Below are 459,630 nucleotides of genomic sequence, written 5' to 3' on the forward strand. Positions count from 1 at the left end.
CACCTTCGAGGGCGGCTACACCATCGAGGCGTTCTACCGTCTGCCCGCCGACTGGGACCCGGACCACAACGCCTGGTCGGGCCTGGTCTCGCGCACGGGCACGGGCGGCGCCGCCGGCAAGACCGCCGACGACCCGGACGAGCCGCTGGCCACGCTGTCCCTGTCCAACGACCGTGAACCGCAGTGGGCGATGCGCCCGCTCAACCAGCAGGGCATCGCCACCAACTGGGCCCAGGAGACCCCGCTGGAGACCTGGTGGCACCTCGCGGTCGTCAACGACGGCAAGCACAGCACGCTGTACGTCGAGGGCTGCCCGGTGCTCCGCAATCCCAAGGCGTCCTTCGTCGGCATCACCTCCGTGGGGCTGCCGTGGCTGCTGGGCGGCTACGAGTACGGCGGGAAGATCGACCAGATCCTGCACGGACGTCTCGGTGACGTCCGCATAGTCGAACGGGCGCTGCCCGTCACCTCCTTCATGACGCACTGACTCCCTTCTCGAGGATCACCATGACCGAGCAGCAGCTGCCCGACTGGGCCGACCCCTCCGTCTCGCCCGCCGCACTCGATCCGCAGGGCCTGTCCAGGCGCGGACTCCTGCGCCACGCGGGCCTGTTCGGCGCCTCCTTCACCCTCGGCTCGGCCGCCTTGCCCGCCGCGGCCTCACCGCAGCGCCTCGGTGGCGACGACCCGCGGCTGGCGTATCTGGTGGGCGACCACCACGTCCACTCCGTCTACAGCCACGACGCCAAGTACACGTTCTCCCAGCAGGCGAAGGCCGCCGCCAAGTACGGCCTGGACTGGATGGTGTTCAACGAGCACTCCAACTTCGGGCACGCCTACTACGGCGCGCAGCTGGAGCACGAGGAGATCCTCAAAGCCCGTGCGGAGAACCCGCGTCAGCTCATCTTCCAGGGCCTGGAGTGGTACATCCCGGCCGCCGAGCACTGCACGGTGTTCGCGGCGCCCGGCCCCCACGAGGTGGATCTGCTCACGCGGTTCGAGCTCGCCTACGACGGCAAGCTGCTCAACTACACCGAGGGCTCGGCCGGCGCGACCGACACGGCCCGCAACGAGGCGCACGCCGTCAAGGCGATCAAGTGGCTGGCCGAGCAGCGCCGTTCGGGCTATGTCGACGACGTCCTCGTGCTCGCCAACCACCCGCTGCGGCTCGGGATCGACTCCCCGCACGAGATGCGCAACTGGCGGGACGCGGCTCCCGAGATCATGATCGGCATGGAGGGTGCCCCCGGTGCCCAGGGTGCCGCCATCCCCGGCTGGCGCGGCACGACCTCGATCCGCGGCGAGTACGAGAACAAGCCGTCCACCCAGTCCTGGTCCGGCTACCCGGCGGACGCCTATCTGACGTACGGCGGCTTCGACTGGGCGACGGCGACCGTCGGCGGGCTGTGGGACGCGCTGCTCGCCGAGGGCAGACTGTTCTCGATCACCACCAACTCCGACAACCACCGGACCGTCTTCGACACCTGGAAGAACGGCGACTGGCCGACCGGACAGAACTTCGACAACACCGGCAAGCTCCCCGACCCGGTGAACACCGACACCCCACAGCCCGGCAGCGACTTCTGGCCCGGCCAGTTCAGTCGCACCCACGTCGGTGTCACCCGCTACGGCTACCGCGCGGTCATGGCGGGCCTGCGCGCGGGCCGCGTCTGGCTGGACCACGGGCATCTGCTCGACGGGCTCGACGTCCGGGTCAAGCGGGACCGCGACGCCGGTCGCGGCGTCACCCTGGGCGGCCGGCTGCGCGTTCGCAAGGGCGAGAGGATCAGCCTGTACGTCACCGTCACGACCGCCTCCCGCCCCAACGCGCAGGGCATCCTGCCCGAGCTCCGGCACGTCGACGTGATCCGGGGTGCGGTGCGGGGCCCCGTCACCGACCGGGACACCTGGAAGGCGCCGGACACCAAGGTCGTACACACCAAGGACGTCAGCGGCCGCAAGGGGACGTACACGCTGCGCATCCCGCTCACCGCCGGGGACGAGTCCTTCTACGTCCGGCTGCGCGGCAGCGACGGCAACCGCAACGGCACCGGCTACCTCGGAGCCTCGGTCGACCCGCACGGTCCGGTCCCGCACGCGCCCGGGGACGGTGACCCGTGGGCGGACACGTGGTTCTATGCGAACCCGGTGTTCGTCGATGTCGAGGGTTCCTGACCCCGGGTACCAGCAGGTCATGGACTGATCCGGCGGAGGTACGGTGGGCCGCGTGACCGGTGAAGAGTCGCTGCGGCCCCAGTCCCTCATGCTGACGTTCCTGGGCGACCAGGTGCTCGGGCGTGATGTCTGCGTGTACTCGGGCAGCGTCATCGACGTGTTCGCCCGCGCCGGGATCGGTGAGCAGGCGACCCGCTCGACGCTGACCCGCATGGTGAACCGTGACCTGCTGCGCCGCCAGCGCGAGGGCCGCCGGATGTACTTCGGGCTGACCGAGCGCTCGGAGGCCGTGCTGCGCGACGGTGAGCGGCGCATCTGGCAGACCGGCGCCGTCAACCGGCACTGGGACGGCACCTGGACCCTGCTCGGCTTCTCCCTGCCCGAGTCCTGGCAGCGCCAGCGCCACGACCTACGCTCCCAGCTGACCTGGAGCGGCTTCGGCCCGCTGTTCAACGGCCTGTGGATCGCCCCGGGCGAGGTCGACGTGTCGGCGCTGGTCGCCGAGCTCGGCCTGTCCGCCCATGTGAAGGTCTTCCGGGCCCACGCGGACACCGGCATGGACATCGGCCAGATGATCGAGGAGACCTGGGAGCTGTCCGACCTGGCCGGCCACTACGAGGCGTTCGTACGACGCTGGCAGCCCTGGGAGGACGACCTGCCGGACGCCGACGACGCTCCCCCGGCCTCCGGCCGGGGGGACCCCCATCTCGCTGCGCTCGTCCTGCGCCTGCGTCTCCAGACCGAGTGGCTCCGGATCGTCCGGCGCGACCCGCGCCTGCCCGTCAAGCATCTGCCGGACGACTGGCCGGCGGACCAGGCCGAGAAGACGTTCCGGGCCGTGCACGACCGGCTCTCACCGCTCGCGCGCGACGCCTCTGAACGCCTGCTCGACCTGGTGCCCGCGCGGCCTCAGGCGTAGAACCGCGACAGGCTCTGCAGCACCGCCGCCGGCTTGGAGCCGCCCTCGATCTCGATGGCGCCCTCGACGGTGATCTGCGCGCCGCCCGGCACGTCCTCGACCTCGGCGAGCTTGGCCACCAGCCGGATGCGGGAGCCCACCTTCACGGGAGAGGGGAAACGCACCTTGTTGAGGCCGTAGTTGACCTTCGTCGTCACGCCCTGGACGTCCAGCAGCTCGGTGAACAGCGGGATGAAGAGGGAGAGCGTCAGGTAGCCGTGTGCGATGGGGGCGCCGAAGGGGCCCTCCTTGGCCTTCTCGGGGTCCACGTGGATCCACTGGTGGTCCCCGGTCGCGTCGGCGAAGGTGTCGATCCGCTCCTGCGTGACCTCGATCCACTCGCTGGTGCCAAGGTCGCTGCCCGCGAGCTTCTTCAGTTCGTCGAGACCGTTGACGGTGATGCTCATACCGCTGTCCTTCGCTAGGAGTTGGTGCCGTAGCGCTTGCGCACACGGGACTTGAGGAGCTTTCCGGAGGCGGTGCGCGGCAGTGCGTCCGCGACGACGACCGACTTCGGGATCTTGTACTTGGCGAGGCGTCCCGCGAGCGACGCGAGCACCTCGTCGGGGTCGAGTGCGGCGCCCTCGCGGGGGACGACGACCGCGCGCGGCACCTCTCCCCACTTGTCGTCCGCCACGCCGATGACCGCGCACTCGACGATGTCCGGGTGGGCGAGGAGCTGGTCCTCGATCTCGGCGGGGTAGATGTTCTCCCCGCCCGAGATGATCATGTCCTTGATGCGGTCGACGATGTGGACGTAGCCGTCCTCGTCGACCTGGGCCGCGTCACCGCTGCGGAACCAGCCGTCCGCGAAGGACGCGGCCGTCTCCTCGGGCAGCCCCCAGTAGCCGGGCATGACGTGCGGTCCGCGCACCACGACCTCCCCGACCTCGCCGACGTCGACCGGCGCGAGGTCCGGCCGCACGACCCGTACGTCGCTGAAGAAGTGCGGCACGCCCGCCGAACCCGCCTTGCTGACGGCGTGCTCGGCGTCGAGGAACAGCGTGCCGGGCGCGGCCTCGGTCATGCCGTAGCCCTGCAGGAAGGTCAGTCCGCGCTCCTGGTAGGCCGCGATCAGCGGGGTGGGGACCGGGGAGCCTCCGCAGGTCAGGATCCGCAGCGAGGAGAGGTCCGCCCCCGGCCAGCGCGGGTGCCTGGCCACCTGGTCGAACATCGTCGGCACGCCGAACATGAAGGTGATCCGGTGCCGCTCGATCAGGTCGAAGGTGGCGTCCGGGTCGAAGGCCTCGACCAGGACGCAGGTGCCGCCCTTCAGCAGGACCGGGAGCGTCAGCATGTTCAGGCCGGCGGTGTGGAACAGCGGGGCGGAGACCAGGGCGCGTTCGTCGGCCAGCAGATCGTGGTCGATGAGGACGTTGACCGCGTTCCAGGTGAGGTTGCCATGGGTGAGCATGGCGCCCTTGGGGCGGCCGGTCGTGCCCGAGGTGTACATGATGATGCAGGTGTCGTCCGGGGTGACCGGTGTGTCGATGGACTCCTCGGAGGCCGAGGCCAGTGCCTCCTCGTACTCGACGCCCACTTCGACGTACGTACGGACGTCCGTGCTGCCCGGCAGTCCCGCGACCAGACCGGCGTGCGAGGGGCCGTAGACGAGGGCCTTGGCACCGGAGTCGGCGAGCTGGTAGGCGATCTCGGGGCCGGCCAGGCGCGTGTTGAGAGGGACGAAGACCGCGCCGAGCGTGCCGGCCGCGAACAGGGTCTCCAGATAGGAGGGGTGGTTCGGGCCGAGGTAGGCGATGCGGTCGCCGCGCCGGATGCCCCTCGCGCGCAGGGCGTGGGCGAGGCGGGTGGTGCGCTCGTAAAGGCCGGCGTAGGTGCGGGTGGTGTCGACGTGGATCAGGGCGGTGCGGTGCGGGGTCTTGCGGGCCCGGCGTGCGGGCCATGACCCCAGTCCCTCGTTGCGCATGTCACGCCCCTTACGGTTTCGTCAGCCCGAGCAGACGGGCGGCGTTCTCCTTGAGGATCTTCGGCCGGACCTCTTCCTTGATCGTCAGCTTGTCGAAGTCGGCGAGCCAGCGGTCCGGGGTGAGGACGGGGAAGTCGGAGCCGAAGAGGACCTTGTCCTTCAGCAGGGTGTTCGCGTACTGCACGAGCTGCGGCGGGAAGTACTTCGGCGACCAGCCGGACAGGTCGATGTGCACGCCCGGCTTGTGCGTGGCGACGGCCAGGGCCTCGTCCTGCCAGGGGAAGGACGGGTGCGCCAGGATGATCTTCAGATGCGGGAAGTCGGCGGCGACGTCGTCCACGTGGAGGGGGTTCGAGTACTTGAGACGGATGCCGCCCCCGCCGGGGACTCCGGCGCCGATGCCCGTCTGGCCGGTGTGGAACAGGGCGATGGTGCCGGTCTCCTCGATGACCTCGTAGAGGTCATAGGCCACCGAGCGGTCGTTGGGGAAGAAGCCCTGGATGCTGGGGTGGAACTTGAAGCCCTTCACCCCGTACTCCTCGACCAGGCGGCGGGCCTGCTTGACGCCCGCCTTCCCCCGGAAGGGGTCGATGGAGGCGAAGGGGATGAGGACGTCGGCGTTGGCGGCGGCCGCCTCGGCGACCTCCTCGTTGGGGACGGGCGGGGTGCCGGTGGCGGACTCGGCGTCGACCGTGAAGATCACGGCGGCCATCTTCCGCTCGCGGTAGTACGCGGCGGTCTCGTCCAGGGTCGGCTTCCGCTTGCCCTCGACCTTGAAGTAGGCGGAGGAGGCGTCGTGCAGGTCGTCGTCCAGGGAGGAGTGGCCCTTGGAGGACACCTCGGCGTGGGTGTGGACGTCGATCGCGACGAGGTCGTCTGCGTTCATCGAGGGGGCCATCACGCCTCCGGGAACTTCGGCGCCGGGATGCCGACCGACTGGAGTTCGGCGCCGACCGAGGTGGGCCAGGCGTCGGCCAGGGCGCCGGGGGTCCAGCCGCCGTCGGCGTACGCCGCCCTGATCTCCTGCGGATGCGACCAGAGTGCCACCTTGTCGCCGCCGATGCCGACGCACTGGCCGGTCACGCCGCGCGCCGCCTCGGAGGCGAGGAACGGGACCAGGGCCGCGCAGTCCTCCGGGGTGCCGAAGCCCTCGCCCTTGCGCAGGAAGTCCGGCAGGGGCTCGCCGCCGCGCATGGCCTCGATGTACGGGGCGAAGGCGGGGATCGTCTCGGTCATGGCGGTCGCGGCGACCGGCACGATCGCGTTGACGGTGATGTTGGCCCGGCCCAGCTCCATGGACCAGGTGCGGGTCATCGCCGCGATGCCGGCCTTGGCGGCGGCGTAGTTCGTCTGGCCGAAGTTGCCGCGCTGCCCGGCCGGGGAGCCGACCAGGATCAGCGAGCCGCCCTCGCCCTGCTCGCGCATCCGGACGGCGGCGGCGCGGGCGCAGGTGAAGGTGCCCTTGAGGTGGGTGGTGATCACCGCGTCGAAGTCCTCGTCGGTCATCTTCCACAGCACCTTGTCGCGCAGGATGCCGGCGTTGGTGACGAGGACGTCCAGCCGGCCGAACTCCTCGACCGCCCGGTTCACCAGCCGTTCGGCGGCCTCGGAGCTGCCGACCGGGACGACCTCGGCGACGGCCCGGCCGCCCGCTTCCTCGATGGACTTCACGGCCGCCTCGGCCACGGCCTCGTCGACGTCGTTGACCACCACGGACGCGCCGTGGGCGGCCAGGGCATGCGCGTAGGCGAGGCCGAGGCCCCGGCCGCTGCCGGTGACGACGGCGACCTTGCCGGAGAGATCGATGCTGGGCACGGGTGGGTCCCTTCACGAGCTGATGCGGGTGGTGCGGCTTCGAGATCGAAGCTAAGAGCAATAATTGTTGACGTCAATAGTTGTTGATGACCCACGGGTACGAGATGCTGGAATTCCAGGAAGCACCGAGCACAGGGAGCCCGCCATCGCACGCCAGAACGTCACCCCGAAGCCCATCGACGCGCACGAGCCGTGGATGCGCGGGCTGCACGCCGACACGGGCTACCTGCTGTACCGCCTGGGCCTGCGCTCGGGGCAGCTCTTCAACGCCTGCCTCCAGGAGTCGGGCCTGCGCCTGCGCCACTACGCGGTACTGCGCTTCCTCGCCACCACCGATGGCACCCTCCAGCGCGAGCTGAGCACCCGGCTGGGCTACGACCCGAGTGCCATCGTCGGCCTGGTCGACGACCTGGAGAAGCAGGGCTTCGCCGAGCGCCGCCCCTCCCCCGACGACCGCCGCAGCCGGATCGTCGTCCTGACCGAGAGCGGCCGCGCGTTCCTGCGTGACACCGACGAGGCCGGGTTGCGGGTGACCAGCGAACTGCTGGGCCCGCTGGAGGAGGCCGAGCGGGAGGCGCTGCACGCACTGCTGCTGCGGATCGCGGAGGACGGCCTGAACTGATGTTGTGCAAATGATTGACTGCTGCACGATGGATGCATAACTTCACGGGCTATCCGAGACCCGTCCCCAGGGAGCTCCCCGTGCAGCCATCCCCCTCAGCCGCTCAACCCGCCCCGGATTCACGTCAGTTGCGCCGTGTGGCCATCTCCGGCCTGCTCGGCACGACGGTCGAGTTCTACGACTTCCTCGTCTACGGCACGGTCGCCGCGCTCGTCTTCGGCGACCTGTTCTTCCCCCAGGCCGACCCGGCCGTCGGCACCATCGCGGCGTTCGGGACCTTCGCGGCGGGCTATCTCGCCCGTCCGCTCGGCGGCATCGTCTTCGGCCACTTCGGCGACCGGATCGGGCGCAAGTCGATGATGCTGCTGACCATGGTCCTGATGAGCCTGGGCAGCTTCCTCATCGGCCTGCTGCCCACCTACGACGCGATCGGCGTCTGGGCCCCGGTCCTGCTCGTCGCGCTGCGCGTCGTGCAGGGCATCGCGATCGGCGGCGAGTGGGGCGGCGCCATGCTGATGGTCGTCGAGCACGCCGAGCGCACGCAGGGCTCCCGGCGCGGCCTGTGGTCCAGCTTCACCCAGCTCGGCGCCCCGCTCGGTTCCGTGCTGTCGGCCGGTGTGGTCACCCTCGTCGCCGGCCTGCCCGACGACGACTTCCGCTCCTGGGGCTGGCGAGTGCCGTTCCTGCTGAGCATCGTGCTGCTGGCCGTCGGGCTGTTCGTGCGCCTCAAGGTCGCCGAGAGCCCGCTGTTCGCGCAGGCCAAGCGGGAGCCGGTGGACAAGCCGCCGATCGTGGAGCTGCTGCGCCGCCCGAAGCCCGTGCTGCTCGCCGCGTGCGTCGGCATCGGCGCCTTCACCACCCAGTCGCTGCTGACGAGCTTCATGATCTCCTACGCCGTCGACGAGGGATACACCCGGCCGCAGGTGCTGACCGCGGTCACCGTCGCCTCCTGCGTGGCCCTCGCCGTCCTGCCCGCCGCGTCCGCGCTGTCGGACCGGGTCGGTCGCCGGCCCGTCGTGCTCGCCGGCGCCATCGCCTCGGCCGCGCTCGCCTTCCCCGTACTGGCTCTGGTCGACTCCGGTTCGCCCGGCCTGCTCATCCTCGCGCTCGCCCTCGGTCACGGTGTCGCCCAGTCCACGATGTACGGACCGCTCGGCGCCCTGCTCACCGAGATGTTCGGCACCCGCGTCCGCTACACCGGCGCCTCCCTCGGCTACCAGGCGGCCACCCTGGTCGGCGCCGGTTTCTCCCCGCTGATCGCCGGCAGCCTCCTCGCCTCGTACGGGGGTGGCAGCACGCCCGTCTCGCTGCTGCTGTGCGCCGGCGCGGCGATCACCGCCGTCACCGTGTGGCGGCTGCGCGAGACGCACACGGACGCCCTGGACTCCCCCGCCGCCACCCCCACCCTGGAAGGAACCCCGCGTTGAGGATCCGCCTCGCCCTCCTGACCACCTGCCTGTCCGTGGCGACCGCGCTGCCCGCGCAGGCCGCCGACGCCACCGACGCCCACTTGGAGGGCGAGCTTTCTTCCGGCGCCGTGTACGTGATGGACGTGCCCGCCTCCTGGAACGGCACGGTGCTGCTGTACAGCCACGGCTACGCCCCGGCCGGATCCCCCAAGCGGGCCCAGAACACGCCGAGTACGGCCGCCCTGGACAAGCTGCTGGCCGAGGGCTACGCCCTGATCGGCTCCTCGTACGCGACGAACGGCTGGGCGGTCACCGAGGCGGTGCCCGACCAGCTCGCCACGCTGGACCTGTTCACCGAGAAGTTCGGACCGGCCCGGCGGACACTCGCCTGGGGCACCTCGTACGGCGGCTTCGTCACCACCATGCTCGCCGAGCGGCACGCCGGCCGCTTCGACGGCTCGCTGTCGATGTGCGGGCTGGTGCAGGGCGGCGTCGCCAACTGGAACAGCACCCTGGACCCGGTGTTCGCGCTGCGCACACTGCTCGCCCCGGACTCCGGCATCCGGCTGGCGGGGTTCGCCGACCAGGCGGAGGCGGTCGCCGCCGCCAAGACGCTCACCACGAAGGTCGACGCCGCCCAGCAGACCCCCGAGGGCCGGGCCCGTATCGGCCTGGCCGCCGCCCTGCACAACATCCCCGGCTACAACGACGCCTCGCAGACGAAGCCGGGCCCCACCGACTGGGGGACCCAGCAGTCCAACCAGTTCACCGCCGTCCGGGGACTCCTCCAGATGCCCGCCTTCAGCTGGCGGCAGGAGGCCGAGAGCCGGGCGGGCGGCAACCCGTCATGGAACACCGGCGTCGACTACACCGCCATGCTCGCCCGGTCCCCGCTGTACAAAGAGGTGACGGAGCTCTACAAGGAGGCGGGACTGTCCTTGCGTACCGACCTCTCGGCCCTCGGCCGGGCACCCCGGATCTCCGCGGACCCGAAAGCCGTCGGGTGGATGCGGAACACCAGCGTGCTCTCCGGCCGGCTCACCGACCCCCAGCTGAACATCCACACGACGGGTGACGCGCTGATCCCGGTGCAGGCCGAGAGCGCCTACCGGCGGGCGGCCACGGCCGGGGGCTCCGCGGGGCTGCTGCGCCAGGCGTACGTCGACGGCCCCGGCCACTGCACCTTCACCACCGGCGAGACGCTGGGCGCCCTGGACGCCCTGGAAGACCGTCTGGACACGGGCCGCTGGGACGTGTCGCCCGGCACGCTCAACTCCCGTGCGCAGCAGGAGGACCCGACGACCGAGGCCCGCTACATTCCCTACCGCCCGACCGCCTACCCCCGCCCCCACGACCTCGCCCACCCGGGAGACGCCCGGCCATGACCGGCCCCACCGCGCCCGACCGGCTGCTGTCCGTGCTCGCGGCCTTCGACCACGAGCACCCGGCCCTGTGCCTGACGGACATCAGCCGGCGGGCCGGGCTGAGTCTGACCACCGCCCACCGGCTGGTGGGCGCGCTCACCGAATGGGGCGCCCTGGAGCGTGACGAGTCCGGGGTCTACCACGTCGGTCTCCGGCTGTGGGAGCTCGCCGCCTTGGCACCGCGCGGCCTCGCCCTGCGGCAGATCGCGCTGCCGTACCTGGAGGACCTGTACGAGGCCACGCACGAGAACGTGCAACTGGCCGTGCGGGACGGGTCCGACGTCGTCTACATCGAGTGGCTGTCGGGCCGCTCGGCGGTCGGCGTGCACATCCGCGTCGGCGCCCGCTGGCCGCTGCACGCCACCGGCGTCGGACTCGCCCTGCTGGCCCACGGCGACCAGCGGCTCCAGAAGGAGTACTGCGCGGGCGAACTCGCGTCCTTCACGCCGTACACGATCACCGACCCGGCGCGACTGCGGCGGGTACTGGCCGAAGTACGCCGCACCGGCGTGGCGGTGAGCGACCGTCAGATCACGGAGGACGCCCTGTCGGTGGCCGCGCCGGTACGCGGTGCGGACGGCACGGTGACCGCCGCCGTGTCGATCGTGGTGCCGCATGCCGACGCCCAGGTACCGGTGCTGGTCCCGGCGGTGCGGGTGGCGGCCCGGGGGATCTCACGGGCCCTGGGGTGGCAGCCGGAGCGAGCCCTCACCTGACGCCCCGTTCAAGCTGTGCACTCACCGACCGGCCCGTACTTTTCCCGGCTTTACCTCTTGACGGCCTGGGGGACGTGGAGCACATTGGCGGCACTTTGAGAGCGCTCTCATCCCTCCACTCGAGAGGCATCCCCCCATGAGCGATACCTCCCGCACCTCCCGCGGACGCCGCCCCCTCCGACGGGCGTTCGTCGCCGTCGTCAGCACGCTCGGCCTCGCGGCGGCCGCCACCACCGCCGCCACTCCGGCCGCCAACGCCTCCGCCCCGCCGCCCCCGTCGGGCTGGACGCAGATGTTCGTGGACGACTTCAACGGCGCCGCGGGCAGCGGCGTCAACACCTCCAACTGGCAGTACGCGACGGGCAAGGGCTACCCGGGCGGCCCGGCCAACTGGGGCACGGGCGAGATCGAGACGATGACGAGCAGCCCGGACAACGTCTCGCTCGACGGCAACGGCAACCTCCGCATCACCCCCCGGCGGGACGCCGCGGGGAACTGGACCTCCGGCCGCATCGAGACCAACCGCACCGACTTCCAGCCCGCTGCCGGCGGCACCCTCCGCGTCGAGTCGCGCATCCAGGTGCCGAACGTCACCGGGGCCGCGGCGAAGGGCTACTGGCCCGCGTTCTGGATGCTGGGCGCCCCCTACCGCGGCGACTACTGGAACTGGCCGGCCGTCGGCGAACTGGACATCATGGAGAACACCCAGGGCATGAACACGGTGTTCGCGACCATGCACTGCGGCACCTCGCCGGGCGGCCCCTGCAACGAGACCAGCGGTATCGGCAGTTCGACCACCTGCCCGGGCACCACCTGCCAGGCCGGTTTCCACACCTACCGGATGGAGTGGGACCGCTCGACAAGCGTCGAGGAGATCCGCTTCTACCTCGACGGCACCAACTTCCACACCGTGCGCGCCAACCAGGTCGACGCGACGACCTGGCGGAACGCAACGGACCACGGCTTCTTCGTCATCCTGAACGTCGCGATGGGCGGTGGCTTCCCGGACGCGTTCGGCGGCGGCCCGGACGCCGGGACGCAGCCGGGCCACGCGATGGTCGTCGACTACGTCCAGGTGCTGTCGTCCGGTGGCGGCACCACGCCCCCGCCGACCGGCAACCGCGACGCCTACGGCACCATCCAGGCCGAGTCCTACGACGGCCAGTCGGGCGTGAGCACCGAGACGACGGCCGACTCCGGCGGCGGCCGGAACGTCGGCTCGCTGGCGGACGGCGACTGGCTGCACTTCAAGGGCGTCGAATTCGGCCCCACGGCGGCCCGGCAGTTCAGCGCCCGGGTCGCGAGCGGTGCGACGGGCGGCGTCAGCGGGCTGGTCGAGGTGCGGCTGGACAGCCGTGGCAGCGCGCCCGTGGGGAGTTTCTCGGTGGGCAGCACCGGGGGCTGGCAGTCGTGGCAGACGATTCCGGCGAACATCAGCTCCGTGACGGGCACGCACGACGTGTATCTGACCTTCACCAGCGGTCAGCCGCAGGACTTCGTGAACGTCAACTGGTTCACCTTCGGGCGCTGACAACGCCCGTGAAGGGGCTCCACGCGCGCGTGGGGCCCCTTTCCGCTGCCCTCAGCGCAGTTCCGCCCGGAACGCCGCCGGGGTCTGATCCGTGTGCTGGTGGAAGAACTTGGAGAAGTTCGCGGCGTCGGGGAAGCCGACCGCCGCGCCGACCCGGCCGATCGGCAGGTCGGTGTGGGCGAGGAGCCGTTTGGCCTCGAGGACCACGCGCTTGTCGATGAAGGCCTTGGGAGTCTCGCCGGTGGCGGCGCGGACCGCGCGGACCAGGGTGCGGCGGGAGTAGCCGAGGGCGTCGGCGTAGGCGCTGACGCTGTGGTTGGTGGCGAAGTCCCGCTCCACGGCGTCCCGGAAGAGGGTGAAGGTGGAGTCCGACTGCCGGCGCACCGACTCCGCCGAACTCGCGGCGAGATGGGCGAGCCGCAGCAGAAACGCCGTCAGCGAGTGGCGCAGGACGGCGGTGTGCAGGCTGAGCGGCAGCGTGGCCGTGTCCTCGTACTCGCGCCGCAGGTGTTCGAGCGCGGCGCGCAGCCCGGCGAGCTCCGCCGGCTCGGGACGCAGCAGCGGCGGCAGGTCGTAGCGGTAGAGGCCGGTGGCCTCCACGGTCGCACGGGGCAGGAAGCCCGGCTGCATGGTCAGCACCGTTCCGCGGTACTCGCTCGTCCGCGAGAAGCGGTGGACCTGCCCCGGGCGGATCCACAGCAGGTCCCCGGCCGTGGCCTCGTGCTCGGTGAAGTCGACCATGTGCCGGACCGGGCCCTCGGCGAACAGCATCACGACATGGAAGTCGATGCGGTGCACGCGCTCCAGCGGCGCGTCGGCGTGCCAGGTGCGGCCGGTGCCCATCGGGCCGACCTGCATGCCGACACCGCCGACGCTCAACTCGACCGGGAAGGGGAACGTTCTGATCCCGTCGCCGCCTTGGATGGTTCTGTCTGCCATGTCCGTCTCGTACCGCCCCGTTCGCGTGCCGTGCTGCCGGTGGGTGTCCCAGTTTCACCACAGGCTGGCACACGGCGACCTTCCGTCGAAAAAGTCAGACTTTTAGTTTTGAAGACGTCAGACCAGCTACTTCGCTCCTATCGAGGACTTCTTGAAGATGAGCACGCAGACAGCGGACAGCTTCGAATGGACCGAACTCGACCGGCGCGCCGTCGACACCGCCCGTGTTCTGGCGGCGGACGCCGTCCAGCGGGTCGGCAACGGCCATCCCGGCACCGCGATGAGCCTGGCGCCGGCCGCCTACACGATCTTTCAGAAGGTGATGCGGCACGACCCCGCCGACCCCGAATGGGCCGGCCGTGACCGCTTCGTCCTGTCCCCCGGCCACACCTCGCTGACCCTGTACACGCAGCTGTACCTCGCGGGCTACGAGCTGGAGCTGGACGACCTGAAGGCGTTCCGCACACACGGTTCGAAGACGCCCGGCCATCCCGAGTACGGGCACACCGCGGGCGTGGAGACCACCACCGGTCCGCTCGGCCAGGGCGTCGCGAACGCCGTCGGCATGGCGATGGCCGCCCGTTACGAGCGCGGCCTGTTCGACCCGGACGCCCCGCAGGGCGAGTCGCCCTTCGACCACACCGTCTGGGCCATCGTCTCCGACGGCGACCTCCAGGAGGGCGTCTCCGCCGAGGCCTCCTCGCTGGCCGGCCACCAGAAGCTCGGCAACCTGGTCTTCCTCTACGACGACAACCACATCTCCATCGAGGGCGACACCGCGACCGCGTTCTCGGAGGACGTGCTGAAGCGGTACGAGGCGTACGGCTGGCACGTGCAGCGGATCGAGCCGCAGCAGGACGGCGACGTCGACGTGCCCGCGCTGTACGCGGCGCTGAGGGCGGCTCAGGCCGAGACCGGGCGCCCCTCGATCATCGCGATGCGCACGATCATCGCCTGGCCCGCCCCGAACGCCCGCAACACCGAGGCCTCCCACGGCTCGGCGCTCGGCGAGGACGAGGTGGCCGCCACCAAGCGCATCCTCGGCTTCGACCCGGAGCGGAGCTTCGAGGTCGCCGATGAGGTGCTGGCCCACACCCGCGGCGCCCTGGACCGGGGCGCCGAGGCGCACACCGCCTGGGACAAGCGGATCGCCGCCTGGCGCGCCGACAACCCGGAGCGGTCCGTCACCTTCGACCGCGTCAGCAAGGGCGAGCTGCCCGAGGGCTGGGAGGACGCCCTGCCGGTGTTCGAGCCGGGCAAGGCGGTCGCCACCCGGGCCGCGTCCGGCAAGGTCCTCCAGGCCCTCGGCGCGGTCGTCCCCGAGCTGTGGGGCGGCTCGGCGGACCTGGCCGGTTCGAACAACACCACCATCGACAAGACCTCGTCCTTCCTGCCGCGGGGCAACCCGCTGCCGGAGGCCGACCCGTACGGCCGCACCATCCACTTCGGCATCCGCGAGTTCTCCATGGCCGCGGAGATGAACGGCATCGCCCTGCACGGCAACACCCGGATCTACGGCGGCACCTTCCTGGTGTTCTCCGACTACATGCGCAACGCCGTCCGGATGTCGGCCCTGATGCAGCTCCCGGTGACGTACGTGTGGACGCACGACTCCGTCGGCCTGGGCGAGGACGGCCCGACCCACCAGCCGGTCGAGCACCTCGCCAGCCTCCGCGCCATCCCGGGGCTGAACGTCGTACGCCCCGCCGACGCCAACGAGACCGCGATCGCCTGGGCCGAGATCCTCAGGCGGCACACCACCGACCCGGCCCCGCACGGCCTCGCGCTCACCCGCCAGGGCGTGCCGGCGTACGAGCCGAACCCGGACGCGGCGCGCGGCGGCTACGTCCTGGAGGACTCCTCGACCGAGGTGCCGGACGTGGTGCTCGTCGCCACGGGCTCCGAGGTGCAGCTCGCCGTCGCCGCCCGCGAGGCCCTGGAGGCCGAGGGGGTCGGCACCCGGGTGGTGTCGATGCCGTCCGTGGAGTGGTTCGAGGAGCAGCCGCGCGAGTACCGCGAGCGTGTCCTTCCGCCGTCCGTGAGGGCCCGGGTCGCGGTCGAGGCCGGTATCGGTCTGACGTGGCACCGGTTCGTGGGGGACGCGGGACGCATCGTCTCCCTGGAGCACTTCGGCGCCTCCGCCGACGCCAAGACCCTGTTCGCCGAGTTCGGCTTCACCCCCGAGAACGTCGTCGCCGCCGCGCGTGAGTCCCTCGCCGCGGCCCGTGGCTGATCCGACCGCCCGAAAGAAGATGATCACTGTGACCGAAGCGACCGCGAGCGCGGGAGCACTCAAGCGCCTGTCCGACGAGGGCGTGTCGATCTGGCTCGACGACCTGTCGCGCCGGCGGATCGAGTCCGGCAACCTGGCCGAGCTCGTCGCCACGAGGAACGTCGTCGGCGTCACCACCAACCCGTCCATCTTCCAGGCCGCCATCGGCTCCGGGGAGGGTTACGAGGCGCAGCTCGCCGACCTGGCGGTGCGGGGCGTCACCGTCGACGAGGCCGTCCGGATGATGACCACCGCCGACGTCCGCGCCGCCGCCGACGTCCTGCGGCCGGTGTACGACGCCACCGGCGGCCGGGACGGCCGGGTCTCCATCGAGGTCGACCCGCGCCTGGCCCACGACACGAAGGCGACCGTCGCCGAGGCCCGGCAGCTGGCCTGGCTGGTGGACCGCCCCAACGTGATGATCAAGATCCCGGCGACGAAGGCCGGCCTGCCGGCGATCACCGAGGTGATCGGCGCGGGCATCAGCGTGAACGTGACGCTGATCTTCTCGCTGGAGCGCTACCGCGAGGTGATGGACGCCTACGTCGCAGGTCTGGAGCAGGCCCAGGCGGCCGGTCTCGACCTGTCGGACATCCACTCGGTCGCGTCCTTCTTCGTCTCCCGCGTCGACGCCGAGATCGACAAGCGGCTGACGCTGCAGGGCACGGACGAGGCCCTCGCCCTGAAGGGCAGGGCTGCCCTGGCCAACGCGCGGCTCGCCTACGAGGCGTACGAGCAGGTCTTCGCCGGGGCGCGCTGGCAGGCGCTGGGCGGGGCCCGTGCGCACCGGCAGCGCCCCCTTTGGGCCTCCACCGGTGTGAAGGACCCCGCATACAAGGACACCCTGTACGTGGACGAACTGGTCGCCCCCGGCACGGTCAACACCATGCCGGAGGCCACGCTGAACGCCGTCGCCGACCACGGCGACGTCCAGGGCGACACGGTCACCGGCGGTTACGCCCAGGCCCGCGCCGACCTGGCGGCCGTCGAGCGGCTCGGCATCGCGTACGACGAGGTGGTGCGGCAACTGGAGAACGAGGGCGTGGCCAAGTTCGAGGTGGCCTGGCAGGACCTGCTGGACGCGGTCACCAAGTCCTTGAACAGCAAGGGAGTTGACGCGGAATGAACGAGGGCATCCCTCAGACGGCCGATCAGGAGACCATAGGGACCAAGGAGGACAAGGAGGCCCGGGCGGCCCAGGAGGCGGCCGGTGTCGAGCAGACCGGGGTGAGCGGCAAGGCCGAGGCCGCCCCCCGCGCGGTGCAGGCCGACGCCGATTTCGCCAATCCCCTGCGCGATGCGCGCGACCGCCGTCTGCCCAGGATCGCGGGCCCGTCCGGGCTCGTCATCTTCGGGGTGACCGGCGACCTGTCCCGCAAGAAGCTGATGCCGGCCGTGTACGACCTGGCCAACCGCGGCCTGCTGCCGCCGGGCTTCTCGCTGGTGGGCTTCGCCCGCCGGGACTGGGAGGACCAGGACTTCGCGCAGGTGGTGCACGACGCGGTCCGCGAGCACGCCCGGACCCCGTTCCGCGAGGAGGTCTGGCAGCAGCTCGCCGAGGGCATGCGGTTCATCCCGGGCGACTTCGACGACGACACGGCGTTCAAGCAGCTGCGCTCCGCCGTCGAGGAGCTGGACGCCTCCCGGGGCACCAGCGGCAACTACGCCTTCTACCTCTCCGTGCCGCCGAAGTTCTTCCCGAAGGTCGCCCAGCAGCTGAAGAAGCACGGGCTGGCGAACGCCCCCGAGGGCTCCTGGCGCCGCGCGGTCATCGAAAAGCCGTTCGGGCACGACCTGGAGTCGGCCCAGGAGCTGAACACGATCGTGCACGACGTGTTCGACCCGGAGCAGGTCTTCCGGATCGACCACTACCTGGGCAAGGAGACCGTCCAGAACATCCTGGCGCTGCGCTTCGCCAACCAGATGTTCGAACCGATCTGGAACCGGTCGTACGTCGACCATGTGCAGATCACCATGGCCGAGGACATCGGCATCGGCGGCCGCGCGGGGTACTACGACGGCATCGGGGCCGCCCGTGACGTCATCCAGAACCACCTGCTCCAGCTGATGGCGCTCACCGCGATGGAGGAGCCGGCAGCCTTCGACGCGGCCTCGCTGCTCACCGAGAAGCTGAAGGTGCTCCGGGCCGTGCAGGTGCCGCAGGACCTGGGGCTGAACACCGTGCGCGGGCAGTACGGGGCGGCCTGGCAGGGTGGCGCGAAGGTCGGCGGCTATCTGGACGAGGACGGCATCGACGCCTCGTCGAAGACCGACACGTACGCCGCGATCAGGCTCCAGGTGGACAACCGGCGCTGGGCCGGCGTCCCGTTCTACTTGCGCACCGGCAAGCGACTCGGCCGCCGGGTGACTGAGATCGCGGTCGTCTTCCAGCGGGCCCCGCACTCCCCCTTCGACTCCACCGCGACCGAGGAGCTGGGCTCCAACGCGATCGTCATCCGCGTCCAGCCGGACGAGGGCATGACGGTCCGGTTCGGCTCCAAGGTGCCGGGTACGTCGATGGAGATCCGGGACGTGACGATGGACTTCGCCTACGGCGAGTCGTTCACCGAATCGAGCCCGGAGGCGTACGAACGGCTGATCCTTGACGTCCTCCTGGGCGACGCCAACCTGTTCCCCCGTCACCAGGAAGTGGAAGAGTCCTGGAAGATCCTCGACCCGATCGAGCAGTACTGGGCCACGCACGGCAGGCCGGCGCAGTACGCCTCGGGCAGCTGGGGACCCGCGGAAGCCGACGAGATGCTCGCACGAGACGGACGGAGCTGGCGCAGGCCATGAAGATCGACCTGACCGACACCACGGCAAGCAAGATCAACAAGGCGCTGGTACAGGGGCGCCGCGCCATCGGCACGCCCGCTGTGGGCATGGTCCTGACGATGGTGATCGTCACGGACGAGGAGAATGCCTACGACGCGATCAAGGCGGCCGAGGAGGCCTCGCACGAGCACCCCTCGCGCACCCTGGTCGTCATCAAGCGGCACGCCCGCACCCCGCGCGACCGCACCCAGTCCCGGCTGGACGCCGAGGTCCGGGTGGGCGCCGACGCGGGCACCGGCGAGACGGTGGTGCTGCGGACCTACGGCGAGGTGTCCGACCACGCCGACTCGGTGGTGCTGCCGCTGCTGCTGCCGGACGCGCCGGTGGTGGTGTGGTGGCCGATGGACGCCCCGGAGGTGCCGTCGAAGGACCCGCTCGGGGCACTGGCCCAGCGGCGGATCACCGACCTGTACGCCGTCGCGAACCCCCTGGAGGTACTGGAGAGCCGGGTCCGCGCCTACGCGCCCGGTGACACCGACCTCGCCTGGACCCGGCTGACGCCCTGGCGTTCGATGCTGGCGGCGGCGCTGGACCAGGCCCGGGTACCGGTGACCTCGGCGGCCGTGGAGGCCGAGGTCGAGAACCCCGCCGCCGAACTGCTGGCCCGCTGGCTCGAGGCGCGGCTGCACGTCTCGGTCGACCGCGTGGTCACCGCCGGGCCGGTCGTCACCGCCGTCCGCCTGGGCACGGAGACCGGCGAGATCGTCATCGACCGTCCCGAGGGCCCGCTGGCCACGCTGACCCTGCCGGGCCAGCCCTCCCGCACCCTCGCGCTGAAGGTCCGTGCCACCTCCGAACTCATCGCCGAGGAGCTCAGGCGCCTCGACGCCGACGAGATGTACGCCATCGCCCTGAACGGCGAGGCCACCGAGGAGACCCCTGCTCATGTCTGACTCCCCCTCCGGCTCCCCCGAGCTGACGCGGCGGCCCGAGTGGACCGCCCTGGAGGACCACCGCACGGACGCCCTTCCGCAGCCGGACCTGCGTGAGCTGTTCGCGGCGGACCCGGGGCGTGCCGAGCGCTACGTCGTGCGCGTGGGCGATCTGCGCATCGACTACTCCAAGCACCTGATCACCGACGAGACGCTGGCCCTGCTCCAGGAGCTGGCCGCCGCCACCGACGTGTCCGGGCTGCGCGACGCGATGTTCCGCGGTGAGCGGATCAACGTCACCGAGAACCGGGCCGTGCTGCACACCGCGCTGCGCGCCCCGCGGGACGCGGTGATCGAGGTCGACGGCGAGAACGTCGTCCCGGGCGTGCACTCCGTGCTCGACAAGATGGCCGGCTTCGCCGACCGCGTCCGCTCCGGGGAGTGGACCGGGCACACCGGCCGCCGCATCCGCAACGTCGTCAACATCGGCATCGGCGGCTCGGACCTGGGCCCGGCGATGGCGTACGAGGCACTGCGGCCGTTCACCGCGCGGGATCTGACGTTCCGCTTCGTGTCGAACGTGGACGGCGCCGACCTGCACGAGGCCGTGCGCGACCTGGACCCGGCGGAGACGCTGTTCATCGTCGCGTCCAAGACCTTCACCACGATCGAGACGATCACGAACGCGACCTCGGCGCGGTCCTGGCTGCTGGAGGGCCTCGGGGTTGGGGGCACCTCCCGCTCGAGCGAAGCCGAGAGTGGGGGAGAAAAGGCGGTGGCCAAGCACTTCGTGGCGCTGTCGACCAACGCCGAGAAGGTCGCCGACTTCGGCATCGACGTCGACAACATGTTCGAGTTCTGGGACTGGGTCGGCGGCCGCTACTCGTACGACTCCGCGATCGGCCTGTCGCTGATGATCGCCATCGGCCCGGACCGCTTCCGCGAGATGCTCGACGGCTTCCGCATCGTCGACGAGCACTTCCGCAACGCCCCCGCCGAGGACAACGCCCCGTTGCTGATGGGCCTGCTCGGCGTCTGGTACGGCAACTTCCTCGACGCCCAGTCGCACGCCGTCCTGCCGTACAGCCACTACCTGTCCAAGTTCACCGCCTACCTCCAGCAGCTCGACATGGAGTCCAACGGCAAGTCGGTGGACCGCGAGGGCCGTCCCGTCCAGTGGCAGACCGGCCCGGTGGTGTGGGGCACGCCCGGCACCAACGGGCAGCACGCCTACTACCAGTTGATCCACCAGGGCACCAAGCTCATCCCCGCCGACCTGATCGGCTTCGCGCGGCCGGTCGCCGAGCTCGGCGACGAACTGAAGGCGCAGCACGACCTGCTGATGGCCAATCTGTTCGCGCAGGGGCAGGCGCTCGCCTTCGGCAAGACCGCCGAGGAGGTGCGGGCGGAGGGCGTGCCCGAGGAGCAGGTGCCGCACCGCACCTTCCAGGGCAACCACCCGACCACGACGATCCTGGCCACCGAACTGACCCCGTCGGTCCTGGGCCAGCTGATCGCCCTCTACGAGCACAAGGTGTTCGTGCAGGGCGCGGTCTGGAACATCGACTCCTTCGACCAGTGGGGCGTCGAGCTCGGCAAGGTCCTCGCCAAGCGCGTCGAGCCCGCCCTGACCGAGGGCGCTGACGTCCCCGGTCTCGACCCGTCCACGGCCGCGCTGGTGGCCGCCTACCGCAATCTTCGGGAAGTGAACTGACATGCAGATCGGTCTTGTGGGTCTCGGCAAGATGGGCGGCAACATGCGCGAGCGCCTGCGCAACGCCGGCCACACCGTCATCGGCTACGACACCAATCCCGAGAAGTCCGACGCGAGCAGTCTGGCCGACCTCGTCAACCAGCTGGAAGCGCCGCGCACGGTCTGGGTCATGGTCCCGGCCGGCGACGCCACCCAGCACGTCATCGACCGTCTGGCGGATCTCCTCAAGCCCTACGACACGGTGGTCGACGGCGGCAACTCCCGCTGGACGGACGACGAGAAGCACGCCGAGGAACTGAGCAAGCGCGGTATCGGCTTCGTCGACGCGGGTGTCTCCGGTGGCGTGTGGGGCCTGAAGAACGGCTACGCCCTGATGGTCGGCGGCGAGAAGGAGTACGTCGACCGGTTGCAGCCGATCTTCGAGGCGCTCAAGCCGGAGGGCCCGTACGGCTACGTCCACGCGGGCAAGGTGGGCGCCGGCCACTTCGCGAAGATGGTCCACAACGGCATCGAGTACGCGATGATGCAGGCCTACGCCGAGGGCTGGGAGCTGCTCGAGGCCGTGGACTCGGTGGACAACGTCCGCGAGGTGTTCCGCTCCTGGCAGGACGGCACCGTCATCCGCTCTTGGCTGCTGGATCTGGCGGTGGACGCCCTGGACGAGGACGAGCACCTGGAGGAGCTCCGGGGCTACGCCCAGGACTCCGGTGAGGGACGCTGGACCGTCGAGGCCGCGATCGACAACTCCGTACCGTTGCCCGCGATCACCGCCTCCCTCTTCTCCCGGTTCGCCTCCCGTCAGGACGACTCCCCGCAGATGAAGATGATCGCCGCGCTGCGCAACCAGTTCGGCGGCCACGCCGTCGAGTCCGCGAAGAAGGCGTAGCACCGTGGGCGATCTGCTGCTGGTCCGTCACGGCGAGACGGAGTGGAGCCGGAGCGGACAGCACACCAGCTTCACCGACCTGCCCCTCACCCCGCGCGGTGAGGAACAGGCCAAGTCGCTGGTTCCGCTCCTGTCGGGCCGCCCCTTCGCGCTGGTCCTCACGAGCCCTCTCACCCGCGCGGTGCGCACCGCCGAACTCGCGGGCCTGACGGGGGCCGTGCGGGACGCGGACCTGCACGAGTGGTACTACGGCGCCTACGAGGGCGTCACGACCGACGAGATACACCGCACCCGCCCGGACTGGGACCTGTGGACCGACGGAGGCCCGCCCGGTGCCGACGGCAAGCCGGGCGAGTCCCCCGAGGAGGTCGGCGAGCGCGCCGACCGGGTGCTGTCACGGGTGGCGGGGGCGCTGCCCGAGGGCGATGTGATGCTGGTGGCCCACGGCCACTTCCTCCGCGCCCTGACGGCCCGCCGCCTGGGCCTGTCAGCGGCCGAAGGGCGACTGTTCCGCCTGGAGACGGGCACGGTCAGCCGGCTGTCGACCGAGCACGACCGGCCTGTGATAGCGGAGTGGAACACCAGGACGTAACCGGCCCCGGCCGGAGGTGAGTTGACAGCCTCCGGCCGGGGCGTCAGAGTCCCCGCTGATGGAGATCGACGATATGACACCCGCCGAGGAGCGGGTGTGGCGCGCCTTTTCGGGTGGGCAGGACGTGGACTTCCGGGAGTCGGCGGACGAGGATCCGGAGCGGGGCGCGGATTGGGGACCCGAACGGACCGTACGGGCCGCCGTGTTGCGGGCCCTGCTGCTGAGCGCTCCGCAGGAGGACGGGGAGACCGCCGCCCTCAGACTGGGGGGTGCGCGGATCACCGGGTCGCTCGACCTCAAGTACGGCGACATCGACCACGCCGTGCGCCTGAGTCACTGCTACTTCGAGAACGTCCCGGTTCTGTACGCGGCGCGCCTGCGCCAGTTGAACCTGCGCGACTCCGTCCTGCCCGGCCTGGACGCCGCCACCCTGCGGGTGGACGGCGTCCTGCGCATGTCGGACTGCCTGTTCGACGGGCCCGTGCGGCTCGGCGGCGCGCAGATCTCCGGGGCGCTGTTCCTGGACCGTGCCGACATCGACGCACTGTCCGCCGGTCAGCCGGCACTCCAGCTCAACCATGTGACCGTCGGGGACGGCCTGTCGGCGCCGGGCCTGCGGACGCGGGGCGGGGTGCTCCTGACGGGCGCGTCGGTCGCCGGGTCCGTCGACCTTGGCCAGGCCCGGCTGGAAGGCAGCGGGGGTGAGGTCGTCCTCGACGCGGAGCTGGCCGCCGTGGAAGGCGACGTCCTGCTGCGCGGCGTGGAGGTGTACGGCTGGATCGGCCTGCGCGGCGCCCGGATCGAGGGCCGTCTCGACCTGTCGCACGCGCGCCTGTCGAACCCCGGGGACGCCGCGCTGCGGGCCAGCAGCTGCACCATCGGGGAAGTCTGGCTGCGCAAGAGCCCGCCCATGGAGGGCACGCTCAATCTGCGTCGCGCCCAGGTGGACGTCCTGTGGCTGGAGCCGGACGTGGTCCCGGAGGAGGTCCTGCTCGACAGCCTCGTCTACACCTCCCTCACGCCGCACGCGCCCGCCGAGCGCCGTCTGGCGATGCTGCGGCGAGACGGCGAAGGCTATGTCCCGCACGCCTACGAGCAGTTGACCGCCGCCTATCGACGGATCGGCGACGACCACGCCGCCCGCCAGGTCCAGCTCGCCAAGCAGCGCCGCCACCGCGGCACCCTCCCCTGGTACGGCCGGCTCTGGGGCTATGTGCAGGACGCCACCGTCGGCTACGGCTTCCGCCCCCTGCGGGCCGCGGGCTGGCTGGTGTCGCTGCTCGTGATCGGCTCGGTCGCCTACGCGCTGCACCACCCCCAGCCGCTGAAGGCGGACGAGGCCCCGCAGTTCAACCCGGTGTTCTACACACTCGACCTGCTCCTGCCCGTGATCTCCTTCGGCCAGGAGGGGGCGTTCGCGCCGGCCGACGGCTACCAGTGGCTGTCCTACGCCCTCGTCCTCACCGGCTGGATCCTCGCCACGACCGTCGTCACGGGCATCACCCGGACCGTCAGCCGCCAGTGAGGCCCCGCACCGCGTGCTGTGCCGCCAGCCGCACCGGGGCGTTGGCGGCGCCATAACCCCGGTAGCCGTCGTCGCGCTGGACCAGTTCGAAGAAGACGCGGCCGACGGTGCGGGTGTAGCAGTGGCGGAAGACGCCGTGGACGTCGCGGTCGTAGAGGATGCCGAGGTCGCGGTAGGTTTCCAGCTCGCCGTCGGCGAACTCGAAGCGTGCGGCGAGGTCGTCGTAGTAGTTCGCCGGGACGGGCAGCAGCCGGCCGCCGACCTCGCGGAAGCGGCGTGCCGCGGCGACCACGTCGTCGGTGGCGAGGGCGATGTGCTGCGCCTGGACGGTCTCGTCCGTGGGCGCGGCGCCGACGGTGAGGGCGATCCGGACACTGCCGTCGGCGTTGGTGACGGCGCGGCTGCGCAGCAGTCCGTAGGGGTCGGCGACGTCCACGCTCTCCTGGGCGTGCAGCCCGAGCACCCCGCGGTGGAAGAGGGCCGCCTCGTCGAAGTGATGCCAGGGCTGGGTGAGGGCGAGGTGGTCGATACGGCGGATGCCCGTGGGGGCGGGGCCCGGGCCGGTGTCCTCGAAGTCGGCCCGCCAGTCGGGCAGGCCGGGGCGTCCGGTGGCGCAGAAGAAGAGCTCCGTGCCGTCGGGGGCGGCGACCGCGTCGAGCGGGGCGTCCTCAGGTGCGCGGCGGCGGGGCAGGACGGGTGCCAGCAGGGCCTCGGCACGCCGGGCCGCCGCTGCCGGGTCGGGTGACTCCAGCCCGATCGCGGCGAGCTGGGTGCCGTCGCGGCGGACGGCCGGCCCGGTGTTGACGAGGATCCGGGCCTCGCCCTGCTCCCACAGGGCGACGGGCTTGCCGCGGTGCCGGGCGGTACGCGTGAAGCCGAGGCAACCGAGCAGGGCGGTGAGGGGCTCGGCGTCGGGTGTGACCAGCTCGGCGAAGGCGACGCCGGTGGGGACGACGGGGTCGGGCAGGGGCGCCCGGCCGACCGTCTCCTGGAGGACCAGCAGCGAACGCCGGGCGTCCACGGCGGTCGGTCCGGCGTCGGCCTGCCGGAAGACGTCGTTGAAGACCTCCAGGGAGAGGGGGCCGTCGTAGCCGGTGCGCAGCACATGCCGCACCAGCCCCGCGACGTCGAAGCCGCCCTGGCCGGGGAAGCAGCGGTAGTGGCGGCTCCACTGCAGGACGTCCATGGCGAGCAGCGGGGCGTCGGCGAGCTGGAGGAAGAAGATCTTCTCGCCGGGGATGTCCGCGATGCCCTTGGGATCCGAGCCGCGCGAGAGGATGTGGAAGCTGTCCAGGCAGGTGCCGAGCGCCGGGTGACCGGCGGCCTCGACGATGCGCCAGGCGTGGTCGTACGTACTGACGTGCCGCCCCCAGGCGAGGGCCTCGTAGGCCACCTTGACGCCGGACTCCCGCGCGAGGTCCGCGAGCCGGCTCAGCTGCTCGGCGGCGAGGGCGTCGTCGTCCACCGCCTGCGGGGAGACGCTGGAGCAGACCAGGACGGTGTCGGCGCCGAGCCTGCGCATCAGGTCGAACTTGTGGCGGGCCCGCCGCAGGTTCCGGGAGAACTCGGCCTCGGGCACGGCCTCGATGTCCCGCATGGGCTGGAAGAGGTCGATGGTCAGGCCGAGGTCGGCGCAGCGGGCGCGGATGTCCTCGGGGGTGAGGCGGCTGGCCAGCAGGTCGTTCTCGAAGATCTCCACCCCGTCGAAGCCGGCCCGGGCCGCGGCGTCGAGTTTCCCGGTGAGGGATCCGCTGAGGGAGACGGTGGCGATGGACGTACGCACGTCGGTACCTCTCTCTAGTTCGGTGCCCCTACGACCCCGGCCAGTTCGGTCAGGTCCGTCAGCATCCGTGCGGCGTCGGGTTCCCGCCCGGTGAACAGGCGGAACGCGTCGGCGGCCTGGAAGGCGGCCATGCCACCGCCGTCGAGGGTGGCGCAGCCCAGCGCTCGGGCGGTGCGCAGCAGTTCGGTCTCCAGCGGGCGGTAGACCACCTCGGCGACCCACAGCCCCGGGTGGAGCAGGTCGGCGTGCAGGGGCAGGCCGGGGTGGGCCGCCATGCCGGTGGGCGTGGCGTGGACGATGCCGTCGGCGTGCGCGAGCAGCTCGGCCTGCCGCTGCGGGGGCGCGGCGGCCGCACGGCCCTGACCGAAGGCGCGGTTCAGGGAGCCGGCCAGGGAGGCGGCCCGTTCGGGCAGGGCGTCGACGACGGTGACCCGCTCGGCGCCGAGGGTGAGCGTGGCGTGCGCGACGGCCGCGCCCGCACCGCCGGCGCCCAGCTGCACGACCCGCTCCAGCGGTGCGTCGGGCAGTCCGCGCGCGAAGGACGCGGCGAAGCCGGTGACGTCCGTGTTGTGGCCGACGGCGCGGCCGTCCTCGAAGACGACGGTGTTGACCGCGCCCAGCGCCTCGGCCTGCGGGGCGAGCGCGTCCAGGTGCTCGATGACGAGCTGCTTGCAGGGATGCGTGATGTTGAGTCCGTCGAAGCCCAGGTCACGGGCGGCACGCACCAGATCGCCCACCGCCTCGGGCGGCACCCCGAGCGGATCGATGTCGATGAGCCGGTACAGCAGGCGCAGTCCCTGGCGGTCGGCCTCCCGCTCGTGCAGCGCCGGACTGAGCGAGGGGCCGATGCCGGAACCGATCAGTCCGACGAGATACGAGTCCTTGGGCACACGGGCCTCCCGAGCAGCTCACTAATGTACGAACTAGTACGTTAGCTATATCAGCCGAGCCCGGTCACGGGAAGCCCCCGTCGGGGGCGGGCCCCTGCTTCTAGAATCACCGGCACCGGACCCTCCCCCCGAAGGAACCTGATGACCAGCGTCGAAGAACCGGCACGTCCTGGCGAGCGCGAGCGCGTCCGTGACGCCGCCCGCACCCGGGCCGAGATCCTCGACGTCGCCACACAGGAGTTCGCGCGGGCCGGCTACGACGGGGCCCGGGTGGACGAGATCGCCGCCCGCACCCGCACCACGAAGCGGATGATCTACTACTACTTCGGCGGCAAGGAACAGCTGTTCACGACCGTGCTGGAGCGGGCGTACGGCGTGATCCGGGAGGCCGAGCAGCAGCTCGACGTCGACCACCTGGACCCCGTGGCGGCGATCAGGCGCCTGGCCGAGGTGACCTTCGACCACCACGAGCAGCACCCGGACTTCATCCGCCTGGTCAGCATCGAGAACATCCACGGGGCGCAGCACATCGCCGCCTCCGAGAAGCTCGGCAAGATCGGCTCCCCCGCCCTCGACGTGATCCGCCGGATCCTGACGTCGGGCCAGGAGTCGGGCCTGTTCACGGCCGACGTCGACGCCGTCGACCTGCACGCGATGATCTCCTCCTACTGCTTCTTCCGGGTCTCCAACCGGCACACCTTCGGCGCGCTGTTCGGCCGCGACCTGCTCGACCAGGGGCAGCGCACGCACTACCGCACCATGCTGGGCGACATGGTGATCGCGTATCTCACGGCGGAGCGCACGGCGGACTGAACGTCCGGCGCGCGAACCCTTGACACCGACGGCACACGGGCGCAGCATCACTGGCCATCCCCTACTAACTACCCAGTGGGTTAATTAGCCGCGATCCGGCCCGCCCTCTCTGCTCGCCGTTCGTCTCACTCCGCCTAGGGTGGAGCCCGCTAAGGAGCCGCCGTGTCCGTCCCCGCCACGCCCCAAGGGGCCGCCGCCCCACCCGGTCAGCCCAGGAAAGCCGCGACCGCCGCCTGGATCGGCAGCGCACTGGAGTACTACGACTTCTTCATCTACGGCAGTGCCGCCGCGCTGATCTTCCCCGCCGTGTTCTTCGACGAGTCCGACCCGGCCACCGCGACCCTGCTGTCGCTGGCCACGTTCGGCGTCGCATACGCCGCCCGCCCGGTCGGCGCGCTGGTCCTCGGGCACTTCGGGGACAAGCTCGGCCGCAAGAAGATCATGGTCTTCACGCTGATGCTGATGGGCCTGTCGACGTTCCTCATCGGCTGTCTGCCCACCCGGGGCCAGGTCGGCAACCTCGCCCCGGTCCTGCTGGTGCTGTGCCGGGTGCTCCAGGGCATCTCGGCCGCGGGCGAACAGGCCAGCGCCAACTCCATGACGCTGGAACACGCGCCACCGGGCCGGCGCGGCTTCTTCACCAGTTTCACACTCAGCGGCACACAGGGCGGCCAGCTGCTCGCGACCCTGGTCTTCATCCCGGTCGCCGCGCTGCCCGAGGAGCAGTTGCTGTCGTGGGGCTGGCGGGTGCCGTTCTGGCTGAGCGTCGGCGTCGCCGTCGTCGGCTGGGTCATCCGGCGCAAGCTGGACGAGACCCCGGCCTTCGCGCAGCAGGCCGCCGAGGAGGGCGTCGTCAAGCTGCCGCTGGTGGTGCTGATGCGCGAGCACTGGGCGGATGTGCTGCGGGTGATCGCGGGCGCGCTCATCGCCTCGGTCAGCACGATCTTCACCGTGTGGGCGCTGGCGTACGCCACCAGCGACGCGGTCGGCATGTCTCGTACCGCCATGCTGTGGGTGGGCGCCCTGGCCAATGTCGTCGCGCTCGCCGCGATCCCGCTGTGGGCCACGCTGTCCGACCGGATCGGCCGCCGCCCGGTGTTCCTGATCGGCGCGGCCGGCAGCGCGGTGACGATGTTCCTGTACCTGTGGGCCGTCTCCACGGGCTCCTACCCGCTGACATTCCTGACGGGCGTCCTCTGTTTCGGCGTGGTCTACAGCGCCGCGAACGGGGTGTGGCCCGCCTTCTACGGCGAGATGTTCACGACCCGGGTCCGGCTGTCCGGCGTGGCCATCGGCACGCAGATCGGTTTCGCCGCGGCCGGTTTCGCGGTGACGTTCGCCGCGCAGATCGCCGGGCCGGGCGGCGACGACTGGTCGGCGGTGGCGCTGTTCACGGCGGCGCTGTGCGTGCCGCCGGTGATCGCGGCGCTGTCCGCGCGTGAGACGAACCGGGTTCCCACGGAGGTGCTCGGTGAGCGTGCCGCTCGGAAAACTGTTCAGCCGGCGAAGGTGACGGTCTGACCACCCTTTGGTGCCGGGTGCGGGCGCGTGGGGGCTGGTCGCGCCCACGCGGCGGAGCCGCACATTGAAGCAGCCCCGCGCCCTCAAGGGCCTGTCTTCAGCTGTTGGACCAGGCTCGACGGCACAGGACCAAGCGGTAGCCGTCGGGGTCCTCGATGGTGACGCCCCACTCGTTCCAGTAGGGGTTGGGGGATTCCACCCGCTTGCCGCCGTGCTGCTCCAAGCGGGTGATCAGATCGTCCGGGACCGGGCCGTCGGCGTAGATCACGAGCAGGTCCTCCTCGGTGGGGCGGGGCTCGACCGGCCGGGCTGCCTCGTACACGAGCTCCAGATGCCAGTCGGCGTCGGGCCACCCGAGCATCAGCAGGTCGTGCTCCCCCGGTTCGCCCCCGCCCTCGGCCCGCCACACCACGTCGAGCCCGAGCCCCTCGCGCCAGAACCGCTCGGCCGCCGCGAGGTCCCGGGAGGGACGGGCGACGCGGATGTGGCTACGACCGTTCACGGGCATGGCGACCTCTTCTCGTGGCGTCCTGGGCTGCGACGGCGACCCGTCTCGCAGCTTAGGAAGCCGACCGCCACGGAGTCATCGGCCATCGGACCTGCACCCCGCGGCCTAGGTCGCGTCTCTCAGGACTTGGTGTGCACGATCTGGATGAGGTTGCCGCAGGTGTCGTCCAGCACCGCGGTGGTGAGCGGGCCCATCTCCAGCGGCTCCTGCGCGAACCGCACCCCGAGCCCGCGCAGCCGCTCGAACTCCGCCTGTACGTCGTCCACGGCGAACGAGGCGGCCGGGATGCCGTCCTCGACCAGCGCCGTCTTGTACGGCTGCACCGCCGGATGGCCCGAGGGCTCGAGCAGCAGCTCGGTCCCCTCGGGATCCTCCGGCGAGACCACGGTCAGCCACCGGTCCGTCCCCACCGGGACGTCGTGCTTCTTCACGAAGCCCAGCACGTCGGTGTAGAAGCTCCGGGCCTTTTCCTGGTCGTCGACGAACACGCTGGTGATGTGGATCCTCATGAGTTGCTCTCCGGAGTGTCGGACCTGATCTCGGACAGGTGCGGCCGTCCCGTTCGACGGTACCCGTGAGCTCTGACATTCACCTGTTCCCGCACGGTCCGGGCGGGGTATGCCGGATCTCACCTCGACGAGCGCGACGGAGGAAGAGCGATGGCACAGCTGCGGCAAGAGGTCGATCCGGGTGAGGCGGGGCTGGATGCCCGGGTGCTGGACCGCATGGACCGGCACTTCGCCGGACTGGTCGACGAGGGGCGGCTGCCGGGCTTCCTCGTGTCCGTCGCCCGCGCCGGACGCGTCGCACACCTCGCGACGCACGGGCTGCGCGACATCGCGGCCGGGCTCCCGGTCGAGCCCGACACGCTGTGGCGGGTCTACTCCATGACGAAGCCGGTCACCGCGGTCGCCGCACTGATGCTGGTGGAGGAGGGCCGGCTGTCGCTGGACGACCCGGTCGCCGACCATCTGCCGGCCTTCGCCGAACCCCGCGTGTACGTCAGTGGCTCCGGGGCCGACGTACGGACCCGCCCGGCCGACGGCCCCATACGCGTCCGGCATCTGATGACCCACACCTCGGGTCTGACCTTCGGCTTCTACCACACCCACCCCGTCGACGCCCTGTACCGGGCGGCCGGCCTGGAGTCGTCGGTGCCGCCGGGCGCCGACCTGGCCGAGACCATCGAGGTGTACGCGAGTCTGCCGTTGCAGTTCGAGCCGGGCACCCAGTGGAACTACTCGGTGGCCAGCAATGTCCTGGGCCGGATCATCGAGGTCGTGTCGGGGCAGCCGCTCGACGTGTTCTGTGCCGAGCGGATCTTCGGCCCTCTCGGCATGACGGACGCGGGCTTCCACGTCACGGACGAGCAGGCGCCCCGGCTGTCGGAGATGTACGGGGAGCAGGAGGGCGGCGGCATCGCGCCGATCCCGGGGCTGCCGCTGCGCGGCCGGCCGCGGTTCCTGTCGGGCAGCGGCGGCATGGTGGCCTCCGCCCACGACTACCACCGCTTCATGGAGTTGCTGCGCCGCCGCGGCGAACTCGACGGCGTCCGGCTCCTCGCGCCCGGGACCGTGGACCTGATGACCCGCAACCACCTGCCCGGCAACGCCGACCTGCGCGCCTTCGGCAGCCGTCCCGCCCACGACGAGCCGGGTAACGATGGGGTCGGCTTCGGCCTCAACTGCTCCGTGGTCATCGACCCGTCCCGCATACTCGCGCCGTCCGGACTCGGCGCCTACGGCTGGAGCGGGGTGGCGACGACGACGTTCTGGGTGGACCCGGGCCGCGACCTGACGGTGCAGTTCATGACGCAGGTGCGGCCCCGGACCTCGCACACGGTGTTCCGGGACCTGAAGAGGCTGGTCCACGAGGCTTTGCCGGGCTGAGCCCCGCTACTGGTCGACGCGCAGGGTGAACTCGACTCCGTCCTGGGCGAGTTCACGCAGCCACTGTTCGGACCGGGCCGCCGTCTCGGCTGCGCGGTTCAGGCCCGGGGGCAGGGATCCGTCCAGGACGTGCCGGACGCCCAGGGCGAGGGTGCGCGAGACGCAGCGGGCCATCGCGCTCTCCCGGGCGTCGCCCACCAGGTCGAGGAGGTAGCCGCCGGCCCAGGTCCGCCCCGTCTCGGCCCGTACCTCCAGCGACACGGCGAGAACGACCCGGTCACGGTCGTCCTCCGTGGTGGGGTGGGCGGCGGCCAGTTCCTGGGCCAGGGCGGCGATCCGGGTGTCGTCGCCCCGCTTCAGCTCCTCGAAGACACCGTCCCAGGCCCGCAGCCAGCCCTCCAGACGCAGGGTGCCGCGTACGAACGTCCGCGGCGTCCAGGCATCGGGGAGCCCGTACTGCGCGACGAACGGGACGCTGTCGCGATTGGGGTAGACCTCGAACGTCTCCCCTTCGACGACATGCCGCCGGGCCGCCTCCCACGGACGGTCGGCGACGGTCTCGGCACCGCCCTCGATGTAACGGGCCGGGGAGCGCAGGGCGTTGAGGACACCCGCGGGTGCCCAGCTGAAGCGGTACGTGAAGTCGTTCGGGACGGCGGGGACACCGCCGCAGTACGAGGTGAGGGCGTACGAGGCGGGCGTCCCGTCGCCGATGGCCTCCCGGGCCCGGGCGACGAGGGCGTGCGCGAAGAGGTGGTCGATGCCCGGGTCGAGCCCGGCCTCGGTGAGGACGACGACCCCGGCCTTCACGGCGGCGGGCACCTGCTCCAGCACCGCCTCCGACACGTAGCTGGAGCAGGCGAAGTGCGCTCCCCGCCGTACACACTCGGCGAGCAGCGGCGCGTGTTCCGGCGCGGGCAACATGGACACGACGATGTCGCCGGGCGCGAGTTCGGCGGCGAGCGCGGGCAGCGTGTACGCACGGGGCTCGGCCCGTCCGGCGAGGCTCAGCCGGTTCAGGGCGTCGGCCGCGCGGCTCTCGGTGCGGTGCCAGAGCCGTACGCGCTCGGCGGTGTCGCACAGCGCGGCCAGTCCGCTGCCGGTGGAGAGACCGGCGCCGATCCAGTGGACGGTGCCGCTCGCGGGTACCGGGTCAGTGGTCATGGAACTCCCGCTCGTGGAACTCCCCCTCGGCAATTCCGTGTTCACGGCAGGCCTGCCGGAACCGGTCCAGGCAGCGTCCCCAGGGCCCGGCGACTCCGAAGTCGAGGAGATGGGGATACAGGGCGGCCGAGAAGTCGGCGCTGGACTCCAGCGGCAGCAGGGAGGGGAGGTTGTCGATGGCGATCAGGTCGAGCGCGGGTGCGGCGCGCAGCCGGCGTACGGGCTCGTCCCAGTCGGTGGTGTCGTCGTACACCGGAAGGACGTTGAGCGGGGAGCCGACGTCGCAGGTCACGTCGCACAGGGTGCGCAGCCGGCGGTCCGGGGTGTCGAGGTCCTGCTCGCGGAGGAAGGGCGGGACGGGGGTGGTGGCGAGCACCGCGTTCACCATCACGTCGTGCTCCAGCAGAGCGTGGCGGTCCAGGTCGCGGGTCTCGGCGAGGTCCCAGCAGGTCGGGTCGACGCCGGCGGCGGTGAACGCCACGCGGGCACCGCGGCCGCTGCGTCCCAGGGCGCCGATGACCAGGCCGGTGAACTCGGCGTCGTCGGAGGCGGGCTTGAGGATCTCGTCCAGCTCCTCCTTGTTGGTGGGCGTCAGCGGTGCCCGCAGCCGGCCCCGGTGCTGGAGCACCGCGAGGGCGGCGCCCAGATAGCCGGCCCAGAAACCGAAGGCGGCGAGGCGCCGCCCGGTGTCGTCCACCAGGTACTCCAGGTCGAACAGCGCTCCGCCCCCGGCGGTGAACCGGCGCAGCAGACCGGCTGCTCCCGGCTGGCCCTTGTAGGCGTGGCCGAAGAAAATGTGCCGGTGCGTCAGTTCCGCCGGGTCTCCGGGCAGTTCCTTCAGGCCGAGCACAACGGCGTTCCGCGGCGCCGTCACCCAGGAACCCGCGGGCGCGACGCGGCAGCCGGCCGCCTCGTACTCCTCGATCGGGAAGACCCGCTGCGGGGACTCCTCGACGGTCAGTTCCACTCCGTTCCCGACGAGCCGCCGGGCGTCGTCGGGCACGATCGGTGTGCGTCGCTCGGTCGTTCGGGCCTCGTGGCGCAGCCACAGATGGAGCTCGCTCATACCAGGGGGGCCTCCGGACGTGAGGCGTCGGCCGCTGAGGGCCGACGCTCAAGGGGCTGACGTCCACGAAGCGTACGCGGCCCGCCCGCGAGTCGCGCACGATTGCGCCCAGGTCACGCCGAGGAGAACCGGAGCCCGCCCGCGCGGGCGCCCGGCGCCTCAGGAGGAGCTGACCACCGCGTCCAGATGGGGCAGGTGGTGGTCGAGACGCTCCCGCTTCGTCCGCAGATAGGTGATGTTGTTCTCGCACGGCGGGATCAGCAGCGGCACCTGCTCGGCGACCTTGATGCCGTGGCTCACCAGGGCATCGCGCTTGCGCGGGTTGTTGGACATCAGGCGGACGGACTTCACGCCCAGGTCGTCCAGGATCCGGGCGGCCACCCCGTAGTCACGGGCGTCGACCGGAAGCCCCAGGGCGAGGTTGGCCTCGACGGTGTCCAGGCCCTCCGCCTGCAGGGCCATCGCGCGCAGCTTGGCGAGCAGGCCGATGCCGCGGCCTTCATGCCCTCTGAGGTAGACGACGACACCGGCGCCTTCGGCGACGACCGCGCGCAGGGCGGCGTCGAGCTGGTCGCCGCACTCGCAGTGCTGGGAGCCGAAGGCGTCGCCCGTCAGGCACTCCGAGTGCAGCCGGATGAGCACGTCGTCCGTGCCGAGCTCGCCGTAGACCAGCGCCACCTGTTCGTCACCGCGGTCGTGGTCCAGGTAGCCGACCGCCTGGAATTTCCCGTACACGGTGGGCAAGGGCGCATTCACGACGCGTTCCACGCCGGTCCGCTGCGGTGACTTCTTGCCGAGTACACCAATTTTTTCTGTCATGATTCTCGAGTTCCTAAGCAGAGACGAAAGGCCGTGACGTGATGAGTGATCTGGTGCCGGCGGACACCACGGAAGACGTACGGACGCGGGGCGCCGGTGTCTCACGGCAGGTCGCGGTGCTTCCCGTGGGGAGCTTCGAGCAGCACGGTGCGTTTCTTCCGCTGGCGACCGACACGCTCGTCGCCTGTGCCGTCGCGCGGGAGATAGCCGGCGCGTACCCGGTGCACCTCCTTCCTCCGGTGACGATCTCGTGCTCGCACGAGCACGCGGCCTGGCCGGGGACCGTCAGCATCTCCTCGGTGACCCTTCATGCGGTGGTACGGGACATAGCGGCTTCGCTTCGCCGGTCCGGCGTCGACGCCCTGGTGGTGGTCAACGGGCACGGCGGAAACTACGTACTGGGCAACGTCGTTCAGGAGTCCTCCGCCCGCGGCGAGCGGATGGCGCTCTTCCCGGCCCCGGAGGACTGGGACGAGGCGCGGGAGCGGGCGGGTGTGGTCACCTCGCTGCTCACCGACATGCACGCGGGGGAAATAGAAACCTCCATCCTTCTGCACGCTCATCCCGAAATGCTCCGACCCGGTTATGAGACCTCCGATTTCGTCGCTGACGACCGGCGTCATCTGCTCACCCTCGGCATGTCCGGCTATACCGATTCCGGTGTCATCGGCCGTCCTTCGCTGGGTTCGGCGGAAAAGGGGAAGGAACTCCTGGCGAGCCTTGCGGATTCCTTCGGAGCGTATTTCTCGACGCTGACCTCCGACGGGTAGTCACCTGTGGGCCCGTGGCCGGATCCCGGGGCCGGTGCCGCGGCGGCCCGGGACCGGCCGCGCAGGCCGGTGTACCAGCGGGCGACGAGCACGATCAGGCCGGGCAGGCTCGCCGCGAGGCTGAGCACCCCGTAGACGACCGCGACGGCGAGTCCCCGGCCGGCGCCCAGGCCCGCGGCGCCGAACGCCCAGGCGGTGACGCCCTCCCTCGGCCCCCAGCCGCCGACGTTCAGCGGCAGTCCCATCGCCAGCAGCGCGAGGACCGCGAGGGGCAGCAGGACGGCCACCGAGGCGGTGGCCCCGGCGACGCGGGCGGCGAGTACGAACATGGCCACGTAACCTGCCAGAACGACCACGGAGGAGACAATGACTCCGGGCCCGTTGCGGCGGGACAGCAGCCCTTCGCGTGCTTCCGCGAGGACCCCGCGCAGCTTCCGGCCCCGGCGTGAGGGCGCCGCCCGGTTCATACGCAGGGCGAGGAGGACCGCGAGGGCGCCGACCGCGGCCAGGGCCGCTAGCGGGGCGATGTGCCGGACCTCGTCGAGCACGGGGGACGGCATGGTCAGCAGCACCACGGCCCCGGCGGCGAACAGCGCGATCTGACCGGCGGCCCGTTCGAGAACGACCGCCTTCACGCCCCGGCCCAGGTCACCCTCGCTCTGCCCGTGCCGAACCGCCCGGTGCACGTCGCCGAGGACGCCGCCGGGCAGCGCCGCGTTGAGGAACAGCGCGCGGTAGTAGTCGGCGACGGCCGGTCCGAACGGCAGCCGGATCCTGAGGCCCCTGGCCACGAGCGCCCACCGCCACGCGCTGAACACCGTGGTGACGAGCCCGATCCCGAGCGCCAGCACCAGCGACGTCCCGTCGATCCGGCTCAGCCCGTCCAGGAAGACACCGGTACCGAGCCGCCACAACAGCACACCGAGGATGGCGACTCCGGCGAGGGTGCCGAGATGTGTACGGACCTTGCGGGAGCCGATCCGGGCCAGGGCGGCCCGGATCGGGCCGGGCGACGGGGAACCGGCAGGGCGGGGAGCCTCCGGTGCCGGAGCATCGGGTTCCCCGAGCGGACTCCCGCTGTCGCCGCTCCGGGGCAGCCGGTCACTCTCGAGGGACGTCGGTCGTGGACGTGTCCCCGTCGCCTGGGGGCTCATGACGCTCCGCCCGCCGGACGGCTCAGGGCCAGGAGATCGGTGTGGTGGACGATGACGCGCAACTGGCCGGCGGCGCAGGCGGCCAGGCGTTCGGTCAGATAGGCGTCGGCACGCTCGCGCAGGTCGGGGCGCTGCTCGACGGCGGCGCCGACCCAGCCGCGCAGCCACTGTTCGGTGAGCGCGGCCTGCTCGGGGCCGAGCCGCCAGGGGCTCGGGTGCAGCCGCACGGTAGCGCCCTGTTCGGAGAACGCCTCGGCCGCCGCCGTGACCGCGTCCGGGCCGAGCAGGCCGTCGCGACGCTGGTGCTCGTTGAACGCCTGGGCGATCTCCGTGTCCAGCGGGTGGGACGGGGTCAGTTCGACGCGCCCGGCGACGGACAGCGTCAGCAGGGCGGGGCAGCCGGCTCCGGCGCAGGCGGCGGCGAGGGCGTCGATCTCCTCGCGGGTGAGGACGTCCAGCAGCGCGGACGCCGTCACCAGGGACGCGCCCTTCAGGGCGTCCGGCGTGAGGCGGGCGACATCACCGCGCCGCGTCTCCACCGAGACCCGGCTGCCGTCGGCGGCGGAACGCGGGGAGGCGACGGCGGCGAAGTGCAGCAGGTAGGGGTCGCGGTCGTGCAGGACCCAATGCTGGGCACCGTCCAGGCGGGGAGCGAGCCAGCGGCCCATCGACCCGGTGCCGCAGCCCAGGTCGTGGATGGCGACACCGCCCGACTTCCCCGGCAGGTTGGCGAGCCGGATGCGCAGCGGGTCGAGCAGGTCGTGCGCCCGCGCGTCGGCATCGGCCGGCTCCCGCAGCTCCAGCCACTCGGGCGCGTAGCGGGGCGGATCGTCGGGGTCGGCCTCGCGCAGCTTCACGGTGGGCCGCGAGCCGGGTGTGCCGCTGGGGCCGGCGCCCGGGATGACGGCGCCGTCGGCGCCCGCCATGAGGGCGTCACCCGCCCACGCGATCACCGCGTCACCGGGTGCCGCCACGGTGTCACCCGGCTTCGGAACCGTGGCGTCCGCGTCCGCCGACATGACGGCCTCCTTCGACTCGGCAACCTCTCTCGGTCCGGGCTGCGTCGGAATCGCCCCGCTCTGCTGGGTCGTCACCGGGTTCGTCATGCGGCCCTCCGGGGTTCGGTCGGAAGCCGGCGCAGTACCGCCGCCAGGCTCTGTGCGGTCGTCGCCCAGCCGCCGAGGGAGGCGCGGCGACTGCGGGCGGCGGCCTTGAGGCGACGCCGTACATCCGCCTCGCCGAACCAGCCGCGCAGTTCGGCGGCGATCGCGGCGGGGTTCTCCGGCGGGACGAGGATGCCGGGCACGCCGCCGTCGGGGGCGCGGCCGACCGCCTCGGGGAGCCCGCCCACGTCCGTGGCCATGACCGGGATGCCCCGGGCCAGTGCCTCGGTGACGGCCATGCCGTAGGTCTCGGCGTAGGAGGTGAGGACCATCAGGTCGGCAGTGGCGTAACTGGCGTCGAGTGCGGCGCCGGACTTCGGGCCCGCCAGCTCCAGCCGGTCCTCGAGGCCGTGCTCGGCGATGAGGGACCGCAGATGGGCGACGTACTCGGGCTCCTGGGTGAGGCTGCCGACGAAGACGCAGCTCCAGCGCAGGTCGGTCACCGTGGCCAGCGCCTCCACCAGCCGGTGCTGCCCCTTGCGCGGGGTCACGGCGGCCACGCACAGCAGACGCGAGACACCGTCGGTGCCGGGCGCGAGGGGTGCGATGTCGGCACCCGGGGCCGCGACGTGGACCCGCTCCGGGGGAAGGCCGTGGTGGGCGACCAGGCGGCGGACCGCCCAGTCGCTGGTGGCGATGACCGCCGGTACCGCCCGCAGCACCGCCCGCTCCTTGGCGTCCAGTTCGGCGGCCACGACCGGGTCGAGCCCCGTCTCGTCGCCGAGCGGGAGGTGGACGAGGACGGCCATGCGCAGCCGTTCCGCCTCCGGCACGACGATCTCCGGGACCCCGCAGGCCACCAGGCCGTCGAGCAGGACGGCGGCACCGTCCGGCAGTTCGCTCAGGGCGCGGGCGAGTTCCGTACGGGCCGCAGCCCCCGGCCGGGGCCAGTCACCGGCGACGGCGTGCTTGGTGACCTGCCAGCCGAAGCCGGGCAGGTCCAGGCAGACGCGCCGGTCGTAGGCGTTGCCGCCGCTGGGCGCCGCCGGGTCGTCGATGCCGCCCGGGAGCACGAAGTGCACGGTGCGCAGGGACATGGGGATGATCTCGGCGTTCTTCAGGGCGGCGTGCTGCACCGGAACATAGTTCAGGCGTGCCGGTCCGGTCTGCCCGGGCCGCTCGATGGTCGTGTCGGTCACAGCGCACGCTCGTAACTCGCCCAGGCGATGTGCGACTCGTGCAGGGTGACGGACAGGCCGGCGATGCCCTTGGCGCCCTCGCCCAGCGCCCCCTTGTGGATGCGCTCGGCGAGCCGGTCGGCGATGACCTTGGCGAGGAACTCCGTGGAGGTGTTGACACCGGCGAAGTCGGGTTCGTTGTCGAGGTTGCGGTAGTTCAGCTCGCTGACAACGGCTCCGAGTTCCTGGGTGGCCAGCCCGATGTCGACGACGATGTTGTCCTCGTCCAGCTGCTCGCGCCGGAACGTGGCGTCCACGAGGAACGTGGCCCCGTGCAGGCGCTGCGCCGGTCCGAAGACGTCGCCACGGAAGCTGTGGGCGATCATGATGTGATCGCGGACGGTGATGCTGAACAACGGACGACCCTCCAGGTGCGGCGCGTCTGCTCCCCCGCTGTTGGCTGCCGGGGATGCCGGGTAATACGGCTCCTTGCCTTCCCCTGTTCAGCCTCGGCTACGGCTTTTTCTCAGGTCAGGCGCTCTTGGCGTACCGATGTCGTACCGGATGGAACGAATCGTCAGCCGATGCGTCAATCGCTCTCGTCATAGCGGACGCGGTGGCACAGGGCGGGGATCTCGCCGGATGCGAGCCTCGGCAGCACGTCCGGCAGCTCCTCGAAGGCGGACTCGCCGGTGACGAGGGCGTCGAGCGCCGGGTCGGCGAGCAGGTCGAGAGCGACGGCGAGCCGGTCGGCGTAGGTGCGGTTCGGGCGGGCCGGGGAGACGGTGCCGACCTGGCTGGAGCGGATGACGAGGCGCCGGGAGTGGAAGGCCTCGCCGAGCGGCAGGCTGATCCGCCGGTCGCCGTACCAGCTCAGTTCGAGCACGGTCCCTTCCGCGGTGAGGAGTTCCAGGGACCTGGCGAGGCCCTGCTCGGTGGCGCTGGCGTGGACGACCAGGTCGCACTCGCCCTCGGCGTCGGCGGGGGTGGCGAAGCCGACGCCCAGGGCCTTGGCGATGGCGGCACGGGAAGGGTCGGCGTCGACCAGCTGGACGCGGACGCCGGGGAACCGGGCGAGCAGGGCGGCCACCGAGCAGCCGACCATGCCGCCGCCGACCACGGCGATCCGGTCGCCGACCAGAGGCGCGGCGTCCCACAGGGCGTTGACGGCGGTCTCCACGGTCCCGGCGAGCACGGCCCGTTCGGCCGGCACGGTGTCCGGCACGGGCGTGACGGCATGCGCCGGGACGACGTACCGGCTCTGGTGCGGATAGAGGCAGAACACCGTACGGCCGGCCAGTTCCTCGGGCCCTTCCTCCACCAGGCCGACGTTGAGGTAGCCGTACTTCACGGGGCCCGGGAAGTCACCCTCCTGGAACGGTGCCCGCATGGCCGTGTGCTGGCTGACGGGCACGCCGCCGCGGAAGACGAGCGTCTCCGTGCCGCGGCTCACGCCGGAGTACAGCGTGCGGACCAGCACCTCGCCCTCGCCGGGCTCCGGCAGGGTGACGTCCCGGATCTCCCCTCGCCCAGGCGAGTCGATCCAGAACGACCGTGCGGTGTGCTTCATCGAAGTCCTCCTGAACGATCGGGAAGCTGCTTGCGTACCGAGGGGTGCACAGGCCGCGCACAAGGTAGCGGCGTTGATCGACTCTGTCACACGGCCGGAGGGTGTTCGGTGGCCCTGAACAACACTTACGACGCGAGGCTCGTACAGCAGGAGACCGCCCTCGGGGCGGGAGTGCAGATCCTGCTGCTCGCCCTGATCGGCACGGCGATCGGGATGGGCCCGGCGGGCTGGCTGACCGGCCTCGCGTTCGCCCTCGCCACCTGGGCGGTGCTCTCCCGGGCCCTGCACCGCTCCCGGCTGCGCTCCTTCGGCGCGGCCAACCGCGTCACGCTCGGCCGCGCCACCCTCGTCGGCGGGGTCACCGCCCTGGTCGCGGACTCCTTCCAGAGCTCGCCGCCCGTGTCACTGTTCGTCGGCCTGACGGCGGTCGCCCTGATCCTCGACGGCGTCGACGGCAAGGTGGCCCGCCGCACCGGCACCTCGACGGCGCTGGGCGCGCGCTTCGACATGGAGGTCGACGCGTTCCTGATCCTGGTGCTGAGCGTGTACGTGTCGATGGAACAGGGCCCGTGGGTGCTGCTGATCGGCGGTATGCGGTACGTCTTCGTCGCCGCCGCGCGGCTCTGGCCCTGGCTGACCGCCGCCCTCCCGCCGAGCACCGCCCGCAAGACGGTGGCGGCGCTCCAGGGTGTGCTCCTGCTGGTGGCGGGCGCTGATCTGCTGCCGTACGCGGGCAACTTCGGGGTCGCCGCCCTGGCCCTGGGCCTGCTGGTGTGGTCGTTCGGGCGTGACGTGCTGTGGCTGTACCGGACCTCGCGGGTCGAGGAGACCGCGGCCCGGCGGCAGGTGCGGGAACTGGTCGCGAGCTGACGCCCCGGCCGGTCAGGCTTCGAACCGCCCTCGCGCCGTCTCGATATGACCGAGGTACTGGTGGGTCCAGCCGCAGAGCAGGTCGACCGTGGCCCGCAGGGCCCGGCCCGGCTCGGTGAGCGTGTACTCGACCTTCGGCGGCACGGTGGGGTACACCTTCCGGTCGACCAGGCCGTTGCGCTCCAGCATCCGCAGGTTCTGGGTGAGCATCTTGTGGCTGACGCCCTCGACCTCGTCGCGCAACTCGCTGAAGCGCAGGGTGCGCTCACCGAGGGCCTCGATGATCAGCAGCGCCCACTTGTTGGCGACGTCCGAGAAGATCTCGCGCGCCAGCGAGTCCGCCCGCCGCAGATCCGCGTCCGCGGGCAGACCGCTCAATTCCTGCTTGGTCACCATGTGGTTCCCCAGTCACCGAAAAGTGCGTTCTTCCAGGTCGGCGGTCACTCTCCTACAGTTCCCGAGTAACCGCAAGAGAGCACGCGGATGCGTGCCCGACGGAAGGACAGGAACTGTGACGACTCCCGATGTCTACGACCACGGCATTCCGGCCGAGCCCCACTTCGGCTACGCCCAGGCGATCAGGTCCGGCGACCTGATCCATGTCTCGGGGCAGCTCGCGTTCGACGAGGCGGGCGGCTTCCGCCCCGAGGACGACGTGGCCACCCAGCTCGAGCAGACCTACGTCAACATCGACAAGGTCCTGGCCCACTACGGCGTCACGCGCAACCAGGTCGTCTCCCAGACGCTGTACGCGGTGGACCTGGTGCGCAACGCCGAGGTGGTGGCGGAAGGCAACCGGGCGTATTTCGGCGCCCATCGCCCGGTCAGCACGGCCCTCGGCGTCACCGAACTGACCTTCCCCGGACAGTTGGTCGAGATCAGCTGCGTGGTGGACACGAAGCTGCCGGCGTGAAAGAGCCTCAGCGACGCGTGCCGGTGCCCACCAGGGTCCGCTCGTAGGGGTCGAGGACGACGCCCCGGACCTTGGTGGAGACGCCGGCGATGATCTGCTGGTGGGCCAGCGGCACGACGGCGTCCGTACCGAGGATCGCGGCCTCGGCGGCCATGGCGGCGTTCTGCCGCTCACCGGTGCCGTCGGTCCCGTCGGCCTTGGTGACGGCCCGGTCGGCGTTCTTGTCGCACAGCAGGGCCAGGTTGTAGCTGCCGTCGCAGGTGTAGTCGCTGCCGAGGACGCCGACGGGGTCACCGGTGTCGAGGAGGCTGTTGCGGGCGCCGATGAACGCGTCGAACTTCCCGGAGAGGGCGTCGCTCTCCAGCCGTGAGTACTCGCGCACTTCCAGCTTCACCGTGAAGCCGGCCTTCTCGAGCTGCTGTTGCACCACCTGGGCGGCCTCGGGCAGCTCGGGCCGGTTGTCGTAGGTGGCGAGGGTGATCCGCTCGCCGTCGGGCTTGGCGGCGTGCGCACGTCCGGCCGGCTTCAGCCGCTTGCTCTCGGCCCAGGTGACGGCGGGACCGAAGATGCCCGCGCCCGGGTCTGCGTACCCCTCGAAGACGCCCTTGACGATGGTGGAGGAGTCGATCGCCGCGCGGGCGGCGGCGCGCAGCTTCGGGTCCTTGAAGGGACCGGTCCTGGTGTTGAGCTGCAGGCTGGTGGTGCGGGTGGTGCCGGCTTCCTTCAGGGTCGCCTTGTCGAGCGTGGCGGCCTGGGCGACGGGGATCGCCTCGGCGATGTCGACGTCGCCGGTGCGGACCGCGTTGGCGCGTGCGGTGCCGTCCTTGACGAAGCGGGCGTCGATGCCGGAGGCCTGGGCGCGGCCGCCCCAGTAGTCGTCGAAGCGGTCGAGGGTGGCGGAGCCGCCGCCTCCTACCTTCGTGATCTCGAAGGGTCCGGTGGCGGTTCCGACCGGGTCGGGATTGCCCTTCTCGCCGTACGCCTTCGGGGAGAGGACCGCGAGGCTCGGACTGGACAGACGCATGGGCAGGACGGGATCGGCCGCGGCCGTGGTGATGCGTATGCCGCGGTCGCCGTCGGCCTTCGCGTCGAGGGTGACACCGGCGAGGGCGGCGGGCGCGGGCTTCGCCTTCGTGGCGCGGGTGAGAGCCGCGGCCACGGCGGACGGGGTGACGTCCGCGCCGTCCTGGAAGGTGGCCTCGCGCAGGGTGAACCGCCAGGTGCGGTCGTTCTCGCGGCGCCAGGACTCGGCGAGTGCGGGAGCCGCGGCACCGTTGGCGTCCAGGGCGGTCAGGCCCTCGGTCACGCCGAGGCGACTGAGGAGCGTGGCGTCCGCTCCGTACGGCGAGAAGTTCTCGGCGGGCGGGAAGGCGAGGGCGACGCGCAGCCGGGAACCCGGCTGCCCACCGTCCGACGACGACTCCCCTCCAGGGGAGGCGAAGCAGCCGGCCAGGCAGGGGACGAGGACGAGGGCGGTGAGGAACCGGAAGCGGCTCTTGATGCTATGGGGACGCACTTGCACAGCATATGCATCAAGCGGACGCGCACGATCGGCCGGGTGAGCCGTGCCCTGACGGACGGCAAGTCCCATACGGCCCAAGCAATTTGACAGCGGCGGCGATCACTCCCTAAACCTAACCACATGACATCCATTTTCAAAAAGGTGGAGCGGCCGTGAGGATCGCGTTCGTCGGCAAGGGCGGCAGCGGCAAGACCACGCTGTCGGCACTCTTCTCCCGCCACCTGGCGCGCTCCGGCGCCCCGGTCCTCGCCATCGACGGCGACATCAACCAGCACCTGGCCGAGGCGCTCGGCGGGCAGGAGAAGTCCGCCCCTCCCCTGGGCGCCCACCTGTCCTCGATCAAGGACTACCTGCGCGGCACGAATCCCCGCATCACCTCCCGCGAGGCGATGATCAAGACCACTCCCCCAGGACGCGGCTCCCGCCTCCTGCGCCCGCTCGGCGACGACGAACTCCACGCCCGGCACGTCGGCCGCGCGGGCGGCGTACCCCTGATGGTCACGGGCGAGTTCGACGAGTCCGACCTGGGCGTGGCCTGCTACCACTCCAAGCTCGGCGCGGTCGAGCTGTACCTCGGCCACCTGCTGGACGGCCCCGGCGAATACGTCGTGGTCGACATGACGGCGGGCGCGGACGCCTTCGCCTCCGGCCTGTTCACCCGCTTCGACATCACCTTCCTGGTGGCGGAACCCACCCGCAAGGGCGTCTCGGTCTACCGCCAGTACCGCGACCACGCGGAGCAGTTCGGCATCCGTATCGCGGTCGTCGGCAACAAGGTGACCTGCGAAGACGACATGCTCTTCCTCAAGGAACATGTAGGGGACGACCTCCTGACCCACCTGGTCCACTCTCCCTGGGTCCGCTCGGCCGAACAGGGCCGCGTGCAGGACGGCCCGGACGCCCTGGCGTCCCTGGAACCGCACAACCGCCACGCCCTCGACATCCTCCGCGAGACGGTCGACTCCCACCCCCGCGACCGGGACCGGCTCCACCGGCACGCCGTCGAGTTCCACTTGCGCAACGCCCGGGCGTGGGCGGACGCGCGCACGGGCGAGGACCTGGCCGCCCAGGTGGACCCGGACTTCGTCCCGGGGCCGGCCGCCCTGGCCTGAGGCACACCCTTCATGTCCCTCGGCGTCTGCCCGAAGGTCCTCTTCGAAGCCCAGATCCTGAACCAGTCGCTGGAGTTCAGGGCTTGCTGTCCCACCCACCGGCTACTCGATCCCCGTGGCGTCGAGTAGCCGGACCACGTCCTTGCGCCCGTACCCGAGCAGTCGGGCGCGGTCGGCGGTCATCAGCACCAAGTGCGCGACGGTCTTCGCCGCGTATCCGTTCTTGTTGTCCGCGTCGAACCATTCCTGGGGCTTCTCGACACCCAGGCTGTTCATCACCAGCCCGTGCTCTCGGCGGACCTCCGCGACGCTGCCGGCGACCGCGTCCATGAGCGTCTTCCCCGGCCGCTCGCACTCCAGGGCGAAGCACCCCCAGTCGACCGGCACGCACCCCTCCGGCGGACGCGCCCGCAGTCCCGCATACCTCTCGTCCCCGAACCCGGAGGCCCGGAACTCGTCGTGCACCAAGGAGAACCGATGGAACCCGGGCGGGACCGGAGGCGGAGGAGGCGTGTACTCCCACCCGGCGTCCTCGGACAACCGCCGCTTCACCTCTTCTTCCTCGGCATGCGTCACGGTGAAGCCGTTGGCCTCGTTGCGCCCGGTTGTCGTGCCGTCCGGGTTGCGGTGGAAGGTCAGTCCCATGGTGTGCTCCCTTTACCGTACTGAGAAGGGACAACAAGTCCCGTCACCAGCTCGAACGGCCCGCAGACCGGACAGGTGCCCGCTCCCCGAACCACCATCCGATCGCGTGAAGAAGGGCGTTGCGGGAACTGCTCGGTTCAGCCGGCACGGACTGCTCGGCAAACGAGATCCTCGAAGCGGAGGGCTTCCCCGAAACTCTCCGCCGCTTCGGCGCGGACAAGGTGACCGCCTTCCAGACCCTGCGCGCGGCGTTCGGCGCCCCCGACCTCACCGGGCCGGTACCAGGGGTCGAAGCAGAGGGACTGTTCGCTACCGGATGCTCTGCAGCAGCTGCCCCGTAGCGGTGACGGTCCAGAACGACCAGCCGTTGCGATTCGGCGAGGGCGGGGATCTCATGGTCTTCCACAGCAGCAGGGCACCGACCGGGTAGCCCCGGTAGAGAGAATCGAAAAGATCACGTACATCGGGCCTCATCCAGACGAAGTCGCGCTGGATGGAAGGAATGACGACACTGCCCTGCAGCAGGTTCTCGATCTGAGAAATGATCTTGTCGTTTGCCAGCCCCATGGGTCCGCCCCAACGTGCGAGTGATCTACAGCACACACGATAACTGTCGTCTCCGCCTGCCGTGTTGCCCGCACGAAACGCGCCACGCCCCGGACCGTGGATCAGCTCTCGGCGGCAACGGGCCGTACGAGTGCGTCATCAGTCGTACCCGTGAAGGGGTCGGGCCCCTCCCGGCACAAGAGGGGGGAGGGGCCCGACCAGGCACTACCGCACCGGCGTCGCGACCGGCGCCGGCGCGTAGCCGGTGGGCCGGGCCGTGAAGGTGCCACGCCCCTGGGTGCGGCTGCGCAACCGGGTCGCGTAGCCGAACAGTTCGGCCAGCGGCACGGTGGCGGTGACGACCGCCGCGCTCGCCCGGGTGACCGAGCCGGTCACCCGGCCCCGCCGGGCGGCGAGGTCGCCGAGCACGCCGCCCACCGCGTCCTCGGGCACGGTGACCGTGACCTCGACGACCGGCTCCAGCAGGACCATCGCGCAGGCGCGCAGGGCCTCGCGGAGGCCGAGGCGGCCGGCCGTGCGGAACGCCGTGTCCGAGGAGTCCTTCACATGGGTCGCCCCGTCGGTGAGCGTCACGCGCAGCCCGGTCACCTGGTGGCCGCCGAGCGGCCCTTCGGTGAGGGCGTCGCGGCAGCCGGCCTCGACCGCCCGGACGTACTCCTGCGGCACGCGCCCGCCGACGACGGCCGAACGGAAGGCGAAGCCGCCTTCGTACGGCTCCACGTCGAGGACGACATGGGCGAACTGCCCTGCCCCGCCGTCCTGCTTGACGTGCCGGAACACCAGTCCGGACACGCCCCGGCCGACCGTCTCGCGGTAACTGACCCGGGGGCGGCCGATGTTGACGTCCAGCCCCAGCTCGCGCCGGAGTTTCTCCACCGCCACCTCCAGGTGCAGTTCACCCATGCCCGACAGCACCGTCTGCCCGGTCTCCGGGTCGGTCCGCACGGCCAGCGAGGGATCCTCCTCGGTCAGCCGCGCGAGCCCCGAGGCCAGCCGGTCGGTGTCGCCGGTCCTGCGGGACTCGACCGCGACCGAGACCACCGGCTCGGGCACGCCCGGAGGCTCCAGGACCAGCGGGGCGTCCGGCGCGCACAGGGTCGAGCCGGCGCGGGCGGACTTGAGCCCGACGACGGCGACGATGTCGCCGGCGACCGCCCGGTCCAGCGGGGCGTGCCGGTCGGCCTGGACGCGCAGGATCCGGCCGATCCGCTCGGTGCGCCGCGCGCTCGCGTCCCACAGGGTGTCTCCCTTCTCGATCGTTCCCGAGTAGATCCGCAGGTAGGTCAGCCGGCCCGTCGGGGTGGCGTGCACCTTGAAGGCGAGGGCGGCCGGCGGTGCCGCCGGGTCGGCGGGCCGCTCCTGCTCCTCGCCGTCGTCGGTGCCACGGACCGGCGGCACGTCCAGCGGCGACGGCAGATAGGCCACGACCGCGTCGAGCAGCGGCTCGACACCGCGGTTGCGGTAGGCGGAGCCGCACAGCACGACCACGCCGTCGCCCTCCCGGGTCAGGTCCCGCAGCGCCGAGGAGAGGGTCCGCTCGCCGAGCGTGCCCGTGTCGCAGAACTCCTCCAGTGCTCCCGGATGGAGTTCCGCCACGGCTTCCTCCAGCGCCCGGCGGCGTGCCCGGGCTTCGGCCCGGAGGTCGTCCGGGACCGGTGCCTCCTCGCAGGCGTCACCGTCGCTCCACAGCAGTGCGCGCAGGCGTACGAGGTCGACGACGCCGGTGAAGGCGTCCTCCGCGCCGACCGGCATCTGCACGACCAGCGGCGCCGGGTGCAGCCGTTCCCGGATCGACGCCACGGCCGCGTCGAGGTCGGCACCGGCACGGTCCATCTTGTTGACGAACGCGATCCTCGGTACGCCGTGCCGGTCGGCCTGCCGCCACACCGACTCGCTCTGCGGCTCCACCCCGGCCACCGCGTCGAACACGGCCACCGCACCGTCGAGCACCCGCAGCGCACGCTCCACCTCGTCGGCGAAGTCGACGTGCCCCGGGGTGTCGATCAGGTTGATCCGGTGGCCGTCCCAGGCGCAGCTCACGGCCGCGGAAAAGATGGTGATGCCCCGGTCCCGCTCCTGCGGGTCGAAGTCCGTGACGGTCGTGCCGTCGTGGACCTCGCCGCGCTTGTGCGTGGTTCCGGTGGCGAACAGGATCCGTTCGGTGACGGTGGTCTTGCCGGCGTCGACGTGGGCGAGGATGCCGAGGTTGCGGACGACGGCGAGCGGGTTGTGGTTGATGCGCACGGCCCATGGCCTTTCGAGGCGATCAGGAAAGGGGCAGCGCGATTTCCGGGCGAGGCAGGTGTGATGACACACGCCTGCTTCGGCGTGCCGACCCTAGGTCAGCACGCCGAAGCAGGCGCTCTCAGACGTTCGTCCCGGTCATCCGGCGCCGGCCGCGCAGCGGGCACCGGAGCGACGAGGACACGAGGATCACCTCGTAGCGCGGCAGGGAGACGGCGGCAGCGGTGCGGTCACGCATGGCGGTCTCCCTTCGTTCGTCACGACAGTGCACGCCGCTCAAGTCGTGGGCGGCGCCGGGTACTCCGTGAGTGTAGGGAGGGCGGCGGGATCCGTGCCAGGGATTATTCCGGTGGGGTGGGGGTGTCGTGGGTGCGGTACATCGCCTGGACGTCCAGCTCCAGTTGGACCGTCGGCCCGACCACCGCGATGCCACGGGCCAGCATGGTGCGCCAGTTGAGGGTGTAGTCCTCGCGGTGCAGTTCCGCCGTCGCCAGGGCCGCGCAGCGCAGCTCCTGCCCGTAGCCGCCGTTCACCGTGCCGAGGTACGTCGTGTCGAGCGAGACGGAGCGGCTCACTCCGTGCATCGTGAGGGAGCCGAGCAGTGACCACTTGCTGCCGCCGCGATAGGCGAAGCGGGTGCTGTTGAAGTCGATGTACGGGAAGCGTTCGACGTCGAGGAAGTCGGCGGACCGCAGATGGTTGTCGCGGGTGGTGTTGCCGGTGGTGATGCTGGAGGCGTCGATGCGGACGGACACCCGGGAGTCGGCCATGTCCTGGGCGATCTGGATCCCGCCGTCGAAGCGTTCGAATCGGCCGTGGACGTTCGCCATGCCGACGTGCTTGGCGATGAACCGGATCGCGGTGTGGGGCGGATCGAAGAGCCACGTTCCGGGCGCGGGCAGCTGGAGCGCCTCGGCCGGCTGCAGCCAGACGCGCTCGGTGGGCGTCGATATGCCGGCGCCGATCTCGATCGTCTCGCGGTGCGGCCGCAGGCCCTGCGCCGCGACCAGCAGGCTGTACCGGCCGGGCGGCAGCGCGGCGAGGAAGTAGCCGTACGGGTCGGTCGTCCCGCGGGCGGCCACCCGGTGGGTGTCCAGGGCGGTGACGGTGACGTCCGCGGCAGCCAGCGGCGAGCCCATCGGGTCGACGACCTCACGGGCCACGGCACCCGCGCCGGACGGAAGGGGGAGCGCGAGGCCCGCCGCCGCGGCGGAGGCGCCCTTGAGCCGCCGGCGCCGGAGCAGTGCGAGGGCCATGATGTTCACCTTTCATCAGGTGGCGCGGCCGTACGCGCGGCGGTTCAGCGCACACCGACGGCCGCACCCTGTTGCGGTCACACCCCCTCTTCGATCTTGCTGCACCGGGCTCCGGGACGGGTGTCTCAATACGAGACAGTCAGGCCTGTTTCCGGAAAACGTCGGCGTGTTCGCCGGCCCACTGGGCGAAGGTGCGGGCCGGGCGGCCGGTGACCTTCTCGACGGTGCCGGACACCGTACGGCCCACCTCCGGTGTGTTCCCGTACGCCTCGAGCAGGAAGCCGATCACGTCCTCGGGGAGGAACGCCGCCCGCCACTGGGCGACGGCCTGCTCCTCGGTCAGCTCGACCAGGGCGATCTCCCGGCCGGCCGCGGCGGCGACGGCCGCCACCTTGTCGCCGACGGTGAGCACTTCGGGGCCGGTGATCACGTACTCCTGGCCCGCGTGCCCCTCCTCCGTGAGCGCGACCGCGGCGACGGCGCCGATGTCGCCCTCGTGGACCATGGCACTCAGCCTGGCGACGAACGGCTCCCGCACCTCGCCCGCGGCCTGGATCCCGTCCGCCCACTCCATGGCGTTGGCCATGAATTCGACGGGCATGAGCACGGTCCAGCTCACCTCGTCGTCGCCGCGTACGGCGTCCTCCAGCGGACTGGGCCCGCCGCCGTGCAGCACGGTGATCCGGCGGACACCGGCCGAGCGGGCCAGTTCCAGGATCCGGGGGCCGGTCTCCAGCGGGGTGAAGGCGGCCCCGCCGAAGGTGATCAGGTGGAGTCCGGTGATCCCCTCCAGGGCGGGGGCCAGGCTGCCGGGGTCGGTCAGGTCGCCCTCGACGACCTCGACACCGTCCGGGAAGACGGCTTTCGCGGCGTCCCGTGTGAGGGCGCGGACCGCGTGGCCCCGGGCTAGCAGTTCGGCGACCACCTGGCGGCCGACGGTTCCGGTGGCACCGGTGACAAGGATCTTCTGCGTCTGCGTCATGCCACGACCGTAGGAACCCTTGCGGTCATCTTCTGTCCGCGAGCCAGTGGCTTCTCCGTGGGAGAAGTCTGGCTGGCGGGGCGGTCCTAGCCCTGGTCGGCTGTCATGGCGCGTCGGACGCTCTCGCGGAGCAGGGCGCGACGCTGTTCGTGCAGTTCGGGGGGCTCCTGTGCGGTCGCCGCGTAGACGTTGCTGACGGGTGACCAGGCCATGGACATGGCGATCACCATGGCCATCACGTCGAACGGGTCTCCCTGGCGTACCAGGCCGGCGGCCTGGGCCTCGGCGATGGCGCGCAGTTTGTGGTCCTCGAGGCGGTCGGGGTCGTCGACCAGATGGCCGGCCGGGCGTCGCTCCAGGCGTGCCCAGGTGGCCAGCCGGATGAGGTCGGGGCGGCGGAGATACTCGTCGTAGAGGCGTACGGCCCAGTCCGCGAGGTCGGCGGCGTCGATCGGGACGACGTTCACGATCCGCTCCAGCGAGCCGAAGAAGATGGCGTCGAAGAGCCCTTCCTTGCTGCCGAAGTAGGCATAGAGCTGCGCCTTGTTGGTGCGCGCGGCGGCCACGATCCGTTCGACGCGCGCTCCGGCGATCCCATGCTCGGCGAACTCCTGGGTCGCCACATCGAGGATGCGCTGGTACGTGGCGGCTCCGCGCGAGGTCAGGGGTTGTTCAGCCATGCCCTCACGCTACCAAACAGAACAGTTGGTTTGCTTGGCGGACCAGATGCCCCTACGCTCAAATAGACCAACCAGTCTGTCTATGGGGAGGCGTCATGAGGAACACCGTTGGCTGGCAGGTGGAAGGTCCGTCCCCGGCACTGCGGCGGACGCCGCTGGAACGGCGCGACCTGCGCCCCGACGACCTCGCGGTCCGGGTGGACTACTGCGGTGTCTGCCACACCGATCTGCACGCCGTCAGCTCGTGGGACGGCGCAGGGGGCCGACGCCTGGTGCCGGGGCACGAGTTCACGGGCGTGGTGACCGAGACCGGACCCGCGGTCACCCGCTTCACCGTCGGCGACCCGGTCGCGGTGGGCAACATCGTCGATTCGTGCGGCGAGTGCGCCATGTGCCGGGCCGGTCAGGAGAATTTCTGCCACGCATTCCCGACCCTGACCTACGACGGCACCGACCGCCACGACGGATCGGTCACCCTGGGGGGCTACTCCCGCGAGTACGTCGTCCGCTACCGCTTCGCCCACCCTCTTCCCGCCGGTCTGGATCCGGCCGCCGCCGCTCCCCTGCTCTGCGCCGGGGTCACGGTCTGGGAGCCGCTGCACGCCCTCGGGGTGGGGCCGGGGACCCGCGTCGCGGTGGCGGGACTGGGCGGTCTGGGACACCTCGCGGTCAAGATCGCCGTGGCGCTCGGCGCCCACACCTCGGTTGTCAGCCGCTCACCGGACAAGGCCGACGACGCCCGTCGTCTCGGCGCCCACGGTCTCATCGTCACCACGGACCCGGAGCAGCTGGCCGACGCCCGCGACCGGTTCGACGTCGTCATCGACACCATCTCCGCACCGCACGACCTGGGCCCCTACCTGCGCCTGGTCGCGATGGACGGGACGCTCAGCCATCTCGGGCACCTGGGACCCGTCACCGTGGAGACCCTCGACCTGCTCATCGGACGCAAGAAGCTCAGCTCCGCGGGCAGCGGCGGCATGCCCGCGACGGCCGCCATGCTGGACTTCTGTGCCGAGCACGGCATCACCGCCGACATCGAACTGCTGCCCTCGGCCCGGGTGAACGAGGCCCTCGACCGTCTCCGGCGAGGCGACGTCCGCTACCGCTTCGTACTGGACATGTCCGACCTGGACTGAACGGTCTCCTCGCGAGCGCGCAGCTCCCCGTGGAGCCGGGCGAACACCGCGCACACCAACGGCATGACCACCGGGGGCAGCAGGAGAAGGGCCACGGCTGTGGGCAGGATCAGCACCAGCACGCCGGTGATCCACACGTTGTCGTCGCTGAGCCACAGCATGCCGAGTCCGGCGAAGTGGGCGAGAGGAGCGGCCGCGTACAGGGCCAACCAGAAGACGAGCACGGCGACCGCGGTGACCAGCGCGCCCACGCCGAGGACACGCCATCGGGCGGGGCGGGTCAGCACCCAGGAGCGGTACAGCGCCACGAACGGGGAACGGCGCTCCAGCACCGTCTCGGCGGTGGCCAGCGCCAGACGGGAGTACAGCAGCGGGCCGAGACACCCGACGGCGATCGGCAGCACCCAGCCCACCAGCGTGTACTGCGGGGACGCGGTTCCGCCCAGCGGCGTGGGCTCGACACCCGGCACCTCGCCGCTCTCGACGAGGCCCCACATCACCAGGGCCGCCAGCTCCACGGCGCCCACAGCCAGTCCGGTCAGCGCGTTGACCGCGAGGGCGGCGGGAAACCGCCGAGGGGTGAGCCGCCACAACTCGCGGATGGAGAGCGACCCGGCGTCGCGCGTGGCATGAGAGTCGCCGACGGCGTACGCGGTGTGCAGGACGGAGACGACGAGGAGTCCCAGCACGAGCAACAGCACCGACACCACGGCGCCGACCCGTACCAACGGGGGCAGGCCGCCGTCGGCGTAGGCCACGTAGGAGTCCTCGTTGGCGATGTTGCGGTCCGCGTAGTCCCGGACGTTCTCGAAGGCGTCCCATGCCGCCGCGAATCCGCCGGCCAGGATCGCGCAGCCGAGTACGACTGTCAGGAGGGACACGAGCAACGTGAAGCCGTACAGCGCCCGGCGGTGGCGTCTGAGGACGTCGAGCGCCCCGCCGATGCCCTCAGTCGACTGGTTTCCCTCGCGTGCCATGACCTGGGCCGACCTCCGTGCGGATCTGTGGTGACAAGATCCAAGACGTCGCGCCGGGCGCGTGGGGTTCCCCGGGGACCTTCCCGGACAGGCCTAGGCGGGCCGGTATCGGTCCCGGACCTCGGGGAGTTGACGGAAGCCGGCCGCCTTGTAGGTGGCGACGGCGCCGGCATTGGAGTTCGGGGTGCAGACGAGCGCGCTCGAGGAGCCCAGTTCCTGGAGTGCGGCCGCCGCGGCGACGGTGATCGCCTTGCCGTAGCCGAGACGGCGATGTTCCCGGTGCACGCCCATCGGTTCGAGCAACCCGGGCCTCCCCGGACCGGCCGACCACACCGTCACCGCCGCCACCGCGTTGCCCTGGTCGTCGTACGCGAGCAGACACCGGGCGTCGGCGTACGGCGGTCCGGCCGCCATCGCGTGCCAGTGCTCGTCCGTGAACCTCGACCCGTCGAACGATGCCCGCTGTACGGCGGCCCGCAGGTGCGCCCGCTCCGGCCCGGCCACCTCGATCCGCACGCCTGGGTCCTTCACCGGTTCCGTGAGGTCGCGGCGCAGCGGCGTCCACGGCTCGTCGGTGTTCCAGCCGTTCTCGGACAACAGGTCCTGGACCAGTGCGCCCATCGGCGCCTCGATGTTCGCCTTCCCCTCGGGCAGCACGCCGCGTTCCGGATCGGTCACGTCTGCGACCAGCCGCTGTGCCAGTTCCTCGTCCCGATGGGCGGCGGGCGCGATCGTCAGCCGTAGCAGCCCGGGGCCGTCCAGCAGCCCGACGGCGAGGATCCGTCCGTCCCGGCTCCAGGTCCGGACGGCCGCGGCGGTCGCTTCCGCACCCGACCGCCAGAACCAGCCCAGATCCCCTGGATGCAGTTGCATCGGCGCCCCCTCGTACTGCCACTCCCGCAGCACGCCCACAGCCTCGCCCAGCCCGTCGACTCCCGGCTCGCTCAAGACAATCGCCATGGACCCGATCACACACCACGGCACCGACAGTCCGCACCCGGTTTCCGACCGGCCTGCGTGGTGCGGGTTCGGGACAGCACACCTAGAGGGTTTTCCCGACGGGCTCCGGCGGCGCTCCCTCGTACGCCGCCCGCAGCACGGCCCGGGCCCCGTCCGCCGTCACCGGGCGCGGGTTGGCGTACGGCTCGCCCGCGACCCGGGCCGCCGCCGGTGCCACGTCGGCTTCCGTGAGGCCGAGTTCGGCGAGGGAGCGCGGTGCGCCGAGGCGTCCGGCAAGCTCCCACAGGGCGCGCGGCACGTCGTCGGTGCCGAGGGCCCGCCCCAGTACGGTCAACGCCTGTGGGGCGGGGGGGGCGTTGTAGGCCAGGGCGTACGGCAGCACGACGGTGTGCGTCTCGGCGTGCGGCAGCCCGAACGTGCCGCCCAGCACGTGGCACGTCTTGTGGTGCAGCCCCATCGTGGTCGCGCCGAGGCACGCGCCGCACAGCCACGCCGCGTACAGCGCCCGGCTGCGCGCGTCCAGGTCCTGCGGGTCGGCGGCCAGGTGCGGCAGTGCCCCGGCCATCGCCCGCACGCCCTCCTCGGCCATGACCGAGACCAACGGCGAGGCGTCCGGGGCGTACAGCGCCTCGACGGCGTGCGCGAGCGCGTTGACACCGCTGGTCACGGTCAGCGGCACGGGCAGGGAGAGGGTGAGCCGGGGGTCGTAGACGACGCTTCGGGGCTGGACGACCGGGTCGCGGCCGGTGCGCTTGGCGCCGTGCTCGGTCAGGCCCCAGACCGGCGTCATCTCGGAGCCCGAGTACGTCGACGGCACGGCGATCAGCGGCAGCCCGGTGCGCAGGGCGATGGCCTTGCCGAGCCCGATGGCGGAGCCGCCGCCGACCGCGACGCACCCGTCCGCCCCGGCCGCGCGCACCGCCTCGACGGCCCGGTCGGCGTCCTCGGCGGGTACGTGCATCCGGGCCTCGGCGTGCAGCCCCGCACAGGTGTCGCCGAGCGCGTCCGCCACCGCGCGGGCAACCGTTTCGCCCCTGCTGCCGCACACCACGAGCAGCCGCCGCAGGCCCAGGTGTGCGGCCTCGTCCGGGGTCGCGGTGACGGCCGCGCCGGGCCGGAAGACGACCCGCACGGGCCGGGTCTCGTACGAGAACTCGCTCTGGAACGTCATTCGGCACGCTCCAGGACGAGGTCGAAGCGGGCGAGCCGGAACGGGTTCGGCACACCGAACTTCCGGGCCAGGGCGGGGTCGTCGGTCTCCGCGAAGTCCTGGACCAGGCTCTGCTTCACGGCGAACACCGCGTCGGAGTCCAGGTACTCCCCGCCCGCCACGAAGATGTGGGTGGTGACGGGCGTGTGGCCCTCGGCCGTGGCGATGAAGTGGATGTGCGCGGGACGGTAGGGGTGCCGTCCGGTCGCGCGCAGCAGACCGCCGACCGGACCGTCGGTGGGGATGGGGTACGCGGCCGGAACGCAGGTGCGGAACCAGAAGCGGCCCGCGGCGTCGGCGGTGAACAGCCCGCGTCCGTTGCCCGCAGGCTGGACGCCGGGCTGCTGGACGTCGTAGAAGCCCTTGTCGTCGGCCTGCCAGACGTCGACGACGGCGCCGGGCAGCGGTGTGCCGTCCCGCGCCAGCACCCGGCCGCTGACCACACACGGCTCGCCGCCGCCCACCAGGTCGATGTCGTCGCCGAGTCGGCGGACCGGCGACTCGGTCATGTGGAAGGGACCCAGCACGGTCGGCTCGGTGGCCCCGGGCGCACGGTCGCCGTTGACGGTCTCCACCAGCATAGACAGGCCGAGCACGTCCGACAGCAGGATGAACTCCTGCCGGGTGTCGGTGCAGGCCTGCCCGGTCGCCGTCAGAAAGGCGATCGCCCGCTCCCACTCCTCCTGGGTGAGCCGGGTCTCCCGCGCGAAGTCGTGCAGATGGCGGACGAGTCCGGTGAGCAGCTCGCGCAGCCGCGGATCGGCGGTCGCGCGGAGGCTGGCAAGGGCCTGCTCGGTGATGTCCGCCCCGGTCGCGTCGGTGGTCATCCCGGCTCCTCGTCGTCGGCGTCCGCTTCTTCCACTTCTTCCACGGTGACGGCCGCTTCTTCCATGGTGACGTCCGCTTCTTCCATGATGGCGCGCTCAGGCGTGACCGAGGATCCGCCGCAGCGCGTCCGCGAGCAGTTCTCCGGCGTCCGGAGCAGCGGACGCGTGCCGGAAGGCGACGAAGCCGTCGGGGCGTACGAGGAGGGCGCCCGTGTCCGTGATCTCGCGCAGCCGCGCCCAGTCGCCGTACGGGTCCTCGTACTCCTGCCCGGGACCGATCACCACGGTGGCGATCTCGACGTCCTGGGCCTCGGCCGCGCGCACCCAGTCCTCTCCCCCGATGCCGGTCAGCAGCGTGAAGCGGCCCCGGCCGACCGTGTCGAGGGTGGAGAGCGTGCGGGTGCCTGAAGTGATCCAGGCGTGCGGGAGCCGGGCGCCGGGGCGGGAGGACGGCTGGTGGTGCAGTTCGGGGTCGCGGTCGAAGCCGGGGTCGGGCGTGCCGTCCGGGACGATCGCGGCTGAGCTCTCGGCGGAATAGCGCTGGTTGAGGTCGACGCCGTGCGCGTTGAACTCGTACACCTTGAAGGCGATCGCCTCGCGCAGCCGGTCGCGCTGCTTCTCGGCGGCCTCGGTGGCGTCCTTGCGGGCGGCGATGTTGGCCCACAGCTGCTCGGGGGTCTGCGGGGAGAGCCCGTCGAGGGCCTCGAAGACCGGGGCGGTCTCGCGGATGGACTGGTTGGCTCGGGTGACGATCTGCCTGCCTATCGCGGCGCGCTCGGCCGTGTAGGAGTCCAGCAGGGCCGGTCCCGCGGTGCCGTCGAGGACGAGCTTGAGCTTCCAGGCCAGGTTGTAGGCGTCCTGGATGGAGGTGTTGGAGCCGAGGCCGTTGGACGGCGGATGGCGGTGCACGGCGTCGCCGGCGCAGAAGACGCGGCCGTTGGCGTACCTCTCCGCGTACATCTCGTTGACCGTCCACGCGGACGACGACTTGATGGTCACGGGGATGTCGTCGTCGCCGACGAGCTTGCGGACGACGGATTCCGCGTACGCGGTGGTCAGATCGGGGGCGCCCGCGGTGACGTCGTAGCCCCACACGATCAGCCACTCCGTCCAGGGCCGGACACAGCGCACCAGGCCCGCGCCGATGCCGCCGACCGTCGCGCCGGGGGCGAGGACCCAGTAGAGGGTGGAGGGGCGGTGGGCGGTGTACTTCGTCAGGTCCGCCTCGAAGACGATGTTGACGCTGCCGGCCACGCCCATCTGGCCGCCCATCGGCAGCCCGGCGTCCGCGGCGACCTTCGACCGTCCGCCGTCGGCGCCGATCAGGTACTTGGCGCGGATCTCATAGGTGTCCCCGCGCAGCCGGTCGCGGACGGTGGCCGTGACGCCGCCGGCGTCCTGGGTGTGGGACAGGTACTCGGTCTCGAAGCGCAGCCGGGTGCCACGGGCCACGGCCGCGTCCACGAGCACCGGCTCCATGAGGTGCTGCGGCATGTCGCACATGCGGGTGGGGCTGGCGAGTTCGTGTTCCGCCTGGACGAGCGGGTCGTTGCCCCAGGAGCGCACCCGGCCCAGTTCCTCGCCCGCCAGGCTGGTGCAGAAGGTCGTGTTGCCCATCAGGTGCTGCGGGGTCGCCTGCGCGACGACCTCCTGCTCCACGCCGAGGTCGCGCAGCACCTCCATGGTGCGCTGGTTGGTGATGTGCGCCCGGGGTGTGTCGGCGAGGCTCGCGTAGCGGGTCACCACGAGGTTGGGCACGCCGTAGGTGCTCAGGGCGAGCGCGGCCGAGGCACCGGCCGGGCCGCTGCCCACGATCAGGACGTCAGTCTCGACGACGGTGGACACAGGGCGCTCCTGCGGGGGGAATCGGACTTCGGCCACTCATGATCATGGAGCGGTTCGGCAGGTGGTGGGTGTCTCATTACGAGACATCGTGTGGGCCGGACGTTCCGGACACGGCAGTTGTTGTCCGTTCAACGGAACCCGATACGGTGGAACATGTCGTGACCACCACAGAGCACACCCCCGCCGCCACCGCCCTCCCCTCGCTGCATGACGCCCGTGAACGCTTCCTGACGGGGCGCCCGTTGCCCGACGGCGTACCGGAGGAGGTCGCCGCGGCGTGGCGACGGGCGCGGTTCTTCGGAGTGCCGCACGACTTGAAGGCCCCGGCAGCCCGTCCGGTACGACCGGTGGAGTCGGCTCTGCTCGACGCCGCCCGCCCGGTGCTCGACCGGATCGTCCCCGCCCTGGGCGCGGGCAGGTCGCTCCTCATGCTGACCGACGAGCGGCTGCGCGTGCTCTGGACGGCGGGGAGCGTGCCCGGACTCGAGACGTGCCCCGTGCTGTCGGAGCAGGAGGTCGGCAACAACAGCGCGGCCCTCGCCCTGCGCACCCGGCGCCGGGCCGAGATGCACGGGCCGGAGCACTACCTCGACCGGTGGCAGGACGTGTCCGCGGTCACCGTCCCGCTGCTCGACCCGGAGAGCTCCCAGGTGCTCGGCACGGTGACCGTCGCCTCGCGGCTGAGCACCGCGCGTACGCCGCACCCGCAGGCGGCCCTCGCCGAGGCCGCCGCGGCCGCGGTCGAGACGGAACTGCGCACACGGGCCGGCCGGGCCGAGCGGGTACTGCTGGACGCGTATCTGCGGGCGACCGGGCCGGACGGGGCACGTGGGGCGGACCTGGCCGTGGTCGCCCTGGACGGCCGCAACCGGCTGGTCAGCGACGCGGCGCAGCGGTTGCTGACACCGGAGGTGCTCGAGGCGCTGGAGCGTACGGCCGTGAGCGTGCGGCGTGGGGGTGGCGCGGGCGGGGCGGAGGGCACCGGGGAAGCCGGGTGCCCCGCGCGACTGGGGGACGGTCCGGTCGAGGCGGAAGGGACCGAGCCCGGCGGGCGCACCGCCCGGCTTGGAGACGGTACGGATGCGGCGGGCGCGACGGAGCCCGGCGAACACACCGCGCGGCTTGCAGACGGTGCGGCTGCGGCGGAAGGGACCGAGCCCGGCGAACGCGCCAGACGGCTCGAAGACGGGGTGAGTGGGCCGGGGGTGATCGAGGGAGCCGGGTGTGCCGCGCGGATCACCCCCGCGCGTCTGGAGGACGGCACGGTCCTCGGGATCGTCGCCGTCCTGGAACCGCTCGGAGATTCCGTACCGTCGGCGCCGGCCTCGCCACGCCCGCCCGTCGCCCTCACCGGCTCCTCGGTCCCGTGGCGGCACGCCGTCGCGCGCGGGGTGGAGCTGGCGCGCTCACCGGAGCCGCTGCTGCTGACCGGTGAGCGTGGCACGGGCAAGTCCGCGCTGGCCCGGGAGTTGCTCGGCCAGGGCCCGGTCCGGGTCGCCGACGCGGCGCGGGACACCGGGCTCGACGGGGCCCTGGCCGCGTGGCCGGGCGACCGGCCGCTCCTGCTGCGGCACGCCGAGCGTCTCGAACAGCCGGGCGTGGCCGCGCTCAACTCCCTGCTCGACACGCACCCTGACACCCGCGTGCTGGTCACGTACACGCCCGGCGCGCAGGTCGGCCCGTGCTTGCAGCGTCTGCTGGACAAACTGTCCGCCCGCTCGGTGACCCTGCCCCCACTGCGCGAACGCGCCGAGGACATCCGGGAACTGCTGCCGGTCCTCGCGCCACGAACGCTGCCCGGACAGCCCCCGCTGACCTGGACCTTGGACGCCCTGCGCGCGCTCGAGCTGCACCCATGGCCCGGGAACGTCACCGAGCTGGCCCATGTCGTCCGGGCCCTGGCGGAGCAGCGGCGGATGTCCGGACCGGTCCGCCGGGCCGAACTCCCGGACGCGGTGCGCGAGGGTCCGGCCGCGCGGCCCCTCAGCCCGATGGAGCACGCCGAGCGCGCCGCGATCCTGGAGGCACTGCGCCGCCACGGCGGCAACAAGGCACGCGCCGCGGCCGCGCTGGGAATCGGCAGGGCGACGCTCTACCGCAAGTTGCGGGGGTATCGGGACTGAGCGATCGGGGCCTTCGGGACTGGCGGACCACGCACAACAGCTCGGGCGGGTCGAGGAGAACCTCGACCCGCCCGAGCCGGTCTGTGTCCGAGGGGGGACTTGAACCCCCACGCCCGATAAAGGGCACTAGCACCTCAAGCTAGCGCGTCTGCCATTCCGCCACCCGGACAAGGTGTCCGTCGCCTGGCCAGGGGTGCTCCCCGCGGCGACATGGACAACAATACCAAGGTTTCGGAGTGCCTTTCACCTGCGTTTCCGTCCGCCTGGCGGGGGTCCGGGACCTCGCGGCCCGATACCCCTAGGGTCGCACCATGAGTGACTGGATGGTTACGCAGAGCCCCGCTCCGGGTCGCCGCCCGCGTGCGCTGTCGCCGCTCCGGGAGCATCTGCGGGACACGTTCTGGTTCGCTCCCACCATGGCCATGGTGAGCGTCTTCGTGGTCTGGGCGGGGGCGCAGATTCTCGACACGGTCATCGTCGACACGCTCCAGGAGGACGGCGACTACGAGACGCTCGACGAGCTGCTGCGGTTCGCGGAGGACGCGAAGGCCGTCGTGACCGTGGTCGGCTCGGCGATGATGACCTTCATCGGTGTGGTCTTCAGCATCTCCCTGGTGGCCGTGCAGATGGCGAGCGGACAGTTCACCCCGCGCGTGGTGCGGCTCTTCGTGCGGAGCCGGATCACCAAGGCGACCTTCGCGGTGTTCCTGGCGACCTTCGTGCTGACCCTGCTGGTCCTGACCTCCTTCGACAGCACCGACGACCCGCGTGCCGTGACGTCGGTGCCGCTCGTGCAGTCGGTCCTCACGCTCTGCATGGTCGCGCTGAGCCTGTTCCTCTTCGTCCTGTACGTGAACACCACCCTGCGGCTGATGCGGATCAGCCATGTCATCGCCCGGATCGCCACGGAGTCCTTCCGGGTGGCCGCCTCGATGCCCGTGCCGACGGGCGGACAGGACGGACAGGACACCGCCCGCCTCGGTTCCGCGACCGCGTGGGTGCCGCACGAGGGCCGGGCGGGTGTGCTGCGGGACGTGCACATCGCGCGGCTGGTGCGGGTGGCGCGCAAACACGGGGTCGTGCTGCGGCTGATCCCGCGGATCGGGGACTTCGTGGTGCCCGGCACACCTGTGCTGGCCGTCCACGGGGGTCCGGCCCCGCCGCGCGGGGCACTGCGCTACACGGCTTCGGTCGGGGTGGAGCGGACCTACCACCAGGATCTCGGCTTCGGACTGCGCCAGTTGTCCGACATCGCGCTGCGCGCCCTGTCGCCCGCGATCAACGATCCGACGACCGCCGTCCAGGCGCTGGACCGCGTCATCCAGTTCCTGGCCTCGCTGAGCCGACGCCCTCTGGACGCCGCCCTGCACCGGGACCGGGCCGGTGCGGTGCGGCTGGTCCAGCCCGTGCCGGGGTGGACCGAGCTGGTGGATCTCGGGTTCACCGAGGTACGGGGGTGCGCCATCGGGAGTCCGCAGGTCTCCCGGCGCATGCTGGCCGGACTGGACGACCTGCTCCTGCTCGTGCCGGCGGAACGGCGGGAGCCGCTGCTGCGCCACCGCGAACTGCTCCGCCAGGCGGTCGACCAGGCCGAACCGTCCCCCTCGGACCGCGCGTTCGCCCTGCGACCGGACCGACAGGGCATCGGCTGAGACCGACGCCGGCGCCACGCTGGATGTCTCATGGCGAACCGGCGTCGGGCATGACACCTCGTCTCACGGCAGGAGCTGGTACTCCGGGAAGTTTCCCGGCAGCCGCTCCCCCGCCGGCCCCCGCGTCACCGCGCGCACCAGCAGCTCGCCGCCGACGAACGCACCGCGCCAGGACGCGCCGAGCCCGCCGAAGAGCTCGTCGCGGTCGCCGCGGGAGCGGGGCCGGCCGTGGCCGACCTTGAAGGCGCGGATGTGCGGGGCGAGCCGCTCGTAAGTGGCCCGGTCGTCGGTGGACAGAGTGGCCACGAGCGCGCCGTTCGAGGCGTTCATCGCGGCGAGCAGCTCCGCCTCCGTGTCGACCAGGACGATCGTGTCGACCGGGCCGAACGGCTCCGCGTGGTGCAGCGGAGAGGACGAGGGCGGATCGAGGAGCGTGACCGGCTGGACGTAGGCCGAGGTGTCCTGGCCGTCCAGGAAGCGGGCGTCGGCCGGGCTGCCGCGGTGCAGTGGCACGGCGCCGCGCTCGATCGCCTCGGCGACCTGGTCCTGGAGATCCTTCGCCTTGGCGGCGTTGATCACCGGCCCGAAGTCCAGCTCGGCGTACGGGTCGTCAGGCTTCTCGACGGCGAGCGGGTGGCCGACCCTGACGTCGCGGACCGCCGGGAGGTACGCCGCCAGGAACGCGTCGAACAGGTGCCGCTGGACGACGAAGCGCGGGTACGCCGTGCAGCGCTGCTTGCCGTAGTCGAAGAGCTTGGGAATCAGCGCGGTGAGCGCGTCCCAGTCCGAGTAGTTCCAGATGCCCCAGGTGTTGAGTCCTTCCTGTTCGAGTACGTGTCGTTTGCCGAGGTCGGCGAGAGCCGTGGCCACCGCGGCGCCGGTGTCGCGGCCGCCGACGAAGGAGACGCAGCCGATCTCGGGCGCCCGCACCAGCGCCTGGGACAGTTCGCCTCCGCTGCCGCTGACGAGGGTCACGGGGATCCCCTCGCGCGCGGCGAGGGCACTGGCCAGGGTCAGGCAGGCGACACCGCCGTCGGTCGGGGTCTTGGCGATGACCGCGTTGCCTGCCAGTGCCTGTACCAGTAATGCGTGAACGAGCACGCTCATCGGGTAGTTCCAGCTGGCGATGTTGGACACCGGGCCGTCGAGCGGGGCCCGTCCGGCGACCATCGGTTCGATGCCGTCGACGTACCAGCGGACCCCGTCGATGGCCCGGTCGACGTCCGCCTGGGCGAGCCGCCAGGGCTTGCCGATCTCCCACACGAGCAGAAGCGCGAGCAGCCGGCGGTGTTCGGTGAGGGCGTCGAGCGTGGCGGCGACGCGGGCCCTGCGCTCCGCCAGGGGGACGTGCCGCCAGGCGCGGTGCTGATCGAGGGCGGCGCGCACGGCCTGGCCGGCGGTGGGCCCGTCCAGGCGCGGTGGACCGGCGATGGGACTGCCGTCGACCGGGCTGACGGCGGGCAGGACCCTGCCGTCCTCCTGCCAGGCGGAGTTCCAGAGGTTGAGGACCCGGTCGTCGCGGAAGGCCTCGGGCGCGACGGCGTGGCAGCGCTGCCACGCGCCGGGCCAGGACGTGCCGGATTTGAGGGTGAGGGTGGGTGCCATGGGGTTGCTCCGCTCTCGGTGCACAGTCGGGGGCGGGAATCAGCCTTGGGTGGACCGCTGTCGTCCTTCGAGACGCGCGAGCACGAGCTTCGCGGTCTCGGTCGGTGTGCTTCCCACGCTCACCCCGACCGCCTCCAGCGCCTCCTTCTTCGCCTGCGCGGTGCCGGACGAGCCGGACACGATCGCGCCCGCGTGGCCCATGGTCTTGCCCTCGGGTGCGGTGAACCCGGCGATGTAGCCGACGACCGGCTTGGTGACCTGCTCGCGGATGTACGCCGCCGCGCGTTCCTCCGCGTCGCCGCCGATCTCGCCGATGAGGACGATCAGTTCGGTGTCGGGGTCGTTCTGGAAGGCGGCGAGGCAGTCGATGTGCGTGGTGCCGACGACCGGGTCACCGCCGATACCGACGCACGTGGAGAAGCCGATGTCGCGCAGCTCGTACATGAGCTGGTACGTCAGCGTGCCCGACTTGGAGACCAGGCCGATACGGCCCGGCTTGGTGATGTCGGCCGGGATGATGCCCGCGTTGGACTGGCCGGGGGTGATGAGGCCCGGGCAGTTGGGGCCTACGACACGCGTGCCCTTCTCCTTGGCGTACGCGGTGAAGGCGACGGAGTCGTGGACGGGGATGCCCTCGGTGATGACGACCGCGAGGGCGATGCCCGCGTCGGCGGCTTCGACGACGGCCGCCTTGGCGAAGGCGGGCGGTACGAAGACGACGGTGACGTCCGCCCCGGTCGCGCGCATGCCCTCGGCGACCGAGCCGAAGACCGGCACGGCACGGTCGTCGAAGTCGACCGTGCGGCCCGCCTTGCGCGGGTTGACTCCGCCGACGACGTTCGTGCCGGCCGCGAGCATGCGCCGGGTGTGCTTCATGCCCTCACCGCCGGTCATGCCCTGGACGAGGACCTTGCTCTCCTTGGTGAGGTAGATGGCCATGGTGTTCCCTCTCCTCAGGCCGCGATGGCGAGTTCGGCGGCGCGGCGGGCGGCGTCGTCCATGGTGGTGACCTGCTGGACCAGCGGATGCGCGTGCTCGTCGAGGACGGCCCGGCCCCGGGCCGCGTTGTTGCCGTCGAGGCGCACGACGAGCGGTTTGGTCAGCCGGACGGTGTCCAGGGCCCGGACGATGCCGTCGGCGACCGCGTCGCAGGCGGTGATCCCGCCGAAGACATTGACGAAGACGGACTTCACGGCCGGGTCGGTGAGGATCAACGACAGTCCGTCCGCCATGATCTGGGCGCTCGCTCCGCCGCCGATGTCGAGGAAGTTGGCGGGGCGTGCGCCGCAGCCCGCGACCACGTCCAGAGTCGACATGACGAGTCCGGCGCCGTTGCCGATGATGCCGACCTCGCCGTCGAGCTTGACGTAGTTGAGGCCCTTGGCGGCGGCCGCCGCCTCCAGCGGGTCGTCGTGGGCCGCGGCCTCCGCGCCCCAGCGGGCCTGCCGGAAACGGGCGTTGCCGTCAAGGGTGACCTTGCCGTCGAGGGCCATGATCCGGCCCCCTTCGGTGCGGACGAGGGGGTTCACCTCGACGAGGAGGGCGTCCTCCCGGACCACCACGTCCCACAGCCGTACGAGGACGTCGACGCACTGCGGCGGCAGCCCGGCCGCCTGGGTGATCGCGCCCGCCTTCGCCGAGGTCACGCCCTCGGCGGGGTCGACGGGGATGCGCGCCACGGCCTCGGGGCGGGTGGCGGCGACCTCCTCGATGTCCATGCCGCCCTCCGCGGAGGCGATCGCGAGGAAGCGGCCCGCCGCGCGGTCGAGGACGTAGGAGACGTAGAACTCCTTCTCGACAGCGACGGGTTGGGCGAGCATGACCGTGCCGACCGTGTGGCCCTTGATGTCCATGCCGAGGATCTGGCGTGCGGTCAGCTCCGCCGCGGCCGGGTCGGCGGCGAGCTTCACACCGCCCGCCTTGCCACGCCCACCGGTCTTCACCTGTGCCTTGACGACGACACGACCGCCGAGCCTGCGCGCGATCCCGCGTGCCTCCTTGGGCGAGTCGGTGACCTCGGCCCTCGGCACCAAGATGCCGTGTTCTTCGAAGAGTTCCCTTGCCTGGTGTTCGTACAGGTCCATTTCCGGCTCCTGACTGAAAGTGCCGCACGCCCCCTGGACACCACCCACCGGATGCGGGATAACAAGCTTCATACAGTATTCGTCGACTGTATGCAATGTACCGCGAGCCGTTCCAACCCCCCTACGAAGGGACAGGACTTCGCCATGCCCGACGACACCCAAGACGTGATTTCCGGTGGTCATCTCGTAGCCAAGGCGCTGAAGGCCGAGGGGGTCGACCGCATCTACACGCTGTGCGGCGGCCACATCATCGACATCTACGACGGCTGCGTCGACGAGGGCATCGAAGTCGTCGACGTACGCCACGAACAGGTCGCCGCGCACGCCGCCGACGGTTACGCCCGCATCACCGGCAAGCCCGGCTGCGCGGTGGTCACCGCGGGCCCGGGAACGACCGACGCCGTCACCGGTGTCGCCAACGCCTTCCGGGCGGAATCCCCCATGCTGCTGATCGGCGGTCAGGGGGCCCTCACCCAGCACAAGATGGGGTCCCTTCAGGACTTGCCGCACGTCGACATGATGAGCCCCATCACCAAGTTCGCTGCGGCCGTGCCGGACACGGCACGCGCGGCGGACATGGTGTCCATGGCGTTCCGCGAGTGCTTCCACGGCGCGCCCGGTCCCTCCTTCCTGGAGATCCCGCGTGACGTACTGGACGCCAAAGTGCCCTCGGCCAAGGCACGCGTGCCCCAGCCCGGCGCCTACCGCGCCTCGACCCGCTCGGCCGGCGACCCCGAGGCGATCGAGAAGCTCGCCGACCTGCTGGTGCACGCCGAGAAGCCGGCCATCCTGCTCGGCAGCCAGGTGTGGACGACCCGGGGCACCAAGTCCGCCATCGATCTGGTGCGCACGCTGAACATCCCGGCGTACATGAACGGCGCCGGCCGCGGCACCCTCCCGCCCGGCGACCCGCACCACTTCCAGCTCTCCCGGCGGTACGCCTTCTCCAACGCCGACGTCATCGTCATCGTCGGTACGCCCTTCGACTTCCGGATGGGCTACGGCAAGCGGCTGTCGCCCGAGGCGACCGTCGTGCAGATCGACCTCGACTACCGCACGGTCGGCAAGAACCGCGACATCGACCTCGGCATCGTGGGCGACGCGGGGCTCGTGCTGAAGTCGGTGACCGAGGCGGCCTCCGGGCGCGTCAACGGAGGGGCGTCGAAGCGCAAGGAATGGCTGGACGAACTGCGGGCGGCCGAGCAGACCGCTCTGGAGAAGCGGCTGCCGAGCCTGAGGTCGGACGCCTCGCCCATCCACCCGTACCGGCTGGTCAGCGAGATCAACGACTTCCTCACCGAGGACTCGATCTACATCGGCGACGGCGGCGACATCGTCACCTTCTCCGGGCAGGTCGTGCAGCCCAAGTCACCCGGGCACTGGATGGACCCGGGGCCCCTGGGCACACTCGGCGTCGGCGTCCCCTTCGTGCTCGCGGCCAAGCAGGCACGGCCCGACAAGGAGGTGGTCGCGCTCTTCGGCGACGGCGCGTTCTCCCTCACCGGCTGGGACTTCGAGACTCTCGTCCGCTACGACCTCCCCTTCGTCGGCATCGTCGGCAACAACTCCTCCATGAACCAGATCCGCTACGGCCAGGCCGCCAAGTACGGCAAGGACCGCGAGCGGGTCGGCAACACCCTCGGCGACGTCCACTACGACAAGTTCGCCCAGATGCTGGGCGGTTACGGCGAGGAGGTCCGCGACCCCGCCGACATCGGCCCGGCCCTGAGGCGCGCCCGCGAGTCGGGCAAGCCGTCCCTGATCAACGTCTGGGTCGACCCCGACGCGTACGCCCCCGGAACCATGAACCAGACCATGTACAAGTGAGGTGCCCCGATGACCGCTCCGTCCACCAAGGCCCTCGAAGGCATCCGCGTCCTGGACATGACCCACGTCCAGTCCGGGCCCTCCGCGACCCAGCTGCTCGCCTGGCTCGGCGCGGACGTCGTCAAGCTGGAGGCGCCGACCGGTGACATCACGCGCAAGCAGCTGCGTGACCTGCCCGACGTCGACTCCCTGTACTTCACGATGCTCAACTGCAACAAGCGCAGCATCACCCTCAACACCAAGACCGAGCGCGGCAAGGAGATCCTCACCGAGCTGATCCGGCGCTCTGACGTCATGGTCGAGAACTTCGGACCGGGCGCGGTCGACCGGATGGGCTTCACCTGGGACCGCATCCAGGAGATCAATCCACGGATCGTCTATGCCTCCATCAAGGGGTTCGGCGAGGGCCCGTACACCAACTTCAAGGCGTACGAGGTCGTCGCGCAGGCCATGGGCGGGTCGATGTCGACCACCGGTTTCGAGGACGGGCCGCCGCTGGCGACGGGAGCCCAGATCGGGGACTCGGGGACGGGGGTGCACGCCGTGGCGGGGATTCTCGCGGCGCTGTACCAGCGGGAGAACACCGGGCGTGGTCAGCGGGTCAACGTGGCCATGCAGCATGCCGTCCTCAACCTCTGCCGGGTGAAGCTGAGGGATCAGCAGCGGCTGTCACATGGCCCGCTCCGTGAATATCCCAACGAGGACTTCGGCGACGAGGTTCCCAGGTCCGGAAACGCGTCCGGCGGCGGCCAGCCCGGCTGGGCGGTCAAGTGCGCGCCGGGCGGCCCGAACGACTACGTGTACGTCATCGTGCAGCCCGTCGGCTGGCAGCCGCTCAGCGAGCTGATCGGCCGGCCGGAACTGGCCGAGGACCCCGAGTGGGCGACGCCCGAGGCGCGGCTGCCCAAGCTGAACAAGATGTTCCAGCTGATCGAGGAGTGGTCTTCGACGCTGCCCAAGTGGGAGGTGCTGGAGCGGCTCAACGCGCACAACATTCCGTGCGGGCCGATCCTGTCCACGAGGGAGATCATCGAGGACCGGTCGCTGGTCGCCAACGAGATGGTCGTCACCGTCCCGCACCCGCAGCGGGGCGAGTTCGTGACCGTCGGCAGCCCGCTCAAGCTGTCCGACTCCCCCGTCGAGGTGACCGGTTCACCGCTGCTCGGCGAGCACAACGAAGAGGTCTACGTCGGCGAACTCGGCCTCGGCGACGAGGAAGTGCGCCTGCTCAAGTCGAACGGAGTGATCTGACGTGATGGCCGAAGACCGGATCCTGCGGGTGCGCGGCCTCCTCGACTCCGTGCGGGCCGAGGGGCGGGCCGCGCTGACCGCGCCCGAGGGCAAGGTGATCGCCGACGCGTACGGGATCGCCGTACCGGGCGAGGAGCTGGCGACCGACGTCGAAGAGGCCGTGGCTTTCGCGGCGCGCTTCGGCGGGCCCGTCGTGATGAAGATCGTCTCGCCGGACATCCTGCACAAGACCGACGCCGGCGGGGTCATCGTCGGCGTCGAGGGCGCCGCCGACGTACGGGCCGCGTTCCACACCATCATCGACAACGCGCGTGCCTACGACACGGATGCCCGCATCCAGGGTGTGCAGGTGCAGGAGCTGCTGCCCAAGGGGCAGGAGGTCATCGTCGGCGCGGTCACGGACCCGACGTTCGGGAAGGTGGTCGCGTTCGGGCTCGGCGGGGTGCTCGTCGAGGTCCTCAAGGACGTCACCTTCCGGCTCGCCCCGGTGGACGCCGACGAGGCGCTGTCGATGCTGGACTCGATCCGGTCGGCGGAGATCCTGCGCGGGGTGCGCGGCCAGGCGGGCGTGGACCGGTGGGCCGTGGCCGAGCAGATCCGCCGGGTGTCCGAACTCGTCGCGGACTTCCCGGAGATCGCCGAGGTGGACCTCAATCCGGTGATCGCGACGGCGGAGGGGGCCGTCGCGGCCGACATCCGGGTGATCCTCGCCGAGTCGCAGCCCGCGCCGCGCCGGAAGTACTCGAGGGACGAGATCCTCGCGTCCATGCGCCGGCTGATGCAGCCGAACTCGGTCGCCGTGATCGGCGCCTCCAACGAACAGGGCAAGATCGGCAACTCCGTGATGCGCAACCTCGTCGACGGGGGCTTCGCCGGGGACATCCACCCGGTGAATCCCAAGGCCGATGACATCCTGGGCCGCAAGGCGTACAAGAGTGTCACGGACGTTCCCGGTGAGGTGGATGTGGCGGTCTTCGCGATCCCCGCCAAGTTCGTGGCCTCGGCCTTGGAGGAGGTGGGACGCAAGAAGATCCCGAACGCCGTGCTGATCCCCTCCGGCTTCGCGGAGACCGGCGAGCACGAACTCCAGGCGGAGATCGTGGAGATCGCCGAGCGGCACGGCGTACGGCTGCTGGGGCCGAACATCTACGGCTACTACTCGACCTGGCAGGACCTGTGCGCCACGTTCTGCACGCCGTACGACGTCAAGGGCGGGGTCGCGCTGACCTCGCAGTCGGGCGGCATCGGGATGGCGATCCTGGGGTTCGCGCGCACCACCAAGACAGGTGTGTCGGCGATCGTGGGGCTCGGCAACAAGTCGGACCTGGACGAGGACGACCTGCTGACCTGGTTCGGGGAGGACCCGCACACCGACTGCATCGCGATGCACCTGGAGGACCTCAAGGACGGGCGCGCGTTCGTGGAGGCCGCGCGGGCGACCGTGCCGAAGAAGCCGGTGGTCGTGCTGAAGGCGGGGCGTACGGCGGCGGGCGCGAAGGCGGCCGGTTCGCACACCGGTGCCCTGGCGGGCGACGACGCCGTGTACGACGACATCCTGCGGCAGGCCGGGGTCATCCGGGCCCCTGGGCTGAACGAGATGCTGGAGTACGCGCGCGCGTTGCCGGTGCTTCCCGCCCCCCAGGGCGACAACGTCGTGATCATCACGGGGGCCGGGGGCAGCGGCGTACTGCTCTCGGACGCGGTGACGGACAACGGGCTGTCGCTGATGGAGATCCCGCCCGATCTGGACGAGGCGTTCCGGAAGTTCATCCCGCCCTTCGGGGCCGCGGGCAACCCGGTGGACATCACCGGGGGCGAGCCGCCGTCGACGTACGAGGCGACGATCCGGCTGGGGATGGAGGACCCGCGCATCCACGCGCTCGTCCTCGGCTACTGGCACACCATCGTCACACCTCCCATGGTCTTCGCGGAGCTCACGGCGCGCGTGGTGGCCGAGTTCCGGGAGCGGGGCGTCGAGAAGCCGGTCGTGGCGTCGCTCGCGGGTGATGTGGAGGTCGAGGAGGCCTGCCAGTACCTCTTCGAGCGCGGGGTCGTGGCGTACCCGTACACGACCGAGAAGCCGGTGGCCGTGCTAGGCGCCAAGTACCGCTGGGCGCGGGAGGCGGGAGTGCTGGGGGGCGGTACATGAGGTGAGGGAGCGGGGGCCGGCCGACGGTGCGCGCCGGCCGGCCCCGGGACCCGTACGCGCACGAAAGGCATGGGACAGGGGGCGCTGGCCAGATCTTTCGACGCAAGGGGTGCGACACGACATGACAACGACCGATCTGCCCACAACGGTTCCCTACCGGGAGGTCACCGACGCGAACGGTCGCGTCTACCGCCTCGGTGAGACCGACATCGACATCATGGGGCGCAAGCGCAAGTGGATGGTGATCCTGCCCTGGATCGGCATGATGGGCATCTCCTCCGCCGAGTACGCGTTCGCGTCCGCCGAGGACACCCTGCACACGGCACACAGCTGGAACAGCATGCACATCTTCTGGATGATGACCGTCTGGGTCTTCTTCCAGGCCGCGGTGGCCTTCCCTGCGGGCAAGCTGCGTGAGAGCGGAAAACTGCCGGCCCGCTGGGCCATGATGCTCGGCGCCACCGGCACGCTGCTGGGCTACCTGTCCCTCGCCTTCGCGCCGCACGTGGTCTTCGCCTACATCGGCTTCAGCATGTTCAGCGGCATGGGCGCGGGCATGGTGTACGCCACTTGCGTCAACATGGTCGGCAAGTGGTACCCGGAGCGCAAGGGCGGCAAGACCGGCTTCGTCAACGGCGGTTTCGCCTACGGCTCGGTGCCCTTCGTCTTCCTCTTCAACGGCTACATGGACCTGACCAACTTCCGCTGGGTGCTGGTCTCGGTGGGTGTGTTCCTGGCCGGAATGGTCGCGTGCTCCGGCTACTTCTTCAAAGACCCGCCGAAGAACTGGTGGCCCTCCACGATCGACCCGCTGAATCCGCCGGATGACCCGCGCGCGGCCCGCTCGCTGCGGATGAACCCGCCGGCGGTGCGCCAGTACTCCCCCAAGGAGGCGTGGAAGACCGGCCGGGTGGCCCTGATGTGGTTCTGCCTGGCGTGTACGTCCGGCGTGAACATCTTCGGTATCGCCTTCCAGGTGGAGATCGGCGAGCAGGCCGGATTCGCGGGCGGGATCGTCGCCACGGCCATGTCGCTGAAGGCCATCGTCAACGGCACCGGCCGCGGTGTCATCGGCTGGCTCTCCGACCTGTACGGCCGCAAGCGGTGCCTGCTCGTCGTATGCGTGATCCTGGGCCTGTCCCAGTACGGCATCCTCTGGTCGGCGAACGCCGAGAACCTTCCGCTGTTCCTGGTCTTCTCCTCGATCTCCGGTTTCGGCGGCGGCGCCATCTTCCCGATGTTCGCGGCACTCACCGCCGACTACTTCGGTGAGAACAACAACGCGTCCAACTACGGCATGGTCTACAGCGCCAAGCTCGTCTCCGGCCTGGGCGCCGGCATGGGTGCCGTGGTCGTCGGCGCCTGGGGGCACTCCGGTGCCTTCATCCTGGCCGGCTCCATCTCCCTCTTCGCCGGCTGCGTGGCGGTGTTCCTGACCCCGCCGGGACGCGACAAGAAGACGGGCCGCATCACCCCCAACCCACAACCGCTGGGCGAGGACACGACCTGACATGACGTCGGATCCGACCGCGGCACGCAGACCGTGCGCACCGTCCGCCGTGCACCGTCCCCATCGTCGAACGACCGACTGCCACCCCCGCGTCCACCGCCTCGGCGGGACGGGCTGGGACGTCCCGGGCCGGACGCGGCCCGTGGGCTGACCGTCCCCACGTGAGGAGGCCCTTCCCCAGCTGGGGAAGGGCCTCCTCACGTTTCCGGGATCGTCAGCACTTCTCCCGCAGGGAGTGCAGGTGCGCGCTGGAGCGGCGTGCGAACGTGAAGGACTCGGTCGGGTTGTCGTGCTCGGCCTGCCAGTGGTGGGCCATGCGGTGGCCGCGCAGCCGGGTGACGGCGGAGATGAACCGCTGGTAGTCGATGTCGCCGTCGCCCACGTCGGTCATGTTGTAGCCGTACGGGTTCGACGGGTCGCTCTCGCCGTCCTTCACGTGGAACAGCGGGTAGCGGTCGGGCCGCCTGAGGACGTAGTTCAGCGGTTCGAACGGCGCGGGTGTGCCGTCGGGCCGCTTGGAGAAGCGGAACTGGCCGACGTACGCCCAGTAGATGTCCATCTCCAGGTAGACGAGGTCCGGGTCGGTCTCCTTGAGCAGGATGTCGTAGAGACGGACCTTGGGGTTGTCCGTGGCGAAGGAGAACTCCTCGGAGTGGTTGTGCTGGTAGAACTTCATGCCTCTGGCCTTCGCGGCAGCGCCGTAGGTGTTGAAGTCCTCGGCGGCGCGCTTCCAGGCGTCGACGGTGGAGCCGTAGCGGAACGGGCCCGCGGCCGTGCCGATGTGCTTGAGGCCGAGGGCCTGGGCGTCGTCGAGGACCTTGGTGAGGTTCTGGGCGAAGGTGTAGGCGCCCGGGTCGTTGGAGTAGTAGCCGACGTGGCTGCCGATCGGGTTCAGGCCGTGGTTCCGTGCCAGCCGCTTGAGCTGGGCGAGCGTGATGGGGCCCGCGGAGCCCTGGGTGTAGCCGGCGAACTCGACCTCGTCGTAGCCGTATCGCTCCAGTTCGGCGAAGACGGGGCCGAAGCCGAGGGTGGAGACCTTGTCGCGCAGGCTGTAGAGCTGGATACCCAGGCGGCCGGGCGGCAGCACGGGCCGGCCGCGGCCCTTGGCGCCGGACGCGGTGCCGGTGGCGCCCGTCGCGTTGCCGGTGGCGGCGGTCGCGGGGGCCGCGGCACCGAGCAGGGCGGCGGCGGTGGCGCCGGCGGCCACGCCGAGCATGCCGCGTCTGCTGAGGCGGTGGGTGAGCTCGGGATCGGGCTGGGAGAAGCGGCTCATGCGTGGAACTCCTCGTGATCGCGGGGCGTTGTCAGTGGTGAGTGCTTCACTTGTGACCAGTCGGGACTGAGGTTCTGTCCTCAGCCGAGACCGGCGAGTTCGAGCAGCAGTGACTTCACATCGGTGGCCGCGACGCGGTCGCCGACAGCACGGGGGGTGGAGCAGATGAGGAGCGGACCGTCGTCGTCGCTCGCCGGAAGGCGGCCGTGGCTGCCGCGAATAGGTGAGGGGTCCAGGGGCACGACCGCCATGCGGTAGCGCATGCCGAGCTTCTTGCGCGCCAGTGCGGTTGCCGCCTTGACCTTGACGTAGGGGTCGAGGGGATCCATGAAGAGTTCGACCGGGTCGTAGCCGGGTTTGCGGTGGATCTCGACGAGTCGCGCGAAGTCGGGCGCCTGGGCATCGTCGAGCCAGTAGTAGTACGTGAACCAGGCGTCGCGTTCCGCCACGGCGACGAGTTCGCCGGCGCGCGGATGGTCGAGGTGATGGGCCTTCTTGCCTTCGTCGTCGAGGAGTTGGCCGAGGCCGGGCAGCCCGTCGAGGGCGGCCCGGGTGGCGTCGAGGTCCTCGGGGCGGCGCACGTAGACGTGGGCGATCTGGTGGTCGGCGACCGCGAAGGCCCGGGACGCCATTGGGTCCAGGTACTCCATGCCGTCCTGGGTGTGCACCTCCAGGAGGCCGGCGCGGCGCAGAGCGCGGTTGATGTCGACGGGCCGGTTCACGCGGGTGATGCCGTACTCGGACAGTGCGACGACCGTGCGGCCCTCGGCGAGGGCGTCGTCCAGGAGCGGGGCCAGGGCGGCGTCCAGGTCGGTGGCCGCCTTCAGGGAGCGCGGGTCGTCGGGGCCGAAGCGCTGCAGGTCGTAGTCGAGGTGAGGGAGGTAGCAGAGCGTCAGATCGGGGTGCCGGGTGCGGATGATGTGGCGGGTCGCGTCGATGATCCACCGGCTGGAGACGAGGTCGGCTCCGGGACCCCAGAAGTGGAAGAGGGGGAACGTGCCGAGTTTGTCGGTGAGTTCGTCGTGCAGCGCGGCCGGCCTGGTGTAGCAGTCGGGTTCCTTGCGGCCGTCGGCGTAGTAGACCGGGCGGGGGGTGACGGTGAAGTCGGTGTCGGCGCCCATGGCGTACCACCAGCAGATGTTCGCGACGGTGTAGCCGGGGTGGGCGCGGCGGGCGGCGTCCCAGAGCTTGTCGCCGGCCACGAGCCCGTTGTGCTGGCGCCACAGGAGGACGTCGCCGAGTTCGCGGAAGTACCAGCCGTTGCCGACGATGCCGTGCTCGGAGGGCATGGTGCCGGTGAGGAAGGTGGACTGGGCGGCGCAGGTGACGGCGGGCAGGACGGTGCCCAGCGGGGCGCGGGAGCCGGACTGGCCGAGTGCCTTGAGGTGGGGCATGTGGTCGAGGAGCCGGGGGGTGAGGCCGACGACGTCGAGGACGAGGAGGGGTGTGGGGCCTGCCGGGGCCGGGTGGGTGCCCGGGGCGGAGGGGTGGGCGCTCACGGCAGCTCCTTCAGGCCGAGGTCCGTCAGCAGGTCGCGGGCGAGGGTAAGTTCGGCGGCGATGCCCTCGGCGAGCTGGGAGCGGCCCCGGGGGCGCAGCTCGGGCGGGAGGGCCTGCCAGGTGTAGGTCTCGACCTCCAGGTGGCGGGTGAGCGGGGCCGGGCCGCCGACGAGCCGGGTCAGTGCGGTCCTCAGGACCGGGAGTGTGGAGGTGAGGGGCGCGGCGGGGGCCGCGTGCAGGGGGACGTGGAAGTGGGCGCGCCAGGGTGCGCCGTCCGGCAGGGCGTGGCCCCCGAGGGCCTCGTCGAGGTCGTCGGTGGCGCGCAGGCCGGCAGCGGTGGCGGTACGGGTCTGGTGCAGGAAGCGGGGTTCGGCGAACGCGGAGAGGGCCTCGCGGACCTCGGGCAGATGGGGGTGTTCGGCGTGCAGGGCGGCGGACAGCTGGGATTTGACGACGGGGACGCGGGCCTCGGTGAGGGCGTCCAGCGCGGTGTCCGGATCTTCGAAGGAGGTGGCGAGATGGCAGGTGTCGACGCAGATGCCGATGCGGTCGTGGGCGATCGCGGTGAGCGGGGCGATGGCGTCGCGGGTGGTCTCGACGACGCAGCCGGGTTCCGGTTCCAAGCCGACGCGGATGGAGCGGCCGGTCAGTTCCTCGATGGCGTCGAGGCGTTGGGCAAGGGTGCGCAGGGCGGTGCGGGCGGTCTCCGCGCGCTCGTCGTCGTACGCGGTGCGCCAGGCGAGGGGCAGGGTGGAGATGGTGCCCTCGGCCACGTCGTCGGGGAGAAGCCCTGCGAGGACCCGGGCCAGGGCGCTGGTGTGGTCGAGGCGTTCCGGGTCGGCCCAGTCCGGCTTGTAGACGCGGTACTTGACCTCTTCGGCGCCGAAGCCCTCGTAGGGGAAGCCGTTGAGGGTGACGACCTCGAGGCCGCGCCGGTCGAGTTCGGTGCGCAGGCCGCGCAGTGCGGAGGGGTCGGTGACGAGAGCGTGGGCGGCGTCCTTGGCGAGCCACAGCCCGATCCCGAGCCGGTCGCGGCCCAGGCGGCGGCGGACGGGCTCGCAGTGGTCGCGGAGCTGGGCGAGGACCCCGTCGAGGGTTTCGGCGGGGTGGACGTTGGTGCAGTAGGCGAGGTGGACGATGGACCCGTCGGGGTGGCGGAAGCGCATGGTTCACACCTCCGCGACGGGGACGCGAGCCGGCTCGTCGCCGTCTCCCGGGCCGGGATCCGGCTCGTGCGGGTCCTTCGGGGCGCCGCGGAGGATGGAGTTGCCCTCGTGAGTGGCTTCCGTGCCGGTGACGTCGAGGTTCAGGCGGCCGCTGAGCCCGTAGAAGGCGACGGGGTTGCGCCACAGCACCCGGTCGACGGCGTCCTCGTCGAAGCCCTCGGCCAGCATCAGGTCGCCGACCTTGCGGGTCTTGAGGGGGTCGCTCCTTCCCCAGTCGGCGGCGGAGTTCACCAGGACCTGCTCGGTGCCGTAGGCGCGCAGGATCGCGACCATCCGTCCCTCGTCCATCTTGGTGTCCGGATAGACGGAGAAGCCCAGCCAGGAGCCGCTGTCCTTGGCCTCCTTGACGGTGGTCTCGTTGAGGTGGTCGACCAGGACGCGTTCCGGGGGCAGGGCGGACTCCCTGACGGCGTCGAGGGTGCGGCGCAGGCCGGCGAGCTTGTCGCGGTGCGGGGTGTGCACGAGCGCGGGCAGGCCGTGGTCGGCGGCGAGCTGGAGCTGCGTGGCGAGGGCGGTGTCCTCGGCGGGGGTCATGGAGTCGTAGCCGATCTCGCCGACGGCCACGACGTTGTCCTTGACGAGATACCGGGGCAGTTCGTCGAGGACGGGCACGCAGCGCGGGTCGTTCGCCTCCTTGGGGTTGAGGGCGATCGTGCAGTGGTGGGCGATGCCGTACTGGGCGGCGCGGAAGGGTTCCCAGCCGAGCAGCGCGTCGAAGTAGTCGCGGAAGGAGGCGGGCGAGGTGCGGGGCTGGCCGAGCCAGAAGGAGGGCTCGACGACGGCGCGGACACCGGCGGCGTACATGGCCTCGTAGTCGTCGGTGGTCCGGGAGGTCATGTGGATGTGGGGGTCGAAGATGCGCATCAGGACTCCTTGCCGTGGGGGTGGTCCGTGCCGGGGGCCGGGGTCACGGACTCGGTCAGGTCCAGGACGCGGTTCAGGTCCTCGGGGACGGTGCGGCCGGCGGCGGTGCGCTCGGCGGCGTAGTCGCCCAGCATGCGGGCGAGTTCACCGTCGCCGTGGGCGCGCCGGGGCAGGTCGGCCACGTGCTCGACGGGGACGCCGGTGAACAGGCACTTCAGCACGGCGTGGCGCCAGTCGTGGGGGGCCAGGTGCCGGGCGGCGTACGGGCCGACGGCGGCGGTGAGGAGCCGGGTGTCGTTGGTGCGCAGGGCGTCCTCGACGAGGGGGAGGGCGCCGGGTCCGGACACGAGGTGGGGCAGGGCGTGCAGGACGGCGCGGCGCTCGTCGGCGGTGCCCTGGAAGTACACCCGGGTCAGGGCGTCGGTGCCGGCGCGGGCCGCGTGGAGGATGAGGACCCGGGCGGCGTCGGCGTGCGCGGCACCGCAGCGGCGACCGGCCTCGGCGAGACGCAGCTCCCACGGGGAGATCGGCCCGTGGATGCCGGGGTGGGCGGCGGCCTCGTCGAGGGCGTGCTCGAGCCAGGTGCGGGCGGCTTCGTCGAGGTGGGTGGTGAGGTGGCGACGGAGGTCGGCGGGCGAGGGGGTGCCAGCGGTGTGGGTGCTGTGGGTGTCGTCCTGGGCGTCCCGGGTCTCGGCGTCCTCGGGGGCTTGGGCACTGTCGCTGTTCCCGCGGTCCTGGGTGGTGTCCTGGGTGCTGTCGGTTCTCGCCGCCGGTGTGGCGCGGGGCTGGGTCATGGGGTGCTGCTCCCTTCAGGGGTGGCGGAGGGAGCGCCGTGGGGTGGCGCGGCCTGCTGGAGGGCCGGAGCGGGGTGGGGCGACGCGGTGGCCGCGGTCCGCTCGGCGTGGCGGAGGAACGGGAGGGAGTGTGCGGCGAAGTGCGGGCCGGCGTGGGAGTGGCGGGGCAGTTCGACGACGGTCAGGCCCTGGTAGCCGGTGGCGGCGAGGGCCGCCAGGACCGGCGGGAAGTCGATCTCCCCGTCTCCGAAGGGGAGGTGCTCGTGGACGCCGCGCCGCATGTCCTCGATCTGGACGTGCCGCAGCCAGGGAGCGGCGGCGCGCACGCAGTCGGCGGGAGGGAGGGGTTCGAGGCACTGGCAGTGGCCGAGGTCGAGCGTGAGGCCGAGAGGCTCGGGGTCGCCGAGCGTGCGGCGGAGGTGGTGGAAGTCGGCCAGGGTGGCGAGGAGGTGGCCCGGTTCGGGTTCCACGGCGAGCGGGATCCCGGCGGAGGCGGCGGCTTCCAGGACGGGCGTGAGGGCCTCGGCGAGACGCTTCCACGCGGTGTCCGTGTCGGTGCCCTCCGGGAGGACGCCGCTGAAGCAGTGGACCGCGTGGGCGCCGAGGTCGGCCGCGACCCGCACGGCTCGGACGAGGAGGTCGGTCCGGCGCGCCCGGTCACCGGGGTCCGGGTCCAGCAGGGAGGGGCCGTGTTTGCGGCGCGGGTCGAGCACATAGCGGGCGCCCGTCTCCACCGTGACGCTCAGTCCGAGCGCGTCCAGCCGCCGCGCGACCCGTCGGGTGCGGGTGGCGAGGCCGGGGGCGAGGGGGTCGAGGTGCATGTGGTCGAGGGTCAGACCGACACCGTCGTAGCCGAGCTCGGCGAGGAGGGAGAGCGCGTCGTCGAGCCGGAGGTCGGCGAGACCGTTGGTGCCGTAGCCGAAGCGGAGGGGCTGGAGGGGAGCGAGAGGAGAGTTCTGCGGACTCACGTCACGCTCACCTTCTTCGCGAACCTCGCTCCCAGCGGGGCCAGGGCCGCGATGAGGAGGGCCGTGGCCGTGCCCTTGGAGCGGGCGGTCAGGGTGGCCTGGAGGGGGATCGTGGCGCGGACGCCGGCTCCGACGGCTCGTTGGGTGAGCGGAGGTGAGGGGTTGAGCGTGGCATGGAAGTAGGGGCGGGCGGTGGCCGCGACGTAGGCGGCCGCGAGAGCGGTGGTGAGGTGTGCCGCAGGTTTCCAGCCGAGCGCAGTTCCTGGAGGCCGAGTCGTTCGTGGCCCGAGAGGGTCACGAGCGGTTGCCCCTCGGTGCTCTGAAGGGCGGTGCGTCACCACACGGGCCAGCAGGGCGGTCGCCGCGAGCGCCGCCAAGGGGGCCAGAGGCGATCCGCCCTGGGCTTCCTGGCGGGAGACCGTCGTGACGGCCAGTGTGTGGGTGCCGAGGAGGGCCGCTGAGGGGACTGCCGGCCGGGTACGGCCGGTCGTTGCGGCGGCTCCCAGGAGCAGGTCGAGTCCGCGAGCTGCGGCCATGGCCACGGGGCCCGCGGGTGTGTGCTTCAGGCCGAGGTCGTACGCCCAGACTGTGGCTGCCAGGGGCGCGGCGACGGCCAGGGCCGGGCGGCCGGCCCGGGCGGCCAGGGCCAGCCCCGCCCCGGTGAGGGCACAGGCCGCCGTGAGGGCGGAGGCCGGGCGGATGCGGCCCGAGGGCAGGGGGCGGTGCGGGCGTTCGACGGCGTCGATGTCGCGGTCCCCCCAGTCGTTGAGTGCCATGCCGGCCTCGTAGAGGCAGAGGGAGGAGCCGATGGCGAGCAGGGTGCGGGCGTTGGGTGCCGCTCCGGTCGCGGCCGTGCCGGCCAGGGCGTCGCCCGGGACGCTGAACAGGGCGGGCAGACGCAGGAGTTCGGCCCAGGCGTGCCGGCGCGAGCGGCCGGTGCATGCGCAGGGGGACGTGGCACCGGCGCTGTCTCCAGGAGCGGCTGGGGACGCGTCCTCAAGGCATCCGCAGGAGCTGTTGCGTAGCGTCACAGCGCCTCCCCCACGTCGTCCCGGTGCTCCACCGGCCCCACGCCATGGCTCTCTTCATCGGCCCGCCCCAGGCTCCGCCCGAACCGGACCAGTTCCTCGTACTGCTCGGCGAGACCGGACGGCCCGTCCCCGACGGGGTCCTTGAAGTAGAAGCCGAGGGCGTCGAGCGGACCGGACAGCCCTGCCTCGTGGGCGCGGGCCGTGAGCCGGGCCAGGTCCAGCACCAGGGGGGCCGCGAGCGCCGAGTCGCAGCCCTGCCAGATGGTCTGGAGGATCATGCGGGTGCCGAGGAAGCCGTCGAAGGCGATGTGGTCCCAGGCGGTCTTCCAGTCGCCGAGGGCCGGGACGTCGTCGATGTGCACCTCGCCCTCGGGGACGGTTCCGAGGGTGTCGGCGAGGACGCGTTCCTTGCCGGCGTTCTTCGCCGCGGCGGCGGCCGGGTCGGCGAGGGCGGCGCCGTCGCCGCCGCCCAGCAGGTTCGTTCCGGACCAGGCCCGGACCCTCAGCGCCCGCTGCGCGAACATCGGGCCCAGCACGGCCCGCAGCAGTGTCTGTCCGGTCTTGCCGTCCCGGCCGGCGTACGGCAGGCCGCTGCGCTCGGCCTCGCGGGCGGCGGCGGGGTGGTGGATGCCTTCGGAGGGGGTGAAGTTGACGTAGGCGCAGCCCGCGCGCAGGGCCGCCAGCGCGTACAGGGTGCTGGCCGGCGGCGGGGCGTCGGGCCCTTGGGACGCGGGTTCGGTGGAGGCGACGTTCGCCACCACGGCCCGCTCCAGTTCATGGCGGTGCACGAAGTCGCGTATGTCGTCGGCGAAAGCCGCGATCAGCTCGGTCTCGCTCCTGGTGTCCCCCGAGGTGGGGCCACCGGGCCTGATCTCCCGGTCGGCGGCCTCGAGTTCGGCGGCGACGGCGGTGGCGACGCCCGGCGGGAGGACACCGCCGGCGGTCAGGGTCTCGGCGCGCTTGGGCAGGGGGCAGTCGAGGGTGTCGTGGCCGCCGAAGACGAGGTCGGACAGCGCGGGCAGACCGCTGCCGGTGAACGCCGGGGTCTCGGTCACCATGCCGGTGGGCGGGTGCAGTCCCGCGGTGATGGCGGCGCACCCCGTGACGACGGTGGTGGCGACGGAGCCTCGGGCTCCGATCAGCCACACCCCCACACGCGGTCGGGAGAGGGACGCGGACATGGGCAGCCTCCTGGTCGTGCGCGAACCCGGGGGGGGAAGGGAGACGGCGGGCGGGGGTCCGGCGTCCCCCGCCCGCCGCCGTTCAGTCGCCCTTGACGGGCAGCTCCTTCAACTGGATGTTGCGGAAGGAGACCTGGTCGTCGGCGCCATGGTTCTGGAGGCCGATGTAGCCGTCGGTCAGGCTCCGCTGGGGGTCCTTGTTGGTGAAGTCGTTGATCTTGACTCCGTTGAGGAACACCTGGAGGCGTTCGCCCTGGACCTTGATCTCGTAGGAGTTCCACTGGCCGGGCGGCCGCAGAACCTGGTCACGGGCCTTGATGTTCGCCGACTTGAACGAGTAGACGGAGCCCGTGGTGCGGTCGGCCTCGTCCGTGGCGTCGATCTGGATCTCGTAGCCCTTGTTCACCGCTGACCAGGGGTCGTCGGAGGCGGGGAAGCCCACGAAGATCCCGGAGTTGTCGTCACCCCGCATCTTCCAGTCGAGCTTGAGGGAGTACGACTTCAGTTCCTTCGCCTGGTACCAGAGCAGGCCCATGCCGCCCTCGGACTCCATCACGCCGTCCTTGACGACGAACTTGCCGGGGCCGGCCTGCTTCCAGCCGTCCAGGGTCTGGCCGTTGAAGATCTTCCGGTAGTCCTTGCTCGGCTTGCAGTCCGCCTTCACCTGGCCGGTGGCGTACTGCAGGCCGCCGAGCAGGTGGGCACGGAAGGCCTCCTCGGCGTAGGACTCCTTGGTGTGGCCGCCGCCGGTGTAGAAGGACCGGCCGCCGCCGTAGCTCTGGCACCAGGCGATCGGGTGGTCGCCCTTCATGTTCCCGCCCTGGTAGGTGGTCTCGTCCAGGGTGGCGAGGATCTTGGCCTGCGCACGCGGATTGGTGCGGTAGTTGTACCACTCATCGGTGCGTTCCCAGGCGTCGCCCAGGTGCGCGGTCGACGGGTGGTCGTGGTCCTCGACGCGGACGGTGGCCTTCTGGTTGGCCGGGTGCGAGTCGAAGTAGGCGCCGACGAGGCCGCCGTAGAACTCCCAGTCGTACTCGGTGTCGGCTGCGGCGTGGATGCCCATGTAGGCGCCGCCGTTCTTCACGTAGTTCTCGAACGCCTGCTGCTGCTCGGCGTTGAGGACATCACCCGTGGTGGACAGGAAGGCCACCGCGTCGTACTTGGCGAGGTTGGCCGTGGTGAACTGCTTTGCCTCCTCGGTCGCGTCGACGGTGATGCCGGCCGGGCCGCCGAGCTCCTTCAGGGCGGTGATGCCCGCCGGGATGGAGTCGTGCCGGAAGCCGGCGGTCTTGGAGAAGACCAGGACCTTCTTGCCGCCCTTGAACGGCTCCTTGGAGAACTCGAAGTCGTCCACGTCGTACAGAGCGCCCTCGCCGCCCTTGAAGACCAGGTAGATGTCGGTGGTCTTCTTGGGGAGCGACCGCAGCGGCACGTCGACGTTCTGGAACGTGTCCCAGCTTCCGGTCGGCGGGATGTACGCCGAGCCGTGCAGCGGGCCGTCGGGCGAGCCGGTGCGCAGCTCGATGAAGCCGCCCGCGCCGCCGGAGGAGGCCCGCACGGTCATCTTCTTCTGCCCGTCGAACCGGTAGGGGGTGAAGGAGATCCAGTCGCCGTCGTCGATGTCGCCGACGGTCTTGCCGCCGTTGGCGCCGGTCTTCTCGATCACCGACACGCCCGACTGGGTGGTGAAGTGCTCGCCCTGGCGGTGCAGCGGCTGGAGCACGGTGCGGGCGGTGCCCGTCAGGGCCTCCTGACCGTTGGCCCCGCCGTCGGTGTAGCCGGCGCCGACGACGCCGTAGATGTCGGCGTTGGGGTCGTGGCCGCCGTCACCGGGGGGCGGCTTCAGAGTGCCTTCGCAACCCATTTCGCTGGTCAGCTCGTGGGCGTGGGAGTCGTGGCCGAGGCTGTAGACGACCTTGACCTTGGAGCAGTCGACCGTCTCCTCGGGGTCGGTGACGGTCACCTTGAACGGGACGGGCTTGCCGAACTCGGCCAGGGCACCGTTGCCCGGGATGTCGATCCGCACCTTGGGCTCGGTGTTGCCGACCACGATCCGGGTGCTGGCGTTGCCGGTGTTGCCCTCGGCGTCCTTGGCGGTGAAGGTGGCGGTGTAGGTGCCGACCTTCTTGTACCTGTGGGTGGGGTTGAGACCCTCGCCCTTGGTGCCGTCGCCGAAGTCCCAGCTGTAGGTGAGGTCCGGGGAGTCGGCGTCCTTGGCCGAGCCGGTGAACTTGACCTTCAGACCGGCCGCTCCGGACGTCTTGTCGGCGCTCACCTCGGCGATCGGCGAGAAGCCGTCCTCGGCGTTCTCGATCCGGTACAGCGCGGAGTTCTCGTCGCCCTGGAACCAGGAGACGCCGTAGTCGAGGACGTAGAGCGCGCCGTCGGGGCCGAACTCCATGTCCATGATCTGGGTGCCGGTCCACGGGAAGTCGTTGATCTTCGCGACGGAGCCGTCAGCGGTCTGCTCGATCCGCTTGATCCAGCGGCGGCCGAACTCACCCGCGAAGAAGTCGCCGTCGTACGCCTCGGGGAACTTCACGCTGGAGTCGAGCTCGGGGTCGTAGCGGTAGACCGGGCCGGCCATCGGGGACTCGGAGCCGGTGCCGAACTCGGGCACCGACCCGTCGTCGTACGGGATCCAGGCGGCCTGCGCGGGCGGCAGGTCGACCAGGCCGGTGTTGTACGGCGAGGTGTTCTTCGGGGCGGCGCAATCGAACTTCTCGCCGGACTCCTTGGTGGCGAAGTCGTAGTCGACGTAGGCGTCGTTGTCGCCGGTGCAGAACGGCCAGCCGAAGTTGGCCGCCTTGGTCACCTTGGCGAACTCGACCTGTCCTGCCGGGCCGCGCTTCGGGTCGGCGGCGCCCGCGTCGGGGCCGTAGTCGCCGACGTACACGATGCCGGTCTTGTCGTCGACGCTCATCCGGAACGGGTTGCGGAAGCCCATCGCGTAGATCTCGGGACGGGTCTTCTCCGTGCCGGGGGCGAAGAGATTGCCCTGCGGGATGGTGTACGAGCCGTCCTCGGCGACCTTGATCCGCAGGATCTTGCCGCGCAGGTCGTTGGTGTTGGCCGAGCTGCGGCGGGCGTCGAAGGCGGGGTTGCGGCCCTCACGGTCGTCGATCGGCGTGTAGCCGTCGGACGCGAAGGGGTTGGAGTCGTCACCGGTCGACAGGTAGAGGTTGCCGTCCGCGTCGAAGTCGATGTCGCCACCGACGTGGCAGCAGATGCCGCGGGAGGCCGCGACGTCCAGGACCTTCTTCTCGCTGGCCGTGTTCAGCGTGCCGTTGGCGTTCAGGACGAAGCGGGAGAGGCGGTTGACGCCGTCGAACTTCTTGAAGTCCTCGGCGGTGCCGGTCTCCGGGGCGTCGCCCGCGGGGGTGTCGAGCGGCGGGGCGTAGTAGAGGTAGATCGCCCGGTTGTTCTTGAAGTCCGGGTCGATGCCGACGCCCTGGAGGCCCTCCTCGTCGTGGCTGTAGACGGGGATCTTGCCGGCGACCTTGGTGACGCCTCCCTGGTCGGTGAGGCGCAGCGTGCCGTCGCGCGCGGTGTGCAGCACGCTGCGGTCCGGGAGCACGGCGAGCGACATCGGCTCGCCCATCTCGGGTTCGCCCTTGGCGAGCGGCACCTGCTGGAACTGGCCCTCGGCGGCTGCCGGTTCGTCGTGTTCCGGGTGGCCCGGGTGGGCGCCGGCGACGGTGGCCGGGGTGCCCACGGCCAGGAGCAGGCCGGTGAACAGGGCGATGGCGGTGCGGAGTTGGGGACGCCTCGCGGCGCGGGCGCTTCTTGGTCTGGTTCTGTGCACGAAGTCCCTCCGGGAACGGGGTGGGCCGTACGGGATGGGTGCGAAGACGTGCGGTGCGGGCGCCGGGGTGCGCCGTCACCCCGGAGGTGTGTGACCTGAATCCAAGGAAGGTGCGTGGCTCAGCTGTTGAACGCGGCGTCGAAGGACGCGCTCGGTGGGTCGAAGTCGAAGGCCTTCAGCCGGGTCAGCGCCTCGGGCGCCCCCTGAAGCCGGTCCATGCCGGCGTCCTCCCACTCGACCGAGACCGGGCCCTGGTAGTCGATGGAGCGCAGCATCCGGAAGACGTCCTCCCACGGGACGTCGCCGTGCCCGGCGGAGACGAAGTCCCAGCCGCGCCGCGGGTCGCCCCAGGGCAGGTGGGAGCCGAGCCGGCCGTTGCGTCCGTCGAGGCGCTTGCGGGCCTCCTTGCAGTCGACGTGGTAGATCCGGTCGCGGAAGTCCCAGAGGAAGCCGACCGGGTCGAGGTCCTGCCACACGAAGTGCGAAGGGTCGAAGTTGAGGCCGAAGGCGGGGCGCCGGCCGACCGCCTCCAGCGCGCGGACCGTCGTCCAGTAGTCGTAGGCGATCTCGCTGGGGTGCACCTCGTGCGCGAACCGCACGCCCTCGGCGTCGAAGACGTCCAGGATCGGGTTCCAGCGGTCGGCGAAGTCCTGGTAGCCGCGTTCGATCATCGCGTCGGGGGCGGGCGGGAACATGGCGACCAGGTGCCAGATGGCGGAGCCGGTGAAGCCGATGACGGTGTCGACACCGAAGGCGGCCGCGGCACGCGCGGTGTCCTCCATGCGTTGCGCGGCCCGCTGCCGGACCCCTTCCGGGTCTCCGTCTCCCCACACCGCGCCCGGCACGATGGCCTGGTGGCGTTCGTCGATGATGGCGTCACAGACGGCCTGGCCGACGAGGTGGTTGGAGATGGCCCAGCACTTGAGGCCGTACTTGTCGAGCAGGGCCCGGCGGCCGTCGAGATACCCCGGGTCGGAGAGCGCCTTGTCGACTTCGAAGTGGTCGCCCCAGCAGGCGAGTTCGAGACCGTCGTAGCCGAAGTCGCGGGCGAGTCGGCAGACCTCCTCCAGGGGCAGGTCCGCCCACTGGCCGGTGAACAGCGTGAACGTACGCGGCATCCGCGTCAGCCTCCTCAGACCGCGATCGGCGTGTAGACGGAGTTCTTCTCGGCGCTCTCCTCGACCGCCGCGAGCACGCGCTGCACCTGCAGCCCGTCGGCGAAGGAGGGTTCGGGGCGGCGGCCCTCGGCGACGGCGTGGACCAGGTCGCGGGCCTGGTGGACGAAGGTGTGCTCGTAGCCGAGGCCGTGGCCCGGCGGCCACCAGGCGTCCAGGTAGGGGTGGTCGGGTTCGGTGACGAGGATCCGGCGGAAGCCGGCCTCCGCGCCCGGCTCGGTGCCGTCGTGGAACGACAGCTCGTTGAGCCGTTCCAGGTCGAAGGCGAGCGAGCCACGCTCCCCGTTGAGTTCGATGCGCAGGGCGTTCTTGCGGCCGGTGGCGTAGCGGGTGGCCTCGAAGGAGGCCAGGGCGCCGGAGGGGAAGCGGGCGGTGAACAGGGCGGCGTCGTCCACGGTGACCTGGCCGGTGCCGGCGGACGAGACGGCGGACAGCCCGCTCGTGGCGCCGGTGGGCAGCGGCCGCTCCCGCACGAACGTCTCGGTCAGCGCGGAGACGCCCGCCAGCCGCTCCCCCGTCAGATACTGCGCGAGGTCGATGATGTGCGCGCCCAGGTCGCCGAGCGAGCCCGAGCCGGCCTGCTCCCTGCGCAGCCGCCAGGTCAGCGGGAAGTCCGGGTCGACCAGCCAGTCCTGGAGGTACGTCACGCGCACGTGCCGCAGCCTGCCCAGGCGGCCCTCGTCGACCATCCGGCGGGCCAGGGTAGTGGCCGGCACCCGGCGGTAGTTGAAGCCGACCATCGCCACCTGGCCGCGTGCATACGCCTCTTCGGCCGCGCGTTCCATCGACGCGGCTTCCTCGACGGTGTTGGCGAGGGGTTTTTCGCAGAGGACGTGCTTGCCGGCGGCCAGGGCCGCGAGGGCGATCTCGGCGTGGCTGTCGCCGGGGGTGCAGATGTCGACGAGGTCGATGTCGTCCCGTTCGACGAGGGCACGCCAGTCGGTCTCGGTGGACGCCCAGCCGTGCCGGTCGGCCGCCGCCTGTACGGCGGCCCGGTCCCGGCCGCAGATCGCGGCCTGCACCGGGTCCAGCGGCAGGTCGAAGACGCGGCCCGCGGTGCGCCAGCCCTGCGAGTGGGCGGCGCCCATGAAGGCGTAGCCCACCATCCCCACGCGCAGGGGTGGCTTGCCTGCCTCCTCGGTCCCTTCTGACTGCTGCTGCGGCTGTCCCATGTGGGAGTCCTCCTCGTCCTGGTCGGGGTCGCGCACGTGGGGGGTGCGGGGGCGGAACCGGTCACCGGAAGCCGGTGGGCATGTACTGGTCGACGTTGGTCTTGTCGACGACGGCCGAGTAGAGCGTGATCGACGCGGGGATCTCGAACTCGGCCATGCCGCCGATGCCCTTGCCCTGACCGAGGGCGCGGGCGAGGTCGATCGCCGAGGCGGCCATGGTGGGCGGGTACAGCACCGTCGCCTTGAGAACGCCGTCGTCCTGCTTGATGGCCTGGAAGGCGGAGAGCGCGCCCGCGCCGCCGACCATCAGGAAGCCGTCGCGCCCGGCCTGCTCGATGGCGCGCAGCGCGCCCACGCCCTGGTCGTCGTCGTGGTTCCACAGCGCGTCGAACTTGGACTGGGCCTGGAGCAGCTGGGCCATCTTGGCCTGGCCTGACTCGACGGTGAAGTCGGCGGCCTGGCGGGCGACCTTCTTGATGTTGGGGTAGTTCTTCAGGGCGTCGTCGAAGCCCTTGGTGCGCTGCTTGGTCAGCTCCAGGTTGTCCAGGCCGGCCAGTTCGATGACACGGGCGCCCGACTTGCCCTTGAGCTTCTCGCCGATGTAGTGCCCCGCGTTGAGGCCCATGCCGTAGTTGTCGCCGCCGATCCAGCAGCGGTAGGCCTGCGGGGTGTTGAAGATCCGGTCGAGGTTGACGACCGGGATGCCCGCGCGCATCGCCTTCAGCCCGACCTGGGTGAGGGCCTTGCCGTCGGCGGGCAGCACCACCAGGACGTCGACCTTCTTGTTGATGAGGGTCTCGATCTGGCCGATCTGCTGAGCGGTGTCGTTGGAGCCCTCGGTGATCTCCAGGGTGACGTCCGAGTACTTCTCGGCACGCTCCTTGGCGTTGTCGTTGATGGCGTTGAGCCAGCCGTGGTCGGCCTGCGGTCCGGCGAAGCCGATGGTGACCTTCTTGCCGGGCTTGTCGTCGGCGGCGGGCTGGTCGTTCCCGGCCGGTTCGTCCTTGGAGTCGGAGGGCTCGTTGCTCGTGCACCCGGTGAGGAGGGCACCGGCGGAGACGGCGGCGGCCCCGAAGAGCAGTCCTCTGCGGCTCGTGATCTCTGTCATGGCGGTGAACCCTTTCCTCAGGTCGTGCTCGCGGTACGGCGCTGGACCAGCACGGCGGCGACGATGATCGCGCCCTTGGCGATCTGCTGGACGTCGCTCTGCAGGTTGTTCAGGGCGAAGATGTTGGTGATCGTGAAGAAGATCAGGACGCCGAGCACGGAGCCGGTGATGGTGCCGCGGCCGCCGGTGAGCAGGGTGCCTCCGATGATGGCGGCGGCGATGGCGTCGAGTTCGTAGAGGTTGCCGTTGGTGTTCTGGCCGGAGCCGGACAGGACGATCAGCAGGAAGGCGGCGATGCCGCAGCACAGCCCGGACAGCAGGTAGAGGTAGAGCCGCTGGCGGCGTACGTCGATGCCGGCGAGCCGGGCCGCCTCCGGGTTGCCGCCGACGGCGACGGTGCGGCGGCCGAAGGTGGTGCGGTTGAGCACCAGCCAGCCGATGACCGTCACGACCGCGAAGACCAGGACCAGGGGCGGGATGCCGAGGATGTAGGCGTCGCGTTCGCCCAGGTCGAGGACGGAGGGCACGGTGACGATCTGTGTCTTGCCGTCGGTGATCTGCAGGGCGAGGCCGCGGGCGGAGGCCAGCATGGCGAGGGTGGCGATGAACGGCACCATCGCGCCGTAGGCGATGAGCACCCCGTTGACCAGACCGCAGCCCACTCCGACGATCAACGCCGTGAACAGGATGCCGGCGAAGCCGTACTCCTGGGTGGCGACCGTGGTCGCCCACACCGAGGCGAGGGCGACGATCGCGCCGACCGACAGGTCGATGCCGCCGGAGATGATGACGAAGGTCATGCCGACGGTGACGACGCCGACCACGGAGGCCTGGGTGAGGACCAGTTGCAGGTTGCGGGTGTCGAGGAACTCGTCGGGCTTGGTGATGCCGCCGACGATGATCAGCGCGGCGAGCACGCCGAGCAGGGACAGGGTGCGGACGTCGGCGCGGGCCGGCAGGCCGCGCCAGGCCGGGGGCCGGGCCTGGGGCACCTTGTCGGTGCTGTCCCGCGGTGGGGAGACGGGCTGCGTCATGACGCCGGGCTTCCTTCCATGACCAGGTCGAGTACGCGGTGTTCGTCGAGCTCGCGCGCGGGTGCCGTGTGGACGACACGGCCCTCGCGCAGCACCAGGACGCGGTCGGCGAGGCCGAGCACCTCGGGCACCTCGCTGGAGACCAGCAGCACGGCGAGGCCTTCATCGGCCAGCCGGCGGACGACGGCGTACAGTTCGGCGCGCGCGCCGACGTCGACGCCGCGGGTGGGTTCGTCGAGCAGCAGCACCCGGCAGCCGCGCAGCAGCCAGCGGGCCAGGACGGCCTTCTGCTGGTTGCCGCCGGACAGGGTGCGCACGGGCACGGACGGGTTGTCCGGCCTGAGCGACAGCTCGCGCGTCGCGGCCCGGGCGGCACCGAGTTCGGCGCCCCGGTCGATCCAGCCGCCGCGCGAGAAGCGGGACATGGAGGAGACCGACACATTGCGGGTGACGGACTCCAGCATCAGCAGGGCCTGGGCCTTGCGTTCCTCGGGGGCGAGCCCGAGTCCAGCCCGGACGGCGGCCCGTACGCTGCCCGGCTTCAGGGGCTTGCCGTCGACCAGTACCTGACCGGACGTCGGTTTGCGGGCCCCGTAGACGGTCTCCAGGATCTCGGAGCGGCCCGAGCCGACGAGTCCGGCGAGGCCGACGATCTCACCGGGCCGCACCTCGAGGTCGAAGGGCTCGAACTCCCCTTGGCGGGCCAGCCCTTGAATCCGGAGGACCGATTCACCGGTCGGCGGGGAGACGGGCCGGTCGGGGAAGACGTACTCGACGTTGCGGCCCGTCATCAGCGCGACGACCTCACGGGTCGGCGTCGACTTCGCCGGAAGCCCGTTCGCGACGGCCCGCCCGTCCTTCAGCACGGTGACCCGGTCGCCGATGCGGCGGATCTCCTCCAGACGGTGCGAGATGTAGACAACGGCGACACCGGCGGCGGTGAGATCGCCGACGATTCGGAAGAGGTTGTCGACCTCGTCCGGGTCGAGGGCGGCGGAGGGCTCGTCCATCACGATGAGCCGCACGTCGTGGGAGAGCGCCCGGGCCATGGACACGATCTGCTGCTGCGCGGCCGACAACTCCCCGACCAGGCGGGCCGGATCGACCTCCGGATGCCCGAGTCGCTCGAGAAGGGCGGCGGTAGAGGCCTTCGCCGCCTTCCCGCGTACGACGAACCCGGCGGCGGTCGGCTCGTGGCCGAGGTGGACGTTCTCGGCGACCGACAGATGCTCCACCAGGTCGAGTTCCTGGTAGATGGTGGCGATGCCGAGTCGCATGGCGGCGATCGGCGAGCGGAGCGTGACCTCCTCGCCGCGCCAGCGGATGGTGCCGGTGTCGGGTTGGTGGGCACCGGCCAGGACCTTGATGAGGGTCGACTTGCCTGCGCCGTTCTGGCCGAGCAGGCAGTGCACCTCACCGGCCTGGACGTCGAGGTCGACGCCGTCGAGCGCCCGGACTCCGGGGAACGACTTGGTGATGCCGGACATGCTGAGCAGCGGTGGTTCTGGTGCCATGCGAATTCCCCTTGGCGGGCGGGCCGGTTTCAGGGCAGGGCAGAGCAGGGCTGGGTACGAAAGCGTCGTGCTGTACGTGCTGACGTGCGCTTAAGCGGGTGAGAACAGGTGATCGCTGATGAGCCGGGCCGCGCCGATGACACCGGCGGCGGGTCCCAACTCGCCCAGGACGATGGGCAGGTTGCCGGTCGCCAGCGGCAGCGACTGGCGGTAGACCTGGGTACGGATCGCGGCGAGCAGCGTGTGGCCGAGGCCTGTCACCCCGCCGCCGATCACCACCAGGCCCGGGTTGAAGAAGCTGACCAGGCCGGCGATGACCTGGCCGGTGTGATTGCCGCCCTCGCGGATCAGATCGAGTGCGGTGGCGTCGCCCGCGGCCGCCGCGGCGGCGACGTCGACGGCGGTGAGGCCGCCGTTCGTCTCGAGACGGCTCGCGAGCTCCGCCGAAAGCCCCTGCTGGGCGGCCTCCGTGGCATCGCGGGCGAGGGCCGCCCCGCTGAAGTGGGCCTCCAGGCATCCCCGGTTGCCGCAGGCGCAGGGACGGCCGTCGGGCACGGCCTGGATGTGCCCGATGTCGCCGGCGCTGCCCGTCGTACCGCGGTAGACCTCACCGCCGACGACGATGCCGCAGCCGATGCCGGTGCCGATCTTGACGCAGAGGAAGTCGGCGACGGTGCGGGCGACGCCCGCGTGCTGCTCCCCCATCGCCATGAGGTTCACGTCGTTGTCGACCATGACCGGGCAGCCGAGTTCCTGGCTGAGCGCCTCCCGCACGGGGAAGCCGTCCCAGCCGGGCATGATCGGCGGTGCCACCGGGATGCCCTCGGGGAAACGGACCGGGCCCGGGACGCCGATACCGGCGCCGTCGAACCCCTCCGCGAGCCCGGAGGCCTTCAGTTTCGCGGCCATGGCCAGGACCTGCTCGAAGACCGCGACCGGGCCTTCGCGTACGTCCATGGGCTGGTTGATGTGGCCGAGGGTCTCCAGTTCGGCGTTGGTGACGGCGACATCGACCGAGGTCGCGCCGATGTCGACGCCGAGGAAGCGCAGACCCGGGTTGAGCCGAATGTTGTGGGAGCGGCGGCCACCGCGCGAGGCGGCGAGTCCGTCGGCCACGACCAGCCCCGTCTCCAGCAGCCGGTCCACCTCCACGGCGAGCTTGGACCGCGAGAGGTCGACCTGGTCGCCCAGTTGGGCACGGGAGTTGGGGCCGCCGTCGCGCAACAGCGTGAGCAGTCGGGCCTGGTGGGCGTTTCCGGGTCGTGCGGTCATACGTCTCACGAGCCCCTCCCCGCCTCGATCGGCCTGTGCGCGCCGGTTTTCCGCCACATCAGTGGCTTGCTTTCGGAGGGAACGTAGCAGCGGCTGCCGGAGGTGGGAAGAAGTCGCGCAGGAATTGCCCTCTACTTTTTCCACTCACAGGACAAAGACACGAGGGGCGGGTGTGAGCCGGCAGCCCAGGGGCCCAGGGGCCCTACGAACGCGACCGCGCGTGATACGACCGTCGCGTGTGCTCCGTGTGTTCGCGCATCAGTTGAGTCGCCCGCTGTTCGTCCCGGTCGGCGATCGCGGCGATCAGTTCGCGGTGTTCGATCCAGGACTGGTGGCCGCGCTGGCGCGCCACCGGCGTGTAGTACCAGCGCACACGCCGGTCGACCTGGGCCGCGAGTTCGGCGAGGACGGCGTTGCCGGCGAGCTCCATGATCTTGGCGTGGAAGCGGGCGTTCATGGCGACGGCGCCGTCCACGTCGTCGGCCTCGACGGCCTTCTCGCCCTCCACGCAGAGCGTTTCCAGGGCGGTGAGGCCCGAGCTGTTCGCGTTCGCCGCCGCGAGTCGGGCCGCCTCGGCCTCCAGGAGCGTACGGACCGTGAGGAGCTGGTCGGCCTCCTCCTCCGTCGGCTCGTGCACGAACGCGCCCTGGGCGGGCCGCAGATCGACCCACCCCTCGGTGTTGAGCCGCTGCAACGCCTCGCGCACCGGCTGCCGGGAGACCCCCAGATGCCCGGCGAGTTCGCTCTCGACGAGGTGCTGGCCGGGCTGGAGGGCACGGGTGGTGATGAGTTCGAGGAGTGCCTCGTAGACGCGGTCACGCAGCGGACCCGGGCGTTCCAGCTTGGGTACCGCCCCCTGGGGCAGGCCTGTCGACAGCATCGCGGTCCCCCTCCTCGGCAGGGCCGTGCACAGCGCGGCGGCTACCGGTGTCGCCGCAGGATCAGTATCGATTGTCTTTCGTCTACAGTCTACGGCGCACAAAGACCAGGCTTACGGGCAGTTGACCGCGTCACACCACGACGGCCGGAGGGCTCAGGGGCAGCGCACGACCTGGCCCGCGTAGGACAGGTTCCCGCCGAAGCCGAACAGCAGGACCGGGTCGCCGGTGGAGACCGCGCCCTGTTCGACGAGCTTGGAGAAGGCGAGCGGGATGCTCGCGGCGGAGGTGTTGCCGGACTCGGTGACATCGCGCGCGACGACGGCGTTCACCGCGCCGATCTTCTGGGCGAGGGGTTCGATGATGCGCAGGTTCGCCTGGTGCAGGACGACCCCGGCGAGGTCCGCCGGCTCAAGACCGGCCCGCTCGCACGCCCGGCGCGCGATGGGCGGCAGCTGCCTGGTCGCCCAGCGGTAGACGCTCTGCCCCTCCTGGGCGAAACGCGGCGGCGTGCCCTCGATCCGCACCGCGTTCCCCATCTCGGGCACCGAACCCCACAGCACCGGCCCGATGCCGGACTCCTCGGCGGCCTCGACCACCGCGGCCCCGGCCCCGTCGCCGACGAGCACGCAGGTGCTGCGGTCGCTCCAGTCGGTCACCTCGGACATCTTGTCGGCCCCGACGACCAGCACACGGCTGGCGCCCCCCGCGCGAACGGCGTGGTCGGCGGTGGCCAGGGCATGGGTGAAACCGGCGCATACGACGTTGAGGTCCATCGTGGCCGGCTGCGGCATCCCGAGGCGGGCCGCGACCCGGGCGGCCATGTTGGGCGAGCGGTCGACGGCCGTGGAGGTGGCGACCAGCACCAGGTCGATGTCGGCGGGGGCGAGGCCGGCCGCCGCGAGGGCCTTGGCGGCGGCGTGGGCGGCCAGCTCGTCGACCGGTTCGTCGGGCCCGGCGATGTGGCGGGTGCGGATGCCCACGCGGCTCCTGATCCACTCGTCACTGGTGTCCACCAAGCCAGTCAGGTCCTCGTTGGTGAGCACCTTGGCGGGCTGGTAGTGGCCGACGGCGGCGATGCGCGAGCCGTTCATGTGAGTGGGTCCCCCTCGTTGCCTTGGGTAGCGTGACCCACCAGTCTGATCAGTGACCCGCGGGTACGACGGCAGCCAAGGCAACAGGAAACGAGCGCCAGGGTTGTCAGCTTCGGTCAGGAGCTCGGACACCCGAGCACCTGTCGCACGCCGGGATCCGGTCCCACCGCAGGGCTCAGCCGGTGAACAGCTGCGTCGCCTTCCGGACGAGCTCGTACAGCCCGTAGGCGAGCGGTACGCCCACCCACACCCAGGCGAAGGCGATCAGCCACCGCCGGTCCGGGCTAGGCGGACTCTGACTGCTGCTGGACACGATCGGCCTCCTTCGGCTGCGGGACGTGATGGCGGGGGTGGACGGGCCGGACCAGTTCGTTGGCGACGAAGCCGACGACGAGCAGCCCGATCATGATGACGAACGAGAGCCCGTACAGGGACGCGCCGTGCCGGCCCGCCTCCTCCTGCCGGTCGGCGATCCAGTTCACGATGAGCGGCCCGAGCACACCGGCCAGGGACCAGGCGGTGAGCAGCCGCCCGTGGATGGCGCCGACCTGGTACGTGCCGAAGAGGTCCTTCAGATACGCCGGGATCGTCGCGAAGCCGCCGCCGTAGAAGGAGAGGATGACCAGCGCGCACAGGATGAACAGCGGCTTGGAGGAGTCGCCGAACAGGGCGATGAGCGCGTACATCAGCGCCCCGACGCCCAGGTAGACGCGGTAGATGTTCTTGCGGCCGATCAGGTCGGACGTGGACGACCAGCCGATGCGGCCCGCCATGTTCGCCGCCGACAGCAGGGCGACGAATCCGGCGGCGGCCGTCACGGACACCGGTGTGGAGGTGCCCGCGAAGAAATCCGTGATCATCGGGGCGGCCTTCTCCAGGATGCCGATGCCGGCGGTGACGTTCAGGCAGAGCACGAGCCACAGGCACCAGAACTGCGGGGTGCGGATGGCCTGGTTCGCGGAGACCTGCGGGCCGGTGAGGACGCTCGGCCCGCTGTCCACCGGCTTCTCCGTGCGCGGCACCCGCACCAGCAGCACACCGAGCAGCATGAAGACCGCGTACGTCAGCCCGTGCACCAGGAACGCCAGCGCGATGCCGCCGCTGTCGGACCCGAAGGACTCCAGCATCTGGGCGCTCCACGGCGAGGCGATGAGCGCACCGCCGCCGAAACCCATGATGGCGATGCCGGTGGCCATGCCGGGCCTGTCCGGGAACCACTTGATCAGTGTGGAGACGGGCGAGATGTAGCCGATGCCGAGGCCGATGCCGCCGACGAAGCCGTAGCCGAACACGATCAGCCAGTACTGCTCCAGGGACGCGCCCAGCGCGGAGAGCAGGAAGCCGGACGAGAAGCAGACCAGGGCGACGGTCATCGCCCAGCGGGGGCCGTTGCGTTCCACGAGTGTGCCGCCGAACGCGGCGGACAGGCCCAGCATGACGATGCCCAGCTGGAAGGGCAGCGCGCTCTGCGTGCCGCTGAGGCCGAGCGCGGACTCGAGGGGCGGCTTGAACACGCTCCAGGCGTAGGCCTGGCCGATGGAGAGATGTACGGAAAGAGCGGCGGGCGGAACGAGCCAGCGGCTCCAGCCCGGGGGCGCGACTGGGGGACTCATGAATCCCGGACGGTAGGCAGTCGCACGGTAGTTGAGAAGGCGGCGCGTCGATCGTATGCGGTGAGCGGTATTCAGCATGCGCCGAACGGTCGCCGCACGGACCCTTGCCGCCCCAACCTCCATACTGTAGACAATATTTCGTCGACACAAGCCGCACGGCGGTCCCTGAGCGGTCGTACGGCAGTCACACCTCCGCGGTATCCCTCAAACCGAACGGAGTGTTCCCGTGAAAGTCGCAGTTCTCGGCGCCGGTGCCATCGGCGCCTACGTCGGCGCCGCGCTCCACCGCGCGGGTGCCGATGTGCATCTCATCGCCCGTGGACCGCATCTGGCGGCCATGAGGCAGCACGGAGTCCGGGTGCGCAGCCCGCGCGGCGACTTCACCGCGCACCCCCACGCGACCGACGACCCGGCCGAGGTCGGCCCGGTCGACTACGTCTTCCTGGGCCTGAAGGCCAACGCGTACGCGGCGTGCGGGCCGCTGATCGCGCCGTTGCTGCACGGGACGACGGCGGTCGTCGCCGCCCAGAACGGCATCCCCTGGTGGTACTTCCACCGGCACGGCGGCCCCTACGACGGCCACCGCGTCGAGAGCGTGGACCCGGACGGCGCGGTCAGTGCGGTGCTCGCGCCCGAACGGGCCGTCGGATGTGTCGTCTACGCGGCGACCGAGCTCGAAGGGCCGGGCGTCGTACGCCACTTGGAGGGCACGCGGTTCTCGATCGGCGAGCCCGACCGCAGTCTCTCGGCACGCTGTCTCACCTTCAGCGAGGCGATGCAGGCGGGCGGACTCAAGTGCCCGGTGGAACCCGGCCTGCGGGACGACATCTGGCTCAAGCTGCTCGGCAACATCTCCTTCAACCCGATCAGCGCGCTGGCCCGCGCGACCATGCGGCAGATGTGCCTGCACGGCGGCACCCGCCGGGTCATCGAGATCATGATGACCGAGACGCTCGCGGTCGCCGAGTCCCTCGGCTGCGAGGTCGGCGTCTCCATCGAGCGCCGGCTCGCGGGCGCCGAGCGGGTCGGCGACCACCGCACCTCCACGCTCCAGGACCTGGAGCGCGGCAAGCCGCTCGAACTCGACGTGCTCCTCGCGGCGGTCGTCGAGTTGGCGGAGATCACCGGGGTGGAGGTGCCCACCCTGCGCACCGTGCACGCCATCTCGGACCTGCTCGCGCTGAGGAGCGCCGCATGAGGAAACGCGATCGAAGCCCGAAGACCTACACCCGGCTGACGCACCCGCTCGTACGTGATTCCCGCGACCAGCCGTTCCGGCAGGCGAGCTGGGAGGAGGCCCTGGACCGCGCGGCCCGGGGCATCGAGGCGGCGCGCGGCGCCTTCGGGATGTTCAGCTGCGCCCGCGCCACCAACGAGATGAACTACGTCGCCCAGAAGTTCGCCCGGGTCGTCATGGGCACCAACAACGTCGACTCCTGCAACCGCACCTGTCACGCCCCGAGCGTGGCCGGCCTGTCGGCGGCGTTCGGCTCGGGCGGTGGGACGTCGTCGTACGAGGAGATCGAGCACACGGACCTCGTCGTGATGTGGGGCTCCAACGCCCGTTTCGCGCACCCGATCTTCTTCCAGCACGTGCTGAAGGGGATCAGGAACGGCGCGCGGATGTACGCGGTCGATCCGCGCCGGACCTCGACCGCCGAGTGGGCGGAGAGCTGGCTGGGGCTCAACGTCGGTACCGACATCCCGATGGCGCACGCGATCGGCCGCGAGATCATCCACGCGGGCCTCGCCAACGAGGCGTTCATCGAGCGGGCGACCACCGGTTTCGAGGAGTACAAGGCACTGGTCGAGCCGTGGACGCTGTCGCTCGCCGAGAAGGTGACGGGCGTACCGGCCGCCGCCATCCGCGAGCTGGCGCACGCCTACGCCCGTGCCGAACGCGCCCAGCTGTGCTGGACCCTCGGCATCACCGAGCACCACAACGGCACCGACAACGTCCGCGCGCTGATCAACCTGTCCCTGCTCACCGGCCACGTCGGACGCTACGGCTCGGGCCTGCAGCCCCTGCGCGGGCAGAACAACGTGCAGGGCGGCGGCGACATGGGCGCGATCCCCAACCGGCTGCCGGGCTTCCAGGACATCCTCGACCCGGACACCCGGATGAAGTTCGAGTCGGCCTGGGACACCGTCATCCAGCCGCACTACGGCCTGAACCTCACGGAGATGTTCGAGGCGATGGAGGACGGCAGTCTCAAGGCCGTCTACTGCATCGGCGAGAACCCGGCCCAGTCGGAGGCCGACAGCGAGCAGGCCGTACGGCGGCTCAGCGCCCTCGACTTCCTCGTCGTCCAGGACATCTTCCTCACGAAGACGGCCGAGCTCGCGGACATCGTCCTGCCGGCCACCGCCGGCTGGGCGGAGACCGAGGGCACGACCACCAACAGCGAGCGGCGGGTGCAGCGCGTCCGCAAGGCCGTCACCCCGCCCGGCGAGGCGCGCGAGGACATCGACATCCTCTGCGACCTCGCGGCCCGCCTCGGTCACGACTGGAAGTACGCCGACGCCGAGACCGTGTGGAACGAGCTGAGGTCCATCTCGCCCGACCACTACGGCATGACGTACGAGCGTCTGGAGGAGCACCAGGGCATCCAGTGGCCGTGCCCCAGCACGGACCGGCTCGAACCGACCTATCTGCACGGCCGCTTGTGGGAGCCCGACCCCTCGGCACGTGGCCGGCTCGCACCCTTCGGGATCGTGCAGCACGACCCGCCCGTGGACCTCACCGACGAGCGGTACCCGATCCGGCTCACCACCGGGCGGCGGCTGGACTCGTACAACACGGGTGTGCAGAGCGGCGGTTACGCCTCGCCGCTGCGGCGCGGTGAGTTCATCGAGCTGTGCCCGGAGGACGCCGAGCGCTACGGGGTCGTGGTCGGTGAGCAGGTGCAGGTCACCTCGCGGCGCGGGTCGGTGACCGCGCCCGTGTGGGTGGACACCGCGCTGCGGCCCGGCCTCGCCTTCATGACCATGCACTTCCCGGACGAGGTGGACACCAACGCGCTGACGATCGAGGCGAACTGCCCGATCGCGGGGACGGCGGAGTTCAAGGCGTCGGCGATCCGGATCGAGAAGCTGCCCATCGCGACCATCGTGGGGTGACGTAAGTGGACCTGCACTTCGGTGACAGCAAGCCGACGGACGAGGAGCGGGCGGCCGTCGACGCCCTGCTCGGCCCTCCGGAGTCCTCCTGGGAGGGCGCCGACCGCGATGAGATGAGGGCTGCCGATCTGAGGTGGGCCCGGGGCGGGCGCGAGGCCCGGGACCGCCGCGACCTGCTGTTGCCGGGGCTGCACGCGATCAACGACCGGATCGGCTGGATCAGCGACGGCGCCCTCGACTACCTGTGCCGGCGGCTGACGGTGCCGCCGGCGGAGGCGTACGGGGTCGCCACCTTCTACGCGATGTTCTCGGTCAAGCCTCGTCCGGCGACCGTGCTCCAGGTGTGCACGGACCTGGCGTGCGCGGCGGCCGGGGCGCCGGAGCTGTGCGCCGGGATCGAGGCCCGGCTCGGTCTCGGCAGCGGTGTCGCCGTGGAGCGCAGCCCGTGTCTGGGCCTGTGCGAACGGGCCCCGGCGGCGCTCGCGATCAGGGCCGGGGATCCCGTGCGTACGGCGGTGTCGGCGCCGGCGACCATCGACAAGGCCGTCCTCGCCGCGAGCGCCCCCGACTCGGCGCCGGAGGAGCCGCCCGCCGCTCTGGCGGTGCCCCAGGCCGGGCAGGACGGCCTGATGCTGCTCCACCGCATCGGCGTGGTCGACCCGGCGTCCCTCGACGACTACCGCGCACACGGCGGCTACACCGCCCTGCGCCGGGCCTTCGAGCTGGGTCCCGCCGGGGTCATCCGCGAGGTCACCGACTCGGGCCTGGCCGGGCGCGGAGGTGCCGCCTTCCCGACCGGCCGCAAGTGGCAGGCCACGGCGTCCCAGCCCGACCATCCGCACTACCTCGTCTGCAACGCCGACGAGTCCGAGCCGGGCACCTTCAAGGACCGCGTGCTCATGGAGGGCGATCCGTACGCGCTGGTCGAGGCGATGACGATCGCCGCGTACGCGACCGGCGCCCACCAGGGCTACCTCTATCTGCGCGGCGAGTACCCGCGCGCCCTGCACCGGCTGGAGCACGCGATCGCGCAGGCACGCGCGCGTGGACTGCTCGGTGACGACATCCTCGGCCAGGGCTACGCCTTCGACCTCGAGATCCGGCGCGGCGCGGGCGCCTACATCTGCGGTGAGGAGACGGCCCTGTTCAACTCCATCGAGGGCTACCGGGGCGAGCCACGCTCGAAGCCGCCGTTCCCGGTGGAGAAGGGCCTGTTCGGCAAGCCGACGGTGGAGAACAACGTCGAGACGCTGGTCAACGTCCTGCCGATTCTCACCATGGGCGCCCCGGCCTACGCGGCGATCGGCACGGACAGGTCCACCGGGCCGAAGCTGTTCTGCGTGTCGGGGAGTGTGGAGCGGCCCGGTGTCTATGAGCTGCCGTTCGGCGCGACGCTGGGCGATCTGCTCACGCTCGCCGGGGTGCGGGAGGGGCTGCGGGCGGTGCTGCTCGGCGGGGCGGCGGGCGGTTTCGTGCGGGCCGACGAGCTTGGCGTCCCGCTCACCTTCGAGGGGACGCGGGAGGCGGGCACGACGCTCGGCTCGGGGGTCGTGATGGCCTTCGACGACAGTGTGCCCCTGCCCCGGCTCCTGCTGCGCATCGCCGAGTTCTTCCGGGACGAGTCGTGCGGGCAGTGCGTGCCGTGCCGGGTCGGGACCGTGCGGCAGGAGGAGGCGCTGCACCGGATCGTGGAGCGCACCGGCGCCGACGCCGCCGGGGACATCGCCCTGCTGCGGGAGGTGGGCCGCGCGATGCGGGACGCCTCGATCTGCGGTCTCGGGCAGACCGCGTGGAACGCCGTGGAATCCGCCATCGACCGTCTGGGGGCGTACGAATGACCGTCACACCGCTGGGTATCCCGCGCCGGCTGCTGGAGTTCACGCTCAACGGGGAGCCGGTGCGGGCGCCCGAGGGCTCGACGATCCTCGACGCCTGCCGGGCCGCCGGTAAGGACGTCCCGACCCTGTGCGAGGGCGACACGCTCCGGCCCAAGAACGCCTGCCGCGTCTGCGTCGTCGAGGTCGAGGGCGCCAGGACCCTCGTCCCGGCCTGCTCCCGCGAGGCCGAGCCCGGCATGGAGGTGCGCACCGACACGGAACGGGCCCGGCACAGCCGCAAGATCGTCCTCGAACTGCTCGCGTCCTCCGTGGACCTGTCGACGACACCGAAGGTCGCCGGGTGGCTCAAGGAGTACGAGGCGAAGCCGGACCGCTTCGGCCCGGACGCGGCCCGGCTCAACGAGGAACCGAAGGTCGACAACGACCTGTATGTACGCGACTACGACAAATGCATCCTCTGCTACAAGTGCGTGGACGCCTGCGGCGACCAGTGGCAGAACAGCTTCGCGATCTCGGTCGCCGGGCGCGGTTTCGACGCCCGGATCGCCGTGGAGCACGATGCGCCGCTGACCGACTCGGCGTGCGTGTACTGCGGGAACTGCATCGAGGTGTGCCCCACGGGCGCGCTGTCCTTCAAGTCCGAGTTCGACATGCGCGCGGCGGGTACGTGGGAGGAGTCGCGCCAGACGGAGACGACCACGGTGTGCGCGTACTGCGGAGTGGGCTGCAACCTGACGCTCCATGTGCAGGACAATGAGATCGTGAAGGTCACCTCGCCGCACGACAACCCGGTGACCCACGGCAATCTCTGCATCAAGGGCCGCTTCGGCTACCAGCACGTACAGAACCGGGGCTGATCAGGACATGGGACGGGTCACGGAACGACGCAAGGTACTCCGCATCCGGGACGGGGTGGTCTCCAGCCGCCCGGACACCCTCGTCGCGGAGGAACCCCTGGAGATCAGGCTCAACGGCAAGCCCCTGGCGATCACCATGCGCACCCCGGGCGACGACTTCGCACTGGCGGCGGGCTTCCTGGTGAGCGAGGGGGTGCTGGGCGGGCAGGACGACCTCCAGAACATCGTCTACTGCGCCGGGGCGATGGTCGACGGCTCGAACACGTACAACATCGTCGACGTGAAGACGGCCCCTGGCGTGGTGATCCCCGACATCACGCTGGAGCGGAACGTCTACACCACCTCCTCCTGCGGCCTGTGCGGCAAGGCGTCGCTGGACGCGGTGCGCACCACGGCGCGGTGGCCCATCGCCGACACTCCCCCGGTCCGGGTCACCCCGGAGCTGCTGGCGAGCCTGCCCGACCGGCTGCGCGCGGCCCAGCGGGTCTTCGACCGGACCGGGGGCCTGCACGCGGCCGCCCTGTTCACGGAGGACGGGGAGCTGCTGGACGTCCGCGAGGACGTGGGCCGGCACAACGCGGTCGACAAGCTGGTCGGCCGCGCCCTGCAGAACGGGGACCTGCCGCTGTCGCGGACGATCCTGCTGGTCTCGGGCCGGGCCTCCTTCGAGCTGGCGCAGAAGGCCGTGATGGCCGGCCTGCCGGTCCTGGCGGCGGTGTCGGCGCCGTCCTCGCTCGCGGTGGACCTCGCTGCCGAGACAGGTCTGACGCTGGTGGGCTTCCTGCGGGGCGGCTCCATGAACGTGTACGCGGGTGAGGACCGCATCGCCCTGCGGGCCGCGGCCGCCCAGGGCTGAGCAGGTTCCTCCCGCGACACGGCGGCGGGGCCCCGACCGGCGGGGAGCGCCCCCTGCGCCGCAGGGGCCCCGTCTCGAACCTGTCCCCCGGCTTCAGCCGGCCGTGCCGGATATCCGCCGGAGCATGTCGGTGAACCGCTCGCGTTCGGCCGCCGACAGGGGGGCGAGCAGCTCGTCGTTGGCGGCCCGGGCGGCCTTCTCGCAGCGCTTGAGCAGCCGGGCTCCCCGCGCGGTGAGGGACACCGCGTTCTTGCGGCGGTCCTTCGGATCTGGCTCGCGCACCACCAGGTCCGCCGACTGGAGGTCGTCCAGGATGCCGACCAGGTCCTTGGGGTCCAGCCCGATTCCGCGGCCGAGGTCGGCCTGGGCGACGGGGCCGAGATCACGGACGGCGGACAGCACCACGTGGTGCCACATCCTCATGTCCTCCTCGGCCAGCGCCTCGGCCACCAGGGTCCGGCCGCGGGCGGCGGCGCGGCCGAGCAGCCAGCTGGGCAGGGAGCGGATCGCGGGGAGAGGGACTTCCGACATGGCCGCAGCCTAACCAAGAAATCGTTGGTTCTTCCTATGATCGTCCTATACCGTTGGGCTCCCCAATGAATTCGTTGGGAGGTCCAACGATCACCGGAGGTGCGATGCGCCGCGTCCGCTACGAATCCCGAGGCGGCCCCCTGTTCGTGGAGGAGACTCCGGTCCCCGAGCCCGGCCCCGGAGAACTGCTCGTACGCGCGGAGGCGATCGGCGTCACGCTCCCGGTCGTACGCAAGGTCACCGAGGCGGCCGAGCCCGGCCCGCTCGGCGGCGAGATCGCCGGAGAGGTCACGGCCGTCGGCGAGGGTGTCACCCGCTTCGACACCGGCGACCGCGTGACGGGGCTCTGCGTCGGCCACGGCTACGCCGACTTCGCCCTCCTGCACGAGGCCATGGCCTCCCCGGTCCCGGCCGGTGTCCGCGCGGCCGACGCGGTCGCCCTGGTCCGCAGCGGCCTTGTCGCCCTCGGCGCCCTGGCGGCGGCCCGGCCCGAGCCCGGCGAGACGGCCCTGGTCACGGCGGCGGCGAGCGGCGTCGGCCATCTGGCCGTTCAGCTGGCCAGGACGCGGGGCGCCGGACGGGTCGTGGGGGCCGTTTCCGACCCGGCGAAGACCGACTTCGTCCGCCGCCTGGGCGCCGACCATGTCGTCACCTACGGCGAGGACAGCTGGGGCTCCCCGGTCGACTACGCCCTGGACGCGGTCGGAGGCGAGTTGCTCACCCCGGCACTCGGCGCACTCGCCCCGGGAGGACGACTGGTGGCGTACGGCTCGGGCGGCGGCACCGTCCGGGCGTACGACCTGCTCGTGGGCGCCAAGTCGGTGATCGGGTTCCAGACGGCCCGTATCGCCCGCGGGGAACCGGAGTTGTACGAGCGGTGGCGCGAAGAGCTGTGGCGGCTGTTCGCGGCGGGAGAGATCGAGCCCGTCGTCCACGGGGAGTTCGCCCTGGCGGACGCCGCGAAGGCACACGGGGAGATCGAGGCGCGGGCCAACCGCGGAAAGGTCGTCCTGATCCCCTGACGCACGCTTCTTGTGGGGGGTCTGTGAGTCCAAGTACCGTCTGTGGCTCCACACATGGGACGTGGGATGTCCGGTTGTCCGCATCTGCCGCCCGGATGTCCGTTCCCATGCCTCGGTGGTCCAGCCGACAGACGCATGAAGGGCAGGTCGCACCATGCCGTCAAGTCTTCGCGCACGTCTGAGATCCACCCTGACAGCCGTTCTCGCCGCCGCCGCGCTGCTCGCGCCGGCCCTCCCGGCCCAGGCCCGACCGGCCACGGCCTTACCGGAGTTCGAACAGCAGGTCCTCTTCAAGGCCTCCCAGGACCCCGGCTACGCCTGCTTCCGCATCCCGGCGATCGTACGGACCACGACCGGCACGCTGCTCGCCTTCGCCGAGGGGCGCGTCCTCAACTGCGGTGACGCGGCCGACATCGACATCGTCCTCAAGCGCTCCACCGACGGCGGCCGCACCTGGGGACCGCTCCAGGTCGTCACCGAGGGCGCCGGCGACACACACGGCAACCCGGCGCCCGTCGTGGACCGCAGGACCGGCCGGATCCTGCTGGCCGAGACGTTCAACACCGGCCGTACGGACGCCGGGAACTGCACCGTCCCCTGCGACCGCACCCCGCATCTGCAGCACAGCGACGACGACGGCCGGACCTGGTCGAAGCCGCGCGACCTGAGCGGCCAGATCCTGCCCGCGCACTGGAACTCCTGGTACGCCACCGGGCCCGTGCACGGCATCCAGCTCACCCGCGGCAAGCACGCCGGACGGCTCGTGTTCGGCGTCAACACCGAGACGTGGGACGGCAGCCGGGTCACCGCGAACCACGCCGCGCTCATCGTCAGCGACGACGGCGGCGACCGGTGGCGGGTCGGCGCCACGGACTCCTGGCCCATAGCCCAGGACGGCACGTTCCGGCAGAAGCCGTCCGAGGTGACACTCACTGAACGCGCCGACGGTGTCGTCCTCATCAGCGGGCGGGAACAGGACGGCACCGATCTGGGCCACCGCACCCAGACCCTCAGCCGGGACGGCGGCGACAGCTTCGCCACTCCCTTCCGCGACCTCCCGGACCTGTACACCCCGCAGGTCCAGGGCGCGACGGTACGCCTGGGCGACCGGCTGCTGCTGTCCGCCCCGGCCGACCCCGACCGCCGCCGGACGATGATGGTCCGCTCCTCCTACGACGGCGGGCGCACCTGGGACACCGTGGACCGGGGCACGGTCGTCACCACCGACTGGTCCGGCTACTCCGACATGGCGGCGGTCGACGGCACGACGGTGGGCCTGCTGTACGAGGGCGGCGCGGTCGACGCCCGCGACGAGATCCGCTTCGCCCGCTTCACCGAGGACTGGCTGACACCGCGCCGGGGCCCCGACCCGACCACCCGCGACGCCGCCTCGGCCGGGACGCCAGCGGCCGTGCTCGGCGGTGCGGGCCGGACCACCGGCGTCCGCGGCGGTGCGCTGTCCTTCGACGGTACCGACGACGCCGTACGGCTGCCGTACCGGTCCCGGCTCCCGCTCGGCGAAGGGGACTTCACGGCCTCGCTGTTCTTCCGCTACACGGCCACGACCGGCGAACAGCCCTTCCTGTGGATGGGCGGCATCGGCAGCACCCAGCCGCAGATCTGGCTGCGCGGGGAGCCGGCGAGCGACCGGGTCCGAGGGCTGATCACCACCCGGTCGGGCGCGACGACCGTCAGGTCGGCCTCGGTGTGGACGGCCGGCGCCCACAACGACGGCCGCTGGCACCACATGGCGCTACGCCGGGGCGGCGGGAAACTGACACTCTTCCTCGACGGCAAGCCGCTCACCACCACGGACGTGCCGGGCTCGGTCAGCCGTAACTCCCCGTTCGGCGTGCACGTCGGCCAGCGTATGGACAGCAGGGCGTTCCTCAGCGGGGCCATCGACGACGTCCGCGTCTGGAACCGGGCTCTGTCCGATGAGGAGTTGGCGTCCGGTGCCTCGGGGGCGGCCGCCAAGGGCACCGTCCTGTGGCTGCCCATGGACCAGGTGAGCGGCAGCAACTAACGTCACGGAGCGTGCCCGACGACTCAGAAGCAGCACGAGCACGACAGCGCACCGGAACCGGGATCGGCCTGCTGCTGGTCCTGGTTCTCGGTGCCGCGCTGCTCATCGCCCTGCCGGAGGACGAGAGTCCGGACGACGACGGCGCCTGCCGGGCACGGACGGTGGACTCCTGGCAGGCGGAGGACGCACTCACCGCCGAGTTCGCCCGCTACGGCGACGACGCGAGCCGCACCGACGACTGGACCGGCGGCGACGGCACCCACTCGCTGCGGCTGCCGGACGGCCGGGTGCTGTGGCTGTTCTCGGACACGTTCCTGGGCCGGGTGTACGGCCCGCCCAACCCGGCCGGTGAGTCCTACGCCTGGCGGGACACGGCCGAGCCGCTGGTGCGCAACTCGGCCGTGCTGATGCGCGAGGGCCGGCTGGAGACCACGCTCCCCGCTCCGCTCTTCGCCGACCCGGCGCCGAACCAGTGGCGCTGGCCGGTCGCCGCCCGTGTGGAACCCCGCTCCCCCGGCTCCTCCGAGCAGGTGGTCCGGGTGCTGCTGTGGGTGCGCACGGCAGGCCAGGCCCCGTGGATCTTCGGCGTGCCCACCGCCACCGAGGTCGCCACCCTGTCGCTGCCCGGTCTGCGACTGGAGTCGATCGTCAAGGTGCTGGACCAGCAGCTGGTCCCCGACCCGTCCCGGCGGGTGCTGTTCGGCACGACGCTGGTCGAGGAGGACGGCTGGACGTACGTCTTCGGCGGCGACGACGGCCAGGCCGCCTCCCGCCCGGCCTCGCACGCGTACGTGGCGCGCGTACGGGAGGGCAGGCTCGGGGACCCGGCGGCCTGGCGGTACTGGAACGGCTCGGCGTGGGCGGCCGCCGCCCGCCCCCGGCCGGTGCTCGGGGACGGGCAGCGCAGGGGCGTGGGCAGCGCGTTCTCGGTCGTCCGGGACGGCGGCACGTACGTGCTGTTCACGATGGCCACGGGCACGAAGGGGCTGACCACCGTGGCCTCGTACTGGGCGTGCTCCCCGGCCGGCCCGTGGCACGGGCCGGCGAAGGAGTTCAGTCCGTCGCTGCCGCAGGGCCAGGTGGCCGCCTACAACCCACAGATCCATCCGGTGCTGAGCGGCGACGGACGTCTCGTCCTGAGCTACGACGTCAACTGGCTGGAGACGACCGGTGCGGCGGCCCAGCTCAGCCGGAACGTGTCCCTGTACCGACCGCGGTTCGTGTCGCTGCGGCTGGCTCCGGCGAGGTGACCTCCGCCCGGGGGTCGTGCGAGCGGCGCTTGGCGATCACCGCGCACACCATGAGCTGCATCTGGTGGAAGAGCATGAGCGGCAGCACGGCCAGCGAGGCGTGCGCGCCGAACAGGACGCTCGCCATGGGCAGTCCGGCGGCCAGGGACTTCTTCGAACCGGCGAACTGGAGGGTGATCCGGTCCTCCCGGCTGAATCCGAGCGCCTTGCCGCCGTACCAGGTCAGCAGCAGCATCACGGCGAGGATCACGGCCTCGACGACGAGCAGCCCGCCCAGCCGGACGGGGCTGACCTGGTGCCAGATGCCCTGGACCATGCCCTGGCTGAACGCGGTGTAGACGACGAGCAGGATCGAGCCGCGGTCCACCAGCCCGAGGACCTTCTTGTGGCGGGTGACGAAGCTACCGATCCAGCGGCGCAGCAGCTGGCCTGCGAGGAACGGCACGAGCAGTTGCAGCACGATCTTCAGCAGCGAGTCGGCGGAGAACCCGCCCCCGCTGCCGCCGAGCAGCGAGGCCGCGAGCAGCGGGGTGGCGATGATGCCGATGAGGGAGGAGAAGGAGCCCGCGCAGATCGCGGCGGGCACGTTGCCCCGGGCGATCGAGGTGAAGGCGATCGACGACTGGACGGTCGACGGGACGAGCGTGAGGAAGAGCAGACCCTGGTAGAGCGGGTCCGTCAGGATCACCGGCACCAGCCCGCGGGCCGCCAGGCCGAGCAGCGGGAAGGCGACGAAGGTGGCGGCCAGCACCGTGACATGGAGCCGCCAGTGCCGCAGGCCGTCCAGCGCCTCACGGGTGGACAGCCGGGCGCCGTAGAGGAAGAACAGGAAGGCGATCGCCGCCGTGGAGGCCCCGGACGCCACATCGGCGGCCGCCCCGCGGGCCGGGAACAACGCGGCGACGCCCACCGTCGCCAGCAGGAGAAGGATGAACGGGTCGATCGGCATCCGGCGCGGCCGGCGCAGGCGTTTCACGGTGCTCCACTTGCTCGGTACGTACAGGCGCGACTAGGGCCGGGGAGGCCCCCTCCCATCCTGCTCCTCGGCCCGGCGATCGGGAATCCCGTATACCGCTCTTACTGCCATCGCGTTCCGCGATAACCTGAGGGCATGTATGACCCCTCCCATCTGCGCACTTTCCTGTCGGTGGCGCAGACGCTGAGCTTCACGCAGGCCGCGCGGCGGCTCGGGCTGCGGCAGTCGACGGTCAGCCAGCACGTGCGGCGACTGGAGGACGCCACCGGGCGGACGCTGTTCACCCGGGACACGCACTCGGTGGAGCTGACGGAGGACGGCGAGGCCATGCTCGGTTTCGCGCGCCGGATCCTGGAGGTGCACGAGCAGGCGGCGGCGTTCTTCACGGGCACCCGGCTGCGCGGCCGGCTGCGCTTCGGCGCCTCCGAGGACTTCGTGCTGACCCGGCTGCCCGAGATCCTCGAGGGCTTCCGGCACGAACACCCGGAGGTCGACCTGGAGCTCACGGTCGAACTGTCGGGCACGCTGCACGAGCAGTTGGCGGCCGGGAAGCTGGACCTCGTCCTGGCCAAGCGGCGCCCCGAGGACCCGCGCGGCGAGCTGGTCCGGCACGACAGGCTGGTGTGGATCGGCGCGGAACGCCTCCGGCTCGACCCGGACCGCCCGGTGCCGCTGATCGTCTACCCGCCGCCGGGCATCACCCGCGCGCTCGCCCTGGAGGCGCTGGAGCGGCAGGGCCGCGAGTGGCGTGTGGTGTGCACGAGCGGCAGCCTCAACGGCCTCGTCGCGGCGGCCCGGGCGGGCCTCGGCGTGATGGCCCACTCGCGCGGCCTCATCCCGCCGGGTCTGGTCCGGGTTCCGGACCGGGCGGGCCTGCCGGAACTGGGCCAGGTCGACTTCGTGGTGGTCCACGGTCGGCGCCGCCCCTCCGCGCAGGGCGCGGCGGACGCCCTGGCGGCGGCGATCCTGGCGGGCGGGGACCGGCTGCACCGCAGCTCACGCAAGGAACTGTGACGAGTGGAGTGACAGAATCCGCTGCCGCCGCGCTGACAGAAGAGGGCGTCCTCGGGACGCACCGAACCACACCTGGAGTCGTACAGATTCGGTGGAGATTACGGCACCGAAACTTACTCAACCGTCAGGATTCTGTCCGACCCTTCCCCATGTGAGCGCTTTTCTCCCTCGCTGACCAGCGCCGATGAGAGCGCTACTCACCATCGACCCCCCTCCCGCACCCTGGCCCCGTGGGGTAGCTTTCACGGCGCTGTGCGGAGCGTCACTCAACAAAAGCGCTGAGGAGCGGGGAGCGGGGTTTGCGCGAGTTCACCAACCCTCCGTTGGCGTTGGCACCTCCGGTGGGCGGTCTGGCCGACGTGGTCTTCCAGCATGCCCAGGAAGACCCGCTGTACATCGCCCTGGGCCGCAAGGACGACGCGGGGCATTGGCGTGATGTCACCGCCGCCGAGTTCCGCGACGAGGTGCTCGCCCTGGCCAAGGGCCTGCTGGCGAGCGGCATCCGGTTCGGCGACCGGGTCGCGATCATGTCCCGTACGCGCTACGAGTGGACGCTCTTCGACTACGCGCTGTGGACGATCGGCGCCCAGGTCGTGCCGGTCTACCCGACGTCCTCGGCCGAGCAGTGCTTCTGGATGCTGTACGACGCCGAGGTGACGGCAGCGGTCATGGAGCACGAGGACCACGCGATGACGATCGCCACCGTCATCGACCGGCTGCCGCAGCTGCGCCGCCTGTGGCAGCTCGACTCCGGTGCCGTGCACGAGCTGTACGACGCCGGCGCGCACCTCGACGACGAGGTGGTGCACCGCCACCGGCAGGCCGTCACGCCGGACTCGGTCGCCACGATCATCTACACCTCGGGCACGACCGGACGCCCCAAGGGCTGTGTCATCACGCACGGCAACTTCGCGTACGAGGCGGACACCGTCATCGAGCGCTGGGAGCCGGTGTTCCACTCCAGGCGGGGCGACGAGGCCGCCACCCTGCTGTTCCTGCCGCTCGCACACGTCTTCGGGCGCATGGTCCAGGTCGCGGGGATACGCGGCAAGGTGAAGTTCGGCCATCAGCCCCAGCTGAACGCGGCGGCCCTGCTGCCCGATCTGGCCGCGTTCAAGCCGACGTTCTTCCTGGCCGTGCCGTACATCTTCGAGAAGGTGTTCAACGCGGCCCGCCGCAAGGCCGAGAAGGAGGGCCGTTCCGGCCCGTTCGAGAAGGCCGTGGACATCGCCATCAAGTACGCGGACGCCGTCGAGGCCAAGGCCTGGGGCATCGGCCCCGGCCCCTCGGCGGGGCTGCGCATGCAGCACCAGCTCTTCGACAAGCTCGTCTACTCCAAGATCCGCGCCGCGATGGGCGGCCGGATCCGGCACGCCATGTCAGGCGGCTCGGCGATGGACCGACGGCTCGGTCTGTTCTGGGCCGGGGCGGGCGTACACATCTACGAGGGCTACGGGCTGACCGAGTCCACGGCCGCCGCGACCGCCAACCCGCCCGGACGCACCCGGTTCGGGACGGTCGGCCAGCCCATCCCGGGCATGACCGTGCACCTCGCGGACGACGGCGAGATCTGGCTGCACGGCCAGAACGTCTTCCAGGGCTACCTCAACAATCCCAAGGCCACGGACGAGACCCTGCACGACGGCTGGCTGGCCACCGGTGACCTGGGCTCGCTCGACGAGGACGGCTACCTCACCATCACCGGCCGCAAGAAGGAGATCCTGGTCACATCGGGCGGCAAGAGTGTTTCGCCCGGTGTGCTGGAGGAACGCGTCCGGGACCATCCGCTGGTCAACCAGTGCATCGTCGTCGGCAACGACCGCCCGTACATCGCCGCACTCGTGACCCTAGACCAGGAGGCCGTGGAGCACTGGCTGGCGATGCGGGGCAAGCCGCAGTTGTCCGCGTCGGAGCTGGTGCGGGACGCGGACCTGGAGACGGAGGTGCGGCGCGCGGTGGTCGCGGCCAACACCCTGGTCTCGCAGGCAGAGTCGATCCGCACCTTCCGCATCCTGGCCCAGCCGTTCACCGAGGAACACGGGCTGCTGACCCCGTCCCTGAAGCTGAAGCGCAAGGCGATCGAGAAGGCGTACGAGAACGAGGTCGAGGCGCTGTACCGGGCGTGAACTGCCTGTTAAAGGATGGTGTGCCGCCCGTCTGAATTCTCCCGTCAGGAATGCATCACGGCTCGTGATCGTTGACGATGGGAGTACACCTGACCACAAACCTAAGGATCGAGAGCTCGTGAGCAAGGTCCCCCAGATCACCCTGAACAACGGCATCACGATGCCCCAGCTGGGGTTCGGCGTCTGGCAGGTGCCGGACGACGAGGCCGAGTCGGCCGTCACGACGGCGCTCGAGGCCGGGTACCGCAGCATCGACACAGCGGCGATCTACGGCAACGAGGAGGGCACCGGCAAGGCCATCGCCGCCGCCGGTCTCCCCCGCGAGGAGCTCTTCGTCACCACCAAGCTCTGGAACGCCGACCAGGGGTACGACTCCACGCTGCGCGCCTTCGACACGTCGCTCGAGAAGCTCGGCCTGGACTTCGTCGACCTGTACCTGATCCACTGGCCGCTGCCGGCCCGGGGTACGTACGTCGACACGTACAAGGCGTTCGAGAAGCTGCACGCCGACGGCCGGATCCGGGCCATCGGTGTCTCCAACTTCCTGCCCAAGCACCTGGAGCGGCTGATCGGCGAGACGTCGGTCATCCCGGCCGTGAACCAGATCGAGCTGCACCCGCACCTGCAGCAGAGCGCCGCCCGTGAGTACCACGCGGAGCAGGGCATCGCCACGGAAGCCTGGTCGCCGCTCGGCCAGGGCAAGGGCCTCCTGGAGGTTCCGGCGATCGTGGCCATCGCCCAGAAGCACAACCGCACGCCGGCCCAGGTCGTGCTCCGCTGGCACCTCCAGCTCGGCAACGTGGTGATCCCGAAGTCCGTGACGCCGTCGCGGATCAAGGAGAACATCGAGGTCTTCGACTTCGAGCTGGACACCGAGGATTTGGCGGCCATCAGCGCCCTCAACGAGGACCGCCGCCTGGGCCCGGACCCGGCGACGTTCGACGGAGCCTGAGCCCTCTCCCGGCCCTGCTACTGCCCGCAGCCTGTCACTCGGCTGCGGGCAGTCGTGCTGTTCGGGGCGGTGGGTTCCCCCTGCTCAGACCGCCCGAACCGCCGTGTGCACCGTGTGCGCCTCCAGCACGAACACATCCGACCGCCGGTACAGACTCGCCTCGTCGTCAGGATCGAGAAGCCGGTCGAGGGTGGCGAGATCATCCGCGTCGAAGCCCTCCGGAATCCGCTCCCGCAGATGCGACAGGGACCCGACGACGTACTCACGGGCCCGGTCCGAGGCGGGTGCGGGCAGGTCCAGCAGGAAGGTGTGCGTCCTGCCCGGTTTCAGCCCCGCCGACGCCAGCAGGGCCGGCCAGTCCTCCGTCTCCGCGACATGGCCAGGCAGCTCCGTCCGCATCCGCGTGAACCACTCCGCCTCCAGCGCGTCGAGCCGCGCCTGGAGCCCGGGCCGGCCGATACCGATGTCGCGCGGCAGATACCGTGCGGGCAGGCCGCCCTCCATGAGGGCCAGCGTGCCGCCGGGCGCCAGCCGCTCCGCGAACGCGGCGAGCGCGGCCCGCTGGTCACCGAGGTGGTGCAGGCTGCGGCTCGCCCAGAGCAGGTCGGCCGGGTAGTCCAACTCGTCCAGCACGTCAGGGAGTTCACCCGCGATCGTGCCGAAGCGGTCGGCGACGCCCAGCCGCTCGGCCCGTGCCCGCGCCCGCTCCAGCAGCGGCTCGGAGCCGTCCACCGCGACGATCCGCGCGCCCGGGAACGTCTCGGCGAACAGACACGACACGACGCCCGGCCCGCTGCCCGCGTCGACGATCAGGCCCGGCTCGGTCACCTCGTGCGCCAGCCAGCCCAGGGCCCGCTCGTACAGGGAAGCGAACAGCTCCGCCTGGGACTCCAGCCTCGGGGCCATCGCGGCCCAGTCGAGGTGGGTGTGGTCGTGAAGGTCGTGATCGTGACGGTCGTGATCGTGGTCGTGCGCCATGGTGGTCAGCCTCTCCCTCGGATGCCGCCAGACTGCGCCGACGCACCGGGAGAAGGCCACCGTTGTTGCCGCCCCCGCCAAAATGATCCGCCGGGGCCGAAGCCCCGGCGGACCCGTGGGGACGGAGTGTCAGCCGGTCAGGACAGCGGCGGGTACGCGTTCTGCATCAGCTGCCGGAACTGGGCGGAGAACCAGTGCCCGGACAGCGGCGCGTCCGCCAGAGCACCGGACATGTTGTGGTTGTTGCGCGGGTTGCCTGTGTAGGTCGGGTCGCACATGCGGTCGAAGCCCTTGCCCTCGTCGTTCGGGATGGCCTTGCTCGCCCCGTCGGACTCACCCGGGGGCTTCATCCACACGTAGGCGTCGATCCCCGCCGCCGGGGCGGCCTGCGGACGCTCGCCGAGACCGGCTCCGGACTGGTTGCACCAGTTGCCGCCGTTGAAGCGGCGGTCGTAGCGCCCGCCGTCGACATACGTGTCGACGCTGGTCGTAGCGCCCGGTCCGGTGGGCCGTGCGGTGCCGCCCCAACCGTTGCGGGAGGTGTCGATCAGCATGCCGATGTTCGAGTTGAAGCCCGACGAGACCAGCTGGTTGCGGAACGCCTGGGCGTAGGACAGCTCGTCCACGTAGCGGTTCCAGTCGAGCCACTTCGACTCGCGGACGGACTTGCCGGCCACGGTGTCGTTGATGGTGAAGTTGTCCTCCTTCAGGGCGCTGTAGTTCGCCGTGTTGGTGATGAAGCCGTGGACGTCGTTCACCGTGGCGCCCTCGGCCGTCGCCGCCTCCTTCATGATGGTGGCGGTAGGGCCGAAGTTGTCGTCCCAGCCGATCCAGCCGTGGTGCCCGGCGTCGACGTAGTTGTAGACGTTGGGCACGTCGCCGAGCTTGTTGAGCGCGTAGCCGACGCCCTTGACATAGTTGCCGTTGGCCTTCATCACGTCGCACTGCGGGACGGCCGTCGGGCGGCTGCCGGTGTTGGTGACGAGGTTCGGCAGCGAGTCGATCTCGACCGTGGTGACGATCCGCAACGAGGAGTACTTCGAGTCGGCGAGGATCGTCTTGATCGGGTCGATGTACTCCGTCTTGTACCGGTCGATCTCCGTCGGGCCGAGTTCGCCGTTGGAGGCGAGGGCGGAGCAGTCACGGCCGGGCAGGTTGTAGATGACGAGCTGGACGACCAGTTCGCCGGAGCCCTTCTGGCGCAGTGCCTCGTCGAGATGGGCGCGCAGGCCCATCTTGCCGCCCGCGCCGTTGACGGCCGCGGTCCGGTCCAGCCAGACACCCGTGGGCTGGTTGGAGACACGGCTGCCGCCCGGCTCGGCGGCGGCCTTCTCGGACCACTCCGGGTTCACGTACACCTTGGCGCCGTCATAAGGGTTGTTGACCCGGTTGGCGGGGCCGCCAGGGTCCGGCGGATCCGTGGGGCCGCCGGGGCCGCCGCTGTCGACGTTGCAGGTCACGCCGTCGAGGGTGAAGGTGGCCGGGATCGCGTTGCTGCCGCTGTAGCTGCCCTGGAAGCCGAAACTGACCGAACCTCCGTTCGCCAGCTGGGCGTTGTAGCTCTCGTTGGCCGCGGTGACGGCGGCACCGCTCTGGCTCAGCTTGGCGTTCCAGCCGCTGGTGACCTTCTGGTTGCCGGCGTAGGACCACTTCAGCGACCACGACGACTTGGCGGCGCTGTTGTTGGTGACGGTCACGGCGGCGGTGAAGCCGGTGCTCCACTGGTTCTGGATCTTGTAGTCGACGGTGCAGGGGACGGCGGCGACCTCGGCGCCGCCCGGGTCCACGGCGAACGCCGTGCCGGTCGCGCCGGCGACCAGGGCCATGGCGGCCAGTAACGCTGTTCTCGTACGGCTCATGAGTGCGGGTTTCCCTTTCGCTGGTGGGGGTGTCAGCCGTTCAGGGCGCGCTCCGACAAGGACATGAGGAACTGAGGAACCGGCAGGGCACTCGCGCAGACGGGGACGACCGCGCTGGGGGCGGCTCAAAGTACTGAACGCGAGAGGTGTCGCATGAGCGACTCCTTGCAGGCCGGGCACGCCGTGACGGACGCGTCGACTGATGGAACCGCTCCCACTGGTGTCAAGGAAGGTAGCGCCAAGTGTCTGCAAAGAACAGGGGAGTCGCTGACTTTCGCTCAACATGCGGCGTCGAATCTTTTCGACTCTTCAAGGCCCTTGACCGATTCCACACCCGTCCTCACGATGGGAGCGCTCCCACTGGTTCAAGCCTTGACTTCTCCGAGCCGCAAGGAGGAACCAGCACCATGCATCCCCCACCCCGGAGACGCGGAGCGGTACGGCGCGTGTGGATCGCCGCCGTCGCAGCTCTCGCGCTTCCGTTGACGATGCTCTCCTCAGGGTCGACCACCGCGCAGGCGGCCGCACTTCAGTGCAGTGTCGATTACAAGACGAACGACTGGGGCTCCGGCTTCACCGCGGACCTGACCCTCACCAACCGCGGCACGGACGCCATCGACGGCTGGACGCTGACCTACGCCTACTCCGGCAACCAGAAGCTGGGGAACGGCTGGAACGGCACCTGGTCGCAGTCCGGCCAGAACGTCACCGTCAAGAACGCCCCTCACAACGCGCGGGTCGCCGCGGGCGCCGCCGTCTCCACCGGCGCCCAGTTCACCTACAGCGGCACCAACGCCGCGCCGACGTCCTTCGCGGTCAACGGCACCCCCTGCACCGGCGCGCACCAGCCGCCGATCGCCGTGCTGACCAGCCCGGCCGCGGGCGCCGTGTACACCCAGGGCGAGGCGGTTCCGCTGGCTGCCACCGCGGCTGCCGCGGACAACGCCACGATCAGCAAGGTGGAGTTCTACGACGACACCAAGCTGCTGGGCACGGACACGAGTGCGCCTTACTCCCTTTCGGTCTCCGACTTGACCACGGGCAGTCACTCCCTGGTGGCGAAGGCGTACGACAGCATGGGCGCCTCCGCGAACTCCACCCCGGTCGGTATCACGGTCTCCTCCGGTCCGACCGTCGTCGCCTCGCCGCTGCAACTGGGCGTCCAGTCGGGCAAGTCGGGCACCTACGAGGTGAAGCTGTCCAAGCAGCCGGCGTCCGACGTGACGGTGACGTCGGCCCGCGCGAGCGGCAACTCGGGCCTGTCGGTCACGGGCGGCGCCTCGCTCACCTTCACACCGCAGAACTGGAACACCGCGCAGAAGGTGACCGTCACCGCGGCGGCCTCCGGCACCGGTTCGGCCGTGTTCGAGTCGACGGCACCGGGCCACGCCAAGTCCTCGGTCACGGTGACCCAGCTGGCGGCGACGAAGGCGTACGACGCCCGCTTCCTCGAGCTCTACGGGAAGATCACCAACCCGGCGAACGGCTACTTCTCCCCCGAGGGCATCCCCTACCACTCGGTCGAGACGCTGATCGTCGAGGCGCCGGACCACGGCCACGAGACCACCTCGGAGGCGTACAGCTACCTCCTCTGGCTCCAGGCCATGTACGGCAAGGTGACCGGCGACTGGGCCAAGTTCAACGGGGCGTGGGAGCTCATGGAGAAGTACATGATCCCCACCCACGCCGACCAGCCGACCAACTCCTTCTACAACGCATCGAAGCCGGCGACCTACGCACCCGAGCTGGACACGCCGGGCGAGTACCCGGCCAAGCTCGACACCGGCGTCTCGGTCGGCCCTGACCCGATCGCGGCCGAGCTGAAGAGCGCGTACGGCACGGACGACGTCTACGGCATGCACTGGCTCCAGGACGTCGACAACGTCTACGGCTACGGCAACTCGCCCGGCAAGTGCGAGGCGGGCCCCTCGGACACCGGCCCGTCGTACATCAACACCTTCCAGCGCGGCTCGCAGGAGTCGGTGTGGGAGACGGTGCCGCAGCCGACCTGCGACGCCTTCAAGTACGGCGGCAAGAACGGCTATCTGGACCTGTTCACCGGTGACGCCTCCTACGCCAAGCAGTGGAAGTTCACCAACGCCCCGGACGCCGACGCACGGGCCGTACAGGCCGCGTACTGGGCGGACATCTGGGCGAAGGAGCAGGGCAAGGGCAGTGCCGTGTCCGCGACCGTCGGCAAGGCCGCCAAGATGGGCGACTACCTGCGCTACTCCATGTTCGACAAGTACTTCAAGAAGATCGGCAACTGTGTCGGGCCGTCGACCTGTCCGGCCGGCACCGGCAAGGACGCCTCGATGTACCTGATGTCCTGGTACTACGCATGGGGCGGTGCCACCGACACCTCGGCCGGCTGGTCCTGGCGCATCGGCTCCAGCCACGCCCACGGCGGCTACCAGAACCCGCTCGCCGCTTACGCGCTGAGCAATTACGCCCCGCTGAAGCCCAAGTCGGCGACGGGCGCGGCCGACTGGGCCAAGTCCATGGACCGGCAGCTGGAGTTCTACCGCTGGCTGCAGTCGGACGAAGGCGCCATCGCGGGCGGCGCGACCAACAGCTGGGCGGGCCGGTACGCGACCCCGCCCGCCGGGAAGTCGACGTTCTACGGCATGTACTACGACGAGAAGCCCGTGTACCACGACCCGCCGTCCAACCAGTGGTTCGGCTTCCAGGCGTGGTCCGTGGAGCGGGTCGCCGAGCTGTACCAGCAGACGGGGAACGCGAAGGCCAAGGCGGTCCTCGACAAGTGGGTCGACTGGGCGCTGTCCAAGACCACGTTCAACCCGGACGGCACCTACCGCATCCCGTCGACGCTGCAGTGGTCGGGCCAGCCCGACACCTGGAACGCGTCGAGTCCCGGGGCCAACAGCGGGCTGCACGTCACCGTCGCCGACTACACCAACGATGTGGGTGTGGCGGCCTCGTTCGCCAAGACCCTGACGTACTACGCGGACCGCTCCGGTGACACGGAGGCCGCGGCGGCGGCGAAGAAGCTGCTGGACGGTATGTGGGCGAACCACCAGGACGATCTCGGGATCGCCGTCCCGGAGAACCGCGCGGACTACAACCGGTTCGACGACCCGGTGCCCATCCCGAGCGGCTGGACGGGCACGATGCCGAACGGTGACGCGATCAACTCGTCGTCGACGTTCGACTCGATCCGGTCCTTCTACGAGAACGACCCGGCCTGGTCGAAGATCGAGAGTTATCTGTCGGGCGGTGCCGTTCCGTCGTTCACGTACCACCGGTTCTGGGCTCAGGCGGATATCGCCTTGGCCATGGGCTCGTACGCGGAGCTTCTCGAATAGCCCCCGCCGGACGCTCCGCGGGTTGTGCGGTTGTCGTCGGCGGGCCGTGTGTGGCTGGTCGCGCAGTTCCCCGCGCCCCCAAAACAGCGTCCGAAGCTCTGCGTACATGGCCCCGCACCTGACGCGGGGCCACGGCCGGGCGGCTCCACCCGCACTGGGGCCGCCCGGCCCTCGCACGTTCCCCCTCACGGAAGGAACCCCACCGTGCGAAGAACCCGTATTCTCACGGCCGTGCTCGCGTTGGCGGCCGGGTTGTTGTCGGGTGCGCCCTCCGCCCTGGCCGCCGATCCCCCGTCGACGAAGCTCGCCGCGGACACCTACACCTGGAAGAACGCCCGGATCGACGGGGGCGGCTTCGTCCCCGGCATCGTCTTCAACCGCAGCGAGAAGAACCTCGCCTACGCCCGTACCGACATCGGCGGCGCGTACCGCTGGCAGGAGTCGTCGAAGACCTGGACGCCGTTGCTGGACTCGGTCGGATGGGACGACTGGGGGCACACGGGTGTCGTCAGCATCGCGTCCGACTCCGTCGATCCGAACCGGGTGTACGCGGCGGTCGGGACGTACACCAACAGCTGGGACCCGAAGAACGGTGCGGTCATGCGGTCCTCGAACCGGGGCGCGAGCTGGCAGAAGGCGAATCTGCCGTTCAAGCTGGGCGGCAACATGCCGGGGCGTGGCATGGGTGAGCGGCTGGCGATCGACCCGAACCGGAACAGCGTGCTGTACCTGGGCGCGCCCAGCGGCAAGGGGCTGTGGCGGTCGACGGACTCGGGGGTCACCTGGTCGCAGGTCACGAACTTCCCCAACGTCGGCAACTACGCGCAGGACCCTAGCGACACGTCCGGCTACGCGTCCGACAACCAGGGGATCGTCTGGGTCACCTTCGACGAGTCCACGGGCACCTCGGGCAACGCCACGAAGACGCTCTACGTCGGGGTCGCCGACGCGGACAACGCGGTGTACCGCTCGACGGACGCGGGCGCGACCTGGCAGCGGCTGGCCGGACAGCCGACGGGCCAGCTGGCCCACAAGGGCGTCCTGGACGCGAAGAACGGCCACCTCTATGTCGCCTACAGCGACAAGGGCGGCCCGTACGACGGTGGCAAGGGCCGGCTGTGGCGGTACGCGACCGGAACCGGTAGCTGGACGAACATCAGCCCGGTGGCGGAGGCCGACACGTTCTACGGCTTCAGCGGGCTGACGGTGGACCGGCAGAAGCCGGGCACGGTCATGGCCACGGCCTACAGCGCCTGGTGGCCGGACACACAGATCTTCCGCTCCACGGACAGCGGGGCGACCTGGACCAAGGCGTGGGACTACACGTCGTACCCCGACCGCGAGAACCGCTACACGATGGACGTCTCGTCCTCGCCGTGGCTGACCTGGGGTGCGAACCCGGCGCCTCCCGAACAGACCCCCAAGCTCGGCTGGATGACGGAGTCGATGGAGATCGACCCGTTCGACTCCGCTCGCCTGATGTACGGGACGGGCGCGACGATCTACGGCACCGAGAACCTCACGAACTGGGACAGCGGCGGGAAGTTCACCGTCAAGCCGATGGTGCGGGGCCTGGAGGAGACGGCGGTCAACGACCTCGCCTCTCCCCCGTCCGGGGCCCCGCTGCTCAGCGCGCTCGGCGATGTCGGCGGCTTCCGTCACACGGACCTGAGCAAGGTGCCGTCGATGATGTTCACGCAGCCGAACTTCACGACGACCACGAGCCTGGACTTCGCCGAGTCGAGCCCGAACACGGTCGTCCGGGTAGGCAATCTGGACTCGGGCCCGCACATCGCGTTCTCGACGGACAACGGCGCCAACTGGTTCGCGGGCACCGACCCCTCGGGCGTGAGCGGCGGCGGCACGGTCGCGGCGGCGGCCGACGGCAGCCGGTTCGTGTGGAGCCCGCAGGGCGCCGGCGTGCACTACGCGACGGGCTTCGGCACGTCGTGGCAGGCCTCCGGCGGTATCCCCTCCGGGGCGGTCGTCGAGTCGGACCGGGTCGACCCGAAGACCTTCTACGGCTTCAAGTCAGGGAAGTTCTACGTCAGTACGGACGGCGGGGCGACGTTCAAGGAGTCCCCGGCCGGCGGCCTGCCGAGCGGCGACAGCGTCCGCTTCAAGGCCCTGCCCGGCGGGAAGGGCGATGTGTGGCTGGCGGGCGGAGCGAGTGACGGGGCGTACGGCCTGTGGCACTCCACGGACGGCGGGGCGAGCTTCACGAAGCTCTCGAACGTCGAGCAGGCCGACACCATCGGCTTCGGCAAGGCGGCGCCCGGCGCGTCCTACCAGACGCTGTACACGAGCGCGAAGATCGGCGGCGTGCGCGGCATCTTCCGCTCCACGGACAAGGGCGCGAGCTGGACGCGCATCAACGACGATGCCCACCAGTGGGGTTGGACAGGCGCGGCCATCACCGGCGACCCGAGGATCTACGGCCGTGTATACGTCGCGACGAACGGCCGTGGCGTCATCTACGGCGACAGCTCCGACGGCGGCACGACGGACCCGGGGCCGGGCCCCGACCCGACACCGACGGGCGCCTGCAAGGTGACGTACAAGGTCACCAACCAGTGGTCGGGCGGCTTCCAGACGGACGTCCAGCTCACCAACACCGGTACCACCCCATGGAACGGCTGGTCGCTGAGCTGGCCCTTCCTCGACGGGCAGAAGCTGACCCAGGCCTGGAACGCCGAGGCCGCGCAGTCGGGTTCGACGGTGACGGCGAAGAACATCGGCTGGAACGCCAACGTGGCGGCGGGCTCGTCGGTGAGCTTCGGGTTCACGGCGAACTGGTCGGGGACGAACACGAAACCGGCCGTGTTCAAGCTGGGTGATCAGACCTGCACGGTCGCCTGACGGCCCCGCTGTCGTGACCGGTGGGTGCGTGCTCCCCCGGGGTACGCACCCACCGGGGTCTCACGGGGTGTAGACCGTCGGCCTCGGAGCCGTCGGCATGGCGTTGCCGATGAAGAAGCTCGGGTGCGGCGGCTGGTTGTACGCGGTGTTCTGCCACGCGAGGGCCGTGCGGTACTGCGTGTCGTGGAGCAGGGTCGTGATCCTCGTGTTCGTCTCGTGCGGGGTCGAGTAGATGCGCAGGGCCGTGTTGTCCCCGGTGCGCCAGACGACTTCCTCACGCCAGTCGCCGAGGAGGTCGCCGGACAGGACGGGCGTGGACTTCGTGCCGTTGTTGGAGGAGACCCCGGATCCGGTCAGCAGGCGGGTGTCGCCCGACGTGCCGTACTTGTCGATGCGGGTGCCGTCGAGGAGTTCGCGGACGGGGTCGCCGTCCCACCAGGACAGGAAGTTGATGCTGGAGGGTTCCCGGCCGAGGGAGGCGCCGGTCGCCGAGCGCAGGGTGGTGTCGGCGGCGGACCAGGCCTCGGCGCCCGCGCTGGCCGCGTAGATGTCGGCGGCGACCCCGCGGCCGTTGTCGGCGCCGGAGGCGGTCTTCCAGAGGATCGCGCCGGTGCGGGCGTCGGCCATCCAGGAGCCGGGCTGGCTGGTGCTCTCCGAGACCTTGAAGTACTCCAGGCCCGCGCGGGACGGGTTGAGGTCGCCGACGTGACCGGCGTCGCCGTGGCCCAGTTTGGTGGTCCAGAGCCCGTTGCCGTTGTCGTCCACGGTCATCGCGCCGTAGACGATCTCGTCCTTCCCGTCCGCGTCGACGTCCGCGACGGACAGGCTGTGGTTGCCCTGGCCGTCATAGCCCTTGCCGCTGTTGGTGGAGGAGTTGGTGTCGAAGGTCCAGCGGCGGGTGAAGGAGCCGTTCCGCCAGTCCCAGGCGGCGATCACCGTGCGGGTGTAGTAGCCGCGCGCCATGATCAGGGAGGGGCGGGAGCCGTCGAGGTAGGCCGTGCCCGCGAGGAAGCGGTCGACGCGGTTGCCGTAGTTGTCGCCCCAGGAGGAGACGGTGCCGCGGGCCGGGACGTAGTCGACGCTCTGCATCGCCTTGCCCGTCCGGCCGTTGAACATGGTCAGGAACTCGGGGCCGGACAGCACATAGCCGCCGGAGTTGCGGTGGTCGGCCGAGGAGCTGCCGATGACCGCGCCGGTGCCGTCCTTGGTGCCGTCGGCGGTCTTCATGGCGACCTCGGCCTTGCCGTCGCCGTCGTAGTCGTACACCTGGAACTGCGTGTAGTGGGCGCCGGAGCGGATGTTGCGGCCCAGGTCGACGCGCCACAGCCGGGTGCCGTCGAGCTTGATGCCGTCGACGATGGTGTTGCCGGTGTAGCCGGACTGGGAGTTGTCCTTGGCGTTGGTGGGCTGCCACTTCAGGACGATGTCCAGGGCGCCGTCGCCGTCGAGGTCGCCGAGGGAGGCGTCGTTGGCCTCGTAGGTGTACGCCGAGTTGCCCGGTGCGGTGCCGCCGGCGGGCGGGGAGATGGGCACGTCCTTGTAGCCGGTGCGGAACTGGACCGCGTGCACCGAGTCGCCCTGCTCCGTGCCGTTCACGACCGCGCGGACGGTGTAGTCGGCCTGGGCGGGTGCGCCGGAGTGGAAGTAGTTCGTGGAGCCGGTGACCGGCGTGGAGTTGACCTTCGTACCGGCCCGGTAGACGTTGAAGGAGACGTTGTCCGGGTCGGTGCCGAGCCAGCGCCAGCTGACCAGGTTGCCGCTGCCGGTGTGGACGCTGACCACGCCCCGGTCGAGCTTCTCGACCTGCCGTGCGGTGGCGGCGGCCTCGGCGGTGTCGTCGGTGGCGAACGTGGTCAGGCCTGCGCCGACGAGCGCAGCCGTGGCCACGGCCACGGGGAGGAGCACACGGCGTCTGCGGTGCCTGTGGGGGTGCTTCACGTGACGGACCTCCTGGGAGGACGGGCGGGTTCCGCCTCTCAGTCGCCGCCGGGGGCGCGGGAGTTGCCGTAATGCTCGACGGACTCGACGGGGACCGTGGCACGCGTCCAGCCGTCCTCGTCCGTACGTCCGTCGCGGCGGACCGCCGCCCACGCCGGGCCGAAGTCGCCGGGGTGGGAGAACTCCTCGTCGCCGGTTCGAGCTGGGCGGCGGTCAGGACCGAGCCGGCGCCGAGCTGGACCGACTGGATCACGGACTTCACCCGGCCGGAGGGTCCATCGGCTTGCGGAACGCCCGGAGCGTGAAGACCGGGTCGGGGCGCGGCCGGTCCTGGTCGGGGAGTTCAGCCAGCCGGGTGGCGAAGCCGTCGGCGAGCGGGTCGCCGGGCGGCAGCGTGACGAACCAGCCGCGCCTGAGGTCGGCCACCGTACGGCGGGGGCTGCGGCCCTGCCCGTGGCCCCGGAAACAGGCCTGCCCGGCCGGGACCAGGCCGTGTCCGGCGGCGTGGGACACGACGTCCGCCGCTCCGTCCCGGACCGGGCTCGGTGGACGGGAGGACAGGACGACATCGATGTCACTGCCCACGTTGTGGGAAGCGGCCTTGTCGACCGTGGTGACGTAGACCCCGCCGGGCCGCAGCACCCGGGCGCACTCGCCGACGATGGTCCGCACATCGGCGGGCCCGGCGGCCAGGTGCAGCAGCCACACGCTGCTGACGGCGTCGAACTCCCCGTCCCGGAAGGGCAGCCGCCTGCTGTCGGCGAGCACGACCGCACCGGGCAGCCGGGCGGCGGCCTGCCGGGCCATCGCGAGGGCGAGGTCCACCCCGGCCACCCGCATGCCGTCGCGTGCGGCCGCGAGCCGCCGGGTCACTATGCCGGTGCCGCAGCCGAGGTCGAGCAGGCTGCGGGTGTCCGGCGGTACGAGGCTCAGTACCGCCTCCGCGGCGGCGGCCGCCCTGGGCTCGCCGCCGCGCGAGGCGTCGTACCGCTCCGCTTCCTTGTCGTAGTCGAGCACGCGGTCAGTGTGCCCCGTGCCCGGGGGCCAGGTCCTCCACCCTGCGGGCGAGCTCGAAGTCCTTCTCGGTGACGGCGCCGCCCGCGCTGTGGGTGTGGACGGACAGCGCGACGGTGTTGTAGCCCAGTGTGAGGTCGGAGTGGTGGCCGAGCTCCTCCTGGACCTGGGCGATGTGCACGACCATCGCCGTCGCCGCGAAATGCGAGCCGAGCCGGTAGGAGCGGGTGAGGCGGTCTCCGTCGAGCGACCAGCCCGGCAGCTCGGCCAGCCGGTCCTCGACCTCCTTCTGCGACAGCGGTTCGACGGGCATGGGCTGCGCTCCTTCCCTTGCGCCGGGGTCCTCGGTGTCCTCTCAGCCTGCCACAGCGGGGCGCCCGAGACCCTGGTCAGAGGCGTGCGCCTGTCCGGCACGGCCGGTTCTCGACTACGGTCCTGACATGACCACTCACCCGTCCACGGCCGGCCAGGGCGTGGGTCCGCTGCTGCGGGCCTGGCGGGAGCAGCGCCGGGTCAGCCAGCTGGAGCTGGCGCTGCGCGCGGACTCCTCGGCCCGGCACATCAGCTTCGTCGAGACGGGCCGGTCCCGGCCCAGCGAGGAGATGGTGCTGCGGCTGGCCGAGCATCTGGACATCCCCGTGCGGGAGCGCAACACGCTGCTGCTGGCGGCCGGTTACGCCCCGCGCTACCCGGAGACGCCGCTGGACGACCCGGCGCTGGACGCGCTGCGCGAGGGCATCGAGCGGCTGATCGGTGGCTACGAGCCGTATCCGGCGCTGGTGGTGGACGCGCTCTACAACGTGGTGGCGGCCAACCGGGGGATCATGACGCTGGTCGACGGCGTCTGCGCGTCCCTGCTCGAGCCGCCGCTGAACGCGATGCGGCTCGCCCTGCACCCGCGGGGCCTGGCCCCCCGCATCCGCAACCTGCGCGCCTGGCGCGGTCACCTTCTGGAGCAGATGGAGCGGCAGATCGCGCTGCACCGCTCCGAGCCGCTGCGGGAGCTGTACGAGGAGGTGGCCGCGTATCCGGTGCCCGAGGAGGATCCGGGGGCCGGGCCTCAGGAGCCCTCGGAGCCGGTGCCGTACTTCGCGCTGCCGCTGCGGATCGAGCACGAGGGGCGGACGCTGTCGTTCATCTCCTCGATCTCCACGTTCAACACCCCGATGGACGTGACCGTCGCCGAGCTGGCCATCGAGACGCTCCTCCCGGCCGACCCCGCGACGGCCAAGTACCTTCAGTCGCTGCTGTCCTGACGTGCCTTCAGTGCCGTGTGCTGCAGGACGGCGAACCCGGCCACGGTCAGTGCCTGGAGCACCGTCCACACGGCCCCCGCCGTGCTCGGCGTGAGCCACAGCGCCAGGGCCACGAGGCTCACGACCGTCCAGGCGAGGTTGGCCTCGACGACGGCCCGCACACCCAGCGCCGTTGGGTGCCGGCGGGAAGCCAGCAGGCCGACGCCCGCCGCGTAGACCGCGAGGAACGCGCCCAGTGCGAGCAGCAGCGTGGAGTCGACGCCGAAGAAGCGCCCCAGGGGGCCGGGGAACGCGAGGTAGGCGAGGGCGTTGGCGCCGGTCACCGCGGCGTCCAGGGCCAGGAAGCGGCGCAGCATCGACTGCGGCTCGGAGGTCCGGGCGAGTGCGGCGAGCTGGATCGCGGACATGGGGCATCACCCTCCGTCGGGTCATGGTGCGGCTGGGAGCCGGGCCCCGGGCCGGAGTGCGCCGGCCCGGGGCCCGGTACGTTCACGATCCCGTTCCGGCCGCGCCCGGTCCATTACCCGCGGGGTAATGCGCCGGCGACACGTCGTCTTCCGTGATCTCCTCACCGTCGGCCCCTGGGAGACTGTCGGCGGTACGTGACAGACTGATCGCAGGCTTGGGCGCGTTGGGGAGGCGTGGCGTGAGTGAACGGCGGGCCGCACCCACCGTGGGCCAGGTGGTGCTGGGCAAGCGGCTGCAGGAGCTGCGCGAGGCGGCGGGCGTCGGTCGTGACGAGGCCGCCCGGGTGCTGCGCGTCGCCCCCGCGACGGTCCGGCGGATGGAGACCGCCGACGTCGCGCTGAAGATCCCGTACGTGCAGATCCTGCTGACCGCGTACGGCGTGGCCGAGGACGAGGTGACCGCGTTCGTCGACCTCGCCGAGGAGGCGAACCGGCCGGGCTGGTGGCAGCGGTTCCACGACGTGCTGCCGGAGTGGTTCAGCCTGTACGTGAGCCTGGAGGGCGCCGCCCGGATCATCCGGTCCTACGAGCCGCACTTCGTGCCCGGGCTGCTGCAGACCGAGGGGTACGCGCGTGCGGTGCTGGAGGCCGGCACCATCGCGAACGCGGGACCGGAGGCCGTGGAGCGGCACGTGTCGCTGCGCATGGAGCGGCAGCGGCTCCTGGAGCGCGAGAACCCGCCGCACCTGTGGGTGATCATGGACGAGACGGTGCTGCGCCGCCCGGTGAGCGTCGACGGCCAGGTGATGCGCGACCAGCTGGACAAGCTGCTGGAATACGCCGCGCGCGACCGGGTCACGCTCCAGATCGCCGAGTTCAAGGACGGCCCGCACCCAGGGACGTACGCCCCGTTCTCGCTGTTCCGCTTCGCCGAGCCCGAGCTCCCCGACATGGTCTTCACCGAGTATCTGACGGGCGCGCTGTACCTGGACTCCCGCAAGGAGGTCTCCGCGCATCTGGAGGTCCTGGACCACATGACGGCCCGCGCCGGTTCCGCCCAGCGCACGGAGGAGCTGCTGCGGGAGTACCACGACAGCTTCTGAACGGCTCGGGAGCCGGGCTAGGACAGCCACTGGGCGACCGCCTCCGAGATCGGCTGCCCGGTCTCCAGCTCCACGAAGGCGAACTGGCCACTCTGGTTGCACTCGAGTGGATCCACCCAATGCCGCGCCCCGTCCCGGCGGCGTTTTTCAGCCACCGGTTCCGGACCCTGCGGCGGATCCCCGCAGGGTGAGTCGGCCGCACGTGACCTGACCCGTACGGACCCCGCCGACGGGTGTGCCCCTCTGCCCGCCCCTAGCGTCGGGATGACGGGGGCACACGCGAAGGAGGTCCGATGCCCGGATTCGAGGTGCTGTACCAGGCTGCCGCGCTGTGCCTGATGTTCCCCGACGACGACTTCCGTGCCCGACTGCCACTGCTGCGCGAAGCCGCCCCGCAGCTGAGGGAGTTCGCCGACCACGCGGCGGTCACCCCACCGCGTGAACTGGCCGCGCACTACATCGAGGTCTTCGAGGCGCAGCCGGACCACAGCCTGTATCTGAGCGTCTGGCGCGAGGCGGCACCGGCACCCTCCGAGGAGCTGTACCGCGCGCACGGCTTGGAGACGACCGGCGAGGAACCGCCGGACTTCCTGCCCGCGGTCCTCGAGTGCGCGGCCCGCACCGGCGACATCCAGCTCCTGACGGGCCACCGCGACGGTCTGGACCGGCTCCGCTCCAGGCTCACCGACTTCGGCACGCTGTACGCGACCGTCCTGGACGCGGTGTGCGTGACACTGCCGCCCGCCGCCCCAGGACGCCGGACCCCGTCGTAGACCTGCCGGGCCGGCTCGCCCTAGGCCGCGCCGCCCTTCTCGTCCCGGCCGCCCTTCTCCTCGTCCACGATCTCCGCGTCGACCACGCCCTCCTCCTGCGCGGTGCCAGGAGACTCCTCGGTGGGTGCCTGCTGGGCCTGGGCGTACATCGCCTGGCCCATCTTCTGGCTGACCGAGGCGAGCTTCTCGACCCCGGTGCGCAGGGCGGCGGTGTCCGCCTGCTGTTCCAGCTGTCCCTTCACCTCGGTGACGGCCGACTCGACCTCGGCCTTGGTGTCGGCCGGGATCTTGTCGCCGTTCTCGCGGAGGAAGTTCTCCGTCTGGTAGACGAGTTGCTCGGCCTGGTTGCGGGTCTCGGCGGCCTCGCGGCGGCCCCGGTCCTCCTCGGCGTACTGCTCGGCCTCGCGCATCATGCGGTCGATGTCGTCCTTGCCCAGCGCCGAGCCGCCGGTGACGGTCATCTTCTGTTCGCGGCCGGTCGCCATGTCCTTGGCGGAGACGTGCATGATGCCGTTGGCGTCGATGTCGAAGGCCACCTCGATCTGCGGCACGCCGCGCGGTGCCGGCGGCAGGCCCGTCAGGTCGAAGACGCCGAGCTTCTTGTTGTAGGCGGCGATCTCGCGTTCGCCCTGGTAGACCTGGATGCCGACCGAGGGCTGGTTGTCGGCCGCGGTCGTGAAGATCTCCGAACGCCGGGTCGGGATGGTCGTGTTGCGCTCGATCAGCTTCGTCATGATGCCGCCCTTGGTCTCGATGCCCAGGGACAGCGGGGTGACGTCGAGCAGCAGCACGTCCTTGACGTCGCCGCGCATGACGCCCGCCTGGAGCGCGGCACCGAGCGCCACGACCTCGTCGGGGTTGACGCCCTTGTGCGGCTCCTTGCCGGTGAGTTCCTTGACCAGCTCGGTCACCGCGGGCATCCGGGTCGAACCGCCGACGAGAATCACGTGGTCGACCGCGGAGAGCTTCACCCCGGCGTCGTCGACCGCCTGGTGGAAAGGCGCCTTGCACCGGTCGAGCAGATCGGCGGTGAGCTCCTGGAACTGGGCCCGGGTCAGCTTCTCGTCGAGATGCAGCGGCCCTTCGGCGGAGGCCGTGATGTAGGGCAGGTTGATCGTCGTCTCGGTGGAGCTGGACAGCTCGATCTTGGCCTTCTCGGCGCCCTCGCGCAGCCGCTGCACCGCCATCTTGTCGTTGCCGAGGTCGACGCCGTACTGGCCCTTGAAGCGCTTGACGAGGTAGTCGACGATCCGCTGGTCCCAGTCGTCGCCGCCGAGGTGGGTGTCGCCGTTGGTGGCCTTCACCTCGATGACGCCCTCGCCCATCTCCAGCAGCGACACGTCGAAGGTGCCGCCGCCGAGGTCGAAGACGAGGACCGTCTGGTCGTTCTCCTTGTCCAGCCCGTACGCCAGCGCCGCCGCCGTCGGCTCGTTGATGATCCGCAGCACCTTCAGGCCCGCGACCTCCCCGGCCTCCTTGGTCGCCTGCCGCTGTGTGTCGTCGAAGTAGGCCGGGACGGTGATCACCGCGTCGGTGACCTCCTCGCCGAGGTAGGACTCCGCGTCCCTCTTCAGCTTCTGCAGCACCCGGGCGGACAGCTCCTGCGCCCGGTAGCGGGTACCGTCCACGTCCCCCTGGTCCGGGAAACGCCAGCTCGCGTCGCCCATGTAGCGCTTGACCGAGCGGGCGGTGCGCTCCACGTTCGTCACGGCCTGGCGTTTGGCGACCTCCCCGACCAGCACCTCGCCGTTCTTTGCGAACGCCACGACCGAGGGTGTGGTCCTGGCCCCCTCCGCGTTGGCGATGACCGTGGGCTCACCGCCCTCCAGCACGGCCACCACCGAGTTCGTGGTCCCGAGGTCGATCCCGACCGCTCGTCCCATCGCTGTCCCCTTCCGTCAGGGCACTGGCCACTCACTCCCCATTTTCCAGCACAAAACTTGAGTGCGCCGTTGTCAATGCCGCGAAGGGGTGATGGGCCCGCGCAGGGCCACGGCCCGCCGGGGCCGGTCCGTGACCAGCACGTCCACGCGCGGGTGGGTGAGGAACGCCCGCATCAGGGTGTCGTCGTTGACCGTCCACACCATGGTGAACAGGCCGCGCCGGGTCGCCTCGCGCAGCACGGTGGTCCTGGCCAGCCGCTGGTGCACGGCGACGCCGTGGGCGCCGCAGGCGCTGATCCGGCGGGCGGGGAACAGCTCGCTCAGCCGGGTCCCGGGCAGCCGGGCCAGGGCCAGGTCCCTGCGGTCGCGCCCCAGTGACAGCGCGGTGCGCACCCCGGGGAAGGCCCGCGTCACGGCGGCGACGGAACGGTCCTCCAGCGTCGTCACGACAAGCCCGTCCGTACCGAGCAGGGCCACCGCCCGGTCGACCACCTCCTGCTCGTAGCCCACCTCCTTGAGGTCCAGGTGCGCCACGAGCCGCCCGGCGATCAGTGCCATGACCTCGTCCACCACCGGCACGTCGTAGCCGGCCCGCTCGCTCAGCTCGGTGTGCGTGAGCCGGGACAGCGGCGGCCCGGTGGGCCCCACCCGGGGGTCGTGGTAGACGACGAGAACACCGTCGGCCGTGCGGCGGATGTCGAACTCGGCATACTCCGCGCCGGACTCCAGCGCGTCCTTGTACGCCTCCCAGGTGGCGGCGTCGGCGCGCTCGGAGCCGCCCCGGTGGGCGGAGACGGCGGGGCGTGGCGTCATGGTCGGGGGCTCCCGGAGGGCGGGCGTGGGGGCGGTACGGGTACGGCGTCGTCGTCGGACGTCGGCAGCAGTGAGCCCGATCGGGTGCTGATGCGTCTGAGCAGGACGTATCCGATCACGACGAGGACGACGAAGGGGAGCCAGGCCAGCGCGTAGGCCGTGCCGTAGGCGCGCAGGTCGAGGATGGAGCGGTGGTCGTCGACGTTCGTGCCGTTCACGCCGAAGAAGGCGAGCAGCAGGGTCGGCGGCAGGGCGATCAGTGTGGCGGCGGCGACGAGACCGGACACGGTGCGGTCGCGGCGCTCGTCGCGCTCGGCGAGTTCGGCGTCCAGGGCGGCGGAGCGGGCGCTGATCACCGAGGTCAGGCGCTCGACCATGCGGGCCGAGTTCTCCAGGCTGTCGCGGATGCCGAGCGCGTCGCGCTGCGAGGACTGGAAGGCCTCCATGACCATCTCGGGGATCAGCAGGCTGTCGACGTAGGCCTCGACGCCGAAGGCGAGGTCCAGCTGGAGTTCGTTGACGCCCGCGGACAGGCGGGAGATCAGGGAGCGGATCTCGGTGGGCGAGTCGGTCAGGGCCTGCTCGTTGGCCTTCATCATCGCGAAGGCGGCGAGCCGGGTGCGCTGGAGCACGGCGAGGGCGGAGACCATGCCGACGGCGACGAGCATCAGGCCGTTCTCGACGTGCGGGGCCCAGCCGGCCTGGACGGAGACGCCCCGGCCGAGGGCGGACAGGGTGAGGCCGTGGTTCCTGAGGTGCGGCGCGAGGCTCGCGTCGTAGGGCGTGGCGGGGTTCCAGGGCATCCGGCCGCGGTAGACGATCTCGTTCAGCAGGATCGCCTTGCGGTCCACGTCCGCGCTGAGCAGTTCGCGTTGTAACCGTCCGCCGGGGAAGACGAGTTGGTGCACGTTCTGGCCGAGGGCGAGCGGGCGGCCGAGCTGCTCGGTCAGCGTCTGGAGGAGCGGGCGGTCGTCGAGTTCGATGCGCTCCCGGTCGAAGCAGGTCGTGGCCAGCCAGGCGGCGAGGTCGCCGGCCGTGGTCTCGCCCGCGAAGGCGCAGTCCACGACCAGGGTGGCGTCGCCGCGCGGGGTGGCGACGACGAGGATCCGCAGGGACGCGAGGCCCAGGCCGTGGTCGCCGTGCGGCAGCCGCAGCCGACGGGGCGCGGCCTGTTCGTCGAGGACCGGGACGGGGAGTACGTCCTGGCTGGTCATCAGGTGGGAGGCGAAGCGGCCGTAGTCGTAGCGGTCGACGAGGGCGCCGAGGGCGGTGTCCCGGGGGCGGAGCCGTCCGGAGAGGCTGAACAGCAGCAGGACGCGGGTCCGGTCACGGGTGGCGGAGTCGAGCACCGTCGCGTTCGGGGACGTTCCCGGCAGCATCGCGTTCCTTCCGGCCCGTCGGTTCCAGAGCGTCTGGTTCCTACCCCGGCCGCGGGTGGCGAACCGACGACGTCGCGCGGGCCGCCCCCGGTGGGCGGGCCCGCGCGACGGGGGTGTTCCGGGTCAGGCGAGCTTGGCGGTCAGCGTGATCGGCGTGGCCTTCAGCGCCTGGCTGACCGGGCAGCCGACCTTGGCCTCCTCGGCGGCGGCGAGGAAGCCCGCCTCGTCGATGCCGGGGACGGTGCCCTCGACGGTGAGGTGGATGCCGGTGATGCCCTCGCCGGGCTGGAAGGAGACGTCGGCGGAGGTGACGAGCTTGGTGGGCGGCGTCCCGGCCTTGTTCAGGATGTTGGAGAAGGCCATGGAGTAGCAGCTGGAGTGGGCGGCGGCGATCAGCTCCTCGGGGCTGGTCTTCCCGTTCGCCTCCTGGGCGCGCGACGCCCACGTGACCGGCTGCTCGCCGATCGCACCGGAGGAGTCGAAGGTGACGACGCCGTTGCCCTCGAGCAGGCTGCCTTCCCAGACGGTGTGTGCGGAGCGCGTGGTAGCCACGGTTATTCCTTTCGCGTACGGACTCGCGGTGGGACCCGTCTCCGGGTCCCGTTCCCCCATCCGATCACACCCGTGGCGCCGCGTCCGTGCACGCACCGAATTTCAGGCCGCGCGTTCCTCGCTGGTCTCCAGCGGCACCTGGGGGCCGTTCGACTCGCGCAGCCAGCGGCTCAGGACACGGTGGACCTGCTCGGCGCCGACGAGTTCCGCCCCGTCCGCCACCGGTGCGGTCAGGACGAGCGGGGACAGCAGGAAGGGCCTGCCCTGGGCGCCGCCGAGGCCGCCGTGGGAGCCGATCTGCTCCTCGAAGGCGAGGACTTCGCCGTCGGCCGGGTCGTGGAAGGAGTTGACCATGATGTCGGCGGTGTGCGGGAAGGAGTGCGTACGGCGCACCGCGTCGGCCGCGCCCGGCCCGAACGCGGCGAGCGGGCCCGGGTCGTCGTCGAGGCCGGCCAGCGGGATCTCGGCGCCGTTCGCGCCGAGGACGACGCCGCCGTGCTCGTCGCTGCGGACCAGCAGGAAGCCTATGCCGGGGTGGTTGGCGAGGGTCGGCAGCAGCGCGGGGTGGCGGGCGTCGATCTCCTCCTTGCTCATCCGGTGCGTGACGTCCGGGAAGGAGACCAGGCCGAGGTTGCCGGAGGCCAGCACGATCGGCTCGGAACGGCGCGCGGGGCGGTGCCGCTCGCCGCCCTCCTCGACCGGGATGCGCAGGGCGGCACGCACGGCGGTGCGGGCCTCCGCCCCGCTGCGGGTGCGCTCCGCCCTGCGCGACACGGGCAGTCCGCAGCCGGCCCGTACCAGGTCGCCGAGGGTCAGGCCGTAGCGGGAGCGGAAGGTCTCGCCGGGGCTCTGGCCGTGATCGGACAGCACGACGATCCGGTACGGGCGCGGGGCGTGCTCGGCGACGTTCTCGATCAGGGCGAGCGACCGGTCGAGGCTTTCGAGGACCTTCTGCGCGTCGCGGCTCGCCGGGCCGGAGTGGTGGGCGACCTCGTCGTAGGCCACCAGGTCGGCGTAGACGGCGGTGCGGCCGACGAGCATGTCGCCCGTCACCGAGGCGACGACGACGTCTCTCTCGACGACCGTCGCGAAGGCCCTCACGAACGGGTAGAGGCCCGCGCGGGAGACCCTCGGGCGCTGCTTTCGCAGGCGGGCCCGGCTGGACTGGCCGATCTCCCTGCCGACGTCGGCGACGAAGGACAGGGCGGTGCGCACGGCGTTGGCCGGATCCGAGAAATAGGCGAAGTAGCCCGCCCGGGAGCGGTTCTCGCGGCTGCGGCGGCGGGTGGCGATGGACAGCACGAGGGCCTGCTGTTCGGCGCCGCCGCTGAACAGGTTGCCGCGGCTGGCCCCGTCGACGGTGAGCAGACCGCCGTGTCCGGCGTATCCGACGGCGCGGCGCTGGAGTTCGGCGGCGCTGGTCGGGCGGTTGCAGACGACCACCTCGCGGGTGTCCTTCTCGTACCAGCGGAACGCGGGGACGTCGTGGTTGCTGCCGTGCAGGATGCCGAGCTGGCTGGCGCCGGTCTGGCTGGACCAGTCGGTGCGCCAGGGGGTGAGGCGGTGGGTGGAGCGGCCGCCGTCACCGAAGTCGAGCCAGCGGGCGACGGTGGGCATCAACCCCTTGCCGACCGCGTCCAGCAGGACGTCGTGGCCGACGCCGTCGAGCTGTACGAACACCGTGCCGGGGCCGGCCGGGCTGGGCGGTCCGGACCGGCGGCGGCGGTCGGAGAGGCGATACAGCCTGCGGCGATAGGCGTCGTCGTCGCGCACGGCCAGGGCGGCGCCGGTGGCGGACGCCACGGCGGACATCACGGCGGCGACCACGACGGCGGTCTCCGGGGCGGCGGCGCCGCGCTCTGCGGGGTTGAGACGCAGGGCGAGCAGCAGCAGCGCGCCGTTCAGGAAGAACACCAGCAGCCCGAGCACGAGCGCCGGTACGAGGAGCAGGAGCCGCACGAGCAGCGGCCACACCACGGCCGACAGCAGACCGAAGGCCCCGGCGCCGACGGCCGCCGTGACGGCGATGTCGGTTGCGCTGTCGCCGTCCGCCGACCGGAGCCGGAAGTCCGGCAGGATCCCGGCGAGCAGGAGCAGGGTGACGGTGGAGACCGCCCACACGGCGACACTCCGTCCGACCTGACTGGCGACCCGCCGCCACCGCACGCCCCGCACGCCCAGCCACCTCACGTCCCGGCCCGCCGCCGCGGGCCCTCATCCACCCTGTCACAACGCCCGGGGAACGCCTTTCGTCCCTCGCACCGCCGAGCACCGCCGAGCAGGGCCGAGCAGGGCCGAGGTGACGCCGTTCGCTGTCGCCGCGTCAGCGTCCGTCGTAGCCGGCCGTCGGCATCGACAGCCGGCGGTGCACGCACGCCTTCATCGCCGCGTCGTACGCCGGTTCCGCGTGCCCCACCGTCTCGACGCGCACCCCGCGTTTCGCGCACTCCGCGGTGAACTCCTCGACGGACGCGAGCGCGCTCTCGAGTACCCGCCGGCTGGGCGCCACGAACAGGTCGAGGCCGGGCCGGACGCCGTCCCACAGCGCGCAGTGGTCGGGCCGCAGTCCCCGGACCAGTAACTCCCGGCTGACCACATACCCCCGCTCGGCGGCCCAGCGGGCGCACATCGCGTGCTGGCTGCGGGAGTCGACCAGGAACGGATCGTCGTCCAGTTCCTCCAGCGGCGTCAGACTCGCGATCGCCGTCACCCGGACCGGCACCATGGCGTCCCCCCTCACCTCCGGTTTCGCCGCCGACCCTACTCCTGCCCGTAGGCTTCGGGGAGTCGCGCGAAGGAGGCAAAGAAGTGCCGGTGGAGATCACCTGGTGGGGTCACGCCACTTGCACGGTCGAGGACTCGAACGTACGCGTGCTCACCGATCCCCTGTTCGCACGCCGGCTCGCGCACCTGCGCCGCCGGCGCGGAGCCCTGCCGCCGTCCGGCGCCCGTGACGCGGACGTGGCACTGGTCTCGCATCTGCACGCCGACCATCTGCATGTGCCCTCGCTGATGCGGCTCGCTCCGGGCACGCGCCTGCTCGTGCCCCGGGGCGCGCGCCGAGCGGTGTCCGGACTGCGCCGGCTCGCGCACCTGCGGGTGAGCGAGGTGGCGCCCGGGGACGAGATCCCGGTCGGCGACGTGGTCGTACGGGCCGTGCCCGCGCGGCACGACGGGCGGCGGCTGCCGCTCGGACCGCACCGCGCCCCCGCGCTCGGCTATGTCATAGCCGGCGAGGCCCGGACGTACTTCGCCGGGGACACCGGGCTGTTCGACACGATGGCCGAGGAGGTCGGGCCGGTCGACGTGGCGCTGCTGCCGGTCGGCGGCTGGGGGCCGTACCTGGGCGAGGGCCATCTGGACGCGGGTCGGGCGGCGGAGGCGCTGGCACGACTGGCGCCGTGCAATGCGGTGCCGGTGCACTACGGAACGTACTGGCCGATCGGGATGGACGCCGTGCGCCCCCACGAGTTCCACGCGCCGGGCGACGAGTTCGTACGGCTGGCGGCCAGGCGCGCACCCGGGGTGGCGGTGCACCGGCTCGGGCACGGGGAGAGCGTGCGCCTGAAGGTCGCGCGGTGACCTGGACCGCGCCCGTGGCGCAGGCCGGTCTGCCCCTGCTGGCGGCGTCGGCCGTCACCCCGGCGTCCGTCGTGCCGACGTCCACACAGCAGGCGGTCGGCTATCCGACGCTCTTCCTGCTGGTGCTGGTCGGGGCGCTGGTGCCGGTGATTCCGACGGGGGCGCTGGTGAGTTCGGCGGCCGTGGTCGCCTTTCACCAGACGTCGCCGTTGTCGCTGTTGATGGTGTTCCTGACGGCGTCGCTGGCGGCCTTCCTCGGGGACGCGACGCTGTACTGGCTGGGGCGGCGCGGGCTTAATTCGAAGAACGGCTCACGCTGGCTGGAGGCGCTTCGGGCGCGGGCGCCGGAGGACCGGCTCGCTCAGGCGCAGGAGAAACTCGCCGCGCACGGTGTCGCCGTGCTGGTGTTGTCCCGGCTGGTGCCGGCGGGGCGTATCCCGGTGATGCTGGCCTGTCTTCTGGCGGAGTGGCCGTTGCGGCGGTTTTCCCGGGGGAACCTGCCGGCGTGTCTGGCGTGGGCCGTGACGTATCAGCTCATCGGGATTCTCGGGGGGTCGCTGTTCGATGAGCCGTGGGAGGGTGTGGTGGCGGCGATCGTGCTGACCTTGGTGATCAGCGCGGTGCCGAGTGTGGTGCGGCGGGTACGCAGTTCCCCGCGCCCCTGAGGGGTCAGTTTCCCTGCAGCACCCTTGAAGCGCCGATCGGCATGTCCCACAGGTTTTCCCGTGGCAGGCCCGCCTTGTCCCACGCCTCACGTACGCGCGTGAGGGGTTCCAGGACCGGTTCTGCCGAGAGGACGAAGGTCGCCCAGTGCATGGGGGCCATCCGCCGGGCGCCCAGGTCCTGGGCCGCCCGGACCGCCTCCTCCGGGTTGCAGTGGACGTCCCTGAGCCACCAGCGCGGATCGTAGGCGCCGATGGGGAGGAGGGCGAGGTCGATGCCGGGGTAACGACGGCCGATGCGGGAGAACCAGTGGCCGTAGCCCGTGTCGCCGGCGAAGTAGACGCGCTGTCCGTCCCGGTCGGTGAGCACCCAGCCGCCCCACAGGCTGTGGCAGGTGTCGGTGAGGGTGCGCTTTGACCAGTGGTGGGCCGGGACGAAGTCGAAGCGGACGCCGTCCAGTTCGGCCGCTTCCCACCAGTCGAGTTCCGTGACGCGGGTGAAGCGGCGGCGGTGGAACCAGCGGGCGAGCCCGGCCGGGGCGAACACGGGGGTGTCGCGCGGGAGCCGGCGCAGGGTGGGGGCGTCCAGATGGTCGTAGTGGTTGTGGCTGATGACGACGGCGTCGACGCGCGGCAGCTCTTCCCAGGGGACGCCCACGGGAGTGATGCGGGCGGGGGTGCCGAGGATCCGGCGCGACCAGACCGGGTCGGTGAGGACCGTGAGCCCGCCGATGCGCAGCACCCAACTGGCGTGTCCCGCCCAGGTGACGGCGATCGTGCGGGCGTCGACGCGGGGCAGCGGGCCGGGAGCGTAGGGCAGTCGGGGGATGTCGGCGAGGCCTTCGGGACTCGGTCGCACGGCGCCCTCGCGAGCGAAGCGGGCGATGGCCTTCAGGCCGGGGAGCGGGGCGGTCAACCGGTCGTGGAAGGTGCGCGGCCACACTCTCCGCTCGGCCGGCGGCCGGGGTTCGGCCAGGGGCGGGTGCGGGGGCGCGAGCGGGGACGGGAGTGCCGGGTCGTCGGCTTCCCGGGTGGTCGTACCTGTGGTCGACTCGGACTGCTGTGTCATCGAGAGGACTCCCATCGCTGAGCGTCGTCGCGGAGATCGTCGAAGACCGACTTCAGCCGGCTCAACGCGCGTTGCACGTGCGGCAGTTCCAACGGCGTGGGTGAGGTGAGGCATTCCGCGCGTTCCGGGTCGGAGCCGGACAGCAGGGCGCCGGTGGACAGCCGCACGCGCGGGGCTTCGAGCTCGTCGCCGAAGCGGTGGCCGCCCGGCGCGGGCATGCCGATGCGGGCGGAGAGGAAGTCCTCCAGTTCCTGTGCGTCGCCCACGCCGTGCGCGGTCAGCGCGGGGCGCAGCGGGGCGAGGTCCACGTACAGGTGCCGGCCGGCCTGCGGGGGCCGGGAGAGGGCACCGGCGGCGACGACGGCGGAGTGCGCCGCGGCGGCCACGCGCGCGTGCAGGCGTACGGTTGCGGCCACACGAGCCGTGACAGGTTCCGGTTCGGCCAGGGCGTACCCGGCTGCCGCGGCGACCGGGGCAGCGACGCGGGCGTCGAGCGCGGTGAGGACGTCGAGCACGCGCGCGTGGAGGCCGTCTCCTTCCTCGCCGGCCGGGAAACGGGCCGCGGCGGCGGGCCAGCCGGGCGGGAGCAGGGAACCGGCCAGGTCGGTGACGACGGTGACCCGGTCGGGCAGCATCTCGGCGGGGCTGAGCAGCACGGTTCCGTGCGGGTCGTGCAGGGTGTCGCGCCAGGTCTCGTCGCTGACCAGGTGCAGGCCCTCCCCCTGAGCGGCCTCGAGGGTCTCGTGCAGCAGCTCGGGAGGGGTGACGGTCGCGGTGGGGTCGTCGGCGACGGACAGCACCAGCAGGCGTGGGTCGCCGCCCTCGGCACGGACCCGGCGCACGGTCTCCAGCAGGGCGTACGGATCGGGGACACCGCCGCTCTCGGGCGGGGTCGGCACATGGAAGGCGGGCCGCCCCAGCAGGCGTGCGTACGGCGCCCACCAGGCGGCACAGGGCCTCGGCACCAGGACGTCGCCGCCGAGGGCTGCGGTCAGCGCGAGCAGCAGGGAGGGCGCACCGGGGGCGGCGGCCGCGCGGTCGGGGGCGCAGTGCAGTCCGCGCCGGTCCCAGTAGCCGCAGGCGGCCTCCCGCAGCGCGGAGCCGCCGCCGACCGGCTCGTGGTCACCGCGGGACGCCGCGGCGGCGAGCACCGCGGACAGCTCGGGCAGGACCGGCAGCCCGTCCTCGGGGAGCGGCGGCCCGAACCGGACGGGGCCGTGGCCTTGCGGGTCCGTCCGCCGCATCCGTACCTCCGCAGTGCCTGGTGCCGCCTTGTTCTGGTGATCCGTACGGTGCGGCTCGTGCCCTCGGCCACTGAGTACCCAGGGTGCCGCCGCCCCATGAGCACCCGCCGGGTTGTGACGGTCACAGCATGAGCGGGCCGAGCCGGGGAAGCGGGGCCCTTCCGGGCGCTGCGGAACGGTCCGGGCAGGTCAGCGGTAGGGGTCGCTCTCCCGGTTGCGCAGCCGGTGCGCGGCGGCGCCGAAGGCGCCCGCGATCAGGAGCCCGCCCGCGACCAGGGCCGGCACGGAGTCGGTGAAGGCACCGCCGTCACCGGCCCGTACCCCGCGCTGGATCACCGCTCCGCCGCATTCGGTGTTGTCGTGGGGGTGGTGCGATTCGGGGCACGGCTCGTGGGTGGGCCGGTGAGACGGCTTGTGGTGGCCTCCGCCGCCGTGGGCCACCGTGAACGTCGCGCTCCACTCCTTGCCCTCCCCGCCGGGAGCGGCCGGGCAGGTGCCGTCGACCGTCCATGCCGAGTCCTCGCCGAGGGCGTCCGGATCGCCCTCGAAATTCTCGGCGGACGCGATGCGGGCCGTGCCCCGGTAGGCGGGCCCGGACACCTTGTCGTCGTTGCCGGTGACCCTGCGCAGCGGGACGGTGCCCTCGTCGAAGGCCTGCGAGGTGGCGTCGATGGTGTCGGGCGGCGGCCCACCGGTCGGATCACAGCTGACCGAGACGGTGAGCGTCCCTCCGGGCTCGACGGTGGCGGGACTGACCTCGGCGGCGGGTTCGGCGAAGACGGCTGGTGCGATTCCCATCAGCGCGGACCCGGCGAGAACGGCGGCGGAGAGAGCGTGCACGGTGCGGCGCATGGAGGGGACTCCTTCGGGCGACGGCAGAATGTCCCTCTGCCATCACAGCCCGCCCACGGGAACGCCGCGCGCGTCCGGGCCCCATTAGCGGGACAGCACCCTCCAACCGGGTGAAGTGGGACGTCCCCCCTTCAAGGGCGGCACTACGCCACGTCCCGCATGACCTGCTCCCGCACCCTGCCGCAGCACCGGCTGATCAGCCGGGACACATGCATCTGCGAGATCCCCAGCTCCTCGGCGATCCGGCTCTGCGTCATGTCGGAGAAGAACCGCATGTACAGAATCGCCCGCTCCCGCTCCGGCAGCGCGGCCAGCCGGTCCTTCACCGCCTCCCGGTCCACGACCGTGTCCAGCGCGGGATCGGGCGACCCGAGCGCGTCGCTCAGGGAGTACCCGTCCTCGCTGCCGGGCAGCTCCGCGTCCAGGGACAGGGCGGTGAAGCTCTCCAGCGCCTCCAGGCCGGTCTTGGCGTCCTCCTCGCTCAGCTTCGCGTGCTCGGCGATCTCGGCCACGGTGGGCCGGCGGCCGGAGATGGTCTGGGACAGGTCCTGCGAGGCGAACCGGACGCGGTTGCGCAGGTCCTGGACCCGGCGGGGTACGTGCAGGGTCCACATGTGGTCACGGAAGTGCCGCTTGATCTCGCCGGTGATGGTGGGCACGGCATAGCTCTCGAAGGCGTTGCCGAGCTCGGGGTCGTACCGGTCCACGGCCTTGACCAGACCGAGGGCCGCGACCTGGCGCAGATCGTCCAGGCTCTCGCCGCGGCTGCGGAAGCGTCCGGCGAGGCGGTCCGCCATGGGCAGCCAGGCCTCGACGATCTCGTCGCGGAGCGCGTCGCGCTCCGGGCCGGCGGGGAGGGCGGCGAGCCTGCGGAAGGCCTCGGCGGTGTCCGGAGCGTCGTCGTGGGGGTGCTGCTTCGGGCTCGTGTGAGTCAGCATGATGCGTCGCAATTCCCTTGGGGTGCTCTGGTTTGGACCGTCACCGTGGGAGCGCATCCGCTGCGGGACAGGGGCGCCGGTGGCGACGCTTCACGCCGCTCCCACGGACGTGCCTCCTGTCCGAAGCACTGAGGTGCGCCTGCCCCCGGCCCTCACACGCAAACCCGGAGAGGTCTTCCGCGGTCGCGCAGGGTGACCCGACGCGAACCGGGGAGCGATGGCCGAGCAGGGCTTCAAGGCGAAGGGGCGGCGGTTCCCGCCGGGGCGGGAGAAGGAGCAGCGGCCGCGGAGGCCGGGGCTACGGGTACGCCGGCCGGTTCACCCCGGTCGGCGTTCTCCTGCGGCAGCAGCACTTCCTCGTATCGGCCCAGGACGAGCACCACTCCGAGCATGAGCAGCGGGATGAGCACAGCGAGCATCGCCATGGCGGGTCCTTCCCCAGGGAGGTGTGGGGGGTGTGATCCGGGTCTCCCCCGGGCCGTGGCGCAAACCAGGGCGGTGTGGTGATCCGGTGTGCCGAACCCGTGTCGGCTTCCGGTGTTCGGGTACGCGGTGCGGACCCCCGAAGGTCTGGAGGGAGACATGCAGCGAGGCAGCGACCGGCTGAGCGTCCACCGGGACGACGAGATGAAGCACGAACTGCAGGGTCTGCTCAGGTCCGGGCACCCCACGCGCAGTGAGGAGTGGCACGACCCGGAGCCGGCCGCCGAGGACGACCCCGAGGTCGCGTACGGGCCGGTGACACCGAGCCGTGCGCCGACGTCTCTGGATTCGGTACGGCTGGAGCTGGCCCGGATCCTTGGCCGCAAGGCGTTCCCCGCGAGTTCGCGTGAGCTGGCCCGCGAGCTGCGCGGCCACCAGGCGCCCGACACCCTCGTCGAGGCTCTGGAGCGGCTGCCGCGGCAGGAGCGCTACGGCAATGTCCAGGAGCTGGCCCAGGCCCTGGTCCGGGCCCGCGAGACCGGTCCGGAGGAATACGCGTAGTGACCGCTGTGGAATACGCGTAGTGACCGCACAGGGGACCGCGGCGCACCGGCCGGTGCGCCGCGGTCCCCTGCCGACCTTGGAACAGAGAGAGAGCCCCGGTGATGGCCGAGTTGGTGAAGGACGTGATGACTCCGGGTGTGGTCGCCGTGCGCCCGGACGCCTCGCTCGTCGAGGCGGCCCAGTTGATGCGCACACAGAACATCGGTGACGTGGTGGTCGCCGACGGGCAGGACGTGATCGGAGTGCTCACCGACCGTGACATCGCGGTGCGGGCCGTCGCCGACGGCGCCGATCCGATGACGGTGAGCGCGCAGACCGTGTGCACTCCGGATCCGGTGACGGTGTCGCCGGACGACCGGGTGGCGACCGCGGCCACGCTGATGCGCGAGCACGCGGTGCGCCGGCTGCCGGTGGTGGAGAACGGGCTGCCGGTCGGCATGGTGAGCCTCGGCGACCTGGCCGAGGCCCAGGACCCCGCGTCGGCGCTCGCCGACATCAGCCGCGCCGAGCCGGACGCCCGGGGTGGTGCATGAGCACGGACCAGGCGAAGGAGATCAGCGCCTCCGGCGTCACAGTCGACGTCGGTGACGCCACGACCCGCTATCTGCTGTACGGGCTGCTGCCCAGCTGGTTCGTGCCCGGTGTGGCCGACTGGGTGATGCACCGCCGGACTCGCATCGAGGAGACGGCGGGCACCAAGGAGTCCCTGATCCACTCGCTGATGATGGCCGAGGTGGGCATCCCAATCGCGCTGACGCTGCGCTACGAGGTCAATCCGCTGCTGCTGAGCGTGCAGCTGGGCGGGGCCGCGGTGCACGAGGCGACGGCGCTGTGGGACGTCCGTACGGCGGTGAAGAGCGAGCGGGAGGTCAAACCGATCGAGCAGCACATCCACAGCTTTCTGGAGTCGCTGCCGTTCGGGGCACTGGCCGCCCTGATGTGCCTGCACGCCGACCAGGTGAAGTCGCTGCTGCGCGGCGGCGAGGGCGATCCGGACGCGTGGCGTCTCGTGCCGCGCCGACGACCGCTGTCGCGCGGCTATCTGGCGGGCATCGCCGCCGCCATCGGCACGTGCGTGCTGCTGCCGTACGGCGAGGAGCTGCTGCGGTGCGTCCGCACGGGCCGCAAGAACGACAAGAGCAGCAAGAGGAACAAGCGGAACAAGAGGAACAAGAAAGGACGCTGAGCATCATGCGTATCGCGTTTCTGGTCGCGCCCGAGGGCGTCGAGCAGATCGAGCTGACCGATCCGTGGCAGGCGGCGAAGGACGCCGGGCACGAGCCCGTGCTGGTGTCGACGAAGCAGGGTGAGATCCAGGCGTTCGAGCACCTCGACAAGGCGGACACTTTCCCCGTGGACGAGGTCGTGGGCGAGAGCGCACCGGACTCGTTCGGCGGGCTGGTGCTGCCGGGCGGCGTGGCCAACCCGGACTTCCTGCGGATGGACGACAAGGCCGTCGCGTTCGTCCGGGACTTCTTCGAGCACGGCCGCCCCGTGGCCGCGATCTGCCACGCGCCCTGGACGCTGGTCGAGGCGGACGTCGTACGCGGCCGGGAACTGACCTCCTGGCCCAGCCTGCAGACGGACATCCGCAACGCGGGCGGCACCTGGGTGGACAAGCAGGTCAAGGTCTGTGACCACGGCGCGGGAAAGCTGGTCACCAGCCGCAAGCCGGACGACCTCAAGGCGTTCTGCGAGACCTTCCTCGACGTCTTCGCCGAGGAGGCCGCCTGATGGCGCCTCTCGCCGACCGCAATCAGGAAGCGTGAGGCGTTCCGGGCCGGCGAGCGAGGAGTTCCTGAACGCGTTCGTGGAGGCGATCACGGCACATCGGCACCGCGGGCGCCCGCCGGTGCGGCGCTGAGCCGGGGCGCTGTCGCCGGTCGCGTCTCCGGCGAGGGGCTCAGGTGCCGGGGGTCGTGGGAGTCGCCGACTCCCCGCTCCCCCGCTCCCGGGCCCCTTCACGTGTGCGGCCGGCGGCCACCGGGCGGCGCGGGTTGCGGCGCAGGTACTCGCCCTCGAGCTGCGCCATGCGCTCGTTGTGGGCGCGCAGCGCGTCGTTCGACCCGTACAGCAGCGTGTCGTGGCGCGTGCGGTGGATGGTCTCCAGCTCCTTCATGAGCTGCTGTTCGTCCAGCCGGTCAGGGTCCACTCCGGTCATGGTGTCGCCCCGCTCGTCGTGTTCGTTCATGCGGTACGGGTACCCGCCCGGGGCAACTGAGCACTACACCCGATCGGCACCCGGGAGGGAGCCATGGATCTCGCCTTTCTGCACCCACTCTACGAACACTCGGGGCCGTGGGCCTCTGTGTACGTCGACACCTCTCGGCACACGGAGGACACGCCTCACGAGCGGCAGCTGACGGCCCAGGCGATGGCCAGGCAGCTGGCCGCGCAGGGCGCGGACGAGGCGACCTGCAGGGCCGTACAGAACGCCATCGAGGATTTGCGGCACTCCTCCGAACCGCACGGCCGGGCCCTCTTCGCCCGCGAGGGCGAGGTCGTCCTCGACCCGCCGCTGGCCCGGGCTCCGCAGGCCGGTGACTGGGCCGAGTGGGCCCCGCTGCCGCGCGTCACACCACTGCTGGAGCTGGCCGGCGAGGACCCGGTGTGCGTGGTGGCCTACGTCGACCGCAAGGGCGCTGACTTCGAGCTGCGCAGCGCACTGAGCCGGGAGGACGCCGGGGGCGTCACCGGGCGCCAGTGGCCGGTGCACCGGACGGGCTCCGCGGACTGGTCCGAGCGGCATTTCCAGCTGCGGGTGGAGAACACCTGGGAGCACAACGCCGCGGAGATCGCCGACGCGCTCGCCGTGTGCCAGGAGGAGACGCAGGCCGACCTGCTCATTCTCGTCGGCGACGACCGGGAGCGGCGGTCCGTGCACGACCGGCTGCCGAAGCGGCTGCTCGACCTGGTCGTCGAGGCGCCGCACGGCACCGGCAGCCGGCTCCTCGACGAGGACGTGGAACGGGCCCGTGCCGAGCATGTGGCGCGGCAGGCCGAGGCGGAGCTGGAGCGGTTCCGGGCCGGCCGGAGCCCGGACGACGAGGGCCGGGCCCGGGCCGTGGAAGGCGTGCCCGCGCTGATCGAGGCGGCGCGCGAGCACCGTATCGACGAGCTGCTGATCAGGCCGAACGGGCCGGACGCGCATCGCGAGGTGTGGATCGGCGAGGATCCGGACCAGGTGGCTGTGCGGCGCACGGACCTGAAGATCCTCGGCGAGCAGCACTCGTGGCCGGCCCGGGCGGATGACGCGTTGATCCGGTCGGCGGTGGCCACGGACGCGCCCGCGCTGGCGGTTGCCGAGGAGGAGGTGCCTGTGGGTGGACTCGGGGCGTTGCTTCGTTGGAAGTGAGCCGCCAGGTGTGGTGCGCCTCATCGCCGTAGGCGTGCTTGCCGCAGTGCGGGTGCGCGTGCGTTGTGGCTGGTCGCGCAGTTCCCCGCGCCCCTAGGGGCGCGGCCCCAGGGGCGCGGCCCTAGCGGGCGCGTTCCACTCTGCGTTCGTCCCAGACCGGGTCCGGGGTCTCCCGGACCCGGCCGTCGCTGCCGAAGACCAGGTAGCGGTCGAAGGAGCGGGCGAACCAACGGTCGTGTGTGACCGCGAGGACCGTGCCCTCGAATGCCTCCAGGCCCTCTTGGAGCGCCTCAGCGGACTCCAGGTCGAGGTTGTCGGTCGGCTCGTCGAGCAGCAGCGCCGTCACGCCCTGGAGTTCCAGCAGGAGAATCTGGAACCGGGCCTGCTGACCGCCGGACAGCCGGTCGAACGTCTGCTCGGCCTGGTGCGTCAGCTCGTAGCGGCGCAACCGGGACATCGCGGCGCCGCGGTCCTGGGCGTGCTCCTTCCACAGGATGTCGAGGAGCGTGCGGCCCTCCAGCTCCGGGTGGGCGTGGGTCTGCGCGAAGTGCCCGGGTACGACTCGGGCCCCCAGCTTCCAGAGCCCCGTGTGCGCCACGTCGCCACCGGCGAGCAGGCGCAGGAAGTGGGACTTGCCGGAGCCGTTGGAGCCGAGGACGGCGACGCGTTCGCCGTAGAAGACCTCCAGGTCGAAGGGCTTCATCAGGTTGGTCAGTTCCAGGTGCTCGCAGGTGACCGAGCGGACGCCGGTGCGGCCGCCCTTGAGGCGCATCCTGATGTCCTGCTCGCGCGGCGGCTCGGGGGGCGGCCCGGCCTCCTCGAACTTGCGGAGCCTGGTCTGGGCCGCGCGGTAGCGGGAGGACAGGTCGGCGCTGTTCTCCGCTGCTTGACGGAGTGTCAGGACCAACTTCTTCAGCTGGGCGTGTTTCTCGTCCCAGCGCCTGCGCAACTCCTCGAAGCGGGCGAAGCGTTCGCGGCGGGCGTCGTGGAACGTGGTGAAGCTGCCACCGTGCACCCAGGCATCGGCACCCGCGGGGCTCGGTTCCAGGGCGACGATGCGGTGTGCGGCGCGGGCGAGGAGTTCGCGGTCGTGCGAGACGAACAGCACGGTCTTGCGGGTCTCGGCGAGCCGCTCCTCCAGCCAGCGTTTGCCGGGTACGTCGAGGTAGTTGTCGGGCTCGTCGAGCAGCAGCACCTCGTCGGTGCCGCGCAGCAGTGCCTCCAGCACGAGCCGCTTCTGCTCGCCGCCGGAGAGGGTGCGCACGAGTCGCCACTGCGCCTTGTCGTAGGGGATGCCCAGGGCCGCCGTGGTGCACATGTCCCACAGCGTCTCGGCCTCGTAGCCGCGTGCCTCGGCCCAGTCGGCGAGGGCCTGGGCGTACGTGAGCTGGGCGGCCTCGTCGTCGACGGACATGATGGCGTGCTCGGCGGCGTCGACGGCACGGGCCGCCTCGCGGATGCGGGGCGTCGCGACCGACACGAGCAGGTCGCGTACGGTCGTCTCGTCGCGTACGGATCCGACGAACTGCCGCATCACGCCGAGGCCGCCTCCGACGGTGACGGAACCGCCGTGCGGCTTCAGCTCACCGGCGAGCATGCGAAGCAGGGTGGTCTTCCCGGCACCGTTGGGCCCCACGAGGGCCACGACGGCCCCCTCCCCCACCCGGAACGACACATCACCCAGCAGCGCCTTTCCGTCGGGCAGGTAGTACTCCAGGTGCGCGGCTTCGAGGTGACCCATGTGCAGGGATTCTGCGGCGCCGGGATCTCCGGGGCAAACCCATTTAGCGCCGGGGACGCCGAGCACGAGGAAGCGACGGTGTGCCCACCCCCCTCCGGGTACCCGCAGCCCCATGACAACCCCCGACCTGGACCTCACCACGACGAAGCCCGGGCACCACCCCCTGCGCGACCGCGCCCTCGCGCTCGACCGCCGTCTCTTCGAGGCCGCCGCCGACCGGAACTGGCCCGGGGCCGGCCCCGTCCTGCCCCGGCTCAGCCGCTGCGCGAACCACGGCGCCCTGTGGTTCGCGGCCGCCGCCGCCCTCGCGGCGAGCCGCACGCCCCGGGCCCGCCGTGCGGCGACCCGCGGGCTGGCCTCGCTGAGCCTCGCTTCCCTCGCCATCAACACCCTCGGCAAGCGCTCGGTGCGCCGCCCCCGCCCCGCGCTGGATCCGGTCCCGCTGATCAGGCAGCTGAAGCGGCAGCCGATCACCACGTCGTTCCCCTCCGGGCACGCCGCGTCGGCCGCCGCCTTCGCGACCGGTGTCGCCCTGGAGTCCCCGGTGTGGGGGGCGGTCGTCGCTCCGGTGGCCGCCTCGGTCGCCCTCTCCCGCGTCTACACCGGGGTCCATTTCCCGAGCGACGTCCTGGCCGGGGCGGCCCTGGGCGTGGGGGCCGCCTTCGCCGTGCGGGGCCTGGTGCCGACGCGCTCGCAGGCCACCCCGCCGGCCCGCCCCCGTGCGGAGGTCCCGGCGCTGCTGGAGGGCGAGGGGCTCGTGCTCGTGGCGAACACCGCCGCGGGAACGGCCGAGCGTGCCCGCGCCCTGCGGGACGACCTCCCGCGGGCCGAGGTCGTCGAGTGCGAACCGCAGGACGTGGCCGCCGAGCTGGAGAAGGCGGCCGGCCGCGCCCGGGTCCTGGGCGTGTGCGGCGGCGACGGCACCGTGAACGCCGCCGCCCGCGTCGCCCTGAGGCACCGGCTGCCCCTCGCCGTGCTGCCCGGCGGCACCCTCAACCACTTCGCCTACGACTTGGGCGTGGAGGACGCACGCGATCTGGCCCGCGCGCTGCGCCAGGGTGATGCCGTACGCGTGGACGTCGGCCGGTTCTCCTGCGGCGACGAGCACGGCGTCTTCCTCAACACCTGCAGCGTCGGCGTCTATCCGGAGCTGGTGCGCGAGCGGGAGCGCTGGTCGCACCGGATCGGCGGCTGGCCGGCCGGCGTGCTCGCGGCCCGGCGCGTGCTGCGGGCCGGCCGGCATCCGCTGGAGGCCGAGTTCCAGGGCCGCACGCGTCCGCTGTGGCTGCTGTTCGCCGGGAACGGCACCTATCACCGCGTGGGGCTCGCGCCCGGGCGCCGGCTGGACCTCGCGGACGGGCAGCTCGACGTGCGGGTCGTGCACGGCGGGCGCCGGCCCGCCGCACGGCTGCTGGCCGCCGCCCTCGCGGGACCGCTGACCCGTTCACCCGCCCACGCGGCCGTCCAGGTGGGGCGGCTGCGCCTGGACCACGTGGCTCCCGGGACGCTGCTCGCCTACGACGGCGAGGTCATCGACGTCGAGGGCCGCGTGACCCTGGAGAAGCTGCCCGAGGCGCTGACCGTGTACCGGCCCATCACCGGATACTGACACTCCGTCAGTCCATATAGCGGGATTCTGGTCTCATCATTCGACCCCGGTGCGTACGGTGATCCCATGCCGACCGGAAGAACGGAAGGGGTGGGATCCACCATGCCGGAACCACGGGAGACCGCCGTCTACACGCACGGACACCACGAGTCGGTGCTCCGCTCGCACACCTGGCGGACCGCCGCCAACTCGGCCGCCTATCTGCTGCCCTCGCTCAAGCCCCACATGAAAATCCTGGACATCGGCTGCGGCCCTGGCACGATCACCGCCGACCTGGCGGAACTCGTGCCCGGCGGGCGGGTCACGGGCGTCGACCGGGTGCCGGAGACCCTGGAGCAGGCGCGCACCACGGCGGCCGGGCGGGGGCTGACCAACATCGACTTCGCCGTTGCCGACGTGCACGCCCTGGACTACCCGGACGACACCTTCTGTGTGGTCCACGCCCATCAGGTGCTCCAGCACGTGGGGGATCCCGCGCGGGCCCTGCGGGAGATGAGGCGGGTCGTCAGGCCCGGTGGCCTCGTCGCCGTGCGGGACGCGGACTACGCGGCGATGACCTGGTATCCGGCGTCCGCAGGCCTCGACGACTGGCTGGACCTCTACCGCCGGGTCGCCCGGGCCAACGGCGGTGAGCCCGACGCCGGACGCCGGCTGAAGGCCTGGGCGCTGCGGGCCGGGCTCACGGACGTCACGGCCAGCTCCGGGACGTGGACCTTCGCCACGCCTGGGGAGCGGGCCTGGTGGAGCGGGCTGTGGGCCGACCGCACCCTTGCCTCGACCTACGCGGACCGGGCCCGGCTGGGCGGGCACGCCGACGAGGAGGAATTGCGGGCCGTGGCCGGAGCCTGGCGCGAATGGGGCGAGCAGGAGGACGGCTGGTTCAGCGTGCTGCACGGAGAAATTCTGTGCAGAAAGGGTGCCTGAAACACCGTTTCGGGGACACCCTAAAAGCAGGAGGTTCGAATTATGGTTCCCATTCTGCTGGTACTGCTTCTGGCTTTGGTTCTGTTCGGTGCCGGATTTGCGGTAAAGGTTCTCTGGTGGATCGCGTTGGCGGTTCTCGTCCTGTGGCTGCTGGGATTCTTCGTGCGGGGCACGTCGGCAGCCGGGGGCAGGGGCCGGTGGTACAGGTGGTGAATTAGCCCGCTGATTCAGCCCCCGTCACGGGGAAGCAGCGGTCCGAGCGGCCCGAGGTCCAGATTGAGGTCCTCGGGCCGCAGTCCGTAGCGCTCGCGCAGCTCTGTCATCCGCTCCTCGAGCAGCATCAGAGTGAGCCCGATCCGCTCCTCCTGGTCCTCGCTCAGGTCCCCCACGTCGAACCGGCGCACCGCTTGGCGCTCCATGAGCTGGCGCAGCAGTTCCACCACCGTCAGCACGAGTTTGACCAGGTCACGCTCGACGGTGTCGGGATCCAGGTCCATCCGATTGCCATGCGGACGAGGGTTGGGCCGAGGGTGGGGCCGGGGGCTGTCGGCTGACGTCACAGCAACTCCTCGAACGGTGAGGACACCTGGGCGTTCACCGAGCTGATGAGCGCGTTGAGGTCGATTCGGACCAGGTCGACGTCGGCGATGCGCAGCGTGATGTCCCCCGTGATCACGACGCCGCCGGCGAGCAGCCGGTCGAGCAGGTCCACGAGGGCGACCTCACGGCGTTCCACTACGGTCACGGCTTCTCTCCGTCGGTCATATGGCCTCCCCGGCGAAGGAATAGGCCGCCCAGGGGCCGGTGAGTTCGATGCGCATTCCGGGCACCTCGCCCTTCGTGCGGTCCACCAGTTCCACGAATTCCTCGGAATTGGCGCGCGGCACCAGATATGCGGCATTCAATACGTTCCGCCCGGTCGCCTTGGAAAGCGCGGGATTCTGCGGGGGGTGCAGCCGGGAATCCTCCGCGAATGCGGAAAGATTTTCGTGCAGTCGCGTCGAGAAACGCTCGGCCTTCTGCCACATCTCCTCGTGCGACCTGGTCTGCATACGCCGCTGCCGCAGATAGTCCCGGCCCGACGCGGCTTTCTGCGCGGGCCGGGGACTTTCCTGCTGTTCGGACTCGGCGTACACCTTCACGCCCCACTCGACGCGGCCCTCAAGCCGGTCGAGGGTGCGCTGGAAGTCCTCTTCGCGGGCTTCCATCATCGTCCGTACGCCACTGTCGTCCCGGAAGACGGTGCCGAGACGCAGCGGCAGCGGGGTCGTGACGGTCGTGAGCGCGTCGATCACGCCCTGGTGGGCGCGGGCGGTCTCGGTGAGCCAGTCCAGGTCCTCCAGATGGGCGTGGAGCGGTTCCTCGGCGAAGTCCCGCTCCGGCACATGGCTGACCACGGCGACGAGACCGTGGTGGGTCAGCGCGCGGGGCGGATCGCCCGCCACCCCCGACAGCTGTGACTGGAGCGGCGTACCGAAGGGGCGGCAGACGGCGTAGACGTACCGCAGTCCGGTCACGGGGCCTCCTTCTTCTCCGCGCGGCCGGGCTCCAGCTCCTCCAGCCGGGCCAGCCTCTCGCGCAACTCGGCGTTCTCACGGGTCAGTTCATCACGGCGGGCCCGAGAGCTGAGGTTCGGGTCGCTCTCCCACCAGTCGATGCCCATCTCCTTGGCCTTGTCGACGGAGGCGACGATGAGGCGGAGCTTGATCGTGAGGAGTTCGATGTCGAGCAGGTTGATGCGGATGTCGCCCGCGATGACGATGCCCTTGTCCAGCACCCGTTCCAGGATGTCGGCCAGGTTGGCACTGCTGCCCTGGCCGTAGGGTTCGGGCATCCTGCTGGGCGTCGTCATCGACGGCTCCCGCTGTCGGCGTACTCGTCCTCGTCCTCTTCTTCGTACTCCCCTTCAGCTTCCTCCTCGGGCTCCTCGTCGTACTCGTCCTCGGCCTCGGCGTCGTCCTCGTACTCGCCCTCGGGACCTTCCTCTTCTTCTTCCTCTTCCTCGTACTCGTCCTCCGGCTCCTCGCCCTCGCGCTCCTCCTCGGACTCCTCCTCGGTCAGCGCGTCCTCGTGGCTGCGGACGACCTCGCCGTCGCGGATCTCGCCGCGCCAGCCGTCCTCCGCCTCGCCCTTGATCGTGATGAAGCGGACGAAGTTCTTCAGGTCGAGCCGGGCACGGCGGCCCTGGGCGCGCCAGATGTTGCCGGTCTTCTCGAAGAAGCCGGCGGGGTAGTACTCGATGACCAGCAGGACGCGCGTCAGGTTGTCGGTGAGCCGGTGGAAGGAGACGACGCCCTTCGTGCTGCCCTTGGCGCCCTCGGAGGTCCACGCGATGCGGTCGTCGGGGACCTGCTCGGTCGTGGTCGCCTTCCAGCTGCGGTTGGACCACCAGACCTTCAACTGCCAGTCGGAGGTGGTGTCGTCGGCCTTGCTCGCGGCCTTGACACCCTTCGCGAAGGTGCTGAAGTCCTGGTACTGGGTCCACTGGTCGTACGCCGTGCGCAGCGGTACGCCGACATCGATGTGCTCGATGATGACGGTGGGCTTGTTGCCGGAGCGGCCTTTGCCCTTGCCCTTGCCGCCGAGGCCCTTGAAGGCACCGGTGACCTTGTCCTTGAGGCGTGAGCCGCCGGTCTCCAGTGCGGCGCGCAGCGGCCCCTTGCCCTCGGCGAGCTTGCGTCCGCCGTCGAGGGCGAGCTTGCCGAAGCCGGGGCTGTTGCCCTCCGCGATGTCGTTCAGTTTGCCCGTGGTCTCGCCGAGCTTGCGTCCCACGCCGGTCAGCATGCGCGTGGCCTGGGCGGCTAGATACTCCTGCAGTTCGGCCTTCAGCCGGTCGGCGGCCTCGCTGTGGGCCACGTCTGTGAGCGGGTTCTTCGTCGCTCCGTCGGCGGCGGACTTCGCCGAGCCGAGAGTGTCACTCATCCCTCACCGCCTCCCTTCGGCAGTCGGGACCGGGCGCTGCCGCCCCGGCCCCCGGAAGTCGCCTTCCTTGCGGGCGTGGTCTTCTTCGCCGCCGCCTGGCGGCCTGCCGCCTTCTTCGCGGGGGCCTTCTTCGCGGGGGCCTTCTTGGCGGGAGCCTTCTTCGCCGCCTTCTTGGCCGGCGCCTTCTTCGCGGGGGCCTTCTTGGCGGGAGCGTTCTTCGCGGCCGGCTCCTCGTCCTCTTCCTCGCCCTCCTCCTCGTCGGCACCGGAGTCCTCGGGCTCCTCGCCCTCGTCGGGTCCGGAGTCCTCGGGTTCCTCGTCCTCGTACTCGGCGTCCTCGGCGTCGTCCTGACCGCCGGGCACCACGCCCGTCAGCTGGTCGCGCACCTGGGCGGTCCGGCCGTGCAGCCGGTCGGCGAGGGCGTCGATCTGCCGCTCGACCATGGCACCGGAGGCGGCCTTGCCGACTCCGCGCAGATCCTGACGCAGCTGGTCGCCGATCTCCTTGAACTGCGGGTTGTTCCGCAACTGCTCCTGGAGCAGCTCCGCGACCATGCGCGGGCTCAGGTTCAGCTTCTTCCCGGCGACCAGACCGCCGATGGCGATCGCCATCTTCAGCTTCTTGGTACGCCCCAGGAGGTATCCGGCCCCCACCGCGAGGCCCAGTCCCGTTCGGTTCATTGCACCGTCCCTTGTTGGCCTGTTCCCGCGCTCTCGCGCGAAGCGGTCTCCAACCGGTCGAGAAGTTCGTCCTCGAGGCGGTCGAACTCCTCCTCCGATATCTCTCCGGCCTCCAACTGCTCCTCCAGGCGGGCCAGTTCGGCCTGGACCGTGGCGGGGTCGTAGTAGATCCGCTCGGCCTCCTGGAGCACCTGTCTGACGGCCCAGGCGCTGCCGCGCACCGGTGCGAGCGGCAGCAGCAGCACTTCTGAGATCAGGCCCATCTCGTCACCCCGCTCCGGTGTCCGTGCCGCTCACCACGGTGCCCGCCGGCTCGGCCGGGCCGGGCTCGACAAAGCTGTACGGCGGCAGCGGGCCATTGATCCGCACCTCCAGGTGCGGCATGTTCTTGCGGGCCTGCTCGACCGCGGCCAGGAAGTTCTCGGCCGACTCCCGGTCCACCAGGTACGACACGTTGGCCAGCCAGCCGGTGGACTCGGGGCCCACACTCACGTCCTCGGCGGCGGAATCCAGGGCACCCCGCAGTGCGGTGGCGTCGTCGGCCTCCCGGGCCTTGACCGCTGCCGCGACCATCTCGCCGAGCCGGATCTTGTCGTCGTAACTACCGCCGCCGGACTCCCGGTTGGCCTCCGCGAGACCGCGAATGTCGGGGCTCTGGGCCATCACCTGGTGCAGGACGGCCTCTTCGACGTGGTTGGCCTTGACGTTGTACTCCACCCGGCCTTCGAGGGCCCGCAGGCGTTCCTTGTAGTGCTCGGCGCGCTCGGCGAGCACCCCGGTGATCGAGTTGTCGTCCGGGGCTACGCTGCCGAACCGCATGGGCAGCACACACCCGGCCGCACCCGCCTCGCTGAGGACGCTCTGGTGGGCGAGCAGGTCCCTGCGCTTAGGCCGCAGCCCCTCGGGCGCCTCACTGACGACGGCCGCCAGCTCGCCCTCGCGCAGAATGCGCACCGGGCGGGGCGGGTCGCCCACACCGCCCATGCCCTCGGGCAGCGCCGGGTGCGCGCTCGCCGCGATGCCGTAGACGTAGGTGCTCACTCCTGCTCCTCCTTCCGGCGGGCCGAGGTGCTCTTACGGGCGCGCGGACGGGACTCGCCCTCGCGCTCGGAGCCTTCCTCACGCGCCTGCTTGAAGGCGTCGGAGATGGTCTCGGCGGCTCCGGACAGCGCCCCCTTGGACTTGCCGCGCGCTCCGGACTCGGTCATCTCCCCGACCAGGTCGGGCAGGCCCGGGTCCTTGCGCGGCCCGGCCTCGAGGTCGAGCCGGTTGCACGCCTCGGCGAAGCGCAGATAGGTGTCGACGCTGGCGACGACGACGCGTACGTCGATCTTGAGGATCTCGATGCCGACCAGGGAGACTCGCACGAATGCGTCAATGACGAGCCCCCTGTCCAGGACAAGTTCAAGTACGTCGTAGAGACCGCTGCTACCGCCTCCGCCGCCGGACTGTTGTGCCGGTACGACTGTCATGCCGGGTGTTCCTCCTCGTGTGTGGGTGCGGGTCCGGTCGGGCGGCCTAGCGGCCGCCGGACCTGCGCGCGTCGGATCGACCGCGTTCGTAGCGGCGGACGCGCCGGTAACCCGTGAGCTGCCCCTCGGTGTCGAGCTCCACCTGGTAGCTCGCCATCAGGCTCATCGTGTCGGGCACGCGCTCGAGTTCGAGGACCTCGACCTCCAGCGCCCAGCCCTCCTCCGTCTGCTCGAAGGACGAGACGGACTCGGCTTCCATGCCGGTGAGCTCCGCGAGCTGGCCGCGCGCCTGACGCAGCACGTCCATCGGGCTCGGCCGCTTCTGGGCCGTCTGCTTGTCGTGTGATTTGCTCGAATTCTGAGAGTCCTGGGATTTCTGTGAACCCTGTGACTCTTGCGTGTTTCTTGTGTTCGACATGGCCACCTCCCCCTCCGTGTGGCCGCAAGAGTGTTCGCCAAACCTCTGCGTTCTCATGCATCTGCCATCCGCCGGGGATCTACGGGTGGCTCAGCCGCGCAGGGCGTCCAGCCGCCGCCGGGCCGGTCCCAGCGCCCGGCCGCGGCTCAGCAGGCCGGACCAGGGGTTGGTGCGGGCCTGCTCGACGGCGTCGGCGATGGTCCAGCCGCGGGCGTGCAGCTCCGGGTCGTTCAGCTGGTCCCAGGTGATGGGGGTCGCCACGGGCGCGCCCGGCAGGGGCCGGACCGTGAAGGGCGCGACGGCGGTCTGTGCGTAGGCGTTGCGCTGCACGTCGAGGTAGAGCCGCTCACCGCGGTCCTTCTTGCGGGCGGCGGTGGTGAGCCGGTCAGGGTGGGCTTCGGCGAGGGTGTCGGCTACGTTCCGGGCGAAGGAACGCACCTCGTCGAAGTCGTGCCGACCGTTCAACGGCACGATCGCGTGCAGTCCGCGCGAGCCGGTGGTCATCAGCGCCGAGGGCAGCTCCAGCTCGTCGAGCAGTTCCCCGAGCAGTCGGGCGGCCTCGCGTACGGCCTCGAAGTCGTCGCCGGCGGGATCGAGGTCGAAGACCATCCGGTCGGGGTGGTCGACGCTGTCGGCGCGGGACAGCCAGCGGTGCAGGGCGATGCTCGCCTGGTCGGCCAGGTAGAGGAGGGTGGCGGTGTCGTCACAGACGGTGTGAAGGACGGTGCCGCCCTCCTTGGCCACCTCGACGCGGGTGATCCACTCCGGGTAGTTGTCCGGGGTGTTCTTCTGCATGAACCTCGGCCCGTCGAGCCCGTCCGGGTGCCGCTCCAGCATCAGCGGACGGCCGCGCAGGTGCGGCAGCATGAAGGGCGCGACGGCCCGGTGGTAGTCCACCAGGTCGCCCTTGGTGTACTCCTTGGCGCCCCCGTTGCCGGGGAAGAGCACCTTGTCCGGCCGGTGGACCGTCACGGTGCGACGGCCAGCCCGCACCTTGCGCGTACCGTCGCCGCCGCTCACGGCACGACCGCCTCCTCCACCAGCAGCCGCCCGGCCGCCGCGATCGACTCGGCGTCGATGCCCGCGGCGTGCAGCGACTCGGCCGGGGACGCCGAGCCGGGCACCGACCGTACGCCGAGCCGCACCAGGCGCGGGACGGGCCGCCCGTCGGCGAAGGCGTCGAGGACCGCGTCCCCGATGCCGCCCTCCGGGTGGTGGTCCTCCACGGTCACCAGGCAGCCGGTCTCCTCGGCGGCCCGGCGCAGGGTGGCCCGGTCGACGGGCTTCACGGAGTACAGGTCGATCACCCGCGCCTGGATGCCCTCCCGCTCCAGGGCATCGGCGGCGGACAGTGCCTCGTGCACGGTGACACCCGCCGCGACGAGGGTCAGCCGGTCGCTCTCGGAGGAGCGCAGCACCTTGCTCCCGCCGACCGGGAACTCCTCGTCGGGGCCGTAGATCACCGGACTCTCACCGCGCGAGGTGCGCAGGTAACGGACGCCCTCCAGGCCGGCCATCGCGCCGACGAGCCGCGCGGTCTGGTTGGCGTCGCACGGGTACAGCACGGTCGAGCCGTGCACCGCCCGCATCATCGCCAGGTCCTCCAGGCCCATCTGGCTGGGCCCGTCCTGGCCGATGGCGACGCCGGCGTGCGAGCCGACCAGGTTGATGCCGGAGCCGCTGACGGACGCCATCCTGATGAAGTCGTGGGCCCGGGTCAGGAAGGCCGCGAACGTGGTGGCGTACGGCACCCAGCCGCGCGCGGCGAGCCCGACGGCCGAGGCGACCATCTGCTGCTCGGCGATGTAGCACTCGAAGTAGCGGTCGGGGTGCTCCTTGGCGAAGAACTCGGCGCGGGTGGAGTCGCCGACCTCGCCGTCCAGGGCGACGATGTCGCCGCGGCCGGTGCCGAGTGCGGCGAGTGCCTCGCCGAAGGCGTTGCGGGTGGCGACCTCGTCGCCCTTGTCCCACCTGGGGAGTTCGTAGTTCCCGGTGTGGACGGCATGCAGCATGCGGGCGGCGGGCGGTTCCTGCACCGCTACGCGGATGTCGCGCGGTCCGCCGAGTTCGGCGATCGCCTCCTCGGCCTCCGGCAGCGGCTTGCCGTGCAGGCCCTCGCGGTCCTGGACGCCCTCGACGCCCTTGCCCTTGAGGGTGCGGGCGAGGATCGCGGTGGGCTGGCCCTTGGTGGACGCGGCCTCGCCGTAGGCGCGGTCGACGGCGTCCACGTCGTGCCCGTCGACCTCGATGGTGTGCCAGTCGAAGGCCTGGAAGCGGCGGGCGTAGGCGTCCAGGTCGTGGCCGTGCCGGGTCGGGCCGCGCTGGCCGAGCCGGTTGACGTCGACAATCACGGTGAGGTTGTCCAGGTGCTCGTACCCGGCGTGCTCGGCGGCCTCCCACACGGATCCCTCGGCGAGCTCGCTGTCGCCGCACAGCACCCAGGTGCGGTAGCCGGTGCGGTCCAGCCGCTTGCCGGCCAGCGCGATGCCGACACCGACCGGCAGACCCTGCCCGAGCGAGCCGGTGGCCGTCTCGACCCACGGCAGCCGCTGCGGGGTGGGGTGCCCTTCGAGGCGGCTGCCCAGCTTGCGGAAGGTGAGCAGTTCCTCGTCGTCGATGGCGCCGGCCGCCTTGTACGCGGAGTACAGCAGCGGCGAGGCGTGTCCCTTGGACAGGACGAAGCGGTCGTTGCCGGGGTGGGCGGGGCGGTCGAAGTCGTAGCGGAAGTGGTGTGCGAGCAGGACGGCCAGCAGGTCGGCCGCGGACATCGAGGACGTCGGGTGCCCGGAGCCCGCGGCGGCGGCAGCGCGGACACTGTCCACGCGCAGCTGCTGTCCGAGATCGGTGAGTTCACCGGTGTTCATGAGTCTCCTTTCGCGGAGTCGTCCGGTGGGTCGGAACGCTTGACGGGGCCGGGGGCGATATCGGGGCCCGGGGGTGGTTGGTCGTCAGGGGGTCGCGGAGCGGGCGCGGGCTGGTTCCTGGCGGGTTCACCACCGGGCTGGTTCCTGGCGGGTTCACCACCGGGCTGGTTTCGCGCGGATTCACCACCCGGCCGGCCCTCGGCAGGCTCGTCGGCGGGCCCGCTCCTGGCCTGCGTACCGCCGAGCGGTCCCTTGGCGGGCTCGTCGGCGGGCCAGGTCCCGGCCGGCTCTCCAGCCGGTCGGCCCTTGGCGAGCTCCGTTTCCGAGCGGCGCTCCGCGGCCCCGGATCCGGACAGTGTCACACCGGATCCGGGCTGCCCCTTCGCGGGCTCGTCGCCGGCCCGGCCCTTCCCGGGCCCGGTGCCGGTCCCCCCGTCGTGTGTGTCGGCCTCGACCGCGGCGCCCGGCCCCGAGCGGGCGCTCGCCTCCTGGCGCGTCCCGGGCCCGCCCGGCACCCGGGCCACCTCCGGCGACGACGTGTCCAGAGGCACGGACCAGGACCGTACGAGCCCCAACTGCACGGCCTGGCGCGGCAGTACGGCGTCCAGCAGCCAGTCGGCGGCGACCCGGACACGGTTGCCGGGCATGGCGGCGAGGTGGTAGCCACGCGTCACCGCACCCGCCGGTACCCCGGACAGCGCCACACCGAGCGGATTGGCCGCCGCCTTCGCACCGCCCAGGTCGACGACGAAGCCCAGGTCGCGATGGCGGTAGGGCTTGCGTTCCCCGCCGAGGCCGAGCGACGCGGCGACGTTCTCGGCCGCGACCTTGCCGTGCCGCCAGGCGTGCTGCGCGGTCATCGGCGTATAGCTCCCCGGCTTCTCCAGATCGGGCACCGCGGCCACGTCACCGCACGCGAACAGCTCCGGACGGCCCGGCACCTGCAGGTTCGGGTCGACGAGCAGACGCCCCTTCTCCATCGGCAGCCCGAGGGACTCGACCAGCGGGTCGGGCCGTACGCCCACGCACCACACCAGCGTCCGGGTCTCGACGAACTCGCCGTCGGTCAGTACGACCCCGTCGGGCGTGGCCTCCTTGACGGAGGTGCCCATCCGCACGTCCACACCCCGCTGCCGCAGCACGCGGTCGGCGGTGGAGGAGAGTTTCCCGTCCATCTCGGGCAGCACCCGCGGCGCCACGTCCAGCAGGATCCAGCGCGGTCGCATGCCCTGCCGCAGCGGGTGCTTGCGGACCTGCGCGTCGGTGAACATCTGCCCGTGCGCGGCGACCTCGGTGCCGGTGTAGCCGGCGCCGACCACGACGAAGGTGCATCGCGCGGCGCACGTCTTGGGGTCCTCGGCGGCGGCTGCCAGCTCCACCTGCCGGGTCACGTGGTCGCGCAGGTACAGCGCCTCGGGCAGCCCGCGGAAGCCGTGCGCGTGCTCGGCGACGCCGGGGATGGGCAGCAGCTTGTTGACGCTGCCGGCGGCGAGCACCAGACGGTCGTAGGAGAGCGTGCCGCCGTCGCCCTCGGGGCCGGTGTAGTGCAGGGTGCGTCCGTCGAGGTCGATCCGGTCGGCCTCGCCCAGCACGAGCCGTACGGCCGGCAGCGTGTCCGAGAGGGAGACCGTGACCCGGCGTGGCTCCAGGACGCCGGCGGCGACCTGGGGCAGCAGCGGCACATACAGGAAGTAGTCGGTCGGGTTCAGCAGGGTGATGTGGGCCCGGCCCCGGGTCTGCCGGGACAGGGTGCGGGCCGCGCGGTAACCGGCGAAGCCGGCACCGACGATCACGATGCGGGGTCGACTCACGGTTTGCTCGCCTCCGGCGCTGTCGCGTACCTCGGGAGCCTTCCGCGTCCCCCTGGCCAGGGCACCCAAACGTCCGCCGGGGTCCTCCCGGCCCGAACGCCGCCGGTTTCCGGCCCGGCGCCCGGGTACCCGGTGCGGGATACGGACCGCCCACGTCGCGGAGGCACTCCCCCATGCCCGAGTACGGTTATTTCCTCTCGTGCGAGCAGTACGGACCCGCCGAGCTGATCGAGCAGGCGCGGATGGCCGAGCAGGCCGGATTCCAGGCGCTGTGGATCTCCGACCACTACCACCCGTGGAACGACGAGCAGGGCCAGAGCCCGTTCGTCTGGTCGGTGATCGGCGCGCTGTCCGAGGCGGTGTCCCTGCCGGTTGAGACGGCGGTGACCTGCCCGACCGTGCGCATGCACCCGGCGGTGGTGGCGCAGGCCGCGGCGACCAGCGCGGTGATGACGGACAACCGCTTCCGGCTCGGTGTCGGCTCCGGAGAGGCGCTCAACGAGCACATCCTGGGCGATCACTGGCCGCCGGCCCATGTCCGTCTGGACATGCTGGAGGAGGCCATCCAGGTGATGCGCCGGCTCTTCACGGGCGAGGAGGTGAACCACCACGGGCCGCACTACACGGTGGAGAACGCCCGCCTGTACACGGTGCCGGCCGAGCCGATCCCGATCGACATCTCCGGGTTCGGCCCGGCGGCGACCCAGCTCGCGTCCCGCGTCGGCGACGGCTACATCACCGTCGCGCCGGACGAGACGATGGTGGAGCAGTACCGCAAGGGCGGGGGCGGCGGAAAGCTGGTCAGCGGCGGCACCAAGGTCTGCTACGACACCGACAAGGACGAGGCCGTACGCACCGTCCACCGGCTCTGGGCGAACGAGCAGCTGCCGGGCGAGCTGGGCCAGGTGCTGCCCTCACCGAAGCACTTCGAGCAGGCGCAGCAACTGGTCACCGAGGACATGGTGCGCGAGAACCGGGTGTGCGGCGACGACGTGGACGACCATGTGGCCGAGCTGAAGCAGTTCGCCGACGCGGGCTTCGACCGGGTCTACGTCAACCAGATCGGCCCCGACCTGCGCGGCTTCTTCGACTTCTACCGCACGAAGGTGCTGCCGCAGCTCCAGCAGGCCCTCTGAGAATCTGCGAGATGTCGGCGGGCGACGCGACCGGCACGGGGCGCAAGGCGCGGCTGCGGGGCCGCGAGGTCGCCCGTGACCTGCGCCGCGCCCGGGCCGCCCGCCATGTCGTCGGCGACGAGGCCGAGTTGCACGTCGACGCCAACGGCGCCCTGGACCCCACGGGCGGCGCGGTCCGCCCGGCCCGGGGCGTCGGCCACGCACTGACCCCTGCGGACGCAGGAGGTGGCGGAGTACCGGGTCGCCTGGAAGGAACTAGCGGCGGACCAGCCCGGCCAGTTTGCGTGCGCCCAGGATCCCCGCCCCCACGGTCAGCGCCGCGCCCAGCCGCCCCCGGTTGCGCGACAGCCACTGCTGCGGGCTGTGGGCGACGGCCTCGTCGTCGAAGCGCCCGTGCGCGCCGAAGTCGTGGCCGTTTGGCCCGTCCGCCGGGGCCCACAGGTTCACCGGGCCGTCCGGCGTGCCCTCGTCCTGCTGCGCGTCGAAGTTCGTACGCGCCAGATAGCGGTCCAGCAGTCCGGGGACGACGGCGTTGGCGATGAGCGTGGCAACCGTGGAGCCGCCCACCCAGTACTCCCGGCGCCGCGCGTGCGACGCCGCGTGCACGATGGCGCGGGCGGCGACCTCCGGCTGGTACACGGGCGCGACGGGCCTGGCCCGGCCCCCCATCCGGTTCAACACCCAGTCGAACTGTGGGGTGTTGAGACCCGGCAGCTGCACCATCGTCGTCCGCACCCCGCTGCGCGTGTGCAGCAGTTCGCAGCGCAGCGACTCGTTGAACCCCTGGATCGCGTGCTTGGCCCCGCAGTACGCCGACTGCAGCGGGATGCCCCGGTAGGCGAGCGCGGAGCCGACCTGCACGATGGTGCCGCGGTCGCGCGGCCGCATATGGCGCAGGGCGGCCCGGCTGCCGAACACATAGCCGAGGTAGGTCACTTCGGTCACCCGGCGGAACTCGTCCGGGGAGACCTCCGTGACCGGCGCGAAGACTCCGGTGAAGGCGTTGTTGACCCAGACGTCGATGTGGCCGAAGGTGTCGACGACCTGCTGTGCGGCGGCGTCGACGGCCTTGGCGTCACAGACGTCCACGCCGACGACGAGGGCCTCGCCCCCGGCGCGCCGCACCTCGTCCGCCGCCGCGGCGAGCCCCTCACGTCCCCGGGCCAGCAGCGCGACCCGGTCGCCCCGGGCGGCGAAGGCGCGGGCCGTGGCCCGTCCGACACCGCCGGTGGCTCCGGTCACCACGATCACGCGGCCGTGCTCGTGCGATGCCCCTTTCCCGCGCACCCGGGTCACGCCTTGGGACCGGGGAGATCCGGGTCGTCCGTCGGGCGCGGGGGCACGGTGCCCGGGGCGGGCCCGCCGGGCGGGGCCGGCGGCACGGGCGGATACGGCAGACCAGCGGCCGCCGCCGCGGCGGCCTGGCCCGCGTCATCGTGGCCCGGGACCACACCGGCCCCGTGCCCGGAACCCGGACGGGTCGGCCGGGCCATGCCACGCAGGACATAGGCCGCGGCACCCAGGATCACGGCGGTGATCAGCGCCGCCGCCCAGTCGGGCAGGCCGAGGGCGAGGGCCAGTCCCACGGCGAGTGCGAGGGCCGCGCCCGCGTACAGGGCGAGGGCGCCGGACGCGGCGTACAGCGTGGCCCTGCGGCGCTGCTTGCGTGTCTGCTCGCGCAGTTCGTCCCGTACGGTCTCACGCGCCACCTGTGCCAGCTCGTCAACCAGATGCTTGTCCAGATGCTCCAGGTGATCCATCGGCTTCATACCCGGCCGGGTACCCTCGCCCCCTGGCCCGTAACTAGGCTCGTCCTCATGGAGATTCTGGGTGCCACACTGCGCGTCTGCGTCGACGACCTCGAGACTGCGATCCCCTTCTACGAGCGGCTGGCGGGCGGCAGCGCCCAGCGCTTCGAACGGGGCGGTGTCGAGGTGGCGGCGATCGGCTGCTTCCTGCTGATGAGCGGCCCCCCGGCCGAACTGGAGGTGCTGCGCAAGGTCTCCGCGACGATCGCCGTCAAGGACGTCGACGACACCCACCGGGTGCTCACCGAACTGGGCGCCCACATCGTCGCGGGCCCCATCGCGTCGCCGGCCGGCCGCAATCTGATCGCGCTGCACCCGGACGGGTCGATCTACGAGTACGTGGACCGCAACGCGTGATGTCCGGTCACGGGGCCGGGCTCAGGGCCGCCCCGGCCCCGTGACCATCTCGGCGGTGATCGCCCAGCGTTCGTGGTCGCGCCAGGCCCCGTCGACGAAGAGCATCTTCGGCGAGAAGCCCTCCAGGCGGAACCCGCAACCGCGGGCCAGGGCGATCGACGCGGCGTTCGTGGGCTGGACGTTGATCTCCAGCCGGTGCAGCCGCATCGGGCCGAACGCGTACCGCACGACGAGGTCGAGGCCTTCGCGCATCAGCCCCCGTCCGGCGGCGTGCGCGAAGGCGCCGTAGCCCAGCGCCCCGGACTGGAAGCCGCCCTCCACGATGTTGTTGATGTTGATGAACCCGGCGATGGCCCCGTCGCCCTTCTCGCGGACCTCGCCCTTCTCGCGGACCTCGCCCTTCTCGCAGACGAGGAAGCCGGCCTTGGACGGGTCCTCGATCAGCCGGCCTGCGTACGCGGTGTAGGCCTGGGCGCTCTCGGGCGGGAAGAGCCAGGGGTGGTGCAGGTCCTTGCTCTCCCGTGCCCGGGCGGTGAACTCGGCGCCGTCCCCGTAGGTGAAGTGGCGTATGCCCACCCGGGGGCCTTCGGCGAGGTAGCGGAATGCGTTGTGGGGCACCCCGCCACAGTAGCCGCGCCTCCCGTCAGGAGCCCGCGACCGGCAGCCGGAGCATCCCGGTGTTCCGTGGCCCGCTGACCACGGTCACCGGTTTGATCCCCCGGTTGCCGAAGTACGCGTCGTCGCTCGCCGCGATCACGAACCGCAGCCGGTGCCCCTTCTCGTACCGGTGCACGATCCCGGGCAGCGTGACGGTGAAGCTCTTGGTCACGTCCGGTACCCGGACCGGCGCGACCAGTCGGCGCACCAGGGTGCGGGTGCCGTCGGGGGCGACGTCGTAGAGCTTGGCGAACAGGACGAGCTTGTCGGCCGCGTCGCCGGAGTTCTGGGTGCGCTCGGCCTTCGGGGAGTGCACCTGGAGCGTGGCCCGGGGCGCGCCCACGACATCGAGGGGGCGTGGCAGTGGGGCGCTGGTCCAGTCGAGGTAGGTGCCCTTGGTGTCGTGCGGTGGGGTGTCGGGGAGCCCGATGAGGCCGGCCAGCGAGCTCTCGGAATGGCTCGTGGGGAGCAGCCCGTTGGCATAGCCGCGGCTGCCCCGGGCCACCTTGTTCCGGTTGTCGACGAGCTTGCCGTCGCCGGAGAGGTACAGCGTGCGGCTCGGCGCGGGGAGGTGGCCGGCGGTGGCGTAGGCGCGGTCCGGGTCGGTGATCCAGTCCCGGTGATAGGCGAAGGCCGGCCCCGTGTCGACCTGTGTCCGGCCGCGCAGGTGACGGTCGAACCAGGCGAGGACGCGCCGGCCGACGTAGCTGGTCTCCAGGTTGCCCTTCGACAGGTCGAGCTCTCCGGCGGCCGGGCCGGTGAGCCCGCCGCTGTGGCCCCAGGACTGCCAGATCATCTTCACGGGGGTGCCCTGTGCGCTGAGCGTCCGGTACGTCGCCGTCGCCTCGTTGAGGTTGAAGAGGGTGTCGGCCTGCCCCTGGACCAGCAGGGTGGGTGTCTTGACGCGGTGGAGATACGACGCCGGGGAGACGCCGCGTGCGAAGGCGAGCAGCTCGGTGGTCCGGTCGGCGGGGTAGCTGCCGGAGTTGAGCGTGTGGATGGTCCGGCAGGCCTTGGTGACGAAGTGCAGACAGGAGAGGGAGTTGATACGGGACGGGTCGAGGCTGGGCTGGAGCAGGGGCTGGCCCTCGCCGATGAGGTAGAAACCGTTGGTCCACTGCCACTTGAAGACGCCCGGGACGCCGGTGCCGCCGGTGGCGTTGTTGGGGTCCAGCGCGTACGCCAGATCGTTCCAGGTGATCATGGGGACGAGCGCGTCGAGGCGGTGGTCGACGGCGGCCGTCGCCAGCTGGACGGCACCGCCGTAGGAGCCGCCGATCATGCCGACCCGTGGGTCGCCGGGCCGGTCGAGGGCGACGTAGTCGGCGGTGGTGCCGTCGTCGGCGGCGCGTTTGCCGCCCAGGAAGTCGACCAGCCGCGAGGCGGCGGCGCCGTCGATGTCCGGGTCGTCGAGGGAGATGAGGCAGCCGCTGCGGCCGAATCCGAGCCCCGAGTAGATGAGGGAGACGTAGCCGCGCTGGGCGAAGGCCTTGCCGATGGTGTCCGTCGAACCGTCCGACTTGCTGCCGCCGAAGCCGTTCGTGCCGAGCACGGCGGGCGCCCGGTGGTCCCGGTCCACCCCCGCCGGGCGGTACAGGTCGGCGTCGACCGTGCAGGGCCGGCCGCCCGCCTGGACGGTGAACTTGAGCGGGGTGACGGTGTAGGAGTCCGCCGCGGTGGCGGGCGGAGTGAGGGTGAGGGGGACGGCCAGGGCGGCGCCCAGAGCGAGAGCGAGCGGCGCGCGGGATCTGGGCACGCGTCGGGACACACGGACCTCCACGGTGGGGGACAACCCGAATACCGACCAGTAGGTACTTGGTCGGTAGTCATCGTGTGACACGTGTCAGGAAGCGTCAATCACCGAAACGAGGGTTTCTTGACAGGATTTCAGTAACGGCATGATCAGCTCAGGGCCGGTTCGTCGAACGTCAACGTGCCGTTCCCGGCGTCCAGTTCGGCCACCAACCCCAAGGGCATCGTCAGCGCGCCCTCGCCGTGCCCGAACCCGAACTCCTCCACGACCGGGACACCGAGCCCGCCGAGCCGGTCGGCGAAGACCGCGCGCAGGTCCTCGTACGGGCCGCACGTCGCCCAGGACCCGAGCACGATCCCGGCGACGCCGTCCAGCCAGCCGGTGCGCAGGAGTTGGGTCAGATACCGGTCCAGGCGGTACGGGCTCTCGCCGATGTCCTCGATCAGCAGCAGTCCGCCCCGGGCCGCCGCGTGGGCGTGCGGGGTGCCGAGGTCGCTCGCGAGCAGGCTCAGACAGCCGCCCAGCGTGACGCCCCGGGCCCGTCCGGGCACCAGCGCGCTGCCGCCCGGGGGCACGGCCGTGAGGGTCCGCACGGACTCCGGCTCGAAGAGGGTCGCCCGCAGCTGCTCCTGGGCCCGGGCGTTCTTGAGGAAGTCGACGCCGGCGACCCCGGGGCCGTACAGGGTGACCAGTCCGAGGCGGGTGGCGAAGGCCTGGTGCAGGACGGTGATGTCGCTGAACCCGGCGAACACCTTCGGGCCCGCGGCCCGCATCGCCGCCCAGTCGAGCAGGTCGACCATGCGCTGCGCCCCGTACCCGCCCCGGGCGCACAGCACCGCGGCGACGGACGGGTCGCACCAGGCGTCCCGCAGATCGGCGGCCCGCTCGGCGTCCGTGCCGGCCAGGTAGTCCAACGCGCGGTGCCGGCCGAGCACATGGGGCGCCACCACGGGGTCGAGGTCCCAGCCGCGCAGGATGTCGAGCCCGGCCTGGAGCCGCTCCTCGGGCACGGGCCCGCTCGGCGCGACGACGGCGACACGGGCGCCGGGGGCGAGCCGGGGCGGTCGCGGTAGCTGGTTCACCTGTCGAGCTCCAAGGTCGGGACACCGAGCGGGTTGAGTCTGAACACCTGGGCGTACAAGGAGAGTTCGGCCTCCAGGGCGCGCACCATGGTCTCCGCCCGGCGGAACCCGTGCCCCTCCCCCTCGAAGGCGAGATAGGCGTGCGGCACCCGCCGCCCCTCCAGCCGGGCCAGGAACCGCTCGCACTGGACGGGCGGGCAGATCACGTCGTCCAGGCCCTGGAGCAGCAGGAACGGCACGCGGAGGCGGTCGGCGTGGGTGGCGGGCGAGCGCTCCGCGTAACGTGCGGGCACCTCGGCGAGCGGCCCGATCAGGCTCTCCAGGTACTGCGACTCGAAGTCGTGGGTCTCCCCCGTGCCCCAGCCGGTGAGGTCCAGGATGGGGTACTTGATCGTGCCGCAGGCGTAGACATCGGTCGTGGTGAGCGAGGCGGCCGCGGTCCAGCCGCCGGCGCTGCCGCCCCGGACGGCGAGCCGGTCGCGGTCGGCGGTGTTCTCGTCCGCGAGGGCCAGGGCGACGGCGGCGCAGTCCTCGACATCCACCACGCCCCACTGCTCGCGCAGCCGCTCGCGGTAGGGGCGGCCGTATCCGGTGGAACCGCCGTAGTTCACCTCGGCGACGCCGATGCCGCGTGAGGTGAAGTAGGCGATCTCCAGGTCGAGCACGAGGGGTGCGTGGCCGGTGGGCCCGCCGTGCGCCCAGACGACGTACGGCGGCAGTTCGTCGCCGGGCGGGACGCAGCCGGGATGGTGGGGCGGGTAGATGTGAGCGTGGATGTCGCGTCCGTCCGGGCCGGTGAAGGTGCGGATCTGCGGCTCGGGGTAGTACGCGGGGTCCACGGCGTCGTCGTGCTCGGCGCCGATGACGCGGGCGTGGCCGGTGGCGGCGTCCAGTTCCACGACCTCGTAGGCGCTGCGCGGGCTCGCCCCGACGGCGGCGACCAGTTCGCCGTGCGCGGCGAGGGTGGGCGCGAACTCGGTCCAGGGCCCGGCCGCGTCGACGACCTCGCCGGTCTCGGGGTCCAGGATGCCGAGGGCGGTGGCGCCCCGGCCGTGCACGACGGCGATCAGGCCGCTGTCGAGCGGCGCGAACCATCGCATGCCGAGCTTCCACAGCGCCCCGCCGAACTCCTCCTCGCGCGGGCACAGCGGCTTCCCGTCGAGGTAGAGGTTCCACCAGCCGCTGCGGTCGCTCGCGTACAGGAGGCGGCCGTCGTGGGTCCAGTCGGCCTGGGCGATGGACTCGCCGGGCCCGCCGGCCACGGTACGGGCGCCGTGCGGGGTGCCGTCGGGGCCGATGTCGGCGAGGACCAGTTCGGTGCCGTCCCACGGCATGCGCGGATGGTCCCAGGCGAGCCAGGCCGCCCGCCGCCCGTCCGGGGAGAGCTTCGGACCCGTCACGAACCGGTGCCGGGCATCGGTGAGTTCGCGTACCGCGTCCCGGTCCTGGGCGGCGGAGCCGTCGAGCGGGACCGCGGCCAGGACGCGGCGCACATCGGTGGGTCCGTCGCCGGTGAACTCCTCCAGCACGCACCACACCTCGCCCCGCTCGGGCCGCGGCAGCGGTTCCGCCCAGCGCAGGCCCGCGCCCACGGGGGACACCGGTGTGAGCGGGCGGGGCTCTTGGCCCGGCTCATACCGGTACAGCCGCTGGTCGGCGAAGTTCACGAACACCACCAGCGGGCCGTCGTCGCCCGCGCACGCGGCCCACGGGTGCCCGCCGTACTCGATGACCCGGCTGCGCACGTTCCACGGCGCGGGCAGCACCGGCTCCTCGGTGCCGTCGGCGTGCCGCCGCACCAGGGTGCGCCGGCCGCCCTCGGAGGGGCGGGGCTCGGTCCACCACACCTCGTCGCCGGCGAAGCCCACGTACTCCGGGTGCCCGTCGTGCGCGGCGGCCAGGGCCGCGTCGATGGGCGAGGGCCACGCCCCGTACGCCAGGGTCCGCACTCTCTCCCCCACTCCCCTAGGCCGTCCGCAGGAACCTGTCGAGTACCCGCACACCGAAGTGCAGCGCCTCGACCGGGACCCGCTCGTCGACCCCGTGGAACATGGCCCCGTAGTCGTAGCCCTCCGGCAGCTTCAGCGGTGTGAAGCCGTAGCCGGTGATGCCGAGGCGCGAGAACTGCTTGGCGTCCGTGCCGCCGGACATGCAGTACGGCACGACGTGCCCCTCCGGGGCGAACTCCTCGACGGCGGCCCGCATCCGGGCGAACGTCGCCGAGTCCACCGGCGACTCGAGGGCGACCTCGCGGTGGTGGAACTCCCACTCCACGTCCGGCCCGGTGAGCCGGTCGAGGGTCTCGCGGAACTCGTCCTCGCCGCCGGGCAGGTACCGGCCGTCCACGTGTGCCACGGCCTGGCCGGGGATCACGTTGACCTTGTAACCCGCGTTCAGCATCGTCGGGTTGGCGCTGTTGCGTACGGTCGACTCGACGAGCTTGGCGGCGGGGCCCAGCTTGTCGAGCAGCGCGTCGACGTCCGTCAGGTCGCTGTCGATGCCGTAGAGCGCGGCGAGTTCGGTGAGCGCCGCGCGTACGGTCGGGGTCGGCCGCAGCGGCCATGCGTGCTCGCCGATCCGGGTGATCGCTGCCGACAGCCGGGTCACCGCGTTGTCCCGGTTCACCTTGGAGCCGTGGCCGGCGCGTCCGCGCGCGGTGAGCTTCAGCCAGGCGGTGCCGCGTTCCCCGGCCGCGATCGGGTAGATCTGCCGCCCGTCGCCGTCGTGGAAGGTGAAGGCGCCCGACTCGCTGACGCCCTCGGTGCAGCCCTCGAACAGTGCGGCGTGTTCGTCGGCGAGGAACCCGGAGCCGTCCTCGGCACTGGCCTCCTCGTCCGCTGTGAACGCGATGACGATGTCCCGCCGGGGCCGTACGCCCTGCCGGGTCCAGGCGCGCACCACGGCGAGGATCATCGCGTCCATGTTCTTCATGTCGACGGCGCCGCGCCCCCAGACGACCCCGTCGCGGACCTCCCCGGAGAACGGGTGCACGCTCCAGTCGGCGGCCTCGGCGGGTACGACGTCCAGATGGCCGTGGAGCAGCAGCGCGCCGGCTCCGGGGTCGGTGCCCGCGACGCGGGCGACGACATTGGTCCGGCCCTTGGTGCGCTCCAGGAGCGTCGGCTCGATCCCGGCCCCGGCGAGCCGCGCGGCGGCGTACTCGGCGGCGGGCCGCTCCTGGCAGTCGCCCCCGCCCCGGTTGGTGGTGTCGATCCGGATCAGGTCGGACGTGAACGTCACGACCTCGTCCAGCGCCTGCCCGTCCACCTGCTCAGCCATACTGCTCCTCCACCGCGGCCGAGACGATCGTGGTGACCGCCTTGAAGGCGCGGATGCCCTCGTACATGGTCTCGCTCGTGCAAGCCACCTTCCGCTCCCCGATCCGGTCCACACCCGGCACGATCGTGGCGGCCATGGCCAGATGCTCCGCGTCGAACTCGACGGCGACGGTGAACGGTCCGCCGCGCACGGGTTCGTGACGCACCGCCAGCGCGGCGGCCTCCTTGGCCGCCGCCCGGATGTCGGCGGCGGTCCGGGCAGGGGTGCGGCACACCGCCGCGTACCGCGACACGTGGTCCTTCACCGCGACCTTCAGCGCCTCGGGCGCGTACCCGAGGGCGTCCTCGCAGGCGACGTCGTCCCCGGTGACCAGCACGACCGGCACCCCGAACTCGGCGACGACATGCGCGTTGAGGAGCCCCTCGCTCGCCCGTACGTCGTTCAGCCACACGCCCGTGATCTGGTTCGCGAGGTAGGTGTGGGCGAGGACGCCCTCCATGCCGGCGCCCGCGTGGTAGCCGACGAAGGCGATGCCGTCGATGTCGCCGTGCTGCACGCCCTCCACCATGGAGAGCTCCTTGTGCCGGCCGGTGAGCAGCTGGGCCCGTTCGTCCAGCCGCTCCAGCAGCAGATTGCGCATCGTCGCGTGCGCCTCGTTGATGATCACCTCGTCGGCGCCGCCGTCGTGGAAGCCGAGCACGGCGGCGTTGACGTCGGAGGTGAACAGCGAGCGGCAGCGCTCCCACTGCGCGGCGCCCGGCACGACGTCGTCCGGCCAGGTGACCCCGGTGGCGCCCTCCATGTCGGCGCTGATGAGGATTCTCATGACGACCCGTCCCGGATGGAGATCTTCATGGTTCGTCACGTTACGCGCTGCGGGCAGAACCGGCTACGACGTCACCAGCGGATCGGCAGGTCGCCGAGGAACGAGGTGAGCCGGTCGGCGAGGAGCCGGTGGTCCTGAGCCGAGTAGTGCCAGTGGCAGCCCGTGTGGTCCAGGTTCGTGTCGTCGAGCCGCCAGTAGCGGGCCCGGCTGTCGCCGGCGCCGGTGCGCTCCTGGACCACCTGCTCGACATGTCCGGCGAACGGGCCGGCACCGACGGCGAGCAGGATGGTCCCGGGCCCGTAGCGCGTCCGCAGCTTCTGGAGGAAGCCGCTGTAGGCGCTCCGGTACGCGGCGGCGAGGCTCTCGTCCGTCCAGGGCTCGCCCGGGTTGAGAGGGGTCGAGAAGTCGTTGGTGCCGAGGTGGACCACGACGAGCCGCGGCCGCCAGGTGCCCGGGTTCTGCCAGACGTCGCCCGGCACGTTCAGCAGCGCGCGGTCGTAGAAGGTGCGGTAGTTCTCCTCCGGCGAGCCTCCGTTGTAGTTGCGCACCATGCCCCGGCCCGAATAGGCGTTGATCTGGTAGTCGGCTCGCAGCCGCCGGGCGGTGAGGGCGGCATAGCTCACGTCGGCGTTGGTGGTGCGGGCGACTTGCTCGCCGGTGCAGTCGCGGGAGGCCGAGAGGTTGCCGTAGCCCGCGGTGAGGGAGTCACCGACGAACTCGATCTGGCGGCCGCGCGCCGTCGGCCGGGCCAGCACCGCCCCGCCCGGCGCGGCGACGAAGCCGCCGAACGCGCTGGTGGCCCAGGGGGTGTCGTTGCGTTTGACGAGCCGGACGGTGTGCACGCCGTCGCGCAGGCCGTTGACCCAGTGGGTGGTCTTCCCCGGCGTGACGAGGGTCGCGACGGTGGCTCCGTCGACCTGGACGTCGTAGTCGGCGGCCGGGTCGTCGAGCACGATGCCGACGCCGGTGCCCCTGATCCGGCCCTCGAAATACACGCCGGGCCAGCTGTACCGGAGCACGTCCCCGCCGTCCTTGACCCGCCCGGCGGTGTGCACGCTCGCCCCCACCGAGTCCTTGTCCGGTGCGGCGGCGGTGGCCACGGCGGAGGTACCGAGCAACACCATCGACGCGGCCGACGCGACCAGCATCCGTAACCAGGGCAACGTCATGACTGTCCTCCGAAGGACGAGACAGGTGCACGAACGGGCGGATAGTGACCGTACACCGACAAAAAACTCGGCCACCAGACCGCGTTCCGGCTCACTGTGCGGTCCTCAGCAGTGTCGTCACCCGGGAGCCGCCGAGACAGCCCGCCGCCACCGCTGCCGCCACGGCTCCCGCGGAGGCGGCGGCAAGCCCCAGCCACGGCCACAGCGACCAGCCGATGTCCAGGGAGAACAGCAGAGCGGGGGTGGCGACGGCGGTCACCCCGACCCCCATCAGCACTCCGAGGAGCGTCACCTGACCGGCGTACACACCGGTGAGCCAGGACCGGAACCGCCGGTCGGCGCCTGCGGCGGCCAGTGCCGACAGGTCCGGCCGCATCTCCTGAGTGGCGAGGCCCACCGTGAGGAAGGCCAGCGTGGCCGCCACCAGCATCAGCACCACCGCGCTGCCCAGAGTGGTGGCCCTCAGCACCTCGGCGGCGACCGGGCCCCGTTCCACCTCCAGCGTGAAGTAGCCACTGCCGATGTCCGAGGCGAGCGCTCCGCGCGCGCGGTCCTCCTGTTCCGCGGAGATCGAGCCCTCCGGCGCGGGAAGGTAGAAGTAGGCGGAGTTGGGCTGCTCGACACCGCCGAGCGCCTTGAGGCCGGCCGCGCTGACGTAGACCACCGGCAGGTTGCGGTACTCCGAACGCCGCTGGGCCGCGACCGCGTCGAGGCTCTTGGTGTCCAGCTCCGTTCGTCCCGTGTCCATGACGGGGGACTTCGGCGCGGTCACGGTCAGCCGGCCTCCCGGTGCGAGCCGCTCGTCCAGGACGACCGCGCCACCGGCGGACAGCGCCCCGCGCTCCCGGGCGGTGGGTTTCCTGCCGAGCACCGTGGAGAGGTCCGCCTCACGGATCACCATGACGGCGGAGGGCCGGTCGGGCAGCGGTGAAGCGGCCTGGTACTCGCCCCAGTAGGACCACGCGGTGCCGTCCGGGGCCGTGCCCTTGGGGGCCGGCGGGCTGGCGATGGCCATGGCCGTCAGCCGCTCGCCCCCGAGGGCCTCTTCCATGGCGGCGACGGTGGCGGGCCCGGGCACCTTCGTGGCGTAGGCGAAGGCCGAACCGTGCGGGGAGTTGGGCTCGTACGACTTGCCGACTTCCGCGGTGAGCCCTCCCATGGCCGCCAGGACGAGCCCGGTCAGCACCGTGAGGCTGGCCACCACCGTTCCCATGGTCGCCGAGCGGGACGCGGAGCGGGCCAGGAGCCGCGCCCCGATGCGCTGCATCAGCCGGAGTCCGTCGGCGCGGCCGGCGCTCGACGGCAGCAGCCTCCGTACGAGAATGCCCGTGCCGATGACCAGGCTCAGCGCCCCGATCATGACGGTGAACGGGGCCTTGAGCCACGCACCGGCGACGGCCAGCAGCAGACCGCAGGTCAGCAGGACGCCGAGCATCACCTGCCCGCGGCGCGGCGCACGGTCCTCGAAGCCGGCTTGGTCTCGCAAGGCGGCGACCACGTTGCCGCCGACTCCGCGTGCCGCGACCCGGGCCGCGATCGCCGGAGTGAGGACGCCGAGCAGTGCCAGGACCGCCGTCGGCCAGGCGTCCAGACGCAGCCCGCCCCAGAGTTCACCGTTGCGCTCCGCCGCCCACGGCTTCAGCAGCCACGCACCGGCCACACCGGCCCCGACGGCGAGTCCGGTGGCGAGAAGTCCCACCAGGATCCCCTGGTGGGTGATGACCGACCGCCTGGTCTTCGGTCCCGCACCGGCCGCGGCCAGCAGGGCGAGTTCACGTCGGCTGCTGCGGACGACGATCGCGTAGACAGCCCCCATCACCAGGCCGAGTTCGCCGAGCACCAGGACCGCCAGTCCGAGGACCCAGGCGGCCGCGGACTCCTCGGGAAGCAGGGAGTCCGGGGCGTCACGGGCGACGTCGAAGGCACTGGAGCGGGGTTCGAGGCGCCAGCCCTGCTCGGTCATGGCCCGCTGCGCCCCGGGGGTGAGCGCGTACGGGGTGTGCCACACGACGACGGTGCCGTCCTGCGCGGCGGCCATGGAGCTCTCCTGCCCGGGCTTGGGGAGAGCCGGTGCCTGGCCGGCGACGACGGCCGGGAGGGCCACCACGAACTTCCGCAGGGTGTCGGTGGGAATCGCCGCGATGCCGGTGACCTCGGCCTTGGCGCCTCCCTCGCCGAGGTCCACCCGGTCTCCCAGCCGTACCCCGAGCCGTGCCACCACGCTCGGCGAGAGGGCGACCTCGTCCGGTGCCCGCGGCGCCCTGCCGTCGGTCAGCACGAACCTGCCCCGGTGCAGCGGCCGGTCGAGTTCGAGGCCGTAGCCGAAGGAGTCGACCTGCAGACCGTCGGAGGAGACGGCGAGCGGGCCGTTGACCTCGGGGACGACCTCGAGGTCCCGGCCGACCGCGTCGGCCAGCGCCTGCGGCCCTTCGGCCAAGGCGCGCTCCGCACCCCGCTCCGCGACGAATTCGAGGTTGCGCAGCACCCCCTGCGACTGGCCGATGAGTGTGCCGACCCGTTCATCCTCGGAGATCTCACTGGTGGCCCGGAGCGTGACCAGCGTGACGGCCAGCGTCAGTGGAACCAGCAGCGCCGCCGTGAGGGCAAAGGTCCGCTTGCGGTCACGCCGTACTCGCCGTAGGGCGACCCGAAGGGCGATCCTGCGTGCGCTCACGCGGCAGCCCCGGTGCCTTCTCCGACGACGCCGTCGCGCATCCGGACGACGCGGTCGGCTCGGGCCGCGACCGCCTCGTCGTGGGTGACGATCACGCAGGTCGCCCCGGACCGCACCAGCGACTGGAGGCTGTCGAGGACCTGGGCGGCGCTGTCGCTGTCCAGCGCCCCGGTCGGCTCGTCCGCGAGGATCAGTCCACGGCCGCCCGAGAAGGCCCGGGCCAGGGCGACGCGCTGCTGCTGCCCACCGGAGAGCGAGTCCGGGTAGCGGTCGGCGTACGCTTCCATGCCCACGGAAGCGAGCGCCTCTCGCGCCTGCGCGCGGGCCTTGCGGCGGGACATGCCGTCGAGTTCGGCGGGCAGAGCCACGTTCTCCGCCACGCTGAGGATTCGGACCAGGTTGTAGTCCTGGAACACGTAGCCGATATGACGGCGCCTGTGCTGGTAGAGCTCCGCCTCCGCGAGGGTGTCGATGCGTACCCCGGCGACCATGACCGTGCCCGTGTCCGGGGGCTGCAGTCCGCCCGCCATGGTGAGCAAGGTGGACTTGCCGCATCCGCTGGGCCCCATGACCGCGGTGAGGGTGCCCTCGCGGGCTGTCAGACTCACCCCGCGCACCGCCTGAACCTCGACCTCGCCACTGCGGTAGCGCCGGGCCACGCCGTCCAACACCAACACCTGTGTACCTCATTCATCCGTACTCGACGATGGCTGCGAAACTGGATGAAGGCTGCCGGGCTGCTTTCCTCAGCCCGGCAGCCGTCAGTCGTGCTTCACCGCCGTTTCACACCGGTCAGCGGTGCTGGAAGCCCGACTCGCCCACGCCCCACGTGCAGCTGGAGGTGGAGAAGCTGGCTCCCGAGAAACTCCCGCCCTTGTAGGGCGAGTACACGGCGAACGGCGAGAGGTCGCACTCGCCGTAGAGGCGGACGTCGTGGGCTCCGCTGTGCGAGCAGCCGCTGGCCCACGCGTTGCCGCCGTTGCCGGAGTTGTGGCCCTGGTTGCTGCACGACACGGTGCCCGCCTGGGCGGGCAGCACGGTGGCGGCCGTCACGCCGCCGGCGAGCGCGGCTCCGATGGCCAGAGAGGCCAAAAGACGCTTCATGCGTTACCCCCTCAAGATCCGCTGACCGAAGTTCCCGGACAGCGGACCAGGTGTCCACGGCCGGGCTCTCCGACCGTCAGGTGTCACCTTTGCAACTCACGCCTCGCTCGCCCATCGGACCTTTGGGTATTGCCCCAAGGTCCGATAGCGCTTTCTGGGATCTCTGTGCTAGAAGGGCCGCTTCCACGCGGGATTCGACGCCGAGCTTGCGCATCAGACTCGTGAGGTGGGCCTTCACCGTGCGTTCGGCAATTCCAAGTCGATGCGCAAGCCGACGGTTCGAGTCACCTGTGACCAGCAGAGACAGAACCTCCAGTTCACGGCTGGTCAGTTCGGTCAGTTCCTTGAACTGCGATCCGTCAATCCCCGGATCACCGACCCGAAGGGTTGTCTCGTCACTCGGCGTTGGTGACGAGTTCGCTGACCAACAGCTCGGCTGGCGTGACCAGTTTCGCCAGGCCCCAGTCGTGCAGCTGCTCGCGGACCACCGCGCGGGCCCGGCCGGCCTCGGCCGGGTCGAGGGCGAGCCGCCACTCGGCGACGTCGTCCGGCTCGATGCCGTTCAGACGAGCCATCAGCAGCGCCACGTCGTCCTTGCGTCCGCCGCAGGTGTTGAGGGCGCGGATGATGGTGTCGCAGGCGTCGTCCATGGACGCCGCCGGGTGGGCGGCCGACTCGCAGAGCGTCGCGAGGCCCACGCCGATGTCCTCGCCGCGCACCTCGACCAGCCCGTCGGTGCACATCACCAGCCGGTCGCCGGGCTCCACCCGCACGCGTACCGCCTCGAAGGGCACTCCCCCGACGCCGATCGGCGCTCCCGTGGGCAGGTCCAGCAGTTCGCTGCGCCCGTCGCGGGCCCGGACCAGGACGGGTGGGATGTGCCCGGCGTTGGCGAGGCGCAGCTCGCTCGCGATCGGGTCGTAGACGGCGTACAGGCAGGTCGCGAGGTAGCTGTCGCCGAGGCGCTGGGCCAGGTCGTCGAGGTTTCGCAGGAGCTGGGCGGGCGGCAGGTCGAGTCCGGCCATGGTCTGCACGGCCGTACGCAACTGACCCATCATCGCGGCCGAGTTCAGGCCGTGGCCCATGACGTCGCCGACGACCAACGCGGTACGGCCGCCGGGCAGCTTGACCGCGTCGAACCAGTCGCCGCCGACCCGCCCGAGCAGCGTGCCCGGCAGATAGCGGGTGGCGATGTCGCAGCCCGCCATGCGGGGCGGGATGTGCGGCAGCATGCTGTCCTGGAGCGTCTCGGCGACGTTCTCCTGGTAGGTGTACATACGCGCGTTGTCGAGCACGAGGCCCGCGCGGGCGGCGAGTTCGGCACCGGTGACACGGTCCATGTCGTCGAAGACGGGCCGCTCCGGGTGCCGCAGCAGGATCATGAAGCCGAGCACGACATGGCGGGCCTTGAGGGGCACGACCAGCATGGAGCGGCCCGTGATGAGCGGCCGGATGTCGCGCTTCTCGAACTGCGCGGCGATGGCGTGGCCCATCTCCTCGCTGATGCGCGGCACGAGGACGGGTTCGCCGGAGGTCATGCACTGGAAGAACGGCGTGTGCGCGGGGAACGGCATGGCCTCCCCGACCGGTACGACATCGTCCCAGCGGCCGGGCTCGTCGGTGTGCTCCAAGGCGACGCGGTGCCACATGGTGGTCGTGTCGGGCACGCCCTCCGGGAACCCCTCGCCGGCGACGACCTGTTCGCGCAGATACGTCCCGGCGACGTCGGTGAACCGGGGCACGACGGCCCTGCTGACCTCGACGATCGTGCGGGACAGGTCGAGGGAGGTGCCGATGCGGCCGCTGACCTCGTTGAGGAACTCCAGATGCTCGCGGACGGCCGCGTACTCGAGGTCCTCGCCCTCGTCGCACAGCTCCTCCGGTACGGGCTCGCCGGCGGCCAGGGCCCGCGCGGCACGTTCCCTGCGTGCCCTGCGCTCGGCGCGCCGTGCCACGCCCCAGTCGGGAGTGACGGGCACCCGGTCGTTCTGGCTGAACTCCAGGATCGGATAACCGAGTTCGAGGACCTGCCCGACGATACGGGCGCTCTCGCCCACGCTCATGCTGGGCAGGATCTCGGGCAGCCGGCGGGCGAGCTCCTCCGCCCCGCGAAAGTCCGTGTGCAGCGCGAAACCGGGCGCTATCCGCGCCGGCGCCCCGTCGCCGATGCCGCCGGCGCGCAGCCCGTCCGCGTCGGCGGCCAGCACGAGCAGCCGTTCCGGCCCGGGGCCGATCAGGGGGTAGGCCCACCACAGGACGTCGACCCGGTCACGGCCGGGTGCGCTGAGCCGGGCGCGGCCCGCCGCCGGGTAGGAGAGGCCGCCGTCGAGGGACGATTCGAGATCGGGCCCGAGGCCGTCGCAGTCGGCGTACGGGCTGGTGTCCTCCTCCTCGGGCAGGGCGCCCGAGACGGGGAGCAGATCGAGGGCCGTGCGGCCGATCGCCTCGTCCTTGGGGACGCCGAACAGACGCCGCGCGCCCCGGCTCCAGTGGGACACGAGGCCTTCGCGGTCGACCACGACGACGGCCAAGGGGACCCGACCGGGCTCGGTGGGTTCCGTCACCGCGCCGTGTCCAGCTCCAGGGCTGGGAGATGCGTCCCTCTCGGTGCCACGGTCCATGGCCCAGGCCCTCTCTCCCCACGGATCCGCGAGATCTGTGCCGGCGTCACCACCGTACGGCGCCCGCCGGTGGCGATGTGAGGCAATGCGGGAATTGCTCGCGCGGGCCTCGCACCGGCGTACGACCCGCGCGCCGGTGCGCCTCAGTCCTCGTGTCCCAGCTGGAGGTCCCGCTCGGTGCGGCCTCCTCCGGCCACCTGGAGGACGGTGGCGACGGGCGGGTATCCGGCGGCGATGACGGTGTACTCGCCGGAGGACAGGTCGACGAACCGGAACGTCCCGTCGGGGCCGGTGGTGAGGGTGTCGACGACGTTGCCCGCCACGTCCAGCAGGGTCACGCGGGCGTCCTCCACGGGCCGGCCGCCGCCCGCCCGGACGGTGCCGCGCAGGACAGCGCCGCCGGACAGTTCGATGTCCCGGCGGGTCTCGCGGTCGGCCTGGACGGTGACGAGCAGCGCGGCCGGGCGGAAGGCGGGCGCGCCGGCGGCGAGGGTGTACTCCCCGGCGACCAGTTCGGTGATGACGTAGCCGCCCTCCCGGCCGCTGCGGGTGGTGGCCACGACCGCGCCGTGCGCGTTGGTGAGGGTGACGGTGGCGTCCCGCACGGGGGTGCCGTCGGCGGTGACGACGCTGCCGACGAGGTTCCCGGCGCCGCCCAGGACGATGTCCAGTTCGACGGGGCGTTCGCCGACCGTCACGGAGACCGCCTGCGGCTGGTGTCCGCCGGCGGCGGCGATCAGCACGTAGGCGCCGGGGCCCGGGGTGGGGAGCGCGTAGCGCCCGTCCTCGCCGCTCGCGCCGCGCCCGGTCTGCTGCCCGGTGACGTCGATGAGCGTGAGCGCCGCGCGCGGCACGACGGTCCCGTCGTGGTGCTGCACCGAGCCGCAGACGGGCATTCCGGCCGCGTGCGGTGCGCGCGCCTGCGGGATCGCGGCGTTCCCGAGCGCCGTGTCCGGGTCGGTGGCGGGGGCGTTGTGGGACACCAGTGGTTTCTCCTTGAGGAAGAAGGCGATGACCAGTCCGAGGACGAGCACCGGCACCAGGTAGAGGAAGATCCGCGGCATGGCGTCGGCGTACGCCCGGATGTAGCCGTCGCGCAGGGCCGGGGGCAGCGAGTGCACGAGCTGCGGGGTGATGGCCTCGGGCTCGGGCAGCCGGTAGTCCGCGCCCGTGGGGAGGCGGTCGGCCAGCGCGTCGGCGAGCCGGCCGGCGAAGAGGGTGCCGAAGACGGCCGCTCCGACACTGCCGCCGATCTGCCGGAAGTAGTTGTTGGCGCTGGTGGCGGTCCCGAGGTCGGCGGGGCGCACCGAGTTCTGCACGGCGAGGATCAGCACCGGCATCACCATGCCGATGCCGGCGCCGAGGACGGCCGTCCAGATGCTGTAGTGCAGCCGGGGCGTGTCGGCTTCGAGGCGGGAGAGCAGCCACATGCCGGCGACGGAGAGGGCGCCGCCGAGGATCGGGTAGGCCTTGTAACGGCCGGTGTGGCTGATGAGCTGTCCGGCGATGATCGAGGCGACGACGATGCCGCCCGTCATCGGCAGCATGAGCAGGCCCGACTCCGTGGCGGAGACCCCGTCGACCATCTGCAGCCAGGTCGGCAGGTAGCTGGCGGCGCCGAACAGTCCGGCTCCGGTCACCAGGCCGATGAGACCGGTGACGTTGAAGACGGAGTCCCTGAACAGCCGCAGCGGGATGAGGGGTTCGACGGCGAAGTGCTCGACGACGAGGAAGAGGACGGTCGCCGCGGCCGCTCCGGCGCCGAGGCCGAGGATCACGCGCGAGTCCCAGGCGTACTCGGTGCCGCCCCAACCGGTCAGCAGCACCAGGCAGGTGGAGGCGGTGGTCAGCAACAGCGCGCCCAGGATGTCCAGCCGGGCCCGGGCGGCCGGCTTCGGGAGCTTCAGCGCGACGGCGACGACGGCCAGGGTGACCAGGCCGAAGGGCACGTTGACGTAGAAGCACCAGCGCCAGGAGAGGTGGTCCGTGAAGTAGCCGCCGAGCAGTGGTCCGGCCACGGAGGCGAGGCCGAACGCGGCGCCGATCAGGCCCAGGTAGCGGCCGCGCCGCCGGGGCGGCACGATGTCCGCGATGATCGCCTGGACACCGATCATGAGGCCGCCCGCGCCGACGCCCTGGAGGGCGCGGAAGGCGATCAGCTGGTCCATGGTCTGCGCCCGGCCCGCGAGCGCGGAGCCGGCGACGAAGACGACGATCGCGAACTGGAAGACGCCCTTGCGGCCCAGCAGATCGCCGAGCTTGCCGTAGATCGGCAGTCCGACGGTGGCGGTGAGCAGGTAGGCGGTGATCGTCCAGGACATCCGGTCCAGGCCGTGCAGCTCGCCGACGATCTTCGGGAGCGCGGTGGCGACGATCATCTGCTCCAGGGCGGCCAGGAGCAGGGCCGGCATGAGTGCGAAGAAGATCAACCGGACCCGGCGAGGGCTCAGTTCGGCGGCCGGGGCCGGTGGTGGGGCGGGGATGTCGGGTGGCGCCACCGCCGGTTCGTCCTGCGCCAGAGTGATTCCGCCCACCTACCGCTCCCCTCGCCGCGCTGCCGCACAATTCCCACGTAAAAGCGACAACTATGAGCAAGCACGACGAGTTACGGCATGCGGCGGGTCCGCCCGGAGATCACCCGAACCGGTGAGGAGGCGCAACGGCCCCCGCAAGGCTGGATCTTGGGGAGGCGGGCGGTTACTTCTCGACCTCGGAAGCGAGCTTGACGAGCATCGCGTCGTAGATCCGGCCGAGGCCCTTGGGGGCGAAGGTCTTCTCGAAGAAGCCGCCGATGCCGCCGGCGCCGGTCCAGGTGGTGGTCACGACGACCCGGGACTTGCCCTCGCCGGCCGGGGTGACCCGCCAGGTGGTGACCATGGAGGAGTTGCGGTCCTTCTCGACCAGCTCACCGTCGGTGGGCTCGCTGACCTCCAGGAGGCAGTCGCGCACACGCTTGCTGGTCGCCTGGAGCTTCCAGTGGACGAGGGTGCCCTCGCCGTCGCCGCCCTCACGCACCTCGTACTCGCTGAAGTGCTCGGGCAGCAGCTTCTCGCGCGTGCCGCTGTAGTCGGCGAGGGCGTCGAACACCGTCTCCGCGTCCGCCGCGACGATCCGCTCCGTAGTGGCCTCGACCTGCGCCATCAGGTTCCTCCAGGACATGGTTTCTCGGGGGTCGGGGCAAGCCAACCACCCCGCTGCCCGGCCCCCCAAATCGGGGTCCCCGAACCCGGTCGAACACGTTCGTAAAACACCCTCGCACGATCAAGGGAACATGTGTTCTATTCTGTGGGCAGTGCTACCGAGGAGGCGTCATGCGCTGGGACAACCTCACAGAGGACTCCGAACACAGCCGGGCCGACGCCGCGCTGTTCGGCGCGGACGCCGTGACCACCCGTACCTTCGACACTCCGGAGTTCCGCGGGATCACCTTCCACGAGGTCCGGGCCCGCTCGATCATCAACCGGGTGCCGGCGGTCTCCCGGATGTCGTTCCAGTGGACGGTCAACCCCTATCGCGGCTGCTCGCACGCGTGTGTGTACTGCTTCGCGCGCAAGACGCACAGCTATCTCGACCTCGACACGGGCCTGGGCTTCGACTCCCAGATCGTGGTCAAGATCAACGCGCCGGAGCTGCTGCGCCGCCAGCTCGGCTCGCGCCGCTGGCAGGGCGAGCACATCGCGATGGGCACGAACGTGGACTGCTACCAGCGCGCCGAAGGCCGCTACCGCCTGATGCCGGGCATCATCTCGGCCCTGCGCGATCACGCGAACCCCTTCTCGATCCTGACCAAAGGCACGCTGATCCTGCGCGACCTGGACCTGATCAAGCAGGCCGCGGAGGTGACGGACGTCGGCATCTCCGTCTCGGTCGGCTTCACCGACCCCGAGTTGTGGCGCACCGTCGAGCCGGGCACGCCGGCGCCGGAGCGGCGCCTGGAGGTCGTACGGACGCTGGGCGAGCACGGCATCGGCTGCGGTGTGCTGATGGCTCCGGTGATCCCGTTCCTGGGCGACCGGCCGGACCAACTGCGGGCCACCGTGCGGGCGATCGCGGCCTGTGGCGCCACGTCCGTCACACCGCTGGTGCTGCATCTGCGGCCCGGCGCCCGCGAGTGGTTCATGGCCTGGCTGGGTCAGCACCATCCCTACCTGGTGGCCCGGTACGAGCGGCTGTACGCGGAGGGCTCCTACGCCCCGAAGTGGTACCAGCGCCGGATCACCCGTCAGGTCCACGAACTGGCGGAGGAGTACGGGATCGGGCCCACGCGCGCGGACCTGCCGCGCCGGATCCGGCCGCCCGAACCGGCCGAGCCGCCGACGTCCGAACCCACCCAACTGTCGCTCATATAGGAGCGTTCGAGCGCATCTCGCGACCCAATCGGGTCAAGTCTTGACAGAAAACGTTCTTCCAGAGCCGCTTGCCGGGACGAATCGGCGATGACCGTGAACTCCGCGGTCCGACGCCTCTCCGCCCTGGAAGGACTCCATGAGAACACGCGCAGCCGTGCTGTGCGGCGCTGCCGTCGTGCTGGCCGGGAGCCTTACGGCCGTGCCCGCCGAGGCGAGCGCACCGCACTCCGCGGGAACGTTTCGCGCCGCGAAACCCGGCTGGAAGAAGTGCGGCACCACCGACTATCCGATGCTCCAGTGCGCGTCTCTCAAGGTGCCGCTCGACCACGCGAACCCGCGCGGTCCGCAGATCACCCTCGCGCTGTCCCGCGTCCCGCACACCGCCGCGACGTTCCAGGGCCCGCTGCTGGTCAACCCCGGCGGTCCCGGCGGCGACGGTCTGGCGCTCGCCGGTTTCGTCGCGACCTCGCTGCCCAAGAAGGTGGCGGCCCAGTACGACGTCATCGGCTTCGACCCGCGGGGAGTGGGCGAGAGCAAGCCCGCGCTGGACTGCGAGCCCGGCTACTTCGGCCCGGTGCGCCCGGACTCCGTGCCGAGCACGCCCGAGGCCGAGCGGGCCAACCTCGCCCGCGCCAAGTCCTTCGCCGTCGCCTGCACCGAGAAGTACGGGCACCTGCTGCCGTACATCAACACGGTCAGCGCCGCGCACGACATCGAAGCGATCCGCCGGGCACTGGGCGCGCGGAAGATCAACTACTTCGGCTACTCCTACGGCACCTATCTGGGCGCGGTCTACGGGAGGCTGTACCCGCAGCACGTCCGGCGCATGGTCCTGGACTCGATCGTCGACCCCACCGACGTGTGGTACACGGCCAACCTCAACCAGGACCACGCCTTCAACGACCGCCACCGCGCCTTCCTGGCCTGGGTCGCCAGGCACGACGAGCGGTACCGGCTCGGCACCGACCCGGAGAAGATCGAAGCCACGTGGTACGCGATGCGGGCGGCGCTGGCCAAGAATCCGGCGGGCGGCAGGGTGGGCGCCGCGGAGCTGGAGGACACCTTCGTCCCGGGCGCCTACTACAACGGCTACTGGCCCTATCTGGCGGAGGCGTTCGCGGCCTATGTGAACCGCAAGACCACCGCGCCGCTGGTCGAGGTGTACAAGAACTTCGGCGCGATCGACGCCGCCGACGACAACAGCTACAGCGTCTACACCGCGGTGCAGTGCCGGGACGCGTTCTGGCCGCGTGACTGGCACCAGTGGCGCAAGGACAACTGGGCGGCGTACGAGAAGGCGCCGTTCATGACCTGGAACAACGCCTGGTACAACGCACCGTGCGCGTTCTGGCCGACCGACGCGGCGCGTCCGGTGAGCATCGCCAACGGGCAGCTGCCGCCGGCCCTGCTGTTCCAGGCGACGAACGACGCGGCCACTCCGTACGAGGGCGGCGTCACCGTCCACGACCTGCTGGCGCGCTCCAGCCTGGTCGTCGAGCAGGGCGGCGGCAACCACGGCATCACGCTGAGCGGGAACGCCTGCCTGGACAAGTACCTGGCGACCTATCTGTCCGACGGCACCGTGCCGCGTGGCTTCGGCACACGGGACGCGACGTGCGACGCCCTGCCGGACCCCAAACCGCTGACGTCGAAGACGGCGTCGATGTCCGCGCGCGGCTCGACACTGCACCGCCTGCTCGGTTTCCGCGGCTGAGCACTTGACCGTCCGTCGGGGCGGGCGCTGTCAGACCCGTGGTCCACAATGGATCCATGAGCGAGCTGACGAGGATTCCCGCCCCGGACGGGGTCGCTGCCGCCGCCCAGTACAGCCATGTCGTCATGGGCACCGGCCGTTTCGTGGCCGTCGCCGGTCAGCTCGCGCTCGACGAGCGGGGCGGGCTGGTCGGCGAGGGCGACCCGGCGGCGCAGGCCCACCAGGTCTTCGAGAACCTCGGGCGCTGTCTGGCCGCCGCCGGGGCGACCTTCGACGACGTCGTCAAACTCACCTACTTCGTCACGGACATGGCCCATATGCCGGCCATCCGTGCCGCCCGCGCCGAGCACATACCCGACGACCGGCTGCCGGCCGCCTCGGCAGTGCGGGTCGCAGGGCTGGTCCGACCGGAATTCCTGATGGAGGTCGAGGCCTTCGCCGTGGTGGCGGAGTGAAGGGGCTCCGGGTCCGGGAGATGGCGCTCGCCGACTGCGACCGTGTCGCGGAGATCCGCATACGCGGCTGGCAGAGCGCGTACCGCGGCCTGATCCCGCAGGCGTACCTCGACGGCCTGAGCACCGCCGAGGACGCGGAGCGCCGCCGTGCGCGCTTCGCGCAGGCCGACGGCGGCGTGGTGAACCTGGTCGCCGAGGACGCCGGGGGCGAACTCGTCGGCTGGGCCTGCCACGGCCCGTACCGGGACGGTGAAGTCCGTACGCCGGACGCCGAGTTGTACGCCATCTACGTCCACCCGGAGCACACGGGACGCGGCGTGGGGCGGGCGCTGCTCACGGAGTCGGTGGAGCGCTGTTCCCGCGCGGGGCACGGCCGGCTGCTCCTGTGGGTCCTCAAGGAGAACGGCCGGGCCCGCCGTTTCTACGAACGGGCCGGCTTCCACGCCGACGGCGCCGAGGAGCCCTTCGAGGTGGAGGGCACCACCGTCCCCGAAGTGCGCTACGCGAGCCCCCTCCCCCGCTGACCTCACCGCTGCTTCGGAATCCTCCCCAGCGCACGCACCGCCGCCTCGGCGAGCACCGGATGGGCGAGGGCCTCGTCCAGTACGGGCCTGGCCCGGGCGTCGCCGAGCGTGCCGAGTCCGTCCACACAGGCGAGGGCCACGCGACGGTAGGGGTCGTGCGGCCGCAGCCGCCGCCGCAGGGTGGTGATCAGCGCGGGTACGGCCTCCGGGGCGCGCAGCTCGACCAGGAGCCGCACGGGGTGGAGGGCGTAGGCGACACGCAGTTCGTTGGTGGCGAGGGCGGCGGCCGCGCGGGCGGTGCGCGGGTCGCCGAGGCGGGCGAGGGCGTAGGCGGCGGAGGCGCAGCGCGGCGGGTCACGGTGGTTGAGCAGCAGCACCAGGGCCTCGAAGGCCCGCCGGTCCCCCGCGAGCCCGAGCCGGAACGCGGCCAGTTCCCTCGCCCACAGCTGCTGCCCGGGTTCGGTCAGCACGCCTGCCAGGGCATCGACGTCATCGGTCGCCACGAGCCGCTCGAACGTGGGCGTCGCCCCCGACTCCTGCCGTAAGCGCAGCGTGAGTGATCGCAACTCTTCGTCCATGGGTGAGAGAGTAGGGGCGCCGCGAGCTGCGCGGGACGTACATCACAAAGACGAGGGCTGGCGCGCTCGTTACCCGCCAGTTAAGCTCAGACGAGCGAGTTACCCACTCGTATTTCCTCGCGGCAGTCTGGTGACGCGGCCGTCGTGAGAGCAGTCGGTTCGGTACTTCAGGTACCGCGGTGCGACTCGGCCCCGGGACAGGGCCGGTCCTCCCTTCACCGGGCGTGTGCGCTTGCAGCCCGGCAACACCCGCACTTCTCACGCACCCGGTGCGCCCCTCGGCGCACCCGGTCGTGTTCCCCGTCGTCACCCTCATTCCTGGAGTCCCGCGATGGCCACTCCCCTTTCCGACCCGTCCCAGTCCCCGCTGCAGACCATCGCCGTCGTCGGCCTCGGCACGATGGGCACCGGCATCGCCGAGGTCCTCGCCAAGGCCGGTCGCACGGTCGTCGGCATCGACATCAGCGAGGCCCAGGCCGCGAAGTGCGTCGCCGCCCTGGAGGCCTCCACCGCCCGTGGCGTCGAGCGCGAGCGGCTGACCGAGCAGGACCGTACGGACATCCTCGCCCGGGTCCGCACCTCCACCGACCTCGGGGCGGCGGCCGACGCCGACCTGGTCATCGAGGTGGCGCCGGAGTCGTACGAGGTCAAGCAGCAGATCTTCCGGGAGCTGGACGGGATCGTGCGCCCCGAGACGATCCTGGCGACCGGCACCAACGCCCTGTCCGTCACCCGGCTGGCCGCCGACTCCTCCCGTCCGGAGCGGGTGCTGGGCCTGCACTTCTTCAACCCGGCCCCTGCGATGCGGCTGGTCGAGGTCGTCTCCTCGGTGCTGACCGCGCCGGCGGCCGTCACGGCGGTCACCGACCTCGCCCTGGACCTGGGCAAGGAGCCCGTCGCGGTCGGGGACCGCCCCGGATTCGTCGCCGACGGCCTGCTCTTCGGCTACCTCAACCAGGCCGCCGCGATGTACGAGGCGAAGTACGCCTCCCGCGAGGACATCGACGCCGCGATGCGGCTGGGCTGCGGGCTGCCCATGGGCCCGCTGGCGCTGCTGGACCTGATCGGCGTCGACACCGCGCGCACGGTCCTGGAGGCGATGTACGCCGCCTCCCGCGACCGCCTGCACGCACCGGCCCCGATCCTCAAGCAGCTGAGCGAGGCGGGCCTGACCGGCCGTAAGGCGGGGCGTGGTTTCTACACGTACGAGGCGCCGGACAGCCCGGTCGTCGTGCGGGACGCGCTGACCCCGCTGGAGGGCGGCAGCCTGACCGCGGGCCGGGAGGTCCGCTCGGTCGGTGTCGCGGGCTCGGGCACCATGGCCTCCGGTATCGCCGAGGTCTTCGCCAAGGGCGGGTACGAGGTGGTCATCGCCGCCCGCAGCGAGGAGAAGGCCCAGGCCGCGAAGGCCCGGATCGGCAAGTCCCTGGCCCGCTCGGTCGACAAGGGCCGGCTGACCGCCGAGGCCGCCGCGCAGACCCTGGACCGCATCACGCCGACGGGCACGTACGACGACTTCGCCGACGTCGACCTGGCCGTGGAGGCGGTCGCCGAGGACCTGGAGGTCAAGCGGCAGCTGTTCGCCGCGCTGGACAAGGTCTGCAAGCCGGGCGCGATCCTGGCCACCACCACCTCGTCCCTGCCGGTCGTCGCCTGCGCCCGTGCCACCTCGCGCCCGCAGGACGTGATCGGCATGCACTTCTTCAACCCGGCGCCGGCCATGAAGCTGGTCGAGGTCGTCCGTACGGTGCTGACGGCCGACGACGTCCACGCGACGGTCCGCGAGGTCTGCGGCCGGATCAGGAAGCACGCGGTCGACTGCGGGGACCGGGCGGGCTTCATCGTGAACGCGCTGCTGTTCCCGTACCTGAACAACGCGATCAAGATGGTGCAGGAGCACTACGCGTCCCTCGACGACATCGACGCGGCGATGAGGCTGGGCGGCGGGTACCCGATGGGCCCCTTCGAGCTGCTGGACGTCGTCGGACTCGATGTCTCGCTCGCCATCGAGAAGGTCCTGCACCGCGAGTTCCGCGACCCGGGGCTCGCCCCGGCGCCGCTGCTGGAGCACCTGGTGGCCGCGGGCTGCCTCGGCCGCAAGACCGGCCGTGGCTTCCGCGAATATGCCAAGCGCTGAGGGTCCCGGCGACTGGTTCCGGTCCGGCACCGAGTGGGGTGGCCTGCTCGGCCCGGACCGGTTCCACGAACCAGGCCATGCGCAGCGAGCTGCGCACATGCAGTACGTTCAGGGCATGCCCCAGCCCGCCAAGTCCTCACGTACACCAGCTACGACCGACGCGCCGGAACGTGCCGCAGGCTCACGCGCCGCCGTCCAGCGGCTCAAGATGCGCCGGGAACTGGCGGCCGCCGCGATGGAGCTGTTCGCGACCAAGGGGTACGAGGCGACCACCGTCGACGAGATCGCGGCCGCGGCCGGGGTCGCCCGACGCACGTTCTTCCGCCACTTCCGCTCCAAGGAAGAGGCGATCTTCCCCGACCACGACGACACCCTGATCCGTGCCGAGGCGGTGCTCAACGCCGCGCCCGCGCACGAGCATCCGCTCGACACGGTGTGCCGCGGCATCAAGGAAGTCATGAAGATGTACGCGGCCCGGCCGGAGATCTCGGTCGCCCGCTACAAGCTGACGCGCGAGGTGCCCACGCTGCGCGAGGCGGAGATCGCGTCGGTGGCCCGCTACGAGCGCCTGTTCACCCGCTATCTCCTCGGACACTTCGACGAGCGCGCGCACGCCGACGACGCCAACGACGACCCGCTGCTGGCGGAGGTCGCCGCGTCCGCCGTGGTCACCGCCCACAACCACGTCCTGCGGCGCTGGCTGCGGGCCGGCGGGCAGGGGGACGTGGAGACGCAGCTGGACCACGCCTTCGCGATCGTGCGCAAGACCTTCGGCACGGGCATCGGGGCCGGGCGCTCCACGGACCCTCAGCCGGCCGCGGCCACGGCCTCGGCCCAGGGCGAGGTGCTGGTGACCGTCGCCCGCACCGACGCCCCGCTGGACGAGGTCATGCGGACGATCGAGCAGGCGCTCAAGGAGCGCTGAGCAGCTCGCACCACTGTGATGACGGCCACCCCACGGGGTGGCCGTTTTGGCATGTCAGGGGCCGTTTTGGCGTACCTGACCGACGCCATTCGATCGATCATCGCTCATTTGTTACGTAAAGATTTCATCTGAGAGCAAGTTCTGGCACTCAGTGCCTTGCGAGGTGACACGCGGTGTCATACGTTGGAGAGGTCCGGGCGACGTCCCAGCAAGCCCACCGCCTGCTCGCCCGGACGCCTGCGTCACAGGCAACCTCCCGCGCCACAAAGCGCTGCCGAACAGCACCACCGCCGAACCGACGGCACACCCTCAACCCTCAGCAGCACCGCCGTAACCCTCAGCGCCCCTCCCTCAGGGCGCACACCGCCGGAGGCAACACCGTGACCATGAAGGACATCCTGGCCGCGATCCAGTCGCCCGACTCCGTGTCGGAGGACTTCGCCGCCCTGCCGCTCCCCGAGTCGTACCGCGCGATCACCGTGCACAAGGACGAGACGGAGATGTTCGCGGGCCTCGCGACCCGCGACAAGGACCCCCGCAAGTCGATCCACCTGGACGAGGTCCCGGTCCCGGAGCTCGGCCCGGGCGAGGCCCTGGTGGCCGTCATGGCCTCCTCGGTCAACTACAACTCGGTGTGGACCTCGATCTTCGAGCCGCTGTCGACGTTCGGCTTCCTGGAGCGCTACGGCCGGCTCAGCGAGCTCACCAAGCGCCACGACCTGCCGTACCACGTCATCGGCTCCGACCTCGCGGGCGTCGTCCTGCGCACCGGCCCGGGCGTCAACGCCTGGCGGCCCGGTGACGAGGTCGTCGCGCACTGTCTCTCCGTCGAGCTGGAGTCCAGCGACGGCCACAACGACACGATGCTCGACCCCGAGCAGCGCATCTGGGGCTTCGAGACCAACTTCGGCGGCCTCGCCGAGGTCGCGCTGGTCAAGTCGAACCAGCTGATGCCCAAGCCCGACCACCTCAGCTGGGAGGAGGCCGCCGCCCCCGGCCTGGTCAACTCCACCGCCTACCGGCAGCTGGTCTCCCGCAACGGCGCCGGCATGAAGCAGGGCGACAACGTGCTCATCTGGGGCGCGAGCGGCGGACTCGGCTCCTACGCCACCCAGTTCGCGCTGGCCGGCGGCGCCAACCCGATCTGCGTGGTCTCCAGCGACCAGAAGGCGGACATCTGCCGGGCTATGGGCGCCGAGGCGATCATCGACCGCAACGCCGAGGGCTACAAGTTCTGGAAGGACGAGAACACCCAGGACCCGAAGGAGTGGAAGCGCTTCGGCAAGCGCATCCGCGAACTCACCGGCGGGGAGGACATCGACATCGTCTTCGAGCACCCCGGCCGCGAGACCTTCGGTGCGAGCGTCTTCGTCACCCGCAAGGGAGGCACCATCACCACCTGCGCCTCGACCTCGGGCTACATGCACGAGTACGACAACCGCTACCTGTGGATGTCGCTGAAGCGGATCATCGGCTCGCACTTCGCCAACTACCGCGAGGCCTGGGAGGCCAACCGGCTCATCGCGAAGGGCAAGATCCACCCCACCCTGTCGAAGGTGTACTCCCTGGAGGACACCGGCCAGGCCGCCTACGACGTGCACCGCAACCTCCACCAGGGCAAGGTCGGCGTGCTCGCGCTGGCCCCCGAGGAGGGCCTGGGCGTGCGCGACCACGAGAAGCGCGCCAAGCACATCGACGCCATCAACCGCTTCCGGAACATCTGAGGTCCGTCCATGAGTGAGCGTCAGAAGGACCGGCCGTGGCTCATGCGCACCTACGCCGGTCACTCCACGGCCGAGGCGTCCAACGAGCTGTACCGGCGCAATCTCGCCAAGGGGCAGACGGGTCTGTCGGTGGCGTTCGACCTGCCGACGCAGACCGGCTACGACTCCGACCACATCCTCGCCCGCGGCGAGGTCGGCCGGGTCGGTGTGCCGATCGCGCACCTCGGTGACATGCGCCGGCTGTTCCAGGACATCCCCCTGGAGCAGATGAACACCTCGATGACCATCAACGCCACGGCCATGTGGCTGCTGGCGCTCTACCAGGTCGTCGCCGAGGAGCAGGGTGCGGACATCACCAAGCTCCAGGGCACGACCCAGAACGACATCGTCAAGGAGTACCTGTCCCGGGGGACGCACGTGTTCCCGCCGGGGCCGAGTCTCCGTCTGACGACGGACATGATCGCGTACACGGTCTCCCACATCCCGAAGTGGAACCCGATCAACATCTGCAGCTACCACCTGCAGGAGGCGGGCGCCACGCCGGTGCAGGAGATCGCGTACGCGATGTCCACCGCGATCGCCGTGCTCGACGCCGTGCGCGACTCCGGCCAGGTGCCGCAGGAGCGTATGGGCGACGTCGTCGGCCGGATCTCGTTCTTCGTGAACGCGGGCGTCCGGTTCGTCGAGGAGATGTGCAAGATGCGCGCCTTCGGCCGCATCTGGGACAAGGTCACCCGCGAGCGGTACGGCATCGAGAACCCCAAGCACCGCCGCTTCCGCTACGGCGTCCAGGTCAACTCCCTGGGCCTGACGGAGGCTCAGCCGGAGAACAACGTCCAGCGGATCGTGCTCGAGATGCTGGCCGTGACCCTCTCCAAGGACGCACGCGCGCGTGCCGTGCAGCTCCCCGCCTGGAACGAGGCGCTGGGACTGCCCCGCCCCTGGGACCAGCAGTGGTCGCTGCGCATCCAGCAGGTGCTGGCCTACGAGAGCGATCTGCTGGAGTACGAGGACATCTTCGAGGGCTCGAAGGTGATCGAGGCGAAGGTCGGGGAACTGGTCGAGTCCGCCTTCGCGGAGATCGACCGCATCCAGGAGATGGGCGGCGCGATGGCGGCCGTCGAGTCCGGCTATCTCAAGTCGCAGCTGGTCGCCTCGCACGCCGAGCGCCGGGGCCGGATCGAGTCGGGCCAGGAGAAGATCATCGGTGTCAACGCCTTCGAGGGCACCGAACCCAACCCCCTGACCGCCGACCTGGACACCGCGATCCAGACGGTCGACCCGGAGGTCGAGGCCCGCGTCATCGCCTCGCTCCAGCAGTGGCGCGACAACCGCTACCAGCCGCCCTTCAACCACCCGCGCCCCTGCAAGGCGCTGGAGCGGCTGAAGGAGGCCGCCCGCGGCACCGGGAACCTCATGGAGGCCACCCTGGAGTGCGCCCGCGCCGGGGCGACGACCGGCGAGTGGGCCGGGGCCCTGCGCGAGGTGTTCGGCGAGTTCCGCGCCCCGACGGGCGTCTCGTCGGCGCCCGTGGCCGTCCCGGTCGAGGAGGGCAGCACGCTGGCCCTGGTCCGCCGCAAGGTGGATCTGACGGCCAAGGACCTGGACGTCGGCAAGCTGCGCTTCCTGGTCGGCAAGCCGGGACTGGACGGGCACTCCAACGGCGCGGAGCAGATCGCGGTGCGCGCGCGTGACGCCGGCTTCGAGGTGGTCTACCAGGGCATCCGGCTCACGCCCGAGCAGATCGTGGACGCGGCCATCGCCGAGGACGTGCACGCGGTCGGCCTGTCCATCCTGTCCGGCTCGCACGCCCAGCTGGTGCCGGACGTGCTCGAACGGCTCCGTGTGGCCGGTGCCACAGACATCCCGGTGATCGCGGGTGGCATCATCCCCAACGGGGACGCCGAGCAGCTCAGGGCCGCCGGAGTGGCCGCCGTCTTCACCCCGAAGGACTTCGACATCACCGGAATCATCGGCCGCATCGTCGACGAGATCCGGAAAGCGAACAAGCTCGACCCCCTGGAGGTCCCCGCATGACCGTCAACCGTCTGCGTCCCCGCCGCTCGTGTCTCGCGGTGCCGGGAAGCAACCCCCGCTTCCTGGAGAAGGCGCAGGGCCTCCCGGCGGACCAGGTCTTCCTCGACCTGGAGGACGCGTGCGCCCCGCTCGCCAAGCCCGAGGCGCGGCACACCATCGTCAAGTTCCTCAACGAGGGCGACTGGACGGGCAAGACGCGCGTCGTGCGGGTCAACGACTGGACGACCGAGTGGACGTACCGGGACGTCGTCACGGTCGTCGAGGGCGCCGGCCAGAACCTCGACTGCATCATGCTGCCGAAGGTGCAGACGGCCCAGCAGGTCGTCGCCCTCGATCTGCTGCTGACGCAGATCGAGAAGACGATGGGCTTCGAGGTCGGCAAGATCGGCATCGAGGCGCAGATCGAGAACGCGCAGGGCCTGAACAACGTCAACGAGATCGCGACGGCCTCCCCGCGCGTCGAGACGATCATCTTCGGCCCGGCCGACTTCATGGCGTCGATCAACATGAAGTCGCTGGTCGTGGGCGAGCAGCCGCCCGGCTACCCGGCGGACGCCTACCACTACATCCTGATGAAGATCCTGATGGCAGCCCGCGCCAACAACCTCCAGGCGATCGACGGCCCCTACCTCCAGATCCGCAACATCGACGGCTACCGCGAGGTCGCCCAGCGCGCCGCCGCGCTCGGCTTCGACGGCAAGTGGGTGCTGCACCCGGGCCAGGTCGAGGCCTCCAACGAGATCTTCTCGCCGTCGCAGGAGGACTACGACCACGCCGAGCTGATCCTGGACGCGTACGACTACTACACGTCCGAGGCGGGCGGCAAGAAGGGCTCCGCGATGCTCGGCGACGAGATGATCGACGAGGCCAGCCGCAAGATGGCCCTGGTCGTCTCCGGCAAGGGACGCGCCGCCGGCATGCAGCGCACCAGCAAGTTCGAGATCCCGGAGGCGTGACGACGATGCAGTTCGGACGCACTTACGAGGAGTTCGAGGTCGGCGCGACGTACAAGCACTGGCCGGGAAAGACGGTCACGGAGTACGACGACCACCTGTTCTGTCTCCTCACCATGAACCACCACCCGCTCCACATGGACACGAACTATGCGGAGAAGACGACGGACTTCGGCAAGAACGTCGTCGTGGGCAACTACATCTACTCCCTCCTGCTCGGCATGTCCGTCCCGGACATCTCCGGCAAGGCGATCGCCAACCTGGAGATCGAGTCGCTCAAGCACGTGGCGCCGACCTTCCACGGCGACACGGTCTACGGCCAGACGACCGTGCTCGACAAGTGGCCGTCCAAGTCGAAGAACGACCGCGGCATCGTCTACGTCGAGACCAAGGGCTACAAGCAGGACGGCACGCTCGTCTGCGTGTTCCGCCGCAAGGTGATGGTGCCGACCGAGACGTACATCAAGGAGCGCGGCGGCGAGCAGCCCGGCCGCCCCGAGCTCACGGAGCAGGAGAAGTAGCCATGGCGCGACTCGCCCAGACCGCCGGTCTGACCGACATCCAGCAGGAGATCCTGTCCACCGTCCGGGACTTCGTGGACAAGGAGATCATCCCGGTCGCGACGGAGCTTGAGCACCGCGACGAGTACCCGCAGCAGATCGTCGACGGGCTGAAGGAGTTGGGCCTGTTCGGCCTGATGATCCCCGAGGAGTACGGGGGTCTGGGCGAGTCTCTCCTGACGTACGCGCTGTGCGTGGAGGAGATCGCCCGCGGGTGGATGTCGGTGTCCGGCATCATCAACACCCACTTCATCGTGGCGTACATGCTCAAGCAGCACGGCACGCAGGAGCAGAAGGACCACTTCCTGCCGAGGATGGCGGCCGGTGACATCCGGGGGGCGTTCTCGATGTCGGAGCCGGCCCTCGGCTCGGACGTGTCGGCGATCACGTCAAAGGCGGTGAAGGACGGCGAGGAGTACGTCCTGAACGGCCAGAAGATGTGGCTGACGAACGGCGGAACGTCGTCTCTGGTGGCCGTTCTGGTCAAGAGTGACGAAGGTCACCCCGAGGGCACGGCGCCTCACAAGTCGATGACGACCTTCCTGGTCGAGAAGGAGCCCGGTTTCGGCGAGGTCCGCCCCGGCCTCACCATTCCCGGGAAGATCGACAAGATGGGGTACAAGGGTGTCGACACCACCGAACTCATCATGGATGGCCTGCGGATTCCTGCGGATCGCGTGCTCGGCGGGGTCACCGGCCGTGGTTTTTACCAGATGATGGACGGCGTCGAGGTCGGGCGCGTCAACGTGGCGGCACGTGGCTGCGGCGTCGCTCAGCGTGCGTTCGAACTGGGCGTCCGGTACGCGCAGCAGCGTCACACCTTCGGGAAGCCGATCGCCCAGCACCAGGCGATCCAGTTCAAGCTGGCCGAGATGGCTACCAAGGTCGAGGCCGCGCATGCGATGATGGTGAACGCAGCTCGCAAAAAGGACTCCGGTGAGCGAAACGACCTCGAGGCTGGGATGGCGAAGTACCTCGCCTCCGAGTACTGCAAAGAGGTCGTCGAAGACGCCTTCCGGATCCACGGCGGCTACGGCTTCTCCAAGGAGTACGAGATCGAACGCCTCTACCGTGAGGCGCCGATGCTGCTCATCGGTGAAGGTACCGCCGAGATCCAGAAAATGATCATCGGTCGGCGACTGCTCGAAGAGTATCGATTCCAGGGCTAGATGTCCGGATACGGGGTGTTTTCTTGGAGAAGAAGATCACACCCCGTCAGCACTCTTCAGTCGCCGACTCGGCTGCCTGGCTTACCCAGTTACGGCCCCGAGCCGCTACGATCGCCGGAAAGCCGCCGTCCCCCGTCAGAGTGCGGCCTCATCCGCTACGAAGGTCATCCATGCCCCACAGCCAAACCTCTGCACCACGCGACAGCCGGGCCGGCGTACGCCTCGCGCGCGGAGCATCGCCGTGGCTCCTTCCGACCGTCGCCACCGCAGCCCTCAGCCTGGCCCGTGCCCGCCGCTCCGGCGCCGCCAAGGCCGTCGCCGTTCCCGCCACCGCGCTCGCGGCGGGAATGCTGTGGTTCTTCCGCGACCCCGAGCGCGAGATCACCCAGGGCCGGGTCATCTCGCCCGCCGACGGTGTGGTGCAGAGCATCATGCCGTGGAAGGACGGCCGCACCCGCGTCGCGATCTTCATGAGCCCGCTCAACGTGCACGTCAACCGCGCGCCGCTGGCCGGCACGGTGACGTCGGTCGAGCACATCCCCGGTGGCTTCGTCCCCGCTTTCAACAAGGAGAGCGAGAACAACGAGCGGGTCGTGTGGCACTTCGACACCGAGCTCGGCGACATCGAGATGATCCAGATCGCCGGCGCGGTCGCCCGCCGCATCGTTCCCTACGTGCCCCAGGGCACGAAGGTCGAGCAGGGCGAGCGGATCGGCCTGATCCGCTTCGGCTCGCGTGTGGACCTCTACCTGCCCGAGGGCGTGGAGGTCGCGGTCGAGGTCGGTCAGAAGACCGTGGCTGGGGTGACTCGCATTGACCGTGATTGATCCTGATACCAAGGCCGGCTGGATCCCGGAGGCCGACGAGGTCGACGAAGAAGAAGAGATGCCTCTCTCGCTTCGCCTGTCGATAGCGGACACCCTAACGCTCGGCAACGCCACGTGCGGCTTCATGGCGGTGTACTTCACCACCACCGGCATCCTGATCCCGGACCTCACGGGCAGCCAGGAGCCCGGCATGGCCCGCCACAGCGCGGCCACGGCGGTCATCCTGATGCTCTGCGCGGCGGTCTTCGACCTCTTCGACGGCCTGGTGGCGCGCAAGCTGCGCTCCTCCCCCATGGGCGCCGAGCTGGACAACCTGTCCGACCTGATCAGTTTCGGCCTCGCGCCGGCGTACTTCGTCCTCGTGTACGGCATGGTGGCCGACGACGCGCATCAGCGGGTGGCGGCGGTCGGGGCGATCGTCGTGTTGTTGGCGGTGGTGCTGCGGCTTGCGCGGTTCTCGTGCGTCACGGTCAAGGACGGCACGTTCCAGGGCATGCCGTCGCCGTTCGGGGCGCTGACGGTCGTGTCGATCGTGCTGCTGGAGCTGCCCTTCGTGGCGACGCTGCTGGCGATCCTGGGTACGGCGTGGCTGATGGTGAGCCGGGTCGAGTATCCGAAGCCGCGGGGGCGGCTCGCGGTGGCGATGCTGTCGTGGATCGTGCTGGGCATGGGCCTGATGGCGGCCTGGGCGTTCGACGCGCCGAGCGGACAGCTGCTGCTGCAGACGGGGTGTGCGCTTCAGCTGGTCATGGGTGCGGTGATTCCGCTGTTCGCCACGGCCCGGCGGGTGAACAACTTCCGTGGCAATCGGCGGGAGGCGCGGGCGGCACAGATTCCGTAGCGCCGTAGCGGTTGGATTCAGCTTGGGCCCCGGACCGGGATTCGGTTCGGGGCCCTTCGCTGTGCGGGTTCGGGGGCGGTCGCTGTCCCTGGGGGCTCCGCCCCAGACCCCCGGCCTATGCCCACCCACCGCCCGAATCGGTCGGACAGGAGGTGCGGTCGAGGGAGGGACAGCCGGCGTACGGAGCCCCGCTCGGATCGGGCAGCACCCGGCTCAGGTCAAGAAGTCCCTGGCGATGCGTTCTGCCACTCGCTCCAGGATCGGGCCCGCCTCGGCGATGCACTTCGCCACGTCCGGCTCCGCATCCGTCAGGGGGTAGGCCCGGCGGAAGCCGGACCGGCCCAGGACCTCCGGGGGCAGAGCGAGGCGGCCGCAGACCGCTACGACGTCCTTGCCGGCGGCGCGGGCCGCCGCGGCGACACCCGCCGGGGCCTTGCCGTGCAGGGTCTGCTCGTCGAGGGAGCCCTCGCCGGTGATCACCAGATCGGCACGGTCCAGCGCGGGTGCGAAACCCAGGACGTCGAGCATCACCTCGATGCCGGGACGGAAGCGGGCGCCCAGCAGCAGGGCACCGTAGCCGATACCGCCCGCAGCGCCCGCGCCGGGCGAGGCGGCGTACTCGGCGGCCTTCGGACCCGCCGGCCCCTCCAGCACCTTCGCGAAGTGCGCGAGGGATGTGTCCAGGGCCGCCACGTCGTCCGGCGAGGCGCCCTTCTGCGGGCCGTAGACCGCGGGTGCGCCCTTCGGGCCGGTCAGCGGATTGTCGACGTCGCTCGCGAGGACCAGTTCGACCTCGGTGAGACGCGGGTCGAGGCCCGACAGATCGGCTGTGGCCAGAGCGGCGAGGCCGCCGCCGCCCGGGGGTACCGGCTCGCCGTCCGCGTCGAGGAACCGGGCGCCCAGCGCGGACAGCATTCCGGCGCCGCCGTCGGTGGTGGCGCTGCCGCCGACCCCGAAGACGATCGTGCGGGCACCCGCGTCCAGGGCGGCCCGCAGCAGCTCGCCGGAGCCGTACGTGGACGCCGTGAGCGGTGCGAAGACCCCGGCGGGCAGCCGCTGGAGTCCGCTCGCCTCGGCCATCTCCACGACCGCGGTGTCCTCGCGCAGCGCGAAGGCCGCCGTCACCTCGTCGCCGAGGGGATCGGCGACCCGTACCTCCCGGCGCTCGAACCCGGCCGCGACCGCCGCGGCCACGGTTCCGTCGCCGCCGTCGGCCACGGGCAACGCCTCGACCTCGAGGTCCGGCACGGCCCGGCGAAGCCCCGCCGTCACCCGCTCGGCGACCTCCACGGCCGTCAGCGACCCCTTGAACTTGTCCGCGGCGACGAGCACCCGCTGCGTCGTTCGGGTACCGCTCACTGCAGCGTCCGCCACTTGCACTCCCCTTGCTCTCCGGGCCCTCACGCACGTCAGGGCCAGTCGCGCCGCTGTGACCTTAACCGGAGCACGCCCCGGCCGTCAGCCTCTGCCCGACTCCTGGACCAGCGGCCTCACTCCCCCGGGCGATCCCGCGGAAACGGGTAGACCGTAACCATGACTCTCGTCGACACGGACGCAGCGCTCGCCGACCGCATTCTCGGCGGCTGGCTGGGCCGCATCGCGGGCAACATGCTCGGCAAGCCGGTCGAGCAGGGTGAGGTGTGGACGCGCGACCGTATCGACCGCTACCTGCGGCAGGCCGCCGCCCTGCCCCTGACCGACTACCTGCCCGAGCCGCTCAGTGAGAGCGACGGATTCGAGCTGCGGCCCGAGTGGCGCCAGTGTGTGCGCGGCCGGATCCACGGCAGCTGCCGTGACGACGACGTCGACTACGCGATCCTCGGCCTCCACCTGCTGGAGACCCACGGCTTCGGCTTCAGCACCGAGCAGGTCGGCGACCTGTGGCTGCTGCGACTGCCGTACCTCCAGACGTTCACCGCCGAGCGGGCCGCGTACCGCAACCTGGCCGACGGGCTCAAGCCGCCGCTGACGGCGACGTACGACAATCCGTACCAGGAGTGGATCGGGGCGCTGATCAGGGCCGACATCTACGGCTGGACCTGTCCGGGCGTGCCGCGCCGGGCCGCCTCGCTGGCCCGGCGGGACGCGGTGCTGTCGCACACCGGCAACGGGGTCTACGGGGCGATGTGGGCGGCGGCGCTGATCGCGGCGGCGTTCACGGCACCCACCGTGCGGCATGCCGTCGACCAGGCCCTGACCGTGATCCCGGCGAGCAGCCGCCTGGCCCGCACGGTGCGCCGGGTGGTCTCCTTGCACGACACCCGGATGTCGTGGGAGGACACGCTCACCACGATCGCCGAGGAGACCCTCGGGATGGGCTGGATCCACACCATCCCGAACGCCGCCGTCCTGACGGCCGGGCTGCTCTACGGCGACGGCGACTTCACACGCACCATCACCCTGACCGTCCGCGGCGGCCTGGACACCGACTCCAACGGGGCGACCGCGGGTTCGGTGGCGGGGGTGTTCGGCGGGGCGGCCGCCATCCCGGACCAGTGGAAGGTCCCGCTGGAGGACACGGTCCGCAGTGCCGTGTTCGGCTTCGACGGGGTGCGGATCAGCGAGCTGGCGGAGCGGACACTGCGGCTGGCGGAGCTGGAGGCCTGACCGTAGTCGTTACCCTGCCCCCATGACCACCTCTGCTGACTTCGCCGCCTACATCGCGTCCCTGCCCCGTGTCCTGGCCGGCGCTGCCGCGCTGTTCCGGGACGGCGAGGGCCGGGTACTGCTCGTCGAGCCCAACTACCGGGACGGCTGGACGCTGCCCGGCGGCACGATCGAGTCCGACGACGGCGAGACCCCGCGGCAGGGCGCGCGGCGCGAGACGGCCGAGGAGATCGGCCTCGACCGTGAGCTCGGCCGGCTGCTGGCGGTGGACTGGGTGCACGGTCCGGGACGTCCGCCGCTGGTGGCGTATCTGTACGACGGCGGGGTGCTCGGCGAGGACGAGCTCAAGGCGATCCGCCTCCAGGAGGAGGAACTGCTGTCCTGGCGGCTCGTACCGCGCGAAGAGCTGACCGAGTACCTCCCGGGCGCTCTCGGCCTCCGCGTCCTCACCGCCCTGGACGTGCTCGCGGACGGCTCGGGCACGGCGGAGCTGGAGAACGGCCACCGGGTGGCCTGACGGGCACCGCGATATCCACTCGCCGCCCCGGGAGGCCCGGCCTACCCTCGACGACATGACCAAGCCCCTCGTCGCCCTCCTCACCGGTGCCGGTATCAGCACCGACTCCGGGATCCCGGACTACCGCGGGCCGAACGGGCTGTGGCGGCTGGATCCGGAGGCCGAGAAGCTCGTGACGTACGAGTACTACATGGGCGATCCGGAGATCAGGCGGCGGTCCTGGCAGATGCGGCGCAAGAACCGGACACTGCGGGCCGAGCCCAACGCCGCGCACCGGGCCATCGCCGACCTGGAGGGGTCGGGGGTACCGGTGCGGGTGATCACGCAGAACGTGGACGGGCTGCACCAGCTCGCCGGGATGCCCGCCCGCAAGGTCCTCGAACTGCACGGCACTGCACGGAGTTTCGTGTGCACCGGCTGCCACACCCGCGGCCCGATGCAGGACGCGCTCGCACGGGTCGAGGCCGGTGAGGACGATCCGCCGTGTCTGGAGTGCGGCGGTGTCCTGAAGTCGGCGACGGTGATGTTCGGCGAGCGGCTCGACCCCGTCGTGCTCGGCGAGGCGGCCGCCATCAGCAAGGCCTGCCAGGTGTTCGTCGCCGTCGGCACGAGCCTCCAGGTCCAGCCCGCCGCCGGCCTCGCCGGTGTCGCCGCCGACCACGGCGCCCGTCTGATCATCGTCAACGCCGAGCCGACGCCGTACGACGAGCGTGCCGACGAGATCGTGCGGGAACCCATCGGCACGGCGCTCCCGGCCCTGCTGCAGCGGCTCGGTGAGGCCGGAGGAGTCTGACGGTTCATGGTCCTGACCGGGCTCAGCCCGGCCCGGGCCCGGTCGGCAGACGTGACTCGAGCAGTGCCAGCCGATCGCGGACACGGTCCACGCACGCGCTCCACTGACGTGTGAAGCCTGCGTGGGCCTCCCACTGGTCCCAGATGTCCCGGAAGCCGGGCGCGACCACTGCGCCGGGCATCCACAGATGGACCAGGTCGTCGACCACCGGACGCAGCCGCATCAGGCCGATTGCCGCGCCGCGGCCTGCGCGGGCCCGGTCCGCAGCGGCCGCGACCGTGGTCAGCAGCCAGTCGTGGAAGGCCAGATCCTCACAGAGAAGGGTGATGTGGTCCGGCGATGCCCCGGCCGATGGTGGAACCACGATCCGGAACGTGCGGAGCTCGTCGCCGACCAGCGTGAACGTGCCCCCGAAGCGGGGGGAGCTGTCGTCCACGACAGCCGACCAGCGCAGCCGGGTGCGTCTCGTGCGCAACGGCGGGCGCTGGTCCAGCAGTCGGGAACGCTGGAGCCGGGCGAGCAACAACGCGTTGACCGCCCCCGGCTCCAGGCTGTCGGGGCCGCACCCGGCCACGAACCTCGCCGCGAGGTCCGTCGGTGTGCTGCGGCCGGTCACCTCGACCACGCCCGGCCGTTCCACATAGTGCGTCCAGGGCAGTCGGAGGCCGCTCCCGGTCTCCAGAACGGCACGTGTCGAGCACTGCAGAACACGACCGCCCACCACACGGCCCCGGGCTTGCAGGGTGCCGATCCCACGCAGCCGAGCGCCCGGTGCCGTCGACAGTCGGCAGTCCACGCCGTGGAGGAGGTCAGGGGAGACGGTGCGACGCACGGGCCGTTCGTAGGAGCGCACGCGCTCGCCCGCCACGACGCTCAGCAGCTCGGCGACCGCTCTCGTCGGCAGGGCCACCCGGTTCATGACCAGTCCGGTACGGATCTCGCCCACCATGATCAGGGAGCACCGCAAGCCGTTGCTGGCCGGTGCGGTCATGCGTCGCCGCCTTGGCCGCTCTCCGAGGCGACGAAGGCGTACATGACGCGCTCGGACAGGCCCGAGGGCACGGGCACTCCCTCCTTCGCGCTGCGCTCGGCGACCTGGGCCAGCGCGTCGGCATCCGCGGCCGTATGCTCGAGGATCACCCTCACGGCGTGCTCGACCGGCAGGAAGCGGCTGCCCAGTACCGAGAAGGTCCGGTAGGCGCAGAACGGCGTCGCATCGCGGTCGAGCCTGATCAGCGGCGGCAGGGCGTCCCACTCCTCGGGGAACGCCTCCTCGGACCAGGTGTGCACGGGCATGACCGCTTCGCCGTGGTCTCTCAGCAGTCCCAGTCTGAGCATCTGCCATACCGCGCCGAGCAGGGGGCACGCCCACTGGCGCGTATCGCCGGGGCCGTCCGCCCAGAGTTCCGCATCGAGGAAGACCGAGTGGCGGTGCGCCCCGAACTCGAGCGGCGGCTCCCACGCGGAAGCGGGGGACATGGCTTGTGGCGTGCCCGCGCCCGGGGACCGGGTGCCGTTCGCCAGCCAGCCGCTCTCGGTCGCGGAGGGCCGTCCTGCGTGGCCGCCCGCAGGTGGCGAGGCGACCAGCCGGGCCAGGAGCAGGGCCGCGACCTGGACGCCGTCGGCCGTGGCGCATCCCGACTCCCGCGCGATGTAGTCGATCCGCAGTCCGGCCCGGGCCGCGGCGTCGGTGACCAGGGGGATGATCTCAGCGGGTGAGGAGAAGCGGGTGAAGTAGTCGTCGATCAGGAAGCATGTGCTGATCCGTGGCTTTCTCGGTTCCGCTGTCCGAGCGAGGGCGCGGGCAGCCGTCTCGACCCAGGGTGCGACCTGGGTGAAGTGGGCGAGCAGCCGTTGTGGCCCGGCGGCGAAGTCCTCCATGTACAGGTGGCCGAGCTCCACTGAGAGGTGGGAGTAGGGGACCGCCTGGGTCGGTGGCTCGGCCGCTCCCTCCCGGAAGATCCAGTCGGTTTCGTGTCCGGAGGGGTCTGCTCCTCCCGCCGCTCGGCCGGTCACGGCGCCTCCCGGCCCGTGCTGCAGGCAAGGGCGTCGGCGAGGTCCGTGAACACCTGCGCCGTCTCCTTGCCGGCCGCAGGTGAGACTGCCACGTCCTCGTCGGTGATGAGTTGCTCGCGCCAATGCAGTACGGGGTCCAGCGGCACCGTGCCCAGGGTGGCCGTGCGGTCCAGCTTCAGGCGGACCGCCAGGTCCTCCAGCTCGGCATCGCGGGCCCTCAGCCATGTCGCGGGCCCGGCGGCCTCTCCCCCGTCCTGCGGGATTCCGAGCCCGGGGACCGCGGTGCGCACATACCGGATCCGCTCCGAGAGAGCCGCTTCGTCGTGTCCCCACAGGACTCCCGCTCGCAGGATCCCGCGGTCGCCGTGCACGAGACCCACTGCTCCAGCGATGTGCTGACGGGTCCAGCGGTGGAAGACGAGCCACCGAGTCGGGACGTACCGCAGTTCCGCTCGCGCGGTGGTCCGCAGGGCGAGGTCGACGGCGTACGACCGGCCGGCCCTCAGGTCGACGATCGTCAGATCGAACTCCTCCTCCAGGGCCAGCAGCAGTTCCGCACATCGTCGCGCCTCGCCGGCGCCGACGGGGAACTCGCCCCCTCCGTGGTCACCCGGTACGAGGCAGAGCCGGCCGGAAGTCATGTGGTCGCCCCGCAGCGCCTCGCGCCGGGAGAGGGACCACACATCGAGGCGTGCAGGTTCGCGGACGCGTCCCTGAAGGTACGAGTGCACTCCTCGGTCCGCAACATCGCGGGCGGCTGCATCGAGTTCGAAGACGGCCGCGGCGCCAGGGGAGCCGAAGTCGAAGTCGGCGTACGCGACGTCATCACCGGCCAAGGAACGACGGTAGGCGATGTTGGCGCACGTGACGGAGCGGCCGGTGCCGCCCTTGTCGGAGGTCGCAAAGATGATCACCGGGTCTCGGTCTCCTCTGGCGCCCCGTGGTTACTTGGCGTATCCGTGCACAAGGATCATGCCGCTGTAGCCGTCCCTGAGAGGCTCGGGTCCGACGCCGAACCGGTAGAACTCCATCCCGTTTCCCAGTCCGCACATCTCCTCCTGCAGATCGCCCATGTCGATGCCGAGAGCCGGAAAATGGCGGCCTCCCACCTCGTACCCTTTGGAGTTCTCCATGAAGGTCATGGCGAACGGCGCTCCGGGCTTCAGCAGTGAGCAGAATCCATGGAGAGCGGTGGTGAATTCCTCGCGGAAGGTGGTGATCGACTCCGCGACGAAGAACATGGTTCCCAGATCCCACTTCATGTCCGGGACGGAACCGAGGATGTCCCACTTCTGCACGGAGGTGCGCCGGTACAGGCAGTCGCGTGGCTGGTCGACCGTGCGATACGGCTCCCGCTCGGCCAGTACCCGCCAGAACCTGTCCCAGTTCTCGGAACAACAACGAAGCTGGCTCGAAAGCCACCTCCTGTTCGCCTCCGACAATTCGAGCAGGCTGATCCGGTCACAGAACGGGAGCATCGCGAGAGCCGGATAGAGATTGGTCCCCGTCCCCACGTCCACGCCTCGGGTGTCCGCGTCGAAGGACTGACCGCACAGAAAGTCCCGGACGATTTCCAGGATGCGCCGGTCCTCGTCATGCAGCTCGGCGTAGTTGTGTTCCAGGTAATCATCCGAGTCGAATGCGTCCCAGTCGTACGCAGCGTTCCCTGCCATGCGTCTCCCCGGAGCGAGGTTCCTGAAAAGATGGACGTACTACCAACTCGCGTGCCCTGGTGCTAGTTTGTGGGGCTCTGCGCCACTCTCACGAGCAAAGATCAAGCCGTTGCCCATTCTTGCTGAAACGGGCGCCACCGAAACTTTCTGATTCTGTCAGGGCTGGCGAATTGATGGGCGGAAGGTCTGTTCGACGACCGCACACGCCGTACCGGCTGGGACACGGGGGATGGAGATGTCCAGGAGAAACGGCACGGGAACAGACGGAGACGAGGGGGCTGGTGCGGCTCGGGCGTGGCTCATTCTGGCGCTGGGCATCGTGACCACCGGTTTCGGTGTCTCCTTCGCCGCGGCCACCGAAGACGACGGCAAGATCTCGCTGGTCAATCAGGAGATCTCCGGTGTGCTCACCGCCGTCGGTGGCGGAATCGTCGGCGCCGTCATCAGCATCATGGTCGCCAGAGCCTCGAACCAGGAGACCCTCCAGCGCATGACGGGCGTGCTGGAGGGTTCGCTCACGAGCACCCTCAGATCGGACAACGCGCGCCTGGCTCCGGTACGGCACCTGTGGCACCACTACTTCGTGACCACCGTGCGCGGCAGGAGCGTCTGGCGCTACGAGCAGTACCCCTTCCACCTCAGTGCCCACGTCGGCTCCCTGGCTGTGGAGATCGACGTCGAATCGGACATGGGCATCGTCAACAAATACCTGGTGGAAGCCTTCGTGCGGCATGAGCGGCTGATCGTCGTGAGCCACAAGGCGCACGACGAGTCCAATGTCTTCGTGGAGGTCTACCCGCAGTTCGGGGGAGAACTCTCCGAGTATTTCGGCTTGGGCTTCGTGAGGACCTGGGACTCCACGAACATCGTCACCAAGGTCGTCGTCAGCCGCCTTCCCCTGGTGTCCGGCTCGATAGGAACGCTCACCGAGCACGACTGCGCGGAACTGGAGCAGATCTGGGAACTGGGTTTCAAGCGCCAGAACGAGGTGTTACCGGACTGCGGATGAGGCGGCACGGGTGCGTGGTGCGCTCTCGAACTCCAGCAGCCGGCGCTTGCGGTCCAGGCCGCCGCCGTAGCCGGTGAGGCTGCCGTTCGCGCCCAGGACGCGGTGGCAGGGGACAATGATGCCGATGGGGTTGCGGCCGTTGGCGAGTCCGACCGCTCGGGAGGCGGTGGGAGTGCCGAGGGTGGCGGCGAGTTCGCCGTAGGTGCGGGTCTCGCCGTACGGGATGCGGCTCAGTCGCTCCCAGACTGTGCGCTGGAACGGGGTGCCCGTCAGGCGGAGTTCGACGGTGAACTCCTTGAGGTCGCCCGCGAAGTACGCCTCGAGTTGTTCCTCCGCCTCCGCGAACAGGGTGTCGTCGCGGGTGCCGAAGGTCTCCTGCGGCGGGCGGTGGCGCTGTTCTGTCATGTAGAGGCCGCACAGGACCCCGTCGTCGGCGACGAGGGTGAGGGGGCCGTAGGGGCTGTCGGTCACGGTGTGGTGCTTCATCGAACGTCCTTATACCGGGAGGAAGTTGATCGGGTGGCTGTCCGTCGCCCAGAGGTACTGGACGGCGTAGGCCCGCCACGGACGCCAGGACGCCGCGCGTGCGGTGAGCGCGGCGGGCGTGGACGGCAGGCCGAGTTCCCGGGCGGCGCGGCGGATGCCGAGGTCGGTGGGGAGGAAGGCGTCCGGGTCGCCGAGGGCCCGCATGGCGATGACGTCGACCGTCCAGGGGCCGAAGCCGGGCAGGGCGAGGAGCTGGGCGCGGCTCTGCGGCCAGTCGCTCTCCACTCCCAGGTGGAGATCGCCGTCGGCGAGTCGGCGGACCAGGGTGGTGAAGGTGGTGCGGCGGGTGCGGGGCATCGCCAGCGACTCGGGGTCCAGCGCCGCGAGGGCCTCGGGTGCCGGGAAGAGGTGGGTGAGGCCGCCCTCGGGGTCGTCGACCGGTTCGCCGTGCGCGGTGACCAGGCGGGCCGCGTGGGTGCGGGCGGCGGCGGTGGAGACCTGCTGGCCGAGCACGGCCCGGACCGCGAACTCGGCCTCGTCCACCGTGCGCGGGACACGCCGGCCGGGTGCCTTGTCGACCAGCGGCGCGAGGACCGGGTCGCGGCGCAGCTGGTCGTCGATCGCGACCGGGTCGGCGTCCAGGTCGAGCAGGCGGCGGCAGCGGCTGATGGCGACGGTCAGGTCGCGCAGGTCGCTGAGGGTGAGGCGGCAGGCGATGTGGTCGGGGGTGGGGGTGAGGGCGACGATGCCGTGGCCGTACGGGAGACGCAGCGTGCGGCGGTAGGAGCCGTCGCGCCACTCCTCCACCCCGGGTACGGCCGTCGCGGCGAGGTGGCCGAAGAGGTTGTCGGGGTTGAGCGGGGTCCGGAACGGCAGCCGCAGGGAGAGCGCGCCGGGCGTGCTCGTGCCCTGCCGCCGCGGGGCACGGGTGCGCAGTTCGCTCGGGGACAGGGCGAAGACCTCGCGGACGGTGTCGTTGAAGGTGCGGATCGAGGCGAAGCCGGCGGCGAAGGCGAGCTGCGCCATCGGCAGGGTCGTCGTCTCGATGAGCAGCCGGGCCGTCTGGGCTCGCTGGGCCCGGGCGAGCGCGAGGGGACCCGCGCCCAGTTCGGCGAGCAGCTGGCGCTCGACCTGCCGGGTGCTGTAGCCGAGCCGGCCGGCGAGGCCCGGCACGCCCTCGCGGTCCACGACGCCGTCGGCGATCAGCCGCATGGCGCGGGCCACCAGGTCGGCGCGCTGGTTCCACTCCGGGGAACCCGGGCTGGTGTCGGGCCGGCAGCGCTTGCAGGCCCGGAACCCGGCCTGCTGGCAGGCCGCGGCGCTCGGGTGGAAGACCATGTTCTCCGGCTTGGGCGGTACGACCGGACAGCTGGGACGGCAGTAGATGCGGGTCGTCAGGACGGCCGTGAAGAACCAGCCGTCGAAGCGCGCGTCCTTGGACTGGACGGCGCGTACGCAGCGCTCGGTGTCGGTGTGCATCCCCATCTGCATACGTCCAGCATCGGTCACCACCGGCGGGCGGGTCTGGCGAGAATCCGACATCGACCTGCCCGGACCGGGACAGATGAAGATTCATTCATGTGTTCGTGTGTGCCCGGTACGATGACGTCATGGGTCATGGAGCCGTCACCACCGCGCAGGACGCCGGCGAGCGCGTACGCCTGGACGCGGACAACGTCGCGAAGGTGGCCACCACGCTCCAGGCCCTGTCCACGCCCTCCCGCCTGCTGATCCTCGCGCGGCTGCGGGAAGGCCCGCTGCCCGCCACCGAGTTGGCGGCCGAGGTGGGCATGGAGCAGTCGGCCTGCTCGCACCAGCTGCGGCTGCTGCGCAACCTGGGCCTGGTGGTGGGCGAGCGACAGGGCCGTTCGGTCGTGTACACACTGCACGACCACCATGTCGCCGAGCTGCTCGACCAGGCCGTGTACCACGTGGAGCACCTGCGCCTGGGCATCAGCGACGCCGCCGACTGAGGCGGCGCCGCTGTCACGCCGTCGGTTCTATTCGGTGGCCGTCGGCCGCCGCGAGGCCTCCATCGCCTCGCTCACCCGCGTCAGGGGACGCAGCCGGTAGGTGAACGCGTAGTCGCGGCCGGCGAGCAGCTTGAACTCGTCGTGCGTGTGCGCGCCCCAGCTGTTGTCGCCGCCCACGCCCATCTGGCGGTGGTTGATCCGCAGGACCACCGTGTCCCGCGGGGTGAGCTGGTAGTCGTGGCGGGCGCCGACCGACAGGTCCTCCGGGGTGAAGCGGGAGGCGTTGACCTCGAGCAGCGGCTCGGCGGAGACGAGCAGTCCGCGTCCGCCGCCGTCCGTCAGCGCGGCCCAGCGGACGTCGGTCTTGTTGCCGTTCTCCTGGGGGCGCAGATAGGAGGTCCACTGCCCGGAGACGGTGCCGGAGTACAGGCCCACGTCGGTGCTGTTGTTGCGGTCCCACATGTTCTCCTCGGGGCCGCGGCCGTAGTAGTGCAGCCGGTCCAGCCGGCGCGGCAGGAACAGCAGGGTGCCGACCTCGGGGATGTACGGCAGGTTCGAGGCGCCCGGGTGCAGGGTGTTGTCGACCTTGATCTCGCCGTTGCCGAAGACCGTGTAGGTGGTGGAGTACGTGGACTGCGGGCCGGTGGGCAGCGTGCCGGTGACCGTGACCTCGACGGCCCGGTCGCCCAGCGGCCGCACGCGCACGTCCGCCACCTTCCGCTTCGCCCCGGCGTCGCGCCACATCTGGTTGCGGGTGTGGTGGCCGTTGCCCCGGTCGTTGTCGGTGGGCGCCCGCCACAAGTTCGGGACGGGGCCGGAGGTGATCAGAGGCGTGCCGGCCGCCTCGTACGATGTGATGGTTCCGGTGCTCTTGTCGAACGTGACCGTGAAGTTCTTGCCTCTGACCGAGAGGGTCTTGTCCCCGTCCGTGTGGCGCAGGGTGGGCACACTGCCGAGCGGCGCCGGTTTCACCGCCGGAGTGCCCGCGTCGAGGGCCAGTTGCTGCTTGGCCACCTCGAATCCCGCCCGGGCCCACTTGGCGGGCTCCTTGGTGGTGAAGGAGAGCTGGAGGAAGTACTCCGTGCCCGGCTCGGGCTTGGCCGGCAGCCGTACCGGCACCTTGATGTCCTTGCCGGTCAGCGGCGCCACATCGAGCTGGTCACGGGTCAGCCGGCCGCGCTGGACGACCTTGCCGTCGGCGAGGAGGGACCAACGGCCCTCGAACTCGCGGAGGTTGGTGAACAGGTACTCGTTGGTGAGCTTGACGGCACCGGGGCCGCCCGGGGCCGGGGCGGCGTTGATCGCCTGGTAGATCTGCTTGACCTCGGCGGCCTTGCCCGTGTGGCCACGGTCGGCGGTGATGATGCCGTCGCCGGCGAAGGCTCCGTCGTTGGGGTTGTCGCCCCAGTCACCGCCGTAGGCGTAGAAGGTCTTCTCGCGCGGGCGCTTCTCGGTGAGCTTGACGGTGGCGGCGTCGAACCAGAACCGCACACCGTCGTCGTCCGGGCCGCGGTCGTCCGAGGCCAGCTCCGCCGTGCTCAGCGGGCGGGCGTACACGCGAGCGCGCCGGATGGTGCCGCTGAACTCCCGGGTCGGGTTGTCCACGTCGGTGGCGAGCGCCAGGGACGCCGTGTTGTCGCTGGGGCGCCGGGTGGTCGTGCGGGTGCCTCGCACCGATCCGTCGACGTACAGGGTGAGCGTCCCCGCGTCCGCGTCGAAGACGCCGGCGACGTGGTGCTCCCTGCCCGTCCAGTCGTCGGGCAGCGCCCAGCTCGCGGTGACCCACTGGCCGCCGCCGTGGATGAAGAACTCCAGGGTTCTGTCGGACTGTTTGAGGGCGTACTGGGTGTCGCCCTTGGCGATGATGGGCTGGTGGAAGCCGGTCACGTGCGGGGTGACCCAGGCCTCCAGCGTGAGGGAGCCGGTGAGGTCGAGGCGGGGGTCGCGGGGGAAGACGGTGCCGCCGGAAACGCCCTTGGCACGGTCGAAGGTGCCGGCGGGCGCGATGATCTCGCCGCGCAGGGTGCCCGGGCCGGACTCGGTCAGCAGTTTGCGGGCCGGGGTGGGCCAGCTCAGGGCCTGGTCGGCGAAGTCCCAGATCCAGCCGCCCTGGAGGACGTCGTAGCGGCGGACGATGTCCCAGTACTTCTTGAAGTTGCCGTTGGAGTTCCCCATGCCGTGGGAGTACTCGATCATCACGTACGGCCGCTTGTCGTTCGTGTCCTTGGCACGCTGCTCGACCCGCTGCGGGCTGTCGTACATCTCGGAGCGGATGTCGCTGATGCCCGGGCGGTCGTCGCCCTCGTACTGGATGACGCGGGTGGGGTCGTAGCCGCGGATCCAGTCGTACATGGCGTTGAAGGTGGTGCCGCCGCCCGCCTCGTTGCCGAGGGACCAGATGACCACCGAGGCGTGGTTCTTGTCGCGGTGGACCATGTTCTGGGCGCGGACCACGCAGGCGTCGGTCCACTCGGGGTGGCCGCTGCCGGGGTACTCGTCGCGGATGCCGTGGGTTTCGAGATTGGTCTCGTCCACGAGGTACAGGCCGTACTCGTCGGCGAGCTCCAGCCACAGCGGGCTGTTGGGGTAGTGCGAGGTGCGGACGCTGTTGATGTTGAGGCGCTTGATGATCTCGATGTCCTCGATCATCTGGGCCCGCGTGAGCGCCGAGCCGGTGACCGGGTGCATCTCGTGCCGGTTCGTGCCTCGGAACGAGACCGGCTTGCCGTTGATGCGCATCAGGCCGTCCTTGAGCGCGAACTCACGGAAGCCGACCCGGTGCGAGAGGGTCTCGACCACCTTGCCGGCCGGGTCGCGCAGGCGCAGTACGGCGGTGTAGAGGTTCGGGTGCTCGGCCGACCAGAGTTTCGGCGAGGGGACGGCTCTGGACGCCTCGACGGTGGCCTCGTCGCCGGCCGGGACGTCGACGGGCTGCTGGAGCGGCCGGGACCAGACGGCGTGACCGCGCGCGTCGTAGAGCTGGGTCTCGACGGTGTAGCGGCCCGCGCCCTCGCCCCCGTAGTCGCGGACCTGCGCGGTGACCTTGAGGTCGGCGGAGGCGTAGTCGTCGCCGAGCGGGGTGTCCAGTTTGAAGTCGCGCAGGTGCACGGAGGGCGTGGAGTACAGGTGGACCGAGCGGAAGATGCCGCTCAGCCGGATCATGTCCTGGTCCTCCAGCCACTCGGCGTCGGAGTAGCGGTACACCTCGACGGCGATCTGGTTGGTGCCCGGCTTGAGGTGGGGGGTGATGTCGTACTCGGCGGAGGTGTAGGAGTCCTCGTGGTAGCCGGCCAACTCGCCGTTGATCCACACGTAGTGGGCGGACTTGACGCCCTCGAAGTGCAGGAAGGTGCGTCGGCCCGACCAGTTCCTCGGCACGGTGAACGTACGGCGGTACTGGCCCACGGGGTTGTAGCGGGTCGGGGCGGCCGGCGGCTGCGCGTCCTCGCCGCCGCCGTTGGGGCCCCACCAGGGGTAGGTGATGTTGACGTAGATCGGGAAGTCGTAGCCCTGGAGCTGCCAGGCCGAGGGCACGGGGATGGTGTCCCAGCCGGAGTCGTCGACGTCGGTGCGGTAGAAGTCGGTGTCCCGGTCGTCGGGCCGGTCGGCGTAGGCGAACTTCCACTTGCCGTCGAGGCTCTGCCGGTACGGCGAGCGCGAGCGGTCGGCGTCCAGCGCCTGCCCGAGGTCCGCGTACGGCATGAGTGTGGTGTGCGGTGGCTCGGTGCCCACCCGGTACACGGTCAGTCCGTCGTTCCACTCCGGAGGGCCGGCCGCCGCCGGGCGCCGGCCGGCCGCGTGCGATGCGGTGGGCGACGCCGAGAGGGCGAGCGCGCCGAGCACGGCGGCGCCCCCTTCGAGCAGACGACGGCGGCTGACTACGGGCCGGTCGGCGGGAGACGGGAACGGGTGCGGGTGCGGCATGACCGTGGCCTTCCTCGGTTCGACAGGGTGCTGCACGGACTGAGGGCACGTCAGACGCGATCCTCAACTGCACATCCGTGATGGGTGTTTCTGTTGGGATGCGTGTCAACTGACGGTGACGGAGCAACTGCTGAGCAGGCACACCCTAGGACTCGCACACAATCGAATCAATGACCCCCGTCGGACTTTGTGCGGTCCTGATGGTTCAGCCTCCGAGGAAGGCGAGCAGCGCACTCGTCAGCCGGGCAGGCGCGTCCAGCGGGACGAGGTGGCCGGCCTCCGGGACGGGCACCAGCCGCGCGCCTGGGATCAGGCCGGCCAGTTCCTGCCCCTTCGCGAAGGGGATCCAGGTGTCCTCGGTGCCCCAGCACACGGTGACGGGCAGGTCGATCGTGGGGTAAAGCGGCTGGATGTCGTCGGTGTAGCGCTGGTCGGCCTGCGCGATCTGGCGGTAGAAGGCGGCCTGGCCCCGCTCCCCCGTCCACGGCCGGACCAGCTCTTCGAGCGCGGCGGGACGCAGACCGAGGTGGCTCGCGGACGTCACGTACTCCCGCACCAGGGCCTCGTGCAGCGGCGCGGGCAGCTGCTCGAAGACGTGGCTGTGCTCCGCGACCAGCCGGAAGAAGGGCGAGCCCCAGGGTTCCAGGGCCACGGGGTCGACCAGCGCGAGCCGCCGGTAGCGGGCCCCCTGCAGCAGATGGGCGCGCAGGGCCACACACCCGCCGAAGTCGTGCGCCACGACGGACGGCTCCCGAAGACCCCAGTGCGCCAGCAGCTCGGTGAAGACCTCGCCCTGGGCACCCAGCGAGACGTCCTGGCCGGGGTACATGCCGGACGTGCCGTAGCCCGCCATGTCCCACACGTGCACACAATGCCCGGCGGCGGCGAGAGCGGGGGCGATCTCGTGCCACACGTACGACGAGAAGGGCGTCCCGTGCAGCAGCACGACCGGCTCGCCCCCGGGATCCCCGAGCCGGTCCCAGCGGACGGTGCCCGACGCCGTGTCCAGACTCTCTCGCAACGACCAGTCGCCCAAGACGGCGCTCCCTCGCTGTACGGAACTGCGTTCCGACCCTCGATTTTTTGTCATTTCGGCGCGACATTGCCGCTCCTCCGAACGTACTGTGACCTCATCGGACAGCCTGCGCAACGGATCTTGGCCGGACCTTTTGCCGCGCCGGAAGGAGCGGCTCGCATGAACGGGTATGCGACCTCGGATCGCGATGCCGTCACGGCCGCGCCCGGAGGGTTGCTGGACCTGCTGAAGGTCGCGGCCGTTGTCCTGGACGCGGGCGGGCGCATCGCCCTGTGGAGTCCGGAGATCGAGCAGCTGCTCGGCTACACGCCGGCGGAGGCCCTGCGCCAGCGCGCCGACACGCTCCTGGTGGCGCCCGAGAACCGGACCCGGGGCAGAGAGCTGTTCGCCCAGGTCCGGTCGGGGGCCCGCTGGGCCGGTGTCTTCCCGCTGCGGCACAAGGACGGCACGGACCGCGCCGTGGAGTTCCGCACGATGCGTCTCCTCGACCCCGAGGGGCAGCCCCATCTGCTGGGCCTCGCCACGGACGCGACGACCGTACGGAACGTGGAGCGGGACCTCGCCCTCTCGCACAGCCTCGTCAACCAGACCCCGCTCGGCATCGCCGTCTTCGACAATGACCTGCGCTGGGTCGGGGTCAATCCCGCGCTGGAGCGGATGAACGGCGTGCCAGAGGAGGCCGTGCTGGGGCGCCGGGTCGGCGAGGTGCTGCCGGACCTGGACGTGGAGGCCATCGAGGCCCGGATGCGGCACGTCCTGGAGACCGGCAGACCCCTGCTCGACCAGCAGACCATCGGCCGTACGGCGGCGGACGTCCAGGACCGCGCGTACTCGGAGTCCTACCACCGCATCGAGGACACCGACGGGCGGGTGCTGGGCCTCGCGATGGCCGTTCTGGACGTCACCGAGCGCCAGCAGGCCGCGGCCGAGGTCGCCCAGGCCCGCCAGCACCTGTCGGTGATCGCCGATGCCGGGGTGCGGATCGGCACCACGCTGGACCTCCAGCAGACCGCCCGGGAACTGGCCGACGTGGTGGTGTCGCAGCTCGCGGACCTGGCCGCCGTGGACGTGCTGGAGTCCGTCGTGGCCCGCGGCACCATCGCGCCGGTGTCGGGCGGCGCGCCCGCCGAGTTCAGAGCGCTGGCCGTCGCGGCCGGCTACCCCACCGACGCCATCCACGCCGCCGACCCGGTCGGCGAACTCGCCACCTACGGTTCGTCACGGATCATCACGCAGTGCGTGCGCAGTGCCCGGCCCGTGCTGGTCGAGCGCGTGGACGCGAAGATGATGCGGCGCATCGCCCGGGACGCGCGGGCCGCCCAGACCCTGCACGAGGCCGGTGCGCACTCCTACCTGGCGGTGCCGCTGGTGGCCCGGGGCAAGGTACTCGGCACGCTCACCCTGTACCGCACGGTCGACGAACGCCCCTTCGACGACCGGGACCGGGTGCTCGCTTCTGAACTCGCCGCGCGCGCCGCCATCTGCATCGACAACGCCCGCCTCTACGGACGTGAGCGCGGCACCGCCCTGACCCTCCAGCGCAGCCTGCTCCCCGCCGCGCCCGCCGAGCAGGAGGGGCTCGACATCGCCGCCCGCTACCGGCCGGCCCTCAGCGAGGTCGGCGGCGACTGGTACGACGTACTGCCGCTGGGCCCGGGGCGCACCGCGCTCGTCGTGGGGGACGTCATGGGCAAGGGCGTCCAGGCCGCGGCGATCATGGGGCAGCTGAGCACGGCCACGCGGGCGCTGGCCCGGCTGGACCTGCCGCCCGCCGAGCTGCTGCGGCACCTCGACGACATCGCCGACTCGCTCGGCGACGCGATCGCCACGTGCGTGTACGCCGTGTGCGACCTGCGGCGCGGCACCTGCGCCCTGTCCAGCGCGGGGCATCTGCCGCCCGTGCTCGCCGGGGCGGACGGCAGCGCGAAGCTCATCGACGTGCCCGGGGGCGTACCGCTCGGGGTGGGCGGCGTGGAGTTCGGCACCGTGGAGGTGGGCCTCCCCCCGGGCTCCCTGCTCGCCCTGTACACGGACGGGCTGGTCGAGAAGCGCGGGGAGCCGATCGACACCGGCCTCAGCACGCTGACCCACCTCCTGCGGAACGCGGGCCCCAGCCTGCAGCGGACCAGCGACAGCCTCCTCAGCGCGCTGAGCCCGGAGCCCGACGACGACGTCGCGTTGCTGCTGGTCCGCACGCGCGCCTGAGCGCGCGGCGTTCAACTGTTAGCATGTGCATGTGAGTTACGTTCTCTACCTCTGATCCGGGCCACCGGCTCCGCCCTCGCACGAGGCGCTGAGAGCCGCGATGTCGCCCACGGCCCGCCCTGTTCCGGGCCGGCCGTCCGTCGGATCCGATGGCCCGCTCGCATCCCCGCCCGAACCGGGGGTGAAGTGTGCCTCCTCACGGAGGAAGAGAACGTGACCACCCTTGTTCTGCCTGCCCGCGACCGGGCCCAGCTGACCTGCGCCGCGATCCGCGTCGACCGCGGTGGCCGCACCGTGCTGCACGACGTCGACATGAAGGTCTCCCCCAGGTCGCGCTGGGGCGTCGTCGGCGAGAACGGCCGCGGCAAGTCGACCCTGCTGCACGTCCTGGCCGGGCTCCTGGCCCCGGACGAGGGGACCGTGCACCGCGTGGGCACCCTCGCCCTGGCCGAGCAGGAGATGCCGGCCGAGGACGAGCGCACGGTCGGCGACTTCATCGACGCGTATCTGGCCGACGCCCGCGCGGCCCTGCGGGATCTGGACGCCGCTGCGGACGCGCTCGCGGCGGAACGTCCCGGTGCCGAGGGGGCCTACGCCCATGCCCTGGAGGTGGCGCAGGCGCTGGACGCCTGGGACGCCGACCGGCGGGTGGACATCGCCCTGGACGGACTCGGTGCGGTCAGCGACCGGGCCCGCCCGCTGGCCACGCTGTCGGTCGGCCAGCGCTACCGGATCCGGCTGGCCTGTCTGCTGGGTGCCGAGTACGACTTCCTGCTCCTGGACGAGCCCACCAACCACCTGGACCTGGCGGGGCTCGAGTACCTCACCGCCAGGCTGCGCGCCCATGCCGGCGGCGTCGTGGTGGTCAGTCACGACCGGGCTCTCCTCGCGGACGTGGCCACCACGGTCCTCGATCTCGACCCCACCCGCGACGGACGGCCGGGCGTGTACGGCGGCGGCTACACCGGCTACCGCGAGGGGCGGGAGGCCGAACTGGTCCGGTGGGAGGAGGAGTACGAGCAGCAGCAGACCGAGCACGTCCGTCTGAAGCAGGCCCTGTCCGAGGCGCAGAACCGGCTGAGCACCGGCTGGCGTCCGGACAAGGGCACCGGCAAGCATCAGCGCGCCACCCGGGCCGGTGCGCTGGTGCGTTCCGTGCGCCGGCGCCAGGACGATCTGGACCGGCACAAGGTCACCGCGCCGGTGCCGCCCCAGCGTTTCTCGCTGCCCGAGTTGCCCGCGCGGCCGGGTGCCGTCCTGCTGCGGGTGGAGGAGGTGACGGTCGGCGGGCGGCTGCACCACCCGACGAGCCTGTCGGTGACGTCCGGCGGCCGGCTGGCCGTCACCGGCCCGAACGGGGCGGGCAAGTCCACGCTGCTGTCCGTCCTGGCCGGGCACCTGGCCCCCGGCTCGGGCCGGGTGCACCGGGCGCGCGGCGTGCGGCTGCATCTGCTCGGGCAGGAGTCGCCGCGGGCGACGCACCGGCGGGCCCGTGACCTCTACGAGGCGCACACGGCTGAACTCGTCACGGCGGGCGTGCTGAAGGAGGGCGACGTGGTGGGGCTCGGATCGCTGGGCCTGCTCACCTCACGCGACACCGACAAGCCGGTGGCCGAGCTGTCGATGGGCCAGCAGCGGCGCCTCGACCTGGCCCTGGCCCTCGCGTCCCGCCCCCACGTCCTGCTCCTGGACGAGCCCACCAACCATCTGTCCATCGCCCTGGTCGACGAACTCACCGAAGCGCTGCACTCCACGGAGGCGGCGGTCGTCCTGGCCACGCACGACCGCCAGTTGCAGCGCGACATCGCCACGTGGCCGAGCCTCACACTGTCGCAGCGGCGGGCGGCGGAGACGGGGGTGAGTACGACGACACGCTGACGGCGGCGCCGCCCGGGCGCGTCCGGCGTGCCCGGACGGGTACGGCCGGCGTGCCCGGACGGGTACGGCCGGCGTGCCCGGACGGGTACGGCCGAGCGCGCCCGGACGGGTACGGCCGAGCGCGCCCGGCGCGGCCGGTACCCCCGAGCGGGTCCGCCCGCCCTGGCGCGTCCGCCTGCCGGAGCATCAAGCCGTACGGCGCGAGCCGACGCACCCGGAGAGGCGCGGCCGCCCACCCGAATCGCACGGGTCGCACAGGTCGCACGGCGCAAGCCAACGCATCCGGGCGGGTCCGATCACCCGCCCGGAGCGCCAGGCCGTGCCGGCGCGTGCCTTGGCGCTCCGAGCCGGCTCAGCCGCCTGCCCGGAGCGCCAAGGGGGACCTCACGGATTGCTCGGAGTCTGTTCGAACGGCTCCCAGGCGTCGTCCTTCTTCACCGTGCACAGGGCCCAGATGATGAACCCGGAGATCGCGATCATCACGACCGACCAGACCGGGTAGGCCGGCAGGGAGAGGAAGTTGGCGATGATGATGAGTCCGGCGATGCCCACGCCGCCGACCCGTGCCCACGTCGACGCCTGGAACAGGCCCATGCTGACGAGCACGGCGACCGCGCCCAGGGCCAGATGGATCCAGCCCCAGCTCGTGAGGTCGAACGCGAAGACGTAGTTGGGGGTGGAGAGGAACACCTCGTCCTCGGCGATCGCCGCGATGCCGCGCATGATGCCCAGGATCCCACCGATCATGAGCATGACGGCCGCGAAGACCATCAGACCGACGGCCCACTCGCGTTTCGCCGTGTGCGCGTGCGTAGGGTGTGTGGCGGTCATCCTGCTGCCTCGTTTCTGTCGGGGGCTAGGGTTCCGACGGGCCGGAGCCGCTCAGGACCAGCTCCTTCGCCCTGCGGAACTCGTCGTCCGTGATGTCGCCGCGGGCGCGGATCTCGGACAGCCTGGCGAGTTCGTCGACGCTGCTCCCCCGTCCCTCGCCGCCCTTGGCGGTCTCCCGTATGTAGCTGTCGTAGGCCTCCTGCTGCGCGCGGGCCTGGGACACTTCCCGGCGGCCCATGTTCTTGCCGCGCGCGATGACGTAGACGAACACGCCGAGGAAGGGCAGGACGATGCAGAACACCAGCCAGCCGGTCTTGGCCCAGCCGCTCAGATCGTCGTCACGGAAGATGTCGAAGACGACCCGGAAGAGCAGCACGAACCACATGATCCACAGGAAGAACCACAGCATCGCCCAGAAGGCGCTCAACAACGGAAAGTCGTACGCCAGGTAGGTCTGCGCACTCATGTCACTCCTCCGTTCCGGGCGCACGCCCGGCAGCCGTTCCGTGCCGTTCTCAGCGTGCCCATGTCCGGGACGGAGCTGCCTCACCCGGGACGGGTGAGCGTGTCGGTGCCGCGGAGTGCCGCCCGCCATACGAAGGCGAGCCCCGCCTCGGCCAGCCCGAGCAGGACGAGCCACAGGCCGAGCAGCCGGGTCAGCGCACGGGCCGATTCCGCGGGCAGGGCCAGCACCACGACGCCCGCGACGATGCCGAGCACCGCCGTGCCGAGGACGAACCCGCGGTGCGGCAGGTCCCGGGCGGCAAGGGCCGTGTAGAGGGTGAGCATGCCGGACACCAGCCAGACCAGTCCGACGATCAGTGACAACGCGGTGACGGTCTGCAGCGGGTTCCTCAGGCGCAGGCCAGGACGCACAGCACGGCCAGGAGCAGGCTGGGCAGGCGATGGCTCTGTTCCTGCCGGGCGAAGGTCTCCACGAACCGGAACGCTCCGGCCGCCAGCAGGTACAGGCCGACCAGGACCGCGACGACGTGCAGGGTCGCCTCCGGCCAGACCAGGACCAGGACGCCCGGTACGAGGGTCGCGACGGCCGAGGCGAGGATCCTCGTCCAGGAGCGCCCCAGGGCTGTCGGCACCTGCGCGGGATCGGGCGCCGTTGCCTCGGGCCCGGGCTCCGCCCCGGTGCGCGGTGCCTGACCGGACGGCATGGTCATGGCTCTCTCCTCATCACGTCCGCGACCCTCGGCGACGCGGCCGGCCTCGCGCGGCCCCGCCGGCGGCCGGGTCACCCGCGGCGGGTGATCCGTACCCGACGCCGTGGCGGTGAGGTGGAGAGCGCACCCGACAGGATCGAGAGACATGAGATGAACGATCCAGCGGCCGCCCGGACCGAGCCCGCCCGGCCCCGGCAGGTGCCGGAGCGACACCGGCAGCCAGAGGGCCCGAGGCGGCGCGCGAGGGTCGCCGTCCTGGTGCGGGCGGCGCTCATCGCGACCGGACTCGTCACCGTCTACTACGTGCTGCCCCTGGACGGGCGCAGTACGGGCGGCACTTCGACGCTGCTGGTCTGCGGCCTGCTGGTGGTCGTCCTGGTCTTCTGGTGGGAGGTGCAGGCCATCACCCACTCGCCGTTCCCCCGGCTGAAGGCCGTCGAGGCCCTGGCCGCCACGCTCGTCCTGTTCCTCCTGCTCTTCGCGGGCACCTACTTCCTGCTGGAGCACTCCACCCCGGGTTCCTTCAGCGAGCCGCTGACCAAGACGGACTCCCTGTACTTCACGCTCACCACGTTCGCCACCGTCGGGTACGGCGACATCGTCGCCCGTTCCCAGACGGGACGGGTGCTGACGATGCTTCAGATGGCAGGCGGGCTGCTGCTGGTGGGCGTGGCGGCACGGATCCTCGCCGGAGCGGTCCAGGCCGGGCTGCGCAGGCGGGGCCACGAGCCGTCGGAGGACTTCTCCTCACGGCCGGAGGGCTGAGCCATGACCGTACCGAGCCCCTTGACGACGTTCCTGTCCCCGGCCGAGCGGGCGGAGTCGGGCCGGGGCGCGCGGCGGCGGGTTCCGCGTTCGTCCCACAGCCGCTTCGTGGTGGGGCCGGAGCGGCCCGACCCGGTCGAGGTGGTGGAGCGCCAGTCGGCCACCCGGGTACAGGAGTTGGTGCCGGTCCGCTACGGCCGCATGCTCGAGTCCCCCTTCCGCTTCTACCGGGGCGCCGCGGCGATCATGGCCGCCGATCTCGGCGCCGCCGCGGACACCGGGCTGTGGGTGCAGCTGTGCGGGGACGCTCATCTGCTGAACTTCCGGCTGCTGGCCTCGCCGGAGCGCCATCTGGTCTTCGACATCAACGACTTCGACGAGACCCTGGCCGGACCGTTCGAGTGGGACGTCAAACGGCTGGCGGCCAGTTTCGCCATCGCGGGCCGGGCCAACGGCTTCGACACCGCGGAGCAGAACAGCGCGGTGGAGACGTGCGTACGCGCCTACCGGCGGCGGATACGGGAGTTCGCCGGCATGCGCACACTGGACATCTGGTACGCGCAGGACGACGCCGACCGCATGCGGGAGCTGATGGCCGCGTCGATGACCAAGGAGGCCAGGCGCCGCACCGCCGAGGCCACGGCGAAGGCCCGCACCCGCACCCACCTCCAGGCCTTCGCGAAGCTCACCGGGACCACGGCCGAGGGGCGGCGGATCACACCGGACCCACCGCTGATCACCCCGCTGCGGGACCTGGTGACCGATTCCTCGCCCGGGCAGGAGAAGGAGCTGCTCGCCGTCCTGGAGGGGTATGCGGACAGTCTGTCGTCGGAGCACCGGTACCTGTTGCGCCACTACCGCCTGGTGGACATCGCCCGCAAGGTGGTCGGTGTCGGCAGTGTCGGCACCCGCTGCTGGATCGTGCTGCTGCTCGGCCGGGACGACGACGATCCCCTGCTGCTCCAGGCCAAGGAGGCACAGGCGTCGGTGCTCGCCGCCCAGACCGGCGGGGACAGCTACGACAACCAGGGCCGTCGCGTGGTGGCGGGACAGCGGTTGATCCAGACGACCAGTGACATCCTCCTGGGCTGGACGCACGCCGTGGGCCTCGATGGACACGAGCGGGACTTCTACGTACGCCAGCTGCGGGACTGGAAGGGCATCGCGCGTGCGGACACCATGGACCCGGCCATGCTCCGCCTGTTCGCGCAGCTGTGCGGGGCGAGCCTGGCACGGGCCCACGCCCGCTCGGGCGATCCCGTCGCCATCGCGGCGTACCTGGGCGGCGGCGACCGGTTCGACCGCGTGCTCGCCGCGTTCGCCCAGTCGTACGCCGATCAGAACGAGCGCGACTTCGCGGCGCTGGGCGCGGCCGCCCGCTCCGGCAGGATCGCGACGGCGGTCCTGTGACCCCCGGTCACTACGGCACACTCACTCCGGAAGCTGGCGCATCTCCACGACCCTCAGCCCCAGCGACTGGAAGCGGGTCAGCAGTCCGTACAGGTGGGCCTCGTCGATGACGGAGCCGAACAGGACCGTCTGACCGGACATCACCACGTGATCCAGCTCCGGGAAGACCCTGGCCAGCGTCTCCGACATGTGTCCGTCGACACGGATCTCGTAGCGCATGAGCTGCTCTCCCGCGGGGACGGCGTGGGGCGGGCCGTGCACGCCCTTCCCTTGCGATGGTCCGCCCTGGCGCACCGTCCGCCCTCACCCGGCGCAGGTGAACCTGCGTCGCGCCTCATTCCTTCAGGACGATCTTGAAGATGATGATCAGCAGACCGAGCAGCAGGTTCACCGAGGCGGAGACGGCCATCTGCCTCCGGGAGGCGCCGGCCCGGGCCGCCGCGGCCATCGACCAGCCGACCTGCCCCGCCACCGCCACGGACAGCGCCAGCCACAGGGTGCCCGGCATGTCCAGGGGCAGCAACGCGCTGATCGCCACGACGGCGGCCGGCGGGACGGCGGCCTCCAGGATCGGCCACTCCTCACGGCACACCTGCAGCACGGCCCGGCGGCCCACGGCCCCCTGCGCCAGGCGTGCCCCGAACAGCTGCGCGTGCACGTGCGCGAGCCAGAACACCGCACCGGTCAGCAGCAGCAGCGCCACCAGTTCCACCCGGGGCAGCGAACCCAGGGTTCCGACACCGATCACCACGGAGGCGGCGAGCATGGAGCCGTAGACGCCGCCGGTGTAGTCGGCTCGGGTCCGCCACTCGGCACCCCGTGCGGGGCCACGGGTCGTCGCCGGGGTCCCTCTCACAGGAGCCGCCGTTCGCGCGCCCGGCGGACCGCCTCGCCGCGTCGGGTGACCGCGAGCTTGCGGTAGATGCTCTTGAGGTGGGTCTTCACGGTGTTCACCGACACGTGGAGGTCCGCGGCGATCTCCTCCGTCGACATCATCTGGGCCACGCGCCGCACCACGTCACGCTCACGGGCGCTCAGCTCCTCGACGGCGAGCTCCGGGGCCCCGTCGGGTGTGGCGAGGCCGGGAGCGCGGTACCGGCCGGGGCCCGGCAGGAGCCAGCCGGAGGCCAGTTCCCGGGGCCGGCCGGTGCTCAGCAGCGGCCGGATCCAGGGGCCGGCTTCCAGGAAAGGGCGTCGCAGCCGCTCGCGCCGGCCGTCCAGGAGTGCCCGGGCGACCAGGCGGCGGGCGGTGGCGGGATCCCCGGTGTCGAGGGCGGCCCGGGCGCGTACCAGCGTGGCGCGGACGGTCACCGCAGGGCCGGACCGGTCGTTCTCCGGCAGGCTGTCGAGCAGGTCGAGCGCACCTTCGGGGTGGCCCGCCGCGAGCCGGACGCGGGCCGCCTCGACGGCGCACGCCCTCCGGTGGTGCGCAACCCTCTCCACGGCCTGCCGGGCCGGCTCGGGATGCCCCTGGGCCAGGTGGGCGGCGGACGCGAGCAGGGCGGCGTGGTCCTCCGCCCAGGGTGAGCTCACGGCCGCCGGGACGGTCGCGTCCGCCGCTGCCGCCAGCGCGGCCCGGGCGTCCCCTCGGGCCAGGAACAGCCGCCCTCGGGTGAGCGTCCGGCCGGCCTGCACCACCGGGTCCTCGACGAGCGGGTGGGAGACGGCCGCTTCGTCGAGGAGCGCCTGCGCCTCGTCGAGTTCGTCGCGGTCGATGAGGACGGCGGCCAGGACCAGCGGGCCGATGCCGGACCGGGAGCACTGCGGGAGGCTGTACCGCTCCGCCTGGCCCGCCGCCGCGAGGGCCTTGTGCTCGGCCGGTCCGAGCCAGCCGTTGAGGTAGTCGATCAGTGCCAGGTGGCCGAGGGCCTCCCACCGGGGCAGTGCCGTGGCCGCTCCGTCCGGGGATCCGGCCACCGCCGACAGGGCGGCACGGGCGTCGTCGAAGCGCCCGGCCCACAGACGGGCGGAGCCCAGGTGGGTGAGGAGGAGGGCGGTGAGTTCCGGGTGCTCGTCGAGGAGCTGCCCGGGGACCTCCCGCCGCAGGAGCGTCGCCTGCTCGGCGGCACGCTCCGCTCGGTCCGGGGAGCCGGTCAGCCGGGCCGCCAGGGCTTCCAGGAGGGCACAGCTGAGCCGCACCGGTGCCGCACCGGCTCCCTCCCGGCCCAGTTCCTCCTCGGCCCTGCGCAGATGGGCCAGGCCGTGGTCGAGATCGCGCAGGCCCAGCTCGCGGGCGGCGCGCACGAGGTCGGGCGCCGGTCCGGTGGCCTCGGGGCTCATCCGTGCGAACAGGGCGGACAGTTCCTCGGAGCGCAGCCCGGTGAAGAGCTGCCCGATGGCGAGATCGTCGACCACGGCGCGGGCGGTGAACTCCCAGTCGTCAGCGGCGGCACCCTGGACGAGCGCGTCCGGCAGGGCTCCGGAACGCCGCAGCCACCGCGCGGCCCGGCTGCGCAGCTCCGGCTCCAGGCCGGGGAAGCGCTCCCCCAGGTGGGCGCGGAGGATCTCCGCGAACAGGGGGTGCAGGCTGTACCAGGAGTGTCCGAGGTAGTGGACGAACGCGTTCTCGCGTTGCAGCGCGGCCAGGATCGGCTCCGCGTCGGTGCGCAGCGTCAGCGCGTTCACCAGGTCGGGGCAGCAGCGGTCCAGGACGCTGATGCGCAGCAGCAGGTCCTGGGTGCCGGGTGTCTGCCGGTCGAGCACCTCTGCCAGCAGGAAGTCGGCCACCGTGCTGTGGTCGGCTTCGAACTGCTTCAGATAGGCGTCGGGGTCCGTGCCCTGCCGGGCGGCCAGGGCGCACAGCCGGAGTCCCGCGGCCCAGCCCTGGGTCCGCTCCACGAGGGCCCGGACGGCGTCGGCCCGCAGGTGCAGTCCGTGCCGCGACAGCAGTTCATGGGCCTCCTCGGAGGTGAAGGCCAGCTCGGCGTTCCGGATCTCCGTGATCTCGCCCGACGCCCGGTAGCGGTGCAGCGGGAGCAGGGGTTCCGTGCGGGAGACCAGGACCAGGCGCATGCCTCGTCCGGCGTGGTGCAGTACGAACTGCAACTGCTCCGCGATCTCGGGGGAGGTCACCCGGTCGAACTCGTCGAGTACGACGACGGTGATGTGGTCCCGGCGCTCCAGGTCGGCGGCCAGGCAGGTCAGCGTCCGCTGGTCCACGTGGGCCGCCTCCGCCGGGCAGCCGACGTCGCCCGTCACCGGCACGCCCGCGGCGCGCAGCGCCTCCAGCAGATACGCCCAGAAGATCCCGGGCGCCTGGTCGGCGGTGTCGGTCGTGAGCCAGGCGACCGGTTCCGTGAGGCCGGCGGCCCAGTCGGCGACCAGCAGGGTCTTGCCGGCGCCGGCCGCCCCGTTGACCATCGTCAGCGGTGTCCCGAGAGCCTGGTCGAGGTGCCGGACCAGGCGGTCGCGGCGCAGGAACGTGGCGGGCCGCTTCGGCAGGGCGAACCGGGTGCGCAGCAGCGGGTCGCCCGTGGGGTCGACGCTCGCGGACGCCGGTTCCGCACCGGTCTCCTCGGTCACGGCCATGGGGCCCACCCTGTTCGCCGTCCGTCGGATCACGAGCAGCGCTCGTACCACCCAGGATCTCAAGCTTCACCCCCCTGCGCACCCCGCGGCCGGGCCGTGACCGGCCTCGACGGCTGCCGCGCAACCACCCGCGACGGGCGATGCGCCCGCGGGGCGAGCGAGGTTCGCTGAGGCCACGCACACCACCGAGGCAGCCGTGCGGCACGGTCCGGGCGGCTCGGAACGGGAGTACCGACCATGTGCCGCTGGCTCGCCTACTCGGGCACCCCCGTGCTGCTCGACGACGTCCTCTACCGGCCGCAGCACTCGCTGATCGACCAGAGCCTGCACGCGCGGATGGGTGTCGAGACCACCAACGGCGACGGCTTCGGCATCGGCTGGTACGCGTGGCATCTGCGGACGCCCGCCGTCATCCGCGACACCGGTCCGGCCTGGAGCAACCGCAATCTGCGGGAGATCGCCGACCACGTCCGCTCGTCGCTGTTCTTCGCCCATGTGCGCGCCTCCACCGGGACGGCCGTGCAGCAGACCAACTGTCACCCCTTCCGCCACGGACGCTGGCTGTGGATGCACAACGGGGCGATCACCGGGTTCCACGACATGCGCCGGGACCTCATGCTGACCGTGGACCCGGTGCTCTTCCCGTCGCTGGAGGGCACGACGGACTCCGAGGTGATGTTCCACGTGGCCCTCACGTTCGGGCTCGACGGCGACCCGCCGGGCGCGGTGGCCCGGATGGCGGGGCTCGTCGAGCGGCTGGGGCACGAGCACGGAGTGCCGCAACCGCTTCAGATGACGGTCGCGGTGACCGACGGTGAACGGGTGTGGTTCTTCCGGTACTCCAGCGGCGGGAACTCACGGTCGCTGTACTACAGCAGCCGGGTCGACGACGTGCGCGCCCTCCACCCCGACCTCGCGTTCCTGAGGCACATCTCCGAGGAGACCCGGCTGGTCGTGTCGGAGCCGTTGGGCGATCTTCCCGGAGTCTGGAACGCGGTACCGGAGAGCAGCTACGGCGTCGTCCAGCCCGGCCGGGACCTGATGCGGCACTTCGAGCCCGAGCCCGTCTGAGTGCGCGGGTGCCTCAGCGGAGCTGTGCGGCGAACACCTCGTACGCCGACGCGTCGAAGAGGACGAACCGGACCTCCTCGACGTCGGTCCGCGCCGTGCGCACCGTGTCCACCGCGATGCGGGCGGCGTCCTCCATGGGATAGCGGTAGACGCCGGTGGAGATCGCCGGGAAGGCGACGGTGCGGGCGCCGAGTTCGTCGGCGACGCGGAGGGACTCGCGGTAGCAGGAGGCGAGGAGGTCCGAGCGGTCCTCGGTCGCGCTGAAGACGGGTCCGACCGTGTGGATGACCCAGCGGGCGTCCAGGTCGCCCGCGGTGGTGGCCACGGCCTGGCCGGTGGGGAGACCCTTGCCGAAGTGGGAAGCACGCAGCTTGCGGCAGTCCTCGAGGATCGCGGGGCCGCCGCGCCGGTGGATAGCGCCGTCGACCCCTCCTCCGCCCAGCAGGGAGGAGTTGGCCGCGTTGACGATGGCGTCGACGCTCTCGCGGGTGATGTCGCCCCGGACGAGTTCGATGGTGGTCATGACTGCCTCAGTCGCCTCCATACGGCCTTCGCAGCGTTGTGTCCCGACATGCCGTGCACCCCGGGGCCCGGCGGCGTCGCCGACGAGCAGATGAAAACGGCCGGGTGGGGGGTGTGGTACGGGAACGGGGTCACCTTGGGGCGCAGCAGGATCTGCAGTCCGGAGACGGCGCCGGAGGCGATGTCGCCGCCGACGTAGTTGGCGTTGCGGGCGGCGAGCTCGCGCGGGCCGGCGGTGGCCCGGGCCAGGACACGGTCGCGGAACCCCGGTGCGAAGCGCTCCAGTTGGCGCTCGATGGCGTCGGTGAGGTCGCCGGTCCAGCCGTGCGGGACGTGGCCGTAGGCCCAGAAGACGTGCTTGCCCGCCGGGGCCCGGGTGGGGTCGGCGACGCTCGGCTGGACCGTGATCAGGAACGGTTTGTCGGGGGCCCGGCCCTCCCGGGACGCCGCGCGCAGTGCCGCGCCGATCTCCGCGCTGTTCGCGCCGATCTGGACCGTGCCGGCGAGGCGGGCCTCCTTCGCGGTCCACGGCACGGGCCCGTCCAGCGCGTAGTCGATCTTGAAGACGCCCGGTCCGTAACGGTAGTTGGCGTAGTGGTCGCCGAAGCCGGCGATGCGGGCCAGGGCGGTGGGTGAGGTGTCGAAGACGTACGCCCGGGCCGGCGGCAGGTCGTCGAGGCGCTTGACCTCGTAGTCGGTGTGGACGCTGCCGCCGAGGTCCCGCAGGTAGGCGGCGAGGGCGTCGGAGAGGCTCTGGGAGCCGCCGCGAGCGACGGGCCAGCCCCGGGCGTGCGCCGCGAGGGCGAAGACCAGGCCGATGGCGCCGGTGGCGAAGCCGCCGAGCGGTGCCATGACATGCGCGACGAGCCCGGCGAACAGCGTCCTGGCCGGTTCGTCGCGGAAGCGGCGCATCAGCAGGGTCGACGGGGGCAGGCCGACGAGGCCGAAGCGGGCGAGGGTGACCGGGTCGCGGGGCAGCGCGGTGAGCGGCAGGGACATGAAGTCCCGGGCCAGGGTGTCCCACTTGGGCAGGAAGGGCTCGACGAGCCTGCGGTACGCCCCGGCGTCGCGCGGCCCGAAGGAGGCGGCCGTCTCGCCCACCGACCGGGACAGCACGGCCGCCGTGCCGTCCGGGAAGGGGTGCGCCATGGGCAGCTCGGCGTGCAGCCACTCCAGGCCGTACCTCTCGAGCGGCAGGGCGCGGAACGCCGGTGAGTTGATGCCCAGCGGGTGCGCCGCGGAGCACGGATCGTGGCGGAAGCCGGGCAGGGTGAGCTCCTCGGTGCGGGCTCCGCCGCCCACGGTGCCCCGGGCCTCGAAGACGGCGACGGAGAAGCCGCGGCGGGCCAGCTCCACGGCCGCGGTCAGTCCGTTCGGCCCCGCACCCACTACGACGGCATCGAGCATCGACCGCACCTCGGACCCCTTCGTCAGCCGACGGCCACTGAGGATCAGGATATGCCCGGGGACTGACAGTCACCGGCCGCGGGTGGTTTCTCGCCCGGACAACGCCTGCGGGACGCCTGGAACGCCGTTCGAGCGACCAGGTGTGTACGGTCGGTGACTGTCACACTCCGCCCGACAGCAGTCCCGCCACGTGGCGGGCGGTGGCCGCGTCGCGGGCCGCGGTGAAGGGGAGGTCGTTGCCGCCGGTGATGCGGAACGGCTCGCCCGTGCGGGTCAGGTGGGTGCCGCCCGCCTCCTCGACCAGGAGCAGCCCGGCGGCGTGGTCCCAGGCGGCTTCCCACGAGAAGGCCGTCGCGTCCGACTCGCCCCGGGCGATGGCGAGATACTCCAGTCCGGCCGAACCGCACGGCCGCGGCGCCACGCCCTCGGTGCGCAGGCCGATCAGGGCGTGCTTCTGTTCGTCCGTCGTGTAGTCCGGGTGGGAGGTGGCCACGCGGAGGTCCCGGCCGGGCTCCGGCACACCGGCGAACAGCCGCTCGCCGTCGAGGTAGGCGCCCTTGCCGCGCTGGGCGGTGGCGAACTGGTCGCGGGCGGGGGCGTAGGTCCAGGAGGCGAGCAGGGTGCCGCCGTGCGCCAGCGCGACCAGGGTGCAGAACCCGGCGTCGCCGTGCACGAACTGCCGTGTCCCGTCGACCGGGTCGACGATCCAGACCGGGGCGTCGCCGCACAGCGCCTCGTACGACGCCGGGTTGGCGTGCACCGCCTCCTCGCCGACCACGACCGAGCCGGGCAGCAGGTCGACCAGGACGCCGGTCAGGTACAGCTCGGCCTTGCGGTCGGCGTCCGTCACCAGGTCGTGCGGGCCGTTCTTCTCGTCGACCTCGTGCGCGGCGAGCCGGCGCCAGCGCGGCATGATCTCGGTGGCGGCGGCCTTGCGGATCGCCTCCTCGACGTCGGAGGCGTGCTGTGCGAGAAACTCTTCGATGGTTTCGTTGCTGTCGATCACCCCTCCATGACAACACGGGCCACTGACAATCCCCACCCTCCGGGTGCACTCCGGATGGCATCACGATGAACAGCGACGTGTCGGGGCGGGCCGGACGGCGGCGGGCCCCGCGGGATCACCGGCCGACGGCGTACCCCTGCATGCCCCGCGGGTTCGCCGCCGCCGACAGGACGCCCGTCTCCGGGTCCCGCGCGACCACGCACAGCCGGCCCTCCGACCAGGGGCCGCCGACGGTCACCTCGTGGCCGCGCCGCCGCAGCTCCGCGACGACCTCCGGGTCGGTGCGGGACTCCACGGTGACGCTCCCCGGGCGCATGCCGCGCGGGTAGAAGGAGCCGGGGAAGCTGTCGTTGTGCCAGTTCGGGGCGTCGATCGCGCCTTGCAGGTCGGGGCCGCCGCGGACCTGGGCGCGCAGTGCGACGGCGAGGAAGAAGTGCAGCTGCCACTGGTCCTGCTGGTCCCCGCCCGGGGTGCCGAACGCCATGACGGGCACGCCGTCGCGCAGGGCGATGGAGGGCGTCAGCGTGGTGCGGGGGCGGCGGCCGGGGGTGAGAGAGTTGGGCAGGCCCTCCTCGAGCCAGGCCATCTGGAGCCGGGTGCCGAGCGGGAAGCCCAGTCCGGGCACGACGGGGTTGGACTGGAGCCAGCCGCCGCTGGGCGTGGCCGAGACCATGTTGCCCCAGCGGTCGACGACGTCGAGGTGGCAGGTGTCGCCCCGGGTGGTCCCGTCGGCGAGGATTTCCGGTTCGCCCGGCACAGGGGACGCCGGGCTCTTGGCGACGGTCGGTTCGCCGACGCCCAGGGCGTCGAAGCCCTCCTGGGCGGCCGCCGCCACGCGCGCGTGCGCGCACAGCCGCGGGGTGCGTCCGCCGGGGCTGCCGGGCCGCAGGTCGTGGTCGGACCGCTCGACGACGAGGGCACGCCGGGCCGTGTTGTACCCGTCGGACAGCAGGTCGTCGAGCGGCACGTCGGCGGCGTCCCCGTACCAGGCCTCCCGGTCGGCCATGGCGAGTTTGCAGTTCTCCACCAGGAGGTGGACGTAGTCGGCCGAGCCGTACCGGGGCAGCTCGGGCGGGAGCAGGGCGAGCTGCTGGAGGAGGACCGGGCCCTGGCTCCAGGGGCCGGGCTTGCACAGGGTCCAGCCGTTCCAGTCGTACGTCACCGGCGTCTCGTAGGTCGCGGACCAGGCGGCGAGGTCGGCGGCCGTGAGGGTGCCGGTGTGGTGGGTGCCGCTGGTGTCCAGGGTGGGGCGCGCGGCCTGGCGCACGAGGGCCTCGGCGATGAATCCGGTGCGCCACACCTGGCGCGCGGCCTCGATCCGGGCCTCCCGGTCGCCGGCCCCGGAGGTCTCGCCGAGCAGCCGCTTCCAGGTGGCGGCGAGCACGGGATTGCCGAAGAGCTCGCCGGGACGTGGCGACTTCCCACCGGGCAGGTACACGTCGGCCGACGACGTCCACTCCGTCTCGAACAGCCCGCGCACGGTCTCGACGGTCTCCCCGACGCGCTCCACGGGCGCGTGCCCGTGCTCGGCGTACCCGATGGCGTACTTCAGGACGTCGCCGAGGGACTTGGTGCCGTGGTCGCGCAGCAGCAGCATCCAGGCGTCGAACGCGCCCGGTACGGCGGCGGCGAGCGGACCGGTGCCGGGGACGAGGTCCAGGCCGAGGCCCCGGTAGTGCGCGACGGTCGCCCCGGCCGGTGCGACGCCCTGCCCGCACAGCACCCGCACCTCGCCACCGGCCGGGGCCAGCAGGATCGGCACCTCGCCGGCCGGACCGTTGAGGTGCGGCTCCACGACATGCAGCACGAAGGCGCCCGCCACGGCCGCGTCGTAGGCGTTGCCGCCGTCCTCCAGAACGGCCATCGCCGACTGCGAGGCCAGCCAGTGGGTGGAGGACACCATGCCGAAGGTGCCCTGAAGGGTCGGGCGGGACGTGAACATACGGGCTGTCACCTCTCGTGGTCGTACCACCCGTCCCCTCCCCCTGTCGTGGCCCCGCCAAAACTCCGGCACCCTACGTGCTCACCCGGCCTGGGCAAATCACCCACTCGACGCCGAATCAACCGAAACCCCGGCGGCGGACAGTGAGGCACCGTCACCACGCAAGCACGGAGCGAGTTCGCACTTCCGTGCCACAGGGACTCGTGTGAAACTGTCCGTCCCGTCCGCCGTGCGGGCCCGCTCCGCACCGTCCGTCCCCCACAGAAGGGCGCCGTGCGTTCCCTACCTCTGCCCCTGGCCCTGACCGCACGCCTGTCCCCGGTGGTCGTGCTCGCCACCATGGGCTGGGCTCTGTCGTCCGGTCCGCTCGCCGCGCCGCAGGCCGCCGAGCACACCTCGGCCGACGAGAAGACCGAGACCCAGTCCGCGTCCGGCCCGTCGACAGAGACGGTGTCGAAGGCGTACTCGGCCGCGCCGGCGCCGTGCGAGAGCGTCGCGAAGAAGACGGTCGAGTCGCTGGTGCCGGGCGCCAAGACGGCCGGGAAGGAGATCCCGTCCACGGACTCGGAGCTGCGCCGCACCTGCTCCTGGAACGGGCTCGAGGGCTACGACTACCGCTGGCTCGACGTGTCCTACGAGGTGCTGGAGTCGGACGAGGCCGCGCAGAAGGCCTACAAGAAGCGCACCGAGGAGAAGAGCGGCGGCGGCGCCGTCCCCGGCCTGGGCGACACCGCGTACTCCATCGTCAACCTCACCACCGAGGACAAGCAGGAGACCCGCGAGGGCCAGGTGTTCGTCAGCGCGTCCAACGCGCTGGTGACCATCACGTACAACGGCAGTGACTTCGAGTCGAAGAAGGCGCCCAGTACGGACACGATCAACAAGGGCGCCATCAAGGCCGCCAAGGAAGCGGTGGCCGCGCTGGAGGCCGAGGGCGGCAAGGGCTGATCGCCCTCCAGCGCATCCACCCGCGTCAGACGACGGTCCGGTTCCTGCCTCTCGCCGCCATCAGCAGCAGGTACAGCAGCATCGACGTGCCCAGGCCCACCGCCCAGCCGTAGTCGGCGAGGTCGGCGAGCGCCGGGATCGGGCGGCCGTCGATCAGCGGCTTGAAGCTCGCGCCGCCGACGGCGAGGATGCCGCCGGCCGCGAAGGCGACGACGGCCCGCCAGTTCCAGCCGCCCTCGTACCAGTAGCGGCCGCCCGTGCGGTACAGGTCGGCCAGGTCCAGCCGGGCGCGGCGCAGGATCCAGTAGTCGGCGATGAGGATGCCCGCGACGGTGCCGAGCAGCCCGCCGACCAGGCCGAGCCAGGTGAAGATGTAGCCCTGCGGGTCCGAGTACAGCTTCCACGGGAAGATCAGCACACCGAGGACGCAGGTGGCGAGGGCGCCGGCCCGGAAGCTGATCCTGCGGGGCGCGATGTTGGAGAAGTCGAAGGCCGGTGAGACCAGGTTGGCCGCGACGTTGACCGACAGTGTCGCCACCAGGACCGTGACCAGCGCGAAGAGCAGGCCCACCGTGCTGTCCGTCTTGGCCGCGAGCTGTACCGGGTCCCAGATCGCCTCGCCGTAGACGGCCTGCGAACCCGAGGTGACCATCACGGACAGGAAGGCGAAGAGCGTCATGGTCGTCGGCAGACCGAGCGCCTGGCCCCGGGTCTGCGCCTTCTGGCTCTTGCCGTAGCGGGTGAAGTCGGGGATGTTCAGCGACAGCGTGGACCAGAAGCCGATCATGCCCATCAGGGCGGGCGCGAACAGCTTCCAGAAGTCGGGGCCCCAGCCGAGCTTCGACGGCTGGTCGAACAGCGGTCCGAAGCCGCCCGCCTTGTCGCTCATCCACCACAGCATCACGAACGCGCCGACGAGCACGAAGGGCGCCGCCCAGTTCTCGAAGCGGCGGATCGTCTCCATGCCCCGGTAGATGATGACGACCTGCAGCGCCCAGAAGATCGCGAACGACAGCCACATGGTCCAGGCGTAACCGCCGACCTTCGCGGCGTCCGTCCAGCCGCTCCCGATGAGCTTGCCGGCCAGGAAGTAGATGGCCTCGCCGCCGATCCAGGTCTGGATGCCGAACCAGCCGCACGCGACCAACGCCCGCACCACGGCGGGCAGGTTGGCCCCGCGGATGCCGAAGGAGGCACGGGCGAAGACCGGGAAGGGTATGCCGTACTTCGGTCCGGCGTGCCCGGTGAGCAGCATCGGTATCAGCACGATGACATTGGCCAGGGCGATGGTGAGCACCGCCTGCTTCCAGTCCATGCCGACGGCTATGAGCCCGGAGGCCAGGGTCCAGGAGGCCGTGTTGTGGGCCATGCCGACCCACAGCGCGGAGAAGTTGTACGTGGTCCAGGTGCGCTTCTCGACGGGAACCGGCAGCAGGTCCTCGTTGGCGTAGGGACCGGTCGGTGCGGGGGCGCCCGGGGCGATCTCCACCCGGCCGTCGGCGAGGGTGATTTGGGAGGTCGGCGGTGTGGCCGTGGGAGCGGTATCGGTCATGTGCCAGGCCAATCAGGGGAGGTGGGACGGGAAAGGCCATGCGGGTGACGCCGATGGGGGGGTGCGCTCGGGAGCGTCCTGGGCCCCCTTCCCGGGCCGCCGGGAAGGGGGAGTTCGAGGGGAGGTGGTGCCGGGCGGGTACGTCAGCCGACGACAGCCGGGATGACCCGCGTCCCGTACGCGTCGATCACGGCCTCCTGCGCGTCGTGCATGTCGTAGACGGCGAACTGGTCCACGCCGAGCTCGCGCAGCGCGTTGAGCTTCTCGATGTGCCGCTCGACCGGGCCGATCAGGCAGAACCGGTCGACGATCTCGTCGGGCACGAACTGGGTGTCGGGGTTCCCGCTGCGCCCGTGGTGGGAGTAGTCGTAGCCCTCGCGGGCCTTGATGTAGTCGGTGAGTTCGTCGGGCACCTGGGCGGAGTGCTCGCCGTACTTGGAGACCAGGTCGGCGACGTGGTTGCCGACCATGCCGCCGAACCACCGGCACTGCTCACGCGCGTGGGCGAGCGCCTCGGGTGAGTCATCCTCGGTGACATAGGCCGGGGCGGCCACGCAGATGGTCACCTCGGCGGGGTCCCGGCCGGCGGCGACGGCCGCGTCCTTCACGGCCTTGACCATGGACTCGGTCAGATACAGGTCGGCCAGCTGGAGGATGAACCCGTCCGCCTCCTCCCCGGCCATCTTCAGGGCCTTGGGGCCGTACGCGGCCATCCACACGGGCAGTTCGGCGCCCTCACCGATCCACGGGAACCGGACGGAGGTGCCGCCGAGGTCGGCCTCCCGGCCGCTGCCGAGCTCCCGGATGACCTTCATGGCCTCGCTGATCCGGGCCAGGGTGTTGGGCTTGCGACCGGCGACGCGCATCGCGGAGTCGCCGCGGCCGATGCCGCAGACCGTGCGGTTGCCGTACATGTCGTTGAGGGTGGCGAAGGTGGAGGCGGTGACCTCCCAGGTACGGGTGCCCGGGTTGGTCACCATCGGCCCGACCTTCAGTCTGGTCGTGTTGGCCAGGATCTGGCTGTAGATCACGAACGGTTCCTGCCACAGCACGGCGGAGTCGAAGGTCCAGCCGTACGAGAAGCCGTTCCGTTCCGCGCGTTTCATCAGGCTGATCACCCGCGAGGCCGGCGGGTCGGTCTGCAGGACGAGTCCGAAGTCCATCCGCACCACTCCTAGTTGAGGTACTGACAGGTGGAACGCGGGGTGAAGACGCCGTGCCCGGCGTGTCCGGTGTACTCCCGCTCGGTGATGACGAGTTCGCCGCGCGAGAGGACCGTCTCGACCCGGCCGGTGGTGCGTTTGCCCTCGTACGCCGAGTAGTCGACGTTCATGTGGTGCGTCTCGGCCGACATGACCTGCTCGGCGTGCGGGTCGTAGATCACGACGTCGGCGTCGGCGCCCGGCGCGATGGTGCCCTTCTTCGGGTACAGGCCGAACATCCGGGCCGGTGAGGCGCAGGCGATCTCGATCCAGCGGCGGCGGGAGATGTGCCCGTCGAGGACCGCCTGGTGGAGCAGGTCCATACGGTTCTCGACGCCCGGGAGGCCGTTGGGGATCTTGGAGAAGTCGCCGCGGCCGAGTTCCTTCTGCCCCACGAAGCAGAAGGGGCAGTGGTCGGTGGAGACGACCTGGAGGTCGTTCGTGCGCAGGCCCCGCCACAGCGCGGCCTGGTGCTCCCGGGGCCTGAGCGGTGTGCTGCACACGTACTTGGCGCCCTCGAAGTCCGGCTCGGCGAGGTTGTCGGTGGACAGGAACAGGTACTGCGGGCACGTCTCGCCGAAGACGTTCAGCCCCTCGTCGCGGGCCCGGGCCAGCTCGGCGACCGCTTCCGTCGCCGAGACGTGCACGACGTACAGGGGCGCACCGGCCACCTGCGCGAGCTTGATGGCACGGTGGGTGGCCTCGGCCTCCAGCAGGGCCTTGCGCACCTCGCCGTGGTAGCGCGGGTCGGTCTCGCCGCGGGCCAGCGCCTGTTCGACCAGCACGTCGATCGCGATGCCGTTCTCGGCGTGCATCATGATCAGGCCGCCGTTGTCGGCGGAGCGCTGCATGGCGCGCAGGATCTGGCCGTCGTCGCTGTAGAAGACGCCCGGGTAGGCCATGAACTGCTTGAAGGAGGTGACGCCCTCCTCCACCAGGTGGTCCATCTCCTTGAGCGTGTGTTCGTTGACGTCGGAGACGATCATGTGGAAGCCGTAGTCGATGGCGCAGTTGCCGTCGGCCTTGGCGTGCCAGGCGTCCAGGCCCTCGCGCAGGCTGTGCCCGACGCTCTGCACGGCGAAGTCGATGATCGTCGTCGTGCCGCCCCAGGCGGCGGCGCGGGTGCCGGTCTCGAAGGTGTCGGAGGCGAAGGTGCCGCCGAAGGGCAGCTCCATGTGGGTGTGGGCGTCGACGCCGCCGGGGATGACGTACCTTCCGGTGGCGTCGATCGTGCGGTCCGCTGTGAAGGTTTCGGCGGCGGGTGTCCCCGCGGCCGCGAGGGCGGCGATGCGGCCGTCCTCGATCAGGACGTCGGCGTGCAGTTCGTCTGAGGCGGTGATGACCAGGCCACCGCGGATGACTGTGCGGCTGCTCATGTCGTGGTCGCTCCTCGCTGTGGGTTGGTGCGGGTTGTGTGTGGCTGGTCGCGCCCACGCGGCGGTAGCCGCAAATCCGATACAGCCCCGCGCCCCTGAGGGCACGTCCCCCACGGACGTCTCAAGGTGCTGTCAGTGGCCCGTACGCCCCCGGCGCCCGGTCCCTGTAGAACTGCCAGCGGTCGCGGACCTCTCGGAGTTTGGCCATGTCGAGGTCGCGGACGACCAGTTCGGGCTCCTTGTCGCTCGCCACCTCGCCGACGAACTGGGCCTCCGGGTCCACGAAGTACGACGTCCCGTAGAAGTCGTTGTCGCCGTACTCCTCGACGCCCACCCGGTTGATCGCGCCGATGAAGTACTCGTTGGCGACGGCCGCCGCCGGCTGTTCCAGCTGCCACAGGTAGGCCGACAGGCCGCGCGAGGTGGCCGAGGGGTTGAAGACGATCTCGGCGCCCGCGAGGCCGAGTGCGCGCCAGCCCTCCGGGAAGTGGCGGTCGTAGCAGATGTAGACGCCGACCTTGCCCACGGCGGTCTCGAAGACGGGCCAGCCGGAGTTGCCGGGGCGGAAGTAGAACTTCTCCCAGAAGCCGCGCACCTGGGGGATGTGGGTCTTGCGGTACTTGCCGAGGTAGGAGCCGTCCGCGTCGATCACGGCGGCGGTGTTGTAGAGGACGCCGGGCTGCTCCTCCTCGTACATGGGCAGCACCAGGACGATGCCCAGTTCCTTCGCGAGTGCCTGGAAGCGCCGGACGATGGGGCCCTCGGGGATCTGCTCGGCGTACTCGTAGAAGGCCGGGTCCTGGACCTGGCAGAAGTACGGTCCGTAGAACAGCTCCTGGAAACACAGGACTTGGGCACCCTGCGCGGCCGCGTCGCGGGCCGCCTGCTCGTGGACCTGGATCATCGACTCCTTGTCGCCCGTCCAGGCGGTCTGGAAGACGGCGGCACGGATCACTCTGCTCATCGGGACCTCCGGTCGCTCGGTGTGCCGTGAGCCTAGGAAGTCGCGAAAGAGTCTTTGAGTTGCACCGTGTCACGTCTGAGGGCGTGCGGCGTGCCACCGTGTCACCCTGCCGTGGGTCCATGTTTCACCGCCGTTTTCCCAGGTGGTCACGTGTTTCACTGCTGTTGCGCGTCGTGCGCGAGGAGTGCGATGTGTACCGAGGCGGCCTGCTCGAAGTCGTCGAGGTCCACCCCGAGGCGGACCTGTATGGCCTCCAGGCGGCGGTAGAGGGCCGGCCGGGAGACGTGGTGGAGCTGGGCCGTGCGGGACTTGTTGCGGCCGGTGGCGAGGTAGGTGCGCAGGACGGACAGCAGGTCCTCGTCGGTCTCGCACAGCAGCCCGTCCAGCTCCCGCTCCGCGAAGGACTGCACCTGCGGATCGTCGCGCAGGAGACGGATCAGACCGCGCAGGTGGACGTCCTTCAGGCGGACGACCGGTGGGATGTCGAGGGCCGCCGCGGAGTCGGCGACCGCGTCCGCCACGTGCTGGGCCTCGCGCAGTCCCGCGGGTACGTCGTCCCAGGCGACCCGGGGGTCGGCCGCGGCGACGATCGTGCGGGCCGCTCCGGACTCGGTCCGCAGCCGGGTCGCGAAGTGCGCGGCGAGGGCACCGGCGTCCTGGTCGCGGGCGAGGCTGAGGAGTACGGCGGTGGCGCCGACGGCCAGTTCGGCGACCAGCCCGGGCAGGCCCAGCAGCCGCAGCAGCCGGTCGAGCCGGCCGATGTCGCCGTCGCGGACGACCAGCGGCACGAAGGTCCGCCGGTTGACCGGCAGGCCGGCCGCACGCGCCCTGGGCAGCAGCTGCCGGGCCGGTACGACGCCGCTGACCAGGTCGGTCAGCAGGCTCTGCGCGGACTGCTCCTCCCAGGAACACGCGGCGGTTCCGCCGAGCATGCGGTGCAGGACGAGGGCCTCGGCGGCGCGGTCGGCCAGCAGCCGCCCGGTGGCGGTGTCGCCGCGGTAGCCGCACAGCACGATGCGGCCCCAGCGCTCCCCGCGTCCGCCCAGTTCGGCACGGATCCAGCCGTCGCCCTCGGTGCCTCCCCCAGTGCCTGAACGGCCTGGGTGGTGCCCCCATGCCTGGCGGGCGATGCGTTCCCAGTCGCGCAGGACGTCGTCCACCGCCGGCCGCTCCCCCGCCGTGCCGAGGACGCGATGCGCGAGGTTGGTGACGACGACCGGGCAGGCGCTGTGCCGGGCGACCTCGTCGAGCAGGCGTTGCAGCGGGGCTCCCGCGGTGATGAGGGCGGTGAGTTCGGTGCGGACCGCCTCCGAGAGGCTGACGGCGGCGAACTTGCGCCGCACGAGCCGTGACTGGACCTCCTCGGTCAGCTCGGCGAAGGGGAAGGGCCGGTGCAGGACGACCATCGGCAGCCCGCACCGCTCGGCCGCCCGGCGCATCACGTCCGGGGCGGCCGGGAAGGCGCGGCCGAGTCCGAGGACGACGGCTGCGGCCTCCGCGCGGTGCAGCGAACGGACGTACTCCGCCTGCTTGTCCTCGTCACCGGCGAGCAGCACGCCGGTGGTGAGGACCATCTCGCCGCCGCTGAGCATCACTCCGACGTCGGCGGCCTCGGCGACGTGCACCCAGCGCACCTGCCGGTCCAGGTGGTTCGCACCGGCCACCACCTCGGGCTCCCCGGCGAGCACCCGCTCCAGGGTGAGGACCTGCCGGACCGACAGAGCGGGTTCCCAGGTGTCCAGGGTGGTGGCCATGGCGGACTTCCCTTGCCTCAGTGCACTGCTACTGGATGCTCCTCAGAGCGTTCTCGAGGATCTCGGCGCCTTCCTCGGCCTCCGCGACGTTGAGGGACAGCGGCGGGGCGACGCGCAGGCAGCTGGTGTTGTGGCCGCCGCCCTTGCCGAGCAGCAACCCGCCCTCGCGAGCCGCCTCCAGGACGGCGGTGGCGGCCTGATGGTCGGCCTCGTCGGTCCCGGGCTTGGTCACCTCGATGCCGATCATCAGCCCGCGCCCGCGCACCTCCCGTACGGCCGGCACCTGCGCGGCGGCGGATCGCAGCCGCTCGATGAGCAGCCCGCCGACGCGCCGCGAGTTGCCCTGGAGGTCGTGTTCCACCAGGTAGTTGAGGTTGGCGAGGCCCGCCGCCATGGTGATCTGGGTGCCGCCGAACGTGGAGATGCTGTTGGAGTCCAGGCAGTTCATGATCTCGGAGCGGGCGACGACACCGCCGATGGACATGCCGTTGCCGATGCCCTTGGCGAAGGTCATGAGGTCCGGCGGCCCGTTGCGCCCGTGCGCCTGCCAGCCCCAGAAGTGTTCGCCGGTGCGGCCCCAGCCGGTCTGCACCTCGTCGGCGATCCACAGGATGCCGTGCTCGTCGAGCACCTCACGGAACGCCGCGTACAGACCGTCCGGCGGTGCGGTGAAGCCGCCGACGCCCTGGATGGGTTCGGCGATCAGCGCGGCAGGCGCGCGCGTGTGGCCGAGCAGGTCCCGCAGGTCCTCGACGCAGGCGGCGATGAAGTCCGCGTCGCTCAGGGCGGCGTAGGGGCCGCGGGTGCGCACGCCGCCGTGGACGTACAGCGTCTGCAGCGGGGACAGCGAGGTCGGGGACCAGCCCCGGTTGCCGGTGATGCCGACCGAGCTGAAGGAGCGGCCGTGGTAGCTGTTGCGCATCGCCAGGACCGTGTTGCTGCGCCGGTACGTCGTGGCCAGCAGCAGGGCGGTGTCGTTGGCCTCGGTGCCCGAAGTGGTGAAGAAGACCCGCGCGTCCGGGATGCCGCTCAACTGGGCGATGCGCTCGGCGAGTTCGACCATCGGCCGGTTGAGGTACAGGGTCGAGGAGTGGATGATCCGCCCGGCCTGCTCGCTCACCGCCTTGGCGATCTCGGGCAGCGCGTGGGCGGTCATCGTGGTGAGGATGCCGCCGAAGAAGTCGAGGTACCGGTTGCCGTGGGCGTCCCAGACGTGGCGGCCCTCGCCGTGGGTGATCTCGATGGGGTCCTCGTAGTAGAGGGCGAGCCAGTCGGGGAGCACGCTGCGGTGGCGGCCCAGGAGGTCGTCGGTCACGGCTGCACCAGCCCTTCGTAGGCGTCGGGGCGGCGGTCGCGGTAGAAGGCCCACTGCTGCCGCACCTCCTCGACGAGGCCGAGGTCCAGGTCACGGATGACGAGTTCCTCCTTGCTGTCGCTGGCGACATCGCCGACGAACTGTCCGCGCGGGTCGACGAAGTACGACGTCCCGTAGAAGTCGTTGTCCCCGTACTCCTCCTGGCCGACGCGGTTGATCGCGGCGACGAAGTACTCGTTGGCGACGGCCGCGGCGGGCTGCTCCAGCCGCCACAGGTGGGACGACAGGCCCCGGTGGGTGGCGGAGGGGTTGTAGACCAGCTCGGCGCCCTTCAGGCCGAGTTCGCGCCAGCCCTCCGGGAAGTGGCGGTCGTAGCAGATGTAGACGCCGACCTTGCCGACGGCGGTGTCGAAGACGGGCCAGCCGAGGTTGCCGGGTTTGAAGTAGTACTTCTCCCAGAAGCCCTTGACCTGCGGGATGTGGTGCTTGCGGTACTTGCCGAGGTAGCTGCCGTCGGAGTCGATCACGGCCGCGGTGTTGTAGTAGAAGCCGGACTGCTCGACCTCGAACACCGGCACGACGATCACCATGCCGGTCTCGCGCGCGAGCGCCTGCATACGCTGCACCGTCGGACCGTCCGGGACGGGCTCGGCCCAGCGGTAGTGCTCGGCATCCTGGACCTGACAGAAGTAGGGGCTGTTGAAGACTTCCTGGAAGCCGATGATCTTCGCGCCCCGGCGAGCCGCCTCGCGGGCGTGCTCCTCGTGTTTCGCCACCATGGACTCGGTGTCGCCGGTCCAGGTGGCCTGGACCAGAGCGGCACGTACGACGTTGGCCATGAGCTGCTCCTTCGACGCGACGTCTGCGTCTCTACGCCCGTAGAAGCGGGCCGTAGAGCCACGAACGTAAGCCTCCGGCCCGGGCTTGCCAAGACCATCGTCGCCAACCCGCGGGGCAGAGCGCGATTCGCACTCCTGTGGGTGAGTCGCCCGCGGCACGGCAGCGCCGGTCAGGCGGGGAATCCGGCGACCCGGAGCGCGTGCACGAGATCCCAGCGGCGCTCGTCCGACACGCCCTGGGCGGCCTCCAGCAGGAGCGGTACGAGGCGCCCCGGATCGGGCTCGGCGCTGCGGGCGGCCTCCTCAGGGGTGCGGGCTCTCACGTACGCGTCGAGCAGCGCGCGCACCTCGCGGTGACGCCCCTCGGCGACCAGGGAGAGGACGGCCTCGCCGACCTCGGTCGGAGGCCGGGCGACACCCTGCCGCAGGATCTGCTGCCCGTCCCCCACGCGCCCGGCAGCGCCCAGCGCGTCCGCCGCGGCGACCAGCCGCCCCGCGGGCAGCGAGGCGGCCTCCCACAGCAGGGTCTGCCAGTCCGCGCCCAGCCCGGCCCGCTCCAGCTCGCCCGCGAGCAGCGGGAACCGGGCGGGGGCCGAGGAGGTGAGCTCGACCAGCAGCGCGTGGGCCTCCCCGCTGCGCCCCTCGGCACGCAGCCGCGCCAGCGCCTCGACGGTCCGCGCGACCTCCGTCCGGTCCGTCGCGCCGCCTGCCTCGCCCCGCGGCTCCACGTGCTGGACCGCGGCTTCCTCGGCGGCCCCGGCGAAACGGGCGCCGCGCCGGGTGCGGCCGGTGACAGGGGCGGGGTCGGGGAGCGTCGGCACGGCCGCCGGCGGCACGGCGACGGGCGCGGCCTCCTCCTCGTCCATCCCGGCGAAGCGGGCACTGCCCCGACGGCGTTTGCGCTGCTTGGGTGTGGGCTGTCGGGGTGCCGGGGGCTCGGGGGCCGGAAACGGGGTGGGGGTGCCGCCGGCCTCCGGGGGAACGGCCCGGCCCGCCGGATGCTCGTGGGCGTCGCGCTCCGGATCCGGGCCGGCGGCCGCATGCCGGGTGTCGTGCCGGCCGGCGCCACCGACGGTGCCGGACGCGGGCCGCTGCTGGGCAGGGTGCCACGGCTCGGCGGGCGTCCCGGGGGCGGAGGGGCCGCCAGGGGCACGCTGAGCCCGGGGAGACGCCCCGGCCGCAGGCCTTCCGTCGCCGTACGCACGGACACCGCCGTCGACCGCATCGCCACCGTGGGCGCGGACACCGCCCTCGGCCGCACCGTCACCGAACGCGCCGGCACCATCATCGGCCGCACCGTCGCCAATCACGCCGACACCACCATCGGCCACACCGCCGCCACCAAACACGCCGACACCACCCGCGGCCCCGCCGCCACCAAATACGCCGGCACCACCCGCGGCCCCGCCGCGACCAAGCACGCCGGCACCACCCTCGGCCGCACCTCGGCCGGACGCGCGGGATCCGTCCGCGGGCGCACCTCGGCCGGACGCACGGAATCCGTCCGCGACCGCACCCGCCCCGAACGCGGGTGCGCCCGCCGCCCTCGCGCCGCCGAACACATCAGCCGGCCCGCTCGGGCCGGCGCCGCCGTGCGGAGCACCCGTCGGCGCCCCACCGCCGGACACCGCCGCGGCAGCCCCTGACGCCTCCCCACCACGCAGACCTCCGGCAACCCCTGGTGCCTCCTGACCACGCACACCCGCGGCACGCCCCGAAGCGGCCCCATCACGCACACCCTCGGGTCGCCCCGAAGCCGCTCCACCACGCCCAGCCCCGGCCCCTGCCCCGCTGCCGAACTCCCCCGGCGCGTCCACCGGCTCCCCCTCGCTCCTCGCACCAGAGACACCCCCCGGTCCGGCCGCGACACCCCGCCCCTCGAAAAACGCGGCTGCGCCGTGGTCGCGGCGGTCCAGGTGGGCCATCCGCCCGCGCAGCTCCGCGCAGCGCGCCCTCGCGCGTTCGTGGTCGTCGTGGGCCCAGGCGAGGTCGATGCGGAGGGCGTCGGCCTGCTCTCGGGTGGCGGCGGAAGCCAGGAGGCGGCTCAGGTCGGCCTGGCGCTCGGCGGCGTACCTCTGCTCACGGAGCATGACGTCCAGCCGGTCCCCGAGGGCGTCGCGACCGCCCGGCCGGGCATCGTAGGCGGTGAGCGCGGCGGCATGCAGGGACCAGGCGCGTTCCGTCTCCGGGCTTGCGCCCCCGGGGCCGTATTGCCCGGCGAGGTCCTGCAGCAGCGCCTCCACCACGTCCCAGGGCGGCATCTCATGCCCGTCGAGGCAGGCCCGCATGCCCTCCGGGTCGCGCTGCCAGAACACCGCGCACCAGCCTTCGGACGAGTCAAGGCGCGCCAGCAGACCGTCCAGGTATTGTGCGAACTCCCGGACCCTGCCCGGGAGTTGATCCGCTGCCATCGCTCAACTCCCGCCTGACCGGAGCGCTCCGCCCCGTAGGCAACACCAGTCGTGTTACAGGAGTGCTACGGGGAGTTTTCGCGCGCGACGCGGGAGCCTCAGCGCCAGGTCGTCAGACCGGTGCAGGCACGCACCGCTCCGCCACCTCGTCCATGGACAGTCCGAGCACGCCGGCCAGCGCGGCCACCGTGAAGAAGGCTGGGGTGGGGGCCCGCCCGGTCTCGATCTTCCGGAGGGTCTCGGCGGAGATGCCCGCGTTCGCGGCGATCTCCGTCATGCTCCGGTCGCCACGCGCCTCACGCAGCAACCGGCCCAGCCGCTCGCCGCGTTCGCGCTCTTCGGGGGTGAGAGGGGTGCGTACCATGCCCCCATTCTAATACCGGTATAGTAATTGGCATGGTGGAACTCAAGACCGACACAGCTATCGACGCCATGTACGAAGCGGGCCAGGTCGTCGGCCGCGCCCTGACGGCCGCACACAAGGCAGCCGACGTGGGCGTCTCCCTGCTGGAACTGAACGAGGTGGCGCACGACGTGCTGCGCGAGGCGGGGGCGGCCTCGCCCTTCCTGGGGTACCGGCCCTCCTTCGCGCCGACCCCCTTCCCCGCCGTCCTCTGCGCCTCGGTCAACGACGCGATCGTGCACGGCGTCCCGGGCCCCTACCGCCTGCGCGACGGCGACCTCGTGTCCCTGGACTTCGGCGCCGAACTGGGCGGCTGGGTCGGCGACTCGGCCCTCAGCTTCGTCGTCGGCACCCCCCGCAAGGCCGATCTGCGCCTGGTCGAGACCGCCGAGCGGGCCCTCGCGGCGGGCATCGAGGCAGCCGTCGTGGGCAACCGCATCGGCGACATCGCCCACGCGATCGGCACGGTGTGCCGCGGCGCCGGTTACGGCATCCCGGACGGCTTCGGCGGCCACGGCATCGGCCGCCGTATGCACGAGGATCCCGGGGTACCGAACGAGGGCCGGCCCGGACGGGGCATGCGTCTGCGGCACGGCATGGTGCTGGCGATCGAGCCCATGGTCATCGGGGGCGGTACGGACGACTACCACGCGGCTCCCGACGGCTGGACCCTGAAGACGAACGACGGCTCCCGCGCGGCCCACGCGGAGCACACGGTGGCGATCACGGATTCCGGGCCGAGGATCCTGACGGCGCGCTGAACCACCCCGGCCACCCCGGCCACCCCGAGCCCTCCGGAAATGTCCCGAAGGTGCCCGCTGCCGACGATCGTGCGAAGGTGTTCTACGAGCGCGCCCCAGGTGTAACCGGCTGCCACCCGGGTTACCCGACCCCGGCACGTCGACCAGCGAGGGCGTCCCCCCGCGCGGGCGCCGGGGACGCCGGGAACGGAAGGCCCATGAGCAGCGGCTTCACCAGCCCGGAGGGCTACGGCTCGGACCCCTTCGGAGAATTCCTCGCACGCTTCTTCGGCGGACCGCGTCCGGGTCCCCGGCAGATCGACCTCGGGCGGCTGCTCAGCCAGCCGGCCCGGGAGCTCGTCCGCGGCGCCGCCCAGTACGCCGCCGAGCACGGCAGCCGGGACCTCGACACGGAGCATCTGCTGCGGGCGGCGCTCGCCACCGAGCCCACCCGGACCCTGCTCAGCAAGGCCGGGGCCAATCCCGACTCGCTGGCGTCGGAGATCGACGACCGGTCGGGCCCGGCCCAGCACGGCCCTCAGGACGCACCGCCGCCGACCGCGCTGTCCCTCACCCCGGCAGCCAAACGGGCCCTGTTGGACGCGCACGACATGGCCCGGGCCCGCGGCTACGGCTACATCGGCCCGGAGCATGTGCTCAGCGCCCTGGCATCGAACCCCGACTCGGCCGCCGGACACATCCTGAACGCGGCCCGCTTCGCGCCTTCCACCCCGCCCGAGGCGCCGGAGGTCCCCCAGGCCGAGCGGCCGCGCCCGACGAACACGCCGACCCTGGACAAGTACGGCCGCGACCTCACCGAACTGGCCCGGCAGGGGCGTATCGACCCGGTGATCGGCCGGGACCAGGAGATCGAGCAGACCGTCGAGGTCCTCTCCCGCCGCGGCAAGAACAACCCGGTGCTGATCGGTGACGCGGGCGTCGGCAAGACCGCCATCGTGGAGGGGCTGGCGCAGCGCATCTCCGAGGGGGACGTGCCCGACATACTGAGCGGGCGCCGCGTGGTCGCCCTGGACCTGACGGGCGTGGTCGCGGGCACCCGCTACCGGGGTGACTTCGAGGAGCGGATGAACAACATCGTCAGTGAGATCCGCGCCCACTCCGAGCAGTTGATCATCTTCATCGACGAGCTGCACACGGTCGTGGGCGCCGGTTCCGGTGGCGGCGACGGCAGTTCGATGGACGCCGGCAACATCCTCAAGCCGGCCCTCGCCCGCGGCGAGCTGCACATCGTGGGCGCCACCACCCTGGAGGAGTACCGCCGGATCGAGAAGGACGCGGCGCTGGCCCGCCGCTTCCAGCCGATCATGGTCCCGGAGCCGACCCCCGCGGACGCGATCGAGATCCTGCGCGGCCTGCGGGACCGCTACGAGGCCCACCACCAGGTCCGCTACACCGACGAGGCGCTGGTGGCGGCCGTGGAGCTGTCCGACCGCTATCTCACCGACCGCCGCCTGCCGGACAAGGCCATCGACCTGATCGACCAGGCCGGTGCCCGGGTTCGGCTGCGGGCCCGGACCAAGGGCACGGACGTACGGGCCCTGGAGCGGGAGCTCGAGCAGCTGACCCTGGACAAGGACCAGGCGGTCGCGGACGAGCAGTACGAGCAGGCCACCCAGTTGCGCGACCGGATCCTGGATGTGAAGCAGCGGATCGCCCAGGCCGGCGGCGACAGCGAGATCGACGAGGGCCAGGACCTCGTCGTCGAGGCCGAGTCTATCGCCGAGGTGGTGTCCCGCCAGACCGGCATCCCGGTCAGCAGCCTCACCCAGGAGGAGAAGGACCGGCTGCTGGGCCTGGCAGAGCATCTGCACCAGCGGGTGGTCGGCCAGGACGAGGCCGTACGGGTCGTCTCCGACGCGGTGCTGCGCTCCCGAGCGGGCCTGGCCAGCCCGGACCGGCCGATCGGCAGCTTCCTCTTCCTCGGCCCGACCGGGGTCGGCAAGACCGAACTGGCCCGGGCGCTCGCCGAGGCGTTGTTCGGCAGTGAGGACCGCATGGTCCGCCTCGACATGAGCGAGTACCAGGAGCGGCACACCGTCAGCCGCCTGATCGGCGCCCCGCCCGGCTACGTCGGCCACGAGGAGGCCGGCCAGCTCACCGAGGTCGTCCGCCGCCACCCGTACTCGCTCCTGCTGCTGGACGAGGTCGAGAAGGCGCACCCGGACGTCTTCAACATCCTGCTGCAGGTCCTCGACGACGGCCGGCTGACCGACTCCCAGGGCCGCACGGTGGACTTCACCAACACCGTCATCGTGATGACCAGCAACCTCGGCTCCGAGGCGATCACCCGCCGCGGCGCCACGCTGGGCTTCGCGTCAGGCGGCGCCGACGCGGACGAGGAGGCCAGGCGCGAGCAGATCCTGCGCCCGCTGCGCGAGCACTTCCGCCCCGAGTTCCTCAACCGCATCGACGAGATCGTCGTCTTCCGCCAGCTCACCACGGAACAGCTGCGCAGGATCACCAATCTCCTGCTGGACCGCACCCGTTCCCTCGTGCACGACAAGGGCATCACGGTGACCTTCACCGACCGGGCGGTGGAATGGCTGGCCGACCACGGCTACCAGCCGGAGTACGGCGCCCGCCCACTGCGCCGCACGATCCAGCGCGAGGTGGACAACGAACTGTCCCGACTTCTGCTGGACGGCAGGGTGGAGGAAAACGGACAGGTGACGGTGGACGTGGAGGACGGTCATCTCGCGTTCCAGACAGCGCCCTGAGGGGCGCGGGGAACTGCACGACCAGCCCCCACGCACCCGCGGACGAAACCCGTCAGCGAACCGGCCGCACCACCATGGCCGATCCCCCACCCCGCCGCACCGTCTCAGCGGCTGCCAGCCACTTCCCACCCGGCAGCCGCTGAACACCCGTCGCGGCACCGATCTCAGGGTTCGCCTTGAAGGAATGCCCGATCGCCTCGAGCTCCTTCCGCAACCCGGCGTTGTCATACAGCCCGGGCTCCAGCTCGGTCTGAGCGGCATTCCGCTGACTCGCCCGAGGCGCGGCGATCGCATCGACCAACGGCAACCCCCGGTCGACGAACCCGGTGAGCGTCTGCAGAACAGTCGTGATGATCGTCGCCCCACCCGGCGATCCCAGCGCCACCACGGGCCGGTCATGCCGGTCGAGCACGATCGTCGGCGACATCGACGACCGGGGCCGCTTCCCGGGCCCGGGCAGGTTCGGGTCGTGCACGGCGGGGTTCGCCGGCGTGAAGGAGAAGTCCGTCAGCTCGTTGTTGAGGATGAACCCCCGCCCCGGCACGGTGATCCCACTGCCACCCGTCTGCTCGATGGTGAGCGTATAGGCGACGACGTTCCCCCACTTGTCGGCCACCGTCAGGTGCGTGGTGCTGTCGCCCTCGTACGTCGTCGGAGCGGCCTTACCGCCGGATCCACAGCGCGCGGGGTTGCGCGGATCGCCCGGCGCCACCGGACTCGTGAGCACCGCGTCGTCCTTGATGAGGCACTCGCGCGAGTCGGCGAACCTCTGCGACAGCAGTTCCCTCGTCGGCACGTCCTCGAAGGCAGGGTCACCCACCCACCGCCCCCGGTCCGCGAACGCGATCCGGCTCGCCTCGATGAAGCGGTGCAGGTACCGCGCCTTGCTCGCCTTCGACAGGTCGGTCCGCTCCAGGATGTTGAGCGCCTCGCCGACCGTCGTACCGCCGGAGGACGAGGGCGCCATGGAGTAGACGCCCAGGCCGCGGTACGACGTTCTGGCGGGTGCCTGGAGCTTGGTGCGGTAGGCGGCCAGGTCCTTCGCGGACAGGTCGCCGGGGCGGGCGTTCCAGCCGGAGGCCGGGTCGACGGGCGGCTTGTTGACCGTGTCGACGATCTCCTGGCCGAGTCCGCCGCGGTAGATCGCGCCGACACCCTTGTGTCCCAGCTCCGCGTAGGTACGGGCGAGGTCGGGGTTCTTGAAGGTGGAGCCGACGACGGGGAGCCGGCCGCCCGGCAGGAACAGCTCGGTGGTGTCCGGGAAGTAGCGGAAGCGGGTCTCGTTGGACGCCGTCTGCGAACGGAAGGTCTCGTCGACCGTGAAACCGTCGCGCGCCAGCCGCTCGGCCGGCTTCAGGACACTCGCGAGCCGCTTGCTTCCCCACCGGTCCAGCGCCGTCTGCCAGGTGGCGGGCGTGCCGGGCGTGCCGACGCTCAGGCCGCTGCTGACGGCGGCGGCGAACGGGATGGGCTTGCCGTTCTCGGTGAACAGGTTCTTGTCGGCGGACAGCGGGGCGGTCTCGCGGCCGTCGATGGTGCGCACCGTACGGGACTTGGCGTCGTAGTAGACGAAGTAGCCGCCCCCGCCGATGCCGGCGGAGTAGGGCTCGGTGACGCCGAGCGCGGCGGCTGTGGCGACGGCCGCGTCGACGGCGTTGCCGCCCTTGCGCAGGACCTCGATGCCGACGGCCGAGGCGTCCGGGTCGACGCTGGAGACGGCGCCGCCGTAACCGACGGCCAGGGGCGTTTTCTCACCGCCGGTGGTCTGCGCGGCGGGTGGCGCCGACGCCCCCACCGACATCACTACAGCGGCCGAAACCGCCAGGACCGTCAGATTCCGTGCGACAGGGCGACGCATCCGCACCTCCAGTCAAAGGCCGTTCGCGCAGCTTAATTCATCGCCATGGTCGCGTCAGGCACGCATAGAACACCGGTGCGTCGGCGCCCGCTAGCATGCGCGCCCATGAATGACGACGTGCGCAACATAGTCCTGGGTGTGGTCGCGGCGGGGATCAGCGCCGCGCTGGGCTGGGTGGCCCGCACCTATCTGTGGAAGCGCAGGCTCCGCCGGAAGCAGTCCTTCTTCGGGCTGCCCGACAACTCCGAATCGCTGCTGGTGGTGAACCGGGGCGCCGGGGGGCCCGAATTCGCCGTGATGCGCTACGACGTGTTCGCGCTCCTCGAACTCGCCGCGCTGATCAAGGACTGCAACGCCCACGCCCAGATATTGCCGCACGACACGGCACGTCAGGGCTTCGGCGAGCGGACGGAGTTCTGTGTCGGCGGCCCTGCCTCCAACCGCCGCATGGCGGCCCATCTGTCCTCCCTGCTCCCCGGGGTGCGGGTGAACATGGACTCCGAACCGGGGCCGGACCGGGGATCGTTCCAGATCGGCTCCGAGCGCTACCGCGTGGACAACGGCAAAGAGGAGTACGCGCTGCTCGCCCGGCTGACCGCCCAGCGCAGCCAGAACACCCGGCCCGTCTACCTCTTCTGCGGCCAGACCTCGATCACCAACCAGGCCACCACCCGTTACCTCGCCCGCAATCACGAGAAACTGGCCCGCAAGTACGGCAACAGCTCCTTCGCGCTGCTGCTGAAGGTGATCAACTCGCAGGCGTACGGGCCGGACGTCGTCGAACTCGTGGACGACGTGACCCAGGCGGCGCAGACTCCGATTCCCGCCGCCGCGAATCCACGCAACAGCCACCGCGCCTCCTGAAGTCCTCCACTTCTCAACAATCGTTACTGGCACGTAACTTACCGACGGGTTACCCCTGGTAAGGGCGCGAGGTTACCGTCTGGTCACTTTGCACTTACACGAGTGAGGAGTGACCCGTGGGACACACCCGCAAGGCCCTGCGCACCACCGCCGTAGGCGCCGTCTCGGCAACCCTGGTCGCCGGCACAGCCCTCGGACTCGCCCCCACCGCACAGGCGGCGCCGAACCCCGTCCGCTTCGTCGACATCACCGGCGACGGTGGCACCGTCCTCAAGGCCAATGTCGTCACCCCGGCCGGGGCCGACGGCACGCACCGCTACCCGCTGCTCGTCATGCCCACGAGCTGGGGCCTGCCCCAGGTCGAATATCTGGCCCAGGCACAGAAACTCGCCGACTCCGGGTACGTCGTGGTCACGTACAACGTGCGCGGCTTCTGGCAGTCGGGCGGCGAGATAGAAGTAGCGGGCCCACCCGACGTCGCCGACGCGTCGAAGGTCATCGACTGGGCGCTCGCTCACACCCCCTCGGACGCCGGGCACATCGGCATGGCGGGCGTCTCCTACGGCGCCGGCATCAGCCTGCTCACCGCGGCGCAGGACAAGCGGGTCAAGGCGGTGGCGTCACTGAGCGGCTGGGCGGACCTGATCGACTCCATCTACGCCGGACGCACCCAGCACGTCCAGGCGTCCGCCCTGCTGGACGGCGCGAGCATCGTCACGGGCCGGCAGAGCGCCGAACTCCGGCAGACCTTCGACGACTTCTACAGCTCCAACCTGGCGAAGGAGCCGGAGCTCATCGCCTGGGGAAAGAAACGTTCCGCTGCTACCTACGTCGACCAGATCAACAAGAACGGCGCGGCGATCATGCTCGCCAACGCCTGGGGCGACACGATCTTCCCGCCCAACCAGTACGCCGACTTCTACGAGAAGCTGACCGGCCCGAAGCGGCTGGAGATGCGGCCCGGAGACCACGCCACGGCCGAGCTGACCGGCCTGTTCGGGCTGCCCAACGACGTGTGGAAGGACACCACGCGCTGGTTCGACCACCACCTCAGGGGCGAGGACAACGGCATCGACCGTGAGCAGCCCGTCCAGCTCAAGTCCCGTTCCGCGGGCGGCTACGAGGGCTACCCGGACTGGAAGTCGGTCGCCGCGACCGACCGGAAGATCGCCCTCGGGGGCACGACCACGATCCGCGCGAACGTGAACTCGGGGGCGGACGGCGGCGTCGTCTTCCTGTCCAGCATCCTCGACCAGGTGGCCCAGCTGCCCCCGATGGCCTCGATCCCGCTGCTTCCCCGCCGCTGGGCCGCCGTGTGGCAGTCGGAGAAGTACACGCAAGCCCAACAGGTGCGCGGCACCGCGAAGTTGCACACGACCCTCACCCCGACCAAGGAGAGCGGCACCCTCGTCGCCTACCTCTACGACGTGGGGCCGCTCGGCCTCGGCAAGCTGGTCTCCAACGCGCCGTACACCTTCCACGGGCGCACCCCCGGAAAGCCGTTCGGCGTCGACCTGGAGCTGAACTCCACGGCCTACGACGTCCCGGCCGGGCATCGCCTCGCCCTGGTCGTCGACACGGTCGACCCGCTCTACATCGAGCACAACCCGTCCGGCGCGCAGCTGACCTTCTCCTCGCCTGCGAACGACCCGTCGTACGTGTCGGTCCCGCTGCGCGAGCAGTGATCTCCGGCTGCCGCCGGACGGGCCTGGCCGATGTGAACCGCCGCCCCCGTGGCCGGAAGGGCCGTGGGGGCCACACCCGGCGGGAACGCCCCGCGGACCGGGCGGGCGGTCTGCTCACCCCTGACGGGATCGGCGGATTTCGGCGAAGTCCCCCTCTCCGACAGGGATGAAGGGCACATCGTAGTCGAGGTCCGATCCGATGAGCCGTCCGGTGCCTGCCCGTTCAGTGCTTGAGGATCTTGGAGAGGAAGTCCTTGGCGCGGTCGCTGGTGGGGTTGGTGAAGAACTCGTCAGGGGTGCGGTCCTCGACGATTCCGCCGTCGGCCATGAAGACGACGCGGTTGGCGGCCGAACGGGCGAAGCCCATCTCGTGCGTGACGACGATCATGGTCATACCGTCGCGGGCCAGCTGCTTCATGACCTCCAGCACCTCGTTGATCATCTCCGGGTCGAGGGCCGAGGTCGGCTCGTCGAAGAGCATCGCCTTGGGCTCCATGGCCAGGGCACGGGCGATGGCCACGCGCTGCTGCTGACCGCCGGAGAGCTGTGCCGGGTACTTGTCCGCCTGGTCGGCGACGCCGACCCGGTCGAGGAGTTCCCGGGAGCGTTTGTCGGCGTCCTCCTTCTTGCGCCCGCGCACCTTGACCTGCCCCAGGGAGAGGTTCTGCAGGACGGTCTTGTGGGCGAAGAGGTTGAACGCCTGGAAGACCATGCCGACGTCGGCGCGCAGGCGGGCCAGGGGCTTGCCCTCCTCGGGCAGCGGCTGTCCGTCGAGGACGATCGTCCCCGACTCGATGGTCTCCAGCCGGTTGATCGCCCGGCACAGTGTCGACTTTCCCGACCCCGAGGGGCCGATGACCACGACCACCTCCCCCTTGCCGACGGTGAGGTTGATGTCCCGCAGGACATGCAGCTCCCCGAAGTGCTTGTTGACGTCACGCAGCTCGATCAGCGGATCTACGGCCATACTCAGCCCTACTCACTCTCAGCTGTGTGGTGGTTGCCGCAACGTATCCAGGCAAGATCGGACTTGTCGGGCGACACGCACTTTTCGATCATTAGCCGTATTTACATCGCACTTTGGCTCAAAGAGTACGACCAAGGGTACGGTCATGGGCCTCACGCCTCCGCGACTTCCGCGTAAAGCTGCGACAGCTCGGGCACGCCGTACGCGGCCCACTCGTGCCCGGAGTCCACGACGTCGAACTCCCTCCCGGAGGTGAGCCGCACGACGGGCTGACCGTCGGAACGGATCTCCCATGCTGCTCCCGGCACGGAGCGCACGATGACGGTGCCCAGGTAGAGCCCGGCGTCGTTGCCGAGCCAGGCCAGGGTCTCCTCGTCGTCCCGCCAGCGCGGCAGCAACTGGTCCAGCGCCTCCAGCGAGGCCGCCGAGTCGTCCAGCCGGACCCCCGCCCGGGACGCCTGGGAGCGGAGCAGTTCGCACTCGGCGAGCAGGTCCGCGATGCCCGCGGGGTCGGGGAACCCGACCTTCTGGCGCCGGTTGCCCAGGAAAGGGATGTTCATACGTCCAGCGTGTCATTCGTACCCCCGTACGCACCACAGGCGCGCGGGCCTTCGGTGACGGTCGAGTTCACGCCGAGTTCGCGCATGGCTCGTTGACGAGTCCCTGATGTCTCCCTAGCTTCACCGTGCGTCGTGCGTCACGGCTTTCGTCGTGTCTTCTGTTCCGTCCCTGCGTTTGATGTTGTCGCGTCGTGTGTCGATGAGCGGGAGGAGTCGGCCGTGCGCCGATGTGTCCGGGGGGTCCTGGTCGTCCTGACCCTGTGCGGGTCCTTGATCTCGGCGGTATCGGCGCAGGCCGTCGAGGAGAGACGGGCCGCGCCGGTCCCGCTTGAGCGGCTGTTCGACAACATCGCCGTGAGCGACGACAGCCGGCCCGCGGCGGCCGACTTCGACGGCGCCGGTGCCTCCCTGTCGGCGCGGGACCTCACGGCCGCGGGCTGGGCGCCCGGCCGCACCCTGACCGTCCAGGGGGCCCGGCTGACCTGGCCGCGGCGGCAGGCGGGCGAGCCGGACAACGTCCGCGCCGCAGGGCAGAACGTGCGCGTCACGGGGCGTGGCGACGCCCTCGCCTTCCTGGTGGCGGGCACGGCCGGCACGGAGGCGGGCGGCCCGGGCACGGTCACGTACGCGAACGGCACCCGCTCCGGTTACCGGCTGACCGCGCCCGACTGGCGCACCGGGCCGCTCGCGACGAAAGCGGTTGCCCTGCCGCACGTCAACACGCCCGGCGGGCAACTCGCCGAGCAGGCCCGCCTGTACGTCGTGACGGTGCCGCTGACGCCGGGGCGCGAGCTCGCCTCGGTCCGGCTGCCGCGCGCCGCCGGACTGCACGTCTTCGCGGTGTCGGTACGCACCGCCACGCAGGGCTGGACGGGCAGCTGGACGACGTCGACGGGCGGCTACGCGGCCGTGGGGCCCTGGACGGACCGGACGCTGCGGCTGGTGGTGCGCACGTCGGCGGGCGGGCCCCGGGTGCGGATGCGGTTCGACAACACCTTCGCGGCGGCCCCGGTACGGATCGGCGGCGCGACGGTCGCCGTGCAGGCGTCGGGCGCGGCGGCACGCGGGACGCCGGTGCCGCTGTCCTTCGGCGGTGCGCAGAGCGTGGAGATCCCGGCCGGGGCCCAGGCGTACAGCGATCAGCTGGGCTTCGCGGTACCGGCGGACGCCAACCTGCTGGTCAGCTTCCATCTGCCCGGCCCGGTGCCGGCGGCGCCCCTGCACCGGCTCGCGCAGCAGCGGTCGTACGTCAGCGAGCCCGGCGACCACGCGGCGGACGGCTCCGCCGGGGCGTACACCTCGGTGATCACCAGCTGGCCGCTGCTCGCCGGGGTCGACGTGAGCGGCGGGCCCGGGTCCGTGGTGCTGCTCGGGGACTCGATCACCGACGGCGACAAGTCCACGGTGGACGCGAACCGGCGGTGGCCGAACGTGCTGGCCGGCCGGCTGCTGCGGCAGAGCGCCGTGCCGCGCTACGGGGTGCTGAACCAGGGTGTCTCGGGCAACCGTGTGGTCACCGACCGGTATCCCGGCGACGGGGTGTCCACGGACACGGCCGGGGTGAGTGCCCTGCACCGGTTCGACCGGGACGTCCTCGCCCAGCCGTCGGCCCGTACGGCGATCGTCTTCGAGGGCGTCAACGACGTGCGCTGGGGCACCTCGGCGGAGCAGGTGATCGCGGGGATGCGGGAGCTGGCGGCGCGCGGGCGGGCCCGGGGGCTCAGGATGCTCGCGGCGACGATCCTGCCGTGCGAGGGCGAGACGCGGTGCACGGCAGCCGTCGACGCCGAGCGGGTCGCGGTGAACGAGTGGATCCGCGAGGGCGGTGTCTTCGACGGGGTGCTCGACTTCGACGCCGTGGTACGCGACCCGGCCGACCCCGCACGGATGCTGCCCGCGTACGACAGCGGCGACCACCTGCATCCCGGCGATGCGGGGCTGGCGGCGCTGGCGGACTCGGTGGATCTGCGGCTGCTGTGAGCCGGGCCGGGCTCTAGAGGTCCAGGTCGACCACGACCGGGGCGTGGTCCGACGCGCCCTTGCCCTTGCGCTCCTCGCGGTCCACGTACGCGTCCTTGACCGCCCCCGTGAACGGCGCGTTGGCATACACGAGGTCGATGCGCATGCCGCGGTTCTTCGGGAAGCAGAGCTGGCGGTAGTCCCAGTACGTGAAGGGGTGCTCGTACTTCAGGGGCCGCGGGACCACGTCCGACAGGCCCGCCTCGCGCAGGGAGGCCAGGGCGGCTCGCTCGGCCACGGTGACGTGGGTCGCGCCCTCGAAGGCCGCGCGGTCGAAGACGTCGTCGTCCGTCGGCGCCACGTTGTAATCGCCCATCACCGCGAAGGGGCGGCTGCCGACCGCGTCACCGGCGACGGCGGCCTTGAGGGACTCGAGCCACTGGAGCTTGTAGGCGTAGTGCGGGTGGTCCACCTCGCGGCCGTTCGGCACGTACACCGACCAGACGCGGAGCGGGCCGCAGGTCGCCGAGATGGCGCGGGGCTCCACCGAGCCGTCGAAACCGGGGTCGCCGGGCAGGCCCTTGACGACGTCCTCGATGCCGACGCGGGAGAGCACCGCCACGCCGTTCCACCGACCGGTCGCGTGGACCGCCGACTCGTAGCCCAGCTCGCGCAGTTGCTCCACGGGGAACTGCTCCTCGGCGACCTTGGCCTCCTGGAGGCACAGCACGTCCGTACCGCTGCTCTCCAGCCAGGCCAGGAGCCTCGGCAGGCGGGCGGTGATCGAGTTCACGTTCCAGGTCGCGATGCGCATGTCCCACAACCTACCCGGAGGGTCTGACAACGCCGCCCGGGCCTCAGAGGTCGGCCGACGCCCCGGGGGTGAGCCGCAGGTGTTCCGCCCCGCCGAGGCCGCCGATCTGGCGGTCGTAGATCGGGCGCGCGAGGTCGGTGAGGTAGGCGTCGTGGATGTCGTAGGCGCGCTGCGGCTGAACCTCGCGGACGTAGTCGATGACCTCGGAGATCTTGCTCCACGGGGCCATGACCGGGAGCATCAGCGTCTGCACCGGGTGGTCGGGGACCGTGAAGGCGTCGCCGGGATGGAAGACCTTACCGCCGTCGACGAGGTAGCCCACGTTGGTGATGCGCGGGATGTCCGGGTGGATCACCGCGTGGAGTTCGCCGTGGACCTGGACGTCGAAGCCGGCGGCGGTGAAGCTGTCGCCGTGGCCGACGGTGTGCACGCGGCCGGGGAAGGCGGACGAGATCGTCTCCGCGACCGACCGCAGGGTCCAGATCTCCGCGGCCGGGTTGTTCTCCATCGCGGCGCGCAGCCGGAGCTCGTCGAAGTGGTCGGGGTGCTCGTGGGTGACGAGGATCGCGTCCGCGCCGAGCGCGGCGTCCTCCTCGCTGAACCCGCCGGGGTCGAGGACGAGGGTCCGGCCGTCCTTCTCCAGGCGGACGCAGGCGTGCGACTTCTTCGTGAGCTTCATGAGTCCATCCTGCCTTCCGGGGTCGCGCGCACCCTCACTCCTGGGGCGTGGTCTCCTCGCGGATGACCTGCTGGGCCACCTTGAACGCGCTGTTCGCCGCCGGTACGCCGCAGTAGACGGCCGCCTGGAGCAGCACCTCCTTGATCTCGCCCGGGGTGAGGCCGTTGCGCAGGGCGGCGCGGGTGTGGAAGGCCAGCTCGTCCAGGTGGCCGCCGGCGACCAGGGCGGTGAGGGTGACGCAGCTGCGGGTGCGCCGGTCGAGCCCGGGGCGGTCCCAGATCTCGCCCCAGGCGTAGCGGGTGATGAACTCCTGGAAGTCCCCGGAGAAGTCGTCGGCCTGCGCCAGCGCCCGGTCGACGTGCGCGTCGCCCAGCACCTCGCGGCGGACCTTGATCCCGGCGTCGTACGGGTCGGGCCGCCCCTGCGCCGGGGGTGCCACGACCGGGGCGATCTCGGCGACGGGCCCGGACTGGAGGGGCTGCGGCGGTGCCGGGGACAGGACCGGCTTGAGGGCGGCCGCGGGCAGGGCCGTCTGGCCGGTGGAGGTCTCGAAGGCGGGCTGCCAGGCGGTGGAGAAGTGCCGCACCAGGAGGTCGGTGACCGCCGCGGGCTGCTCCACCGGCACCAGGTGGGAGGCGCCGGGAACGACGGCCAGGCGGGCGTCCGGGATGCCGGCGACCAGGGTGCGGGCCTCGGCGGGGCCGGTGACCTGGTCGTCCGAGCCGACGAGGACCAGGGTCGGCACGCCGACGCGGCCGAGTTCGGCGCGGACGTCGAACGAGGCGAGCGCCTCGCAGGCGGCGATGTAGCAGCCGGGGTCGGTGGTGCGGACCATCTGCACGGCCCACTCGGTGATCGCGGGCTGCGCGGCGGCGAATCCGCCGGTGAACCAGCGCTCAGGCGAGGTGCGGGCGATGGGGTCGAGGCCGTTCGTGCGGACGATCACGCCTCTCTGCCGGAACTCGTCGGCCGTGCCGAAGCGGGGAGAGGCCGCGATCAGCGCCAGGGAGGCGAGCCGCTCGGGGTGGCGCAGGGCCAGCTCGATGCCGACCGCACCGCCGAGCGCGCAGCCCGCGTAGCCGAAGCGCTGCACGCCGAGCCCTTCGAGGGTGGCCAGCAGCCGTGTGGTGAGGTCGTTGACCGAGCCCGCCGGGTACGCGGGAGCGCCGCCGTGTCCCGGCAGGTCGAACCGGAAGACGCGCCAGTGCTTGATCAGCTCGGGGATCTGGCGGTCCCACATGTGCCATGTGGTACCCAGTGAGGGACCCAGGATCAGGACGGGAGCGTCTTCTGGCCCGTCAAAGCGGTATTGCAGGGTGTTCGGTGGTGTCTCGCTCACCCGTCTGAGCCTCTCATCTGTCACGACAGCCCCAATGAGCGGGGGGCTGGCTGTAGCTGTTTTACCAGGTGGAAGACCTCCCGGGCCGCGTAGCGTTTGAGGCAGCGGACGATTTCGCGCCGCGTCTTGCCCTCCTTGATCCGGCGCTCGTAGTAGTCCTGGGTGCGCGGGTCGACCCGCAGGCGGGTGAACACGATGCGGTGAAGCGCGGCGTTGGCCTGCCGGTCGCCGCCGCGGTTGAGGCGACGGAATTGCCTGCGTCCCGAGGAACGCTCGACCGGGCTGACCCCGCACAGCGCGGCGAACGACGCCTCGCTGTCCAGCCGTTCCGGGTTGTCCCCCACCGTGATCAGCAACGTGACCGCCGTGTCCGGGCCGATCCCCACCACGTCGAGCAGCTGCGGGGCATGCCGTTCCACAAGCCGGGTCAGACGAGCCTCCACGTCGCGGACCTCCTCGGAGAGCTGGCGATCCGGTGGGCCAGCAGTCCCAGCGTGATCCGGGTGGCCTCCACCACTGACTCCGCGCCGGCCTCCTCGCGACTACGCGCATCGGTGAACTGTGCGCAGGTGCGGAAGAGTTCGGCATTGCCCAGTCCGGCCAGTTCCTCCCGCAAGACGGGGTCCGCAGTGACGAGTACGGCTTTGAGCTGGTTGATGGCCTGGGTGCGGGCTTTGACGGCCGACGCCTTCGTGAGTTTGTACATTCGCGCGATCTGTACCGGCCCGTCGCCCGTTTTGGCCCGAGCGGAGGCCCGCCCGCTCAACACGGCTCGCGCCGCATTCTGGGCATCGAGCTGATCCGACTTGCCACGCCGCCGGCGATCCGCCCGGTCCATCCAGTTCACGTCGAACACGTCCACACCCTGGGCCAGCAGATAGCGGGACAGGGACGCTCCATAGGAGCCGGTCCCCTCCACCCCGGCCCGCCTCACGGCTCCCGACTTCCTGGCCCACTTCAGCAGATCACGGTATCCAGCCGCGGTGGCCGGGAACTCGTCGGTGGCAAGGACTGCCCCTGTCACGGAGAGCACCGAGGCTACGTGGGCATCCCGGTGCGTATCCACTCCCAGAACCACCTCCCCTGCCGGGCGACGACGGCCGGTCTTGGGAGCAGGCGACGTACTGGGCACGGTCGAACCAGACATGCCCGTTCCTCTCCTCCCGTCCGATACCACGTCGCGTTGCCGGTACCGGGCCGCGTCAGACGGTCAGAATCGTGAGGACGCCACAACTATCGACAGGCCCCTATCGGGACACACCCCGCCAGCCCGGCACCGACAACGCACCATCCCCGACCACCGGCCGACACTGTGACACCAGGACACTTCAGTCAGAAATATCATGAGTCAGACCATGGGCCCGGGACAGCACCCGCCCATCCTCCCGCCCCCATCTCACCACCACTCAGGAACCGCAGGACATGCTCAATCCCCTTCACGCAACACCCCGAAACTGATCCCGACCGAGCGCAACAGCACGTAAAGGCAAGCAGTGCGATCAGAGGTCACCAGCGGCAAGAGCGGGGACCTGGGCGCCGACCTCGTCAGCCACCTCACCGATGGCCTCGCGCTGGCCACGTAAGACTGCACATCATGCACCGGGCCCTGTAGTGGGCACCGCACCCCGATCGCCGAGCTGCCCCAACGGGCGCGCTTGCCGGCGCCCGGGACCCGGATGCATACCTTGACATCCGTCTTGCCCAAGTCGGCGCCCCCGCACCGCTCTTCGACCACATCCATGTCCCGCCCCGCCCTTCCTGACGGTCAGGAGGGTGCCGGGCCAGTCGAAACGGCGCGGGAATCCGGGACGCGGGTCGTACATAGCCCCGCCCGTCGGCGTTCGACCGCCCCGCACGCGGGGGGGGCGACGCGGGCGTCGATTCCGCAGCCCATGGTCACGCGAGCAGCCTGCCCCGCACCTCACCGCTCGACGTCGGCCCCTCACCCGTCGACCGGGCTGTCCCGGCTCCAAACACCACCTGCTCGTCGACCGTCGCGGAACCCCGCTCGCCGTCACGCTCACGGGTGGCAACCGGCACGACGTCACCCAGCTGCTGCCACTGCTGGACGCCGTCCCATCGATCCGGCGCTCTTGAAGCCACCGGTCCCGGGATCAATTTGTCCCACGGAACCGTGAACGTATTGCCCGGCCAGGTTGGGACGGATGCAAGGAAGTGGGCGGTTGTGGCATTTGCGGCCGAGCGTACGTCGTGTGGGGTGCAAACGACGGGCGGGGTACGGTTCGGGTCGGACAGCGCAGCGCTCCGGCGAGTAAGCGAGTGGGAGGGAAGCCGGGTGGCAGAGCGGTACCGCGTGGAGTGGACCTACGAGGGCAGCTCGATGGCGTCATACGACACCTATGACCTTGCCGACGCCGAACGCTACCTGGCCAGGGTCATGGAAGACCCGATCGCCAAGGACGTCAGGATCGTCGAGGCCGAGCCCGAGTAGCGGGCGTCGACGCGCGGCGTCGGCCGGCGCCTGCCAGGTGCCATGGCAGGTCGGACTTCATGCGATTCAGGGCCCGGTGTTTGCGGCGAACACGGATTCTGTGGTGCCGCGGTCATCACCGCCGGCGCGAGGGGACGTCTTTCGTCCGCTCATGGAGGTCGCCCACGCCCCGCTACTCAACGGGCTTCTGTGCAGTCGTCTTGTCAGGCTTGCCCCGGAAGCGTTCGGCGGGAGTGCGCCTGCCCTGGCGGAAAGCGGCGAGCCCGGCGTCGAAACCTATCGCGGATCCCACGAACAGAACCGACTCGTCGCATCCCACGAGGATGCTTCCTCCACCCCGGACGCCGGCTGGCCACACACAGATTCCGAGTCCGTCGGGCAACTCCCGTACGGTGAGCGCTCCAGCAGCGCCGAGGTCCCCAAAGAGCGTCGCTGCTATGCGTGCCAGGCGATGGACATCCATGTCACACTCCCCTTCGTTCCACCCGGAACGTACCTTCTCACGGGCAAGGCAGAGTGCCTGGCGGCGTCACCTGCTTGGCGCTTGCCCTTAAACCTTCCGCATTTTGAAGAAGGAGCTTGTTGTGGATGCCGCCACGGCTCGATTCATTGCAACCGTCGCGGCTCTGCCGCCCGAGGCTCTCGCCGCCGCGTTCGACCACGCCGTCAGCCGGCGTCGGCAGGGCGGCCGTGAGGCGAGCCGTGCCCTCCGGCTCTCCGCATCGGAAAATTCCGAGCTCGACCACGCCGTAAGGTCGGCACTGCTTCCGCGAAGTGAGGAACTCAACGCATACCGCGCGGGACTCCACTCGGATGCCAAGTCCGTCTGCGTGATCGCAGCCAGGGCCGTACGGAAACCCGCCACGCTCCCAGCCGAGCAGTACGCCCTCCTCACCGCCCCGTTCACAGTCGTCGGTGTCGCAGTCCCCCGCCACCACGCCAACTAAGAGCTCGTAATGCGATCTTGTTGAGGTGTCCTGGTCGGGCGTGTCCGGCTGGTTGATTTGGCCGTTCGTGATGGTGTGAGTACGCGGCCGTGGATCGTGGACGACGACTTGTGGGCGCTGATCGAGCCGCTGCTGCCGCCCTGGCCGGAGCCGTCGCCGGGGCCTCGGCCGGTGCCCGACCGGTTGTGCCTGCAAGGGCATCCTGTATGTCCTGCGCAACGACATAGCTTGGCAACTGCTGGGAGAACCGCAGTCCCGTCGACGGCTTCTCCTTCGGCCAAGCACCTGGCGGACGGGTCACGGTCCGCTTCCTGCCCGACAGCATTTGGGACCGCCTCCTGCTGAAGTGCCTCGGGCAGCACCGAGCCGCTGGCCGTCGTCGTCGACCGCAACGCCGACGGCGCTGCTGCACAAGACATCGGTCCCGGGTCCGTGAACCTGCTCACGGGTAATTACACGATTGACGAGACGGACACCTCCTACTACGGCATGGGAGTGAACCGCACTGCCTCCTCCCGCACCCCCGAAGCAGGAGCGAAACAGGAGGGCCAGGCGGCGATCTTCGGCAAGGAATGGGTTGCCGGCACCACCGCGGAACTGACCGACTCGGACTACTCCCACGTGAAGCAGATCTCGGCCACGGCCGTGTCCGTCGTCACCGCCGACGGCAGCGAGGTGCACTTCACGGCCAACGCAGCCAAAACCGGCTGGGTCCCCGAGCCCGGCTCGGAGCACCTCACCCTCAAGGGCAGCACCAGTGGTTCCTTCACTCTCTCCGACACCGAAGGCACGGTGACGGAGTTCACCAAGCCCGACAGCGGCGCAACCACCTGGCAGGTCTCCAGCACTCTGCTGGACGGGCTGTCCAACTCCACGATCACGGTGATCTCCGAGGCGGTGACGGTGAGCGGGGCGAAGCTGGCCCGTCCCAAGCGGATCATCGCCCCAACCTCGGCGGTGTCCGCGGCGACCTGTAACACGACGCCCACCACCAAGGGCTGCCGAGTGCTGGAGTTCGTCTACGCGACGTCCACCACGGCTACGCTCGACTCGTTCGGCGACTACACGGGACAGGTCAAGGAGATCCTGCTCTACGCGTCCGGAAAGGGTGCTTCATCCGCTACCGCCAGGGCTGTAGCAACGTACCGCTACGACGCCGGGGGCCGTCTGCGCCAGTACTGGAACCCCCGCCTGGCCCAGTCGACACAGACCCAGTACACGTACGACACTGCGCGCCATGTCACGTCCTACAGGACGTCCACCGACCAGCCGTGGACCTTCACGTACGGCAAGGCTGGCTCGACCGCAGCCGCTGGTGACGGCATGCTGCTCAAGGCGAGTCGCCCGGCACTCAAGCAGGGCACCACTGACACGGTCGAAGGCACTGCGGCCACGACCGTCGTCTATGACGTCCCGCTCACTGGTACCGCTGCCCCCTACAAGTTGGGTGTCTCGGACGTAATGGCGTGGAGCCAGACTGACGCCCCGACCGACGCCACCGCCGTTTTCCCAGCCGACGTCACACCGGCCTCGAATTCGGGCAGTGACCTGAGTGGCGGTTCCTACACCCGCGCCGAGACCCATTACCTCGGCGTCTCCGGCCGCGAGGTCAACACAGCATCTCCGGGCGGGCACATCGCGACCATCGAATACGACCGCTTCGGCAACACAGTGCGCGTGCTCACCGCCGCCAACCGGTCTGTCGCCCTTGGTCTCACCGCGACCGACAAGGCGACGCAGTCGGACCTCGGCATCGCCCAGCTGACCACTGCTGAGCGCGCGGACCTACTGGCCACCCGCACCGTCTACAACGGCACCGGCATTCGCGAGCTGGAGAAGTTGGGCCCGCTGCACCGGATCGACCTCACCGCGGACCTGAAGTCCGGCACGACCACCCTCGCCTCAGGCGGCTCCTCGGTGACCGCCCGCACCTGGACGGTTAACGAGTACGACGGGGACCGTCCGACGGACGGCACCGCCAAGATCAGGGACCAGATCACCAAGACGACGGTCGGTGCCCAGGTCCGGGAGCACCCCACTGTCCACGGCGATACCCGGGTCACGCAGACCGTCTACGACTGGGCCAAGGGGCTGCCGGTCAAGACGATCCAGGATCCGAACGGGACGGCCCTCACCACGGCGAGGGAGTACGACGCCCAGGGACGGATCAAAAAGGAGCAGCTACCCGGCGCCACCGGCACCGATGCCGCGACGCAGGTGACCACCTACTGGTCCGCCACGGGCACCGGCACCTGCGCCGGTCGCCCGGAATGGGCCGACCTGCTCTGCTCAACCGGCCCGGCCGGGACCATCACTGGCGGCGGCAACAACCCGGCCCAACTGCCCACCTCCACGTACGAATACGACTCCTGGGATAACACCACGGCGGTGATCGCCACCGCCAACGGCGTGACCCGCACCACCAGCACGACATACGACGACGCCGGCCGCCCGACCACCACGACGGTGACCGGCGGCACGGGACAGGCCGTCCCGACCACCAACATCGGCTACGACAGCACCACCGGCCGCCAGGTCACGACCAGTTCGGCAACGGCCGGCACCATTACCAAGGTCTACGACACGCTGGGTCGCCAGGTCTCCTACACGGACGCCGACGGCGGAACCACCACGGCCGAGTACGACCTCAGCGACCGCCCGGTCAAAACCACGGACAACTCCCCGTCAACCGTCACCTACACATACGACGCGGCCGTCGAGCCGCGCGGTCTGGCGACCAAGGCCACCGACTCGGTCGCGGGCGCCTTCCAGACCACGTACGACGCCGACGGCACCCCGAGCACCGAGAAGCTGCCCGGCGGATACAGCCTGACGGTCGTCAAGAACCCCGCAGGCGAGATCGCCGAGCGCACCTACACTCGCGACAGCGACAGCACCCTGGTGTACTCCGACACCGTCACGTCGTCCGTGCACGGCCAGGCCACCTCGCACGCCGGGTGGTCCGACCAGACCTACCGTTACGACGCTGTCGGACGTCTGGCCGAGGTACAGGACACGTCGGCAACGGTCTGCACCCGCCGGTCCTACACGTTCGACGCCCGTGCGAATCGCAAGTCGCTGACGACGGCCACGGGCAATCCGGGCGTGGACTGCCCCACCAGCGGAGGCACGACCGTCTCCAGCACCTACGACAGCGGCGACCGCATCGTCGACACCGGCTACACCTACGACGCCTTCGGCCGCACCACGGCCCTTCCCGGCAACGGCACCATCAGCTACTACACGAACGACCGCGTGTACCAGCAGATCGCCAACGGTCAGCGGCAGACGTGGCAACTGGACCCCGACCTGCGCCTGCGATCGTGGAAGACAGAAACGGGCAGCGGCAGCACCTGGACCGAGACCGGCACCAAGCTGAACCACTACAGCGGTGACGACGACGGACCCCGCTGGATCGTCGAGAACACAGCCACAGGAGAGATCACCCGCAACGTCGACTCCCTCTCCGGCGACCTCGGTGCCGTAACCGGCAAAACCGGCGGCACCGTACTGCAGCTCAGCAACATCCACGGCGACGTCGCCCTGCAGCTCCCGCTTGACCCCTCCCGGGCCCCGACCGCCCTGGACAGCGACGAGTACGGCAACCCCAGGGCGGGCCAGTCCGCCACCCGCTACAACTGGCTCGGCGCAAAGCAACGTTCCACTGAAACCCTCACCGGACTCAGCCTCATGGGCGTGCGTCTCTACAACCCCACAACCGGACGCTTCCTGTCGACCGACCCGGTCTTCGGAGGCAACGCGAACGCGTACGAGTACTGCGTGGGAGACCCCGTCAACTGCTACGACCTCAACGGAACCTTCCGCTACAGCTACTGGAAGAACGCGTGGTGGTCCCCCATCCAGTACTTCTGGCTGTCGGTCAAGTTCACGCGCGGAGAGACAAGGACCCTCGCGTGGGGTGCGGGAGCCGCCGGCGGCCTGCTCGGCATCGTGAAGGACTACGTCCCGGGCTACTGGAAGCATGTCGTCAACGGCATGCGCTTCTACGCCTGGTACGTCGCCGTCTCGGCCGGCTGGATCTACTACCACACTCGTGACTGCGCGAAGATCCGCGGTGGATACGCCAAGTTCAAGTGGAGCCCGGTCTGGAAAGGGTGGTACCTCTTGCCCACCGTATGGAGGACCCGATGCTGACCCCGAGGGCGGACCAATGAAACCGAACACCAATCTCCTGATGGGCGTCGCAGAGGCAGTCGCGTGTGTGGCCCTCGCCTGAATCTGCGTCTCAGCAGCGGTAGACGGAGATCACATCGCCTGGCTCTTCGGCTTCGGGAGCCTGACGTTCGCATGGGATCTGTGGCGCAGGTTCGGCAAGACGAGGGGCGAAACGAATCCGACGGGTCAGCGCGGACGCTGATTCACCTACTCCCTACAGGACAGGGGGCTGCCGTGGAGTCACGGTAGCCCCCTGCGCGGCGAATGCGAGCCTGGTCAGCGAGTGGAGTTCCGATTTCGTCTGCGGGCTTTTCGGCGTGCTGCGAGCCCGCCACCGCGTTCCGCATGCCCCACGCTCTGGGCGGAGGGCTCGTCGGCCAGAACCTCGGGCACCGTGCTATCGGGTCGGGCGAACTCATGGCCCTCAGGGTGAGGCTGGTTCAACGCACGGGTCAGCTCCCTGTTGGCGGCCCGCGCTGCTTCCTGCTCGTCCGATCTTTCCTCGATCTCGCCCCTCTTCTCGGCGAGTTCCTGTTCCAACATGGCGATTCGTCTCCGGAGTTGGTCGATGTCCGGTGGGGACCCGATCCCGGACTCGCTCCACCCCTGCTCGCCGAGTTGCCCGGAAAGCCGCCTCTCCAACTGGCGCACCCGCGCGGCAAGACGGGTGTTCCGTTCCTGAGCGTTGGCCAGGTCAGCCTGCAAGGATGCTCGGCGGACCGCGGCCAGCCCCGGCAGCCACCGCCTTACCGACGAGTCCGTCGGCGCCATCGACCCACCCAGCGCCGTCACCCCCGACATCACCGGAACGGACGCAGTTCTCTTCGAGAACCGGACCTGGCACACCGGAGGCATCAACCTCTCCGGCCGGCCCCGCATTGGCCTGATGCTCCAGTACGGGTATCGCTGGCTCCACCCCGTCGATGACCGGCCACGGAGCTTCGAGCGGACCCCGCTCTCACCTCCATAGAACAGCAGCTCTTGGGCCTGCCCGACCGCCACCCAAACGGATCCCTCGCCAAGGGCAGCGGAGCCGCCCCTATGCGCTCGTGGTGGCAGTCCGGCCCGTCTGTTGCACACTGCCGCTAGAGCCAGGGGTACGCCCCAACGCCCCCACCGGTACGAGCACCACGAGGGAGCACGACATCGTGAGCGAGGTCGACCGCCGTCCTGCTCATCGGGATTACCGGCTCCGGCAAGACGCACCTTGCACAGGCCCTCTCCGCGAGGGGCGTTGTCCGTCTCAGCGTTGACGAGGAGGTTCACCGCCTCCACGGCCGGTACGGCGTCGACCACCCCGAGCACGAGCATTTCGAGCGCGAGGCCCCCGCGGTCGAGACCGTACGGGCGCAGCTTACGGAGCTGCTGGCGATCTGCGGCCGTCGTCTGGTGCTGCTGAACCGGCACGCGATCAGCGCCCGCCACGGGCTGATCGTTTCCGGCCCGGCGGGAACCGGAAAGACCATCGCCATCACGCAGTTGGGGATCCCATGAACTCCTGGACCGGGCCCGGCACCCTCATGCCACACACCGGATTCCGGTCGTCTATGTCACCGTCCCGCCCGCCGCGACCGCCCGCATGATCGCGACCGAGTTCGCACGCTTCCTGGGCCTGCCGGTGCGGGCACGCTCGAACATGACGGACATCATCGAGGCTGTCATCGGTGTCTGCACCGATACCCGCACCGCTCTGGTGCTGGTCGACGAAATCCACAACATCTCGCTCACCAGCCGCCACGGCGCCGAAGTCGCCGACACCCTCAAGTACTTCTCCGAACGTCTGCCCGCCACCTTCGTCTATGCCGGTATCGACATCGACGAATCCGGGCTGCTGTCCGGGACACGCGGCGCCCAGATCGCGGGCCGCTTTGCCCTGATCCCCTCCCGCCCCTTCCCCTACAACAGTGAATGGAAGGGCTTGGTCGCCGCCATGGAAGACACCCTGCGGCTGCACGAACACCGCTCCGGCACACTCACCGACCTGGACCGCTTCCTGTACAACCACACCGGCGGCATGATCGGCTCTCTCTCCCACGCCGTCCGCGGAGCCGCCCTCGACGCCATCCTCACCGGCACCGAGAAGATCACCAAGAAGAGCCTCCGGGCCATTCCGCTCGACCACACCGCCCAAACCACAGCGTCGATGGCCTCGAAGACCGCTACGTCCCGATGAACAGCGAACTGCCGCCCCGGTTCGCGCCGCTGCCGGTCCGACTCCGCCCCTGCCTCGGAGAATCCACCAACTCCTACGTCCGGCGCCTGGCCCACGCCAACCATCTCCAGCCCAGCTTCCTGCACTGCTATCTCTGCGGCCCACCGCAGTGGTTCGGCAGGCCGCTCCTCGAACACCTCGCCACCACCGCCGGCCACTCGCCCGAAGCACTCGAACGGGCTCTCGCCGATGCCAACTCCCTGGGCGGCACAAACAGACCACGCCGACGCCTCCCCAGGAGAAATCCCTTCGCCAGGCGCCGAGACCTGGCCCACCGCATCGCCCAAGAGGCCCTCTAGGGGACACAGATCCGCACGCTCGCAAAGCGCCACAACCTCCGCTGCTCGGACATCCGCTTCGCCCTGGAGGTCCCACGCCTGATCACCGCAGAGACGAGTCCGCTGACCGACCCCATCACAGGGGAACTCGCCGACCTGGTCGAGGGCATGATCGGCAGGAAGCTCAACGGAAGGCAGATCTGGACAGAACTCATGGACCACCACGACTACTTGGTCACATACGACAGCATCCGCCACTACATCCGATACACACGATCCCGAATAGCGTCAGCACGAGCAGAATCGTTGACATCCAACCTAGTCGGCCCAGGTCAGGGGACTGCACACGACTACAGAACCGGCACCCGGCTCCACCCCGCCGGGTCCTACCCGGGCCAGCCGAGGAGGAAGTGAGCGCTCCGCTACAGGCGCGGGGTGGAGGCGATCCCGGAATCCGCGGTGGTGACCATCACCGAGCACAGCGTGCCCGGCCGGGCTCAGGGCATCGCTGCGGGCCCGGACGGCAACGTCTGGTTCACCCAGCCCCAGGACGTCCAGATCGGGAGGATCACCCCTGCCGGGGTGGTCACGGAGGACGACGTGCCGGCCGGGAACTCCACTCCGGTGGGGATTGCCGCCGGTGCGGACGGCAATCTGTGGTTCACCGAATACAACAGCCACAAGATCGGGAAGATCACCCCGGCCGGGGCCATCACCGAGTACTCGGTGCCCACCGCGGGCTCGCGCCCGGAGCAGATCACCACCGGCCCCGACGGCAAGATGTGGTGCACCCACTTCAGCACCAACAAGATCGGCAAGGCCACCACCAGCAGTTTCGTCGACGAGGTCAGCGAGACAGTCCAGCTGGCCCGGACGTCGCGTCGTTTCTTCGATCCGCCCGACAGGGATCAGGCCGTCGAGGACGTCGACGACGAGGCGGGACGCGGGGCATGACTTCGAACTCGTCTCGTGAGTCGTCGTTCAGCACCGTGTGCGTGTCAGGTGACGGATGCCCAGCGATGGCTGGGCCCGCCGGTCAGTCGATGCCTTCGACGATGCGGAAGTCGCGCTCGAAGCCGTCGGGGAGGGCCACCAGCGCCTTCTGGTATGCCTCGCTCTCGTATGCCGCGACCGCCTGTTCAAAGCCGTCGAACTCGATCAGAACGACGCGTTCGGTGATTCCGGCCTCGTGGGCGACGACTCGACCGAAATTGGACAGGACGCACCCGCCCCCAGCCCGGACAGCCAGACCCGCCAGCTCGTTGTAGTCAGTCAGCCTCTCAGGATCGGAAATGGCGGGGTAGACACTGACCCAGTAGCCCTTAGCCATGGAAACCTCCTGTGTTCGGCCGGACACGTCCGACTTCGAAACGAAACTCAGATCGATCGATCCCGGCGACGGGTACTGCGGTCAGCTGAATCGCCATATGCGCAGGTTAGGGCTTGATGTGCGGTCGAGGGAAAGACTGGTACGGGATAGACTCAGAACGGATCGTTATCAACCGGCAGGGAGGGCACGTGGCGCCGGATACGGTGAGCCTGCGGTACTTCCTGGTGCTGGCGCAGGAGTTGAACTTCACCCGCGCGGCCGCACGGATCGGTATCGCACAGCCCGCACTCAGCGCCCGGATGCGCCGATTGGAGACGGAACTCGGTACGGCCCTGCTGGTCCGCAACACGCGTAGCGTCGTATTGACCACGGCCGGTGCGGCTTTGGCGGAGTCCGCGCCGCCCGCGCTGGCGGCGCTGGACCGGGCATGGGACACCGCCCGGAGCGCGGCGGCCGGTGAACTGGGCACGCTGCGCATCGGATACAGCCTCAGCGCCGGGGCCGAGACGGCACCGGCCCTGGTGGACAGGCTGATTCGCGGCAACAGCGGACTCGAGGTCGGCGCGGTCCCGATGGCGACACCGGAGATCTCCCCCGCGGTCGCCGACGGCCGCATCGATGCCGGTATCACCCGCGGTGAACAGCCGGGCCGTGGCGTGCGCCGGTTCCTGCTGCGGCGTATGCGCGTCGGAGTCCAGCTGGCGCAGCACCATCCGCTGGCCGAACACCCGGAGATCGAGATCGCCGACGCGGCCGCGTATCCGCTGCGACTCACGGACCGTGCGGCCAACCCCGTGATCCACGATCAGCTGTCCGCACTGTTCCGAGACACCCGACCACACCCCCGATTCCACACGCCCGCAGTCTCTTTCGACATGTCTCAGCGCGACCTGCGCGACGGGGTCACCCTCGCCCCGGCCGGAGAAGCCGCGGCCACGGCACAACCGGCCGGTCTCACCTGGCGACCGCTGCGGGGCGCGCCCAGCCTGACGATCCACCTGGTCCTCCCACGCGAGCAGTCGCCACTACACCGCCGCATCCGTGCCGTCGCCAAAACCCTGGCGCACGAGCAGCACTGGCTGCCGGACTGACGCGCAAGAGGTCAAGCAAGACGGACGCCTGCGGTGGCGAGGCCGAAGACCTTGCGCCCGGCGGACTTCGCGGTGATGACGACGACGGCGGTCTTGCTGAATGTCCGACACGACCTCGCTACGCCGGCGGATCAGCATCCGATGATGGCCCCGGGTCCGGTCCGAGTCGTACACCGCGGCGACGTCCTCGCCCAGCCCGAGATCTCGGCGGATACCGCGCCTTCGCCGACGCCGAACCGGACAAGCACGGGTAACTGAGGAATCGTTGACATCCAACCTAGTCGGCCCAGGTCAGGGGGCTGCACACGACTAACTTCGATCTCAAAGGACAACTGTTGTCCTCTGCCATCCAATCGAGGCGTTTGACAACGAACCTGAACCGCTCCGGGATCGGTGGAGGCTCTATGCGTTGACTCCAGCCGCCGGTCGGGGCTGGTGGTGAGCGTAGTGGTTGGTTTCGTGCTCGTGGGGCGGGATGTCTCCGATCGCGGTGTGGAGGCGCTGGTTGTTGAACCAGTCGACCCATTCCGCGGTGCCGAGTTCGACGTCGGCGAGGCCGTGCCAGGGCTTGCGGGGTTTGATCAGCTCCGTTTTGCAGAGGCCGATCTGGGATTCCATGAGCGCATTGTCCAGGGCGTCGCCGACGGTGCCGATCGAGGCGTCGATGCCGGCCTCGGGGAGGTGTGCGGTGAACGCGAAAGACGTGTACTGACTGCCGGCGTCTGAATGATGAACCAGCCTCGGGCCAGCGGGAGTTGCGGCCCGGTCTCGGCGCCACAACGCCATGTCGAGGGCGTCGAGGACGAGCTTGGCCCGCTTGCTGGTGGCGGCGGACCAGCCGACGACCGCCCGGGAGAAGATGTCCACGACGAACGCGACGTAGACGATCCCGGACCAGGTGGCGACGTAGGTGAAGTCCGCGACCCATCGCTCGTTCGGCCGGGATGCGGTGAAGTCGCGTTGCAGCAGGTCGGTGGCCCGATCATGGCCGTCGTCCCGGACAGTGGTGCGGATCTTCTTCCCTCGCCGGGCGCCCTCAAGGCCCAGGTCGCGCATCAGCCGTGCGACGGTGCAGCGGGCCACCGGTATGCCCTCGCGATGTAGTTGCCGCCAGACCTTCCGGACGCCGTAGACGCTGAAGTTGTCCTTGTGGACGCGGCTGATCTGCGTCTTCAGCTCAGCGTCGCGGACTGTCCGGGTGTTGGGGGTGCGGCTTTTCGCCGCGTAGTAGGTGCTCGTTGCGATCTTCAGTCCGTGGCTGGTCAGGACTCGGCAGATCGGCTCGACTCCGAACACCTGGCGGTGTGTGTCGATGAACGCTACGAGCGCTTCGCTGGCCGGTCGAGCTCGGCCGCGAAGAAAGCTGATGCCGCCTTGAGGATCTCGTTCGCCCGCCGCAGTTCGGCGTTTTCCGCCTTCAGGCGCTTGATCTCTGCTGCCTCGTCCGAGGTCACGCCCGGACGCTGGCCTGCATCGACTTCGGCCTTGCGGACCCAGGTTCGCACCGTCTCAGCGGCACCGATGCCCAGCTTCGCGGCGACCGCCTTCATCGCGGCCCACTCCGTCGGGTAGTTGGGGCGGATCTCCGCGACCATGCGCACCGCACGCTCACGAAGCTCGGAAGGGTAGGGGGACGGACGTGCCATGACTCGATCCTCTCAGGGAATCGAGCCTCCATCAGACCCGGAGCGGTTCACCAACAGCGTTGACGCGCCTGGACGGCAAGATCCCAACTCGGTTCAAACGCTCCCGACCTGGACCACATGGGCACCAGAAGACAGCTTCGCCTACCTGACCGCGGGTGGGACGCATACTGCACACAACGCTGCACCCACTGGGCCGAGGAGAACATTCCGGAGGTATTCGCCGCCCGCGAGCCTTACGAGACCCTGCGCTGACTTCCTTTTCTGTCATCCCGTCTCACGACGCCGCGTCAGGAGCCGGATCCGGGATCGACAGCGCCCAGGTGGCCATGGCTTCGAGAACTTCGCGCAGTCCCTCGCCGAGTGGGGTGAGGCGGTACTCGACGCGTGGCGGGATCTCTGCGTACGCGGTGCGGATGACGATGCCGTACTGCTCGAACTGGCGCAGGCGGCTGGTAAGCGTGTGCGGGCTGATGCCGGGCAGGGCGTCGCGCAACTCGGTGAACCGCCTGGAGCCAAGGAGGAGTTCCCGCACGATCAGCGTGGCCCACGGACCGTTGAGCAGGGTGAGGAAGCGGGCGACCCCACAACCGTGCTCACAGACCTTGTTCATTTTTCGAGACTATCCCATTAGTGCAGTTGATGTAACCGGTGCACCCTGTGCACCAATAGGCGCATGACCTACGTAATTCATGGCGCCACCGGCGCTCAGGGTGCTCCTGTCGTCACCGCCCTCGCTGCTGCGGACAAGTCCGTCGTGGCCCTGACCCGCAATGCGGAGGCCACCGTCGCCGGCGCGCGCGTGGTGGCTGCCGACTACTCCTCCGTCGAAAATCTGACCGAGGTCTACCGTGACGCCGAGGGGGTGTTCATCCACCTGCCGATAGTCGCGGAAGAGGATCGCCGGGCCTGTGCACGCAATGTCGTCGCCGCAGCCGCGCGGCCCAGCCGGACCACGTGGTGTTCTCCACCAGTGGCTTCGTCCTCGATGACCCTGGTAACGGCTATCAGGACGGCACGGCCGAGAGCGCGGTCGCGACGCTGGCCGACGGGCTGGCGGGCAGCGGAGTGTCCTATGCGGTGACCGAGCCTCGGCTGTTCTTCGAGAACCTCCTCATGCCACACGTGATCGGCGCGGTCCGCGAGCAGGGCGTGCTGCGCTATCCGCTGCCCGACGGCTTCCGTGTCTCGTGGGCCTCCCACCTGGACATCGCCGACGTCGCCGCCGCGCTGTTCAAGCGCCAGGATGTCACCGGTGTGGTCTCCGTCGGGCAGTACCCGGCCATCACCGGACAGGACCTGGCCGAGGCGTTCAGCGCCCGACTCGGGCGGGACGCGGTCTATGAGGCGATCACCCCCGACGCCTTCCGCGCATCCGCCGCGCCCCTGATCGGGGAGGGCCCCGCCGCGGACGTCGCGGACAGCTACAAGGCCATGGGAGCGTTGCCGGACCGCTCGATCACGCCCGAGCGCTCCGCCCAGAAACTGCTGGGCATCACTCCCCGGACCGCGATCCAGTGGCTGACCGACATCGGAGTGGCATAGCACCTGCCCGACGGCATTGGGGCCGGGCAGGTGCACGCAGGACCACCCGGCCCCCTCTCAAGGCCACTGGTCGCCACGGTCTGCATCATGGCTTCGGATCACTCTCTTCGCGTTCTGCTACCCGCCGGCGGCTGCCGACAGGGGCTTTCACGAGTGAGTTCCGGTGGAGGCGCCAACCGCGACTTCCCGGCAGCCGGAAAACGCCGTCCGAGAGGGGGTATTTGCGTCGCGCGACAGCAGGGCCGTGAACGCCGGTGCCGCGCAACCCAGGGCAACACCGAGGCGATGTGTGATGTGCGACACGTCGGTCCATTGGTTACGTTGAGGTGCCTGGTCACCGAGGGTGAGTATGGCGGTGCAGCAGGACGAACGCACTGAAGGAGAGGGGCCGGCCATGGGTTCCACCGCCGCGCTCAGGATTGCCCGGCAGTACGCCGACGCGGTCTCCGCCAAGGACTTCGCCACAGTCACGGGCTTGTTCGCCGACGACATCGTGTGGCACCAGCCGGGCGACAACCGCTTCTCCGGTTCGCATCGCGGCATGGCCGCGATCGGCGAGATGTTCGGCGGCATGATGACGGTCACCGAAGGGACGTTCGCACTTGAGCCGACCACCGAGCCCATGGCGAACGGCTCGCTGGTCGCGGTATCCGTCCACTTCTCGGCCGAGCGAGACGGCGTGGTGATGGGAATGAACGGCGTCGACCTGCTGCGGATCGAGGGCGAGCGCATCGCGGAGGTGTGGCTCTTCTCGGCCGGCCAGCAGGGCGAGGACGAGTTCTGGGGCAATGCCTGAGAACGGGCCCGCCAAAACCTGACCGGGCGTCATCGATCCATTCCGAGTCGCGTATGTCGCGCCTCGCATCCACCCTGTAACAGCAAGTCGTACCGCCTCTATGCCAGGGGCATAAGGAGTGTTGTCATGAGCAGCAAGAACGTCGACATCGCGAGTGAGTACTTCCAGGCCGTGCGCACGGGTGACTTTCCCAAGGTGGGCGAGCTTCTGGACGAGGGGATCGTCTGGCACCAGCCGGGCGCCAACCGGTTCTCCGGTGAGCACAAGGGGCGCGACGCCGTCTTCGCGATGCTCGGCGGGATGATGGAGGCCAGCCAGGGCTCCTTCGCCATCGACACGATCCACGCTGTGATGGGCAACGGCGACATGGTGGCCACCTCGATCCACTTCGCCGGCCGACGCGAGGACGCCTCCATGAGCATGGACGGTGTGGATGTCCTGCGCCTCAAGGACGGCAAGATCGTCGAGATGTGGCTGTTCTCCGGCGACCAGGCGGCCGAGGACGCCTTCTGGGGACAGTAGGCCGCCCGCATCCTTCCCAGGCGGAATCCGTCCGGCACTGCAGTATCGTGCCGGACGGCTTGTTGCGTGGGTTACCAGGCGACCGACGGCAGGATCCCTCGACTCCGGGCGGCTCCGGCGCGAGTTCAGGGCGCCTCCCGCACCGTCGGGTGCACCTTCACGACGTTCCGCTCGCCGGTGAGAGCGGCGGACATCCAGTGCCGAGGCGAGGTCCTCCTGACGCCGAATGTTCACCTCTGGTGACCGGTCACGGACACTGGCGGGCGTCGTAGCTCTCGCGGGCCGCGAGTACTTCGGAGATGTGGTCCTCGGCCCAACTGCCCAATGCCTGAATCGGGGCGTGCAGGGTGCGACCCAGTGCGGTCAGCTCGTATTCGACCCTGGGTGGCACCTCGGCGTACACGTGCCGGGTGACGATTCCATCCCGTTCCAGGTCTCGGAGGGTCTCGGTGAGGACCTTGGAGCTGATGCCGTCGACGGTGGCACGCAGGTCGCGGAAGCGCATGCGGTCGGCACTGAGGGCGATGACCACCATGGCCGTCCACTTGTTGGCGACACGAGCGAGTGAGGTGCGGGACGGGCAGGTCGCCGTCATGACGTCGAAGGCCGGCAGTTGTGGCATGCGTGACATCCCCTCATTGGTTACGTGGAGGCGACTGGATACCGGTGGCCGGTTACCGGTGGTGAGTGTAGGGCCCCAGCAGGCAGTACTCGACCGAGCTCGGCCGAGGAGAATCGATCGTGGAGCCCACCACCACGCTTGCCGTCGCCAACCGCTACGTTGACGCGGTGTCCGCCGAGGACTTCGCCGGGGTCGCCGACATGTTCGCCGACGACATCGCCGGCGTGACGTGGCAGATCAGCTAGCGTCTCCTCGCCGATGAGGCGCATGCAGGCGCATGCAGGCGCATGGAGGCGCGGTTGACGAGGGTGTGGCCGTCCCCGGATTGTCCGCAATGCCGTCGCGGCCGGGGCGCCACGCCGGTAAACCGTCCACAGCAGCGCCGGGAACTTCCGGTGGGGCCGAGCCGACCAGTGAGGAGAGAACTCTCACTGGGAGGTAGTCCATGGAACGCCGTACTTTCCTGCAGGCGTCCGCGCTGGTGGCGAGGGGCGCGCCCCTGCACGGGCGTGATGGCCTTGTCGGCAGCCGGATTCACCCGCGGCAGGCCGGCCACCACCCACTCGGACAGCAAGGCCGCACTCGCCGCACAGGGCGCGAAGGTGGTCAACGCGCGCGTGGTCGATGACGGTGACCTCGTCACGTGCGGTGGCATCACCTCCGGCCTGGATGCCGCGGTCTGGCTGGTCGAGCGGTTCCTCGGCGCGCAGTTCGCCAACCAGATCGAGACCGTATTGGAGTACCAGCGCCGCGGCACGGTCTGGCGTAACTCGTAGCGCAGCTTGAAGGATTGATCACTCTCGGCGACGAACGCGCCCCGGGGGTGGTCCATCGACGTCAACGAGACGATGCCGCGGTCGTAGGGCACCGCGTCCGGCGTAACGGCGTCGACCACGGACGCAGACGACCGTCGCCGTTCCTCCTCTACAGCAGCCTGTAGAGGAGGAGCGGGGCGAAGGGCAGGTCAGGACGGGATGATCTGCCACTGCTGCCGCGTCTGTGACGCGTACGGCTGCTGCTCGACGTTGGCCCCGTCAGCGGTGCTGCCCTCGTCGCCGCCGAGGGACAGCCCGCTGTAGCGGTTGATGAGGAAGTAGTTTCCGTCACCGGTGGGCGTGACGGCCCAGTGCTGCTGGGGGGCGCCGGCGTCTGACCAGATGCCGACGTTGCCGCCGTCCGCGCGGGAGAGATCCGCGACCTCCAGGAGCTTGCCGCTGCCCACACCCTTGATCTTGTAGTAGCCGTCACCGGTGCTGCTGAACGTCCACTTCTGGTTCGCCCGGTTGAGCCACGGCCACTGCAGGACGTTGGTGCCGTTGGCGGTGCCCGCGCCCTCCACGTCGGCGACCTTGCCGCTGTGCCGGGCGACCAGCCGGTAGACGGTGCCGTCGCCGGGCAGGGTGCTGGACACCAGCGCAGGCTTGGCCGTCCGGCCGCCGATCCTGACGCCGCCGATGTTGGCGTAGCCGCCGGTGGCCGCGTTGACCTGGATCCGTACGAAGCCCACGTTCCGGGCGGACCACTCGACCAGCTTGGTCTTGTGGTTGCCGGCCCAGGTGCCGGTGGCAACCTGGGTGAAGGTGACCCCGTCTGTGCTGGTGGAGATGGTGTAGGAGGTGATGTCGCCGTCGGTGGAGTTGGTGCGGTTCCACTGCTTGGGCAGGTACTCCAGGGTGGAGACGTTGCTCCACACGCCGCCCAGGTCGATGGTGATGGACTGCGGCAGCGACAGGCTCCATGTCGACCAGCAGGTCTCGTAGCGGACGTCGCTGAGTCCGTCGATGGCGTTGAGCGGCCCCTCGCCGGTGTGGAAGGCGGTCGCATACGCGTTGATCGGTGTGAGGGGGTGCTCGGCGCGCAGCAGCTGGGTGGGCAGCGGCGGCCTGGAGGCGTCGGGGCTCCAGGCCGCGCCGACCTCGGCGAGCCGGTTGACGATGTTGGTGTCCAGCAGGCCGTTGCGGTTGGGCGGGCAATTGAGGATGAACGAGGTGTACTTCGGTTCCAGGTCGGCCAGGTGCGAGAGGATCGCGGACTTGCTCATGAGGCCCTCGGTCGGGGTGGAGGGGTGCCAGAACCAGCCGTTACTGATGGTCTGTCCCTGCATACCGGCGTAGGTGTTGCCCGCCGGCGCCGTGACGCCCAACGGCTCCTCGAAGAAGATCGCGTCGCTGAGGAAGGGCTCCGACAGCCCGCCGATGTCGATCATGACGCAGTCCGGCTGCAGCTGCTTCACCAGCGAACGGATCCTCTGGTAGGAGACGGCCTGCTGCCCCATCTGCCATGCGTAGCCGTCGGTCATGAACATGTCGATGGTGCCGTAGTTGGTCAGCAACTCGGTGATCTGACCGAGGATGAAGGTCATGTCGCCGGGCTGGATGGCATCGGTGATCTCGAGCCCGGTCACCTTGTGCCGGCTCTCCCATGCCTCGACGCCGAAGGTGCGGTCCCAGATCGAGTAGTAGAACCCGACCTTCAGCCCCTTGGCCCGGAAGGCGTCGCAGTACGCCCGGACCACGTCCTGCTTGTAGGAGCTGTTCGCGACGTTCTGGGTGCCGTACGCGCTCGGCCACAGGGCGAAGCCGTCATGGTGCTTGGTGGTCAGGATGCCGTAGCTCATCTTCGCGGCGGCCGCCGCGTCGGCCCACTGCGCGCAGTCGACGCTCGGGGGAGCGAAAAGGGCGGGGCTCTGGTTGGGTTCGGCCCACTCCTGGTTCGTGAACGTGCCCATGCTGAAGTGGTTGAACATGCCGAAACGCATGTCGACCATCTTGCTCAGGTTGGTCTGTGTGTCCGCGGCGGTCGCCTGTGACAGAAGGCCGGAGAAGCCGGGGAAGACCGGCAGGGCGGTCGCGGCGGTCGCCGCACCTGCGGCGCCGAGAAACGTACGGCGAGACATTCTTGATGAGGGCATGGCCCACTCCTGAGGATCGGTGGCGTTGATCGCGATGACGACATGCCAGGTGGCAGTCGACGTCGGCCTGGGTGCCGGGGCACGAACGGATGGGCAACGTGGCTGCGAAACGGTGCTCCGCTTGAACCTGCCGGCTGGGCAGGTGCCAAGTGGCAGGTGACCGCCCGAGGTTGGCGACCGGGCTGTCGTGGAAGGCGTAACCGCCTCGGCGCTGAGAGGTAAACGTGCAGGTCAGGTCTTCCCGCTGCCAGGTGCCCCTGGCCGGTTCGCACCAATGTCGCCTGGAAGAGGGGCGCGTCGCGGGACATGGCATCGCTCGAGGCAGGCCGGAAGCCACCTGGCCAGGTGCGGTCGCCGTTGGCGGTGTCGGTGTCGGTGTCGGTGAAACCGGTATGCGTTGGTCACGGTGCCGGAGCGACCTGGGCGCGCAATCCGTTGATGAGCAGTGGGAGCACACTCGGTCACCGTCTCTTCCAGCCGCAGGAGAGGGCGGTCGAGGTGACGCAGGCGCGTTGCTTGACGGCCACCGCCGTCTCCCGCAGGTCCTCCCAGCTTTGGCGACGAGCGCCAGCCGCCTGTCCCGGATGGTGCCGGTGGCCCGGCGCAGGTTCGCGCAGCCGGGTGTCGGCGAGCGCGGCGCGCGCCGCCTCGGGATGGCCGGGGTGCCCAGCCATACGACGTTGTCGGCGCCGCTCACCGTACGTCCCTTTCCGGGGAGGCCAGGATTTCGGCCAGGTGCATTGTGCCGACGCCGGTACGCATCCGGGACAGACCGCCGCCGATGTGGGCCAGGCAGGAGTTGTCGCCTGCGCAGAGGTACTCGGCGCCCGGTATCCAGGACATGGCGCATCTCGTCGGCCAGCATGGCGTTGGACGCGTCCGCGTTCCTGAATGGGTGACCACGGCGTCGTAACCCGCGAAGACCTCCGCGAAACACCATGGGCAGGGTCTCTGGGCGGTAGCCGGTGTTGAAGTGCATCTGACCGCAGCAGTTCTGGCCCTGCGGGAACTCCACGGTGTGGCCGAGCCGTTCCAGCAAGCTACGTGCATGGTGCTTCCTCAGGAACCGGGGAGCCGGTGACGGTCAGTCCGTAGGTCCGCAGGGCGGTTCCGGTGAAGACCTCTCGGCGTTCGGCAGGATGGAGTGCTGCCGTCAACTCCTGTGCGGCGGCAACGACTTCGGCGTAGGTGGCGGCCAGTCGGCAGACGGGCCAGTCGGAGCCGAACATCAGCCGCCGCGGTCCGAAGGCGTCCAGCACTGTGTCCGCGTACGGCCGGAGGTCCTCGGCGCTCCACCGGCCCCAGTCCGCCTCGGTCACCATGCCGGAGAGTTTGCAGACGGTGTTGGGCAGCGAGGCCAGCAGGCGCACCGCGTCCGCCCATGGCCGTAGCTCGCGCGAGGCGATGGGGGGTTTGCCCGCATGATCGAGTACGAAGGTGAGGCCGGGAAGCAGTCGGGCGGTCTCGTGGGCGGCCGCGAGCTGGTGGGGTCTGACGACCAGGTCGTACACGAGCCCTGCCTCGGCCACTGCGGCGAGCCCGCGCAGCACGTCCGGCCGCACCAGCCAGCGAGGATCGGATTCGCCCTGCACCTGGTGGCGGATGCCTACCAGGCGCTCGCCACCCGGCCCCTCCCGCAGCGCCGCGAGCGTGCGGGCGACATCCGGGGAGGTCAGGTCGGTCCAGCCCACGACGCCGGCCACCAGGTCGCTGTCCTGGGCCAGGGCCAGGAACTCGGGCGTTTCCTCCGGTACATCGATCGTCTGGACCAGGACCGTCGCGGTGACGCCGGCTGCCCGGGCTTCCGGCTCCAGGTCGGCGAGCGTGAAGTCGCGGCGCAGCGGGGCGAGTTCCCGTCCGGTGATCCAGTCCTGGTCACGGAGGGAGAGGTTCCACACGTGGTGGTGTGCGTCGATGACGCCCTCAGCCGTGTTCGTCTGCATGTCCATGGCGGTCACCGCCACGACTCCTCCTTCGGCCGATCGGCTTCGTCGACCGGCATGGCAGCAGGGACGGGGACGTGCGAGGGCAGCAGCCCCTCGGCGCGCAGCCCGTCCCAGACCGCGGCCGGCATCGTTCGCCGTAGCTGGTCCACTGTGTCGCGGACCTCCTCGGCGGAACGAGCTCCGGACAGTACGCTCGCGACCGCCGGATGGCCGAGGGGGAAGCGCAGAGCGGCTGCGCGCAGCGGTATGCCGTGGCGTTCGGTGACCGCCTTCATGCGCTCCGCCCGGTCCAGCACGTCTACCGGGACAGGCGCGTAGTCGTACATGGCCCCGGGTTTCGGGTCGGTGAGCAGACCCGAGTTGAACACCCCGCCGACGATGACACTCCTGCCGCGGGCGGCGGCCTCCGGCAGTACTTCAGCAAGCCCCTCCTGCTCCAGCAGGGTGTAGCGGCCGGCGAGCAGCACCACGTCGATGTCGGTCTCGCGCAGGAAGCGGGCGGGGAGCGCGCACTGGTTCACTCCGATGCCGATCGCCTTGATGACACCTTCACCTCGCAGCAGTTCCAGCGCTGGGTATGCCTTGGTGAGAGCCTTCTCGGCGTGGTGGTCCGGGTCGTGCAGCAAGGCGATGTCCACATGGTCCAGGCCGAGGCGGTCCAGGCTCGCTTCCAGGGAGCGCAGGACTCCGTCGCGGCTGAAGTCCCAGACTCGCCGGTGGGTGTCGGGCACGGCGAAGCCGTGGGCGAGATCGTCGCCGCGGCCGCCTTCGGGGTTGGGTTCGAGCAGACGTCCGACCTTGGTGGAGACGGTGTACGTGTCGCGGTCGTGTCCGCGCAGCGCGGCGCCCAGGCGTCGTTCGGACAGCCCGAGTCCGTAGTGCGGGGCGGTGTCGAAGGTGCGTATGCCCGCGTCCCAGGCCGCCTCCACCGTGGCGAACGCGGCCTCGTCGGTGACCGGGCGGAAGAGGTTGCCGATGGCGGCTGCCCCGAACGACAGCTCGGTGACCCTGACACCGGTGGCGCCCAGCGTGGTCGCTCTCATGAGCCGACCGCCGGGCGCAGCCGGAGCCCTTGCATGCCGCCGTCGACGGCGAGGGCGATGCCGGTGACGGACGCCGCGGCGGGGCTCGCCAGGTAGACCACGGCCGCCGCCACCTCGTCAGCGGTGACCAGGCGGCCCAGGGGCTGGCGTGCGTCGAGGGCGGCGCGTTCCGTTTTCGGGTCGTCTGCGGCGTCCAGGAGCCGGGTCACCCAGGGTGTGTCGGCGGTGCCGGGGTTGACGCAGTTGACGCGGATGCCCTCACGGACGTGGTCCGCGGCCATCGCCAGGGTCAGCGACAGCACCGCGCCCTTGCTCGCGGAGTACAGGGCGCGCTGAGGAAGGCCCGCGGTGGCCGCGATGGAACATGTGTTGACGACCGCCGCGTGTGACGAGCGCCGCAGATACGGCAGGGCGGCCCGGATGGTGCGCACCGTCCCTAGGACGTTGACATCGAGGACGCGGTGCCACTCCTCGTCCGGGTTGTCCTCGACGGTACCGACGGCGCCGATGCCCGCGTTGTTGACCAGGATGTCCAGGCCGCCGAGCTGCCCGGCAGCGGCCTCCACGACGGCGCGTACCGAGGCGTCGTCGGCAAGGTCGGCCTTGATGGCGATCAGCGGCTCGGGGACGCCGGAGGGGTCGAGGTCGAGGACGGCCACCGTGGCGCCGTGCCCGGCCAGCATCCGGGACGTGGCCAGCCCGATGCCGGACGCGCCGCCGGTGACGACGGCCTTGAGCCCTGACAGGCCGCTCATGCTGGTCAACTTGCTCAAGGGGGCCCGGTCGACACCGTCCGAGGTGTCGATGTCGGAGGTCACGGAGGACAGATCCAGCGGTCGGCCCTCCTCGGTGCGGACGGCGGGCCGCTCCTCGCCGGGTGCGCCGACTCGTTGAAGTCTCACTGGGCGTCTCCTTGACATGGGTGTTGTCAGGTGGCTGTCGCCGAGGGGGTCAGATGCCAGATCTCGGTCAGGACGGTCCGGTGAGCTTCCACCAGGCTTGGGTGGCCGCGTCGGCGCCGATCGCGGCCATGTCGGCCTCGAAATCGTCGCCGTGGTACTCGAAGTAGCCGAACAGCGTGTCCTCGCGCAGAAAGATGCTGTAGTTGCGGATGTTCGCGGCTCGCAGCGCGGCTTCGACGCCCGGCCAGACCGCGGAGTGCAGACGCAGATACGCGTCACGGTGCTCGGGCCGCAAGCGGATCGTCTGGGCAACGCGTTTCATCGGGGTCCTTCCGTGAGTGTGGGCGGCGTTGCCGGACAGCCCGCCATGGGCCTGCCTGGTGACGCACTGGCGTGGCTGTCCGCACGGCGTGGGTCTTGGGACGACGCCGAGGTCAGGGAGCGCCGGTTGAGTACGGCGCCGGCGCCGAGGGGGCGGCTGCCGCCTCACTCCTTTGTCGCGCCGGCGAGCATGCCGGACACGAGAGCGCGTTGGGAGAAGAGGAACACGATCAGAACAGGGACGATGGTGACCAGGGTGGCCAGGGCCAGTTCGGGCCGCATGATCTGGTTTCCGGTGCCGCTGGCGGTGTTGAACAGCGGCGAGGCGGCGAGCAGGTTGTTCAGTCCCACCTGCGCCGGGTATTGGGAGCTGTCGGGCAGCATCACGAACGGCAGGAAGAAGTTGTTCCAGTTGCCGACGAAGTTGAAGAAGCCGACCAGGGCGATCACGGGCTTGGCCAGCGGCATCGCGATGAGACGGAAGACCTGCCACTCCGAGCAGCCGTCGATGCGCGCCGCGGCCAGCAGGTCTGAGGGGACGTTGGAGGAGAAGTAGATGTAGGTGAGGTAGACCCCGAACGGGAAGAAGGAGAAGGGCAGGATGACCGACCAGATCGTGCCGTCCAGGTGCACGGCGTTCATCCCCAGGTACAGGGGCAGCACCATCGCGGCCGTCGGCATGAGCATCACGAGCATGGTGACGGTCAGCAGCATCCGCCGCCCGATGAACTGGGTGAGAGCCAGCGCGTACCCGGCGGGGATCGACGTCACCAGGGTCAAGGCCAGCGCGCCGAACGTGTAGAGCGCCGAGTTCAGCAGCCAGGTGAGGATGGCGCCGTCCTGGAACGCGTAGAGGTGCTGCCAGGTGTCGGCGATCGCGCCGAGAGAGCCGAAGGAGAACGGGCTGTCCCGCACGATCTGGCTGTCGGTCTTGGTAGGGGCCAGCAGGAGCCACACCACTGGCACGCAGAAGAACAGCGTGGACAGGCCCATGACGATGAGCCAGACCAGCCGGGCGGCCAGTGAGCTTGGGCGGCGCTTCCGGCGCATGGGCTTCCTCGGGCTGGTGCGGGCGCCGGCGGTACGGGGCGGCCGGGTTCGGCGGGCTGTGGTCGTGTGAGCGGTGGTCATCCTTCGTCCCTGTCGAACAGGCCGGTACGGAAGACGACGAGCGCCGCGCAGGCGAGGCCCAGGATGAGGAGGTCGACGGAGAGCGCCGCCGCGCCGTTGAAGTCGCCTGCCTGGAAGGCGTACTGATAGGAGAGCTGGTTCGGTGACCAGCTGTCGGGGATCATGCCCCAGCTGGCGAGGGAGACCAGTTGCGGCTCGACGAAGAGCTGGGTGCCGGCCGCGAAGGCCAGGATCAGCATGTACGCGATCCACTTGGTGATCATCGGGATCTGGATGCGCAGGGCGATCTGGAGCGTACTGGCGCCGTCGATGCGAGCGGCCTCCAGGATTTCGTCGGGGATGCTGTTGAGCGCGCCGTACATGACCACGATCCAGCCGCCGGCCCCGGTCCAGAAGGCGATGACGGTGAAGAGCACCGGCAGGTGACCGGGGGCGTTGACCTGGGCGAGGGTGTTCCAGCCGAAGCTCTTCAGCAGCCAGCCGACGGGACTGGCAGCCGGGTCGAGGAGGATCAGGAAGAGCAGGACGCTCGCCACCCCGGCGAGGGCTCCCGGCAGGTAGAACAGGAACCGCAGGGTGGTGGAGGCCCTGCGCATGCGGCCGTGCAGCATCAGGGAGAGCAACACCACCAGAATCATCAGGCTGGCCAGCCAGACCACCAGGTACAGGCCGATGTGGAGGAAGGCCGGTCCGAAACGGTAGTCGGCGAACGTCCGGGTGAAGTTGCCGAGTCCGACCAGCTGGTTGCGGGAGTTGGACAGCGCCAGCCACACCGCGTAACCGGTGGGCAGGACGCCGAAGGCGAGTAGGAGGAGGACATAGCCGGAGACGAAGACGTAACCGGCGCGTCCGACCGGGTTGCGGGCCGAGCGGCCGCCGCGGCGGCCGCTCGGCTCCGTTTCGAGGTGGGTGGTCATCGGTCCGCTTCGCTAGTTGACGGTGTATCCGAGGGACTTGGCCTTGTTGGTGATGGCCGTCTGCCAGGTACCCAAGGTGTCGGTGATGGTCTTGCCGGAGTTCAGGGCCGGGACCACGGTGGAGGAGTAGATCGCTTCCTGGCTGTACTGGGTGGCGGACCAGCCGGGCCAGATCAGTTCAGCGGCTTCCTCGAAGACGGGGCTGACGTCCTCGGCGAAGTAGCCGGTCTTCTTCTGGTTGGCGAGCCAGGTGGTCGCGGCCTTCTTGTACGCGGGGTAGGTGCCCGCGGTGCCCTGGTAGGCGTCGGAGGTTGTCATCCAGGTGACCAGGTCGGCGGCCGCCTTGAGGTTCTTGCTGTGGGAGGAGACGAACCACAGTCCGCCGCCGACGTTGCCGGTGTAATTCTTGGCATCGCCCTCGAACTTCAGCGGTGCGGCGGCGGCGATCTGCCCCTTGGGGATCTTGAACGTGGAGTTGAAGAGCACCTGGCCGAACCAGGAGGGGCCGGGGAGCATCAGGACCTTGCTCGCCTGGTTCTTGATGAAGCCGGCACTGAAAACGGTGTCCTTGGAGACCGAGCCCTTGGCGATCAGGCTGTCGAGCAGCTTGGCCATCCGGGTGCACTTGGCGTCCTGCAGATCCACCTTCACCTTCTTGGCGCCGGTGGTGGTGCTGGCCGTGCACTGGCTCGCCCAGAAGTACACCTCAGGAGTCCAGGCGTCCCCGGCGGTTCCGACCAGGTAGCCGGGGTGCTCCTTGGCGACCTTCTCGCCGAGTGCCTGGTACTCCTCCCAGGTGGCCGGGACCTCGTACCCGAACTTGTCCATGAGCTTCTTGTTGTACCAGAGCACGTTCTGGGCCAGGTCGTTGCGCACGCAGTAGGTGTTGCCGTTGAAGACGCAGGGGTCCAGGGCGCCGTCGGAGAAGCCGTCGAGGGTGGTCTTCGGGATGATGTCCCGGTTGACGGGGGCGGCGTAGGGCGTCTTGCCCTGGGAGGCCCAGGTGCCGTCGTTGACGTTGGCGCTGAAGGCGACGTCGGGCCAGCCGCTGCCGGTGCGATCGAACAGCTGGACCTTGGTCTGCAGATCATTGGCGCCGTTGGCGTCCCCGCTGTAGGTGACGACCTTGATCTTCACGTTCGGGTGCGCCTTCTGGTACGCCTGCACGCCAGGAACGCGGGTGGCGTCCGCCCAGACCGTGATCTCGCTGCCTTCCTTCTGCGCGACGGGTTTGAACGCGTCGGGGGAGGAAGTCGCCGTGGGTGTGGGGTCCGCGCTGCCGCAGGCGGCGAGAGCGAGCAGGGAGACGGCGCCCAGGACGGCGACGGCCGTGCGCCTGAGCCGGCGGCGGGAGGAAACCGGAACGTCGTCGTTCATGTCTGACCTCAGATCTTGGGAAATGGCGCACAGCGGGAGAGGTGCCGCGTTCGGGGGGTTCGAGACAGCCGTCGGGCCTGGGGCTCCGGTCATCAGGCTCGGGGCGGGGTGACGGTGTCCTCGTCGACAAATCTCTGAAGGGCGGGCGGGTAGTCCAGCCCCGCCGGAAGGGCGACGCCCGGACCGGTGGGGGCATGAACGAGGCCGTGGGCGTCGATGCCGCTCTCGCGGCTGATGGGATTACCCATGACCAGCGACTCGTAGTACGTGGTGTTCGAGATGGCCATGCACAGGTGCCGGTTGGGGATCTCCGGCCCATGCACCTCGGCACGCAGCCGGAAGGCGTCGGCGAGGTGGGCGGTGCGCATCGCGCCGGTGAAGCCGCCGCGCAGCTGGGTGGAGGCGCGGACTCCGAAGGTGGCGGCGCCGGCCTGGATGAAGTCGGCCGAGTTCATGTGCGCCCCGTCGGAGGTCTCGGCCACGAGGAGGGGAACGGCCACCGCGTCTGCGAGACGTTTGTACGCAGTGACACTGAACTCCCTCATCGGCTCCTCGTACCAGAGGTAGTCGGCGTCCGAGAGAGCGCGCCCGAGATAGATCGCGTCGGGGAGGTCGAAGCCCGCCGACCCGTCGAACATCAGCGGGATGTCGTCCCCCACATGTTCACGCAGAGCCACCGACAGGCGGGCGTCGCGGCGGGCGTCACCCCAGGCGTGGAGCTTGATGGCCGGGTAGCCGAGCTCCAGGGCCTGGTCGGCGATGTCCAGGTACTCCTCGACCGAGGAGTAGGTGACAGTGGAGGCATACGCGGGTATCGAGGTGCGGTAACCGCCGAGCATCTGCCAGGTGGGCCGGTCGGCGAGTCGTCCGGCCAGGTCCCAGAGCGCGGTGTCGACCAGACCCAGCAGATAGAGCGGTAGCTCCTCCGTGCGGTCCAGCTCCCACATGCGGTGCCAGAGCCATTCGCGCTGCAGGGGGTCCTGCCCCACCAGCTCCTTGCGCAGTACGCGGTCCAGCAGGTCCGCCAGGATGACCCCACTGCCCCGCCGAGGGGACATCGCCACCCCCTCGACCCCTTCGTCCGTGCAGATGCGCAGCACCGCGGCCTCACCCTCGGAAGGGCTGCCCAGGAGTCCGTCCCGCCAGACGAACGGCGGACTGACTCCCGGCACCCGGACCCGATGGCACTCGACTTCGGCAATGCGCACGGCTTGCACCCCTTGCACGGGAAAGTACCGCTGAGAAATTTTCGTGTAACGTAAGTCGTCATACGAATGCTGTCAAGAAGTTCCGCGCAGTAGACTCGCCGCCATCCGCATCAGCAAAGGGGGACCCGCATGGCCAAGGACAGCACAGGCAGGACAGGAGAGCCTCCTGTTCTCAAGCCCTGGCCCAAGCGTCCGGCCCGACTGGCGCAGGCCGTCATGGAGAGCCTGACCGACACGATCGTGTCGGGCGCCATTTCCCCAGGGTCGACCCTGCCGGTGGAGCCCGAGCTCTGCGAGACGTTCGGCGTCAGCCGGATCACCATCCGCGAGGCGGTCAAGTCCCTGGAGGCCAAGGGGCTGGTCCAGGCCCGGCAGGGCTACGGCACCACCGTCACTCCGCCCGAGGAATGGAACCTCCTCGACCCCGTAGTGCTCGCCGCGACCGTCCAGCATGACGATCAGCTCGTCGTCCTCGACCAGTTGGTGGACATCCGGTCGACGCTGGAGGCCCAGATGACAGCCCAGGCCGCGGAGCTGGCCACCGACGACGACCTGAGAGCCATCGAGCAACTGCTCGCCCGGCTCGACGAGGAGACCACCGTCCCGGCACTCTTCATCGAGACCGATGTGGCCTTCCACGACCGGATCCTGCAGGCATCCCACAACAGGCTCGGCCGTTCCATCATCCGGATCCTCCACGCCCAGGCGCGCACGACGTTCCTGTACAACGGCACGCCGGACGAGACCGCATGCGAGCAGGCCAACGAGGAGCACCGCGCGGTCGCCGAGCGACTGCTGGCCCGGGACTCCGAGGGGGCCGCGCAAGCCATGGCGGCACACATCCAAACCGCTTGGAGCCGCCGCCGCGTGCCGAACGTCGGCTCGCCCGCCTCCTGAGAGCACCCTCACCGACTCGCCCCCGAGCCAGACAGGCCGGGGGCGTTCGCATGTCCGGGTCCGGCCCAGTCGGCAGCGCGCGACCTATTGACGAAATTCGTATGACGTCTAATGTTACATCGCGCTTCCCCCTTCCCCTCTTGCCGCTGGGCTCTCCCCTGCCCGCCAAGAGCACCACGGGCCCCCTGAACCTCCCGGAAGGTGCCACATGCGAACAAGCCGCATACGTCCCGCGGTTCCTGATCGTCTCCGTTCCTGGCTGGCCACAGCTGCCGTCCTCACCGCCTCGACCGCTGCAGTCCTCACCCAGGCCGGCCCCGCGTTCGCGGCCGGCACGACGCTCCACGTCTCACCGAGCGGCTCCGGGACCGCCTGCTCCGTGAGTCGGCCGTGCTCCGTCACTCAGGCCAAGGCCAAGGTGCGGGCGATCAACAACTCCATGGCCCGTGACATCACCGTCGAGCTCGCCGGCGGCACCTACCGGCTCTCCGCGCCGCTCGCCTTCACCTCGGCGGACTCCGGCACAGGCGGCCACACGGTGACCTGGAAGGCCGCGCTGGGCGCCCGTCCCGTCATCACCGGAGCGCGGAAGGCCACCGGCTGGACCGTGCAGGACCCGGCCAAGAACATCTGGAAGAGCAAGGTCGGCACCGGCTTCGACACGCGCCATCTGTCCGTCGACGGCACCCTGGCCACCAGGGCCCGCGCCGAGGTCAGCCGTTCGGACCTGACCGCGACCACCAGCGGTTACACGTTCACCAAAAGCTCGCTGAGTTACCTCAACAGCCTTGCGCAGCCCGGCCGGACCGAGATCCACGGCGTCGGGTCCTTCACCGACCGCTATGCCCCGGTGACCGGCATCAGCAGCGGCACCATCACCATGGCCCAGCCCTCGTGGAACAACAACACGTTCGGCTACGACACCCTGTCGAGCCCCTTCCGGGCCGGCCCTCTCTACATCGAGAACGCCTACGAGTTCCTCGACACGTCCGGCGAGTGGTACCTCGACACCACTACCGGCACCCTGTACTACAAGCCGCTCAGCGGGCAGGACATGAGTGAGGCCGACGTCGAGGTGCCGAAGCTGGAGTCACTCATCAGCGTCGGAGGGACGTACTCCTCCCCCGCCACCCACATCACCTTCTCAGGGCTGCAGTTCTCGGGCACCAGCTGGCTGGACCCCACCACCCACGGCTACGCCAGCCAGCAGACCGGCGCGTACCTCTCCGGTACCTGGGACCGCCCGTCGGACGCGCTGACCTCGTGCCAGAGCGGCTGCCCGCTCTTCGAGGCGGCACGCCCTCACTGGAAACAGATGCCCTCCGCCGTCCAGGTCTCGGCCGCCGACCACATCACCTTCACCGGCAACCGGTTCACCCAGCTCGGACAGAACAGCCTCGGCATCGGCAACGACGCCAACGCCCACACCACCGGCGTCGGACTCGGCGCCCGCAGCATCACCGCGACCGGCAACGTCTTCACCCAGGACGCGGGCGGCGGCATCGCCGTCGGCGGCGTCCGGGCGGACGCGCACCACCCCAGTGACAGGCGGATGACCAACCGGGACATCACGCTGAGCAACAACCTCATCCATGACGTGGCGCTGGAATACCGCGACATGTCCGCCATCCTCCTCACCTACGTGAACGGCGCGACCGTCTCGCACAACGAGGCGTACAACCTGCCCTACTCCGGCCTCACGATCGGCTACGGCTGGGGCGCCAACGACATCGGCGGCAGCCAGGACTACGTCAACCGGGGCCTGTACGAATACCAGCCCATCTACAAGACGGCGACCACCGCCGCGAACAACCACGTCACCGACAACTACATCCACGACCTCATGCAGCAGATGACCGACGGCGGCTGCATGTACACCCTGTCGGCGTCACCGGGCAGCACCTTCGAACGCAACTACTGCCACAGCAACAACGGTTGGTTCGGCTTCTACCACGACGAGGGCTCCCGGAACTTCACGGACACCAACAACGTCTTCCGGAACACCGGCGAATGGGGCCATGAGAACAGCAACGCGACCAACAACACCGGCGCCCTGACCCTGACCGACAACTGGACGAACAACAGTCACGCGAACATCACCAACACCAACGGCCGCGGTGACGTGGTCAGCGGCACCGTCGTCGTCAGCGACGGCAACTGGCCGTCAGCCGCCAAGACGGTCATGAACAACGCCGGTATCCAGCCCCTGTACCGTCCACTGACCACCGACCCCGTCAGCTCCCCCTACCGTGCCTACTCCTCCACCCCCGCCAACACCGGCCAGAGCGGCGGCCACTTCACGATCACCGACGCAGGCGAGGACATCTGGGGTGCCGGCGGACAGCACGAAGACGAGTACGGCACCGTCTTCCGAAACGGCGCAGCTGTCGACGGCACGTCGGTGACCGCCCGGGTCGACAACCTGGACAACACCAACGCCTGGGCCAAGGCCGGCGTCGTCCTGCGCAACGACCTCACGGACGACGGCTCCTCCGCCGGATACGCGGCTGTGGTGGTGACCCCGAACCACGGCGTCAGCTTCCAGCGGGACTCCAACGCCGACGGCTACCTCGACCAGCTCACGTCCACCGCTGCCACCGTCAAGGCACCGGTCTGGCTGCGGCTCACCCGCACTGCCACCCAGGTGTCCGCCTCCTACTCCACCGACGGATCCACCTTCACGCAGGTCGGCTCGACGGTGACCCTGCCGTCCATGGCGACCACCCAGGATGCCGGTGTCATCCACACAGCCCACAGCACCACCACCGCCGGCAGCGCGACATTCAGCAACCTGCGGATCGTCACCTCTCCCTACACGGCATACAGTTCGATCCCGGCAGCCGTCAGCCAAAGCGGCGGAGTGACCGCCCTGACCAGCGCGGGCATCGACATATGGCGCTCCGGCACGGCATACGACGACGAGTACTCCGCCGCCTACCGGACGGAGGCCGCCGGAACGTCCTCGACCGTCACCGTCCGCGTCGCCAGTCAGGACAAGACCAACAGCTGGGCCAAAGCCGGCCTGATGCTGCGAAACAACATCGCCTCCGCCGGATCGTCCACCGGGTACCTCATCCTCGCCACCACCCCCGGCAACGGAATCGCCCTGTCGTCGGACTCCAACGGTGACGGCTACCTCGACACCAACACCATCAAGACCGGCAGCGCCACCGGCGCCCCTGTCTGGCTCCGCCTGGTCAGGAACGGCACGTCGGTCACCGGCTCCTACTCCGCCGACGGCACCACCTGGACCACCGCCGGCACCGCGACCCTGACCGGGGCGAACAGCACCCTGGACGCGGGCATGTTCTCCACAGCCCACGCCGGAACCATCGGCACCGCGACCTTCAGCCAGTTCTCCGTCCGCTGACGAAGCGGTTCGGGTCACGATCTCCGAAACACACTCCGTGTGCCGGTGCGACCCCGCACCGGCACACGCAACACCGTCATGTCCGGGCCGACCTGAGTGCGGCATGGCCACGCGCACACGGCATCGAGCGTGCCGCACCCATCCCAGACACGAGTCGAAAGTGAGTTGATGAGCAAACACAGAGTGGCCGCGGGCGCCATGGCGGCGGTCGTGCTGGCTGCTGGGCTGGTGGTCAGTGGTACGGCGGAGGCGGCAGCAGCGTGCACCTTCTACGTCTCCGCGTCGGGCAGCGACGGTAACGCCGGAACCTCACCGGATCACCCCTGGGCGACCTTGGAACGGGCGCGGGACCACATCCGACAGCACGAGCTCAACAAGGACATGCGGGCCGACCTCCGCGTCTGCCTGCGCGGGGGCCGGCATACCCGGACGGCCACCTTCAACCTGACCGAGGCGGACTCGGGTTCCAACGGGTTCAAGGTCGTCTACCAGGCGTATCCGGGTGAGACGCCCATAGTTGACGGTGGTAAGGCCGTCACGGGCTGGAAGCGGGTAACCGACCAGCCTTACTTCGTGGCCGACGTACCGGAGTCGGCGGGCTACGCCGACTACTTCCGGCAGCTCTACGTCGGCGGCCGGCGGGCTCAGCTGGCGATGGGCAAGGGCATCGTGGGCAGCGGCTTCTTCGATGAGGCATCGATCCCCAACCCGCCGGCCAACCCGGAGCGGCCGACCCGCTCCTACGACGGCGTGCAGTTCCCGGCGGCCGGCGTTCCGGCGTACACCAACGTCCGCGACATCCGGCTGCTGCACATCGCGATCGGCTTCAAGATCGACTACTTCCCCGTCGTGGACATCAGTGCGAGCGGCGCCGATAAGCGGGTGCGCCTGGCACAGCCGCACTTCCAGGCGCGGCTGAACCGCGACGACGGCTTCTCGCTGGACTACGACGACACGTTCTACGTGCTCAACGCGTTCGAGGAGCTGGACTCCCCCGGCGAGTGGTACCTGAACCGGGCAACGAACAAGGTGTACTACTACCCGCGGGCGGGAGAGGACGTCAACCAGGCCGGGGCGTACGTGCCGACGGTGGAGACGCTGGTGAACGTGGCCGGGTCCAGCCCGTCCGCCAAGGCGAGCGCGATCGCTTTCGACGGCATCACGTTCGAGCACGGCAACTGGCTGCTGCCTCGCGACCGGTTCATCGGCGGCTCGCAGGCTGAGGCGCAGTACGCGGATGACCCCTTCAAGGATCCGAACCAGGACGGCTACGGCGGCGAGGTGCCCGGTCAGATCAAGCTGACCAACGCCCGCGACATCACCTTCACCGACAACACCGTGCGCAAGATGGGCAGCGGCGGACTGCAGCTGCTGACCGGAGCAGAGGACGTCACCGTCACCGGCAACCTCTTCCACAACCTGACCGCCGCCGGGGTCATCGCCGGCCGGTGGATGGACGTGCACGTCAACGGCGCCCAGCGCACCAAGAACGTGACCATCAGCAACAACGTCGTGACCGACACCGGTGACGACTTCTTCCCGGCGACCGGGATCAGCCTGATGAACACCTACAACGTGGCAGTCACCCACAACCTCGTCTACGACACCGCATACAGCGGCTTCCATCAGCGCAAGGCGGAGGAGACCAGCCTCCTCGACGGGGTGGATGGGATCGGCAAGACGACGTTCAGCCACAACGAGGTGTACAACGCCACGTCCAAGCAGCCCTGGGGGGTGCACGACTCGGGGGCCGTCTACTCGTTCGGGTCGTGGCCGGGCAGCGAGATCAGCCACAACTACGTGCACCACTCGACGTCGACGGCGAACTACTACAGCGACAACCAGAGTCACCAGACCCGCTGGGACTACAACGTCGGAAAGGGCGGGCGGTTCGATTTCTCCCCGCGCTACCGCCAGCCACTGTCGGTGTACGCGTCACACAACTACACCGACTTCGCCGACAACTGGCTCAACGGGGCCATCTACGACGGCGACGGGCGGCCGCACGTGGTGACAGACGGTGCGTGGCCGGCCGAGGCACGGACCATCATGAACCAGGCGGGCCTGGAACCGGCGTACGCCGGGCTGCGGTGGAAGGTGCCCAGGGAGAACCTGGCCGACCACTCCACCCTGTCGCAGCGCAGTTCCTGGGACAGCAGCCTCGGCAAGCTGTGGGACGGCGTCACCGAGACCGGCGAGGCCGGCTCCAACGGGAACGAGTCCTGGGTGCAGTTCGATCTCGGCGCCGACTACGAGCGGTTCGCCTTCACCATCCAGCAGGACAACTGCTGCACCTGGATGACCAGCCACTGGAAGGTGCAGCGGTGGAGCGCCGGCCAGAACACCTGGATCGACATCATGCCCTACCAGGCGATCAACACGGCGGCGCCGGTCGTCTACCGACCGCCGGCCAACGTCGCCACCACCAACATCCGGCTCTACGTGCGCAACAGCAACCAGAACGGAAAGGTCGGCGTACAGGAGTTCAGCGCGACCGGCGTGCGGAAGTAACGGCCTCAACATCACGCGGCGGGCGTAGCGCAGCGGGCGGGTGCACCGGGTCGTGCGCCTGCCCGGCCGCCTTCTGTGGAATCCGCACATCGAGGTTCCCCCGACGTGCGGGAGGAATGGGGTCGGCGCGGACCTTGGTGTGCGCGGCGATCCTCATGACGGCCCCTTTGGTGGCACAACTGCCCCGGCGGGGCCCCGCGTCGCGGATGGTGGCGGTACGTTCCTCGGGCACCTTCCGGTGCGCGGCCTCGTACTCCTCGATGCCGGCATTGGGCCCAGTGCCGAGCGGGGTGGCGGGGCGTCGTCTCAGGTGGGAAGTGGGCGCGCCTCGACGATCTTTTTCATGACGATGGTGGAGGTCAGTTTCTGTACACCTGGCAGCCTGGTCAGTTGCCCTTCGTAGAGCTTCCGGTAGTCGGCGAGGTCGACGGCCACGACGTGCAGGAGGCAATCGGGATCGCCGAAAAGGCGTTGTGCCTGCAGAACGTTGGGAATTGCGGCGACGGCCTCGTCGAAGGCCGCCAGCGTCGACTGATCCTCCCGCTGCAGCGTCACGAAGACCAGCGCTTCGAAGCCGAGTCCCATCGCCTCCGGATCCAGCACTGCCTTGTATCCGCGAATAACGCCTGCGCGCTCGAGCTCGCGCAGCCGCCGCTGGCAACGCGAGATGCTCAGCCGGACCTTCTCCGACAGTTCCGTGATCGTCTGGCGACCGTCCTTCTGTAGCTCCGCAAGAATTTCGCGATCCACCCGGTCAATGGGCAACTCTCTCCCCAATCCGTCTGGCTGCTAGCAAAGATGGCAAGAATATAGCGGTCGATCCCGCCTAGCCTCGTCTTTGAGAGTTGGCGCGGTCGACTGCTTCTTCAGGGGCGAAGTGTGCGCCGCGCCGCAACACATTTCTCAGCCCTGAGGGGCGGTCCGATGGCCGCGGCCATCGCTCACCCCTGACGTGCCCCACGCCAATCGGAGGAACCAGTACTGATGTCCGTAGTCAACGAGATCGACGTAAAGGCTCTGCGGGAGACCATCGACGCCGTTCGGGCCACTCCCAAGCTCGGCCAGGTCACCTTCGCTGTCGACGGTGCGTGGCAGGGCGGTTTCCGGATCAAGGCGCAGACCGGCGCCTTGACACAGGGCGGTGAGCGCGACGAGCAGCGTGTGGCGAAGTACACGATGACCAGCGACGAGCCGACCGCGCTGCTGGGCACCGACACCGCGGTCTCGCCCGCGGAGTACGTTCTGCAGGCGCTGGCAGGCTGCTACACCGTCACACTCACCGCCAACGCCGCCTCGCGCGGCATCGAGCTCAAGAGCTTCCGGCTGGAGCTCGAAGGCGACATCGACCTGCGCGGGTTCCTCGGTATCGACACCGCAATCCGTCCGGGCGTGCAGCAGCTGCGCGTTCGCGTCCACATCGAGGCCCCTGATGCCACCCGCGAGCAGCTCGAAGAGCTGATCACCCTCGTCGAGAGCCGTTCGCCCATCCGCGACACCCTCGTCAACCCGGTCGACGTCGTCACCACGCTTGTCTGAGCACGCGACAGCCCGGACGCCCGGCCTGTAAAGGACAGTCGCGGCGCACGACCCGCTGCCCGCATCCGCCCCAAAGCGGCATCGGACGGCGGGTCAGCCACGTGCGCCGGTGCCTTCCAGGGTGGGCATCCGCAGGAGGAGCCTGGAGACCCCGCACGGCGGTATCCGGGCTCAGCCGCGCCTGTTTCCCTCAATTGCGCATGGACTCGTCGCTGAGATGCCCATGGGCTGAGACGCGCGGAACCGAATGCCCAGGCCCGCTTCTCGCCCCGCCTGGATGGGACCCCCTCCTGGGGAACCGGGAGCTCGTCAATGAGACCAAGAGTGGCCCGAAGACGGATCGCATGGGCCGGCCTCCGAGACGCGGCACGGCACTGCGGCGGCGCACAGAACGGGCGGTTACCTACGCAGTCCTGCTGAGCGGACCGCAGAGGCTACCCCTCACGTCCCTTTCGAGTCGACGAGCTCACAGTACGGAGGCCATCCTGCGGACCCCTTCGGCGAGGATTTCCGGGGAGGTGGCCAGGTTCATACGGACAAACCCCGCTCCGCCCGGCCCGAAGGCCATCCCGGAGTTGAGGGCGATCCGGCCTCGTTCCAGGAAGACGGCCGCCGGGTCGTTGCCAAGGGCCAGTTTCCGGCAGTCCAGCCAGGCCAGGTAGGTGGCCTGGCCTGGGCGGCAGCGCACGGCGGGCAGGTGGGTGGACAGTAGATCGCCGAGCAGATGACGGTTTTCGTCCAGTCCGGCCAGCAGGCTGTCGAGCCAGGCACCGCCCTCCCGTAGGGCCGCGGTGTGGGCGATGACGCCGAGGTGGCTGGGGCCGTGACCGACTTCCTCGGGGAGGCGGGCCAGGTCGTCGGCGGCCTCGGGGCCGGCGATGGCGAGGGCGGCTTTGAGACCGGCCAGGTTCCATGCCTTGGAGGCGGACATCACCGACAGGCTGTTCTCCGCCCCCGGCACGCTCAGGTAAGGAACGAAGGAGGTTCCGGCAGCCACGATGGGAGCGTGGATCTCGTCCGCCACGACGCGCACGGCGTACCTGCGCGCAAGCTCGGCAACATCGGTCAGTTCAGTGGCGGTGTGTACGGTGCCGGTCGGATTGTGCGGACTGCACAGCAGATACACCGGCCGCCCGCCGCGACCGGTGGCTTTCTGGAATGCGACCTCCAGGGTGGTCAGGTCGATCCGCCCTTTCTCGGTCAGCGGCGCCTCGACAACCGGCCGGCCGTCGTTGCGGATGAACTGATAGAAGGGCGGATACACAGGGCAGTTGACCACGACGGGGTCCCCGCGGCCGGAGACCAACTTGAGCATCTCGACGATGCCCAGCATCACGTCAGGCACGATCGCCGTCCGCTCAACAGCCAGGTCGTCCCAGTCCCAACGTCGCGCGGCGAAGTCCGCGAATGCCTCGCCATAGGCGGTTCCGGCCGGATACCCGGTATCTCCGCGCTCCACCGCACTGTGGATGGCTCGTGCTACGGGCTCGGCGACCGGCACGTCCATCTCCGCCACCCACAGTGGCAATACGTCGTCCTGGTAGGTCGTCCACTTCATACTCGTGCGCTGCCGCAGCTGCTCCAGAGACAGCTGCCGCAGTGGGCTCACGCCGCGAGTTCCAGTGAGGTCCTTCAATGAGTCATCCATGAAACGAAAATAGACCGCATCTCGCGCGCATTGTTTGCCTTTCTTGTGCTATCCGCCTTCGGAGCGGCAAAGAGTCACCCAGTGTGGATCGCGATTCAGCAAGGAAGTTGCGCCTGCCTGGTTGCGACTCTTGCTCTGTGTCTCCCGCTCAACGCAGTGATCCTGCCGAGCATGGGCTGTCTCGATGTCGCCGTCCTCCAGTCGCGAGCCCAGGGGCACATCACAAGGACGGCTCTGGTTGTCGCGGACGCGGCGCAGGACGCCGCACGCATCGGCGTGACGGGCCGCGACAAACCCGGCGCAGAAACTCGGCAGCGACAGGCAGAGCACCCAGACGCTTCTCCACCACGGAGGTGACCACACATTCCATGCGCGGGCGCACCGTCCGCAGCCGCGGGGACCGGCAAGACTTCGCCACACGCGGTCAACACGACCAGCCCGGGACCGGACACGACCAGGCAGCAACTCCACCCGACTCAGCCACCCGCGAAGTACGGAGCTAGCTCAAGGAGGGAGGCGCCAGGTCGGAGAGATGGACGGGTCAGCGAATGTTGTCAGTGAGCTTCTTCGAGTTGGCCACCGATCAGGTGACGGTTCACGAAGCGCAACGAGCGAGGCCCCCGGGCTGTTGACCGAGATGTCTGACGTCTCAACCACGCTGCTCGGGGGCCTCGTTGGTCATCTATCCTGCCGCACTCGACCTGCCCCATGCGCTCGTGGAGTGAGTCTCAATGACCGTGTCAAGCCGGTCGGGAGGCTGGCGGGGTGGGGGTGAACAGTCTCTTGTCGCGGAGCATGGCCCACAGCACGTCGACTCGGCGGCGTGCAAGGGCGAGCAGTGCTGCCCTTCAGCGCGCTTCTTGAGGTAGTAGTCCCGGGAGGGCCGGGCCGCATCATGGCGGTCTGGGCTGCCATGTAGAAGACGTGTCGTAAGCGGCGGTGGTAGCGCTTGGGCCGGTGGTGGTTACCGGTCCGGCGGCCGGAGTCGCGCGACACCGGGGCCAGTCCCGCGTGGGCGGCCAGGTGGCCGGCGTCTGCGTAGCCGGACAGGTCTCCGACGATGGCGGGGAACTCGGCTTCACGTACCACCGCTCGGTGGTCGCCACGTTTGCCGGCCAGGCACGTGAGGCACGACGCGCGTGCATCGTACCGACGCGCCGCACATCACGGTGTGTGCGCGTGGATCGTCAGCCGTGCTGCGATCCGGTTGCCCACATCAGGGGTTCCAGAAGACGTCGGTGAACGCACGGTCGAAGCGCCGCGCGGCCAGGTCCTCGCGCTGGATCACCCAGTGGACGGAGGCGCTCTCCCAGTCCGAGACGTCGCCCGAGACCGGCCCGTCCCACCGGCCCGCCTCCGCCGCTTTCACGGCATGGGACGCGGCATCGGCGACGGGGGCGGTGTAGATGGCCTCCTCCCAGGCGTATCCCCCGATCTGCAGCGGTCCCGCGGGGGCGATGGCGTCCTGGGTGCTGTCCCTTGAGGAGTTCCTCGGAACGGGGATGCCCGGAAGCGGCCCGCTCCCGGGCTCCCCGGGAGACATCGAGCCGCGGGGCCTCAGAGGTCGCTCGGCAGGCCGAGGCCGGTCAGCGCGCCCACCGGGTCCAGGTCGGGGGTGCCTCTCGGCCACCAGTCGTCGTGGCCCGGCTCGGACTCGTAGGCGTACCACAGGCCGTCGCGGCCCAGGCGGAGCTGGACGTGGCCGTGGGGGTGGGTGAGGTGGTTGCGCCCGGGGCGGAAGGCGGGCAGGTCGGCGGCGAGGAGGAGGGGGCGGGCCCGGTCGAACCGGCCGGCCGGCGGGTCCCACGGCTCCTCCAGTACGGCGAGGCCCTCCAGTCCGCCCTGGCGCCAGGCGGCGACCGCGCGGGCCAGCTCGGACGGCGTGCGGCCCGCCGCGGAGGCGAGGGAGGAGTAGAGCGCCCGGGTGCCAGCGGTGAGTCCCGAGCCGGGGCGGGCCGCGGCCAGGCGGACCGCGTCCTGCCAGAGGGTCAACTGCCCGACCGGGTCGCGGCCGGTGGCGAGCAGGGCGTGCGCCCGGGCGGCGGCGTCCGTGGCCAGTTGGTCCAGCGCGAAGGGGTCCGGGCCGCCGGGGGACGCCGGGTAGGCCGGGGGCTGTTCGGGGTGCGCGGGCGTGGGCAGCGGCGTCGGCAGGGGCGGGAGGGCGCGTGGCGTGAGGGCGTCACCGGCCCGCACGCCGGGAAGAGGTTCCGGTTCTTTGTCCTGGGCGGCACGCGCCGCGCGGGTGGCGCTCAGCCGGGACAGGGCGTCGAGCAGGTCCCGTTCACCGCGGCCGCGCAGCAGGAGCAGGACGAAGGGGTCGGCGTCCAGCAGCCGGGCGGTCTGGTAGCAGAGGGCGGCGGCATGCTTGCAGGGATGGCCCCGGTCGGGGCAGCTGCACTGCGGTTCCAGGTCGCCGGGGCCCGGCAGCAGGGGCACGCCGCAGTCCGCGAGGGAGTGGGGCATCTCCTTGTCCAGGAGCGCCGCGATGTGCCCGGGCCGGTCGACGGCGGCGTCCAGGAACCGCTCCCAGTCGGCGTCGTCGAGCGTGCGCAGCCGCACCTGCACGCGGTACGGGCGCGGGCGGCTGCCCTGTACGTACGCCAGCACCAGTCCGGGCGTCACGGTGATGGCGTCGACATTCCCCTGCCCCGCATATCCGCGCCCGCGCTCCAGCCGCTTGGCGTCCAGCGCGCCCTGCTCGAGCGCCGCGACCCACGCGTTCCCCCACCAACTCTCGGCGAACCCCTGGCCGTCGGGCTCCCGGGGCGGGAAGGCCGGGAAGGTACGGCGGAGTTCGCTGTCGCGGCTGGGGGCGGCCATGGAGCGGGGCTTCCGGGGGGTGGTGTGAGGGGGTGCAGCTTTTCGGGGGGTTGTGGGCGGGGTGGACCAGGGGTGGGAGGTCGCGGGGCCGGGAGTCGGCGTCTCGGGGGTCGCCGGGCTGTGCGGCGCGTCGGCACTGTGGTGAGGCGAGCGCCCGTGGCGCGTTTCGTCGGAGTCCTCGGGTGCCGCGTCCGGCTCGTCCGCCGCCGGAGGCATCCGGAAGGCGTCGCCCAGCAACTGCAGTACGTCTCGCGTCCCCCTGCCGACGGTGTGCTCGCCCGCCCTCCGCTCAGGCCCCGGCCTCTCGTGCGCGGCGCTCTGCCGGGCAGCCCGGCGCCTGCGCCGGATCCCTTCGCGGGCGGTCTCTTCCCGCGCCCGCCGCGCCTCGTCCCGAGCCGCACGCAGTGCCTCACGTGCGACATCCCCCGCGCGCGGACCCGGCTGCTCGGTGGCGCCGCCGGGAGCATCGTCAGGGGTGCCCTCCGGTACGTCGGCGGGCGCGCTCCTGTCCTCGTCCTCGGCCGGTCCGTCGGACGCATCGGACGCATCCTCCCCCGGTCCACTGCTGCCGTCATCGCCCTCGGTGCTTCCGCTGTGGTCCCCGCTGTCGCCGCTGTGGCCCGACGCGCCACCCGGCACCCCGGCCATCGCGTCATCGGTATCCTCGGCCGCCCGCGCGTCGACCGGGAAGCCCGCCTCATCCCCATCGGCCTCGCGACGCTCGGACACCGCCCTGCGCAGGGCCTCGCGGGCCGCGTCTCCCGGGCGGGAGGTCTCCTGGTCGGCGGGTGACGGGGCCGGGGAAGGTGCCGGACGGGGAGCGGAGTCCGGGTCCGGGTCCCGGGTCGCCTTCTCGCGGGCCGCCCGCAGGGCCCGGCGGGCCTCGTCGGCCCCGCTGTGGGTCATGACGTCCTCCGCAGGGAGACCAGGTCGGACAGCTCACGGTCCGTCAGTTCGGTGAGGGCCGACTCGCCGGAGCCGAGGATGGCATCCGCCAGGGCGCGCTTGGCCTGGAGCATCTCGGCGATACGGTCCTCGACGGTGCCCTCGGTGATGAGGCGGTGGACCTGGACGGGCTGGGTCTGGCCGATGCGGTAGGCGCGGTCGGTGGCCTGTTCCTCGACGGCCGGGTTCCACCAGCGGTCGAAGTGGACGACGTGGCCCGCGCGGGTGAGGTTGAGGCCGGTGCCCGCGGCCTTCAGGGACAGGACCAGGACGGGGGTCGAGCCGGCCTGGAAGCGGTCCACCATGCGCTCCCGCTCCGGGACCGGTGTGCCGCCGTGGAGGAGGTCGACCGGAACTGCCCGGGTGGCCAGGTGAGTGGTGATCAGACGGGCCATCCCCACGTACTGGGTGAAGACGAGTGCGGACCCGTCCTCGGCGAGCAGCGTGTCCAGCAGCTCGTCCAGCAGGGCGAGTTTGCCGGAGCGGGTGGCGAACCGGTCGCCGCCGGGCCGGGCGTGCTCCGGCGCGTGGTCCTCCTTCAGGTACAGCGCGGGGTGGTTGCAGATCTGCTTCAGGGAGGTCAGGAGCTTCAGCACCAGGCCCCGGCGGGCCATGCCCTCGGAGGTCTCGATGGCGAGCAGCGACTCGCGGACCACCGCCTCGTACAGCGCGGCCTGTTCGCGGGTGAGCGGGACCGGGTGGTCGGTCTCCGTCTTGGGCGGCAGTTCGGGGACGATGCCCGGGTCGGACTTCTTCCGGCGCAGGAGGAAGGGGCGGACCAGGCGGGCCAGGCGCTCCACCGCCTGCTCGTCCTCGCCGGTCTCCACGGCCCGGGCGTGCCGGGCGCGGAAGGACTTCAGCGGGCCCAGGAGGCCCGGTGTCGTCCAGTCGAGCAGCGCCCACAGCTCCGACAGGTTGTTCTCGACGGGCGTGCCGGTCAGGGCGACCCGCGCGGGGGACGGGATCGTGCGCAGCGCCTTGGCCGTGGCCGAGTAGGGGTTCTTGACGTGCTGCGCCTCGTCGGCGACGACCATGCCCCAGGTCCGCTCGGCCAGGGCGGGGGCCGCCGAGCGCATCGTGCCGTAGGTGGTGAGGACGAAACCGCCGTCCAGGTCGGCCAGGCTGCGGTCAGGGCCGTGGAAGCGGCGGACGGGGACGCCGGGCGCGAAGCGGGTGATCTCCCGCTGCCAGTTGCCCAGCAGCGAGGCCGGGCAGACCACCAGGGTCGGCTCGCCGCGGGCCCGCTTCAGGTGCAGGGCGATGAGGGTGACGGTCTTGCCGAGGCCCATGTCGTCGGCGAGGCAGCCGCCGAGGCCCAGGGAGGTCATCAGCTCGAGCCAGGCCAGGCCTCGGCGCTGGTAGTCGCGGAGGGTGGCGTGCAGGCCCGGCGGCGGCTCGGCCGGGCGGATGCCCGCGGTCAGGCGGTCGCGCAGGCCGGCCAGCGCGCCGACCGGGACGGCCTCGACCGTCTCACCGTCCACGTCGGCCGTGCCGGTGAGGGCGACGGACAGCGCGTCGACCGGGTCGAGCAGGCCCAGGTCCCGTTTGCGGGCCTTGCGGACGAGGGCCGGATCGACCAGCACCCACTGGTCGCGCAGCCGGACGACCGGGCGGTGGGCCTCGGCGAGGGCGTCCATCTCGGTGTCGGTGAGCGGGTCGCCGCCGAGCGCCAGCTGCCAGCTGAACCGGAGCAGGTCCTCGCTCTCGAAGAAGCCGGTGCCGTCCTTCGCCGAGCCGGGGGCCGGGCGGACGACCGCCGTGGCGGACAGGTCCTGGGCGAGGTCCCTCGGCCAGTGCACGGCGACCCCGGCCGCGGCGAGCCGGGTGGCCGCGACCCCGAGCAGGTCGTTCAGCTCCTCCTCCGTCAGAGCCAGCACGTCGGGCACGTCCTGGTCGGAGAGCCGGTCGAGCGGGGGCCAGACCCGGGCCGCCCGGCGGACCGCGAGGGCCGCGTCCACGCGTGCGCGTGGGCCGAAGGCGTCGTCGGCCCCGCCCGCCCACAGGGCGGCCGCGTCGGCCACGAGGGTGGGGTCGGCGAGGCTGTGCACCTGGACGATCGCCGCGCCGGCGCTGCGTACGCCGCCGTCGGAGGCGTCGTCGAAGAGGTCGTACGCCGACAGGTCCAGGCGGAGCGAGATCCGCACTCCGGCGTCCATGCCGGCGGCGACCTCGGCGGCCCAGTCGTGGGCGGCGGGCAGGTGCTGGGCCTCCCGGGCCGCGAAGGGCCTGCCGGAGGTGTGGGGCGCGGCCGGGGTGCGGGGCAGGGTGTCGGCGACCGCGTCCAGGAAGGCGCGCACCAGCGCTTCCGGTTCCGGCAGGCGGATCGGGCCCGGGCCGGGCAGCGGGACGGCGTGGCCCTCGTACGGCAGGGCGGCGGCCACCGCGCGCAGGTGTGCGATGTCGTCCGGGCCGAGGGGGCCGGCGCGCCACGCGTCGTGCCCCGTGGCGGTCAGGCCGGGCAGCAGCCGGCCGCGCGCGGTCAGCCGCAGGGCGTGCAGGGCGGCCGCGCCCCAGCAGGCGGTGGCGGGGTGGGCCGCGGGGTCGTGCCGGGCGCGCACCAGGAGCGGCAGGGCAGCGTCCAGCGGGAGGGACAGCGCCGGGGTGGTCCGCCGCCGGACTCCGGCTCCGTGCCGTCGTACGACGGTCAGCTCGGTGGCCGCGGCCTCCTCGGCGTCCTCCGCGTCCCCGGTGGGCAGGGGCTCGCCCTCGGGGTCCCAGAAGGCGATCCGCCCGTCGCGCGGGAGGGGTGCGGGCAGGAAGACGGCCGGGAGCCGGACGGGGACGACCGTCGGCTCCCCCGCCCGCTCGGCCACCGCGGCCGTGTCGCCCATACGTCCTGCCACCTCCCGTCCCGCGTGCCGGATCAGTCGTCTCCGACTCTACGGGCGGGGTCTGACAATCGGCCCCCGCGGCCGCACCGGCCCCAGGGGTCAGGGCACGGTCCGGGACACCACGAACACCCAGGGGTACGCCGGGTTGGACAGGTCCACGACCACGTCGTGCGTGGGGGCCGGCTTCTTCTGCCGGTGGACGAAGCCGGACCACATGCCGTTGTCGGCGAACTTCCAGCCGGTGACCTTCCGGTCGCGGGCGCCGATGGTGACGTGGCCCTTCTTCAGGTCGTCCCGGGTCAGGCCGAGGCCCGTCAGATACGCGTCCAGACCGGCCGAGTTGGTCTCGAACTGGGCGTACAGGCGGCTGGTCTTCCAGTTGTTGGTCTCGTAGTACGCCACGTGCCAGGCCGGGTGCGGGACGGGCACCTGGTAGATCCGGCGCTGGAGCTTGGAGGGCCAGCCCTCGGTGAGGCCGGTCGCCGAGTACTTCGCCTCCTTGTCCTTGCCGCTGTCCCGGCTCTGGTTCGCGGAGATCACCAGGTAGCCCGCCGGGATGCCGATGAGCAGCACGATGATCAGCAGGGTGAGCGCCCTGCGGCGGATCATGTGGCGGCGGCCCTCGACCGGGCGTTCCGGCTCGTCGGGCCACGGGCCCTGGTGGGGCAGCGAAGCGGTCACAGCGTCTCCTGGGTACTGCGGCGGGCCTGCGCGTACCGCTCGTAGCGCTCGTACCGTTCCACCCGGCGGCGCTTGGCGCGGCGGAAGCGCCGGGCGACCAGCCGGGCCAGGTCGGCGGCGCCGACCATGCCGGCCTCGGGGCCGAGCTGGGCCCGGGTGATGCGGGCCTCGGGGCGGTAGCCGCGGCCGGTCAGATGCCGGCGGAACGCGTCCCGCGCGGGGCCGATCAGCAGGTCGTCGGCGGCCGAGACACCGCCGCCGATCACGAAGCAGGAGGGGTCGAGGGCGGCCGCGAGGTTGGCGATGCCGACGCCGAGCCACTGGCCGATGTCCTGGAGCAGCTCGATGCACATGGCGTCGCCCTCGCGGGCCAGCTCGGTGATCATCGGGCCGCTGATCTCGGAGATGTTGCCCTTGACGTGCTCGATGATCCCGTACGCCACCGGCGAGTCGGCGGCGGCCAGCTCACGTGCCTCGCGGACCAGGGCGTTTCCGGAGCTGTACTGCTCCCAGCAGCCGCGGTTGCCGCACGGGCAGCGGTGGCCGCCGGGCACGACCTGCATATGGCCGAACTCGCCGGCGACGCCGTACTTGCCGCGCTTGACCTGGCCGTCCTCCAGGATCGCGCCGCCGATGCCGGTGCCCAGCGTGATCATGACGAGGTGGTCCTCGCCGCGGCCGGCGCCGAAGCGCCACTCGGCCCAGGCGGCGCTGTTGGCGTCGTTGTCGACCAGGACGGGCACGGCGAGCCGCTCGGCCAGGCGGTCGCGGAGCGGTTCGTTGCGCCAGGACAGGTGGGGGGCGAACAGCACGCGGTTGCGGTCGGCGTCGACCCAGCCGGCCGCGCCGATGCCGACGGCGTGCACGTCGTGCCGGTCGGAGAGGTCCAGGACCAGTTCGGCGATGGTGTCCTCGACGACCTTGGGGCTCTTGGACTTGTCCGGGGTCTCCGTGCGGAGCTTCTCGAGGATGTTGCCGTCGGCGTCGACGACACCCGCCATCACCTTCGTACCGCCGATGTCGATGCCGACCGTCGGCACGCGGGGGGCCGTCAGGTGTGAGCGGCGCTCCCGGGTGCCGACGGTGCGGAGCACGGTGGCACGGCGGGAGCCGATGGGGGCGGTGAAGTCGCGGTAGGTGCTCATCGGGCCCGATTCTGCCTCACCGTGGGGGTGTGTGCGGAGCGGGGCAGGGGCGGGGTGGTGCGGATCATTGCCGGGTGCGGGTGAGTGGGGGTCGACCGCGCCCACGCGGCGGAGCCGCACATCGACGCAGCCCCGCGCCCCCAGGAACCTAGGTGCGTACCAGCAGCTGGAACTCGAACGAATAGCGCGTCGGGCGGTAGGTGTGTGTGCCGTATTCCACTGCTCGGCCCGTGTCGTCGAACGTGACGCGTTGCATGGTCAGCAGCGGGGCCCCGGCCTCCTCGGCGAGTCGCTCCGCCTCCGGCGGTGTCGCCGCTCGCGCGCCGATGGACTGGCGGGCGCTGTGGAGGGTGATGCCGGCCGCTCGCATCAGGCGGTAGAGGCCGGTGCTCTCCAGTTGGCCGGTGTCGAGTTCGATGAGGCCTGGGGGCAGGAAGTTGCAGAGGTAGGCCATGGGCTCGCCGTGGGCGAGGCGGAGGCGTTCCACGCGGTGGACGTCGCTGTCCTCGGCGACGCCGAGTGCGGCGGCGACCTCGGCGGAGGCGGGTTCGAGCGTGTTGACCAGGACCTTCGTGGCCGGGCGCTGGCCCGCCGCCTCCAGGTCGTCGTAGAGGCTGCTGAGTTCCAGCGGGCGCTTGACCTGGCTGTGCACGACCTGGGTGCCCACGCCGCGGCGGCGTACGAGGAGGCCCTTGTCGACGAGCGACTGGATGGCCTGGCGGACAGTCGGCCGGGACAGGCCGAGCCGGGCGGCGAGTTCGATCTCGTTGCCCAGCAGGCTGCCGGGGGTCAGCGTGCCGTGCTCGATCGCGGCCTCCAGCTGCTGGGACAGCTGGAAGTACAACGGCACGGGAGAGCTGCGGTCCACGCTCAGCTCGAGCTGCACGGTCGGGTCCACTTCTGGTTTCGGCACGGGCCGAGCGTAGCTCCGTGCGTTGTTGACGGGAAGTTGTGTAGTCAGATTGTCCGGACAAACAGATTGACAGCGGCGGGCTGTGGACGCACTTTGTTTCCATGCGCATCGGGGTCATCGGGACGGGCCGCATCGGCACGATCCACGCGAACACGCTCAGCCGGCACCGCGACGTCGGGTCCTTGATCCTCACGGACGCGGACCCCACGCGGGCCCAGGATCTGGCGCACCGGCTGGGCGAGACGGCGGCGCCGGGCGTGGAGGAGATCTTCCGCTGGGGGGTCGACGCCGTGGTGATCACGACCAACACGTCCGCCCACGCCGAACTGATCGGTCGGGCAGCACGCTCGGGCCTGCCGGTGTTCTGCGAGAAGCCCATCGCGCTGGATCTGCCGGGGACCCTGAGTGCGATCGCCGAGGTCGAGACGGTCGGGACGGTCCTCCAGATGGGCTTCCAGCGCCGCTTCGACACGGGCTACACGGGCGCCCGTGAGGCCGTGCGGTCCGGCAGGCTGGGGCGGCTGCACACCGTCCGGGCGCTGACCAGTGACCAGTCGCCGCCGGCCGCCGCGTGGCTGCCGCTGTCCGGCGGGCTGTACCGGGACACCCTGATCCACGATTTCGACGTCCTGCGCTGGGTGACGGGCCGGGAGGTTGCGGATGTGTACGCGGCCGGGTCCGACGCGGGGCCCGCGATGTTCCGCGAGGCCGGCGACGTGGACACCGCCGCCGTGCTCCTCACCCTCGACGACGGCATGCTCGCCACGATCACCGGCTCCCGGATGAACGGGGCCGGCTACGACGTGCGCATGGAGCTCGCCGGGGAGCTCGACCAGATCGTGGTCGGCCTGGACGACCGTACGCCGATCGCGTCCACCGAACCGACCGGGCCGCCGGCCGCCGACAAGCCGTGGACGGGCTTCCTGGAGCGCTTCGGCCCGGCCTACGAGGCGGAGCTGAACGCGTTCGTCGAGGTCGTCCGGGGCGAGCGGCCCAACCCCTGCGACGGGCGCGAGGCGCTGCAGGCCCTGCGGATCGCCGAGGCGTGCGAGCTGTCGCGCCGGGAGCGCAGAGCGGTACGCCTCGCGGAGATCCCCGGTGGCGCCGCCTCGGCGTTCGCGTGACGGCTAGGGGGCTTCTGATGGATCTCCGTGGAGGAAGGAGCGGCGTTCGGTGCGTGCTGTCGGCGTGCCGGGCGGAAGGCCTCGATGGGGGTCCCCCCGCTCGAGCGAAGCCGAGAGTGGGGGAGGAGCTACCAGGCCTTTTGTCCGGTGCGGCGAGAGTGCGTGCCGGGCGTCGCGACGCCGCGGAGATCCATCAGAAGCCCCCTGCCTGTAGGGCGGGTCAGCGCCCCTCCTGTTCCTCCGCCCGCTCCTCGTCCAGGAGTCCCGCGTCGTACGCCAGCAGCGCGATCTGCACCCGGTTGTTGAGGTCGAGCTTGGCCAGGATGCGGGAGACGTGTGTCTTGACGGTGGCGACGCTCATGAAGAGGCCGGTGGCGATCTCGGCGTTGGCCAGGCCCCGGCCGACCGCTACGGCGACCTCGCGCTCGCGGTCGTTGAGGACGGCCATCCGTGCACGCGCGCCTGCGCGGCGCGTGTCGGCGGCGGTGCCGAGCGCGTGCTGCATCAGCTGACGGGTGACCGTGGGCGACAGGACCGGGTCGCCGGCCGCGACCCGGCGCACCGCCGCGAGGATCTCGGTGGGCGGGGTGTCCTTGAGGACGAAACCGGCGGCGCCCACGCGCAGCGCCCGCAGCACCTGTTCGTCGGCGTGGAAGGTGGTGAGCACCACCACCTGCGGCGCGTCCTCGCGGGCGCGCAGCCGCTCCGTGGCCGTGAGACCGTCCACCGTCGGCATCCGGATGTCCATGAGCACGACGTCCGGGCGGGTGCGGTCGACGAGCGCCTCCACCTCGCCGCCGTCGGCGGCCTCTCCGACGATCTCGATGTCGTCCGCGCCGCCCATCATGAAGGACAGTCCCGCCCGCACCAGCGGATCGTCGTCGACGAGGAGCAGTCTGATCGCAGTCATGGGCCCTACGTAATCACGGGCGGGCGGGGCGAGGCGGGGGGACGTGCGGACGGTCCGCGCCAACTCCCCGGCCGGAAAGTGAGGTTGGACGGGCGGCCGTACGGTCAGGCGCGCAGCGTCACGCCGTACAGGGTGCGCAGGCGGCGGATCTCCCACCAGACCACCGCCGTCACCGAGGCGGGGCCGCCGAGGACGGCGAGGGCCTGGATCACCGGCGGGCCGGGCGGCAGGCCCCCCGCGACCATGCTGATGACCGCGAACTCCCACACCAGGGTGCCGGTCAGCAGGGCCGGGAGCGCAGCGTGCACGGCCGCGGTGTTGAAACCGGTGCGGATGGCCGGGCCGGTGGCGAAGCCGATGAAGAACAGGAGCCAGACCAGGGGCAGGGCCGCCGCGAGGATCAGCCAGGGTGCGGCTGCCGACACCCCGGCGGAGGGCGACCGGTTCCGGTCGAGCAGGATGATCGCCCCGCCGAGCAGCGGAAGGGCCGTCACGGCGCCGACGTACCACCCGGCCGACCGCAGGGCGGCCCGCACGCTTGCGCGCATGGCCGACCGCCTCGCCGCCGACGCCCAGCGGAAGAGCACCGCGATCACGACGGGCGCGCTCAGGAGCAGCAGCGGCGGGGTGACCGCCAGCCGCATCATGTACTGCTCCTGGGCCTCGGCGACGTCCTCCGGTTTGCCGTAGACGCCGAGCAGCATCAGGGACATGGCGGCCGCGGTCCAGGCCCGCACTTTCTGCACGCGCGTGACGTGCCGGTCGTCGACGGCCCGGTGCCCGTGCCGCGGGAAGAGCCGGTGGGCCCGGTTGCGGGCCGAGCGCGCGAACGAGTAGCCGAGCACGAGCGGCAGGAACGCGAACCAGGTGCACGGGGCGAGCAGCACCAGCCACATGCAGCCGGAGGTGCTGGACCGCCCCTGCCGCAACAGCTGGCGCAGCGACGGCCATTCGCCACCGCGCAGAGCGCCCGGCCCCGGATGGGGCTGCGGTGGATACGGATACGGCTGTGGCTGCGGGTAGCCGTACGGTGCCGGGCCCGGCTGGGGCGGTACGTAGGGGCCCGTGGCCGGAGGCGGCGGGTACGGTCCCCCGGCCGGCGGCCCGGGCGGCTGGTACGGGTTGGTGGGTCCCCCGAAACTCACGTGGTGTTCCTTCCGTTACTCGCGGTGCTGAAGGCGGCACAAACATCAGCCATCTCCGCAGTCAAGTCAACTGGACTGGGCGCGGGGGGTCATGGGGTTGCGCGCGGGCGCCCGGCATGCGCCCCGGAAACGCCCTGCCCGCGCCCGGCGAACCTGGAAGGATCACCGTATGCGCACCGTGTACGCCCTGTTCGTGGGCATCGACGACTACCCCGGCGCGCCGCTGCGCGGCTGTGTCAGCGACGTACGGGCGGCGGAGACCTGGCTGCGAGGCAGGACCGGTCCGGAACCTCGCGTCCGGACGCTGTACGACGCCGGGGCGACCCGGGCGGCGGTGCTCGCGGGCCTGGAGGAGCACTTGGGGCGCAGCGGTCCGGGTGACACCGCGCTGCTGTGGTTCAGCGGGCACGGCAGCCAGAGCCCGACGTCCGACCCGGGCGAGGCCACCGGCTGGTCCCAGGCGCTGGTGTGCCACGACAGTCTCGTTCCGGGCGGGCAGCCGGTGCTGCGGGACACCGAACTCGGGGCGCTCCTGGACGGCATCGCCGCCCGCGGCACCCATGTCGTCGCGGTGCTGGACTGCTGCCACTCGGGCGGGGCGACACGGGAGTACGCGGACGGTCCGGACGGTGCGGCGGTCCGGGGCGTGCCCTGGCAGTCGTGGTGGCACACGGGGTCGCGCGAGGGCGGCGGGCCGGGACCCGAGCCGGGTCGGCATGTCCTGCTGGCCGCGTGCCGTCCGCAGGAGCTCGCGCACGAGAAGGTCATCGACGGGCTGACCCGGGGCATGTTCAGTCATGCGCTGCTGAGCGCGCTCGACGGGCTCGGTCCCACGACCACGTACGGGGAGGCGCATGCGCTCGCCCACGCGCGCGTGCGCGTCAGCGGCCACATCCAGCATCCCGAGCTGCGCGGTCCGGAGGACGGGGGCTTCCTGTCCGGCGAGCCGGTGCCGGCCTCGCCGTTCCTGCTGCGGCACACGGCGTGGGGCTGGGAGGTCAACTGCGGCGCGGCGCACGGACTGCGGTCCGCGGGCGCCGAGTTCACCCTGTCCGGCGCCGCCGGGGAGCGCACGGTCGTGGTCCGGGAGGTGCGGACCGAGTCGGCTCTGGTGGACCCGGTCGACTGGCAACCGACCGCTGAGGATGAGCAGGTGGCGCACGCCGTCACTCCATCGGCCCTGGCCTTCCCGCCGGCCGTCGTGACGCTTTCCGGTGAGCCGGCCGCCGTACGTCTGGTCGCGGAGGCCGTCGCGGCGGTGCCCGCGCTGGCCTTGGAGCCGGACGGACCACCTGCGCCCGAAGGGGCTGTGCGACTGCACGTGGAAGCCGGATATGGCCGGGCCCGGGTGTCCGGCGGCGCCGGGTATCCCGTGCCGGACCTGCCGTTGCGGTCCCCCGCGGACGCGGCCGGCGTCACCGACTGCCTCGCCCACATCGCCCGCTGGCACCACATCCGGGACCTGGCCAATCCCGATCCGCTGCTGTCGTCACTGGTACGGATCACCGTCGAGGAGACCTCGGTGGGCGGTCTGAGTCACTCGGCGGACGGCGAGGTCGTCTGCGCCTACACACCCGACGGGCGTGAACCGCAGGTGCGGGTCGGGATCCACAACTTCTCCGGACGGCAACTGTGGGCGGTACTCCTCGACCTGACGGATGGGTACGCCTCGTCCCCGCACCTGTTCGAGGGTGAGTTCATCGGGGACGGCAGGGTCGGATGGGCCCGGCGCGGGCAGCCCGTGTGGTTGCGGCTGCCGCCGGGGCGTTCGACGGTGCGGGGTGCCTCCACCCGGGACTGGCTGAAGGTGATCGTCGCGGAGGACGAGCTGAACCTCGCACCCTTCCGGCTGCCCGCCTGGTCCACTGCCGCCCCCTCCGGTGCACGCCTCAGCCCGGCCCCGGCCGGTGGAGGCGGCCTGCTGCGGCTGATCGGGGCGGGTGCGAGGGACGGCCGGGACGCGGGCGGTCCGGCCTACGGGTACGACCGGGACGCGGGCGGTCCGGCCTGCGGGGCGGCCCGTTGGGGGACGGCACAGGTGGTCGTACGCACCCAGGTGTGAGGGGCCGTCACCAGCCGAGGTGGGTGAAGCCCGCCCACGCGGTCAGGTCGTCGCCGTCGATGTGCCCTACCCGTGCCCGCAGCCGGTCCGGCATGCCGGGCGGCGCCTCGCGGCGTTCGTTCAGCATCCACGACTGGGCGCTGCGCAGCGCCGCTCCGGGCGGCAGGCCCTCGTGGCTCATGAAGTGGTGGGTCATGTACATCAGCAGGGACGTCGCCTCGTCGGGTACGGGCCACAGGGAGCCGATGACCGAGCGGGCGCCCGCGACGAGGAAAGCGGTGGACAGGCTGTACGCCTCGTCGTAGCCGTGCCCGGAGACGTTGGTACGGCAGGCCGCGAGCACGACCAGGTCCAGGCCGCGGTAGCGGGTCGCGCCCTCGGTCAGTTCCTCGGCGGCCAACCGCCCGCCGGACAGGGCGAGATAGGCGCTGTGCCGCTCGCCCTGGCGCACCACTCCGTGGCAGGCGAGGTGCAGCAGTCCGCCCTGCTGCCGGCGCAGCCAGTCGGTGACGGCGGCGGGCGTGGCGGCGCCGGGGCCGAGCAGGTCGCCTTCGGGGTGGAAGACGCTGTGGACGGCCTCGGCCTCTTCACCGGCGTGGTGCAGGTCGCGGGTCGGGTTGCCGACGACCAGGGTCCGGCGGGTGCCGGCGGCGGGCCGGGCGGCCACGTCGCACAGCAGCCGGGCGGAGGGCAGGTAGGAGATGTCCACCTCCTCGCAGGCGTATCCCTGCGACCGGCGCCGGCCACGCACGCGTGCCGCGTGCCAGGGCACGACGCCCAGGTCGCCCATGGGGACGAGCACCAGGGACGGCACCCGGCCGTAGCCGCGTGGGAGCCGGCTCAGCAGCGGTTCCATCACCGCCGTTCCGGCCCAGGCGCACACCTGCTCCAGGGCGGCGCGGCTCGTGGCGGGGCTCGGGGCCGGCCCGGGCAGGGTGTCGGCCTCGGGCGGGCCGCCGGCGTCGCGGCCGGGGGTGCCGGTGGCGCGGTAGGTGGTGAGCGGGGGTGCGTCGAGGGTGAGGTCGGGCAGCTCGAGGGCGTCTGTGCTGCCGTCGGCCGTGACGATGACGGCCGCGCCGGAGCCGTGCGGCGGTCCGAGGAGTCCGGCCACGTCCTCGTCGCCGGGCACCAGGTAGACCAGCGCGGTCGCGCCCATCGCGCGCAGCGCCGAGCCGATGTCCCCGGGTGAGGGCACGTCCAGCAGGCCGTGCTGCCGAGGGGAGTCGGCCAGCGCCTCCAGGACCCGCCGGCGCAGTCGGCTGGGGGGCCCGGCGGCCGCGGCCTGAGCGGTGAACAGCATCTCCTCCCCCAGCTCGGGCACGCTGCCCGCGGCCTGCCACTCCTGCGCGAGCTCCGCCTGGCCCAACTGCCGCAGCATGTCGGGCACGGTGGTGACCACGGTCGCCGCGTGCAGGACGAGGCCGCGCCCCGCGTCGAGGGCTCCTACGGCGTCGGCGTGGGCGCCGTCGGCCAGACACCAGCGCGCCACGTCGAGGGCCTGGCCGCCCGCCAGCCGGGCGGTCTGCGCGGCATGGGCCGTACCGGCCTGGAGCAGGGAACTCCAGGCCGCCGCGCGCAGGCATGCGAGGCCGACGCGGCGGGAGGCGTCGTAGTTCAGGCGTCTCGTGCGGGCGTCGTGCGTGTACTCGTCGCCGCGCAGGCGGTAGGCCCTCGCCAGCGTCATGCCGGTGCCGCCCCACAAGGGGTGGTGCGGCCCGCCGGTGAGCTTCAGGGTGTGCCGCAGCCAGGCGATGCCCTGGTCGAGGTGGTGGGGGCGGTCGGCCGGTGGTGCGACGTGGAGCCCGGCCATGGTGCAGTGGGCCACTCCCAGCGCGCCCGTGGCCCGGATCCATCGCTCGTCGTCCGGTTCGAGCAGATCCAGTGTGGCTTCCTGCAGCTCTACGGCCTCCAGCATTCCCTGGTGGTCCATCGCCGGCAGGGCGCGTGCCCCGACCGCGAATGCCACCTCGGCCAGTTTGTCGGCCTGGGCGTTGCGCGGCAGCCCCTCGATCCGGCGGCGGATCTCGTGTGGGGGTGTCGCGGCGCCCGCCCCTTCGGCAGCGGGTTCGAAGCGTCCGGTGCGCCGTGCTCGCAGGAGGCTCAGATGGCTCCGGGCGGCTTCCAGGTTCGATTCGAACGCGAGCATGTCGACGTGTTCGGCGGGCAGCTCCGCCAAGGCCCGTTCGAGGACCCGGATCTGTTCGGCCATGGCCTCCTCGTCGGCGCGGCGGGCGGCCTGGTGAACGCGGAACAGGGCGATCTGTGCGTTCAGGGCCAGACGTTCGTCCGGCCGCAGTGCCGCGGTCTCGACGATGCGGGCCATGTCGTCGACGGCGGTGTCGAAGTCGTCTTCCCCGCCGCCCAGCTGGGCCAGATAGGTCCGCAGGATGGCATGGGCGAAGTCGAGATTCTCGCGGGTCCGGGTGCCGGACGGGAGCGTGGCCCTGGCCCCTTCGATCCGGGCGAGCGCTCCTTCGATCTGGGCCGGTTCGGTGAGGTGCCGCAGGCCGAACGCGCTGTTCTTGACCACGACGCCGGCCTGCCAGGTCTCGTCCGCCGGCCCGTGGTCACGCACCTCCTGCCAGAGCTCCTCCTCGCGCACGGGGTCGAAGAGCGGTTTTTCGAGCCGCAGGATCGGCAGCACGCTCAGCACATGTCCGGCCCGCAGCCCGGACATGACGGTGCCGCGGGGCAGCTCCGCCCAGTCCTCGCACAGGCGGTCGTAGGCCTGCTGTGCCGTCGTACAGCCCAGCCGGTCCAGCACCAGCTCGGTCATCCCGGCCAGGTCCGCGCCGCTGACGACGCCGTTCGCCCGCTGCTCGATCTCCCACACCAGCGCTTGGAGGTCGTACGGAGTCGTCATCTCACATCCCCCGCTCCCGCGGCCGCGGCGCGGTTCGCGTCCGATACGGCGCCAGCACCCCGTTGAGCCACCGTTCCCCCTCCTCGGTCCCGAAGTCGACGCCGGGCGCGCCCGTGGGTTCCAGCACCGGCGGCCCGCCCCGGTCGTCGAAGAGGATCGCGACCCGGTCGGCGGGCTCGCGCTTCGACGGCCAGACGAAACCCTGCGCCCAGGGCTCGGTCCGCCGGCGGATCCAGTGGCCCCAGTCGCGGGTCTGCGGATAGTCCGCGCCCTCGGTGTGCACCAGCCATGAGTCCTGCGCCACCGCCGCGAGATCCGCGCCGGACATCAGCGAGACGACCTCGATGTCGGCGGCCAGCCGCAGGAAGGACAGGCTGCGGCGTTCGAACGCCACGCGGGGCAGCAGCCGGTGGCCCGCCTCGGAGTCGAACGGCAGTGAGCGCAGCAGCACCTCGCAGACGGCGGCACCGACGCCGAAGCCGACGTAGAGGTAGCCGTAGCGGTCGTAGGGGGTGCTGTCGAAACGGCCGCCGTAGTAGAAGGCGTGCGAGGGGCGGGCGTTGTACGCGGTCGGCGGGCGGTGGGTGGAGTGCACGCGGTAGACCGGTGTGCCGGCGCGCAGCACCGCTCGGGTCGGTTCGCCCGGCAGGGTCTCGGGCGGCGGGTACTTGCCCATGGGCTACTCCTCCCCCTCCGGGCCGGTCAGTTCCCTTGCCGCGCCGAGCAGTTCGGCGTCGCGGCCGCGGCCCAGCAGGGCCGCGGGGGTGCCGTCCCACCATGTCGTACGGGCCAGCCACCAGTCGGCGGCGCCCCACGGGTCGGTGGCGGCGCGCAGGACGGAGTTGACCTCCAGGACGATGCGCCAGGGCATGCCCCCGGCCTCGAACTGGAAGAGGGGCAGCCGTCTGCGGCCGTCCGTATCGGAGAGGGCGATCAGCCGTGGGTCGGCGCCCTCGGACCAGGGCGTGGACGGTGCGCTCAGCAGGCGTTCGCGGACGGGGCCCAGGACGGGGCCGACCATGGGGTTGCCGTCGAGGACGAGCATGCACAGGTCGGCCGCCGCGTATCCCTCGTACAGCTCGGACTGGGGCTGGGGCGTGAACCGCGCGGTGCCGCCGTGCTGTCGGAGTCGGGCGGACTCGTCCGCGGGGAGGGCGTCGAGGAGGGTCTGTGCGGCGGCCAGGACATCGGTCGGGTCCGAGGCGTCCGCCCCGGCTCGCAGTCGGGACAACCGCTCGCTCAGCGTCCGCCGGGCGCCCGGTTCGAGCAGGCCGGACAGTCTCTGCCAGTCGGCCGCCGCGGCGGCGAGCACCGTGGAGGGGTTCACCCGCACCGGTGTCCCTTCTCCTCGGTGTCGGCCAACGCGTGTGCGGACAGGGGACGTTCGCGCGCGCCCAGGGTCTCGGCCAGCAGGTCGGCGACCAGGGGGCGGCGGACGACGAGGTGGAGGTCGGTGTCCGCGTCGGTGCCGGCGTCCAGCGCGGCCCACAGGGCGCTGACTCCGGTCTGCGGGGGCAGTCCGCCGCGGCCCGCGCCGAGCAGGGGGAAGCAGATCGACCGCAACGGCGGTGTGAAGGCGGCGCGTTCCTCCGACAGCAGGGCCAGGGCGCGGGCCACGGCCGTGGCGACGTCCTGGGCCGCGACGTCGTAGTCGTTGGTGCCGGGCCTCGGGACGGCGACGGCGGCGTGGTAGAGACGGCGGACGCCCCGGGCCGCGAGGGCGCCCGGCTCGGTGGGGGCGACCGTGCCGGGCAGGGCGGGGCGCCCCAGCAGCCCGTTCGCCGTACGCCAGCCGAGCAGCGCGTCGTGCACGGGATCGGCGGTGACGTCCCCGGCCGAACCGCGCACGGCACCCGCGCGGCGCAGGGACGCGGACACGGAGGCCTTGAACATCGCGGGCAGGGAGAGGTGCGTGTTGGTCGGGGAGACGATCACGTCGACGTTCCGGAGGAGTTCGACGGGGTGGACGTGCAGCAGTACCTCGCGGAATCCGACGCGGAGCAAGCGATGCTGCAAGTGCGGGGCGAGCAGGGGAGGTTGGGGCGTGGCCGTGCGCTGCGGGGCGATGCCGGCCAGCCAGCACACCTGTTCGGCGATCTGGGCCAGGACCATCTCCTCCTGGCTCTTGCGGAAGCGCTCGACGCTGACGCTGTACACCTGGGCGGCGAGCCGGCGCCGGTCCGCCGCCGGGCGGTCGCGCAGGCCGGGCGCCAGGCCGAGCGAGTAGCCGGCCGCCTGCTCCAGGTCGCCGCCGCCGAGCCGGGACACGGCCGTGCGCAGCAGGTTCTCCACCTCGACGGGCCAGGCGTCGGTGACGGCGGCGGAGTGCGCGGCCGATGCCCGGCGGAGCAGCGGGACATGGAGATCCCGGATCCGGACCAGACCCTCGACCCGGACCGTCTTCACCTCCCTCAACACGGACGCGACCTCGAACTGCGGTGCACCAGGCGACATATGCCCATGATCCGCCGCCCGCCTCACCCGCCACAAGGGCCGTGGGGACGTCCCGGCCGGACCAGCCGGCCCTTCACGCCCACGGCAGCCACGCCCGCACGTCGAATCCGCCCTCCGGTGTGTGCCCGTGCTCCAGGCGGCCGCCCGCCAGCGTCGCCCGTTCCGTCAGGCCGATCAGGCCCTGGCCGGAGCCGGGTACGGGGGGCACCTCGCCCTCGGGGGGCGGATTGTGCACGGAGACGGTGAGGCCGTCGCCCGGTGCGCCGGTGACGGACAGCGTGACCTCGGTGCCGGGCGCGTGCTTGCGGGCGTTGGTCAGGCCCTCCTGGGCGATGCGGTAGGCGGTGCGGCCGACGGAGGACGGAACGGCGGCGGGGTCGCCGACGCGCTGGTCCAGGGAGACTTTCATGCCGGCCTGGCGGGACTCGGCGACCAGCGCGTCCAGTGCCCCGAGGGTCGGCTGCGGCCTGCCCGTGTCGTCGGGCTCGTCCGCCCGCAGCACGCCGATGATCTCCCGCAGGTCCTGGAGGGCCTCGTGTGCGCTCTCCCGGATCACGCCCGCCGCCCGCGCCGTCTCCGCAGCGGGCGCATCGGGCCGGAACTCCAGGGCCCCCGCGTGCACGCTCAGCAGCGTCAGCCGGTGGGCGAGCACGTCGTGCATCTCCCGCGCGATGGCCTCGCGGGCGAGCCGCTGCGCCTGCTCGGCCCGCAGCCGCGCCTCCGTCTCGGCCCGCCGGGCACGGTCCCTGAGGCTCACCATCAACTGCCGCTTGGCCCGCACGAACATGCCCCAGCCGACGATCGCCACCGTGAGCAGCACGGCGAAGAGCACGCTCACCAGGTAGTGAATGTCCCCGTCGGGGCGCAGCCAGTAGAACAGCGGGATCAGCGCGACGTTGACGCCGCCCACCCAGGCCACGTAGCGGAAAGGGCGGTGCACGGCGAGGGTGAACAGGGCGATCACGGCCGCACCGCCCGCGGTGTCCGAGACGAGGGTGACGGGAGTCAGCGCCACGGCCAGCCCCAGCGGCCGGCGGCGGCGCAGCCAGACCGTCGCGCAGGCCAGCGCGCCGATCACCTGGTCGACGACGGCCAGCCCTTCCGGGACATGGGGGTTCTTGACGAGCGCCTCGACGGCGACCATCCCCACCAGCACGGCGAGCAGGAAGAAGCAGAAGTCGACGATCCAGTCGCGCGCGGTGCGCCGGGGCCGCGCGCCCCGTTCGGGGCCGGGGTCGAGTTCGTGCAGCAGGGCGGACGGGATGAACCATCTGTGCCCGGTGAACAACGAGGGTGTCTCCCCCGTCAGCACCGTGGCGGCCTGCCCCGCGTTGTCACCACTCACGGTCGACAAATCTACGCAGCCCGGTCCCGTTCCACCGCTTTCTGGGCGGGATCGTCGACCAAAGTCGTCACACCGGAGACTTTCGAGGGGGTAGGCCGAGCCGGAACAGGGACTTCGGTCCCCGGATACCCTCCGCGCGGCCGACGCGCGTGGGGGGTCCGCGGGGCGAGGCTCGCGACATGAAGCAGGTACTGGAGATTCTCGGCTTCCTCGCCCTCGTCCAGGGCGTGGCGGGCCTGGTGCACGAGTTCACCGACTGGAACTGGGGGCTCGTGCAACGACTGGGGTTCCTCGACGGCTACGAGGTCTACGCGAGCGTCACGCTGCTGGTGCTGGGCGTGGCCCTGTTCGCGGCGGCCGGGAGCCGGAAGTCCGTCTGAGTGTCCGGGCGGACTTCCGGCCCGCGTGCACCGAAGTGGCCGCCCGGCTCAGCAGCCGTAGTCGACCAGGTCGAACGACTCGTAGTGGTCGGCCGTGTAGTAGTCCTCCTGGTTCTCCTCACCGGTGACGATGCGCCGCGCACCGCGGTTGGAGGAGCCGGGGGTGATGACCGTGTACTCGTGGTAGTAGCCGGTCGACTGCTGGGGCAGGATGCGCTCCCGGTTCTGGAAGACGGTGCCGTCCTGCTCGAACGGGTAGGGGCCGCCCTGCTCGATCAGGTCGAGCGTGTCGTGGGCCTGGGACGGCAGTTTGCTGTAGCAGATGTCGCCGACGGCGGTGGGGGCCGCGTCGGCCGTCGTGGCGGAGACGGTCCCGCCGATGAGGAGAGCGGACACAAGGGCGGCTGCTGCGCCGAGCCGCGAGGCGCGTGGGGGGAAGTTCATGCGCTCATGATGACGCGCGTAGACAGTGGCATGTCAATGTCAAGCGCGGAGATTTTCCCGTCAAGTCCGATGAGTTCGCGGGAAGTTAACCTGCCTTCCGGCGCCCTCGTCCGCTGTTCACCAGGGCCGATGAGGACGCCGGGCGGGGTCGGCTACGCGTCCTCCGGCAGTTTGTACTCGCCGTACTCCGGGCGGCCCGCCAGGTCGTACGTCTGCATCGAGACGCCCGCGCCGGAGACGCTGCCTCCCGTGTGCCGGAACGCGGTCGGTACGGCACCCTCCGGGAACAGCCGGAAACCTGCGCCGAGCACGACCGGGAAGGTCAGCAGGTGGAGGGTGTCGACGAGGTCGAGCGACAGCAGGGAGCGGACGAGAGCGCCGCTGCCGTGCACCTGGACCTCACCGTCGATGCGCTCCTTCAGGGCGGTGACCTCCTTGGCGAGGTCCCCGGAGAGCACGGTGGTGCCCGCCCACTCGGGGCCCTTCAGGGTCGACGAGGGGACGTACTTCGGCAGTGAGTTGAGCTTCGAGGCGACCGGATCGGCCGGGTCGGTCACCTTCGGCCAGTACGAGGAGAAGATGTCGTAGGTGCGGCGCCCGAGCAGGAAGGCGTCCGGGCGTGCGAAGAGGTCGTTGACGAACCGGCCGAAGTCCTCATCGGCGTACCAGAAACTCCAGCCGCCGTGGGTGAAGCCCCCGCGGGTGTCCTCCTTCGGCCCGCCGGGGGCCTGGTAGACGCCGTCGAGGGTGACGAAGAGGGTGGAGACGAGCTTGCCCATGGCGGGTGCCTTCCCATCCGGAACGAAGAGGGTCCGTTGTCATGGGTTCAGACCCCGCCGGCACCCGCAACTCATCGCTGGGCCGTACGCCACGCGCGCGTGCCGTCCCGTTCGAGCGCGCGCGTCCCGCCGACCTCGATGTCCGTTCGCCGCCAGCGTCGCCGCCGGGCGGCCGCTGGGATGGAGACATGACTTCACAAGGAATCTCTCGAGCGACTTCTCAGGAAACCCTGCACGGCAAGGTGGCTCTCGTGACCGGCGGGAGCCGTGGCATCGGCGCGGCGACGGCCCTGCGGCTGGCCCAGGAGGGCGCGGACGTGGCCGTCGGCTACGTGAACGGCAAGGAGGCGGCCGAGGAGGTCGTACGGGCCGTGGAGGCGCTGGGGCGCCGGTCGGTGGCGCTGCGGGCGGATTCGGCGGACGCCGCCGAGGCCGCCGGTGTGGTGGCCGCGGCGGCCGAGGCGCTGGGCGGCTTCGACATCCTGGTGAACAACGCGGGCGTGGGCCTGCTCGGGCCGCTGGAGACCCTGTCGCTCACGGATGTGGACCGGGTCCTCGCCGTGAACGTACGGGCGGTCTTCCTGGCCTCCCAGGCGGCCGCCGCGCTGATGCCGGAGGGCGGACGGATCATCACCCTCGGCAGCTGCATGGCACAACGTGTGCCGGGGCCCGGCGGGGCGCTCTACGCGATGAGCAAGGCCGCTCTGGCCGGTCTGACGAAGGCCCTGGCGAGGGAGCTGGGCGAGCGCGGGATCACCGCGAACCTCGTCCTGCCCGGACCGATCGACACCGACATGAACCCGGCGGACGGGCCGTACGCGTCCGGCCAGGCGGCGATGACCGCGCTGGGCCGGTTCGGAACCGCCGGTGAGGTGGCGTCCATGGTCGCCTATCTGGCCGGGGCGACGTATGTGACCGGTGCGGAGTTCGCCGTGGACGGCGGGCACGCGGCGTGAGGTCCGTGGGGCGCACGTGACGCACATGGGGCGCATCGGTGCTGTCAGGCCGGTGCGCCCCATGGGTCGTGGCCGGCTCAGCCGCCCAGCTCCTGGTGACGCGCCGCGAGACGCCTCGCGCCGTCCTGCGTCAGGGAACCGAACAGACGCAGCCGGGAGATGCCGCCGTCCGGGAAGATGTCCACGCGCGCGTGCGTGCCGACGGCCGGCTCCGGGAGGACGAAGCGGTGGTTGGTGTCGGGCTGGAGGCGGGTGCGGGGCAGGATCTCGCGCCACTCGCCGTCCTCACCGTCCTTGACCGACACGGACGCCCAGCCGGCGCTGTTGCCCTTGAGGTAGGCGGTGTCGATCTCCAGGGCGCGGATCCGCGCCTGGGAGGCCAGCCGGTAGCGGATCCAGTCGTGGCCCTGGTCGCGGCGGCGCCGGGTCTCCCAGCCGTCGTCCATCTTGCGGGAGCGGCCCGGCTGGATGGTATTGGAGGCGGGCGAGTAGAAGAGGTTGGAGGCGTCCTCCGCCTGGCCGCCGTTCTCCAGGGCGACGACGTCGAAGGTGCCCAGCGTCTCCAGCCACGCGGGGTCGGGGACGACCTCGCCGTGGACGCGCAGGCGTGCGATGCCGCCGTCGGGGTGCTGGTTGACCCGCAGGTGGGTGAAGCGCTGCTCGACGGCGACGGAGAAACCGTTCGCCGCGTGGCCGCCGACCGGGGTGCGCGGGACCAGGGTCGTCCACTTCACGTCGTCCCCGAGGAGTTCCTCCGGCGACGGGGAGCCCGGCACGGAAGTGCCCTCGACGGACACCGCCTGCGGGTAGTTGCCGCGGAAGTGGGCCGTGTCGACGACGATCCCGCGGATCACCCCGGGCGCGCCGAGACGCACCAGTGCCCAGTCGTGGTCCTCGGCCGTCGGCCACGGGTGCCCGGCGGAGGCGCCGCGCCGCCGCCGCGTCTCCCAGCCGTCCATGATCTTGCCCTTGTGCCCGAAGTGCTCGGGGTCGAACTCGGCGGGCTCGGGCACCAGCAGGTTCTCGCGCTGGGCGAAGAACTCGTCGTTGGCGGCGAGGACACCGGCCCCGAGGCGCCGGTCGGCGAGGTCGGCGTACTGGGTGAAGGGGAAGTCGGCGGTGCGGTAGTCCGCGTACGGGTCGCCGCCTCCGTAGGGGTTCGCGTCGCCGGTGAAGCTGGGAATCGCCGTCACGGGATGGGTGCCTTTCGGGAGTCGGCCGGATGGGATGCGGGTGCGGGGAGGTCTAGGACTGCCGGGTGAGGAGTCGGCCCTTCGGTTCGGTGAACTCGCCGTCCGCGACGATGCGCTGCCCGCGCAGCCAGGTGGACTTCACGACGCCGTACAGGGTCTTTCCCGCGTACGCCGTGACGCGGTTGCGGTGCTGGAGGGCCACCGGGTCGACGGTGAAGGTCTCGTCGGGTGCGAGGACGGCGAAGTCGGCGTCGCGGCCCGCCGTGATGGCGCCCTTGCGGGTGTCGAGCCCGACCAGTTCGGATGTCCGCGTGGACATCCAGCGGACCACGTCCTCCAGGCCGTGACCGCGCTCGCGGGCCTGGGTCCACACCGCCGCCAGGCTCAGCTGGAGTCCGGAGATGCCGCCCCATGCCGTCGCGAAGTCGTCCGTCTTCAGGTCGGCGGTGGACGGGGAGTGGTCGGTGACGACGCAGTCGATGGTGCCGTCGGCCAGCGCCTGCCAGAGCAGGTCCTGGTTGGCGGACTCGCGGATCGGCGGGCAGCACTTGAACTCGCTGGCGCCGTCGGGGACTTCCTCCGCGGTGAGGGTCAGATAGTGGGGGCAGGTCTCCACGGTGATGCGGACGCCCTCCGCCTTCGCCTCGGCGATCATGGGCAGGGCGTCGCTGGACGACAGGTGCAGGATGTGCACGCGCGCGTGCAGGGCCTTCGCCTCGCGGATGAGCTGCGCGATGGCGGTGTCCTCGGCGTCCCGGGGGCGGGAGGCGAGGAAGTCGGCGTATCTGGGGCCGGGCCGCTGCGGGGCGGAGGCGAGGAGGTGGGGGTCCTCGGCGTGCACGATGAGCAGGCCGTCGAGGGCGGCGATCTCGGCCATGGAGCGGGCGAGCGGATCACGGTCGAGGTGCGGGAACTCGTCCACGCCGGACGGCGACAGGAACGCCTTGAAGCCGAAGACGCCGGCCTCGTGCAGCGGGCGCAGGTCCTTGACGTTGTCGGGCAGCGCGCCGCCCCAGAAGCCGACGTCGATGTGCGCCTTGTCGGCGGCGACCCGCTGCTTCGTACGGAGATGGGCGACGGTCGTGGTCGGCGGGAGGGAGTTGAGGGGCATGTCGACGAGAGTCGTGATGCCGCCGGCCGCCGCGGCGCGGGTGGCGGTCCAGAAGCCCTCCCACTCGGTGCGGCCGGGGTCGTTCACGTGTACGTGGGTGTCGACCAGGCCGGGCAGCAGGACGTGGTCGCCCAGATCCTCCAGGCGGGCGCCCTCCGGTACGGGTGCGTTGTACGGGAGGACGGCCGTGATCGTGCCGTCGGCGACCGCGACGGACGCGGCGCGCGTCCCCTCGGGAGTGATGACACGCGTCGAGCGAAGCACCAGTTCAGCGTCGGACACCCGAACCCCTTACTTCCACTTACTGCCCTTTGCTTCCGCTACTTCCGCGTAACGGAATTCAACTTTCTGTTGAAGGAGTCTTCACTCCCTCCCCCATGCCGTCAAGGGCACACTGAACCTTGGCGCCCTTCAGGTGACTACTCCTGGACGTTTCCACAAAGCGGAATTAAACTTTCAGTACGCAGAACGTAGCTACGTACGAGCGGGGAGTCAACCGACTGCCGGGTAGGCTTCTGCTCTTCCGCCGCCAGCCCCGAAAGGAACGCGCCGTGCCGACGTCCAGCGCCAGCACCACCGACTCCGCCCGGTCCTCCGCCAACGGCGGCGTACAGTCCCTGGAGCGCGCCTTCGACCTGCTCGAACGGATGGCGGACGCGGGCGGCGAGGTCGGCCTGAGCGAGTTGTCCGCGAGCAGCGGGCTGCCCCTGCCGACCATCCACCGCCTGATGCGCACGCTGGTGGCCTGCGGATACGTACGCCAGCAGCCGAACCGGCGGTACGCGCTCGGCCCGCGCCTGATCCGTCTGGGCGAGTCCGCCTCCCGGCTGCTGGGCACCTGGGCACGGCCCTACCTCGCCCGGCTGGTCGAGGAGACCGGCGAGACGGCGAACATGGCGCTGCTGGACGGGGACGAGATCGTGTATGTCGCGCAGGTGCCGTCGAAGCACTCGATGCGCATGTTCACGGAGGTCGGCCGGCGGGTCCTGCCGCACTCCACGGGCGTGGGCAAGGCCCTGCTGGCGAGCTTCCCCGCGGAGGAGGTGCGCGCCCTGCTCCACCGCACGGGCATGCCCGCCGCGACGGAGAAGACGATCACGACGCCCGACGGGTTCATCGCGGCGCTGGAGGACGTACGCCGGCAGGGTTACGCGATCGATGACAACGAGCAGGAGATCGGGGTCCGCTGCCTGGCGGTCTCGGTGCCCGACTCCCCCACCGCCGCCGCCATCTCCATCTCCGGGCCGGCGGGCCGGGTCACGGAGGCGGCGACGGACAAGATCGTGCCGGTGCTCCAGCAGGTCGCCGCGGAACTGTCGGAGGCCCTGGCCAGCCAGAGCCCCGCGTCATGACCGCGCACTGACCGGCCCCGGGTGCGCGGCGCGCTAACCCTCCCCGCGCACCGGCCCCCCGAAGAGGTCCACGGCCCGGCGGACCTCCGACAGGCCGGGGGACAGCGCGCTCACCGAGCCGATCGCGCCGGCGATCAGCAGCAGGGAGCGGCGCAGCCGCGGGATCTCGGGGATGCCGGCGACGGCCATCGCGTCCAGCGCGGCCAGTTCCTCCTCGGCGATGCTCCGGTCGGCGAAATCGCCGGGATGGGCGGCCAGCCGGCGGCGCAGCCCGGACACGGCGGAGCGCAGCTCCGTCACGCGCGGGTCCTCGTCGCCGCTGGTCACAGGCCCCTGCCGCTTCTGCTCCACGCTCCGCAACACAGTCCTCCCCCTCGCACCTCGTCGTGCGCGTGCCATTCCGACGCGAAGTCCCCCACACCGGGCACCGGTCGGGCGCCCGGACCGTCGGTGCGGGCGAGATTAAACGACAGGGCCCACCAGGCGCCAGTCCATTGCGTCATCGACTTGCTCCGCTGCGTAACTTCTCGGCCCGGGATCGTGCGGTATGCAGGATCCATGACGACACGGAAGACGCCGGACAAGGCCCGAGAGGTTGCCGGGGTACTGCTCGCCGCCGGGGGCGGGCGGCGGCTCGGAGGGCGGCCCAAGGCACTGCTCCTCCATCGGGGGCGGCCGCTCGTGGAGCACGCGGTGCGGGTGCTGCGGGAGGGCGGTTGCACACGGGTCCACGTTGTACTGGGCGCCCGGTCCGAAGAGGTGCGTGAACAGGCCGCCCTGCCGGACTGCGTCCTCGTCGACAACCCCGACTGGGAGCAGGGCATGGGCACGTCCCTGCGGGCCGGGCTCGACTCGCTCGCCGGTACGGGCGCCCGGGCCGCCCTGGTCTCGCTCGTCGACCAGCCCGGCATCGGCGCGGCGGCGGTGGCCCGGGTTTTCGGGGCGCACGACGGCGAGGAGTCGCTGGTGTCGGCCGCGTACGACGGGGTGCGGGGCCATCCGGTCCTGTTCGGTGCCGCCCACTGGGCGGGCATCGCCGCGACCGCCACCGGGGACCGGGGGGCACGCGCCTATCTGAAGGAACACGAGCCGGCGATCGCGCTCGTCGAGTGCGGGGACGTGGCCCGGCCCTTCGACATCGACACCGAGGCCGATCTGGCGCACCTTGAGTGAGCGGGGTGGCACGGAGCGCCACCTTTCCTCGACCCGAAGAGTCTCGACGTCAACACACGATTGAACTTCCACTATGAGGAAACTAGTATCCACAGTTCAGAAGCGCCCGAGGGCTCCGCGGGCGCCGAACGCTTGTATCCGGGAAGACTGGCACCCGGTGCCGAACCGCCGGCTCGTCTTCGTAGCTCGCTGAAGGAAGTGACCGTTCATGTCCGCACCAGCGCCGTCCCCGCTGGCCATCGTCGACGCCGAGCCCCTGCCCCGGCAGGAGGAGGTCCTCACCGAAGCGGCGCTGGCCTTCGTGGCCGAGCTGCACCGGCGGTTCACACCCCGGCGTGACGAACTCCTCGCCCGCCGCGCCGAGCGCCGCGCCGAGATCGCCCGCACCTCCACCCTCGACTTCCTCCCGGAGACCGCCGCGATCCGCGCCGACGACTCCTGGAGGGTCGCCCCGAGTCCGGATGCCCTGAACGACCGCCGGGTCGAGATCACCGGCCCGACCGACCGCAAGATGACCATCAACGCCCTCAACTCGGGTGCCAAGGTGTGGCTCGCGGACTTCGAGGACGCCTCCGCACCCACCTGGGAGAACGTGGTCCTCGGCCAGCTCAACCTGAGCGACGCCTACACCCGGAACATCGACTTCACGGACGCGAAGTCCGGCAAGTCGTACGCCCTGAAGGCGAACGAGGAACTCGCCACGGTCGTCATGCGCCCGCGCGGCTGGCACCTGAACGAGCGTCACCTCATCGACGCCGACGGCACCCCGGTGCCCGGCGCGCTGGTCGACTTCGGCCTGTACTTCTTCCACAACGCCAAGCGCCTGCTGGGCCTCGGCAAGGGTCCGTACTTCTACCTCCCCAAGACGGAGTCGCACCTGGAGGCCCGCCTCTGGAACGAGGTCTTCGTCTTCGCCCAGGAGTACGTCGGCATCCCGCAGGGCACCGTCCGCGCGACCGTGCTGATCGAGACGATCACGGCCGCGTACGAGATGGAGGAGATCCTCTACGAGCTGCGCGACCACGCCTCCGGGCTGAACGCCGGCCGCTGGGACTACCTCTTCTCCATCGTCAAGAACTTCCGGGACGGCGGCGCCAAGTTCGTCCTGCCGGACCGCAACGCGGTGACGATGACGGCCCCGTTCATGCGCGCCTACACCGAACTCCTCGTCCGCACCTGCCACAAGCGCGGCGCGCACGCGATCGGCGGCATGGCGGCCTTCATCCCGTCCCGCCGGGACGCGGAGGTCAACAAGGTCGCCTTCGAGAAGGTCCGTGCCGACAAGGACCGCGAGGCGAACGACGGTTTCGACGGCTCCTGGGTGGCCCACCCCGACCTGGTGCCGATCGCCATGGAGTCCTTCGACAAGGTCCTCGGCGAGAAGCCCAACCAGAAGGACCGGCTGCGCGAGGACGTCGACGTCGAGGCGGCCGACCTGATCGCCATCGACTCGCTCGACGCCAAGCCCTCGTACGCGGGCCTGGTGAACGCCGTGCAGGTCGGCATCCGTTACATCGAGGCCTGGCTGCGCGGGCTCGGCGCGGTCGCGATCTTCAACCTGATGGAGGACGCGGCCACCGCAGAGATCTCCCGCTCGCAGATCTGGCAGTGGATCAACGCGGAGGTCGTCCTCGACAACGGCGAGCAGGTCACCGCCGAGCTGGCCCGCAAGGTCGCCGCCGAGGAACTCGCGAACATCCGCGCCGAGATCGGCGACGAGGCCTTCGCGGCCGGCAACTGGCAGCAGGCGCACGACCTGCTGCTGACGGTCTCCCTCGACGAGGACTACGCCGACTTCCTGACGCTGCCGGCGTACGAGCAGCTCAAGGGCTGACTGTCGGGTCGAACCGCTAGCGCTCCGAGTGGCCCAGGGTCTTTCCCGGGGCCACTCGGTCGCGTACGGCCTTCTTCACGGCGGTCGGCTCGGGGAAGCCCTGCTCGCGCCGGTCCCAGACGACCTCGTCGCCGACGCGGACGACGAACACGCCGCCCTTGCCCGGCTTCAGCGCCAGTTCCGTCAGTTCCGCCTCGAAGGTCGTGAGCAACTCCTGCGCCAGCCATGCCGCTCGGGGCAGCCAGCGGCACTGGGTGCAGTACTCGATCTCCACACGGCCACTCATCCGAGGTGCACCGACCAATCCTGTTGGGCCGCGGGTTTGCCGTGCAGGTCGGGGACCTGCTTGAGCCACGCGGGTCGTCCTTGCTGGGTTCTCGCCGCCCGGACGGCCTCCTCGGCGGCGAGCTCCTCCCGGGTGGGGAATCCGGTGGGCAGCCAGGCCTCGGAGGACCGCACGCGCGCGTGGAGGTACGTCACATACGCCTCGCGTGCCTCGTCCGGGGTGGCGAAGCCGGGCTCGTCCGCGAGCCAGGCGTCGGGGACCTCCGCGAGGATGCCGCGCAGCAGCTCCTCCGTCACCCGGGGAGCCAACTCGGCGTCGGCGGCCCGCACATCGGGCCCGTAGTGGCCGAGGGCGTGATGCCGGAAGTCGTAGGCCTTGGCCGGGTCGGCGCCGTCCCAGCGGTGGTGGAAGACGAGGGCGGCGCCGTGGTCGATCAGCCACAGGCGCGGGGGCGCGACGCCCAGGGTGGGCCAGACCATCAGGTTGGAGCTGTGGACCGTGCGGTCGACGTTCACGGTGAGGGCGTCGAGCCAGACGATGCTCCCCGCCTCCAGCGGGTCCACGGGAAAGACCCGGGCGACCTCCGGCGTGAAGTCCCGGGCGCCCGGCAGATAGTCCATGCCGAGATTGACGCCCGCGCTGGCCGCGTGCAGGTCCCGCACCTCCTGGTGGGGCTCGCTGTCGGCGATCGCCGGGTCGAAGTGCACGAGGACCAGCTCGGGGAACCGCAGCCCGAGGGCGCGGGCCAGTTCGCCCACGATCACCTCGGCGACCAGCGCCTTACGGCCCTGCGCGGAGCCGGTGAACTTGACGACATAGGTGCCCAGGTCGTCCGCCTCGACGACGCCGGGGACGGAGCCGCCGGATCGCAGAGGCTCGACATAGCGGGTTGCAGTGACCTCTCTCAGCATTTCCTCAGGCCACCTGACCTTCATCCTTGCGATCCACGGCCAACCTGGTGGGGCGCCACACAGCGGGAACTGCCCGCCGTCAGCCCTGGGGAGAATCTGGGGAGTTTCGACTGGCGTACACATCTCCCTGCCTCCCCAGCAGTCCGTCAATGGCCGTCCGCCCCTTGCTTCGTGCTTCCGGCCTCCGGCATGAAGTGAGCATAGTAACCAAGGGTGATCGCCAGCGAGGACGCCTTGGCGTCCTCCAGGGTCTCGAAGGAACGGTCCCGGACGCGGAGGGGCCCTGGTGCCATATGGCACCAGGGCCCCGAAGGAACTGCTACACCATCTGCCGGCCCTGATACTGCACCGGCCTTCTGTTTCCGCAGACCCGGCCGGGATGCTGCCGGGGATGCGGGGATCGCGGTTGCCTGACCGGAGACCACCTCACTATCGATGTCCTGCGGTTACCCGGGCTCAGCGATTGCGCCCAGGCGATCCTGATGGCGCTCGGCTCCTCCGTTCTTCCCTCTTGATCAACACTGCCCGGCAGGAACTGCGTACTGCCGTACTGCCGGTCCTGCGCACTGCATTTACTGCTAGGTGATGCGAACGTGCTGGTGACCTGAGTAAGCGTCACTCTTCGACAGCCAGCCCCGTCGCCCGTCCTTCGTCTGCTCTGGCTTAGAACCCCGCTGCCGAACCTCCCGGTGCGCGCGTCCGCAGCCGACGCCTTCACCGAGGTGCTGCTCACTGACTTCACTGCTGAGTACTGCGAACTGCACTTACGGGTACTGCCACGGCGGCCCCTGATCGCTGCGGGCCACCCGGTGCGGTCGTCAGTCCCGTCGCCGTCCTGCAAAAACCCTGGCTTCGGAACTCCACCACCGCACCGTCCTGCGCACTGCAACTGCGGTTACTGCTGCCTGACAGTTCGTGTCTGTCAGGCCCTGCGGTCTCTCTGAGCTACGAGAGAAACCATAACCAGGCCACCGTCCAATGTCTACTACGGCCACGATAGATTTCCGCGCGTTCGAAGGTGAGGTAAGTGACATCGAACGTGGACGGAGACCAACGCCTGTCACCAGCCGGCCATGCGGCGAGCTGCGCGAGCCAGAACGTTGTCCGGTCAGTCGGTGGCAAGGGAGATGGCGATGTCGTGCGCGGTGAAGGCTGCCACCGTCAGGGCGTGGAAGACCTCGTGGAAGCCGCACCAACGCGGCGGGGTCGGGGCACTGGAGGGGGCCCTCGGACACCGTGGAGGAGGCCGTCCGGCACGCCCGCAAGCACCGGGACGGCTTCGTCTGGCTGAGCCTGCACGAACCCGGCGAGGCGGAGATCGCCGGGGTCGCGGAGCTGTTCGGCCTGCATCCCCTGGCCGTCGAGGACGCCGTCCACGCCCACCAGCGCCCAAGGTCGAGCAGTACGGCGACGTCCTGTTCGCCGTCTTCAAAACCGTCACCTACGTCGAACACGCCGAACTGACCGCCTCCAGCGAGGTGGTGAACACCGGCGAGATCATGGTCTTCACCGGCCCCGACTTCGTCGTCACCGTCCGCCACGGCCGTGACGAGCCCCTGCGCGCCTGGTCGTCAACCTCACGGCACTCGGAGGGGCGGCCCCGACGACGAGGGCAGCCCCCCGGCTGCCTGACGTCGCTCAGGAGAACGCCCTGGTCACGGCTGCTGCTTCGCGCGGGCGCCTGAGGCTTGCCGGGTGTCCGCGCCGGAGCTGACGTGCCGCTGGGTCTCCTGGGGGCCGTGCCAGTCCAGGCGCATCACGGTGGCATCGTCTTCGAGCCGGCCGCCGGCGGCGTCCCGGACCGCGGACGTCAGTGTCAGCGCTGTCTCCCGTGGGTGCAGATCCCGCGTGCGCTCCATCAGGGCGAACAGGTCGACCTTCTCCCCATGACGTTCGAGCATGCCGTCGGTAAACATGAGCAGACGGTCACCGGGGCGCAGATCGATGTCCTGAACGCGGTAAGGGTGGGGCACGGACATGGACAGCCCGAAGGGATGATCCACCTCGCAGGTGATCTCCTCCGCAGCGCCCTCGCGCATGCGCAGTGGCCATGGGTGGCCGACGTTGACGAGCTGGGCCTGCCCGGTGCGGAGGTTGATGCGCAGCAGCTGCCCTGTGGCGTGACCGCGACTGTGGTCGGCCAGCGCCTGGTCGGCCCGGTGCGCCTGCTCGGCCAGGCCGACTCCTGCGCGGCGGGCGCCGCGCAGGGCGCTCACCAGGACCGTGGCGGCCAGAGCGGCATCGATGTCGTGGCCCATGGGGTCGGTCACCGACACGTGCAGGGTGTCGCGGTCCAGGCTGTAGTCGAAGGTGTCGCCGCTGAGGTCTTCGGACGGCTCCAGGCTCCCGCACAGTGTGAACTGTGCAGCCTCGCACGACAGTGACAGGGGCAGCAGCTGGTACTAAATTTCTGCTGCCAACGTGGGGGCCTGGAGCGTTTGCCCCAGGTGTAGTGGTCGGTGAACCGCCCGCTGGCGATCACGACATAGGCCAGGACGTGGGCTGCTTCCCCGACCGCATCAAGGACGTCCTCGCCGGGGTCGGCCGGCAGGAGCAACTCCAGCAGCCCGATCGCATCCCCCCGGTTGGTCACCGGCGCGATCACCCGCTGTCCTTGGCCGGTCGCCTCCTGATACAGCCGCTGGGTGCGGATCACCTCCTCGTAGACGCTGCCGAACAGGGAGATCCGCTCCGCTTCCCGCCCGGCCTGCACGGCGCCGACGGTGGACAGCCGCGCCTGTTGCTTGCGGTGGGTTACCCGTCAGGAAGGGTGCAGGTCGCCGACCACGCTGGTACAGAGCAGGAAGGCGACATAACATCCCAAAAGGTCATCAATGGCTAAAATGCCTCACACCTGCCTGTTGTATGGATCCACGCACAACGGGAGTGAGGGAGCATGGCCAAGGACATCACGGACGCGGGCCCGCCACCGTCCGCGAGCCTGAAGCCCAATGCGATCGGGTTCCTCGACGCGCTGGTCATCGGGCTCAACGCGACCTCACCGGCGTACTCGGTGGCGGCGGTCATCGGCCCGGTCGTGGCACTGGTGGGCATCTACGCCCCCGGGGTGATGGTCGCGTCGTTCGTGCCGATGCTGCTGATCGCGTCGGCGTTCTACTACCTCAACAAGGTCGACCAGGACTGCGGTACGACCTTCTCGTGGGTCACCCGGGCCATGGGGCCGTGGGCGGGCTGGCTGGGCGGCTGGGCCATCGCGATGACGGGTGTCCTGGTCGTCGGGTCGCTGGCCGATGTGGCCGTGACCTTCTTCCTGCTCGCCGTCGGCCTGGACAGCTGGGCGGACAACGACGTCGTGCGCCAGGTGCTGACCGTGCTGCTCATCCTGGTGATGACGGCCGTCTGCGTGATCGGCATCGACGTGTCGGCCAAGGTGCAGAACGTCCTCATCCTGGCGCAGGTCGCCTGTCTGCTGGTCTTCGCCGTGGTGGCGCTCTACCGCGTCTACGCCGACACCGGCACCCTCGACTCCATCGAACCGGAGTTCAGCTGGCTCGATCCCTTCGGAGCGGGCGGGGCGTCCCTGACCGCCGCCCTGCTGCTGGGCGTGTTCATCTACTGGGGGTGGGAGTCGGCGGTCAACCTCACCGAGGAGACCGAGGACTCCGCCACCGCCCCCGGCAAGGCGGCCGTGTGGTCGACGGTGCTGCTGCTGGTGACCTATGTGGCGGTCGGCTTCGCGGTCGTGGCCTACGCCGGAACGGCCTACCTGGCCGAGAACGCGGCGGAGGAGGAGTTCATCTTCGCGCTGCTCGCCGAAGAGGCGATGGGCGGCTGGGACTGGGTCGTGCTGCTGGCGGTGTCGACGTCCGCGCTCGCGTCCACGCAGACGACGATCATCCCGGCGTCGCGCACGGGTCTGTCGATGGCCCGCCGGCACGCGCTGCCCGCGCACTTCGGCCGCATCAACCCCCGGTTCCGCACCCCCGACGTGAGCACCTGGTGGGTCGCCGGCATCGCCATCGTCTGGTATCTCGTCCTCTACCACATCAGCGAGAACGCCCTCTTCGACTCGCTGACCGCGCTGTCCCTGCTGATCGCGTTCTACTACGCGCTCACGGGTGTCGCGTGTGCGGTCTACTACCGCCGCCAGCTGACCCGCAGTGTCCGCGACTTCTTCCTGATCGGGCTCGGCCCCCTGGTCGGTGCCGGGCTGCTGGCGTGGCTGCTGGTGGAATCCGTGGCGGACATGTCCGACCCCGCCAACTCCTACAGCGGCGTCTCGTGGTTCGGGCTCGGTCCCCCGCTGGTCATCGGTATCGGCATCATCGTCACGGGCGTGATCCTCATGGTCGTGTGGCGGCTGATGGCCCCCGTTTTCTGGTCGGAACACCCCAGCGTGGTCGACCCCGGCCTCGTCCCCGGCAAGCACGGCAAGGAGTCCTGAGATGTCGGTGGTCCTCGGCTACGACGAATCCCCGGGCGCCCGGCGCGCGCTGCAGGTCGCGATCGAGGTGGCGTCCGCGTACGGCGAACCGCTGGTGCTCGTCTACGGCGCCGCGGCCCCCGGCGTCACGGGGGACGAGTACACGGCGCACCACGAGGCCGTCCGCGAGGCCGGACACTCCGCACTCGGCCACGCGGTCCGGGTGGCCGGGGAGGCCGGCGTGCGCACCACGGTCGAGATCATCGACCAGCGGCCCGCGCAGGCCCTGATCGACGCCGCGGCGCGCCATCGCGGCAGGGTGATCGTGGTGGGCACATGGGGCGAGAGCCCGGTGCGCGGGGCGCTGTTGGGCTCGACTCCCCACAAGCTGCTGCACCTCTCGAGCGTCCCCGTCCTCTGCGTCCCGGCCGCCGAGTCATGAGACGTCCGTGCGGGGCCTCCCCCGTGGGCTGAAGACGTACAGGTCGAGGATGTCGGGCAGGGGGGCGACACCGGGGCCGCCCTCGCGGACCCAGGAGACGACGTCCTCGGTCGCGGCCGGGTCGTTGACCAACCCGAGCCACACCGGCCGGGCCCCGGCGGCCCGGCCCGCCGCGGACGGCTGTACGACGATGACGTTGGCCTGGTCGCAGACGTCGAGGCACTCGGAGACCCGCACGGGCGCCGCCTCGCGCAGCCGCTCGGTCTGGGCCGTGTGGTCGACGCCGGTCACCTTGCCGCTGCCGCAGCAGCAGTCCCGGCACACGACGACGCGGCACGGAACCCCTCCGGCCGGGGTTGCGGACATGCCCGCACCCTTCCTCTCTCCGGGGAGATCCGCCCCGGTGGTTCGTCGAGGAGGCGACCGCGTGAGTCTCCTGGCTCCCGGCCGAGGCCGGTCACAGTGGCGGGACCGCGCCGGATTCACACCGGCTTCCTCGTTCCGCCGTCGCCTTGTTCGACGATCATCCTCGCATGCGGCCGTCGCTCGACGAGGGCGCCAAGGTCTCACCCCGCACCGACCACCTGGGCGCGAGCCGGGTCATGTCCCTTCCCTGAGCGGGTTGGGCAGCGGAAGGTAGCGGGCGTCGGCGCCGTCCGCGCCCGTCCAGCGCAGCAGGAGGTTCGTCTTGGCGGGGAGGGTGGGCGAGGTGAGCAGGCCGGAGATCTCGGGCAGGTCGTGGCGGGCGAGTTCGCGGCGGGCGGCGGGCCAGGGGTCGAAACCGGGGTGGCGTTCGGTGAGGGCGGCGGCGATCTCGGTGAGGTGGTTGACGACCAGGCAGTACACGAGCCGCTCCCAGCCGGCTTCCCGGGAGACGTCCGGCAGCAGTTTCACGCCCTCGGCGTCCCGGTACAGCGCCTGCACGGGCAGGCCGTCGGCGTCCACGGCGACCAGGGTGTTCTGCAGATGAGCCTCGATGACGACGCCGTGCCGGGCGAAGGCCTCCAGGGCCGGGGGCACCACCTGCGCCAGATACGCCGCCCACCAGGCCCCGGGGTCGGCGGCGCTCTCGAGCGGGCTGCCGTCGAAGCCCTCGACGAGTCCGGCGGCGAGCAGCGGGGTCGCGCCGGGCCGGAGACGGCCGGCGAAGCCGTCTCGGACGAGGACGGCCAGGGCCTCGAAGGCGAAGTCGGCGGTGCGGTACCCGCGGTCGCCGAGCCAGGCCGGGGGGCCGTCGAACGTCTCGAAGGCGGCGCACACGGCCGCGTCGGTCCGGCGCAGGGCGAGCAGGTCGTGGCGCCACAGCCGGCGGATGTCGTTGGTGATGCGCACGTCCAGGCTGAACTTCAGGAAGAGGTCCTGCCCGGGTGCGTAGAGCGTGCGGATCGCGGCCGTGGGCCAGGTGTCGAAGGCGGTCGTGCCGAGCCGGACCAGCCTGCCGTCCGCGAAGGCCGCGGCGAGTTCCGCGCTCGCCAGGTCCAGCTGCCAGGGGTGGGCCGGCAGCAGCCGGTAGCCGGGCGGGGCGGTGCCGAGGGCGTCGAGGGCCGCGGTGTCGCCCTCCTCGACGACGGTGTCCTCGCGCAGCCCGAGCAGGATCAGCGGGAAACGGGCGTACGCCTCGGGCGCGTACGGCAGCCAGCCCGCGGCCGGGCCACCGCCGCGCGCCTTGGGGGCGGGGTGGTGGGTGTGGCCGGTGAGGAGGCACTGTTCGGAGCGCAGGTAGGGGTCGCCGGGCGGGGTCACGCCGTCCCGGGCCTCCAGCAGGGCGGCCACGGCGTCCCTGCTGTCGATCATTTCGGCGGGCAGTTCGTGGTTGGACAGCCCGGTGTGCCGGCGCAGTTCCTCGGCGACGAGTTTGACCAGCTCGGTATGGCCGACGCGCTGCCAGCCGTCCGGCCCGTGGACCTCGGGTTCGGCGGGCCGCCGCGTCCCGCGCACCCGCAGCAGACGGTCTCCGCCGGGCAGGCGGTAGATCAGGTGCTCGCCGGTCCGGCGCACCGGCCGGGCCACTTCCCGCAGCAGGCAGTTCAGCAGCGGCACGGCGGCGTACGCGTCGGCGGGCGGGGGCATGAGATCCACGCGATCCACTCGTTTCCCTGCGTTCCTTGTGTTCTCTACGTTCCCCACAGCCCTTCCGGGGCTTCCGGACTTCCTGGCGGAGATGATCAGTATGTCGGTCGTCGTCATCGCGCCGTGACGCCCTATTCGTACCCGAGGAGCCCGCCCGTGCACCGTCCCCCCACCGCCGAGGCCGAGGTCGCCGACGAACTGGCCGTCGTCCGGCCCGGCCTGCTGCCGCGGTACGAGGCCGAACTGCCCGGCGCCCGGGCGGCCGTGCTGTCCCGTCTGTGGCGCGGTCTCGCGCATGATCCGCTGCCCTGGGTGGCCCGCAGGGAGCGGGGCCGGGACGGGCTGACCCTGTCCCTGTCCGACGGCCGCCGGCTGCACGGCCCGCCGCCGGATCCGTACGCGACCGGCGACTACGTCACCGTCGCAGTGCTCGACGGGGCGGAGTACGACGATCCGGCGCGGCTGGTGACGGACCTCGCCGTACCTCACTCCGCCTCCTTCGCCGCTGAACTCGGGCACAGCGTCGCTTCGTTGGCGCTGTCGAGAGCGGGGCAGGAGGTGCACGCGGCGGACGAGTGGCCGGGGAACGACTGGGAGTGGGAGCAGCGGATCGTCGACGGGCATCCGTTCCACCCCACCTGCCGGTCCCGGCCGGGTTTCTCGGTGGCCGAGCAGCTCGCCTACGGGCCCGAGCACCGGCCGGTCGTGGAGCTGGGGCTGGTACCGGTGCGGGCGGAGGAGTGCCTGGTGACGGGGGCCTGGCCGCGGGATCTGCGGGACGGGCGGCGCGTGGTGCTGCCGGTGCACCCCTGGCAGGCCGCGCATGTGCTGAAGCGGGAGTGCGAGGAGCGGCGCGCCGCGCATCCGCTGATGTCCCTGCGGACACTCGCCCTGCCCGGCGGGCCACACGTCAAGACCTCGCTCAGCGCCCGGCTGACGTCGTCGGTGCGGGACATCTCGCTGCCCTCAATCGCCGCGTCGGCGATGCTGTCGGACTTCGCCGAGACGCCCGCCGCCCGCACGGACGGCTTGCTGCACGTGACCCGCACCCTGGGCGCCGCGGCGGCCGGTTCCCCCGACTTCGCGGCCGTTCTGCGGGAGTCGCCGCAGACGTACGCCGGGAGCGGTGAACGGGTCCTGCCCGTGGCGGCGCTCGCCACCAGCGCGCTCCCCCGCTCCCCCGCCTGGCTGGCCGGCTTCGCGCGCCTCGCCCTCACCGTCGGGCTGCGGCTGCTGGAGCTGGGCGTGGCCCTGGAGGCACACGGCCAGAACCTCCTCGTGGTCCTCTCACCCAAGGGCGATCCGCTGCGGCTGGTCTACCGCGACCTGGCCGACATCCGCGTCAGCCCGGCCCGCCTGGCCCGGCACGGCATCACGGTGCCCGACCTGCCCGCCCGGATGATCACGGACGACGAACGCACGCTCCGCCGCAAGCTGTTCGGCTCGCTGGTGGCGGGCGCGCTGGCCGGGACGGCGGGGTCGGAGCCGGCGCTCACGGCGGCACTGGAGACGGCCGTGGACGATCTGCCGCACACCCCGGACCTCGCGGCACTACGAGCGGAGCCCCTGCCCACCAAGGCGCTGACGCTGATGCGGCTCTCGCCGCAGACGCCCGGGGACCAGTGGGCGGAACTGCCCAACCCCCTTGCGTGAGCCGCGTTTTGGAGCACGGCCCCGCCGGTCAATAAGATCCGCCGATGATCACAAGAAAACGGCTGGCGGCGGGCGTGGGTGCCCTGCTCGCCGCGTTGACGGCCGGGATCGTCCTCCCGGCCGGAGCGGCCGCCGGCGAACCCACGGGCCAGGCCGCCCCCAAGGTCGACCTCGTCCTCGATGTGAGCGGCTCGATGCGGGCCCGGGACATCGACGGACAGTCGCGAATGGCCGCCGCGAAAAAGGCGTTCAACGAGGTGCTCGACGCGACGCCCGAGGAGGTCGAACTCGGCATCCGCACCCTCGGCGCCGACTACCCCGGGGACGACCGGAAGACGGGCTGCAAGGACACCGCGCAGCTCTACCCGGTCGGCCCGCTGGACCGCACCGAGGCCAAGACGGCCGTCGCCACGCTCACTCCGACGGGCTGGACGCCGATCGGCCCGGCCCTGCTGAAGGCGGCCGACGACTTGGACGGCGGCGATGGCTCCAAGCGGATCGTGCTGATCAGCGACGGCGAGGACACCTGTGCCCCGCTCGACCCGTGCGAGGTGGCCCGCGAGATCGCGGCGAAGGGCATCGGCCTGACCATCGACACGCTGGGCCTGGTGCCGACGGCCAAGCTGAGCAGGCAGCTGAGCTGCATCGCCGAGGCCACCGGCGGTACGTACACCTCGGTGGAGCACCAGGACGAACTCACCGACAAGGTCAACCAGTTGGTGGACCAGGCGGCCGATCCGGTGGTGACGCCGGTGCCGGCGGAGGGCGCGTCGCGGTGCGTGGAGGCACCGGCACTGAAGTCGGGCCTGTACACCGACCGGGAGGAGTTCGGGCAACAGCGCTGGTACCGGGTGGAGGTCCTGCCGGGGCAGGAGCTGCGCGCCTCGGTGAGTGTCGCGGCCGACCGGGCCGTGAACCCCGGCTACGGCGTGCTGCTGCGGGCCGTGACGGTCAACGGCCGGGAGATCGTGCGCGGCGAGGCGGCGGGCAACGGCCGTACGGACGTGATCTCGACGGGGCTCAGGTGGCCCGAGCCCGAGCGCGACGGCACCGACGGTGACAAGCCGGCCGCGGAGACCGTGTGTCTGGCGGTCACCCACTCCTTCTCGGCGGCCTCCGGGGTGAAGACCACGCCCGGTCTGCCGCTGGAGCTGACCGTCGACGTCGTGGACGGCCCGAGCCAGTCGGGCGACGTGGCCTCCTTCGGCCTCGGCCGTGGCTGGTGGCTGCTCGGCTCGCTGATCCTCACCGGCTTCCTCGCCGGTCTCGTCTGGGGCTGGCTGTCGCGCTGGCGGTTCGCGGTCTGGAGGACCAACTGATGCGAGTAGTACGTGCGTTGAGCGCCGCGTTGCTGACCCTGGGACTGGCGGCAGCTCCTGCCGCGGCCGACTCCTCGCCGAGTCCGTCGCAGGACGCGTCGGCGGTGCCCACCCGGGCGGGCACCTCCTTCCGCACCGCGACGGAGATCGAGCAAGGGCAGCGGGCCACGGCGAGCGGCTCCACAGGTGACTACCTGTACTGGTCGTTCCCCGCCGACACCGGGCAGCGCCCCACGGTCGGGGCGACGGTGAAGCTGCCGGACACCCACACCACGCAGACCTGGCAGATCGACGTGTACGACGGTCTGCGCCGCCGCCAGGCCTGCCAGTACGGGGCGCAGACGCGCACCGCCGCCGCGGACGCCCCCTCCGTCGAACTGGCCTGCGTGCTGCGCACGGTCCGCGCCTGGTCGGAGCCCTGGGCGAACGACCCGCTGCCGGGCACGTACTACGTCCGGCTGACGGCCACCGGCGTAGCCGCCTCCGACCTGGGCCTCCCGGTCGACTCCGAAGTGCGGGTGGACTCCCGGGACATCGGCGGCTCGGCGGCGGTGGACGGCTCGCTGGCCGAGCCGCTGGTGCCGGGGATCGCGACGAGGTCCGGGGACGAGGAGGAGTCCTCGGCGGTCCTGGCCGGGCTCGAACCCGAGGACGGCTGGGCGTCCGGCTGGTGGTCGGACCGGTGGGTGTGGACCGCGATGGGCGGGGCGCTGGCCGCGCTGGCGGGTGTCGCCGGGTACGCGCTGACGCGCGGCTCGGGGCGGCCGTCACGGATGCCGCCCGCTGCCTGACCCGGACTCGGAAGGCCCGCTTCGTGGGGGCCTTCCGTCATGTGTCGTGCAGTGACTTGGCGAGCGTGCCGTCGCCGCTCACCTCGACCCGGCCCTCCCTGACAGCCTGGACCAGGCTCAACTCGCCCCGGCCGATGGCCGTACAGGTGCCGGTGTCCAGGACCAGCAGGGCGTCCGGCTCGCCGGGGGCGGGCCCGTCGCCGTACACGGGCCCGTCCTCGGCACCGGCGTAGAGGTGGAAGTGCCCTTCCTCCAGGCGGACTTCCACGATCCCTTCCCCGTCCAGCTGACGCAGCAGGGGCAGGGAGAACCAGTGTGCCCGTACCGCGTCCGTCGGCCGCCGCTCCCCCAGTTCCGCCTGTCCCCACGCCCCCAGCGCCTGGAGCACCGGCAGCAACGCCCTTCCACGGTCGGTGAGTTCGTACACCGAGGCCGCACCGGGCGGTGGCAGCCGGCGGCGGGTCGCGAGGCCGTCGCGCTCCATGTCCCTGAGCCGCGAGGCGAGTACGTCCGTGCTGACGCCGGGCAGGTCCGCGTGCAGGTCGGTGTAGCGGCGGGGACCGGCGAGGAGCTCCCGGACGATCAGCAGGGTCCAGCGGTCCCCGACCAGGTCGAGCGCGCGGGCGGCGGAACAGTACTGGTCGTAGCTTCGGCGAGGTGGCATGCGACGCAGTCTAGACAAGTTGTTGGACTTTCCAAGCGGCTACTTGGTAAAACCAAGCAACACCAGTCAGCCGAGGAGAAGCGCGCGCATGGAGTTCCGGCAGTCGAGCAAGCTCAGCGAGGTCTGTTACGAGATCCGCGGCCCGGTCATCGAGCACGCCAACGCGCTGGAGGAGGCGGGGCACAGTGTGCTGCGCCTGAACACCGGCAACCCGGCGCTCTTCGGGTTCGAGGCGCCGGAGGAGATCCTCCAGGACATGATCCGGATGCTGCCGCAGGCGCACGGCTACACGGACTCGCGCGGTGTCCTGTCAGCCCGCCGGGCGGTCGCACAGCGCTATCAGACGCTGGGCCTGGAGGTGGGCGTCGACGACGTCTTCCTCGGCAACGGCGTATCGGAGCTGGTCTCCATGGCCGTACAGGCACTACTGGAGGACGGCGACGAGATCCTCGTCCCCGCCCCTGACTTCCCCCTCTGGACGGCGGTGACGACCCTCGCGGGCGGCAAGGCCGTCCACTACCTGTGCGACGAGCAGGCCGACTGGTACCCGGACCTGGACGACATGGCGTCGAAGATCACGGACCGGACCAAAGCGGTCGTGATCATCAACCCGAACAACCCCACCGGCGCGGTCTACCCGAAGGAGATCGTCGAGGGCATCCTCGATCTCGCCCGGCGGCACGGCCTGATGGTGTTCGCCGACGAGATCTACGACCAGATCCTCTACGACGACGCCGTGCACCACTCGGCCGCCGCGCTCGCCCCCGACCTGGTCGTTCTCACCTTCTGCGGGCTGTCGAAGACGTATCGGGTGGCGGGCTTCCGCTCCGGCTGGCTGGTGGTCACGGGCCCCAGGCAGCACGCCAAGGACTACCTGGAGGGCCTCACCATGCTGGCCTCCATGCGGCTGTGCGCCAACGCGCCCGCCCAGTACGCCATCCAGGCCGCGCTCGGCGGGCGGCAGTCCATCGGCGACCTCACCAAGCCGGGCGGGCGGCTGCTGGAACAGCGGGACGTGGCCTGGGAGAAGCTCAACGAGATCCCGGGCGTGACCTGTGTGAAGCCGAAGGGCGCGCTGTACGCCTTCCCGCGCATCGACCCCAAGGTGCACAAGATCCACGACGACGAGAAGTTCGTCCTCGACCTGCTGCTGCGGGAGAAGATCCAGGTGGTCCAGGGCACGGGCTTCAACTGGCCGACCCCGGATCACTTCCGGATCCTCACTCTGCCCCACGCCGATGACCTGGAGGCGGCCATCGGCCGGATCGGGCGGTTCCTGAGCGGGTACCGGCAGTAGGCCCGGATTGTCAGTGGCGGGTCGTAGCCTTCGAGCAGGTGGGGCGAGTGCCCCGGGCCTGTTGGAGGCCGGAGAGGAGCGCACCGTGACCCGACCGCCGACCGCCGCGCAACGGCGCGTCATCGACACCGCCGACCCGGTCACCGGGCGGCTCAGGGGTACGGAGGCACAGCTCGCCGCGCTGGTCAAGCGCGGGCTGGCCTTCCGGCATCCCCGGCCGCCGCACGATCACTTTCTTACGCCGGAGGGACATCGGGTACGGCAGGGCGTGCTGGAGACGCCCCAGCCCGCCACGGAGGCTCCCGCGTCGGCGGGCGTGTTCACGGCACGCGTCGGGGGCGAGGAGACCCCGCCGGAAACCGGGCCGGCCCGGCGCCGAGAGGTGCACAGCGCCTGGCAGGGGTTGCTGGAGCTGCGCCGGATGACCAACCCGGGCGGGGCCATGGACCGGCCCTGCGGCTGGGAGCGTACGCGTCTGGCGGAGGCCGCCGCGCTCGCCCTGGAGGCGGCCGGGCACCGTCCGGCCGGGCCGGGGCCGGGCGCCTCGGGGTACCGGGTGCGGACGACCCCGCAGCCGGAGGCCGTGGCCGTGCACGAGCCGGACAGTGAGGCACTGCGCGCCTGCGCGACCACGCTGGAGGGGGCAGGCTGGCAGGTGAGCGACCACCGCGAACCGCGCACCGGAACCCGGTATCTCCTGGCTTCACCACGCCGAGCGTGATGAGCATGCCAAGATCGGTGGATCGTTGCGCAGTGCACCAAGTCCGGTGCGAGAGGGGAGAGTTGTGAGCGAGCCGTTTTCCGTCCCAGTGACCGTCCGCGGTTACGAGACCGACGTGCAGGGTCACCTCAACCAGAGCGTGTACCTGAACTACGCGGAACACGCCCGCTGGTCGTTGCTCCAGGCCGCGGGCATCAGCCAGTCCGCACTCGTGGGAACCGGCGTGGGCCCGGTCGCCCTGGAGACGACCATCCGCTACCGGCGGGAGCTGCTCGCGGGCGACGAGGTCGAGGTGACGTGCGCCTTCGAGTGGGGCAGCGGCAAGACGTTCCGTATCGAGCAGACCGTCCGCAAGACCGACGGCACGGTGGCGGCCGAGATCACCGGGGTCGGCGGCCTGATGGACCTGAAGGCCCGCAAGCTGGTCGCGGACCCACAGGAGTACTTCAGGAAGCTCGCGGCGGACCCGGAAGTGTTCGGACTGTAGCGCCCGGCCCGCCTGTCGGCCCCGATCTCATGGGGCGGCCGGGGCCCGGCTCGCCCCGGTGATCTCCTCGCCGGCCTCCATGGGGTGGGTGACGTCCTGTGCGTCCTTGTTGCCCAGGTGGTTGAAGACCAGGTTCAGCAGGACGGCCGCCACACACCCCGTCGAGATGCCCGAGTCCAGGACGATCCGCGCCGTCTGAGGGAACGCGTGGTAGAACTCCGGCGCCGTGATGGGGATGATGCCGACGGCCAGGGAGACGGCCACGATCAGGACGTTGTTGTCCTTGTCCAGGCCGGCCCTGACCAGGGTCTGGATGCCGCTGGCGGCGACCGAGCCGAACAGGACCACGCCCGCGCCGCCGAGCACCGGGCGCGGTACGACGGCGATCAGCGAGGCGGCCATGGGGCACAGGCCCATCAGCACCAGGAAGCCGCCGCCGGTGGCGACGACGTACCGGCTGCGGATCCTCGTCATGGCGACCAGGCCGATGTTCTGCGCGAAGGCGCTGCACATGAAGCCGTTGAAGAGCGGGCTGACCGCCGAGCCGAGGGTGTCGGCGCGCAGACCGGCCGCGATGGTCTTCTCGTCCGCCGGGCGGTCGACTATCTCGCCCAAGGCCAGCATGTCGGCGGTCGATTCGGTCATCGAGACCACCATCACCACGCACAGCGAGACGATCGCGGCCAGCTGGAACTGCGGGGCGCCGAAGTGGAACGGGGTCGGGAAGCCGATGACGGCCGCGTCCGCGACAGGGCCGAAGTCCGTGGCACCGAACGGGATCGCGATCAGCGTGCCGGCGACCAGGCCGAGCAGCACGGCGATCTGCTTGACGAAGCCGGTGGTGAAGCGGCGCAGGAGCAGCACGATCAACAGGGTGACGGCGGCCAGCCCCAGGTTCGTCGCCGAACCGTAGTCGTGCGCCGCGGGGTCGGGTCCCTGCGCCCAGCCGAAGGCGACCGGGAGGAGGGAGATGCCGATGAGGGTGATGACCGTCCCCGTGACCACCGGCGGGAAGAAGCGGACCGCCTTGCTGAAGAAGGGGGCGGCTATGAAGCCCAGGAGTCCGGCGACGATGACCGCGCCGAAGATGATCGGCAGGGCGTCGGACTTGTCCTCGGTGGAGGCGACGATCGCCGTCATGGGGGCGACACCGGCGAAGGTGACGCCGTTGACGAAGGGCAGCCGGGCACCGATCTTCCAGATGCCGAGGGTCTGCAGGAAGGTGGCGAGGCCCGCGGTGAACAGGCAGGCGCCGGTGAGGAAGGTCAGGTCGGTGGCGGTCAGGCCGATGGCCGCGCCGACGATCAGGGGTGGGGCGACGACTCCGGCGTACATGGCGGCCACGTGCTGGAGGCCGGTGGTCGCCATCTTGAGCGCGGGGAGTTTTTCGTCAACGGGGTGGTCGGCCACGGCGGCTTCCCTCCGGTCGGGTACACGGCCGCGTCCATGGCTGCCGTGGGTGTCAAGGAGGTGGTGCGGGTGGTCGTGCGGGACCGGACTTGCGGGTGACGGGGGGCCGTCCCGGGGCGCACGCGTTCACGCGCGCCCCGGAGGCGGCCGCCGTGGTCCCCGCTCGGGTCCACGGCCACCGTCCGGGAGCCGTCCCTCCCGGCCGGAGTCATCGGGGTGTTCAGCCCTGCGCGGCGATCCTCGCCAGCCGCTGGGCCTCGTCCCGCGTCGAGCGGGCGATGGCGTCCTCGTCGGCCGTGAGCAGCCGGCCGTCCTCGACGATCTGCCGGCCGTCGACGAAGGAGGCGGTGACCGGAGCCGCCGCGCCGAAGACCAGGGCGGTCACCGGGTCGGCGATGGAGGCGTGGGCGACCGTGTCCAGCTTCCACAGGACCAGGTCGGCGAGCTTGCCCGGCTCCAGGGAGCCGGTCTCCGCCGCCCGGCCCAGGACCTGGGCGCCGCCGTACGTGCCGAGGCGCAGGGCCTGACGGGCGTTCAGGGCGGCCTCCCGGTGCGGGCCGAGGCGGTTGATGAGGAGGGCGTTGCGCAGCTCGGTGTGGAGTTCGCCGGACTCGTTGGACGCGGTGCCGTCGACGCCGAGGCCGACCGGGACGCCGGCCGCCAGCATGTCCGGGACACGGGCGATACCGGCCGCGAGGCGGGCGTTGGACGACGGGCAGTGCGCGACGCCCGTCCTGGTCCGGGCGAAGGCGGCGATGTCGGAGTCGTTCATGTGGACGCAGTGCGCCATCCACACGTCCTCGCCGAGCCAGCCGGTGGACTCGAAGTACTCGGTCGGGCCCATGCCGAACAGTTCGTGGCAGAACTTCTCCTCCTCCACGGTCTCCGAGCCGTGGGTGTGGAGCCGTACGCCGAGCCGGCGGGCGAGCTGGGCGCCGTCCCGCAGCAGTTCGGTGGAGACGGAGAAGGGCGAGCAGGGCGCGACGGCGACCTGGGTCATCGCGTCGAAGGAGGAGTCGTGGTGCTGCCGGACGGTCTCCTCCGTCGCGGCCAGCGCCCCGTCCAGGGTCTCGACGGCGAAGTCCGGGGGCAGGCCGCCGTCCTTCTCACTGCGGTCCATGGAGCCGCGCGCGAGTGTGAAGCGGACGCCCATGTCGCGGGCGGCGCCGATGATCGCGCCGGACAGGTCGCCGGAACCCCGCGGGAAGACGTAGTGGTGGTCCATGGCGGTGGTGACACCGCCGCGGGCCATCACCGCCAGCGAGCCCTGGGCCGCCGCGCGCACCATCGGCTCGTCGATGCGCGCCCAGACCGGGTACAGCGCGACCAGCCAGTCGAAGAGGTTGTGGTCGGTGGCCAGACCCCGGGTGATCCACTGGTAGAAGTGGTGGTGGGTGTTGACCAGGCCGGGGGTCACCAGGTGACCGGAGGCGTCGATACGGCGTACGACGTTCTCCAGGCCCTCGGGGGCCGTGCCCGCGCCGAGCGACTCGATGCGGTTGCCCGCGAGGACGACGTACCCGGAGGCGTACTCGGTGTCGTTCGCGTCGACGGTCGCGATCGCACAGTTCTCGATGACGATGCGCAGGTCTGCTGCCATGGTTCGTCCTTTGCGCTGATGTGGAGAGGGCACGGCAGGACCCCGGTTGTTTGAGTGCCGTGGCCGGAGAGACAGGTTCCCCGGCCACGGGTGCCGAAAGAGGGAACGTCAGAGATTGGTGAGATCCACGGGGATGCGCGGCTCGCAGCCGTCCCGCAGGATCGTCGCCTCGATCAGGCCGTAGGGGCGGTCGGCGGCGAAGTACACCTCATTGTCGTTCTTCAGCCCGAACGGCTCCAGGTCGGCCAGGAAGTGGTGCTTGTTCGGCAGGGAGAAGCGGACCTCGTCGATCTCGCCGCGGTTGTCGATGATCCGCGAACCCATTTGGTACAGGGTCTGCTGGAGCGACAGCGAGTACGTCTCGGCGAAGGCCTGGAGCATGTGCTTCTTCGTCTGCTCGTAGGACTTCTCCCAGTGGGGCATGCGCTGGTCGTCGTCGGTCCAGTTGAAGCGCCAGCGGGCGGAGACCTGGGTGGCCAGGATGCGGTCGTAGGCCTCCTTCAGCGTCGTGTACTTGTCCTTGACGTAGCCCCAGAACTCGGAGTTGGTCGAGTTCATCACGACGAGGTCCTTGAGGCCGGAGACGACCTCCCACCGCTCACCGTCGTACGTGATCTGCGTGAGCCGCGTCTCCTGGCCCTTGCGGACGAAGGAGTGCTTGACCTCGTCGGCCCCGATGAACCGCGAGTTGGCGTCCGCGGCCTCGATCCGCTCCCAGGCGTACTCCTCGATGCGGATGCGGGCCGTCTTGATCGGCTCCTGCGAGGTCACGAAGTGCCGGGCGAGGTGGATGCCGAACTGCTCGGCCGACTCTATGCCGTGCTCCTTGGCGAACGCGTACACCGTGTTCTTGGTGGTGTCGGTCGGCAGGACGTTGGCGTTCGAGCCGGAGTAGTGGACCTCGTCCATATCGCCGGAGAGCGCGACCGAGACGTTCAGGTCCTTGATGTGGTGGGTGGCGCCGTCCCGCGTGATCTTTACGACTCGGTTCTCGGCCTTGCCGTACTGGTTCTGTCCCAGGATCACAGGGCGGGCAGGGCGGGAATTGTCTGCCATCTCTAGCTAGCTCCCTCGGTATACGGAGTAGCCGAACGGGTTGAGCAGCAGCGGTACGTGGTAGTGCTCGCCCGGTACGACGGCGAACGTGATCGCCACCTCCGGGAAGAACACACCGGCGCCGCTGTCCCGATTCGCGGGGGCGTCCTGCTGCGCATCGGCTTGCTTCTTCGCGACGTTCGCGAACTTCTCGAAGTACGGCTCCACCGCGAAGTCGAGCCGCACGTGGGTGGTCCCCTCCGGCAGGGCCGGGAGGTCCTTGCACCGGCCGTCCGCGTCGGTCGCGGAGCCGCCGAGCGCCTGCCAGTCCGCCCCGCGCCCCGAGCGGGCGGACAGGTGGACGGCGACGCCCCCGGCGGGGCGGCCGACGCTGGTGTCCAGGATGTGGGTGGACACGGACGCGGTGGCGGAGGTGCTCATGCTGCTGTCAGTCCTCTTCGACGAGTCGGGCCAGACGGATGCGGTTGATCTTCCCCAGTTCGGTGCGGACGATCTCCCGCTCCCGCTCCGGCGGGTTGCCGATCCGTTCCCTGACCGCGTCGCGCATCTGCTCGCCGGTGCGGCCGGTGGCGCAGATCAGGAAGACATGGCCGAACCTCTCCTGGTAGGCGAGGTTCAGTTCGAGCATCTCCGTCTTGAGTTCCTCGGAGGCGCCGGACATGCCGCGCTGTTCCCGGGCCGACGTGGGGTCGCCGGCCTTGGGACGGCCGATGGGCGGGTGGCCGGCCATCGCCTCTTCGAGATCCGTGACCGTCAGTTCCGCCATGGCGGCGTCGCTCGCGGCGTACAGGTCCTCCGGGGTGGCGTAGGGGCGGGCGGCGAGCAGTCGCTTCGCCCACGCCGTGGAGGCACACGCCTCGTGGAGTGCGGTGAAGGCCGCATGCTCCTCGACGGCGTTGAACCGGGCCAGGCCCGGCGGCGTGGAAGTGGAAGTCACGGGAGCCTCCGTGGCCGGATACGGCCTTCGTGCTGAACGGGCGTGCCGATAGCTAACGCCCTCCCGCGACGACACGTCAACAGTTTGTTGAAAATTCGCGACGAGGACACGGAGGCGGATACGGAGGCCGGTCAGGCCCCCTTCTCGCGGTTGAGGTAGTTGTAGACGGTGAAGCGGCTGACACCCAGGGCGCTCGCCACCGTCTCCACCCCGTGCCGTACGGAGAAGGCGCCGCGCGCCTCGAGTATCCGCACGACCTCCTGCTTCGCCTTGCGGTCCAGGTCGGCCAGCGGGCCCTTGCGGCGCTCCATCGCGGCGAGGATGTGATCGAGGGAGTCGGCGAGCTGCGGCAGCCGCACGGCGACGGCGTCGCCGCCCTCCCAGGAGAGGACGACGTCGTCGGGGCCGGCCTCGTCGGGCGGGATCATCTCGCCGCCCATGGCGTCGACCAGGGGCTTCACGGCCGCGATGAACGGCTCGTCTCCCGCGCCGCTCACGCCTCACCCTCCTCGGCCACGTTGACCTGGAGCGAGATCCGGGTGGCGCCGGCCTCCAGGGCCTTGCGGAGCAGGGCGTCCACGGCGGTGAGCACCGCGTCGGCACCACCCTCCGCGGTGTTGCCGAACGGGCCGACGTCCACGGCGTCCAGCTCGGCGGCCTCCACGACCTCGCGGGCCACCAGCGCGTGCGCGGGCGCCTCGTCCAGGTCGAAGGGCTCGGTCGTGAACTCCACTCTCAGTCGCACGCGCTCAACCTAACGCGCGGGACGGACTTTCCGGCAGCCCCTCTTGACAGCCCTCGCACACCAGGGGCAATCTTCCGTTAAGCAGAAATGAGATTCCACAATGTGGAAAGTCTAACGGAAGATAAGGAAGGGAGCGCCGCCCCGATGGGATTCGCAGACCAGCGCTTCAACGTCAACCTGTCGATCCTCTTCACGGAGCTCCCCCTCCTGGAGCGCCCCGCGGCCGCCGCCGCGGCCGGCTTCACCGCGGTCGAGCTGTGGTGGCCCTGGGTCGACTCGCCCGTCCCCGAGCGGTCCGAGCTCGCCGCCCTGAAGCGGGCGATCGGGGAGGCGGGCGTCCGTCTCACCGGCCTGAACTTCTACGCCGGGCAGCTCCCGGGCCCGGACCGCGGCGCCCTGTCGCTCCCCGGCGAGGAGTCGGAGCGGTTCCGCGCCAACATCGACGTGGCCGCCGACTTCGCCGCCTCCCTGGGCTGCACGGCCCTCAACGCCTTGTACGGCAACCGTGTCGAGGGCGTGGACCCGGCCGAGCAGGACGCGCTCGCGCTGGAGAACCTGACGCTGGCGGCCCGGGCCGCGGACCGGATCGGCGCGGTGCTGCTGATCGAGGCACTGAACCAGCCCGAGTCACCGCTGTACCCACTGGTTTCCGCCCCTGCGGCCGTGGACGTCGTCGACAAGGTCAACGAGGCGACCGGACTGGACAACGCGCGGTTCCTGATGGACCTCTACCACCTGTCCATGAACGGCGAGGACCTCCCGTCGGTGATCGAGCGGTACGCCGCGAAGACCGGTCACGTCCAGATCGCCGACAACCCCGGCCGTGGCGCCCCCGGGACGGGCTCACTGCCCCTCGAAGACCTCCTCGACCAGCTGCGGAAGGCGGGCTACGACGGCTGGACCGGCCTCGAGTACAAGCCGGGCGACCGCCCGAGCGTCGAGGCCTTCGACTGGCTGTCCCGCTGACCCCCGCACCGAAAGGCACCCCATCATGAGCACCACACTCACAGCTTCCTCCCACCCGACCCGCCCAGCGATCGCCTGGATAGGACTCGGCATCATGGGCTCCCCCATGTCCGAGAACCTGATCAAGGCGGGTTACCAGGTCACCGGCTTCACCCTGGAGCGGGACAAGCTGGACCGTCTCGCGGCGGCGGGCGGTACCGCCGCCTCCTCCATCGCCGAGGCCGTGCGGGACGCCGACGTCGTCATCACGATGGTTCCGGCTTCTCCCCAGGTCGAGGCCATCTCCTACGGCGCCGACGGCATCCTGGAGAACGCCAGGCCGGGCACCCTGCTGATCGACATGTCCTCGATCACGCCGCAGACCTCGGTCGACCTGGCGAAGGCCGCGAAGGACAAGGGCATCCGTGTCCTGGACGCCCCGGTGTCCGGCGGTGAGGCCGGTGCGATCGAGGCCGTGCTGTCCATCATGGTCGGCGGCGAGCAGGCCGACTTCGACGCCGCGAAGCCCATCCTCGAGGCACTCGGCAAGACCATCGTGCTGTGTGGCCCGCACGGCTCGGGCCAGACCGTGAAGGCCGCCAACCAGCTGATCGTCGCCGTGAACATCCAGGCGTGCGCCGAGGCCGTGGTCTTCCTGGAGAAGTCCGGCGTGGACCTGAAGGCGGCCCTGGACGTCCTGAACGGCGGGCTCGCCGGCTCGACCGTGCTGACCCGCAAGAAGGACAACTTCCTCGGCCGTGACTTCAAGCCGGGCTTCCGTATCGACCTGCACCACAAGGACATGGGCATCGTCACGGACGCCGCCCGCAACGTCGGCGCGGCCCTGCCCGTGGGCGCCGTGGTCGCCCAGCTCGTCGCGAGCCTGCGTGCGCAGGGCGACGGCGGCCTGGACCACTCGGCGTTGCTGCGGGCGGTGGAGCGGCTGTCCGGCGCGCAGATCTGACCCCTTCCGGACCTCGTAGCCCCGGGAGTCCCCAGACCCCGGGCGGCGCCGCCGCTGACACCTGTCCTGTCGCGCCCAAAGGGGCGGCGCCGCCCGGCTCAGCCATACCCACCACTTCAACAAACTGTTGACGCTCGGTTCACCCCGACCCTAGGCTCCACGAAGCGGAAACATTTTTCCGCTGCCCTCTCGTATCGGAAGGTCACGATGTCGCAGCGCGTGCTCACCACCGAGTCCGGCGCCCCCGTCGCCGACAACCAGAACTCCGCCACCGCCGGCGCCGGCGGCCCGCTTCTGCTCCAGGACCAGCATCTGCTGGAGAAGCTGGCGCGCTTCAACCGCGAGCGCATCCCGGAGCGTGTGGTGCACGCCCGCGGCTCGGGCGCGTACGGCCACTTCGAAGTGACCGACGACGTCACGGAGTTCACGTACGCCGACTTCCTGAGCACCGTCGGCAGGCGCACCGAGGTGTTCGTGCGTTTCTCCACCGTGGCCGACTCGCTCGGCGGCGCGGACGCGGTGCGTGATCCACGCGGTTTCGCCGTCAAGTTCTATACGGAGGAAGGCAATTACGACCTCGTCGGGAACAACACCCCGGTGTTCTTCATCAAGGACCCGATCAAGTTCCCGGACTTCATTCACTCGCAGAAGCGCGACCCGTTCACGGGCCGTCAGGAGCCGGACAACGTTTGGGACTTCTGGGCGCACTCCCCCGAGGCGACGCACCAGGTGACCTGGCTGATGGGCGACCGCGGCATCCCGGCCTCGTACCGGCACATGAACGGCTACGGCTCGCACACCTACCAGTGGACGAACAGCGCGGGCGAGGCCTTCTTCGTCAAGTACCACTTCAAGACCAACCAGGGCATCCGCTGCCTCAGCGCCGAGCAGGCCGCGGAGACCGTCGGCAGGGACGCGAACTCCCACCAGACTGATCTGCTCCAGGCCATCGAGCGGGGCGTGCGCCCGTCCTGGACGCTCTACGTCCAGCTCATGCCGGCGGCCGAGGCGGACGGCTACCGCTTCAACCCGTTCGACCTGACCAAGGTCTGGCCGCACCAGGACTACCCGCTGCGGCGCGTGGGCCGGCTGGTGCTGGACCGCAACCCGGACAATGTCTTCGCCGAGGTCGAGCAGGCCGCGTTCTCCCCGAACAACTTCGTGCCGGGCATCGGTCCCTCCCCCGACAAGATGCTCCAGGGCCGCCTGTTCGCCTACGCGGACGCCCACCGCTACCGCCTGGGCGTCAACCACACGCAGCTGGCCGTCAACGCGCCCCGGGCCACGACCGCCCAGAACTACGGCCGGGACGGCTTGATGGCGTCCAACGCCCAGGGCCGCGCGGCGAAGAACTACGAGCCGAACTCCTACGACGGCCCGGCCGAGACCGGCCGCCCGCTGGCGGCCCCGCTGGCGGTCGCCGGACACACGGGCACCCACGCGGCGCCCCCGCACACCAAGGACGACGACTTCTTCCAGGCCGGCGAGCTGTACCGGCTGATGTCCGCCGAGGAGAAGTCACGGCTGATCGCGAACATCGCGGGCGGCCTCTCCCAGGTCTCCCGCGACGACGTGATCGACAAGAACCTCGCGCACTTCCACGCCGCCGACCCCGAGTACGGGCGGCGCGTGGAGGAGGCGGTCCGCGCTCTGCGCGAGGACTGAACTCCCTGACCGCGTCCGACCGCGCGGGGCGACCCGGATGAGGGGTGGTCGCCCCGGGCACGGACGCGGGCAGGGTGTGGACCGCGGCGGCGGCGAGCCAGTGCGGTGGTGAAGGACCGGGAGCGGCTTCTCGACCCGAGGGAAGACCGTTCCGGGCTCCGTCGCACCCGCCGCGGTCCCAGCACGTTCCTGTTTCCTCCCGCAGACCCGTCCGGCGGCGCGAATGTCCTGTCGCGCCCAGCCTCGCGCCGTCGGGCGGCCAGCCCCTCAGGGTGCGGAACAGATGCGTCCGCAGGAGCCTGAAGGCATGGCACAACCAACCGAGCATCCCCATGTCGTGGTCCACTCCCCCGCCCTGGACGGATCCCGCCGGGTCACCCTGGGTGAGGAGCCCCTGGGCGTCGCCACGCACGCCGACGACGTCGCCGAGATCTTGCGGCTGGCCGACCTGTACGTCACCGATGTCGCGGAGAGCGACCTCGTCGAGTGGCAGGGCGGCGGCCCGGACGACTGGCCGGGGCTGTCGGAGCACCACGAGGCGTGAACACGCCTACGCCACCGGTCGTAGACCCCGTACGAAACCCTCAAATGAACCTCTGAACCCGGCCCCGGGGGCTTCAACCGCCCCCGGGGCCGGGCACATTCTCGTCACACGGGGCCCGCCGGCACGGGGGCGGCGGACCCCGTCACGGGGGTGAGGCCATGAGCGACGGTACGGCGGTCCTGGAGCCGCACGAGATCGCACTGCTGGGGGACGGCCGGCGGGCCGCCGTCACCGTCGCCGTGGTGGACCTGTATCTGCGGGGCCTGGTGGAGGCCGACCGGCCGGGGACGATACGGAAGGACATCGCGGACGTCGTGTCCGCGGAGCGGCCGCCGTCTCCCTTGGCGCAGGCGGTGCACACGTCCCTGCGCGAGCCCGCCGGTCTCCGGACGCTGGTGAGGGACCCGGACATCCGGATCGCGGTGGCGCTGATGCGCATCCCCCTCGCGGAGGCGGGCCTGCTGCGCTACCCGCTGCTCGGCCCGACGCGCGCCGCCCGCCGCCAGGTGCGGGAGCTGCGGCAGAGCAACCCGCTGCCCGCGAGCCGGCGCGGCCTGAGCGACGACGAGAGGCTGCTGGCCGTCGCACTGCACGGCGAGCAGGCCCTGCACCTGCTGGTGCCGCGCTTCGCCCTGCGGGCGGGCCTGGTCCGCCGGGCTGAGGTGGGCGGCGAGAACCTCCTCAAGAACTCACCGCGCGGCAGGGGTGGCGGTGGCGGGGGTTACCACTACTGCGGTGGAGGCGGGGGCGGATGCGGAGGCGGCGGGAGCTGACCCCCTGCGGGAGGGGCCGGCCCTGCGCAGGGACGCGGCGCAGGCATGCGTGAGGGGCGGTCCGCCCCCACGGACGGACCGCCCCTCTCCTCGTACGTTCTCCTGGGCGTCAGACCTTCAGCGTCTTGATCGAGGTCGGCGCATGGCCGGGCTCCGTGGCGATCTCCTCGAACTCCACGACGTTGCCGATGTCGTTGGTCGTCGACATGGAGATGTTGGTGACCCGCTCCAGGATCGCCTCGACGACGACCGGGACCCGGTACTCCGCGGCGAGCTTCTTGGCCTGCTCGAGGGCGGCGCCCAGCTCGGCGGGGTCGGTGACGCGGATCGCCTTGCAGCCGAGGCCCTCGGCGACCTTGACGTGGTCGACGCCGTAGACGCCGAGCTCGGGCGCGTTGATGTTCTCGAACTCCAGGTTGACCTGGAAGTCGATGTCGAACGCCCGCTGCGCCTGGCGGATCAGGCCCAGGTAGGAGTTGTTGACGAGGACATGGACGTACGGGATCTTGTGCTGCGCGCCGACGGCCAGTTCCTCGAGCATGAACTGGAAGTCGTAGTCACCGGAGAGCGCCACGACGGACGCCTCCGGGTCGGCCTTGGCGACGCCGAGCGCGGCGGGGATGGTCCAGCCGAGCGGACCGGCCTGGCCGCAGTTGATCCAGTGGCGGGGCCGGTAGACATGGAGCATCTGGGCGCCGGCGATCTGCGAGAGGCCGATGGTGGAGACATAGCGGGTCTCCGGCCCGAAGGCCTTGTTCATCTCCTCGTAGACGCGCTGCGGCTTGATCGGGATGTCGTCGAAGTGCGTACGGCGCTGGAGCGTGGCCTTCCTCTCCTGCGCGGCGGCGGCCCACTCGGTGCGGTCGGGCAGCTTGCCCGCCGCCTTCAGCTCCCGTGCCACCTCGACGAACAGCTCAAGCGCGGCCTTGGCGTCGGAGGCGATGCCGTAGTCCGGGGCGAAGATCTTGCCGATCTGGGTGGGCTCGATGTCGACGTGGACGAACTTCCGCCCGGCCGTGTAGACGTCGAGTTTGCCGGTGTGGCGGTTGGCCCAGCGGTTGCCGATGCCGAGGACGAAGTCGGACTCCAGGAAGGTCGCGTTGCCGTAGCGGTGCGAGGTCTGGAGGCCGACCATGCCGGCGTTCAGCTCGTGATCGTCGGGGAGGACGCCCCAGCCCATGAGGGTGGGGACCACCGGAGTGCCGGTCAACTCGGCGAACTCGACGAGCAGTTCCGCGGCGTCGGCGTTGATGACACCGCCGCCGGCGACGATCAGCGGCCGCTCGGACTCATTGAGGAGCGTGATCGCCTTCTCGGTCTGGGCGCGGGTCGCGGCCGGCTTGTAGACCGGGAGCGGCTCGTACGTCTCCGGGTCGAACTCGATCTCCGTGAGCTGGACGTCGATCGGCAGGTCGATGAGGACCGGCCCCGGGCGGCTGGAGCGCATCAGATGGAAGGCCTGCTGGAAGACGCCGGGGACCTGTGCCGCCTCCAGGACGGTCACGGCCATCTTGGTGACCGGCTTGGCGATCGAGGCGATGTCGACGGCCTGGAAGTCCTCCTTGTGGATCACGGCGGTCGGGGCCTGGCCGGTGATGCACAGGATCGGGATGGAGTCGCCGGTCGCGGAGTACAGGCCCGTGATCATGTCGGTGCCGGCCGGGCCGGAGGTGCCGATGCAGACGCCGATGTTGCCCGGGTGGGTGCGGGTGTAGCCCTCGGCCATGTGCGAGGCGCCCTCGACGTGCCGGGCGAGGGTGTGGGCGATGCCGCCGGAGGCCTTGAGTGCCGCGTAGAAGGGATTGATCGCCGCGCCCGGGACACCGAACGCGTCGGTCACGCCCTCGCGCTTGAGGATCTCAACTGCCGCGCGGGCAGCGGTCATTCGAGCCATCGAGTACTCCTGCTTCGGCTGTGGGATTCGCACTCCGGTCGCGCCCCGCGGTGAGCTCTTCCGTATTGTGGAAATTGTTTTCTACTATCTGGAATGAATGTATGCGGGGTGGACGAAGGCCGTCAAGAGATGGCAAGGGGCGGACAGGCAGGGGCCCGAAGGAGCACGATGGAGCCGCTGTCCCCGACGCGACGCCGTTCTGGAGTGACATGGCCGAGACCGTCCCGGTGCGCTGCCCGGCCTGCCACCGCGAGCACCGTTACAGGGCTCCGGCGTACCCCTGCGTGTGCGGTGCGCCGGTCGCCCCGCCCCTGGACCGCCACTGTTCGGCGACGCCCGTCTCGCATCGCGTCTGGCAGGACGACTGGGTGACGGTGCGCTGCGCGTCCTGCGGCCGGAGCGGGGAGTGGCCGCGTCCGGAGCTGGGGTGCGCGTGCGGGACGGTGCTGCGGGTGCCGGTGGCGGAGGGGCCGGGGCCAGCCGGCCCCGATGACGGGACAGACCAGGGCCCCGGTGCCGCGCGGCGGCGATTCACGCAGGACGCACGCGACGCCACGGCCGCCACCGCCATCGCGGGCGCCACTGGAGCGACCGCTGCCGGTGCCGGTGCGGCTGCGGCCAGGCCGCCGTTCCGCTCCGTCACCATCCGTACCGCGCTCGACGCCGTCACGGCCACCGCCCTGTATCTGCGCTGGCTCGGCTACCGGGACGTACGCCGGGCGGACCAACGGCCGCCGTCGGGCATCGGCCTCGCCGCCCGGGGCGTCCTCGCGCAGGTCGACCCGGCCGTGCGCCCGGCGACGCTGCGGGACGTGGAGTGCCTGTGGCTGACGGCCATGACGGAGTCCGCCGACTGCCTCTACTTCTCCCTCGCCGGATACGCGACCGACGCCCGGGCCCGCGCGGACGCCCTCGGAATCCCCCTGTTCGTCCTCGACCTCACGGGCACACCGCGCCCGGTGAACGCCCCGGCCGACGCACTGGACACCTCCGGCACCAAGAAATCGGCACCCTGACCGCGCCACCGCGCTCCATACTCACGGGATGCGCACCCGCATCCGCACGGCGGCATCCGCCGAACTCCCCGCCCTCCAGGACATCGAGCGTGCCGCCGGCGCCCCCTTCCGCGACCTCGGCATGCCGGAGATCGCCGACGACGAGCCGCCGGGGCTCGACGTGCTGGAGCGGTACCGCCGGGCCGGCCGCTGCTGGGTCGCGGTGGACGAGCGGGACCACCCGGTCGCGTATCTCCTCGCCGAACCCGTGGACGGCGCGCTGCACATCGAGCAGGTCTCGGTCCACCCGAGCGCCGCGCGCCGAGGCGTGGGCCGGGACCTCCTGGCCTACGCCGCCGACCGCGCCCGCGAGGAGGGCCTGACCGCCCTGACGCTGACCACCTTCGCGGAGGTCCCGTGGAACGCCCTCTACTACGCCCGCCTCGGCTTCCACGCCCTGACCGAGCCGGACCTCACCCCCGGCCTGCGCGAGATCCGCGCGACGGAGGCCGACCACGGCCTGGACCGCTGGCCACGAGTGTGCATGCGCGCACCGCTGTGACCGGCCGGCCCGCAATCACCTCTGCCCTCCCGAGAAACTCTCCCGCAGCTCCACCTTGCGCACCTTCCCCGACACCGTCATCGGGAAGGAGTCGAGGATCTGAAGCCTGCTCGGGATCTTGTAGTGCGCCAACCGCCCCTCGCAGAAGGCCCGTAGATCCTCCAGGGTCGGCGGGGCGTCCGGATCGCGGGCGATGACGCAGGCCAGGACCTCCTCGCCGTAGTGGTCGTGCGGGATGCCCACGACCTGGACGTCCTGGATGCTGGGGTGGCCGTAGAGGAACTCCTCGATCTCGCGGGGGTAGATGTTCTCCCCGCCCCGGATGATCATGTCCTTGATGCGGCCGACGATCTCGACGTAGCCGTCCTCGCGCATCACGGCGAGGTCGCCGGTGTGCATCCAGCGGCCGGCGTCGATGGCCTCGGCGGTCTTCTCCGGCTCGTTCCAGTAGCCGAGCATCACGCTGTAGCCGCGGGTGCACAACTCGCCCGCGGTGCCGCGGGGTTGTGTCACGCCCGTCGCGGGATCGACGATCTTGACCTCGAGGTGCGGCAGGACCCGGCCCACGGTGCTGGTGCGGTGCTCCAGGTCGTCGTCCCTCCGGGTCTGGAGGGACACCGGGGAGGTCTCGGTCATGCCGTAGCAGATGGAGACCTCCGCCATGTGCATCTCGGCGACCACCCGCTTCATCACCTCGACCGGGCAGGGCGAGCCCGCCATGATGCCGGTGCGCAGGGAGGAGAGGTCGTACGCCGCGAAGCCTGGGAGGTTGAGCTCCGCGATGAACATGGTCGGGACGCCGTAGAGCGAGGTGCAGCGCTCCTGCTGGACCGCGTCCAGCGTGGCCTTCGGGTCGAAGGACGGGGCCGGGATGACGATGCAGGCGCCGTGCGAGGTGGCGGCGAGGTTGCCCATCACCATGCCGAAGCAGTGGTAGAAGGGGACGGGGACGCACACCCGGTCCTGCTCGCTGTAGGCGATCGACTCGCCCACGAAGTAACCGTTGTTGAGGATGTTGTGGTGCGAGAGGGTCGCGCCCTTGGGGAAGCCCGTCGTGCCCGACGTGTACTGGATGTTGATCGGGTCGTCGCAGGACAGCTCCGGGTACCGGACCTCGGAGCCGCCGCGTGCGAGCAGCGCCTCCCAGCTCGGGTCGCCGAAGTGGACGACCTCCCGCAGCTCGGAGCAACGGCCCCGCACCTGCTCGATCATCGCCCGGTAGTCGCTCGCCTTGTGGCTGAGGGAGGCGAACAGCAGGGACACACCCGCCTGGTTGAGGACGTACTCGACCTCGTGGGTGCGGTAGGCCGGGTTGATGTTGACCATGATCGCGCCGATGCGGGCGGTGGCGTACTGGACGAGCACCCACTCGGGGCAGTTGACCGCCCAGATGCCCACCCGGTCGCCCTTGGCGACACCGGACGCCATCAGGGCCGACGCCAGCTCGTCCACCGAGGCGCCGAACCGCGCGTACGTCCAGCGCCTCCCGGACGGGACGTCGACCAGCGCCTCGCGCTCCGGCCAGGTGGCCACCGCCCGGTCCAGGCCGGCCCCGATCGTGTCGCCGAGCAGAGCCGTCCCGCCGGTTCCATGGCTGTACGAATTCACCGGAAGTCCTCCTCGCGGTACTCGGCGTCCGATCCGGCCGCCGTGGCCTCGCGCAGCTCGATGCGGCGGATCTTGCCGGAGACGGTCTTGGGCAGGCCGCCGAACTCCAGGCGGCGGATGCGCTTGTAGGGGGCCAGTGCCTCCCGGGAGTGCTCGAACAGCGCCTTCGCGGTGTCGGGGCCGGGCTCCCAGCCGTCCGCGAGGACGACGTACGCCTTCGGCACGGCGAGGCGCACGTCGTCCGGGGCGGGGACGACCGCCGCCTCGGCCACCGCCTCGTGCTCCAGCAGCGCGCTCTCCAGCTCGAAGGGCGAGATCTTGTAGTCACTCGCCTTGAAGACGTCGTCCGCGCGGCCGACGTAGGTGATGTAGCCGTCTGCGTCGCGGGCGCCGATATCGCCGGTGCGGTAGTAGCCGCCGGCCATCGACTCCGCCGTCCGGTCCGCGTCGCCGTGGTAGCCGGTCATCAGGCCGACGGGGCGGCCCGACAGGTCGAGGGCGATCTCCCCCTCGCTGGCGCCCGGCGCGCCGGAGACGGGGTCCAGCAGTTCGACGCGGTAGCCGGGGCTCGGCCGGCCCATCGAGCCGGTCTTGAGGGGCTGGCCGGGGCTGTTGGCGACCTGTACGGCCGTCTCGGTCTGGCCGAAGCCGTCCCGGATGGTGACGCCCCAGGACCGGCGGACCTGCTCGATGACCTCCGGGTTGAGCGGCTCCCCGGCGGCGACGACCTCGCGCGGCCGGGTGCGCAGCTGGGTCAGGTCGGCCTGGATGAGCATGCGCCAGACCGTGGGCGGGGCGCAGAAGGTGGTGACGCCCGCCCGGTCCATCTCGGCCATGAGACGGGCCGCGTCGAAGCGCGTGTAGTTGTACAGGAAGACGGTCGCCTCGGCGTTCCAGGGGGCGAAGAGGTTGGACCAGGCGTGCTTGGCCCAGCCCGGGGAGGAGATGTTCAGATGCACGTCGCCGGGCTTGAGGCCGATCCAGTACATGGTCGACAGGTGCCCGATCGGGTACGACGTGTGGGTGTGCTCGACGAGTTTGGGCCGGGCGGTGGTGCCCGAGGTGAAGTAGAGCATCAGCGGGTCGTCGGACCGGGTCGGGGCATCGGGGGCGAAGTCGGCGGGGGCGCCGTAGGCGTCCTCCAGCGGCAGCCAGCCCTGAGGGGCCGTACCGGCCGCGATGCGCGTGTAGTCGCCGGGGACCTCGGCGAACTTGCCGGTGTCCTCGGAGCGCGCGATGACATGCCGGACCCGGCCGCGGTCGACGCGGTCGCGCAGGTCGGCCGGGCCGAGCAGCGGGGTGGCCGGGATGACCACGGCGCGCAGCTTCATCGCCGCGAGCGCGGTGATCCACAGTTCGGCCTGGTTGCCGAGCATGACGAGGATCCGGTCCTCGGCGCGCACGCCCCGGGCGCGCAGCCAGTTGGCGAACCGTGCCGAGCGCACGGACATCTCCCCGAAGGACAGCCGGGTCTCGCGGCCGTCCTCCTCGACGATGTGCAGGGCGGTGCGGGCGTTGCCGTCCGCGATCTCGTCGAACCAGTCGAGCGCCCAGTTGAAGTACTCGGGACGGGGCCAGCGGAAGCCGTCGTAGGCCGTGGCGTAGTCCTCGCGGTGTTCCAGCAGGAAGTCCCGCGCCCCGCGGAACATCTCCGTCACCGATGTCATTTGTCCTCCTGGGTGCCGGACCATTGCCGGGCGGCTCATAACCATCGTGTAATCCGTGATGCAGGACTCACTACCCCCGAACGGGGGGTGCGCCCGCACAGGAGCCGCAGTGAAGGGGCGAACAGGTGATGGCAGACGCGTCCGACGCGGTCGAGATACGGAACGCGCTGCTGCGTCTGCGGCGCGTCACCGGCCTCCCGGTCGCCTTCGGCGGCCTGATGGAGGCCGGGCGGCAGATGCGCATCAGCGAACTGAGCGGCACGGCGACGGACGCCCTGCGGTCGTTCGTGGTGACGTCGGGGAACGGGCTGGGCGGCAAGTCGGTGGTGCTCGCCCGGCCGTGCGTGGTGACGGACTACTCGGCCTCGCGGCAGATCAGTCACGAGTACGACGCCCAGGTGGCCGTGGAGGGGCTGCGCTCGGTGCTGGCCGTGCCGGTGGTCGTACGGCACGGGGTGCGCGGGGTGCTGTACGGGGCGCTGCGCACGGCCCTGCCCCTGGGCGGGCGCATGCTGGAAGCGGCGGTCGAGGCGGCGCGGGACGTGGAGCGGGCCCTGGTCGTGCGGGACGAGGCGCGGACGCTCGCCGCGGGGGGCGGGGCGGGCGCGGGGTGGGAGCAGGTGCGGGAGGCGCACACGGCGCTGCGGGCGCTGGCCCCGAAGATCGCGGACCCGGAGCTGCGGGACGAGCTGCTGGAGGCGTGTGCGCTGCTGACGGCCGGGTCCGCCTCGCCGGCCGGATCCTCCTCGCCGGCCGGGGTCCGGCCGGCGCCCCGCGAGGTGGACGTGCTGGCGTGTGTCGCCGCGGGGGCGACGAACGCGGTCGCCGCCGAGCGGCTGGGCGTGACGCCCGAGACGGTCAAGGGGTATCTGCGGTCGGCCATGCGGAAGCTGCGGGCCCGGACCCGGGGCGAGGCCGTGGTTGCCGCGCGCCGGGCGGGATGGTTGCCGTAGGTAGTTTTGTGATGTTTTCTGTAGTGCCGGTCCGTTCGATATGCCGAAGGGTTCCCGACCGGGCGCCTACGGCGTCCACCGCCACATTCGAGTGCCCAATGAATTCGCCCGTCGGCGTCGGTTGTTATTTCCCTCACCACGCCGTCCGTCCGAAATTCAAAGAGCTGTTGCCTAATATTGGCCAGGACACGACACAGGGAGGGGAGCGGTGACCGTGCGACGGGACTTCCAGGAGCCTCCCAGGAGCCGCCCCGACCTGGTCATCGGCCGGGAGGATCTGTTCACTTCGGCGCGTGAACAGCTGGGCCGAGGCGGAAGTGTGCTGCTCCACGGCCCTGCGGGAATAGGAAAGTCGACCGTCCTGCGGGCGCTGGCCGCGGATTACGGCGCCTCGGCCCGGACCGTGTTGCGCTGCTCGGCCACCGAGTCCGAATCCCACCTGCCCTTCCTGGCGCTGGCCGACCTGTTCGGCCTGGTCCTGGACGAGGTCTCGGGACAGCTGCCCGCGGCCCAGCGCACCGCCCTGGAGTCGGCGCTCACCGGCCGCGGCGAGTCCACCCTCCAGCGCGACGGGCTCGCGCTGCGCCTCGCCGTGCTGTCGGCGCTGCGCGCCCTTGCCGCCAAGGGCCCGGTGCTGGTCGTCGCGGACGACTTCCAGTGGCTGGATGCCGCCAGCGCCGAACTGCTCGGCTTCGCCGCCCGCCGGCTGGGCGACACGCCCGTGCAGATGCTGTGCGCGGTGCGGACCGAGGGCCAGGAGTACGACCGCCATCTACGCGCGTCCCCGCCCGACACGCTCGCCGTCCGGCTGGGCCCGCTGACCCGTACGCAGGTCTCGGCACTGCTGGACCACCGCGGCTACACCCCCTTGTCCCGCTCCACGATCCGCGACATCCACCGCACCAGCGGCGGCAACCCGCTCTTCGCGCTGGAACTGGGCCGCGCCCTGGCCGAGAGCCCCACCCGGCCCCGGCCCGGCGAGCCGCTGCCCGTGCCCACCTCGCTGCGGGCCCTGGTGCTGAGCCGGCTGGAGATGCTGTCGGACGAGGCGCGCCGCACCCTCCTGGTGGCCAGCGCCGGTGCCCGCCCCACGCTGGCCCTGCTGCACGCGGCCGGCCGGGAGCACGCCGAGGCCGAGACCGCCCAGGCGGCGGCGCTCGGGCTGCTGGCGACCGAGGCGGAGGGGCCCGCCGTACGGTTCGCGCATCCGCTGATCTCGGCCGCGCTGTACGCGGAGGCCCCGGCGCAGGAGCGGCGGGCCGTGCACGCCGCGCTGTCCACGGCGGCCTCCGACCCGATCGAGCGGGCCCGGCACCTGGCTCTGGCGACCACCGGCACCGACCCGGAGGTGGCGGCCCGGCTCGCCGAGGCCGCCGCGCTGGCCCGGGACCGCGGGGCACCCTCCGTGGCCGCCTCGCTCGGGCTGCTCGCCGCCCGGCACACCCCGGCGGACAGCACCCCGGGCCCGGACGAGCGGCGCCTGCAGGCCGCGGAGGACGCGATCACCGCCGGCGAGGCCGATCTCGCCCGGGACATCGCCCGCGACGTACTGACGCGTGCCACCGTGCCCGCCGAGCGGGTGCGGGCCTGGATGGTGGTCATCGAGGCCGCCGGACAGGCGCTCGGCGAGGTCGACGCCGTCTTCCCGCAGGTCCTGGCCGACGCGGGCGACGACCCGGGGCTGCTCGCCCTGGTCCACTACCAGCTGGCCTGGCGCGGCCTGGTCGTGGAGGGCGACTTCGCCGAGGCCCGCCAGGAGGCCGAGCACGCGGCGCGGCTGGCCGCCGAGGGCGAGGACCGGCGCACCGAGCTGATGGCACTGTCCTTCCAGGCCTCGACCGAGACCCTGATGGGCCATCCGGGCGCGCCCGCGACCGTCGAACGAGCGCTGCGGGAACCCCAGGACCCGTATGTGGCCTGCCACCACAACGGCGCCGGCTCGGCCCGGTTCCGCTGGCTGATCATGAGCGACCAGCTGCCCGAGGCGCGGGCGACGATCACCGCGCTGCTGCGCGAGGTGCGGCGGCGCGGCATGGTCGAGAGCGAGGTGCACTTCCTGCGTTTCCTCGCCGACACGGAGCTGCGCACCGGGCACTGCGGCCGGGCCCTGGACCTGGCCCGCGAGAGCCTGCGGCTGGCCCGGGACGCCGGGATCGGCGAGGGCGCCTCGGCGATGCTCGCCTCCCTCGCGGAGGCCTCGGCCGGGGACGTGGACCGGGCGCTGGCGCTCGCGCGTGAGGCTGCCGACCACGCCGAGGTCGACGGCGACCAGATGTACCTGTCCCGGGCTCTGGCGGCCCTGGGCTACGCCCAGTTGGTGGCCGGGGACCCGGCGGCCACGGTCCGTTCGCTGCGCCGGGTGCGGGAGCTGGAGCACGGCCTCGGCATCAACGACCCGGCGCGCGGCCGCTGGCACGGCGACCTCGCCGAGGCCCTGGTCCGCATCGGCGAGCCGGGCGAGGCCCAGAACGTCATCGACACGACCCGCGCGCACGCACTGCGGCTGGGCCGGGAGAGCGTGCTGGCCGTGCTCGACCGGGCCGAGGCGCTGGTACGGGCGGCACGGGGCGAACACGAGGGCGCCCTCGTCCGGTTGGCGTCCGTCCGGGACCGGCTCGGCAGGCTGGGCTACGGCCTGGAGGAGGCGCGGGCCGCCTTCGCGCTGGCCCGCCTGCGTGCCCAGGCCGCCGCCCTGCCCCGCACCGGCCACGCTCCCCTGCCGGGACCGGCGTCGTACGACGAGGCCGCCCGGTTGTTCCGGCGCTGCCGTGCGCTGCCCTGGCTGCGGCAGGTCGACGCGGCCGTCGCGGCCGGTTCCACGCCGGTGGAGCCTGCCTCCGTCGCGCCGCCCGTCGCGCTCGACGCGCTGGAGGGCCTCGCCTCGATGGAGCGTCAGGTCGCCTCGCTCGTGATGGAGGGCGCGACCAACCGGGAGATCGCGGCCCGGCTGTTCATCAGTGTCAAGACCGTCGAGGCGACTCTGACCCGGGTCTACCGGAAGTTGGGGATCCGTTCGCGGGTGGACATCGTCCGACTGGCCGCCGGCCGCCGCACGACCTGACCCTCATCTGGGTTTACGGGGCGCGACCGAGGGTTTTCCCTGCCCAACTCCCTTAGGGGCTTCCCTCATTGGGAGCCCCCGGTGCCGGGCTCTAGCTTGGGGGCGTGCCGCTCGCCGGGCACACGGAGATCCGAACAACGGCGTCAGGGTCCCCGTGCTTCACGACCACCCGCGCGACCCCCCACCGGCAACTCCCTGAGGAGACCCATGTTCGGGCTCGACCTTGCCGCCAAGAAGGCCGCCGCCGTCGCCGCGGCGACCGCTGCCGCCGCCACGACCGCGCTGCTCGCCGCCCCCACGGCCGTCGCCGCGCCCCAGCCGATCGTCGGCGGCAGCACGACCACGACGACCGCGTACCCGTTCGTCATGCAGATCACGGACGCCTCGCAGAACCAGTTCTGCGGCGGCACGCTGGTCTCGCCCACCAAGGTCGTCACCGCCGCGCACTGCATGGTCGGTGAGACCACCAGCGGCGTGCGGGTGGTCGGTGGCCGCACCTACCTCAACGGCACCAACGGCACGGTCGCCAAAGTCAGCAAGATCTGGATACACCCGAGCTACACCGACGCCACCAACGGCGACGACGTGGCCGTGCTGACGCTGTCGACGTCGATGCCGTACACCGCGGCGAAGTACGTCTCCTCCTCCCAGACCTCGGTGTACGCGGCCGGCACCACCGCCCGCATCCTCGGCTGGGGCACCACCTCCGCGGGCGGCAGCTCCTCCAACCAGCTGCGCACCGCGACCGTACCGACCGTGTCCGACTCGAGCTGCGCGAGTTCCTACGGCTCCGACTTCGTGCAGAGCGACATGGTGTGCGCCGGAAAGACCTCCGGCGGCGTGGACACCTGCCAGGGCGACAGCGGCGGCCCCCTGCTCATCGGGGGCGTCCTGGCAGGCATCACTTCCTGGGGCGAAGGCTGCGCCCAGGCCGGTTATCCGGGTGTCTACAGCCGGCTGACCACCTTCTCCAACCTGGTCACGACGCAGGTCAACTCGTAACCACAAATAGCTCCTGAGCACCCCTCAGGTGAAAGACCAGGGGGCGTTGCGGGCCTCCACGAGCGGCCCGCAACGCCCCCTCTCCATGTCCGGCCTCAGCCCCGTACGACGCCGAAGCGGATGTCGTGCGACGACTCCGGGTGCATCACGCGCAGCATCCGCTCGCCCTCGGCGGTGACCTCGTCCCGCTGGGCCCTGGTGAGCCGGTCGAAGGGCTCGATCACGAGGGCGTGGTCCTCCAGTCGCCACAGGCCCGCGAGGAAGCCGTCGACGAGGAGCGTGCGATAGGCGATGTTGCCCTGCCAGGAGCGGCCCCGGTGCTCCGGCGGGACGACGCGGGTGCGGTCGGCGTGGGAGAGAAGCAGGTTGTCGAACTCGGGCAGGAAACGCGGCGGGGCCGGGGTGTCCGGGTCGGGGCGGGAGGCGTCAGGGAGATCGAAGAGCTCGACGCCGTTGTCGTCCTGGAAGGTGACGAGTCGCGGGCGGAGCCGTTCGAAGGCGTCCCGCAGGCGGGTCAGTCCGGCCCAGGTCTGCATGTCCTTCACGGAGGCCGGGCCGAACGCGGCGAGGTAGCGCAGGACGACCGCGTCGGGGGTGGGGGCGGGTTCGGCCGGGCGGCCGAGCCAGTGCTCGGCGGTGGTGAGACTGACCTGCCCGCTGCGGCCCCACAGGCCGCGTGGCGTCACCTGCACGAGCGGCAGACGGCACCGGGCGGCGACCGCCAGGGCCTGCGGATCGGCGTCGGGCCACTCCTGGAGCAGGGCCTCGCGCAACTGTTTCATCGTGCGGGGCTCGGTCTCGACGAGGTCCCGGGCGAGACCCGCGAGCCGGTCCAGGTCGACACCGGCGAGGCCCTTGCGGAAGGTGACCAGCTCCCGGTCCCGGGCGGGCTGCACCAGCGGCCTCAGGGTGAGGCAGTCGTCCGCGGTGTGGGTGTGGATGGTGGAGCGCATCGTGACGATACGAACGACCTCGCGGCCGGCCATCGGCGTCGACAGCGCCTCGGGGTCGAAACCGTCGAGGCGGGCGGCGAGCGCGTAGTACGGAGGCTTGACGTTCTGCGCCTGAAGACCGACCAGATGCTCGACGGCCGCGACGGCGGACATCCGGGCGGGGCGCAGCAGCAGTTGCCGGTCGAGGGTGGCGCGGTTGAGGGCACGGGTCCCGAGGACGCTCCGCTGGGTGTTGTTGTTCGCCATGAGGGCACGTTGACATGCTCCTCGCCCTGAAGGGCGAGGATTCTGGCCTTCTCGACTTGTTGCGGTGCCGCTGGGCGGCACTGGGTTCGGTCGGGAATCCGTGGCTTCCTGTTTCTTCGCGCCGTGCCGGGACTGCTCCCGGTCTTACCGGCGCTCCGCAGGCCGATACCGCCAGTCCGGCGGCCGTCTTCACGTTGATCGCGGCATTGGCGTCCCGGTCGTGGACGGTGCCGCAGGCGGTACAGGTCCACTCCCTCACGTTAAGAGGTTTGGGCCCGTCCTTGACGCCGCAGGTGGAGCAGGTCTGAGAGGTCGGCTCGAACCGGCCGATCTTCACCAGGGTGCGGCCGTACCGGATCGCTTTGTACTCCAGCATGCTGAGGAACGAGGACCATCCGGCATCGTGCACGCTCTTGGCCAGGTTGGTGCGGGCCAGTCCCGCCACCGACAGGTCCTCCACGGCGATCCCTTGGCTCTCGCAGATCAGCTTGGTGGAGAGCTGGTGGTGGAACTCACGGCGCGCGTCGGTGACCTTGGCGTGGGCGCGGGCGACCTTCAGGCGGGCCTTCTCGCGGTTCTTCGAGCCTTTCTGTGTGCGGGACAGCTCCTGCTGGGCCTTCTTCAGCTTCTTCTCCGCCCGGCGCAGGAAGCGCGGAGAGTCGATCTTCGTGCCGTCGGAGAGGACGGCGAAGTGGGTCAGGCCGAGATCGATGCCGATCGTCTGGTCGGTGGCGGGCATCCGGGTCGCGTCTGCGGCGGGGTCGGTGTCGATGACGAAGGAGCCGAAGTACCGCCCGGCCGCATCCTTGATCACGGTGACCGAGGTGGGGATGGCCGGCAGGGTCCGGGACCACTTCACCCTCACCGCGCCGATCTTCGGCAGGCTCAGCCGGCCGCTGCTGGTGATGTTCCAGCGGGCGTTCGCGGTGAACCGGATCGACTGCCGCTTGTCCTTGCGGGACTTGAAGCGGGGCGGGCCGGTCCTGGGGCCCTTGCGGGTGCCCTTGAGGGAGGCGAAGAAGTTGCGGTACGCGCTCTCGGCGTCCCGCAGGGACTGCTGCAGCACCACCGCGGAAACCTCACCCAGCCAGGACCGCTCCACTGTCCGCTTGGCCTCGGTGATCAATCGCGTGGACAGCTCCCCGGCCGTAGGGAACGGCTGCCCGGCCTTGCGGGCGTCCTCCCGGGCGCGGACCGCGTCGTTGAACACGACCCGGGCGCACCCGAACGCCCTCGCCAACGCGGTCTGCTGGCCGGCGTCCGGGTACAACCTGAAGGCGTACCTGAGCTGCATGACGATCACATTAGGGACGTCGCACAGGTGTCACCAGAGAGAACATGTGGACGAATCATCACCCTGATTCCCTCACCTCGCCCCGCCACCGCAGCGTCCGGCTCCGCCGGAACGCTGCCGCGACGCCCCGCACCGCGACCACCAAATTCGCTTCCCCCCGGCCTGAAAGCCCGAGCATCGTGAATGAACCCCGGCAGCCGGGCTCGCGGACAGGTTCTGGCCGCGATGGCCACGACTCGGCACGGATGAGCCGGCAGTAATCCGGGCACGACGGGGTAATGGGACGTCTCAGCCCCCGCCGAGAAGGAGCCGAGGATGACCGACGACGCCTACCTGTTCCTGCTTGACGACCCGTCCGCGACGCTCGGCGTGGCCCCCGCCGCCGTCGGCGATCTCGCGTGCATGGAGACTCCCGCGGTGCGCGCGTGGCTGGACGCACAGGGAAGCACGCCGGTCTCCCCGCACTTGCGCCTGCTGCCGCCTGAGGAGACGGCGGCCATCCCCGAGGGAGCGGAACGGCTGCCCGTCCCGCTGGGCGACGAGGAACTGAGCCGGGTCCGCCATCTGAACGCACCGCAGTCGCTCGCCCGGGTCGAGGAGGAGCTGCTCGCCTTCCGCGACTACGCGGACGGCCGGGACGGCCTGATCGCACGCGCGCTGGCCGCCGGTGTGACACCGCACCGCATCGTCGAACTGACCGGGGTGGACCCTGCGACGGTGACCGCGGCGGCGAGCGGCTGACGGCACGGCGGCGGTTTCGGCTGCCGTACGGAATCAGCTGCCGGACGGCCTCACGCACCTGGTCCGGGGTCCGGCTGTACAGCCGATTCGATGCCGGCGCGGGCCGCTTCCAGCTGGGCGGCGAACGCGATGCCGAGGAAGAGCGCCACAGCGGTGAGGTTGGCCCACAGCAGCAGCGCGATGAAGGCGGTGAGAGGCCCGTACACGGCGCCGAAGGCACCGCTCTCCTCGACGTACAGCGCGAGCAGCCAGGTGGCCGACACCCACAGCAGGAGGTGCACGGCCGAGCCGAAGGCCAGCCAGGTGTAGCCGGGCTGGACGCGGCGGGGCGACCAGCGGAAGATCACGGCGGAGGCGACCCAGGCCAGCGCGAGCCCCACGGGGATGTCGAGCACCCCCCACCACTGCGGCCCGCTGCCCTCCCAGCCCGCGGACCTCGCCACCGCGTCGCCCACGGCCTCACCGGCGACGAGTGCGACGAACCCCAGCACCAGGGGCAGTCCGGCGGCGAGCGCGAGAACGATCCCCCGCGCGTACTTGCGCGGGAAGGGACGGTCGCGCTCGATGCCGTAGATACGGTTGGCGCCGCGCTCGATCTGGCCCATGGCCGAGGCGAGGTTCAACAGCGCGAATCCCAGGCCGAGCCACAGGGCGAGCGTGCTCCAGACGTCGCCGTGAGCGGTGCGCCGCGTCCCCTCGAAGGCGTCCTCGACGATCTCGGCGCTTGCACCCGGCACGATCCGGCCGAGCGTGAGTTCGATGATCCGGCCCACGCCCTCGGTGTGCACCGACGTGGCCAGCCCGACGAGCGCCACGGTGCACGGAACCAGTCCGAGCACCACCTGGAAGGCGAGGGCCCGCGCGTTGCTGAAGCCGTCCGCGTAGCGGAACCGCGCGAAGGAGTCGGTCAGCAGCCGCAGTCCCCCGTAGTGGCGCAGGGCGGTGAACGCCTCGTCTCCGGAGAGCTCGTCTCCGATCATGTCCCGGGTCTGCGGTACGTGGACGGCGGTACCCATGGCGTGGACGCTCCTTGTCGTACGGCTGGTCCTTGTCCGGTTTCCCCGTCCTTATCCCCCGACGCCGCGCCCACCGGTACCGGCCGTCGGGGGAATTCCGGGTCGGCTCCGCGGTCCGGCGGGGGTGATCTGCCGCGGTGGCCGTACCGCTGGTGGCCGTGGTGTGGTCCGTGTACCAGGCGCTGCGAGGGCCCGGGGACCAGGTCACGACCCAGGCGTGAGGACGGACCGCGCGGATCATGGAGACCGAGGCCACAGTCAGGGCGAGGGCAAGGTCACAGCCGCGCCCACTCCTGCTCTTTCGTTAACGTGGCCTAACATCCGAGCATGACGGTCCTGCCTGACGACGGGCTTGAGCTGGCCGGCGAGTTCCCTGATGTGCCCCATGAGCAGTGGCAGCGCCTTGTGGCGGGTGTCCTGCGCAAGTCGGGCAAGGACGTCGAGGGAGCCGAGGCCGAGGAAGCCCTGTCCACCGCCCTGGAGGACGGGTTGCGCACCCGGCCCCTCTACACCGCCCGCGACAAGGCCCCCGAGCCTGGTTTCCCCGGGTTCGCGCCCTTTGTGCGCGGCGGCCGTGCCGAGGGGAACACGGTCGGCGGCTGGGACGTACGGCAGCGGCACACGGCGGCCGACGGCACCGCGGTGCTCGCGGACCTGGAGAACGGTGTCTCCTCCCTCTGGCTGACCCTGGGCGAGGACGGCATTCCGGTGCCCGCCCTCGGCGCGGTCCTCGACGGCGTCTATCTCGACCTGGCACCCGTCGTCCTCGACGCGGGGCGCGAGACCGAGCCCGCCGCACGGGAGCTGCTGCGGCTGTACGAGGAGCGGGGCGTCGCCCGGGACGTGGCGCGCGGCAACCTGGGCGCTGACCCGCTCGGCCACGAGGCCCGTACCGGGCAGGGCTACGACGTCGCACCGGTGACGGATCTCGCGCGGCGGTGCGCCGAGGAGTACCCGGGGCTGCGGGCGCTGACCGTGGACGCGCTGCCGTACCACGAGGCCGGCGGTTCGGCCGCCCAGGAGCTGGGCTGCTCGCTGGCCACGGCGGTGGCGTATCTGCGGGAGCTGACCGAGGCCGGGCTGAGCGTCGAACAGGCCGGCGCACAGCTGGAGTTCCGGTATGCGGCGACCGCCGACCAGTTCCTGACGATCGCCAAGCTGCGGGCCGCGCGCCGGCTCTGGGCGAGGGTCGCCGAGGCCTGCGGGGCCCCGCGCGCGGGGGCGCAGCTCCAGCACGTCGTCACCTCACCGGTGATGATGACGCGCCGCGACCCGTGGGTGAACATGCTGCGCACGACCATCGCGACGCTGGCCGCGGGGGCGGGCGGGGCCGACTCGGTCACCGTGCTGCCCTTCGACCACGCGCTCGGCCTGCCGGACGCGTTCGCCCGCCGTATCGCCCGCAACACCTCCACGATCCTCATCGAGGAGTCGCACCTGTCCCGGGTGATCGACCCGGCGGGCGGCTCCTGGTACGTGGAGCGGCTCACCGACGAACTCGCGCACGCGGGCTGGGAGTTCTTCCGGCGGATCGAACGACTCGGCGGCCAGGCGGCCGCCCTGCGGTCGGGCGACCTCGGCCAGGACCTCGCCGACACCTGGGCGGCCCGGAGCGGGAAGCTCGCCAGGCGGCGCGAACCCATCACCGGCGTCAGCGAGTTCCCCCACATCGCCGAGAAGCCGGTCGTCCGCGAGCCGGCTCCCGAGCCGCGCTCCGGCGGGCTGCCGCGGGTGCGCCGCGACGAGGCGTACGAGGCGCTGCGTGCCCGCTCCGACGCCCACCTCGCGGCGACCGGCTCCCGGCCCCGGATCTTCCTGGCAGCGATCGGCCCGGCCGCGGCCCACACCGCACGCCTGACCTTCGCCTCGAACCTCTTCCAGGCGGGCGGCATCGAGCCCGTCACGGAGGGCACCTTCGAGGAGAGCGGCGCGAGCGAGGCCGTGCTGTGCTCCAGTGACGCCCTGTACGAGGAGCGGGCGGAGGCGGTGGCCGGGCAGCTCAAGGCCGCCGGCGCCGCGCAGGTGTTCCTCGCCGGGCGGCCGGGGAACCACCCCGGTGTCGACTCGTACGTCTTCGCGGGCTGTGACGCCGTCGCCGTGCTGTCCGCCACCCTCGACCGCATGGGAGTGTCCTGATGGGAATCCCCGACTTCTCCGGGATCGAGCTGGGCTCCCCGGCCGCCGACGGCGGGCCCGACGAGTGGCGTACGGCGGTCAAGAACGCGTCCGGCGGGGACGACCTGCTCTGGGAGACCCCGGAGGGCATCGCGGTCAAGCCGCTGTACACCGGCCGTGACCTGGAGGGCCTGGACTTCCTGGACACACGCCCGGGCGCGGCGCCGTATCTGCGCGGCCCCTACCCGACGATGTACGTCAACCAGCCCTGGACGATCCGCCAGTACGCGGGCTTCTCCACCGCCGAGGAGTCCAACGCCTTCTACCGCCGCAACCTCGCGGCCGGCCAGAAGGGCCTGTCGATCGCCTTCGACCTGCCCACGCACCGGGGTTACGACAGCGACCACCCGCGTGTGACCGGTGACGTCGGCATGGCGGGCGTGGCCATCGACTCGATCTACGACATGCGGCAGCTGTTCGACGGCATCCCGCTGGACAAGATGACCGTGTCGATGACGATGAACGGCGCCGTACTGCCGGTCCTCGCGCTCTACATCGTCGCGGCGGAGGAACAGGGCGTACCGCCCGAGAAGCTGGCCGGGACCATCCAGAACGACATCCTCAAGGAGTTCATGGTCCGCAACACCTACATCTATCCGCCGAAGCCGTCGATGCGGATCATCTCCGACATCTTCGCCTTCACCTCGCAGCGGATGCCCCGCTACAACTCCATCTCCATCTCCGGCTACCACATCCAGGAGGCGGGTGCGACGGCCGACCTGGAGCTGGCGTACACCCTCGCGGACGGCGTGGAGTACATCCGGGCGGGCCGTGAGGTCGGCCTGGACGTGGACGCGTTCGCGCCCCGGCTGTCGTTCTTCTGGGCGATCGGCATGAACTTCTTCATGGAGGTCGCCAAGCTGCGGGCGGCGCGCCTGCTGTGGGCGAAGCTGGTCAGGCAGTTCGACCCGCAGAACGCCAAGTCCCTTTCGCTGCGCACCCATTCGCAGACCTCGGGCTGGTCGCTGACCGCGCAGGACGTGTTCAACAACGTGACGCGCACCTGCGTCGAGGCGATGGCGGCCACCCAGGGGCACACGCAGTCGCTGCACACCAACGCCCTCGACGAGGCCCTCGCGCTGCCCACCGACTTCTCGGCGCGCATCGCCCGCAACACGCAGCTGCTGCTCCAGCAGGAGTCCGGCACGACCCGGGTGATCGACCCGTGGGGCGGCAGCGCGTACGTGGAGAAGCTGACGTACGACCTCGCCCGTCGCGCCTGGCAGCACATCCAGGAGGTCGAGGCCGCGGGCGGCATGGCCAAGGCCATCGACGCGGGCATCCCCAAGCTGCGCATCGAGGAGGCCGCGGCCCGCACCCAGGCCCGGATCGACTCCGGTCGCCAGCCGGTGATCGGAGTCAACAAGTACCGGGTGGAGACCGACGAGCAGATCGATGTCCTCAAGGTCGACAACTCCTCCGTGCGGGCCCAGCAGATCGAGAAGCTGCGGCGGTTGCGTGAGGAGCGGGACGAGACCGCCTGCCGGGACGCGCTGGAGGCGCTGACCCGGGCCGCCGGGGGCGAGGGCAACCTGCTCGAGCTGGCGGTGAACGCCGCCCGCGCCAAGGCCACCGTCGGGGAGATCTCCGACGCCCTGGAGAAGGTGTACGGGCGGCACGCGAGCCAGATCCGTACCATCACCGGCGTGTACCGCAACGAAGCCGGAGAGTCCCCGTCCGTGGACCGCACCCGCACCCTCGTGTCCGACTTCGAGGAGGCCGAGGGCCGCCGTCCGCGCATCCTGGTCGCCAAGATGGGCCAGGACGGCCACGACCGCGGCCAGAAGGTGATCGCCACCGCCTTCGCCGACCTCGGCTTCGACGTGGACGTCGGCCCGCTGTTCCAGACCCCCGCCGAGGTGGCCCGGCAGGCCGTCGAGGCGGATGTGCACATCGTCGGGGTCTCGTCGCTGGCGGCCGGTCACCTCACCCTCGTACCGGCACTGCGCGAGGCGCTGGCCGAGGAGGGGCGCGAGGACATCATGATCGTGGTCGGCGGGGTGATCCCGCCGCAGGACGTGCCCACGCTGCTGGAGATGGGCGCGGCGGCCGTCTTCCCGCCGGGGACAGTGATCCCGGACGCGGCGTACGACCTGGTGAAGGGGCTGGCGGCCGACCTCGGGCACGAGCTGTGATCGATGTCGACGCGTATGTGAAGGGCGTACTCGACGGGAAGCGGGCGATCATCGCCCGCGCCATCACGCTCGTCGAGTCGACCCGGCCCCAGCACCGGGCGCTGGCCCAGGAGTTGCTGACCGAGCTGCTGCCGCACAGCGGGCGGGCCCGGCGGATCGGCGTCAGCGGGGTGCCGGGCGTGGGCAAGTCGACGTTCATCGACGCGTTCGGCACGCTGCTGACCTCGCAAGGGCACCGGGTGGCCGTTCTCGCGGTCGACCCCTCCTCCAGCCGTACCGGGGGCTCGATCCTCGGCGACAAGACCCGGATGGAACGCCTGGCCGTGGACCCGGCGGCCTTCGTCCGCCCCTCCCCCACCGCGGGCACGCTGGGCGGGGTGGCCAAGGCGACCCGTGAGTCGATCGTGGTGATGGAGGCCGCCGGCTACGACGTGATCCTGGTGGAGACGGTCGGCGTCGGTCAGTCCGAGACCGCGGTCGCGAACATGGTCGACTCCTTCCTGCTGCTCACCCTCGCCCGCACGGGCGATCAGCTCCAGGGCATCAAGAAGGGCGTCCTGGAGCTGGCCGACGTGATCGCCGTCAACAAGGCGGACGGCCCGCACGAGCGCGACGCCCGCGCCGCCGCGCGTGAGCTGGCGGGCGCGCTGCGTCTGATGCACGGCAAGGACGCGGCCTGGACCCCGCCCGTGCTCAGCTGCAGCGCCCGCGAGTCGGCCGGTCTGGACACCGTGTGGGAGCGCCTCGAACAGCACCGCACCCTGCTGGACTCGACCGGCCGCCTCGCCGCCAAGCGCCGTGACCAGCAGGTCGACTGGACCTGGACCATGGTCCGCGACGAGCTCCTCGGCCGCCTGCGGGCCGACCCGGCGGTACGGGCACTGGCGCCGGCGCTCGAACAGCGGGTCAGGGACGGCGAGTTGACGCCGACGCTGGCCGCCGAGCGGATTCTCGGGGCACTCGGCGGCTCCGGGCCGGACGTTCTCTGAGCTGATTCCGGCCGGAGCGGGGCGAGTCCCGGACCCCCCGGCCGGAATCCATGCACACCACTTGCATGATTATGCGTGATGATACATACTCTTCCTATGTCCAAGGTCCTCACCTCCCTGCCCGCCGGCGAGCGCGTCGGCATCGCCTTCTCGGGCGGTCTCGACACGTCCGTCGCGGTCGCGTGGATGCGCGACAAGGGTGCCGTCCCGTGCACCTACACCGCCGACATCGGCCAGTACGACGAGCCCGACATCGCGTCGGTGCCCGGCCGTGCGAAGACCTACGGTGCCGAGATCGCGCGCCTGGTCGACTGCCGTGCGGCGCTGGTCGAGGAGGGCCTGGCCGCGCTGACCTGCGGCGCGTTCCACATCCGCTCGGGCGGGCGGGCGTACTTCAACACCACGCCGCTGGGCCGTGCCGTCACCGGCACGCTCCTGGTCCGGGCGATGCTCGAGGACAACGTCCAGATCTGGGGCGACGGCTCGACCTTCAAGGGCAACGACATCGAGCGGTTCTACCGCTACGGCCTGCTCGCCAACCCGCACCTCAGGATCTACAAGCCCTGGCTGGACGCGGCCTTCGTGACCGAGCTCGGCGGCCGCAAGGAGATGTCGGAGTGGCTGCTCGCCCACGGGCTGCCCTACCGCGACAGCACGGAGAAGGCGTACTCCACCGACGCCAACATCTGGGGCGCCACCCACGAGGCCAAGACCCTGGAGCACCTGGACACCGGCGTCGAGACCGTCGAGCCCATCATGGGCGTCCGGTTCTGGGACCCCGAGGTCGAGATCGCCACCGAGGACGTGACGATCGGCTTCGACCAGGGCCGCCCGGTGACGATCGACGGCAAGGAGTTCGCCTCCCCCGTCGACCTGGTCATGGAGGCCAACGCCATCGGCGGCCGCCACGGCCTGGGCATGTCGGACCAGATCGAGAACCGGATCATCGAGGCCAAGAGCCGCGGCATCTACGAGGCGCCCGGCATGGCCCTGCTGTACACCGCCTACGAGCGGCTGGTCAACGCGATCCACAACGAGGACACCCTCGCCCAGTACCACGCCGAGGGACGGCGGCTCGGCCGGCTGATGTACGAGGGCCGCTGGCTGGACCCGCAGGCGCTGATGATCCGCGAGTCGCTGCAGCGCTGGGTGGGCGCGGCCGTCACCGGCGAGGTGACGCTGCGGCTGCGGCGCGGTGAGGACTACTCGATCCTCGACACGACCGGCCCGGCGTTCAGCTACCACCCGGACAAGCTGTCCATGGAGCGCACCGAGGACTCGGCGTTCGGCCCGGTGGACCGGATCGGCCAGCTCACCATGCGCAACCTCGACATCGCCGACTCGCGCGCCAAGCTGGAGCAGTACGCCGGCATCGGCCTGATCGGCACCGGCAGTCCCACCATCGGCGCCTCCCAGGCGGCCGCGACCGGGCTCATCGGCACCATGCCGGAGCTGCCCGAGGGCGGGGCCCAGGCCATCGCCTCCCGCGGCGAGGTCTCCGAAGAGGACGCGTGGCTGGACCGGGCCGCGATGGAGTCCGGCACGGACTGACCGCTCCCCGCACGGAAGGGCCGGCTCGACACCGTTGGTGTCGAGCCGGCCCTTTTCGGCTCAGCGCGACGTCCCGGCCATCTCCGGGACCGGCGCGTCGAGGGCGTCCAGGCCGCGCAGGATGTCCTCCACCCGCTGCTTGGCGTCGCCGAAGAGCATCTGGGTGTTCTCCCGGAAGAACAGCGGGTTCTGCACACCGGCGTATCCGGCGGCCATCGACCGCTTGAAGACGACCACGTTGGCCGCCTCCCACACGTGCAGCACCGGCATGCCGGCGATGGGGCTGGCCGGGTTGTCGGTGGCGGCCGGGTTGACCGTGTCGTTGGCGCCGATCACCAGGACGACCGAGGTGGCGGCGAAGTCGTCGTTGATCTCGTCCATTTCGAGGACGACGTCGTAGGGCACGTTCGCCTCGGCGAGCAGCACGTTCATGTGCCCGGGCAGCCGGCCGGCGACGGGGTGGATGCCGAAGCGCACCTCGACGCCCCGCTCGCGCAGCTTGCGCGCCAGCTCGGCGACCGGGTACTGGGCCTGGGCGACCGCCATGCCGTAACCCGGCGTGATGATCACCGAGGAGGCGTCGCGCAGGAGTTCCGCGGTCTCCTCGGCGTTGATCTCCCGGTGCTCCCCCTGCTCGCCGTCGTCGGCGGCCGCCGCCGGGGTTCCGAAGCCGCCCGCGATCACCGAGATGAAGGAGCGGTTCATCGCCTTGCACATGATGTACGACAGGTAGGCACCGGAGGAGCCCACCAGCGCGCCGGTGACGATCAGCAGGTTGTTGGCGAGCAGGAAGCCCGAGGCCGCCGCGGCCCAGCCGGAGTAGCTGTTCAGCATGGAGACGACCACCGGCATGTCACCGCCGCCGATGGAGGCGACCAGGTGCGCGCCGAGGGCGAGCGCGATCACGGTGACGGCGATGAGCAGGCCGATGTTCGGGCGGGCCACGAACGCGACGGTGAGCACGACGAAGGCGACCAGGGCACCCACGTTGAGGATGTGCTTGCCGGGCAGTGTCAGCGGGTTCGACTTGATCCGCGCGGACAGCTTCAGATACGCGACGACCGAGCCGGTGAAGGTGACGGCGCCGATGAACACCCCGATGAACACCTCGGCGTGATGGATGCCCAGCAGCGAACCACTGAGCTCGGCGTCGACGTCGAGGTAGCCGTTCCAGCCGACGAACGCGGCGGCGAGGCCGACGAGGCTGTGCATGATGGCGATCAGCTCGGGCATGCCGGTCATCTCGACGACCCGGGCGCGCCACAGTCCGATGCCCGCGCCGACGGCCGTGGCGACGGCGATCAGCACGAGTCCGGTGGCGGTGATGCTCCGGGAGGCGAGACCGACGGTGGCGGCCAGCGCGATGACCATGCCCGCGATGCCCCAGACGACTCCCGAGCGGGAGGTCCGGTGCTGCGAGAGGCCGGCCAGGCTGAGGATGAACAGCAGCGCGGCGACGACGTAGGCGGCCTCTGCGGCCGTGACTGTGGTCATCCGTGATCAGCCCTTCGAGAACATGCCGAGCATGCGGCGGGTGACGGCGAATCCGCCGAAGACGTTGATGCTCGCCAGCAGGATCGCGGCGAACGACAGCACGGTCACGGCGGTGTTCCCGTGCCCGATCTGCAGCAGCGCGCCGACCACCACGATCCCGGAGATGGCGTTGGTGACCGACATCAGCGGGGTGTGCAGCGCGTGGTGCACATGGCCGATGACGTAGAAGCCGATGACGATCGCCAGGACGAACACCGTGAAGTGGCCGATGAGTTCACTCGGCGAGAAGGCCGTCACCAGGAACAGCGCGAGCGCCCCGGCACCGACGAGGGCGTACGGCGTCCACGCGGGCCGGGCGGGCTTGGCCGGCGTCTCCGAGGGCAGGGCCACGGGTTCCGGGGCTCCTGCCGGGGCGGGCGCGGCGGACACCTGGACCGGAGGCGGGGGCCAGGTCTTCTCGCCCTCGCGGACCACGGTCATCGCCCGCTGCACCACGTCGTCGAAGTCGAGGACGAGCCGGCCGTCCTTGCCGGGGGTGAGCAGCTTCATCAGGTTGACGATGTTGGTGCCGTACAGCTGCGAGGCCTGGGCCGGGAGCCTGCCGGGCAGGTCGGTGTAGCCGATGATCGTCACGTCGTTGTCGGTGACGACGGCCTTCCCGGCGACCGTGCCCTCGACGTTACCGCCCTGGGCCGCGGCCATGTCGACGATGACGCTGCCGGGCTTCATGCGCGCGACGTCCTCGGCGGTGACGAGCCGGGGCGCCGGGCGGCCCGGGATGAGCGCGGTGGTGATGATGATGTCGACGTCGGCGGCCTGCTCGGCGTAGAGCCGCGCGGCGAGCTGGTTGTAGTCGTCGGAGGTGGCCTTGGCGTAGCCGTCGGTGCTCACCTCCTGCTCGGCACTCACCGCCAGGAACTCGCCGCCCAGCGAGCGGACCTGTTCGGCGACCTCGGGCCGGGGGTCGGTGGCGCGGACCACGGCGCCGAGGCTGCGGGCCGCGCCGATGGCCGCGAGTCCGGCCACGCCGGCGCCGGCCACCAGCACCTTGGCGGGCGGCACCTTGCCGGCGGCGGTCACCTGGCCGGTGAAGAAGCGTCCGAAGGCGTGTGCGGCCTCGACCACGGCCCGGTATCCGGCGATGTTCGCCATCGAGCTGAGCACGTCCAGGGACTGGGCGCGCGAGATCCGCGGCACGGCGTCCATGGCGAGCACGGTGACCGGCCGCCCCGCCAGTTCCTCGACCAGTTCGGGATTGAGCGCGGGGCTGATGAGCGCGATCAGTGTCGACCCGTCGCGCAGCCGGCCGATCTCCTCGCTCGAGGGGCCGTTGACCTTCAGTACGATCTGCGCCTGCCACGGGTCCCCGAGGCGGGCTCCCGCCTCCTCGTAGGCCGTGTCGGAGAAGCGGGACGAGGCTCCCGCTCCCGGTTCGACCACCACGTCGTATCCGAGCGCGACAAGTCTCCCCACGGTGGCCGGCGTCGCCGCCACCCTGGTCTCGCCCGCAGTGGACTCGGCGGGTACGCCGATCCGCTGGGGTTCCGGTTCCGCTGGGGCCATCGTCTGCCTCTCTCGTCGTTCTTTGTCGTCGTGCTTTCTGCCGTTCGACTGCTTGTCCTCCTTGGTGCCCGCATCCTGCACCTTCGACGCGGCAACTGTGGCGGACCGTGGTCACATGGCCGAGGAGGTCGTCCTCACACCGCCCAGGGGTTGCCGCAGGACGCGTTTGGGGGTATCGGTGCGGCGCGCGATGCTGGAGTGGTCTTGTGATGCGAGGGGGACGGCCGGACGCAGACTGGGTGCGTGAGCAGCACGCGCCGGGGGCACGGCGAGGCCGCGCCCCCTCCCGATCGGCGCCGCAGCAGCAGACCGTGGCACTGGCGGCGATGATGTTCGCCGTCGCCATGACCTTCATCGACCAGACCATCGTGTCGATCGCGGCTCCGGACATCGTCCGCGAGCTGAACCTGTCGTCCTCCGGCATGCAGTGGGTGGTGAAACGCCTATCTGCTGGCCCTCACCAGTGGCCGTACGCGGCCCTCGCCGGTGCAGGCATCGGCTTCATCATCGCGCCGGCCTCCACGGACGCCGTCAACCGGGCCATCGGCGCCTCGTACGGCGAGGTCACCGGCATCACCCAGACCGTGCGCAACTACGCGGCGAGCGTGGGCCTGGCCGTCTACGGCACGATCCTGACGCACGTCATGACCGACAACGTGGTGAACACCCTGGAGTCCCGCGGCATGTCCGCAGGCGACGCGGACACCGTGGCCCGTGACATCACCGAGTCGATCACGGGCAACGGCGACGCCCAGGCACCCACCGGAACGGGCCCCGCCGCCGAGGCCACCCGGGACGCGATGGGAGCCGTCCGCATGGACTTCGCCGAGGCCAACCAGTGGGTGTTCTACGGCATGGCCATCGCCCTGGGCATCGGGTACCTGTGCGCCCTGCGCCACCCGGGCGGGCGGCCGGCCGCGAACGCGGCGGTGGCGGAACCGGTCGCGCAGAAGCACTGACGGCGCCTCACGACCGTAGGGCGGCGGGCTCGTCAGGTGAACAGGTCGGTCGTACGCGCCTGGATCTCCTCGGGCGTCAGCTCCTCGATCGGCTGGGAGATCATCCAGAGATGGCCGAACGGGTCGGCGAGACGGCCGCCACGCTGCCCGTAGTGCTGGTCGGCGACGGGGTACACCACCGTCGCGCCGCCCCGCAGCATGGCCTCGGCGACGGCGTCGGCGTCGGACACGTCGAGCGCCATGATCACCGGGGAGCCGCCGAGGGAGTCCGGCGCCGGGTCGCCGTCGTCGGCGTCCTTGACCGCGATCACGGCGCCGCCGAGACGCAGCATGGCGTGCACGATCCTGCCCTCGGGGTCGGTGTACCGCTCGATCTCCACGGCGCCGAGGGCGGCCCGGTAGAAGTCGATCGCCCGGGGTCCGTCGGAGACCACGAGCCGGGCGTAGAGCCTGGTGACGGCCGGGGCGTCGGGTGGGGTGTCGGGTGTGTTCGTCATGCCTTCACGATCGCGGGTCCCGGAGGCCGTGGATTGTAGAAAACGGTCGGCCGGGCCCGTCACCCGCCGAGCGGAACGTGGTTGCGCTCCAGCGGCGAGCGCGGTGCGTACGCGGTCGGGGTGATCCCCGCGAGCGCGCGGAACTCATGGATCAGATGGGCCTGGTCGTGGTAGCCGCAGTCCGCGGCGAGGACAGCCCAGTCCGGCGCGCCGGCCCCGGATGTCACGCGCCGCAGCAGCCGCTGGAAGCGCCGTACCCGCGCATACCGTTTGGGCGGGAGCCCCAGCTGCTCGGCGCATCTGCGGGCCAGCCGCCGGGAGGTCCAGCCGAGCCGGTCGGCGACCTCGCCCACGGGCGTGCCGCGATCGAGCAGTACGGCGGCGAGGCGGACCGCCGGGTCGGGCTCCAGCGGACGTTCCGCCCGCCCCAGCAGGGCCGTCTCCAGCTCCCGCAGCCCCGCCTCCGGGCCACCGGCGGCCATGGCCTCCAGCAACCGCTCGCGCAGCACGGCGCCGTCCGCGCCCCACAGCTCGTCGAGTCCGACCAGCTCGTCGCGGAACGCGGAGACCGGGGCGGTGAGGAAGGGATACGCCCCCGCCGGGCGGAACGCCACCCACACGACGGCGCGCTGCTGCGCCGGGTCGATCAGGGCCGGCTCGGTGTACGGCCCCTGCACGGCCGCGCCCCGGGTACGCCGGTCAGCGCCCCTCAGCGGCGACGAGGAAAAGGCGTCCCCGTCGAGGTTCACCAGCAGCTGCGCCCCACCCGTCGGCAGGGCCAGCTCGGCGCCATGCGCGAATCTCCCCTCGACATACCCCAGCGCACCGATCAACGGCACGAGCCCGGCCGCCGACGGCCGGACCGTGAGCGAGAGGGCCGTGTCCTCGGCCGCACGAGCCATGCGTCCAGCCTACGGCCGGGCCGGGCCGCGAAGACCGTCCACGGTTGAGCAAAGCCGAAGTCAGTGATCAGCAAGGAGACGGGCGGCATGGTCTCCTTGCAGTCCGTACGCGATCACGATCGAGGAGGAGACCCCGATGGAACCCGGCGCCGCCCTCGATCCGCTGGACCTGAAGCTGCTGCAGGCGCTCCAGCTGGACGGGCGGGCGCCGTTCAGCCGGATCGCTCAGGTGCTCGGCGTCTCCGACCAGACCGTCGCCCGGCGTTACCGGGGGCTGCGCACCCGCGCGCGTCTGAAGGTGCTCGGCGTGACCGACGAGAACCGTCTCGGCCGCAGCAGCTGGATCGTCCGGCTGCGCTGCACCCCGGACGTGGCCGAGCAGCTCGCGGGCGCGCTCGCCCGCCGCCCGGACACCTCGTACGTCAGCCTGAACTCCGGCGGCACGGAGGTGATGTGCACGATGAAGCCCCGCAGCCGGGAGGCCCGCGACGAGCTCCTCTTCGACCGGCTCCAGCGCACCCCGCGGGTCACGTCGGTCAGCGCCCACTGCGTCCTGCACCCCTTCTACGGCGGCGCACTCGGCTGGCTCAACAAGGCCGACGCCCTCTCCCCCGACGAGGAGGCGGCACTGCGCCCGCCGCCCGTCGCGACCGCCACGGGCCCGGTCGGCCTGGACGCGGACGACGAGTCGCTCCTCGACGCCCTCCGGCACGACGGACGGGCCACGCTCACCGAACTCCAGGCGGCCACCGGCCAGTCGGAGTCCATGGTCAAGCGGCGCCTGGAGCGCCTGCGGTCCACCGGCGTGCTCTACTTCGACGTCCAGCACGACGCCGGGCTCCTCGGCCACGAGGTGGAGGCGATGCTGTGGCTCACCGTGGCCCCGGCCTCCCTCGCCTCCGTCGGCCGCGTCCTCGCCGAACACCCCCAGGTCCCGTTCGCCGCGGCCGTCACGGGCCAGGCCAACATCCTCGCCGCGACCCTGCACCGCAGCGCCGGGGACCTGTACACGTACCTGAGCGAGAAGATCGGGGCCCTCGAAGGCGTCCAGTCCGTCGAGACCGCACTGACCCTGCGCCGCATCAAGCAGCTCTCCTACGAGCCGAGACGCACGGCCGCGCCGTAGCACGGCGGGGACTACTCGGGCGATACGTCCGCCACTGGGAGTACCTGCTGAACGTGCAGACGGTGAGCACGGCGACCGACCGGGCGGACGCCACCTTCTACACTCAGTGACGGCAGGTTAAATGCACGTAATGCCCTGATTGTCTTCCTAGTGGGATGGGCACTCAGGGCATGTGCACTCACAAGACGGCAAGCGACCGCGCAGGGTTCTGCTGACCGGGTGGTTCAGCTTCCGGGACAGGGAGGCGACCGCCGGAGACGTCCTGGCCCTGCGCCGGGTGGAGGACGTGCTGGTGGGGACGGGCATCCCCTACGACGTCGCCTGGAGTCCGGGCTTCCGTCCGGAGGCCCTGCATCTGGACCGGCTGTGGCCCGAGGACTACACCCACCTGGTGTTCGTGTGCGGCCCCTTGCACGGCCCGCAGGTCGAGGAGCTGCACCGGCGGTTCGCGCACTGTGTGCGGATCGCCGTGGGCACCTCGGTGATCGACCCCGGCAGCACGGCCGTGACCGGCTTCCACCGGGTGCTGCCGCGGGACGCTCCCGACCGTGAGCCGGTGGAGGATCTGGCGGCCCGCGCCCCGGACGTGCCCGCCCGGCCCGTCGTCGGGGTGATCCTCGCGCACGGGCAGCACGAGTACGGGCGCCTTCGGCGGCACGGGCAGGTCGCCGAGGAGGTGACGCGGTGGCTGGCCGGGAAGGACTGCGGCAGGCTGGAACTGGAGACGCGACTCGACACGCACGACTGGCATCTGAGTGCGACTCCGGCGCAGCTCCAGTCCGTGCTGGCCCGGATGGACCTTGTCGTCACCGACCGGCTGCACGGGCTGGTGATCGCGCTGCGGGTCGGCACGCCGGTACTGGCCGTCGACCCGGTCGCGGGCGGCGCGAAGCTGACCGCGCAGGCCCGCGCCTGTGGCTGGCCCGCGCTGGTGGCCGCCGAGCGGCTGGACGTGCGGCAGTTGGACCGCTGGTGGGACTGGTGCCTGACCGGCGGCCGGGTGACCGCCCGGCAGATCCGCGACGGATTCCGCGAGGGCACCGTGCCGGACAGCGCGGACCGGCTCGTCGAGGCGCTGGCACGGCCGGTCGCCGGTTAGCTCCGTGACCTCACGGGGCATCCGCATCTACGTTCCCCGCTGTACTTCCCCGCTTCCCCCGCCGCACGTCCCCCCGGGAGGAGAGACGGTCCGGCCGCCCGGAAGGAGAGAGCGTGTCCATCGGCCGACTTCCCGATCACGAGCAGCGCATCCTCGACGAGATGGAACGCGCCCTGCGCCGCGACCGCCGCCTCGACCGCCGGCTGCGCACCCTGCGCGTGCGCCGTCGCCCCGACCCCGCCCGCGTCCTGGCCCGCCTGGCCGGCTACCGCCCCCGCGTCTGGACCGTGGTGGCCCTGCTCGCGATGTCGGCCGGCCTGCTGGTGGCCGGCATCGTCACCTCCGAGCCGGGGGTGATCTGGGCGTTCGCCGCCATATGCCCGCTGACCCTGTACGCGACGTTCCGGCTGATGTGCCGGTGGTGCGGGACCTGAGCGTCCGCCGGTAGCGCCGAGGGCCTCTCTACGGGCACCGCGTACCGGGCCGTTCGCCCCTACCCGGGATCGGCCGTGAAGGCTTCCTGGATGGGGCGTTCGTCAGCGAGGACGCGGCCCCTGGGCGGTCCGTCCAGGAGTGCGCGGACGGCCGTCAGCAGGTCCGGGGCGACATGATCCGCGCGCGTGGTCTCCTCGGGGCGGGTCCGCCCGGTCGGGACGAGGATGCCGTGGCAGCCCGCCCGGCGTGCGGCCTCCGCGTCGGCCCCGGTGTCGCCGATGACGACGAGGTCGGCGGGCCGGGTGCAGATCCGCCCGGCCGCCCACAGCACCATGCCGGGCCGGGGCGTGCGGCAGTGGCAGCCGTCGTCGGGGCCGTGCGGGCAGACGGCGAACACGTCGAAGGGGCCGAGGAGTTCGTCGACGCGGTGGTCGACGCGGCGCACGTCGGCGTCGGTGAGCAGCCCGCGCGCGACGCCGGACTGGTGGCTGACGACGCCGGTGCGGATGCCGCGCTCGCGCAGCAGGGCGAGCGCCTCGCGGGCGCCCTCGACGGGGCGCACGCGGTCGGGGTCGGCGTTGTCGGGGACGTCCTCGACGAGCGTGCCGTCACGGTCGAACAGCACGGCCTTCACCGGACGCGCGGGGCTCGTGGAGCGCACGGGCCTCATGAGGTCACTTCCTCCCGCCAGGCCGAGGCATGGCGGTGGCGCCAGGCGCCCGTCAGCCGGTGCCAGGTCGCGGCCGGCGGGATGAGCACGCTGGTCGCCACCATGGTCGTCACTTCGTGGCGGGTGCGCGGGCCGAGCACGATGCGGGCCCGGGCGAACTCCGCCGTGCCGGCCGCCCAGCCGAGCGCGCAGGCCGTCGCGGCCCGTCCGTGCCCGGCGGCGGCCAGGGCGCACGCGGCGACCCCCGCGGTCGTGATCGCCGCATGGGTGCGGATCCGGCCGCGCGGCGCGACCGCCTTGTCCCACCAGTCGGGCCCGTGCAGATGCCGCATGAGGGCGTCGTCGGCGTTGCCGCGTTGCTGGCGCACCGACACCCAGCGGGAGGCGGGGTGCACGGGGTGCCGCGTGGTGCGGCGGCCCTGCCGGATGCGCCAGCCCGAGTCGAGCACGCGCAGCGCGAGGTCGGCGTCCTCGCGGAAGGCACGCTGGAAGCGTTCGTCGAAGCCGCCGACCTGCTTGAGCGTCTCCGTGCGGTACGCCATGTCGGAGGTGATCCAGTGGGCGCGGGCGAGTCCCGCCGTGCCGCGTTCCCAGTCGGTGGGGCGGCGTTCGCCGGGCAGCGGGACGGCGATGACGCCCTGGACGCCGGCGATGTCGGGCGACGCCTCGGCGAGGTCCTCGGCCAGCTGATCGCACCAGTGGGGCCCGACCTGGACGTCGTCGTCGAGGAACACGGTCCACGGCGCCGTCACGGCGCGCAGCCCGGTGTTGCGGGCGGCGGCGGGCCCACGACCGCCGCCGCCCAGCACTGTGGTGCGCTCCCGCAGGTCGCCGAGGACGCTCAACGGGTGCTCGAGCTGCCCAGGGGCGGGGTCGGTCCGGTCGTCGACGAGGACGATCTCGCCGGGGCGCGGTCCGGTCGCGGCGGCGAGCGCCGCGAGGCAGTCGGCGAGGGTGTCCCGTACGAGGGTGGGGATCACGACGGCGTACAAGGTCATACGGCTGTGCTCCGTCCCGGGCGGCGTGCGGGGCCTAGATGCTGGCGAGTGCCGCGGTGCGGCCTTCTCAAACACCAGGTCAGACCGGTCGGGAGCCTTTCGGGCCACTATGAACCGCGCGTATGGCCGCCGCGTACGGCCCGGGGTCCGGTCTGGGCCGAGTGGGTGAGCCGTACCCGAGCGGGCCGCTGGGCAGCGTGGGTTCCCTACGATCGGGACGTGGCGAACATCCTGCTCGAACGGACGGTCCCGCTCCCCCTCGACGAGGCGTGGCGGCGGATCACGGAGTGGCGGCGGCACGGTGAGGGGGTGCCCTTGACGCGGGTGGGGCCGGTCCCGTCCGAGCCGACCCGCGTCGGCACTCTCGTCGTGGCCCGCTCGGGCGTCGGACCGCTGTCCTTCGACGACCCGATGGAGGTCACGGTGTGGGAGCCGCCGGAGGACGGGGCCCCGGGGATGTGCCGTCTGGAGAAGCGGGGCAGTGTGGTGCTGGGCTGGGCGGAGCTGGAGGTACGGCCGGGGCCCGGCGGCCGCACCCGCGTGGTGTGGCGGGAGGAGATCCGGATCCGGCTGCTGCCGTCGCTCTTCGACGGCGTGGTGCGGCGCTCGGCACGATATGTGTTCGGCCGTGCGTTGAACCGCCTGCTGAGACAGGCGTGACGGGCGCCGGGCACGCTTCTGTACAAACGTTCGTCCAAGACTTTGTACGGAACTTTCGTCCAAGACAGACGCCCGGATGTCGGCGACCGTGGAGACATGCGCAGCTACGAAGCGGAGTCCGAGCCCGGCTGGGACGTCGTCCTGCCCCGCGGCGACCTGTCGCTCGACGGTGTCCGGATGGCCGGGTTCCGTGAGCGGACCGCCGGTGGGCTGGACTTGCGGGTGCTGCCTCAGCCGGCGGTGATCGTCGTCATCGGCCTCGGGGACGAACCGTTCTCCGTCGAGGGCGCCACCGGGCACCGGCCGTTGCGAAGTCTCGTCGCCGCGCTGTCGCCCGGACCGGCCCGGATCCGCGGTGCGGGTGTCGAGTGCGTCGAGATGAGCCTGTCGCCCCGGACCGCCTATGCGCTGCTGGGTGTCTCGCCGCGCGAGCTGGACGGGTCCGTCACCGGGCTCGACGACCTCTGGGGGCGGGACGGGCGACGGCTGAGGGAGCGGATGGCCGACGCCCCCGACTGGGAGCACCGTCTCGCGCTCGTGGACGAGTTCCTCGCCGGGCGGGCCGCGCGGGCACCGGCGATGGCGCCGGAGGTCGCCGCCGCCTGGGAGACCATCGTGGCCCGGCGGGGCCGGGTACGGGTCGGTGAGCTCGCCGCCTCCTGCGGCTGGAGCCGCAAGCGGCTGTGGTCCCGGTTCGGCGACCAGATCGGCCTCACCCCGAAGCGCGCCGCCATGCTGGTCCGCTTCGACCACGCCGCCCGGGCACTCGTGGCCGGCGAGAACGCCGCCGACGTCGCTCTGGCGTGCGGCTATGCCGACCAGCCCCATCTCCACCGCGACGTACTGGCCTTCGCGGGCTGCACGCCCACCGCCCTGGCCGGCCGCGCCGCGTCCGCCGACCGACCGGACCCACCGCACAGGAGGAAGGACCCGTGGCGAACACCCACGTTCTCGCGGCCGACGTGAAAGACCGCGACCTGCTCGTACGGCTCGTCTTCGGCAGCATGGCCGCCCAGACCGTCCGTGCGGCCGTCCGGCTGAGGATCGTCGAGCTGATCAGCGACACACCGCGCCCCGCCGCCGACGTGGCCGCCGACGCCGGAACCGCGCCCCAGCCCATGACCCGGCTGCTGCGCTCCCTGGCCGGCCTCGGCCTGCTCGAGGAACACGCCCCCGGCACCTTCGCGGTGACCTCCGCGGGCGCCCTCCTCGACTCGAACCGCCCCGACTCGCTGACCTCCTTCGTGCGGATGTTCACCGAGCCGGCGATCATCCGCGCCTGGGAGCACCTGGACGACAGCGTCCGCACGGGAGAGGTCGCGTTCGACGCCGTCTTCGGCACGGACTTCTTCAGCCACCTCGCAGGGCAGCCCGAGCTGTCCTCGATGTTCAACGCGGCGATGAGCCAGGCCACCGCGGAGACCGCCGCCGCGCTGCCGGGCGCCTTCGACTTCGGCCGGTTCGGCTCGGTCACGGACGTCGGCGGCGGGGACGGCACGCTCCTGGCCGGCGTACTCACCGCGTTCCCTGGCCTCAAGGGTGCCGTGTACGACACGGCCGAGGGTCTGGCCCAGGGGCCGGAGACCCTGCGCCGGCACGGACTCACGGAACGCTGCTCCCTGGCCGCCGGGGACTTCTTCCGCTCGGTTCCCGAGGGCTCGGACCTCTATCTGATGAAGAGCATCCTGCACGACTGGCCGGACGACCGTGCGGTCACCATCCTGCGCCACTGCCGCGCGGCGCTGCCGCCCGGCGGACGCGTCCTGATCCTCGAACCCGTCCTGCCCGAGGCCGTCGGGACCGACGGTGACGGGGGCACCTACCTCAGCGACCTCAACATGCTGGTGAACGTGGGCGGCAGGGAACGCACCCGCCAGGACTTCGAGGACCTGTGCCAGGCCGCCGGGCTGTCCCTGGTCACGGTCACCCCGCTGCCGGAGGCCGAACCGTTCTCGCTCCTGGAGGCCGAGGCAGGCTAGTCCCCGGGGGTCTCAGGCCACCGTCCCGATCCGCCCCACCGCCCCCGGCTCCGGATCGTGGTGGATCGGCGTGTGGGCCCCGGTCAGCGAGACCCCGCTGCCGCCGCGCCGCCCGGCGACGATCTCCGACGCGATCGACAGGGCCGTCTCCTCGGGCGTACGGGCCCCGAGGTCCAGGCCGATCGGGGAGTGCAGCCGGCTCAACTCCATTTCGGTGACTCCGACTTCACGCAGGCGGGCGTTGCGGTCCAGGTGGGTGCGCCGGGAGCCCATGGCGCCGACGTACGCCACCGGCAGGCGCAGCGCCAGCTTCAGCAAGGGCACGTCGAACTTGGCGTCGTGGGTCAGGACGCACAGGACCGTACGGGCGTCGACGTCCGTGTCCTCCAGGTACCGGTGGGGCCACTCGACGACGATCTCGTCGGCGTCCGGGAAACGCGTCCTGGTCGCGAAGACGGGCCGCGCGTCGCACACCGTGACGTGGTAGCCGAGGAACTTGCCGATGCGCACCAGCGCCGAGGCGAAGTCGATCGCGCCGAAGACGATCATGCGGGGCGGCGGGACCGAGGACTCGACCAGGACCGTGAGCGGTGCTCCGCAGCGTGAGCCCTGCTCTCCGATCTCCAGGGTGCCGGTGCGGCCGGCGTCCAGGAAGGCGCCCGCCTCGGCGGCGACCGTACGGTCCAGCTCCAAATGGGCGCCGAAGCCTCCGTCGTAGGACCCGTCGGGGCGGACCAGCAGGGCCCGGCCCGTCAGTTCGCGCGGGCCCGACACGATCCGCGCCACCGCCGCCGCCTCCCCTTGAGCGGCGGCGGTGAGCGCGGACGCGACCACCGGCCGGACCGGATCCGCGGCCCGTACCGGGGTGACCAGGATGTCGATGACGCCGCCGCAGGTCAGGCCCACGGCGAAGGCGTCGTCGTCGCTGTAGCCGAAGCGCTCCAGGACGGTCTCGCCGTCCCGCAGCGCCTGTTCGCACAGCTCGTAGACCGCGCCCTCCACACAGCCGCCGGAGACCGAGCCGATCGCCGTGCCCTCTGCGTCCACCGCGAGCGCGGCGCCGGGCCGGCGGGGCGCGCTGCCGCCGACGGCCACCACGGTGGCCACGGCGAAGTCACGGCCCTGCTCGACCCACCGGTTGAGCTCCTCGGCGATGTCCAGCATCTGTCTCGGTCTCCTTAAGGCTGCGAGGCTGCGAGGGCGGTGCGACGGGGGTCAGTGGACGCCCAGCCAGCTCTCGATCGGGTTGAGGGCGAAGTAGACGAGGAACACCGCCGTCAGGATCCACATGAAGGCGCCGATCTCGCGCACCTTGCCCTGGGCGGTCTTGATGGCGACGTAGGAGATGACGCCCGCGGCGACACCGGTGGTGATGGTGTACGTGAACGGCATCAGGACGACCGTCAGGAACACCGGGATGGCGGTGGCCCGGTCGGCCCAGTCCACGTGCCGGGCGTTCATCAGCATCATCGCGCCGATGACGACCAGGGCGGCGGACGCGACCTCCTGCGGCACGATCGCCGTGAGCGGTGTGAAGAACAGACAGGCGGCGAAGAACGCACCGGTGACGACCGAGGCCAGGCCCGTGCGCGCGCCCTCCCCGACACCCGTCGCCGACTCGATGAACACCGTCTGGCCCGAGCCGCCGGACACGCCCCCGATCGCGCCGCCGGCCCCGTCGATGAACAGCGCCTTGGACAGGCCCGGCATCCGGCCCTTGTCGTCGGCGAGTTTGGCCTCGGTGCCGACGCCGATGATGGTCGCCATCGCGTCGAAGAACCCGGCCAGCACCAGCGTGAAGACGATCATGCCGACGGTCATCGCGCCGACCTCGCCCCAGCCGCCCAGCTCCACGTCCCCGAAGAGCGAGAAGTCGGGCATCGACACCGCGCTGCCGTGCAGTTCGGGGGCGCCGGCCGCCCACTGCTTGGGGTCTACGACGCCGGCGGCGTTCAGGATCGCGGCGACGATCGTGCCGCCGACGATGCCGATGAGGATGGCGCCCGGGATGTTCCGGGCCTGGAGCATGAAGATCAGCAGCAGGGTGCCGGCGAAGAGCAGGACCGGCCAGCCGGCCAGTTCGCCCGCCGGGCCGAGTGTGACGGGAGTCGCCTCCCCCTGGTGCACGAAGCCGGACTTGTAGAAGCCGATCAGGGCGATGAACAGGCCGATGCCCATCGTGATGCCGTGCTTGAGCGCGAGCGGGATCGCGTTCATGATCATCTCGCGTAGGCCGGTGACGACCAGCAGCATGATGATCACGCCGTACATCACGCACATGCCCATCGCCTGCGGCCAGGTCATCTCGGGCGCGACCTGGGAGGCGAGGACTCCGGAGACGGACAGGCCCGCGGCGAGGGCGAGCGGCGCCTTGCCGACGAACCCCATCAGCAGCGTGGTGAGGGCCGCCGCGAACGCGGTCGCGGTGATCAGGCCCTGCTGCGCGAGGGTGTCCCCCGCCACGTCCTTGCCGGACAGGATCAGGGGGTTGAGCAGGAGGATGTACGCCATCGCCATGAAGGTGGTGACGCCACCGCGCACCTCACGCGCGACCGTGGACCCTCTGCGGGATATGTGGAAGTACCGGTCGAGCCAGGACCGTCCGGCCGGGACGCGGGTGCCTTCGCCCGCGTCTTCGGCTGTGGTCCTCGGCTCAAGTGACTGGGTCATGTGGGCCTACTCCCAAGTTTCATAGGGGGTTGGGATGCACGACCCGGGGGACGGCCCGAGACGAACTAAGGGGTCCGGGGGACACGGCCCCCCGGACGGAACTCTCCTGCTCAGGCCTCGGAGAGTGACGTACCCGTGAGGTGCTCGGGCCGTACCGGAGTCCGGTTCAGCTCGAGCCCGGTCGCGTTCCGGATGGCCGCGAGGACCGCCGGAGTCGACGACAGGGTGGGTGCTTCGCCGATGCCGCGCAGCCCGTACGGGGCGTGCTCGTCGGCGAGTTCGAGGACGTCGACCGGGATGGTCGGCGTGTCGAGGATGGTCGGGATCAGGTAGTCGGTGAAGGAGGGGTTCTTCACCTTCGCCGTCTTCGGGTCGACGACGATCTCCTCCATCACCGCCACGCCCAGGCCCTGTGTCGTGCCGCCCTGGATCTGGCCGAGCACGGACAGCGGGTTGAGCGCCTTGCCGACGTCCTGGGCACAGCCCAGCTCGATGACCTTCACAAGACCGAGCTCGGTGTCGACCTCGACGACGGCACGGTGCGCGGCGAACGAGTACTGCACATGCCCGTTGCCCTGCCCGGTGCGCAGGTCGAAGGCCTCGGTCGGCCGGTGCCGCCACTCCTCCTCGACCTCGACGGTCTCGCCCTCCAGCACGTCGGCCAGGTCGCGGAGGACCTCACCGCCGTCCGTGACGACCTTGCCGCCCTCCAGCAGCAGTTCTGCCGTCGCCCAGGCCGGGTGGTAGGAGCCGAACTTGCGGCGCCCGATCTCCAGGACCTTCTCGCGCACGATCTCGCAGGCGTTCTTCACGGCGCCGCCGGTGACGTACGTCTGCCGGGAGGCGGAGGTCGAACCGGCGCTGCCCACCTGGGTGTCGGCCGGGTTGATGGTCACCTGAGTGACGCCCAGCTCGGTCCGGGCGATCTGCGCGTGCACGGTGACACCGCCCTGCCCGACCTCGGCCATGGCCGTGTGGACCGTGACGACCGGCTCACCGCCCACGACCTCCATCCGCACCTTCGCGGTCGAGTAGTCGTCGAACCCCTCGGAGAAGCCCACGTTCTTGATGCCGACCGCGTAGCCGACACCGCGTACGACGCCTTCCCCGTGCGTGGTGTTGGACAGGCCGCCCGGCAGCTGCCGTACGTCGGCGCCCTCGCTGCTCTCCCACTGGCGCTCCGGCGGCATCGGCATCGCCTTGACGCGGCGCAGGAGTTCGGCGACCGGGGCCGGGGAGTCGACCGGCTGCCCGGTCGGCAGGAGGGTGCCCTGCTCCATGGCGTTGAGCTGCCGGAACTCCACCGGGTCCATGCCGAGCCGCTGCGCCAGCTTGTCCATCTGCGCCTCGTAGGCGAAGCACGCCTGGACCGCGCCGAAACCGCGCATGGCGCCACAGGGCGGGTTGTTGGTGTAGAGGGCGACGGCCTCGATGTCCACGTCGTCGATCACGTACGGGCCGACGGACAGGGAGGAGGCGTTGCCGACGACCGCCGGTGAGGCGGAGGCGTAGGCGCCGCCGTCCAGGACGATCCGGCACTTCATATGGGTCAGCTTGCCGTCACGCGTGGCCCCGTGCTCGTAGTACAGCTTCGCCGGGTGGCGGTGGACGTGCCCGAAGAAGGACTCGAACCGGTTGTAGACGATCTTGACGGGCTTGCCGGTGCGCAGGGCCAGCAGGCAGGCGTGGATCTGCATCGACAGGTCCTCGCGGCCGCCGAAGGCGCCGCCGACGCCGGAGAGCGTCATCCGCACCTTGTCCTCGGGCAGGCCGAGCACGGGCGCGATCTGACGCAGGTCGCTGTGCAGCCACTGGGTGGCGATGTAGAGGTGGACGCCGCCGTCCTCCTCCGGCACGGCGAGACCGGACTCGGGGCCGAGGAAGGCCTGGTCCTGCATGCCGAAGGTGTACTCGCCCTCGACGACGACGTCGGCCCGCTCGCGGGCGGCGTCGACGTCACCGCGGATGATCGGCTGGCGGTGGACGATGTTCGGGTGCGGGACGTGCCCGGCGTGGTGGTCGTCGCGGCCCTCGTGGACGAGGATCGCGTCCGGCGCGGTCGCCGACGCCTCGTCGGTGATGACGGGCAGTTCGCGGTAGTCGACCTTGATCTTCGCGGCGGCGCGCCGCGCGGTCTCCGGATGATCGGCGGCGACGATGGCGACCGGCTCACCGTGGTGGCGGACCTTGCCGTGGGCGAGGACCGGGGTGTCCTGGATCTCCAGCCCGTAGTTCTTCACCTCGGTGGGCAGGTCGTCGTACGTCAGCACGGCGTAGACGCCCGGCGTGGCCAGCGCCTCGCCCGTGTCGATGGACACGATCTCGGCGTGCGCCACGGTCGACCGGAGGATCTGGCCCCACAGCATGTCCTCGTGCCACATGTCGGACGAGTACGCGAACTCGCCGGTGACCTTGAGGGTGCCGTCCGGGCGGAGCGTGGACTCGCCGATGCCGCCCTTGGTCCGGGAGCCCTGGGTGATCTTCGTAGGTGCGCCATTGGTGGGCATGCTCAGACCGCCTCTCCCTGCCGGGCGGCCGCCAGGCGGACCGCGTCCATGATCTTCTCGTAGCCGGTGCAGCGGCACAGGTTGCCCGACAGCGCCTCACGGATGTCCGCGTCGCTCGGGTTGGGGTTGCGCTCCAGCATCTCGTCGGCGGCGACCAGCAGACCGGGTGTGCAGAAGCCGCACTGGACGGCGCCGGCGTCGATGAACGCCTGCTGGATCGGGGAGAGTTCGGTGCCCTCGCCGGTGTGCGAGTCGGTGCCCTTGGCCTGCCACCCCTGGGCGTTCTGCAGCGACGTACCGCAGGCGCCGGTCGCGCAGCCGCTCTCGGCGCGCTGCTTGGCGTAGTCGGCGAGCCCTTCGACGGTGACGATCTCGCGGCCCTCCACCTGACCCGCCGCCACCAGGCACGAGCACACGGGCTCACCGTCGAGACGGACCGTGCACGACCCGCACTCGCCCTGCTCACAGGCGTTCTTCGAACCCGGCAGCCCGAGCCGCTCCCGCAGCACGTACAGCAGGGACTCGCCCTCCCACACGTCGTCGGCTTCCTGCGGACGGCCGTTGACCGTGAAGTTGACGCGCATTACGCAGCTCCCTCGGTGATGCGGCGGGTGCCGCGGTAGGACTCCCAGGTCCAGGTCAGCGTGCGGCGGGCCATGACGCCGACCGCGTGGCGGCGGTAGCTCGCGGTGCCCCGGACGTCGTCGATCGGGTTGCAGGCGGCGGAGCACAGGTCCGCGAACTGCTTGGCGACCGACGGGGTGACGATCTTCCCGTTGTCCCAGAAGCCGCCCTCCTCCAGAGCGGCGTTCAGGAACTCCTCGGCGGCCTTGGCCCGAAGGGGCGTAGGGGCGGCCGAACCGATCCCGGTCCGCACGGTCCGCGTCTCGGGATGCAGCGCCAGCCCGAACGCGCACACGGCGATGACCATCGCGTTCCTGGTCCCCACCTTGGAGAACTGCTGCGGCCCGTCGGCCTTCTTCACATGCACGGCCCGGATCAGCTCATCGGCCGCCAGCGCGTTGCGCTTCACGCCCGTGTAGAACTCGTCGATCGGGATTCGGCGCGACCCGCGCACCGACTCGACCTCCACCTCGGCGCCCGCGGCGAGCAGGGCGGGGTGGGCGTCGCCGGCCGGGGAAGCGGTGCCGAGGTTGCCGCCGACGCCGCCGCGGTTGCGGATCTGCGGGGAGGCGACCGTGTGCGAGGCGAGGGCCAGCCCCGGCAGTTCGGCACGCAGGTTCTCCATGATCTTCGTGTACGGCACGGAGGCACCCAGCCGTACGCCCTCCTCGCCGACCTCCCACTCGGAGAGGTCGCCGACGCGGTTCAGGTCCATGAGGTACTCGGGCCGGCGGTGGTCGAAGTTGATCTCGACCATCACGTCGGTGCCACCCGCAATCGGCACAGCGGTGGGGTGCTCGGCCTTCGCGGCGAGCGCCTCCTCCCAGCTGGCGGGGCGAAGGAAGTCCATGACCGGCTCTCTTCTCCGTCTTCTCGTGGGGCGTTCAGATTGAGCCAATCCGTGTGCGGCGGTCCCGGCTCGTTCATGTGCTGTTTACGCGTAGTGGCCTCAGTACACAGCGCGGTACTCCGACGGGGTCAGTCACGGAAACCATGAAGGAGTTGGCTGGCCAGGACGGGCATCTTGTAGATTCGTATGAACGGAGGCCATCAGAAACCTCCTCGTTCTCCTGTGGAAACGCGCGACACAGCCGCGTGACCTGGGACACAGCCGGGACACGGCTCGGACCCGGCGAGCATCGCTCACCAGCCCGACGAACAGACGTTCACCCCGAAACCCCACACGATCCACCACTGATTTCGAGACAGAGAACGGCGGCGACGAGAATGCGGCTGCGCGCACTGCTGGACACCGACGCGCTGGGCCTCAAGCTGCTCGGCGGCGAGGAAGAGCTGGACCGCACGGTGCGCGGCGTGATGACCACCGACCTCCGCGACCCCAGCCGCTACCTCTCGGGCGGCGAACTGGTGCTCACGGGCCTGGCCTGGCGCCATGACGCCGAGGACTCGGAGCCGTTCGTGCGGATCCTGGTGCAGCAGGGCGTGACGGCCCTCGCCGCGGGCGAGGCCGAGCTCGGAGACGTCCCGAACGACCTGGTCACGGCGTGCGCCCGTCACCGTCTCCCCCTCTTCGCGGTGCACGAGTCGGTGGCGTTCGCGACGATCACCGAGCACGTCGTGCGGCAGGTCTCCGGCGAGCGCGCCGGAGACCTCGCGGCGGTGGTCGACCGCCACCGCCGGATGATGACCTCGGGCCCGGCGGGCGGCGGCCCGGACGTGGTCCTGGACCTGCTCGGCTCGGACCTGGACCTGCGGGCCTGGGTCCTCGCCCCCACGGGCCGGCTCATCGCGGGCTCGAAGGCCGCGGGCCCCGCCCTGCCCGCCGAGACCTGCGGACGACTGGCGGCGGAACACCTGACCGCCACCCGCACGGGCCGCCGCGCCCCGCACCGCGTCCTCCTGGGCGGTACCACCTACTCCCTGTTCCCGATCCGCTCCACGGGCCGCTCCCCGCAAACCGCCCGCGATGCCCGCGAGACTCTGCTGTCCGACTGGCTGCTGGCCGTCGAGGCGGACGCCGGGGACTGGGCCGAGGAGCGCCTCGACCTGCTGCACGGCGTCACCCAGCTGATCGCGGTCGAGCGGGACCGCCGCGACGCGGCCCGCACGGTCCGCCGCCGTCTCGCCCAGGAGGTGCTGGAACTGGTCCAGACGGGCGCGGCCCCCGCCGAGATCGCCGCCCGCCTGCGCGTGGCCGCGCCGGTGCTGCTGCCCGGCCTCGGGGCCGCGCCGCACTGGCAGGTGATCGTGGCCCGCGTCGACTGGGACGGGGACGAGATCGAGAGCGGCCCGGTGGCCCAGGCCCTGCTGGAGGAGATCCTCGTCGACCCCCTGGCGGCGGGCCCGGAGCACTCCGACCGCATCGCCGTCGCCCACACCGGCGACGAGGCCATCGCCCTGGTCCCCCTCTCCGCCGTCGCGGCGGAGCACGACGGCTCCGAGACCGGCGTCCTCGCGGACGTACTCCTGGAATCCGTACGTGACCCCCTCACAGCGGGTCTCGACGGCGACGGGCACCTCACCCTCGGCGTCAGCGCGGCCGTGCACTCGGCGGAGGGCCTGCGAGGCGCCCTGGAGGAGGCCCGCCACGCCCGCCGGGTGGCGGCGGCCCGGCCGGGCCGGGTCTGCGCGGCGGGCCACCAGGAACTGGCGTCGCACGTCCTCCTGCTCCCGTTCGTCCCGGACGACGTCCGCCGCGCCTTCACGGCCCGACTCCTGGACCCCCTCCGGGACTACGACCGCCGCCACCGGGCCGAGCTGATCCCCACCCTGGAGGCGTTCCTGGACTGCGACGGCTCCTGGACCCGCTGCGCAGGCCGCCTCCACCTGCACGTCAACACGCTGCGCTACCGGGTCGGACGGATCGAGCAGTTGACGGGCCGTGACCTGTCGCGGCTCGAGGACAAGCTGGATTTCTTCCTGGCCCTGCGCATGAGCTGAGACACGGGGTGTCCCGTCCCAAACACGGGACGCCCCTGAGTCCCACGACTTTGTGAAATCCTTCACCCACCCTCTTGGCCCGACCCCGCGATTCGTGCTGAGATGCCGCCACCACTCAACAGCTCGATGGCGTGCTCGGGGAGGGCAACGTGGCGCAAACCGCCATGTCTGGTAACGGAACGACCCCTGGTGACGATCCCCTCCAGACCGCGGTATGGCGGCTGCGCTCACGCGGGTGCTGGGCCGACGCGGCCGCCCTGCTGCTGCCGGATACACCCGCGGCGGCGCTTCAACGTGCGTCGCTGCTGGTGGAACGGTGCCTGTACACCGAGCGGGACTGGGAGGAGGCCGAGGACGCGCTGCGGACGGCCGAGGCGCTGGCCCACACCGACGACGAGCGGGGCGCGGCCGCTTGTGAACGCGGTTACTTGGCCTACGCCTCGACGCTGCTCGCGGTCCGGGACCGGGCCGACGAGGCGCGGGCCGCGCTGGGGCGGGCGGCAGCGCTGATCCCTCCGGGGGCTCCGCAGCGGGCCCTGCTGGACTTCCGTCGCGGTCTGCTGGCGGAGAACCTGACGAGCGCTCCGCAGGCGGCGCGGGCGGCGTACCGCCGTGCTCACGCGGGGGCCACGGCGCATGCCAACCCGCTGCTGCTGTCGTTCACGTGGCGCCATCTGGCCGGACTCGCCCTGCGGGACGGGGAGTTGGCGGAGGCCCGCCACGGTTTCGCGGAGTCGCTGCGGATCCGGGAGGAGCTGGGGTATCTCGTGGGCACGGCCCCCGCGCTGGTGTCCCTGGCCGACACGGAGACCGAGCCGGAGGCGTCCCGGCTGCGGGAGGAGGCCCGGCGGCTGTTCCGGCTGCTCGGGGGCGTACCGACCTGGCTGGCACGGCAGTTGGCCCCGTTGCCGCCGGCGGCGACAGCTTGAGCACGTCACGAGGCACCCGGCGTCGTCGCTGAGGCGGGGTGGGTCCGCAGCCCGGCGTAGCGGGGTGCCTCCCCCACTCTCGGCTTCGCTCGAGCGGGGGGACCCCCACCGCCCACCCGTGCCGCCCTTAGCAGCACGATTGCCCGCAGCTGGGTACGCACGGAAGGGGACGTGTCGGGGGGTGTCCGCCCGCAGCGGTTGGCGCGTCAACGAACAGCTAGTCGGCGTGAGACCCCATCGCGCCGTTCCGAGGACGGACACCCCCCGACGCGGCCCCGACCCACCACCCGGCGCTACGCGCGCGGCCCTCAGCCCGCGCCCGCGAAGTGCTCCCCCACCAGCACCCGCACCACATCCAGATCCCGGGCGATCAACGCGTCCAGCAACGCCGTGTGTTCATGCGCGTCCGCCACCAGATCGGCCCGCCCCCGACCACCCGGCCCGCCCCCGACCAGCGGCCACTGCGCCCGCCGGTGCAGGTCCTCCGCGATCTGGACCAGCTGCTCGTTGCCGGAGAGGGACAGCACGGCCCGGTGGAACACCCGGTCGGACTCCGCGTAGGTCGCGCGGCAGCCGGAGGACGCCGCGCGGACCGTCGCCTCGGCGAGGGGCCGCAGCTCGGCCCAGCGTTCGGCGGGAACCGTACGGGCCAGCTTCAGCATCACCGGGACCTCGATCAGGGACCGGACCTCGGCCAGTTCCGCCAGCTCCCGCGCCCCCCGCTCGACCACCCGGAACCCACGGTTCGGCACGACCTCGACGGCACCCTCGATGGCCAGCTGCTGCATCGCCTCCCGCACCGGCGTCGCCGACACCCCGAACCGCTCACCGAGCACCGGCGCCGAGTACACCTCCCCGGGCCTCAGATCCCCGGCCACCAGCGCGGCCCGCAGCGCGTCCACGATCTGCCCGCGCACGGAGGACCGCTGAATGACGGGCCTGGGCCGCGCGAGGGCCGGCTCACCATGCGTGTGCTCACCGCGCGCCGCCCCGTCGGCCCCCGCCGCCCCGGCCTGCCGCGGCACCCGAGCCTGCCCGGCCGGCACAGCCGACCAGGGCTCCCCCGTCCCGGCGGAGCCCTGCGCGTCCTGCTTCACGGGTCCCCCTCCGGACGTATCGGTACTTGCGGTCATTACGGCGGGTTGTTACTCGGCCGTCAAGCACCATAAGCGCCCCGAGCGTCAGTTCAAATCCCAGCGATCTTGGGTTAGGTTAGGCTTACCTCCAGAACCCCCGCTCTCCTCCAGACGTGGATCGGTGATCGCATGCCCGTGCCCCGTTCGGCCGTCTCCGGCGCCTACGCCCGTCTGGCCGAGGTCCTCCCGGGGCTCGCCGTCACCGAACTGAACCCCGAGGACACGACCCCGCAAGGCGGCGCCTGGGCCACGGCCGCCGACCTCGCGGCCGCCGGACCCGCCCTCGACGCCTTCCTGTCCTGGGACGAGGATCAGATAGAGCGGGACTACGACCAGCGGGCCCGCCCCGACGTCATCGCCAGCTTCGGCCTGCACCGCTACGCCTGGCCGGCCTGCCTGCTGATCACCGTCCCCTGGTTCCTGAACCGCCGCGTACCCCGCTACCCCGTGACGCACGTCTCGTACGACCGTACCGCCCCCGGCCACCCCATCGGCCGCATGGCCGTCCGCCCGGCCGGCTTCGCCTGCCTGCCCGGCGACGAGGCCGCGACGCTGCCCGGCGCCCGGGTCGTCCCGGACGAGGAGGCGCTGCGGGCCGAGGTGCGGTCGGCGGTCGCCGAGCACCTGGAGCCGGTCCTGACCGGTTTCGGACCCCGGATGCGGCGCCGCGGCCGGGCCCTGTGGGGCATGGCGACCGACGAGATCGTCGAGGGGCTCTGGTACGTCGCCCAGCTGTTCGGCGAGATCGAGGAACGGCGCGCGATGCGCGAGCTGGAGCTGCTCCTGCCCGGCGCGACGAAGCCGTACGTGGGCACGGCGGCGTTCCGGGAGCTGACCGGCCCCGGCGGCGAGCCGCTGCGCACCCGGGACCGCGCGAGCTGCTGCATGTTCTACACACTGCGCCCGCAGGACACCTGCGCCACCTGCCCGCGCACCTGCGACGCCGACCGGGTCACCAAGCTGCTGGCCACGGCCAGTTGAGACACACTCAGAAACAATCTGATCCTCCGTAAGATCATCGCGGAAAACTCGCAGCAACCTTCCGGAGAACCACCCGTACGGGTAGTCCTGTTCGAACTCAAATCAAGCCCTTCACGCGGCAGTTCGAGCAGAACACCGTCCTGAACATTCCCTTGCACTTCCTTGGCGGCCTCTTGCCCCGAAACCCCCTGAGGGCCGTTGGGATTGGGCCACTATGGCGGGCGTTAGGCCCTATCCCAATGCAAGGGACCACCCAGATGAAACTGACCGACATATCGCTGAACTGGCTACTTCCGGGCGCCGTGCTTCTCCTGGGCATGCTGGCGGCGATAGCGGTTCTCGCGCGCGGCAAGCGCTCCTCGGTCAAGGACACGAGCGCGGACGATTCCTGGGAGCGCAGCGAGGAACGCCGCAGACGCAAGGAGGCCCTTTACGGCACCGTCTCCTACGTCCTCCTCTTCTGCTGCGCGGCCGTCGCCGCCGCACTCTCCTTCCACGGCCTGGTCGGCTTCGGCGAGCAGAACCTCGGCCTCAACGGCGGCTGGCAGTACCTCGTCCCGTTCGGTTTGGACGGCGCGGCGATGTTCTGCTCCGTACTCGCGGTGCGCGAGGCCAGCCACGGTGACGCCGCCCTCGGCTCCCGGATACTGGTCTGGACGTTCGCCCTCGCCGCGGCCTGGTTCAACTGGGTTCACGCGCCCAGGGGCATCGGCCACGACGGCGCCCCCCACTTCTTCGCGGGCATGTCCCTGTCCGCGGCGGTGCTCTTCGACCGCGCGCTGAAGCAGACCCGCCGCGCCGCCCTGCGGGAGCAGGGCCTGGTGCCGCGCCCGCTGCCCCAGATCCGTATCGTCCGCTGGCTGCGGGCTCCGCGGGAGACGTACAGCGCCTGGTCGCTGATGCTCCTGGAGGGCGTGCGCAGCCTCGACGAGGCGGTCGACGAGGTGCGCGACGACAAGCGCAAGAAGGACGAGACCCGGCGGCGGCGCCGCGACCAGCAGCGCGTGGAGCGGGCCCAGCTGAAGGCGATCAGCCGCGGTCACCGCGGCCACTTCGGCCGCGGTGGCGGCCGGCAGCTCGAGGTGCAGGTGGAGCGCGGCTCCTCGCAGGTCTCCGCGGAGCCTGCCATATCCGCGCCGGAGCCCCTGCCCGTCCGCTCGCGTCCCTCCCTGCAGCCCGCTCGCAAAGGAGCTGACCCGGTGACCGTCGACCTCACCGCCGAGGACGACACCATGGCACTGCCGCGTCTCGACTCCCTGGAGCGCAAGCTCAAGGACCTGGAGCAGCAGTTCGGCTAGTCCGGCCGGACAGAGCCGGGAAGGGGGCGTGGCCCGCGGGCCGCGCCCCCTTCCCGTTCACGCCGCCTCGGCCCCCAGCTCGAACCAGACGGCCTTGCCCACTCCGTGCGGCCTGACGCCCCAGACGTCCGCGAGGGACTGCACAAGGAACAGGCCCCTGCCGTTCGTACCGTCGTCGGCGATCGGTACGCGCAGCCGGGGTCTGCGTGCCACGAAGTCCCGTACCTCCACCCGCAGTCCACGCGGTCCGACCGTGGCCGTCAGGAGCGCGTCGTGATCGGTGTGGACGATCGCGTTGGTGACGAGTTCGCTGGTGAGCAGTTCCGCTACGTCCGATCGTCCGGTCCTCCCCCACTGCCCGAGCAGTTCCCGCAGGGCTCTGCGGGCCTCCGGCACGGCCCGCAGGTCCGCCCGCCCGAGTCTGCGCCTCAGTTGAGGCACGGGCACCTGCTCCGTGTCGTCGTCGGTCTTGTCCTCCACCGTCTTCGCCGAGAAGGCCCCTATCGCTATGGGACCGCCTCCTCGTACCTGCCTCTCCATGACCCCCGCCCGCGCGCCGATGTCGGTTCCCCTCCTGCTCGAACACGTTCACGGGGATCCATGCCCCATCGGACACGCGGCAGTCATGTCGAGTCGTCAACGACCGGGTGTTCGGCCAATCGGACGGGACCGGCGGGCCGGGCCGCGGGCCGCTGAGCGGTGCGGCGATGGCGGGGAGGGGGACAAGAGGATAGCCGGTACATGTCCTCGGGCGGATCGTGACCGCAGGAGATTCGGACGATGTGCCGATGGCCGGCTGCCGATCCTTGCGTACGCGACGAAGGAGCGGGGCAGCCGGCCCCCGTGCGCGGCGGTCCGGTGAAGTTGGCCGAAGTACGACGGTCTCCCCCGGGCCCTTGACCGGAACAAGGCCGTCCTCCCGACCCCCGTGACGGGAGGACGGCCCTGGTTCTCTCCGGCTGTCGCGCGGTCAGTACAGCTTCTTGACGGCGGTGGTCGTCGTCTTCTTGAAGGCGGCCACGGGGGCGTCACCGAAGTCGCCCATCTGCCCCCACTCCACGACGGTGACGGTCCTGCCGTCCCGCCCGACGGACAGCAGCGAGATGTCCGTGGCACCCCAGGACGTCTCGGTGTGCAGGCCGCGGACGCGGGCGCCCTCCTCGACGGGCAGCGAACCGTAGTCCCGGCCCTCGGCCTCGACATCCGGGGAGGACTCCTCGATGCGGTCGGCGCAGGTGCGGATCAGGTCGTCGTAGTGCTTAGCCAGGGCCTTGGCCTGGGCCGCCGTGCCCGTCACGACGGTCAACTGCACGGCGCTGGTCTCCAGGTCGGTCCGGAACTCCCGGTGCCGGTAGTCGTGGTCGAGCGCGCCCTCCGTACTCACGCAGAAGCCGAGTTCCTCCGGGAACCCGTCGGTGACCGGCCCGGCGGTCCAGGACGACGTCGGGTGCGGCGGCAGCTGGGACGCCGACAGGAACTTGGGCGCGGCGGCCTTCGGCGCGGCGCCGGCGGCCGGTGCCGTGAGGACCGTGCCCGCCGCGAGGGCGGCGACGGTGAGTGCGGTGAGAGCGCTCGTTCGGATGCGCATGGACATGGGTGTTCCCCCCGTGGATGAGTGCGTTGGCGTGGTGCCGCGGCGAGGCCGGCTGGTCGGCCCGGGCCTGGTCGGTGCGGCACCAAGAGCATCAGCGGCCACAGCCGGCGAGCGCAACAGCCCGCGGCCGATCGGCCACGGTGGAACCATCCCAGCCCGTCTGACGTGCAGGTACAGGGATGCCTGGGATGCCGTCCCGGGCCGGGTCGGACCTTACGAGGGCGGGGAAACGTGTCGGCAGAGGAAGACGTGGACGACGTCGGGGAGTTCGCGGCGCTGCTGAGAGCGCTGAAGGAGCGCACGGACCGCAGTTACGGTTCGCTGGCCCGCCGTCTGGCCATGAACACCTCGACCCTGCATCGCTATTGCGCGGGCGAGGCGGTCCCTGTCGACTTCGCGCCCGTGGAGCGTTTCGCGGCGCTCTGCGGAGCGACTCCGGAGGAACGCCTCGAGCTTCACCGCCGCTGGCTCCTGGCGTTGGCGGCACGCCGGCGGCCTCGTACGGCGAGTGCGCCGGAGGACGAACCGGATACGGCGGCCGACCCGCCCCCGCTCCCCCGCCGCCCCTGGTACCGCCGCAGACGCGTCGCGGTCGGGCTGGCCGCCGCCTGCGCGTTACTCGCGACGCTCGGAAGTCTGTCCGCTCTGCCGGACGGCCGGCGCCCCACCGCAGAACGTGCCCCTACGGCCGGGCCCCTCGCGTCGGGCACGACGGAAGCGAAGGCACCGGACCGGAGCGGCACCTCGCCCACCCCGAGCGACTCGCCCACCACCAGGCAGCCTTCGGCATCCGCCACCCCGAGGAAGAAGCCCTCCCCCGCGCCCTCCTCCGACCGGACCACCACCCCGCCGCACAGCGGGAAGAAACCCTCCGTACCCCTCACCTGGTCCGCCAACTCCCAGGCCTGGAAGCTCGGCTGCGGTCACGACTACGTCGTCGCCAAGCCGCCGCGGCAGGTTCCCCCGCCCCCGACCCCGCAGGACGCCGGCGTCTGGGCGGCGACGCAGGGCGCGGTGCACGGCGGCGAGACGCTCGTGGAGCTGTCGGTGCAGGGGCGGACCGACACGGCCGTCGTGCTGAACGCGCTGCGCGTACGCGTGGTGGGGCGTACGGCCCCCGCCCCGGGCAACGCCTACGCCATGGACCAGGGCTGCGGCGGTGCGGTCACCCCGCGCTCCTTCGACGTGAACCTGGACAAGGACCGCCCCATCGCCCACGCGGTCGCCGGGAGCGACACGGGCGTGCCGATCCCGGCGGTGCGCATGCCGTACCGCGTCTCGGCCGAGGACCCCGAGGTGCTGCTGGTCACCGCACGGACCGTGACGTGCGACTGCCGCTGGTACCTGGAGCTGGACTGGTCCTCCCAGGGCCGCAAGGGCACGGTCCGCGTCGACGACGCCGGCCGCCCGTTCCGCACCAGCGGCATCAAGGGCCTGCCCCGGTACATGTACGACACCTCTGCACGCGAGTGGGCGCCGTACAGCTGACCGCGCTCAAGGCCGGGGCACGTTGCGCAGGTTGGAGCGAGCCATCTGGAGCATCCGGCCGACCCCGCCGTCCAGCACCATCTTGGAGGCGGACAGGGCGAAGCCGGTCACCATCTCGGCCTTGATCTTCGGCGGGATGGACAGGGCGTTGGGGTCGGTGACGACGTCGACGAGGGCCGGTCCCTTGTGCTTGAAGGCGTCCTTGAGGGCGCCGGCGAGTTCCTTGGGTTTCTCGACCCGTACGCCGTACGCGCCGCAGGCCCGGGCGACGGCGGCGAAGTCGGGGTTCTTGTTGGCGGTGCCGTAGGACGGCAGCCCGGCGACCAGCATCTCCAACTCGACCATGCCGAGGGAGGAGTTGTTGAAGAGGACGACCTTGACCGGGAGGTCGTACTGCACCAGCGTCAGGAAGTCGCCCATCAGCATGGAGAACCCGCCGTCGCCGGACATCGACACGACCTGCCGCTCGCGGTCGGTGAACTGCGCGCCGATCGCCATGGGCAGCGCGTTGGCCATCGAACCATGGGAGAAGGAGCCGATGACGCGGCGGCGGCCGTTGGGCGTGATGTAACGGGCGGCCCAGACGTTGCACATGCCGGTGTCGACGGTGAACACGGCGTCGGCGGCGGCGACTTCGTCGAGCACGGACGCCACGTACTCGGGGTGGATCGGCGTGTGTTTCTCGACCTTGCGGGTGTACGCCTTCACCACCCCCTCCAGCGCGTCCGCGTGCTTCTTGAGCATCCGGTCGAGGAAGCGGCGGTTCTTCTTCTCCCTCACCCGCGGGATCAGGCAGCGCAGCGTCTCCCGTACGTCGCCCCACACCGCGAGGTCCAGTTTCGAACGGCGGCCGAGGTGTTCGGGCCGGACGTCGACCTGGGCGATCTTCACGTCGTCGGGGAGGAAGGCGTTGTAGGGGAAGTCGGTGCCGAGCAGGATCAGCAGGTCGCACTCGTGGGTGGCCTCGTAGGCGGCGCCGTATCCGAGGAGCCCGCTCATGCCCACGTCGTACGGGTTGTCGTACTGGATCCACTCCTTGCCGCGCAGCGCGTGCCCCACCGGGGACTTGACCTTCCCGGCGAACTCCATGACCTCGGCGTGCGCGCCCGCTGTGCCGCTGCCGCAGAACAGGGTGACCTTGTCGGCCTCGTCGATCATCCTCACGAGCCGGTTGATCTCCTCGTCACCCGGGCGGACCGTCGGCCGGGAGGTGACGAGGGCGGTCTCGGCGGCCTTCTCCGGGGCGGGCTCGTCGGCGATGTCGCCGGGCAGGGAGACGACACTGACGCCGCTGCGGCCGACGGCGTTCTGGATGGCGGTCTGGAGCAGCCGGGGCATCTGCTTGGGGCTGGAGATCAGCTCGCTGTAGTGGCTGCACTCGGCGAACAGCCGGTCGGGGTGGGTCTCCTGGAAGAAGTTGAGGCCGATCTCGCTGGAGGGGATGTGGGAGGCGAGGGCGAGGACCGGCGCCATGGAGCGGTGGGCGTCGTACAGACCGTTGATGAGGTGGAGGTTGCCGGGCCCGCAGGAGCCGGCGCAGGCGCCGAGTCTGCCGGTGATCTGGGCTTCGGCGCCCGCGGCGAAGGCGGCGGTCTCCTCGTGCCGGACGTGGATCCAGTCGATGGCGGAGTTGCGGCGGACGGCGTCGACGACGGGGTTCAGGCTGTCGCCGACGACCCCGTAGAGACGTTTGACTCCGGCGCGGGTCAGGATGTCGACGAACTGTTCCGCGACGTTCTGTTTGGCCATGGCTCTCGTCTGCCCCTTCGGTCTCCTGGGAGTCCCTCCGGGTTCCATCAAGTCACAGGGTGCGCGCTCACGCCTCCCAAACGGCGGCGGCCGTACGGTCGTCCGCATAACCCTTGACCCGCACTTGGGAGTCCGCGAGGAACGCGGCGAGGCCGGGCGGCTCGGGGCGGGACCACCGCTCGGCGAGGTAGTCGCCCAGTTCGGGTTCGCCGCGCAGCGGGTCGGCGAGGCCGCCGCTGCACAGCAGGAGCGTGTCACCCGGGCGGGCGACGGAGGTGCGGAAGCGGAAGGGTTCGCGGGGTGGTTCCGGGGCCGGTTCGTAAGGGCTGGGCGGGGTCGGGATGCCCAGGTCCATGGTGAACCTGTCGCCCTCGGGCGTCTCGGAAGGCGGCGACCCGAACCCCATCACGGGCTCGCCCTTGATCTCGGCGACCTGCGGTTCGATGTCCTGCCACTCACCGTCCCGCAGCCGGAACAGCCCACCGGGTCCGACGCCGAAGAAGACGCGCGTACGGCACTCCGGATCGGCGGACAGCAGCAGGCAGCGCAGGCCGGCGGCGTACTCCTCCGGGTCGACGCCCTGTTCGGAGGCGCTGGCGCGGAGCTTGCCGAGACTGCGGTCGGTGAGGCGGTGCAGTCCGGACTTGAGGTCGCCGCGCCGGCCGTCCCTTATGTCCGCCACGAGCCGGGCATGACTGCGCCCGACGGCCCGCCCGATCCAGTGACAGGCCTCGGCGGCGGCCCGGTGCGCCCCCGGCGTGGCACGGGCCCCGGTCGCCATCGCCACCAGCAGCAGCGCGTGCTCGCCCGTGCCGAAGCGCGCGGTCAGCAACGAGTCGCGCCGCGGCTCCCCCCGGTACCGCGCGGAGTCCCCCCGCACGGACACGGCCCGCAACGTACAGGCCCCGTACCGGGCCCCGTCGAGCACGGTGTCCGCGACGAGATCATCGAGATCATCGGGGTCGGCCGCCGGAAGGGCGACGGGTTCGGCCTCGTAGGTGGGCGGCCGGGACCCCACGTACCCACGGGGCCGGGGGGAGGTCGCGGGCCGCTCGATCCGGGGGGCGGTCCGGCCGGACGGGGGATCGGCGGGAGGGGGCGGTGGGAGCGGTGGATCAGCGGGGCGAGGTGGGGCGAGCGCCGGGTCGGCGGGGCGGGGTGGGGCGTCCGGCGGGGCGGGGCGGAATTCCGGGCTGGGCCAGGAGGGTGGGGTGGTGGGCAGAGGTGGAGGGGCCGGTGGTGGGACCTCGGGGGTCCCGGAGGTGGGGGCCGCCGTCGCGGGGGGCTCCGTCGGGCCCTCCGAGGCCGGTGAGGTCGCGCCGGCCGTGGGTGGCCGATCCGGTACCTGCCCGGACCGCCCTGGCGGCTTCGTGGCGGTCGGGAAGGTCACCGGGTCCGTGAGCCGGGCCGACGGCGGCTCCCAGGGCGCCCGGCGCGCCGTGTCCGTGACCTCGGCGGCCCCTGCCCGGGGCGCCGGGAGCACCGGCTCGGAGGCGGGCCGCTCGTCCACCGGGTCCCCTACCGCCCCCGCCGCCGAGGCGAAGCGGTCGTCCAGGGAATCCGGGGCGGGTGTGGGGCCCGTGTCGTCGGTGGAGTCGTCGTACAAGTGCCTCCACCAGTCGTCGTCATGACCGGTGGGCCTTCCCCCCTGCTGACTCATGCCCCTGATTGTCCACCGCACAGCCGGGATGAAAACGGGGCTTCCGGAAAAACCGGCCCGTCACGGCACCGTGAAACGGCGGCTCGAGTGATCCCTAGAACGTCCATGCGATAGGGGCAGACGACGGGCTCCGGGCGGCTGACCTGCGGGTCCTGACCGAGGCCACGCTCCTGACCTGCGTCTTCTCATGGATTCCGGCAGGCTGGTCAGATGGGAGTGTGGGACCTCCTGCTGGTCGGGCTGGTCATCCTGCTCGGTCTGTTCGGAGTGCTGCTGCCCGCGATGCCCGGGTCGTTGCTGGTGTGGGCCGCGGTCATGTGGTGGGCGCTGAAGGATCCCCAGCCCGTCGCGTGGTGGGTCCTGGTGGGTGCCACGGTCCTGATGTTCGTCTCCCAGGGCGTGCGCTGGGCCCTGCCTCCCCGCAAGCTCCGGGCGAGCGGCGCCAACCGTCGCATGCTGGCCTGGGCCGGGGCCGGATCCACCCTCGGCTTCGTCCTGCTCCCCGTACTCGGCGCGATCCCCGGATTCCTGGCCGGAATTTACCTCTACGAACGCCGCCGCCTCGGCCGCCACGGCGACGCGGTCGCCGCCCTGCGCACGGTGATGCGCTCGGGCGGCTCCAGCATCCTGGCCGAACTCTTCACCTGCCAGCTGATCGCGGCTGCCTGGATCGGCGCGGTCTTCTGGGGCTGAAAACGCCCCGGCGAGGCCTAGAGCACACCCTCGTGCGTGAGCAGCCGTACCTTGCGGTCCAGTCCGCCCGCGTATCCGGTCAGTGTGCCGTCGGCGCCGATCACCCGATGGCACGGCCGGACGACCAGCAGCGGATTGGCGCCGATCGCCCCGCCGACGGCCCGTACGGCCGCCCTGGGCGCTCCGATCCGCGCGGCGATCTCGCCGTAGGTCACGGTCGAGCCGTAGGGGATGGCGTCCAGCGCGGCCCAGACCTTCTCCCGGAAGGCCGTGCCTTCGGTGCGCCACGGCAGCCGGAACTCCTTCAGTTCCCCGGCGAAGTAGGCGCCGAGCTGCTCCTCGGCCTCACGGAAGGGTCCAGGGTCCTGCCGCCAGTCGTCCAGCACCACGCGTCCGCCCTTCTGCCCGGGCACCGACAGCGAGGTCAGCTCGCCGGTCGGGGCGGCGGTGAGGAGCAGCGGCCCGAGCGGGCCGTGCGCGGTCGTCCAGTACGTCGTGGTCATCACAACTCCCACTCCCCTGCTGCACGCAGGTGGTTCAAGGCGTACGAGCGCCAGGGGCGCCAGCTGTCGGGGACGTCGAGGCCGGGCGGGGCCACGTCCGGGTCGCCGAGGGCGCGGGTGCGGATCTCGGCGATGGTGCGGGCGTCCAGGCCGGGCAGGGCGCGCAGGGCGTCCTGCGCGTCGTCCCGGTCGGCGCCCGGGTCGAGGCGTACGGCGTGGTCGGCGAGGGCGGCGGTGAGCGTGCCGAGGGTGCCGCCGGGCTCGGCACCGGCGAGGACGGCCGGCTCGGGGAAGAGGTGGGTGAGGCTGCCGCAGGGGGCGTCCAGCGCCTTGCCGTACCGCCGTACGAGCCGTTCCGCCTCCGTCCGGCCGGTCAGTGCGCGCACCGCGAGTTCCTCCGGGTCGGCGGTGCCCGGCGAGCGCAGCCCGGGCCGGGCGGCGACCAGGGGCGCGAGCCGTGGGTCGGCGGCGAGGCGCTCGTCGACGGCGTAGGGGTCGGCGTCGAGGTCGAACAGCCTCCGCAGCCGCTGTACGGCGGTGGTCAGGTCGCGGGGGTCAGTGAGGTGCAGCCGGGCGTCGAGCCAGCCGCCTGGGTGGGCGCCGAGCCCGGTACGGGCGGTGCCGGGGCGCTCGTCCACGGCGACGATGCCGGTGCCGTACGGGAGCCGGAGCGTGCGCCGGTAGGTGCGCGTGCCGGGCGGGCCGCTCACGTCCTCGACGCCGGCTACGGCCTCGCGTTCCAGCAGGTCGAAGACGGGTCCTGCCTGGTAGGGGCCGCGGTGGGCGAGCCGCAGCGGGATGCCGGCGTTCGGGGTGGCCGTACGGCGGTTGCGGCCCCCCTTCGGGACGGCGGCGGCCCGCAGCTGGCTCGGGGTGGAGGCGTAGACGGCCCGGATGGTGTCGTTGAACTGCCGCACGCTGGCGAAGCCCGACGCGAACCCGATCTCGGTGACCGGCAGCCCGGTGGTCTGGAGCAGCACGCGCGCGGTGTGGGCCCGCTGGGCCCGGGCGAGCGCGACCGGCCCGGCGCCGAGCTCGGCGGTGAGCTGCCGCTGCACCTGCCGTGCGCTGTAGCCGAGCCGTGCGGCGAGACCGGCGACGCCCTCCCGGTCGACCACGCCGTCGGTGATCAGCCGCATGGCCCGGCCCACCACGTCCGCGCGGACGTTCCACTCGGCGGAGCCGGGCACGGCGTCCGGCCGGCACCGCCGGCAGGCCCGGAAGCCCGAGCCCTGCGCGGCGGCGGCCGTGGCGAAGAACCGTACGTTGGCCCGCTTCGGGGTGACCGCGGGGCAGCTCGGCCGGCAGTAGATGCCGGTCGTCTCGACGGCGAAGAAGAACACGCCGTCGAAACGGGCGTCGCGGCTGCGTACGGCCTCGTACCTGGTGTCCTCGTCCGTCAACTGGTCTCTCACACGTCCAGTCTCCGCCGTCGGCCGGCCTGCCGCTGGCGGAAATCGGACATGGCGCTTCGGGTGCCGGCTGCGTCGCGCGGCGTGCGAGGCGGGCCTCCACGGCACCGCGGGCGAGGGCGGCCACCCGCCCCTCGGACCATGGCGTGGGGTCGGCCGTCGGCCGGTTGTGCGCATGTGGAGCAAGAAGGCCAGCACTGCGTCGGCGTCGGCAGGCGCCTCGGCGAGGCCGGTGGCGACGCGCCTACGAACGCCAGTGCGATCCGCGCTTCGCCTCCATCGCGGCCCGTCCCATCGCCCCCTTCCGCTTCCAGTCCTTGCGGATCTCCGCCCGGAGCCGGGCGTCCGTCTTGGCGACGATGCGCTGGTTCTCCCGCAGGAGCTTGCGGTAGCTGTCCAGTCGCCGCTCCGGCAGCTCGCCGGTCTCGATGGCGGCCAGCACCGCGCAGCCCGGCTCGGCTTCGTGGGCGCAGTCGTGGAAGCGGCACCGCTCGGCCAGTTCCTCGATCTCGGAGAAGACCTGCCCGACGCCGGTCCCGGCGTCCCAGAGTCCGACGCCCCGCAGTCCGGGGGTGTCGATCAGGACTCCGCCGCCGGGCAGTGCGAGCAGGTTGCGGGTGGTCGTGGTGTGCCGGCCCTTGCCGTCGGCGTCCCGGGTGGCCTGGACGGTCATGACGTCCTCGCCGAGCAGTGCGTTGGCGAGGGTCGACTTGCCCGCGCCGGACTGCCCGAGCAGCACGGACGTACCACCGCCGACGATCGCCGCGAGCACGTCGAGCCCGTCCCCGTCGACCGAACTGACGGGCACCACCGGCACGCCGGGCGCGCTGGTCTCCACGTCCTGGACGAGATGGGAGAGGGTGACGGCGTCCGGCACGAGGTCGGCCTTGGAGAGGACGACGACGGGCTGAGCGCCGGACTCCCAGGCGAGTGCGAGGAAGCGTTCGATACGGCCGAGGTCGAGCTCGACGGCGAGGGACACGGCGACGATGGCGTGGTCGACGTTGGCCGCGAGGATCTGCCCCTCGGACCGCTTGGAGGAGGTGGAGCGGACGAACGCGGTGCGGCGCGGCAGGTACGCGCGGACGTAGCGCGGGTTCCCGCCGGGTTCGACGGCGACCCAGTCGCCGGTGCAGACGACCCGCATCGGGTCGTGCGGCGTGACGAACGCGGTGTCGGCCCGCAGGATCCCGTCGGCGGTGACGACGTCGCACTGCCCACGGTCGACCCGTACGACGCGGCCGGGCAGCAGCCCTTCGGCGTCGTACGGCGTGAACGCCTCGGCCCATCCCTCGTCCCAGCCGTAGGGAGCGAGCGCGGAGGAGACGGAAGTGGAGTTCATGGAACTCAAGGGGATGACCCTTCGGGAGGGTGGCCCCGGCGGTCGCGTGCGTACGCGACGGAGAAGTGAGGAGTGTCAGCCGGTGGCCACGGAGGTGGACTTGATGGATTCCTGGATGCGGGCAGCGCCCATCGCAATGACAGCCATCGGTCAACACCTCCTGGTCCCTGGGATCTTCGGTTCTTCGTGGAACCGCCGTAACGCTATCCCGTCACGGCGGAGTCGCGTCAACCGGTTTTCGCGCAGTCCCGGCCGTTCAGCTCGAAGTCGTACGGCGGGGAGTTCTTGCCGTGCCAGGAGGAGAGGAAGCCGAAGGCCAGGTCGTCGCCCGCCTGGACCGACTTGTTGTAGTCGGCGGCGGTGGCGGTGACGCGGGAGCCGTTCTGGGAGACGGAGGCGTCCCACATCTGGCCGACCTGCTGGCCGTCCCGGAAGGACCAGGACACGCGCCAGGAGTCGAGGGACTCGTTGGTGGTGACGGTGACGGTGGCCTGGAAGCCGTCGGGCCACTGGTTGACCAGGTCGTACTCGACCCGGCAGGTGGGGTCCTCGCTCTCGCGGCCTTCCGCGCGGTCCGTGGGAGAGGAGGTGCCCTGCGGTTCGGTCCGGCGGTCGCTGCTCTCGGGCTTGCCGGGCTTCTGCGACTTCCCTGTGCTCTCGGTGGCCTTGCCGGCCGGCTTCGAGGTCGCGGGAGGCAGTGAGGGGACGGACGGCACGGACAGTTCGGGGTCGGCCACCGGCTGACGGCCGGCGTCGCCGCGCGCTCCGAGGTCGTCGCCGCTGCCGCCGAAGGGCATCATCGAGACGCCGAGTGCCAGGGCGGAGACCAGGACGGCGGCCACGAGGAGACCGTTGCGGGCGACGCGCGCCTTCTGCGCGCCGTCCTCCGGTTCTGCGGCCGCCAGTTCCGCCCGGCCGGGACGGCCGGCGCCGAGCCGCACCTCGGCGGCGCGGCGGCGGCGCTCCAGGTATGCGAGCCCGCCCCAGCCGATCACCCCGCCGGCCAGCGCCCCGGGCAGTCCTCCGCCGTGCAGGCGCAGGCAGGCGGCGGCCTCGGCGCACTGCACGCAGGTGGCGAGGTGCCGGGAGAGGTCGCCCGGGGCGTCGGCGGCGGGGGCACGGGTGACGGCGTCCAGCAGCCGGGCGTAGCTGCGGCACCGGGCGTCCATCGGCGTGTCGAGGTGGTTGCGGTGGCAGCGGTCCCGGAACAGGGTGCGCACCTGCTGGAGTTCGTCGGCGGCGGCGGCCGGGTCGAGGCCCAGGCGGCGGGCGACCAGGGACAGCGGCAGCGCCTCCACCTCGGCCAGCCACAGCAGTTCCGCGTCCGCCTGCTGCAGATCGCGCAGTCCGCGCAGCGCGAGCGGGCGCTGCAGGGGCGGTCCGGTGTAGCGGGCCGCCTTGTCCGAGTTGAGCCACAGCCGCAGGTCGGGGTCGAGTTTGTGGCCCTGCCCCGCCTCCTCCCAGGCCGCGGCCGTGGTGCGTACGGCGGTCAGCAGCAGGGGTATGCGGGGCAGCCGGGCGGGGCGGCGCCCGGAGGCGCGGACCGGGCCGGCATCGGCGGCGCGTGCCTCACGTATGCCGTGTGCGAACGCCTCGCGGCCCAGCTGTGCGGCGGCGGTGGAGCCGGACGTGCACAGGTCGGCGTAGGCGAGGACCGCGTCCCAGCACTCGGAGAACAGCGCGGCCTCGGAGGCGTCCTGAGGGGTCGGCAGGTCGGGCATGAGTCTCCTGCATCCACAAGCGAGGTCAACTCACCATGTTGGCAAAGGAGTTGGGGGGAACCTCGGGGCAGGAGACGAGTTTTTCACGTTCTCGACACAACTGACAAGCCACGTATTCAAATCCTGACGCGGCCGACTCCGGAAGTAGATACGTACGGAACGCCGAAACGTCTCGATGGCGACCCGAATCACATCGGGTCGCCATCGGGACACAGCGGCATACGGGGCTCCGGCGTCAGATCTCGACCGGCTCGTCCGCGGGCAGGCTGTCCATGAAGGAGCTGACCGAGAAGACCGCGTTGCCGGCGCCGGGGGGACCGTAGCCGGGGGGCGAGGAGAGGCCGAAGTCCTCCATCGTCTGCCGGTACGCCTGGAGCAGACGGATGTGGTACTCCAGGGGCGCGCCCTGCGGGTTGGCCTTGCCGAGCGGGGTCGTCGGCTCCGGGCACCAGGTGGTGAAGCGGGGCGTGATGCCGTGGGACATGAAGAAACGCAGGCCCTCGGTGGTCGAGTCGATGGCCTCGTCGACCGTGGTGAAGCCGAACGGCTCGGCCATCTCCACGCCCGCCACGAAGTTGGGGATGACGTTGCGCGCGCCGAAGATGTCCGCCGAGTCGAGGATGCGCTTGTGCCACTCGTCGCGGCCGACGTAGCGCTCCTTGCCCGGGCAGTACATCTTGAACAGGTACTCGTCCCACACCTCGTAGTTGGGGTGGTAGATCTGCACGCCGTAGTCCTTGAACCGCTGGACGTCGTCCTTCGGCAGCGCCTGCGCGACGACCTTGCCGATCCAGCGGCCCGGGAAGTGCTCCTCGATGGCCTTGGCGTACCGCCCGTAGAAGTCCGCCTCGTCCAGGCCCTGGACCTTCGACGTGATCGCGCCGCCGGTGAGCGTGTACGCGGTGGACACCTTCGCGGTGTCGTACTTGTCGATGATCTCGAGCGCCTCGAGGACTTCGTCGACGTCCTTCACGCCCGTGTACGGGCGACCCGCCGCCTTGTGCTGGCGCCAGTTGTGGTTGATGTCGCAGTACTGGCACTCCTCCTTGGCACCGAAGTACTGGCAGACGCGGAACGCGGTCAGGTAGATCAGGTAGCCCCACTGGATGGTCGGGGCCACCTCCATGACCGACTTCCCGTTGGCGAGGGTGTGCCGGTAGTACTCGGGCATCGGCGGGACGCCGACGTCGGAGATCCGCTTGCCGTCGAGGTAGAGGCCGAGCACGCCGTCCTCGTCGGCGGCGACGCGGTACGGCGAGGAAGGGTTCACCCGGACCGAGACGACGGTCCGCCGCAGGTCGTACGGGCCGCCGGTGAGGATGATCTCCTCGGGCGGGCGGCGCAGTGCGGCCTCGCCCAGCTCGGGCAGGGTGCCGTGGTCGAAGGAGAAGATGAAGTACGACTTCGGCTTGACCTCGCCGCCCTCGTTGTCGCTGAGCGCGGACGGGTCGAATGCCACTCCACCCCGGAGCAGGTCCTCCTTGAAGACGGCCTCCCGCGGGACATGCGGGAATCGCTCCATCAGATCCTCGACCAGCGCGGTACGGCTGCCGCTGCTCATCCCGTCTCTCCTCCCGGCTCGGACGTACGACTCCTCACGGTATGCCCATGGGGGTGCGAGGCCGGTACCGGGTCCCCCCGACCCGGGTGAATGGCTCCTTATGTCAGCAAGTGCCGGGGTTGGCGCCTATCTGCACGCCTCAGGCCGCGCGCTCCAGTGCCGCCGGGTCGACCGCGTACGCCGGTTTCCCTCCGGCCAGGAGCCGTTCCGCCTCCTCGGCGACCGTCAGACCGAGGCGGGCCAGCTCGTTGCCCTGGGAGCCCGCGAGGTGCGGGGTGACGAAGGCGCCGGGCAGGTCGTAGAGGGGCGAATCGGCGGGGAGCGGCTCGGGGTCGGTGACGTCGAGGATCGCGGACAGGCGCCCGGCGCGCAGTTCCGCCACCAGGGCGTCGTGGTCGACCAGCGCGCCGCGCGCGGTGTTGATCAGCACCGCGCCGTCGGGCATCAGGGCCAGTTCGCGGTGGCCGATCAGGTGGTGGGTCTCGGGTGTCTCGGGGGCGTGGACGGTGACGATGCCGGAGGTGCGCAGCAGGTCGTCGAGCGACAACAGGGGGACCCCCAGGGCGGCGGCCCCCTCCTCGCCGACGTAGGGGTCGGTGAGGGCGGGCCGCAGATCGAAGGGGCGGAGCAGTTCGAGGACGCGGCGGCCGATGCGGGAGGCGCCGATGACGCCGACGCGGCGGCCGTAGTTGCCGATACCGGGGACGATGCCCCAGCCGGAGGAGGTACGGGACGTGCGCATCCGGTCGCGGGCGACCAGGACGTCCTTCCCGGCGAGCAGGATCATGGCGAGGGTGTACTCGGCGACCGGCAGCGCGTTGGCGGCGGCCGCCGAGGAGACGGCGATGCCGCGCCGCCAGATCCCGGGGGTGGCGAAGGACTTCACCGAGCCGGCCGAGTGCAGCACGGCGCGCAGCCGGGGAGCCGCGTCGAGGACCGCCTCGTCGAGCCGGGGGCAGCCCCAGCCGGTCACCAGGATCTCGGTCCGGGCCAGCGTGTCGAGCACCCGCGGGTCGGTGAAGTCCTGCGCCACGAGGGCGGGATCGATGTCCACGGACTCCCGCAGCCGCGCCAGCACCTCGGGCGGGAAGACCTGCGGCACGTTCTCGGCGGCCATGGCGAACAGTGCCTGGGGGCGCTGACTCAAGGAGGTGACCTTCCGGCTCGGCGACACGCTGACGCATACGGATCAGCGGCACGGGTAGAAACCGCTCTCTACAACCTCTCCACGGTAGGCCGAGCCGGGCGGCGGCGGCAATGGACATCGGGCCGGGGTAGGTTCCGGCGGGGGCTTGCCGCCCCCCACAGCCTCGGGGAAGGACGACGCGGATGACCGGCACCGTGACCAACTGGGCGGGCAACATCACCTACGCGGCCAAGGAGCTGCACCGGCCGGGGTCGCTCACGGCGCTGCGCGCGCTGGTCGCGGACAGCGACCGGGTGCGGGTGCTGGGCAGCGGGCACTCCTTCAACGGGATCGCCGAGCCGGGCGCCGAGGGCGCCCTGCTGTCGCTGGCCGGGCTGCCGCCGGAGGTGGACGTCGACACGGCGGCCCGTACGGTCCGCGTCGGCGGCGGCGTGCGCTATGCGGAGCTGTCCCGCCGGGTGCACGGGCAGGGTCTTGCGCTGCACAACATGGCGTCCCTCCCGCACATCTCGGTGGCCGGGTCGGTGGCGACCGGCACCCATGGCTCGGGGGTCCTCAACGGCCCGCTCTCGACGGTCGTGCGCGAGGTGGAACTGGTCACGGCGGACGGCTCGACGGTGACGATAGGACGGGACGAGGAGCGGTTCGGCGGGGCCGTGACCTCGCTCGGCGCGCTCGGTGTCGTCACCGCGCTCACCCTCGACCTGGAGCCGGCCTTCGACGTCGAGCAGCACGTGTTCACCGAACTGCCGCTGGAGGGACTGGACTCGGGGACGTTCGAGACGGTGATGGCGACGGGGTACAGCGTCAGCCTGTTCACCGACTGGCGGGCGCCGGGCTTCCGGCAGGTGTGGCTGAAGCGGCGCACCGACCAGGCTCTGCCGGCCTTCCCCTGGGCGGCTCCGGCCGCCGAGAAGATGCACCCGGTGCCGGGCATGCCCGCGGTGAACTGCACCGAGCAGTTCGGTGTGCCGGGGCCGTGGCACGAGCGGCTGCCGCACTTCCGGGCGGAGTTCGTCCCGAGCAGCGGGGCGGAGTTGCAGTCGGAGTATCTGCTGCCGCGCGGGCACGCCGTGGAGATGCTGAACGCGCTCGACGCGATCCGGGAGACGGTCGCCCCGGTTCTGCAGACCTGCGAGGTGCGCACGGTCGCCGGTGACGACCAGTGGCTGAGCCCGTCCCACGGCCGGGACACCGTCGCGGCGCACTTCACCTGGGTCGAGGACACGCGGGCGGTGCTGCCGGTGGTCCGGCGGGTCGAGGAGGCGCTGGAGCCCTTCGGGGCGCGGCCGCACTGGGGGAAGGTGTTCACCGTGCCCGCGTCCGTTTTGGGCGGGCTGTATCCGCGGCTGGGCGACTTCCGTGCGCTGACGCGGGAGCTGGACCCGGAGGGGAAGTTCGCCAACACCTTCGTGCGGGACGTGCTGCTGGACGCGTAACAGGAAGGGCCCGGCCGGCCGTCCGGGGGCGGACGGCCGCAGGGTCAGGTCGTGGCGTGCGGGCGGCCGCCGGGGGCCGTCGCGCGGTCGACCTCGTCCTTGACGAGCAGGGAGAGCAGCGACGCCACGGTCAGACCGGCCTCGGCGGGGTGGCGCAGCACCTTGCCCGGGTCGATTTCGTACGTGTTGCTGCGGCCCTCCCTTGTATGGGAGAGATAACCGTCCTGCTCCAGATCGGCGATGATCTTCTGGACAGCGCGTTCGGTGAGCCGGCAGTGGGCCGCGATGTCCCGGATACGGGCGCTGTGATTATCGGCGATGGCAGCCAGCACGCGGGCGTGGTTGGTGAGAAACGTCCATCCGGTGTGTGACTCGGGCACTCCATCCATGCCCCAACTCTACCGACCAGAGGTTCACGCACTCAAAAACACGTACTTCGTTTCATGTATCGGTTGACGGGTGTGGGGTAGAGAGGTGACGCTGGATAAACGAAGGCAGGGCGAACGGACAAGGGAGAACAGGGCCATGTCGGAGCCTGCGTACTCTGCGCGGTCTCACACCCACGAGGGCGCCGTATCCGCGGCGAGCGACAGTGTGCCGACGGCGGTCCCACCCTGCATGGCGACCATGGACGTCGCACCGGACGGCGACCGGATGACCGTGACCCTGTGGGGCGAACTCGATCTGGGCAGCCGGCGGCTCCTGCCCGATCTGCACGACATCCTCACGCTGTCGGGCAGCGGCATCGACCTGCGCCTGGACGCCATCGGGTTCTGCGACTGCTCGGGCCTGAACATGCTGCTGGATCTGCGCATGCGCGCCCTCGACCAGGGCAAGACGGTCACCCTCCGCTCCAGCGGCCTGGCGGTCGAGCGCCTGCTCGGCCTGACCGGCACCAGGGAGCTGTTCTCGGACTCGGGCCCGGGCGCCGGGGGGACGACACCCTCGGCCGCCCGCATCGCGAGCCCGCGGGAGGAGGCCGTGCGCCCGGCCGGGTCCGGCACGCCCCCGCGGGAGGGCGCCGACCAGGAGCTGCGCACCGAAGTCGCCCAGCTGCGACGGGCCATGCAGACCCGGCCGACCATCGATCTCGCCCGCGGCATCCTGATGGCCTCCTTCGGACTGAGCCCCGAGGCGGCCTGGAGCGTGCTGGTCAGGACCTCCCAGAACACCAACACCAAGCTCCATCACCTGGCCCAGGACCTCGTGAGCACCGTGCACGGCACCGAGCTGCCGGAGCAGGTGCAGCAGCAACTGGCGGCCGCGGTCGCGAGCGCGGGCGTCCTGAGCGAGGCAGCCGCGTCTCCGGTGAGCGGGGCGGTCGAGGACAGGGTCTGACGCGCCCCGCCCGCGCGCCCTGAGGCATCATGAACGAGCCACGGCCGGCCACCACCGGCCTCACCAGGAGCGCACTTTATAAAGCCCCTTTCCAAACCCCTTGTCGAAAGTCCCGCCAGCCCATAGCCTTGCGCCGCGCCGGTGCCGACGTCGACCCCGGCCAGGGCCGGTCCGGGAAGGAATGGGGCACTCCGGTGAAGCGCACATCACGCGACATCCGCACCGCGAACCGCTATGAGGTGCTGCGCCAGATCATCGCGGAGTCACCCACCTCCCGGCAGGAGCTGGCGGCCGCCACCGGCCTCAGCCTCGCCACGGTGGCCACACTCGTCGGCGAGCTGCTCGACCTCCGCATGATCACGGAGGTCGGCTTCGAGGACTCGGCCGGCGGCCGGCCCCGGGGCCTGGTGGCGGTCAACGCCTCGGGGGGCGCGCTGATCGGCGTCGACATCGCCGAGACGTACGTCCATGTCGAGCTGTTCGACCTGGGGCTGAACGTCCTGGCCCGTGCCGAGGAGGACGTCCGCGCGAGTGAGAGCCGGCCCGAGCAGGTGGTGGGCCATGTGGCGACCGCCGTCGGCTCGGTGGTCATGCAGGCCGGCATCGAGGGCGCCCGGGTGCTGGGGGTCGGTGTGAGCGTGCCGGGGCAGGTGGACCGCGCCACCGGCACCTCGGAGTACGCGCCCAACTGGGACTGGCACGACGTACCGCTGCTCGACCTGCTCACCGAGCACATCGCCTACCCGCTCCACCTGGACAACCCGCTGCGCGCCAGCGCGGTCGCCGAGCTGTGGTTCGGGGCCGCACGCGGGGCCGGGACCGCCGTGGTGGTCAACCTCGGGACCGGGGTGGGCGCGGGGCTCGTCCTGGGCGGCGGGCTGCACCGGGGCGTGAGCAACAGCGCCGGCGAGTGGGGCCACACCACGATGGTGCTGGACGGGCGGCTGTGCCGCTGCGGCAACCATGGCTGTGTGGAGACGTACGTCGGCGCGCGCGGCATCATGCTGAACCTGCGGGAGATCGGCCCCGACAGCGCGCTGCTGCACGCGGACGACCAGACGGCGACCATCGACGCACTGGCCCGCGGGATCGCGGCCGACGACCCGGTGGCACGCCGGGCCGTCCACGAGACCGCCCGCTATCTGGGCGCCGGCGTCGCGGACCTGGTGAACCTGTTCAACCCCGAGATCGTCGTGCTGAGCAGCTGGGTCGCCCGCACCCTGGGCGAACCACTGCTGCGCGAGGTGCGCGAGGCCGTGACCCTGCACGCGCTGCCGCGGCCGCTGGCCGCCACCGAGATCGTCCTCTCCCCGATCCCCACCGACCCGGTGTGCCTGGGCGCGGCGACGTTCGCGCTGGAGGGCGCCCTGCAGGCCGTCGGGCAGAAGAACGGCAAACGCACCGCCCCCGTGAGGAGCCGTACCGCCGCACCACCCTCGTAGCGGCGGAAGCAACTCCTCCACTCTCCCCCCGCATGTTCGAAATCACGAACCGGACACAACGCTTCGAACAGACTTCGTCCAACCCCTTGCCGAAGCCTTAGCCGAAGCTCTAGCGTCCCGCACCGCACCTCTCTTTGAGCCATCTGGCGCGAGCCCCCGGGCCCGTGAGCCATCAGGCAGTGAGCCGAAGAGCCGCAGCCGCACTCGAGACAAGGACGTCAGCATGTCGGCATCGAGCAACATGAACTGGGACCGCCGAAACGTACTGCGGGCCGCGATGGGCCTGGCCGCCGCGGGCGGACTCGCCGCGTGCGGCAGCAACACCGGACGCGGCGGCGGGTCCGGGTCGGGCACCGGCCTGACGCAGATGTTCCACGCGTACGGCGAGGCAGGCACCGAGCAGGCCATCAAGCGGTACGCGAAGGCGTACAAGGACGCCAACGTGACCACGCAGTGGATCACCAGCTCGGACTTCGAGAGCAAGCTCTTCTCTGCGCTGCTCACCAAGAACGCGCCGGACCTCTTCGAGTTCCACCCGCAGATCCAGATGGTCAGGAGCGGCCAAGTGGCGGATCTGACCGACATCGTCGACCCGGTCAAGGACGACTTCAACCCGGCCGACATCAAGTCGCACACGGTCGACGGGAAGATATACGGCGTCCGCATGATCGACGACCCGCAGTTCTTCTTCTACCGCAAGTCGATGCTGGAGAAGGCCAAGGTCGAGGTGCCGACCACGCTCGACGAGCTGATGGAGGCCGCCGCCAAGCTCACCACCGGCAAGGTCAAGGGCCTGTACATGGGCAACGACCTGCACAGCGTGAACGACACGTTGATCTGGTCGTCCGGCGCCCAGCACCTCAACGAGAAGAACGAGATCGCCTACCACACGGACGGCGTCGTCGAGGGCCTGAAGAAGATGCGCCAGCTGTTCACCAGCGGCGACCTTCTCCTCGGCGCTCCGACCGAGTCCTGGGACCCCTCCTCGTTCAACCAGGGCCTGTGCGCCATCCAGTTCTGCGGCATGTGGGCGATGCCGGCGATCCAGGACGCGCTCGGCGACGACTGGGGCGTCTTCCCCTTCCCGAAGGTCACGGACTCCGGAAAGCCGTCCGTCTACAACGGCGGCTGGTCGATGTTCGTCAACGCCAAGAGCAAGAACGTCGACGCGGCCAAGGAGTACGTGAAGTGGCTGTGGATCGACCAGGCGGAGTACCAGGAGGACTGGGCCACCTCCTACGGCTTCCACATCCCGCCGCGCACCTCGATCGCCGCGAAGGCCGACAAGCTCAAGTCGGGGAACGCCGCTGAGGGTGTCAAGCTCTTCAACGAGTTCGGGCACTTCGACAACATCGGCTGGACCCAGGCCATGCGCACCGCTTTCGAGGACGTCTTCGCCAACTGCGTCCGCAAGAACATGGACCCGGAGAAGGCTCTCGACAGGTGCGACACGGCAGTCAACCGCGAGCTCAAGAAGCTGTTCGGATAGGTCGCGGGACGGACCACGACATGTCGACGACCACCAAGCTCGACGTCCCGGACTCCGCCACGGCCAAGGCCTCCCCGGCCAAGCCGCGGCGGAGTCTGCGGGGCAGCCCGACTCTCACCTTCTGGCTCTTCACCGGCCCGTTCCTGATCGGTCTGGCGATCTTCGTATACGCGCCCATCCTCTGGAGCCTCTGGCTCAGCTTCTTCGAAGCCCGCTTCACCGTCACGCCCGACAAGTTCGTCGGCTTCGACAACTACGTCTACATGCTGACGAACGACGACTTCGTCGGCTCGCTCGGCACCTTCACCGTCTTCGCCGCGTTCATCGTGCCCACCACCTGGGCGCTCTCGCTGGGCCTGGCCCTGCTGGTGAACCGGCTGCGCTTCATGCGGGCGTTCTTCCGGTCGGTCTTCTTCCTGCCGACCGCGGTCAGCTACGTCGCCGCGTCGCTGATCTGGAAGATGTCCATCTTCAGCGGGGTCCGCTTCGGCCTGATGAACACGGTCCTCGGCTGGTTCGGGGTCGAGAACATCGCCTGGCTGATCGACCCCAACCCGCCCTGGTACTGGCTGGTCATCGTGACCGCCCGGCTGTGGCTGCAGTCCGGCTTCTACATGATCCTGTTCATCGCCGCGCTGCAGAACATCCCGGAGGAGCTGTACGAGGCCGCCGCCATCGACGGAGCCAAGTCGGGCTGGCAGACCTTCTGGCACATCACCCTGCCCCAGCTGCGGGCCACGTCCACCGCGGTGATCCTGCTGCTGCTCGTCGCCGCCTACCAGGCCTTCGACGAGTTCTTCAACCTGCTGTCGAAGACCACCTGGGGCCGCCCACCCCTCATGGAGCTGTACTACAAGGCCCTGGGCGAGAGCCAGGACTACGGCGCCGGCAGCGCGGGCGCACTCATCCTGACCGTGCTGATCTGCGCCGTGACCCTGCTCCAGGGCAAGATCATGGGCTTCGGAAGGGGGGACGAGTCCAAGTGACCACCACCATCCCCAAGGTGCGCAAGTCCGCACCGAAGGCGGACACACCCAGCCGGGTCGGGCGCGGCGGCGGCGTGATGAGCTCCACCGGCCTCTACATCGCCACCGGCGTCGCCGCCCTGCTCTTCCTGATCCCGTTCTACATCCTCGTCCGCAACGCCCTCTCCACAGACGCCGATATCACCGGAGAGAACTGGAAGCTCTTCCCCACGGACATCCAGTGGGGCAACATCAGCGAGCTCTTCAGCGACGAGACGGTCCCCTTCGCCCAGACCCTGTGGAACTCGGCGGTCGTGGCCACCTTGCACACCGTGGGCGTCCTGCTGGTGTGCTCCCTCGCGGGCTACGGTCTGGCCCGCATCCCGTACAAGCACGCCAACAAGGTGTTCTACGCCGTTCTGGGAACCCTGATGGTCCCCACGGCCGTCACCTTCGTGCCGAGCTTCGTGCTCGTCTCCTCGCTCGGCTGGGTGGACACCTACCGGGGTCTCATCATCCCGGGCCTGTTCAGTGGTTTCACCTGCTTCCTCTTCCGGCAGTACTTCCTGGGGTTCCCCAAGGAGCTGGAGGAGGCGGCGCGCATGGACGGACTGGGTTACTGGGGTGCGTACTGGCGTGTCGTCGTACCCAACTCGCTGAACTTCTTCGCGGCGATGGCGACCATCACCTTCATCGCGGGCTGGAACGCCTTCCTGTGGCCGCTGGTCATCGGGCAGGACCCGAGTTCGTGGACCGTCCAGGTGGCGCTCTCCAGCTACATGACCAACCAGACCGTCGTTTTCCACATGATCTTCATGGCCACGGCCATTTCCATCCTGCCCCTAGTGTTCGTGTTCCTCTTCCTCCAGCGCTGGCTGGTGCAGGGGATCGCCCAGACCGGCATCAAGGGCTGAGCAAGGAGACCGATGTCTTTCCGCACCACCGCCGACTATGTCGAGGACGTCTCCCCGGGCAGCGGGGCCCTTCCGGCCCGGGCCTGGTACGCGTCCTCGGACGCCAAGGCCCTGTCGCTGAACGGCAGCTGGCGCTTCCGGCTGTCGGCCACCGCCGACGCCGAGGACGACTCGTTCGCCGAGGAGGGCTACGACGCCCAGGGCTGGGCCGAGGTCACGGTCCCCGGGCACTGGGTCCTCCAGGGCGACGGGGCGTTCGGGTCCCCGATCTACACCAACCACCTCTACCCCTTCCCGGTGGACCCGCCGCACGTCCCGACGGAGAACCCGACCGGTGACCATCTGCGCGTCTTCGACCTGCCGTCGGACTGGCCGTCGGACGGCGGGGCGGTGCTGCGGTTCGACGGCGTGGAGTCCTGCGCCCGCCTCTGGCTGAACGGCACGGAGCTCGGCGAGTTCAAGGGCTCCCGGCTCCCGCACGAGTTCGCGGTGGGGCATCTGCTGAAGCCGGGCGGCAACGTCCTCGCGGTGCGGGTGCACCAGTGGTCGGCGGGCTCGTACCTGGAGGACCAGGACCAGTGGTGGCTGCCGGGCATCTTCCGTGACGTGACGTTGCTGCACCGCCCGGCGGGCAGTGTGGGCGACTTCTTCGTGCACGCGTCGTACGACCACACCACCGGCGAGGGCACCCTGCGCGTCGACTCCGACGTCGACGGGCGGGTGACCGTCCCGGCCCTGGACATCGATGTCGCGGCCGGCGAGCCGGTGACGGTGGCCGTCGAGCCGTGGACCGCCGAGACGCCGAAGCTCTACGACGGTGTGCTGGCCACCGAGGGCGAGCGGGTGCCGCTGCGGATCGGTTTCCGGACCGTCGCCCTCGAGGACGGGCTCATCAAGGTCAACGGCGAGGCCATCCTCTTCAAGGGCGTCAACCGGCACGAGTGGCACCCCGAGCAGGGCCGGGCGCTCGACCTGGAGACGATGCGCGAGGACGTGCTGCTGATGAAGCGGCACAACCTCAACGCCGTGCGCACCTCGCACTACCCGCCGCACCCGGCCTTCCTGGACCTGTGCGACGAGTACGGCCTGTGGGTCATCGACGAGTGCGACCTGGAGACCCACGGCTTCACCGAGCAGGACTGGCGGGACAACCCGGTCGACGACGACCGCTGGACCCCGGCCCTGCTGGACCGTGCGGAGCGGATGGTCGAGCGGGACAAGAACCACCCGTCGGTGGTGTTCTGGTCGCTGGGCAACGAGGCCGGCACCGGGCGCGGACTCACCGCCATGGCCGAGTGGATCCACGACCGCGACCCCGAGCGGCTGGTGCACTACGAGGGCGACTGGAACTGCCGCGACACCGACGTGTACTCGCGGATGTACGCCTTCCACGACGAGGTCGAGAAGATCGGGCAGCGGCTCGACGGCGGCACGCACGGGCGCCGCGCACTGCCGTTCATCCAGTGCGAGTACGGGCACGCGATGGGCAACGGCCCGGGCGGGCTCGCCGACTACCAGGAGCTGTTCGAGAACTACGAGCGGCTCCAGGGCGGGTTCATCTGGGAGTGGATCGACCACGGCGTCAAGCACGCCGAGCTGGGCTACGCCTACGGCGGTGACTTCGGCGAGGAACTGCACGACGGCAACTTCGTCTGCGACGGGCTGGTCTTCCCGGACCGGACGCCGTCGCCGGGTCTGATCGAGTACAAGAAGGTCATCGAGCCGGTCCACATCGAGGGCGACGGCGCGAACGGCATCGTGCGGATCACCAACAAGCAGGACTTCGCGGACCTGTCGGCGCTGGCGTTCGAGTGGTCGTGCCAGGTGGACGGCGAGACGGTCGAGTCGGGTGCGCTGGCGGTGCCGGCGCTGGCGCCGGGCGAGAGCGCCGAGGTGAAGCTGCCGGAGCCGCCCGTGGACGGCCGGGGCGGCGAACGCCAGTGGACGGTGCGGGCGCTGCTCGCGGACGACACGGTCTGGGCTCCGAAGGACCACGTCGTGGCCTGGGGTCAGTTCGCCGCGGGGGCACGGCCGCTGCCGTCCTTCCCCGCGAGCGACCGGCCCGTGGCCGACCCGGACCGGATCACCCTCGGCCCCGCCGAGTTCGACCCCCGCACCGGCGCCCTGCGCTCGATCGGCGGCGTGGCGGTCGGCGCGGCACCGCGGCTGGACGTGTGGCGGGCGCCGACCGACAACGACGACGGCGCCGAATGGCAGACCGACACCCGCTACGGGATGCTGTGGCGCACACTCGGCCTGCACCGCATGCGGCACCGCCTGGTCTCGGTCGAGGCCGGCGACGACGCGCTGACGGTCCGCACCCGGGTCGCGCCCGCGGCCCGCGAGGTCGGCCTGGACACGGTGTACCGCTGGACGTCCGACGGCGAGCGGCTCCGGCTGACCGTGACCGTGACCCCGGAGGGCGACTGGACGGTGCCGCTGCCCCGGCTCGGGGTCCGCTTCGGACTGCCGGAGGCCGACCGGGTGGAGTGGTTCGGCGGCGGTCCGGGCGAGGCGTACCCGGACACCAGTACGGCGTCGATGGTGGGCCGCTGGCAGTCGACGGTGGACGGGCTGCAGACCCCGTACGTCCGTCCGCAGGAGAACGGCGCCCGCGCCGATGTCCGCTGGGTGGAGCTCGGCGGGCTGCGGATCGAGGGCGACCCGGAGTTCTGGTTCACCGCGCGGCGCTGGACGACCGAGCAGCTCGAGGCGGCCCGGCACCGCACCGACCTCACGGCAGGCGACACGGTGTGGGTCAACCTCGACCACGGGCAGCACGGCATCGGCTCGCAGTCGTGCGGGCCGGGCCCGCTGCCGCAGTACTTCCTGAAGGCGGAGCCGGCGGAGTTCTCGTTCGTGTTCTCGACCACCGGGTAAGAAGAACGCCAGGTAAGAAATCGTTTAATCGATTGACCAATTGATCGACATTCCGACAGTGTCGGGACGTCATCCGCGGCCGGTCGGCTCGAAGCCGACCGGCCGCATCTGTGTTCACCGCAAGGAAGTGGGTGGGTCGATTGAGTGTCTCCATCGAGGTCCGCGGGCTGTCCCGGACCTTTCACACCACCGTCCGCCGCCCCGGCTTCCTGGGCGCCGTCCGCTCACTCGTCAACCCCGAGCGGGTGGCCAAGCACGCCGTCGCCGACATCACCTTCGACGTGGCCCCGGGCGAGCTCCTCGCCCTGCTCGGCCCGAACGGCGCCGGCAAGTCCACCACCATCAAGATGCTGACCGGCATCCTCACCCCCACTTCCGGCGAGGCCCGGGTCGCGGGTGTCGTGCCGTACCGGGAGCGGGAGCGCAACGCCCGGAACGTCGGCGCGGTGTTCGGGCAGCGCACCCAGCTGTGGTGGGACCTGCCGGTGCGCGAGTCGTTCGCGATCCTGCGGGACATCTACGAGGTGCCGAAGGCCGAGCACGCCGCCCGGCTGAAGGAGTTCGACGAGATCCTGGACCTGTCGTCCTTCTGGGACACCCGGGTCCGCCACCTCTCCCTCGGCCAGCGGGTGCGCAGCGACCTGGCCGCCGCCCTGCTGCACGATCCGCCGGTGGTCTTCCTCGACGAGCCGACCATCGGTATGGACGTGGTGGTCAAGGAGCAGGTGCGGGAGTTCCTGCGCCATCAGGTGGAACAGCGCGGCCGTACGGTCCTGCTGACCACGCACGACATGACGGAGGTCGAGCGGCTCGCCGAGCGGGTGGTGCTGGTCAACCACGGCCGGCTGATGCTGGACGGCACCCTCGACGAGATCCGCCGGAAGTTCGGCTCCACCTGGCAGGTGCGGGCCACACTCGCCGGCCCGCACGCCGAGGTCGTGCCGCCGCCCGGGATCACACTGCTGCGGCACAACGGCGCGCGGGTCGTCTTCGGCCCCGACGGGGCGGACGCGCCCACCGTCCACCAGGCGCTCAAGGCGGTGATCGAGCGGTACGAGGTGACCGACATCGCCCTGGACGAGGCGGACCTGGAAGATGTGATGCGGGCCGCGTACGTGCATGCCGGGGAGGTCTGACATGGCCGTGCTGCACGCCTGGCGCGCCGCCCGCGTCACCCCGCTGGGCGAGCTGAACGCACCGCCCAGGATGACGGCCGTCGCGCTCCGGCTGGCCGTGCAGGTGGTGCTGGTCTGGTCGCTGTGGCGCGGCCTGTACGCGCATTCCGGCACGACCGCCGGCCTGAGCCGGGACCAGGCCGTCACCTACGCCGTGCTGGCCGTACTGGCCTCCCGGCTGCGGGAGCTGGACCAGTACACGGGCCGGGACACGGTCCTCCAGCACATGCACTTCGGCACCATCGTCTACTGGTATCTGCGCCCGCTTCCGCCGCAGCGCTACTACGCCCTGCGGGCCGCCGGAGAGCAGCTCTACGGACTCTCGTGGGCGCTGGCCGGGTACCTGGTCTGTCTGGCCGTGGGCATCGTCGAGCCGCCTCGCTCGGCGGCCGTGGCCGGGGTGTTCGTGCTCAGCATGCTGCTGGGCCAGTGGGTCCTGTACTACGTCATGCTCGTGCTCGACCAGTTGTGCTTCTGGACGATCCGCAACAACGCCGCGTTGCTCATCCTGCTGTTCGCGCAGAACCTGCTGTCCGGGGTGTACGCGCCGCTGTGGTTCTTCCCGGACTGGTTCGTGACGATGAGCGCCTTCCTGCCCTTCCAGGCCACGCTGAGCGTGCCGCTGTCGCTGTACGTGGGCCGGATCCCCTTGTCCGACGCGGCCTTCCAGCTCTCCGTACAGGCGGCCTGGGTGGTGGCGCTGGCGTTGTTCACCCGGCTGCTGTGGCGGCGGGCCGCCCGGCGCGTGATCTCGCAGGGAGGCTGAGATGTCGCTGAAGGCTCTGCGGATCGTGTGGCGCGTGACGGCGCTCAACTTCCGCGCGCAGATGGAGTACCGCACCGAGTTCCTGCTGATGATCGCGATCGGGGCGATCTGGCAGGTGTCGGTGATCGTGTTCGCCACGGTGCTGCTGTCCCGGTTCGCCGGGATGGGCGGCTGGGACAGCTCGGACGTGCTGCTGATCCCGGCGACGCGCATGCTGGCGCACGGTCTGTTCGTGCTGTTCCTGGGGCGGATGCACTGGGCCGGCCGGCAGATCCAGGAGGGCCGGGTCGACATCTACCTGATGCGCCCCATGCCGGTGCACCGGCAGATCCAGCTGGCCTACTTCCCCACCAACGCCATCGGGGACCTCACGGTCGCGGCGGGCCTGATGGTGGGCGCGCTGTCCCGCAGCGACCTGGACTGGACGGCGGGCCGGATCACGTATCTGATCGCGGCCGTACTGGGCGGCATGCTCCTGGAGGCGGCCCTGTTCACGGTCGTGGCCAGCGCCTCCCTGCGCTTCCCGGCGGCGGACTACTGGGGCCGCTGGCTGGAGGAACTCCTCGGCACGTTCGGCAGCTACCCGCTGAACGTGCTGCCCAAGGCGGTGGGCGGCTTCCTGACCTACGGCCTCCCGCTCGCGTTCGTCGCCTTCTTCCCGGCCGCGGTACTGACCGGCCACGGGCATACGACCGGAGTGCCGTACTGGCTGGCGGCGGCCTCACCGCTGCTCGGGCTGCTGGCGTATCTGGGGGCGCGGGTGCTGTGGCGGTGGAGTCTGCGGCACTACAGCGGCGTCAACGGCTGACGGTCCGGCCCTGGCCGCGGATCGGGGTGAAAAGGGCGCTCACGGCGAGCAGGACGCAGGTCGCTCCGGCGGCCAGGGCGACCGGCTTCGTGCCCTGTTCCTCCGCCGCCCAGGTCAGCACGGCGGCACCGATCGGTGCCGCCGCGTAGTGCAGGGTCCAGAACGCGGAGGTGACCCGGCCCAGGAGGTGTTCCGGGGTCACCTCCTGGCGGAGCGACATCGAGCAGGTGCCTCCCATGGCGGCACAGGCGAGGAAGGCGGCGCACAGGGCCGCGACCACCGGCACGTCACGGGCCCAGCCGAGGCCGGCGAAGGCGAGTCCGCACACCGCGACCGAGCCGGTCCACGTCGGCCCGAACCCGAGGCGACGGCGGATCCGGGCCACGAGCAGGGCACCGGCGATGGTGCCGAGCGCGCCGGCGGCCATGACGGTGCCGACCGTGCCGTCGTCCTGGCCGAGGTCGTGCTTGAGGTGGTAGATGACCAGGTCGTGGATGCCGAGAGTGAGGAAGCTGAAGACGAACAGCAGGACGGTGAGCGAGCGCAGCACGGAGTGGCCGTAGAGGAAGGCGATGCCGGTGCGCAGGTCCTGCCACAGCCCGGTGCGCTTGCCTGGCTGTTCGTCCGGGGCGCGTCTGCGGAACCGTACGAAGAACAGGAGCGTCGCCGACACCCCGAAGCTGGCCGCGTTGACGCCCACGGCCGCGGCCGGACCGGACCAGGCGGCCACCAGCCCCGCGCACAGCGGCCCCAGGACACCCGCGGCGGCGGCGGTCGCGTTCAACCGTCCGTTGGCCTCGGTGAGTTGCTCGGTGCCGACCAGGCCGCGTACGACGGTGACGTAGCCGACCGCGAACAGCATGCCGACGGCCTCGCACAGCGGCAGCACCACGTACAGCAACCAGATCTGCGGGCTGAACAGCCACACCAGCGGGATCACCCCGTACAGCCCCATGCGCACGAGGTCGCAGGCGATGAGCAGCCGGCGCCGGTCCACCCGGTCCACCACCGCCCCGGCGAACACGGCCGCCGCGACCGACGCCGCCCCGCCCACCGCGGTCAGCAGCCCCATCCGCGCGACCGAACCCGTGGCCTCCAGGACCAGCAGGGGCAGGGCGATGAGGGCGAAGGAGTCACCGAGGACGGAGAGGGTCTGCGCGGTCCAGAAAATCCCGAAGTCGCGCTGCCGCCACAGCGGGCGGGTGCCGCGTAAGCCGTCGTCGCCGACGTCCGAGGGCGGGCCGCTGCCGGGCTCGTCCTCGCGCCGTGCCGCCTCGTGCGTCATGCGCCCTCCCCCGTCGCCGTCGCACGGCAACCTTACGGCCGACCACGGCGGCCGGGGGGTGTCGCACCCGCGTCCCCGCCCCCACAGGAGGAGCCGTGCCGCACTCCGCGAGAGGCCACAGCCGCCGCGCCTTCCGCCATGAAGTGGGGGCTCCATCCGCAGCCGTAGGCGGAAAACCGTTACCGGCGGGCGGTGCGGGCGGGCTATCGTCCGCAGCGTGAGCTGATCTCTCCCGGGGTGTCCCGGACACCACAGACGCGCAAGGAACTTGCTTTGTCGTGCCCGTTCCACAAGGGGAGATCACCATGCACATCGTCCTGGGCAACACCCCAGACGACACACTCTCGGCCTTCACCGCACGGGCGGCCGAGGATCCCGGCGTCGTAGGTCTGGTCCTCAGCGGCTCCCGGGTCCACGAGGGCATGCCGACGGTCCACTCCGACTACGACCTGCACGTGATCCTCCGGGACCGGCAGGCCTCCGAAATCGCCGAGCTGGACTGGTTCCGTTCCGCCCACCTCGATCTCGTGGTCATCTCGCTGGCGGAGTTCCGGACCCGCGGTATGCCCGGCCGGCCCGACCACTTCGCGCGCTACTCCTACGTCCACGCGGAGGTCCTGCTCGACCGGCTGGACGGGGCCATCGCCCAAATCCTCGACGAGAAGCGGAGGCTGGGCGCCGAAGAGGCCCGGGCCGCGGTCGACGGCTGGCTCGACGCCTACGTCAACCAGACCTACCGCTCCTTGAAGAGTTACCGCGACGGCCACCCGGCCATGGGCCACCTGGACGCCGCCGAGTCCGTCCCGTACGCCCTGGAGGTGCTGTTCGCGCTGCACCGCCGCGTCCGGCCCTACAACAAGTACCTGCGGTGGGAGCTGGAGCGGAGCCCGCTGGGCGACCGGCGGTGGGAGGCGGACCGGCTGCTGCCCGTCGTACGCCGCCTGCTCGCCGACGGTGCCCCGGACACGCAGCGCGCGCTCTTCACCGGCATCGAGGAGGCGGCACGGAAGGCCGGGCACGGCGAGGTCCTCGACTCCTGGGGCACGGACCTGGAGCTACTGCGCCACTCCTGACGCCGGGGCGTCTCCCACTGTTTTCCCGACTTCCCTTGCGCACCAAGGGCGTTGCCCACGAACCTGAGCACCGTTCAACTTTCCTCCCTCCGCCTCCCCGACCGGAGACACCCCCATGAAGAGACTGATCGGCACGCTCATGGCCGCCGCCCTGGCCGTCACAGGTCTTGCCGGCACCGCCGCGACACCCGCCGTGGCCGCGGACTCCGGCTCCTTCAACGTTCTCACCTACAACGTCGCAGGCCTTCCCGAGGGCCTGAGCTCCGGTAATCCGGAGAAGAACACCCCGCTGATCTCCCCTCGCCTCGGGGCCTACGACATCGTCAACGTGCAGGAGGACTTCAACTACCACGCCGCCCTGTACGCCGGCGACAACCACGCCCACCGCACCGCGACCAGCGGCGGTGTCCCCTTCGGAGACGGCCTCAACACCCTCTCGGACCATCCCTTCGAGGACTTTCAGCGGGTGAAGTGGAACAACTGCACCGGCACCAACTGCCTCACCCCCAAGGGCTTCTCGCTGGCCCGGGTACGGCTCGCCGAGGGCGTCTTCGTGGACCTCTACAACGTGCACACGAACGCGGATTCCACGGACGACGCGCTCGCCGCCCGCCGGGCCAATGTCGAGCAGCTCTCCGACTTCATCCAGGCGAACTCCGCGGGCAACGCGGTGATCGTCATGGGCGACACGAACACGAGGTACACGCGCACCGGCGACAACATCCGCACGCTCCTGAGCGAGAACGGCCTGACCGACGCGTGGGTCCAGCGGGTGAAGGGCGGGACGCCCCCGGCCCAGGGCAGTGACGCGCTGGTCTGCCCCACGACGGCACCCACCGACGACTGCGAGGTCGTGGACAAGGTCCTGTACCGCGGCAGCAAGCTGCTCGGCCTCGACGCGACCCGCTACAGCAACGAGTGGGCATCCTTCCTCGACTCGTCCGGAGCCAACCTCTCCGACCACTTCCCGCATGCGGTCGACTTCTCCTACACGCTCAACTCCTCCCTGCGCACGAGCGACTTCTTCGGCGGCCCGCACGGCACGGCCTTCAACGACGCGGACGACCTGCCGGCGACCCCGGCTCCCCGCACGCTGACCCTGCGCGGCAGCGCCCGCCTGGACGCGGTGTCCCTGACCCACGACGGCGGTACGACCGTGGCCCACGGCGGCACGGGCGGTACGGCGACGTCCCTGACGCTCGCCTCCGGTGAGCACCTGACCTCGGTGAAGCTGACGCAGGGCCAGAAGGACGGCCGTACGCGCCTGTTCTCGGCTGCCTTCACGACCGACAAGGGCCGCACCCTGTCCACCGGTACGGCCACGTCCGACGCGAAGACCTTCACGGCCCCCGCCCATTGGCAGATCGTGGGCTTCACGGGCCGCGCGGGAGCCGAGGTCGACAAGCTGGGGGTGGTGTACGCGCCGATCCGCTGAGTCGACGGATTACGGCAGGGGTCGGGGCCGGGGCTCGACGAGGACGCCCTCGGCTATGCGCCTGCTCAGTTCCCCGGCCGTCAGGCCGCCCGGCTCCCGGCCCTGGGACACGCTCTCCCGGGCGGCGTGCTGAAGGGCCGCGTTCACCGGGGTGGGCACGCCGTGCTCCCGGCCGCGCAGCGCGATCTCGCCGTTGAGGTAGTCCGTCTCGATCGATCCCGCGCCCCGCGCCAGGCTCTGCCAGGACGAGCCGCGAGTGGGTTCGCCGGCGATCGGCTGCGGGTCGACCGTTCCGCTGCGCAGCTCGGTGATCTCGGCCTCGCTCGCACAGGCGATGCCCGCGGCGTCGAGGACCGCGGCGCCCTCGGCCTTCGCCTTGGCGACCAGGTCCTTCGCGGCGGCGTCCGAGGCGGAGCCGCACACGGCCTCGACCACGTTGGCGAGGTTGCCGAGGAGTTTGCCGTACTTCCAGCGCATCACGTCCGTCACCACCGGAGCCAGGAAGTGGGCCTTCTCCAGGTCGTCCGCGATCCGCCGGGCGGTCTCGTCCGAGCCCGTCCCGTACCGGCCGGTGACCAGGGCGCCGGTGTACGGGCCGCAGGGCGCGACGACCTCGCCGGGGTTCAGATAGGTGCTGGGCAGAACGACGCACATGCCGTACACCTCGTGGAAGCGGCGCAGTGCCAGGCGCTCGTTCTCCACTCCGTTCTGGGCGCACACCAGCGGCAGGCGTTCGCCCGCCGTGCCGCCGCCCGCCACCGGCCGTGCGGCCCAGGCCTCCAGGGCGGCCACGCTGTCCTGGGTCTTGACGGCGAGGACGAGCACGTCGTCCTCGCGCAGTTCGACGTCCTCGGGACCTGCCACGACGGGAACGTCGAGGGTGAGCGTGCCGGCGGGGACTCTGAGCCGCAGCCCCTTGTCGCGCAGCGCCTCGAAGTGTGCGCCGCGGGCGACCAGGACGACGGACCGGCCGCTTTCGTGCAGCCGCCCCCCGATCGAACCGCCGATGGCTCCGGACCCGATGAAGATGTAGCGCATTCCGCTCCCTGGTTCTCCGCTTCAGGTGCCGTACAGGTCGTACAAGCTCGTACAAGTCGTACAGGGGCATACGGCTCGAAGCGGGTTCGAACTGCTGTCAGTCGAGGGCCCCGTGGTCGTCTTCGCCGTGGTGTCCCGTCCACCGCACCCCCGGGGCGTACCACCGGGCGAGTTCCTGCGCCCGCCGCTCGATCTCATGGTCGTCGGCACCGGTCAGGACGTAACCCGCCACGTACACACCGGACTTCACTCCCCCTTGGTACGTCGTTCCCACCGTACCCCGCAGGCGTTCCTCCACCACGAAGGACGGGGGATCGGCGGGCAGGGCCGCGAGCGTGCCCCGCTCGGGACAGGTACACCGGCACCGGCCGCCGGCCCGGGTCGTCTCGATGATCGAGGACGGACTGGAGTCGGCGGCGGCCGCGACCACGGCGCTCGGCCTGCCCGGCACCGGCCTCGACACCGTCCGCGTGCTGCAGGACAAGCTGGCCTTCCGGGAACTGCTCGCCGACCGCGGCATCGAAGGGGTCGCCGCCCGGCTGGGACACGACGAGGCCGACGACTGTGCCCTGCGGCGGTGGACTTCGCCGACGACCGCACCGGCTGGGCCGTGGGCACCGGCGGCACCGTCTTCGCCACCCGGGACGACGGGGTCACCTGGGAGACGCAGGACGGCAGCGGCACGGACGACCTGATCGACATCCACGCCGTGGACCCCGCCACGGCCTGGGCCGTCGGCCACCGGGGCACCGTCGCGCACACCCGGGACGGAGGCCGTACCTGGGAGCGCCGGGGAGAGCCCCATCCGGCAGAACTTCACCGCCGTGCACTTCACGCCCGACGGCCGGACCGGCCGCGTGGTCGGCCGCAGCGACACCGTCATGGCCTCGCTCGACGGGGGCACGTCCTGGCAGGTCGGTACCACGGGCACCGGGATGTCGCTGTGGAACGTGCGGACTTTCTCCGAGCGTGAATCATGGATCGTCGGTGACGAAGGCACCGTGCTGTCGACCTCCGACGGCGGTGCCACCTGGGATCAGCACTTCTACAGTCCGGAGAAGGACGCGATCCCCGTTCGCTGACCGATCCACCGGCCGTGGCACCACCCCACCGATACAGAGGAAGCAATGGACAACGCATTCAAGGACGTTCCTCCCACCACCCTCGCCGACCTGCTGGGCCGCGCACAGGTCATGGACACCGGCATCCGTCCGCTGTGGAACTCGCCCCGCGTCGCCGGCCCCGCGTACACCGTGCGGTGCGAGCCCGGCGACAACCTGATGCTGCACGCCGCGATCTACCGCGCCGAGCCCGGCTCGGTCATCGTCGTGGAGTCGGGCGACGTGGACTACGCGCTGGCCGGCGGCAACGTGTGCGCCGTCGCCCAGCGCCGGGGTGTCGCGGCCTTCGTGGTCGACGGTGTCATCCGCGATCTCGGCGAGGTGCGCGAGGCGGGTTTCCCCGTCTTCTCGCGCGGTGTCATCCCGATCCCCGGAACCAAGAAGAAGATCGGCGCGCTCGGTGAGCCGGCCCGTGTCGGCGGCGTGCTCGTGCACCCCGGCGACATCGTGGTCGCCGACGAGGAAGGCGTCGTCGTCACTCCCGCCGCCCGCCGGGAGGAGATCCTCGCGGCGGCTCAGGCGAAGCTGGCCAAGGAGGCCGAGGAGTCCCTCGACGCCTGGGAGGCGAACCACCGGGCCCGCATCGACAAGGCGCTGAGCGACCAGGGCTTCACCGGCTGACCGGACCGACTTCCCGTCGACAGGCGCCCCACAGCCGAAACCGTTTGGAACGCCTCGAGTTCCGGCTGCGGGTTCCCGGCCGGCGTGGTGCGACGGTGACCTTCGGTGCCGTGGCGGCGTTGGCGGTGGGTGTACGTGGTCATCGCTGCCACGGCCGGCGGTCCGGGGTGAAGTGCGGCTCGGCGCAGACGGTGTGCCAGGGCAGGTCGATGTCCGGCTGTTCTCGTTTCCGCCCTGGTCATGGGCACCGCAACCGCCGGACCTCAGGCTACGATCACCGTGCGCCTGTGGGACCTTCACACCGACGCGGCAGCACCGTCGTGGCCCTCTTCGAGAGGTAACCCCCGGAACACCCATGCCCAGAGCCGGACTCACCCCCGACCGCCTCGTCGCGGCCGCAGCCGACCTCGCCGACGAAGCCGGCTTCGAGCGTGTCACCCTGTCCGCGCTGGCGCGGCGCTTCGGCGTGAAGGACGCCAGCCTGTACACCCACGTCCGGAATCTCAAAGACCTCCGCACTCGCATGGCCCTCCTCGCGGGCGGCGAGATGATCGACCGGATCGCGGCGGCGGTCGAAGGGCGGCAAGCCGGCCGGGACACGCTCGCCGCCTTCGCCGGTGCCTACCGGGCCTACGCCCTCGAGCACCCCGGCCGGTACGCGGCGACGCAGATCCCCGTCGACCAGGACCTTCTCACCGGCTCCCCCGCCATGCGCCGCACGGCCGACATCACTTACGGCATGCTCCGCTCCTACGGCCTGGAGGAACCCGACCTCACCGACGCGGTGCGCCTGCTGCGCAGCACCTTCCACGGCTACTGCGCCCTGGAGTCCAACGGCGCCTTCGGCGCACCCCGTGACCTCCAGGCGTCCTGGGACCGGGCGATCGACGCCCTGCACGCACTGCTGCTGAACTGGCCCCGCGAGGAGAGGAGCCCCGATGCGTGACACAGCCGGTTCCATAGCCGAGATCTACTCGCTCGGCACCGGCCCCTGGACGATGACGCCCGTCACCCGGGGCGCCCTGGGCCAGATCTGGAAGCTCTCCGGGAACGGGTCCTCGTGGGCCGTGAAGGAGCTCCTCTTCGGCTGCGACGAAGCCCAGGTACGCCGCGAGGCCGACTTACGGGACTCCGCGGAGCGCCTCGGCATCGCCTCGCCCCGGCTCCACGCCGACCGGCACGGCGCGCACGTCTCCCGCCTCGACTCCCCGAGCGGCGGCTCCTGGGTGAAGCTCTACGACTGGGCCGAGGGCACGCGGGCGGACGCGTCCGACCCGGACGTCGTGGACTGGTTCGGCCGGACCATGGCGCTGCTGCACCAGGCCGGGGAGGGCGCCGTCGAGACGCCGGACGCCTGGTACGAGCGGTGTCCTGACGACGCCGAGTGGGAGGACGTGCTCAAGAAGGTGCGGGACGCCGGCCTGCCCTGGTCGGACGAGCTCAGCGGCTTCATCACCACGTCCGCGCCCCCGCTGGCCCACTGGGTCACCCCGTCGGAGTCGCGCGGCCTCGTCACCTCGCACCTCGACCTCCAGCCCCAGAACGTCCTGGTCGGCCCGGACGGGCCGGTCCTGCTCGACTGGGACAACGCGGGGCCGGTCTCGGCGGAACGCGAGTTCGCGCGTGCCGTCCACGTCTGGTCGGGTGGCAACGAGGTGGACATCGAATCCGCCCGGCGGCTCGCGCGGGCGTACCGCGGTGCCGGGGGCCCGGCCGTCATCACCGGCCCGGAGTCGTTCTCGATGCTCTTCGCCACCGCCCTCAACTACGTCCATGTGCAGGCCGAAACGGCCGTCGATCCCGCGGTGACCGATGCGCAACGCGAGTTCGCGGGTGAGCAGGCCCTCGCCTTCCTGCGCGGTGTGCCGGATCTGGCCGCCGTCGCCCTTCTGGTCGCCGCGCTCGACATCTAGTGTGTCGGGGGCAGGGCCACCTCGTCGTACGACGGTGTCAACCCCTTCGGCGGCCGGCCCGCCCGGATGTCCGCCACCGCCTCCAGTGCCGCGCCCAGCGCCCTCCGGTACAGCAGCGAGCCGAGGCTGATCCGGCGGACGCCGACGTCGGCGAGGTGGGCGACGGGCGGTCCGCCGGGCGAGTAGAGGACGTTGAGGGGGGCGTCCACGTGGTGCACCAGGGCGGCGATCTGGTGCAGGTCGGTGAGGCCGGGGACGAACACGCCGTCCGCGCCCGCCTGTCGGTAGGCGTCGAGGCGGGTGAGCGTGTCCGTGGTGTCGCCGTCGCCGAGCCAGTGGGTGTCCGTGCGGGCGTTGACGAAGAGGGCGGGTGCCGCCTCCTTGACCGCGGCGATCTTCGCCGCGTGCCGGGCGACGGGCCCGAGGCCGTCCTCCAGGTTGATGCCGACCGCTCCCACGGCGTACAGCTCGCGCGCGAACTCCGCCACCTCGTCCGGATCGTCGCTGAAGCCGCCCTCCGCATCGACCGACAGCTGGAACGGTTCGGATCCCAGGGCGTGGGCCAGCCGGAGCGTCTCCTCACGGGTCGCCGCCACACCGTCGGGCAGTCCCGCGATCGCGGCGACGCCCAGGCTCGTCGTCGCGATCGCCCGGAAGCCCTGCCCGGCGAGGGCCCGGGCCGAGGCGTGATCCCAGGCGTTGGGCAGCAGGAGGGGCTCGTCTTCGTGGTGGAGGTCGGCGAAGGCAGTCATGGCGCCACGCTAGGACCGACTCACTTCGGCGCACACCGAAGCACGGCATCCGGGTGCCGTGGCAACCTTCCCCGCCCCACGGCAACCACAGATCATGACATCAGCACAACCGGAAACACAGCCCCATCGCACCACACGCCACCGCCGCGTCCGCGCGGCCCGCGAGCCCGCGATCGGCGCGCTCGCGGCGGCCGTTCTGCTGGCCGGGGCGTGGTACGCGACCGCCGGTGCGGCGACAGCCCCCGCCCTCGCGGTCACCAGCACGGCGGTCGGCCTGCCGGCCGCGTTCCCCTACCTGTCGGCCGGCTACAACAACACCCGCGAGTGGACCCGCACGGCGACGGCGGCCGCACCCGACGGCACGCTCCGCGTGGCCTGGCCCGCGGCGGACGGCATCCACGTCACCCCGCTGACCAACGCCGGAAAGCGGGCGGGCGCGGACACCGTCGTCAAGGGCGCCAAGGAGGTCGGCGGCCTGGTCGCGCACAACGACGGTTTCGCCCTGCTCACCCGCGTCTCCGACAGCAACAAGTGGAAGGAGACGGCGGCGGCGCTGGTCCGCTACCAGAACGGCAAGCAGACCTTCCGTACGAAGCTCACCGGCACCGCGTCCAAGGACACCGCCCCGCTGCTGGACGGGCAGCTCACCTGGAACGGCAGCAAGTACGGGGCGTACTTCGTCGTGCACGGCGCGGGCGGCCCGGCCGACGGTCACTTCGGCGACAAGCTGGCGTACGTCAGCGCCAAGGGCGCCGAGCTGAGCGGCGGCTGGAGCTGGGGGTGCAGCCACAACGAGGGCATCGCGCTGCACGCCGAGAAGACCGGCCCCTTCACCTCCCTCTGCTTCGACGACTGGCGCTCGGGCCTGTTCGTGTCCACCGGCATCGGCGCCCCGGACGACGCGCCGGTCGTGCAGCGCGAGCGGTGCTGGGCGGGCTACTGCGGCGGCACCTTCCCGAGCCGCACCGGCGACCTCGTCGGCCACCGGCCGCTACGCCACCGCCTTCGCCTCCCGCGGCGCCGCCTCCGCCAAGAAGAACCCGGACGACGCGAGCGGCCGTGGCTGGACGGTCACCCCGAGGACAGGCACGCACCAGGTGGCGGTGGCGTTCCTGAAGGACCGCAACTCCGGCCCCGGCAAGGCGATCCGCCTGTCCGAGACGAAGGGCGTGGAACACGTCAACGTCCGCCTCGCCCCCTACGGCAAGGACCGGCTGCTGCTGTCCTGGGAGTCGATCAAGAACGCCACGTGCAAGGACGGCACCTGCACCGGCACCTTCGCGGGCACCCATCTGCGCCTCATCGACTGGAACGGCAGGTTCCAGAGCCCGGCCAAGGTCGTCCAGGAAAGGATCACCGGCGACATCGCGGTGTCCGCTGACGGCAGTCTGACCTGGGCGTATGCCCCGGCGACGCCCTCCTACGCGAAGCCGCTCACCGGTGCGTCCCCGACGTCCACGACCCTGAAGATCGCCCGTCTCAAGCCGTGACGTCCACGCCCGACTCGGTCAGCCGGACCCGTGTCACGCCGCCGTCGCTCCAGCGGACCTCCAGTGCTCCGGCATCGTCCGCGCGGACGGAGACCAGCTCCTCCAGCGGGACCGGCTCCGGCTCGGCCGTCAGACGGGCCAGGGCGACGAACACCGTGGCGTCCTCGCCCACGACGCCCGTCAGGGAGTCCGTGAGTCCGACCGCCGGTACGAGTTCGGCCCGGACGCCCTCCCCGGCCGGCCAGCCGGTCACCCGGACCGGCGTCCCGGGCTCCGCCCCCGTCACCAGATGCGCCCGCACCTCCGCGGCCCCGCGCGCCAGCACGGCACTCGTCACCCGGGCTCCCCCGCCCGCCGTGTGCCGTGAAGCCACCCAGCCCTCGCCGACGCCCAGCGGTTCGATGCCGGTGCGGCTCGGGTCGTCGCCGACGATCACGCTGTTGTCGCACAGGGCGGTCGATGCGGGCGACGCGGCCGGGGCCGTCATCGTCGAGTACGCCAGCCGCGTGTAGTACGGGTCGTAGCGGACGTCCTCGCTGCCGTGGTTGTGGAGACGGACCACGCCGTCCGAACGGGTCGACTGGAGCAGCCAGTTGGGAGGTCCGACGGGTGTGACGGCGTCCGTGCGCTCGGCCGGGCCCGGTTCCTCCGCCGCCGTCCACACCTCGTGGTCCGCCGGCAGGAGCAGGCCGAGGAAGCCCTTGCTCGCCCAGTACGGGGAGGCCGGGCCCGAGTAGCCCTGGAGGACGGACGCGTCGGGACCGTGCCAGCCCAGGGACAGCAGGTCCTTGTCGTCCACCGCGCCCCGGTCGAGGAAGTACCGCAGCGCTCCCGAGGCCAGCCGCCGGGTCTCCCCCGGCGGCAGGGGCGTACGGCCGGTCAGCGCGCCCAGCCACAGGGGGGCCGTCGTCGCGAAGCGGTACGTCAGGGAACGCCCCTGGTGCATCGGGGCGCCGTCGCCGCCGAACAGCCGGGCGTAGTCGGAGAGGTGGCGCGACAGCCGGCCGCCGTAGAGGTCCAGCAGTCGCTCGTCGCCCTCCAGCCAGGCGTGCAGCACCGGGTAGAGGTGCATCGCCCAGCCGTTGTAGTAGTCGAACTTGCGGCCGTCGCCGTCGGTGTACCAGCCGTCGCCCAGGTACCACTGCTCGATGCGTTCCAGGCCGCGGTCGATCGCCGCGCGGGACGCGTCCGGCTCGTGGCCGATCTCGGCCAGGAAGCCGCCCACGGTGACCGGGAACAGCTCCCAGTTGCAGGGCCAGGCCTCGGCGGTGAGCGCGTCGCCGAGCCAGGCGGCCGTCCGCTGCCGTACGCCGTCGTCCAGCCGGTCCCACAGCAGGTCCCGGGTCAGGCGCAGGGCGAGCGCGATCGACGCCGCCTCCACCAGGGGCTGGCCGCGGTCCTCGATACGGGGCCAGACGCCCGAGACACCGGCGGCGAGGCCGGTGGCGTAGCGCTCCAGGGCCTTCTCGTCGCGGCGGAAGGCGGCCAGCAGCAGGGTGCGGGCGTAGCCCTCCAGGCCGTCGGAGAGGCGACCCGACCAGCTGGTCCGCTCGCCGGGCAGGTGGTACAGCGCACGGTCCTCGGTCGCGTACGGCTCGACGGCGGTGAGCAGGGCGTCGGCCGCCGCCTCCCAGTGGGCGCGGGTGTAGCCGGTGAACGCGGACGTCGTGCCGTCGGCCGGAGGCAGGTGCATCGGTTCTCTTTCGTGCGCGGGTTCGTGCTCAGACGCTGGGATCGGCCGGAACAGGTCGGACCTGGAGCGCCCCGGTTCCGGTCGGGGCGCCCCAGGGGCTCTATCCCACCCGCATCCTGCCCTTCGGCACCAGATGCTGGGTGACGAGTTCATCGCGGACCAGGCCCGCGTAGGCCGTGGCACCACGCACGGAGGTGTGCGTGTTGTCCCGCGCCTCGTTGTAGAGGTACAGCGCCTTGGAGCCTTCCACGCCCAGGGACTCCACGAGCGCCTTCGTTTTCGCGGTGAGGTCGATCAGCGGGACGTTCCGCGCGGCGGCGACGGAGCGGGTGACCGCCGGGTGGTCGACACCGAGGCCGTTGACCAGGAGGGCGGTGCCGTTGTTCAGCGTGCCGTCCGGGTTGAACCAGCGTCGCACGATGGGAGTGACAAGGACCGGCTGTCCGCCCCGCGCCCGGACGCCCGCCACCAGGGTCTCCAGGTTGGCCCGATAGGTGGCCTCGTCCGTGGTCTTGTCGTTGTGGGCGAGCTGGACCAGGACCAGATCGCCGGGGCGGATCAGGGGCCTTACGGTGGCCCACAGTCGCGGGTTCCCCAGATACGAGACCGTACTCTCGCCGGAATCGGCGTAGTTGGCGACGGACACGCCCTGGCGGAGGTACTGGGGCAGCTGCTGGCCCCAGCCGGAGTACGGGTCGCCGGGCTGGTCACAGACGGTGGAGTCGCCGACGAGGAAGATCTGGCGGGTGTGCCGGGCGGGGGTGACCCTGATGTCGGCGAGGGCGGGTGCGGAACCGCCGATCCACAGGTCGAGGCCGGGGGTTCCGTCGGGGCCGGTGGGCTCGCCCTCGGGCGTGCGGACGTTCACGGTGAAGCTGCGGGTGACGTGCTTGCCCGCCGGGGTGGTCGTCTCGGGGAGCAGGGTGCGGCGGGTCTCGCCGCTGACGCTGGTGGCGGACGCGGCGGTTCCGCCGAGCACGACCCGCACGTCGTACGTACCGGGCGGGACGTCGAAGTGGCAGGTCCCGGCGGCGCACTGCGCCAGGCCCGGGGACGGGCTGCCCGGGTGGGCCTGCGCCGGTACGGACGGCAACGCGCTCCCCAGGGCCACCGCCGCCACGACGGCGATGCTGAAACGTCTCACTCGCGGCTCCTCCCAGTGAACGACAAGACCTGGAGGTGGACCGTACCGCTCTGGACAAGCGCTTTCTAGACCTCGAGCAGCATTCACGAGATGGACGCCTTCACATGACCGAAAGCCCTTTCGCGAAATCGATTCAACGTGGAGCGCTGCTCCAGGAGGCAGCCAGATCCAGAAATCCCCTCCCCTCAGGGAGGGGAGGGTTCAAGTACAGCGTCCCGGCGTCATGTCCCGCGTGTCCACTGCTGGTTGGTGCCTCCGTTGCACGTGTACGTGATGACGGCGGCGGAGTCGGCGGTGGACGCGCCGTTCACGTCCAGGCACTCGCCGGTGGCACGCGACTTGACGTTCACGTACGAGCCGGTGGTGGTCAGCGACCACTGCTGGCTCGTCGCGGAGGAGCAGTTCTCCTGTGTGACCGTGCTCGCGTTCTCCTGGACGCACAGGGAGCTGTTGCGGACCATCAGCTGGTAGTAGCCGCCGCCGACGGACTTGAACCAGTACTTCTGGTTGGTGCCGCCGTTGCAGCCGTACTGCTTGAGCTGGGCACCGGCCCAGAGCGACTGGCTCGTCACGTCCGCGCACTTGGAGGAGTGGCGGGCGATGAGGGTGTTGTAGGTGGCGCTCGTGCCGGTGACGGTCCCGGCGGCCGTGTCGAGGGTGACCTCCGGCGACCAGGACATGGACATCGTGGTCGAGTTGGAGAAGGTCAGGGGCAGCCACACGTACCGCGAGTCGTTGACGGTCCCGCCGAAGGAGTTGCCCCAGCGGTCGCCCAGGTAGAGGTACGAGGTGCCGGAGGTGCCCTGGACCGGCAGCACGAACGCGGTCTGCGAACCGTACGTCGTCGAGTCGCCGATGTTCTTCATGGCCGACCAGGGGCCGGCGATGTTCGTGGCCGTGGCGTACTGCTGCTGGTTGGGGTTCCAGCCCGTGGCGCCCGAGGTCAGCATGAAGTACACGCCGCCCCGCTTGAACAGGGCCGGCGCCTCGCGGTGTCCGCCGGGCCACGGGTTGCCGACCAGGCTCGCGATGCCGGTGTAGTCGGCGGTGAGACGGTAGATCTGGAGGTCGTAGTTCTCCCGCGCGGCGGAGATCATGTACCCGGCGCCGTCGGTGTCGACGAAGACCGTGATGTCCCGGGACATGTGCTGGCCGAGCGGCCGGAAGCTGCCCTTCCAGGTGTAATTGCCGTCGACGGTGTCGGAGACGGCGACGGCGGAGCGGGCCTCGCTGTAGTCGGTGCCGTTCTCCTTGTGCATCCACATCACGAACTTGCCGGTGGACGCGTTGTACATGACCTTGGGCCGCTCGATGTTGGCGGTCGCGAGCTCCGGGGCGCTGGCCTCGGTCAGGACGTGGTTGCAGAACTCCCAGTTCTTCAGGTCGGTCGAGCGGTAGGCGTCGACGTACCGGAAGGTGTTGTCGGCGTTGCGGTGCTCGCCGAACCAGTAGTAGTAGGAGCCGACCTTGAGGACCCCGCCGCCGTGCGCGTGGACGGGGTTGCCGGAGACGTCCTTGAACTGGGTGCCGTTGGTGATGGTCTGAGGCGCGGCCTGGGCGGGACCGGCGGTGGCGAGGGCGCCCGCCATGGCCAGGCACAGGGCGATGAGGACCGCGTAGGCACGTCTCATCTCAGTCACTCACCTTCACCGTGTCGGCGACCGGGATGCCGAAGTCCGGGGTGCCGTCCGGCTTCCAGCCGAGCTTCTGGATACGGGTGTGGCGGTTGGGGTCGTTCAGCGGGTCGCCGTTGATCTCCTTGTACTGGCGGGCGTGGTAGACGAGGACGTCGGTGCGGCCGTCCTCGGCGACCGTGAAGCAGTTGTGGCCGGGGCCGTACTGCTTGGTGGTGTCGTTGCTGGTGAAGACCGGGGTCGGCGACTTGACCCAGCTGATGGGGTCCAGGAGGTGGCTGTCGGCGTCGGCGGTCAGCAGGCCCATGCAGTAGTTGAAGTCGGTGGCGCTGGCCGAGTACGTCATGAAGAGGCGGCCGTTGCGCTTGAGGACGTACGGGCCCTCGTTGACCTTGTAGCCGATGCGCTCCCAGTCGTACTCCGGGGTGGAGAGCCGCACCTGCGGGCCCTTCAGGGTCCAGGGGTTCGCCATCTCGGACAGGAAGATGCCGGTGTTGTTGTCCATGCCGGGCTCGTGCTGCGCCCAGGCGAGGTAGCGGGAGCCCCGGTGGGTGAAGGTGGTGGCGTCCAGGGAGAAGGTTTCCCAGGCCGTCTTGACCTGGCCCTTCTCCACCCAGGTGCCCTTGAAGGGGTTGGGGTGGGCGTTCTCCAGCACCCAGATGCGGATCGCCCAGACGTCCTCGGCGGGCGCGGAGGCGAAGTAGATGTACCACTTGCCGCCGATGCGGTGCAGTTCGGGCGCCCAGATGTGCGCGCCCATGGGGCCGGTGGGGTGGGCGCGCCAGATCACGGACTCGTCCGCCGTGCCCAGGCCGTTCAGGGTGCGGGAGCGGCGCAGGATGATGCGGTCGTACTCGGGGGCGGTGGCGGTGAAGTAGTAGAAGCCGTCCTTGTGCCGGTGGATGTGCGGGTCGGCCCGGTTGCGGACGAGCGGGTTCACGAAGGGGGCCGGCTTGGGGCGCCTGGCCGGGGCGGCCGCCTGGGCCACACCGGGGACGGCGGGGACGGCGGCCAGGGCGCCGGCGGCTGCGGCGCCCTTCAGCAGCAGTCTGCGGCTGGGGGGTTCGGGCAGAGCGTGGTCGCGGTCGCGGCTCATGCGGTGGGGCCTGCCTCTCACTGGGGACACACGGCGTTGTCTGATGCGCTGTCTGATACGTCGTCTGACATTTCGAACACCATCTGTCATTACGAACGCCGAAAAGGTAAGGGTGTGCCACGAGGAGGTCAACGGGTCTGACGGGACCAAGACGCCCGGGTCCTGGAAGGGCGGCAACCTTTCCGGCCCCGGCGACCACTGGTGAGTCGGAAACGCGCATTCTCCTGAACCACGTAAGGACTCATCCGTGGCATCCCATTCCCGCCGCCGTCCCCTCCGCGAGCGGCGCACGGCCCTCGTCTTCGCCGTCGCCGTGGCAGCGGTGGGAGTTCTGCTGTCCCTGGTGGTGGCGCTGCGCCCCGACAGCGAGCCGAACGCCGTGCGCGCCGCTGCCGAGCCCGCCGCGAACCGACCGAGTACCCCGCGTACGACACCGGAACGCAAGCCCGAACCGAAGCCGAAGCCGAAGCCGTCCAAGGCATCCCCGACGCCGACCGCGGCCACCCCGTCGGCGCGGCCCTCGCCCACCAGCGCCCCGCGGTCCTCCTCACCACGGCCGGCTTCCGGCACGGCACCGCTGGCGGGACGTATCCAGCCCCAGGTCACCTACAAGGGAGTCGCCACCCACTACGACGCCGCGGACGGCGACGGCGCCTGCCTGTACGGCCCGAGCCCCGACCTCATGGTCGCGGCGATGAACCACACCGACTACGAGACGTCCAAGGCGTGCGGGGCGTACATCCTCGTCCGCGCGGGGAACGGCGCCTCCGTCACGGTCCGGGTCACCAACGAATGCCCGCTGCCCTGCGCCCCCGGCCAACTCGACCTCAGCAAAGAGGCCTTCGCCAAGCTCGCCGGCCTCTCCGCCGGCCGGATCCCGATCACCTGGAGCCTGCTCAGCCCCAGCACGTCCGACACCGTCTCGATCCGCTACAAGTCCGGCTCCAGCCGCCACTGGTGCGGCATCCAGGCGCTCGGTCACCGCAACCCGCTGGCCCGGCTGGAGATCAGGACCGGCAGCGGATGGAGCCGGCTGACCCGTACCGAGTACAACTACTTCCTCTCCCCCGACGGCACCGGCTGCGGAGGCCCCCTCAGGCTCACCGACATCTACGGCGAACAACTCACCGTCGACGGCGTCGCGATTCGTCCGGACGCCGTACAGCCGACGCGTGTGCAGTTCGCCCGGCACTGAGCGGTCGAACGGCAACCGTCGATTTTCTGTTATCGGCCGCCTGTCGCCCGCGTCTCCCCTCCCGTGCGCAGTCTCACCCACACCACAGCAGCGGTCGCCGGTGTCCTCGCGGCGGTCGCCTCCCTGCTCGTCGCTCCCCCGGCGGCGGCCGCCGGTCCACGGGACGTCACCGCCGAGGTGCTGGCCGACCGGGACGTGACGCTCACCGGCGACACGGTCGTCACCGTGCCGCCCGGGACCACGGCGTACGACGGCGTGTTCCGCGGTGAGGGCACGCTCACGGTGCGCGGCAACGGCACCCTGGTCCTCACCAGGGACAGCGACTTCACGCTGCCCCGCTCCCGGCAGCGGCAGTCGGTGCGGACGCTCGGCGGCAACCACCCGTACGTGACCGTGGCCCGCCCCGACCCGCCCGCGATCACCGTCGAGCGCGGGGCCACCCTCCAGTACGGCAACGGCGGCACGACCGGGCTCATCGGCCACTTCCCGTACGACACCCCGGCGTTCCGGCTCAACCAGGACAACATCCGGGTCGACGGCACCCTGCGGCTCGCCCTGAAGAGCGCCTACAACCTCGGCACCCTCAGCGGCTCCGGGCTGATCACCCAGCCTCGCTTCCTCTGGGGCACCTGGGACCTGTCGGGGACCCACCCGTTTTCCGGGGTGATCGACAACGGCACGCAGGCGAACGCCGGCCGACCGGAGTTCGCGACCTCGCTGCCGCGGGTGCGCAAGATCCTCAACCAGGTCACCTGGACGGTCGACACCCCGCTGGGCAGGACCGTCACGATGGGCATGGATTTCTACCAGCGCGAGTACGGCAGCGACATCAACGTCCAGTCGCGGCCGGGCGGCAAGGTCGTCCTGGCCGGGCAGTACAGCTGGTCGGACCGGGGTGGCGACGGCGACCCCTCGCTCAGCGACCCCGCCCTGAACTGGACACCCGCCCGGAAGAACGTCAACAAGCGCGGCACCAACATCAAGGGCGCGAACGTCCAGTGGGGCGACGGCACCACGAACCGGATCTTCATGCCGGGCACCGCGGAAACCGTGTACATCAACCTCCTCGCTGCCCGGGAGCGTTCGAAGCTCACCTTCGACTACAACGGCCCGGTGACCCTGGGCGCCCCCATCGGCGGCGGCCGATTCCACGACACGCTCTCCGCCCCCGGCGCCGGCGACATCGTCATCGCCGGAACCCCCGGCAACGACGTGACCTTCGCGGCCGTCCAGTTCTACGACGGCTCCACGACGGTCGAGAAGGGCGCGGTCCTGCGCCTGGGCAGCGGCAAACGGGGCGGCGACGGCGGCCTGTACACGCGAGGCGCCCTCTCCGAGGTCGTCAACAACGGCTCGCTCGTCCTGCGCAACACGGACAAGCCCCTCACCCTGTCCCGCGTCGGCGGCAGCGGCTCGCTCACACAGTCGGGCGTGGCCACGACGACACTGACGGGCGGCGCGGTGACGTACACCGGGACGACCACGGTCTCCAGGGGCACGCTGGCCCTGCGCCGAGGCGCCACCCTCGCGCGCAGCAAGGCGATCCGGCTCACCTCGGCCGGAGCCCGGCTGGACACGGGCCGGGCGGGCCTGCACATCACGACCGCCCTCACCGGCAAGGGCACGGTCGAAGGCGCGGTCACCAACGAAGGCACCGTCACGACCGGCCTCACCGTCGACGGCCCCTACACGCAAGGCCCGAGGGGCTCCCTGCTCCTGCGGGACAAGCCGCTGGAGGTGTCGGGTGCGATACGGCTGGCCGGGGATCTCGACGTGTCGGACGCCGGGAATCGACCCGCTCGTGAGATCACCGTGCTCGACAACAAGGGCGGCTCCAAGCCCTCGGGTAGCTTCACCGGCCTGAAGGAGGGCGCCCGCCTGAAGCTGGCCGACACCACCTACCGCCTCAGCTACCGCGCCGGCGACGGCAACGACGTCGCCCTCACCGCCGAAAACACCCCGAGTCGCTCCCCCACAGCGCCTGAGGCGTCCTCGTCCGGCGCCGTGACATCCAGGAGCGCCGGCGCATCCGAGGACGTCGGCTTCGGTTGGTGGCCGTACGCACTCGGGCTGGCCCTTGTCGTCAGCCTCGCCATACCGATGGCGACACGACGCGGCCAAGGCCGGCGTCGCGGCGGCCGGCATGGGGGCCGCGCGCGGCAGTGAGGCTCGCACCTGGTCCCTGCCGCCCGCCCGGGGTCCCTCCACCCCGGGTGGTGGCCATGGCGCACCTCCGTCGCGAGCGCCTGGACTGGAATACTCCTCAGCAGTAGCGCGCTCGTCCCGTCATCCCGGCTCGTGGGGTGGATCGCGGAATGCTGGTGACACCATGCGAATGTTCTGTGTCCTCGCTGTCCTGGTAGGCGCGAACCTGCTCAACAATTGGCTCGCGCCCGGCGCCTACGTACTCACCTGCGTGATCGCGGCTGCCGCGCTGCTGCTGATCGCCCGGTGGGACGGTCTCACCCGCGCCGATCTCGGGCTCGATACGGTTGCCTTCTACCAAGGGCTGCGGTGGGCATCAGTCCTGGTGGGCGCGGTTCTTGCCGTCTTCCTGGCCGGGCTTGCTCTGCCGGCCACCAGGGAAGCGTTCGAGGACGAGCGCGCCGCCGACCTGGCCCTTGGGCAGCTGCTGTGGCGGGTGCTGATCCGGGTGCCGGTCGGCACCGTGCTGCTGGAGGAGGTCGCCTTCCGCGGTGTCTTGCGGGCCATGGTGCGGCGTCGGCACGGTACTGCGTGGGCCACGGCTGTGTCGTCGCTGCTGTTCGGGCTCTGGCATGTGCTTCCCTCGCGCGGGCTGAGCCGGGCCAACTCCGCCGCAGCGGTCCTCGGCACGGGACCGGCGGGCAGCGCGCTGTCGGTCGCGGCCGCCGTCGTCGCCACGACCGCAGCCGGGGTCGTCCTGTGCGAGCTGCGGCGGCGGTCCGGAAGTCTGCTGGCGCCCGCGGCGCTGCACTGGGCCGTCAACGGCTTCGGCTATGTGCTGGCCTGGTCAGTACCTCGATGGCGGGGCTACGGCTGAAGCCGTAGTGCTGGATCACGTTCGGAACCGTTCATCGACGCCCTGACCGAACTGGTCCAGGCGCAGGCCGACACCACCGGCTTCGTCGTCCTGCACCGCTGGGCTGAGATCCTGGAGCCGCGCTGACCGCCCCGGCTCCCCGGCCTCGACCGCACCACCGAGTAGCCCCGAAAAGGCCGGCGGTCCCGATGCTGTCCTCCTGCCCGTCACAGCTCGGACTCGCCCCACGACGTGACGACCGCGTCGTCGCCGACGGACATCCTGCCGGGCCGCAGCACGGCGAACTTCGCGCCGAAGGCGACGCCGCCCTCGGACGCCCGCCGGTAGCAGGCGAGGGTGCGCAGCGGTTCCGGGCCCGCCTTGGCCCCGGATTCCTGCTCGACCAAGGTGACGGCGCAGCGGATGGCGAGCTTGGCATAGCCCAGTTCGGTGTCGCCGATCCGGATGTGGCGGGCGCGGTCCTCGGTGTGGGGTTCGTCCCAGCCGTCGAGCACGAGGTTGGGGCGGAAGCGGTTCATGGGCAGCGGGCGGGTCCCGCGGTCGGTCAGTTTCCGGTTGAGCAGGTCGAGCGTGGAGCGCGAGACGACGTGCAGGGCGCAACTGTCGGCGTAGCCGGAGATGCCTGGTGTCATGCCGTCGGTCACCCGGTCGTGCTCCGGCGGTACGCGCACGAGCCGGCTCGGGGCGCGCAGCACCTCCGAGAGCCAGGCGGCTGCCGCGTCGCCCTGGTCGATGCCCTGGTAGGGGGTGCCGAACAGGTCCACCTTCTGCCGGGCGCCGGAGGTGTCCACGCGGAGGTGAAGGGCCTCGGTTCCTGGCGCGCTGAGCGTGAGGCGTTCGCCGTCGGCGGTGATGGCGGGCCGGATGACGGCAAGGCGGGGATCCCGGCGCTGGGTCCGGTACACGCCCTCCTCACTGACGACCATGAAGCTGCGGTCGTGCGCCAGTCCCGCGGGGGTCAGCGGCGCCTCGCGTGCCGATATTCCGGCGCATCCCTTGACGGGGTAGTACGACAACTCGACGACTCGGGCCATGGACTTCCGTTTCCCGTTCGGCGGGTCAGCGGCCACTCGGCGCCTCCGGGAAACCGAGTTGTGGGGCCAGTAGCCGTGCCTCCGCCGCCCACTCGGCGAGAAAGGCGAGGGTCAGACCGCGTTCCCGGTAGCGGAGTTCCGCGGAAACCGCGCCTTCGCCGCCGTACCCCACCTGCTCGTCGTCCGCCCGGGCCAGCATGAGCGCCGTGAGCCAGTCGTACTTCACCGCGGAGGCGCACACGCCGAGCCGTACGAGTCGTTCGTCGCCGCGCCAGCCGCTCTCGCGCAGGCCGAGCACATAGGCGTCGTAGGCCGCCTTGGCCAGGCCGGGGAGGTCGGCGGCGGGGACGAACAGGTCGAAGACGGAGTCGGGGAGGTAGTTGCCGAGGTCCTCGCCGAGCGCGCCGTCGCCGGCGAACGCCCAGTCGAACAGGACGCTGTCGCGGCCGTCGGAGCGGACGTTGGCCGGCCACTGGTCGAGGTGGGAGAAGGTACGGGGCAGAGACTCCATGACCGTGAGGAACCACTCGCGGTCGTGGTGGAGGCGGACCATGTCCGCGCGCAGACCCGCCGGGAAGTGCTCCCGGACCAGGGGGTGGCGCCAGGCCTCGTCGTCGTCGAGAAGGTCCTGGCCCGTCGTCCGGTCGGCCGTGTAGTCGCGCAGGAAGCGCTGGGACAGCCACGGCTGGTCCTCCCCCGCTTCCGTCACGCCCTGCGCGGCGCCGAGCCGGTAGGCGTGTTCGACGTGGCGGGCGAGCGGCCAGGCCGTCGCGGGTGCGCCGGGTACGTCCTCCAGCCACAGCGCCACATCGCCGTCCGGGCGATCCACGCACTCCAGCAATCGGGGCGCGCGGATGCCGTGCCGCTGCCAGACCTGGGCGAGCCCGGACCGGTAGACGTACGCCTCGCGGCGCCAGAAGTTCCAGTGGCGCGGGTCGTTCGACGCCGCCCAGGTGACGCTGGTCTCCTTCGTGCGCGTCAGCACCTTCAGGACGGCCGAGCGGTCGCCGCCGGTGACCCGCCACACTCCGGCCGTGACGCCGTTCCACGGGTTGTGCGTGAGCGGTTCGAACACCGCCCCCTCCCCCGGAACTCCCAGGACCTCACGTACTTCGGCATCAGCGACAGCGACCTCGGGCATCCCCCGATGCTATGCCGACGCCTGCGCCGTGTCCTTGCGTCCGCGCAGCCACACGTACACCGGGATCCCGGCGAACAGGAACAGCACGCCCTGGTAGACGGCCGCGTATCCGGCCCCGGCGATCAGCCAGAAGGAGAAGCCGAAGGAGAGGGCCGCGACGATCAGGTCGCGGGTGAGGCCTGCGGGGCGGACGCGATCGCGGGAGCCGCGGGCCAGCCAGTACAGCTGGGCCGCCGCCGACAGCAGATACGGCACGCAGCCGGTGAACGTGGTGATCAGGACGAGGACGCGGAAGGTGGTGTCCGGGCCTGCCGTGTAGTTGAGGGCGATGAGGAGCGTGCCGAGGACCGCGCAGGCCCACACGCCGAAGCCGGGGACGCCGCCCTTGCCCAGCCGCGCGAACGGCGCCGGGAAGAGACCGTCGCGGGCGGCGGCGTACGGCATCTGCGCGGCCATGAGGATCCAGCCGTTGAGGCAGCCGGTGATCGAGGCGACGGCGACCAGGGCGATGGCGGTGCCGCCCCAGGAGCTGCCGGTGATGGCGTTGACGGCGTCGGCGAACGGCGCGCCGGAGTCGACGAGCCGGTCGTGCGGGACCAGTCCGAAGACGGCGACCGTGCCGAGGATGTAGACCAGGGCCGAGGCCAGTGTGCCGAGGACGCTCGCCCGGCCGACCGTGCGCTCCGGGTCGCGGACCTCGCCCGCGCTGACGGCGGCCGACTCGACCCCGAGGAAGCTGTACAGCAGCAGCGCGGCGGAGGCGGCCAGCGCCCCCGAGACGCTCTGGCCGGAGGCGTTGAACGGGCCGAAGTTGTCCGCGTCGACGAAGAACAGGCCGATCGTGGCGAGCAGGAGCAGCGGTACGAACTTCAGGATCGTCGAGACGACCTGCACCGTGCCGACCCACCGTGTGCCGGCGAAGTTCGCCGCGGCGGGCAGCCAGAGGGCGGCCATGGCGACGGCGGCCTGCAGGGCGTGGTTGCCGTGCAGGGGTATGAGGACGTCGACGTAGCCGACGACCGCGACGGCCAGGGCGGCGATGCTGACCCAGCACATCGTCCAGTACGACCAGGCCGACAGGAATCCGGCGAACTCGCCGAACGCGTCGCGCGGGTAGACGTAGAGACCGCCGGTGACCGGGCTGCGCCGGGCCAGTTTGCCGAAGAGCAGCGCGAGCAGCACGGCTCCGACCGAGAGCACGAGGAAGGCGAGCAGGCTGATCGTGCCGTAGGGGGCGACGGTGGCGGGCAGGGCGAAGATGCCGCCGCCGATGATGTTGCCCATGACGAGGGCCGTGGCGGCGGCGAGGCCGAAGGTGCGGCGGGGAGCGGGGGCCGCCGCGGGGGCCGGATCGGCGGGTTCGGCGGCCTCGGTGGGGCTGGGGACGGTCATGAGCGATCCTGACAAGCGGAGGGGGAGAGTCCTGATCGTAACCGCCATCCCACATGGTGGTCGATCTGTTCATGTGCTGGACACAATCGGCTGGGGTCCGCCGCCGGATCTCGACTACCGTCGTGCCTATGACGAGCACCATCACCCTCGCCGAAGCCCTCGCCGCCGGAACGGTCGTCCTCGACGGCGGCATGTCCAACCAGCTCGAATCGGCCGGGCACGACCTGAGCGACGAGCTGTGGTCGGCGCGGCTGCTCGCCGAACAGCCGGAGGCGATCACCGAGGCACACCTCGCCTACTTCCGGGCCGGCGCGGACGTGGCGATCACCTCCAGCTACCAGGCCACGTTCGAGGGGTTCGAGAAGCGCGGGATCGACCACGACCGGGCGGCCGAACTCATGGCGCTCAGCGTGGAACTGGCGCGGGAGGCGGCTCGCCGGGCACGCGTCTCCCGGCCCCTGTGGGTGGCGGCCTCGGCGGGCCCCTACGGTGCGATGCTCGCGGACGGTTCGGAGTACCGGGGCCGCTACGGGCTCACGGTCGACGAACTGGAGCGTTTCCACCGCCCGCGCCTGGAGGTGCTGGCGGCGGCCCGCCCGGACGTCCTCGCCCTGGAGACGGTCCCCGACGCCGACGAGGCCACGGCGCTGCTGCGGGCGGTGCGCGGGCTCGGAGTGCCGGCCTGGCTGACGTACTCCGTCGCCGACGGCCGCACGCGCGCCGGGCAGCCGCTGGACGAGGCCTTCGCCCTGGCCGCCGACGTGGACGAGGTCATCGCGGTCGGCGTGAACTGCTGCGCGCCCGAGGACGTGGACGCCGCCGCCTCGACCGCGGCTCGGGTCACCGGCAAGCCGGTCGTCGTCTACCCCAACAGCGGTGAGACCTGGGACGCCGAGGCCCGCGCCTGGACCGGAGACTCGAGGTTCACCGCAGACCAGGTGACGGGCTGGCAGCAGGCCGGGGCCCGGTTGGTCGGGGGGTGCTGCCGGGTGGGGCCGGAGGCGATCTCGGGGATCGCGGGGACGCTCGGGGCGGCGTAGCGCACGACGGCACCGGCTGCGGGCGAACACCTACCGCCGCCGGTTCGTGCATGTGTCTCCTCCCTTCCCCCGGCCACTGCTAGCCTCCGTCCCCATGGGAACCGGTTGCCATCGTGTTGCCGCAGCTCCCCGGTGCCCGGGAGAGACGAGGCAGGCATGACGAGGAAGAGCGGGGACGCGAGCCGCAGCACCATCCGGGACGTGGCGCTGCGCGCGGGCGTCTCGGCGTCGACGGTGTCCCGGGTGCTGGGCGGCGTGTATCCGGTGAGCGCCGCGACGCGCGGGAGCGTGATGCGGGCGGTCCGTGACCTGGACTACGTGGCCGACGCACGGGCGAAGGCGATCGCGGGTGTCGGCACACCCACCCTCGCCTTCGTGCTGGAGGACATCACCGGCCCGTCGTTCGCGCACATGGCCCACGGCGTCGAGCGCGAGGCGACCCGCCTCGGCCATCTCTGCCTGGTGTGCAGCACGGAGGGCGACGTCCGGCACGAGCTGGAGTTCGTGGAGATGATGCGGGCCCAGCGGGCCGCCGCGGTGATCCTGGTCGGCGGCAGCGCCGACACCCCCGAATACCGCGAACGCACTCATCGCATGGCGGACTCCCTCGCCTCGGCCGGTTCCCGTCTGGTCCTGTGCGGCCGGCCACCGCTGGACCCCGGTGCCCCGGTGACGGTCATCGAGTACGACAACGAGGGCGGCGCCTACACCCTGGTCGCCCGTGTGCTCGCCCAGGGGCACCGCCGGGTGCTGTTCCTCGGCGGCCGGGCGGACCACACCACGGCCCTGGGCCGCGAACGCGGTTACCTCGCCGCCCACCGGGCCCGCGGCCTCACCCCCGACGAGTCCCTCGTCCTGCACGGCGACTTCACCCGCGACGCGGGCCACCGCCTCATGCGGCAGGCGCTCGAGGACGACCTCGGCTTCACGGCCGTCGTGGCCGCCACCGACATGGTCGCGGCGGGCGCCCTCACCGCGCTGCACGAGGCCGGCCTGTCCGTCCCGGGCGATGTCTCCCTCGCCGGCTACGACGACATCCCCTTCGCCCGCGATCTGCACCCCGCCCTGACGACGGTCCACGTCCCCTACGAGGAACTGGGCCGTCTCGCCGTCCGCACGGCCCTCGAACACACCCCGGGCGCCGCGGACGAACACCTGCTGCTGGGCACGCACGTGGTGGTACGGGACTCGGTGGGACCGCCCCCGGGCCGGTGACTCCCCCGGGACATGCGTCCGGCGCCGGCGGCGGGGACGCTACGCCCGCGACGTCGGTGCGAGCGGGGTGGCGGCGGGAGCCGGCGACGCCGGAACGCCGCGCCCGTGCTGGGAGTACGACAGCACGCCCGTGAGGACGATCCTGAGGACCTCGCGCAGTTCGATGTGGAGCGGCACGCGCCCGCCCGGGTCCTGTGACCAGCGGTAGAGCAGACCCAGGTAGGAATCACGCAGGATGTTGCCGACCCTCATCGGATCGATGTCGAAGCTGACCTCCCCGCGCTGGCGGCCGGCTTCGATGATGTTGGCGAAGACCTGGCCCGCGTAGGGCTCCTCGAGGAGGGGCTGCCCGGCCTTCACCCAGGCCTGGAGCATGGCGGCGGTGATCTCGCGCTCGGACTCGTTGAACTCCGCCAGCGCCGCCATGCACCGCTCCAGATGCACCGTCACATCGTCGTTGCGCGACTTCATCGACTCTTCCATGGCCAGCTCCAGGCGCCGCTTGCGGGCCTCGGCCCAGGCGGTGACCAGGTCTTCCTTGCGCTGGAAGTAGTTGAAGAAGGTGCCCCGGGCCACGTCGGCGTGCTCGGCGATCTGGTCGATCGTGGTGCCGTCGTAGCCCTGCTCCGCGAAGAGGGTCAGGGCCGATGTGTAGATCCGGTCCCGGACTCGCTGCTTGCTGCGCTCTCTGCGCCCGAGGGGGCGGGCAGGTTCAGAGGCCATGTGCTTCCTCGCCTTCTCACGTCGTTGTGCGGGCTCCCCCGGCCCCCAAAAATTATACCACGGTACATCTATGAGTCATGGTCTTCGTTTACGCATGACATCAGGGCCCGGAGGCCACGGAATCGGCGATCACACCTATGGGTTCGCGGCCCAGCAGCCGGGTGGCGGGTATGTCGACACCCGCCGTGCGGTGCAGTCGCACCCTGAGCTCGGTCGCCAGCAGTGAGTCCAGCCCCATGGTCCGCAGCGGCCTGCGGGGATCGAGCCGGGTCGCAGAGAGGCCGAGCACGGTGGCGGCCTGCTTCAGAACGTCGTCGGCCGCTAGGGCGGGCCCGGGTTCGGCGACCGCGGGGGGTGAGGGAATGGCGGTCGGGGTCGCGGGAGCCGGCGCCGGGCCTTCCTCGTCGAGCGCCTCGGAGGCGGAACCGGCCGCTCGCTCGCGCAGGCGTATGTCCCGGAACTCCGCGATCAGGTGCCCGTCCTCGGCCGTCAGCCACACATCACAGCGGGCGTCGTCCATACCGTCGGAGGGCGTGAAGCGGGCCACGCACCAGTGGTCCCGGCCGACGGCCGCCTCCTCCCGGACCAGGACACGGCCGAAGGACACCGGCACGTAGCCGTCCGGTCTCCCCCCTGCGCCCGTGGAGTGCGGCCACGCGGCGAGCATCGTCAGCAGTCCAGCCTCGAGTCCGGTCGCCCCCGCCCCCGCGCCGCGCATACGAGCCACCGATTCGCCGTCGGAGCACCACAGTTGGGCCACGGTGCGCAGCGAGGCGTCGATGGTGTAGCCGCGGCCCTGGGCACGGCGGTAGAACTCCCTCGCCGGCACGTAGGAGGTGCACCGGGTCAGGCTGGAGTCCAGCGGCTCCCGGCCCCGTGGCTCGGCCGCCGCGCTCCCGCCGGCCGCGCGGAACCTGCCCGTCATGCACAGCTCGCCGTCCCGGGTGCCGTCCGGGGTGCGTACCGCGGTGACGGTGAACACGAAGGTCCCCTCCTGCGCGGCGGGTGCCAGGCGCACGCGTACCGCGGCATCGCGCGCCCGCTCCAGTTCCCAGGGCCGGCTCCCGAACTCGACGTCCTCGAGCACGCCTTCACCGCATGACGCGATGTCGTCCGCCGCCCGCAGGACGGCCTTGAAGTAGAGCACCGGCGGTACGACGGCCGCGCCGCCGCGCGTGCGGACGCTCTCCCCGAGGTCGTCCAGGCCCAGCTCGCGCAGCCCGATCTCCCGTACGTGCTCGGCCGGCCCGGCGGGCGCCGGTGCGGGGACCGGATCCTTCCTGAACTGCTCCTGGTCCCAGGCGTACGTCGGCAGCGGCACGCGGGGCGCGGTCCCCCGGAAGAAGCGGCTGAAGTCGACGCGTCCGCCGTGGGAGAAGAGCTGTCCGAGCGCCCGGGTGATGTTCTCGCCGTCGTCCTGGTGGCGCTTGAGGGTGGCCACGGCGGCCGGTGCGTCGCCCTGCTCCGCGAGGACCGCCGCGACGGACTGGACGAGCAGCGGGTGCGGGCCGACCTCCAGGAACACCGTCTCCTCCTTGGCGGCCGCCCGCACGGCCTCGACGAAGCGCACCCGCTCGCGAAGGTTGTCCACCCAGTAGGCGGCGTCCAGCTCGGGTCCGTCGACCGGCTCGCAGCGGGTGGTGGAGAACATCGCGGTGCGGGCGGGCAGCGGGGTGAGGTGGGCGAGGGCGTCGGCCAGGTCGTCCCGCAGTTCCGCCATATAGGGGGAGTGGGACGCCACGTTGACCTTGACGTGCCGGCTCGGCACCCCCTCGGTCTCGAGGCGTTCGGCGATGCGGTGCAGAGCGTGTGTGTCCCCGGCGAGGACCGTACTCCTGGGGGCGTTCTCCGCCGCGACGCACACCGCGTCGCCATGGGGCGCCACGGCGTCCGCCGCGGTCAGCGCGTCGAGTTCGACGGCGAGCATCGCGCCGTGCCCGGCCAGCCTCTGCATCAGGGAGCTGCGCCGGCAGATGACCGAGGCGGCGTCCTCGATCGACAGCGCCCCGCAGACGTGGGCGGTGGCCACCTCACCCATGCTGTGTCCGATACAGAGGTCGGGGTCGACCCCCTTGGCACGCAGCAGCGCGGCCAGCGACACCTGCATGGCCCACAGCAGGGGTTGCACCACCGAGACGTCATCGGGGAGTTCCCGCGGCGGTGCGTCCTCGCCGTCGCCGGTCAGCAGGCCGATGACCGACCACCCCAGCTCCTCCCGGACGGCGGCGTCGCATTCCTCCAGGGTGTGCCGGAACACCGCTTCGGAGGCCAGCAGGTGGCGCCCCATCCCGAGCCATTGCGAGCCCTGGCCGGGAAAGACGAAGGCGATTCTGCGGTCGCCCGCGAAGCCGGCGTCCGCCGTCCCCCCGTCCGGGGTCTCCTCACCGGCGGCCAGGGCCCGCAGAGCGGCGGCGAGTTCGTCGTGGGTGCGGCCGACGGCCCACAGACGGTGGGGGTGGGCGTCACGGCCCGTCGCGGCGGCGTGGCAGATGTCCCGCAGCGCGAAGGCACGCCCTTCGGCGCCTTCCAGGAAGGCGGCGTAGCGCGCGGCGAGTTGGCTGAGGGCCTCCGGGGTGCGGGCACTGAGCAGCAGCAACTGCGGCTCCTCGCCTGCCGGGGCGGCCGGTTCCGGTGCCGGCTCGTGCGCCGGCTCGGGCACGTACTCGCCGACGATCACATGCGCGTTGGTACCGGAGAGGCCGAAGGAACTGACGCCCAGGACCGCGGCCCGGCCGCCGGGCACGAGCGGGGTGTTGCGCGCGACGCATTCGAGGGGGGCGCCGCCCCCGGCCAGGACGGGGTGCGGGGTGCGCAGGTGCAGTGACGCGGGGATGGTGCGGTGGCGGGCGATGAGCGCGGTCTTGATCAGGCCCGCGATCCCGGCGGCGGCTTCGGCGTGCCCGATGTTGGTCTTGACGGAACCGATGAGCAGCGGGCGGGACCGCTCTTCCTGGTCTCCGTCTCCCCATACCTCGGCCAGGGCGCGCAGTTCGACGTCGTCTCCGACCGGTGTGCCGGTGCCGTGCGCTTCC

The 459,630-nt window shown here is 71.1% G+C and carries 391 protein-coding genes, 1 tRNA gene, 12 pseudogenes and 1 riboswitch (2 of these 405 cut by a window edge); of the genes and pseudogenes, 173 read left to right on the top strand and 231 right to left on the bottom strand.

Features of this window, described 5'->3' with window-relative positions:
- The 3 genes in view from OG542_RS06155 to OG542_RS06165 are tightly spaced (at most 52 nt apart) and all read left to right on the top strand, a layout consistent with a single transcriptional unit that may run on beyond the window.
- Positions 1–487 carry the end of a LamG-like jellyroll fold domain-containing protein gene (locus OG542_RS06155; RefSeq protein ID WP_328408900.1) on the top strand. Its footprint begins 1,358 nt before the window's first position, so 487 of the gene's 1,845 nt are visible here — the last part of the coding sequence; its start codon lies beyond the left edge, outside the window; it ends in the stop codon at positions 485–487.
- 20 nt (positions 488–507) lie between these two features.
- Complete coding sequence (locus OG542_RS06160) at positions 508–2,175, top strand: PHP domain-containing protein (RefSeq protein WP_328408902.1); 1,668 nt, start codon at positions 508–510, stop codon at positions 2,173–2,175.
- Positions 2,176–2,227: 52 nt separating this feature from the next.
- On the top strand, positions 2,228–3,094 hold the full coding sequence (locus OG542_RS06165; RefSeq protein WP_328408904.1) for a PaaX family transcriptional regulator: 867 nt from the start codon (positions 2,228–2,230) through the stop codon (positions 3,092–3,094).
- Here the strand turns inward: OG542_RS06165 and OG542_RS06170 are convergent.
- Genes OG542_RS06170 through OG542_RS06185 form a run of 4 tightly spaced genes read right to left on the bottom strand, consistent with a single transcriptional unit; the run spans position 3,085 to position 6,875 of the window.
- Positions 3,085–3,540, bottom strand: a complete 456-nt coding sequence (locus OG542_RS06170) for a MaoC family dehydratase (RefSeq protein WP_311128733.1) — start codon at positions 3,538–3,540, stop codon at positions 3,085–3,087. The two genes, OG542_RS06165 and OG542_RS06170, sit on opposite strands and share 10 nt — an antisense overlap.
- Before the next feature lie 14 nt (positions 3,541–3,554).
- Positions 3,555–5,060: an acyl-CoA synthetase gene (locus tag OG542_RS06175; RefSeq protein ID WP_328408906.1), complete on the bottom strand. Its 1,506-nt coding sequence runs from the start codon at positions 5,058–5,060 to the stop codon at positions 3,555–3,557.
- Positions 5,061–5,070: 10 nt separating this feature from the next.
- Positions 5,071–5,946: an amidohydrolase family protein gene (locus tag OG542_RS06180; RefSeq protein ID WP_328408908.1), complete on the bottom strand. Its 876-nt coding sequence runs from the start codon at positions 5,944–5,946 to the stop codon at positions 5,071–5,073.
- A gap of 11 nt (positions 5,947–5,957) precedes the next feature.
- Positions 5,958–6,875: an SDR family NAD(P)-dependent oxidoreductase gene (locus OG542_RS06185; protein WP_308431698.1), complete on the bottom strand. Its 918-nt coding sequence runs from the start codon at positions 6,873–6,875 to the stop codon at positions 5,958–5,960.
- A 196-nt stretch (positions 6,876–7,071) separates the two neighbouring features.
- Between OG542_RS06185 and OG542_RS06190 the strand changes: the two genes are divergently transcribed.
- The 5 genes from OG542_RS06190 (at position 7,072) to OG542_RS06210 (ending at position 12,577) form a co-directional block, all read left to right on the top strand.
- Entirely contained in the window at positions 7,072–7,497 is a 426-nt protein-coding gene (locus OG542_RS06190) for a MarR family winged helix-turn-helix transcriptional regulator (RefSeq protein ID WP_328408913.1), read from the top strand.
- 137 nt (positions 7,498–7,634) lie between these two features.
- Positions 7,635–8,924: an MFS transporter gene (locus OG542_RS06195; RefSeq protein ID WP_328408915.1), complete on the top strand. Its 1,290-nt coding sequence runs from the start codon at positions 7,635–7,637 to the stop codon at positions 8,922–8,924.
- Positions 8,921–10,291 (top strand): alpha/beta hydrolase family protein, encoded by a 1,371-nt coding sequence (locus OG542_RS06200; RefSeq protein WP_328408917.1) that lies wholly within the window; start codon positions 8,921–8,923, stop codon positions 10,289–10,291. Before OG542_RS06195 ends, OG542_RS06200 begins: the two co-directional genes overlap by 4 nt.
- On the top strand, positions 10,288–11,046 hold the full coding sequence (locus OG542_RS06205) for an IclR family transcriptional regulator (protein WP_328408919.1): 759 nt from the start codon (positions 10,288–10,290) through the stop codon (positions 11,044–11,046). The genes OG542_RS06200 and OG542_RS06205 overlap by 4 nt, the downstream gene beginning before the upstream one ends.
- 136 nt (positions 11,047–11,182) lie before the next feature.
- Positions 11,183–12,577, top strand: a complete 1,395-nt coding sequence (locus OG542_RS06210) for a glycoside hydrolase family 16 protein (RefSeq protein WP_328408921.1) — start codon at positions 11,183–11,185, stop codon at positions 12,575–12,577.
- 51 nt (positions 12,578–12,628) lie between these two features.
- Here OG542_RS06210 and OG542_RS06215 read toward each other — a convergent pair whose 3' ends face one another.
- Complete coding sequence (locus OG542_RS06215) at positions 12,629–13,516, bottom strand: helix-turn-helix domain-containing protein (RefSeq protein WP_328408924.1); 888 nt, start codon at positions 13,514–13,516, stop codon at positions 12,629–12,631.
- Positions 13,517–13,673: 157 nt separating this feature from the next.
- On the opposite strand from OG542_RS06215, the gene tkt reads away from it, so the two are divergent.
- The 8 genes from tkt to OG542_RS06255 are packed head-to-tail and all read left to right on the top strand — an operon-like array spanning position 13,674 to position 24,212.
- Entirely contained in the window at positions 13,674–15,749 is a 2,076-nt protein-coding gene (tkt, locus tag OG542_RS06220; protein ID WP_328408926.1) for a transketolase, read from the top strand.
- A 19-nt stretch (positions 15,750–15,768) separates the two neighbouring features.
- Complete coding sequence (gene tal, locus OG542_RS06225; protein WP_328408928.1) at positions 15,769–16,914, top strand: transaldolase; 1,146 nt, start codon at positions 15,769–15,771, stop codon at positions 16,912–16,914.
- On the top strand, positions 16,911–18,584 hold the full coding sequence (gene zwf, locus OG542_RS06230) for a glucose-6-phosphate dehydrogenase (RefSeq protein ID WP_328408930.1): 1,674 nt from the start codon (positions 16,911–16,913) through the stop codon (positions 18,582–18,584). The genes tal and zwf overlap by 4 nt, the downstream gene beginning before the upstream one ends.
- The gene (gene opcA, locus OG542_RS06235; protein WP_311128723.1) at positions 18,581–19,516 is read left to right on the top strand and encodes a glucose-6-phosphate dehydrogenase assembly protein OpcA; all 936 of its coding nucleotides are present in this window, start codon (positions 18,581–18,583) and stop codon (positions 19,514–19,516) included. The genes zwf and opcA overlap by 4 nt, the downstream gene beginning before the upstream one ends.
- On the top strand, positions 19,509–21,209 hold the full coding sequence (pgi, locus tag OG542_RS06240) for a glucose-6-phosphate isomerase (protein ID WP_328408932.1): 1,701 nt from the start codon (positions 19,509–19,511) through the stop codon (positions 21,207–21,209). Before opcA ends, pgi begins: the two co-directional genes overlap by 8 nt.
- A 1-nt stretch (position 21,210) precedes the next feature.
- Positions 21,211–22,095, top strand: coding sequence for a phosphogluconate dehydrogenase (NAD(+)-dependent, decarboxylating) (gene gnd, locus OG542_RS06245; RefSeq protein WP_193477066.1), 885 nt, complete (start codon positions 21,211–21,213; stop codon positions 22,093–22,095).
- A gap of 4 nt (positions 22,096–22,099) precedes the next feature.
- Positions 22,100–22,687 (top strand): histidine phosphatase family protein, encoded by a 588-nt coding sequence (locus OG542_RS06250; protein WP_328408934.1) that lies wholly within the window; start codon positions 22,100–22,102, stop codon positions 22,685–22,687.
- A 58-nt stretch (positions 22,688–22,745) separates the two neighbouring features.
- Entirely contained in the window at positions 22,746–24,212 is a 1,467-nt protein-coding gene (locus OG542_RS06255) for a membrane-associated oxidoreductase (protein WP_328408936.1), read from the top strand.
- Here OG542_RS06255 and OG542_RS06260 read toward each other — a convergent pair.
- Both OG542_RS06260 and OG542_RS06265 read right to left on the bottom strand, forming a co-directional pair.
- Complete coding sequence (locus OG542_RS06260) at positions 24,199–25,995, bottom strand: bifunctional sugar phosphate isomerase/epimerase/4-hydroxyphenylpyruvate dioxygenase family protein (protein WP_328408938.1); 1,797 nt, start codon at positions 25,993–25,995, stop codon at positions 24,199–24,201. The two genes, OG542_RS06255 and OG542_RS06260, sit on opposite strands and share 14 nt — an antisense overlap.
- Before the next feature lie 14 nt (positions 25,996–26,009).
- Positions 26,010–26,885, bottom strand: a complete 876-nt coding sequence (locus tag OG542_RS06265) for a shikimate dehydrogenase (RefSeq protein ID WP_328408940.1) — start codon at positions 26,883–26,885, stop codon at positions 26,010–26,012.
- A 141-nt stretch (positions 26,886–27,026) separates the two neighbouring features.
- On the opposite strand from OG542_RS06265, the gene OG542_RS06270 reads away from it, so the two are divergent.
- Positions 27,027–27,698, top strand: coding sequence for a TetR/AcrR family transcriptional regulator (locus OG542_RS06270; protein WP_328408942.1), 672 nt, complete (start codon positions 27,027–27,029; stop codon positions 27,696–27,698).
- Positions 27,699–27,860: 162 nt separating this feature from the next.
- Entirely contained in the window at positions 27,861–29,219 is a 1,359-nt protein-coding gene (locus OG542_RS06275; RefSeq protein WP_328408944.1) for an MFS transporter, read from the top strand.
- Positions 29,220–29,316: 97 nt separating this feature from the next.
- On the opposite strand, the gene OG542_RS06280 is transcribed toward OG542_RS06275, so the two are convergent.
- Positions 29,317–29,727, bottom strand: coding sequence for a VOC family protein (locus OG542_RS06280; protein ID WP_261678883.1), 411 nt, complete (start codon positions 29,725–29,727; stop codon positions 29,317–29,319).
- 119 nt (positions 29,728–29,846) lie between these two features.
- Positions 29,847–30,236 carry a VOC family protein gene (locus OG542_RS06285; RefSeq protein ID WP_328408949.1) on the bottom strand — a complete coding sequence of 130 codons (390 nt, stop codon included), beginning with the start codon at positions 30,234–30,236 and terminating at the stop codon, positions 29,847–29,849.
- Between the two features lie 150 nt (positions 30,237–30,386).
- Between OG542_RS06285 and OG542_RS06290 the strand changes: the two genes are divergently transcribed.
- Entirely contained in the window at positions 30,387–31,616 is a 1,230-nt protein-coding gene (locus OG542_RS06290; RefSeq protein ID WP_328408951.1) for a serine hydrolase domain-containing protein, read from the top strand.
- A 6-nt stretch (positions 31,617–31,622) separates the two neighbouring features.
- On the opposite strand, the gene OG542_RS06295 is transcribed toward OG542_RS06290, so the two are convergent.
- From OG542_RS06295 to ribA, 3 genes are all read right to left on the bottom strand, one after another.
- Positions 31,623–32,780, bottom strand: coding sequence for a saccharopine dehydrogenase family protein (locus OG542_RS06295; protein ID WP_328408953.1), 1,158 nt, complete (start codon positions 32,778–32,780; stop codon positions 31,623–31,625).
- A complete protein-coding gene (locus OG542_RS06300; RefSeq protein WP_328408954.1) occupies positions 32,770–33,846 on the bottom strand; it encodes a saccharopine dehydrogenase in 1,077 nt (358 codons plus the stop codon). Before OG542_RS06300 ends, OG542_RS06295 begins: the two co-directional genes overlap by 11 nt.
- Before the next feature lie 159 nt (positions 33,847–34,005).
- Entirely contained in the window at positions 34,006–34,665 is a 660-nt protein-coding gene (gene ribA / locus OG542_RS06305; RefSeq protein WP_184588316.1) for a GTP cyclohydrolase II, read from the bottom strand.
- 41 nt (positions 34,666–34,706) lie between these two features.
- Here ribA and OG542_RS06310 point away from each other — a divergent pair, with 41 nt between their 5' ends.
- Positions 34,707–35,435 (top strand): creatininase family protein, encoded by a 729-nt coding sequence (locus OG542_RS06310; protein ID WP_311128710.1) that lies wholly within the window; start codon positions 34,707–34,709, stop codon positions 35,433–35,435.
- Between the two features lie 164 nt (positions 35,436–35,599).
- Here OG542_RS06310 and OG542_RS06315 read toward each other — a convergent pair.
- From OG542_RS06315 to OG542_RS06335, 5 genes and pseudogenes are all read right to left on the bottom strand, one after another.
- Positions 35,600–36,589, bottom strand: a pseudogene (locus OG542_RS06315) (lysylphosphatidylglycerol synthase transmembrane domain-containing protein); the annotation flags it as partial.
- A complete protein-coding gene (locus OG542_RS06320) occupies positions 36,586–37,695 on the bottom strand; it encodes a methyltransferase domain-containing protein (protein WP_408057726.1) in 1,110 nt (369 codons plus the stop codon). The gene OG542_RS06320 and the pseudogene OG542_RS06315, both read right to left, overlap by 4 nt.
- Complete coding sequence (locus OG542_RS06325) at positions 37,692–38,891, bottom strand: glycosyltransferase family 4 protein (RefSeq protein ID WP_193477052.1); 1,200 nt, start codon at positions 38,889–38,891, stop codon at positions 37,692–37,694. The genes OG542_RS06320 and OG542_RS06325 overlap by 4 nt, the downstream gene beginning before the upstream one ends.
- A complete protein-coding gene (locus tag OG542_RS06330) occupies positions 38,888–39,286 on the bottom strand; it encodes a 6-pyruvoyl trahydropterin synthase family protein (RefSeq protein ID WP_184588322.1) in 399 nt (132 codons plus the stop codon). Before OG542_RS06330 ends, OG542_RS06325 begins: the two co-directional genes overlap by 4 nt.
- 173 nt (positions 39,287–39,459) lie before the next feature.
- The gene (locus OG542_RS06335) at positions 39,460–40,440 is read right to left on the bottom strand and encodes a dehydrogenase (protein WP_328408957.1); all 981 of its coding nucleotides are present in this window, start codon (positions 40,438–40,440) and stop codon (positions 39,460–39,462) included.
- Positions 40,441–40,548: 108 nt separating this feature from the next.
- On the opposite strand from OG542_RS06335, the gene OG542_RS06340 reads away from it, so the two are divergent.
- Positions 40,549–41,310, top strand: coding sequence for a CDP-alcohol phosphatidyltransferase family protein (locus OG542_RS06340; RefSeq protein ID WP_328408958.1), 762 nt, complete (start codon positions 40,549–40,551; stop codon positions 41,308–41,310).
- Positions 41,311–41,322: 12 nt separating this feature from the next.
- On the opposite strand, the gene OG542_RS06345 is transcribed toward OG542_RS06340, so the two are convergent.
- On the bottom strand, positions 41,323–41,706 hold the full coding sequence (locus tag OG542_RS06345; protein WP_193477049.1) for a winged helix-turn-helix transcriptional regulator: 384 nt from the start codon (positions 41,704–41,706) through the stop codon (positions 41,323–41,325).
- A gap of 115 nt (positions 41,707–41,821) precedes the next feature.
- Here OG542_RS06345 and OG542_RS06350 point away from each other — a divergent pair, with 115 nt between their 5' ends.
- Positions 41,822–42,223: a RidA family protein gene (locus tag OG542_RS06350; RefSeq protein WP_193477048.1), complete on the top strand. Its 402-nt coding sequence runs from the start codon at positions 41,822–41,824 to the stop codon at positions 42,221–42,223.
- 7 nt (positions 42,224–42,230) lie between these two features.
- On the opposite strand, the gene OG542_RS06355 is transcribed toward OG542_RS06350, so the two are convergent.
- Positions 42,231–43,745, bottom strand: a complete 1,515-nt coding sequence (locus OG542_RS06355) for an ABC transporter substrate-binding protein (RefSeq protein ID WP_328408961.1) — start codon at positions 43,743–43,745, stop codon at positions 42,231–42,233.
- Positions 43,746–43,897: 152 nt separating this feature from the next.
- Here OG542_RS06355 and OG542_RS06360 point away from each other — a divergent pair, with 152 nt between their 5' ends.
- The gene (locus OG542_RS06360) at positions 43,898–44,857 is read left to right on the top strand and encodes an ATP-binding protein (protein ID WP_328408963.1); all 960 of its coding nucleotides are present in this window, start codon (positions 43,898–43,900) and stop codon (positions 44,855–44,857) included.
- Positions 44,858–44,959: 102 nt separating this feature from the next.
- Here OG542_RS06360 and OG542_RS06365 read toward each other — a convergent pair whose 3' ends face one another.
- The 6 genes from OG542_RS06365 to OG542_RS06390 all read right to left on the bottom strand — a co-directional run bounded on the left by OG542_RS06365 (position 44,960) and on the right by OG542_RS06390 (position 51,231).
- Entirely contained in the window at positions 44,960–45,502 is a 543-nt protein-coding gene (locus OG542_RS06365) for a hypothetical protein (RefSeq protein WP_328408965.1), read from the bottom strand.
- Between the two features lie 309 nt (positions 45,503–45,811).
- Positions 45,812–46,069, bottom strand: a complete 258-nt coding sequence (locus tag OG542_RS06370; RefSeq protein ID WP_328408967.1) for a DUF262 domain-containing protein — start codon at positions 46,067–46,069, stop codon at positions 45,812–45,814.
- Positions 46,070–46,273: 204 nt separating this feature from the next.
- Positions 46,274–48,313, bottom strand: a complete 2,040-nt coding sequence (fusA, locus tag OG542_RS06375) for an elongation factor G (RefSeq protein ID WP_328408969.1) — start codon at positions 48,311–48,313, stop codon at positions 46,274–46,276.
- A gap of 341 nt (positions 48,314–48,654) precedes the next feature.
- Positions 48,655–49,569 (bottom strand): YceI family protein, encoded by a 915-nt coding sequence (locus tag OG542_RS06380; RefSeq protein WP_328408971.1) that lies wholly within the window; start codon positions 49,567–49,569, stop codon positions 48,655–48,657.
- Positions 49,570–49,708: 139 nt separating this feature from the next.
- Complete coding sequence (locus OG542_RS06385; RefSeq protein ID WP_328408973.1) at positions 49,709–50,551, bottom strand: NmrA family NAD(P)-binding protein; 843 nt, start codon at positions 50,549–50,551, stop codon at positions 49,709–49,711.
- 86 nt (positions 50,552–50,637) lie between these two features.
- The gene (locus OG542_RS06390; protein WP_328408974.1) at positions 50,638–51,231 is read right to left on the bottom strand and encodes a TetR family transcriptional regulator; all 594 of its coding nucleotides are present in this window, start codon (positions 51,229–51,231) and stop codon (positions 50,638–50,640) included.
- 95 nt (positions 51,232–51,326) lie between these two features.
- Between OG542_RS06390 and OG542_RS06395 the strand changes: the two genes are divergently transcribed.
- Entirely contained in the window at positions 51,327–52,370 is a 1,044-nt protein-coding gene (locus OG542_RS06395; RefSeq protein WP_328408976.1) for an NAD(P)-dependent alcohol dehydrogenase, read from the top strand.
- Here OG542_RS06395 and OG542_RS06400 read toward each other — a convergent pair.
- The 5 genes from OG542_RS06400 to OG542_RS06420 form a co-directional block, all read right to left on the bottom strand.
- Complete coding sequence (locus OG542_RS06400) at positions 52,334–53,347, bottom strand: hypothetical protein (RefSeq protein ID WP_328408978.1); 1,014 nt, start codon at positions 53,345–53,347, stop codon at positions 52,334–52,336. The genes OG542_RS06395 and OG542_RS06400 overlap by 37 nt on opposite strands.
- Positions 53,348–53,440: 93 nt before the next feature.
- Complete coding sequence (locus tag OG542_RS06405; RefSeq protein WP_328408980.1) at positions 53,441–54,307, bottom strand: GNAT family N-acetyltransferase; 867 nt, start codon at positions 54,305–54,307, stop codon at positions 53,441–53,443.
- Between the two features lie 82 nt (positions 54,308–54,389).
- Positions 54,390–55,478 carry a maleylacetate reductase gene (locus tag OG542_RS06410; protein WP_328408982.1) on the bottom strand — a complete coding sequence of 363 codons (1,089 nt, stop codon included), beginning with the start codon at positions 55,476–55,478 and terminating at the stop codon, positions 54,390–54,392.
- On the bottom strand, positions 55,475–56,344 hold the full coding sequence (locus OG542_RS06415) for an intradiol ring-cleavage dioxygenase (RefSeq protein WP_328408984.1): 870 nt from the start codon (positions 56,342–56,344) through the stop codon (positions 55,475–55,477). The genes OG542_RS06410 and OG542_RS06415 overlap by 4 nt, the downstream gene beginning before the upstream one ends.
- A gap of 96 nt (positions 56,345–56,440) precedes the next feature.
- Positions 56,441–58,189: an FAD-dependent oxidoreductase gene (locus OG542_RS06420; RefSeq protein ID WP_328408986.1), complete on the bottom strand. Its 1,749-nt coding sequence runs from the start codon at positions 58,187–58,189 to the stop codon at positions 56,441–56,443.
- Between the two features lie 158 nt (positions 58,190–58,347).
- Between OG542_RS06420 and OG542_RS06425 the strand changes: the two genes are divergently transcribed.
- Positions 58,348–60,312 (top strand): helix-turn-helix domain-containing protein, encoded by a 1,965-nt coding sequence (locus tag OG542_RS06425; RefSeq protein WP_328408988.1) that lies wholly within the window; start codon positions 58,348–58,350, stop codon positions 60,310–60,312.
- A gap of 84 nt (positions 60,313–60,396) precedes the next feature.
- Here the strand turns inward: OG542_RS06425 and OG542_RS06430 are convergent.
- Positions 60,397–60,481, bottom strand: a tRNA-Leu gene (locus OG542_RS06430).
- A 142-nt stretch (positions 60,482–60,623) separates the two neighbouring features.
- Between OG542_RS06430 and OG542_RS06435 the strand changes: the two genes are divergently transcribed.
- Positions 60,624–61,964 carry a DUF2254 domain-containing protein gene (locus OG542_RS06435; protein WP_328408990.1) on the top strand — a complete coding sequence of 447 codons (1,341 nt, stop codon included), beginning with the start codon at positions 60,624–60,626 and terminating at the stop codon, positions 61,962–61,964.
- A gap of 63 nt (positions 61,965–62,027) precedes the next feature.
- On the opposite strand, the gene OG542_RS06440 is transcribed toward OG542_RS06435, so the two are convergent.
- Genes OG542_RS06440 through sucC form a run of 3 tightly spaced genes read right to left on the bottom strand, consistent with a single transcriptional unit; the run spans position 62,028 to position 65,653 of the window.
- Complete coding sequence (locus OG542_RS06440) at positions 62,028–63,569, bottom strand: aldehyde dehydrogenase family protein (RefSeq protein ID WP_328408992.1); 1,542 nt, start codon at positions 63,567–63,569, stop codon at positions 62,028–62,030.
- Positions 63,570–63,608: 39 nt separating this feature from the next.
- Entirely contained in the window at positions 63,609–64,508 is a 900-nt protein-coding gene (sucD, locus tag OG542_RS06445; RefSeq protein ID WP_328408994.1) for a succinate--CoA ligase subunit alpha, read from the bottom strand.
- Positions 64,509–64,522: 14 nt separating this feature from the next.
- Positions 64,523–65,653, bottom strand: a complete 1,131-nt coding sequence (sucC, locus tag OG542_RS06450; RefSeq protein ID WP_328408995.1) for an ADP-forming succinate--CoA ligase subunit beta — start codon at positions 65,651–65,653, stop codon at positions 64,523–64,525.
- Between the two features lie 144 nt (positions 65,654–65,797).
- On the opposite strand from sucC, the gene OG542_RS06455 reads away from it, so the two are divergent.
- From OG542_RS06455 to OG542_RS06470, 4 genes are all read left to right on the top strand, one after another.
- Complete coding sequence (locus OG542_RS06455) at positions 65,798–67,480, top strand: thiamine pyrophosphate-binding protein (RefSeq protein WP_328408997.1); 1,683 nt, start codon at positions 65,798–65,800, stop codon at positions 67,478–67,480.
- Between the two features lie 9 nt (positions 67,481–67,489).
- Positions 67,490–68,731: a formyl-CoA transferase gene (gene frc / locus OG542_RS06460; protein WP_328408999.1), complete on the top strand. Its 1,242-nt coding sequence runs from the start codon at positions 67,490–67,492 to the stop codon at positions 68,729–68,731.
- Between the two features lie 4 nt (positions 68,732–68,735).
- Positions 68,736–70,880 (top strand): acetate--CoA ligase family protein, encoded by a 2,145-nt coding sequence (locus OG542_RS06465; RefSeq protein ID WP_328417791.1) that lies wholly within the window; start codon positions 68,736–68,738, stop codon positions 70,878–70,880.
- 121 nt (positions 70,881–71,001) lie between these two features.
- The gene (locus OG542_RS06470; RefSeq protein WP_328409001.1) at positions 71,002–72,390 is read left to right on the top strand and encodes an OFA family MFS transporter; all 1,389 of its coding nucleotides are present in this window, start codon (positions 71,002–71,004) and stop codon (positions 72,388–72,390) included.
- 214 nt (positions 72,391–72,604) lie between these two features.
- Here OG542_RS06470 and OG542_RS06475 read toward each other — a convergent pair whose 3' ends face one another.
- The 19 genes from OG542_RS06475 to OG542_RS06565 form a co-directional block, all read right to left on the bottom strand.
- A complete protein-coding gene (locus tag OG542_RS06475) occupies positions 72,605–73,663 on the bottom strand; it encodes a sugar phosphate isomerase/epimerase family protein (RefSeq protein WP_328409003.1) in 1,059 nt (352 codons plus the stop codon).
- Positions 73,664–73,743: 80 nt separating this feature from the next.
- Positions 73,744–75,162 carry a nucleotide pyrophosphatase/phosphodiesterase family protein gene (locus OG542_RS06480; protein WP_328409005.1) on the bottom strand — a complete coding sequence of 473 codons (1,419 nt, stop codon included), beginning with the start codon at positions 75,160–75,162 and terminating at the stop codon, positions 73,744–73,746.
- Positions 75,159–76,328 (bottom strand): metabolite traffic protein EboE, encoded by a 1,170-nt coding sequence (gene eboE / locus OG542_RS06485; protein WP_328409007.1) that lies wholly within the window; start codon positions 76,326–76,328, stop codon positions 75,159–75,161. Before eboE ends, OG542_RS06480 begins: the two co-directional genes overlap by 4 nt.
- Before the next feature lie 3 nt (positions 76,329–76,331).
- Entirely contained in the window at positions 76,332–77,252 is a 921-nt protein-coding gene (locus tag OG542_RS06490) for a TatD family hydrolase (RefSeq protein WP_328409009.1), read from the bottom strand.
- Entirely contained in the window at positions 77,252–78,046 is a 795-nt protein-coding gene (locus tag OG542_RS06495; RefSeq protein ID WP_328409011.1) for an EboA domain-containing protein, read from the bottom strand. The genes OG542_RS06490 and OG542_RS06495 overlap by 1 nt, the downstream gene beginning before the upstream one ends.
- The gene (locus OG542_RS06500) at positions 78,043–79,014 is read right to left on the bottom strand and encodes a sugar phosphate isomerase/epimerase family protein (RefSeq protein WP_328409013.1); all 972 of its coding nucleotides are present in this window, start codon (positions 79,012–79,014) and stop codon (positions 78,043–78,045) included. The genes OG542_RS06495 and OG542_RS06500 overlap by 4 nt, the downstream gene beginning before the upstream one ends.
- The gene (locus OG542_RS06505) at positions 79,011–80,045 is read right to left on the bottom strand and encodes an SCO3242 family prenyltransferase (RefSeq protein ID WP_408057727.1); all 1,035 of its coding nucleotides are present in this window, start codon (positions 80,043–80,045) and stop codon (positions 79,011–79,013) included. Before OG542_RS06505 ends, OG542_RS06500 begins: the two co-directional genes overlap by 4 nt.
- The gene (locus OG542_RS06510; RefSeq protein ID WP_328409016.1) at positions 80,042–81,226 is read right to left on the bottom strand and encodes an inositol-3-phosphate synthase; all 1,185 of its coding nucleotides are present in this window, start codon (positions 81,224–81,226) and stop codon (positions 80,042–80,044) included. Before OG542_RS06510 ends, OG542_RS06505 begins: the two co-directional genes overlap by 4 nt.
- Before the next feature lie 82 nt (positions 81,227–81,308).
- Positions 81,309–85,031, bottom strand: a complete 3,723-nt coding sequence (locus OG542_RS06515; RefSeq protein WP_328409018.1) for a ThuA domain-containing protein — start codon at positions 85,029–85,031, stop codon at positions 81,309–81,311.
- 119 nt (positions 85,032–85,150) lie between these two features.
- Positions 85,151–86,149 (bottom strand): sugar phosphate isomerase/epimerase family protein, encoded by a 999-nt coding sequence (locus tag OG542_RS06520; RefSeq protein WP_311128679.1) that lies wholly within the window; start codon positions 86,147–86,149, stop codon positions 85,151–85,153.
- Between the two features lie 14 nt (positions 86,150–86,163).
- Positions 86,164–87,378, bottom strand: coding sequence for a Gfo/Idh/MocA family protein (locus OG542_RS06525; RefSeq protein ID WP_328409021.1), 1,215 nt, complete (start codon positions 87,376–87,378; stop codon positions 86,164–86,166).
- Between the two features lie 61 nt (positions 87,379–87,439).
- A complete protein-coding gene (locus OG542_RS06530; RefSeq protein ID WP_193476993.1) occupies positions 87,440–88,486 on the bottom strand; it encodes a substrate-binding domain-containing protein in 1,047 nt (348 codons plus the stop codon).
- 17 nt (positions 88,487–88,503) lie between these two features.
- Complete coding sequence (locus OG542_RS06535; RefSeq protein ID WP_184588394.1) at positions 88,504–89,520, bottom strand: ABC transporter permease; 1,017 nt, start codon at positions 89,518–89,520, stop codon at positions 88,504–88,506.
- Complete coding sequence (locus OG542_RS06540; RefSeq protein WP_311128675.1) at positions 89,517–91,034, bottom strand: sugar ABC transporter ATP-binding protein; 1,518 nt, start codon at positions 91,032–91,034, stop codon at positions 89,517–89,519. Before OG542_RS06540 ends, OG542_RS06535 begins: the two co-directional genes overlap by 4 nt.
- 90 nt (positions 91,035–91,124) lie before the next feature.
- Complete coding sequence (locus tag OG542_RS06545; protein ID WP_184588398.1) at positions 91,125–92,306, bottom strand: ROK family transcriptional regulator; 1,182 nt, start codon at positions 92,304–92,306, stop codon at positions 91,125–91,127.
- Positions 92,307–92,508: 202 nt separating this feature from the next.
- Complete coding sequence (locus OG542_RS06550) at positions 92,509–93,186, bottom strand: GntR family transcriptional regulator (RefSeq protein ID WP_328409028.1); 678 nt, start codon at positions 93,184–93,186, stop codon at positions 92,509–92,511.
- Positions 93,187–93,339: 153 nt separating this feature from the next.
- Positions 93,340–94,278 (bottom strand): beta-ketoacyl-ACP synthase III, encoded by a 939-nt coding sequence (locus tag OG542_RS06555; protein WP_328409030.1) that lies wholly within the window; start codon positions 94,276–94,278, stop codon positions 93,340–93,342.
- A 175-nt stretch (positions 94,279–94,453) separates the two neighbouring features.
- Complete coding sequence (locus OG542_RS06560; RefSeq protein ID WP_425584286.1) at positions 94,454–94,594, bottom strand: MFS transporter small subunit; 141 nt, start codon at positions 94,592–94,594, stop codon at positions 94,454–94,456.
- A complete protein-coding gene (locus OG542_RS06565; RefSeq protein WP_328409035.1) occupies positions 94,563–95,891 on the bottom strand; it encodes an OFA family MFS transporter in 1,329 nt (442 codons plus the stop codon). The genes OG542_RS06560 and OG542_RS06565 overlap by 32 nt, the downstream gene beginning before the upstream one ends.
- Positions 95,892–96,117: 226 nt before the next feature.
- Between OG542_RS06565 and OG542_RS06570 the strand changes: the two genes are divergently transcribed.
- The 5 genes from OG542_RS06570 to fdhD are packed head-to-tail and all read left to right on the top strand — an operon-like array spanning position 96,118 to position 102,562.
- Positions 96,118–97,089, top strand: a complete 972-nt coding sequence (locus OG542_RS06570; protein ID WP_328409037.1) for a 2-dehydropantoate 2-reductase — start codon at positions 96,118–96,120, stop codon at positions 97,087–97,089.
- Positions 97,086–99,011, top strand: coding sequence for a molybdopterin oxidoreductase family protein (locus OG542_RS06575; protein ID WP_328409039.1), 1,926 nt, complete (start codon positions 97,086–97,088; stop codon positions 99,009–99,011). The genes OG542_RS06570 and OG542_RS06575 overlap by 4 nt, the downstream gene beginning before the upstream one ends.
- Positions 99,012–99,016: 5 nt before the next feature.
- On the top strand, positions 99,017–100,849 hold the full coding sequence (locus OG542_RS06580) for an NAD(P)H-dependent oxidoreductase subunit E (RefSeq protein WP_328409042.1): 1,833 nt from the start codon (positions 99,017–99,019) through the stop codon (positions 100,847–100,849).
- Positions 100,846–101,706, top strand: a complete 861-nt coding sequence (locus OG542_RS06585) for a 2Fe-2S iron-sulfur cluster-binding protein (RefSeq protein WP_328409044.1) — start codon at positions 100,846–100,848, stop codon at positions 101,704–101,706. The genes OG542_RS06580 and OG542_RS06585 overlap by 4 nt, the downstream gene beginning before the upstream one ends.
- A 7-nt stretch (positions 101,707–101,713) precedes the next feature.
- Positions 101,714–102,562 carry a formate dehydrogenase accessory sulfurtransferase FdhD gene (fdhD, locus tag OG542_RS06590; RefSeq protein ID WP_311128668.1) on the top strand — a complete coding sequence of 283 codons (849 nt, stop codon included), beginning with the start codon at positions 101,714–101,716 and terminating at the stop codon, positions 102,560–102,562.
- A gap of 93 nt (positions 102,563–102,655) precedes the next feature.
- Here fdhD and OG542_RS06595 read toward each other — a convergent pair whose 3' ends face one another.
- Positions 102,656–103,093 (bottom strand): MarR family winged helix-turn-helix transcriptional regulator, encoded by a 438-nt coding sequence (locus OG542_RS06595; protein ID WP_328409046.1) that lies wholly within the window; start codon positions 103,091–103,093, stop codon positions 102,656–102,658.
- 104 nt (positions 103,094–103,197) lie between these two features.
- On the opposite strand from OG542_RS06595, the gene OG542_RS06600 reads away from it, so the two are divergent.
- The 3 genes from OG542_RS06600 (at position 103,198) to OG542_RS06610 (ending at position 107,391) form a co-directional block, all read left to right on the top strand.
- Positions 103,198–104,115 carry a quinone oxidoreductase family protein gene (locus tag OG542_RS06600; RefSeq protein ID WP_328409048.1) on the top strand — a complete coding sequence of 306 codons (918 nt, stop codon included), beginning with the start codon at positions 103,198–103,200 and terminating at the stop codon, positions 104,113–104,115.
- A gap of 154 nt (positions 104,116–104,269) precedes the next feature.
- On the top strand, positions 104,270–106,141 hold the full coding sequence (locus OG542_RS06605; RefSeq protein ID WP_328409050.1) for a sialidase family protein: 1,872 nt from the start codon (positions 104,270–104,272) through the stop codon (positions 106,139–106,141).
- Between the two features lie 11 nt (positions 106,142–106,152).
- Positions 106,153–107,391 (top strand): DUF4185 domain-containing protein, encoded by a 1,239-nt coding sequence (locus tag OG542_RS06610; RefSeq protein WP_328409052.1) that lies wholly within the window; start codon positions 106,153–106,155, stop codon positions 107,389–107,391.
- Here OG542_RS06610 and OG542_RS06615 read toward each other — a convergent pair.
- Complete coding sequence (locus OG542_RS06615; RefSeq protein WP_328417795.1) at positions 107,327–108,340, bottom strand: bile acid:sodium symporter family protein; 1,014 nt, start codon at positions 108,338–108,340, stop codon at positions 107,327–107,329. The genes OG542_RS06610 and OG542_RS06615 overlap by 65 nt on opposite strands.
- A 162-nt stretch (positions 108,341–108,502) precedes the next feature.
- Here OG542_RS06615 and OG542_RS06620 point away from each other — a divergent pair, with 162 nt between their 5' ends.
- The 3 genes from OG542_RS06620 (at position 108,503) to OG542_RS06630 (ending at position 112,459) form a co-directional block, all read left to right on the top strand.
- Entirely contained in the window at positions 108,503–109,381 is an 879-nt protein-coding gene (locus OG542_RS06620) for a LysR substrate-binding domain-containing protein (protein ID WP_328409054.1), read from the top strand.
- 299 nt (positions 109,382–109,680) lie between these two features.
- Positions 109,681–111,507 (top strand): AMP-dependent synthetase/ligase, encoded by a 1,827-nt coding sequence (locus OG542_RS06625; RefSeq protein WP_328409056.1) that lies wholly within the window; start codon positions 109,681–109,683, stop codon positions 111,505–111,507.
- 160 nt (positions 111,508–111,667) lie between these two features.
- Complete coding sequence (locus OG542_RS06630) at positions 111,668–112,459, top strand: aldo/keto reductase (protein WP_328417797.1); 792 nt, start codon at positions 111,668–111,670, stop codon at positions 112,457–112,459.
- 84 nt (positions 112,460–112,543) lie between these two features.
- Here the strand turns inward: OG542_RS06630 and OG542_RS06635 are convergent, their stop codons facing one another.
- Positions 112,544–113,437 carry a class I SAM-dependent methyltransferase gene (locus OG542_RS06635; protein WP_328409058.1) on the bottom strand — a complete coding sequence of 298 codons (894 nt, stop codon included), beginning with the start codon at positions 113,435–113,437 and terminating at the stop codon, positions 112,544–112,546.
- Between the two features lie 137 nt (positions 113,438–113,574).
- Positions 113,575–115,296 carry a glycoside hydrolase family 6 protein gene (locus OG542_RS06640; protein ID WP_328409059.1) on the bottom strand — a complete coding sequence of 574 codons (1,722 nt, stop codon included), beginning with the start codon at positions 115,294–115,296 and terminating at the stop codon, positions 113,575–113,577.
- Between the two features lie 407 nt (positions 115,297–115,703).
- Between OG542_RS06640 and OG542_RS06645 the strand changes: the two genes are divergently transcribed.
- On the top strand, positions 115,704–118,622 hold the full coding sequence (locus tag OG542_RS06645) for a glycoside hydrolase family 48 protein (protein ID WP_328409061.1): 2,919 nt from the start codon (positions 115,704–115,706) through the stop codon (positions 118,620–118,622).
- Between the two features lie 204 nt (positions 118,623–118,826).
- Positions 118,827–121,481 (top strand): cellulose binding domain-containing protein, encoded by a 2,655-nt coding sequence (locus tag OG542_RS06650; RefSeq protein WP_328409063.1) that lies wholly within the window; start codon positions 118,827–118,829, stop codon positions 121,479–121,481.
- A gap of 60 nt (positions 121,482–121,541) precedes the next feature.
- Here OG542_RS06650 and OG542_RS06655 read toward each other — a convergent pair whose 3' ends face one another.
- The 3 genes from OG542_RS06655 to OG542_RS06665 form a co-directional block, all read right to left on the bottom strand.
- The gene (locus OG542_RS06655; RefSeq protein ID WP_328409065.1) at positions 121,542–123,419 is read right to left on the bottom strand and encodes a rhamnogalacturonan lyase; all 1,878 of its coding nucleotides are present in this window, start codon (positions 123,417–123,419) and stop codon (positions 121,542–121,544) included.
- A 258-nt stretch (positions 123,420–123,677) separates the two neighbouring features.
- Positions 123,678–124,436, bottom strand: coding sequence for a class I SAM-dependent methyltransferase (locus OG542_RS06660; RefSeq protein ID WP_328409067.1), 759 nt, complete (start codon positions 124,434–124,436; stop codon positions 123,678–123,680).
- Positions 124,437–124,440: 4 nt separating this feature from the next.
- Entirely contained in the window at positions 124,441–124,746 is a 306-nt protein-coding gene (locus OG542_RS06665; protein WP_328409069.1) for a 4a-hydroxytetrahydrobiopterin dehydratase, read from the bottom strand.
- 127 nt (positions 124,747–124,873) lie between these two features.
- Here OG542_RS06665 and OG542_RS06670 point away from each other — a divergent pair, with 127 nt between their 5' ends.
- Positions 124,874–125,689, top strand: coding sequence for a helix-turn-helix domain-containing protein (locus OG542_RS06670; RefSeq protein ID WP_328409071.1), 816 nt, complete (start codon positions 124,874–124,876; stop codon positions 125,687–125,689).
- Here OG542_RS06670 and OG542_RS06675 read toward each other — a convergent pair.
- Positions 125,671–126,096: a hypothetical protein gene (locus tag OG542_RS06675; RefSeq protein ID WP_328409073.1), complete on the bottom strand. Its 426-nt coding sequence runs from the start codon at positions 126,094–126,096 to the stop codon at positions 125,671–125,673. The genes OG542_RS06670 and OG542_RS06675 overlap by 19 nt on opposite strands.
- A 239-nt stretch (positions 126,097–126,335) precedes the next feature.
- Here OG542_RS06675 and OG542_RS06680 point away from each other — a divergent pair, with 239 nt between their 5' ends.
- Positions 126,336–127,199: a helix-turn-helix domain-containing protein gene (locus OG542_RS06680; protein ID WP_328409075.1), complete on the top strand. Its 864-nt coding sequence runs from the start codon at positions 126,336–126,338 to the stop codon at positions 127,197–127,199.
- Between the two features lie 293 nt (positions 127,200–127,492).
- Positions 127,493–127,972, top strand: a complete 480-nt coding sequence (locus OG542_RS06685; RefSeq protein ID WP_311128643.1) for a nitrate reductase molybdenum cofactor assembly chaperone — start codon at positions 127,493–127,495, stop codon at positions 127,970–127,972.
- Positions 127,973–127,992: 20 nt separating this feature from the next.
- Here OG542_RS06685 and dnaK read toward each other — a convergent pair whose 3' ends face one another.
- The 6 genes from dnaK to OG542_RS06715 all read right to left on the bottom strand — a co-directional run bounded on the left by dnaK (position 127,993) and on the right by OG542_RS06715 (position 135,324).
- On the bottom strand, positions 127,993–129,855 hold the full coding sequence (dnaK, locus tag OG542_RS06690) for a molecular chaperone DnaK (protein ID WP_328409078.1): 1,863 nt from the start codon (positions 129,853–129,855) through the stop codon (positions 127,993–127,995).
- 72 nt (positions 129,856–129,927) lie between these two features.
- On the bottom strand, positions 129,928–130,668 hold the full coding sequence (locus OG542_RS06695) for a glycerophosphodiester phosphodiesterase family protein (protein WP_328409080.1): 741 nt from the start codon (positions 130,666–130,668) through the stop codon (positions 129,928–129,930).
- On the bottom strand, positions 130,665–132,047 hold the full coding sequence (locus OG542_RS06700; protein WP_311128640.1) for a hypothetical protein: 1,383 nt from the start codon (positions 132,045–132,047) through the stop codon (positions 130,665–130,667). Before OG542_RS06700 ends, OG542_RS06695 begins: the two co-directional genes overlap by 4 nt.
- 123 nt (positions 132,048–132,170) lie before the next feature.
- The gene (locus OG542_RS06705) at positions 132,171–132,599 is read right to left on the bottom strand and encodes an OsmC family protein (protein ID WP_184588455.1); all 429 of its coding nucleotides are present in this window, start codon (positions 132,597–132,599) and stop codon (positions 132,171–132,173) included.
- Positions 132,600–132,701: 102 nt separating this feature from the next.
- Positions 132,702–134,774, bottom strand: coding sequence for a phage holin family protein (locus tag OG542_RS06710; protein WP_328409083.1), 2,073 nt, complete (start codon positions 134,772–134,774; stop codon positions 132,702–132,704).
- Between the two features lie 148 nt (positions 134,775–134,922).
- On the bottom strand, positions 134,923–135,324 hold the full coding sequence (locus OG542_RS06715; RefSeq protein WP_193476956.1) for a hypothetical protein: 402 nt from the start codon (positions 135,322–135,324) through the stop codon (positions 134,923–134,925).
- Between the two features lie 83 nt (positions 135,325–135,407).
- Between OG542_RS06715 and OG542_RS06720 the strand changes: the two genes are divergently transcribed.
- On the top strand, positions 135,408–136,181 hold the full coding sequence (locus OG542_RS06720; protein WP_328409085.1) for an MBL fold metallo-hydrolase: 774 nt from the start codon (positions 135,408–135,410) through the stop codon (positions 136,179–136,181).
- Between the two features lie 35 nt (positions 136,182–136,216).
- Complete coding sequence (locus OG542_RS06725) at positions 136,217–136,846, top strand: DedA family protein (protein ID WP_311130444.1); 630 nt, start codon at positions 136,217–136,219, stop codon at positions 136,844–136,846.
- A 4-nt stretch (positions 136,847–136,850) separates the two neighbouring features.
- On the opposite strand, the gene OG542_RS06730 is transcribed toward OG542_RS06725, so the two are convergent.
- The 5 genes from OG542_RS06730 to OG542_RS06750 form a co-directional block, all read right to left on the bottom strand.
- Positions 136,851–137,912, bottom strand: a complete 1,062-nt coding sequence (locus OG542_RS06730) for an MBL fold metallo-hydrolase (RefSeq protein ID WP_328409087.1) — start codon at positions 137,910–137,912, stop codon at positions 136,851–136,853.
- Complete coding sequence (locus tag OG542_RS06735) at positions 137,909–139,156, bottom strand: aminotransferase class I/II-fold pyridoxal phosphate-dependent enzyme (protein ID WP_328409089.1); 1,248 nt, start codon at positions 139,154–139,156, stop codon at positions 137,909–137,911. Before OG542_RS06735 ends, OG542_RS06730 begins: the two co-directional genes overlap by 4 nt.
- A 189-nt stretch (positions 139,157–139,345) precedes the next feature.
- Positions 139,346–140,008 carry a hypothetical protein gene (locus tag OG542_RS06740; RefSeq protein WP_311128634.1) on the bottom strand — a complete coding sequence of 221 codons (663 nt, stop codon included), beginning with the start codon at positions 140,006–140,008 and terminating at the stop codon, positions 139,346–139,348.
- 143 nt (positions 140,009–140,151) lie between these two features.
- A complete protein-coding gene (locus tag OG542_RS06745; RefSeq protein WP_328409091.1) occupies positions 140,152–140,946 on the bottom strand; it encodes an RNA polymerase sigma factor SigF in 795 nt (264 codons plus the stop codon).
- Between the two features lie 233 nt (positions 140,947–141,179).
- Positions 141,180–141,371: a hypothetical protein gene (locus OG542_RS06750; protein ID WP_328409093.1), complete on the bottom strand. Its 192-nt coding sequence runs from the start codon at positions 141,369–141,371 to the stop codon at positions 141,180–141,182.
- A gap of 157 nt (positions 141,372–141,528) precedes the next feature.
- Here OG542_RS06750 and OG542_RS06755 point away from each other — a divergent pair, with 157 nt between their 5' ends.
- The 4 genes from OG542_RS06755 (at position 141,529) to OG542_RS06770 (ending at position 143,667) form a co-directional block, all read left to right on the top strand.
- On the top strand, positions 141,529–141,930 hold the full coding sequence (locus OG542_RS06755) for a DUF2795 domain-containing protein (protein WP_328409095.1): 402 nt from the start codon (positions 141,529–141,531) through the stop codon (positions 141,928–141,930).
- 104 nt (positions 141,931–142,034) lie between these two features.
- A complete protein-coding gene (locus OG542_RS06760; protein ID WP_328409097.1) occupies positions 142,035–142,466 on the top strand; it encodes a CBS domain-containing protein in 432 nt (143 codons plus the stop codon).
- Entirely contained in the window at positions 142,463–143,119 is a 657-nt protein-coding gene (locus OG542_RS06765; protein WP_328409099.1) for a diguanylate cyclase, read from the top strand. Before OG542_RS06760 ends, OG542_RS06765 begins: the two co-directional genes overlap by 4 nt.
- Positions 143,120–143,124: 5 nt before the next feature.
- Positions 143,125–143,667 (top strand): type 1 glutamine amidotransferase domain-containing protein, encoded by a 543-nt coding sequence (locus tag OG542_RS06770; RefSeq protein WP_311128629.1) that lies wholly within the window; start codon positions 143,125–143,127, stop codon positions 143,665–143,667.
- 169 nt (positions 143,668–143,836) lie between these two features.
- Here OG542_RS06770 and OG542_RS06775 read toward each other — a convergent pair whose 3' ends face one another.
- Positions 143,837–144,124 (bottom strand): DUF6158 family protein, encoded by a 288-nt coding sequence (locus OG542_RS06775; RefSeq protein WP_189726211.1) that lies wholly within the window; start codon positions 144,122–144,124, stop codon positions 143,837–143,839.
- A 63-nt stretch (positions 144,125–144,187) separates the two neighbouring features.
- Here OG542_RS06775 and OG542_RS06780 point away from each other — a divergent pair, with 63 nt between their 5' ends.
- Positions 144,188–145,288 (top strand): baeRF2 domain-containing protein, encoded by a 1,101-nt coding sequence (locus OG542_RS06780; protein ID WP_328409102.1) that lies wholly within the window; start codon positions 144,188–144,190, stop codon positions 145,286–145,288.
- Positions 145,289–145,409: 121 nt separating this feature from the next.
- On the opposite strand, the gene OG542_RS06785 is transcribed toward OG542_RS06780, so the two are convergent.
- Entirely contained in the window at positions 145,410–147,029 is a 1,620-nt protein-coding gene (locus OG542_RS06785; protein WP_328409104.1) for an ABC-F family ATP-binding cassette domain-containing protein, read from the bottom strand.
- A gap of 112 nt (positions 147,030–147,141) precedes the next feature.
- Here OG542_RS06785 and OG542_RS06790 point away from each other — a divergent pair, with 112 nt between their 5' ends.
- The 3 genes from OG542_RS06790 to OG542_RS06800 all read left to right on the top strand — a co-directional run bounded on the left by OG542_RS06790 (position 147,142) and on the right by OG542_RS06800 (position 149,775).
- Entirely contained in the window at positions 147,142–148,638 is a 1,497-nt protein-coding gene (locus OG542_RS06790; protein WP_328409106.1) for a bifunctional phosphatase PAP2/diacylglycerol kinase family protein, read from the top strand.
- 102 nt (positions 148,639–148,740) lie between these two features.
- Entirely contained in the window at positions 148,741–149,562 is an 822-nt protein-coding gene (locus tag OG542_RS06795) for a class I SAM-dependent methyltransferase (RefSeq protein ID WP_328417801.1), read from the top strand.
- Positions 149,563–149,604: 42 nt separating this feature from the next.
- On the top strand, positions 149,605–149,775 hold the full coding sequence (locus OG542_RS06800) for a hypothetical protein (RefSeq protein WP_020270859.1): 171 nt from the start codon (positions 149,605–149,607) through the stop codon (positions 149,773–149,775).
- 14 nt (positions 149,776–149,789) lie between these two features.
- Here the strand turns inward: OG542_RS06800 and OG542_RS06805 are convergent, their stop codons facing one another.
- From OG542_RS06805 to OG542_RS06865, 13 genes are all read right to left on the bottom strand, one after another.
- Positions 149,790–150,059 (bottom strand): gas vesicle protein K, encoded by a 270-nt coding sequence (locus OG542_RS06805; protein WP_184588486.1) that lies wholly within the window; start codon positions 150,057–150,059, stop codon positions 149,790–149,792.
- A gap of 59 nt (positions 150,060–150,118) precedes the next feature.
- Positions 150,119–150,307, bottom strand: coding sequence for a gas vesicle protein (locus OG542_RS06810; RefSeq protein WP_184588487.1), 189 nt, complete (start codon positions 150,305–150,307; stop codon positions 150,119–150,121).
- Positions 150,308–150,323: 16 nt separating this feature from the next.
- The gene (locus tag OG542_RS06815; RefSeq protein WP_193476943.1) at positions 150,324–151,079 is read right to left on the bottom strand and encodes a GvpL/GvpF family gas vesicle protein; all 756 of its coding nucleotides are present in this window, start codon (positions 151,077–151,079) and stop codon (positions 150,324–150,326) included.
- Positions 151,076–151,414 carry a gas vesicle protein gene (locus OG542_RS06820; RefSeq protein ID WP_193476942.1) on the bottom strand — a complete coding sequence of 113 codons (339 nt, stop codon included), beginning with the start codon at positions 151,412–151,414 and terminating at the stop codon, positions 151,076–151,078. Before OG542_RS06820 ends, OG542_RS06815 begins: the two co-directional genes overlap by 4 nt.
- Positions 151,411–152,484: an SRPBCC family protein gene (locus OG542_RS06825; RefSeq protein ID WP_328409109.1), complete on the bottom strand. Its 1,074-nt coding sequence runs from the start codon at positions 152,482–152,484 to the stop codon at positions 151,411–151,413. The genes OG542_RS06820 and OG542_RS06825 overlap by 4 nt, the downstream gene beginning before the upstream one ends.
- Positions 152,481–153,164 (bottom strand): DNA primase, encoded by a 684-nt coding sequence (locus OG542_RS06830; protein WP_328409111.1) that lies wholly within the window; start codon positions 153,162–153,164, stop codon positions 152,481–152,483. The genes OG542_RS06825 and OG542_RS06830 overlap by 4 nt, the downstream gene beginning before the upstream one ends.
- Positions 153,161–153,427 (bottom strand): gas vesicle protein GvpG, encoded by a 267-nt coding sequence (locus OG542_RS06835; RefSeq protein WP_328409113.1) that lies wholly within the window; start codon positions 153,425–153,427, stop codon positions 153,161–153,163. Before OG542_RS06835 ends, OG542_RS06830 begins: the two co-directional genes overlap by 4 nt.
- A 4-nt stretch (positions 153,428–153,431) precedes the next feature.
- Entirely contained in the window at positions 153,432–154,205 is a 774-nt protein-coding gene (locus OG542_RS06840; protein WP_328409115.1) for a GvpL/GvpF family gas vesicle protein, read from the bottom strand.
- Positions 154,202–154,636, bottom strand: coding sequence for a gas vesicle structural protein GvpA (locus tag OG542_RS06845; protein WP_328409117.1), 435 nt, complete (start codon positions 154,634–154,636; stop codon positions 154,202–154,204). Before OG542_RS06845 ends, OG542_RS06840 begins: the two co-directional genes overlap by 4 nt.
- Positions 154,637–154,682: 46 nt before the next feature.
- Positions 154,683–155,054, bottom strand: coding sequence for a gas vesicle protein GvpO (locus OG542_RS06850; protein WP_328409118.1), 372 nt, complete (start codon positions 155,052–155,054; stop codon positions 154,683–154,685).
- A 90-nt stretch (positions 155,055–155,144) separates the two neighbouring features.
- Positions 155,145–156,074 carry a non-homologous end-joining DNA ligase gene (gene ligD, locus OG542_RS06855; RefSeq protein WP_328409120.1) on the bottom strand — a complete coding sequence of 310 codons (930 nt, stop codon included), beginning with the start codon at positions 156,072–156,074 and terminating at the stop codon, positions 155,145–155,147.
- The gene (locus OG542_RS06860) at positions 156,071–157,918 is read right to left on the bottom strand and encodes a transketolase (RefSeq protein WP_328409122.1); all 1,848 of its coding nucleotides are present in this window, start codon (positions 157,916–157,918) and stop codon (positions 156,071–156,073) included. The genes ligD and OG542_RS06860 overlap by 4 nt, the downstream gene beginning before the upstream one ends.
- A complete protein-coding gene (locus tag OG542_RS06865) occupies positions 157,915–159,729 on the bottom strand; it encodes an FAD-dependent oxidoreductase (RefSeq protein WP_328409124.1) in 1,815 nt (604 codons plus the stop codon). Before OG542_RS06865 ends, OG542_RS06860 begins: the two co-directional genes overlap by 4 nt.
- A gap of 173 nt (positions 159,730–159,902) precedes the next feature.
- Between OG542_RS06865 and OG542_RS06870 the strand changes: the two genes are divergently transcribed.
- Positions 159,903–160,865, top strand: coding sequence for an LLM class F420-dependent oxidoreductase (locus OG542_RS06870; protein WP_328409126.1), 963 nt, complete (start codon positions 159,903–159,905; stop codon positions 160,863–160,865).
- A 255-nt stretch (positions 160,866–161,120) separates the two neighbouring features.
- On the opposite strand, the gene OG542_RS06875 is transcribed toward OG542_RS06870, so the two are convergent.
- Positions 161,121–162,161 carry an SDR family oxidoreductase gene (locus OG542_RS06875; RefSeq protein ID WP_456243529.1) on the bottom strand — a complete coding sequence of 347 codons (1,041 nt, stop codon included), beginning with the start codon at positions 162,159–162,161 and terminating at the stop codon, positions 161,121–161,123.
- A complete protein-coding gene (locus tag OG542_RS06880) occupies positions 162,158–162,634 on the bottom strand; it encodes a phage holin family protein (protein ID WP_184588512.1) in 477 nt (158 codons plus the stop codon). Before OG542_RS06880 ends, OG542_RS06875 begins: the two co-directional genes overlap by 4 nt.
- Positions 162,635–162,682: 48 nt before the next feature.
- Here OG542_RS06880 and OG542_RS06885 point away from each other — a divergent pair, with 48 nt between their 5' ends.
- Positions 162,683–163,030 (top strand): VOC family protein, encoded by a 348-nt coding sequence (locus OG542_RS06885; RefSeq protein ID WP_184588514.1) that lies wholly within the window; start codon positions 162,683–162,685, stop codon positions 163,028–163,030.
- A 21-nt stretch (positions 163,031–163,051) separates the two neighbouring features.
- On the opposite strand, the gene OG542_RS06890 is transcribed toward OG542_RS06885, so the two are convergent.
- From OG542_RS06890 to OG542_RS06955, 14 genes are all read right to left on the bottom strand, one after another.
- A complete protein-coding gene (locus tag OG542_RS06890) occupies positions 163,052–163,648 on the bottom strand; it encodes a GNAT family N-acetyltransferase (RefSeq protein ID WP_328409131.1) in 597 nt (198 codons plus the stop codon).
- A gap of 25 nt (positions 163,649–163,673) precedes the next feature.
- Positions 163,674–165,455: a CocE/NonD family hydrolase gene (locus OG542_RS06895; protein ID WP_328409133.1), complete on the bottom strand. Its 1,782-nt coding sequence runs from the start codon at positions 165,453–165,455 to the stop codon at positions 163,674–163,676.
- A 134-nt stretch (positions 165,456–165,589) separates the two neighbouring features.
- A complete protein-coding gene (locus OG542_RS06900) occupies positions 165,590–166,522 on the bottom strand; it encodes a S66 peptidase family protein (RefSeq protein ID WP_328409135.1) in 933 nt (310 codons plus the stop codon).
- Complete coding sequence (locus OG542_RS06905; protein WP_328409137.1) at positions 166,519–168,483, bottom strand: prolyl oligopeptidase family serine peptidase; 1,965 nt, start codon at positions 168,481–168,483, stop codon at positions 166,519–166,521. The genes OG542_RS06900 and OG542_RS06905 overlap by 4 nt, the downstream gene beginning before the upstream one ends.
- A 4-nt stretch (positions 168,484–168,487) precedes the next feature.
- The gene (locus OG542_RS06910) at positions 168,488–169,801 is read right to left on the bottom strand and encodes a M20/M25/M40 family metallo-hydrolase (RefSeq protein WP_328409139.1); all 1,314 of its coding nucleotides are present in this window, start codon (positions 169,799–169,801) and stop codon (positions 168,488–168,490) included.
- A complete protein-coding gene (locus OG542_RS06915; protein ID WP_261680186.1) occupies positions 169,794–170,627 on the bottom strand; it encodes a M55 family metallopeptidase in 834 nt (277 codons plus the stop codon). The genes OG542_RS06910 and OG542_RS06915 overlap by 8 nt, the downstream gene beginning before the upstream one ends.
- Positions 170,628–170,698: 71 nt before the next feature.
- Positions 170,699–171,796 carry an SGNH/GDSL hydrolase family protein gene (locus OG542_RS06920; RefSeq protein WP_328409141.1) on the bottom strand — a complete coding sequence of 366 codons (1,098 nt, stop codon included), beginning with the start codon at positions 171,794–171,796 and terminating at the stop codon, positions 170,699–170,701.
- A 91-nt stretch (positions 171,797–171,887) separates the two neighbouring features.
- Complete coding sequence (locus OG542_RS06925; protein ID WP_328409143.1) at positions 171,888–174,470, bottom strand: FtsX-like permease family protein; 2,583 nt, start codon at positions 174,468–174,470, stop codon at positions 171,888–171,890.
- Positions 174,467–175,147: an ABC transporter ATP-binding protein gene (locus tag OG542_RS06930; RefSeq protein ID WP_328409145.1), complete on the bottom strand. Its 681-nt coding sequence runs from the start codon at positions 175,145–175,147 to the stop codon at positions 174,467–174,469. Before OG542_RS06930 ends, OG542_RS06925 begins: the two co-directional genes overlap by 4 nt.
- Before the next feature lie 115 nt (positions 175,148–175,262).
- Positions 175,263–175,574, bottom strand: a complete 312-nt coding sequence (locus OG542_RS06935) for a hypothetical protein (RefSeq protein ID WP_184588531.1) — start codon at positions 175,572–175,574, stop codon at positions 175,263–175,265.
- A gap of 76 nt (positions 175,575–175,650) precedes the next feature.
- Positions 175,651–175,938 (bottom strand): response regulator transcription factor, encoded by a 288-nt coding sequence (locus tag OG542_RS06940; RefSeq protein WP_328417803.1) that lies wholly within the window; start codon positions 175,936–175,938, stop codon positions 175,651–175,653.
- 31 nt (positions 175,939–175,969) lie between these two features.
- A complete protein-coding gene (locus OG542_RS06945; protein WP_328409147.1) occupies positions 175,970–178,195 on the bottom strand; it encodes a SpoIIE family protein phosphatase in 2,226 nt (741 codons plus the stop codon).
- 143 nt (positions 178,196–178,338) lie between these two features.
- Entirely contained in the window at positions 178,339–180,729 is a 2,391-nt protein-coding gene (locus OG542_RS06950) for an MFS transporter (protein WP_328409149.1), read from the bottom strand.
- A 163-nt stretch (positions 180,730–180,892) separates the two neighbouring features.
- Positions 180,893–181,336 (bottom strand): SRPBCC family protein, encoded by a 444-nt coding sequence (locus OG542_RS06955; RefSeq protein ID WP_184590182.1) that lies wholly within the window; start codon positions 181,334–181,336, stop codon positions 180,893–180,895.
- Positions 181,337–181,506: 170 nt separating this feature from the next.
- On the opposite strand from OG542_RS06955, the gene OG542_RS06960 reads away from it, so the two are divergent.
- From OG542_RS06960 to OG542_RS06975, 4 genes are all read left to right on the top strand, one after another.
- The gene (locus OG542_RS06960; protein WP_311128601.1) at positions 181,507–182,544 is read left to right on the top strand and encodes an Rv2578c family radical SAM protein; all 1,038 of its coding nucleotides are present in this window, start codon (positions 181,507–181,509) and stop codon (positions 182,542–182,544) included.
- A 136-nt stretch (positions 182,545–182,680) separates the two neighbouring features.
- Positions 182,681–184,258 (top strand): alpha/beta hydrolase, encoded by a 1,578-nt coding sequence (locus tag OG542_RS06965; RefSeq protein WP_328409151.1) that lies wholly within the window; start codon positions 182,681–182,683, stop codon positions 184,256–184,258.
- A gap of 56 nt (positions 184,259–184,314) precedes the next feature.
- Positions 184,315–184,713, top strand: coding sequence for a RidA family protein (locus OG542_RS06970; protein ID WP_193476916.1), 399 nt, complete (start codon positions 184,315–184,317; stop codon positions 184,711–184,713).
- 20 nt (positions 184,714–184,733) lie between these two features.
- Positions 184,734–185,237: a GNAT family N-acetyltransferase gene (locus OG542_RS06975; RefSeq protein WP_328417805.1), complete on the top strand. Its 504-nt coding sequence runs from the start codon at positions 184,734–184,736 to the stop codon at positions 185,235–185,237.
- 2 nt (positions 185,238–185,239) lie between these two features.
- On the opposite strand, the gene OG542_RS06980 is transcribed toward OG542_RS06975, so the two are convergent.
- Positions 185,240–185,815 carry an adenylosuccinate lyase gene (locus tag OG542_RS06980; protein WP_328409154.1) on the bottom strand — a complete coding sequence of 192 codons (576 nt, stop codon included), beginning with the start codon at positions 185,813–185,815 and terminating at the stop codon, positions 185,240–185,242.
- Between the two features lie 331 nt (positions 185,816–186,146).
- Between OG542_RS06980 and OG542_RS06985 the strand changes: the two genes are divergently transcribed.
- The 9 genes from OG542_RS06985 (at position 186,147) to pssA (ending at position 196,988) form a co-directional block, all read left to right on the top strand.
- The gene (locus OG542_RS06985) at positions 186,147–187,952 is read left to right on the top strand and encodes a 3-hydroxyacyl-CoA dehydrogenase family protein (protein ID WP_328409155.1); all 1,806 of its coding nucleotides are present in this window, start codon (positions 186,147–186,149) and stop codon (positions 187,950–187,952) included.
- A 115-nt stretch (positions 187,953–188,067) separates the two neighbouring features.
- Positions 188,068–188,877, top strand: coding sequence for a TetR family transcriptional regulator (locus tag OG542_RS06990; RefSeq protein ID WP_230529209.1), 810 nt, complete (start codon positions 188,068–188,070; stop codon positions 188,875–188,877).
- A gap of 386 nt (positions 188,878–189,263) precedes the next feature.
- Complete coding sequence (gene ccrA, locus OG542_RS06995; protein ID WP_193477511.1) at positions 189,264–190,601, top strand: crotonyl-CoA carboxylase/reductase; 1,338 nt, start codon at positions 189,264–189,266, stop codon at positions 190,599–190,601.
- Between the two features lie 9 nt (positions 190,602–190,610).
- Positions 190,611–192,638 carry a protein meaA gene (locus OG542_RS07000; protein ID WP_328409157.1) on the top strand — a complete coding sequence of 676 codons (2,028 nt, stop codon included), beginning with the start codon at positions 190,611–190,613 and terminating at the stop codon, positions 192,636–192,638.
- Positions 192,635–193,594: an HpcH/HpaI aldolase/citrate lyase family protein gene (locus tag OG542_RS07005; RefSeq protein WP_184588553.1), complete on the top strand. Its 960-nt coding sequence runs from the start codon at positions 192,635–192,637 to the stop codon at positions 193,592–193,594. Before OG542_RS07000 ends, OG542_RS07005 begins: the two co-directional genes overlap by 4 nt.
- A gap of 5 nt (positions 193,595–193,599) precedes the next feature.
- Positions 193,600–194,112, top strand: coding sequence for a MaoC family dehydratase (locus OG542_RS07010; protein ID WP_184588554.1), 513 nt, complete (start codon positions 193,600–193,602; stop codon positions 194,110–194,112).
- A 2-nt stretch (positions 194,113–194,114) separates the two neighbouring features.
- Positions 194,115–195,320 carry an acyl-CoA dehydrogenase family protein gene (locus OG542_RS07015; protein WP_328409159.1) on the top strand — a complete coding sequence of 402 codons (1,206 nt, stop codon included), beginning with the start codon at positions 194,115–194,117 and terminating at the stop codon, positions 195,318–195,320.
- 170 nt (positions 195,321–195,490) lie between these two features.
- Positions 195,491–196,147, top strand: a complete 657-nt coding sequence (locus OG542_RS07020) for a phosphatidylserine decarboxylase (RefSeq protein ID WP_003994082.1) — start codon at positions 195,491–195,493, stop codon at positions 196,145–196,147.
- A 22-nt stretch (positions 196,148–196,169) separates the two neighbouring features.
- A complete protein-coding gene (gene pssA / locus OG542_RS07025) occupies positions 196,170–196,988 on the top strand; it encodes a CDP-diacylglycerol--serine O-phosphatidyltransferase (protein WP_328417807.1) in 819 nt (272 codons plus the stop codon).
- A 213-nt stretch (positions 196,989–197,201) separates the two neighbouring features.
- On the opposite strand, the gene OG542_RS07030 is transcribed toward pssA, so the two are convergent.
- Positions 197,202–198,320 carry a glycerate kinase gene (locus tag OG542_RS07030; protein WP_328417809.1) on the bottom strand — a complete coding sequence of 373 codons (1,119 nt, stop codon included), beginning with the start codon at positions 198,318–198,320 and terminating at the stop codon, positions 197,202–197,204.
- A 201-nt stretch (positions 198,321–198,521) separates the two neighbouring features.
- On the opposite strand from OG542_RS07030, the gene OG542_RS07035 reads away from it, so the two are divergent.
- The 3 genes from OG542_RS07035 to OG542_RS07045 are packed head-to-tail and all read left to right on the top strand — an operon-like array spanning position 198,522 to position 200,905.
- On the top strand, positions 198,522–199,595 hold the full coding sequence (locus OG542_RS07035) for an ADP-ribosylglycohydrolase family protein (RefSeq protein ID WP_311128594.1): 1,074 nt from the start codon (positions 198,522–198,524) through the stop codon (positions 199,593–199,595).
- Positions 199,596–199,617: 22 nt separating this feature from the next.
- Positions 199,618–200,112 (top strand): NUDIX domain-containing protein, encoded by a 495-nt coding sequence (locus OG542_RS07040; protein ID WP_261683338.1) that lies wholly within the window; start codon positions 199,618–199,620, stop codon positions 200,110–200,112.
- Between the two features lie 55 nt (positions 200,113–200,167).
- On the top strand, positions 200,168–200,905 hold the full coding sequence (locus OG542_RS07045) for an SIR2 family NAD-dependent protein deacylase (RefSeq protein WP_328409162.1): 738 nt from the start codon (positions 200,168–200,170) through the stop codon (positions 200,903–200,905).
- Between the two features lie 22 nt (positions 200,906–200,927).
- Here OG542_RS07045 and OG542_RS07050 read toward each other — a convergent pair whose 3' ends face one another.
- The 4 genes from OG542_RS07050 to OG542_RS07065 are packed head-to-tail and all read right to left on the bottom strand — an operon-like array spanning position 200,928 to position 204,594.
- Entirely contained in the window at positions 200,928–201,896 is a 969-nt protein-coding gene (locus tag OG542_RS07050; RefSeq protein ID WP_328409164.1) for an SCO2521 family protein, read from the bottom strand.
- Positions 201,893–202,921 carry an SCO2522 family protein gene (locus OG542_RS07055; protein WP_328409166.1) on the bottom strand — a complete coding sequence of 343 codons (1,029 nt, stop codon included), beginning with the start codon at positions 202,919–202,921 and terminating at the stop codon, positions 201,893–201,895. Before OG542_RS07055 ends, OG542_RS07050 begins: the two co-directional genes overlap by 4 nt.
- The gene (locus tag OG542_RS07060) at positions 202,918–203,835 is read right to left on the bottom strand and encodes an SCO2523 family variant P-loop protein (RefSeq protein ID WP_328409168.1); all 918 of its coding nucleotides are present in this window, start codon (positions 203,833–203,835) and stop codon (positions 202,918–202,920) included. The genes OG542_RS07055 and OG542_RS07060 overlap by 4 nt, the downstream gene beginning before the upstream one ends.
- Positions 203,836–203,865: 30 nt before the next feature.
- Complete coding sequence (locus tag OG542_RS07065) at positions 203,866–204,594, bottom strand: SCO2525 family SAM-dependent methyltransferase (protein ID WP_328409170.1); 729 nt, start codon at positions 204,592–204,594, stop codon at positions 203,866–203,868.
- A 319-nt stretch (positions 204,595–204,913) separates the two neighbouring features.
- Here OG542_RS07065 and OG542_RS07070 point away from each other — a divergent pair, with 319 nt between their 5' ends.
- On the top strand, positions 204,914–205,603 hold the full coding sequence (locus tag OG542_RS07070) for a hypothetical protein (RefSeq protein ID WP_328409172.1): 690 nt from the start codon (positions 204,914–204,916) through the stop codon (positions 205,601–205,603).
- On the opposite strand, the gene OG542_RS07075 is transcribed toward OG542_RS07070, so the two are convergent.
- Together OG542_RS07075 and OG542_RS07080 are read right to left on the bottom strand one after the other, a co-directional pair.
- A complete protein-coding gene (locus OG542_RS07075) occupies positions 205,586–206,089 on the bottom strand; it encodes a methylated-DNA--[protein]-cysteine S-methyltransferase (RefSeq protein ID WP_328409174.1) in 504 nt (167 codons plus the stop codon). The two genes, OG542_RS07070 and OG542_RS07075, sit on opposite strands and share 18 nt — an antisense overlap.
- A 9-nt stretch (positions 206,090–206,098) precedes the next feature.
- Entirely contained in the window at positions 206,099–207,580 is a 1,482-nt protein-coding gene (locus tag OG542_RS07080) for an AlkA N-terminal domain-containing protein (RefSeq protein ID WP_328409176.1), read from the bottom strand.
- 119 nt (positions 207,581–207,699) lie between these two features.
- Here OG542_RS07080 and OG542_RS07085 point away from each other — a divergent pair, with 119 nt between their 5' ends.
- On the top strand, positions 207,700–208,062 hold the full coding sequence (locus OG542_RS07085) for an ArsR/SmtB family transcription factor (protein ID WP_184588573.1): 363 nt from the start codon (positions 207,700–207,702) through the stop codon (positions 208,060–208,062).
- 27 nt (positions 208,063–208,089) lie between these two features.
- Here OG542_RS07085 and OG542_RS07090 read toward each other — a convergent pair whose 3' ends face one another.
- Entirely contained in the window at positions 208,090–211,986 is a 3,897-nt protein-coding gene (locus tag OG542_RS07090; protein ID WP_328409178.1) for a glycoside hydrolase family 2 TIM barrel-domain containing protein, read from the bottom strand.
- A gap of 205 nt (positions 211,987–212,191) precedes the next feature.
- Entirely contained in the window at positions 212,192–213,022 is an 831-nt protein-coding gene (locus tag OG542_RS07095) for an alpha/beta fold hydrolase (RefSeq protein ID WP_328409180.1), read from the bottom strand.
- 159 nt (positions 213,023–213,181) lie between these two features.
- Here OG542_RS07095 and OG542_RS07100 point away from each other — a divergent pair, with 159 nt between their 5' ends.
- Positions 213,182–215,227 carry a SpoIIE family protein phosphatase gene (locus OG542_RS07100; RefSeq protein WP_328409182.1) on the top strand — a complete coding sequence of 682 codons (2,046 nt, stop codon included), beginning with the start codon at positions 213,182–213,184 and terminating at the stop codon, positions 215,225–215,227.
- 213 nt (positions 215,228–215,440) lie between these two features.
- Complete coding sequence (locus OG542_RS07105) at positions 215,441–217,105, top strand: ATP-binding cassette domain-containing protein (protein WP_328409184.1); 1,665 nt, start codon at positions 215,441–215,443, stop codon at positions 217,103–217,105.
- Between the two features lie 384 nt (positions 217,106–217,489).
- Here OG542_RS07105 and OG542_RS07110 read toward each other — a convergent pair whose 3' ends face one another.
- The 3 genes and pseudogenes from OG542_RS07110 to OG542_RS07120 all read right to left on the bottom strand — a co-directional run bounded on the left by OG542_RS07110 (position 217,490) and on the right by OG542_RS07120 (position 219,111).
- On the bottom strand, positions 217,490–217,936 hold the full coding sequence (locus OG542_RS07110; RefSeq protein WP_193476900.1) for a DUF7144 family membrane protein: 447 nt from the start codon (positions 217,934–217,936) through the stop codon (positions 217,490–217,492).
- A gap of 25 nt (positions 217,937–217,961) precedes the next feature.
- Positions 217,962–218,402, bottom strand: a complete 441-nt coding sequence (locus OG542_RS07115; protein WP_311128585.1) for an SHOCT domain-containing protein — start codon at positions 218,400–218,402, stop codon at positions 217,962–217,964.
- Between the two features lie 80 nt (positions 218,403–218,482).
- Positions 218,483–219,111: pseudogene (locus OG542_RS07120) on the bottom strand (HdeD family acid-resistance protein).
- 150 nt (positions 219,112–219,261) lie between these two features.
- Between OG542_RS07120 and OG542_RS07125 the strand changes: the two are divergent.
- Together OG542_RS07125 and OG542_RS07130 are read left to right on the top strand one after the other, a co-directional pair.
- Positions 219,262–219,876, top strand: coding sequence for a potassium channel family protein (locus OG542_RS07125; RefSeq protein ID WP_328409187.1), 615 nt, complete (start codon positions 219,262–219,264; stop codon positions 219,874–219,876).
- 3 nt (positions 219,877–219,879) lie between these two features.
- A complete protein-coding gene (locus OG542_RS07130; RefSeq protein WP_328409189.1) occupies positions 219,880–221,286 on the top strand; it encodes a DUF2252 domain-containing protein in 1,407 nt (468 codons plus the stop codon).
- Between the two features lie 21 nt (positions 221,287–221,307).
- On the opposite strand, the gene OG542_RS07135 is transcribed toward OG542_RS07130, so the two are convergent.
- From OG542_RS07135 to OG542_RS07145, 3 genes are all read right to left on the bottom strand, one after another.
- The gene (locus tag OG542_RS07135) at positions 221,308–221,505 is read right to left on the bottom strand and encodes a hypothetical protein (protein WP_184588589.1); all 198 of its coding nucleotides are present in this window, start codon (positions 221,503–221,505) and stop codon (positions 221,308–221,310) included.
- 115 nt (positions 221,506–221,620) lie between these two features.
- The gene (locus OG542_RS07140) at positions 221,621–222,142 is read right to left on the bottom strand and encodes a hypothetical protein (protein WP_328409191.1); all 522 of its coding nucleotides are present in this window, start codon (positions 222,140–222,142) and stop codon (positions 221,621–221,623) included.
- The gene (locus OG542_RS07145) at positions 222,139–224,814 is read right to left on the bottom strand and encodes a LuxR C-terminal-related transcriptional regulator (protein ID WP_328409193.1); all 2,676 of its coding nucleotides are present in this window, start codon (positions 224,812–224,814) and stop codon (positions 222,139–222,141) included. Before OG542_RS07145 ends, OG542_RS07140 begins: the two co-directional genes overlap by 4 nt.
- Positions 224,815–225,051: 237 nt before the next feature.
- On the opposite strand from OG542_RS07145, the gene OG542_RS07150 reads away from it, so the two are divergent.
- Positions 225,052–225,885, top strand: coding sequence for a class II glutamine amidotransferase (locus OG542_RS07150; RefSeq protein ID WP_311128579.1), 834 nt, complete (start codon positions 225,052–225,054; stop codon positions 225,883–225,885).
- Positions 225,886–225,898: 13 nt separating this feature from the next.
- Here OG542_RS07150 and OG542_RS07155 read toward each other — a convergent pair whose 3' ends face one another.
- The 4 genes from OG542_RS07155 to OG542_RS07170 form a co-directional block, all read right to left on the bottom strand.
- Positions 225,899–226,408: an O-acetyl-ADP-ribose deacetylase gene (locus tag OG542_RS07155; protein WP_328409195.1), complete on the bottom strand. Its 510-nt coding sequence runs from the start codon at positions 226,406–226,408 to the stop codon at positions 225,899–225,901.
- Positions 226,405–227,814 carry a phytoene desaturase family protein gene (locus OG542_RS07160; RefSeq protein WP_328409197.1) on the bottom strand — a complete coding sequence of 470 codons (1,410 nt, stop codon included), beginning with the start codon at positions 227,812–227,814 and terminating at the stop codon, positions 226,405–226,407. The genes OG542_RS07155 and OG542_RS07160 overlap by 4 nt, the downstream gene beginning before the upstream one ends.
- Before the next feature lie 160 nt (positions 227,815–227,974).
- Positions 227,975–228,820 carry an inositol monophosphatase family protein gene (locus tag OG542_RS07165; RefSeq protein ID WP_311128576.1) on the bottom strand — a complete coding sequence of 282 codons (846 nt, stop codon included), beginning with the start codon at positions 228,818–228,820 and terminating at the stop codon, positions 227,975–227,977.
- 115 nt (positions 228,821–228,935) lie between these two features.
- The gene (locus OG542_RS07170) at positions 228,936–230,762 is read right to left on the bottom strand and encodes a gamma-glutamyltransferase family protein (protein ID WP_328409199.1); all 1,827 of its coding nucleotides are present in this window, start codon (positions 230,760–230,762) and stop codon (positions 228,936–228,938) included.
- Positions 230,763–231,035: 273 nt separating this feature from the next.
- Here OG542_RS07170 and OG542_RS07175 point away from each other — a divergent pair, with 273 nt between their 5' ends.
- Positions 231,036–231,710: a hypothetical protein gene (locus OG542_RS07175; protein WP_328409201.1), complete on the top strand. Its 675-nt coding sequence runs from the start codon at positions 231,036–231,038 to the stop codon at positions 231,708–231,710.
- A gap of 25 nt (positions 231,711–231,735) precedes the next feature.
- Here OG542_RS07175 and OG542_RS07180 read toward each other — a convergent pair whose 3' ends face one another.
- The 8 genes from OG542_RS07180 to OG542_RS40680 all read right to left on the bottom strand — a co-directional run bounded on the left by OG542_RS07180 (position 231,736) and on the right by OG542_RS40680 (position 241,578).
- Positions 231,736–233,262 (bottom strand): NCS1 family nucleobase:cation symporter-1, encoded by a 1,527-nt coding sequence (locus OG542_RS07180; protein ID WP_328409203.1) that lies wholly within the window; start codon positions 233,260–233,262, stop codon positions 231,736–231,738.
- Between the two features lie 143 nt (positions 233,263–233,405).
- Positions 233,406–234,425 carry a TIGR03842 family LLM class F420-dependent oxidoreductase gene (locus OG542_RS07185; RefSeq protein ID WP_328409205.1) on the bottom strand — a complete coding sequence of 340 codons (1,020 nt, stop codon included), beginning with the start codon at positions 234,423–234,425 and terminating at the stop codon, positions 233,406–233,408.
- An 11-nt stretch (positions 234,426–234,436) separates the two neighbouring features.
- Positions 234,437–235,840 carry a dihydropyrimidinase gene (hydA, locus tag OG542_RS07190; protein ID WP_328409207.1) on the bottom strand — a complete coding sequence of 468 codons (1,404 nt, stop codon included), beginning with the start codon at positions 235,838–235,840 and terminating at the stop codon, positions 234,437–234,439.
- A 121-nt stretch (positions 235,841–235,961) separates the two neighbouring features.
- On the bottom strand, positions 235,962–236,804 hold the full coding sequence (locus OG542_RS07195) for a nitrilase-related carbon-nitrogen hydrolase (protein ID WP_328409209.1): 843 nt from the start codon (positions 236,802–236,804) through the stop codon (positions 235,962–235,964).
- A gap of 155 nt (positions 236,805–236,959) precedes the next feature.
- On the bottom strand, positions 236,960–238,558 hold the full coding sequence (locus OG542_RS07200; protein ID WP_328409211.1) for a PucR family transcriptional regulator: 1,599 nt from the start codon (positions 238,556–238,558) through the stop codon (positions 236,960–236,962).
- Positions 238,559–238,586: 28 nt separating this feature from the next.
- Positions 238,587–239,873, bottom strand: a complete 1,287-nt coding sequence (locus OG542_RS07205) for an aspartate aminotransferase family protein (protein ID WP_328409213.1) — start codon at positions 239,871–239,873, stop codon at positions 238,587–238,589.
- Positions 239,870–240,712: a nitrilase-related carbon-nitrogen hydrolase gene (locus OG542_RS07210; RefSeq protein ID WP_261684067.1), complete on the bottom strand. Its 843-nt coding sequence runs from the start codon at positions 240,710–240,712 to the stop codon at positions 239,870–239,872. Before OG542_RS07210 ends, OG542_RS07205 begins: the two co-directional genes overlap by 4 nt.
- Before the next feature lie 170 nt (positions 240,713–240,882).
- Complete coding sequence (locus OG542_RS40680) at positions 240,883–241,578, bottom strand: hypothetical protein (protein ID WP_408057729.1); 696 nt, start codon at positions 241,576–241,578, stop codon at positions 240,883–240,885.
- A 138-nt stretch (positions 241,579–241,716) separates the two neighbouring features.
- On the opposite strand from OG542_RS40680, the gene OG542_RS40685 reads away from it, so the two are divergent.
- A complete protein-coding gene (locus OG542_RS40685) occupies positions 241,717–242,358 on the top strand; it encodes a hypothetical protein (protein ID WP_408057730.1) in 642 nt (213 codons plus the stop codon).
- 877 nt (positions 242,359–243,235) lie between these two features.
- On the opposite strand, the gene OG542_RS07220 is transcribed toward OG542_RS40685, so the two are convergent.
- Positions 243,236–243,487, bottom strand: coding sequence for a helix-turn-helix domain-containing protein (locus tag OG542_RS07220; protein WP_189726286.1), 252 nt, complete (start codon positions 243,485–243,487; stop codon positions 243,236–243,238).
- Positions 243,488–243,519: 32 nt separating this feature from the next.
- Between OG542_RS07220 and map the strand changes: the two genes are divergently transcribed.
- Complete coding sequence (gene map, locus OG542_RS07225; protein ID WP_328409217.1) at positions 243,520–244,287, top strand: type I methionyl aminopeptidase; 768 nt, start codon at positions 243,520–243,522, stop codon at positions 244,285–244,287.
- A 197-nt stretch (positions 244,288–244,484) separates the two neighbouring features.
- Entirely contained in the window at positions 244,485–247,004 is a 2,520-nt protein-coding gene (locus OG542_RS07230; RefSeq protein WP_328409218.1) for an ATP-dependent Clp protease ATP-binding subunit, read from the top strand.
- A gap of 52 nt (positions 247,005–247,056) precedes the next feature.
- Here OG542_RS07230 and ggt read toward each other — a convergent pair whose 3' ends face one another.
- Positions 247,057–248,862 (bottom strand): gamma-glutamyltransferase, encoded by a 1,806-nt coding sequence (gene ggt / locus OG542_RS07235; RefSeq protein ID WP_328409220.1) that lies wholly within the window; start codon positions 248,860–248,862, stop codon positions 247,057–247,059.
- A 105-nt stretch (positions 248,863–248,967) separates the two neighbouring features.
- On the opposite strand from ggt, the gene OG542_RS07240 reads away from it, so the two are divergent.
- Both OG542_RS07240 and OG542_RS07245 read left to right on the top strand, forming a co-directional pair.
- On the top strand, positions 248,968–249,726 hold the full coding sequence (locus OG542_RS07240) for a hypothetical protein (RefSeq protein WP_328409222.1): 759 nt from the start codon (positions 248,968–248,970) through the stop codon (positions 249,724–249,726).
- Between the two features lie 116 nt (positions 249,727–249,842).
- Positions 249,843–251,411 carry a CocE/NonD family hydrolase gene (locus OG542_RS07245; protein WP_328409223.1) on the top strand — a complete coding sequence of 523 codons (1,569 nt, stop codon included), beginning with the start codon at positions 249,843–249,845 and terminating at the stop codon, positions 251,409–251,411.
- 223 nt (positions 251,412–251,634) lie between these two features.
- Here OG542_RS07245 and OG542_RS07250 read toward each other — a convergent pair whose 3' ends face one another.
- Together OG542_RS07250 and OG542_RS07255 are read right to left on the bottom strand one after the other, a co-directional pair.
- Positions 251,635–252,378, bottom strand: coding sequence for an amino acid ABC transporter ATP-binding protein (locus OG542_RS07250; RefSeq protein WP_184588676.1), 744 nt, complete (start codon positions 252,376–252,378; stop codon positions 251,635–251,637).
- 152 nt (positions 252,379–252,530) lie between these two features.
- Positions 252,531–252,938, bottom strand: coding sequence for a DUF6278 family protein (locus tag OG542_RS07255; protein ID WP_311128563.1), 408 nt, complete (start codon positions 252,936–252,938; stop codon positions 252,531–252,533).
- 219 nt (positions 252,939–253,157) lie between these two features.
- Between OG542_RS07255 and OG542_RS07260 the strand changes: the two genes are divergently transcribed.
- Positions 253,158–254,918 carry an SGNH/GDSL hydrolase family protein gene (locus OG542_RS07260; protein WP_408057731.1) on the top strand — a complete coding sequence of 587 codons (1,761 nt, stop codon included), beginning with the start codon at positions 253,158–253,160 and terminating at the stop codon, positions 254,916–254,918.
- A 13-nt stretch (positions 254,919–254,931) separates the two neighbouring features.
- On the opposite strand, the gene OG542_RS07265 is transcribed toward OG542_RS07260, so the two are convergent.
- The 4 genes and pseudogenes from OG542_RS07265 to OG542_RS40690 form a co-directional block, all read right to left on the bottom strand.
- A complete protein-coding gene (locus tag OG542_RS07265) occupies positions 254,932–255,711 on the bottom strand; it encodes an exodeoxyribonuclease III (protein ID WP_328409225.1) in 780 nt (259 codons plus the stop codon).
- Between the two features lie 43 nt (positions 255,712–255,754).
- Positions 255,755–256,390, bottom strand: a complete 636-nt coding sequence (locus tag OG542_RS07270; RefSeq protein WP_328409227.1) for an MBL fold metallo-hydrolase — start codon at positions 256,388–256,390, stop codon at positions 255,755–255,757.
- A gap of 34 nt (positions 256,391–256,424) precedes the next feature.
- The gene (gene pcaDC / locus OG542_RS07275; RefSeq protein WP_328409229.1) at positions 256,425–257,729 is read right to left on the bottom strand and encodes a bifunctional 3-oxoadipate enol-lactonase/4-carboxymuconolactone decarboxylase PcaDC; all 1,305 of its coding nucleotides are present in this window, start codon (positions 257,727–257,729) and stop codon (positions 256,425–256,427) included.
- A 20-nt stretch (positions 257,730–257,749) separates the two neighbouring features.
- Positions 257,750–258,861 (bottom strand): annotated as a pseudogene (locus OG542_RS40690) (IS110 family RNA-guided transposase).
- 798 nt (positions 258,862–259,659) lie between these two features.
- On the opposite strand from OG542_RS40690, the pseudogene OG542_RS07290 reads away from it, so the two are divergent.
- The 7 genes and pseudogenes from OG542_RS07290 to OG542_RS07330 all read left to right on the top strand — a co-directional run.
- Positions 259,660–259,817, top strand: a pseudogene (locus tag OG542_RS07290) (transposase); the annotation flags it as partial.
- 208 nt (positions 259,818–260,025) lie between these two features.
- Positions 260,026–260,181, top strand: a complete 156-nt coding sequence (locus OG542_RS07295) for a hypothetical protein (RefSeq protein WP_328409235.1) — start codon at positions 260,026–260,028, stop codon at positions 260,179–260,181.
- 566 nt (positions 260,182–260,747) lie between these two features.
- Positions 260,748–261,128, top strand: a complete 381-nt coding sequence (locus OG542_RS07300) for a hypothetical protein (protein WP_328409237.1) — start codon at positions 260,748–260,750, stop codon at positions 261,126–261,128.
- Positions 261,129–261,560: 432 nt separating this feature from the next.
- Positions 261,561–265,283 (top strand): RHS repeat protein, encoded by a 3,723-nt coding sequence (locus OG542_RS07310; protein WP_328409239.1) that lies wholly within the window; start codon positions 261,561–261,563, stop codon positions 265,281–265,283.
- Between the two features lie 1,191 nt (positions 265,284–266,474).
- Positions 266,475–267,477, top strand: a pseudogene (locus OG542_RS07320) (AAA family ATPase).
- A complete protein-coding gene (locus OG542_RS07325) occupies positions 267,474–267,815 on the top strand; it encodes a TniQ family protein (protein ID WP_328409241.1) in 342 nt (113 codons plus the stop codon). Before OG542_RS07320 ends, OG542_RS07325 begins: the two are co-directional and overlap by 4 nt.
- Before the next feature lie 414 nt (positions 267,816–268,229).
- Positions 268,230–268,748, top strand: coding sequence for a Vgb family protein (locus OG542_RS07330; protein ID WP_328409243.1), 519 nt, complete (start codon positions 268,230–268,232; stop codon positions 268,746–268,748).
- Positions 268,749–268,830: 82 nt separating this feature from the next.
- On the opposite strand, the gene OG542_RS07335 is transcribed toward OG542_RS07330, so the two are convergent.
- Positions 268,831–269,124: a DUF1330 domain-containing protein gene (locus tag OG542_RS07335; RefSeq protein WP_327743295.1), complete on the bottom strand. Its 294-nt coding sequence runs from the start codon at positions 269,122–269,124 to the stop codon at positions 268,831–268,833.
- 188 nt (positions 269,125–269,312) lie between these two features.
- Between OG542_RS07335 and OG542_RS07340 the strand changes: the two genes are divergently transcribed.
- Positions 269,313–270,215, top strand: coding sequence for a LysR family transcriptional regulator (locus OG542_RS07340; RefSeq protein WP_328409245.1), 903 nt, complete (start codon positions 269,313–269,315; stop codon positions 270,213–270,215).
- 402 nt (positions 270,216–270,617) lie between these two features.
- Here OG542_RS07340 and OG542_RS07345 read toward each other — a convergent pair.
- Positions 270,618–271,861 (bottom strand): IS3 family transposase gene (locus OG542_RS07345; protein WP_328409247.1). Its coding sequence is split into 2 segments (ribosomal slippage): positions 270,618–271,579 and positions 271,579–271,861, totalling 1,245 coding nucleotides; the frame shifts between segments, so codons are not numbered across the junction.
- 274 nt (positions 271,862–272,135) lie between these two features.
- The gene (locus tag OG542_RS07350) at positions 272,136–272,471 is read right to left on the bottom strand and encodes a winged helix-turn-helix transcriptional regulator (protein WP_328409248.1); all 336 of its coding nucleotides are present in this window, start codon (positions 272,469–272,471) and stop codon (positions 272,136–272,138) included.
- Between the two features lie 63 nt (positions 272,472–272,534).
- Here OG542_RS07350 and OG542_RS07355 point away from each other — a divergent pair.
- The 4 genes and pseudogenes from OG542_RS07355 to OG542_RS07370 form a co-directional block, all read left to right on the top strand.
- Positions 272,535–272,741: pseudogene (locus OG542_RS07355) on the top strand (NmrA family NAD(P)-binding protein); the annotation flags it as partial.
- 77 nt (positions 272,742–272,818) lie between these two features.
- The gene (locus OG542_RS07360; RefSeq protein ID WP_328418334.1) at positions 272,819–273,403 is read left to right on the top strand and encodes a Rossmann-fold NAD(P)-binding domain-containing protein; all 585 of its coding nucleotides are present in this window, start codon (positions 272,819–272,821) and stop codon (positions 273,401–273,403) included.
- Positions 273,404–273,797: 394 nt separating this feature from the next.
- Complete coding sequence (locus tag OG542_RS07365) at positions 273,798–274,199, top strand: nuclear transport factor 2 family protein (protein ID WP_328409250.1); 402 nt, start codon at positions 273,798–273,800, stop codon at positions 274,197–274,199.
- A 126-nt stretch (positions 274,200–274,325) separates the two neighbouring features.
- Complete coding sequence (locus tag OG542_RS07370; protein WP_328409252.1) at positions 274,326–274,721, top strand: nuclear transport factor 2 family protein; 396 nt, start codon at positions 274,326–274,328, stop codon at positions 274,719–274,721.
- Between the two features lie 247 nt (positions 274,722–274,968).
- Here the strand turns inward: OG542_RS07370 and OG542_RS07375 are convergent, their stop codons facing one another.
- Positions 274,969–275,343, bottom strand: coding sequence for a winged helix-turn-helix transcriptional regulator (locus tag OG542_RS07375; RefSeq protein WP_057617170.1), 375 nt, complete (start codon positions 275,341–275,343; stop codon positions 274,969–274,971).
- A 119-nt stretch (positions 275,344–275,462) separates the two neighbouring features.
- Here OG542_RS07375 and OG542_RS07380 point away from each other — a divergent pair, with 119 nt between their 5' ends.
- Both OG542_RS07380 and OG542_RS07385 read left to right on the top strand, forming a co-directional pair.
- On the top strand, positions 275,463–275,588 hold the full coding sequence (locus OG542_RS07380) for a hypothetical protein (RefSeq protein ID WP_263973669.1): 126 nt from the start codon (positions 275,463–275,465) through the stop codon (positions 275,586–275,588).
- 267 nt (positions 275,589–275,855) lie between these two features.
- The gene (locus OG542_RS07385) at positions 275,856–276,119 is read left to right on the top strand and encodes a DJ-1/PfpI family protein (protein ID WP_328409256.1); all 264 of its coding nucleotides are present in this window, start codon (positions 275,856–275,858) and stop codon (positions 276,117–276,119) included.
- Positions 276,120–276,307: 188 nt separating this feature from the next.
- Here the strand turns inward: OG542_RS07385 and OG542_RS07390 are convergent, their stop codons facing one another.
- The 11 genes and pseudogenes from OG542_RS07390 to OG542_RS07440 all read right to left on the bottom strand — a co-directional run bounded on the left by OG542_RS07390 (position 276,308) and on the right by OG542_RS07440 (position 287,099).
- The gene (locus tag OG542_RS07390; protein WP_328409258.1) at positions 276,308–278,254 is read right to left on the bottom strand and encodes an RICIN domain-containing protein; all 1,947 of its coding nucleotides are present in this window, start codon (positions 278,252–278,254) and stop codon (positions 276,308–276,310) included.
- A gap of 461 nt (positions 278,255–278,715) precedes the next feature.
- A complete protein-coding gene (locus OG542_RS07395; RefSeq protein WP_328409260.1) occupies positions 278,716–278,928 on the bottom strand; it encodes a hypothetical protein in 213 nt (70 codons plus the stop codon).
- Between the two features lie 19 nt (positions 278,929–278,947).
- Entirely contained in the window at positions 278,948–279,097 is a 150-nt protein-coding gene (locus tag OG542_RS07400) for a hypothetical protein (RefSeq protein ID WP_328409262.1), read from the bottom strand.
- 197 nt (positions 279,098–279,294) lie between these two features.
- Positions 279,295–280,197, bottom strand: coding sequence for an amidohydrolase family protein (locus tag OG542_RS07405; RefSeq protein WP_328417813.1), 903 nt, complete (start codon positions 280,195–280,197; stop codon positions 279,295–279,297).
- A gap of 11 nt (positions 280,198–280,208) precedes the next feature.
- A complete protein-coding gene (locus OG542_RS07410) occupies positions 280,209–281,243 on the bottom strand; it encodes an aldo/keto reductase (RefSeq protein WP_328409264.1) in 1,035 nt (344 codons plus the stop codon).
- Positions 281,240–281,998 (bottom strand): SDR family NAD(P)-dependent oxidoreductase, encoded by a 759-nt coding sequence (locus OG542_RS07415; protein ID WP_328417815.1) that lies wholly within the window; start codon positions 281,996–281,998, stop codon positions 281,240–281,242. Before OG542_RS07415 ends, OG542_RS07410 begins: the two co-directional genes overlap by 4 nt.
- 220 nt (positions 281,999–282,218) lie before the next feature.
- Positions 282,219–282,467: pseudogene (locus OG542_RS07420) on the bottom strand (L-rhamnose mutarotase); the annotation flags it as partial.
- 164 nt (positions 282,468–282,631) lie between these two features.
- Positions 282,632–283,516: a carbohydrate ABC transporter permease gene (locus OG542_RS07425; protein ID WP_328417817.1), complete on the bottom strand. Its 885-nt coding sequence runs from the start codon at positions 283,514–283,516 to the stop codon at positions 282,632–282,634.
- Between the two features lie 77 nt (positions 283,517–283,593).
- Positions 283,594–284,514 carry a carbohydrate ABC transporter permease gene (locus OG542_RS07430; protein WP_328409266.1) on the bottom strand — a complete coding sequence of 307 codons (921 nt, stop codon included), beginning with the start codon at positions 284,512–284,514 and terminating at the stop codon, positions 283,594–283,596.
- Positions 284,515–284,526: 12 nt separating this feature from the next.
- Positions 284,527–285,891: an ABC transporter substrate-binding protein gene (locus OG542_RS07435; protein ID WP_328409268.1), complete on the bottom strand. Its 1,365-nt coding sequence runs from the start codon at positions 285,889–285,891 to the stop codon at positions 284,527–284,529.
- Positions 285,892–285,983: 92 nt separating this feature from the next.
- Entirely contained in the window at positions 285,984–287,099 is a 1,116-nt protein-coding gene (locus tag OG542_RS07440) for an enolase C-terminal domain-like protein (RefSeq protein ID WP_328409270.1), read from the bottom strand.
- A 129-nt stretch (positions 287,100–287,228) separates the two neighbouring features.
- Here OG542_RS07440 and OG542_RS07445 point away from each other — a divergent pair, with 129 nt between their 5' ends.
- From OG542_RS07445 to OG542_RS07455, 3 genes are all read left to right on the top strand, one after another.
- Positions 287,229–287,996: a FadR/GntR family transcriptional regulator gene (locus tag OG542_RS07445; protein WP_328409272.1), complete on the top strand. Its 768-nt coding sequence runs from the start codon at positions 287,229–287,231 to the stop codon at positions 287,994–287,996.
- Positions 287,997–288,204: 208 nt separating this feature from the next.
- The gene (locus OG542_RS07450) at positions 288,205–291,366 is read left to right on the top strand and encodes a DUF1349 domain-containing protein (RefSeq protein WP_328409274.1); all 3,162 of its coding nucleotides are present in this window, start codon (positions 288,205–288,207) and stop codon (positions 291,364–291,366) included.
- A 168-nt stretch (positions 291,367–291,534) separates the two neighbouring features.
- Positions 291,535–293,877, top strand: coding sequence for a right-handed parallel beta-helix repeat-containing protein (locus OG542_RS07455; RefSeq protein ID WP_328409276.1), 2,343 nt, complete (start codon positions 291,535–291,537; stop codon positions 293,875–293,877).
- Between the two features lie 306 nt (positions 293,878–294,183).
- Here OG542_RS07455 and OG542_RS07460 read toward each other — a convergent pair whose 3' ends face one another.
- Entirely contained in the window at positions 294,184–294,636 is a 453-nt protein-coding gene (locus OG542_RS07460; protein WP_107449296.1) for an Lrp/AsnC family transcriptional regulator, read from the bottom strand.
- A gap of 225 nt (positions 294,637–294,861) precedes the next feature.
- On the opposite strand from OG542_RS07460, the gene OG542_RS07465 reads away from it, so the two are divergent.
- On the top strand, positions 294,862–295,413 hold the full coding sequence (locus tag OG542_RS07465; RefSeq protein ID WP_328409278.1) for an OsmC family protein: 552 nt from the start codon (positions 294,862–294,864) through the stop codon (positions 295,411–295,413).
- 466 nt (positions 295,414–295,879) lie between these two features.
- Here the strand turns inward: OG542_RS07465 and OG542_RS07470 are convergent, their stop codons facing one another.
- The 8 genes and pseudogenes from OG542_RS07470 to OG542_RS07505 form a co-directional block, all read right to left on the bottom strand.
- The gene (locus OG542_RS07470) at positions 295,880–297,061 is read right to left on the bottom strand and encodes a MalY/PatB family protein (RefSeq protein ID WP_328409280.1); all 1,182 of its coding nucleotides are present in this window, start codon (positions 297,059–297,061) and stop codon (positions 295,880–295,882) included.
- 740 nt (positions 297,062–297,801) lie between these two features.
- A pseudogene (locus tag OG542_RS07475) lies at positions 297,802–298,138 on the bottom strand (transposase); the annotation flags it as partial.
- A 139-nt stretch (positions 298,139–298,277) separates the two neighbouring features.
- Complete coding sequence (locus tag OG542_RS07480; RefSeq protein ID WP_328409282.1) at positions 298,278–298,604, bottom strand: hypothetical protein; 327 nt, start codon at positions 298,602–298,604, stop codon at positions 298,278–298,280.
- Positions 298,605–298,618: 14 nt separating this feature from the next.
- The gene (locus OG542_RS07485; protein WP_328409284.1) at positions 298,619–300,787 is read right to left on the bottom strand and encodes an SWIM zinc finger family protein; all 2,169 of its coding nucleotides are present in this window, start codon (positions 300,785–300,787) and stop codon (positions 298,619–298,621) included.
- Positions 300,784–303,657, bottom strand: a complete 2,874-nt coding sequence (locus OG542_RS07490; protein ID WP_328409286.1) for a DEAD/DEAH box helicase — start codon at positions 303,655–303,657, stop codon at positions 300,784–300,786. The genes OG542_RS07485 and OG542_RS07490 overlap by 4 nt, the downstream gene beginning before the upstream one ends.
- A 99-nt stretch (positions 303,658–303,756) precedes the next feature.
- A complete protein-coding gene (locus tag OG542_RS07495; protein ID WP_311128517.1) occupies positions 303,757–304,338 on the bottom strand; it encodes a sugar kinase in 582 nt (193 codons plus the stop codon).
- Entirely contained in the window at positions 304,335–305,483 is a 1,149-nt protein-coding gene (locus OG542_RS07500) for an ROK family glucokinase (protein ID WP_311128516.1), read from the bottom strand. The genes OG542_RS07495 and OG542_RS07500 overlap by 4 nt, the downstream gene beginning before the upstream one ends.
- A 148-nt stretch (positions 305,484–305,631) precedes the next feature.
- Positions 305,632–306,369, bottom strand: a complete 738-nt coding sequence (locus OG542_RS07505) for a GntR family transcriptional regulator (RefSeq protein WP_328417824.1) — start codon at positions 306,367–306,369, stop codon at positions 305,632–305,634.
- 128 nt (positions 306,370–306,497) lie between these two features.
- On the opposite strand from OG542_RS07505, the gene OG542_RS07510 reads away from it, so the two are divergent.
- Entirely contained in the window at positions 306,498–307,520 is a 1,023-nt protein-coding gene (locus OG542_RS07510) for a Gfo/Idh/MocA family protein (protein ID WP_184588765.1), read from the top strand.
- 220 nt (positions 307,521–307,740) lie between these two features.
- Here OG542_RS07510 and OG542_RS07515 read toward each other — a convergent pair whose 3' ends face one another.
- Both OG542_RS07515 and OG542_RS07520 read right to left on the bottom strand, forming a co-directional pair.
- Positions 307,741–308,430, bottom strand: a complete 690-nt coding sequence (locus OG542_RS07515; protein ID WP_328409290.1) for a response regulator transcription factor — start codon at positions 308,428–308,430, stop codon at positions 307,741–307,743.
- 104 nt (positions 308,431–308,534) lie between these two features.
- A complete protein-coding gene (locus tag OG542_RS07520) occupies positions 308,535–309,575 on the bottom strand; it encodes a hypothetical protein (protein ID WP_328409292.1) in 1,041 nt (346 codons plus the stop codon).
- Positions 309,576–309,744: 169 nt separating this feature from the next.
- Here OG542_RS07520 and OG542_RS07525 point away from each other — a divergent pair, with 169 nt between their 5' ends.
- Entirely contained in the window at positions 309,745–311,637 is a 1,893-nt protein-coding gene (locus OG542_RS07525) for a caspase family protein (protein ID WP_328409294.1), read from the top strand.
- 7 nt (positions 311,638–311,644) lie between these two features.
- Here the strand turns inward: OG542_RS07525 and OG542_RS07530 are convergent, their stop codons facing one another.
- The 5 genes from OG542_RS07530 to OG542_RS07550 all read right to left on the bottom strand — a co-directional run bounded on the left by OG542_RS07530 (position 311,645) and on the right by OG542_RS07550 (position 318,299).
- The gene (locus tag OG542_RS07530; protein WP_328409296.1) at positions 311,645–314,500 is read right to left on the bottom strand and encodes a CHAT domain-containing protein; all 2,856 of its coding nucleotides are present in this window, start codon (positions 314,498–314,500) and stop codon (positions 311,645–311,647) included.
- A 1-nt stretch (position 314,501) separates the two neighbouring features.
- Positions 314,502–315,176: an RES family NAD+ phosphorylase gene (locus tag OG542_RS07535; RefSeq protein ID WP_328409298.1), complete on the bottom strand. Its 675-nt coding sequence runs from the start codon at positions 315,174–315,176 to the stop codon at positions 314,502–314,504.
- 3 nt (positions 315,177–315,179) lie between these two features.
- Entirely contained in the window at positions 315,180–315,833 is a 654-nt protein-coding gene (locus tag OG542_RS07540) for a hypothetical protein (RefSeq protein WP_328409300.1), read from the bottom strand.
- Positions 315,824–316,954: a macro domain-containing protein gene (locus OG542_RS07545; RefSeq protein WP_328409302.1), complete on the bottom strand. Its 1,131-nt coding sequence runs from the start codon at positions 316,952–316,954 to the stop codon at positions 315,824–315,826. The genes OG542_RS07540 and OG542_RS07545 overlap by 10 nt, the downstream gene beginning before the upstream one ends.
- A 73-nt stretch (positions 316,955–317,027) precedes the next feature.
- Positions 317,028–318,299, bottom strand: coding sequence for a sensor histidine kinase (locus tag OG542_RS07550; RefSeq protein ID WP_408057732.1), 1,272 nt, complete (start codon positions 318,297–318,299; stop codon positions 317,028–317,030).
- Between the two features lie 179 nt (positions 318,300–318,478).
- Between OG542_RS07550 and OG542_RS07555 the strand changes: the two genes are divergently transcribed.
- On the top strand, positions 318,479–318,679 hold the full coding sequence (locus tag OG542_RS07555) for a hypothetical protein (protein WP_311128508.1): 201 nt from the start codon (positions 318,479–318,481) through the stop codon (positions 318,677–318,679).
- A 48-nt stretch (positions 318,680–318,727) separates the two neighbouring features.
- On the opposite strand, the gene OG542_RS07560 is transcribed toward OG542_RS07555, so the two are convergent.
- Both OG542_RS07560 and OG542_RS07565 read right to left on the bottom strand, forming a co-directional pair.
- Complete coding sequence (locus tag OG542_RS07560; RefSeq protein WP_193476842.1) at positions 318,728–319,123, bottom strand: guanyl-specific ribonuclease; 396 nt, start codon at positions 319,121–319,123, stop codon at positions 318,728–318,730.
- Between the two features lie 152 nt (positions 319,124–319,275).
- The gene (locus OG542_RS07565; RefSeq protein ID WP_328409304.1) at positions 319,276–319,902 is read right to left on the bottom strand and encodes a dihydrofolate reductase family protein; all 627 of its coding nucleotides are present in this window, start codon (positions 319,900–319,902) and stop codon (positions 319,276–319,278) included.
- 188 nt (positions 319,903–320,090) lie between these two features.
- Between OG542_RS07565 and OG542_RS07570 the strand changes: the two genes are divergently transcribed.
- The gene (locus OG542_RS07570) at positions 320,091–320,858 is read left to right on the top strand and encodes an SDR family oxidoreductase (protein WP_328409305.1); all 768 of its coding nucleotides are present in this window, start codon (positions 320,091–320,093) and stop codon (positions 320,856–320,858) included.
- A 77-nt stretch (positions 320,859–320,935) separates the two neighbouring features.
- Here OG542_RS07570 and alc read toward each other — a convergent pair whose 3' ends face one another.
- Together alc and allB are read right to left on the bottom strand one after the other, a co-directional pair.
- The gene (gene alc, locus OG542_RS07575) at positions 320,936–322,051 is read right to left on the bottom strand and encodes an allantoicase (protein WP_328409307.1); all 1,116 of its coding nucleotides are present in this window, start codon (positions 322,049–322,051) and stop codon (positions 320,936–320,938) included.
- Positions 322,052–322,103: 52 nt separating this feature from the next.
- Positions 322,104–323,444, bottom strand: coding sequence for an allantoinase AllB (allB, locus tag OG542_RS07580; RefSeq protein WP_328409308.1), 1,341 nt, complete (start codon positions 323,442–323,444; stop codon positions 322,104–322,106).
- A gap of 269 nt (positions 323,445–323,713) precedes the next feature.
- Between allB and allR the strand changes: the two genes are divergently transcribed.
- On the top strand, positions 323,714–324,514 hold the full coding sequence (gene allR / locus OG542_RS07585) for an allantoin degradation transcriptional regulator AllR (protein WP_184588787.1): 801 nt from the start codon (positions 323,714–323,716) through the stop codon (positions 324,512–324,514).
- A gap of 33 nt (positions 324,515–324,547) precedes the next feature.
- Here the strand turns inward: allR and OG542_RS07590 are convergent, their stop codons facing one another.
- Complete coding sequence (locus tag OG542_RS07590; protein ID WP_261678596.1) at positions 324,548–324,841, bottom strand: DUF5955 family protein; 294 nt, start codon at positions 324,839–324,841, stop codon at positions 324,548–324,550.
- Positions 324,842–325,072: 231 nt separating this feature from the next.
- Between OG542_RS07590 and OG542_RS07595 the strand changes: the two genes are divergently transcribed.
- Positions 325,073–325,687: a nucleotidyltransferase family protein gene (locus tag OG542_RS07595; RefSeq protein WP_328409311.1), complete on the top strand. Its 615-nt coding sequence runs from the start codon at positions 325,073–325,075 to the stop codon at positions 325,685–325,687.
- A 208-nt stretch (positions 325,688–325,895) separates the two neighbouring features.
- On the top strand, positions 325,896–327,521 hold the full coding sequence (gene aceB / locus OG542_RS07600) for a malate synthase A (RefSeq protein ID WP_328409313.1): 1,626 nt from the start codon (positions 325,896–325,898) through the stop codon (positions 327,519–327,521).
- A gap of 16 nt (positions 327,522–327,537) precedes the next feature.
- Here the strand turns inward: aceB and OG542_RS07605 are convergent, their stop codons facing one another.
- Together OG542_RS07605 and OG542_RS07610 are read right to left on the bottom strand one after the other, a co-directional pair.
- The gene (locus tag OG542_RS07605; protein WP_184588795.1) at positions 327,538–327,807 is read right to left on the bottom strand and encodes an Rdx family protein; all 270 of its coding nucleotides are present in this window, start codon (positions 327,805–327,807) and stop codon (positions 327,538–327,540) included.
- Positions 327,804–328,718 (bottom strand): HipA family kinase, encoded by a 915-nt coding sequence (locus OG542_RS07610; RefSeq protein WP_328409315.1) that lies wholly within the window; start codon positions 328,716–328,718, stop codon positions 327,804–327,806. Before OG542_RS07610 ends, OG542_RS07605 begins: the two co-directional genes overlap by 4 nt.
- Before the next feature lie 1,242 nt (positions 328,719–329,960).
- On the opposite strand from OG542_RS07610, the pseudogene OG542_RS07620 reads away from it, so the two are divergent.
- Positions 329,961–330,265: pseudogene (locus OG542_RS07620) on the top strand (CorA family divalent cation transporter); the annotation flags it as partial.
- A gap of 108 nt (positions 330,266–330,373) precedes the next feature.
- Here the strand turns inward: OG542_RS07620 and OG542_RS40695 are convergent.
- Together OG542_RS40695 and OG542_RS40700 are read right to left on the bottom strand one after the other, a co-directional pair.
- On the bottom strand, positions 330,374–330,988 hold the full coding sequence (locus tag OG542_RS40695) for a PP2C family protein-serine/threonine phosphatase (RefSeq protein ID WP_408057733.1): 615 nt from the start codon (positions 330,986–330,988) through the stop codon (positions 330,374–330,376).
- Positions 330,985–331,431 (bottom strand): hypothetical protein, encoded by a 447-nt coding sequence (locus tag OG542_RS40700; RefSeq protein WP_408057734.1) that lies wholly within the window; start codon positions 331,429–331,431, stop codon positions 330,985–330,987. Before OG542_RS40700 ends, OG542_RS40695 begins: the two co-directional genes overlap by 4 nt.
- Positions 331,432–331,614: 183 nt before the next feature.
- On the opposite strand from OG542_RS40700, the gene OG542_RS07630 reads away from it, so the two are divergent.
- Both OG542_RS07630 and OG542_RS07635 read left to right on the top strand, forming a co-directional pair.
- The gene (locus tag OG542_RS07630) at positions 331,615–333,123 is read left to right on the top strand and encodes an APC family permease (RefSeq protein ID WP_328409317.1); all 1,509 of its coding nucleotides are present in this window, start codon (positions 331,615–331,617) and stop codon (positions 333,121–333,123) included.
- A gap of 1 nt (position 333,124) precedes the next feature.
- Positions 333,125–333,544 carry a universal stress protein gene (locus tag OG542_RS07635; protein ID WP_193476827.1) on the top strand — a complete coding sequence of 140 codons (420 nt, stop codon included), beginning with the start codon at positions 333,125–333,127 and terminating at the stop codon, positions 333,542–333,544.
- Here OG542_RS07635 and OG542_RS07640 read toward each other — a convergent pair.
- Together OG542_RS07640 and OG542_RS07645 are read right to left on the bottom strand one after the other, a co-directional pair.
- Positions 333,539–333,910: a (2Fe-2S) ferredoxin domain-containing protein gene (locus OG542_RS07640; protein ID WP_328409320.1), complete on the bottom strand. Its 372-nt coding sequence runs from the start codon at positions 333,908–333,910 to the stop codon at positions 333,539–333,541. The genes OG542_RS07635 and OG542_RS07640 overlap by 6 nt on opposite strands.
- Before the next feature lie 47 nt (positions 333,911–333,957).
- A riboswitch (cobalamin riboswitch) is annotated at positions 333,958–334,084 on the bottom strand.
- 60 nt (positions 334,085–334,144) lie between these two features.
- The gene (locus OG542_RS07645; protein ID WP_408057735.1) at positions 334,145–335,632 is read right to left on the bottom strand and encodes an IucA/IucC family protein; all 1,488 of its coding nucleotides are present in this window, start codon (positions 335,630–335,632) and stop codon (positions 334,145–334,147) included.
- Between the two features lie 138 nt (positions 335,633–335,770).
- Between OG542_RS07645 and OG542_RS07650 the strand changes: the two genes are divergently transcribed.
- The 3 genes from OG542_RS07650 to OG542_RS07660 are packed head-to-tail and all read left to right on the top strand — an operon-like array spanning position 335,771 to position 339,377.
- The gene (locus OG542_RS07650) at positions 335,771–337,267 is read left to right on the top strand and encodes an IucA/IucC family protein (protein ID WP_328409322.1); all 1,497 of its coding nucleotides are present in this window, start codon (positions 335,771–335,773) and stop codon (positions 337,265–337,267) included.
- A gap of 44 nt (positions 337,268–337,311) precedes the next feature.
- Entirely contained in the window at positions 337,312–338,586 is a 1,275-nt protein-coding gene (locus tag OG542_RS07655; protein ID WP_328409324.1) for a vWA domain-containing protein, read from the top strand.
- Entirely contained in the window at positions 338,586–339,377 is a 792-nt protein-coding gene (locus OG542_RS07660; RefSeq protein WP_328409325.1) for a hypothetical protein, read from the top strand. Before OG542_RS07655 ends, OG542_RS07660 begins: the two co-directional genes overlap by 1 nt.
- Positions 339,378–339,414: 37 nt before the next feature.
- Here the strand turns inward: OG542_RS07660 and OG542_RS07665 are convergent, their stop codons facing one another.
- On the bottom strand, positions 339,415–340,041 hold the full coding sequence (locus tag OG542_RS07665; RefSeq protein ID WP_328409327.1) for a winged helix-turn-helix transcriptional regulator: 627 nt from the start codon (positions 340,039–340,041) through the stop codon (positions 339,415–339,417).
- Positions 340,042–340,129: 88 nt separating this feature from the next.
- On the opposite strand from OG542_RS07665, the gene OG542_RS07670 reads away from it, so the two are divergent.
- From OG542_RS07670 to OG542_RS07680, 3 genes are all read left to right on the top strand, one after another.
- Complete coding sequence (locus OG542_RS07670) at positions 340,130–341,338, top strand: pyridoxal phosphate-dependent aminotransferase (RefSeq protein ID WP_184588813.1); 1,209 nt, start codon at positions 340,130–340,132, stop codon at positions 341,336–341,338.
- An 85-nt stretch (positions 341,339–341,423) separates the two neighbouring features.
- Complete coding sequence (locus OG542_RS07675) at positions 341,424–342,059, top strand: hypothetical protein (RefSeq protein ID WP_328409329.1); 636 nt, start codon at positions 341,424–341,426, stop codon at positions 342,057–342,059.
- Between the two features lie 64 nt (positions 342,060–342,123).
- Positions 342,124–342,546 (top strand): acyl-CoA thioesterase, encoded by a 423-nt coding sequence (locus OG542_RS07680; RefSeq protein WP_328409331.1) that lies wholly within the window; start codon positions 342,124–342,126, stop codon positions 342,544–342,546.
- Positions 342,547–342,573: 27 nt separating this feature from the next.
- Here OG542_RS07680 and OG542_RS07685 read toward each other — a convergent pair whose 3' ends face one another.
- The 7 genes from OG542_RS07685 to OG542_RS07715 form a co-directional block, all read right to left on the bottom strand.
- Positions 342,574–343,956 (bottom strand): nucleobase:cation symporter-2 family protein, encoded by a 1,383-nt coding sequence (locus OG542_RS07685; RefSeq protein ID WP_311128491.1) that lies wholly within the window; start codon positions 343,954–343,956, stop codon positions 342,574–342,576.
- A 220-nt stretch (positions 343,957–344,176) separates the two neighbouring features.
- Positions 344,177–345,556, bottom strand: coding sequence for an 8-oxoguanine deaminase (locus tag OG542_RS07690; RefSeq protein ID WP_261678577.1), 1,380 nt, complete (start codon positions 345,554–345,556; stop codon positions 344,177–344,179).
- A gap of 108 nt (positions 345,557–345,664) precedes the next feature.
- Entirely contained in the window at positions 345,665–346,612 is a 948-nt protein-coding gene (pucL, locus tag OG542_RS07695; RefSeq protein WP_328409335.1) for a factor-independent urate hydroxylase, read from the bottom strand.
- Between the two features lie 6 nt (positions 346,613–346,618).
- Positions 346,619–347,032: a hydroxyisourate hydrolase gene (uraH, locus tag OG542_RS07700; protein WP_328409337.1), complete on the bottom strand. Its 414-nt coding sequence runs from the start codon at positions 347,030–347,032 to the stop codon at positions 346,619–346,621.
- 7 nt (positions 347,033–347,039) lie between these two features.
- Positions 347,040–347,549, bottom strand: coding sequence for a 2-oxo-4-hydroxy-4-carboxy-5-ureidoimidazoline decarboxylase (uraD, locus tag OG542_RS07705; RefSeq protein WP_311128487.1), 510 nt, complete (start codon positions 347,547–347,549; stop codon positions 347,040–347,042).
- A gap of 131 nt (positions 347,550–347,680) precedes the next feature.
- Positions 347,681–348,046, bottom strand: coding sequence for a helix-turn-helix domain-containing protein (locus OG542_RS07710; protein ID WP_193476813.1), 366 nt, complete (start codon positions 348,044–348,046; stop codon positions 347,681–347,683).
- Positions 348,043–348,294, bottom strand: a complete 252-nt coding sequence (locus OG542_RS07715; RefSeq protein ID WP_184588829.1) for a hypothetical protein — start codon at positions 348,292–348,294, stop codon at positions 348,043–348,045. Before OG542_RS07715 ends, OG542_RS07710 begins: the two co-directional genes overlap by 4 nt.
- A 144-nt stretch (positions 348,295–348,438) precedes the next feature.
- Between OG542_RS07715 and OG542_RS07720 the strand changes: the two genes are divergently transcribed.
- From OG542_RS07720 to OG542_RS07740, 5 genes are all read left to right on the top strand, one after another.
- Positions 348,439–349,260, top strand: a complete 822-nt coding sequence (locus tag OG542_RS07720) for a TIM barrel protein (protein ID WP_328409340.1) — start codon at positions 348,439–348,441, stop codon at positions 349,258–349,260.
- Between the two features lie 25 nt (positions 349,261–349,285).
- Positions 349,286–350,203, top strand: coding sequence for a 2-hydroxy-3-oxopropionate reductase (locus OG542_RS07725; RefSeq protein WP_328409342.1), 918 nt, complete (start codon positions 349,286–349,288; stop codon positions 350,201–350,203).
- 207 nt (positions 350,204–350,410) lie between these two features.
- A complete protein-coding gene (locus OG542_RS07730) occupies positions 350,411–351,868 on the top strand; it encodes a catalase (RefSeq protein WP_328409344.1) in 1,458 nt (485 codons plus the stop codon).
- 307 nt (positions 351,869–352,175) lie between these two features.
- Positions 352,176–352,412: a hypothetical protein gene (locus tag OG542_RS07735; protein WP_193476809.1), complete on the top strand. Its 237-nt coding sequence runs from the start codon at positions 352,176–352,178 to the stop codon at positions 352,410–352,412.
- Between the two features lie 158 nt (positions 352,413–352,570).
- Positions 352,571–353,185 (top strand): DUF2207 domain-containing protein, encoded by a 615-nt coding sequence (locus tag OG542_RS07740; RefSeq protein ID WP_328409346.1) that lies wholly within the window; start codon positions 352,571–352,573, stop codon positions 353,183–353,185.
- A gap of 109 nt (positions 353,186–353,294) precedes the next feature.
- Here OG542_RS07740 and gcl read toward each other — a convergent pair whose 3' ends face one another.
- The gene (gcl, locus tag OG542_RS07745) at positions 353,295–355,079 is read right to left on the bottom strand and encodes a glyoxylate carboligase (RefSeq protein ID WP_328409348.1); all 1,785 of its coding nucleotides are present in this window, start codon (positions 355,077–355,079) and stop codon (positions 353,295–353,297) included.
- A gap of 209 nt (positions 355,080–355,288) precedes the next feature.
- Here gcl and OG542_RS07750 point away from each other — a divergent pair, with 209 nt between their 5' ends.
- Positions 355,289–356,095, top strand: a complete 807-nt coding sequence (locus OG542_RS07750) for a hypothetical protein (RefSeq protein ID WP_328409350.1) — start codon at positions 355,289–355,291, stop codon at positions 356,093–356,095.
- 28 nt (positions 356,096–356,123) lie between these two features.
- The gene (locus tag OG542_RS07755; RefSeq protein ID WP_328409352.1) at positions 356,124–356,636 is read left to right on the top strand and encodes a GNAT family N-acetyltransferase; all 513 of its coding nucleotides are present in this window, start codon (positions 356,124–356,126) and stop codon (positions 356,634–356,636) included.
- Between the two features lie 15 nt (positions 356,637–356,651).
- On the opposite strand, the gene OG542_RS07760 is transcribed toward OG542_RS07755, so the two are convergent.
- Together OG542_RS07760 and OG542_RS07765 are read right to left on the bottom strand one after the other, a co-directional pair.
- On the bottom strand, positions 356,652–358,244 hold the full coding sequence (locus OG542_RS07760; protein WP_328409354.1) for an AMP-binding protein: 1,593 nt from the start codon (positions 358,242–358,244) through the stop codon (positions 356,652–356,654).
- Positions 358,241–359,911 (bottom strand): AMP-binding protein, encoded by a 1,671-nt coding sequence (locus OG542_RS07765; RefSeq protein ID WP_328409356.1) that lies wholly within the window; start codon positions 359,909–359,911, stop codon positions 358,241–358,243. The genes OG542_RS07760 and OG542_RS07765 overlap by 4 nt, the downstream gene beginning before the upstream one ends.
- Before the next feature lie 125 nt (positions 359,912–360,036).
- On the opposite strand from OG542_RS07765, the gene OG542_RS07770 reads away from it, so the two are divergent.
- From OG542_RS07770 to OG542_RS07780, 3 genes are all read left to right on the top strand, one after another.
- The gene (locus tag OG542_RS07770; protein WP_328409358.1) at positions 360,037–360,864 is read left to right on the top strand and encodes a helix-turn-helix transcriptional regulator; all 828 of its coding nucleotides are present in this window, start codon (positions 360,037–360,039) and stop codon (positions 360,862–360,864) included.
- A 208-nt stretch (positions 360,865–361,072) separates the two neighbouring features.
- On the top strand, positions 361,073–363,925 hold the full coding sequence (locus OG542_RS07775) for an AAA family ATPase (RefSeq protein WP_328409360.1): 2,853 nt from the start codon (positions 361,073–361,075) through the stop codon (positions 363,923–363,925).
- A 207-nt stretch (positions 363,926–364,132) separates the two neighbouring features.
- Positions 364,133–364,927, top strand: coding sequence for a S1 family peptidase (locus tag OG542_RS07780; RefSeq protein WP_328409363.1), 795 nt, complete (start codon positions 364,133–364,135; stop codon positions 364,925–364,927).
- 95 nt (positions 364,928–365,022) lie between these two features.
- On the opposite strand, the gene OG542_RS07785 is transcribed toward OG542_RS07780, so the two are convergent.
- Together OG542_RS07785 and OG542_RS07790 are read right to left on the bottom strand one after the other, a co-directional pair.
- Positions 365,023–366,126, bottom strand: coding sequence for a winged helix DNA-binding domain-containing protein (locus OG542_RS07785; RefSeq protein WP_328409365.1), 1,104 nt, complete (start codon positions 366,124–366,126; stop codon positions 365,023–365,025).
- Positions 366,127–366,199: 73 nt separating this feature from the next.
- Positions 366,200–367,420 (bottom strand): annotated as a pseudogene (locus OG542_RS07790) (RNA-guided endonuclease InsQ/TnpB family protein); the annotation flags it as partial.
- A gap of 315 nt (positions 367,421–367,735) precedes the next feature.
- Between OG542_RS07790 and OG542_RS07795 the strand changes: the two are divergent.
- On the top strand, positions 367,736–368,161 hold the full coding sequence (locus OG542_RS07795) for a DUF6003 family protein (protein ID WP_311128470.1): 426 nt from the start codon (positions 367,736–367,738) through the stop codon (positions 368,159–368,161).
- Between the two features lie 50 nt (positions 368,162–368,211).
- Here OG542_RS07795 and OG542_RS07800 read toward each other — a convergent pair whose 3' ends face one another.
- Positions 368,212–369,177, bottom strand: a complete 966-nt coding sequence (locus tag OG542_RS07800) for a YihY/virulence factor BrkB family protein (protein WP_311128469.1) — start codon at positions 369,175–369,177, stop codon at positions 368,212–368,214.
- A gap of 327 nt (positions 369,178–369,504) precedes the next feature.
- On the opposite strand from OG542_RS07800, the gene OG542_RS07805 reads away from it, so the two are divergent.
- The 4 genes from OG542_RS07805 (at position 369,505) to argG (ending at position 376,027) form a co-directional block, all read left to right on the top strand.
- Entirely contained in the window at positions 369,505–371,313 is a 1,809-nt protein-coding gene (locus OG542_RS07805) for a methylmalonyl-CoA mutase family protein (RefSeq protein ID WP_328409369.1), read from the top strand.
- On the top strand, positions 371,313–373,487 hold the full coding sequence (gene scpA / locus OG542_RS07810) for a methylmalonyl-CoA mutase (protein ID WP_328409371.1): 2,175 nt from the start codon (positions 371,313–371,315) through the stop codon (positions 373,485–373,487). The genes OG542_RS07805 and scpA overlap by 1 nt, the downstream gene beginning before the upstream one ends.
- Positions 373,484–374,476, top strand: coding sequence for a methylmalonyl Co-A mutase-associated GTPase MeaB (gene meaB, locus OG542_RS07815; protein ID WP_328409373.1), 993 nt, complete (start codon positions 373,484–373,486; stop codon positions 374,474–374,476). Before scpA ends, meaB begins: the two co-directional genes overlap by 4 nt.
- 96 nt (positions 374,477–374,572) lie before the next feature.
- Positions 374,573–376,027, top strand: a complete 1,455-nt coding sequence (argG, locus tag OG542_RS07820) for an argininosuccinate synthase (protein WP_311128465.1) — start codon at positions 374,573–374,575, stop codon at positions 376,025–376,027.
- Between the two features lie 60 nt (positions 376,028–376,087).
- Here argG and pntB read toward each other — a convergent pair whose 3' ends face one another.
- Together pntB and OG542_RS07830 are read right to left on the bottom strand one after the other, a co-directional pair.
- Positions 376,088–377,521 carry a Re/Si-specific NAD(P)(+) transhydrogenase subunit beta gene (pntB, locus tag OG542_RS07825; protein WP_311128464.1) on the bottom strand — a complete coding sequence of 478 codons (1,434 nt, stop codon included), beginning with the start codon at positions 377,519–377,521 and terminating at the stop codon, positions 376,088–376,090.
- 6 nt (positions 377,522–377,527) lie between these two features.
- Positions 377,528–379,084: a Re/Si-specific NAD(P)(+) transhydrogenase subunit alpha gene (locus OG542_RS07830; RefSeq protein ID WP_328409376.1), complete on the bottom strand. Its 1,557-nt coding sequence runs from the start codon at positions 379,082–379,084 to the stop codon at positions 377,528–377,530.
- A gap of 458 nt (positions 379,085–379,542) precedes the next feature.
- On the opposite strand from OG542_RS07830, the pseudogene OG542_RS07835 reads away from it, so the two are divergent.
- Positions 379,543–380,043, top strand: a pseudogene (locus tag OG542_RS07835) (MFS transporter); the annotation flags it as partial.
- A 32-nt stretch (positions 380,044–380,075) separates the two neighbouring features.
- Here OG542_RS07835 and OG542_RS07840 read toward each other — a convergent pair.
- Positions 380,076–380,540, bottom strand: coding sequence for a VOC family protein (locus OG542_RS07840; RefSeq protein ID WP_311128462.1), 465 nt, complete (start codon positions 380,538–380,540; stop codon positions 380,076–380,078).
- Between the two features lie 59 nt (positions 380,541–380,599).
- The gene (locus tag OG542_RS07845; RefSeq protein WP_328409378.1) at positions 380,600–381,442 is read right to left on the bottom strand and encodes a helix-turn-helix domain-containing protein; all 843 of its coding nucleotides are present in this window, start codon (positions 381,440–381,442) and stop codon (positions 380,600–380,602) included.
- 136 nt (positions 381,443–381,578) lie between these two features.
- Here OG542_RS07845 and OG542_RS07850 point away from each other — a divergent pair, with 136 nt between their 5' ends.
- The 3 genes from OG542_RS07850 to OG542_RS07860 all read left to right on the top strand — a co-directional run bounded on the left by OG542_RS07850 (position 381,579) and on the right by OG542_RS07860 (position 384,101).
- On the top strand, positions 381,579–382,568 hold the full coding sequence (locus OG542_RS07850; protein ID WP_311128460.1) for an Lrp/AsnC family transcriptional regulator: 990 nt from the start codon (positions 381,579–381,581) through the stop codon (positions 382,566–382,568).
- Positions 382,569–382,740: 172 nt separating this feature from the next.
- Positions 382,741–383,667: a polysaccharide pyruvyl transferase family protein gene (locus OG542_RS07855; RefSeq protein ID WP_311128459.1), complete on the top strand. Its 927-nt coding sequence runs from the start codon at positions 382,741–382,743 to the stop codon at positions 383,665–383,667.
- Between the two features lie 113 nt (positions 383,668–383,780).
- Positions 383,781–384,101, top strand: a complete 321-nt coding sequence (locus OG542_RS07860; protein WP_328409381.1) for a DUF3040 domain-containing protein — start codon at positions 383,781–383,783, stop codon at positions 384,099–384,101.
- A 59-nt stretch (positions 384,102–384,160) separates the two neighbouring features.
- On the opposite strand, the gene OG542_RS07865 is transcribed toward OG542_RS07860, so the two are convergent.
- Together OG542_RS07865 and OG542_RS07870 are read right to left on the bottom strand one after the other, a co-directional pair.
- Positions 384,161–384,772, bottom strand: a complete 612-nt coding sequence (locus tag OG542_RS07865; RefSeq protein ID WP_328409383.1) for a D-glycero-alpha-D-manno-heptose-1,7-bisphosphate 7-phosphatase — start codon at positions 384,770–384,772, stop codon at positions 384,161–384,163.
- Positions 384,769–385,770: a glycosyltransferase gene (locus tag OG542_RS07870; RefSeq protein ID WP_328409385.1), complete on the bottom strand. Its 1,002-nt coding sequence runs from the start codon at positions 385,768–385,770 to the stop codon at positions 384,769–384,771. The genes OG542_RS07865 and OG542_RS07870 overlap by 4 nt, the downstream gene beginning before the upstream one ends.
- A 219-nt stretch (positions 385,771–385,989) precedes the next feature.
- Here OG542_RS07870 and OG542_RS07875 point away from each other — a divergent pair, with 219 nt between their 5' ends.
- The 3 genes from OG542_RS07875 to OG542_RS07885 all read left to right on the top strand — a co-directional run bounded on the left by OG542_RS07875 (position 385,990) and on the right by OG542_RS07885 (position 388,409).
- The gene (locus OG542_RS07875; RefSeq protein WP_311128455.1) at positions 385,990–386,430 is read left to right on the top strand and encodes an SRPBCC family protein; all 441 of its coding nucleotides are present in this window, start codon (positions 385,990–385,992) and stop codon (positions 386,428–386,430) included.
- A gap of 96 nt (positions 386,431–386,526) precedes the next feature.
- Positions 386,527–387,396: a helix-turn-helix domain-containing protein gene (locus OG542_RS07880; protein WP_328409387.1), complete on the top strand. Its 870-nt coding sequence runs from the start codon at positions 386,527–386,529 to the stop codon at positions 387,394–387,396.
- Complete coding sequence (locus tag OG542_RS07885; protein WP_328409389.1) at positions 387,363–388,409, top strand: methyltransferase; 1,047 nt, start codon at positions 387,363–387,365, stop codon at positions 388,407–388,409. Before OG542_RS07880 ends, OG542_RS07885 begins: the two co-directional genes overlap by 34 nt.
- A gap of 12 nt (positions 388,410–388,421) precedes the next feature.
- On the opposite strand, the gene OG542_RS07890 is transcribed toward OG542_RS07885, so the two are convergent.
- The 5 genes from OG542_RS07890 to OG542_RS07910 all read right to left on the bottom strand — a co-directional run bounded on the left by OG542_RS07890 (position 388,422) and on the right by OG542_RS07910 (position 395,060).
- Positions 388,422–389,573, bottom strand: coding sequence for an XdhC/CoxI family protein (locus OG542_RS07890; RefSeq protein ID WP_328409391.1), 1,152 nt, complete (start codon positions 389,571–389,573; stop codon positions 388,422–388,424).
- A gap of 51 nt (positions 389,574–389,624) precedes the next feature.
- Positions 389,625–391,079: an NCS2 family permease gene (locus OG542_RS07895; protein ID WP_328409392.1), complete on the bottom strand. Its 1,455-nt coding sequence runs from the start codon at positions 391,077–391,079 to the stop codon at positions 389,625–389,627.
- 110 nt (positions 391,080–391,189) lie between these two features.
- A complete protein-coding gene (locus tag OG542_RS07900) occupies positions 391,190–393,586 on the bottom strand; it encodes a xanthine dehydrogenase family protein molybdopterin-binding subunit (RefSeq protein WP_328409394.1) in 2,397 nt (798 codons plus the stop codon).
- 2 nt (positions 393,587–393,588) lie between these two features.
- Positions 393,589–394,170, bottom strand: a complete 582-nt coding sequence (locus OG542_RS07905) for a (2Fe-2S)-binding protein (RefSeq protein ID WP_328409396.1) — start codon at positions 394,168–394,170, stop codon at positions 393,589–393,591.
- A complete protein-coding gene (locus OG542_RS07910) occupies positions 394,170–395,060 on the bottom strand; it encodes an FAD binding domain-containing protein (protein ID WP_328409398.1) in 891 nt (296 codons plus the stop codon). Before OG542_RS07910 ends, OG542_RS07905 begins: the two co-directional genes overlap by 1 nt.
- Positions 395,061–395,437: 377 nt before the next feature.
- Here OG542_RS07910 and OG542_RS07915 point away from each other — a divergent pair, with 377 nt between their 5' ends.
- Together OG542_RS07915 and OG542_RS07920 are read left to right on the top strand one after the other, a co-directional pair.
- Positions 395,438–397,111 (top strand): PucR family transcriptional regulator, encoded by a 1,674-nt coding sequence (locus OG542_RS07915; RefSeq protein ID WP_328409400.1) that lies wholly within the window; start codon positions 395,438–395,440, stop codon positions 397,109–397,111.
- A 164-nt stretch (positions 397,112–397,275) separates the two neighbouring features.
- Complete coding sequence (locus tag OG542_RS07920) at positions 397,276–398,040, top strand: hypothetical protein (protein ID WP_311128448.1); 765 nt, start codon at positions 397,276–397,278, stop codon at positions 398,038–398,040.
- A gap of 308 nt (positions 398,041–398,348) precedes the next feature.
- Here the strand turns inward: OG542_RS07920 and OG542_RS07925 are convergent, their stop codons facing one another.
- Positions 398,349–399,137: a GntR family transcriptional regulator gene (locus tag OG542_RS07925; RefSeq protein WP_328409403.1), complete on the bottom strand. Its 789-nt coding sequence runs from the start codon at positions 399,135–399,137 to the stop codon at positions 398,349–398,351.
- 168 nt (positions 399,138–399,305) lie between these two features.
- On the opposite strand from OG542_RS07925, the gene OG542_RS07930 reads away from it, so the two are divergent.
- Positions 399,306–400,157 carry a (2Fe-2S)-binding protein gene (locus tag OG542_RS07930; protein WP_328409405.1) on the top strand — a complete coding sequence of 284 codons (852 nt, stop codon included), beginning with the start codon at positions 399,306–399,308 and terminating at the stop codon, positions 400,155–400,157.
- Between the two features lie 257 nt (positions 400,158–400,414).
- Positions 400,415–401,455 (top strand): DUF2637 domain-containing protein, encoded by a 1,041-nt coding sequence (locus tag OG542_RS07935; protein WP_328409407.1) that lies wholly within the window; start codon positions 400,415–400,417, stop codon positions 401,453–401,455.
- Positions 401,456–401,512: 57 nt separating this feature from the next.
- On the opposite strand, the gene OG542_RS07940 is transcribed toward OG542_RS07935, so the two are convergent.
- Positions 401,513–401,995, bottom strand: a complete 483-nt coding sequence (locus tag OG542_RS07940; protein WP_328409409.1) for an ATP-binding protein — start codon at positions 401,993–401,995, stop codon at positions 401,513–401,515.
- Between the two features lie 430 nt (positions 401,996–402,425).
- Positions 402,426–403,049 carry a hypothetical protein gene (locus OG542_RS07945; RefSeq protein ID WP_328409411.1) on the bottom strand — a complete coding sequence of 208 codons (624 nt, stop codon included), beginning with the start codon at positions 403,047–403,049 and terminating at the stop codon, positions 402,426–402,428.
- Positions 403,050–403,280: 231 nt separating this feature from the next.
- Here OG542_RS07945 and OG542_RS07950 point away from each other — a divergent pair, with 231 nt between their 5' ends.
- Entirely contained in the window at positions 403,281–404,537 is a 1,257-nt protein-coding gene (locus OG542_RS07950) for a helix-turn-helix domain-containing protein (RefSeq protein ID WP_328409412.1), read from the top strand.
- Positions 404,538–404,543: 6 nt separating this feature from the next.
- Here the strand turns inward: OG542_RS07950 and OG542_RS07955 are convergent, their stop codons facing one another.
- Complete coding sequence (locus tag OG542_RS07955; RefSeq protein WP_328409414.1) at positions 404,544–406,286, bottom strand: pyruvate dehydrogenase; 1,743 nt, start codon at positions 406,284–406,286, stop codon at positions 404,544–404,546.
- Between the two features lie 67 nt (positions 406,287–406,353).
- Complete coding sequence (locus OG542_RS07960) at positions 406,354–407,946, bottom strand: protein phosphatase 2C domain-containing protein (RefSeq protein WP_328409416.1); 1,593 nt, start codon at positions 407,944–407,946, stop codon at positions 406,354–406,356.
- Positions 407,947–408,156: 210 nt separating this feature from the next.
- Between OG542_RS07960 and OG542_RS07965 the strand changes: the two genes are divergently transcribed.
- On the top strand, positions 408,157–408,639 hold the full coding sequence (locus tag OG542_RS07965; RefSeq protein WP_328409417.1) for a DUF456 domain-containing protein: 483 nt from the start codon (positions 408,157–408,159) through the stop codon (positions 408,637–408,639).
- 17 nt (positions 408,640–408,656) lie between these two features.
- On the opposite strand, the gene OG542_RS07970 is transcribed toward OG542_RS07965, so the two are convergent.
- The 6 genes from OG542_RS07970 to OG542_RS07995 form a co-directional block, all read right to left on the bottom strand.
- Positions 408,657–409,142, bottom strand: a complete 486-nt coding sequence (locus OG542_RS07970; protein WP_193476766.1) for a methylated-DNA--[protein]-cysteine S-methyltransferase — start codon at positions 409,140–409,142, stop codon at positions 408,657–408,659.
- On the bottom strand, positions 409,142–410,557 hold the full coding sequence (locus OG542_RS07975; protein WP_328409418.1) for a DNA-3-methyladenine glycosylase 2 family protein: 1,416 nt from the start codon (positions 410,555–410,557) through the stop codon (positions 409,142–409,144). Before OG542_RS07975 ends, OG542_RS07970 begins: the two co-directional genes overlap by 1 nt.
- Before the next feature lie 241 nt (positions 410,558–410,798).
- Complete coding sequence (gene rsgA / locus OG542_RS07980; RefSeq protein ID WP_328409419.1) at positions 410,799–411,896, bottom strand: ribosome small subunit-dependent GTPase A; 1,098 nt, start codon at positions 411,894–411,896, stop codon at positions 410,799–410,801.
- 227 nt (positions 411,897–412,123) lie between these two features.
- Positions 412,124–413,617, bottom strand: a complete 1,494-nt coding sequence (locus tag OG542_RS07985) for a cellulose-binding domain-containing protein (protein ID WP_328409421.1) — start codon at positions 413,615–413,617, stop codon at positions 412,124–412,126.
- Between the two features lie 235 nt (positions 413,618–413,852).
- Positions 413,853–415,178, bottom strand: a complete 1,326-nt coding sequence (locus OG542_RS07990) for a radical SAM protein (RefSeq protein WP_328409423.1) — start codon at positions 415,176–415,178, stop codon at positions 413,853–413,855.
- Between the two features lie 139 nt (positions 415,179–415,317).
- Entirely contained in the window at positions 415,318–416,325 is a 1,008-nt protein-coding gene (locus OG542_RS07995; RefSeq protein ID WP_328409425.1) for a hydroxyacid dehydrogenase, read from the bottom strand.
- A 182-nt stretch (positions 416,326–416,507) separates the two neighbouring features.
- Here OG542_RS07995 and OG542_RS08000 point away from each other — a divergent pair, with 182 nt between their 5' ends.
- Positions 416,508–417,764: a D-arabinono-1,4-lactone oxidase gene (locus tag OG542_RS08000; protein WP_311128435.1), complete on the top strand. Its 1,257-nt coding sequence runs from the start codon at positions 416,508–416,510 to the stop codon at positions 417,762–417,764.
- A 44-nt stretch (positions 417,765–417,808) separates the two neighbouring features.
- Here the strand turns inward: OG542_RS08000 and OG542_RS08005 are convergent, their stop codons facing one another.
- Positions 417,809–418,153 carry a helix-turn-helix transcriptional regulator gene (locus tag OG542_RS08005; protein ID WP_184588935.1) on the bottom strand — a complete coding sequence of 115 codons (345 nt, stop codon included), beginning with the start codon at positions 418,151–418,153 and terminating at the stop codon, positions 417,809–417,811.
- Between the two features lie 238 nt (positions 418,154–418,391).
- Between OG542_RS08005 and OG542_RS08010 the strand changes: the two genes are divergently transcribed.
- From OG542_RS08010 to OG542_RS08050, 9 genes are all read left to right on the top strand, one after another.
- A complete protein-coding gene (locus OG542_RS08010; RefSeq protein WP_328409429.1) occupies positions 418,392–419,102 on the top strand; it encodes an ANTAR domain-containing protein in 711 nt (236 codons plus the stop codon).
- A 194-nt stretch (positions 419,103–419,296) separates the two neighbouring features.
- On the top strand, positions 419,297–420,544 hold the full coding sequence (locus OG542_RS08015; RefSeq protein ID WP_328409431.1) for an ROK family transcriptional regulator: 1,248 nt from the start codon (positions 419,297–419,299) through the stop codon (positions 420,542–420,544).
- A gap of 223 nt (positions 420,545–420,767) precedes the next feature.
- Positions 420,768–422,033, top strand: coding sequence for an ABC transporter substrate-binding protein (locus tag OG542_RS08020; RefSeq protein WP_328409433.1), 1,266 nt, complete (start codon positions 420,768–420,770; stop codon positions 422,031–422,033).
- 20 nt (positions 422,034–422,053) lie between these two features.
- Positions 422,054–423,019, top strand: a complete 966-nt coding sequence (locus tag OG542_RS08025) for a carbohydrate ABC transporter permease (protein ID WP_328409435.1) — start codon at positions 422,054–422,056, stop codon at positions 423,017–423,019.
- Positions 423,016–423,912, top strand: coding sequence for a carbohydrate ABC transporter permease (locus OG542_RS08030; protein ID WP_328409437.1), 897 nt, complete (start codon positions 423,016–423,018; stop codon positions 423,910–423,912). The genes OG542_RS08025 and OG542_RS08030 overlap by 4 nt, the downstream gene beginning before the upstream one ends.
- 12 nt (positions 423,913–423,924) lie before the next feature.
- A complete protein-coding gene (locus OG542_RS08035; protein WP_328409439.1) occupies positions 423,925–426,792 on the top strand; it encodes a glycoside hydrolase family 2 TIM barrel-domain containing protein in 2,868 nt (955 codons plus the stop codon).
- A gap of 140 nt (positions 426,793–426,932) precedes the next feature.
- Complete coding sequence (locus OG542_RS08040; protein WP_328417830.1) at positions 426,933–427,928, top strand: ABC transporter ATP-binding protein; 996 nt, start codon at positions 426,933–426,935, stop codon at positions 427,926–427,928.
- Between the two features lies 1 nt (position 427,929).
- Positions 427,930–428,733, top strand: a complete 804-nt coding sequence (locus OG542_RS08045; RefSeq protein WP_328409441.1) for an ABC-2 family transporter protein — start codon at positions 427,930–427,932, stop codon at positions 428,731–428,733.
- A 1-nt stretch (position 428,734) separates the two neighbouring features.
- Positions 428,735–429,541, top strand: coding sequence for an ABC transporter permease (locus tag OG542_RS08050; RefSeq protein ID WP_193476752.1), 807 nt, complete (start codon positions 428,735–428,737; stop codon positions 429,539–429,541).
- Here OG542_RS08050 and OG542_RS08055 read toward each other — a convergent pair.
- Entirely contained in the window at positions 429,531–430,826 is a 1,296-nt protein-coding gene (locus tag OG542_RS08055; protein WP_328409444.1) for an MFS transporter, read from the bottom strand. The genes OG542_RS08050 and OG542_RS08055 overlap by 11 nt on opposite strands.
- A 278-nt stretch (positions 430,827–431,104) precedes the next feature.
- Between OG542_RS08055 and OG542_RS08060 the strand changes: the two genes are divergently transcribed.
- Both OG542_RS08060 and OG542_RS08065 read left to right on the top strand, forming a co-directional pair.
- Positions 431,105–431,899, top strand: a complete 795-nt coding sequence (locus OG542_RS08060; RefSeq protein ID WP_311128428.1) for a hypothetical protein — start codon at positions 431,105–431,107, stop codon at positions 431,897–431,899.
- Between the two features lie 115 nt (positions 431,900–432,014).
- Positions 432,015–433,334 carry a jacalin-like lectin gene (locus OG542_RS08065; protein ID WP_311128427.1) on the top strand — a complete coding sequence of 440 codons (1,320 nt, stop codon included), beginning with the start codon at positions 432,015–432,017 and terminating at the stop codon, positions 433,332–433,334.
- A gap of 9 nt (positions 433,335–433,343) precedes the next feature.
- On the opposite strand, the gene OG542_RS08070 is transcribed toward OG542_RS08065, so the two are convergent.
- Positions 433,344–434,372: a ketopantoate reductase family protein gene (locus OG542_RS08070; RefSeq protein WP_328409448.1), complete on the bottom strand. Its 1,029-nt coding sequence runs from the start codon at positions 434,370–434,372 to the stop codon at positions 433,344–433,346.
- Between the two features lie 97 nt (positions 434,373–434,469).
- Positions 434,470–434,622, bottom strand: coding sequence for a hypothetical protein (locus tag OG542_RS08075; protein ID WP_328409450.1), 153 nt, complete (start codon positions 434,620–434,622; stop codon positions 434,470–434,472).
- Here OG542_RS08075 and OG542_RS08080 point away from each other — a divergent pair.
- The 5 genes and pseudogenes from OG542_RS08080 to OG542_RS08100 form a co-directional block, all read left to right on the top strand.
- Positions 434,569–435,102: pseudogene (locus OG542_RS08080) on the top strand (WD40/YVTN/BNR-like repeat-containing protein); the annotation flags it as partial. The gene OG542_RS08075 and the pseudogene OG542_RS08080 sit on opposite strands and share 54 nt — an antisense overlap.
- Before the next feature lie 73 nt (positions 435,103–435,175).
- Positions 435,176–435,454 carry a YCF48-related protein gene (locus tag OG542_RS08085; protein WP_328417832.1) on the top strand — a complete coding sequence of 93 codons (279 nt, stop codon included), beginning with the start codon at positions 435,176–435,178 and terminating at the stop codon, positions 435,452–435,454.
- Between the two features lie 45 nt (positions 435,455–435,499).
- The gene (locus tag OG542_RS08090) at positions 435,500–436,114 is read left to right on the top strand and encodes an RraA family protein (protein WP_328409454.1); all 615 of its coding nucleotides are present in this window, start codon (positions 435,500–435,502) and stop codon (positions 436,112–436,114) included.
- 355 nt (positions 436,115–436,469) lie between these two features.
- Positions 436,470–437,060: a TetR/AcrR family transcriptional regulator gene (locus OG542_RS08095; RefSeq protein ID WP_328409456.1), complete on the top strand. Its 591-nt coding sequence runs from the start codon at positions 436,470–436,472 to the stop codon at positions 437,058–437,060.
- The gene (locus OG542_RS08100; RefSeq protein ID WP_328409458.1) at positions 437,053–438,027 is read left to right on the top strand and encodes an aminoglycoside phosphotransferase/kinase family protein; all 975 of its coding nucleotides are present in this window, start codon (positions 437,053–437,055) and stop codon (positions 438,025–438,027) included. The genes OG542_RS08095 and OG542_RS08100 overlap by 8 nt, the downstream gene beginning before the upstream one ends.
- On the opposite strand, the gene OG542_RS08105 is transcribed toward OG542_RS08100, so the two are convergent.
- The gene (locus OG542_RS08105) at positions 438,024–438,779 is read right to left on the bottom strand and encodes an isocitrate lyase/PEP mutase family protein (RefSeq protein ID WP_328409460.1); all 756 of its coding nucleotides are present in this window, start codon (positions 438,777–438,779) and stop codon (positions 438,024–438,026) included. The genes OG542_RS08100 and OG542_RS08105 overlap by 4 nt on opposite strands.
- A gap of 94 nt (positions 438,780–438,873) precedes the next feature.
- On the opposite strand from OG542_RS08105, the gene OG542_RS08110 reads away from it, so the two are divergent.
- Complete coding sequence (locus tag OG542_RS08110) at positions 438,874–440,160, top strand: hypothetical protein (RefSeq protein WP_328409462.1); 1,287 nt, start codon at positions 438,874–438,876, stop codon at positions 440,158–440,160.
- A 98-nt stretch (positions 440,161–440,258) separates the two neighbouring features.
- Here OG542_RS08110 and OG542_RS08115 read toward each other — a convergent pair whose 3' ends face one another.
- The 4 genes from OG542_RS08115 to OG542_RS08130 form a co-directional block, all read right to left on the bottom strand.
- Complete coding sequence (locus OG542_RS08115; protein WP_328409464.1) at positions 440,259–441,962, bottom strand: DUF2264 domain-containing protein; 1,704 nt, start codon at positions 441,960–441,962, stop codon at positions 440,259–440,261.
- Between the two features lie 100 nt (positions 441,963–442,062).
- Positions 442,063–443,106 (bottom strand): rhamnogalacturonan acetylesterase, encoded by a 1,044-nt coding sequence (locus tag OG542_RS08120; RefSeq protein WP_328409466.1) that lies wholly within the window; start codon positions 443,104–443,106, stop codon positions 442,063–442,065.
- 221 nt (positions 443,107–443,327) lie between these two features.
- Positions 443,328–444,737: an RICIN domain-containing protein gene (locus OG542_RS08125; RefSeq protein ID WP_328409468.1), complete on the bottom strand. Its 1,410-nt coding sequence runs from the start codon at positions 444,735–444,737 to the stop codon at positions 443,328–443,330.
- A 1-nt stretch (position 444,738) separates the two neighbouring features.
- Positions 444,739–445,836, bottom strand: coding sequence for a glycoside hydrolase family 43 protein (locus OG542_RS08130; RefSeq protein ID WP_328409470.1), 1,098 nt, complete (start codon positions 445,834–445,836; stop codon positions 444,739–444,741).
- A 247-nt stretch (positions 445,837–446,083) separates the two neighbouring features.
- On the opposite strand from OG542_RS08130, the gene OG542_RS08135 reads away from it, so the two are divergent.
- From OG542_RS08135 to OG542_RS08145, 3 genes are all read left to right on the top strand, one after another.
- Entirely contained in the window at positions 446,084–447,031 is a 948-nt protein-coding gene (locus OG542_RS08135; protein ID WP_328409472.1) for an expansin EXLX1 family cellulose-binding protein, read from the top strand.
- Positions 447,032–447,094: 63 nt separating this feature from the next.
- A complete protein-coding gene (locus tag OG542_RS08140; RefSeq protein ID WP_328409474.1) occupies positions 447,095–449,197 on the top strand; it encodes an autotransporter-associated beta strand repeat-containing protein in 2,103 nt (700 codons plus the stop codon).
- A gap of 163 nt (positions 449,198–449,360) precedes the next feature.
- A complete protein-coding gene (locus OG542_RS08145) occupies positions 449,361–450,053 on the top strand; it encodes a CPBP family intramembrane glutamic endopeptidase (RefSeq protein WP_328409476.1) in 693 nt (230 codons plus the stop codon).
- 206 nt (positions 450,054–450,259) lie between these two features.
- Here OG542_RS08145 and OG542_RS08150 read toward each other — a convergent pair whose 3' ends face one another.
- From OG542_RS08150 to OG542_RS08160, 3 genes are read right to left on the bottom strand one after another with little or no spacing between them, the layout of a single operon-like run.
- Positions 450,260–451,087: an MOSC domain-containing protein gene (locus tag OG542_RS08150; RefSeq protein ID WP_328409478.1), complete on the bottom strand. Its 828-nt coding sequence runs from the start codon at positions 451,085–451,087 to the stop codon at positions 450,260–450,262.
- Between the two features lie 25 nt (positions 451,088–451,112).
- Positions 451,113–452,228 (bottom strand): aminoglycoside phosphotransferase family protein, encoded by a 1,116-nt coding sequence (locus tag OG542_RS08155; RefSeq protein WP_328409480.1) that lies wholly within the window; start codon positions 452,226–452,228, stop codon positions 451,113–451,115.
- Between the two features lie 9 nt (positions 452,229–452,237).
- Entirely contained in the window at positions 452,238–453,620 is a 1,383-nt protein-coding gene (locus OG542_RS08160) for an amino acid permease (protein ID WP_328409482.1), read from the bottom strand.
- A 128-nt stretch (positions 453,621–453,748) separates the two neighbouring features.
- Here OG542_RS08160 and mmuM point away from each other — a divergent pair, with 128 nt between their 5' ends.
- On the top strand, positions 453,749–454,660 hold the full coding sequence (gene mmuM, locus OG542_RS08165) for a homocysteine S-methyltransferase (protein ID WP_328409484.1): 912 nt from the start codon (positions 453,749–453,751) through the stop codon (positions 454,658–454,660).
- A 156-nt stretch (positions 454,661–454,816) separates the two neighbouring features.
- Entirely contained in the window at positions 454,817–455,875 is a 1,059-nt protein-coding gene (locus tag OG542_RS08170) for a LacI family DNA-binding transcriptional regulator (protein ID WP_328409486.1), read from the top strand.
- A gap of 39 nt (positions 455,876–455,914) precedes the next feature.
- Here OG542_RS08170 and OG542_RS08175 read toward each other — a convergent pair whose 3' ends face one another.
- Together OG542_RS08175 and OG542_RS08180 are read right to left on the bottom strand one after the other, a co-directional pair.
- A complete protein-coding gene (locus OG542_RS08175; protein ID WP_328409488.1) occupies positions 455,915–456,598 on the bottom strand; it encodes a TetR/AcrR family transcriptional regulator in 684 nt (227 codons plus the stop codon).
- Positions 456,599–456,698: 100 nt separating this feature from the next.
- Positions 456,699–459,630 carry the 3' portion of a type I polyketide synthase gene (locus OG542_RS08180; RefSeq protein ID WP_328409490.1) on the bottom strand. The gene runs 914 nt beyond the window's last position, so 2,932 of the gene's 3,846 nt are visible here — the last part of the coding sequence; the start codon falls outside the window, past its right edge; it ends in the stop codon at positions 456,699–456,701.

The sequence above is a fragment of the Streptomyces violaceus genome, assembly GCF_036014075.1.
Taxonomy (GTDB): Bacteria; Actinomycetota; Actinomycetes; order Streptomycetales; family Streptomycetaceae; genus Streptomyces; species Streptomyces violaceus.

Coding starts and splice junctions, on each gene's coding strand:
- OG542_RS06160 (WP_328408902.1), top strand. CDS start 508: ATGACCGAGCAGCAGCTGCCCGACTGGGCCGACCCCTCCGTCTCGCCC.
- OG542_RS06170 (WP_311128733.1), bottom strand. CDS start 3,540: ATGAGCATCACCGTCAACGGTCTCGACGAACTGAAGAAGCTCGCGGGC.
- OG542_RS06175 (WP_328408906.1), bottom strand. CDS start 5,060: ATGCGCAACGAGGGACTGGGGTCATGGCCCGCACGCCGGGCCCGCAAG.
- OG542_RS06180 (WP_328408908.1), bottom strand. CDS start 5,946: ATGAACGCAGACGACCTCGTCGCGATCGACGTCCACACCCACGCCGAG.
- OG542_RS06190 (WP_328408913.1), top strand. CDS start 7,072: ATGCGCGGGCTGCACGCCGACACGGGCTACCTGCTGTACCGCCTGGGC.
- OG542_RS06205 (WP_328408919.1), top strand. CDS start 10,288: ATGACCGGCCCCACCGCGCCCGACCGGCTGCTGTCCGTGCTCGCGGCC.
- OG542_RS06210 (WP_328408921.1), top strand. CDS start 11,183: ATGAGCGATACCTCCCGCACCTCCCGCGGACGCCGCCCCCTCCGACGG.
- OG542_RS06215 (WP_328408924.1), bottom strand. CDS start 13,516: ATGGCAGACAGAACCATCCAAGGCGGCGACGGGATCAGAACGTTCCCC.
- tkt (WP_328408926.1), top strand. CDS start 13,674: ATGAGCACGCAGACAGCGGACAGCTTCGAATGGACCGAACTCGACCGG.
- tal (WP_328408928.1), top strand. CDS start 15,769: ATGATCACTGTGACCGAAGCGACCGCGAGCGCGGGAGCACTCAAGCGC.
- zwf (WP_328408930.1), top strand. CDS start 16,911: ATGAACGAGGGCATCCCTCAGACGGCCGATCAGGAGACCATAGGGACC.
- opcA (WP_311128723.1), top strand. CDS start 18,581: ATGAAGATCGACCTGACCGACACCACGGCAAGCAAGATCAACAAGGCG.
- pgi (WP_328408932.1), top strand. CDS start 19,509: ATGTCTGACTCCCCCTCCGGCTCCCCCGAGCTGACGCGGCGGCCCGAG.
- gnd (WP_193477066.1), top strand. CDS start 21,211: ATGCAGATCGGTCTTGTGGGTCTCGGCAAGATGGGCGGCAACATGCGC.
- OG542_RS06255 (WP_328408936.1), top strand. CDS start 22,746: ATGGAGATCGACGATATGACACCCGCCGAGGAGCGGGTGTGGCGCGCC.
- OG542_RS06270 (WP_328408942.1), top strand. CDS start 27,027: ATGACCAGCGTCGAAGAACCGGCACGTCCTGGCGAGCGCGAGCGCGTC.
- OG542_RS06280 (WP_261678883.1), bottom strand. CDS start 29,727: ATGCCCGTGAACGGTCGTAGCCACATCCGCGTCGCCCGTCCCTCCCGG.
- OG542_RS06285 (WP_328408949.1), bottom strand. CDS start 30,236: ATGAGGATCCACATCACCAGCGTGTTCGTCGACGACCAGGAAAAGGCC.
- OG542_RS06290 (WP_328408951.1), top strand. CDS start 30,387: ATGGCACAGCTGCGGCAAGAGGTCGATCCGGGTGAGGCGGGGCTGGAT.
- OG542_RS06295 (WP_328408953.1), bottom strand. CDS start 32,780: ATGACCACTGACCCGGTACCCGCGAGCGGCACCGTCCACTGGATCGGC.
- OG542_RS06300 (WP_328408954.1), bottom strand. CDS start 33,846: ATGAGCGAGCTCCATCTGTGGCTGCGCCACGAGGCCCGAACGACCGAG.
- ribA (WP_184588316.1), bottom strand. CDS start 34,665: ATGACAGAAAAAATTGGTGTACTCGGCAAGAAGTCACCGCAGCGGACC.
- OG542_RS06310 (WP_311128710.1), top strand. CDS start 34,707: ATGAGTGATCTGGTGCCGGCGGACACCACGGAAGACGTACGGACGCGG.
- OG542_RS06320 (WP_408057726.1), bottom strand. CDS start 37,695: ATGACGAACCCGGTGACGACCCAGCAGAGCGGGGCGATTCCGACGCAG.
- OG542_RS06335 (WP_328408957.1), bottom strand. CDS start 40,440: ATGAAGCACACCGCACGGTCGTTCTGGATCGACTCGCCTGGGCGAGGG.
- OG542_RS06345 (WP_193477049.1), bottom strand. CDS start 41,706: ATGGTGACCAAGCAGGAATTGAGCGGTCTGCCCGCGGACGCGGATCTG.
- OG542_RS06365 (WP_328408965.1), bottom strand. CDS start 45,502: ATGGGACTGACCTTCCACCGCAACCCGGACGGCACGACAACCGGGCGC.
- OG542_RS06370 (WP_328408967.1), bottom strand. CDS start 46,069: ATGGGGCTGGCAAACGACAAGATCATTTCTCAGATCGAGAACCTGCTG.
- OG542_RS06380 (WP_328408971.1), bottom strand. CDS start 49,569: ATGGCCCTCGCACTGCTCCGGCGCCGGCGGCTCAAGGGCGCCTCCGCC.
- OG542_RS06385 (WP_328408973.1), bottom strand. CDS start 50,551: ATGACGCAGACGCAGAAGATCCTTGTCACCGGTGCCACCGGAACCGTC.
- OG542_RS06390 (WP_328408974.1), bottom strand. CDS start 51,231: ATGGCTGAACAACCCCTGACCTCGCGCGGAGCCGCCACGTACCAGCGC.
- OG542_RS06395 (WP_328408976.1), top strand. CDS start 51,327: ATGAGGAACACCGTTGGCTGGCAGGTGGAAGGTCCGTCCCCGGCACTG.
- OG542_RS06400 (WP_328408978.1), bottom strand. CDS start 53,347: ATGGCACGCGAGGGAAACCAGTCGACTGAGGGCATCGGCGGGGCGCTC.
- OG542_RS06405 (WP_328408980.1), bottom strand. CDS start 54,307: ATGGCGATTGTCTTGAGCGAGCCGGGAGTCGACGGGCTGGGCGAGGCT.
- OG542_RS06410 (WP_328408982.1), bottom strand. CDS start 55,478: ATGACGTTCCAGAGCGAGTTCTCGTACGAGACCCGGCCCGTGCGGGTC.
- OG542_RS06415 (WP_328408984.1), bottom strand. CDS start 56,344: ATGACCACCGACGCGACCGGGGCGGACATCACCGAGCAGGCCCTTGCC.
- OG542_RS06435 (WP_328408990.1), top strand. CDS start 60,624: ATGAGTGACTGGATGGTTACGCAGAGCCCCGCTCCGGGTCGCCGCCCG.
- OG542_RS06440 (WP_328408992.1), bottom strand. CDS start 63,569: ATGGCACCCACCCTCACCCTCAAATCCGGCACGTCCTGGCCCGGCGCG.
- sucD (WP_328408994.1), bottom strand. CDS start 64,508: ATGGCCATCTACCTCACCAAGGAGAGCAAGGTCCTCGTCCAGGGCATG.
- sucC (WP_328408995.1), bottom strand. CDS start 65,653: ATGGACCTGTACGAACACCAGGCAAGGGAACTCTTCGAAGAACACGGC.
- OG542_RS06455 (WP_328408997.1), top strand. CDS start 65,798: ATGCCCGACGACACCCAAGACGTGATTTCCGGTGGTCATCTCGTAGCC.
- frc (WP_328408999.1), top strand. CDS start 67,490: ATGACCGCTCCGTCCACCAAGGCCCTCGAAGGCATCCGCGTCCTGGAC.
- OG542_RS06465 (WP_328417791.1), top strand. CDS start 68,736: ATGGCCGAAGACCGGATCCTGCGGGTGCGCGGCCTCCTCGACTCCGTG.
- OG542_RS06470 (WP_328409001.1), top strand. CDS start 71,002: ATGACAACGACCGATCTGCCCACAACGGTTCCCTACCGGGAGGTCACC.
- OG542_RS06475 (WP_328409003.1), bottom strand. CDS start 73,663: ATGAGCCGCTTCTCCCAGCCCGATCCCGAGCTCACCCACCGCCTCAGC.
- eboE (WP_328409007.1), bottom strand. CDS start 76,328: ATGCGCTTCCGCCACCCCGACGGGTCCATCGTCCACCTCGCCTACTGC.
- OG542_RS06490 (WP_328409009.1), bottom strand. CDS start 77,252: ATGCGCATCTTCGACCCCCACATCCACATGACCTCCCGGACCACCGAC.
- OG542_RS06495 (WP_328409011.1), bottom strand. CDS start 78,046: ATGACCCAGCCCCGCGCCACACCGGCGGCGAGAACCGACAGCACCCAG.
- OG542_RS06510 (WP_328409016.1), bottom strand. CDS start 81,226: ATGTCCGCGTCCCTCTCCCGACCGCGTGTGGGGGTGTGGCTGATCGGA.
- OG542_RS06520 (WP_311128679.1), bottom strand. CDS start 86,149: ATGCCGCGTACGTTCACGCTGTTCACCGGCCAGTGGGCGGACCTGCCC.
- OG542_RS06525 (WP_328409021.1), bottom strand. CDS start 87,378: ATGGGACAGCCGCAGCAGCAGTCAGAAGGGACCGAGGAGGCAGGCAAG.
- OG542_RS06530 (WP_193476993.1), bottom strand. CDS start 88,486: ATGACAGAGATCACGAGCCGCAGAGGACTGCTCTTCGGGGCCGCCGCC.
- OG542_RS06535 (WP_184588394.1), bottom strand. CDS start 89,520: ATGACGCAGCCCGTCTCCCCACCGCGGGACAGCACCGACAAGGTGCCC.
- OG542_RS06540 (WP_311128675.1), bottom strand. CDS start 91,034: ATGGCACCAGAACCACCGCTGCTCAGCATGTCCGGCATCACCAAGTCG.
- OG542_RS06545 (WP_184588398.1), bottom strand. CDS start 92,306: ATGACCGCACGACCCGGAAACGCCCACCAGGCCCGACTGCTCACGCTG.
- OG542_RS06550 (WP_328409028.1), bottom strand. CDS start 93,186: ATGCTGTCGACAGGCCTGCCCCAGGGGGCGGTACCCAAGCTGGAACGC.
- OG542_RS06555 (WP_328409030.1), bottom strand. CDS start 94,278: ATGAACGGCTCGCGCATCGCCGCCGTCGGCCACTACCAGCCCGCCAAG.
- OG542_RS06565 (WP_328409035.1), bottom strand. CDS start 95,891: ATGAGTCCCCCAGTCGCGCCCCCGGGCTGGAGCCGCTGGCTCGTTCCG.
- OG542_RS06575 (WP_328409039.1), top strand. CDS start 97,086: ATGAGGAAACGCGATCGAAGCCCGAAGACCTACACCCGGCTGACGCAC.
- OG542_RS06585 (WP_328409044.1), top strand. CDS start 100,846: ATGACCGTCACACCGCTGGGTATCCCGCGCCGGCTGCTGGAGTTCACG.
- fdhD (WP_311128668.1), top strand. CDS start 101,714: ATGGGACGGGTCACGGAACGACGCAAGGTACTCCGCATCCGGGACGGG.
- OG542_RS06595 (WP_328409046.1), bottom strand. CDS start 103,093: ATGTCGGAAGTCCCTCTCCCCGCGATCCGCTCCCTGCCCAGCTGGCTG.
- OG542_RS06600 (WP_328409048.1), top strand. CDS start 103,198: ATGCGCCGCGTCCGCTACGAATCCCGAGGCGGCCCCCTGTTCGTGGAG.
- OG542_RS06605 (WP_328409050.1), top strand. CDS start 104,270: ATGCCGTCAAGTCTTCGCGCACGTCTGAGATCCACCCTGACAGCCGTT.
- OG542_RS06615 (WP_328417795.1), bottom strand. CDS start 108,340: ATGCCGATCGACCCGTTCATCCTTCTCCTGCTGGCGACGGTGGGCGTC.
- OG542_RS06620 (WP_328409054.1), top strand. CDS start 108,503: ATGTATGACCCCTCCCATCTGCGCACTTTCCTGTCGGTGGCGCAGACG.
- OG542_RS06630 (WP_328417797.1), top strand. CDS start 111,668: ATGCCCCAGCTGGGGTTCGGCGTCTGGCAGGTGCCGGACGACGAGGCC.
- OG542_RS06635 (WP_328409058.1), bottom strand. CDS start 113,437: ATGGCGCACGACCACGATCACGACCGTCACGATCACGACCTTCACGAC.
- OG542_RS06640 (WP_328409059.1), bottom strand. CDS start 115,296: ATGAGCCGTACGAGAACAGCGTTACTGGCCGCCATGGCCCTGGTCGCC.
- OG542_RS06645 (WP_328409061.1), top strand. CDS start 115,704: ATGCATCCCCCACCCCGGAGACGCGGAGCGGTACGGCGCGTGTGGATC.
- OG542_RS06665 (WP_328409069.1), bottom strand. CDS start 124,746: ATGCCCGTCGAACCGCTGTCGCAGAAGGAGGTCGAGGACCGGCTGGCC.
- OG542_RS06670 (WP_328409071.1), top strand. CDS start 124,874: ATGACCACTCACCCGTCCACGGCCGGCCAGGGCGTGGGTCCGCTGCTG.
- OG542_RS06675 (WP_328409073.1), bottom strand. CDS start 126,096: ATGTCCGCGATCCAGCTCGCCGCACTCGCCCGGACCTCCGAGCCGCAG.
- OG542_RS06685 (WP_311128643.1), top strand. CDS start 127,493: ATGCCCGGATTCGAGGTGCTGTACCAGGCTGCCGCGCTGTGCCTGATG.
- dnaK (WP_328409078.1), bottom strand. CDS start 129,855: ATGGGACGAGCGGTCGGGATCGACCTCGGGACCACGAACTCGGTGGTG.
- OG542_RS06695 (WP_328409080.1), bottom strand. CDS start 130,668: ATGACGCCACGCCCCGCCGTCTCCGCCCACCGGGGCGGCTCCGAGCGC.
- OG542_RS06700 (WP_311128640.1), bottom strand. CDS start 132,047: ATGCTGCCGGGAACGTCCCCGAACGCGACGGTGCTCGACTCCGCCACC.
- OG542_RS06715 (WP_193476956.1), bottom strand. CDS start 135,324: ATGGTGCCGGTCCGGGTGACGGCGATCGCGAGTCTGACGCCGCTGGAG.
- OG542_RS06730 (WP_328409087.1), bottom strand. CDS start 137,912: ATGACACAGCAGTCCGAGTCGACCACAGGTACGACCACCCGGGAAGCC.
- OG542_RS06735 (WP_328409089.1), bottom strand. CDS start 139,156: ATGCGGCGGACGGACCCGCAAGGCCACGGCCCCGTCCGGTTCGGGCCG.
- OG542_RS06740 (WP_311128634.1), bottom strand. CDS start 140,008: ATGCGCCGCACCGTGCACGCTCTCTCCGCCGCCGTTCTCGCCGGGTCC.
- OG542_RS06745 (WP_328409091.1), bottom strand. CDS start 140,946: ATGCTGACTCACACGAGCCCGAAGCAGCACCCCCACGACGACGCTCCG.
- OG542_RS06750 (WP_328409093.1), bottom strand. CDS start 141,371: ATGGCGATGCTCGCTGTGCTCATCCCGCTGCTCATGCTCGGAGTGGTG.
- OG542_RS06755 (WP_328409095.1), top strand. CDS start 141,529: ATGCAGCGAGGCAGCGACCGGCTGAGCGTCCACCGGGACGACGAGATG.
- OG542_RS06760 (WP_328409097.1), top strand. CDS start 142,035: ATGGCCGAGTTGGTGAAGGACGTGATGACTCCGGGTGTGGTCGCCGTG.
- OG542_RS06765 (WP_328409099.1), top strand. CDS start 142,463: ATGAGCACGGACCAGGCGAAGGAGATCAGCGCCTCCGGCGTCACAGTC.
- OG542_RS06770 (WP_311128629.1), top strand. CDS start 143,125: ATGCGTATCGCGTTTCTGGTCGCGCCCGAGGGCGTCGAGCAGATCGAG.
- OG542_RS06775 (WP_189726211.1), bottom strand. CDS start 144,124: ATGAACGAACACGACGAGCGGGGCGACACCATGACCGGAGTGGACCCT.
- OG542_RS06780 (WP_328409102.1), top strand. CDS start 144,188: ATGGATCTCGCCTTTCTGCACCCACTCTACGAACACTCGGGGCCGTGG.
- OG542_RS06785 (WP_328409104.1), bottom strand. CDS start 147,029: ATGGGTCACCTCGAAGCCGCGCACCTGGAGTACTACCTGCCCGACGGA.
- OG542_RS06790 (WP_328409106.1), top strand. CDS start 147,142: ATGACAACCCCCGACCTGGACCTCACCACGACGAAGCCCGGGCACCAC.
- OG542_RS06795 (WP_328417801.1), top strand. CDS start 148,741: ATGCCGGAACCACGGGAGACCGCCGTCTACACGCACGGACACCACGAG.
- OG542_RS06800 (WP_020270859.1), top strand. CDS start 149,605: ATGGTTCCCATTCTGCTGGTACTGCTTCTGGCTTTGGTTCTGTTCGGT.
- OG542_RS06805 (WP_184588486.1), bottom strand. CDS start 150,059: ATGGACCTGGATCCCGACACCGTCGAGCGTGACCTGGTCAAACTCGTG.
- OG542_RS06820 (WP_193476942.1), bottom strand. CDS start 151,414: ATGACGACGCCCAGCAGGATGCCCGAACCCTACGGCCAGGGCAGCAGT.
- OG542_RS06825 (WP_328409109.1), bottom strand. CDS start 152,484: ATGAGTGACACTCTCGGCTCGGCGAAGTCCGCCGCCGACGGAGCGACG.
- OG542_RS06830 (WP_328409111.1), bottom strand. CDS start 153,164: ATGAACCGAACGGGACTGGGCCTCGCGGTGGGGGCCGGATACCTCCTG.
- OG542_RS06835 (WP_328409113.1), bottom strand. CDS start 153,427: ATGGGCCTGATCTCAGAAGTGCTGCTGCTGCCGCTCGCACCGGTGCGC.
- OG542_RS06845 (WP_328409117.1), bottom strand. CDS start 154,636: ATGACAGTCGTACCGGCACAACAGTCCGGCGGCGGAGGCGGTAGCAGC.
- OG542_RS06850 (WP_328409118.1), bottom strand. CDS start 155,054: ATGTCGAACACAAGAAACACGCAAGAGTCACAGGGTTCACAGAAATCC.
- OG542_RS06860 (WP_328409122.1), bottom strand. CDS start 157,918: ATGAACACCGGTGAACTCACCGATCTCGGACAGCAGCTGCGCGTGGAC.
- OG542_RS06870 (WP_328409126.1), top strand. CDS start 159,903: ATGCCCGAGTACGGTTATTTCCTCTCGTGCGAGCAGTACGGACCCGCC.
- OG542_RS06880 (WP_184588512.1), bottom strand. CDS start 162,634: ATGAAGCCGATGGATCACCTGGAGCATCTGGACAAGCATCTGGTTGAC.
- OG542_RS06885 (WP_184588514.1), top strand. CDS start 162,683: ATGGAGATTCTGGGTGCCACACTGCGCGTCTGCGTCGACGACCTCGAG.
- OG542_RS06910 (WP_328409139.1), bottom strand. CDS start 169,801: ATGGCTGAGCAGGTGGACGGGCAGGCGCTGGACGAGGTCGTGACGTTC.
- OG542_RS06915 (WP_261680186.1), bottom strand. CDS start 170,627: ATGAGAATCCTCATCAGCGCCGACATGGAGGGCGCCACCGGGGTCACC.
- OG542_RS06920 (WP_328409141.1), bottom strand. CDS start 171,796: ATGACGTTGCCCTGGTTACGGATGCTGGTCGCGTCGGCCGCGTCGATG.
- OG542_RS06935 (WP_184588531.1), bottom strand. CDS start 175,574: ATGAAGCGTCTTTTGGCCTCTCTGGCCATCGGAGCCGCGCTCGCCGGC.
- OG542_RS06945 (WP_328409147.1), bottom strand. CDS start 178,195: ATGGACCGTGGCACCGAGAGGGACGCATCTCCCAGCCCTGGAGCTGGA.
- OG542_RS06955 (WP_184590182.1), bottom strand. CDS start 181,336: ATGGCGCAGGTCGAGGCCACTACGGAGCGGATCGTCGCGGCGGACGCG.
- OG542_RS06960 (WP_311128601.1), top strand. CDS start 181,507: ATGCGCTGGGACAACCTCACAGAGGACTCCGAACACAGCCGGGCCGAC.
- OG542_RS06965 (WP_328409151.1), top strand. CDS start 182,681: ATGAGAACACGCGCAGCCGTGCTGTGCGGCGCTGCCGTCGTGCTGGCC.
- OG542_RS06970 (WP_193476916.1), top strand. CDS start 184,315: ATGAGCGAGCTGACGAGGATTCCCGCCCCGGACGGGGTCGCTGCCGCC.
- OG542_RS06975 (WP_328417805.1), top strand. CDS start 184,734: ATGGCGCTCGCCGACTGCGACCGTGTCGCGGAGATCCGCATACGCGGC.
- OG542_RS06980 (WP_328409154.1), bottom strand. CDS start 185,815: ATGGACGAAGAGTTGCGATCACTCACGCTGCGCTTACGGCAGGAGTCG.
- OG542_RS06985 (WP_328409155.1), top strand. CDS start 186,147: ATGGCCACTCCCCTTTCCGACCCGTCCCAGTCCCCGCTGCAGACCATC.
- OG542_RS06990 (WP_230529209.1), top strand. CDS start 188,068: ATGCCCCAGCCCGCCAAGTCCTCACGTACACCAGCTACGACCGACGCG.
- ccrA (WP_193477511.1), top strand. CDS start 189,264: ATGAAGGACATCCTGGCCGCGATCCAGTCGCCCGACTCCGTGTCGGAG.
- OG542_RS07000 (WP_328409157.1), top strand. CDS start 190,611: ATGAGTGAGCGTCAGAAGGACCGGCCGTGGCTCATGCGCACCTACGCC.
- OG542_RS07005 (WP_184588553.1), top strand. CDS start 192,635: ATGACCGTCAACCGTCTGCGTCCCCGCCGCTCGTGTCTCGCGGTGCCG.
- OG542_RS07010 (WP_184588554.1), top strand. CDS start 193,600: ATGCAGTTCGGACGCACTTACGAGGAGTTCGAGGTCGGCGCGACGTAC.
- OG542_RS07015 (WP_328409159.1), top strand. CDS start 194,115: ATGGCGCGACTCGCCCAGACCGCCGGTCTGACCGACATCCAGCAGGAG.
- OG542_RS07020 (WP_003994082.1), top strand. CDS start 195,491: ATGCCCCACAGCCAAACCTCTGCACCACGCGACAGCCGGGCCGGCGTA.
- OG542_RS07035 (WP_311128594.1), top strand. CDS start 198,522: ATGACTCTCGTCGACACGGACGCAGCGCTCGCCGACCGCATTCTCGGC.
- OG542_RS07040 (WP_261683338.1), top strand. CDS start 199,618: ATGACCACCTCTGCTGACTTCGCCGCCTACATCGCGTCCCTGCCCCGT.
- OG542_RS07045 (WP_328409162.1), top strand. CDS start 200,168: ATGACCAAGCCCCTCGTCGCCCTCCTCACCGGTGCCGGTATCAGCACC.
- OG542_RS07050 (WP_328409164.1), bottom strand. CDS start 201,896: ATGACCGCACCGGCCAGCAACGGCTTGCGGTGCTCCCTGATCATGGTG.
- OG542_RS07065 (WP_328409170.1), bottom strand. CDS start 204,594: ATGGCAGGGAACGCTGCGTACGACTGGGACGCATTCGACTCGGATGAT.
- OG542_RS07075 (WP_328409174.1), bottom strand. CDS start 206,089: ATGAAGCACCACACCGTGACCGACAGCCCCTACGGCCCCCTCACCCTC.
- OG542_RS07080 (WP_328409176.1), bottom strand. CDS start 207,580: ATGCAGATGGGGATGCACACCGACACCGAGCGCTGCGTACGCGCCGTC.
- OG542_RS07085 (WP_184588573.1), top strand. CDS start 207,700: ATGGGTCATGGAGCCGTCACCACCGCGCAGGACGCCGGCGAGCGCGTA.
- OG542_RS07090 (WP_328409178.1), bottom strand. CDS start 211,986: ATGCCGCACCCGCACCCGTTCCCGTCTCCCGCCGACCGGCCCGTAGTC.
- OG542_RS07100 (WP_328409182.1), top strand. CDS start 213,182: ATGAACGGGTATGCGACCTCGGATCGCGATGCCGTCACGGCCGCGCCC.
- OG542_RS07110 (WP_193476900.1), bottom strand. CDS start 217,936: ATGACCGCCACACACCCTACGCACGCGCACACGGCGAAACGCGAGTGG.
- OG542_RS07115 (WP_311128585.1), bottom strand. CDS start 218,402: ATGAGTGCGCAGACCTACCTGGCGTACGACTTTCCGTTGTTGAGCGCC.
- OG542_RS07125 (WP_328409187.1), top strand. CDS start 219,262: ATGAACGATCCAGCGGCCGCCCGGACCGAGCCCGCCCGGCCCCGGCAG.
- OG542_RS07130 (WP_328409189.1), top strand. CDS start 219,880: ATGACCGTACCGAGCCCCTTGACGACGTTCCTGTCCCCGGCCGAGCGG.
- OG542_RS07135 (WP_184588589.1), bottom strand. CDS start 221,505: ATGCGCTACGAGATCCGTGTCGACGGACACATGTCGGAGACGCTGGCC.
- OG542_RS07145 (WP_328409193.1), bottom strand. CDS start 224,814: ATGGCCGTGACCGAGGAGACCGGTGCGGAACCGGCGTCCGCGAGCGTC.
- OG542_RS07150 (WP_311128579.1), top strand. CDS start 225,052: ATGTGCCGCTGGCTCGCCTACTCGGGCACCCCCGTGCTGCTCGACGAC.
- OG542_RS07155 (WP_328409195.1), bottom strand. CDS start 226,408: ATGACCACCATCGAACTCGTCCGGGGCGACATCACCCGCGAGAGCGTC.
- OG542_RS07160 (WP_328409197.1), bottom strand. CDS start 227,814: ATGCTCGATGCCGTCGTAGTGGGTGCGGGGCCGAACGGACTGACCGCG.
- OG542_RS07170 (WP_328409199.1), bottom strand. CDS start 230,762: ATGTTCACGTCCCGCCCGACCCTTCAGGGCACCTTCGGCATGGTGTCC.
- OG542_RS07180 (WP_328409203.1), bottom strand. CDS start 233,262: ATGACCGATACCGCTCCCACGGCCACACCGCCGACCTCCCAAATCACC.
- OG542_RS07185 (WP_328409205.1), bottom strand. CDS start 234,425: ATGGACTTCGGACTCGTCCTGCAGACCGACCCGCCGGCCTCGCGGGTG.
- hydA (WP_328409207.1), bottom strand. CDS start 235,840: ATGAGCAGCCGCACAGTCATCCGCGGTGGCCTGGTCATCACCGCCTCA.
- OG542_RS07195 (WP_328409209.1), bottom strand. CDS start 236,804: ATGAGCAGAGTGATCCGTGCCGCCGTCTTCCAGACCGCCTGGACGGGC.
- OG542_RS07200 (WP_328409211.1), bottom strand. CDS start 238,558: ATGGCCACCACCCTGGACACCTGGGAACCCGCTCTGTCGGTCCGGCAG.
- OG542_RS07210 (WP_261684067.1), bottom strand. CDS start 240,712: ATGGCCAACGTCGTACGTGCCGCTCTGGTCCAGGCCACCTGGACCGGC.
- OG542_RS40680 (WP_408057729.1), bottom strand. CDS start 241,578: ATGGACGAGGAGGAGGCCGCGCCCGTCGCCGTGCCGCCGGCGGCCGTG.
- OG542_RS07220 (WP_189726286.1), bottom strand. CDS start 243,487: ATGGTACGCACCCCTCTCACCCCCGAAGAGCGCGAACGCGGCGAGCGG.
- map (WP_328409217.1), top strand. CDS start 243,520: ATGGTGGAACTCAAGACCGACACAGCTATCGACGCCATGTACGAAGCG.
- OG542_RS07230 (WP_328409218.1), top strand. CDS start 244,485: ATGAGCAGCGGCTTCACCAGCCCGGAGGGCTACGGCTCGGACCCCTTC.
- ggt (WP_328409220.1), bottom strand. CDS start 248,862: ATGCGTCGCCCTGTCGCACGGAATCTGACGGTCCTGGCGGTTTCGGCC.
- OG542_RS07240 (WP_328409222.1), top strand. CDS start 248,968: ATGAATGACGACGTGCGCAACATAGTCCTGGGTGTGGTCGCGGCGGGG.
- OG542_RS07250 (WP_184588676.1), bottom strand. CDS start 252,378: ATGGCCGTAGATCCGCTGATCGAGCTGCGTGACGTCAACAAGCACTTC.
- OG542_RS07255 (WP_311128563.1), bottom strand. CDS start 252,938: ATGAACATCCCTTTCCTGGGCAACCGGCGCCAGAAGGTCGGGTTCCCC.
- OG542_RS07265 (WP_328409225.1), bottom strand. CDS start 255,711: ATGCGCATCGCGACCTGGAACGTGAACTCGATCACCGCCCGCCTGCCG.
- OG542_RS07270 (WP_328409227.1), bottom strand. CDS start 256,390: ATGAAGCTCACGAAGAAGTCGCACGCCTGCGTCCGCCTGGAGAAGGAC.
- OG542_RS07325 (WP_328409241.1), top strand. CDS start 267,474: ATGAACAGCGAACTGCCGCCCCGGTTCGCGCCGCTGCCGGTCCGACTC.
- OG542_RS07335 (WP_327743295.1), bottom strand. CDS start 269,124: ATGGCTAAGGGCTACTGGGTCAGTGTCTACCCCGCCATTTCCGATCCT.
- OG542_RS07350 (WP_328409248.1), bottom strand. CDS start 272,471: ATGAACAAGGTCTGTGAGCACGGTTGTGGGGTCGCCCGCTTCCTCACC.
- OG542_RS07365 (WP_328409250.1), top strand. CDS start 273,798: ATGGGTTCCACCGCCGCGCTCAGGATTGCCCGGCAGTACGCCGACGCG.
- OG542_RS07370 (WP_328409252.1), top strand. CDS start 274,326: ATGAGCAGCAAGAACGTCGACATCGCGAGTGAGTACTTCCAGGCCGTG.
- OG542_RS07375 (WP_057617170.1), bottom strand. CDS start 275,343: ATGCCACAACTGCCGGCCTTCGACGTCATGACGGCGACCTGCCCGTCC.
- OG542_RS07385 (WP_328409256.1), top strand. CDS start 275,856: ATGGCCTTGTCGGCAGCCGGATTCACCCGCGGCAGGCCGGCCACCACC.
- OG542_RS07390 (WP_328409258.1), bottom strand. CDS start 278,254: ATGCCCTCATCAAGAATGTCTCGCCGTACGTTTCTCGGCGCCGCAGGT.
- OG542_RS07395 (WP_328409260.1), bottom strand. CDS start 278,928: ATGGCTGGGCACCCCGGCCATCCCGAGGCGGCGCGCGCCGCGCTCGCC.
- OG542_RS07400 (WP_328409262.1), bottom strand. CDS start 279,097: ATGTCCTGGATACCGGGCGCCGAGTACCTCTGCGCAGGCGACAACTCC.
- OG542_RS07405 (WP_328417813.1), bottom strand. CDS start 280,197: ATGCAGACGAACACGGCTGAGGGCGTCATCGACGCACACCACCACGTG.
- OG542_RS07410 (WP_328409264.1), bottom strand. CDS start 281,243: ATGAGAGCGACCACGCTGGGCGCCACCGGTGTCAGGGTCACCGAGCTG.
- OG542_RS07415 (WP_328417815.1), bottom strand. CDS start 281,998: ATGAGCGGCCTGTCAGGGCTCAAGGCCGTCGTCACCGGCGGCGCGTCC.
- OG542_RS07425 (WP_328417817.1), bottom strand. CDS start 283,516: ATGCGCCGGAAGCGCCGCCCAAGCTCACTGGCCGCCCGGCTGGTCTGG.
- OG542_RS07430 (WP_328409266.1), bottom strand. CDS start 284,514: ATGACCACCCACCTCGAAACGGAGCCGAGCGGCCGCCGCGGCGGCCGC.
- OG542_RS07435 (WP_328409268.1), bottom strand. CDS start 285,891: ATGAACGACGACGTTCCGGTTTCCTCCCGCCGCCGGCTCAGGCGCACG.
- OG542_RS07445 (WP_328409272.1), top strand. CDS start 287,229: ATGGCCAAGGACAGCACAGGCAGGACAGGAGAGCCTCCTGTTCTCAAG.
- OG542_RS07450 (WP_328409274.1), top strand. CDS start 288,205: ATGCGAACAAGCCGCATACGTCCCGCGGTTCCTGATCGTCTCCGTTCC.
- OG542_RS07455 (WP_328409276.1), top strand. CDS start 291,535: ATGAGCAAACACAGAGTGGCCGCGGGCGCCATGGCGGCGGTCGTGCTG.
- OG542_RS07465 (WP_328409278.1), top strand. CDS start 294,862: ATGTCCGTAGTCAACGAGATCGACGTAAAGGCTCTGCGGGAGACCATC.
- OG542_RS07470 (WP_328409280.1), bottom strand. CDS start 297,061: ATGGATGACTCATTGAAGGACCTCACTGGAACTCGCGGCGTGAGCCCA.
- OG542_RS07480 (WP_328409282.1), bottom strand. CDS start 298,604: ATGTCTCCCGGGGAGCCCGGGAGCGGGCCGCTTCCGGGCATCCCCGTT.
- OG542_RS07485 (WP_328409284.1), bottom strand. CDS start 300,787: ATGACCCACAGCGGGGCCGACGAGGCCCGCCGGGCCCTGCGGGCGGCC.
- OG542_RS07490 (WP_328409286.1), bottom strand. CDS start 303,657: ATGGGCGACACGGCCGCGGTGGCCGAGCGGGCGGGGGAGCCGACGGTC.
- OG542_RS07500 (WP_311128516.1), bottom strand. CDS start 305,483: ATGAGCACCTACCGCGACTTCACCGCCCCCATCGGCTCCCGCCGTGCC.
- OG542_RS07510 (WP_184588765.1), top strand. CDS start 306,498: ATGCGCATCGGGGTCATCGGGACGGGCCGCATCGGCACGATCCACGCG.
- OG542_RS07515 (WP_328409290.1), bottom strand. CDS start 308,430: ATGACTGCGATCAGACTGCTCCTCGTCGACGACGATCCGCTGGTGCGG.
- OG542_RS07525 (WP_328409294.1), top strand. CDS start 309,745: ATGCGCACCGTGTACGCCCTGTTCGTGGGCATCGACGACTACCCCGGC.
- OG542_RS07530 (WP_328409296.1), bottom strand. CDS start 314,500: ATGACGACTCCGTACGACCTCCAAGCGCTGGTGTGGGAGATCGAGCAG.
- OG542_RS07535 (WP_328409298.1), bottom strand. CDS start 315,176: ATGGGCAAGTACCCGCCGCCCGAGACCCTGCCGGGCGAACCGACCCGA.
- OG542_RS07545 (WP_328409302.1), bottom strand. CDS start 316,954: ATGTCGCCTGGTGCACCGCAGTTCGAGGTCGCGTCCGTGTTGAGGGAG.
- OG542_RS07555 (WP_311128508.1), top strand. CDS start 318,479: ATGAAGCAGGTACTGGAGATTCTCGGCTTCCTCGCCCTCGTCCAGGGC.
- OG542_RS07560 (WP_193476842.1), bottom strand. CDS start 319,123: ATGAACTTCCCCCCACGCGCCTCGCGGCTCGGCGCAGCAGCCGCCCTT.
- OG542_RS07565 (WP_328409304.1), bottom strand. CDS start 319,902: ATGGGCAAGCTCGTCTCCACCCTCTTCGTCACCCTCGACGGCGTCTAC.
- OG542_RS07570 (WP_328409305.1), top strand. CDS start 320,091: ATGACTTCACAAGGAATCTCTCGAGCGACTTCTCAGGAAACCCTGCAC.
- OG542_RS07595 (WP_328409311.1), top strand. CDS start 325,073: ATGACGACACGGAAGACGCCGGACAAGGCCCGAGAGGTTGCCGGGGTA.
- aceB (WP_328409313.1), top strand. CDS start 325,896: ATGTCCGCACCAGCGCCGTCCCCGCTGGCCATCGTCGACGCCGAGCCC.
- OG542_RS07605 (WP_184588795.1), bottom strand. CDS start 327,807: ATGAGTGGCCGTGTGGAGATCGAGTACTGCACCCAGTGCCGCTGGCTG.
- OG542_RS07610 (WP_328409315.1), bottom strand. CDS start 328,718: ATGCTGAGAGAGGTCACTGCAACCCGCTATGTCGAGCCTCTGCGATCC.
- OG542_RS07630 (WP_328409317.1), top strand. CDS start 331,615: ATGGCCAAGGACATCACGGACGCGGGCCCGCCACCGTCCGCGAGCCTG.
- OG542_RS07635 (WP_193476827.1), top strand. CDS start 333,125: ATGTCGGTGGTCCTCGGCTACGACGAATCCCCGGGCGCCCGGCGCGCG.
- OG542_RS07640 (WP_328409320.1), bottom strand. CDS start 333,910: ATGTCCGCAACCCCGGCCGGAGGGGTTCCGTGCCGCGTCGTCGTGTGC.
- OG542_RS07655 (WP_328409324.1), top strand. CDS start 337,312: ATGATCACAAGAAAACGGCTGGCGGCGGGCGTGGGTGCCCTGCTCGCC.
- OG542_RS07660 (WP_328409325.1), top strand. CDS start 338,586: ATGCGAGTAGTACGTGCGTTGAGCGCCGCGTTGCTGACCCTGGGACTG.
- OG542_RS07665 (WP_328409327.1), bottom strand. CDS start 340,041: ATGCCACCTCGCCGAAGCTACGACCAGTACTGTTCCGCCGCCCGCGCG.
- OG542_RS07670 (WP_184588813.1), top strand. CDS start 340,130: ATGGAGTTCCGGCAGTCGAGCAAGCTCAGCGAGGTCTGTTACGAGATC.
- OG542_RS07690 (WP_261678577.1), bottom strand. CDS start 345,556: ATGGCAGCAGACCTGCGCATCGTCATCGAGAACTGTGCGATCGCGACC.
- pucL (WP_328409335.1), bottom strand. CDS start 346,612: ATGGCAGACAATTCCCGCCCTGCCCGCCCTGTGATCCTGGGACAGAAC.
- uraH (WP_328409337.1), bottom strand. CDS start 347,032: ATGAGCACCTCCGCCACCGCGTCCGTGTCCACCCACATCCTGGACACC.
- OG542_RS07720 (WP_328409340.1), top strand. CDS start 348,439: ATGGGATTCGCAGACCAGCGCTTCAACGTCAACCTGTCGATCCTCTTC.
- OG542_RS07725 (WP_328409342.1), top strand. CDS start 349,286: ATGAGCACCACACTCACAGCTTCCTCCCACCCGACCCGCCCAGCGATC.
- OG542_RS07730 (WP_328409344.1), top strand. CDS start 350,411: ATGTCGCAGCGCGTGCTCACCACCGAGTCCGGCGCCCCCGTCGCCGAC.
- OG542_RS07735 (WP_193476809.1), top strand. CDS start 352,176: ATGGCACAACCAACCGAGCATCCCCATGTCGTGGTCCACTCCCCCGCC.
- OG542_RS07740 (WP_328409346.1), top strand. CDS start 352,571: ATGAGCGACGGTACGGCGGTCCTGGAGCCGCACGAGATCGCACTGCTG.
- gcl (WP_328409348.1), bottom strand. CDS start 355,079: ATGGCTCGAATGACCGCTGCCCGCGCGGCAGTTGAGATCCTCAAGCGC.
- OG542_RS07750 (WP_328409350.1), top strand. CDS start 355,289: ATGGCCGAGACCGTCCCGGTGCGCTGCCCGGCCTGCCACCGCGAGCAC.
- OG542_RS07755 (WP_328409352.1), top strand. CDS start 356,124: ATGCGCACCCGCATCCGCACGGCGGCATCCGCCGAACTCCCCGCCCTC.
- OG542_RS07765 (WP_328409356.1), bottom strand. CDS start 359,911: ATGACATCGGTGACGGAGATGTTCCGCGGGGCGCGGGACTTCCTGCTG.
- OG542_RS07780 (WP_328409363.1), top strand. CDS start 364,133: ATGTTCGGGCTCGACCTTGCCGCCAAGAAGGCCGCCGCCGTCGCCGCG.
- OG542_RS07785 (WP_328409365.1), bottom strand. CDS start 366,126: ATGGCGAACAACAACACCCAGCGGAGCGTCCTCGGGACCCGTGCCCTC.
- OG542_RS07795 (WP_311128470.1), top strand. CDS start 367,736: ATGACCGACGACGCCTACCTGTTCCTGCTTGACGACCCGTCCGCGACG.
- OG542_RS07800 (WP_311128469.1), bottom strand. CDS start 369,177: ATGGGTACCGCCGTCCACGTACCGCAGACCCGGGACATGATCGGAGAC.
- OG542_RS07805 (WP_328409369.1), top strand. CDS start 369,505: ATGACGGTCCTGCCTGACGACGGGCTTGAGCTGGCCGGCGAGTTCCCT.
- scpA (WP_328409371.1), top strand. CDS start 371,313: ATGGGAATCCCCGACTTCTCCGGGATCGAGCTGGGCTCCCCGGCCGCC.
- argG (WP_311128465.1), top strand. CDS start 374,573: ATGTCCAAGGTCCTCACCTCCCTGCCCGCCGGCGAGCGCGTCGGCATC.
- pntB (WP_311128464.1), bottom strand. CDS start 377,521: ATGACCACAGTCACGGCCGCAGAGGCCGCCTACGTCGTCGCCGCGCTG.
- OG542_RS07830 (WP_328409376.1), bottom strand. CDS start 379,084: ATGGCCCCAGCGGAACCGGAACCCCAGCGGATCGGCGTACCCGCCGAG.
- OG542_RS07840 (WP_311128462.1), bottom strand. CDS start 380,540: ATGACGAACACACCCGACACCCCACCCGACGCCCCGGCCGTCACCAGG.
- OG542_RS07845 (WP_328409378.1), bottom strand. CDS start 381,442: ATGGCTCGTGCGGCCGAGGACACGGCCCTCTCGCTCACGGTCCGGCCG.
- OG542_RS07850 (WP_311128460.1), top strand. CDS start 381,579: ATGGAACCCGGCGCCGCCCTCGATCCGCTGGACCTGAAGCTGCTGCAG.
- OG542_RS07865 (WP_328409383.1), bottom strand. CDS start 384,772: ATGAGGCCCGTGCGCTCCACGAGCCCCGCGCGTCCGGTGAAGGCCGTG.
- OG542_RS07870 (WP_328409385.1), bottom strand. CDS start 385,770: ATGACCTTGTACGCCGTCGTGATCCCCACCCTCGTACGGGACACCCTC.
- OG542_RS07880 (WP_328409387.1), top strand. CDS start 386,527: ATGCGCAGCTACGAAGCGGAGTCCGAGCCCGGCTGGGACGTCGTCCTG.
- OG542_RS07890 (WP_328409391.1), bottom strand. CDS start 389,573: ATGCTGGACATCGCCGAGGAGCTCAACCGGTGGGTCGAGCAGGGCCGT.
- OG542_RS07895 (WP_328409392.1), bottom strand. CDS start 391,079: ATGACCCAGTCACTTGAGCCGAGGACCACAGCCGAAGACGCGGGCGAA.
- OG542_RS07900 (WP_328409394.1), bottom strand. CDS start 393,586: ATGCCCACCAATGGCGCACCTACGAAGATCACCCAGGGCTCCCGGACC.
- OG542_RS07905 (WP_328409396.1), bottom strand. CDS start 394,170: ATGCGCGTCAACTTCACGGTCAACGGCCGTCCGCAGGAAGCCGACGAC.
- OG542_RS07910 (WP_328409398.1), bottom strand. CDS start 395,060: ATGGACTTCCTTCGCCCCGCCAGCTGGGAGGAGGCGCTCGCCGCGAAG.
- OG542_RS07915 (WP_328409400.1), top strand. CDS start 395,438: ATGCGGCTGCGCGCACTGCTGGACACCGACGCGCTGGGCCTCAAGCTG.
- OG542_RS07920 (WP_311128448.1), top strand. CDS start 397,276: ATGTCTGGTAACGGAACGACCCCTGGTGACGATCCCCTCCAGACCGCG.
- OG542_RS07930 (WP_328409405.1), top strand. CDS start 399,306: ATGCCCGTGCCCCGTTCGGCCGTCTCCGGCGCCTACGCCCGTCTGGCC.
- OG542_RS07935 (WP_328409407.1), top strand. CDS start 400,415: ATGAAACTGACCGACATATCGCTGAACTGGCTACTTCCGGGCGCCGTG.
- OG542_RS07940 (WP_328409409.1), bottom strand. CDS start 401,995: ATGGAGAGGCAGGTACGAGGAGGCGGTCCCATAGCGATAGGGGCCTTC.
- OG542_RS07945 (WP_328409411.1), bottom strand. CDS start 403,049: ATGTCCATGCGCATCCGAACGAGCGCTCTCACCGCACTCACCGTCGCC.
- OG542_RS07955 (WP_328409414.1), bottom strand. CDS start 406,286: ATGGCCAAACAGAACGTCGCGGAACAGTTCGTCGACATCCTGACCCGC.
- OG542_RS07960 (WP_328409416.1), bottom strand. CDS start 407,946: ATGAGTCAGCAGGGGGGAAGGCCCACCGGTCATGACGACGACTGGTGG.
- OG542_RS07965 (WP_328409417.1), top strand. CDS start 408,157: ATGGGAGTGTGGGACCTCCTGCTGGTCGGGCTGGTCATCCTGCTCGGT.
- OG542_RS07970 (WP_193476766.1), bottom strand. CDS start 409,142: ATGACCACGACGTACTGGACGACCGCGCACGGCCCGCTCGGGCCGCTG.
- rsgA (WP_328409419.1), bottom strand. CDS start 411,896: ATGAACTCCACTTCCGTCTCCTCCGCGCTCGCTCCCTACGGCTGGGAC.
- OG542_RS07985 (WP_328409421.1), bottom strand. CDS start 413,617: ATGCCCGACCTGCCGACCCCTCAGGACGCCTCCGAGGCCGCGCTGTTC.
- OG542_RS07990 (WP_328409423.1), bottom strand. CDS start 415,178: ATGAGCAGCGGCAGCCGTACCGCGCTGGTCGAGGATCTGATGGAGCGA.
- OG542_RS08000 (WP_311128435.1), top strand. CDS start 416,508: ATGACCGGCACCGTGACCAACTGGGCGGGCAACATCACCTACGCGGCC.
- OG542_RS08005 (WP_184588935.1), bottom strand. CDS start 418,153: ATGGATGGAGTGCCCGAGTCACACACCGGATGGACGTTTCTCACCAAC.
- OG542_RS08010 (WP_328409429.1), top strand. CDS start 418,392: ATGGACGTCGCACCGGACGGCGACCGGATGACCGTGACCCTGTGGGGC.
- OG542_RS08020 (WP_328409433.1), top strand. CDS start 420,768: ATGTCGGCATCGAGCAACATGAACTGGGACCGCCGAAACGTACTGCGG.
- OG542_RS08025 (WP_328409435.1), top strand. CDS start 422,054: ATGTCGACGACCACCAAGCTCGACGTCCCGGACTCCGCCACGGCCAAG.
- OG542_RS08035 (WP_328409439.1), top strand. CDS start 423,925: ATGTCTTTCCGCACCACCGCCGACTATGTCGAGGACGTCTCCCCGGGC.
- OG542_RS08045 (WP_328409441.1), top strand. CDS start 427,930: ATGGCCGTGCTGCACGCCTGGCGCGCCGCCCGCGTCACCCCGCTGGGC.
- OG542_RS08050 (WP_193476752.1), top strand. CDS start 428,735: ATGTCGCTGAAGGCTCTGCGGATCGTGTGGCGCGTGACGGCGCTCAAC.
- OG542_RS08055 (WP_328409444.1), bottom strand. CDS start 430,826: ATGACGCACGAGGCGGCACGGCGCGAGGACGAGCCCGGCAGCGGCCCG.
- OG542_RS08065 (WP_311128427.1), top strand. CDS start 432,015: ATGAAGAGACTGATCGGCACGCTCATGGCCGCCGCCCTGGCCGTCACA.
- OG542_RS08070 (WP_328409448.1), bottom strand. CDS start 434,372: ATGCGCTACATCTTCATCGGGTCCGGAGCCATCGGCGGTTCGATCGGG.
- OG542_RS08090 (WP_328409454.1), top strand. CDS start 435,500: ATGGACAACGCATTCAAGGACGTTCCTCCCACCACCCTCGCCGACCTG.
- OG542_RS08095 (WP_328409456.1), top strand. CDS start 436,470: ATGCCCAGAGCCGGACTCACCCCCGACCGCCTCGTCGCGGCCGCAGCC.
- OG542_RS08100 (WP_328409458.1), top strand. CDS start 437,053: ATGCGTGACACAGCCGGTTCCATAGCCGAGATCTACTCGCTCGGCACC.
- OG542_RS08105 (WP_328409460.1), bottom strand. CDS start 438,779: ATGACTGCCTTCGCCGACCTCCACCACGAAGACGAGCCCCTCCTGCTG.
- OG542_RS08110 (WP_328409462.1), top strand. CDS start 438,874: ATGACATCAGCACAACCGGAAACACAGCCCCATCGCACCACACGCCAC.
- OG542_RS08115 (WP_328409464.1), bottom strand. CDS start 441,962: ATGCACCTGCCTCCGGCCGACGGCACGACGTCCGCGTTCACCGGCTAC.
- OG542_RS08125 (WP_328409468.1), bottom strand. CDS start 444,737: ATGAGACGTGCCTACGCGGTCCTCATCGCCCTGTGCCTGGCCATGGCG.
- OG542_RS08130 (WP_328409470.1), bottom strand. CDS start 445,836: ATGAGCCGCGACCGCGACCACGCTCTGCCCGAACCCCCCAGCCGCAGA.
- OG542_RS08145 (WP_328409476.1), top strand. CDS start 449,361: ATGCGAATGTTCTGTGTCCTCGCTGTCCTGGTAGGCGCGAACCTGCTC.
- OG542_RS08150 (WP_328409478.1), bottom strand. CDS start 451,087: ATGGCCCGAGTCGTCGAGTTGTCGTACTACCCCGTCAAGGGATGCGCC.
- OG542_RS08155 (WP_328409480.1), bottom strand. CDS start 452,228: ATGCCCGAGGTCGCTGTCGCTGATGCCGAAGTACGTGAGGTCCTGGGA.
- OG542_RS08160 (WP_328409482.1), bottom strand. CDS start 453,620: ATGACCGTCCCCAGCCCCACCGAGGCCGCCGAACCCGCCGATCCGGCC.
- mmuM (WP_328409484.1), top strand. CDS start 453,749: ATGACGAGCACCATCACCCTCGCCGAAGCCCTCGCCGCCGGAACGGTC.
- OG542_RS08170 (WP_328409486.1), top strand. CDS start 454,817: ATGACGAGGAAGAGCGGGGACGCGAGCCGCAGCACCATCCGGGACGTG.
- OG542_RS08175 (WP_328409488.1), bottom strand. CDS start 456,598: ATGGCCTCTGAACCTGCCCGCCCCCTCGGGCGCAGAGAGCGCAGCAAG.